The organism is Massilia sp. R2A-15 (assembly GCF_030704305.1).
Taxonomy (GTDB): domain Bacteria; phylum Pseudomonadota; class Gammaproteobacteria; order Burkholderiales; family Burkholderiaceae_D; genus JAFCUW01.
This window is the reverse complement of record NZ_CP131935.1, coordinates 3,917,209-4,375,192: the sequence shown is the minus strand read 5'-3', so window position 1 is coordinate 4,375,192 and position 457,984 is coordinate 3,917,209. Positions and strand designations below refer to the sequence as shown.

The 457,984-nt window shown below is 64.5% G+C and carries 393 protein-coding genes, 10 tRNA genes, 10 rRNA genes and 3 pseudogenes (2 of these 416 running past the window's edge); 238 read left to right on the top strand and 178 right to left on the bottom strand.

Annotated features, from left to right (window positions below):
- The 3 genes from Q4S45_RS20105 to Q4S45_RS20095 all read left to right on the top strand — a co-directional run.
- A protein-coding gene (locus Q4S45_RS20105) for a hypothetical protein (RefSeq protein ID WP_305507179.1) crosses the window boundary here: on the top strand, positions 1-962 show its 3' end. 1,120 nt of this gene lie to the left of the window's left edge; 962 of the gene's 2,082 nt are visible here — the last part of the coding sequence; its start codon lies off the left edge, out of view; the stop codon is at positions 960-962.
- Between the two features lie 89 nt (positions 963-1,051).
- Positions 1,052-2,929, top strand: coding sequence for a potassium transporter Kup (locus Q4S45_RS20100; protein ID WP_305507178.1), 1,878 nt, complete (start codon positions 1,052-1,054; stop codon positions 2,927-2,929).
- A gap of 95 nt (positions 2,930-3,024) precedes the next feature.
- Complete coding sequence (locus tag Q4S45_RS20095; protein ID WP_305507177.1) at positions 3,025-3,492, top strand: FKBP-type peptidyl-prolyl cis-trans isomerase; 468 nt, start codon at positions 3,025-3,027, stop codon at positions 3,490-3,492.
- Between the two features lie 4 nt (positions 3,493-3,496).
- Here Q4S45_RS20095 and Q4S45_RS20090 read toward each other — a convergent pair whose 3' ends face one another.
- The 4 genes from Q4S45_RS20090 to Q4S45_RS20075 all read right to left on the bottom strand — a co-directional run bounded on the left by Q4S45_RS20090 (position 3,497) and on the right by Q4S45_RS20075 (position 8,532).
- The gene (locus tag Q4S45_RS20090) at positions 3,497-4,048 is read right to left on the bottom strand and encodes a cytochrome b (protein ID WP_305507176.1); all 552 of its coding nucleotides are present in this window, start codon (positions 4,046-4,048) and stop codon (positions 3,497-3,499) included.
- Between the two features lie 69 nt (positions 4,049-4,117).
- Positions 4,118-6,538 (bottom strand): ABC transporter permease, encoded by a 2,421-nt coding sequence (locus tag Q4S45_RS20085; RefSeq protein WP_305507175.1) that lies wholly within the window; start codon positions 6,536-6,538, stop codon positions 4,118-4,120.
- A gap of 7 nt (positions 6,539-6,545) precedes the next feature.
- Positions 6,546-7,229, bottom strand: coding sequence for an ABC transporter ATP-binding protein (locus tag Q4S45_RS20080; protein ID WP_305507174.1), 684 nt, complete (start codon positions 7,227-7,229; stop codon positions 6,546-6,548).
- 16 nt (positions 7,230-7,245) lie between these two features.
- On the bottom strand, positions 7,246-8,532 hold the full coding sequence (locus tag Q4S45_RS20075) for an efflux RND transporter periplasmic adaptor subunit (protein ID WP_305507173.1): 1,287 nt from the start codon (positions 8,530-8,532) through the stop codon (positions 7,246-7,248).
- Positions 8,533-8,714: 182 nt separating this feature from the next.
- Here Q4S45_RS20075 and Q4S45_RS20070 point away from each other — a divergent pair, with 182 nt between their 5' ends.
- Together Q4S45_RS20070 and Q4S45_RS20065 are read left to right on the top strand one after the other, a co-directional pair.
- On the top strand, positions 8,715-10,046 hold the full coding sequence (locus Q4S45_RS20070) for a sigma-54 dependent transcriptional regulator (RefSeq protein WP_305507172.1): 1,332 nt from the start codon (positions 8,715-8,717) through the stop codon (positions 10,044-10,046).
- The gene (locus Q4S45_RS20065; protein ID WP_305507171.1) at positions 10,036-11,262 is read left to right on the top strand and encodes a PAS domain-containing sensor histidine kinase; all 1,227 of its coding nucleotides are present in this window, start codon (positions 10,036-10,038) and stop codon (positions 11,260-11,262) included. Before Q4S45_RS20070 ends, Q4S45_RS20065 begins: the two co-directional genes overlap by 11 nt.
- A 93-nt stretch (positions 11,263-11,355) precedes the next feature.
- Here the strand turns inward: Q4S45_RS20065 and Q4S45_RS20060 are convergent, their stop codons facing one another.
- The 9 genes from Q4S45_RS20060 to Q4S45_RS20020 all read right to left on the bottom strand — a co-directional run bounded on the left by Q4S45_RS20060 (position 11,356) and on the right by Q4S45_RS20020 (position 21,091).
- Positions 11,356-11,808: a GNAT family N-acetyltransferase gene (locus tag Q4S45_RS20060; RefSeq protein WP_305507170.1), complete on the bottom strand. Its 453-nt coding sequence runs from the start codon at positions 11,806-11,808 to the stop codon at positions 11,356-11,358.
- A 17-nt stretch (positions 11,809-11,825) separates the two neighbouring features.
- On the bottom strand, positions 11,826-12,869 hold the full coding sequence (locus Q4S45_RS20055; protein ID WP_305507169.1) for a histone deacetylase family protein: 1,044 nt from the start codon (positions 12,867-12,869) through the stop codon (positions 11,826-11,828).
- 2 nt (positions 12,870-12,871) lie between these two features.
- A complete protein-coding gene (gshA, locus tag Q4S45_RS20050) occupies positions 12,872-14,464 on the bottom strand; it encodes a glutamate--cysteine ligase (RefSeq protein ID WP_305507168.1) in 1,593 nt (530 codons plus the stop codon).
- 89 nt (positions 14,465-14,553) lie between these two features.
- Complete coding sequence (locus tag Q4S45_RS20045) at positions 14,554-16,308, bottom strand: DUF885 family protein (protein WP_305507167.1); 1,755 nt, start codon at positions 16,306-16,308, stop codon at positions 14,554-14,556.
- A 63-nt stretch (positions 16,309-16,371) separates the two neighbouring features.
- Positions 16,372-17,193 carry a peptide chain release factor N(5)-glutamine methyltransferase gene (gene prmC, locus Q4S45_RS20040; RefSeq protein ID WP_305507166.1) on the bottom strand — a complete coding sequence of 274 codons (822 nt, stop codon included), beginning with the start codon at positions 17,191-17,193 and terminating at the stop codon, positions 16,372-16,374.
- Positions 17,190-17,660, bottom strand: a complete 471-nt coding sequence (locus tag Q4S45_RS20035) for a disulfide bond formation protein B (RefSeq protein ID WP_305507165.1) — start codon at positions 17,658-17,660, stop codon at positions 17,190-17,192. The genes prmC and Q4S45_RS20035 overlap by 4 nt, the downstream gene beginning before the upstream one ends.
- 156 nt (positions 17,661-17,816) lie before the next feature.
- Positions 17,817-18,893, bottom strand: a complete 1,077-nt coding sequence (prfA, locus tag Q4S45_RS20030; RefSeq protein ID WP_305507164.1) for a peptide chain release factor 1 — start codon at positions 18,891-18,893, stop codon at positions 17,817-17,819.
- 68 nt (positions 18,894-18,961) lie between these two features.
- The gene (gene hemA / locus Q4S45_RS20025; RefSeq protein ID WP_305507163.1) at positions 18,962-20,236 is read right to left on the bottom strand and encodes a glutamyl-tRNA reductase; all 1,275 of its coding nucleotides are present in this window, start codon (positions 20,234-20,236) and stop codon (positions 18,962-18,964) included.
- Between the two features lie 165 nt (positions 20,237-20,401).
- Positions 20,402-21,091 (bottom strand): response regulator transcription factor, encoded by a 690-nt coding sequence (locus tag Q4S45_RS20020; RefSeq protein WP_305507162.1) that lies wholly within the window; start codon positions 21,089-21,091, stop codon positions 20,402-20,404.
- 240 nt (positions 21,092-21,331) lie between these two features.
- Here Q4S45_RS20020 and Q4S45_RS20015 point away from each other — a divergent pair, with 240 nt between their 5' ends.
- The gene (locus Q4S45_RS20015) at positions 21,332-21,838 is read left to right on the top strand and encodes a hypothetical protein (protein WP_305507161.1); all 507 of its coding nucleotides are present in this window, start codon (positions 21,332-21,334) and stop codon (positions 21,836-21,838) included.
- A gap of 45 nt (positions 21,839-21,883) precedes the next feature.
- Here the strand turns inward: Q4S45_RS20015 and Q4S45_RS20010 are convergent, their stop codons facing one another.
- The 5 genes from Q4S45_RS20010 to minC all read right to left on the bottom strand — a co-directional run bounded on the left by Q4S45_RS20010 (position 21,884) and on the right by minC (position 25,075).
- Positions 21,884-22,732, bottom strand: a complete 849-nt coding sequence (locus tag Q4S45_RS20010; protein WP_305512157.1) for an IS3 family transposase — start codon at positions 22,730-22,732, stop codon at positions 21,884-21,886.
- A 17-nt stretch (positions 22,733-22,749) separates the two neighbouring features.
- Positions 22,750-23,061, bottom strand: coding sequence for a transposase (locus Q4S45_RS20005; RefSeq protein ID WP_305505222.1), 312 nt, complete (start codon positions 23,059-23,061; stop codon positions 22,750-22,752).
- Positions 23,062-23,206: 145 nt separating this feature from the next.
- Positions 23,207-23,458 carry a cell division topological specificity factor MinE gene (gene minE / locus Q4S45_RS20000; RefSeq protein ID WP_305507160.1) on the bottom strand — a complete coding sequence of 84 codons (252 nt, stop codon included), beginning with the start codon at positions 23,456-23,458 and terminating at the stop codon, positions 23,207-23,209.
- Between the two features lies 1 nt (position 23,459).
- The gene (gene minD, locus Q4S45_RS19995) at positions 23,460-24,275 is read right to left on the bottom strand and encodes a septum site-determining protein MinD (protein WP_305507159.1); all 816 of its coding nucleotides are present in this window, start codon (positions 24,273-24,275) and stop codon (positions 23,460-23,462) included.
- A 26-nt stretch (positions 24,276-24,301) separates the two neighbouring features.
- Positions 24,302-25,075 carry a septum site-determining protein MinC gene (minC, locus tag Q4S45_RS19990; RefSeq protein WP_305507158.1) on the bottom strand — a complete coding sequence of 258 codons (774 nt, stop codon included), beginning with the start codon at positions 25,073-25,075 and terminating at the stop codon, positions 24,302-24,304.
- A gap of 478 nt (positions 25,076-25,553) precedes the next feature.
- Here minC and Q4S45_RS19985 point away from each other — a divergent pair, with 478 nt between their 5' ends.
- The 9 genes from Q4S45_RS19985 (at position 25,554) to Q4S45_RS19945 (ending at position 32,358) form a co-directional block, all read left to right on the top strand.
- Positions 25,554-26,732: an acetyl-CoA C-acetyltransferase gene (locus tag Q4S45_RS19985; protein ID WP_305507157.1), complete on the top strand. Its 1,179-nt coding sequence runs from the start codon at positions 25,554-25,556 to the stop codon at positions 26,730-26,732.
- A 42-nt stretch (positions 26,733-26,774) separates the two neighbouring features.
- The gene (phbB, locus tag Q4S45_RS19980; RefSeq protein ID WP_305507156.1) at positions 26,775-27,515 is read left to right on the top strand and encodes an acetoacetyl-CoA reductase; all 741 of its coding nucleotides are present in this window, start codon (positions 26,775-26,777) and stop codon (positions 27,513-27,515) included.
- 71 nt (positions 27,516-27,586) lie between these two features.
- Positions 27,587-28,318 (top strand): AAA family ATPase, encoded by a 732-nt coding sequence (locus Q4S45_RS19975; protein WP_305507155.1) that lies wholly within the window; start codon positions 27,587-27,589, stop codon positions 28,316-28,318.
- Complete coding sequence (locus tag Q4S45_RS19970) at positions 28,315-29,637, top strand: amino acid deaminase (protein WP_305507154.1); 1,323 nt, start codon at positions 28,315-28,317, stop codon at positions 29,635-29,637. The genes Q4S45_RS19975 and Q4S45_RS19970 overlap by 4 nt, the downstream gene beginning before the upstream one ends.
- Positions 29,638-29,686: 49 nt before the next feature.
- Positions 29,687-29,893 carry a DNA-binding protein gene (locus Q4S45_RS19965; RefSeq protein ID WP_305507153.1) on the top strand — a complete coding sequence of 69 codons (207 nt, stop codon included), beginning with the start codon at positions 29,687-29,689 and terminating at the stop codon, positions 29,891-29,893.
- A 7-nt stretch (positions 29,894-29,900) separates the two neighbouring features.
- The gene (locus Q4S45_RS19960) at positions 29,901-30,350 is read left to right on the top strand and encodes a type II toxin-antitoxin system VapC family toxin (RefSeq protein WP_305507152.1); all 450 of its coding nucleotides are present in this window, start codon (positions 29,901-29,903) and stop codon (positions 30,348-30,350) included.
- 53 nt (positions 30,351-30,403) lie between these two features.
- Positions 30,404-31,360, top strand: a complete 957-nt coding sequence (gene pip, locus Q4S45_RS19955) for a prolyl aminopeptidase (protein WP_305507151.1) — start codon at positions 30,404-30,406, stop codon at positions 31,358-31,360.
- Positions 31,361-31,417: 57 nt separating this feature from the next.
- A complete protein-coding gene (locus Q4S45_RS19950; protein ID WP_305507150.1) occupies positions 31,418-31,864 on the top strand; it encodes a DUF2721 domain-containing protein in 447 nt (148 codons plus the stop codon).
- Positions 31,865-31,899: 35 nt separating this feature from the next.
- A complete protein-coding gene (locus Q4S45_RS19945; protein WP_305507149.1) occupies positions 31,900-32,358 on the top strand; it encodes a hypothetical protein in 459 nt (152 codons plus the stop codon).
- On the opposite strand, the gene Q4S45_RS19940 is transcribed toward Q4S45_RS19945, so the two are convergent.
- A complete protein-coding gene (locus tag Q4S45_RS19940) occupies positions 32,355-32,909 on the bottom strand; it encodes an SRPBCC family protein (RefSeq protein ID WP_305507148.1) in 555 nt (184 codons plus the stop codon). The genes Q4S45_RS19945 and Q4S45_RS19940 overlap by 4 nt on opposite strands.
- A 103-nt stretch (positions 32,910-33,012) precedes the next feature.
- Here Q4S45_RS19940 and Q4S45_RS19935 point away from each other — a divergent pair, with 103 nt between their 5' ends.
- Entirely contained in the window at positions 33,013-35,043 is a 2,031-nt protein-coding gene (locus Q4S45_RS19935) for an NADPH-dependent 2,4-dienoyl-CoA reductase (protein ID WP_305507147.1), read from the top strand.
- 98 nt (positions 35,044-35,141) lie between these two features.
- Here Q4S45_RS19935 and Q4S45_RS19930 read toward each other — a convergent pair whose 3' ends face one another.
- The 3 genes from Q4S45_RS19930 to Q4S45_RS19920 form a co-directional block, all read right to left on the bottom strand.
- Positions 35,142-36,263 carry a beta-ketoacyl-ACP synthase III gene (locus Q4S45_RS19930; protein ID WP_305507146.1) on the bottom strand — a complete coding sequence of 374 codons (1,122 nt, stop codon included), beginning with the start codon at positions 36,261-36,263 and terminating at the stop codon, positions 35,142-35,144.
- A gap of 21 nt (positions 36,264-36,284) precedes the next feature.
- Entirely contained in the window at positions 36,285-37,706 is a 1,422-nt protein-coding gene (locus Q4S45_RS19925; protein ID WP_305507145.1) for a S41 family peptidase, read from the bottom strand.
- Positions 37,707-37,812: 106 nt separating this feature from the next.
- The gene (locus tag Q4S45_RS19920; RefSeq protein ID WP_305507144.1) at positions 37,813-39,036 is read right to left on the bottom strand and encodes a glycosyltransferase family 4 protein; all 1,224 of its coding nucleotides are present in this window, start codon (positions 39,034-39,036) and stop codon (positions 37,813-37,815) included.
- A gap of 452 nt (positions 39,037-39,488) precedes the next feature.
- On the opposite strand from Q4S45_RS19920, the gene Q4S45_RS19915 reads away from it, so the two are divergent.
- From Q4S45_RS19915 to Q4S45_RS19885, 7 genes are all read left to right on the top strand, one after another.
- Positions 39,489-40,541, top strand: coding sequence for a bifunctional UDP-4-keto-pentose/UDP-xylose synthase (locus Q4S45_RS19915; protein ID WP_305507143.1), 1,053 nt, complete (start codon positions 39,489-39,491; stop codon positions 40,539-40,541).
- Positions 40,542-40,815: 274 nt separating this feature from the next.
- The gene (locus Q4S45_RS19910; protein WP_305507142.1) at positions 40,816-42,057 is read left to right on the top strand and encodes a nucleotide sugar dehydrogenase; all 1,242 of its coding nucleotides are present in this window, start codon (positions 40,816-40,818) and stop codon (positions 42,055-42,057) included.
- An 86-nt stretch (positions 42,058-42,143) separates the two neighbouring features.
- Positions 42,144-43,190: an SDR family oxidoreductase gene (locus tag Q4S45_RS19905; RefSeq protein WP_305507141.1), complete on the top strand. Its 1,047-nt coding sequence runs from the start codon at positions 42,144-42,146 to the stop codon at positions 43,188-43,190.
- A 313-nt stretch (positions 43,191-43,503) separates the two neighbouring features.
- A complete protein-coding gene (locus tag Q4S45_RS19900) occupies positions 43,504-44,046 on the top strand; it encodes a hypothetical protein (protein ID WP_305507140.1) in 543 nt (180 codons plus the stop codon).
- A 120-nt stretch (positions 44,047-44,166) separates the two neighbouring features.
- Positions 44,167-46,383, top strand: a complete 2,217-nt coding sequence (locus tag Q4S45_RS19895; protein ID WP_305507139.1) for a TonB-dependent siderophore receptor — start codon at positions 44,167-44,169, stop codon at positions 46,381-46,383.
- Between the two features lie 81 nt (positions 46,384-46,464).
- Complete coding sequence (locus Q4S45_RS19890; protein WP_305507138.1) at positions 46,465-48,507, top strand: M13 family metallopeptidase; 2,043 nt, start codon at positions 46,465-46,467, stop codon at positions 48,505-48,507.
- 125 nt (positions 48,508-48,632) lie between these two features.
- Positions 48,633-50,669 carry a M13 family metallopeptidase gene (locus Q4S45_RS19885; protein ID WP_305507137.1) on the top strand — a complete coding sequence of 679 codons (2,037 nt, stop codon included), beginning with the start codon at positions 48,633-48,635 and terminating at the stop codon, positions 50,667-50,669.
- Between the two features lie 84 nt (positions 50,670-50,753).
- Here the strand turns inward: Q4S45_RS19885 and Q4S45_RS19880 are convergent, their stop codons facing one another.
- From Q4S45_RS19880 to Q4S45_RS19860, 5 genes are all read right to left on the bottom strand, one after another.
- A complete protein-coding gene (locus Q4S45_RS19880; protein WP_305507136.1) occupies positions 50,754-52,031 on the bottom strand; it encodes a glycosyltransferase in 1,278 nt (425 codons plus the stop codon).
- A complete protein-coding gene (locus Q4S45_RS19875) occupies positions 52,028-53,344 on the bottom strand; it encodes a nucleotide sugar dehydrogenase (RefSeq protein WP_305507135.1) in 1,317 nt (438 codons plus the stop codon). The genes Q4S45_RS19880 and Q4S45_RS19875 overlap by 4 nt, the downstream gene beginning before the upstream one ends.
- A 253-nt stretch (positions 53,345-53,597) precedes the next feature.
- Positions 53,598-54,161, bottom strand: coding sequence for a PEP-CTERM sorting domain-containing protein (locus Q4S45_RS19870; RefSeq protein WP_305507134.1), 564 nt, complete (start codon positions 54,159-54,161; stop codon positions 53,598-53,600).
- A 230-nt stretch (positions 54,162-54,391) separates the two neighbouring features.
- Positions 54,392-56,569 carry a hypothetical protein gene (locus Q4S45_RS19865; RefSeq protein ID WP_305507133.1) on the bottom strand — a complete coding sequence of 726 codons (2,178 nt, stop codon included), beginning with the start codon at positions 56,567-56,569 and terminating at the stop codon, positions 54,392-54,394.
- Between the two features lie 385 nt (positions 56,570-56,954).
- Positions 56,955-57,794: a cytochrome c5 family protein gene (locus tag Q4S45_RS19860; protein ID WP_305507132.1), complete on the bottom strand. Its 840-nt coding sequence runs from the start codon at positions 57,792-57,794 to the stop codon at positions 56,955-56,957.
- A gap of 189 nt (positions 57,795-57,983) precedes the next feature.
- Between Q4S45_RS19860 and Q4S45_RS19855 the strand changes: the two genes are divergently transcribed.
- The 3 genes from Q4S45_RS19855 to Q4S45_RS19845 all read left to right on the top strand — a co-directional run bounded on the left by Q4S45_RS19855 (position 57,984) and on the right by Q4S45_RS19845 (position 60,617).
- Positions 57,984-58,059 (top strand) — tRNA-Arg (locus Q4S45_RS19855).
- Positions 58,060-58,201: 142 nt separating this feature from the next.
- The gene (locus Q4S45_RS19850) at positions 58,202-59,524 is read left to right on the top strand and encodes a putative O-glycosylation ligase, exosortase A system-associated (protein WP_305507131.1); all 1,323 of its coding nucleotides are present in this window, start codon (positions 58,202-58,204) and stop codon (positions 59,522-59,524) included.
- The gene (locus Q4S45_RS19845) at positions 59,508-60,617 is read left to right on the top strand and encodes an acyltransferase (protein WP_305507130.1); all 1,110 of its coding nucleotides are present in this window, start codon (positions 59,508-59,510) and stop codon (positions 60,615-60,617) included. Before Q4S45_RS19850 ends, Q4S45_RS19845 begins: the two co-directional genes overlap by 17 nt.
- Positions 60,618-61,099: 482 nt before the next feature.
- Here the strand turns inward: Q4S45_RS19845 and Q4S45_RS19840 are convergent, their stop codons facing one another.
- Entirely contained in the window at positions 61,100-61,426 is a 327-nt protein-coding gene (locus Q4S45_RS19840; protein ID WP_305507129.1) for a hypothetical protein, read from the bottom strand.
- 112 nt (positions 61,427-61,538) lie between these two features.
- On the opposite strand from Q4S45_RS19840, the gene Q4S45_RS19835 reads away from it, so the two are divergent.
- From Q4S45_RS19835 to Q4S45_RS19815, 5 genes are all read left to right on the top strand, one after another.
- A complete protein-coding gene (locus Q4S45_RS19835) occupies positions 61,539-62,939 on the top strand; it encodes a TIGR03013 family XrtA/PEP-CTERM system glycosyltransferase (RefSeq protein WP_305507128.1) in 1,401 nt (466 codons plus the stop codon).
- A 72-nt stretch (positions 62,940-63,011) separates the two neighbouring features.
- Positions 63,012-65,087 carry an XrtA/PEP-CTERM system histidine kinase PrsK gene (gene prsK / locus Q4S45_RS19830; RefSeq protein WP_305507127.1) on the top strand — a complete coding sequence of 692 codons (2,076 nt, stop codon included), beginning with the start codon at positions 63,012-63,014 and terminating at the stop codon, positions 65,085-65,087.
- Positions 65,088-65,103: 16 nt separating this feature from the next.
- Complete coding sequence (gene prsR / locus Q4S45_RS19825; protein ID WP_305507126.1) at positions 65,104-66,462, top strand: PEP-CTERM-box response regulator transcription factor; 1,359 nt, start codon at positions 65,104-65,106, stop codon at positions 66,460-66,462.
- Between the two features lie 41 nt (positions 66,463-66,503).
- A complete protein-coding gene (locus Q4S45_RS19820; RefSeq protein ID WP_305507125.1) occupies positions 66,504-67,223 on the top strand; it encodes a YdcF family protein in 720 nt (239 codons plus the stop codon).
- Positions 67,224-67,239: 16 nt separating this feature from the next.
- Positions 67,240-68,670, top strand: a complete 1,431-nt coding sequence (locus Q4S45_RS19815) for a right-handed parallel beta-helix repeat-containing protein (protein WP_305507124.1) — start codon at positions 67,240-67,242, stop codon at positions 68,668-68,670.
- Here Q4S45_RS19815 and Q4S45_RS19810 read toward each other — a convergent pair.
- From Q4S45_RS19810 to Q4S45_RS19790, 5 genes are read right to left on the bottom strand one after another with little or no spacing between them, the layout of a single operon-like run.
- A complete protein-coding gene (locus Q4S45_RS19810) occupies positions 68,645-69,478 on the bottom strand; it encodes a hydrolase 1, exosortase A system-associated (RefSeq protein WP_305507123.1) in 834 nt (277 codons plus the stop codon). The two genes, Q4S45_RS19815 and Q4S45_RS19810, sit on opposite strands and share 26 nt — an antisense overlap.
- Entirely contained in the window at positions 69,468-70,295 is an 828-nt protein-coding gene (locus Q4S45_RS19805) for a hydrolase 2, exosortase A system-associated (protein WP_305507122.1), read from the bottom strand. The genes Q4S45_RS19810 and Q4S45_RS19805 overlap by 11 nt, the downstream gene beginning before the upstream one ends.
- A complete protein-coding gene (locus Q4S45_RS19800; protein WP_305507121.1) occupies positions 70,292-70,540 on the bottom strand; it encodes an acyl carrier protein in 249 nt (82 codons plus the stop codon). The genes Q4S45_RS19805 and Q4S45_RS19800 overlap by 4 nt, the downstream gene beginning before the upstream one ends.
- Positions 70,537-71,592: a GNAT family N-acetyltransferase gene (locus Q4S45_RS19795; protein ID WP_305507120.1), complete on the bottom strand. Its 1,056-nt coding sequence runs from the start codon at positions 71,590-71,592 to the stop codon at positions 70,537-70,539. Before Q4S45_RS19795 ends, Q4S45_RS19800 begins: the two co-directional genes overlap by 4 nt.
- Positions 71,589-72,788, bottom strand: a complete 1,200-nt coding sequence (locus tag Q4S45_RS19790; RefSeq protein WP_305507119.1) for a DegT/DnrJ/EryC1/StrS family aminotransferase — start codon at positions 72,786-72,788, stop codon at positions 71,589-71,591. The genes Q4S45_RS19795 and Q4S45_RS19790 overlap by 4 nt, the downstream gene beginning before the upstream one ends.
- Before the next feature lie 121 nt (positions 72,789-72,909).
- On the opposite strand from Q4S45_RS19790, the gene Q4S45_RS19785 reads away from it, so the two are divergent.
- On the top strand, positions 72,910-74,499 hold the full coding sequence (locus Q4S45_RS19785) for an acyl-CoA ligase (AMP-forming), exosortase A system-associated (RefSeq protein WP_305507118.1): 1,590 nt from the start codon (positions 72,910-72,912) through the stop codon (positions 74,497-74,499).
- A complete protein-coding gene (locus Q4S45_RS19780; protein ID WP_305507117.1) occupies positions 74,496-75,731 on the top strand; it encodes a pyridoxal-dependent decarboxylase, exosortase A system-associated in 1,236 nt (411 codons plus the stop codon). Before Q4S45_RS19785 ends, Q4S45_RS19780 begins: the two co-directional genes overlap by 4 nt.
- On the opposite strand, the gene Q4S45_RS19775 is transcribed toward Q4S45_RS19780, so the two are convergent.
- The 6 genes from Q4S45_RS19775 to Q4S45_RS19750 form a co-directional block, all read right to left on the bottom strand.
- Entirely contained in the window at positions 75,728-77,194 is a 1,467-nt protein-coding gene (locus tag Q4S45_RS19775) for a lipopolysaccharide biosynthesis protein (RefSeq protein ID WP_305507116.1), read from the bottom strand. The genes Q4S45_RS19780 and Q4S45_RS19775 overlap by 4 nt on opposite strands.
- Positions 77,178-77,801, bottom strand: coding sequence for a glycosyltransferase family 4 protein (locus Q4S45_RS19770; RefSeq protein ID WP_305507115.1), 624 nt, complete (start codon positions 77,799-77,801; stop codon positions 77,178-77,180). The genes Q4S45_RS19775 and Q4S45_RS19770 overlap by 17 nt, the downstream gene beginning before the upstream one ends.
- Before the next feature lie 395 nt (positions 77,802-78,196).
- Positions 78,197-79,219 carry a polysaccharide deacetylase family protein gene (locus Q4S45_RS19765; protein WP_305507114.1) on the bottom strand — a complete coding sequence of 341 codons (1,023 nt, stop codon included), beginning with the start codon at positions 79,217-79,219 and terminating at the stop codon, positions 78,197-78,199.
- A 2-nt stretch (positions 79,220-79,221) separates the two neighbouring features.
- Complete coding sequence (locus Q4S45_RS19760) at positions 79,222-81,024, bottom strand: hypothetical protein (protein ID WP_305507113.1); 1,803 nt, start codon at positions 81,022-81,024, stop codon at positions 79,222-79,224.
- The gene (locus Q4S45_RS19755; RefSeq protein WP_305507112.1) at positions 80,958-82,067 is read right to left on the bottom strand and encodes a glycosyltransferase family A protein; all 1,110 of its coding nucleotides are present in this window, start codon (positions 82,065-82,067) and stop codon (positions 80,958-80,960) included. The genes Q4S45_RS19760 and Q4S45_RS19755 overlap by 67 nt, the downstream gene beginning before the upstream one ends.
- 91 nt (positions 82,068-82,158) lie before the next feature.
- A complete protein-coding gene (locus Q4S45_RS19750; protein WP_305507111.1) occupies positions 82,159-82,293 on the bottom strand; it encodes a hypothetical protein in 135 nt (44 codons plus the stop codon).
- 199 nt (positions 82,294-82,492) lie between these two features.
- On the opposite strand from Q4S45_RS19750, the gene Q4S45_RS19745 reads away from it, so the two are divergent.
- Entirely contained in the window at positions 82,493-83,578 is a 1,086-nt protein-coding gene (locus Q4S45_RS19745) for an acyltransferase (protein ID WP_305507110.1), read from the top strand.
- Between the two features lie 387 nt (positions 83,579-83,965).
- On the opposite strand, the gene Q4S45_RS19740 is transcribed toward Q4S45_RS19745, so the two are convergent.
- The 12 genes from Q4S45_RS19740 to Q4S45_RS19685 all read right to left on the bottom strand — a co-directional run bounded on the left by Q4S45_RS19740 (position 83,966) and on the right by Q4S45_RS19685 (position 100,355).
- Positions 83,966-84,940: a glycosyltransferase family 2 protein gene (locus tag Q4S45_RS19740; RefSeq protein ID WP_305507109.1), complete on the bottom strand. Its 975-nt coding sequence runs from the start codon at positions 84,938-84,940 to the stop codon at positions 83,966-83,968.
- 309 nt (positions 84,941-85,249) lie between these two features.
- The gene (locus Q4S45_RS19735; RefSeq protein ID WP_305507108.1) at positions 85,250-87,145 is read right to left on the bottom strand and encodes an XrtA/PEP-CTERM system amidotransferase; all 1,896 of its coding nucleotides are present in this window, start codon (positions 87,143-87,145) and stop codon (positions 85,250-85,252) included.
- 34 nt (positions 87,146-87,179) lie between these two features.
- Positions 87,180-88,352 (bottom strand): TIGR03088 family PEP-CTERM/XrtA system glycosyltransferase, encoded by a 1,173-nt coding sequence (locus Q4S45_RS19730; protein ID WP_305507107.1) that lies wholly within the window; start codon positions 88,350-88,352, stop codon positions 87,180-87,182.
- A gap of 4 nt (positions 88,353-88,356) precedes the next feature.
- Positions 88,357-89,901: an exosortase A gene (xrtA, locus tag Q4S45_RS19725; RefSeq protein WP_305507106.1), complete on the bottom strand. Its 1,545-nt coding sequence runs from the start codon at positions 89,899-89,901 to the stop codon at positions 88,357-88,359.
- On the bottom strand, positions 89,898-91,091 hold the full coding sequence (locus Q4S45_RS19720; protein WP_305507105.1) for a TIGR03087 family PEP-CTERM/XrtA system glycosyltransferase: 1,194 nt from the start codon (positions 91,089-91,091) through the stop codon (positions 89,898-89,900). The genes xrtA and Q4S45_RS19720 overlap by 4 nt, the downstream gene beginning before the upstream one ends.
- Before the next feature lie 5 nt (positions 91,092-91,096).
- Complete coding sequence (locus Q4S45_RS19715) at positions 91,097-92,170, bottom strand: FemAB family XrtA/PEP-CTERM system-associated protein (RefSeq protein WP_374046059.1); 1,074 nt, start codon at positions 92,168-92,170, stop codon at positions 91,097-91,099.
- Between the two features lie 5 nt (positions 92,171-92,175).
- The gene (locus Q4S45_RS19710; protein ID WP_305507103.1) at positions 92,176-93,051 is read right to left on the bottom strand and encodes an XrtA system polysaccharide deacetylase; all 876 of its coding nucleotides are present in this window, start codon (positions 93,049-93,051) and stop codon (positions 92,176-92,178) included.
- Positions 93,048-94,067 carry an XrtA/PEP-CTERM system-associated ATPase gene (locus Q4S45_RS19705; protein ID WP_305507102.1) on the bottom strand — a complete coding sequence of 340 codons (1,020 nt, stop codon included), beginning with the start codon at positions 94,065-94,067 and terminating at the stop codon, positions 93,048-93,050. The genes Q4S45_RS19710 and Q4S45_RS19705 overlap by 4 nt, the downstream gene beginning before the upstream one ends.
- 16 nt (positions 94,068-94,083) lie before the next feature.
- Positions 94,084-95,661: a TIGR03016 family PEP-CTERM system-associated outer membrane protein gene (locus Q4S45_RS19700; RefSeq protein ID WP_305507101.1), complete on the bottom strand. Its 1,578-nt coding sequence runs from the start codon at positions 95,659-95,661 to the stop codon at positions 94,084-94,086.
- Positions 95,654-96,619, bottom strand: coding sequence for an XrtA-associated tyrosine autokinase (locus Q4S45_RS19695; RefSeq protein ID WP_305507100.1), 966 nt, complete (start codon positions 96,617-96,619; stop codon positions 95,654-95,656). The genes Q4S45_RS19700 and Q4S45_RS19695 overlap by 8 nt, the downstream gene beginning before the upstream one ends.
- Positions 96,620-96,641: 22 nt before the next feature.
- Entirely contained in the window at positions 96,642-98,177 is a 1,536-nt protein-coding gene (locus Q4S45_RS19690; protein WP_305507099.1) for an XrtA system polysaccharide chain length determinant, read from the bottom strand.
- Between the two features lie 291 nt (positions 98,178-98,468).
- Positions 98,469-100,355 carry a hypothetical protein gene (locus tag Q4S45_RS19685; protein ID WP_305507098.1) on the bottom strand — a complete coding sequence of 629 codons (1,887 nt, stop codon included), beginning with the start codon at positions 100,353-100,355 and terminating at the stop codon, positions 98,469-98,471.
- 124 nt (positions 100,356-100,479) lie between these two features.
- Between Q4S45_RS19685 and Q4S45_RS19680 the strand changes: the two genes are divergently transcribed.
- The 9 genes from Q4S45_RS19680 (at position 100,480) to Q4S45_RS19640 (ending at position 107,342) form a co-directional block, all read left to right on the top strand.
- Positions 100,480-101,259 (top strand): serine protease, encoded by a 780-nt coding sequence (locus tag Q4S45_RS19680; protein WP_305507097.1) that lies wholly within the window; start codon positions 100,480-100,482, stop codon positions 101,257-101,259.
- Positions 101,260-101,430: 171 nt separating this feature from the next.
- Positions 101,431-102,051 carry an XrtA/PEP-CTERM system exopolysaccharide export protein gene (locus Q4S45_RS19675; protein WP_374046119.1) on the top strand — a complete coding sequence of 207 codons (621 nt, stop codon included), beginning with the start codon at positions 101,431-101,433 and terminating at the stop codon, positions 102,049-102,051.
- A gap of 246 nt (positions 102,052-102,297) precedes the next feature.
- Positions 102,298-102,894, top strand: coding sequence for a hypothetical protein (locus Q4S45_RS19670; RefSeq protein WP_305507095.1), 597 nt, complete (start codon positions 102,298-102,300; stop codon positions 102,892-102,894).
- Between the two features lie 43 nt (positions 102,895-102,937).
- A complete protein-coding gene (locus tag Q4S45_RS19665; protein WP_305507094.1) occupies positions 102,938-103,213 on the top strand; it encodes an HPr-rel-A system PqqD family peptide chaperone in 276 nt (91 codons plus the stop codon).
- On the top strand, positions 103,210-104,130 hold the full coding sequence (locus tag Q4S45_RS19660; RefSeq protein ID WP_305507093.1) for an HprK-related kinase A: 921 nt from the start codon (positions 103,210-103,212) through the stop codon (positions 104,128-104,130). The genes Q4S45_RS19665 and Q4S45_RS19660 overlap by 4 nt, the downstream gene beginning before the upstream one ends.
- Complete coding sequence (locus Q4S45_RS19655; RefSeq protein WP_305507092.1) at positions 104,127-105,209, top strand: nucleotidyltransferase family protein; 1,083 nt, start codon at positions 104,127-104,129, stop codon at positions 105,207-105,209. The genes Q4S45_RS19660 and Q4S45_RS19655 overlap by 4 nt, the downstream gene beginning before the upstream one ends.
- Positions 105,210-105,219: 10 nt before the next feature.
- Positions 105,220-105,435, top strand: a complete 216-nt coding sequence (locus tag Q4S45_RS19650; RefSeq protein ID WP_305507091.1) for a hypothetical protein — start codon at positions 105,220-105,222, stop codon at positions 105,433-105,435.
- Entirely contained in the window at positions 105,425-106,243 is an 819-nt protein-coding gene (locus tag Q4S45_RS19645; protein WP_305507090.1) for a PEP-CTERM sorting domain-containing protein, read from the top strand. The genes Q4S45_RS19650 and Q4S45_RS19645 overlap by 11 nt, the downstream gene beginning before the upstream one ends.
- 265 nt (positions 106,244-106,508) lie before the next feature.
- Complete coding sequence (locus Q4S45_RS19640) at positions 106,509-107,342, top strand: PEP-CTERM sorting domain-containing protein (protein ID WP_305507089.1); 834 nt, start codon at positions 106,509-106,511, stop codon at positions 107,340-107,342.
- 51 nt (positions 107,343-107,393) lie between these two features.
- Here Q4S45_RS19640 and Q4S45_RS19635 read toward each other — a convergent pair whose 3' ends face one another.
- The 5 genes from Q4S45_RS19635 to Q4S45_RS19615 all read right to left on the bottom strand — a co-directional run bounded on the left by Q4S45_RS19635 (position 107,394) and on the right by Q4S45_RS19615 (position 113,528).
- Complete coding sequence (locus tag Q4S45_RS19635; RefSeq protein WP_305507088.1) at positions 107,394-108,461, bottom strand: nitroreductase family protein; 1,068 nt, start codon at positions 108,459-108,461, stop codon at positions 107,394-107,396.
- Positions 108,458-109,375 carry a ThiF family adenylyltransferase gene (locus Q4S45_RS19630; protein ID WP_374046058.1) on the bottom strand — a complete coding sequence of 306 codons (918 nt, stop codon included), beginning with the start codon at positions 109,373-109,375 and terminating at the stop codon, positions 108,458-108,460. Before Q4S45_RS19630 ends, Q4S45_RS19635 begins: the two co-directional genes overlap by 4 nt.
- Before the next feature lie 43 nt (positions 109,376-109,418).
- Positions 109,419-110,105 carry an N-acetyltransferase gene (locus tag Q4S45_RS19625; RefSeq protein WP_305507087.1) on the bottom strand — a complete coding sequence of 229 codons (687 nt, stop codon included), beginning with the start codon at positions 110,103-110,105 and terminating at the stop codon, positions 109,419-109,421.
- A 208-nt stretch (positions 110,106-110,313) separates the two neighbouring features.
- Complete coding sequence (gene prsT, locus Q4S45_RS19620) at positions 110,314-113,088, bottom strand: XrtA/PEP-CTERM system TPR-repeat protein PrsT (RefSeq protein ID WP_305507086.1); 2,775 nt, start codon at positions 113,086-113,088, stop codon at positions 110,314-110,316.
- Positions 113,089-113,222: 134 nt separating this feature from the next.
- On the bottom strand, positions 113,223-113,528 hold the full coding sequence (locus Q4S45_RS19615; RefSeq protein ID WP_305507085.1) for a hypothetical protein: 306 nt from the start codon (positions 113,526-113,528) through the stop codon (positions 113,223-113,225).
- Positions 113,529-113,647: 119 nt separating this feature from the next.
- On the opposite strand from Q4S45_RS19615, the gene Q4S45_RS19610 reads away from it, so the two are divergent.
- On the top strand, positions 113,648-114,685 hold the full coding sequence (locus Q4S45_RS19610; RefSeq protein WP_305507084.1) for a glycosyltransferase family 2 protein: 1,038 nt from the start codon (positions 113,648-113,650) through the stop codon (positions 114,683-114,685).
- On the top strand, positions 114,682-116,568 hold the full coding sequence (locus tag Q4S45_RS19605) for a GtrA family protein (RefSeq protein WP_305507083.1): 1,887 nt from the start codon (positions 114,682-114,684) through the stop codon (positions 116,566-116,568). Before Q4S45_RS19610 ends, Q4S45_RS19605 begins: the two co-directional genes overlap by 4 nt.
- A 107-nt stretch (positions 116,569-116,675) precedes the next feature.
- Here Q4S45_RS19605 and Q4S45_RS19600 read toward each other — a convergent pair whose 3' ends face one another.
- From Q4S45_RS19600 to Q4S45_RS19575, 6 genes are all read right to left on the bottom strand, one after another.
- A complete protein-coding gene (locus tag Q4S45_RS19600; protein WP_305507082.1) occupies positions 116,676-117,179 on the bottom strand; it encodes a hypothetical protein in 504 nt (167 codons plus the stop codon).
- A gap of 159 nt (positions 117,180-117,338) precedes the next feature.
- Positions 117,339-119,213: a DUF885 domain-containing protein gene (locus Q4S45_RS19595; RefSeq protein WP_305507081.1), complete on the bottom strand. Its 1,875-nt coding sequence runs from the start codon at positions 119,211-119,213 to the stop codon at positions 117,339-117,341.
- Positions 119,214-119,259: 46 nt separating this feature from the next.
- Entirely contained in the window at positions 119,260-119,715 is a 456-nt protein-coding gene (locus tag Q4S45_RS19590; RefSeq protein ID WP_305507080.1) for a hypothetical protein, read from the bottom strand.
- A complete protein-coding gene (locus Q4S45_RS19585) occupies positions 119,715-120,203 on the bottom strand; it encodes a hypothetical protein (RefSeq protein ID WP_305507079.1) in 489 nt (162 codons plus the stop codon). Before Q4S45_RS19585 ends, Q4S45_RS19590 begins: the two co-directional genes overlap by 1 nt.
- Positions 120,200-124,324: a DEAD/DEAH box helicase gene (locus Q4S45_RS19580; RefSeq protein WP_305507078.1), complete on the bottom strand. Its 4,125-nt coding sequence runs from the start codon at positions 124,322-124,324 to the stop codon at positions 120,200-120,202. Before Q4S45_RS19580 ends, Q4S45_RS19585 begins: the two co-directional genes overlap by 4 nt.
- Positions 124,321-126,264 carry a S9 family peptidase gene (locus tag Q4S45_RS19575; RefSeq protein WP_305507077.1) on the bottom strand — a complete coding sequence of 648 codons (1,944 nt, stop codon included), beginning with the start codon at positions 126,262-126,264 and terminating at the stop codon, positions 124,321-124,323. The genes Q4S45_RS19580 and Q4S45_RS19575 overlap by 4 nt, the downstream gene beginning before the upstream one ends.
- A gap of 129 nt (positions 126,265-126,393) precedes the next feature.
- Here Q4S45_RS19575 and hemE point away from each other — a divergent pair, with 129 nt between their 5' ends.
- The 4 genes from hemE to Q4S45_RS19555 all read left to right on the top strand — a co-directional run bounded on the left by hemE (position 126,394) and on the right by Q4S45_RS19555 (position 132,655).
- Positions 126,394-127,476, top strand: a complete 1,083-nt coding sequence (hemE, locus tag Q4S45_RS19570; RefSeq protein WP_305507076.1) for a uroporphyrinogen decarboxylase — start codon at positions 126,394-126,396, stop codon at positions 127,474-127,476.
- Between the two features lie 730 nt (positions 127,477-128,206).
- Positions 128,207-130,228 (top strand): primosomal protein N', encoded by a 2,022-nt coding sequence (locus Q4S45_RS19565; RefSeq protein ID WP_305507075.1) that lies wholly within the window; start codon positions 128,207-128,209, stop codon positions 130,226-130,228.
- A 49-nt stretch (positions 130,229-130,277) separates the two neighbouring features.
- Complete coding sequence (locus tag Q4S45_RS19560) at positions 130,278-131,087, top strand: hypothetical protein (RefSeq protein ID WP_305507074.1); 810 nt, start codon at positions 130,278-130,280, stop codon at positions 131,085-131,087.
- A 128-nt stretch (positions 131,088-131,215) separates the two neighbouring features.
- Entirely contained in the window at positions 131,216-132,655 is a 1,440-nt protein-coding gene (locus tag Q4S45_RS19555; protein ID WP_305507073.1) for a dihydrolipoyl dehydrogenase, read from the top strand.
- Here Q4S45_RS19555 and Q4S45_RS19550 read toward each other — a convergent pair.
- The gene (locus Q4S45_RS19550; RefSeq protein WP_305507072.1) at positions 132,652-133,137 is read right to left on the bottom strand and encodes an SRPBCC family protein; all 486 of its coding nucleotides are present in this window, start codon (positions 133,135-133,137) and stop codon (positions 132,652-132,654) included. The genes Q4S45_RS19555 and Q4S45_RS19550 overlap by 4 nt on opposite strands.
- A 113-nt stretch (positions 133,138-133,250) precedes the next feature.
- Between Q4S45_RS19550 and Q4S45_RS19545 the strand changes: the two genes are divergently transcribed.
- A complete protein-coding gene (locus Q4S45_RS19545) occupies positions 133,251-135,311 on the top strand; it encodes a UvrD-helicase domain-containing protein (RefSeq protein WP_305507071.1) in 2,061 nt (686 codons plus the stop codon).
- A 120-nt stretch (positions 135,312-135,431) separates the two neighbouring features.
- Here the strand turns inward: Q4S45_RS19545 and Q4S45_RS19540 are convergent, their stop codons facing one another.
- A complete protein-coding gene (locus tag Q4S45_RS19540) occupies positions 135,432-135,689 on the bottom strand; it encodes a hypothetical protein (RefSeq protein WP_305507070.1) in 258 nt (85 codons plus the stop codon).
- 89 nt (positions 135,690-135,778) lie between these two features.
- Here Q4S45_RS19540 and Q4S45_RS19535 point away from each other — a divergent pair, with 89 nt between their 5' ends.
- Positions 135,779-135,982: a SlyX family protein gene (locus Q4S45_RS19535; protein WP_305507069.1), complete on the top strand. Its 204-nt coding sequence runs from the start codon at positions 135,779-135,781 to the stop codon at positions 135,980-135,982.
- Positions 135,982-136,890 carry a polysaccharide deacetylase family protein gene (locus tag Q4S45_RS19530; RefSeq protein WP_305507068.1) on the top strand — a complete coding sequence of 303 codons (909 nt, stop codon included), beginning with the start codon at positions 135,982-135,984 and terminating at the stop codon, positions 136,888-136,890. Before Q4S45_RS19535 ends, Q4S45_RS19530 begins: the two co-directional genes overlap by 1 nt.
- A gap of 43 nt (positions 136,891-136,933) precedes the next feature.
- On the opposite strand, the gene Q4S45_RS19525 is transcribed toward Q4S45_RS19530, so the two are convergent.
- Positions 136,934-137,431 carry a hypothetical protein gene (locus Q4S45_RS19525; RefSeq protein ID WP_305507067.1) on the bottom strand — a complete coding sequence of 166 codons (498 nt, stop codon included), beginning with the start codon at positions 137,429-137,431 and terminating at the stop codon, positions 136,934-136,936.
- A gap of 108 nt (positions 137,432-137,539) precedes the next feature.
- On the opposite strand from Q4S45_RS19525, the gene Q4S45_RS19520 reads away from it, so the two are divergent.
- The 8 genes and pseudogenes from Q4S45_RS19520 (at position 137,540) to Q4S45_RS19485 (ending at position 141,109) form a co-directional block, all read left to right on the top strand.
- Complete coding sequence (locus Q4S45_RS19520; protein WP_305507066.1) at positions 137,540-137,749, top strand: hypothetical protein; 210 nt, start codon at positions 137,540-137,542, stop codon at positions 137,747-137,749.
- A 253-nt stretch (positions 137,750-138,002) separates the two neighbouring features.
- A complete protein-coding gene (locus Q4S45_RS19515) occupies positions 138,003-138,521 on the top strand; it encodes a hypothetical protein (protein ID WP_305507065.1) in 519 nt (172 codons plus the stop codon).
- Between the two features lie 125 nt (positions 138,522-138,646).
- Positions 138,647-139,141, top strand: coding sequence for a GNAT family N-acetyltransferase (locus Q4S45_RS19510; protein ID WP_305507064.1), 495 nt, complete (start codon positions 138,647-138,649; stop codon positions 139,139-139,141).
- Between the two features lie 85 nt (positions 139,142-139,226).
- Positions 139,227-139,472, top strand: a complete 246-nt coding sequence (locus Q4S45_RS19505) for a TMEM175 family protein (RefSeq protein WP_374046057.1) — start codon at positions 139,227-139,229, stop codon at positions 139,470-139,472.
- Positions 139,469-139,936 carry a hypothetical protein gene (locus Q4S45_RS19500; protein WP_305507063.1) on the top strand — a complete coding sequence of 156 codons (468 nt, stop codon included), beginning with the start codon at positions 139,469-139,471 and terminating at the stop codon, positions 139,934-139,936. The genes Q4S45_RS19505 and Q4S45_RS19500 overlap by 4 nt, the downstream gene beginning before the upstream one ends.
- Before the next feature lie 35 nt (positions 139,937-139,971).
- A pseudogene (locus Q4S45_RS19495) lies at positions 139,972-140,145 on the top strand (TMEM175 family protein); the annotation flags it as partial.
- Between the two features lie 77 nt (positions 140,146-140,222).
- Positions 140,223-140,525, top strand: a complete 303-nt coding sequence (locus Q4S45_RS19490; RefSeq protein ID WP_305507062.1) for a hypothetical protein — start codon at positions 140,223-140,225, stop codon at positions 140,523-140,525.
- A gap of 11 nt (positions 140,526-140,536) precedes the next feature.
- Positions 140,537-141,109 carry a TMEM175 family protein gene (locus Q4S45_RS19485; RefSeq protein ID WP_305507061.1) on the top strand — a complete coding sequence of 191 codons (573 nt, stop codon included), beginning with the start codon at positions 140,537-140,539 and terminating at the stop codon, positions 141,107-141,109.
- Positions 141,110-141,217: 108 nt separating this feature from the next.
- Here the strand turns inward: Q4S45_RS19485 and Q4S45_RS19480 are convergent, their stop codons facing one another.
- Entirely contained in the window at positions 141,218-141,406 is a 189-nt protein-coding gene (locus Q4S45_RS19480; protein WP_305507060.1) for a hypothetical protein, read from the bottom strand.
- Between the two features lie 300 nt (positions 141,407-141,706).
- Here Q4S45_RS19480 and Q4S45_RS19475 point away from each other — a divergent pair, with 300 nt between their 5' ends.
- The 3 genes from Q4S45_RS19475 to Q4S45_RS19465 all read left to right on the top strand — a co-directional run bounded on the left by Q4S45_RS19475 (position 141,707) and on the right by Q4S45_RS19465 (position 146,467).
- Positions 141,707-143,836 carry a M3 family metallopeptidase gene (locus Q4S45_RS19475; protein ID WP_305507059.1) on the top strand — a complete coding sequence of 710 codons (2,130 nt, stop codon included), beginning with the start codon at positions 141,707-141,709 and terminating at the stop codon, positions 143,834-143,836.
- A 130-nt stretch (positions 143,837-143,966) separates the two neighbouring features.
- On the top strand, positions 143,967-146,093 hold the full coding sequence (locus Q4S45_RS19470; protein ID WP_305507058.1) for a M3 family metallopeptidase: 2,127 nt from the start codon (positions 143,967-143,969) through the stop codon (positions 146,091-146,093).
- 161 nt (positions 146,094-146,254) lie between these two features.
- Positions 146,255-146,467, top strand: a complete 213-nt coding sequence (locus Q4S45_RS19465) for a VF530 family protein (protein WP_305507057.1) — start codon at positions 146,255-146,257, stop codon at positions 146,465-146,467.
- A 182-nt stretch (positions 146,468-146,649) separates the two neighbouring features.
- On the opposite strand, the gene Q4S45_RS19460 is transcribed toward Q4S45_RS19465, so the two are convergent.
- On the bottom strand, positions 146,650-146,913 hold the full coding sequence (locus Q4S45_RS19460) for a hypothetical protein (RefSeq protein ID WP_305507056.1): 264 nt from the start codon (positions 146,911-146,913) through the stop codon (positions 146,650-146,652).
- Between the two features lie 761 nt (positions 146,914-147,674).
- On the opposite strand from Q4S45_RS19460, the gene Q4S45_RS19455 reads away from it, so the two are divergent.
- The 3 genes from Q4S45_RS19455 (at position 147,675) to Q4S45_RS19445 (ending at position 151,887) form a co-directional block, all read left to right on the top strand.
- A complete protein-coding gene (locus Q4S45_RS19455) occupies positions 147,675-147,974 on the top strand; it encodes a DUF4404 family protein (RefSeq protein ID WP_305507055.1) in 300 nt (99 codons plus the stop codon).
- 243 nt (positions 147,975-148,217) lie between these two features.
- Positions 148,218-150,428 (top strand): YgiQ family radical SAM protein, encoded by a 2,211-nt coding sequence (locus tag Q4S45_RS19450; protein WP_305507054.1) that lies wholly within the window; start codon positions 148,218-148,220, stop codon positions 150,426-150,428.
- A 292-nt stretch (positions 150,429-150,720) separates the two neighbouring features.
- Complete coding sequence (locus tag Q4S45_RS19445) at positions 150,721-151,887, top strand: diguanylate cyclase (RefSeq protein ID WP_305507053.1); 1,167 nt, start codon at positions 150,721-150,723, stop codon at positions 151,885-151,887.
- 451 nt (positions 151,888-152,338) lie between these two features.
- Here the strand turns inward: Q4S45_RS19445 and Q4S45_RS19440 are convergent.
- Both Q4S45_RS19440 and Q4S45_RS19435 read right to left on the bottom strand, forming a co-directional pair.
- Positions 152,339-152,415, bottom strand: a tRNA-Asp gene (locus tag Q4S45_RS19440).
- A 43-nt stretch (positions 152,416-152,458) separates the two neighbouring features.
- A tRNA-Val gene (locus Q4S45_RS19435) sits at positions 152,459-152,534 on the bottom strand.
- A 328-nt stretch (positions 152,535-152,862) separates the two neighbouring features.
- On the opposite strand from Q4S45_RS19435, the gene Q4S45_RS19430 reads away from it, so the two are divergent.
- From Q4S45_RS19430 to Q4S45_RS19415, 4 genes are all read left to right on the top strand, one after another.
- Positions 152,863-155,085, top strand: a complete 2,223-nt coding sequence (locus Q4S45_RS19430) for a TonB-dependent receptor (RefSeq protein WP_305507052.1) — start codon at positions 152,863-152,865, stop codon at positions 155,083-155,085.
- A gap of 133 nt (positions 155,086-155,218) precedes the next feature.
- Positions 155,219-155,806 (top strand): transposase, encoded by a 588-nt coding sequence (locus Q4S45_RS19425; RefSeq protein WP_305507051.1) that lies wholly within the window; start codon positions 155,219-155,221, stop codon positions 155,804-155,806.
- A 160-nt stretch (positions 155,807-155,966) separates the two neighbouring features.
- Positions 155,967-156,980, top strand: coding sequence for a DNA polymerase IV (gene dinB / locus Q4S45_RS19420; RefSeq protein WP_308633183.1), 1,014 nt, complete (start codon positions 155,967-155,969; stop codon positions 156,978-156,980).
- A gap of 118 nt (positions 156,981-157,098) precedes the next feature.
- Positions 157,099-157,995 carry a recombination-associated protein RdgC gene (locus Q4S45_RS19415; protein ID WP_305507049.1) on the top strand — a complete coding sequence of 299 codons (897 nt, stop codon included), beginning with the start codon at positions 157,099-157,101 and terminating at the stop codon, positions 157,993-157,995.
- A gap of 111 nt (positions 157,996-158,106) precedes the next feature.
- Here the strand turns inward: Q4S45_RS19415 and Q4S45_RS19410 are convergent, their stop codons facing one another.
- Positions 158,107-158,592 (bottom strand): asparaginase domain-containing protein, encoded by a 486-nt coding sequence (locus tag Q4S45_RS19410; protein WP_305512155.1) that lies wholly within the window; start codon positions 158,590-158,592, stop codon positions 158,107-158,109.
- 123 nt (positions 158,593-158,715) lie between these two features.
- Here Q4S45_RS19410 and Q4S45_RS19405 point away from each other — a divergent pair, with 123 nt between their 5' ends.
- Positions 158,716-159,468, top strand: coding sequence for an L-asparaginase (locus Q4S45_RS19405; RefSeq protein WP_305507048.1), 753 nt, complete (start codon positions 158,716-158,718; stop codon positions 159,466-159,468).
- A gap of 100 nt (positions 159,469-159,568) precedes the next feature.
- Here Q4S45_RS19405 and Q4S45_RS19400 read toward each other — a convergent pair whose 3' ends face one another.
- Positions 159,569-160,561: a D-2-hydroxyacid dehydrogenase family protein gene (locus tag Q4S45_RS19400; RefSeq protein ID WP_305507047.1), complete on the bottom strand. Its 993-nt coding sequence runs from the start codon at positions 160,559-160,561 to the stop codon at positions 159,569-159,571.
- Positions 160,562-160,858: 297 nt separating this feature from the next.
- Here Q4S45_RS19400 and Q4S45_RS19395 point away from each other — a divergent pair, with 297 nt between their 5' ends.
- The gene (locus tag Q4S45_RS19395; RefSeq protein ID WP_305507046.1) at positions 160,859-162,712 is read left to right on the top strand and encodes a phosphoenolpyruvate carboxykinase (GTP); all 1,854 of its coding nucleotides are present in this window, start codon (positions 160,859-160,861) and stop codon (positions 162,710-162,712) included.
- Between the two features lie 84 nt (positions 162,713-162,796).
- On the opposite strand, the gene uvrA is transcribed toward Q4S45_RS19395, so the two are convergent.
- The gene (gene uvrA, locus Q4S45_RS19390) at positions 162,797-165,643 is read right to left on the bottom strand and encodes an excinuclease ABC subunit UvrA (protein ID WP_305507045.1); all 2,847 of its coding nucleotides are present in this window, start codon (positions 165,641-165,643) and stop codon (positions 162,797-162,799) included.
- The gene (locus tag Q4S45_RS19385) at positions 165,601-165,981 is read right to left on the bottom strand and encodes a hypothetical protein (protein ID WP_305507044.1); all 381 of its coding nucleotides are present in this window, start codon (positions 165,979-165,981) and stop codon (positions 165,601-165,603) included. Before Q4S45_RS19385 ends, uvrA begins: the two co-directional genes overlap by 43 nt.
- 85 nt (positions 165,982-166,066) lie before the next feature.
- Here Q4S45_RS19385 and ssb point away from each other — a divergent pair, with 85 nt between their 5' ends.
- The gene (gene ssb, locus Q4S45_RS19380; protein WP_305507043.1) at positions 166,067-166,567 is read left to right on the top strand and encodes a single-stranded DNA-binding protein; all 501 of its coding nucleotides are present in this window, start codon (positions 166,067-166,069) and stop codon (positions 166,565-166,567) included.
- Between the two features lie 155 nt (positions 166,568-166,722).
- Here ssb and Q4S45_RS19375 read toward each other — a convergent pair whose 3' ends face one another.
- Positions 166,723-167,973 (bottom strand): Fic family protein, encoded by a 1,251-nt coding sequence (locus Q4S45_RS19375; protein WP_305507042.1) that lies wholly within the window; start codon positions 167,971-167,973, stop codon positions 166,723-166,725.
- 239 nt (positions 167,974-168,212) lie between these two features.
- Here Q4S45_RS19375 and Q4S45_RS19370 point away from each other — a divergent pair, with 239 nt between their 5' ends.
- Positions 168,213-169,796 carry a hypothetical protein gene (locus Q4S45_RS19370; RefSeq protein ID WP_305507041.1) on the top strand — a complete coding sequence of 528 codons (1,584 nt, stop codon included), beginning with the start codon at positions 168,213-168,215 and terminating at the stop codon, positions 169,794-169,796.
- Positions 169,797-169,867: 71 nt separating this feature from the next.
- Positions 169,868-170,608 carry a hypothetical protein gene (locus tag Q4S45_RS19365; RefSeq protein WP_305507040.1) on the top strand — a complete coding sequence of 247 codons (741 nt, stop codon included), beginning with the start codon at positions 169,868-169,870 and terminating at the stop codon, positions 170,606-170,608.
- A 181-nt stretch (positions 170,609-170,789) separates the two neighbouring features.
- On the opposite strand, the gene Q4S45_RS19360 is transcribed toward Q4S45_RS19365, so the two are convergent.
- On the bottom strand, positions 170,790-170,981 hold the full coding sequence (locus Q4S45_RS19360) for a hypothetical protein (RefSeq protein WP_305507039.1): 192 nt from the start codon (positions 170,979-170,981) through the stop codon (positions 170,790-170,792).
- 139 nt (positions 170,982-171,120) lie between these two features.
- On the opposite strand from Q4S45_RS19360, the gene Q4S45_RS19355 reads away from it, so the two are divergent.
- The 4 genes from Q4S45_RS19355 to Q4S45_RS19340 all read left to right on the top strand — a co-directional run bounded on the left by Q4S45_RS19355 (position 171,121) and on the right by Q4S45_RS19340 (position 174,914).
- Positions 171,121-171,576 (top strand): hypothetical protein, encoded by a 456-nt coding sequence (locus Q4S45_RS19355; RefSeq protein ID WP_305507038.1) that lies wholly within the window; start codon positions 171,121-171,123, stop codon positions 171,574-171,576.
- A complete protein-coding gene (locus Q4S45_RS19350; protein ID WP_305507037.1) occupies positions 171,576-172,472 on the top strand; it encodes a DUF2145 domain-containing protein in 897 nt (298 codons plus the stop codon). Before Q4S45_RS19355 ends, Q4S45_RS19350 begins: the two co-directional genes overlap by 1 nt.
- A 5-nt stretch (positions 172,473-172,477) precedes the next feature.
- Positions 172,478-173,521, top strand: a complete 1,044-nt coding sequence (locus tag Q4S45_RS19345; RefSeq protein WP_305507036.1) for a DMT family transporter — start codon at positions 172,478-172,480, stop codon at positions 173,519-173,521.
- A gap of 88 nt (positions 173,522-173,609) precedes the next feature.
- Positions 173,610-174,914 carry a hypothetical protein gene (locus Q4S45_RS19340; RefSeq protein WP_305507035.1) on the top strand — a complete coding sequence of 435 codons (1,305 nt, stop codon included), beginning with the start codon at positions 173,610-173,612 and terminating at the stop codon, positions 174,912-174,914.
- Here the strand turns inward: Q4S45_RS19340 and Q4S45_RS19335 are convergent.
- Complete coding sequence (locus Q4S45_RS19335; protein ID WP_374046056.1) at positions 174,865-176,079, bottom strand: diguanylate cyclase domain-containing protein; 1,215 nt, start codon at positions 176,077-176,079, stop codon at positions 174,865-174,867. The genes Q4S45_RS19340 and Q4S45_RS19335 overlap by 50 nt on opposite strands.
- Positions 176,080-176,328: 249 nt before the next feature.
- Here Q4S45_RS19335 and nudC point away from each other — a divergent pair, with 249 nt between their 5' ends.
- Positions 176,329-177,144 carry an NAD(+) diphosphatase gene (nudC, locus tag Q4S45_RS19330; RefSeq protein WP_305507033.1) on the top strand — a complete coding sequence of 272 codons (816 nt, stop codon included), beginning with the start codon at positions 176,329-176,331 and terminating at the stop codon, positions 177,142-177,144.
- 215 nt (positions 177,145-177,359) lie between these two features.
- Here nudC and Q4S45_RS19325 read toward each other — a convergent pair whose 3' ends face one another.
- Positions 177,360-178,232 carry a hypothetical protein gene (locus Q4S45_RS19325; RefSeq protein WP_305507032.1) on the bottom strand — a complete coding sequence of 291 codons (873 nt, stop codon included), beginning with the start codon at positions 178,230-178,232 and terminating at the stop codon, positions 177,360-177,362.
- A gap of 143 nt (positions 178,233-178,375) precedes the next feature.
- Between Q4S45_RS19325 and folE the strand changes: the two genes are divergently transcribed.
- The 3 genes and pseudogenes from folE to Q4S45_RS19310 form a co-directional block, all read left to right on the top strand.
- Positions 178,376-178,939 carry a GTP cyclohydrolase I FolE gene (gene folE / locus Q4S45_RS19320; protein WP_305507031.1) on the top strand — a complete coding sequence of 188 codons (564 nt, stop codon included), beginning with the start codon at positions 178,376-178,378 and terminating at the stop codon, positions 178,937-178,939.
- Entirely contained in the window at positions 178,939-180,303 is a 1,365-nt protein-coding gene (locus Q4S45_RS19315) for a thioredoxin family protein (RefSeq protein WP_305507030.1), read from the top strand. Before folE ends, Q4S45_RS19315 begins: the two co-directional genes overlap by 1 nt.
- Positions 180,304-180,370: 67 nt before the next feature.
- Positions 180,371-180,646 (top strand): annotated as a pseudogene (locus Q4S45_RS19310) (transposase); the annotation flags it as partial.
- Positions 180,647-181,439: 793 nt separating this feature from the next.
- Here Q4S45_RS19310 and Q4S45_RS19305 read toward each other — a convergent pair.
- The 4 genes from Q4S45_RS19305 to Q4S45_RS19290 form a co-directional block, all read right to left on the bottom strand.
- Positions 181,440-181,868, bottom strand: a complete 429-nt coding sequence (locus tag Q4S45_RS19305; protein ID WP_305507029.1) for an EamA family transporter — start codon at positions 181,866-181,868, stop codon at positions 181,440-181,442.
- Entirely contained in the window at positions 181,865-182,266 is a 402-nt protein-coding gene (locus tag Q4S45_RS19300; RefSeq protein ID WP_305507028.1) for a hypothetical protein, read from the bottom strand. The genes Q4S45_RS19305 and Q4S45_RS19300 overlap by 4 nt, the downstream gene beginning before the upstream one ends.
- 100 nt (positions 182,267-182,366) lie before the next feature.
- Complete coding sequence (locus tag Q4S45_RS19295; RefSeq protein WP_305507027.1) at positions 182,367-183,671, bottom strand: sodium:proton antiporter; 1,305 nt, start codon at positions 183,669-183,671, stop codon at positions 182,367-182,369.
- Positions 183,672-183,858: 187 nt separating this feature from the next.
- Complete coding sequence (locus Q4S45_RS19290) at positions 183,859-184,779, bottom strand: fatty acid desaturase (RefSeq protein WP_305507026.1); 921 nt, start codon at positions 184,777-184,779, stop codon at positions 183,859-183,861.
- A 367-nt stretch (positions 184,780-185,146) separates the two neighbouring features.
- On the opposite strand from Q4S45_RS19290, the gene Q4S45_RS19285 reads away from it, so the two are divergent.
- From Q4S45_RS19285 to Q4S45_RS19270, 4 genes are all read left to right on the top strand, one after another.
- The gene (locus Q4S45_RS19285) at positions 185,147-186,775 is read left to right on the top strand and encodes an ATP-binding domain-containing protein (protein ID WP_305507025.1); all 1,629 of its coding nucleotides are present in this window, start codon (positions 185,147-185,149) and stop codon (positions 186,773-186,775) included.
- Between the two features lie 355 nt (positions 186,776-187,130).
- Complete coding sequence (locus Q4S45_RS19280; RefSeq protein ID WP_305507024.1) at positions 187,131-188,339, top strand: PHB depolymerase family esterase; 1,209 nt, start codon at positions 187,131-187,133, stop codon at positions 188,337-188,339.
- A 255-nt stretch (positions 188,340-188,594) separates the two neighbouring features.
- On the top strand, positions 188,595-189,209 hold the full coding sequence (locus Q4S45_RS19275) for a tetratricopeptide repeat protein (RefSeq protein WP_305507023.1): 615 nt from the start codon (positions 188,595-188,597) through the stop codon (positions 189,207-189,209).
- 95 nt (positions 189,210-189,304) lie between these two features.
- A complete protein-coding gene (locus Q4S45_RS19270) occupies positions 189,305-192,514 on the top strand; it encodes a DUF3427 domain-containing protein (protein ID WP_305507022.1) in 3,210 nt (1,069 codons plus the stop codon).
- 79 nt (positions 192,515-192,593) lie between these two features.
- Here Q4S45_RS19270 and Q4S45_RS19265 read toward each other — a convergent pair whose 3' ends face one another.
- From Q4S45_RS19265 to Q4S45_RS19240, 6 genes are all read right to left on the bottom strand, one after another.
- Positions 192,594-193,964, bottom strand: coding sequence for an HlyD family efflux transporter periplasmic adaptor subunit (locus Q4S45_RS19265; protein ID WP_305507021.1), 1,371 nt, complete (start codon positions 193,962-193,964; stop codon positions 192,594-192,596).
- Positions 193,945-195,528, bottom strand: coding sequence for an FHA domain-containing protein (locus tag Q4S45_RS19260; RefSeq protein WP_305507020.1), 1,584 nt, complete (start codon positions 195,526-195,528; stop codon positions 193,945-193,947). The genes Q4S45_RS19265 and Q4S45_RS19260 overlap by 20 nt, the downstream gene beginning before the upstream one ends.
- Positions 195,512-196,915, bottom strand: coding sequence for an efflux transporter outer membrane subunit (locus Q4S45_RS19255; protein WP_305507019.1), 1,404 nt, complete (start codon positions 196,913-196,915; stop codon positions 195,512-195,514). Before Q4S45_RS19255 ends, Q4S45_RS19260 begins: the two co-directional genes overlap by 17 nt.
- Complete coding sequence (locus tag Q4S45_RS19250; protein WP_305507018.1) at positions 196,903-198,846, bottom strand: HD domain-containing phosphohydrolase; 1,944 nt, start codon at positions 198,844-198,846, stop codon at positions 196,903-196,905. The genes Q4S45_RS19255 and Q4S45_RS19250 overlap by 13 nt, the downstream gene beginning before the upstream one ends.
- A gap of 1 nt (position 198,847) precedes the next feature.
- On the bottom strand, positions 198,848-199,273 hold the full coding sequence (locus Q4S45_RS19245; protein ID WP_305507017.1) for a DUF4399 domain-containing protein: 426 nt from the start codon (positions 199,271-199,273) through the stop codon (positions 198,848-198,850).
- Positions 199,274-199,531: 258 nt separating this feature from the next.
- Positions 199,532-199,921 carry a DUF4399 domain-containing protein gene (locus Q4S45_RS19240; protein ID WP_374046118.1) on the bottom strand — a complete coding sequence of 130 codons (390 nt, stop codon included), beginning with the start codon at positions 199,919-199,921 and terminating at the stop codon, positions 199,532-199,534.
- 187 nt (positions 199,922-200,108) lie between these two features.
- Between Q4S45_RS19240 and Q4S45_RS19235 the strand changes: the two genes are divergently transcribed.
- Entirely contained in the window at positions 200,109-201,245 is a 1,137-nt protein-coding gene (locus Q4S45_RS19235) for a formylglycine-generating enzyme family protein (protein ID WP_308633155.1), read from the top strand.
- A 241-nt stretch (positions 201,246-201,486) separates the two neighbouring features.
- Here Q4S45_RS19235 and Q4S45_RS19230 read toward each other — a convergent pair whose 3' ends face one another.
- Positions 201,487-203,532: a serine/threonine protein kinase gene (locus tag Q4S45_RS19230; RefSeq protein WP_305507015.1), complete on the bottom strand. Its 2,046-nt coding sequence runs from the start codon at positions 203,530-203,532 to the stop codon at positions 201,487-201,489.
- A 367-nt stretch (positions 203,533-203,899) separates the two neighbouring features.
- Between Q4S45_RS19230 and Q4S45_RS19225 the strand changes: the two genes are divergently transcribed.
- From Q4S45_RS19225 to Q4S45_RS19180, 10 genes are all read left to right on the top strand, one after another.
- Positions 203,900-204,178, top strand: coding sequence for a hypothetical protein (locus Q4S45_RS19225; RefSeq protein WP_305507014.1), 279 nt, complete (start codon positions 203,900-203,902; stop codon positions 204,176-204,178).
- A gap of 41 nt (positions 204,179-204,219) precedes the next feature.
- Positions 204,220-204,498, top strand: a complete 279-nt coding sequence (locus Q4S45_RS19220; RefSeq protein WP_305507013.1) for a hypothetical protein — start codon at positions 204,220-204,222, stop codon at positions 204,496-204,498.
- Between the two features lie 64 nt (positions 204,499-204,562).
- Positions 204,563-204,820 (top strand): hypothetical protein, encoded by a 258-nt coding sequence (locus Q4S45_RS19215; protein WP_305507012.1) that lies wholly within the window; start codon positions 204,563-204,565, stop codon positions 204,818-204,820.
- Positions 204,821-205,205: 385 nt separating this feature from the next.
- The gene (locus tag Q4S45_RS19210; protein WP_305507011.1) at positions 205,206-205,490 is read left to right on the top strand and encodes a hypothetical protein; all 285 of its coding nucleotides are present in this window, start codon (positions 205,206-205,208) and stop codon (positions 205,488-205,490) included.
- Positions 205,491-205,553: 63 nt separating this feature from the next.
- Positions 205,554-205,811: a hypothetical protein gene (locus Q4S45_RS19205; protein WP_305507010.1), complete on the top strand. Its 258-nt coding sequence runs from the start codon at positions 205,554-205,556 to the stop codon at positions 205,809-205,811.
- A 135-nt stretch (positions 205,812-205,946) separates the two neighbouring features.
- A complete protein-coding gene (locus Q4S45_RS19200; protein WP_305507009.1) occupies positions 205,947-206,138 on the top strand; it encodes a hypothetical protein in 192 nt (63 codons plus the stop codon).
- A 302-nt stretch (positions 206,139-206,440) separates the two neighbouring features.
- A complete protein-coding gene (locus Q4S45_RS19195) occupies positions 206,441-206,716 on the top strand; it encodes a hypothetical protein (RefSeq protein WP_305507008.1) in 276 nt (91 codons plus the stop codon).
- A gap of 15 nt (positions 206,717-206,731) precedes the next feature.
- On the top strand, positions 206,732-206,998 hold the full coding sequence (locus tag Q4S45_RS19190) for a hypothetical protein (protein ID WP_305507007.1): 267 nt from the start codon (positions 206,732-206,734) through the stop codon (positions 206,996-206,998).
- Between the two features lie 54 nt (positions 206,999-207,052).
- Entirely contained in the window at positions 207,053-207,331 is a 279-nt protein-coding gene (locus Q4S45_RS19185) for a hypothetical protein (protein WP_305507006.1), read from the top strand.
- Entirely contained in the window at positions 207,328-208,086 is a 759-nt protein-coding gene (locus tag Q4S45_RS19180; RefSeq protein WP_305507005.1) for a PP2C family serine/threonine-protein phosphatase, read from the top strand. The genes Q4S45_RS19185 and Q4S45_RS19180 overlap by 4 nt, the downstream gene beginning before the upstream one ends.
- 526 nt (positions 208,087-208,612) lie before the next feature.
- On the opposite strand, the gene Q4S45_RS19175 is transcribed toward Q4S45_RS19180, so the two are convergent.
- From Q4S45_RS19175 to dnaA, 8 genes are all read right to left on the bottom strand, one after another.
- Complete coding sequence (locus tag Q4S45_RS19175) at positions 208,613-209,866, bottom strand: sigma-54-dependent Fis family transcriptional regulator (protein ID WP_305507004.1); 1,254 nt, start codon at positions 209,864-209,866, stop codon at positions 208,613-208,615.
- Positions 209,863-212,922 carry a peptidase domain-containing ABC transporter gene (locus Q4S45_RS19170; protein WP_305507003.1) on the bottom strand — a complete coding sequence of 1,020 codons (3,060 nt, stop codon included), beginning with the start codon at positions 212,920-212,922 and terminating at the stop codon, positions 209,863-209,865. Before Q4S45_RS19170 ends, Q4S45_RS19175 begins: the two co-directional genes overlap by 4 nt.
- 183 nt (positions 212,923-213,105) lie before the next feature.
- Positions 213,106-213,867 (bottom strand): peptidylprolyl isomerase, encoded by a 762-nt coding sequence (locus Q4S45_RS19165; RefSeq protein ID WP_305507002.1) that lies wholly within the window; start codon positions 213,865-213,867, stop codon positions 213,106-213,108.
- A 180-nt stretch (positions 213,868-214,047) separates the two neighbouring features.
- Positions 214,048-214,752: a hypothetical protein gene (locus tag Q4S45_RS19160; RefSeq protein ID WP_305507001.1), complete on the bottom strand. Its 705-nt coding sequence runs from the start codon at positions 214,750-214,752 to the stop codon at positions 214,048-214,050.
- A gap of 143 nt (positions 214,753-214,895) precedes the next feature.
- Entirely contained in the window at positions 214,896-216,089 is a 1,194-nt protein-coding gene (locus Q4S45_RS19155) for a TonB C-terminal domain-containing protein (RefSeq protein WP_305507000.1), read from the bottom strand.
- A 685-nt stretch (positions 216,090-216,774) separates the two neighbouring features.
- Positions 216,775-219,270, bottom strand: a complete 2,496-nt coding sequence (gyrB, locus tag Q4S45_RS19150; protein WP_305506999.1) for a DNA topoisomerase (ATP-hydrolyzing) subunit B — start codon at positions 219,268-219,270, stop codon at positions 216,775-216,777.
- A 127-nt stretch (positions 219,271-219,397) separates the two neighbouring features.
- A complete protein-coding gene (gene dnaN / locus Q4S45_RS19145) occupies positions 219,398-220,504 on the bottom strand; it encodes a DNA polymerase III subunit beta (RefSeq protein ID WP_305506998.1) in 1,107 nt (368 codons plus the stop codon).
- 209 nt (positions 220,505-220,713) lie between these two features.
- A complete protein-coding gene (gene dnaA / locus Q4S45_RS19140) occupies positions 220,714-222,102 on the bottom strand; it encodes a chromosomal replication initiator protein DnaA (RefSeq protein ID WP_305506997.1) in 1,389 nt (462 codons plus the stop codon).
- 397 nt (positions 222,103-222,499) lie between these two features.
- On the opposite strand from dnaA, the gene rpmH reads away from it, so the two are divergent.
- The 6 genes and pseudogenes from rpmH (at position 222,500) to Q4S45_RS19110 (ending at position 227,465) form a co-directional block, all read left to right on the top strand.
- The gene (gene rpmH, locus Q4S45_RS19135) at positions 222,500-222,634 is read left to right on the top strand and encodes a 50S ribosomal protein L34 (protein WP_010401996.1); all 135 of its coding nucleotides are present in this window, start codon (positions 222,500-222,502) and stop codon (positions 222,632-222,634) included.
- A 7-nt stretch (positions 222,635-222,641) separates the two neighbouring features.
- Positions 222,642-222,908, top strand: a pseudogene (gene rnpA, locus Q4S45_RS19130) (ribonuclease P protein component); the annotation flags it as partial.
- 116 nt (positions 222,909-223,024) lie between these two features.
- Positions 223,025-223,285: a membrane protein insertion efficiency factor YidD gene (yidD, locus tag Q4S45_RS19125; protein WP_305506995.1), complete on the top strand. Its 261-nt coding sequence runs from the start codon at positions 223,025-223,027 to the stop codon at positions 223,283-223,285.
- Between the two features lie 24 nt (positions 223,286-223,309).
- Entirely contained in the window at positions 223,310-225,016 is a 1,707-nt protein-coding gene (yidC, locus tag Q4S45_RS19120; RefSeq protein WP_305506994.1) for a membrane protein insertase YidC, read from the top strand.
- 152 nt (positions 225,017-225,168) lie between these two features.
- Positions 225,169-226,548: a tRNA uridine-5-carboxymethylaminomethyl(34) synthesis GTPase MnmE gene (mnmE, locus tag Q4S45_RS19115; protein ID WP_305506993.1), complete on the top strand. Its 1,380-nt coding sequence runs from the start codon at positions 225,169-225,171 to the stop codon at positions 226,546-226,548.
- A gap of 89 nt (positions 226,549-226,637) precedes the next feature.
- Positions 226,638-227,465 (top strand): alpha/beta hydrolase, encoded by an 828-nt coding sequence (locus Q4S45_RS19110; RefSeq protein WP_305506992.1) that lies wholly within the window; start codon positions 226,638-226,640, stop codon positions 227,463-227,465.
- An 8-nt stretch (positions 227,466-227,473) separates the two neighbouring features.
- Here the strand turns inward: Q4S45_RS19110 and Q4S45_RS19105 are convergent, their stop codons facing one another.
- On the bottom strand, positions 227,474-228,235 hold the full coding sequence (locus Q4S45_RS19105; RefSeq protein WP_305506991.1) for an alpha/beta hydrolase: 762 nt from the start codon (positions 228,233-228,235) through the stop codon (positions 227,474-227,476).
- Between the two features lie 162 nt (positions 228,236-228,397).
- On the opposite strand from Q4S45_RS19105, the gene Q4S45_RS19100 reads away from it, so the two are divergent.
- Both Q4S45_RS19100 and Q4S45_RS19095 read left to right on the top strand, forming a co-directional pair.
- The gene (locus Q4S45_RS19100; RefSeq protein WP_305506990.1) at positions 228,398-228,964 is read left to right on the top strand and encodes a DUF1439 domain-containing protein; all 567 of its coding nucleotides are present in this window, start codon (positions 228,398-228,400) and stop codon (positions 228,962-228,964) included.
- A 263-nt stretch (positions 228,965-229,227) separates the two neighbouring features.
- Complete coding sequence (locus Q4S45_RS19095; protein ID WP_305506989.1) at positions 229,228-229,449, top strand: hypothetical protein; 222 nt, start codon at positions 229,228-229,230, stop codon at positions 229,447-229,449.
- Here Q4S45_RS19095 and Q4S45_RS19090 read toward each other — a convergent pair.
- Together Q4S45_RS19090 and Q4S45_RS19085 are read right to left on the bottom strand one after the other, a co-directional pair.
- A complete protein-coding gene (locus Q4S45_RS19090) occupies positions 229,440-230,078 on the bottom strand; it encodes an Hpt domain-containing protein (protein ID WP_305506988.1) in 639 nt (212 codons plus the stop codon). The genes Q4S45_RS19095 and Q4S45_RS19090 overlap by 10 nt on opposite strands.
- Before the next feature lie 37 nt (positions 230,079-230,115).
- Complete coding sequence (locus Q4S45_RS19085; RefSeq protein WP_305506987.1) at positions 230,116-231,105, bottom strand: CAP domain-containing protein; 990 nt, start codon at positions 231,103-231,105, stop codon at positions 230,116-230,118.
- 142 nt (positions 231,106-231,247) lie between these two features.
- Here Q4S45_RS19085 and pssA point away from each other — a divergent pair, with 142 nt between their 5' ends.
- Positions 231,248-232,027: a CDP-diacylglycerol--serine O-phosphatidyltransferase gene (gene pssA, locus Q4S45_RS19080; protein WP_305506986.1), complete on the top strand. Its 780-nt coding sequence runs from the start codon at positions 231,248-231,250 to the stop codon at positions 232,025-232,027.
- 113 nt (positions 232,028-232,140) lie between these two features.
- Here pssA and Q4S45_RS19075 read toward each other — a convergent pair whose 3' ends face one another.
- The 11 genes from Q4S45_RS19075 to Q4S45_RS19025 all read right to left on the bottom strand — a co-directional run bounded on the left by Q4S45_RS19075 (position 232,141) and on the right by Q4S45_RS19025 (position 242,027).
- Complete coding sequence (locus tag Q4S45_RS19075) at positions 232,141-232,452, bottom strand: metal-sensing transcriptional repressor (protein WP_305506985.1); 312 nt, start codon at positions 232,450-232,452, stop codon at positions 232,141-232,143.
- A gap of 2 nt (positions 232,453-232,454) precedes the next feature.
- On the bottom strand, positions 232,455-233,381 hold the full coding sequence (locus tag Q4S45_RS19070; RefSeq protein WP_305506984.1) for an aldo/keto reductase family oxidoreductase: 927 nt from the start codon (positions 233,379-233,381) through the stop codon (positions 232,455-232,457).
- 140 nt (positions 233,382-233,521) lie between these two features.
- Entirely contained in the window at positions 233,522-234,670 is a 1,149-nt protein-coding gene (locus Q4S45_RS19065; protein ID WP_305506983.1) for a D-alanyl-D-alanine carboxypeptidase family protein, read from the bottom strand.
- Positions 234,671-234,761: 91 nt separating this feature from the next.
- Positions 234,762-235,391, bottom strand: coding sequence for an alpha/beta hydrolase (locus tag Q4S45_RS19060; protein ID WP_305506982.1), 630 nt, complete (start codon positions 235,389-235,391; stop codon positions 234,762-234,764).
- A 16-nt stretch (positions 235,392-235,407) separates the two neighbouring features.
- Positions 235,408-235,725 carry a ferredoxin gene (locus tag Q4S45_RS19055; RefSeq protein WP_305506981.1) on the bottom strand — a complete coding sequence of 106 codons (318 nt, stop codon included), beginning with the start codon at positions 235,723-235,725 and terminating at the stop codon, positions 235,408-235,410.
- 47 nt (positions 235,726-235,772) lie between these two features.
- Positions 235,773-236,903, bottom strand: a complete 1,131-nt coding sequence (locus tag Q4S45_RS19050; RefSeq protein ID WP_305506980.1) for a VanZ family protein — start codon at positions 236,901-236,903, stop codon at positions 235,773-235,775.
- Entirely contained in the window at positions 236,903-237,529 is a 627-nt protein-coding gene (locus Q4S45_RS19045) for an ABC-type transport auxiliary lipoprotein family protein (RefSeq protein ID WP_305506979.1), read from the bottom strand. The genes Q4S45_RS19050 and Q4S45_RS19045 overlap by 1 nt, the downstream gene beginning before the upstream one ends.
- 8 nt (positions 237,530-237,537) lie before the next feature.
- Positions 237,538-238,497, bottom strand: a complete 960-nt coding sequence (locus Q4S45_RS19040; RefSeq protein WP_305506978.1) for an MlaD family protein — start codon at positions 238,495-238,497, stop codon at positions 237,538-237,540.
- Between the two features lie 3 nt (positions 238,498-238,500).
- Complete coding sequence (locus Q4S45_RS19035) at positions 238,501-239,370, bottom strand: ABC transporter ATP-binding protein (protein ID WP_305506977.1); 870 nt, start codon at positions 239,368-239,370, stop codon at positions 238,501-238,503.
- Positions 239,370-240,503: an ABC transporter permease gene (locus Q4S45_RS19030; RefSeq protein WP_305506976.1), complete on the bottom strand. Its 1,134-nt coding sequence runs from the start codon at positions 240,501-240,503 to the stop codon at positions 239,370-239,372. Before Q4S45_RS19030 ends, Q4S45_RS19035 begins: the two co-directional genes overlap by 1 nt.
- A 54-nt stretch (positions 240,504-240,557) precedes the next feature.
- Positions 240,558-242,027, bottom strand: a complete 1,470-nt coding sequence (locus Q4S45_RS19025; protein ID WP_305506975.1) for a B12-binding domain-containing radical SAM protein — start codon at positions 242,025-242,027, stop codon at positions 240,558-240,560.
- 460 nt (positions 242,028-242,487) lie between these two features.
- Here Q4S45_RS19025 and Q4S45_RS19020 point away from each other — a divergent pair.
- From Q4S45_RS19020 to rrf (Q4S45_RS18915), 22 genes are all read left to right on the top strand, one after another.
- Positions 242,488-244,016, top strand: a 16S ribosomal RNA gene (locus tag Q4S45_RS19020).
- Between the two features lie 81 nt (positions 244,017-244,097).
- Positions 244,098-244,174, top strand: a tRNA-Ile gene (locus Q4S45_RS19015).
- Between the two features lie 19 nt (positions 244,175-244,193).
- Positions 244,194-244,269 (top strand) — tRNA-Ala (locus Q4S45_RS19010).
- A 239-nt stretch (positions 244,270-244,508) separates the two neighbouring features.
- Positions 244,509-247,381: ribosomal RNA gene (locus tag Q4S45_RS19005) — 23S ribosomal RNA — on the top strand.
- 142 nt (positions 247,382-247,523) lie between these two features.
- Positions 247,524-247,636 (top strand): 5S ribosomal RNA (gene rrf, locus Q4S45_RS19000).
- The 16S, 23S and 5S rRNA genes sit together here with 2 tRNA genes alongside, the layout of an rRNA operon.
- A gap of 66 nt (positions 247,637-247,702) precedes the next feature.
- Positions 247,703-249,124: a DUF3375 domain-containing protein gene (locus Q4S45_RS18995; protein ID WP_305506974.1), complete on the top strand. Its 1,422-nt coding sequence runs from the start codon at positions 247,703-247,705 to the stop codon at positions 249,122-249,124.
- The gene (locus Q4S45_RS18990) at positions 249,121-249,726 is read left to right on the top strand and encodes a DUF4194 domain-containing protein (RefSeq protein ID WP_305506973.1); all 606 of its coding nucleotides are present in this window, start codon (positions 249,121-249,123) and stop codon (positions 249,724-249,726) included. The genes Q4S45_RS18995 and Q4S45_RS18990 overlap by 4 nt, the downstream gene beginning before the upstream one ends.
- Positions 249,723-253,100 (top strand): ATP-binding protein, encoded by a 3,378-nt coding sequence (locus Q4S45_RS18985; protein WP_305506972.1) that lies wholly within the window; start codon positions 249,723-249,725, stop codon positions 253,098-253,100. The genes Q4S45_RS18990 and Q4S45_RS18985 overlap by 4 nt, the downstream gene beginning before the upstream one ends.
- A 394-nt stretch (positions 253,101-253,494) precedes the next feature.
- Positions 253,495-255,023 (top strand): 16S ribosomal RNA (locus tag Q4S45_RS18980).
- A gap of 89 nt (positions 255,024-255,112) precedes the next feature.
- Positions 255,113-255,189: transfer RNA gene (locus Q4S45_RS18975), tRNA-Ile, on the top strand.
- A gap of 22 nt (positions 255,190-255,211) precedes the next feature.
- Positions 255,212-255,287, top strand: a tRNA-Ala gene (locus Q4S45_RS18970).
- Between the two features lie 229 nt (positions 255,288-255,516).
- Positions 255,517-258,389 (top strand): 23S ribosomal RNA (locus Q4S45_RS18965).
- 140 nt (positions 258,390-258,529) lie between these two features.
- A 5S ribosomal RNA gene (rrf, locus tag Q4S45_RS18960) occupies positions 258,530-258,642 on the top strand.
- 202 nt (positions 258,643-258,844) lie between these two features.
- Entirely contained in the window at positions 258,845-261,229 is a 2,385-nt protein-coding gene (locus Q4S45_RS18955) for a penicillin acylase family protein (protein ID WP_305506971.1), read from the top strand.
- 265 nt (positions 261,230-261,494) lie between these two features.
- Positions 261,495-263,888, top strand: a complete 2,394-nt coding sequence (locus tag Q4S45_RS18950; protein ID WP_305506970.1) for a M43 family zinc metalloprotease — start codon at positions 261,495-261,497, stop codon at positions 263,886-263,888.
- Positions 263,885-264,193, top strand: a complete 309-nt coding sequence (locus tag Q4S45_RS18945) for a hypothetical protein (protein ID WP_305506969.1) — start codon at positions 263,885-263,887, stop codon at positions 264,191-264,193. Before Q4S45_RS18950 ends, Q4S45_RS18945 begins: the two co-directional genes overlap by 4 nt.
- A 447-nt stretch (positions 264,194-264,640) precedes the next feature.
- Positions 264,641-266,169, top strand: a 16S ribosomal RNA gene (locus Q4S45_RS18940).
- Positions 266,170-266,258: 89 nt separating this feature from the next.
- Positions 266,259-266,335 (top strand) — tRNA-Ile (locus tag Q4S45_RS18935).
- A gap of 21 nt (positions 266,336-266,356) precedes the next feature.
- Positions 266,357-266,432, top strand: a tRNA-Ala gene (locus Q4S45_RS18930).
- A gap of 243 nt (positions 266,433-266,675) precedes the next feature.
- Positions 266,676-269,548, top strand: a 23S ribosomal RNA gene (locus tag Q4S45_RS18925).
- A gap of 140 nt (positions 269,549-269,688) precedes the next feature.
- Positions 269,689-269,801: ribosomal RNA gene (rrf, locus tag Q4S45_RS18920) — 5S ribosomal RNA — on the top strand.
- 164 nt (positions 269,802-269,965) lie between these two features.
- Positions 269,966-270,078 (top strand): 5S ribosomal RNA (gene rrf, locus Q4S45_RS18915).
- A 120-nt stretch (positions 270,079-270,198) separates the two neighbouring features.
- Here the strand turns inward: rrf (Q4S45_RS18915) and Q4S45_RS18910 are convergent.
- Together Q4S45_RS18910 and Q4S45_RS18905 are read right to left on the bottom strand one after the other, a co-directional pair.
- Positions 270,199-271,632, bottom strand: coding sequence for a DHA2 family efflux MFS transporter permease subunit (locus Q4S45_RS18910; protein WP_305506968.1), 1,434 nt, complete (start codon positions 271,630-271,632; stop codon positions 270,199-270,201).
- Between the two features lie 49 nt (positions 271,633-271,681).
- Positions 271,682-272,233: an acyloxyacyl hydrolase gene (locus Q4S45_RS18905; protein WP_305506967.1), complete on the bottom strand. Its 552-nt coding sequence runs from the start codon at positions 272,231-272,233 to the stop codon at positions 271,682-271,684.
- Positions 272,234-272,357: 124 nt separating this feature from the next.
- Between Q4S45_RS18905 and Q4S45_RS18900 the strand changes: the two genes are divergently transcribed.
- The gene (locus tag Q4S45_RS18900; protein WP_305506966.1) at positions 272,358-273,257 is read left to right on the top strand and encodes an NAD(P)-dependent oxidoreductase; all 900 of its coding nucleotides are present in this window, start codon (positions 272,358-272,360) and stop codon (positions 273,255-273,257) included.
- A 157-nt stretch (positions 273,258-273,414) separates the two neighbouring features.
- Here the strand turns inward: Q4S45_RS18900 and Q4S45_RS18895 are convergent, their stop codons facing one another.
- Positions 273,415-274,608 carry a M20 aminoacylase family protein gene (locus Q4S45_RS18895; protein WP_305506965.1) on the bottom strand — a complete coding sequence of 398 codons (1,194 nt, stop codon included), beginning with the start codon at positions 274,606-274,608 and terminating at the stop codon, positions 273,415-273,417.
- 139 nt (positions 274,609-274,747) lie between these two features.
- Between Q4S45_RS18895 and Q4S45_RS18890 the strand changes: the two genes are divergently transcribed.
- The 4 genes from Q4S45_RS18890 (at position 274,748) to Q4S45_RS18875 (ending at position 281,569) form a co-directional block, all read left to right on the top strand.
- Positions 274,748-276,820, top strand: a complete 2,073-nt coding sequence (locus tag Q4S45_RS18890) for a molybdopterin-dependent oxidoreductase (protein ID WP_305506964.1) — start codon at positions 274,748-274,750, stop codon at positions 276,818-276,820.
- Positions 276,817-277,857, top strand: a complete 1,041-nt coding sequence (locus Q4S45_RS18885; RefSeq protein ID WP_305506963.1) for an aminopeptidase — start codon at positions 276,817-276,819, stop codon at positions 277,855-277,857. The genes Q4S45_RS18890 and Q4S45_RS18885 overlap by 4 nt, the downstream gene beginning before the upstream one ends.
- Positions 277,858-278,019: 162 nt before the next feature.
- A complete protein-coding gene (locus Q4S45_RS18880) occupies positions 278,020-279,702 on the top strand; it encodes a long-chain-fatty-acid--CoA ligase (RefSeq protein ID WP_305506962.1) in 1,683 nt (560 codons plus the stop codon).
- Positions 279,703-279,889: 187 nt separating this feature from the next.
- Positions 279,890-281,569 (top strand): long-chain-fatty-acid--CoA ligase, encoded by a 1,680-nt coding sequence (locus Q4S45_RS18875; RefSeq protein ID WP_305506961.1) that lies wholly within the window; start codon positions 279,890-279,892, stop codon positions 281,567-281,569.
- Positions 281,570-281,610: 41 nt separating this feature from the next.
- Here Q4S45_RS18875 and Q4S45_RS18870 read toward each other — a convergent pair whose 3' ends face one another.
- Entirely contained in the window at positions 281,611-283,182 is a 1,572-nt protein-coding gene (locus Q4S45_RS18870) for an alkaline phosphatase (RefSeq protein ID WP_305506960.1), read from the bottom strand.
- Complete coding sequence (locus Q4S45_RS18865) at positions 283,182-283,628, bottom strand: acyl-CoA thioesterase (RefSeq protein WP_305506959.1); 447 nt, start codon at positions 283,626-283,628, stop codon at positions 283,182-283,184. The genes Q4S45_RS18870 and Q4S45_RS18865 overlap by 1 nt, the downstream gene beginning before the upstream one ends.
- Positions 283,629-283,690: 62 nt before the next feature.
- On the opposite strand from Q4S45_RS18865, the gene Q4S45_RS18860 reads away from it, so the two are divergent.
- Entirely contained in the window at positions 283,691-285,541 is a 1,851-nt protein-coding gene (locus Q4S45_RS18860) for an ABC transporter ATP-binding protein/permease (protein WP_305506958.1), read from the top strand.
- An 82-nt stretch (positions 285,542-285,623) separates the two neighbouring features.
- On the opposite strand, the gene Q4S45_RS18855 is transcribed toward Q4S45_RS18860, so the two are convergent.
- The 3 genes from Q4S45_RS18855 to Q4S45_RS18845 all read right to left on the bottom strand — a co-directional run bounded on the left by Q4S45_RS18855 (position 285,624) and on the right by Q4S45_RS18845 (position 289,434).
- On the bottom strand, positions 285,624-286,679 hold the full coding sequence (locus Q4S45_RS18855) for a type II asparaginase (protein WP_374046117.1): 1,056 nt from the start codon (positions 286,677-286,679) through the stop codon (positions 285,624-285,626).
- A gap of 46 nt (positions 286,680-286,725) precedes the next feature.
- Entirely contained in the window at positions 286,726-287,997 is a 1,272-nt protein-coding gene (locus Q4S45_RS18850) for an amidohydrolase family protein (protein ID WP_305506956.1), read from the bottom strand.
- Between the two features lie 168 nt (positions 287,998-288,165).
- A complete protein-coding gene (locus Q4S45_RS18845) occupies positions 288,166-289,434 on the bottom strand; it encodes a dicarboxylate/amino acid:cation symporter (RefSeq protein WP_305506955.1) in 1,269 nt (422 codons plus the stop codon).
- Between the two features lie 198 nt (positions 289,435-289,632).
- On the opposite strand from Q4S45_RS18845, the gene Q4S45_RS18840 reads away from it, so the two are divergent.
- Positions 289,633-290,358 carry an amino acid ABC transporter ATP-binding protein gene (locus Q4S45_RS18840; RefSeq protein ID WP_305506954.1) on the top strand — a complete coding sequence of 242 codons (726 nt, stop codon included), beginning with the start codon at positions 289,633-289,635 and terminating at the stop codon, positions 290,356-290,358.
- 42 nt (positions 290,359-290,400) lie between these two features.
- Here Q4S45_RS18840 and Q4S45_RS18835 read toward each other — a convergent pair whose 3' ends face one another.
- Positions 290,401-290,700, bottom strand: a complete 300-nt coding sequence (locus Q4S45_RS18835) for a type II toxin-antitoxin system RelE/ParE family toxin (RefSeq protein ID WP_305506952.1) — start codon at positions 290,698-290,700, stop codon at positions 290,401-290,403.
- Complete coding sequence (locus Q4S45_RS18830) at positions 290,697-290,969, bottom strand: YlcI/YnfO family protein (protein ID WP_305506950.1); 273 nt, start codon at positions 290,967-290,969, stop codon at positions 290,697-290,699. The genes Q4S45_RS18835 and Q4S45_RS18830 overlap by 4 nt, the downstream gene beginning before the upstream one ends.
- A gap of 121 nt (positions 290,970-291,090) precedes the next feature.
- Here Q4S45_RS18830 and Q4S45_RS18825 point away from each other — a divergent pair, with 121 nt between their 5' ends.
- The 13 genes from Q4S45_RS18825 to Q4S45_RS18765 all read left to right on the top strand — a co-directional run bounded on the left by Q4S45_RS18825 (position 291,091) and on the right by Q4S45_RS18765 (position 301,890).
- The gene (locus tag Q4S45_RS18825) at positions 291,091-292,014 is read left to right on the top strand and encodes an amino acid ABC transporter substrate-binding protein (protein WP_305506948.1); all 924 of its coding nucleotides are present in this window, start codon (positions 291,091-291,093) and stop codon (positions 292,012-292,014) included.
- Between the two features lies 1 nt (position 292,015).
- Entirely contained in the window at positions 292,016-292,738 is a 723-nt protein-coding gene (locus tag Q4S45_RS18820) for an amino acid ABC transporter permease (protein WP_305506946.1), read from the top strand.
- 3 nt (positions 292,739-292,741) lie between these two features.
- The gene (locus Q4S45_RS18815) at positions 292,742-293,431 is read left to right on the top strand and encodes an amino acid ABC transporter permease (RefSeq protein ID WP_305506944.1); all 690 of its coding nucleotides are present in this window, start codon (positions 292,742-292,744) and stop codon (positions 293,429-293,431) included.
- Between the two features lie 179 nt (positions 293,432-293,610).
- On the top strand, positions 293,611-294,675 hold the full coding sequence (gene pyrC, locus Q4S45_RS18810) for a dihydroorotase (protein WP_305506942.1): 1,065 nt from the start codon (positions 293,611-293,613) through the stop codon (positions 294,673-294,675).
- 5 nt (positions 294,676-294,680) lie between these two features.
- Positions 294,681-295,466: a DUF3025 domain-containing protein gene (locus tag Q4S45_RS18805; RefSeq protein ID WP_305506940.1), complete on the top strand. Its 786-nt coding sequence runs from the start codon at positions 294,681-294,683 to the stop codon at positions 295,464-295,466.
- 15 nt (positions 295,467-295,481) lie between these two features.
- Entirely contained in the window at positions 295,482-296,480 is a 999-nt protein-coding gene (locus tag Q4S45_RS18800) for a Gfo/Idh/MocA family protein (protein WP_305506938.1), read from the top strand.
- Between the two features lie 151 nt (positions 296,481-296,631).
- Positions 296,632-297,318, top strand: a complete 687-nt coding sequence (locus tag Q4S45_RS18795) for a hypothetical protein (protein ID WP_305506936.1) — start codon at positions 296,632-296,634, stop codon at positions 297,316-297,318.
- A gap of 53 nt (positions 297,319-297,371) precedes the next feature.
- The gene (locus Q4S45_RS18790) at positions 297,372-298,214 is read left to right on the top strand and encodes a hypothetical protein (RefSeq protein ID WP_305506934.1); all 843 of its coding nucleotides are present in this window, start codon (positions 297,372-297,374) and stop codon (positions 298,212-298,214) included.
- A gap of 150 nt (positions 298,215-298,364) precedes the next feature.
- On the top strand, positions 298,365-299,621 hold the full coding sequence (locus Q4S45_RS18785) for a hypothetical protein (RefSeq protein ID WP_305506932.1): 1,257 nt from the start codon (positions 298,365-298,367) through the stop codon (positions 299,619-299,621).
- A 10-nt stretch (positions 299,622-299,631) separates the two neighbouring features.
- Positions 299,632-300,165 carry an FMN-binding protein gene (locus tag Q4S45_RS18780; protein ID WP_305506930.1) on the top strand — a complete coding sequence of 178 codons (534 nt, stop codon included), beginning with the start codon at positions 299,632-299,634 and terminating at the stop codon, positions 300,163-300,165.
- Complete coding sequence (locus Q4S45_RS18775) at positions 300,162-301,019, top strand: FAD:protein FMN transferase (RefSeq protein ID WP_305506928.1); 858 nt, start codon at positions 300,162-300,164, stop codon at positions 301,017-301,019. The genes Q4S45_RS18780 and Q4S45_RS18775 overlap by 4 nt, the downstream gene beginning before the upstream one ends.
- Entirely contained in the window at positions 301,009-301,485 is a 477-nt protein-coding gene (locus Q4S45_RS18770; protein ID WP_305506926.1) for a DUF4405 domain-containing protein, read from the top strand. The genes Q4S45_RS18775 and Q4S45_RS18770 overlap by 11 nt, the downstream gene beginning before the upstream one ends.
- 210 nt (positions 301,486-301,695) lie before the next feature.
- Positions 301,696-301,890, top strand: coding sequence for a hypothetical protein (locus Q4S45_RS18765; RefSeq protein ID WP_305506924.1), 195 nt, complete (start codon positions 301,696-301,698; stop codon positions 301,888-301,890).
- Between the two features lie 4 nt (positions 301,891-301,894).
- Here Q4S45_RS18765 and Q4S45_RS18760 read toward each other — a convergent pair whose 3' ends face one another.
- Both Q4S45_RS18760 and recG read right to left on the bottom strand, forming a co-directional pair.
- Entirely contained in the window at positions 301,895-302,644 is a 750-nt protein-coding gene (locus tag Q4S45_RS18760) for a hypothetical protein (protein ID WP_305506922.1), read from the bottom strand.
- A 157-nt stretch (positions 302,645-302,801) separates the two neighbouring features.
- The gene (recG, locus tag Q4S45_RS18755; protein WP_305506920.1) at positions 302,802-304,853 is read right to left on the bottom strand and encodes an ATP-dependent DNA helicase RecG; all 2,052 of its coding nucleotides are present in this window, start codon (positions 304,851-304,853) and stop codon (positions 302,802-302,804) included.
- Positions 304,854-304,955: 102 nt separating this feature from the next.
- Between recG and queA the strand changes: the two genes are divergently transcribed.
- The 5 genes from queA to secF all read left to right on the top strand — a co-directional run bounded on the left by queA (position 304,956) and on the right by secF (position 310,600).
- Positions 304,956-305,978 (top strand): tRNA preQ1(34) S-adenosylmethionine ribosyltransferase-isomerase QueA, encoded by a 1,023-nt coding sequence (gene queA, locus Q4S45_RS18750; RefSeq protein ID WP_305506918.1) that lies wholly within the window; start codon positions 304,956-304,958, stop codon positions 305,976-305,978.
- A 7-nt stretch (positions 305,979-305,985) separates the two neighbouring features.
- Positions 305,986-307,125: a tRNA guanosine(34) transglycosylase Tgt gene (gene tgt, locus Q4S45_RS18745; protein WP_305506916.1), complete on the top strand. Its 1,140-nt coding sequence runs from the start codon at positions 305,986-305,988 to the stop codon at positions 307,123-307,125.
- Positions 307,126-307,289: 164 nt separating this feature from the next.
- Entirely contained in the window at positions 307,290-307,625 is a 336-nt protein-coding gene (gene yajC, locus Q4S45_RS18740) for a preprotein translocase subunit YajC (protein WP_305506914.1), read from the top strand.
- A gap of 58 nt (positions 307,626-307,683) precedes the next feature.
- Complete coding sequence (gene secD / locus Q4S45_RS18735; RefSeq protein ID WP_305506912.1) at positions 307,684-309,558, top strand: protein translocase subunit SecD; 1,875 nt, start codon at positions 307,684-307,686, stop codon at positions 309,556-309,558.
- Between the two features lie 19 nt (positions 309,559-309,577).
- Entirely contained in the window at positions 309,578-310,600 is a 1,023-nt protein-coding gene (gene secF / locus Q4S45_RS18730; protein ID WP_305506910.1) for a protein translocase subunit SecF, read from the top strand.
- A gap of 291 nt (positions 310,601-310,891) precedes the next feature.
- Here secF and Q4S45_RS18725 read toward each other — a convergent pair whose 3' ends face one another.
- The 3 genes from Q4S45_RS18725 to Q4S45_RS18715 form a co-directional block, all read right to left on the bottom strand.
- On the bottom strand, positions 310,892-311,725 hold the full coding sequence (locus Q4S45_RS18725; RefSeq protein ID WP_305506908.1) for an HDOD domain-containing protein: 834 nt from the start codon (positions 311,723-311,725) through the stop codon (positions 310,892-310,894).
- Between the two features lie 85 nt (positions 311,726-311,810).
- Positions 311,811-312,092, bottom strand: a complete 282-nt coding sequence (locus tag Q4S45_RS18720) for a hypothetical protein (protein WP_305506906.1) — start codon at positions 312,090-312,092, stop codon at positions 311,811-311,813.
- Positions 312,089-312,511: a MarR family winged helix-turn-helix transcriptional regulator gene (locus tag Q4S45_RS18715; RefSeq protein WP_305506904.1), complete on the bottom strand. Its 423-nt coding sequence runs from the start codon at positions 312,509-312,511 to the stop codon at positions 312,089-312,091. Before Q4S45_RS18715 ends, Q4S45_RS18720 begins: the two co-directional genes overlap by 4 nt.
- A 155-nt stretch (positions 312,512-312,666) precedes the next feature.
- Here Q4S45_RS18715 and Q4S45_RS18710 point away from each other — a divergent pair, with 155 nt between their 5' ends.
- The 13 genes from Q4S45_RS18710 (at position 312,667) to Q4S45_RS18650 (ending at position 330,704) form a co-directional block, all read left to right on the top strand.
- The gene (locus tag Q4S45_RS18710) at positions 312,667-313,584 is read left to right on the top strand and encodes a DMT family transporter (protein WP_305506902.1); all 918 of its coding nucleotides are present in this window, start codon (positions 312,667-312,669) and stop codon (positions 313,582-313,584) included.
- A 9-nt stretch (positions 313,585-313,593) separates the two neighbouring features.
- Positions 313,594-314,535, top strand: a complete 942-nt coding sequence (locus tag Q4S45_RS18705; RefSeq protein WP_305506900.1) for a GlxA family transcriptional regulator — start codon at positions 313,594-313,596, stop codon at positions 314,533-314,535.
- Positions 314,536-314,659: 124 nt separating this feature from the next.
- A complete protein-coding gene (locus Q4S45_RS18700; protein ID WP_305506898.1) occupies positions 314,660-315,331 on the top strand; it encodes a transposase in 672 nt (223 codons plus the stop codon).
- Positions 315,332-315,532: 201 nt separating this feature from the next.
- Positions 315,533-316,777 (top strand): acetylornithine/succinylornithine family transaminase, encoded by a 1,245-nt coding sequence (astC, locus tag Q4S45_RS18695; RefSeq protein ID WP_305506896.1) that lies wholly within the window; start codon positions 315,533-315,535, stop codon positions 316,775-316,777.
- A gap of 32 nt (positions 316,778-316,809) precedes the next feature.
- Entirely contained in the window at positions 316,810-317,841 is a 1,032-nt protein-coding gene (locus Q4S45_RS18690; protein ID WP_305506894.1) for an arginine N-succinyltransferase, read from the top strand.
- A gap of 10 nt (positions 317,842-317,851) precedes the next feature.
- Complete coding sequence (astA, locus tag Q4S45_RS18685; protein ID WP_305506892.1) at positions 317,852-318,895, top strand: arginine N-succinyltransferase; 1,044 nt, start codon at positions 317,852-317,854, stop codon at positions 318,893-318,895.
- Positions 318,879-320,348 (top strand): succinylglutamate-semialdehyde dehydrogenase, encoded by a 1,470-nt coding sequence (gene astD, locus Q4S45_RS18680; RefSeq protein ID WP_305506890.1) that lies wholly within the window; start codon positions 318,879-318,881, stop codon positions 320,346-320,348. The genes astA and astD overlap by 17 nt, the downstream gene beginning before the upstream one ends.
- Positions 320,349-320,360: 12 nt before the next feature.
- Positions 320,361-321,704, top strand: coding sequence for an N-succinylarginine dihydrolase (gene astB / locus Q4S45_RS18675; RefSeq protein WP_305506888.1), 1,344 nt, complete (start codon positions 320,361-320,363; stop codon positions 321,702-321,704).
- Positions 321,705-321,872: 168 nt separating this feature from the next.
- A complete protein-coding gene (locus Q4S45_RS18670; RefSeq protein ID WP_305506886.1) occupies positions 321,873-326,573 on the top strand; it encodes an NAD-glutamate dehydrogenase domain-containing protein in 4,701 nt (1,566 codons plus the stop codon).
- Complete coding sequence (locus Q4S45_RS18665) at positions 326,573-327,550, top strand: succinylglutamate desuccinylase (RefSeq protein WP_305506884.1); 978 nt, start codon at positions 326,573-326,575, stop codon at positions 327,548-327,550. Before Q4S45_RS18670 ends, Q4S45_RS18665 begins: the two co-directional genes overlap by 1 nt.
- 47 nt (positions 327,551-327,597) lie before the next feature.
- Positions 327,598-328,710 (top strand): NADH:flavin oxidoreductase/NADH oxidase, encoded by a 1,113-nt coding sequence (locus Q4S45_RS18660; protein ID WP_305506883.1) that lies wholly within the window; start codon positions 327,598-327,600, stop codon positions 328,708-328,710.
- Between the two features lie 213 nt (positions 328,711-328,923).
- Positions 328,924-329,781 carry a head GIN domain-containing protein gene (locus Q4S45_RS18655; protein WP_305506881.1) on the top strand — a complete coding sequence of 286 codons (858 nt, stop codon included), beginning with the start codon at positions 328,924-328,926 and terminating at the stop codon, positions 329,779-329,781.
- Between the two features lie 161 nt (positions 329,782-329,942).
- The gene (locus Q4S45_RS18650; RefSeq protein ID WP_305506879.1) at positions 329,943-330,704 is read left to right on the top strand and encodes a PEP-CTERM sorting domain-containing protein; all 762 of its coding nucleotides are present in this window, start codon (positions 329,943-329,945) and stop codon (positions 330,702-330,704) included.
- 9 nt (positions 330,705-330,713) lie between these two features.
- On the opposite strand, the gene Q4S45_RS18645 is transcribed toward Q4S45_RS18650, so the two are convergent.
- A complete protein-coding gene (locus Q4S45_RS18645) occupies positions 330,714-331,904 on the bottom strand; it encodes a globin domain-containing protein (RefSeq protein WP_305506877.1) in 1,191 nt (396 codons plus the stop codon).
- A 229-nt stretch (positions 331,905-332,133) separates the two neighbouring features.
- Between Q4S45_RS18645 and Q4S45_RS18640 the strand changes: the two genes are divergently transcribed.
- On the top strand, positions 332,134-333,609 hold the full coding sequence (locus tag Q4S45_RS18640) for an amino acid permease (RefSeq protein WP_305506875.1): 1,476 nt from the start codon (positions 332,134-332,136) through the stop codon (positions 333,607-333,609).
- A gap of 254 nt (positions 333,610-333,863) precedes the next feature.
- Here the strand turns inward: Q4S45_RS18640 and Q4S45_RS18635 are convergent, their stop codons facing one another.
- The 3 genes from Q4S45_RS18635 to Q4S45_RS18625 form a co-directional block, all read right to left on the bottom strand.
- Entirely contained in the window at positions 333,864-336,023 is a 2,160-nt protein-coding gene (locus Q4S45_RS18635) for a S46 family peptidase (protein WP_305506873.1), read from the bottom strand.
- A 185-nt stretch (positions 336,024-336,208) separates the two neighbouring features.
- Complete coding sequence (locus Q4S45_RS18630; RefSeq protein WP_305506871.1) at positions 336,209-337,486, bottom strand: phosphatidylserine/phosphatidylglycerophosphate/cardiolipin synthase family protein; 1,278 nt, start codon at positions 337,484-337,486, stop codon at positions 336,209-336,211.
- Between the two features lie 63 nt (positions 337,487-337,549).
- A complete protein-coding gene (locus Q4S45_RS18625) occupies positions 337,550-337,819 on the bottom strand; it encodes a GlsB/YeaQ/YmgE family stress response membrane protein (RefSeq protein ID WP_305506869.1) in 270 nt (89 codons plus the stop codon).
- Positions 337,820-338,093: 274 nt separating this feature from the next.
- Here Q4S45_RS18625 and Q4S45_RS18620 point away from each other — a divergent pair, with 274 nt between their 5' ends.
- Positions 338,094-339,593, top strand: coding sequence for a hypothetical protein (locus Q4S45_RS18620; RefSeq protein ID WP_305506867.1), 1,500 nt, complete (start codon positions 338,094-338,096; stop codon positions 339,591-339,593).
- A gap of 130 nt (positions 339,594-339,723) precedes the next feature.
- Here Q4S45_RS18620 and Q4S45_RS18615 read toward each other — a convergent pair whose 3' ends face one another.
- From Q4S45_RS18615 to purB, 4 genes are all read right to left on the bottom strand, one after another.
- Complete coding sequence (locus tag Q4S45_RS18615; RefSeq protein ID WP_305506860.1) at positions 339,724-340,293, bottom strand: YceI family protein; 570 nt, start codon at positions 340,291-340,293, stop codon at positions 339,724-339,726.
- 26 nt (positions 340,294-340,319) lie between these two features.
- Entirely contained in the window at positions 340,320-340,871 is a 552-nt protein-coding gene (locus Q4S45_RS18610) for a YceI family protein (protein WP_305506858.1), read from the bottom strand.
- A 17-nt stretch (positions 340,872-340,888) separates the two neighbouring features.
- Entirely contained in the window at positions 340,889-341,413 is a 525-nt protein-coding gene (locus tag Q4S45_RS18605) for a cytochrome b (protein ID WP_305506856.1), read from the bottom strand.
- A 151-nt stretch (positions 341,414-341,564) separates the two neighbouring features.
- Positions 341,565-342,944: an adenylosuccinate lyase gene (gene purB / locus Q4S45_RS18600; protein WP_305506854.1), complete on the bottom strand. Its 1,380-nt coding sequence runs from the start codon at positions 342,942-342,944 to the stop codon at positions 341,565-341,567.
- A 147-nt stretch (positions 342,945-343,091) separates the two neighbouring features.
- On the opposite strand from purB, the gene Q4S45_RS18595 reads away from it, so the two are divergent.
- Both Q4S45_RS18595 and Q4S45_RS18590 read left to right on the top strand, forming a co-directional pair.
- On the top strand, positions 343,092-343,700 hold the full coding sequence (locus tag Q4S45_RS18595; protein ID WP_305506852.1) for a glutathione S-transferase N-terminal domain-containing protein: 609 nt from the start codon (positions 343,092-343,094) through the stop codon (positions 343,698-343,700).
- The gene (locus Q4S45_RS18590; protein ID WP_305506850.1) at positions 343,697-344,641 is read left to right on the top strand and encodes a PfkB family carbohydrate kinase; all 945 of its coding nucleotides are present in this window, start codon (positions 343,697-343,699) and stop codon (positions 344,639-344,641) included. Before Q4S45_RS18595 ends, Q4S45_RS18590 begins: the two co-directional genes overlap by 4 nt.
- A 153-nt stretch (positions 344,642-344,794) precedes the next feature.
- On the opposite strand, the gene Q4S45_RS18585 is transcribed toward Q4S45_RS18590, so the two are convergent.
- The 5 genes from Q4S45_RS18585 to Q4S45_RS18565 form a co-directional block, all read right to left on the bottom strand.
- Positions 344,795-345,820: a DUF3616 domain-containing protein gene (locus tag Q4S45_RS18585; protein ID WP_305506848.1), complete on the bottom strand. Its 1,026-nt coding sequence runs from the start codon at positions 345,818-345,820 to the stop codon at positions 344,795-344,797.
- A 115-nt stretch (positions 345,821-345,935) separates the two neighbouring features.
- On the bottom strand, positions 345,936-346,865 hold the full coding sequence (locus Q4S45_RS18580) for a DUF3616 domain-containing protein (RefSeq protein WP_305506846.1): 930 nt from the start codon (positions 346,863-346,865) through the stop codon (positions 345,936-345,938).
- A gap of 4 nt (positions 346,866-346,869) precedes the next feature.
- Positions 346,870-347,340: a bacterioferritin gene (gene bfr, locus Q4S45_RS18575; protein WP_305506844.1), complete on the bottom strand. Its 471-nt coding sequence runs from the start codon at positions 347,338-347,340 to the stop codon at positions 346,870-346,872.
- A gap of 74 nt (positions 347,341-347,414) precedes the next feature.
- Positions 347,415-348,128, bottom strand: coding sequence for an energy transducer TonB (locus tag Q4S45_RS18570; RefSeq protein ID WP_305506842.1), 714 nt, complete (start codon positions 348,126-348,128; stop codon positions 347,415-347,417).
- A 5-nt stretch (positions 348,129-348,133) separates the two neighbouring features.
- Entirely contained in the window at positions 348,134-348,355 is a 222-nt protein-coding gene (locus Q4S45_RS18565) for a bacterioferritin-associated ferredoxin (protein ID WP_305506841.1), read from the bottom strand.
- 279 nt (positions 348,356-348,634) lie between these two features.
- On the opposite strand from Q4S45_RS18565, the gene Q4S45_RS18560 reads away from it, so the two are divergent.
- From Q4S45_RS18560 to Q4S45_RS18550, 3 genes are read left to right on the top strand one after another with little or no spacing between them, the layout of a single operon-like run.
- The gene (locus Q4S45_RS18560) at positions 348,635-348,889 is read left to right on the top strand and encodes a ferrous iron transport protein A (protein ID WP_305506840.1); all 255 of its coding nucleotides are present in this window, start codon (positions 348,635-348,637) and stop codon (positions 348,887-348,889) included.
- Between the two features lie 2 nt (positions 348,890-348,891).
- The gene (locus tag Q4S45_RS18555; RefSeq protein WP_305506838.1) at positions 348,892-350,781 is read left to right on the top strand and encodes a ferrous iron transporter B; all 1,890 of its coding nucleotides are present in this window, start codon (positions 348,892-348,894) and stop codon (positions 350,779-350,781) included.
- Position 350,782: 1 nt separating this feature from the next.
- Positions 350,783-351,019, top strand: a complete 237-nt coding sequence (locus tag Q4S45_RS18550; RefSeq protein WP_305506836.1) for a DUF6587 family protein — start codon at positions 350,783-350,785, stop codon at positions 351,017-351,019.
- An 88-nt stretch (positions 351,020-351,107) separates the two neighbouring features.
- On the opposite strand, the gene Q4S45_RS18545 is transcribed toward Q4S45_RS18550, so the two are convergent.
- Genes Q4S45_RS18545 through Q4S45_RS18535 form a run of 3 tightly spaced genes read right to left on the bottom strand, consistent with a single transcriptional unit; the run spans position 351,108 to position 355,638 of the window.
- Positions 351,108-352,007 (bottom strand): DUF72 domain-containing protein, encoded by a 900-nt coding sequence (locus Q4S45_RS18545; protein ID WP_305506834.1) that lies wholly within the window; start codon positions 352,005-352,007, stop codon positions 351,108-351,110.
- A 15-nt stretch (positions 352,008-352,022) separates the two neighbouring features.
- Positions 352,023-353,933 carry a CocE/NonD family hydrolase gene (locus tag Q4S45_RS18540; RefSeq protein WP_305506832.1) on the bottom strand — a complete coding sequence of 637 codons (1,911 nt, stop codon included), beginning with the start codon at positions 353,931-353,933 and terminating at the stop codon, positions 352,023-352,025.
- A 25-nt stretch (positions 353,934-353,958) separates the two neighbouring features.
- The gene (locus tag Q4S45_RS18535; RefSeq protein ID WP_305506830.1) at positions 353,959-355,638 is read right to left on the bottom strand and encodes an FMN-binding glutamate synthase family protein; all 1,680 of its coding nucleotides are present in this window, start codon (positions 355,636-355,638) and stop codon (positions 353,959-353,961) included.
- Positions 355,639-355,763: 125 nt separating this feature from the next.
- On the opposite strand from Q4S45_RS18535, the gene Q4S45_RS18530 reads away from it, so the two are divergent.
- Genes Q4S45_RS18530 through Q4S45_RS18520 form a run of 3 tightly spaced genes read left to right on the top strand, consistent with a single transcriptional unit; the run spans position 355,764 to position 357,612 of the window.
- Positions 355,764-356,435, top strand: a complete 672-nt coding sequence (locus Q4S45_RS18530) for a glutathione S-transferase family protein (RefSeq protein WP_305512153.1) — start codon at positions 355,764-355,766, stop codon at positions 356,433-356,435.
- A 9-nt stretch (positions 356,436-356,444) separates the two neighbouring features.
- Positions 356,445-357,221: a 5'-3' exonuclease H3TH domain-containing protein gene (locus Q4S45_RS18525; RefSeq protein ID WP_305506828.1), complete on the top strand. Its 777-nt coding sequence runs from the start codon at positions 356,445-356,447 to the stop codon at positions 357,219-357,221.
- Positions 357,222-357,231: 10 nt separating this feature from the next.
- Positions 357,232-357,612, top strand: a complete 381-nt coding sequence (locus tag Q4S45_RS18520; protein WP_305506826.1) for a response regulator — start codon at positions 357,232-357,234, stop codon at positions 357,610-357,612.
- A 50-nt stretch (positions 357,613-357,662) separates the two neighbouring features.
- On the opposite strand, the gene Q4S45_RS18515 is transcribed toward Q4S45_RS18520, so the two are convergent.
- Positions 357,663-358,493, bottom strand: coding sequence for a DMT family transporter (locus tag Q4S45_RS18515; protein WP_305506825.1), 831 nt, complete (start codon positions 358,491-358,493; stop codon positions 357,663-357,665).
- Between the two features lie 115 nt (positions 358,494-358,608).
- Here Q4S45_RS18515 and Q4S45_RS18510 point away from each other — a divergent pair, with 115 nt between their 5' ends.
- On the top strand, positions 358,609-359,007 hold the full coding sequence (locus Q4S45_RS18510) for a GFA family protein (protein WP_305506823.1): 399 nt from the start codon (positions 358,609-358,611) through the stop codon (positions 359,005-359,007).
- A gap of 39 nt (positions 359,008-359,046) precedes the next feature.
- On the opposite strand, the gene mnmA is transcribed toward Q4S45_RS18510, so the two are convergent.
- Entirely contained in the window at positions 359,047-360,150 is a 1,104-nt protein-coding gene (mnmA, locus tag Q4S45_RS18505) for a tRNA 2-thiouridine(34) synthase MnmA (protein WP_305506821.1), read from the bottom strand.
- Positions 360,147-360,650 (bottom strand): NUDIX hydrolase, encoded by a 504-nt coding sequence (locus Q4S45_RS18500; RefSeq protein ID WP_305506819.1) that lies wholly within the window; start codon positions 360,648-360,650, stop codon positions 360,147-360,149. Before Q4S45_RS18500 ends, mnmA begins: the two co-directional genes overlap by 4 nt.
- A 233-nt stretch (positions 360,651-360,883) precedes the next feature.
- On the opposite strand from Q4S45_RS18500, the gene Q4S45_RS18495 reads away from it, so the two are divergent.
- Genes Q4S45_RS18495 through Q4S45_RS18485 form a run of 3 tightly spaced genes read left to right on the top strand, consistent with a single transcriptional unit; the run spans position 360,884 to position 363,805 of the window.
- The gene (locus tag Q4S45_RS18495) at positions 360,884-361,996 is read left to right on the top strand and encodes a Re/Si-specific NAD(P)(+) transhydrogenase subunit alpha (protein WP_305506817.1); all 1,113 of its coding nucleotides are present in this window, start codon (positions 360,884-360,886) and stop codon (positions 361,994-361,996) included.
- A gap of 25 nt (positions 361,997-362,021) precedes the next feature.
- Entirely contained in the window at positions 362,022-362,351 is a 330-nt protein-coding gene (locus Q4S45_RS18490) for a proton-translocating transhydrogenase family protein (protein ID WP_305506815.1), read from the top strand.
- Positions 362,351-363,805, top strand: coding sequence for an NAD(P)(+) transhydrogenase (Re/Si-specific) subunit beta (locus tag Q4S45_RS18485; protein WP_305512152.1), 1,455 nt, complete (start codon positions 362,351-362,353; stop codon positions 363,803-363,805). The genes Q4S45_RS18490 and Q4S45_RS18485 overlap by 1 nt, the downstream gene beginning before the upstream one ends.
- A gap of 100 nt (positions 363,806-363,905) precedes the next feature.
- On the opposite strand, the gene Q4S45_RS18480 is transcribed toward Q4S45_RS18485, so the two are convergent.
- Entirely contained in the window at positions 363,906-364,835 is a 930-nt protein-coding gene (locus Q4S45_RS18480; protein WP_305506813.1) for a sensor domain-containing diguanylate cyclase, read from the bottom strand.
- A 67-nt stretch (positions 364,836-364,902) separates the two neighbouring features.
- On the opposite strand from Q4S45_RS18480, the gene Q4S45_RS18475 reads away from it, so the two are divergent.
- Complete coding sequence (locus Q4S45_RS18475) at positions 364,903-365,922, top strand: M20/M25/M40 family metallo-hydrolase (protein WP_305506811.1); 1,020 nt, start codon at positions 364,903-364,905, stop codon at positions 365,920-365,922.
- A gap of 51 nt (positions 365,923-365,973) precedes the next feature.
- Here Q4S45_RS18475 and Q4S45_RS18470 read toward each other — a convergent pair whose 3' ends face one another.
- The 4 genes from Q4S45_RS18470 to Q4S45_RS18455 are packed head-to-tail and all read right to left on the bottom strand — an operon-like array spanning position 365,974 to position 370,223.
- Positions 365,974-367,110: a UbiH/UbiF/VisC/COQ6 family ubiquinone biosynthesis hydroxylase gene (locus tag Q4S45_RS18470; protein WP_305506809.1), complete on the bottom strand. Its 1,137-nt coding sequence runs from the start codon at positions 367,108-367,110 to the stop codon at positions 365,974-365,976.
- Positions 367,107-368,438, bottom strand: coding sequence for a Xaa-Pro aminopeptidase (gene pepP / locus Q4S45_RS18465; RefSeq protein WP_305506807.1), 1,332 nt, complete (start codon positions 368,436-368,438; stop codon positions 367,107-367,109). The genes Q4S45_RS18470 and pepP overlap by 4 nt, the downstream gene beginning before the upstream one ends.
- Positions 368,435-369,154, bottom strand: a complete 720-nt coding sequence (gene murU, locus Q4S45_RS18460) for an N-acetylmuramate alpha-1-phosphate uridylyltransferase MurU (protein WP_305506806.1) — start codon at positions 369,152-369,154, stop codon at positions 368,435-368,437. Before murU ends, pepP begins: the two co-directional genes overlap by 4 nt.
- A gap of 10 nt (positions 369,155-369,164) precedes the next feature.
- Complete coding sequence (locus tag Q4S45_RS18455; RefSeq protein WP_305506805.1) at positions 369,165-370,223, bottom strand: aminoglycoside phosphotransferase family protein; 1,059 nt, start codon at positions 370,221-370,223, stop codon at positions 369,165-369,167.
- A gap of 96 nt (positions 370,224-370,319) precedes the next feature.
- Between Q4S45_RS18455 and Q4S45_RS18450 the strand changes: the two genes are divergently transcribed.
- The 4 genes from Q4S45_RS18450 to rsmA are packed head-to-tail and all read left to right on the top strand — an operon-like array spanning position 370,320 to position 375,835.
- Positions 370,320-372,554: an LPS-assembly protein LptD gene (locus Q4S45_RS18450; protein WP_305506804.1), complete on the top strand. Its 2,235-nt coding sequence runs from the start codon at positions 370,320-370,322 to the stop codon at positions 372,552-372,554.
- Positions 372,555-372,609: 55 nt separating this feature from the next.
- On the top strand, positions 372,610-373,992 hold the full coding sequence (locus Q4S45_RS18445; protein ID WP_305506802.1) for a peptidylprolyl isomerase: 1,383 nt from the start codon (positions 372,610-372,612) through the stop codon (positions 373,990-373,992).
- Positions 373,993-373,996: 4 nt separating this feature from the next.
- Positions 373,997-375,037, top strand: coding sequence for a 4-hydroxythreonine-4-phosphate dehydrogenase PdxA (gene pdxA / locus Q4S45_RS18440; protein ID WP_305506800.1), 1,041 nt, complete (start codon positions 373,997-373,999; stop codon positions 375,035-375,037).
- Positions 375,038-375,055: 18 nt separating this feature from the next.
- Positions 375,056-375,835: a 16S rRNA (adenine(1518)-N(6)/adenine(1519)-N(6))-dimethyltransferase RsmA gene (gene rsmA / locus Q4S45_RS18435; protein ID WP_305506798.1), complete on the top strand. Its 780-nt coding sequence runs from the start codon at positions 375,056-375,058 to the stop codon at positions 375,833-375,835.
- Here rsmA and Q4S45_RS18430 read toward each other — a convergent pair.
- Entirely contained in the window at positions 375,819-376,067 is a 249-nt protein-coding gene (locus tag Q4S45_RS18430) for a hypothetical protein (protein ID WP_305506796.1), read from the bottom strand. The two genes, rsmA and Q4S45_RS18430, sit on opposite strands and share 17 nt — an antisense overlap.
- Positions 376,068-376,382: 315 nt before the next feature.
- Here Q4S45_RS18430 and Q4S45_RS18425 point away from each other — a divergent pair, with 315 nt between their 5' ends.
- Positions 376,383-376,634: a type II toxin-antitoxin system Phd/YefM family antitoxin gene (locus Q4S45_RS18425; RefSeq protein WP_305506794.1), complete on the top strand. Its 252-nt coding sequence runs from the start codon at positions 376,383-376,385 to the stop codon at positions 376,632-376,634.
- 8 nt (positions 376,635-376,642) lie between these two features.
- Positions 376,643-376,954: a type II toxin-antitoxin system RelE/ParE family toxin gene (locus Q4S45_RS18420; RefSeq protein ID WP_305506792.1), complete on the top strand. Its 312-nt coding sequence runs from the start codon at positions 376,643-376,645 to the stop codon at positions 376,952-376,954.
- Positions 376,955-377,115: 161 nt separating this feature from the next.
- On the opposite strand, the gene Q4S45_RS18415 is transcribed toward Q4S45_RS18420, so the two are convergent.
- Complete coding sequence (locus Q4S45_RS18415; protein WP_305506790.1) at positions 377,116-377,766, bottom strand: hypothetical protein; 651 nt, start codon at positions 377,764-377,766, stop codon at positions 377,116-377,118.
- A gap of 23 nt (positions 377,767-377,789) precedes the next feature.
- Positions 377,790-378,374, bottom strand: coding sequence for a hypothetical protein (locus Q4S45_RS18410; RefSeq protein ID WP_305506788.1), 585 nt, complete (start codon positions 378,372-378,374; stop codon positions 377,790-377,792).
- A 195-nt stretch (positions 378,375-378,569) separates the two neighbouring features.
- On the opposite strand from Q4S45_RS18410, the gene Q4S45_RS18405 reads away from it, so the two are divergent.
- On the top strand, positions 378,570-379,286 hold the full coding sequence (locus tag Q4S45_RS18405) for an HAD family hydrolase (protein WP_305506786.1): 717 nt from the start codon (positions 378,570-378,572) through the stop codon (positions 379,284-379,286).
- A gap of 79 nt (positions 379,287-379,365) precedes the next feature.
- Positions 379,366-380,382: a heat-inducible transcriptional repressor HrcA gene (gene hrcA, locus Q4S45_RS18400; protein ID WP_305506784.1), complete on the top strand. Its 1,017-nt coding sequence runs from the start codon at positions 379,366-379,368 to the stop codon at positions 380,380-380,382.
- Positions 380,383-380,477: 95 nt separating this feature from the next.
- Here the strand turns inward: hrcA and fur are convergent, their stop codons facing one another.
- Entirely contained in the window at positions 380,478-380,906 is a 429-nt protein-coding gene (gene fur / locus Q4S45_RS18395) for a ferric iron uptake transcriptional regulator (protein ID WP_305506782.1), read from the bottom strand.
- Between the two features lie 99 nt (positions 380,907-381,005).
- Here fur and Q4S45_RS18390 point away from each other — a divergent pair, with 99 nt between their 5' ends.
- The 3 genes from Q4S45_RS18390 to Q4S45_RS18380 are packed head-to-tail and all read left to right on the top strand — an operon-like array spanning position 381,006 to position 382,736.
- Entirely contained in the window at positions 381,006-381,581 is a 576-nt protein-coding gene (locus tag Q4S45_RS18390; protein ID WP_374046055.1) for an outer membrane protein assembly factor BamE, read from the top strand.
- A gap of 3 nt (positions 381,582-381,584) precedes the next feature.
- The gene (dapB, locus tag Q4S45_RS18385) at positions 381,585-382,394 is read left to right on the top strand and encodes a 4-hydroxy-tetrahydrodipicolinate reductase (RefSeq protein ID WP_305506778.1); all 810 of its coding nucleotides are present in this window, start codon (positions 381,585-381,587) and stop codon (positions 382,392-382,394) included.
- Between the two features lie 15 nt (positions 382,395-382,409).
- Positions 382,410-382,736, top strand: coding sequence for a barstar family protein (locus Q4S45_RS18380; RefSeq protein WP_305506776.1), 327 nt, complete (start codon positions 382,410-382,412; stop codon positions 382,734-382,736).
- Positions 382,737-382,744: 8 nt separating this feature from the next.
- Here the strand turns inward: Q4S45_RS18380 and Q4S45_RS18375 are convergent, their stop codons facing one another.
- Positions 382,745-383,152: a hypothetical protein gene (locus Q4S45_RS18375; protein ID WP_305506774.1), complete on the bottom strand. Its 408-nt coding sequence runs from the start codon at positions 383,150-383,152 to the stop codon at positions 382,745-382,747.
- 139 nt (positions 383,153-383,291) lie between these two features.
- On the opposite strand from Q4S45_RS18375, the gene leuS reads away from it, so the two are divergent.
- From leuS to Q4S45_RS18275, 20 genes are all read left to right on the top strand, one after another.
- Positions 383,292-385,925 (top strand): leucine--tRNA ligase, encoded by a 2,634-nt coding sequence (gene leuS / locus Q4S45_RS18370; RefSeq protein ID WP_305506772.1) that lies wholly within the window; start codon positions 383,292-383,294, stop codon positions 385,923-385,925.
- A 3-nt stretch (positions 385,926-385,928) separates the two neighbouring features.
- Entirely contained in the window at positions 385,929-386,444 is a 516-nt protein-coding gene (gene lptE / locus Q4S45_RS18365; RefSeq protein WP_305506770.1) for an LPS assembly lipoprotein LptE, read from the top strand.
- 3 nt (positions 386,445-386,447) lie between these two features.
- Positions 386,448-387,461 (top strand): DNA polymerase III subunit delta, encoded by a 1,014-nt coding sequence (gene holA / locus Q4S45_RS18360; protein ID WP_305506768.1) that lies wholly within the window; start codon positions 386,448-386,450, stop codon positions 387,459-387,461.
- Between the two features lie 34 nt (positions 387,462-387,495).
- Positions 387,496-388,761, top strand: coding sequence for a glutamate-5-semialdehyde dehydrogenase (locus tag Q4S45_RS18355; RefSeq protein WP_305506766.1), 1,266 nt, complete (start codon positions 387,496-387,498; stop codon positions 388,759-388,761).
- A gap of 16 nt (positions 388,762-388,777) precedes the next feature.
- Positions 388,778-389,188: a CopD family protein gene (locus tag Q4S45_RS18350; protein WP_305506765.1), complete on the top strand. Its 411-nt coding sequence runs from the start codon at positions 388,778-388,780 to the stop codon at positions 389,186-389,188.
- 10 nt (positions 389,189-389,198) lie between these two features.
- On the top strand, positions 389,199-389,804 hold the full coding sequence (locus Q4S45_RS18345) for a 2-hydroxychromene-2-carboxylate isomerase (RefSeq protein ID WP_305506764.1): 606 nt from the start codon (positions 389,199-389,201) through the stop codon (positions 389,802-389,804).
- Between the two features lie 133 nt (positions 389,805-389,937).
- Positions 389,938-391,107, top strand: a complete 1,170-nt coding sequence (locus Q4S45_RS18340; protein ID WP_305512151.1) for a class I SAM-dependent RNA methyltransferase — start codon at positions 389,938-389,940, stop codon at positions 391,105-391,107.
- A gap of 3 nt (positions 391,108-391,110) precedes the next feature.
- A complete protein-coding gene (locus tag Q4S45_RS18335; RefSeq protein WP_305506762.1) occupies positions 391,111-392,394 on the top strand; it encodes a multidrug effflux MFS transporter in 1,284 nt (427 codons plus the stop codon).
- A 270-nt stretch (positions 392,395-392,664) separates the two neighbouring features.
- On the top strand, positions 392,665-394,752 hold the full coding sequence (locus Q4S45_RS18330) for an HDOD domain-containing protein (protein WP_305506760.1): 2,088 nt from the start codon (positions 392,665-392,667) through the stop codon (positions 394,750-394,752).
- Positions 394,753-394,759: 7 nt separating this feature from the next.
- Positions 394,760-397,009: an EAL domain-containing protein gene (locus Q4S45_RS18325; RefSeq protein ID WP_374046116.1), complete on the top strand. Its 2,250-nt coding sequence runs from the start codon at positions 394,760-394,762 to the stop codon at positions 397,007-397,009.
- Positions 397,010-397,023: 14 nt separating this feature from the next.
- Positions 397,024-398,604: an SEL1-like repeat protein gene (locus Q4S45_RS18320; RefSeq protein ID WP_305506756.1), complete on the top strand. Its 1,581-nt coding sequence runs from the start codon at positions 397,024-397,026 to the stop codon at positions 398,602-398,604.
- Positions 398,605-398,791: 187 nt separating this feature from the next.
- Complete coding sequence (locus tag Q4S45_RS18315; protein WP_305506754.1) at positions 398,792-400,024, top strand: putative DNA modification/repair radical SAM protein; 1,233 nt, start codon at positions 398,792-398,794, stop codon at positions 400,022-400,024.
- Positions 400,000-401,490, top strand: a complete 1,491-nt coding sequence (locus tag Q4S45_RS18310; RefSeq protein ID WP_305506752.1) for a UdgX family uracil-DNA binding protein — start codon at positions 400,000-400,002, stop codon at positions 401,488-401,490. Before Q4S45_RS18315 ends, Q4S45_RS18310 begins: the two co-directional genes overlap by 25 nt.
- A gap of 229 nt (positions 401,491-401,719) precedes the next feature.
- Complete coding sequence (locus Q4S45_RS18305) at positions 401,720-402,145, top strand: hypothetical protein (RefSeq protein ID WP_305506750.1); 426 nt, start codon at positions 401,720-401,722, stop codon at positions 402,143-402,145.
- A gap of 332 nt (positions 402,146-402,477) precedes the next feature.
- Positions 402,478-402,551, top strand: a tRNA-Gly gene (locus Q4S45_RS18300).
- A 151-nt stretch (positions 402,552-402,702) separates the two neighbouring features.
- Entirely contained in the window at positions 402,703-403,044 is a 342-nt protein-coding gene (locus Q4S45_RS18295; protein ID WP_305512150.1) for a helix-turn-helix transcriptional regulator, read from the top strand.
- Positions 403,041-403,514 carry an ArsI/CadI family heavy metal resistance metalloenzyme gene (locus Q4S45_RS18290; protein WP_305506749.1) on the top strand — a complete coding sequence of 158 codons (474 nt, stop codon included), beginning with the start codon at positions 403,041-403,043 and terminating at the stop codon, positions 403,512-403,514. Before Q4S45_RS18295 ends, Q4S45_RS18290 begins: the two co-directional genes overlap by 4 nt.
- Positions 403,505-403,960, top strand: coding sequence for an arsenic resistance N-acetyltransferase ArsN2 (arsN2, locus tag Q4S45_RS18285; protein WP_305506748.1), 456 nt, complete (start codon positions 403,505-403,507; stop codon positions 403,958-403,960). The genes Q4S45_RS18290 and arsN2 overlap by 10 nt, the downstream gene beginning before the upstream one ends.
- A complete protein-coding gene (locus Q4S45_RS18280) occupies positions 403,957-404,457 on the top strand; it encodes an arsenate reductase ArsC (RefSeq protein ID WP_305506746.1) in 501 nt (166 codons plus the stop codon). The genes arsN2 and Q4S45_RS18280 overlap by 4 nt, the downstream gene beginning before the upstream one ends.
- Positions 404,454-405,176: an MIP/aquaporin family protein gene (locus Q4S45_RS18275; RefSeq protein WP_305506744.1), complete on the top strand. Its 723-nt coding sequence runs from the start codon at positions 404,454-404,456 to the stop codon at positions 405,174-405,176. The genes Q4S45_RS18280 and Q4S45_RS18275 overlap by 4 nt, the downstream gene beginning before the upstream one ends.
- A 12-nt stretch (positions 405,177-405,188) precedes the next feature.
- Here the strand turns inward: Q4S45_RS18275 and Q4S45_RS18270 are convergent, their stop codons facing one another.
- Positions 405,189-407,156 carry a PhoX family phosphatase gene (locus Q4S45_RS18270; RefSeq protein WP_305506742.1) on the bottom strand — a complete coding sequence of 656 codons (1,968 nt, stop codon included), beginning with the start codon at positions 407,154-407,156 and terminating at the stop codon, positions 405,189-405,191.
- Between the two features lie 282 nt (positions 407,157-407,438).
- Here Q4S45_RS18270 and trmB point away from each other — a divergent pair, with 282 nt between their 5' ends.
- The 3 genes from trmB to Q4S45_RS18255 all read left to right on the top strand — a co-directional run bounded on the left by trmB (position 407,439) and on the right by Q4S45_RS18255 (position 410,196).
- Positions 407,439-408,119, top strand: a complete 681-nt coding sequence (trmB, locus tag Q4S45_RS18265; protein WP_305512149.1) for a tRNA (guanosine(46)-N7)-methyltransferase TrmB — start codon at positions 407,439-407,441, stop codon at positions 408,117-408,119.
- Between the two features lie 119 nt (positions 408,120-408,238).
- A complete protein-coding gene (locus Q4S45_RS18260) occupies positions 408,239-409,453 on the top strand; it encodes a sensor histidine kinase (RefSeq protein WP_305506740.1) in 1,215 nt (404 codons plus the stop codon).
- Positions 409,450-410,196 carry a LytTR family DNA-binding domain-containing protein gene (locus Q4S45_RS18255; protein ID WP_305506738.1) on the top strand — a complete coding sequence of 249 codons (747 nt, stop codon included), beginning with the start codon at positions 409,450-409,452 and terminating at the stop codon, positions 410,194-410,196. Before Q4S45_RS18260 ends, Q4S45_RS18255 begins: the two co-directional genes overlap by 4 nt.
- 7 nt (positions 410,197-410,203) lie before the next feature.
- Here the strand turns inward: Q4S45_RS18255 and recQ are convergent, their stop codons facing one another.
- From recQ to Q4S45_RS18240, 3 genes are all read right to left on the bottom strand, one after another.
- Positions 410,204-412,024: a DNA helicase RecQ gene (recQ, locus tag Q4S45_RS18250; protein ID WP_305506736.1), complete on the bottom strand. Its 1,821-nt coding sequence runs from the start codon at positions 412,022-412,024 to the stop codon at positions 410,204-410,206.
- Positions 412,025-412,028: 4 nt separating this feature from the next.
- Positions 412,029-412,862, bottom strand: coding sequence for an undecaprenyl-diphosphate phosphatase (locus Q4S45_RS18245; RefSeq protein ID WP_305506734.1), 834 nt, complete (start codon positions 412,860-412,862; stop codon positions 412,029-412,031).
- A gap of 120 nt (positions 412,863-412,982) precedes the next feature.
- Entirely contained in the window at positions 412,983-413,255 is a 273-nt protein-coding gene (locus Q4S45_RS18240) for a YkgJ family cysteine cluster protein (protein WP_305506732.1), read from the bottom strand.
- Between the two features lie 95 nt (positions 413,256-413,350).
- Here Q4S45_RS18240 and Q4S45_RS18235 point away from each other — a divergent pair, with 95 nt between their 5' ends.
- The 4 genes from Q4S45_RS18235 (at position 413,351) to Q4S45_RS18220 (ending at position 416,549) form a co-directional block, all read left to right on the top strand.
- Entirely contained in the window at positions 413,351-413,989 is a 639-nt protein-coding gene (locus Q4S45_RS18235) for a TetR/AcrR family transcriptional regulator (protein WP_305506730.1), read from the top strand.
- Between the two features lie 165 nt (positions 413,990-414,154).
- Complete coding sequence (locus tag Q4S45_RS18230) at positions 414,155-414,808, top strand: protein-L-isoaspartate O-methyltransferase (protein WP_305506728.1); 654 nt, start codon at positions 414,155-414,157, stop codon at positions 414,806-414,808.
- A gap of 12 nt (positions 414,809-414,820) precedes the next feature.
- Positions 414,821-415,144 (top strand): rhodanese-like domain-containing protein, encoded by a 324-nt coding sequence (locus Q4S45_RS18225; protein WP_305506726.1) that lies wholly within the window; start codon positions 414,821-414,823, stop codon positions 415,142-415,144.
- 43 nt (positions 415,145-415,187) lie between these two features.
- A complete protein-coding gene (locus tag Q4S45_RS18220) occupies positions 415,188-416,549 on the top strand; it encodes a TolC family outer membrane protein (protein WP_305506725.1) in 1,362 nt (453 codons plus the stop codon).
- A gap of 83 nt (positions 416,550-416,632) precedes the next feature.
- Here the strand turns inward: Q4S45_RS18220 and gloA are convergent, their stop codons facing one another.
- Genes gloA through Q4S45_RS18200 form a run of 4 tightly spaced genes read right to left on the bottom strand, consistent with a single transcriptional unit; the run spans position 416,633 to position 419,294 of the window.
- Positions 416,633-417,049 (bottom strand): lactoylglutathione lyase, encoded by a 417-nt coding sequence (gene gloA, locus Q4S45_RS18215; protein WP_305506723.1) that lies wholly within the window; start codon positions 417,047-417,049, stop codon positions 416,633-416,635.
- A gap of 56 nt (positions 417,050-417,105) precedes the next feature.
- Positions 417,106-417,537 carry an OsmC family protein gene (locus tag Q4S45_RS18210; RefSeq protein WP_305506721.1) on the bottom strand — a complete coding sequence of 144 codons (432 nt, stop codon included), beginning with the start codon at positions 417,535-417,537 and terminating at the stop codon, positions 417,106-417,108.
- 18 nt (positions 417,538-417,555) lie between these two features.
- A complete protein-coding gene (locus Q4S45_RS18205; RefSeq protein ID WP_374046054.1) occupies positions 417,556-418,866 on the bottom strand; it encodes a sorbosone dehydrogenase family protein in 1,311 nt (436 codons plus the stop codon).
- Positions 418,863-419,294, bottom strand: a complete 432-nt coding sequence (locus Q4S45_RS18200; RefSeq protein WP_305506719.1) for a hypothetical protein — start codon at positions 419,292-419,294, stop codon at positions 418,863-418,865. The genes Q4S45_RS18205 and Q4S45_RS18200 overlap by 4 nt, the downstream gene beginning before the upstream one ends.
- Here Q4S45_RS18200 and Q4S45_RS18195 point away from each other — a divergent pair.
- From Q4S45_RS18195 to Q4S45_RS18150, 10 genes are all read left to right on the top strand, one after another.
- On the top strand, positions 419,293-420,141 hold the full coding sequence (locus Q4S45_RS18195) for a DUF3667 domain-containing protein (protein WP_305506717.1): 849 nt from the start codon (positions 419,293-419,295) through the stop codon (positions 420,139-420,141). The genes Q4S45_RS18200 and Q4S45_RS18195 overlap by 2 nt on opposite strands.
- 101 nt (positions 420,142-420,242) lie before the next feature.
- Positions 420,243-421,145: an NAD kinase gene (locus tag Q4S45_RS18190; protein WP_305506715.1), complete on the top strand. Its 903-nt coding sequence runs from the start codon at positions 420,243-420,245 to the stop codon at positions 421,143-421,145.
- A gap of 34 nt (positions 421,146-421,179) precedes the next feature.
- Positions 421,180-422,847 (top strand): DNA repair protein RecN, encoded by a 1,668-nt coding sequence (gene recN, locus Q4S45_RS18185; protein ID WP_305506713.1) that lies wholly within the window; start codon positions 421,180-421,182, stop codon positions 422,845-422,847.
- A 119-nt stretch (positions 422,848-422,966) separates the two neighbouring features.
- On the top strand, positions 422,967-424,073 hold the full coding sequence (gene hemH, locus Q4S45_RS18180) for a ferrochelatase (RefSeq protein ID WP_305506711.1): 1,107 nt from the start codon (positions 422,967-422,969) through the stop codon (positions 424,071-424,073).
- 397 nt (positions 424,074-424,470) lie between these two features.
- On the top strand, positions 424,471-425,004 hold the full coding sequence (grpE, locus tag Q4S45_RS18175; protein ID WP_305506709.1) for a nucleotide exchange factor GrpE: 534 nt from the start codon (positions 424,471-424,473) through the stop codon (positions 425,002-425,004).
- 94 nt (positions 425,005-425,098) lie between these two features.
- Positions 425,099-427,045 carry a molecular chaperone DnaK gene (gene dnaK, locus Q4S45_RS18170; RefSeq protein WP_305506707.1) on the top strand — a complete coding sequence of 649 codons (1,947 nt, stop codon included), beginning with the start codon at positions 425,099-425,101 and terminating at the stop codon, positions 427,043-427,045.
- A 102-nt stretch (positions 427,046-427,147) separates the two neighbouring features.
- Positions 427,148-428,272: a molecular chaperone DnaJ gene (gene dnaJ, locus Q4S45_RS18165; protein ID WP_305506705.1), complete on the top strand. Its 1,125-nt coding sequence runs from the start codon at positions 427,148-427,150 to the stop codon at positions 428,270-428,272.
- Between the two features lie 73 nt (positions 428,273-428,345).
- Complete coding sequence (gene can, locus Q4S45_RS18160) at positions 428,346-429,005, top strand: carbonate dehydratase (protein WP_305506703.1); 660 nt, start codon at positions 428,346-428,348, stop codon at positions 429,003-429,005.
- Complete coding sequence (locus Q4S45_RS18155) at positions 429,002-429,379, top strand: nucleotide pyrophosphohydrolase (RefSeq protein ID WP_305506701.1); 378 nt, start codon at positions 429,002-429,004, stop codon at positions 429,377-429,379. Before can ends, Q4S45_RS18155 begins: the two co-directional genes overlap by 4 nt.
- A gap of 176 nt (positions 429,380-429,555) precedes the next feature.
- Entirely contained in the window at positions 429,556-429,975 is a 420-nt protein-coding gene (locus tag Q4S45_RS18150) for a hypothetical protein (RefSeq protein ID WP_305506700.1), read from the top strand.
- A 96-nt stretch (positions 429,976-430,071) separates the two neighbouring features.
- Here Q4S45_RS18150 and gabD read toward each other — a convergent pair whose 3' ends face one another.
- Complete coding sequence (gene gabD / locus Q4S45_RS18145) at positions 430,072-431,526, bottom strand: NADP-dependent succinate-semialdehyde dehydrogenase (protein WP_305506698.1); 1,455 nt, start codon at positions 431,524-431,526, stop codon at positions 430,072-430,074.
- Between the two features lie 208 nt (positions 431,527-431,734).
- Here gabD and Q4S45_RS18140 point away from each other — a divergent pair, with 208 nt between their 5' ends.
- The 3 genes from Q4S45_RS18140 (at position 431,735) to Q4S45_RS18130 (ending at position 435,372) form a co-directional block, all read left to right on the top strand.
- On the top strand, positions 431,735-432,496 hold the full coding sequence (locus tag Q4S45_RS18140) for a gamma-glutamyl-gamma-aminobutyrate hydrolase family protein (protein ID WP_305506696.1): 762 nt from the start codon (positions 431,735-431,737) through the stop codon (positions 432,494-432,496).
- Between the two features lie 103 nt (positions 432,497-432,599).
- Positions 432,600-433,970, top strand: coding sequence for a glutamine synthetase family protein (locus Q4S45_RS18135; protein WP_305506694.1), 1,371 nt, complete (start codon positions 432,600-432,602; stop codon positions 433,968-433,970).
- A gap of 13 nt (positions 433,971-433,983) precedes the next feature.
- Positions 433,984-435,372: an aspartate aminotransferase family protein gene (locus tag Q4S45_RS18130; protein ID WP_305506692.1), complete on the top strand. Its 1,389-nt coding sequence runs from the start codon at positions 433,984-433,986 to the stop codon at positions 435,370-435,372.
- Between the two features lie 135 nt (positions 435,373-435,507).
- Here the strand turns inward: Q4S45_RS18130 and Q4S45_RS18125 are convergent, their stop codons facing one another.
- On the bottom strand, positions 435,508-436,962 hold the full coding sequence (locus tag Q4S45_RS18125; RefSeq protein WP_305506690.1) for a sodium:solute symporter family protein: 1,455 nt from the start codon (positions 436,960-436,962) through the stop codon (positions 435,508-435,510).
- A 115-nt stretch (positions 436,963-437,077) separates the two neighbouring features.
- Here Q4S45_RS18125 and Q4S45_RS18120 point away from each other — a divergent pair, with 115 nt between their 5' ends.
- Positions 437,078-438,568: an aldehyde dehydrogenase gene (locus Q4S45_RS18120; protein ID WP_305506688.1), complete on the top strand. Its 1,491-nt coding sequence runs from the start codon at positions 437,078-437,080 to the stop codon at positions 438,566-438,568.
- A 118-nt stretch (positions 438,569-438,686) separates the two neighbouring features.
- On the opposite strand, the gene thpR is transcribed toward Q4S45_RS18120, so the two are convergent.
- From thpR to Q4S45_RS18085, 7 genes are all read right to left on the bottom strand, one after another.
- Entirely contained in the window at positions 438,687-439,199 is a 513-nt protein-coding gene (gene thpR, locus Q4S45_RS18115; RefSeq protein ID WP_305506686.1) for an RNA 2',3'-cyclic phosphodiesterase, read from the bottom strand.
- A gap of 4 nt (positions 439,200-439,203) precedes the next feature.
- Positions 439,204-440,064 carry a 3-methyl-2-oxobutanoate hydroxymethyltransferase gene (panB, locus tag Q4S45_RS18110; protein WP_374046053.1) on the bottom strand — a complete coding sequence of 287 codons (861 nt, stop codon included), beginning with the start codon at positions 440,062-440,064 and terminating at the stop codon, positions 439,204-439,206.
- A gap of 99 nt (positions 440,065-440,163) precedes the next feature.
- Positions 440,164-440,637, bottom strand: a complete 474-nt coding sequence (gene folK / locus Q4S45_RS18105; RefSeq protein WP_305506684.1) for a 2-amino-4-hydroxy-6-hydroxymethyldihydropteridine diphosphokinase — start codon at positions 440,635-440,637, stop codon at positions 440,164-440,166.
- Positions 440,634-442,010, bottom strand: a complete 1,377-nt coding sequence (pcnB, locus tag Q4S45_RS18100; RefSeq protein WP_305506682.1) for a polynucleotide adenylyltransferase PcnB — start codon at positions 442,008-442,010, stop codon at positions 440,634-440,636. The genes folK and pcnB overlap by 4 nt, the downstream gene beginning before the upstream one ends.
- Entirely contained in the window at positions 442,003-442,677 is a 675-nt protein-coding gene (locus Q4S45_RS18095) for an HAD family phosphatase (RefSeq protein WP_305506665.1), read from the bottom strand. Before Q4S45_RS18095 ends, pcnB begins: the two co-directional genes overlap by 8 nt.
- Positions 442,674-443,357 (bottom strand): DnaA regulatory inactivator Hda, encoded by a 684-nt coding sequence (gene hda / locus Q4S45_RS18090; RefSeq protein ID WP_305506662.1) that lies wholly within the window; start codon positions 443,355-443,357, stop codon positions 442,674-442,676. The genes Q4S45_RS18095 and hda overlap by 4 nt, the downstream gene beginning before the upstream one ends.
- A 36-nt stretch (positions 443,358-443,393) precedes the next feature.
- Entirely contained in the window at positions 443,394-444,476 is a 1,083-nt protein-coding gene (locus tag Q4S45_RS18085; RefSeq protein ID WP_305506660.1) for an AI-2E family transporter, read from the bottom strand.
- A 128-nt stretch (positions 444,477-444,604) separates the two neighbouring features.
- On the opposite strand from Q4S45_RS18085, the gene purM reads away from it, so the two are divergent.
- Positions 444,605-445,648, top strand: coding sequence for a phosphoribosylformylglycinamidine cyclo-ligase (gene purM, locus Q4S45_RS18080; protein WP_305506658.1), 1,044 nt, complete (start codon positions 444,605-444,607; stop codon positions 445,646-445,648).
- Positions 445,649-445,976: 328 nt separating this feature from the next.
- Positions 445,977-446,393 carry a hypothetical protein gene (locus tag Q4S45_RS18075; protein WP_305506656.1) on the top strand — a complete coding sequence of 139 codons (417 nt, stop codon included), beginning with the start codon at positions 445,977-445,979 and terminating at the stop codon, positions 446,391-446,393.
- 55 nt (positions 446,394-446,448) lie between these two features.
- Here the strand turns inward: Q4S45_RS18075 and Q4S45_RS18070 are convergent, their stop codons facing one another.
- From Q4S45_RS18070 to Q4S45_RS18040, 7 genes are all read right to left on the bottom strand, one after another.
- Entirely contained in the window at positions 446,449-447,663 is a 1,215-nt protein-coding gene (locus Q4S45_RS18070; protein ID WP_305506654.1) for a 6-phosphofructokinase, read from the bottom strand.
- Positions 447,664-447,733: 70 nt separating this feature from the next.
- Positions 447,734-449,737: a S9 family peptidase gene (locus Q4S45_RS18065; RefSeq protein ID WP_305506652.1), complete on the bottom strand. Its 2,004-nt coding sequence runs from the start codon at positions 449,735-449,737 to the stop codon at positions 447,734-447,736.
- Between the two features lie 51 nt (positions 449,738-449,788).
- Positions 449,789-451,795 carry a S9 family peptidase gene (locus Q4S45_RS18060; RefSeq protein ID WP_305506650.1) on the bottom strand — a complete coding sequence of 669 codons (2,007 nt, stop codon included), beginning with the start codon at positions 451,793-451,795 and terminating at the stop codon, positions 449,789-449,791.
- 242 nt (positions 451,796-452,037) lie between these two features.
- Complete coding sequence (locus Q4S45_RS18055; RefSeq protein ID WP_305512146.1) at positions 452,038-454,068, bottom strand: sodium:solute symporter family protein; 2,031 nt, start codon at positions 454,066-454,068, stop codon at positions 452,038-452,040.
- Positions 454,069-454,082: 14 nt separating this feature from the next.
- Positions 454,083-454,427, bottom strand: a complete 345-nt coding sequence (locus tag Q4S45_RS18050) for a DUF4212 domain-containing protein (RefSeq protein WP_305506648.1) — start codon at positions 454,425-454,427, stop codon at positions 454,083-454,085.
- Positions 454,411-455,931, bottom strand: a complete 1,521-nt coding sequence (locus tag Q4S45_RS18045; RefSeq protein WP_305506646.1) for a sensor histidine kinase — start codon at positions 455,929-455,931, stop codon at positions 454,411-454,413. Before Q4S45_RS18045 ends, Q4S45_RS18050 begins: the two co-directional genes overlap by 17 nt.
- Positions 455,928-456,620, bottom strand: a complete 693-nt coding sequence (locus Q4S45_RS18040; protein ID WP_305506644.1) for a response regulator transcription factor — start codon at positions 456,618-456,620, stop codon at positions 455,928-455,930. Before Q4S45_RS18040 ends, Q4S45_RS18045 begins: the two co-directional genes overlap by 4 nt.
- Before the next feature lie 200 nt (positions 456,621-456,820).
- Here Q4S45_RS18040 and recA point away from each other — a divergent pair, with 200 nt between their 5' ends.
- Complete coding sequence (gene recA / locus Q4S45_RS18035) at positions 456,821-457,903, top strand: recombinase RecA (RefSeq protein WP_305506643.1); 1,083 nt, start codon at positions 456,821-456,823, stop codon at positions 457,901-457,903.
- 4 nt (positions 457,904-457,907) lie between these two features.
- Positions 457,908-457,984 carry the 5' end (the start) of a recombination regulator RecX gene (gene recX / locus Q4S45_RS18030; RefSeq protein WP_305506641.1) on the top strand. It continues 379 nt past the right edge of the window, so 77 of the gene's 456 nt are visible here — the first part of the coding sequence; its start codon is at positions 457,908-457,910; its stop codon lies off the right edge, out of view.

Here is a 457,984-nt window from a genome sequence, read left to right as displayed (position 1 = left end):
CGCTGGTGCGCCTGTCCGGCGCGCCGGCGCTGAACGGCGACCAGATGACCGTCACCGCGCTGACCGCGATGGACGCCGGCGACGCGATGGCGGGCGGCCGCTTCCGCAATCCGCTGCCCTTGTCGAACGGCGTGCTGGTGGCCAGCCACACCAGCGCCGAACGCGCGCCGGAGGAGGGCGCCGGGCTGCCCGACCTGCGCCTGCGCGTGCTGGCGCGCGGGTCCGACGGCAAGTACCGCGCCGGCGCGCCGCTCACGGCCGGCATCCGCGCCGATGGCACGGGGCCGCAGTCCTACCGCGGCGTGCTGTGGGAACTGGACGCGGTCGAAGTGCGCCCGCGCCTGTCGCCCCCGCGCCGCGCCGCCGCCTTCGAGGCGCCCGAGCGCGCGGTGCTGGCCGAAGAACGGGTCAGCGAGGCGGCCTTGCGCGACTGGCTGGTCCGGCGCGACCTGGCGCTTGTCGTTACGCGCGACCAGACCAGCCGAGATAGGGCAGACTTACAGCAACCGTTCAATTTGCGCGTACCCGGCGGCGTGAAAACGGTGTCGAAGGCTATGCCAGGCGGCAAGGTCTACGACATCGCGCATTTCCAGCTGTTCCAGGGCGACCAGTTGCGCGCCTATCCGGGCCGGGCCGGGCGCCGCGTGATCGCCCAGCCGCTGCACGACGGCGCCAACCCGCCCAATCCGCAGGGACCGGCGGGCAGCGTGCGCATCGCCGCGGATGGCTCGACGGCCGCGTTCGTGCCGGCGCGCCGCGCGCTGACCTGGCAGACCACCGACCGCGCCGGCACGCCGGTGGTACGGGAGCGCAACTGGATCACGTTCCAGGCCGGCGAAATGCGCACTTGCGCGTCTTGTCATGGAACCAATACCGCCAACCAGGCGGGCTTGGGAGCGCCGTCCAACAAGCCGCAGGCGCTGCGCGAATTACTGAAGTACTGGAAGACATTACCAAAATAAAAAGGTGTCGCTTTGAAACAAAAAGTCCTTGCAAATCGCACCACGAGCGCCTATTGTGCAACGCAACAAAACAAAAAAATGGTGCAATCTTGACCTCGGAACACAAAAAAGCCGGCCTGGCCACAATGACCTTGGCCGCCGTCGGAATCGTCTATGGCGATATCGGTACCAGCCCGCTCTACACCCTCAAAACCATCTTCGACCCGGAACATGGGCTCGCACTCAACACCTTCAACCTGCTCGGCGTCGTCTCCCTGATCTTCTGGGGCCTGACGATGATCGTCTCGCTCAAATACGTCACCCTGATGCTGCGCGCCGATAACCGTGGCGAGGGCGGCATCATGGCGCTGATGGCGCTCACGCTCAATTCGGTCACCAGGAATTCGCGCTGGTACGTGCCGCTGTTGATGCTCGGCGTGTTCGGCGCCACCATGTTCTACGGCGACAGCGTGATCACGCCGGCCATCTCGGTGCTCGGCGCGATCGAGGGCCTGGAAACGGCGGCGCCCGGATTGAAGCAATACGTGGTGCCGCTGACGATCATCGTGCTGGTGGCGCTGTACTGGGCGCAGAAGCACGGCACCGCCGGCATCGGCCGCTGGTTCGGACCGATCATGGTGGTCTGGTTCGCCGCGCTGGCGACGATGGGGGTGATCAACATCATCAAGGCGCCGGTGATCCTGTCGGCGCTCAATCCGCTGCACGCGTTCGCGTTCCTGCTGCAGAACCGCTACATCGCCTTCGTCGCGCTGGGCGCAGTGGTGCTGGCGTTCACCGGCGCTGAGGCGCTGTACGCCGACATGGGCCACTTCGGCAAGAAGCCGATCCGCGCCGCATGGTTCATGATCGTGTTCCCCGCGCTGGCGCTGAACTACCTGGGACAGGGCGGCCTGCTGATCACCCATCCCGAGGCGCTCGACAATCCCTTCTTCCAGCAGCTCGGCAGCTGGAGCGTCTACCCGCTGGTGGTGCTCTCGACGATGGCCGCGGTGATCGCCTCGCAGGCCACCATCTCCGGAACCTTCTCGATGACCAAGCAGGCGATCGCGCTCGGCCTGTTGCCGCGCATGCGCGTGATGCACACGTCCGAGAGCGAGATCGGCCAGATCTACATCCCTGCCGTGAACTGGCTCCAGCTGATCGTGGTGCTGATCGCGGTGGTCGGCTTCGGCTCGTCCGACAAGCTGGCCGGCGCCTACGGCATCGCCGTCACCGCCACCATGCTCGCCACCACCATCCTGACCTTCTTCCTGACACGCTACCGCTGGCACATGCCGCTGATAGTGTGCTTCGGCGCCACCGGCTTTTTCATCATCATGGACATATCGCTGTTCTCGGCCAGTACGCTAAAGCTGTTCCACGGCGGCTGGTTCCCGCTGCTGCTCGGCGCCATCCTGTTTACCGTCATGGTGACCTGGAAGCGCGGCCGCGAGCTGGTGTTCGAGAACCTGCAGAAGCACGCGATCCCGCTCGACGACTTCCTGCAGTCGCTGTTCGTGGCGCCGCCGGCGCGCGTGTACGGCACCGCCATTTTCCTGCGCGGCGAAAGCGACGGCGTGCCGCACGCTCTGCTGCACAACCTGTCGCACAACAAGGTGCTGCACGAGCGCGTCGTGTTCCTGACGGTGCACATGCGCGAGGTGCCTTACGTGCCGGCCAGCGAGCAGGTGACGGTGCAGGACCTCGGCCACAACTGCTTCCAGCTCAACGTGCAGTACGGCTTCAAGGACGAACCGGACATCCCGAACATCATGCACTTGTGCGCACTGAAAAACCTGCCGTTCGAGATGATGGAGACTTCATTCTTCATCGCGCGCCAGACCGTGATCTCTGCCCCGGGCGGCGGCATGGCGCCGTGGCGCGAGCATCTGTATGTGGCCATGTCGCGCAACGCGCGCGGCGCCGCCGACTACTACCAGATCCCGACCAACCGGGTCATCGAACTGGGCACCCAGGTCGAAATCTGATACAAATTAATACAAATGCAGGACAGCTTGGCGGAGGATGAGGCGCGGCATCCTCTGCTACACTCTCGGCACTCTTTCGACTGCCAAGGATCCCCATGAAATTCAAGCTTCCCCTGATCGCCGCGTTCGTGGCCATGCTTTCGCTGACCGCCTGCGGCGGCGGCTCAAGCGGCTCCTCCAGCTCACCCAGCTCCCCGGTCGCCGAAAGTCCGGCCACGCTGACCTACAGCGAGACCGTGGCCGGCACGGGCGCCACGGTCGCTACGACCAGCTACGCCACGATCAAGTACACCGGATGGCTGTATAGCGCCAGCGCGGCCGACCACAAGGGCACGCAGTTCGACACTGGCACGATCAACCCGAACGGCATGAGCTCGAATCCGCTGTACAAGGTCACCGACTTTGTCCCTGGCTTCACGCAAGGCATTACCGGTGCGAAGGCCGGCGCCAAGCGCACCATCTACGTTCCGGGCAGTCTCGGTTACGGCGCGGCCGGTATCCCCGGCAAGATCCCGGCGAACGCCGGCCTGGTGTTCGACGTGGAAATCGTCGCCGTGTTCTAAATCCTCAACCGCGCAGGCCGCGGCCCGTCATGCGGGCCAGCAGCCTGTCGCGATCGATGAACTGGTGCTTGATCACGCCGAGCAGGTGCAGGCCAAGCAGCCAGATGATCGCCCATGCGACGAAGCCATGGATGTCTTCCATGCGCTTGTGCCACAGCTCCGACTTCGCCAGCGGGCTGGCGAACTGCACCACGTCGAAGATGCCGAACGCCCGCCCGCCGAACCACTGGATCAGCGGCCCGGTGACGACCATCGTGACGATCCCGGCCAGCAGCAGCGCATGCACGATGTTCGACAGGCGCTGGAGCGCCGGCGCCTGCGGCGGCGGCAAGGGCGAGGTCGCGCGCACGCGCCAGAACACCCGGAACAGCAGGAACGGGATGGCGATGGTGCCGATGGCGATGTGCAGCGAGCGCCAGTAGGTTTTCTCGAGGCCGCGCGGCAGGTCCGAAAAATACAGGCCGATCCCCAGCAGCAGGATGACGAACAGCGCGCCGATCCAGTGATTGAGCCGTGAAACGGCGCCGTAGGCGGCGGGGGTATCGCGGGTCGTCATTGTTTCACTCCAGTGGCATCGATAGCAGCGATTATGCGCAATTGCGCATAATCGCACAATCGAAACCCCTTAGTCGCGCAGCACGTGCGCCGGCGCCATGCGCAGCGCGCCCAGCGTATGGCGCAGCGTCGACAGCATCGCCACCAGCGCCGCCACCATCAGCGCCGCGAGCAGCGGCCACACGCCCATCGGCGCGCGTTCGACGAAGCCGGCCAGGTAGCGCGCGTTGACCAGCGCCGCCAGCGGCAGCGCGATCGCCGCGCCGATCGCCAGCAGGCGCGCGAACTCGCGGCCGACCAGCGTGACGATGGCCGCATGTCCCGCGCCATACAGCTTGCGCAGCACGATCTGGCGCGCCATGCGCTGCACGCTGTAGGTCGCCAGCACGTAAATACCGAATGCCGCGATCGCGATCGCCACCACGCTGGCCAGGCCGAGCAGCTTGGCCAGGCGCAGGTCGTCGGCGTAGTTCTTGGCCAGATAGGTTTGTGCGCGCTCGATCCCGAATACCTGGTCCGGCGCCTGCCGGTTCAACATCGTCTCGATGGCGCCTTGCAGCGCGCCCAGGTCGCCGTCCCCGCGTATCAGTTGCACGACACCGCGTGGCCGGATGCGCCACACCACCGGCCTGACGGCTTCGTGCAGCGACTGGATGCGCAGCGGCGGCGCGATGCCGATCACTTGCGCCGGCTGCGAGTTGTTGGCGATGTTCGAAGTGATGATCTGCCCGACCGCCATCGCCGGATCGGAAAAGCCGAGCGATCGCGCCGCCGCCGCGTCGATCACCACCTTGTCGGTCGTGGTGTCGGTTTCGCGCGTGCTGTCGAACAGGCGGCCTGCCATCGCCTTCACGCCGACCACCTCGAAGAAGTTGGCGCTGATATCGCGCGTCAGCAGGCTCGCCTTGGCGCCCGGCTGCGTGGTGTAAGGGACGTAATTGCCGATGATTGGCTCGCCGATGGCGTTTTGCGCGATGGCCACGCCCTTCACGCCCGCCAGGTGCGAAAGCTGCGCGCGCAGGGCCTGCGCCGGTTCGCCGCGCATCGACTGCGGCAGCTCCAGCACCAGCATGCCGGCCGCGTCGAAGCCGGGATTGGCGTTGCTGGCGAAGCGCGCCTGCCAGGCGATCGCCAGCGTCACGGCGGTCAGGCAGATGGCGGTGGTGAACTGCGCCACCGTCAGCGCGCGGCGCAGCCACAGGCCGCCGCTGGTTTCGGCGCTGCCGCGGCCTGCCAGGGTGCGCTGCGGACGCACGCCCAGCGCCACCCACGCAGGGTAGATACCCGCCAGCAGGCCGGTCACGACGCCGAGCGCCAGCGCGGCGAGCAGGTTGGCCGCGCTGAACATGTCCTTGAGCTGGCGGTCGACCAGCTCCGAAAACACGGGCAGCAGCAGCCAGGCCAGCAGCAGGCCGAAACCGGTGGCGATCAGCGCGACCAGCATCGATTCGGCGATGAACTGGCCGGCCAGCCGCCTGGCCGGCGCGCCAAGCACCTTGCGCACGGCGATCTCGCGCTGGCGCCGCACGGTGCGCACGGTCGCCAGGTTGACGTAATTGGTGGCCGCGAGCAGCAGGATCACCAGTGCAATGGCGCCCAGGCCGCCGATCACGCGCAGGTCGCCGTGGTCGCTGCTGCCCGGCACGTTGGCGGTGTCGTCATCGAAATACATCGAGGGCAGGGCGCCCAGGCGGATGTCGATGGCCTTCTTTCCCGCCAGTTTCGCCATCGCCTCGGGGCCGGCTTCGGCCACCAGCGGCGAATGATCGCCCGCGTACTGCAAGGCCTGTTCGACCGCGGCGGCGGAGGCGCCCGGCTTGAGCTTCACATAGACCTTGCCGCCGATCCCGCCCCAGGCGTGCAGTATGTTCTTGCGATAGCCGTCCGGCCAGGCCGTGGTGCCCTGGCCGGCCAGCGCCTCGTAGAAGATGGTGCTGTTTGGCGCCGGATCGGGCAGGATCGCGCCTACCCGGAACGCGTCGCCCTCGATGGAGACGGTTTGTCCCAGCACGTTGGCCCGTCCGAACAGGCGTTGCGCCGTGCTGCTGGTCAGCGCCACGCTGCCGGCGTCCTTCAGCACGGAGCGCAGGTCGCCTTCCAGCGGGCGCACGCCGAACATTTCGCCGAAGCCCTCGTTGACCGCGGCCAGCCGGATCGGCTGCACCTGCGCGCCCGCTTTCATCGGCACGCCGAGCGGGAACAGCATGGTGGCGTCGGCCACCATCGGGTTGCGCTTCGCTTCCTCCAGGTAGGGCAGGGGGGCCAGCTCGAACCACTTGGTGTCGCCGATGATGTTGAAGCGGGTCTTGACCAGGTAGATCTGCTGCGCATCGGGCACCTGCGCGTCGTAGCTGAAAGAATGGCGCACGAAGCCGAGCAGCAGGAAGCAGGCGGCAAAACCGACCGACAGGCCAAGCACCACCACGGCGGAGTAAGCCGGCTCCTGGATCAGCAGGCGCCAGCCGATACGAAAATCGCGAAATTTCATCATGTTCTCCTCAAGCCGCTGCCTGCAGCGCGTCGACCACGATGCGCCCGTCGAGCAGGTGCAGCGTGCGCGAAGCCTGGGCCGCGTGCGCCGGCGAGTGGGTCACCATCACAACCGTGGTGCCTTCGGCGTTGATGTCGCGCAGCAGGCGCATCACCTCGTCGCCATGCGCGGTATCCAGGTTGCCGGTCGGTTCGTCGGCCAGCAGCATCGCGGGTCCCGCCACCAGCGCGCGCGCGATCGCCACGCGCTGCTGCTGGCCGCCCGACAGCTGCGACGGCCGGTGCGTGGCGCGGTGCGCGATGCCGAGCCGCTCGAGCATGGCGCCGACCCGCTTGCGCCGCTCGGCGGCCGGCGTGCCGGTGTATTCGAGCGCCAGTTCGACGTTCTCGAACACCGACAGCTCCTCGATCAGGTTGAAGCTCTGGAAGATGAAGCCGACACGCCCGCGCCGCAAGGTGTTCAGCTTCGCCTCGCTCCAGCCGGCCACGTTCTGGCCCTCGAACCAGTATTCGCCGCTGTTGGGCACATCGAGAAGGCCCAGCAGGCCCAGGAGAGTCGACTTTCCGCAGCCCGACGGGCCGGTGATGGCGACGTATTCGCCGCAGTCGATGTCGAGGTCGATGCGGTCGAGCGCGGTGGTCTGCACTTCGCCGGCCAGGTGGATCTTGCTGACGCCTACAAGTTTCAACATGCTGTTCTTCCTTTTCTTATTTGGTCAATTGCAGGCGCTCGGTTTTTTCGAACGCCGCGTAACTCGATACGATCACCTGCTCGCCGGGGGCCAGGCCCGCCAGCACTTCCACCTGCGTATTGCTGCGGCGCCCGCTGCGGATCGCCCGCCGCGTCACCGTTTCGCCGTCGCGCCCGACCACGAACACCCAAGCTCCGCCGGTCTCGTTCAGGTAGGCGCCGTTCGGCAGCAGCGTCGCCTTGCCCGGTTCGCCCAGTGTCACCTGCACATCGAGGCTCTGTCCAGGGCTCAGCACCGGCGGCTGCTCCTTGGTAAACACCAGCTCGATCGTGAAGCGGCCTTCCTTGATCTGCGGGTAGATCGTGCTGACGTCGGCCGCGTAGGTGCGCTCGCCCAGCCGGGCCGTCGCATGGCGCCCGACCGCGACGCGGTTCAGGTAAAACTCGTCGACCTGCGCCGACAGCTTGAAGCGGTTCGGATCGTCGATGCGGCCGATGTGCTGGTCGGTCTTGACGGTCTCGCCCACCTGCAGGCGAAAGCCGGTCAGCATGCCGTCCACCGGCGCGCGCACGGCCAGCGCGTCGACCGTGGCGTTCACCAGCTGCAGGCCCGATTGCAGGCCCTTGATCGCGGTCGACATCTGCGTCAGCGCGTCGCCGCGCACGCGATTTTCCGTGTCGGTGCTGTCGCGCTCCTGCTGGTACGCGCGCTGCTGCTGCGCCAGCTTGTCGGCCGACTCCTCCAGCGCCACGCCGGAGATGAAGCCCTGCGCCGCCAGCTTCACGTTGCGCGCGTGCTGCTTCTGCGCCTGTTCCAGCGCGAACGCCAGATCGGACAGGCGGCGCTGGTGGTCGGTGCGGCCGGCTTCCTGCGCCACCCGCAGGTTCGACAGGTTGGAGATCTGCTGCGCGTGTTCGGCCTGGCGTGCCAGCAGTTCCAGGTTGCGCTGCGGGTTCGACAGGCGGAACAGCAGCTGGCCCTTCTTGACCATCGCGCCGTCCTTCGCGAAGACTTCCTCGACGCGGCCCGACTCGACCGAGTCGAGGATCACGGAGTTCAGCGGCTCCGCGCTGGCGCGCACCACGATATCGTCGAGGAACATGCCCTGTTCGGCCCGCGCGATGCGCACGTCCTGGGCGGCGACCTGCAGGCCGCGCGGCATATAGTGCCATCCGATGAAGCCGCAGGCGGCCAGCGCCGCGGCGCCGGCGGCGATGCGTGCAATCAGGGGGCCGCGCCGCCTGGGCACGCGCACGTCCATCGCGGCGCCGGTTGCGGCTACATGTTCGGGAAGTCGATCCATCGCTGTCGTCCGTTAAAAGTGGGTTCACCCGTCACCATTGCAAGCGCCGTGCCAGCCCGTTTTGCGGGGTTTGCGGCTGCTTTTCGGACGGGTTTGTCCGGATCCGGACAGTCGCGGGTGTTCGGAAATGAACACTTCAAATTGGCGGTCGCCGCGCAAGAAACCTGCTGCTAGAATGCCGCATGACCGATCCCGCCGCCAGCATCCTGATCCTCGACGACGACCCCGATGTCGCCTGCGCCGCGCAGCTGCTGCTGCGGCGCCGCTACGGCAAGGTCGCCACCCTGAACGACCCGGCCGGCCTGGCCGCGCTGCTGGCCGGCGGCGTGCCCGACGTGGTGCTGCTGGACCTGAACTTCACGCCCGGCCGCATCGACGGCGCGCAAGGCCTCGCGGTGCTCGACCAGCTGCGCGCGCAAGCGCGTCCGCCCGCGGTGATCGCGCTGACCGCGTATGCCGACGTGCCGCTGGCGGTCGAGGCGCTCAAGCGCGGGGCCGGCGATTTCATCACCAAGCCGTGGGACAACGAGCGCCTGGTGGCCGCCGTCGACAACGCCCTGGCGCGCCACAAGCCGGCGCTTGGCGCCTCGTCGCTGATGGGCGAGTCTGACGCGATGCGCGAGCTGAAGGCGATGATCGCCCGCGTTGCGCCCACCGAGGCCAACGTGATGGTGCTGGGCGAGAACGGCGTCGGCAAGGAGCTGGTCGCGCGCGCGATCCACCAGGCGTCGCCGCGCGCCGCCGCCACCTTCCTCGCGGTGGACATGGGCGCGCTGCCGGAATCGACCTTCGAAAGCGAGTTGTTCGGCCATCGGCGCGGCGCCTTCACCGACGCCAAGGGCGACCGGCCGGGGCGCTTCCAGGCCGCGCGCGGCGGCTCGCTGTTCCTCGACGAGATCGGCAATATGCCGCTGGCGGGCCAGGCCAAGCTGCTGACCGCGCTGGAGCGGCGCGAGGTGACGCCGCTGGGCGCCGACCGCGCCGAAGCGATCGACGTGCGCATCGTCAGCGCCACCAACCTCGATGAAGCGCGCCTGTTCGATCCCGCCGTGTTCCGCCCCGACCTGCTGTTCCGCTTGAATACCATCGTGCTGCGCGTGCCGCCGCTGCGCGAACGCGCCGGCGACATCCCGGCTTTGCTGTCGCATTACGTCGCGCTGTACGAAAGCCAGTACCAGCGGCCGGCGCGCCAGATCGATGCCGGCGCGCTGGACCAGCTGTGCAGCTTCGACTGGCCAGGCAACGTGCGCGCGCTGCGCCATGCATGCGAACGCGCCGTCATCCTTGGCGGCGCGGACCAATACCGGTATGCCGACTTCGGGTTGGGCGCTGCTGCGGCGCCCGTCGCAGCGGCCGCGCTGGCCGCGCCGGCGCCGATGCGCCTTGGCGCGGTGGAGCGCGACACCATCGCCGCGGCGCTGGAGCAGGCCAAGGGCAATATCAGCCACGCCGCCAAGATGCTCGGCGTGAGCCGCGCCGCCCTGTACCGCAAGCTGGGCAAGCATGGCATCTGAACGCTCGCCCAAGGTTTCCATTGTGCTGGGCCTGTGCGGCGCGCTCGCGCTGGCGTGGGGCGCCGGCGCCGTACGCCAGGATCCTCGGCTGGCGGTGCTGTGCATGCTGGGGGCGCTGCCCGGCCTTGCCTTGCTGTGGCGCGGCCTGAACCGGCTGATTCCGCGCAGCGCCTTGCGCGCCGCCGCGCCTCCCGACCCGCTGCCGACCGACCGCCAGCACCTGCTCGACAACGCGCTGGCGGTCGAAGCGCGCCTCGAGCATGCGCCGATCGCGCTGTTCCGCGTCGATCCCGCGGGCGCCGTGGCGCCGCTCAATGCGAATGCGCGCCGGCTCGTCGCGCCGGGACGCGCCAGCGATCCGGCGGACCTGTACCGCCAGCTGGCGGCGCAAGGAGTCGACCAGCGCGGCATGATCGGTTTCGACACCGAGCGCGGGGCCGAGCGCGCGCTGGTATCGGTGTCCGCATTGACCCTGCAAGGCAGCGCCCACCGGCTGGCTGCGCTGATGCCGGTGGAAAGCGAGCTGGAAGCCGAAGCGCTGAACGCGTGGCGCCAGCTGGTGCACGTGCTGACCCACGAGATCATGAATTCGCTCACGCCCGTGGCCTCGCTGTCGCGCACGGCGCACGCGCTGCTCGACGAGTTTCGCGCCGGCCTGCCGGCGGACGTCAGCGCCGACCTGGTCACCGCGCTGGACGCGATCAGCCGGCGCGCCGACAGCCTGGTCGATTTCGTCGGCAGCTACCGCAGCCTGTCGAACGTGCCGGCGGCGCGGCCGGAACTGGTGCGCCTCGGCGAACTGTTCGAACGGCTGTCGGCGCTGGTGGACCCGGCCTGGCGCGCACGCGGCGGGCGCACCGCGTTCACCGTGGAGCCGGGCTCGCTGGAGCTGATGGTCGATCCGGGGCAGCTGGAACAGGCCTTGATCAACCTGCTGAAGAACGCGTTTGAGGCGACCGCCGAAACGCCGAATGCGGAGGCGCTGGTGACGGCGCGGCTGGGACGCGGCGGCAGGCTGCGGATCGAGGTGGCGGACAATGGGGCCGGCGTGCCCGATGCACTGGCGGCGCATATTTTCACGCCGTTTTTCACGACCAGGAAGCAGGGCGGCGGCATCGGCCTGGCGATGGTGCGCCAGCTCATTCATGGCAATGGCGGCACCGTGCGCCACGTCAAATCGGTCAGCGCGGGGGCGCGCTTCATCGTCAGCTTTTGAAACCGGGGGGCTGGTCCTGCGGACCTGACCCCATTTTGGTCCGACACCCGAATTCAAGATGGGGTCAGGTCCGCAGGACCAGACCCCGACGTGCTAGCGCAGCATGTCGACGTGCATGATGCCGTCTTCCTCGTACGGCGCGCTGATGGTGACGAAGCCGAAGCTGGCGTAGAACTTCTCGAGGTACATCTGCGCGCCGATCTTGATGCGATGTCCCGGATACAGGCGCTCGGCATGCGCGATCCCCAGAGCGACCAGCTCGCGTCCCACGCCCGAACCGCGCCCGGCCTTCGACGTCATTACGCGCCCCAGCGACATTTCGGTGTACTTCGCGCCCGGCGCAAGGCAGCGCAGGTAGGCCACCAGTTGCCGCTTGCCGTCGATGACCTGCCAGCCGAGCAAATGGTGCGCGTCCTGGTCGAGGCCGTCGAAGTCGTTCCACAGGCACTGCTGCTCGAGCACGAACACATGCTGGCGCTGAGCCATCACTTCGTACACATCGTAATTGGAGAGTTCGGCGAAGGTACGCCACTGCCATTCGGTCATGATCGGTCCTGGATTGCTTATGCCGCCGTCTCGAAGCCTTCGAGCACGTTGACCACGTTGATGCCGATTTCGGCCACCGCATAGCCGCCTTCGAGCACGAACACGGTGGGCAGGCCGAGATGCGCGATGCGCTCGCCGATGCGCAGGAAGTCGGCGCTGGTGAGGGAGAAGTGCGACAGCGGGTCGCCGGCGAAGGTGTCCACCCCGAGCGACACCACCAGCGCTTCGGCGCCGCTTGAAGTCAGCTTGATGCAGGCCGTCTCCAGCGCGGCGAACCAATGCGCGGAGCTCGATCCGGCCGGCAGCGGCAGGTTCATGTTGAAGCCGGCGCCAGCGCCATCTCCGGTTTCGTCGGCGTGGCCAAGGTAGAACGGATATTCGGCGCGCGGGTCGGCGTGGATCGAGGTGAACACCACGTCGTTGCGGCTGTAGAAGATGCTCTGGGTGCCGTTGCCGTGGTGGTAGTCGATGTCGAGGATGCCGACGCGCGCCGCGCCGTCGTCGAGCAGGTGCTGGGCCGCCAGCGCGGCGTTGTTCAGGAAGCAGTAGCCGCCGAAGAAATCGGCGCCGGCGTGGTGGCCGGGTGGCCGGGTCAGCGCGAAGGTGCCGCGCTCGCCGAGGCGCAGCGCATGGGCCGCGTTGACCGCGCAGTCGGCGCCGGTCTTGGCCGCGATCCAGGTGCCGGCGGTCAGCGGGGTTCCGCTGTCCATCGAGTACAGGCCCATGCGCGCGGCGAAGTTGTCCGGTTCGATGTCGAAGCGCATGCCGCGGATCGGCCACACCGACGGGAACGCGTCGCGGCCGGCATTGGCCGGATCGAGCGCGGTCCACTCGCTCCACGCCGTGCGCAGGAAGTGCAGGTAGCGCGGGGTGTGGATGCGTTCGAGCGACACCAGCGGCACGCCGTGCGGCGTGACGATCTTGCCCAGCCCGCGCCGCGCGAATTCGGCCACCACCATGTCGGCCCGCTCGGGCTTCTCGAAGCACGGCACCAGCTCGCCGCGGAACATCTCGTGCTGCCCGCGGTGCTGGGCGTGGTGCTCGTTATAGAAGGCCAGCATGGCTACTCACAGCACAGGGTGCTGCTGTTGTAGGCGGCGACGAAGTCGTCGAAGTTCGGGCCAGGCGCCGCTTCGATCGCGGCCTGCTCGGCCAGCGAGGAGGCGGTCAGCTCGTCGAACAGCATTTTCTCGGCCGGCATCAGCGCGCCGTCGCGGAAGTAGGCCGCGTGCAGCTCGCTCTGTTTCAGGCCGAACGCCGCCGACGAGCCAATCGCGCGCACTTCTTCGAGCACGCGCGCCGACGGCGTCAGCGCCACGTTGTCGATCTTGGCCTGCTGCGCCGCCAGCGAGGCCGCGTGCACGCCGCCTTCGTTGTGCTGGTCGTCGAGCAGCGCGGCGACCGGGCGGATACGCTCGATCAGTTCATTGGCCCAATCCTTCAACGCCACTTCCTCGCCGCCGCGCGTGAGCGTCAGGCCCGGGCGGCGGCCTTCCTTGACGGTGCGAGCGAAATTGCGGGCGTGGATGGCGCTCTCGCCGACGTTGATCAGCGGGCTTTCGTCGAGCGCGCAGAACAGCAGGAAGGCGTCGAGGAAGCGCCCGGTCTCGAGCGAGATGCCGACCGGCTCGAACGGATCGACGTCGAGGCAGCGCACTTCGATGTACTGCACGCCGCGCCGGCACAGCGCCTGCACCGGCCGCTCGCCGGTGCGGATCACGCGCTTGGGCCGGATCGTCGAATAGTATTCGTTCTCGATCTGCAGCACGTTGGTGGACAGCTGGATCCACTCGCCGTCCTTCTTGGTGCCCAGCTCCTGGTACGGCGGGTACGGGCGGCTGACCGCGTCCATCAGCGTCGTGACGTAGCTCTCCAGGCTGTTCTCGTGCGGCGTCAGGCCGGACTGCGCGTCGTTCTGGTAACCGAGGTCGCTCATGCGCAGGCTGGTCGCATACGGGAGGTACAGGGTGTCGTCGGACAGCGTCTCGAGCTTGTGCTGGCGCCCGCGCAGGAAGCCGGTGGACAGCGCCGGCGAGGCGCCGAACAAATACATCAGCAGCCAGCTGTAGCGGCGGAAGTTGCGGATCAGGGCGATGTAGCTCTCGGACTGGAAGTCGCGCAGCGCGGTGCGCCGTTCCTGCGGGATGCCGTCGCTGGCCAGCAGCACGCCCCATAGCTTCTCGGGCAGCGAATAGTTGTAGTGGATGCCGGCGATGCACTGCATGGCCTTCCCGTAGCGCAGCGCCAGGCCGCGCCGGTACACGTGCTTCAGCATGCCGATGTTCGAGCTGCCGTAGTTGGCGATCTCGATGTCGGCTTCGCCGGGCAGCTCGCACGGCATCGACTCGCTCCACAGCATCTCGTCGCCCAGTTTTGTGTAGGCGTAGCGGTGGATGGTGTCGAGCTGTTGCAGGGTCAGGCCGATGTCATGTTCGGCCGGGGTGATGAACTCGAGCAGGGCTTCGGCGTAGTCGGTGGTGATCTGCGGATGGGTCAGCGCCGAGCCGAGCGCGCGCGGATGCGGGGTGCGGGCGAGGTGGCCGTTGCGGTCGACGCGCAGCGTTTCGCGTTCGATGCCGCGCAGCCCCTGGCCCAGCAGGGCGCGGTGCGCATCGTCGTCCAGCAGTGCCAGGCGGCGGGTCAATTGGTTCGACACGTTGTGATCCTTTCTTGTACTGCTCGATGAATTGGTGCAGAGAGTAACCGAAAACCGCATTTTTCGCCGGAGCCGCCCCGAAAAAACCGCTAGCCGGGCGGCGCCGGCCTGGGCGCGGGCGCCGCCGCCTTGATCCAACGCTCGACCTGCTGTTCGAGCATCGCCAGCGGCATCGGCCCGTTGTCGAGCACCGCGCCGTGAAAGCGCCGGATGTCGAAGCGCTCGCCCAGCGCCGCCTGCGACCTTTCGCGCAGCGCCTTGATGCGCAACTGGCCGATCTTGTAAGCCGGCGCCTGGCCGGGCTGCGCGATGTAGCGGTCGACTTCGACCTCGTTGTCGGATGCGGCATTGGCGGTGTTCGCGGCCAGGTAGTCGAGCGCCTGCTGGCGGCTCCAGCCCATCGCATGGATGCCGGTGTCGGCCACCATGCGCGCCGCGCGCAGCAGTTCCGAGTTCAGGCGCCCGAAGGCCGAGAACGAATCGGCGAAGAAGCCCAGCTCCGGCCCCAGGCTTTCGGCATACAGCGCCCAGCCCTCGCCGAAGGCGCGGTTCCAGCCGAAGCGGCGGAAATCGGGCAGGTCGGCCAGTTCGTGGGCGCGCGCCACTTGCAGGTGGTGGCCCGGCACGCCTTCGTGCAGGGCCAGCGTTTCGGTTTCCCACAGCGCGCGGGTGGCCAGCAGCGAGGTGTTCACCACCAGCGCGGCGGGACGGCCGTTGGCGGCGGCCTCGTAATACGCCGCGCCCTGGTTCTCGCCCTGCACCTGGCGCACCGCCAGCGGCTCGGCCGGCACGCTGGAGAACAGGCGCGGCAAGCCGTCGGTCGCGCGCGCGACCAGCCGCCGGTAGCGATTGAGCAGCTTGTCCCCGCTGGCGTAGAACAGGCGCGGGTCGCTGTTGGCGAACGCGAAAAATTCCGTGACCGTGCCGCGAAAGCCGGTGCGGGCGATCGCGCCGCGCATCTCGGCGCGGATGCGCGCCACTTCCTTCAGCCCGAGCGCGTGGACGGCGGCCGGCGCCAGGTCGGTGCTGTCTGCAAGCAGGAACTGGTACCAGTCGGCGCCGCCCGGCAGGCTGGAAGCGGCGATGGTGTCGCGCGCGGCCGGCAGGTATTCGTTGCGCACGAATTCTTCGAGCTTTTGCAGCGCCGGCGCCGCTTTGGTGCGCAGCGCGGCCGGGCCGGCGCTCGCCAGTTCGTCCCGCACCTCCTTCGGAATCGTCGCGGGGATTTCGCGGAAGGGCAGGCCAAGCGCGCCGTTGGGCATGGTCTCGCGCAGCTGCCTGAGCATGGCCGGCAGCGCCAGCATGATGGGCTTGGGCGACGTCCAGCCGCTGCGCATCGCTTCGCGCATCTGCTCGATGATGCCGTCCACGTGGGCCGGCAGGGCGTCGATGCGCGACAGGTAGTTGCGGTAGTCGGCCTCGGTGGCGAACGGCATCTGCGCCACCAGCCGCGCAAAGCTGATGTGGATGCCGTCCTGCGCGGTGAGCGGCTGCGCGTTGTACGGATAGAAGCTGGCGGCCTTCAGGCGCCGTTCCTTCTGGTCGACGAACAGGTCGTACGACAGCTGGTTCTGGCCGGTGAGGCGGTCGCGTTCGATCAGGCGCGCCTGGTCGAGGACCTTTCGCTCGTGCGCGGTGGCGCTGCGGCTGGCGGCGAGCGAGGTGTCGGACAGCGCGCCGTTGTAGCGGGCGTCGCCCACGGCGGTGGCGAATTCGGGCTGGTTTTGCAGGCGCCACTGCCAGTCGGCGGCGAACAGGGCGCGCGCCTGCTGGTCCGCCGTGTCGGCGGCAAAGGCGGCGCCGGGCGCGAACATGAAAACACAGATGGCGAACAGTCTACGCATGCGCGGCTCCGGGGGCGGAGAACCATTTTATCAAAGGAGCGCAGCGCGCAGCGCCGCCCTGGATCACCCCAGGGTGCCGCCCGAAACGCGCTCGATGCCGGCCAGGTCGCGCCAGCTTTGCACCTGGTCGTAGCCGTGCGCGGTCAGCAGCGCGCGCACTTGATCGGCCTGGTCGTAGCCATGCTCGAGCAGCAGCCAGCCGCCCGGCGCCAGGTGCGGGCCGGCTCCGGCGATGATGGTGCGCAGCGCCGACAGGCCGTCGGCATGGTCGGTCAGCGCCGACACCGGCTCGAAGCGCAAATCGCCCTCGGACAGGTGGGTGTCGCCGCTGGCGATGTAGGGCGGATTGGAGACGATCATGCCGAACATGACGCCGGCCAGCGCGCCGTACCAGTCGCTGTGCAGGAAGGCGACGTTCGCGGCGTTGGCCGCGGCGTTGGCGCGCGCGACGTCGAGCGCGCCGGTGCTGGCGTCGAGCGCGGTCACCCGCGCGTCGGGGCGGGTGTGCGCGATGGCCACCGCGATGGCGCCGCTGCCGGTGCCCATGTCGAGCACGGAGGCGCCGGGCGCCAGCCGTTCGAGCGCCAGTTCCACCAGCAGTTCGGTGTCGGGACGGGGAATCAGCACCGCGTCGGTGACGTGGAAATCGAGGCCGTAGAATTCGCGCTTCCCGACGATGTAGGCGATCGGTTCGCCGGCCAGGCGGCGCGCCACCAGCGCGTCGAGCGTGGCCGCTTCATCGGAGGTCAGCGCGCGGTGCGACTGGGTGATCAGGCCGACGCGCGTGAGGCCGAGCGCGTGGCACAGCAGGATGCGGTTCTCGAGCGGGTCGAGCGGCAGCGCCGCCTGCACCGCGCCGACCGTGGCGCCGGCCTGGATGCTCATCGCTGGCGGCGCACCAGCAGGTACACCAGCGCGCCCGTCAACAGCACGAACCAGAGCGCCGACCACTGCGGAATCGACAGGCCAAACAAGGTGTCGACCGCGTTTTCGCACAGGCCGTCGGCGCGGAACAGCCATGGCAGCGCGGTGGCGGTCGGGATCTTGTTGAGGACCGTTTCCACCGGGTCGATGCCGCACGAGAATCCGGGGTGGGCCAGGACGTACAGGTGCTTGCCGACGACGCCCAGGCCGCCGAGCGCGCCGAGCAGGCCGAGGCCTGCGCCCAGGCGCGGCTTGTCGCCGATGGCGCCGACGAAGCAGCACAGCGCGATGGCGAGGAACAGGTAGCGCTGGATCACGCACAGGGGACAGGGCAGCATGTCCTTCACGTGCTGCAGGTACAGGGCGGCGCCGATCAGGGCGAGGCAGGTGGTGGCGATGGCGAGCAGCAGGCTACGGGATTTGATCATGATCTTTTGTTGGGCGATTGAGAGCAGCAGCGATTTTCGCACACTCTCGGCGCGTCGTTCCTGCGCAGGCAGGAACCCATGCTGAATGTGCAAGGAATGGCAAACTAAGTTCAGGCTCAGTATGGGTTCCCGCCTTCGCGGGAACGACAACCTTTATTAGTCGCCGAGGGCGGCGAGCAGTTCGGCCTGGTGTTCCGCGGCCAGCGCGTTGGTCAGCTCCGTCAGGTCGCCGTCCATGATGAAATCGAGCTTGTACAAGGTCAGGTTGATGCGGTGGTCGGTCATGCGCCCCTGCGGGAAGTTGTAGGTGCGGATACGCTCGCTGCGGTCGCCCGAACCGATCAGGCTCTTGCGCGTGGCCGCTTCCTTCGACTGCTGCTCGCGCAGTTGCACGTCCTTGATGCGCGCGGCCAGCACCTTGAGCGCCTGCGCCTTGTTCTTGTGCTGCGAACGGTCGTCCTGGCACTCGACCACGATCCCGGTCGGCAGGTGGGTCAGGCGCACCGCCGAATCGGTCTTGTTGATGTGCTGCCCGCCGGCGCCGGACGCGCGGAAGGTGTCGATGCGCAGGTCGGCCGGGTTGATATTGACGTCTTCGACTTCATCGGCCTCCGGCATCACCGCCACCGTGCAGGCCGAGGTGTGGATGCGGCCCTGGGTCTCGGTGGCCGGCACGCGCTGCACGCGGTGGCCGCCCGACTCGAACTTGAGCTTGGAGTAGACGCCGTTGCCGACCAGGCGCACGATCACTTCGCGGTAACCGCCCAGGTCGGACGGCGACTCCGACACCATCTCGACCTGCCAGCGATTGCGCTCGGCGAAGCGGGTGTACATGCGCAGCAGGTCGCCGGCGAACAGGGCCGACTCGTCGCCGCCGGTGCCGGCGCGGATCTCGAGGAAGATGTTGCGCTCGTCGTTGGCGTCCTTCGGCAGCAGCATCTTCTGCAATTCGAGTTCGAGGTCGGCAAGACGCGTTTTGGCGGACTCGATCTCCTCCTGCGCGAACTCCTTCATGTCCGGGTCGGACAGCATCTGCTGCGCCTCGGCCATGTCGGCGTTGGCCTGGCCGAACTGGCCGTACAGCGCCACCAGCGGGCCGATCTCGGCGTGCTCGCGGCTCATCTTGCGGTAGCTGTCCATGTTGGACGTTGCGCCTTCGTGCGCCAGCAGTTCGTCAAGTTCGGCAAGGCGGTTGGCCAGTTGGTCCAGCTTGGCCAGCATGGATGGTTTCATAGGGTGCTCTGATCAGGTGAAGGGAGTGGACGCGCGAGGGCGCCCGGGTGCGGCGAAGCGTGGCGGCGCTAACGGCGGCCGCGGAACAGCTGGGGAAGCAGCGAGGCGAGGCGGGCGCGCTCGTCGCCCTGGGCGCGGTGCAGCGCCTGCTGCGGGCCGTGCAGGAACTTGGCGGTCAGGCCGCGCGACAGCGCATCGAGCACTTCGTCGATGTCGTCGCCGCGCGCCAGCATCTTGCGCGCGCGTTCGAGTTCGAATAGGCGCATCGCTTCGCTCGACTCGTGCAGGTCCTGGATGACCGGCACCACGGCGCGGTCGCCGACCCAGTGCATGAACGACTGCACGCGCGTCTCGATGATCGCCTCGGCCTGCGCGACGGCGGCCTGGCGGTTTTCCATCCCGGTCTGCACTACCGTGCCCAGGTCGTCCACGGTGTACAGGAACACGTCGTCGAGGCGCCCGACTTCGGTCTCGATATCGCGCGGCACGGCCAGGTCGACCATGAACATCGGCTTGTGGCGGCGCGTCTTGATCGCGCGCTCGACCAGGCCCAGGCCGATCAGCGGCAGGGTCGATGCGGTGCACGAGATGACGATGTCGAACTGCGCCAGCTGCTCGGGCAGCGCGGACAGGGTGATCGCGCGGCCGTCGAAGCGGCGCGCCAGCGTCTCGCCGCGTTCCATGGTGCGGTTGGCGATGGTGATCGATTTCGGCTTCTGCGCGGCGAAGTGGGTGGCGCACAGTTCGATCATTTCGCCGGCGCCGATGAACAGCACGTTCTGGTCGGCGACCTTGTCGAAGATGCGCTGCGACAGGCGCACCGCGGCGGCGGCCATCGATACGCTGTGGGCGCCGATCGCGGTGGTGGTGCGCACTTCCTTGGCGACCGAGAAGCTGCGCTGGAACATCTGGTGCAGATAGGTGCCAAGGCCGCCGGCTTCGTCGGCAAGGCGCACCGCGTCCTTCATCTGGCCGAGGATCTGCGGCTCGCCCAGCACCATCGAATCGAGCCCGGAGGCGACGCGGAAGGCGTGGCGCACGGCGGCGTCCTGCGGCAGCATGTACAGGTGCGGGCGCAGTTCGGCGACGTTGAGCTTGTGATAATCGGCCAGGAAGTGGGCGCTGGCGTCGAGCGGATTGGGGGCGCGGCTGGCCGCGTACATCTCGGTGCGGTTGCAGGTAGAGAGGATGGCCGCTTCGTCGCCGCCCTGCTGGTCGATGCGGGCAAACCAGCCGCGCGCCGCGCGCACCGCCTGGCCGAGCTGGTCAGGCGCCAGCGCCAGTTGCTCGCGCAGCGAGACCGGTGCAGTGGTGTGGTTGAGGCCGACGGCAAGCAGTTGCATGTGGGGGCGGATGGGAACGTAAGCCCACATTATAGCGCGAGGAAGTGCCGTCGTTCCTGCGCAGGCAGGAACCCATACAGAACGTGATTAGTCGATCGGCAACGCCGTGCAACGTCAGCATGGGTTCCTGGGCTCGGCGCCCCCCCTCCGCAAGAACGACAAGCGTCAAGCGCCCATCTTTTCGAGGCGGTAGCCGTAGCTGTAGACCGGCACCAGCCGGAAGCCGTTCTCCGGCCGCAGCTGCAGCTTGTTCCGCACCCGCGACACATGGGTGTCCATGGTGCGCGACGGCACCGCGGTCTCGCGGATCCACACCGCTTCGTGAATATAGGCGCGCGACAGCGGCCGGCCGATGTTGCGGAAGAACAGCAGCGCCAGGTAGAACTCCTTGTGGGTGACGTCGATCACCGAGCCATCCTTGAGCAGGCGTCCGGGCCGCGTCTCGAACACGTATTGCCCGAATTGCAGCTGCTCGGCGCCGTTCTGCGACGGATAGGCCCGGCGCAGCAGCGCCTGCACCCGCGCCAGCAGTTCGCCGCGCCGCAAGGGCTTGATCATGTAGTCGTCGGCGCCCGCGCCCACGCCGGCCACGATGTCGTCCTCGCCCGAGTTGTTGGTCAAGAACATCGTCGGCGCGTGCGCCGCCAGCTTTTCCTTGGCGCGCTTGAGCACGTCGGCCCCGGTCAGGTCGTTGACGTGCCAGTCGAGGATCAGCATGTCGGCGCTGTCCTTCTTCAGCGCGCCGAGCATCTCCTTGCCGTTGTCGAAGGACTGGCACGTGTGGCCCGCGCCGGTCAGCACCTGGCAAATCAGGTCGGCCTGGCTGCGGTCATTATCAAGGACGGCTATTCGCATGATGGCTCTGGGAAACGGTTGTTGTTTGTAGGATCTATCCTACGATTACAGATGAAAAGTTACTGTAAATATAACAGACATTTACAAAAAATTGCTACAAAAATGACAATTTTTGCCGTGTTCCGTATCCCGTTCAGCAGTGCAATCTGACCGGACAATTACAAGGTACACTGGAAAAACTAGGTTTTCAATCATCATTTTAGTCAGTAGGAAATTTCACAAGAGAGGGGGCCGTTTGCCATGGCAGAAACGCTTTCCACCGACTGGACCCTGATTCCGGGCACCGACAAGGACATCGCCAGCGTGCGCGAGCGCTGCCGCCGCATGGTGCGCCGGCGCGCCACCGTCGCCGCCGGCTTCTCGGCCGTGCCGCTGCCGGGACTCGACGTGGTGTCGGACCTGTCGCTGTTCGCGAAACTGGTCGAAGAAGTCAACGAGGCATTTGGCCTGACGCCCGAGCAGGTCAGCCGGCTGCAGCCGAAGTTCCGGATGATCGCCTACGAGGCGGCAGTGGGGATGGGCGGGATGATGGTGGGTCGCCTGGTCACGCGCGAGCTGCTGCTCAAGCTGTTCAAGAAAGTCGGCGTGAAGGTGGCAACCAAGACGGCCGCCAAGCTGGTGCCGATTGCCGGGTCGGCGGTGTCGGCGGCGATCGGGTTCACGGTGTTCCGCCAGCTCGGCTATCAGCACGTGGAAGCGTGCGCGAAGGTGGCCGACAAGCTCAAGCCGGCGCGACCCGTAAACTGAAAATGGGGTCAGGTCTGAGATGCACCGGTTTGGTGGACAGGTTAATTAGCAACACATGTGCTGCGCCTGGACCTGCGCCGGCGTTTTGTAGCCGAGCGATTGATGAAGTCGGATTGTATTGTAGTACACCTCAATATGATCTTTGACGGCGGCAACCGCGGCAGCGTGATCTTCATACACGAAGTGATGCGTCAACTCGTTCTTCAGGTTCGAGAAGAAGCTCTCCGCAACCGCGTTATCGTGACAGTTCCCTTTGCGGCTCATGCTCGCAATTGCGCCCTTCGACTCGAGGTAGTCGCGAAACTTCTTCGAGCCGTAAGGCGATCCCTGATCCGTGTGGCAAACGAGCCTTGGCGGCGGGCGATATCGCTCCATGGCCGCTTCGATCGTCTGCACGGCCAGGGCGGCGGTCTGGCTCGTTCCCATCGCCCAGCCAATGACAGCGTGCGTGGACAAATCCAGGAATATCGACAGATGGCTTATCCCCGTCCGCGTGGTGATTTGCGTCATGTCGCCCACCCACACGCGGTTTGGAACGGCGACCTTGAATTTCCGGTTCACCAGATTCGGGGCTGGCGGTTCTTTTTGTTGCGGTGCTGGTTTGCTTTGCAGTCGTTGGGTTCGAAGCGTCTGAATGCCGGCGCAACGTCGTAGACGTGCCACTCGATTTCGCCCGCATGGATTTTTTTCCGCGCGTAGCACCCGCCACATCTTGATGACGCCTGCAGCGCGCCGGTGTTCCGCGTCGATCTCGTGAAGCCTCGCAATCAAGGCGATGTCCGCGCTATCGCGCGGGCTCATAGGGCGACAGCGCGAGGCATGGTAGCCGCTTCGGCTTACGCCAAGTAAGCGGCACATCAGCCCGACCGGATACATCTCGGCATGCTCGCGAATGAAGGCGTACCTCAGCGCTATCGGCGCATGAAGTACGCCTCGGCTTTTTTTAGAATTTCGAGCTCCAGTGCCAGGCGAAGGTTCTCCTTGCGAAGCCGAGTCAGCTCGTCTTCCTCGCCAGCTGGCGGGCGCCCAGGCGGTCGAAACGCCAAGTCCGGGCCGACCAAGTCGACCCGCTTCGCCCATTTATAAAGCTGATTTCGACGCACGCCGAGCTCTCGCGCCAGCGCCGCGGCGTTATCGCATTGCTTCAGACGTTCAACCGCTTGGAGCTTGAACTCCGGGCTAAAGACCTGGTTTTCAGATGATTTTACGAGTTTGGTATCCATGGAACGTATTGTCCCCTATTTGGATGTCCACCAAACTCGGTACATCTCAGGTCCGCGGGACCAGACCCCGATGATCACGCGCCGCCGGCCGAAGTCCGGGGTCTGGTCCTGCGGATCGACGGGGACGCCGAGTCCCCATTTTCCATCACGCGTCGGGCAGCACCACGTTCACTTCGAGCACCTCCAGGTTGCCCTGGCGGTCCAGCGACAGCTTGATGTTGTCGGCATTGACCTTGGTGTACTTCGAGATCACTTCGATCAGCTCGCGGTGCAGGGCCGGCAGGAAGTCCGGGCCGCCGCGCACCGTGCGCTCGCGCGCGATGATGATCTGCAGGCGCTCCTTGGCTTGGCTGGCGGTTTTCGTCTTGGGTGGGAACAGGAAGGAAAGCAGGGCCATATCACTTTGTCCCAAAAATGCGCTGCAGGAGTCCTGGCTTTTCGTAGCTGGTAAACCGCAGCGGCAGGTCGGCGCCGAGGAAGCGCGACACCACGTCCTCGTAGGCCTCGGCCACGTCGGTGCCCTTGAAATGGATCGCCGGATTGCCCTGGTTCGAAGCGTGCAGCACCGACTCAGATTCCGGAATGATGCCGATCAGCGGAATGCGCAGGATCTCCTGCACGTCCTGGTAGGACAGCATTTCGTCGTTCTCGACCCGCTTCGGCGAGTAGCGCGTGATCAGCAGGTGTTCCTTGACCGGCTCGGCGCCGGTCTGCGCGCGGCGCGACTTGGCCTGGATGATGCCAAGGATGCGGTCCGAATCGCGCACCGACGACACTTCCGGGTTGGTCACGATGATCGCTTCGTCGGCGAACGTCAGCGCCATCAGCGCGCCGTGCTCGATGCCGGCCGGCGAATCGCAGATGATGTACTCGAAGCCCATGTTGATCAGGTCGTGCAGTACGCGCTCGACGCCTTCTTCCGACAGCGCGTCCTTGTCGCGCGTCTGCGAAGCGGGCAGGATGAACAGGTTGTCGCAGTGCTTGTCCTTGATCAGCGCCTGGTTCAGGGTCGCTTCGCCGTTGACGACGTTGATCAGGTCATACACCACGCGCCGCTCGCAACCCATGATCAGGTCGAGGTTGCGCAGGCCGACGTCGAAGTCGAGCACCGCGGTCTTGTGGCCGCGCATTGCCAGGCCGGTGGAGAAGCTGGCCGAGGAGGTCGTCTTGCCGACGCCGCCCTTGCCGGATGTCACAACAATAATTCGTGCCACAAATAGGTCCTTTATAGTGGGTGAGTTCAGGCGCGGGCTGCCGGGCTGAGCGACAGTATATCGATTCGGTCCCCGACCAGGCGGATTTGCGCCGGCTGGCGCGCCAGTTCCGGCGGGAAGCCGTCGTCGAAGGTGCGGTACACGCCGGCGATCGATACCAGCTCGGGCTGCATCGACAGCGCGAAGATGCGCGACTCGGCGTTGCCCGAGGCGCCGGCCAGCGCGCGCCCGTGCAATGGTGCGTAAACATGGATGCTGCCGTCGGCGATCACTTCGGCGCCGTTGTTGACGGCCGCCGTGATGATCAAGTCGCAGCCGCGCGCGTAAATGCGCTGGCCGGCGCGCACCGGGGTGTCGATGATCATGGCGCCGGGCGCGGCTACGGGGACGGGCTGCGGGGCCGGCGCGGCAACGGGCGCAGGCGCCGGTGCCGGCTTGGCAGGAGCGGCGAGCGCTTCGCCGGCCAGCGGCTTGGCGCCGCTGCTGCCGTCGTCGAGCGACAGGCCGCGCGCGCGGATCGCGTCGGCCATGTCGGGCGTGGCGCCGCGCACGGCCACCGCGTTCAGGCGGTATTTCTTGAGCAGCTCGACCAGCGCGCGCCAGTCGATCGACGGGCTGTCCGCTGCGATCGCGCCGACGTCGATGACGGCGAATTCATCTTCAAAAAAGTCCGACACGCCGCCGGTCATCTGTTTCAGCGCGGCGTCAATCGCCAGCGGATCGGCCGAATGGAGGATCGTCGAGATGGCGACGACCGTGGAGATCTTGATTTCGATGGGCAGGGCCGGGCTTTTTTGCATACACGCTTCGTTCGGGTTGGGCGGGGCGCCCAATTGATCAGGCCCGTGCATTCTACTGTGAAAATTGCCGGATGGGGAGCTTTGCAAGGACGTTCCGAAAGGCAACAAACCCTAGGCGCGATTGCCTCGCCGCAATGCAGCGTGGGTATTTAACCGTTTGTGGACCGGAATTTCGGCACTAAGGGTAAACACCGATTGTTTTTGATGAATAAGCTGATAAGATTGACTTTGCTTAAAGCCGACCGTTAACGCAACCTGGCACAAACATTTGCCCACCTCGGCAAACATTAGTTTTCGTACATTGAAACTAAAAATGCACCATCTTGGTGCATTTTATAGCCGACGCTGTCGCTGCTGGACGATCCCAGCGCCACGGCACGCCGGCCAGCCTCACCCTGGAAAACGGTGGCGCCATGGCCCCACCATAGGCGCCGTCTGACAACCCGCTGGCTCCTCGCCAGCACCCTCGGAGATTCACATGGAAGATGTCGTAATCGTCGCCGCCGGCCGCACCGCCGTCGGCAAATTCGGCGGCAGCCTGGCCAAGATCCCGGCCGTCGAGCTTGGCGCGCATGTCATCAAGAGCCTGCTCGCCAAGACCGGGATCGATCCCGCCAGCGTCAGCGAAGTGATCATGGGCCAGGTGCTCACCGCCGGCGCCGGCCAGAACCCGGCGCGCCAGGCCTCGATCAAGGGCGGCGTGCCCAACACCGTGCCGGCGTTTACCGTCGGCCAGGTCTGCGGCAGCGGCCTGAAGGCCACCCACTCGGCGGCGCAGGCGATCCGCTGCGGCGACGCCAGCATTGTCATCGCCGGCGGCCAGGAAAACATGAGCGCCTCGCCGCACGTGCTGCCCAACTCGCGCGACGGCTTCCGCATGGGCGACACCAAGCTGGTCGACACCATGATCGTCGACGGCCTGTGGGACGTCTACAACCAGTACCACATGGGCGTGACCGCCGAGAACGTCGCCAAGAAATACGACGTCTCGCGCGCCGAGCAGGACGCGTTCGCCGCCGCTTCGCAGCAGAAGGCCGAGGCGGCGCAAAAGGCCGGCAAGTTCAAGGACGAGATCATCCCGCTGGAAATCCCGTCCAAGAAGGGCGTCACCGTGTTCGACACCGACGAGTATCCGAAGCACGGCACCACCGTCGAGGGCATGGCCGGCCTGCGCCCGGCGTTCAACAAGGAAGGCAGCGTCACCGCCGGCAACGCCTCCGGCCTGAACGACGGCGCCGCCGCGGTCATCATGATGTCGGCGTCGAAGGCCAAGGAACTGGGCCTGAAACCGCTGGCGCGCATCAAGGCCTACGCGTCGGCGGGACTCGACCCGGCGATCATGGGCATGGGCCCGGTCTCGGCCACCCAGCTGTGCCTCAAAAAAGCCGGCTGGACCCACGACGAGGTCGACCTGATGGAAATTAACGAGGCGTTCGCCGCCCAGGCCATCGCCGTCAACAAGGAGATGGGCTGGGACACCAGCAAGATCAACGTCAACGGCGGCGCGATTGCGCTGGGCCACCCGATCGGCGCTTCCGGCGCGCGCATCCTGGTGACCCTGCTGCACGAGATGATCCGGCGCGACGCCAAGAAGGGACTGGCCAGCCTGTGCATCGGCGGCGGCATGGGCGTGGCGCTGGCAGTGGAACGGGACTGATCCCGCATTAATTCGAACGATTCCAAAACTAGGAGAAACGATATGTCGAGAGTTGCATTGGTAACCGGCGGTATGGGTGGTTTGGGTGAAGCGGTGTGCATCAAGCTGGCCGCGCTGGGATACACGGTCGTGACGACCTATTCGCCGGGTAATCCGAAAGTCGAAGGCTGGCTGGCCTCGACCAAGGAGATGGGCTACAACTTCAAGGCCTACGAGTGCGACGTGGCCGATTACGATTCGGCCGAGCGGGCGGTCGCCAAGATCACCGCCGAAGTCGGGCCGATCGACGTGCTGGTCAACAACGCCGGCATCACGCGCGACATGACGTTCAAGAAGATGGACAAGCCGAACTGGGACGCCGTGATGCGCACCAACCTCGACTCCGTGTTCAACATGACCAAGCCGGTGTGCGACGGCATGGTCGAGCGCGGCTGGGGCCGGATCATCAACATCTCGTCGGTCAACGGCCAGAAGGGCGCGTTCGGCCAGACCAACTACTCGGCGGCCAAGGCCGGCGTGCACGGCTTCACCAAGGCGCTGGCGCTGGAAGTGGCGCGCAAGGGCGTGACGGTCAACACCATCTCGCCAGGCTACATCGGCACCAAGATGGTCATGGCGATCGACAAGGAAGTGCTGGACACGAAGATCATCCCGCAGATTCCGATGGCGCGCCTGGGCAAGCCGGAAGAAGTGGCGGGCCTGGTGGCCTACCTGTCGTCGGACGAAGCGGCATTCGTCACCGGCGCCAACATCGCCATCAACGGCGGGCAGCACATGTCGTAATTGGTTGAACTGCTGCACAGCTGGGGTCTGGTCCTGCGGACCTGACCCCATTTTTGTTTGGACTCGATCAAATGGCCCTCACCGCCAAACCCTACCTGCGCGAAGTGTCGATCCGCCCCGGCGCCGACATCGATCCCGATCGCTACCCGTTCGGCATCCCCGCCGTGCGCGAAATGGGCACGTTGGCGCTGCACCCGGACGTGACGTTTTTCGTCGGCGAAAACGGCGCCGGTAAATCGACCATGCTGGAGGCGATCGCGGTGGCGATGGGCCTGCCGGCCGAAGGCGGCTCGCGCAACGTCAATCGCCAGCAACAGGAAGTGTCGCCGCTGCAGGATGCGCTGCGCCTGGTCAAGGGCTACAAGGCGCCACGCTGGTCCTACTTCCTGCGCGCCGAAAGCGCCTTCGATGTCATCAGCTACATGGACTCGCTGCCGGGCCATCGGAAACCATCGCTGCACCTGCGCTCGCACGGCGAAGCGTTCATGGAGCTGCTGCTCGACCTCGAGGACAACGGCTTCTACCTGCTCGACGAGCCGGAGGCCGCGCTGTCGCCCAACCGCCAGCTGGCCGCGCTCTCCGCGATCGACCAATTGGTGAAACGCGGCTCGCAATTCATCATCGCCACCCATTCGCCCATCCTGCTGGCCTATCCGAACGCTAAAATACTGGTGTTCGACCAGTCCGGCCTCACCGAGACGGCCTACGAGGACACCGAGCACTACGCGGTCACCCGCGACTTCCTCAACCACTACGAGCGCCGGCTGCAGCAACTGCTGGAGGACGACCAGGACAACGAATGAATACACTGCCGCACGACGGACTGGCGCTGGGCGCACTGGAAGAACAACTGCTGCAGCCTGGCGTGAAGGGCCTGCCGATCACCGCGCCGCTGCGCCAGGGCGCGATCGGCGTGCAGGGCTGGAACGTGCTCCATGCCGACACCAGCTTCCCGGTCGCGGTGCTGAAATCCTCGGCGCTGCGCCACAACCTGGACTGGATGCGGCGCTTCTGCGCGCAGTACGGCGCCACCCTCGCGCCGCACGGCAAGACCACCATGAGCCCGCAGCTGTTCGGCGCCCAGCTGGCCAACGGCGCCTGGGGCATCACCCTGGCCAGCGCCACCCAGGTCCAGATGGCGCACCGCTTCGGCGTGCGCCGCGTGCTGCTGGCCAACCAGCTGGTCGCGAAGGCCGACATCCACAGCGTGCTGACCCTGATGCACGAGGATCCCGATTTCGAATTTTTTGCGCTGGTCGATTCGCTCGAAGGCGTGGAACGGCTGGCCGCAGCGGTAGCCGCGCATCCGCTCGCGCGGCCTTTGCCGCTGCTGGTCGAGCTGGGCTTGCCGGGCAAGCGCGCCGGCTGCCGCAGCGAGGCCGACGCGCTGGCGCTGGCGCGCGCGGTGGCGCAGGCGAGCGGCCTGCAGCTGGCCGGCTTCGAAGGCTACGAAGGCCTGCTGGTGTCGAACGACCGCGCCGGCGACGTGAAGCAGGTCGACGATTTCCTCGCGCGCCTCGCGGCGCTGGTGCGCGCCGCCGACGAGGAGCAGCTGTTCATGGGCTGCGCGCAGATCCTGCTGTCGGCGGGCGGCTCCGGCTACTTCGACCTGGTCGCGCGCGGTTTTGCCGGCGTCGGCGCGCTGTCGCGTCCCGTGCTGCCGGTGCTGCGCAGCGGCTGCTACCTGACCAGCGACCACGGCTCCTACCTGCGCCAGATCGGCGACCTCGATGCGCGCGAAGGCGGCCACCCGGCCCTCGGTGGCGAGGCGCTCAAACCGGCGCTGGAAGTGTGGAGCATGGTGCAGTCGCGCCCCGAACCGCGGCTGGCCATCCTCACGATGGGCAAGCGCGACGCCTCCTACGACATCGACCTGCCGGTCCCGCTGTTCAGCCATCGTCCCGGCCCCGGCGCGCCGGCTGCGCTGCCGGCCGGCTGCAGCATCGTCAAGATGAACGACCAGCACGCCTATCTCACGCTGCCGGACGGGGTCGACCTGCAGGTGGGCGACCTGGTCGGCTGCGGCATATCCCATCCGTGCACTACTTTCGACAAGTGGCCGCTGCTGCTGGCGGTGGACGACGATTACACCGTGCGCTACGCGATCAATACCTTCTTCTGAATTGCGGCCTATAATGGGCTATCACTGATAGCATCCAACGGGGGAGGACATGCCTCAACTACTCGTTCGCGATTTGAACCAGGATCTAGTCGATGCGCTCAAGCGCCGCGCCGCGTCTCACGGGCGCAGTGCCGAGGCGGAGCACCGGGAGATTCTTCGGCTCACGCTGATAGACCAACCCGCAAAGCGTCCGTTGAAGGAGCTTCTCGCAGCCATGCCTTATTTCGACGACGACGAATTGTTCGACGTCCGATAGGATCTGCATGACCTATCTCCTCGACACCAATGTGATTTCGGAGTTCCGCAAGGGCGACCGCTGCAACCGGGGTGTGCGGGCTTTTTTTGAAAACACCGCCGATGCTGAACTGTTCCTGCCTGTTCAGGTAATTGGTGAGATACGCGCCGGGATTGCCAGGGCCGCACGAAAGAATGACCTTCGCAAAGTCGAAATGTATGAGCAGTGGCTTGAAGCGCTGTTGGAACACTATGGCCATCGAGTCATCGAATTTGATGCGGATTCCGCGCAGGTCTGGGGTGCCTTGCTTTCCGATGCCAAAAAAGATCCGCACACCGTCGATAAACAAATTGCGGCTATTGCGCTGATCCGGGACATGACGCTTGTCACTCGCGACGGCGGCGGCGGATTCAGGTCGATTGCCGATGCGTCCTTGAAGATTTTGAATCCGTTCACGGACGTCGCGCACGGTCCCTGATAGGCGGCGGGCGGGTGCGATACAATCGATTGTCCCCATCGAAGAGAATCACCATGCACGAAGCTCCGCCGTCGCTGTTCCCGACCATCCTGCCGCACCGCCACGGCATGCTCGATGTCGATCCGCTGCACACCATCTACTGGGAAGAGGTCGGCAATCCGAACGGCGCGCCGGTGCTGTTCCTGCACGGCGGCCCGGGCGCCGGCCTGTCGCCGCAGCACCGCCGCTTCTTCGATCCCGAGCACTACCGCATCATCCTGTTCGACCAGCGCGGCGCCGGCAAGTCGACGCCGCTGGGCGAGTGGCGCAACAACACCACCCAGCTGCTGATCGAGGACATCGAAACGCTACGCGTCAAGTTCGGCATCGAGCAGTGGCTCGTGTTCGGCGGCTCGTGGGGCTCGACGCTGGCGCTGGCGTACGGCCAGGCGCACCCCGAGCGCTGCCTCGGCTTCATCCTGCGCGGGATTTTTCTGTGCACCGCCACCGAAATCGACTGGTTCCTGCACGGCGTTCAGTGGTTCTATCCCGAACTTTACGATGAATTCGTCGCGCCGATTCCCGAAGCCGAACGGGGCGACCTGCTGAAAGCCTACACAACGCGCATGCTGTGCGACGACCCGGACGTGTACTGGCCGGCGGCGCGCGCCTGGAGCCGCTTCGAAGGGCGCCGCGTGTTCCTGCTGCCGCAGCCGGAAGAGGCGGTGTCGGACACGCTCGACCTGGGCGTCGGCCGGCTCGAATCGCACTACATGGCCAACCTCGGCTTCCTCGAAGAGGGCCAGCTGATGCGCGACCTTCATCGCATCGCCCACCTGCCGGCCGTGATCGTGCAGGGCCGCTACGACGTGATCTGCCCGCCGGTGTCGGCCTACCGCCTGCACCAGGCCTGGCCCGGATCGCAGCTGCGCATGATCCCGGACGCCGGCCACGGCGCGCTGGAAAAGGGCATTTCGGCGGCGCTGGTGGCGGCCACCGAGCAGTTCAAGCGCCTCGGCCGCTTCGAATAAGCGGCGGGGCTGCTACACTGGCGGCTGACCGAACAATAACAACGACCCGATACGATCATGAATATCCAGATCAGCGACATCGGCCACGTGATCCAGCTGGCCATCGCGCCAGTGTTCCTGCTGACCGGCGTGGCCACCAAGCTGACGGTGCTCACCAACCGGCTGGCGCGCATCATCGACCGCTCGCGCGTGCTCGAGGACCGGCTTGAAATCGGACCGCACGACGATTACCAGTCCGAGCTCGACATCCTGTACGGCCGCGCGCACCTGATCAACACCGCGATCACGCTGTCGACCGGCTGCGGCCTCCTGATCTGCCTCGTCATCGCGATGCTGTTCTTGGGCGACACCACCAGCCTGCCGCTCGACAAATACATCGCCGGCTGCTTCGTGCTGGCGATGGTCGCGCTGATCGGCAGCTTCGTCTTCCTGCTGCGCGAGATTTTCATCGCCTCCAAACACATGCGGCTCGCACATGACGTGCGCCGCGCGCTGGCCAAGTAAGCCGCCAGCCGATACTTTTTACCGGATCACCTGCCATGCACGACTATCAACGCCCCCCAACCCTGCACCGCTACGCGCCGCGCGCCGAACTCGAACTGTCACTGCGCGAAGGCCAGTTCCGCCTGATCCCGGCGGGCCAGTTCCTGACGCTGTCGTTTTCGACCGTGTGGGACAAATCGCTGTTCGACCTGCTCGCGCCAAACGACGGCAGCTGCCTGGTAATCCACAACACCGAAGAATTCGGCGAGCGCCTGCACCGCGCGGTGCAACGCACCTTGCCCAGCTGGGCCGGCATCGACGGCGAAGTCGAATATGGCGCGCGCGCCGCGCTCGGCGCCGCGTTCACCAAGACCCTCGCCGAGGCCCACGAGCACGAGTGGCAGTTCGCCTGGCGCCCGATGACGCCGCAGTCGCGACTTAACCCGATCACCATCAAGATCGGCAGCATCGAATCGTTCGCCGAGCTGCGCGGGCGCGAAAGCTACGCCGCCTAGTCGGCGCGGTCCAGGCGCGCCAGCACGGCGCGCAGCATCCGGTCGACGTCGGAGCGGATGAACTTCGCCCCCAGCATGCCCGGCACGTAAAACTTGGGCGCCATCGTGCCGCGATAGACGACGCGCGTGCCGCCGGTCGCCGGAACCGGGGCGAGCTGCCAGCTGCAGCGATAGACCTTCATGTCGCCATCGAGCAGGCTGACGTCGATCTTCGTCATCGGCTGCTCGCGCACCTGCACCACCAGGTGGATATCGCGCCGGAAGAACAGCACGTGCGCCGAACCGTATTGTTCGACCACGGCCTGGTCGCCGCTGCGCGAAATCACGCGCGCGCTGCGCAGGTCGGGCACGAATTCAGCCATGCGGTTGTAGTCGGTGAGGACGCGCCAGACCGCCGCCGGCGGCGCCGCCACCTCGCCCCGCGCTTCGATCTGGTACACCTGGCCTTCCGCGGTATTGACACGTTCGACGGAGAGGTCGACCGCGGATTCCTGCGCCATGGCCGGCAGGCAGACGGTGAGCAGCAGCGGGAAAATTAGTCGGGCAATCATCTTTGCAGCCTACCATGGCAAATGCTGCGGCGACTTCAATCGTGCGCGTGCATGGATCGCATTTTAGAACCCGCCATCTACCGAAGTGCGGTTTAATGCCGTCATGACCATTCCCTTCCCACACCTGCTCGCGCCGCTCGATCTCGGCTTCACCACCTTGCGCAACCGCGTCATTATGGGCTCGATGCACACCGGCCTCGAAGACCGCTTTTACCACTACGGCAAACTGGCCGAGTTCTATCGCGAACGCGCGCGCGGCGGCGTCGGGCTGATCGTCACCGGCGGCATCTCGCCGAACCGCCAGGGATGGCTGCTGCCGTTCGGCGGCACGCTGAACTTCGCCGGCGACGTGCTCAATCACCGGCGCGTGACGCGCGCGGTGCACCAGGAGGGCGGCAAGATCCTGATGCAGATCCTGCACGCTGGCCGCTACGGCTACCAGCCGCTGGTGGTGTCGGCATCGAGCGTGAAGTCGCCGATCTCGCCGTTCAAACCGCGCGCGCTGACCGAACGCGGCATCGAGAAGACCATCGCCGCGTACGCGCGCTGCGCCCGGCTGGCGAAAGCGGCCGGCTACGACGGCGTCGAGGTGATGGGCAGCGAAGGCTACCTGCTCAACCAGTTCCTGTGCGCGCGCACCAATCAGCGTACCGACCGCTGGGGCGGCAGCATCGAAAACCGCATGCGCCTGCCGCTCGAAATCGTCAGGCGCATCCGCGCGCGCGTCGGTCCCGACTTCATCATCATGTACCGCCACTCGCTGCTCGACCTGGTCGAAGGCGGCAATACCTGGGACGAGGTGGTGGTAGTCGCCAAGGGGCTGGAACAGGCCGGCGTCACCATCCTCAACACCGGCTACGGCTGGCACGAGGCGCGCGTGCCGACCATCGTCACCTCGGTGCCGCGCGCCGCATTCGCCGGCGTGGCGGGGCGGCTGCGGCGCGAGCTGTCGATTCCGGTGGTGGCGTCGAACCGCATCAACATGCCGGGCGAAGCGGACGCCATCATCGCGCGCGGCGACGCCGACCTGGTATCGATGGCGCGGCCCTTCCTGGCCGATCCGGAGTTCGTCGCCAAGGCCGCGGCCGGGCGGGAGGACGAAATCAACACCTGCATCGGCTGCAACCAGGCCTGCCTCGATCACACCTTCGCCAATAAGCGCGCCAGCTGCCTGGTCAATCCGCGCGCCTGCCACGAGACGGAGCTGGTGTATGCAAGAACGCGCGCGCCGAAAAAGGTGGCGGTGGTCGGCGCCGGGCCGGCGGGCCTGTCGGCGGCGACCGTGGCGGCCGAATGCGGGCATGACGTCACGCTGTTCGACAGCAGCGACACCATTGGCGGTCAATTCAAGATCGCGATGCGGATTCCGGGCAAGGAGGAATTCAGCGAGACGATCCGCTACTTCCGCCGCAAGCTGGAAACCACCGGCGTCAAGGTGCGGCTCGGGCAGCGCGTCACGCGCGAACAGCTGCTGGCGGACGGCTACGACCATGTGATCGTCGCCACCGGCATCCGCGTGCGCAGGCCGGCCATCGAGGGCATCGATCATCCCAAGGTGCTGTCGTACGTCGATGTGGTGCAAAACAAGGCGCCGGTCGGCAAGCGGGTGGCGATCATCGGCGCCGGCGGGATCGGCTTCGACGTCGGCGAATACCTGGTGCACGATCCGAAGCATCCGCTGCCGATGCCCGTGAAGGAGTGGGCGGGCGAGTGGGGCGTCGACCTGGCTGCGGCCAGCGGCGGGGCGCTGGTGAAGCCGGAAGCGCCGGCGCCGTTCCGGCAGATCTGGCTCATGCAGCGCAAGACCTCGAAGCCGGGAGCGGGGCTGGGCAAGACCAGCGGCTGGGTGCATCGGGCCACGCTGGCGCGAAACGGCGTGGTAATGATGGCGGGCGTGCAGTACGACCGGATCGACGACCAGGGGCTGCACATCACGGTGGGCGGCGAGCGCAAGCTGATCGAGGTGGACAACGTCGTCATCTGTGCCGGGCAGGAAAGCCTGGCGGAGCTGATGCCGGCGGAAGGGGAAAGCGGCGGGCCACGTTTCCACAAGATCGGCGGCGCGGCGCTGGCGGCGGAACTCGATGCGAAGCGGGCGATTAAAGAGGGAGCGGAACTGGCGGCGAGCTTGTGAAGCTGCGGGTCTGACCTAGGTCAGACCCCAAAATCACCTGATTAGTTCCCGCTTTCGCAGCGAAGATGGGGTCAGGTCCGCAGGACCAGACCCCTTTCTCAAATCTTGCGGACCACCACGCAGCCGATCGAGTAGCCGGCGCCGAACGAGCAAATCACGCCGAGCGCGCCCGCCGGCATGTCGTCCTGGTATTTGTGGAAGGCGATGATCGAGCCGGCCGACGATGTATTGGCATAGGTGTCGAGGATCACCGGCGCTTCGCCCGGCTCGGCATCGCGCCCGAGCAGCGTGCGCGCGATCAGCAGGTTCATGTTCAGGTTCGCCTGGTGCAGCCAGTAACGCGAGACCTGCGCGATCTCGAGGCCGGCCGCGTGCACTGTGTCCTTGATCATTTCGGCGGCCATCGGGCACACCTCCTTGAACACCTTGCGCCCCTGCTGGCGGAACAGCTTGTCCGGCTTGCCCACGCCCGATTCGTCGAAGCGGTTCATGAAGCCGAAGTTGTTGCGGATGTTGTTGGAGAACGAGGTCTTGAGCTTCGATTCGACGATCTCCCACTGGTGGCTGCTGATCGCCTGATCGGCCGCTTCGACCACGATCGCGGTGCAGGCGTCGCCGAAGATGAAGTGGCTGTCTCGGTCGCGGTAGTTCAGGTGGCCGCTGGTGATTTCGGGATTGAGCACCAGCACCGCGCGCGCCTGGCCGCTTTGCACCGCCGCCAGCGCGGTCTGGATGCCGAAGGTGGCCGAGGAGCAGGCGACGTTCATGTCGAAGCCATAGCCGTCGATGCCCAGCGCATCCTGCACTTCGACCGCCATCGCGGGGTAGGCGCGCTGCATGTTGCTGCAGGCGACCAGCACCATGTCGATGTCGGCCGGCGTGCGCTGCGCGCGATCGAGCGCCTGGCGCGCCGCCGCGACGCACATCTCGGCCTGCAGCGACAGTTCGTCGTCGCCGCGCTCGGCGATGCGCGCGGTCATGCGCGCCGGATCCAGGATGCCTTCCTTTTCCATCACGTAGCGCGACTTGATGCCGGACGCCTTTTCGATGAAGCCCGCGCTCGACGCTTCGATTGCCGTCATTTCGCCGGCGGCGATTGCGGCCGCGTTGTCGGCGTTGAACCGCTCCGCGTAGGCGTTGAAGGCGACGACGAGTTCTTCGTTCGAGATCGAGTGGGGAGGCGTGAACAGTCCGGTGCCGCTGATGACGACTTTTTTCATGAAGGTGCTTTCAAAATGGATCTAACGAGTTTTCGCGGGCGCGTGCGCCGCCACCTGCTTCGACATCTGCAGCGGCAGTCCCTTCAGGTGGTTCAATGCCTGGCGCAGCTGGAAGTCGTCGGCGCCGCCGTATTCGAGCGGCTTGCGCTTGCGTTCGGCCGCGATCAGCTGCAGCTCTTCTTCGGCGTCGTCGCGCGCCGCGCTGCGCTCTTCCTTGTCGCGGTCGTTGGACAAGTGGCGCTGCAGGTCGGCCTCGCGCGTGCGCAGGCCGTTCAGGCCGTCGCCGTCGGCGTTTTCGTCAACCAGCAAGTCGGGCACGATGCCCCTGGCCTGGATCGAGCGCCCGGACGGGGTGTAGTAGCGCGCCGTGGTCAGCTTGACCGCGGTGTCGTTCGACAGCGGGCGGATGGTTTGCACCGAGCCTTTACCGAAGGTCTGGCTGCCCATGATGATGGCGCGCTTGTAGTCCTGCAGCGCGCCGGCGACGATCTCGGAAGCCGAGGCCGAGCCGGTGTTCACCAGCACCACAAGCGGCACGCTTTTTACCGCGGACGGCAGGCGCGCCAGCGCGTCGCTGTCGGCGCGCAGGGAATAGAATTCGGGGCGGCCGTAAAAGCTCTGCTTCGAGTCGGGCAGCTGGCCGTTGGTCGAGACGATTTCGGCGTCCTTCGGCAGGAAGGCGGCCGACACCCCGATCGCGCCCTGCAGCAGCCCGCCCGGATCGTTGCGCAGGTCGAGCACCAGGCCTTTCAGGTTGGGCTCCTGCTTGTACAGGGCGAGCAGGCGCGCGGCCAGGTCGTCCACCGTCGGCTCCTGGAACTGCGACACGCGCAGCCAGCCGTAGCCCGGCTCGACGATTTTGGCCTTGACGCTTTTCTGGACGATTTCCTCGCGCGCGATCGCGAACGCCAGCGGCGCCGCCACGCCCTTGCGCGCGATGGTCAGGGTGACCTTGCTGCGCGGGGCGCCGCGCATTTTCTTGATGGCTTCGTCGATCGCCAGGCCCTGCACGCTGAGCGCGTCGATCCGGGTGATCAGGTCGCCCGCCTTGATGCCGGCGCGCCAGGCCGGCGAATCCTCGATCGGCGCGACGATCTCGATGAAGCCGTCGGCGCTGGGGGCGATTTCGATGCCGAGGCCGACGAACTTGCCCTCGGTGCCTTCGCGCAGTTCGCGCCAGGCGTTCTTGTCGAGGTAGGCGGAGTGGGGGTCGAGCGAGGCGACCATGCCGGAGATGGCTTCGGTCAGCAGCTTCTTGTCCTCGACCGGTTCGACGTAGTCGGACTTGATCAGGCCATACACGTCGGCCAGCTGGCGCAGTTCTTCGATCGGCATTCCCGGATCGACCGGCTTTTGCGCCAGCGCCGAGAACTGCATCGAGACGGCCACGCCGGCGATGAGCCCGAGGCCGACGAGTCCGGAGTTCTTCAGTGTTGAGCCCATGCTGTTCCTCTTGCCGCGCCGAAGCGGCGCCGGTCCAGTATAAACGCGTTCGCGGCGCCAGCCCATCAGCGAGCGCAAAAATTACGCCGCGGCGGGGCCGGCGCTGTTATTTCGGCACCGCCGATTCGAGCCCCGGGGTGTTTGCCGCGGTCTTGCCGGAACGGCCATTCAGGACACGGGTGAACAGGTCGAGCTGGCCCTGGGTGGTGTCGTCCCAGCTGAAGTTTTCGGCGTAGCGGCGGGTTGCAGCGTGCTCGGGGTAGCTGGCGCGCAGGGCGTTGACCGCGTCGGCCACGCCGCGCGCCGAACGTTCGCGCATCAGGACGCCGGCTTCGGGCGCGGCCACCACTTCCGGCGTGCCCCAGACATTGCTGGCCACGACCGGGGTGCCGCAGGCCATCGATTCGAGCAGCACGTTGGCCCAGCCCTCGCGCGAGGACGCCAGCAACAGCGAATCGGCCGCGCCGTAATAGCGCGCCAGGTCCGTTTGCGGCACGGGGCCCAGAAAGCGCACGCGGGCGGCGACGCCGAGCTGCTGCGCGAGCGCTCGCAGGCGGGCCAGCTCGGGGCCGGCGCCGGCAATCATCAAGGTGGCGTCGGGCAAGAGGGGAAGCGCGGAGATCGCCAGGTCGTGGCCCTTCACCGGAAGCAGATTGCCCACCGACAGCAGTACAAAACCTTCGACGCCAAGGGCCGCGCGCAGTTCGTCGCGGTCGCCCGGGTGGAAGCGTTGCAGGTCGACGCCGTTGCGCAGGACGGTGACCTTGCGGGCGTCGACGCCGAGTTGCACCAGTTCGGTCTTGAGGGCGTTGCAGACGGTGATGATGGCGCCGGCATCGGCGGCCGCGCGCTGGATCAGCTTGCGCGGAATGGCGTGCCGGGGAATCAGGCTGATGTCCGAACCGCGCGCGGTGATCACCACCGGCTTATTGAAGTAGCGCCCGAGCGCTGCGGCAGCCACGCCATCCGGGTAGAAATAGTGCGCATCGATCAGGTCGAAATCGTAGCCTTCGTCGATCAGGCGGCCGATCGCGGGCTTGACCCCTTGCGCCATCAGCCAGGGCGCCATTTCCATGCCGACTTTGGGAATCGAGACGAAGCGCGGGTGCAGCACGTCGATGCCCTGGCGCACTTCGCGGGCGGGCACGCGGGCGAAACGGGCGTAATTGCCGAAGCGGGGATGACTTGAGGGAAACCAGGGTACCGGCGCGACGACCTTCGATTCGGCCTTGCCGCTGGCGAGCAGGTAGCGCAGGCGGGTCTCGACGAAGAGGCCATGGTTGGGCTGCTCGGTATTCGGAAACAGTGTGCTAAATGTCAGTAACCTCATGGATTCCTCGGGGTCCGGCGGTTCCGGGCCGCTGGTGTGGATTAACCGCCAGCGTCAACGCCCGCGCGGGTAAAAGCTGCTGCACAAGTACGATATTAACAACAAATATTTTGATCTGGAAATTTATCTGTCACGGAAAGCAAGGGTTTCGACATCGGCATGTTGCGAATTTGTATTTTTTGCCGAACCGGGACGGTCATCGCTGTGCCGAGCGTAGTTTATTCTCAGAAAACTCGCACTGGCAACACGGACGCGCGATTCGCTCAAAAAGCGATCCTGGTCACGGGCGCGACCGCCCGGTGCGGGTGCTCCAGTTTGTACCGACGCTCGAGCGCCAATTGCGCCAATGGGTGGGTTTCCAGCGGGCGTCCAGCTTAGAAACCGGGCTCGGGCGTTTCCTGGAATGGTATAATCACCGGTCAACCATTCGGCCCATGTAGCGCCCTTCAACAATGAAAAAAGTCCTTATCCTCGGTGTCAACGGCTTCATCGGCCACCACCTGTCCAAGCGCATCCTCGAAACCACCGACTGGCATGTGTACGGCATGGACATGCATTCCGAGCGCATCAAGGACTTGCTGGCCAATGAGTCGTACAAGACGCGCCTGCATTTCTTCGAAGGCGACATCAACATCAACAAGGAGTGGGTCGAGTACCACGTCAAGAAGTGCGACGTGATCCTGCCGCTGGTGGCGATCGCCACGCCGTCGACCTACGTCACCGATCCGCTGCGCGTGTTCGAGCTGGACTTCGAGGCCAACCTGCCGATCGTGCGTTCGGCGCACAAGTACAAGAAGCACCTGGTGTTCCCGTCGACCTCCGAGGTGTACGGCATGAGCCCGGACGCCGAGTTCGACCCGGAGGCGTCGCCGCTGGTGTACGGCCCGATCAACAAGCCGCGCTGGATCTATGCCTGCTCGAAGCAGCTGATGGACCGCGTGATCTGGGGCTACGGCATGGAAGGGCTGAATTTCACGCTGTTCCGCCCGTTCAACTGGATCGGCGCCGGCCTCGATTCGATCCACACGCCGAAGGAAGGCTCGTCGCGCGTGCTGACCCAGTTCCTCGGCCACATCGTGCGCGGCGAGAACATCCAGCTGGTCGACGGCGGCGCGCAGAAGCGCTCGTTTACCTACGTCGATGACGGCATCGACGCGCTGGTGCGCATCATCGCCAACGAAGGCGGCGTGGCGACCGGCAAGATCTACAACATCGGCAACCCGGACAACAATTACTCGATCCGCGAACTGGCCGGCATGATGCTGGAACTGGCCGCCGAGTATCCGGAATACCGCGATTCGGCGAAGCAGGTCAAGCTGGTCGAGACCAGCTCGGGCGCCTACTATGGCAAGGGCTACCAGGACGTGCAGAACCGCGTGCCGAAGATCGACAACACCAGGTCCGAACTCGGCTGGGCGCCGACCTTCACGATGCGCGACGCGCTGGTGGGGATTTTCGATTCGTACAAGGACAAGCTGGGCGACGCCAAGCAGCTGAACGACTGAGGTCGTCATGATTCAGAAAAAAACCGGGCCACGCCCGGTTTTTTTTCGCGCTTCGACCGTGTTCGGGGCGCCACATCGCCTCGCGGCCCGACCCGCGCACGCCTGACCCATCAATATCTTTTAAACCGGAAATACGCTATAGTTCGTGGCAATTTCGTCAGCATCCGTTCCGTGTCGAAACACGGAACGGATGCTGCAATCCGCTTCATATCGCTTGGAATACCGCATGAACTCAAATGGAATCGTCGCTGTAGTAGGGCTTGGATATGTCGGCATGCCACTGGCAGTCGAATTCGGCAAGAAGCGCAGCACCATCGGCTTCGATCTTTCGCAAGCAAAGATTGACAGTTACAAGAACTACATCGACCCGACCGGCGAACTGTCGACCGAGGAACTGCGGGCGGCGCGCCATCTGTCGGTCAGCACCGACCCGGCAACCCTGGCCAGCGCCGACTACATCGTCGTGGCGGTGCCGACCCCGGTCGATATCGCGCATAATCCGGACTTCACTCCCCTGGCCGGCGCCAGCAAGACCGTCGGTCAGCACATGAAAAAGGGCGCGATCGTCATCTTCGAATCGACCGTGTATCCCGGCGCAACGGAGGAAGTCTGCATTCCCATCCTGGAACAGCACTCCGGCCTGAAATGGAAGCAGGATTTCCATGTCGGCTTTTCGCCCGAGCGGATCAACCCGGGCGACAAGGAACACACCCTGACCTCGATTCTCAAGGTCGTGTCCGGCGACGACGCGGACACGCTCGAATCGATCGCCCGCCTGTACGAATCGATCATCAACGCAGGCGTGCACCGCGCCTCCAGCATCAAGGTCGCGGAAGCGGCCAAGGTCATCGAAAACACCCAGCGCGACCTGAACATCGCGCTGATGAATGAGCTGGCGATCATTTTCGACAAGATCGGCATCGACACGCTGGAAGTGCTGAAAGCGGCCGGCACGAAGTGGAATTTCCTGCCATTTCGCCCTGGCCTGGTCGGCGGCCATTGCATCGGCGTCGATCCCTATTATCTGACCCACAAGGCGGAAATGATCGGCTACCACCCGCAGGTGATCCTGGCCGGACGGCGCATCAATGACGGCATGGCCAAGTTCGTTGCCGAAAAAACCGTTAAAGCGATGATCGAAGCGGGCTTTAACATCAAGGGGGCCATCGTTAACGTGATTGGCCTGACCTTCAAGGAAAACTGCCCGGACCTGCGCAACTCCAAAGTGGCCGATATCGTCAGCGAGCTGAAGAGCTACGGCGTCGAGGTCAATGTGTACGATCCGATCGCCTCCAGCGACGAAGCGAAGCACGAATACGATATTGACCTGGTGCGCTGGGAAAGCCTGCCGCGTGCCGATGCAATCATCGCCGCCGTGTCGCACAAGGAACTGCTGGCGCGCCCGCTGGCCGACCTGCAAGCCAAGCTCAAACCGGGCGGCTGCTTTATCGACGTCAAATCGCAATTCGACCGCGAAGCGCTTACCGAGGCCGGCTTCACCGTCTGGCGCCTCTGACCGGCAAGCGCGCATCGGGCCGCGGCTTCCATGCCACGGCGCCGTTGCCAATGTAGCGAACGACGCAATTCTGGGAGTGCAAGGCTGTGACCAAATTTAACGACATTGAACAACAACTACGCCAGCAGAGCCACCACTGGCTGGTGACCGGTGCGGCTGGCTTCATTGGATCGAACCTGGTCGAGGCACTGCTCAAGCTGGGCCAGCGAGTGACGGGCCTCGACAATTTCGCGACCGGCCACCGGCACAATCTCGATCAGGTGCAATCGCTGGTCGGGCCGGAAGCGTGGTCGCGCTTCACCTTCATCGAGGGCGATATCCGCGTCGCCGCCGATTGCGCGCGCGCCTGCGAAGGCGTGGACTACGTGCTGCACCAGGCTGCGCTGGGATCGGTGTCGCGCTCGATCAACGATCCGGTCGCCACCAACGAAACGAACGTCACCGGCTTCCTCAACATGCTCGTCGCGATGCGCGATGCCAAGGTCAAGCGGTTTGTCTACGCGGCCTCCAGCTCGACCTATGGCGATCACCCGAGCCTGCCCAAAGTAGAACCGGTGATCGGCAATCCCCTGTCGCCCTACGCCGTCACGAAGTATGTCAATGAGCTGTACGCCAACGTATTCGGCCGCACCTACGGCACCGAGTCTGTGGGTCTGCGCTATTTCAACGTGTTCGGCCCGCGGCAGGATCCGCACGGCGCCTACGCCGCGGTGATTCCGCAATGGATTGCCTCGCTGATCGGCAACAAGACGCTGTTCATCAACGGCGATGGAGAGACCAGCCGCGACTTCTGTTTCATCGACAACGTGGTGCAAGCGAACCTGCTGGCCGCCCTGACGCAAGGACCTGGCATTGCCAACGAGGTGTACAACGTCGCGCTCAACGACCGCACCAGCCTCAATCAGCTGCACCGGATGATGTGCGAGCTGCTGCAGGATCGTTTCCCCCACTTGCGCGATCACAAGCCGGAGTATGTGGCGTTCCGCGCGGGCGACGTGCGCCATTCGCAGGCCGATATCTCGAAGGCAGCGGAAAAGCTGGGTTACGCGCCGACCCACAGGATCGGCGAAGGACTCAAGCAGGCGATGGACTGGTATGTCGACAACCTGACGAGCGGCGGCGCGCGCGCCTGACCCGCAAGAAGTCTTAACAGGGGTTCTCGCGTCCGCGAGTTCCCCCTTTCTCGCCGCACGGCTTCCCCATCTCATATCCCCGCCGGTCTCAATCGGCGCATCCGCCGGGCCTTCGCTGTCCGGACGCCAACCCCCCAGCCACGATGTCACGGAATGTAAGCCCGTGTTTCGATTCGCATCTCAGCAGTAAGCAATTGTAATTTTCGGCAGCATTGTCGAAATGCCAGCCTATAGTGAAATCGTTTTCTCTCCCCACCCTTGAAGTGGTTTAGCCCATGGCCCCCCGTGGGCTTTTTTTCGCCCGGAGCCCGTCATGACCCTATTCCCGATCCGCCGCACCTTTGCCGCCGCGGTGCTCGCCTCCGCCTGCGCGGCCGCGCTCGCCACCCCGGTGATGGAGATGCGCGCCGAAGACTTGGTGCCAATGGCGTCCGAATTTCGCCAGGAACTCAAGCTCAACGCCAACCAGCAAACCCTGTGGCTGCAGGTGGAAGGACGCAGCAAGGCGATCCTGCGCGAGCGCGAGGCCAGGCGCGAACGCCTGCAGGCGGCGCTGAAGGCCGGCCTGGGTGTGCCCAAGGCGGAGCTGCGCGAGCTGAACGCCGCGCTCGAAGCGGAGGCGGCCGCCAGCGCCCAGGAGGACAGGCAGTTGCGCGAACTGTGGCTGGGCGTGAACGACGCGCTCGACGACGGCCAGCGCCAGCAGGTGGCGGCGATGGCGGCCGAGCAGTTGATGCGGGTGCCCGACAGCGAGCAGCGCCACGCGGCCCCGCGCGCGGGCGAGGAGGGCAGGGGCAAGGGCCGCGGCATGGGCGGCGGCAAGCGCGGCGCCGGCATGGGCCTGCCCGGCGCGTAATAACAACGCTTGTGTATCGTAAAGTAAAAAACGGCGGCCGCCCGGTCGCCGCCGCCGTTCCGCCGCTAGAATCCCCGATCCCGAATGACCCCGCCCGCACGCCCGGGCCCGTCCCGCTCCATGAATAGACTGATTCCCATCGCCTGCATCGCCCTGATCGGCAGCGCGTCCTCCACGTTCGCACAGCAGGCCGAGCCGGGGGCGCCGGAAAAATCCGCGGACCCCAAGGCCGCCGCGCCCGCCGCCAAGGTGCAGAGCGTGGTGGTGCAGGGCACGCGCGCCGACGACATCGAAACGCGGCGCCTGTCGACCGCCTCGAAGATGGTGTTCGGCCGCGAGGAACTGGACCGCAACGGCGACACCAGCGTGGGCGAGATCCTCAAGCGGCTGCCCGGCGTGACCGTGGGCGGGCGCCCGGGGCGCGGCGGCGGCGGGGTGCGCATGCGCGGCCTGGGCAACGGCTATACCCAGATGCTGGTCAACGGCGAAAAGCCGCCGGGCGGCTTCTCGCTCGAATCGCTCTCGCCCGACCAGGTCGAGCGCATCGAAATCATCCGCGGCCCGGTCGCCGAGCACAGCACCCAGGCGATCGCCGGCACCATCAACATCGTGCTGCGCGAGGGCTACCAGCAGAAGGACATCCAGCTGCGCCTGACCGACAGCATCGAGCAGGGCCGCCACAGCCCGAACTTGTCGGTGACGGTGCCGGGCAAGGCCGGCAAGCTGACCTGGCTGATGAGCGCCTCGGTTTTCGAGAACCGGCGCCATGACGAAAGCAGCACCCACAACATCGACCAGGCGCTGGCCGGGCCCGTGGAGCTCGAGCAGCAAGTGCACGACCAGAGCGACGGGATCTCGCGCGGCATCCACCTGTCGCCGCGCCTGTCGTACAAGTTCGACAGTGGCGACACGCTGACCTTCCAGCCCTTCCTGGTCCACAACGACAATAGCAGCCAGTCCCAGAGCGACATGACGCAGTCCGTCGGCAAGCCGGAGCGGCAGGCCTATGCGCGCCAGCTGGGCGATACGTCGTCCACGTCCACTTTTCTGCGCGGCTTCGGCAACTGGGTGCACAAGATGGGCGGCGGCGCCAAGCTGGACGTGAAGTTCGGTTTCGGCGGCGGCAAGAGCGACAGCGACACCTTGCGCAGCACCTTCGACGCTGCGGGCGTGCCGAAAAAAGCCTACACCGACAGCGACAGCACGCGCGACCATGGCCTGAACACGGGCGGCAAGTACACCACGCCGATCGGCAAGGGCCACCTGCTGGCGGCCGGCTGGGACATCGAAGCGAACCACCGCGACCAGACCCACGTCGCGCTCGACAACGGCGACCCGCTATTCGACGACTCCGGCGCCAGCCTGACGGCCGACACGCGCCGCATGGCCGCCTTCGTGCAGGACGAGTGGGACATCACGCCGCAGTGGTCGGCCTACCTCGGCCTGCGCTGGGAAGGCATCCGCACCACCTCCACCAGCAGCGGCGCCGACGTGTCGAACACCAGCCGCGTGTGGAGCCCGGTGCTGCACACGGTGTACCGGATTCCCGGCCACGCGAAGGACCAGGTGCGCGCCGCGCTGACCCAGAGCTACCGCGCGCCGGCCCTGAACGACCTGATCGCAACGCCGACATTCTCCAGCGACAACCGCGAGACCCGCCCCGACCGCATCGGCAACCCGAACCTGAAGCCCGAGCTGGCCAAGGGCCTCGACCTCGCCTACGAACATTACCTGGGCAAGAGCGGCATCGTCTCGGCCAGCGCCTTCGTGCGCGACATCGACAACCTGATGCGGCGCGAAACCACCAAGCAGATGACCAGCCGCGGCCTGAAGTACGTGTCGAGCCCGATCAACATCGACCATGCGCGCACCAGCGGCATCGAACTGGAAGCGAAGTTCCCGCTGACCGAGGTGATGGCCGGTGCGCCGAACATCGACCTGCGCTCGAACTACAGCCGGTTCTGGTCGAATGTGGACGGCATTCCCGGCCCGAACAACCGGCTCGACCAGCAGGCAAAGCAGACCGCCAACTTCGGCCTCGACTGGCGCCTGAAGTCGCTGCCGCTGACCGTCGGCGGCGGCCTGAACTGGACGCCGCCTATCCTGGTGCAAACCAGCAAAACCGAACTGGTCAGCAGCGGCGTCAAGCGCCAGCTCGACCTGTACGGCCTGTGGAAATTCAATCCGCGCTACCAGCTGCGGGTGGCCGCCAACAACCTGTTCGCCGACGACTACGACAGCGGGCGCACGCTCACCAGCGAGGACGTGGCGCATTCGGCCTTCGTCACCGCGCACACTTATGCAACATTTAGCATAAAACTTGAAATGAAGCTGTAACCACGGGGCCGGCGCCTATGATACATTTGCCCACCGGCTACCCGCCGTCCCCTTTTTTCCCTGCCCCATGAGGACACCGTCTTGAAGCCATTATTGCTGAGCACCCTTACCTTGAGCCTGGTCGCCGCCTTTGCTGGCGCCGCGGAAACCGCCACTCCTTCTGCGCCGATTTCCGGCATTGCCAAGGAATACATGCAGCCGTCCGTGCGGGCGCAGGACGATTTCTTCACCTACCTCAACGGCGAATGGCTGCGCACCACCGAGATCCCGTCGGACAAGTCGAGCTGGGGCACTTTTGCCAAGATGCGCGACGACCTGACCCCGCAGCTGCGCGGCATCATCGAGGCGGCGCAGAAGGACGGCCACAAGAAGGCCGGCACCGACGTGCAGAAGATCGGCGACCTGTACGCCAGCTACATGGACGAGCAGCATCTCGACAAGCTGGGCTACAAGCCGCTGACGGGCGAGCTGCAGCGCATCCACGCGCTGCGCGACAAGAAGGCGATCCCGGCGCTGATGGCGCACCTGGCGCAGATCGGCGTGGCCACCCCGTACGCGTTCTTCGTCTCGCAGGACGCGCGCGAATCGACCCGCTACGCCGTCAACCTGAGCCAGAGCGGCCTGGGCCTGCCGGATCGCGACTACTACCTGAAGAAGGACGACGCCAAGCTGGCCGACGCGCGCGCCCAGTACGAGCTGCACGTGGCGAAGATCCTCGGCATGGGCGGCGAGAAGGACCCGGCCGGCGCCGCCAAGGCGATCGTCGCGCTGGAAACCGCACTGGCGCAGGCGCAATGGACCAAGGTCGAGAACCGCGACCCGGTCAAGCGCTACAACAAGATGAACTTCGACCAGCTGGGCGCGCTGACCCCGGGCTACGACTGGAAGCAGGCGCTGGCCGCGGCCGGCGTGGCGGGCAAGGTGGACTACGTGATCGTCAACCAGCCGAGCTACCTGACGGGCTTTAACCAGGTGTTGGAGCAGACCGACCTGGCGACGTGGAAATCGTACTTCGCCTGGCAGCTGCTGCGCGCCTACTCGCCGTACCTGTCGAAGGACTTCTACGACGCGAACTTCGCCTTCTATGGCAAGGTCATTTCGGGCACCAAGGAAAACCAGCCGCGCTGGAAGAACGGCGTGGCCACCGTCGAAGGCGTGATGGGCGAAGCGGTCGGCCGCCAGTACGTGGCGCAGTACTTCCCGCCGGAGCGCAAGGCGCGCATGGAGCAGCTGGTCAAGAACATGCTCGAGGCCTATAAGCAGAGCATCGACACGCTCGACTGGATGAGCCCTGCGACGAAGAAGGAAGCGCAGGCCAAGCTGGCCAAGTTCTCGCCGAAGATCGGCTACCCGAACAAGTGGCGCGACTACTCGGCGCTGACCATCAAGCAGGGCGACCTGGCCGGCAACATGATGCGCGCGCGGACCTTTGCGTACAACCGCGGCATCAACAAGCTGGGCAAGCCGATCGACCGCGAAGAGTGGGGCATGACGCCGCAGACGGTGAACGCCTACTACAACTCGACGATGAACGAGATCGTGTTCCCGGCCTCGATCCTGCAGCCGCCGTTCTTCGACATGCGCGCCGACGACGCGGTCAACTACGGCGCGATCGGCGCCGTGATCGGCCACGAGATCAGCCACGGCTTCGACGACAAGGGCAGCCAGTCCGACGGCGACGGCAACCTGCGCGACTGGTGGACCAAGGAAGACCGCGCCGCGTTCCAGGCCAAGGCCGACGCGCTGACGCGCCAGTACAACGGCTACAGCCCGCTGCCGGGCTACAACGTCAACGGCGCGCTGACCCTGGGCGAGAACATCGGCGACAACTCCGGCGTCGCGGTGGCGTACAAGGCCTACAAGATTTCGCTGGGCGGCAAGCCGGCGCCGGTGATCGACGGCTTCACCGGCGACCAGCGCTTCTTCATGGGCTTCGGCCAGGTCTGGCGCAGCAAGGTGCGCGACGAGCAGCAGATCTCCCTGATCAAGACCGACCCGCATTCGCCGGGCCAGTTCCGCGCCAACGGCACCATGATGAACCAGCCGGCGTTCTACGAAGCGTTCGACGTCAAGCCGGGCGACAAGATGTACCTGGCGCCGAAAGACCGCGTCATCATCTGGTAAACACGCAAATGGGGTCAGGTCCGCAGGACCAGACCCCGCTGTTTTCAGCCGCAGCGTCACGAAGCTGGGGTCTGGTCCTGCGGACCTGACCCCGTTTTTGATACCAAACCAAGAAAAACCTGGAGATGAATTTGAAACGTACCTTACTGAGCGCCGTGATCCTCGGCGCCTTCGCCATCAGCGCGCAAGCCGCCAAGCCGGCTAAGCCGACCTCCGGCATCGCCATCGAGTACATCGAGCCGTCCGTGCGCGTGCAGGACGACTTCTTCACCCACCTGAACGGCAAGTGGCTCAAGAACACCGAGATCCCGGCCGACAAGTCGAGCTGGGGCACCTTCGTCATGCTCGACGACGCGATCCGCCCGCAGCTGCGCGCGATCATCGAAGACGCGGCCAAGAGCCATGCGGCCGCCGGCTCGGACGCCCAGCGCATCGGCGACTTCTACGCCAGCTACATGGACGAGCAGAAGGTCGAGGCCCTCGGCCTGGCGCCCTTGAGCGCCGAACTGGCGCGCATCGCCGCCATGAAGGACAAGTCGGAACTGCCGGCGATGCTGGCGCACCTGGGCCAGCTGGGCGTCGGCGTGCCGTACGACTTCGGCATCCACCAGGACGCCAAGGATTCGACCAAGTACGTGGCCGACATCGGCCAGGGCGGCCTGGGCATGCCCGACCGTGACTACTACCTGAAGGCCGACGACGCCCGCATGGCCGACGCGCGGGCCAAGTACCGCGTGTACGCCGAGCAGATGCTGGCGCTGGCCGGCGACAAGAACGCCGCCGCCAACGCCGCGGCGATCGTCGGCTTCGAGACCGAACTGGCCAAGGTGCAGTGGACCAAGGTCGAGAACCGCGACCCGGTCAAGACCTACAACAAGGTCGAACTGGCGAAGATGGCCGAAGTGGCGCCGGGCTTCGACTGGAACGCCTACCTGGCCGCCGCCGGCATCAGCCAGAAGGTCGGCTACGTCGTGGTCAGCCAGCCGAGCTACCTGAAAGGCTTCGCCGAAGTGTCGAACCAGACCTCGCTCGACACCTGGAAGGCCTACCTGCAGCTGCACCTGGTCACCGCCTACGCCAACTTCCTGTCCAAGCCGTTCGCCGATACGCGCTTCGCGTTCTACGGCACCACGCTGTCGGGCGCAAAGGAAATGCAGCCGCGCTGGAAGCGGGCGGTGGGCACGGTCGAGCAGGCGATGGGCGAGAGCCTGGGCAAGCTGTACGTCGAGAAGCACTTCCCGGCCGAGCGCAAGGCGCGCATGGAGGTGCTGGTGAAGAACCTGCTGGCGGCCTACAAGCAGAGCATCGACAAGCTGGACTGGATGACTCCGGCGACCAAGAAGGAAGCGCAGGCCAAGCTGGCCAAGATCACCACCAAGATCGGCTATCCGGACAAGTGGAAGGATTACTCGGCGCTGGTGGTCTCGCGCGACGACCTGGTGGGCAACGTGATGCGTTCGCGCGCGGTGGAATCGAACCGCGAATTGAACAAGCTGGGCAAGCCGATCGACCGTGCCGAGTGGGGCATGACGCCGCAGACCATCAACGCCTACTACAACCCGGAGATGAACGAGATCGTGTTCCCGGCGTCGATCCTGCAGCCGCCGTTCTTCGACGCCAACGCGGACGACGCGGTCAACTACGGCGCCATTGGCGGCGCGATCGGCCACGAGATCAGCCACGGCTTCGACGACCAGGGCTCGCAGTACGACGGCGACGGCAACCTGCGCGACTGGTGGACCGCGGCCGACCACGCCAACTTCAAGGCCAAGACGCAGATGCTAGTCAAGCAGTACGCCGGCTACAGCCCGCTGGCTGGCTATAACGTCAACGGCGAGCTGACGCTGGGCGAGAACATCGGCGACAACTCCGGCGTGGCGATCGCCTACAAGGCCTACAAGATCTCCTTGCACGGCAAGAAGGCGCCCGTGATCGACGGCCTGACCGGCGACCAGCGCTTCTTCATGGGCTTCGGCCAGGTCTGGCGCAGCAAGATGCGCGACGAGCAGATGATCGTACGCGTGAAGACCGACCCGCACTCGCCGGGCCAGTTCCGCGCCAACGGCACGATGATGAACCAGCCGGCGTTCTACGACGCGTTCAAGGTCAAGCCGGGCGACAAGATGTACCTGGCGCCGAAGGACCGCGTGATCATCTGGTAAATCCGCCAGCGTAAAATGACAAGGGCCACGAATTTCGTGGCCCTTTTTTCGTTCAGCGCGGCGTTGGCCGCTGCGCCAACGTAGTTACGGCAGCGCCAGCGCAGGCGGCAATGGCGCGGCGGAGGCGTCTGCCGCCGCAACGTCCTTCTTCAGCGCGTGCAGGCAAATCTGCTCGAACACGCGCGCCGCTTTCTCGTGCCCGAAGCGCTGTTCGACCAGCGTGCGCGCCTGGTGGGCCAGCTCGTTCCTGAGCGTTTCATTGCCCAGCAGGTCGAGCAGGGCGGCCGCCATCGAGGCCGCATCATCGCGTTCGAGGTAATGGGTGCCGGCTTCCGCGCCCAGGCCTTCGATGCCGATGGCGGTGGAGACGACCGGGCAGCCCATGGCCATCGCCTCGAAGGCCTTGATGCGGGTGCCGCCGCCCACCAGCAAGGGGATGACGAAAGCGTGGGCCGCGTGCACGTAGGGACGCACATCGTCGACGAAGCCGGTGAACTCGACATTGTCGAGTCCCTGAGCCAGCGCGCGCAGCGACGCCGGAGGATTGCGCCCGACGATGACGAAGCGCGCGTCGGGCCGGCCGGCCAGCACCAGCGGCCAGACCTGGCCCAGGAAGAACTGGATGCCGTCGATGTTGGCGGCCCAGTCCATTGAGCCGGTAAACACCACCGTTGGCGGCGCCTTGGCCGCGTCGGCCGGTGGCGGCTGGAAGCCGAAGAATTCGAGGTCCACCCCGGTCGGGATCGCGAACGATTCGGCCACGCCGTAGGACTCCTTGAAAAAGCGGGCGTCACGGTCGGAGACGGCGACCACCGCATCGAAGTCGCGCAATGCCGCGCGCTCGAAGCGGCGCATTTTTTCGTGCTGCGACGACCACATCCAGCGCCGCAGCGGATCGCGGGCCTGGCTGGCGTGGCGGGCGAAAATCTCGGCTTCGACATTGTGGGTAAAACAGACGCTGCGGCAAGCCAGTGCGGCCGGGCGCAGGACTGCCGAATGCACGAAGTCGAACACCATCAGGTCGATATCGGGCCGCTTCGCCAGCGCCTGCACGGCGGCCATGCCTTCGGCCGTGCGGTCGGCGACGACATTGATCGGCAGCGCCCCTCCCAGGTCGAGCGCGCGCCGCCAGTTGGGGCGTGGCTGCGGCGGGGTCCATGCGACGAATTCGTCGCAGACGCCTTCGATTTCCTTCGACCAGCGCTGCATCTGCTCTGAAGTGGCGGGACTGAGCAGCGTGACTTCGAACGCGCCGTCCTTCAGGCCGCGCAGGATGTTGGTGGTCCTGATCTTGCCGCCCGCATCATTGGGAAACAGGAAGACCGGCGAGACGAAGACCAGGCGCGGCTTGGCTGCGCTCACCAGCAGATTCCTTCATACTCGGCGGCCGGCGCGGCGCGCAGGTCGGCGTAGCCGGACAAGTCGATGATGCGGCGGCCTTTAGCGTGCGCGATGATGGCCTGGCGCGCCTCGGCGTCGGCGTGGCCGATGACGATCACTTCGGCGTCCTTCAGCACCGCTTCCGGCGAGTCGGACAGCAGGCGGTCGAGGTGCGGAATCTCGCGCTCGATGAATTCCTTGTTCTTGCCGAGCAGGCGGCTGATCTTGACGAAGCGGTCGAAGATCGCCAGCTCGAAGCCCTTGCCCAGCATGCGTTCGGCCAACGCCACCAGCGGCGAGTCGCGCATGTCGTCGGTACCCGGCTTGAACGCCAGGCCGAACAGCGCGACCTTGCGGCGGCCGTCGCGCGCGATCATGTCGTAGGCGCGCTTGATGTGCGCCTCGTTACTGTCGAGCAGCGCCGACAGGGTCGGGATCGGCACGTTGAGGTCGCGCGCCATGGTCAGGAAACCCTTCACTTCCTTGGGCAGGCAGGAGCCGCCGAAGGCGAAACCGGGACGCAGGTAGGCCGGCGAAATATTGAGCTGGGTATCCTGGCAGAAGATCTTCATCACTTCGCGGCCGTCGAGGTCGCAGGCCTTGAGCACCGAGCCGGCCTCGTTGGCGAACACGATTTTCAGCGCGTGGAACACATTGCACAGGTACTTGACCGATTCGGCCACCTGGGTGGTGGTGCGCACGAACGCGCCCGGAATGCCCGCGTACATCGCTTCCATCGCGGCGTAGCCGGCTTCGCCCAGGCTGCCGACGACGGTCTGCGGCGGATTGTGGAAGTCCTTGACGGAGCTGCCTTCGCGCAGGAACTCCGGGTTGAACACGAGCGACAGGCCGTCGCCGATCTGGCGGCCCGAGCTTTCGAGCAGGATCGGCAGGATGCGGTCTTCGGTGGTGCCCGGCGGCACGGTGCTGCGCAGCACGATCACGTGCGGGCCATCCTTCTTGCGCAGGACGGCGCCGATCGAGCGGATGACCGCGTCGACCGCGCTCAGGTTCGGCGAATAGTCGGCATTCGATGGCGTTGCGACCGAAATGAGCGAAACGTCGGAGTTGAGCACGGCGTCTTCGACGTCGTGGGTGGCGCGCAGGCGGCCGGCGGCGACGGCTGCGGTGATCAGTTCGTTGATGCCTTCCTCGACCACCGGCGACTGGCCGTCGTTAATCATCTGCACCTTGAGGGGATTGGTATCGACACCAATGACCTGATGGCCGAGCTCAGGCAGGCAACCACAGGAAACCGCCCCTACGTATCCGAGTCCGAAAACTGAAATTCTCACTTCAACCCCTTGCGTTAATTTTGATGTTGCAACCAGTAAAATACGGCGACGAGCCCGATCATAGCATTTCGTCCAGTATGGACGTCGTACGGGAGATGGTCAACGGAAAATTGTCACCGGTACAAGTAACCAGTCCGTGCGACAACACTACGGGGATCGGGCGGGGCGAAGAGGGGGAGAGGGCCGCGCGACGGCCCGCGCGACCGGGGCACGCGGCTTTGGAGGGTAATCGTGCTTCCAATAATACAGCAGGTCAGGCGTGGCGCCGCCGGCGGCTGAAGCAGCCAAGCCCGATCAGGCCCGCACCGATCAGCAGCCCGGTGGCGGGCTCAGGCACGCTTTGTTCCTGCAAGCCGAAAACCAGGGTGCCGGAATTCCATATCCCGTCCGGCACGCCGCTCGGCAAATCCTTGAACTGATCAAAGAACTCCAGGCGCAGGATGCCGTCGCTGCCCACGCTGAACGCGCCGCCGCTGGCCACCAGGTCCAGCACGCCCGCGTAAGAGGCGGTGCCCGAGAAGTCGTCGTCGCCGCCCGCGACAAAAAATCCGCCCGCCGACTCGGATGAATCGGTCAGCGCCAATGAGATTTCCGACAAGAAACTAGGCGGCCGGGCGGTTAGCCTGACGTCGTAGGTGATGCTGGTGATGGCGGTGTTGGCGCCGACGTTGAACGTGAGCACTGAATTGCCCGGCGCGCCGAATACGTCGTTGCTGGGCACCCCGGTCACGTCGACAGTCAGCGTCGCGGCAAACACCGATGTGCAGCAAAAAAACGACAGACCAAGAAGCATTGCTTTCCAGGTGCGAATCGACATGGGAGTCTCCAATTTGGCGGAATATCTTATCTAAGCGATAATCGTGCCGGGCCATGGGGAATGGGCCAAGCCTTTGATCCAAATGAGAAAAACGGGGGCGGAGGGGGGCGCAACCCGGCAACTGTAAAGTATACCGACAGGCGTGATCTGGTTGCCATCAACGCAAAAGCCCCGGGCGCGTTGCTGCGACCGGGGCGTCTGGGTGCGGCCGGCGGCGTGCCGCCGATTGCTTAGCGGGGCACGACGGCGAACTGCGGACCCTGGCTGTAGTCGGGCTTGACGCTGCGGCTCATGAACAACTTCCACGCCGCGGCGCCTTCCACCGGCGATGCTTTTGCACTATATGCCAAGGCAGACTGCATGGTCGAAGGAATGCCGTCGACGGCGCTCGAGTAGCCCGTCATCTCTCCCACTTTCAGTCCCAGCGATGCAGCCATTTCAGGTCCTGCGCAAGCGAGCGCATTGAACGCTGCAGTATGGCTGGCCCGGTAGGCGCTGCCGATATCGGCAAACAGCGGAGCGGTCTTGGTGCTGCGCACGACCATGCTGTAGATCGCCGCATCGATCCAGCACGCGCCGGTTCCCGTCATCCTCGAAATGGGAAACTTCGATTTCCACGCCACCAGCGCGTTTGCCTTGTCGTACCCGAGCTCCGCCGCACGGCCCGCGGCGGCCGTAAAGTAATCGTCCTGCCATGGCGCCAAGCCCGTCTCGTCCGTATAGACGAGTGCCTGTTCCATGATCACGCCAAGCGAATTCGCCGATGGATTGGTCGAATACTTGTTGTTATACCAGTCGAGGTTGTTCGACAGGATCGTCTCGAACGTCTGTTTAAGGGGATGGCCATCCGGCGTGATGTATGCCGCCTCGCTCAGGGTGCGCAGACTCCATGCCTGTCCGCGCACCTGGTCGGTATGGAGCAGTCCCTTGATGCTCTCGCGGTAGTCCGGGACCGAAGCGAACACGTTGGCCATTGCCCAGAATTGAAGCTCTTCCAGGTAGTAGTAATCGCCGGTCACCAGATAAGGCAGGTAGGCCAGGGCGGGCTGGTGCGATCCGTCGAAGGTGTTCGGCGTAGCGCAGTTGTTGCATGCGGGGAAGGCTTCGGTCTTGCCCGTGGCTGGGTTCCGGGTATCCTCGACGTGCGGGTCGATGATGGTCATGTACGGGTAATCGAACAGGCTGATCGGGCGATCGGTATTTTTGTCGCGGTAGTGCGACGAATAGCTTCCAGCCAGGTCGGCCGTGCCCAGCGTGACCTCCTTGGCGCGCTTGTCCATCGTCAGCAGGTAGGTCGCGGCCCAGCCCGGCATCAGGCCGATATCCCTGCGGCCACCGGTGGTCGGCATATAGGGAATGGACATCCCGGTGCCCATCGGCTCGGTGGCGCTGCCGGAGAACTCGGACCGGAGCGCGGCGAGCGTCGATTCCGAGAACGTGATGGACTGGTCGTAATTAGGAACCGCGCGCGAGGCAATCAGATACGCCTGGTTATGCTTTATATGAACTTCCGGCGCGCTTCCCCACCACGCCAGTTTGCGCCAGCGGGCGTGGTGCAGGTGGGTCAGCCCGAGTTTCTGGTAGGCGGTCTGGCCACCGACCGTAATCGCGGCATCATAGGTGAAATTGCTTGGATTCGGTTCGTACGCCCAGTCGTTTTCGACCGTCACGTCAACCCGCGCCTTGTTCAAGCCGGTATACGAGCGGATCGCAAAGCGTGCACTCAGGTGCGGATGCTCGACGCCGGCCGCCGTCTTGAGCGGGGCCGAGACGTGCCATTCGTTGACGAGCGGGCCGGCCAGCCAGGTGGTGTATTTGCCGCTCTTCAGAAGCGCGTCGGCGGACACGGAATAGGCTTGACCGTTGACCGTCAGGTTGACCGCGGCGGTAAAGCCGGCGCCAAGTAGGGCCGCCGGGGTGCTCGACTGCGCGGCGCGGGTGGTGCTGGTCTTGTTGAGGGAGATGACGGTGCTCTGGCCGGGCGCCAGTTGCGGCATCACCGCGGAAAGCACTGCGTGGCGCAGCGAGCCGTCCGCGTGATTGGCCTTGGCGTCGACCTGCAGGGCGATCGTGCTGCCGTCCGGCAGCACGCCGACCATTTCAACGTTCGGCTGCACGTCGCCCTTGGCGAACACCTGGCCGAAGGTAACCGGCACCTGCGATTGCGCTGCCTTGGTCGTGCTTTCAAGCGTCGCGCTGGTGACCGGCACCGAGGTCTTCTTGGCGACCGGGGCCAGAGTCGGAGAGCCGATCGAGGTGAACGTCGCCCCCATGACGGTTGTGGCGGCGGGCGCGGCTGCATCGAGCGCCGACGAGGCCCCGGCGCCGCCACCGCCGCATGCGACCAGTGAAGTCGTGCAGATCAAGGCGATCAGGCGGGGAAAGGTTTTCTGAAGTAGGGTATCCATGACAATTCCATGACATGTAGCAGCGGGAAGTCGCGCTTTCAGACGAAAGATTACCCCAAGAAAACTTCCAGTGGGTTGAAATAGTTCAATAAGCCCACAAAAATTTCCTCAAAACAACAAAAAGATAACCGAAGTTCAAGGGAGTTGGCTAAAAATAATATTTATTTACCTACAAAGTTCGTGCAAAACGTCAATATATTGCGTTTAATGCAACGTCGAGGCGAGGCAGGGAAACATCCCGCGATGGTTGCCGTTGGGAATGTTATAAACGCCACCAATGTTGTATTTTTCTAATTTTTTTGCCGTCGCGGCTCAAAGACTGAAAAAACAATGGGCAAAAAAAACCGCTCGATGATTCGAGCGGCTGGCGTCGGAAAAGTTGCGCTTATTTTGCAGCTGCAGTCATGAAATCGACAGCCGCCTTGATCTCGTCGTCCGAGGCCGACGATCCACCCTTCGGCGGCATCATCCCGTTCTTGCCTTGAAAGCCCTTGATCGCATGATCGTACAGCGCCGCATTGCCTTGCTTGATGCGCGGCGTCCACGCCGCCTTGTCGCCGAACTTCGGGGCGCCGGCGATTCCCGCGCCGTGGCAGGCGACGCAGGTTGCGCCATACAGCTTTTCACCGGTAGCTGCAGTCGGCTGGGCAGCCGCGGCTGGCGCCGCTGCCGCCGTTTGCGCCGCTTCCGAGGCTGCCGCCGATGCGGCAGCCGCTGCAGGCGCCGCTGGCTCCTTGAATTTCGCGCCGCCCTGGTTGGCGAGGTACACGACTGCCCGGGCTACCTCAACGTCGTCGAGGTCGGGATTGCCCCCTTTGGCCGGCATCGCGCGAATACCCTCGAGCGCGTGTTTGAGCAGCGTGTCGTAACCTTGGGCAATGCGCGGGCTCCATGCGCCGGCGTCGCCCAGCTTCGGTGCGCCCGCGGCGCCGCTGCCGTGGCATGCCGAGCAGGTCGTGGTGTAAACGGCTTCAGCGCTCTGCAGCACTTTCGGTCCGCTTGCGTCCTTCAGGGTGTAGCCTTCGTCGGCAACCGGGCGCACGCGCGCCGCGACCGCTTCGGCGCTCTGGCTCTCGGTCCCGGCGCCCGTCAGCTTGGGGGCGGTGACGAAGGAGACCAGCAGGATGATGCCGATCACGGTGACCAGGAAAAACCCGGCCACGGCGGCGATCAGTTGTTTAGGGGTACGGATTGCAGATTGGTGTTCCATGTGTGCGTCGCTCATGATTTCCTTAAATCTATTTTTAACCCCGCCGGCGAAGGCTGTGATTGACGAACTGCCAACGCCCACCGAACCCGCGATTATAGACGCAACATATCCGATTTGGAACGAAAATTGCACGGCGGCCGTTACTTTGCATAGACGGGCCCGTGGAAAAACTGTATCCTTCGCATCTCTTCAGCGATTCCCCCAGCGGCTGTAGCTCAGTGGATAGAGTATTGGCCTCCGAAGCCAAGGGTCGTGGGTTCGATCCCCGCCAGCCGCACCATAGCTCATCGGCGTCCCTGTGCCGGACGCGATTTTCCAATCGTACATATGTGTTGCTCTCCGGTTTTCGGGGTAGAATGCTGAGCTAGTTTCCTGCGTGCCCGTGCGCAATCTTTCAATTTTCCTAAAGATCCGACTACTCCATGCGCAGTGCCTTTCTGGCGGCAATTCTGTTCTATGTATTGCTCGTTGGGGTGTCCTACCCTTTCGTGGCAATGCTGGCCTACGTCTGGATCGATATCGTCAAGCCGCAGGCGCTGGCCTATTCCATCATTAACGGATTGCCGCTGGCGATGATCGCCGCGATTGTCGTGCTGATCTCGTTTCTGACCAGCGCTGAGAAAAAAAAGATTCCTGTCGACAATACGATCTTCCTGCTCACCTTCTTCGCCGCGTGGATCACTTTCACCTCCGCCATTGCCGATCCTGGCGTCGGCGCCTGGGTCAAATGGGACTGGGCGTTCAAGGTAGTGATTTTCGCGAGCTTCATTCCCTTCGTGATCCGGTCGCGGATTCATATCGAAGCGTTCTTGCTGACCATGGTGTTCTCGATCGCCACCATCTCCTTCTCGGGAGGCGTGAAAGCGGCCCTCGGCGGCGGCGGCTATGGCGTATTGGCGATCATGGGCGACAGCAATTCCGGGCTGGCCGAGAGCAGTACCCTGGCCGCGGTGTGCGTCATGCAACTGCCGATCATGCATTATCTTTACAACCATTCGGTCATTTTTCCGAACAGCCGCATGTTCAAGCTCGTAATCGCGATGACGGCCCTCGTCGACCTGTTCACTATCGTAGGCAGCGGTGCGCGCACCGGGCTTGTCGCGGGCGGTTGCCTGGTGGCGCTATACGCATTGCGCTCACGCCATAAGGTGCGCGTGGCGATCGCGCTGGCGGTCGCGCTGGCGATCGGTTCCCAGCTCGACCTGAGCGGCACCGCCTGGGGCAATCGCATGTCCTCAATCGGAACCTACGAGCAGGACTCTTCGGCGATGGGGCGAATCGAAGTGTGGAAATGGACGATGGGCTTTGCCCTTCAACATCCCCAGGGGGGCGGGTTCGACGCCTTCAAGCTCAACCGGATCGCGTCCGTCGGCGAGGGCGGCGTGCAGTACTACGATCCGAACGAATATCGCGGCAAGGCGTTTCACAACGTATTTTTCGAAGTAATGGGTGAACAAGGGCTGATTGGTTTTGCCGTGTATCTGTCGATTCTGGGCATGACCTTCTGGAAGCTGAGCCAGGTTCGCCGCCGCGTCGTCGCGGACCCGGAAAAAAAGTGGATGTTCGACATGGCGTCCAGGCTTTCCGACGCGCTGACGGTGTTGCTGGTCGGCGGGATGTTCATCGGAATTGCGTATCAGTGTTACATCTTCTATCTGGTTTCGCTTGCGATCTGCCTGAACCAAATGACGCGCGCAGCCCCCGCTCCAACCTGGGTCGCCTTTTCCCATGCAAAAGAGCGCTAAAAAACTCGTGCATCTGGTCAGTGTTCGCGGCCTGGCCGCGTGGCTGGTCGTGTTCTTTCACTCGATCGCTTTGTGGCGCAGCGCGGTTCCGGACACGCCCACATGGTTGCTGGCATTCGTCGACCATGGCTACCTGGCGGTGGATTTCTTTTTCATCCTCAGCGGCTTCATCATTTTTATTAACTATTATGAAAAATTTGGCGCAAATTTTAATCATAATCTGCTGACGTTTTACTGGAACCGCATCACCCGGATCTATCCGGTCCATCTCCTGATGCTGGGCGCATATCTGGTCCTTGCCGTCGCCTTCATCTATTCCTCCGCCTCGCGCAGCATGCCTCCTGGATACACCGCCAGCGCGTTCTGGCAGAGCGTGTTGCTGGTTCACGCCTGGACCGGCAGCCCGCTGACGTGGAACGTGCCGTCCTGGTCGATCAGTGCCGAATGGTTTGTGTACCTGCTGTTTCCGTTCATTGCCGTGTTCCTGCGCGCCCGCATTCGCGGTGTTGGCGCGCATCTGCTTGGCGCGTTGGCGATGCCGGCGACCCTGGCCGCAGTCTACTTCCTCGTCGGCGCCCGTTCGCTGGGCGCGTCGGAAGCGGGCATGCCCCTGGTGCGGGCGCTGTGTGAATTCCTTCTTGGCGCACTGGCCGGGTCACTTTACGTCTATCATCCGGCCTTGCTGCTCGCCGGCCGCAAGTTCGTGGCGGTGATGATTGCCATCGCGGCGACGATCGTGCTGTGCTTCGACTTGCCGAACTATGCGACCGTGCCCGCGCTGTTTTTCCTGGTGGTCGTGTATCTTATCGTCGACACCGGCTGGGTGATGAAAGCCCTGTCCGCCCGCGTGCTGGTGTACCTGGGAGAGATCTCCTATTCCACCTACCTGGTGCACTACTTCGTGTACGACGTATTCAAGGCTGGCTGGGTGCATGCTTCGCAGCCGGTCAGCGTGCTTGCCCTGATGACCTCGTTCCTGATGGTGCTCTTGCTGTCGATGCTGATGTACAAATATGTGGAGATCCCGGCGCAAGATTATCTGCGCGGGGGAATCTGGAAGAGGCGCTGGGGTCCCCTGCGCTTTCGACCTTGAACCGCCATCCCGAGGCCATCCAACATGATCGATAACTTCAGTTTGTTATTTTTTACCTCGTGCATCGCCCTCACGATTTTTCGCGCGATCCGGCTTGACCGGGCCAGCCGTTCGCCGAAGCCGCAGAAATAGCAGGGCTCGCCGATCCCATTCCCAGAAGCCATTTCCGTTCGAGGGCTCCCGCCGGCAGAGCGGGCAAAGCGTTCCCACAACGTCATCCCGCGCGCAACTTGTTGATTCGTCCATTTCTGACGCGAAACGTCAGTTCACTGTAAAATTTTCCGACGCGAATATTGCTTGTCAGGACGTGTTTTGGGTCCGCGTCACGCGCGGACCGTGCCAAGGGCCTGATATTGGCGGCGCTGCCAGCACGGTGCCAGGGCAGCTTCCACCGGAGTGGCGCGCCGCTCCGCCAGAGGGGAAAGCAATTTCCACGATCAAGATTGTGTCACCTGGCTTAATTTCCCGGTGGAATGGTTGTATTACAAATGAATAATTTTTAATGCTTTTCGCCACACTGTAAGATTTCCCGACACTAATTCCAGAATTACGATGTTAGAATTGCCAGCATCGAACTGTTCTTCAATCAAGGTTCGCGCGGAAAAATCGTTGTAGCGCAGACAATTTCTCTGCGCGCCGATGCGCGCAGCCGTGGAGCGAAGGCAGGGCGGAACGGCAGGGGTGTGGCAGGTTAGCGACTTGTGCGCGTGCATCACGAAATTGTGCTTTGTTGTAACGTTACGATAACGATATGTCGCGCGGATTGCCGGGGACCACCCCACCGCGTGCGTGCTAATAAATTCAAGCATTTGCAACTTATGTCCTATTTCAAATATATGGTTGATTCGCACTTCGAACCGGCACCCGGCGGCACCCGCCTGGGTTCGCGCAAGCGCCTGCGGACCAGCTCAGGAGACTGATGTGTTCAAGATATCCAATCATTACGTCTCGAAGATCGTCTTCGTCCTGCTGTTCGTCGAGGTGCTGGTGCTGGTCGGCGCCGTCTATGCCGGCGCGGCCGTGCGCCTGCTCGATCCCGGGGTGACCACCGGCGCGCGTTTCGACCATTTCTTCACGTCCGCCATCGCGTTTGCCCTGGCAATGATCTTCAGCATGAGCGCGATGGGAATGTACCAGCTCAACTTCAACGAGGGCCTGCGCAATCCCTTCTTCCTGAAGCTGATGCCGTCGTTCGTGATGGGCTTCGTGATTCTGACCCTGGTCTTCTATGTCGCCCCGGAACTGTATTTCGGCCGCGGCATCCTGCTGCTGGTGTTCGTCATCGCCGGCCTCGGCATCTTTTTGGCGCGCATGATTTTCTTCAAGACGTCGGAACTGCGCTTTTTGCAGACCCGTGTCATTTTCCTGGGCGGCGGTCCGCTGGCCAAGGAATGCGGCGACCTGGCGGAGCAAAGTCACAAGTATCACAAGTACGACATCGCCGGCTACCTGCCGATCCCCACGGAAGAATTGTGCGTGCCGCCGTCCAGCCTGCTCAAGGTGCGCGACGGCGACTCGCTGGTGTCGCTGGCGAATCAATATAATGTGGAAGAGATCGTGGTGTCGGTGCAGAACCGGCGCGGCGGCTTCCCGATCAAGGAACTGCTCGAGTGCAAACTGCAGGGCATCACGGTGACCGACGCCGCCACCTTCTTCGAGCGCGAAACCAACCAGATCCGGGTCGACTCCCTGCAGCCGAGCTGGCTGGTGTTCGGCGGCGGCTTCGACCAGAGTTACTTCCGCGCCTTCATGAAGCGCGGCTTCGACCTGGTGTGCAGCTCGCTCATCCTGGTGCTGACCTTCCCGATCATCCTCGTCACGGCCGCCCTGATTTGGCTGGAAGACCGCGCGCCGATCTTTTATTCGCAGGAGCGGGTCGGCCAGGACGGCAAGACCTTCAAGGTGCACAAGTTCCGCAGCATGCGCAACGACGCCGAAAAAGCTGGCAAGCCCCAGTGGGCGGCGCAGAACGATCCGCGCGTCACCCGCATCGGCGGCTTTATCCGCAAGGTGCGCATCGACGAGCTGCCGCAGATTCTCAATGTGTTCAAGGGCGAGATGTCGTTCGTCGGGCCGCGCCCGGAGCGGCCGTTCTTCGTCGACCAGCTGGTCGAAGTGGTGCCTTACTATAACGTGCGGCACAGCATCAAGCCAGGCATCACCGGCTGGGCCCAGGTGCGCTACGGCTACGGTTCCTCGGCCGAGGATGCGCTGCAAAAGCTGCAATACGATCTGTACTACGTCAAGAACAACAGCCTGTTCCTCGACGTGCTGATCCTGATCGACACGCTCAAAGTCGTGCTGTTCCGCAGCGGCCGCTAGGGTGCCGTTCCGTCCGCCGATCACGAGCACCGGGAATCGTATGCGCCTTGCCGATCCGACCGCGGGAGTCCCATGCGCCTCATAACGTGCCTGAGCTACGGCAGCGCCGCGCTGGCCTTCCTGGCGCTGACCATCCTGTTGCTGACCAGCTGGCGCGGCCGCGCCCACGGCCGCATGCTGGTGCTGGCCTGCCTGGCCAGCGCCGTCTCGAGCGCGCTGATCGGCGCCGAGGCGCTGAGCGGACATGCGTGGGCGCCGTGGACCGGCGCCGCCGAAATCGCCCGTTGCGGCGCCTGGACCGCCTGCCTCTTGATCCTGATCGGCCATCTGCGCGACGAACACAGCCGCCTGCCTTTCCAGCTGCGCCCGGCGATCGCGCTGGTCGCCGTGTTTTTCCTCGCCTACCTGGGCGCCACGGTCTGGGGGGTATTCGCCACCGACTTGCCGGGCGAGGCGGAAAGCCTGCCCAACATCATCGCGCGCGACGGCCTGGCCGTGATGGGCATGCTGCTGGTCGAGCAGCTGTATCGCAACAAGCCCGAGCAGGAACGCTGGGCCATCAAGTTTGCCTGCCTCGGCATCGGCGGCATGTTCGTGTACGACTTCTACATGTACAGCGACGCCATGTTGTTTCACTCCATCAATCCGGCGATCTGGGCCGCGCGCGGTGTGGTGCAGGCGCTGACGGTGCCGCTGATCGCGGTGTCGGTGGCGCGCAGCTCGACCTGGTCGTCGGAACCGGCAGTGTCGCGCCGCGTCATGTTCCATTCGGCGGCGCTGTTCGGCTCGGCCGTCTATCTGCTGCTGATGGGCTCGGCCGGCTACTACATGCGCTATTTCGGCGGCGACTGGGGTTCGGTGGTGCAGGTGGTGTTCCTGTTCGGCGCGCTGGTGCTGCTGATCGGCATCCTGTTTTCCGGCACCTTCCGCGCCTGGCTGAAGGTCATCATCAGCAAGCACTTCTATCACTACAACTACGACTATCGCGAGGAATGGCTGCGCTTTACCGGCACGCTGGCCCAGCATGGGCCGAAACTGGGCGAGCGCACCATCGAGGCGGTCGCGGCGCTGGTGGAAAGCCCGGCCGGCCTGCTGTGGACCCGGCGCGACAGCGGCCGCTTCGAGGCCGCGGCCAACTGGCACTTGGCGCCCTCGGTGGCCAGCCTGCCGGCCGAGGCCCCCCTGTGCAGCTATCTCGACAGCAAACAGTGGGTGATCGAGCTGCAGGAATACCGCGACGATCCGTCCAAGTACGACCACATCGACCTGCCGGACTGGCTGCTGGCCTACCCGCGCGGCTGGCTGGTGGTGCCTTTGATCATGCAGGAGCGCCTGTACGGCTTCATGCTGCTGCTGCAGCCGCGCAGCGCGATCGCCCTGAACTGGGAAGTGATCGACCTGCTCAAGATCGCCGGGCGCCAGGCGGCCAACTACCTGGCCCAGTACGACGCGGCCAATGCGCTGATGGTGGCGCGCCAGTTCGAATCGTTCAACCGCATGTCCACCTTCGTGGTGCACGACCTGAAGAACCTGGTGTCGCAGCTGTCGCTGCTGATGTCCAATGCCGAGCGCCACAAGCACAATCCTGAGTTTCAGCAGGATATGATCGAGACCGTGAATTTCTCGGTGCAGAAGATGAAGCTGCTGCTGCAAAAGCTCAGCCGCGGCGTGGCGCCCGAACGCCATGCCGCGCTGCCGATCGAGCGCGTGCTGCGCCAGGCGGTGGCGCTGAAGGCGGCGTTCGAGCCGCGCCCGCAGCTGACCGTGACCGACCCCGGCCTCGAAGTGCTGGCCGACGGCGAGCGGCTCGAGCGCGTGGTCGGCCACCTGATCCAGAACGCGATCGAGGCCACCGCCCGCGACGGCCGCGTCGACATCGAGCTGGCGCGCGCCGGCGAGTCGGTGCGCATCCGCATCAGCGACACCGGCGAAGGCATGAGCGCGGACTTCATCCGCGAGCGCCTGTTCAAGCCGTTCGAGACCACCAAGTCGGCCGGCATGGGGATCGGGATGTTCGAAAGCCGCGAATACATCGAGGAACTGGGCGGCAAGCTCGAGGTGAGCAGCACCCCCGGCGCCGGCTCGACTTTTCATATCATGCTACCGCTGCTGAACCACGCGGCGGCCACCCTACATCAAGCCGCCTGAAGCGACGAGGATTGCCGTGACCCAGACCAAACAGAAGCTGCTCATCATCGAAGACGACCCGGGACTGCAAAAGCAGCTGCGCTGGAGCCTCGATGCCTACGACGTCGTGGTGGCGGGCGACCGCGAAACCGCGCTGGCGCAGATCCGCCGCCACGAGCCGGCGGTCGTCACGCTCGACCTGGGCCTGCCGCCCGACGCCGAGGGCTCGACCGAAGGCCTGGCGACGCTGCAGCAGATCCTGGCGCTGGCGCCGGACACGCGGGTGATCATGCTGACCGGGAATCAGGAACGCGGCAATGCGGTCAAGGCGATCGCGCTGGGCGCCTACGACTTCCACCAGAAGCCGTGCGATCCGGAGGTGCTGGGGCTGGTGATCGAGCGCGCCTTCTTCCTCAATGCGCTGCAGCAGGAAAACCGCCGCATGCAGCAGGCGCAGTCCGACTCGCCGATGTCGGGCGTGATCTCGCGCGACGGCGGCATGCTCAAGGTATGCCGCAACATCGAGAAGGTGGCGCCGACGTCGGCGTCGGTGATGATCCTGGGCGAGAGCGGCACCGGCAAGGAAGTGCTGGCGCGCGCGCTGCATGCGCTCAGCCCGCGCGCCTCGCAGCGCTTCATGGCGATCAACTGCGCGGCGATTCCGGAAAATCTGCTCGAGAGCGAACTGTTCGGCTACGAGAAGGGCGCCTTCACCGGCGCGGCCAAGCAGACCAAGGGCAAGGTCGAACTGGCCCACGGCGGCACCTTCTTCCTCGACGAGGTGGGCGACCTGCCGATGGCGCTGCAGTCCAAGCTGCTGCGCTTCCTGCAGGAGCGCGTGATCGAGCGCGTCGGCGGCCACGAGGAGATCCCGGTCGACGTGCGCATCGTCTGCGCGACCCACCAGAAGCTCAAGGACCTGACGGCGAGCGGGCGCTTCCGGGAGGACCTGTACTACCGCTTGTCCGAAATCGTCGTCACGATCCCGCCGCTGCGCGACCGGATCGGCGACGCGGCGCTGCTGGCGCACCATTTCAAGAACAAGTTCAGCGCCCAGGAGTCGCGCGCGGCGCTGCATTTTTCCAGCGAGGCGCTGGCGGCGATCGAGGCGCACCGCTGGCCCGGCAACGTGCGCGAGATGGAGAACTGCATCAAGCGCGCCGTCATCATGACCGACGGCCAGACCATCGGCGCCGACGACCTCGGCCTGTCGGTGGCGGAGGAGGACGAGCCGCTGAACCTGCGCCAGGTGCGCGACGAGGCCGAGTACAAGGCCATCATCAAGGCGCTGGCGCGGGTGGACGGCAATATCGTCAAGGCCTCCGAGCTGCTGGGGATCAGCCGCCCGACCATGTACGACCTGATGAACCGCCACGCGATCAAGGCGGGCGCCTGAGTCTGGGCGCTCTGCTGGGGGCGGCGGTCAAGGCCATCCTGTTGCCGCCGGCCTGCATCCTGATCTTGTACGCGGCCGGCGTGCTGGCGGCGCGGCGCCGGCCCGCATTGGGCAAATGGCTGCGCCACGGCGCCGTCGTGCTGCTCTACCTGCTCAGCACGGGAACCGGCGCCTGGCTGCTGGCGTATCCGCTCGAAACGATGGAGCCGCCGCTCGATGCCAGGGCGATGAAAACGGCGCAGGCGATTGTCGTGCTGACGGCGAGCCGAATCAAGCACAGTCCCGAATACGGCGAGCGCAGCGTGCCCGACTTCATCGCGCTCGAGCGCATGGCCTACGGCGCCCATCTGGCCAGGAGCAGCGGCCTGCCGCTCCTCGTCAGCGGTGGGCTGATCAGCGACGACCCGGACGACGAACCGCTCGCGCTGGGGATGAAGCGCATGTTCGACAGCTCGTTCGGCGTGCCGGTGCGCTGGGTCGAAGCGGCGTCGACCAACACGGCGGAAAATGCGCGCCTGTCGGCCGCCATGCTCAAGCGCGACGGCGTGACCCGCATCGTCCTGGTGACCGACGCGATGCACATGCGGCGCGCGCGCATCGCGTTCGAGCGCGCGGGCCTGGCCGTCACGTCCGGTCCGACCTTCTACACCACCGCGCGCGGCTTCGATCCCCTCGAGCTGACACCCAAAGCGAACAACCTGCGGCGCTCGTCGTATGCCATGTACGAGTGGCTGGGCCTGGCGCGCTACCAATTTCACTGAGGAGGAGCGCTTGGGCATGAAGCGAACCATTCCCCTGCTGGCCGCCGGCGCGCTGATCCTGCTGTGCGCCGGCGCCGGCGCCGGCCTCGCCATGCTGGACTCGGCCGGCATCATGCCGCGCGCCCTGGGGCCCTACCTGGAACGGCGCAGCCACGGCCACAACCCGCTGATCGAAAACGGCGGGCGCCGCGCCGGCCAGTGGCTGGTCGCGCTGGACCGCGGCGCTCCGGCGCTGCCGCAGGCGCCGGCGCTGGCGATCGGCGCCCAGCCGGCCGGCGCCGTGGGCGCTGGCGCGGCCATCCTGGTGGCGACCAGCGACGAGGTGCGTGCGGCGATCGCGCGCGCGGAACCGGGCGACACCATCACGCTGTTGCCCGGCACTTACCGCTTCACCAGCCACCTGCGCGCGGACCGCCCGGGCACGGCGGCGCGTCCCATTACGGTGCGCGCCGCGCTGCCCGGCAGCGTATCGATCGAGATGGCGACGGGGGAGGGCTTCAAGGTCAGTGCGCCGTTCTGGCGCTTCGAAAACCTGGCGCTGCGCGGCGTCTGCGCGGCCGATTCGGACTGCGAGCACGCGTTCCACGTGGTCGGCGCGGCCCACCATTTCGTCGCGTCCAACAACACGATTGCCGACTTCAATGCGCACTTCAAGATCAATGCCGAGGGCCGCCAATTCCCCGACGATGGACTGATCGAGGGGAACACCCTGACCAACAGCCGGCCGCGCCGCACGTCGAACCCCGTCACGCCGGTCGACCTGGTCACGGCCAGCGGCTGGACCGTGCGGCGCAACGTCATCAGCGATTTCATCAAGGGCGATGGCGACCGCGTCAGCTACGGCGGGTTCTTCAAGGGCGCCGGGAGCGGCAATACCTTCGAGCAGAACGTGGTGCTGTGCGAACATCGTTTGCGCGCTTATCCGGGCCAGCGGGTCGGCCTGTCGCTGGGCGGTGGCGGCACCGGAAAGGCGTATTGCCGCGACCGGCGCTGCGTCACCGAGCAGGAGCGGGGCGTGATCCGCGCCAACCTGATTGCCGCGTGCTCCGACGCCGGCATCTACCTCAACAGCGCGGCCGGCAGCATCGTCGCGCACAATACGCTGGTCGATACCGGTGGGGTCGAGGTGCGCTTCCCGGAAACCAGTGCCGCGCTCGAGGGCAACCTGATCGACGGCCCGATCCGCAGCCGCGACGGCGGGGTCGTGCGTGCAAACGATAACCGCACGATGCCGGTCGCCTACGCCTACCTTGGCTACCACCCGATCCGCGACCTGTTCCGCGCGCCGGAGCAGTTCGATTTCGCGTGGCGGGACGGCGTCCCGCGCCGTGCCGCCGCTGCTGCAGCAACGCCCGACTTGTGCGGCCGCGAGCGGCCGATGCCGCCGGCCTACGGCGCCTTCGAGGATTTTTCCGCCTGCCTTACCACGCCCGGAGCCAGGCGCTAGTCCATTCGGCGACCTGGTCCTGCCACACGCGGCGCGAGCAGGTGTGGTCGGCGCCCGCCAGCTGCTGGCGGGTCACGCGCGGAGCGCCTAGCAGGTCCTGCCACTCGGGCGAGCCGGCGGCCAGGCCGGCAAATTCGCGCGCGGTCAGGTCGGCGCCGCTGAGCATCAGCAGCACCTTGCCGTCGAAGCGCGCCAAGCCCTCGCGCATGCGCTCGGACAGGGAGCTGGCCGCGGGCGCCGGGCTGCCGGCGGCTGCGGCCAGCATGCGCCATGCCGAGCGCGCCGAACCGGCGACATCGAAGCGCCCGCGCGCAAGCTTGGCCCAGAACTCGGGCGCCAGCAAGCGCCGGCCGTAGTAGTGCTTCAGGGTCGCCCTGGCCAGTCCCTCTTCGGTGCGCGCCCACGGATTGAGCAGCGCGATGCCGGCCACGCGGTGGTCGGCGCCGGCGTAGAACAGGATCGCCGAGGCGGCGTCGCACAAGCCCCACAGCACCACTTCGCGCAGGCCCGGCTGGACCGCGAAGAAATGGTCGATCGCCGCCGCCAGGTCGTCGCCGACGGCGGTAAAGTCGCGCGGCGCGCCTTCGCTGTCGCCCATGCCGCGGTAATCGAAGCGCATAGCCGGCGTGCCCGCGGCGGCCAGGCTGCGCGCCAGCAGGGTGAACTGGCGGTGGCTGCCGGCCCGGTATTGCGGACCGCCGACGACGATCAGCACGCCGCGGGCGGCCGGGCAGGGCGGTGCGCTCAGCACGCCGTACAGATGGTCCTCGCCGCAGCGAAACGCCAGTGCCTTCTCTTCAAGCTGCATCGCCATCCTCCGCGCAAGCCGCCACGGTGGCGGCGACCAGGCCGGCCGATTCGGCGATTTCCTGGGTGTTCCAGAAGGACGGCCCCGGCACCAGCTGCAGCTGCAGCGCGGTGCCCTGCAGGCGCCAGTGCGCGCTTTGCGTCGCCGCCGCCGGCGGCACCAGGCGCTGGGCGTCGGCCACCACTTCGAACCAGTGCACCGGCACGCCCGCGCGCACCGGCGCGGCGCCGTCCAGACCGTCGAGATCGGCCGCCAGCGCCGGCGTCAGCGTATAGCCCGCCACTTCCAGCGTCTCGCCGGCCTGCAGCGCCCCGCGCAAGGCCGCGACGCCGCCGCGGCCGGTGTCGCCGTCGAGCATGGCGGCGGCCAGGCGCAGGCGCAGGAACTGGGTGAGAAAGGTCGCGCCGTTGAGCACGGGCTGCCACAGCAGCAGGCGCCGCGGCGCTTCGGAGGCGCCGCGCGCGTAGTCGAGCGCCAGCAGCGCGCCCAGGCGCAGGCCCCACAGGCCGGGCGCCATGCCGGTGCGCTCGCGCAGCCAGGCCAAGCCGGCGGCGAGGTCTTCTTTCCAGGCGTCCCAGCGCGCGTCGGCGAATTCGCCGCTGCTGTCGCCGCAGCCGTGCAGGTCGATCTGCAGCACCGCGATGCCGCTGGCGGCCAGCGCGCGCGCGGCCAGCGCGGCCATGCGGCGCGACTTGTGCATCTCCTCGGCGAACGGGTGCACGTACAGCAGCGCGCCGCGGCAGGCGCCGGCGGCCGGGTGAAACACGCAGTAGCGCGCGCCGGCGGCGGCCGGCAGGAAGAACGCCTCGGCCGTCATCGGGCCAGCTTGTGCTCGACGAAAGCGGCCAGGCTGCCCAGCGTGTCGAAGGTGCTGGCGCTGATGTCGTCGTCGTCGATGGCGATGCCGAAATGCTCTTCCAGCGCGCCGATCAGGTTCACCACCGCCATCGAATCGAGTTCAGGCAGGTTGCCCAGCAAGACCGTATCGGCGGTCAGCGTGTCGCGCGCGGGGCCCAGGCTGAGCACGTCGGCCAGGATGTTCTTTACTTCGTCAAATGTCATGCTTGCTCCGTCAGGGGAATCGGGGCTGGCGCGCGGGCGGCGCGGCGCCGCCACAGCGCATGCAGGCGCCGCAGCGCCGGCCAGCGGTAATAATTGACATGGTACAGAGTGCGCACCTCGTCGGTCCAGCGCAGGTGCCACTCCATCACCCTGCCGTAGAACTCGATGCGCGCCAGGCGGCCCGCATCGAACAGGGCCTGGCAGGCCTCTTCGCGCATCAGCAGCGCCGGCGACAGGCCGCCGGCGACGCTTTCATCGTAGCTGGTCTTGAGCACGACGACGCAGCCGGCGTCCTCGACGCACAGATCCATCGCCGCCAGCCGCTCGCCGATCCAGTAGCGGTACACGCTGGCGGCGCCCCGCCGGCACAGCGCTTCGAGCATGCTGCGGTAATAGCGCCCCTGCGCATTGTCGGGATGCACCGCGGTGCCGCCGCCGGCCTTCCAGCCGGCGCTCTCGAGGCGGCCGTAGTCGGCCACCGCGGCGGCCATCTCAGCCGGGTCGCGGCTGACCTGCAGGCGCGTAGCGACGCCTTCCTTGATCAGCCGCGCGCGCTGCTTCTTCAGGTTGGCGCGCAGGTTCTTGCCGCGCGTTGCCCAATACTGCGCGAAGCCGCCGACCAACGTGACGCGCGCGGTGTCGATGTAGTCGAGCGTGTCCATCTGCGCCGTCGGGCGCGGGCGCGCCAGCAGCGCCGGGTCGCACTGGGTCAGGCTGAATACCAGCGCGCAGCCGGGCAGGGCGCGCAGCAGCGCATCGAGCAGCGGCGCCGGTTCCAGACCGGGCAGCTGCAGCCAGATCCCCAGCGGCGCCTGGGCCGGCTGGAAGGTGGCCCAGGACGCCGGCCCGCGCGGCGCGACGATCGCCATCGCCTGCAGCACGCCGTCCTGTTCGCAGCAGGCCAGCAGCTCGGCGCCGCTACCGAATTCGGCAAGCAGCGGGGCGACGAAGTCGGCGTCGAGCAGCACCGGGGCGCCGGCGGCGCGGTGCAGTTCGCACCAGCGCCCTGCCCAGTCGCCGAAGCGGTTCGCCGGCGTCAGCGTCCAGTTCATGGCTGCAGCGCCTGCGCGATGCGCGCGATCATCGAAGCCAGTTCGTGCGGCAGCAGGTCCTGGTGGCAGGGGAAGGCCAGCACGCCATGGGCCAGCGCCGCGCTGTTCGGGCAGACGGCGGCGTCCACCCCGGGCCACTGGTGCTGGCCGAAGCGCACCACCGGCACGGCCGCGTCCTTCAGGCGCGCCGCCAGCCGGTCAGGTTCATCGACCAGCATCGGGAACAGCCACGGGCAGGCGCCGTCGGGCAGGGCGGGATACAGCGGCCGGCAGCCGGGCAGGCCGCCCAGCGCTCGTTGCAGCGCCTGGTAGTTGCGGCGCCGCTGCGCGACGATGCGCGGACGCGACACCAGCCGCAGCATCGTGCGCGAGAACCAGGAGGAGCGCTTGTCCAGCCAGGCCGGCTCGAATTCGGCGCTGCTGTCGGACGAGGACGGCGCCAGCGCCGCGGTGGCCGCGCCGGCGCCGGCGCGGCGCGCCTTGAGCGTGCGCCACGCCAGGTCCTTTAGCTTCATCGGCAGCCACAGCATGGCTTTCACCGGCGCCAGGCGCCCGTGCGCGAAACTGTTCTCGAGCGAGGCCAGCGCGATTTTCGCCTCGAAGCCGAGGCCGGCCGAACGCAGCGGCGGCGCCTTGAGCGCGTGGCGCGCCGACACCAGGCAGCCGCCTTCGAAGATCGGGAAGAACTTCATGCTGCTGCCGATGGCGTAGTCGCCGAAGGAGCCGACCGGCCGGCCCGCATGTTCACCGAAGAAGCAGTGGGCGCAGTCTTCCAGCAGCAGCAGGCCGTGCGCGTCGCAGAAGGCGCGGATGCGCGCGATGTCCTGCGGCACGCCGAAGTAGTGCGTCACCATGATTGCCTTGACGCGCGCGTCGAGCTTCGCGGCGACGTCGTCGAGGTCCACCGCGGCGTCCATGCCCAGCTTGTAGAACAGCGGTGTGGCGCCGCGCCACAGCACCGGCGGGATCATCGACAGGCTGTGCCAGGCCGGCACCAGCACCACGTCGCCGGGGCCGATGCCCATTTCGCGCAGCGCCAGCGCGATGGCGATGCGCCCGCTGGTGACCAGCCGCGCCGGGCCGGCGTCGAGGATCGACGGTACCCGCGCGCCGCGGCCGCGCGCCACGCTGGCCCACGACAGCACGGGCGTCATCGGCAGGCGGGGCGTTGGCAGGGGCGCAGGGCGGTTGGGCATGCCGCAGTATAAACGGCGCAGCCGCAAGAGTCATGTTTGCTACGCAATATTTTGTCCTTGGCCGCTGCGCCGAACTGCTAAGATTGCACCTTACATTTTTGACGGACCAAGCAGGGTGGCAATGAGCGAGCTGGTGCACCATTTCATTTTCGACGCGGCGCGCCGCACGCCGCAAGCGCCGGCGCTGGTGTGCGGCGCGCGCCGCTTCGATTACGCGGCGCTGGCGCAGGCCGTGCAGGACGCGGCCGGCGCCATGCTGGCGACCGGGCTGGGGCGCGCCGAGCGGGTCGCGGTGTATCTCGACAAGCGCGCCGAAACGGTGGCGGCGATCTTCGGCGCGGCGGCGGCCGGCGGCGTGTTCGTGCCGGTCAATCCGCTGCTCAAGCCGGGCCAGGTGGCCCACATCCTGGCCGACTGCCAGGTGCGCGTGCTGGTCACCTCGGGCGCCCGCCTGCGCACGCTGGCGCCGGTGCTGGCGGGCTGCGGCGCGCTGCACACCATCATCGTCACCGACGCCGCCGATCCGGCCGACGCGCCGGCCCACTGCCGCCTGCTCGACTGGCGCGCCGCGATGGCCGCCGGCGCCGGCGCGAGCGCGGCGCACCGCGTCATCGACGCCGACATGGCGGCCATCCTGTACACCTCGGGCAGCACCGGCCTGCCGAAGGGCGTGGTGCTGTCGCATCGCAACCTGGTGGCCGGCGCCGACAGCGTGGCCAGCTACCTCGGCCTGCAGGCCAGCGACCGCATCCTGTCGGTGCTGCCGCTCAGTTTCGACTATGGCCTGAGCCAGCTGACCACGGCGTTTCGCGCCGGCGCCGCCGTGGTGCTGATGAATTACCTGTTCCCGCGCGATATCGCCAAGGCCGTGGCCGACGAGGCGATCACCGGGCTGGCGGCGGTGCCGCCGCTGTGGATGGAGCTGGCGCGGCTGGACTGGCCGCGCGACTGCAGCTTGCGCTTCCTGACCAATTCGGGCGGCGCCATGCCGGTGCCGACCGTGCGCGCGCTGCAGGCGGCGCTGCCGGGCGCCAGCCTGTTCCTGATGTACGGCCTGACCGAAGCCTTCCGCTCGACCTACCTGCCGCCGGCCGAGCTGGCGCGCAGGCCGGAGTCGATGGGCCGCGCGATCCCCAACGCCGAGGTGATGGTGGTGCGGCCCGACGGCACGCCGTGCGATTGCGACGAGCCGGGCGAACTGGTGCACCGCGGCGCGCTGGTCGCGCTGGGCTACTGGAACGATCCGGCGCAGACCGCCGCGCGCTTCCGCCCGGCGCCGGGGCAGGACCCGGGGCTGGTGCGTCCCGAGATCGCCGTCTGGTCGGGCGACACCGTGCGCCGCGACGCCGACGGCTTCCTGTATTTCGTCGGGCGCGGCGACGACATGATCAAGGTGTCGGGCTACCGCATCAGCCCGACCGAGATCGAGGAGGCCGCGCACGCCACCGCGCTGGTGGCCGAGGCGATCGCGTTCGGCGTGCCGCACCCGGTGCTGGGCCAGGCGGTGGTGCTGCTGGCGGTCGCGCGCGAGCCGGCGCTGTCGGCCGCCGAACTGCAGAAGCAATGCCAGCGCCTGCTGCCGGCCTACATGGCGCCGGCCCACGTGGCGCTGCGCGAGCAGCCGTTCCCCCGCAACCCGAACGGCAAGATCGACCGCGGCGCCCTGCGGCAGCCCTTTTCCACGCTGTTTGAAGGACTCACCCCACCATGAACCGCAGCAAACCCGTCCACGCGGCGCCCACCCAGTTTCCCGTCATCGACAACTGCCTGCAGGTGGGCGGCATCGCCCTGCCGCTGCTGGCCGAGCGCGTCGGCGCCACGCCGTTCTACGCCTACGACCGGGCGCTGCTGACGGCCCGCTTGGCGCAGCTGCGCGCCGCGCTGCCGGCGGCGGTGGCGCTGCACTACTCGGTCAAGGCCAATCCGATGCCGGCGCTGGTGCAGCACATGGCGCGGCTGGTCGACGGCCTCGATGTCGCGTCGGGCGGCGAACTGGCGGTCGCGCTCGATACCGGCATCGCGCCGCAGCGCGTCAGCCTGGCAGGACCGGGCAAGTCGGTGCAGGAAATGCGTCAGGCGGTGGCCGCCGGCGCCTGCATCAACCTGGAATCGGAACGCGAAATCCGCCTGGCGGCGCAACTGGCCGGCGAGCTGGGGGGGGCGGCGCGCGTGTGCCTGCGCATCAACCCCGATTTCGAGCTGAAGGGCTCCGGCATGCGCATGGGCGGCGGCGCCAAGCAGTTCGGCGTCGATGCCGAACAGGCGCCGGCGATGCTGGCGCTGATCGGCGCGCTGGGCCTGGACTTCGTCGGCCTGCACATCTTCAGCGGCTCGCAGAGCCTGAACGCCGACGCCATTATGGAAGCGCAGAACCGCACCGTGGAGCTGGCGCTGCGGCTGGCCGCGCACGCGCCGCGCGCGCTGCGCCAGCTGAACCTGGGCGGCGGCTTCGGCATTCCGTATTTTCCCGGCGAGAGCGCGCTCGACCTGGCGCCGATCGGCGCTCACCTGGCGCGCCTGTGTGAGCAGGCGCGCGAAGCGCTGCCGGAAGCGCAGCTGGCGATCGAACTGGGCCGCTACCTGGTGGGCGAGGCCGGCGTGTACGTGACGCGGGTGATCGACCGCAAGCTCTCGCGCGGCCAGCTGTTCCTGGTGACCGACGGCGGCCTGCACCATCACCTGGCGGCGTCCGGCAATTTCGGCCAGGTGATCCGCAAGAACTATCCGGTCGCCGTCGGCAACCGCATGGCGGGCGTGGACAGCGCGCCGGCGTCGGTGGTCGGGCCGCTGTGCACGCCGCTCGACCTGCTGGCCGACCAGATGGCGCTGGGCCATGCCGAGGTGGGCGACCTGATCGTGGTGTTCCAGTCAGGCGCGTATGGCTTGAGCGCCAGTCCGGCCGGTTTCCTCAGCCATCCAGCCGCGCGCGAGGTGCTGGTCTAGCGGACGCCGACGTCGTCGCTATCCTTGCGCTGGAAGACCATGCGCAGAATGGCGTGGATTTGCTCGCCGAAAGGATGATTGCAGGCAAAGATTGCCAGCAGCCATCCGACGGTAGCGCCGAACATGCCCAACAGCAGCGGCGGCCACGGGTGTCCGTCATGCTCCGGGAAGTACATTCTGACGAGCAGTGGCGCCAGTGAGCCGGCCGCGGCAACCAACAAACTCTTGCGGCTGGCGCGCAGCACGTGGAAGATTCCGATGCCGATCGCGCGGTGCAGATAATACGACACCACCAGCAAGGCGAAACATTCCGAAACGACTAGTGCATAGGCCACGGTAATCAGATCGTGGCGGGCGGCAATCAGGACCGCCACCAGGCGAAACGGCTGCACCACCAACTGGGACACGGTGGAATGGCGCACCGCACCGTTGGCGACCATGACTTGCGTGGCGAACATGCCGACCGACGAGATCGCACCAGCCAGGCAGAGCACCTGAACCACTGGCACCGACGCATCCCACTGGGCGCCGTACAAGGCATGAACTACCGGGTAGGCCAGCAACGCCAGGACGGCGAAAAATGGCCACGACAACACCGTCATCTGCTCCACTGCCTGCTGATACGGTTCAGCAAGGTCTCTGCCTTCGCGCCGCATTTGCGAGAAGTAGGGCAGCACGAGCGGCAGTAGCGCGCCGCTGATCAGGCGTGTGAACAGCATCACCAGCCCGGTCGCGCGGCTGAAGTAGCCGACCGCGGACATGGACATCAGTTTGCCCAAAATGAGGTCGGGCATGTTAGTGCCCGCAATGTTCGCTGCATTTCCCAAACTGCTGATTCCGCCAAACGAAAGAATCGTACGCGCGTTATTGAAACGCGGCATCCACGGCAGGTTCTTCGGGCGCAATAGATTCGCCACGATACCATATGACAAGATACCGGCAAAGTTTGCCCAGGCGAGGCTGATCGCGCCATATCCCTGAAAGGCCAGCGTCAACGCAACTGCGACGTGACACAGCGCGCTGACGGTACGAATGTAGAGAATGGCCTTGAAGTTGACGTCGCGCTGAAAAATGCCGATCAAAAGAGAGCCGAACGGTGAGACGGCGAAGCCGAGGGCCATGACCAACAGGATGTTGCGAATGGCCGGATTGCCAAAGAAATTAGCGAATTGAGAGCTGCACGCAGCAAGCACCGTCGCTACCGCAAGCGCAAGCACGATCGCCACTCCCATCGCCGAGGCAATCTTTTCGCGAGTCAGATCGCGTTCCTGAATAATGTACTGCACGACGCCAAAGTCGCGGAACATGTGCATTACCGTCATGAGGAAGGCGGCGACGGAATAGGTGCCTGTTTCATTCGGCGATAGGATGCGCGCGAGAATTAGCACACCGAAGAAATGGATGATCAATTCGACATACTGGGCAACGAACGACAGGCCAATTGATTTACGAAGGTGGCTCATAGGGCAGCGTAGGGCAATTCTTTGTGCAAAGGTGAGCACCCGGTGACAATGATGCCGGGGGACAGAAAAATACAGGACCGCACGCATGCGGCATTAAGCCCCGAAACAGGGCGACCACCGGCTCGGCATTCGCTTGCCAGGTCAGCTGTTGCTCGCCAATGGTGGCGCGCGCATTGGCCGCGACCGTGGTGCGTATTACAGGATCCGCGCTCAGACGCGCAATCGCCCCGGCCAGCCCGCTTGGCGCGGCAGGATCGAACAGCAGCGCGTTGTAGTCCGGCTGCAGGATCTCGATGATATTCGGCTGCGCCGAGCCGACGATCGCCTTGCCCAAGGCAAGGTACTCGAACAGCGTCTCCGCCGGCTGCAGGGCGATATCGAAGGCGGCGAAGTAACGCGCCACCTCGTCGCGCCCGATGATGCCGGTAAAGCGCACCCGGTCGGCGATCCCGAGTTCGCGCGCCTGCTGTTCCATCGCGGCGCGCACCGGCCCGTCGCCCACCATCAGCAGCTGGCGGCGCGCGTCCGGGGGATCCTCGGCGATCATCGTGATGACGTCGCCGTGGCCATGCCATTCCCGCACGAAACCGGTAAAGCCCAGCACCATGCTGTCGCCCAGGCCGAGCGCCTGCTTGGCCGCGGTCTCGCTGGGCGCGGTGGTGATACAGAATTTTCACGAACAATTTTCCGTTTGGAACGTTAGAAGTCTGCGACAGCGCAGTTGTGTAACCGCAGGTGACCTGCGAGTTGAATAAGTTGTTGCACGGACATGCGGAGGCTGATCTTACCAGAGCAGTATCGTTATTCAATGGCGCACGATCGCAATCATCGCCTTTTGCTAATAAACAACGATCGTTGTCGGCAGCACGCATCGTTGTCACAAAAGAAATGTAGATAGGTAACTCTCAGATATCCCGCCTTTTTTTCGCCAGTGGCAGCCGGCATCATTTTTTCAGTCGGCGCGCAAAGCGGGCATTTCGCCGCATTGCGGAGTTACTTATATCAGCAGGGGGCTGCGCGTTGCGCATGCAGTTTCTGGTACACCTCAGAAAGACTCATAAAAACTCCGCCAATTTCGGCTTCAAAAAAAGTGCAGTAGTCGTTGATCGTTTGAATAAACGCCCGCAGATCCCCTTGCGAGCGGACGTAGGGGGTATGTCCGACTGCCAACGATGGGCTATGGTAGGTCATCGTCAAAATCTTGGTGCCCCCGCGAACGAGCGCACGGCTCAAGCGCTTCATTTCGTCCAGATTTGCACCCTCGGGGCTCAGGCGGATGCGTTCGACCGCACGTGTACGTGCGAGGATTCCGCCGAGCCGCGCGGCCTTGGCCAAACGGTGCTGCGCCAATTGGTAAACTGGCGGACCGGCTTGCGCAAGCCAGCCGCAGTAGCCACCGGTCACTGGCAACTCAAGCAAATCACGACCGCCGGCCTTGAACCAGTAAGGATCATGTCCGAATGCGGAAAAATCCGGCCCATCATCAGCGCGAAACGAGGTATACGGAACGACGCTGGCATCGATCTGATAGCCGAGCATCGCCAGCATGTCCGCAGTGTGTGCGCCCAAGCCGTAGCGCCCCGCCTTAAATGCAATGGGCGCGCGCCCAAATGCATCACTGATAGCAACCGTGAGACGCTGCAGTTTTTCCTGCTCAAGTGCGCGCGGCAAGTTTCCGGCGAACGAATTGAACGCCGTTACCTGCTCGTCGTGGGGAGGCGTGACCCAAGGATGCAGATGGGCACCAATCTCGCATCGCTTTTGGTCGGTCAAAGCGCGTAACACAGCCACCGATGCTGCTGTCGTCGCCACCGGCCAGTCGACCATATAGGTAGGCACGATTCCCAAGCGGTCATACACGCGATCATGCAATGTCGGTTGATCGCTAATCGAAGTGGTTCCAGTACTGCTGCGATTAAACGGTTTCTGCCAGTCGAATTCTTCTTCAGTATCAACGACTACGAGCAGGATCGGCCTGTCACCTGCGGAAAGTTGGGCGCGCGTATGTGAGGCAAATCGCAACATCTTCAGGGCGCCCGCTCGACGGGCTGGGCGATGCGCGCCAATTCCAAAAGGCATGTGTCGATGGTTTGAAAGACGGCATCGAATACGGCAACGGAACTACCTTCTGGATCGGCGATCACAGTCGCCGCACCCTGGCGCGGATCGAGTTCAGACAACAGGCAAATTTGCGTGGCCAAATCGGGGTAGCGCGCGGTTATGTAGCGCAGGTTAGTCTCATCAAAGGCAATGACCAGATCAGCTTGGTCGAGCGAGGCCCTAGTCGCATGGCGCGACTGGTGCCGCACCATGTCGACGCCATGTTTGGCGGCGATCTTCACGGCCTCCGGCGATGACGGTCTTCGGTTGCGCGGCAGCATTCCGGCGGAGGTGAATGTGAATCGTCCGGCATTGTCCGCAAATAACTGTCGCGCCCTAATTTCCGCGTAACTGCTACGATTGATGTTGCCTTGACAAACAAACAGTATGGTGATCGATGCCTGCGGCGATGCCGCCAATGCGCGCAGCCTTTGCGCCAGCGTACCGGTGGGTGCGCGCTTGCCGGTGACGCGCATGCGAAGCGACTTGGCGCGGCCAGCGAATAGGTCGCACACTTCCTTCACACCCGGGCGATAATCGTCGAGCACACATGAGTCGTGCCGTTCGCGGCCGGTGAGCAGGCGGCGAAATCCCCAAAGCCAGCTGCCCCAGTGAGCCAATGCCTGTGTCGGTCGGCCGCGAAACAGTTCTGCTTGCAGCCGCGCTTGCCAAAAGTCGAGCATCAGATTGCGGCCGTAACGGTCGATAGGATAATTGAGGGCGGGGGACTCTTTATGCTCGGAAAGCAGTTGGAATAAACGGTATGGAAAGTCGATGCCGATTGACACTGGCAACGGCAACGAGCCCCATGGGCGAGCATTCACCTCGATCAGTATCCAGCTGCGACTGTTGACGTTGACCTTGAATTCGAACATTGCCAAACCGGTGTAGCGAATTGCCGTTGTCATCCGGGCGACGGCCGCGAGTCGGTCGGCATCGAGCGGCGCGCTCTTACGATAGTAGCTGCTTCCATCCAACTCGTGTGCGCGGTGATGTTCGAATGCCTGGAGGATGACGCCATCGGAGCACAACACCGAAACGCCGACGCCGCAACCTTCGAACATTTGCTCCAGCAAAATCGGCTCCGCCGAGTTCGTATGTTTACGCAGGCAGGCGGTTAGCGCTGGCTCGTCGCGTACAATGCTGGTGCTCGAGCGAATGTACAGGTCTGGCAACTGATACGACTTCGGCTGCTTGACCACCACGGGCAGACCAATATCCGCGATAACGCTTGGCGCTAACTCGTCGGCGTTCAGCAGTCGACCCGCCGCAACTGGCACCCCTAAAGACTGGGCGAGTTCGCGTGTCTTGATCTTATCAAAGAACATTTCGAGCGCGGTCGGGCTCGGAATAGCTAGACGCGCTAATTCGCCTAACTCCTCCCGATGCAGGCAAAGCGGCAACAGTGCCCGCTCGTCGCACGGAATGACCAGTTCATATTGCTCGTCTCGCAGCAATTGGCTGACAGTGGCAAGCCATTCTGCCCCGCCATCGAGATAATACGGTACGAAATGGACTTTGCGAATGTAGCGCGACAGCAGCGCCGCCGAGCCAAAATCGAACGGGGCGGCATGTACCTCGATGCCTTTTCGACCGAGCGAGCGCACGGTCGACAAGAAGCTGCGGCTGTCGTCGCCAATGACCAGTACTTTTTGCGTTGACTTCATTGGGCCCGTTTCCGCATGACACTTCGGCACGCCAGCAAGATAGTGTATGCCGACCATTTCCATGAAGTGCGCGCCGCCAGCGCCCGGCGCGCGTACTGGAAACCGAGATCCAGTCGTTTGTGTTGGACAAAATGCATGGACAGATGGCGGAAAATATCCCCTTCGTAATTAATGGACAATTTCTGAATTGCTCGATTGCGCACGCTGATGCCGATGTGCTGCGAGACTAGTGCTGACAGCATCCAGCGCTCTACTTGTGAGAAGCTGCTAGACAGATTATTTTTCTTAGTTCGGTCCGGCACATTATGCTGGCCAATAATCTGGGGATTGAAAAATATCGCCGCCGCACCGTCGGCTGCGCGCCAGAAGAAATCGCGGTCTTCTTCGTACGATGTACGTGTCCAGAAACCGCCTTGGCTGTCGACCAGCGCCTTGTTGACGGCGAGGATATTAAGCTGTGCAAATCCGCCGCATTCGGCTAGTTCGTCGCAGCTGACCTGATAGCCATGCGGATGGCTGCGCTGGCGGCCGTGCACGGCGCGTTCCAGATCTGGCAGCCAGCAGTGCTTGATAATAGTACCGTCCAAACTTACCGCAGTCTGGTTGGCGATATACATGCTTCGGTCCGGCAACGTCGAAAACACCTCGGCCATCATTGCTAGGTGAGTGTCATCGGTCCAGTAGTCATCGTCGTCACAAAACGCCAGCACAGGCGCACGGGCCGCGGCAATGCCGGCATTGCGGGCCTCCGACGGCCCGACGCCTGTGCTGCTGGCGTCGCCCAAAAAAAGCAGGACGAAGCGATCGTCGAGGTGCTGCCAGATGGCGGAGTAAGCGGCCTTGCTTTCAGCGCTAGAACAGTCGTCGATCACCAGAACTTCGAACTCCGCGAAGGACTGCGAGCGCATGCTCGCCAAGGCCCTGCCAAGCAATTCTGGACGATTGCGCGTCGGGATGATGACCGAGATGACGGGGATGACTTTGGCATCACGTCCGCAGGGGAGAATTGTGGAGCCTGATTCTACGGGGATGCCTTGGGCCGACAATTCAACGCCTCGGAAATGGTTAGTGGCGAAGTGCTCGCCGGAAAGCGTTAATCCTATCATACCAGTTGGTCGTTTCCTACAAAAAGGTTAAGCGGAGCACAGGCAATGGCGATGCGGGGGGGCGGCTGTGTGGGGGACCTCAGTGGTTGAATTAGTCGAACGCAAACACGCCAGGCGGACGGCCCGATCGGGTGAGATAAGCGGCGCTGATGTGGGCTCGGACCTGCGCTGCTTTCTTCTTGCGCGACACGCTCAATTTGGCGAACGGCTCAAAATTGCGTGTCAAGACATCCGGTAGGCCGCGATCGCCTGGGAGGTGCCGAAACCGAACCATACTCCACGTATCATTAGTTGACAAATGTAAAAATCTCTCAATTTGACACAGTGCCCGATTAACTTTACAGATAGCGGACATAGATGTTACCGTTTGGCATAGGTGCCGGCCGACGGACCGTTCAATTTGCGAGGACAAGATGAGTAATGGTATGACCCCCAATGTTCGCTATCTCGATGGCTGGCGTGGTTTAGCGATTTTATGCGTGTTTATTGGTCATTTTACTTATCGCCCGGCACTGGATTGGGCCGGGGAATTCGGCGTGCAACTGTTTTTTGCTCTTTCTGGCTTTCTAATGGCCAACCTTTTATTTATAAAAAAAGTGGAAATGCGAGATTTTTTTGCGCGTCGACTATCACGAGTGGTGCCGACCTTCATACTGTTTGTGATCATAATGTACGTGTATGCAACGAAGTTTCAAACGACCAGATATGTCCCACCAAGTATGGAGCTGTTTGCGACATTTTCGTTCTTGCGCACATACTTACCGACGGAGCTAAGCATTTGGTCGACTTTTTGGCCAATCGGACATATTTGGTCACTCAATGTGGAGGAACATAGCTACATTTTCTTGGCAATCGGTTCGATGCTTACTCGTCGGGCTAGGGGCGCGTCTTTGGCATGCATCTTCCTGAGCGGGAGCGTGTTGCTTTCGATTTGGTTCTGTATCTGTTACGCCGCCCACCCCCCGTCTGGCGCTGCGCCATGGTTTATCCGATCAGAATGCGCCGCCCTTGCGCTGATCGCCGCCGCGGCTATTCGAACGGTGAGAAACGCCGTCGAGCACCCTATATTAGAGTCAGTTTCCCGCCTTTTGCCGGTACTTTGGGTAGTGATCGCGATGGCTTGCATTTCGACCTATAAGCACCGCGGCGGTCAGCATATTATCGCACCCCTGTGCCTTGCGCTTGCGATCAACTATTTAGATAAAATACCGGGAATGATGAAGACCGCTCTATCGAATCCAGTTCTCGGATGGTTCGGTAAGTGCTCGTTCTCACTCTATCTCTGGCAACAACCCTTCTTTGTTGCGGTTGTTAGCGATGAACTGCCCAAATTGATCGGATGCACTTTAGCGATCGCATCAGGGGCAATATCGTTTTATGCGTTCGAGAATCCAGTTAGGGAAAAATTGAACCGTAAATGGACGACCCGCAAAAAAGCACATCCGTCGCAAGACGCAGTGCCACCAGCTGGACCTGTTGCGGAACGTCATACTGCCGTCCCGGGAGCATAGCGGCCTTCCCCCCGACGCAGTGCTCGTTCACCGCTACGCGCTGTTCGATCTACGGAATAATACAAGCTTGCATTCTGAAGCAGGCCCCTAGCAACTGATGGGAGTTGCGGGTGGTGTAACGCCCGCTGATGTGCTTTTAGGAAGCGATGACACGCCGATTGGCGCTCCTGGCCAGATTTACCCCAAATTGGGCTAAGCTCATGCGCACATTGCGCGCGCGGCGACCGGGTTTCGGGACGAGTTGACGCCGGCGTGCAAGATACGCCGCGTTCTCGGCATTCGCGCGGAAACGCTCTGCAAAACGTCGAAAATTCGACTAACGTCCGATTGTAGAATCGTTTGCAGAGCGGGGGATTGGCGCGCTTTAATTTTCCAATGCCTCAGTCGCTAAATTTGAGTCAAGCGCCAAAATGTTCCCCGAAAAAGCGACGGGAGGTTCAATATACGTTTTTTGATCTGAAAACGCCAATTACTAGGTAACTTTCGGAATGTTTTTAACATCGTAGAAGCTAGTTCGAAATCGCCCCTCGCAAAACCTGCATCGAACACCTGTAGCCGACGTTCGTCGATCGCGGTGCAGATATTTGAGCGATATTTTGAAACAGCATCATTGTGCTCAAGAGCGTATTCCAAAATTTGTATTTCGCCCGAAACCTGACGGACTTGATCTACTGAGGCATTTCCTTCATGGCGTCTCACGCGTACTAACGGCCGCTTGCAAAACGCAATATTAGCGCGACTGACTGCCCGCATGGTGAACTCGAAATCCTCAGCGCCGATTCCATTAAACATAACGTTGTACTCGCCAATTACGTCAAACTTTGAGCACCGAAGGGTCATGCCGCTCACAAAAAGTATCTGAAACTGAACAATTCGAAGAATGAGGTCCGGAATGGCCGCCAAGATTTCTTCTCCCCCTTCAAAATCACTATATAACCCCGGCGGCGCATAAGCGAGCCGATCGCCAAATGTTTTGTTTTTATCAAATGAATTAAAATTACAATACAGAACATCGCAGGAAGGGTTGGCTGACAGCCATTGCGAAAATAGTTGTAAAAAATCGGGTTCCAGCAAATCGTCGGAGTCACACAGGGTAACATAATCGCTCCGGGCTGATCTAATGCCTAAATTCCTGGCTGCTTGAACTCCATTGTTCTCGGTCTGTATTATCGTGATTCGACCCTCATATTGTCTCAGAACCGCAGACGTATTATCTGTAGAGCCGTCATCAACCACAATAATTTCCGAAAACGACTTACTTTGTGATAACGCACTTTCGAGCGTTTCACAAATTAAGTGAGCTCGATTGTAAGTCGGAATTACCAGCGCGAAAGTACATTCAAAATGCCGGGCCATAGCCATATAGGGTCTCTCCATAATTTAAAAGGCACGTCGGTTTTAAAAACCAGTCCGACTGCTGTCGAATAAAATCGATTTCACGTTGCTTTTCAGCAATGAATTTGCGGGTGTCAGCACTACGCACATCACACATTTGCTCCGCGAGCATCAGATATTTCGCTCATTTTTCAGGCGGCATCGTCGCGTAAGCAATTTTAGTAAAAGAGCCTCGTATCCGGTCGCCACGCCCGCAACAAAAAGAGCGTGTCAGCCGCCTGCTTCCAACTAGACGAAACTCATGAGTAAGTTCTGCCCGAACGCGATCATTTGCTACTACGCGTTGGCGCTGACCCGCAAGAACGATTCGAACATCAGCACCGACCACAGCGCCGCGCTGTAATCCCTGGCGCCCGACTCGTGCGATTCGACCATGTGGCGCAGGTAGCGCTCGTTGAAGATGCCGGTGTCGCGCAGCAGCGGCGAGAGCACCGCCGCGCGCACGGATTCGCGCAGCGGGCCGCGCAGCCACTGCGCCACCGGGATCGAAAAGCCGCGCTTGCTGCGGTACAGGATATCTTCCGACAGGTGCGGCTCAAGCGCCTTCTTGAAGATGTACTTGCCTTCGCCGTCGTGCAGCTTGAGCTCGGGCGGCAGGCCGGCGATCCACTCGACCAGCTTGTGGTCGAGCAGCGGCACGCGCACCTCGAGCGAGTGCGCCATGCTGGCGCGGTCGACCTTGGTGAGGATGTCGCCCGGCAGGTACGTCTTGAAGTCGAGGTACTGGATCATCGACAGCGGATCGTCGGTCGGCGCCTGGGCGGCGTGCCCGCGCATCACGTCGATCGCGCTGTAGCCCTGCAGGTCGGCGCGGAACTTGTCGCTGAACAGTTCGGCGCGCACCCGGTCCGGCATGATCGCCACGCCGTGGAAGTAGCCGTCCACCAGGTCGCGCGCCAGCGCCTCGAAGGTGGTCTTGGCGCGGAACATGCGCGGCGCCCAGTCGGCCTTCGGGTACAGCCTGCCCAGCGTGCCGAACACCGGCTTGCGCAGGCCCAGCGGCAGGCGCGCGCGCACTCCCTGCTCGGCCATCGCATAGCGGTAGCGCCGGTAGCCGGCGAAGTTCTCGTCGCCGCCGTCGCCCGACAGCGCCACCGTCACCTGCTGGCGCGCCAGCTGGCACACGCGGTAGGTCGGGATCGCCGAGCTGTCGGCGTACGGCTCGTCGTACAGGCGCGCCAGGGTGTCGACCAGGCCGTAGTCGTCCTTGCTGACCACCTGGGCGTGGTGCTCCGTGTGGTAGCGCCGCGCCACCTGTTCGGCCCACTGCGATTCGTCGAACTCGGGGTCGTCGAAGCCGATCGAGCAGGTGGTCACCGGCGCCTGGTCCTGCTGCGCCATCATCGCCACCACCGCGCTCGAATCGACGCCGCCCGACAGGAAGGCGCCGAGCGGCACTTCCGACACCATCTGGCTCTGCACCGACTCGCGCAGGCGGTCGATCAGCTCTGCTTCGATGTCGGCTTCGGCGCGCGGCGCGCCGGGCTGGAACGGCACGTCCCACCAGCGCTGCTGGACCACCTCGCGGTCGCCCGCCTTGAGCGTGATGCGGTGGCCCGGATTGAGCTTGAAGGCGTTGTGGAAGATCGTCTTCGGCTCGGGCACGTAGCCGTAGGCGAAGTAGTCTTCCACCGCCTGTGGGTTGAGCGCGCGCGACAGTTCCGGGAACGTCATGATCGACTTGAGTTCGGAGCCGAACACGAAATAGCCGTTCGGCAGCAGCGAGTAGAACATCGGCTTGACGCCGACATGGTCGCGCGCCAGGAACAGGGTCTGGCGCTTGCGGTCCCAGACGGCGAAGGCGAACATGCCGCGCAGGCGGTGCACGCAGTCCTCGCCCCAGGCCGCGTAGGCGTTGAGCACCACTTCGGTGTCGGACTTGGTGCGGAACTCGAAGCCGAGCGCGATCAGCTCGGTCATCAGCGCGCGGTAGTTGTAGATTTCGCCGTTGTAGACGATGACCATGTCGCGCGCCGCATTGTGCAGCGGCTGCTGGCCGGTCGCCAGGTCGATCACCGACAGGCGCCGGTGGCCCATGCCCAGCGCGGTTTCCAGGTGCAGCTCGCCCTCGTCTGGGCCGCGGTGATGCTGGCTTTCGTTCATGCGGGTGAGCACCTGGCGGTCGATTTGCCGATTGCCCTGGGTGTCAAAAATTCCGACTATTCCGCACATGGTGTTTCGCTTTCTTGAACTGGTTGAATTGGTGCTATCCGAGCTTGGCGGCGCACAGCTCGTCGTACAGGCCGGTGTAGGCGGCCAGCATCGCCGTCATGCTGTAGCGCTGTTCGATGCGCGCGCGCGCCGCGGCGCCATGCCCAAGCGCCAGCGCGGGCGAGCCGGCATAGCGCGCCAGCGCCGCGGCCAGCGCTTCGGTGTCGGCCGGCGCCACCAGCGCGCCGTGCTCGCCGTCGACGATCACTTCGGGGATGCCGCCCACGTTCGACGCCACCACCGGCAGGCCGCTGGCCATCGCTTCGAGCAGCGACACCGGCGTACCCTCGGCCAGCGAGGGCAGGGCGAACAGCGAGAAGCTATGCATCAGGTCCGCGATGTCCGAGCGCGCGCCCGGCAGCCAGACGACGTCGTCCAGGCCGGCGGCCGCCACCTGCGCCCTGAGCGCGGGCAGCAGCGGGCCGTCGCCGACGATCGACAGGCGCAGGCGCTCGCGCTGGTCCGGCAGCAGCTCGCGCAGGCGCGCGAACGCCGCCACCAGGCCGGCGTGGTTCTTGATGTCCTGCACCCGCGCCACCGTGCCGATGACGAAATGATCGGGACCCCACGGCGAGGGCGCGGCGCCGCCCGCGCCGGGGCGGAAGCGCTCGGTGTCGACGCCGTTCGTGATCAGGGAGATTTTCCGCTCGGGGATCGCCACCACCTGGCGCAGCCAGCCGCGCAGGTCGTCCGACACCGGCACGTAGCGGTCGATGAACGGCGCCAAGCGGCGGCGCAGGAAGTTGTGCTTCGGGTTGATGCCGTGCGGGTCGCCGGCGTCGCGCCCGTGCTCGGCGTGGATGCGGATCGGCACGCCGGCCATCGCCGCGGTGAACGCATACTCCATCGCCGCCAGGTTATAGGTGTGCAGCAGTTGCGGGCGCATGCGGCGCAGCAGGGCCCACAGCCTGGCGTGGGTGGCCAGGCCCAGGCCGGGCGGCTTGTGCAGCGCGACGATCTCCACGCCGGGCTGGGTGATCTTGCTGACGAAATCGGTGTAGCGCGTCAGGCACACGATCGCGTGGCGGTATTTGTGCGCCGGCATACGGTTGACGCATTCGACCAGCAGCGTCTCGAGGCCGCCGAAATCGAGCGCGTAGGTCAGGTGGACCACCAGCGGGCGTTCGGGCGCGGCGGCTGCGGCGCCGTTCAGGGTTACGGTCTGCATGGCCTCAGTTGCCGTGCGCGGCCGCCAGCGCCGCCGTGATGGCGCCGCCGTTTTGCGCCAGGAAGGCGCGCAGCGACGCGCGCGCCTGCTCCGGCTTGTCGCTGAACGGGGCCGCCAGGAATACCTGGGCGCCGTCGTCGCCGCGCAGCAGCAGCCTGGCCTCGGCCTGGCGCAGCTTGCCGACGTAGTTGTTGGTGACGGTGCGCCCGTCGATCCACATCCAGTGCCACACCAGCAGCGAGCCGGCCGGCCCGTGCACCACCGACTCGCGCAGCGCCAGCGGCTGCGCGCCGGCGGACTCGCTGCGCAGGGTCGAGGAGACCTCGTTCCAGACGTCCTCGTAGCCGGTCACGCGGTTCAGTGAACTGATCAGCGCCTTGTTTTTGGTCTGGTTACGGTAGTACAGCACCTTCAGCGCCACCGGCGCCCCGGCCTGCGGCTGGTAGGCGCGCGAGAAGCTGGTGTCGGGCGTCATGTAGAACGGCGTCCAGTCGGAAAACGCCGGCGCCGGCGCCCAGCCGATGGCGACCTGGTCGAGCTGCACCGGCTTCGGATTGTAGGAGGCGCGGTCGTTGTAGAGCGCGAAGGCCGGCCACAGCGCGATGGTCGCCACCACCGCCACGGTGATGGCGGCGGCGCCGCCGCGCGCGGGCGCAGGGGCGGTCGCGCCGGCCTGCGCGGCCTGCGCCGGGGCGGTGTCCTGGTCCTCGCGCCAGTAATTGCCGATCCAGAACATCAGGAACATCACCAGGCCGAAGAACAGCCAGCCGTACACCAGGTGGTCGACGCCGGTGGCCAGCTGCATGCTGCTCAGGTGGCCGATCATCACGATCATGTAGGCGCGCAGTCCGTTGGCGATCACCGGCACCACCACCGCGGTGGCGACGAACAGCAGGCGCCGCGCGGTCGAGCGGTAGGTCAGGTAGGCGTACAGGCAGCCGATGGTGATCGAGGAGATCAGGTAGCGCACGCCGCTGCAGGCTTCCACCACCGACCAGCTGCCCGATGGCAGGTCGAAACGGGTGCCGTTGCGCAGCACCGGGATGCCGGAGAGCTGCACCGCGCGCACCGTGAAGTCGGCGGTAAACGAGATCAGCGGGGCGATGAAGATTTCGCCGAACGGCACCGCGAACAGCACGAACAGCAGCGGGAAGGCCAGCGAGCCGGCCAGCCGGCGCCCCAGCACGGCCAGCGCGATCAGCGGCAGCATTGCGACCATCGCGTACTGCTGCACCACCTGCACTTCGCCCATGCGCGCCAGCAGCCAGGCGGCGCCCGCCGCGGCCAGCAGCCACAGCGCCGGCCAGTACGGGGTGGGCGGGTAAGCGGCGAAATTGTCGCGCCGGCGCCAGATCAGCCACAGGCAGATCGGCAGGATCGCATAGCCGTGGGCGAAGGTCTCGGAGCTGTTCCAGATATCGACGATCGAGCGCGCGGTGCTGAAATACAGCGCGAACGGCGCCAGCAGCGCCAGGGCGATCAGCCAGAATCGCGTGCGGCCGGCGGTATCGGCCTGGGCCGGCAGGACGGCGGAAGGGGGCGGGTTCATGCGCATTCGAGTCTCGCTTCGATGCGGGCCAGGTTGCTTGGCCAGCTGTATAGTTGTTCGACTTTGGCGCGCGCGGACCGTCCCAGCGCGCCATCGGATTTTTCCAGCAGCGCCGCCACCGCCGCGGCAAACGCGGCGGCGTCGGGCGCCAGCACCAGGTCCTGCCCGGGAATGGCCTCGATGCCTTCGAGCGCCTGCGGCGACACCACCACCGGCGTGGCCATCGCCATCGCCTCGAGCACCTTGTTCTGGATGCCGCGCGCGATGCGCAGCGGCGCCACCGCCACCGCGCCGTGCGCGATGTAGGGACGCACGTCAGGCACGGTGCCGGTCACCACCACGCCGGGCAGCTGGGCCAGCGCCTGCACCGCGGAAGACGGCCGCGCGCCGACGATGTAAAAGCGCGCGTCGGCAAAGCGCGCCCGCAGCTGCGGGAACACTTCGGCGGCGAACCACTGCACCGCGTCGACGTTGGGCCAGTAGTCCATCGCGCCGGTAAACACGATGGCGCGCTCGCCGGCCGCATACGGGCTGGCATAGTCGCGCGCCGGCGAAAAGTAGTCGGTATCGACGCCGTTGTTGAAAAAGCCGATCTTCGGCGCCGACTCGGGGGCGAGATCCCGGAACAGCTCGGCCTCGGGCTGGGAGACGAACAGCGAGGCGTCGCATTCGCGCGCCACCTTGCGCTCGTAGGCGAGCAGCTGGCGCGCCTCATGCCGGTACAGCATGTTCATCGGCCACGATTTCTGCTCGGCGTACTGGCGCCACTTGTCCGAATCGACGTCGCAGAAGTCCACCACCCGGCGCGCCTGCGGCCAGCAATCGGCATACTGCGCCATCTGCGACGAGAACACCACGATGCGCTTGACGCCGTGCTCGCGCATGGTGCGCTCGGTCCAAGCGCGCATGCCGGCGTCGCGGTAGTAGTCGAGCGAGAGCGAGCGGTTGGCCAAGAGCGCGCCGAGGCTGCGCACGCGCGCCAGCGTCGGGTTGAGCGGCGCGAAATGCGCGCTCGCGCACAGCGCCTGCACCGTCGGCACATGCTGCCAGTCGTCGGCGTCGTCCACGAAGGTGCCCAGGTGGACGCGGTAATGCTGCGCCAGGTGCTTGAGCAGGTGGTAGGAGCGGATCTTGTCGCCCTTGTTGGGCGGGTAGGGCATCCGGTGAATCAGCAGCAGCAGGTCTTCCACGTCGTTCAGCCCAGGTTCCGTACGATGTGCGGGCCGAGCAGGTTGGCCAGGGGCAGCGGCAGCTTCTTCCACATCTTGATGAACAGCTGGTACTTCGGGTTCAGCGGATTGTTGTCCGGGAGTTCGCTCGCCGCGTACAGCTTGTACTCGTAGGGCAGGTGCTGGGCGGTGAAGCCCCAGTTCTTCTTGAAGTCGTAGGCGCCGGTACCGAGCTTGCTGCGGCCGAAGTCGAACAGGCGGGCGCCGCGCGCGGCCGCGGCCTGCATCAGGTTCCAGTACATGAAGTCGTTGCCGGCGACGTCGCGCGCGATCGGCATGCCGCCGCCGTAGTAGGGCACCACCTCGTCGCGCCAGTAGAAGCTGAGCACGGCGGCCACCAGCGCGCCGTTTTGCGTGATGACGCGCACTTCGCACTCGTCGCCGAATGTCTCCTTGAGCAGAGCGAAGTACTTCTTCGGGAACACCGGCGTGCCGAGCCGGTGCACGCTGCTGGCGTAGGCCTCGAACATGCGGTCGACGTTGTCGTCCACTTCGCCCACCAGTCCCAGCTTGATCCCCTTGCGCACCATCGCGCGCTGCTTGCGCGGGATGGCGTTCATGTTCTCTTCGTCGTCGCCCGAGATGGCCTTGCGGAAGGTGACGTACAGCTCCTTGGTGTGCCACGCGGGGTCGCCCGGGTGCGCCGCTACCAGGTTGCGGTATTCGAGGTGGCCGACGCCAAGTTCGCGCGCCAGCTTGTCGGCCGCGCCGTCCAGCAAGGTGCGCGCTTCGTCGGACAAGGCGGCCACGCCGCCGTACACGCAGAACTGCATCGCGCCGAGCGCATGGCCGAACAGCCGGCTCTTGATCTCGCACAGCGGCAGCACGCCGACGATCTGGCCGTCCTGCTCGGCATAGTAGAACCAGGTCTTGAGCTTGAACGACTGCTCGATCACGCTCTGCCAGCCGGACAGGTGGAAGAAGGTGGCGTCGGGGCAGGCGCGCACGAAAGCGTCCCAGCGCGCGCGGTCGTGCGGCGCCATCAGCTTGACGGACAGGGACGCGGCGGCGGCTGCCGGCGCGGTTTCAGTTGCTACCATCGAATTCATTGCGTACCCAGGAAAATGCGGTCCATCCGGTCCCAGGCGAAATCGCGGGCCAGCGCGCGGATGCGCTCTTCCATGCGTTCGAGGTTGACGTAGTGGCGAAAGCGGCTCTTGGCGTCCACGCCTTCGGGGCGCGGCTGGCCGGGATCGATTTCCCACGGATGGAAGTAAAAAATGGCGGGCTGGCCGTCGGCCTGGTTCACCCGGTTCATCATCCAGCGCGACAGCGCGTACGGCAGCAGGCGGAAGTAGCCGCCGCCGCCGGCCGGCAGGTTGCGCTCCATCAGGCGCACCGTCGTCACCGGCACTTCGAGCAGCCCGTCCGGGCCGTTCGGGTAGAACGCGAAGCGCGGCGCGTCGGGCATGCCGTAGTGGTCGTGCTTGATCGGATAGATCGAGGAGCTGTAGTCGTAGCCGGCTTCCTTGAGCGCGTCGAGCGCCCACAGGTTGCCGGTGCCGATCGAAAAACTCGGGGCGCGGTAGCCGCGCACGCGCACGCCGCCGATGTCTTCGAGCAGCGACTTGCTGCGCGCGATGTCGCTGGAGAATTCGGCGCGGTCCTGGTCGGAGGCGCGCAGGTGGCCGTAGCCGTGGCTGGCCAGTTCGTGGCCGCCGGCGACGATGCGGCGCACCACCTGCGGGTAGCGCTCGGCGATCCAGCCCAGCGTGAAGAAGGTGCCGTGCACGCCGTTGTCGGCCATCAGGGCGAGGATGCGGTCGATGTTGCGCTCGACCCGGCATTCGCGCTCGGGCCAGCTGGCGCGGTCGATGTGCGGCGCGAACGCCGACACCTGGAAGTAATCCTCGACGTCGCAGGTCATGGCGTTGCGGATGGCGGCGCCGGCCGGGCGCGCGGGCAGTTCGTGCATCATCATGGTTCGCGCGTCTCGTGGTGGTGGCCGTTGTTGCCGGGCGGCGGCGCGGTGGCGACGATTTTCTTCAGGATCGACAGCACCGAGACGATCGACTTCTCGAGGCGCACCATGCGCTCGTCCATCTGGCCGCCGCTGCCGGCAGGCTCGGCCTGCATCGGCTCGGCCGCTTCGCGCGCGGCAGCCTGCTCGGCGCCAGGGGGCAGCTGGAATTCCTCATCGATGTCGCGGATCACGGTCTGGACGTCCGCTTCGGTGAAGGCGTGCATCTCTTCCAGGTAGCCCATCAGGAGCAGGCGGTCGCACAGGGTGTTGACCTTGCGCGGGATGCCGCCGGTGTAGTCGAAGATGGCGCCGTACGCGCCCTGCGAGAACGACGGGTCGCCGCTCCAGCCGACGGTGGCCAGGCGGTGCTCGATGTAGGCCTGGGTCTCGGCCGCATCCATCGGCCCCAGGTGGTAGCTGGCGATCACGCGCTGGCGCAACTGCAGCATGCTGGCGCTGTGCAAGGTGGTGCGGAACTCCGGCTGGCCCAAGAGGAAGGTCTGCAGCAGCGACTTCTCGTCGGTCTGGAAGTTCGACAGCATGCGCAGCTCCTCGACCGTGCGCGCGGTCAAGTTCTGCGCCTCGTCGACGATCAGCAGCGCGCGCTTGCCTTGCTGGTCGGCGCTGCGCAGGAACTGCTCGAGCCGGGTCAGCAGGTCGGGCTTGCTGACGTTCTCGTACTGCAGGCCGAAGGCCGACACCACCATGCGCAGGGTGTCGTCCGAATCGAGGTTGGTGTTGACGATGTGGGCGGCGATGATCTGCTCGGACGGCAGGTTGTTGAGCAGGTTGCGCACCAGCGTGGTCTTGCCGGCGCCGACTTCGCCGGTAATGACGATGAAGCCCTCGCCCTGCGACAGGCCGTAGTCGAGGTAGGCCATGGCGCGCTTGTGTCCCTTGCTGCCATAGAAGAAGTGCGGGTCTGGCCGCAGGCGGAACGGTTTGGCGCTCAGGCCGTAATAGGTTTCATACATCGCTGGTTCGACTCCGCTAAGGCATGAATGAAAGGGAGGCGCTGATCGCGTTCTCGCGGTAGGCCGGCGCGCCGACGCCGGCCAGGTTGCCCTGGTGGCGCCGCAGTTCGACCGTCGCCTTGAGCTTGCGCTGCAGCTGGGTGCTGCCGGCCAGGATGGCTTGGGTCACGTTGTTGCTGAAGCCGTGGTTCAGCGATTCGGTGCGGGTGCGGATCAGCGTCATCGTCACGCCGCTGCGCGAGGTGACCCGGTAGTTCAGCGAGGCGCTGGCGCCGTATTGATTGGTGTTGTCGGTCAGGCCGGCCAGGCGCTGGCCCAGCAGAATATCATCGACCGTGGACGGCGACAGCGAGGTGCGGCGCACGCCGTTGACCGACACCAGCCCGGTGGTGCGCGCGCTATTGAACGCGGAAGACAGCAGCAGCTGCTTCTGCAGCACGAAGCGGTTGCTCAGGTAGTTGTAGGTGCCGTCGGGCTGGGTCGGCGACAGGCCGTTGGCGCGCATGTAGGCCTCGACCGCCTGGCGCCGCGCGTCCGGATCGGGAATGTCGGCGATGAACAGGCGGTCCAGCACCGAGGCGGTGTCGATGAATTTCGGGATCAGCAGTTGCTGGCGGGTGTTGGTGATCGCGTCGCTGTAGGTGGCGATCCACACCGTGCGGCGGCTGCGGTGGCTGGCGTTGAGCGAGTAGCTGTTGCCGTAGTAGCGGCGACCGGCGCTGGCGTCGATGCTGGTGCGCGCCGACGGCGTCCAGGTGAAGCCGGCCGAATAGCTGCGGCCGGCGTTGGGCGTGCCTTCGGCGTTGAAGCTGTAGCTGTCGTAGCCGCCCGACAGGTTGACCTTGAAGCGCTCGCTGCTGCGCAGCGACACGGTGGCGGCGAGATTTTCCTCGCGCGTCTTGGTCTGGCTTCCCTGGCTGAACTGGACGTCCTGGCGCGACGCGCGCAGGTTCCAGCCGAGGCGGCGCTGCGTGTCGCTGTTGCTGCCGGCCGTCAGCGCGACTGCGTCGCCATGGCTGTCGCCGAAGCCGTTGGTCGGCGAGCTCACCGCGTCGTGCGTGTAGCGCAGTTCGCCGGACGCGGCGTGGCCCAGGCGCTGCTTCAGGTAAGGGCTGATGCTCCAGGTGCGGATGCGCGCGCGGTTGGCGCTCGAATAGGCGTTGGTGTTGGCCGGCGGCGCGAACGGCGAGATGGTCTGTTGGCCGATCATGGCGTTGCCGTCGACGTACAGCAGGTCGTTTACCAGGTTCGCCTTGCCTTGGCCCTGGAACTGGAACGACGACTGGTTGGTGTCGTCGATGCGGTCGCCGGAAAACGCGAACAGGTGCTCGGTCAGCGTGGCGACGCCCTTCAGGCGCGGGCCGTCGGCGGCGACGCGCAGCGACGGCGACACTTCGGTGATGAACTGAGGGCGCGCCAGGTCGCCCGCCTGCAGGCCGGGATTGTCGGAATACGTTTCGCGCAGCTCGAGCGAGGGCGCGAGCTTGATGTCGGCGCGCGCCGACGGCGGCATCAGGAGGGCCAGCATCGCCAGCGGCGCCGCCAGGGGCAGCGATGCCGCGCCCATGAGCGGCGCCGTGACCCGTCTAGCCATAGTGATAGTCATACGTTTCTTCGATACCCGGGAATTCGCGCGTCTTGTTGTAGATGATGTTGACGTTGCTGCAGCCTTCGAGCTGGCGCAGCGACTCCTTGACCGCGTGCTGGGTCGTCGTTTCGGCTTCGACCACCAGCGCGATCTGGCCCATGTGGGTGGCCAGCACGTGCGCTTCGCTGGTCAGCAGCAGCGGCGGCGAATCGAAGATCACGATGCGGTCGGGATAGCGGGTGGCGATCTCGGTGACGAAATTGCTCATCGCCTGGCTGGCCAGCAGCTCGGTGGCGCGCGCCGTGGCGGTGCCGGCCGGCAGGATGCTGAGCGTGTCCACGTTGGTCCTGAGCATGACATCGGACAGGTCGATCTTGTCGTCGAGCAGGATGTCCATCAGGCCGCGCTGGGCCGGCAGGCCGAGCGTGCGCAGGATCGACGGACGCGCCACGTCGGCGTCCACCAGCAGCACCGTGTGGTCGAGCTCCATCGCGATACTCATGGCCAGGTTGATCGCGCAATAGGTCTTGCCTTCGCCCGGCAGCGAGCTGGTGATCATGATCAGGTTGCCCGGCGGCGCATTGTCGCTGCGCTCGGCGAACGCGCGCTTGAGCAGGGGGCGCTTGATGATGCGGAAGTCCTCGACCAGCAAGGTGCGTCCGCCGGCGGCGGTGACCATGCCCATGTCGCGCATCCGGTTCAGGTCGAGATCGACCTTGCGGGTGCTGTGCTTGCGCGGCTTGGCCGGCGCCGCTTCGGCCACGATGGCCTCTTGCGTCACGGCCACTGGGGCGGCCACCGGCGCGGCCACTGGCGCGGCCACGACCGCCGTTGCGGCCACTGGCGCCGTCGCCGGCGCGGCAGCCGCGGGCGTGACGGCGTCGGCCACGATCACCGGCGCGGTTTCGGGGCGGGCTTCCTTGCTTTGATCTATCCGACTGGCGGCTTTTTCGATAATGCTCACTTTTGCTCCCGTGATCGTCGCGTTACAGCGCAGGTCTAATCAGAATTGCCGCCATCACTACCCCGTACGCGCCGAACAGCGCGAAGACCGAGGCGCCCATCGCGTACAGCCGGCGCTTGCGTTTGATTTTTTGCTCGGTGGTCCAGTTCATGCCGATGGTGCCCAGGATCGGCACCCCGCTCACTTCGCGCAGCGCGGCCTGGCTGAGGAAGGTCGGACGCACCTGGCTCATCAGCAATGCGACGCCGAGGCCGGCGACCAGCGCGCCGACGAACACCAGCGAGAACAGGCGCGGACGATTCGGGCCGGTCGGCGCCAGCGGCACGGTCGGCGGGTCGATCACGCGGAAGGTCAGCATGTCGGTGGCCGAGCTGAGGTCGCCCGACAGCTTGGCCGCCTCGCGCCGCTCGACCAGCTTCTGGTAGTTGTCGTGATTGACCTGGTAGTCGCGGTTCAGCTGGGCCAGCTGGGCTTCGACTTCCGGCGCCGCGGCGCTCTGGGCGCGGATGCGCGCGTAGCGCTGGTTGTATTCGTCGACGCGGGCGCGCAGCGAGGCGACGCGCGCTTCGGCCGCTGACAGGGCCACGTTCATCTGCTGCAGCATCGGGCTGTAGCCGGCGCCAGGGTCGGCGCCGCGCTTGTGATTTTTCGCCTCTTCCTTGCGGCGCGCCTGCAGCTGGGCCAGCAGGCGCCGGCCGGCGACGACATCGGGATGCTGCTCGGTGTATTGCAGGCGCAGGGTGTCGAGCTGCTTTTCCAGGGCCTGGATGCGGGCGTCGAGATCCGGGTTGACGTCGGCCACGAGCTCGGCGCTGGAGGCGCTGCTGTCGGCGCCGGCGCCCATCTGGCGGCGCAGCGCGTTGCGCGCCTGCTCGGCTTCGGCCAGTTCCAGTTTCGACTGGCTGAGCTGATCGGCGATGTCGGTGATCTTGGCGCTGAAGTCGCTGCCGGCTTTCGGCAGCACGCCCATGTTGCGGATCTTGAAGTCCTTCATCGCCGACTCGGCCGCGGCGAGCTTCTCTTCGTAGCTCTTGATCTGGTCGTCGATGAACTGGACGGCCTTCTCGGAATCCTGCTTCTTGCCGCCGAAGCTGCCTTCGACGAAGATCGTCAGCAGCGACTGCACCACGTCCTTGCCCAGCTTGGGGTTGGGATTGTTATAGGTGATGGTGTAGATGTCGTCGCGCTCGGTGCCGACGATCTTGATCTTCTCCATCAGGTCATCGACCATCTTCTCGTGGTCCTTGGCGGTGCTGGTCTTGACGTCCAGGTCGACCATGCGCATGACGCGTTCGACGTTGGGCCGGCTGATCAGCGTTCTGCGCATGAACACCACTTGCTGGTCCAGGTTCGGCAGCGTCGTCATGCTCGAGAGCAAAGGCTTGAGGATCGACTGGGTGTCGACGTAGACGCGGGCCGACGCCTGGTAATCGTTGGGCAGCTTGTACACCACCGCCCAGCCGATCACGGCGACGACCCAGGAAATGACGACTGCATACCACCGGTATTTGCCAATCGCCTTGAGGAAACTCAAAATTACGGCTGTCAGTTCTGCCATCTCGTCAATCTCGCCATAATGGAACAGGGTTGGGAACCGCGACTGCGCGCAGGAAATTCAACATATCTTCGCTTGTACTGAAAGCAATTGCAATTGCGTAATGGAAAAAGGATGCCGAAGATGCACGAAAAGAGACGCGGGCACGCATCCGGCCGGGCATTATTGCTCATTGCTATCGAAAAGCCCCGCACGAAAGGCAGTGGCGGTGACCGCGAAGGGCTCGCACATTGTATTGTTGCTCCAAAAAAAACGCCACACTTAATGCAATTGAAACAAAACCGATTCGCGGCGCTAAGGGGAAATTCCTGAAGGCATGGTTTTTTGTGCACGAAAAAGCGCTTGGACAATGAGCAAAAACACCAGAAGGCTGATGCGGGGAAAGTCGAACAGGCTGTCGAGCAGCGACAGCGTGAAAAACGCGGCCAGCGCGGCGCCCAGGGCCGCGGCCCAGGGATCGCCGGCGCGCAGGCGGCGCCACAGCGCCAGCGCCGCGCACGCCGCCAGGCCGGCGAAGGCGGCCAGGCCGGCCAGCCCCTGCTCGAACGCCAGCTGCACCCAGGTGTTTTCGAGGTGCCACGGCACGTGGTTGTCGCTGCTGAAGAACCAGCGGTCCATGCCGGACTGAAAATCGCCATTGCGCAGCAGCTCGCGGCCCTGGCTGTCGCGCAGCGACACGTCGTCGATATCGATGCGGCTGCCTTCGGCGTCGGAAAACAGCGCCAGCTTGGCCGGCGCGGCGATGCCGTGCCATGGCGCCGGGCGCGCGGGACGGACGAAGCGGGCCGTCAGCTCGCGCCAGTCGCCGCCGGTGTCGCCCACCGCGAAACGCAGCCGGTTGCAGCGGCGCGAATACAGCATCCATTTTTCGCACACGGGCACGCTGATCGCGGCGTCGGCGTCACCGCTGCGCACGCGCAGGCGCAACTGGTAGCCCTGCCCGGGCGCGACGGCGGCCAGCTGCTCGAGGTAGAGCGGGGCGCCGGCGGCCAGCGCGACGTAGCGGTTGCCCGCTTCCTCGCGCAGCGCCAGGTAGGTCGGCGCCACGCCCTCGCCGCTGTGCTGGAAATACGCGCGCGGATAGCGGCCCAGGCCCATCCCGCCCAGCCAGGCGGCCGGGGTGGGGGCGATCATGCGCAACGCGTCGGCCCAGTGGCCGGCGCGCACCGCCAGGTCGTGCAGGTTGCTGGCAGTGCGGCGCTGCATCGCCTCGCCGCTGGCGACGGTCCAGCCGAGAGCGGCCAGCAGGCCCGCCAGCGCGGCGGCGCGCAGCAAGCGGCGCGGCGCGGGGCGGTGCGGGCCCAGCCGCGGCGCGGCCGCCAGCACCAGCAGCGCCGCCAGCGCCGCCAGGTAGCCGGCGCGCGCATAGGTCACCAGCAGGGCGTAGCTGCCGGCCCCCAGCACTGCCACGCCCGCCAGCCGCTGCGGCCAGCGCCGGCTGTCGAGGGTCCACCAGGCGGCAAAGGGCAGGGACAGCGCGAAATACGCTTCGATGCAGGCGCCGCCCGTATGCATCGCGGAAAACAGGCCGGCCACGCGGTAGCCGCTGTCGAAATTGAACAGGCCGGTGAAGACCGCGCGCTCCCAAACCACGGCGAGCGCGGCGGCGGCCACCCCCAGCGTCATGCCGAGCGCGAAGCGGCGTTGCGTTTTGACGACATCTTGCGCGAGAGCATTACGCAGCGCCGGCCACAGCAGCAGCGCCCAGCCCAGCCCCTTGGCCAGGCGCAGGCCGTTCCAGCCGCTGTAATAATGGTTGAAGTCGTTCAGCCCGGGCCAGTGCAGCGGCCATGCCCCCAGCGCCACGCCGGCCAGCGTGGACAGGCAGAACAGCGTGAGCCAGCGCCGGCCGGCGCGCCCCATGCCGGCGGCCGGGGGCGCCGGCGCGCGCCAGGCCAGCGCCAGCACGGTCACGGCGAGCAGCGCGTCGAATTCGTCGAGGTAGAAGCGGCCGGTCCACGGCGCCAGGTCGAGCACGGGTAGGGCGGCCGGCACCAGCAGCAGCCAGGCCCCCGGCCAGCGCAGCAGCAGGGCGGCCGCCGCCAGCAGCGCCGCCCCCAGCCACAGCGGGCCCAGCGGATAGCCGGGCACGACGGCGGCCAGCACGGCAGCGCAGGGCAGCGCGGCCAGCGCGCCAGGCGCAGCGTGCGGGCGGGCCAGCGAAGTCCATGTTGCAATCAAGAACGGTGACCCCGGAAAAATCTGTTATGTTTGCGGGCACGGCAATCTTGCCAAGGCGTGACCGGACGCATCGATGATAGCGCGAATTGCCGGCCGGCCCGCCAAACCTTTCTGCGACTTATCCATGCGATTTTCCTCCCTTTCCCTGATTCGCGCCCTGGCCCTGGCGGCCGCCTGCTGCTGCGCGACAGCGCCCCGGGCCGCCGACCTGCCGCGCACCATCGCCACGGTGAAGACATCGGTGGTCGGGGTGGGCAGCTACCTGAAGGCGCGCAGCCCGGCCACCGCCTTCAACGGCACCGGTTTCGTGGTCGGCGACGGCCTGTCGGTGATCACCAACGCCCACGTGGTGCCGGAGCTGCTCGACGCGGCCAACCACGAGACGCTGGGGGTGGTGATCGCGCGCGGCGCCGAGATCGAGTTCCGTCCCGCCACCGTTGCCGGCCTCGATCGCGCCCATGACCTGGCGCACCTGCGCATCGGCGGGGCGCCGCTGCCGGCGCTCCGGCTGGGCGATTCCGACGCCGTTGCGGAAGGCCAGGAACTGGCGTTCACCGGTTTTCCGCTGGGGATGGTGCTGGGCCTGCACCCGGCGACCCACCGCGCGCTGCTGTCGGCCATCACGCCGATCGTGCTGCCCTCGCTGTCCTCGCGCACGCTCGACGCGCGCATGATCGCGCAACTGCAGAAGGCGCCGTTCGCGATCTTCCAGCTCGACGGCACGGTTTATCCGGGCAACAGCGGCAGCCCGGTGTACGATCCGGCCAGCGGCGCCGTGCTGGGCGTGATCAACATGACCTTCGTGAAGGGGCTCAAGGAAAACGCGATCACCCACCCGAGCGGCATCTCGTACGCGATTCCGGCCAATTACGTGCGTGACCTGTTGCAACGAAAATCGCCGTAAGAAAATATTTGTGGCGTGCCGCGGCCGTGCGCGCAGCAGTGATGGTATAAAATACATGCCGGCAAAAAATATTTTTATTACAATTCTTTGGCGCCGAAGCAGGTGCATTCAGGCAAACAATTCGGACGGGCGCCCGCGCGCCGGCCTTCAAGGGGATACGACGTGAACAAACTGCAACTGAAATCGATCAAATGGCTGGCCCTGGCGGCTGTGGCGCTGTCGGCGCTGGCGCTGGGCGGCTGCGCCACTCCCGCGGCCCCGATGGCGCCCCAGGCCGCGGCCGGCACGCCCGACTACCTGATCGGCCCGGGCGACACCGTCAGCATCAACGTCTGGCGCAACCCGGAAGTGTCGATGGCGGTGCCGGTGCGCCCGGACGGCAAGATCACCACCCCGCTGGTGGAAGACCTGCAGGCCAGCGGCAAGACCTCGACCGAACTGGCGCGCGACATCGAAAAGTCGCTGGCCAAGTTCATCCAACAGCCGGTGGTGACGGTGATCGTCACCGGCTTCGTCGGCACCTACGGCGAGCAGATCCGCGTGATCGGCCAGGCCGCCAAGCCGCAGTCGCTGGCGTATCGCCGCGACATGTCGCTGATGGACGTGCTGATCGCCGTCGGCGGCGTCACGGAATTTGCCTCGGGCAACAAAGCGAGTATCATCCGCAACGTGGACGGCAAGATGGTCAAGCTGCCGGTGCGCCTGAACGACCTGATCAAGGACGGCGACATCTCGGCCAACATCCCTGTGCGTCCGGGCGACGTGCTGGTGATTCCGGAAAGCTTCTTCTGATCGCCGGCGGGCGCGCCGCCCGCTGTCGAAATTTCTTACAAAACCGGGGCGGGATTCGACACCGCCCCGGCAGGCGCTTATAATGATTCCGTAAGTCCTTGAAATTTAAACACATATTGTTCCAGTGTAATTATGGAACAATTATTGCTTCTCTAGTTGCTAGAGAATATCTCTCACGAACCTGGCGGGCGCGCAGCGCACCAAGCGACCAGGAAAGGGATGTGGCACCTAATTGAGGAACGATCCGTGGCTAATGTAGAACACCCCGATGGAGAGGCGGGCTCGCCTCCTGTGCAAGATTCCCCTGCCGGTTTGAGCGGCAAGGGCGCCGCGCGGCGCCGTTTCGCCAAGGCGGGCGCCGGGGCAGCCGGCGTGATCGCGACCTTGGGCAGCCGATCGGCGATGGCGAAACAATGCCTGACCCCCTCGGCGTATTGTTCCGGCAATGTCAGCCATGCCAACTACGTCACGTCTGGCGGCCTGTCGCCGGGCTACTGGAAGAATCACCCGCGACTCTGGCTATCGCTGACTGGAATCAATTATTCGTCCAATTTCAGCGCCTTCTTCCCCCTGAGTGGAAATACGTCTCAGCTCGCGGCCTGCAGCTGCATGGACGTGCTGACTCCGCAAAAAGTGCCCGCGGGCGCGGATCCGAACAACGTCGCCATGCACATCATGGCGACCCTGCTCAATGTGCGCTCGAAAAAAATCACCTTTCTCACCGAACCCCAGGTGAAAAAAATATGGACCGACTATTCGTTTGACCGTTCCTGGTCGCCGGTGCCCGGCAAAGTGTGGAATGGCAGCGAGATTGTTGCGTACCTGTCCAGTACGATGGACTGAACGTGCTTCCCTTGTCCACCAGCATGCCGAGGGATTGGTTGATTTGATCTGGCGCCTCGCCCCCGGGCAAACCCTGCGCTGCCGCGAATGGCAGGGCGAGCATGTGGTGTACAACGACGTGTCCGGCGACACCCACCAGCTCACCGACAGTGCGATGCATGTGCTGTCGGCATTACGCACGGGCCCGCTCGATGAAGGCGCCCTTGCCGCAGGGCTGCGTGCCGAGTTCGACGCCGAAGGCGGCGAAGTGGCGGACGCCGATATCGCCGCGCTGCTGGCGGCGCTTCGGGCGATCGCACTCATCGAAGCTGTGCCATGACGCTGCTTTCCTCATTGTCGCGCGATGAAGTCGGGCGGCGCCTGCACCATGGCGGCCTGCGTCTGCAGACCGGCGAATTCACCTTCCGTATTCAGAGCGGCATCCCCAGCGTCGCCGAAGGCATCAGCCTGCTGTACGCCGACTATCCGCTGGCGCCGCAGGACCAATTCGCCGACTTCCATGTGAGCCTGCAGAGCGCCGGGGGCGTGCGCCGCTGGTGGCGCCGGCAGGTCTTGTTCGACAACGACGGCCACGCCCCGTTCAAGCCCTTGCCTCTGGCGCAAGCCTTCCCCATGCTTGAATGGGGCCTGAACTTCTGTGTCTCCAACCGCGTCAATGGCTACCTGATCTTCCACGCGGCGGTGGTGGAGAAGGGCGGCCGCACGGCCATCCTGCCGGCGCCGTCAGGGTCAGGCAAGAGTACGCTGTGCGCCGCACTGGTGAGTCGGGGCGGCTGGCGCCTGCTGTCCGATGAGCTGGCGCTGGTGCGGCTCGACACGGGCGAGCTGACGCCGCTGCCGCGTCCGGTGAGCCTGAAAAACGCCTCCATCGGCATCATGCGCGGCTATGCGCCGGACGCGGTGTTCAGCCGGGAGGTGCACGACACCGTCAAGGGCAGCGTCGCGCATATGAAGGCGCCCGCGGCCAGCGTGGCGCGCGCACGCGAACCGGCGCGCCCTGGCTGGATCGTGTTCCCGCAGTACCAGGTCGGGACGGTCGCGACACTGACGCCGGTCGCGCCTGCGGAGGCCTTTATGCGGCTTGCCGGCAACGCCTTCAATTACGACTTGCTCGGCGCAGCGGGGTTTGACACGCTGGGGCGCCTGACGGACGCCGCGCCCGCCCATGAATTCACCTACAGTTCGCTGGACGAGGCGCTCGCTCTGTTTTCCCGGCTGGCGGCGGGCGAGCTGTGAAGCCGCTGCCGCTGATCGTCCAGGCCTTCCGCGATCCGCCGCGGATTGCCGCCTTCAGCCTGGCCGAATGGGACCTGCTGCTGCGCCAGGCCGCAGTGGCCAACCTCGGCGCCGCGCTGTTTTACCTTGCCGAACAGGAAGGTGTGCTGGCCGCGGTGCCAGCCCAGGCACGCGCGCACCTGGACTGGTCGCGCGTGCGGGGCGAGCGCCACCGCCAGGCGGTGCGTTTCGAAGTGCGCGAGATCCGCCGCGCGCTCGCCGGGCTCGGCCTGCCGCTGATCCTGATGAAGGGCGCCGCCTACGCCGCCGCCGCCAGGGCGCCGGCGCCGGGCCGGCTGTTTTCCGACATTGACATCATGGTGCCGAAGGAGCGCCTGGGCGACGTCGAAGCGGCGCTGATGCTGCACGGCTGGGCGAGCGGGCATACCGACGCCTACGACCAGCGCTATTACCGCGAATGGATGCATGAGCTGCCGCCCATGCAGCACATCAAACGCCAGAGCCTGATCGACGTGCACCATGCGATCCTGCCCGAAACGGCGGCCGACCGGCCCGATCCGCACAAGCTGCGCGCGGCCACGGTGGCGGTGGGCGACGACGAGGGCCTGCGCGTGTTCGCCCCGGCCGACATGGTGCTCCATAGCGCGGTGCACCTGTTCTACGATGGCGAGTTCGGCAAGGGATTGCGCGACCTGATCGACATCCACCGCCTGCTGCTCGAGTTTGGCCGCGAGCCCGGATTCTGGGCCGCGCTGCCGCGCCGCGCCGCCGAGCTGGAGCTGGCGCGCCCGCTGTTCTACGCGCTGCGCTACAGCGCCAGGCTGCTGGGCACGCCGGTGCCGGACGAGGTGATGGCAGGGCAGGCCGGACGCCCGCCCGCGCCGCTGCTGGCGCTGATGGACGCGCTGTTCCTGCGCGCCCTGCTGCCCATGCACGCCAGCTGCACCGGCCGCCTGAGCGGGACAGCGCGCTTCCTGCTCTATCTGCGCGGCAACTGGCTGCGCATGCCGCCGCTGTTGCTCGCGCGCCATCTGTTTCACAAGGCATTCATTTCCCCCAGAACACAGCAAGACGCCTGAGGATTTCCCTATGGACGCCGCTATGTGCGCCACCTCACTGTCGGCTTTCTTTACATCGGCGTCGGCCATTTTTACAAAAATTTTTGAATTGTTGCGTAAGTCTTTGATTGCGCTTCATAAAATTTCCCTGGCACGCCTATTGCTTAATACCTTGCAAGGCTTGCTTACTCCGAGCAAGCAGAAATCTTATACAGCAACATTAATTGGGACTGATTATGAAAATTAAACAAATCGCACGCTTGGCTGTCGCTGCCACCCTGCTGGCTGGCGCCAGCGTCTCGGCTTCGGCCGCTACCGTCCTGGACGGCTGGACCCTGGTCACGCCAGCGGGCACCACCACCGGCATCGGCCGTCTCGGCGTGTCCGGCGGCGGCGCCACGGTCTACCAGGAAGTGAACGCAGCAAACCAGGCATTTGTCGGCGCGCGCTTCACCGAGACCGGTCAGATCTACAACATGGTCTACTCGCCTGAAAACGTGGTCGGCGCCGGCGACACCAGCGGCTCCGAATTCATGCCTGAGCGCCTGACCCTGACCTTCACCGGCGTGATGGGCCACGTGACCGCGCTGAACAGCAACGGCGGCTTCCACTACGTGTTCGATGCGGGCGACTTCAAGATCTCCAGCCGCGCCGGTCTCGACTACGCAGCCGGCTCGATCGTCGGCCTGGGCGGCAACGTCTCGTCGACCGCAGTGATCGGCGGCCTGAACGGCGATTCGACCGTGCTGGCAACCATCGCTTCCTTCCTGAACGCCAACTTCGACATGCGCGACAGCATGAACGTTTCGCTCAAGCCTGAACTGCAAACCGGCAACGTGCTGTTCGAAGCGGTCACCAACAACAACCTGACTTCGATGGGCGGCGCCGCCGCATGCGGCTTCGACGCCAGCAAGAAGTGCGTGACCCTGAACGTCGTGTCGGACGGCAGCGCCTACCTGGTGCGCCAGGTACCGGAGCCAGGCACCCTGGCACTGGGCGGCCTGGCCCTGCTGGGCCTGGGCATGGTTCGCCGTCGCCGCAGCAGCGCCAAGTAATTTTTTGGCGGGACGAAAAAAGGGCGCTGCGGCGCCCTTTTTTCATGGTCCTCGCGCACTGGCTCGCGAAGGGCAGGGTCGGACGGGGCGCAGGGCCTGTCGATTTTTTTTACATTTTTTTCGGATTTGCGTCCGGGCGTTTTCCAAGTCCTTGATTTTTCGGTGATTATTATTTAGGCACAGGAATTGCTTAATCTGCAAGCAGGCACAAGCAGTTTCGCAGTATGCGGCCACAGATAGATTCTCACCTCATTGGAGAAACACCATGAACCTGAAAAAAATTGCAAGTATGTTGTCCGCTGCGGCCGTATTAGCAACGGCGGGCGTATCGGCCTCCGCAGCGACGGTGGTGCTCGACGGCTGGTCGCTGCAGACCCCGGCGGGCACGGTCTCGAATATCGGCCGCATGAACCTCACCGGCGGTGACGCGATCGTCGTCCAGGAGTTCGATCCGACCGGCAACGCATTCGTCAATGCGAAGTTCAGCGAGTCGGGGCAGATCTTTAATATCCTGTTCCAGAGCGAAAACGTGGTCGGCGCCGGCGACAACGGCACGCCGGTGACTTCCGGTGAAATGCTGCGCATTTCCTTCAGCGCCGTCCAGGGCCACGTCACCGCGCTCAATTCGGGCGGCGGCTTCCACTATGTGTTCGATACCGGTTCCTACCAGATTGCGCCGGAAGCGAACCTGTCGAACGTGTACGCGTCCGGTACCATCGTGGGCCTGGGCGGCAACGCCGCCTCGACCAACATCATCGGCGGCATCAACGGCGACTCGACCCTGCTCGGCACCCTGACCAACATCCTGCCGACCGTGCATTTCCGCGACCACGCGGGCAATGACCTGGCCGCGTTGCTGGGCACCGGCGGCGTGCTGTACGAAGCGGTGACGAACAACAACCTCACCTCGCCGCTGACCCCGGTGACCTGCCCGTTCGTGCCGAATCGCGCCACCAGCAACTGCCAGTCGTTCCACGTCAGCTCCGACGGCAGCGGCTACCTGGTGCGCGAAGTGCCTGAGCCAGCGACGCTGGCGCTGGCCGGCTTCGCCCTGCTGGGCGTGGGCGCCGCGCGCCGCCGCCGTGGCCCGGCCAAGTAATTTCCGGCCAATAAAAAAGGGCGCCGCGGCGCCCTTTTTTTTCGTCCCTGCCTAGCGCTGCATCAGCTGTTCGAGCGGCAGGCGCTCCGAGCGGGCGCGCGGCGCCGGGCCGGCGCCCAGGCGTCCCATGTAGACCGGGGTGGCGGCGTCGCCGCCGATCAGCGCCGCGGTGCGCCGCTGCAGGCCGCGCGCGCGCGCGTGCAGCGGTTCGAGCCGGGTGAACGGCCGGCCCTCGCTGACGTAGCGCGAAAAGATCAGCGGCGTCATTTCCGGCTGCATGAACAGGCCGCGCTGGGTCAGGGTCAGCCAGAAGCGCTGCACCGCGCGCCCGGCGGCGACGTAATCGTCGATGCCGGCCGGCGCTTGCTCGGCCTTGATGACGAAGTGGGCGGCGCAGGCCAGCCCCGGCACGAAATCCATCTGCAGGCGCGGCGCCCAGGTGCCCATCAGCCTGTTCATCGTCGACAGGCGCGACCAGCTCTCCATTGCCCACTTCATCAGGCGCAAGGTGGCCGCGTCCACGCCCAGCGCCTGGTCAGGCACGCGGTCCGGGCTGCGGTCCACGCCCCAGTGGATGATGCGGCGATGCACCTCGTAGGCCTCGGGCATGGTCAGGCGCAGCTTGGCGTTGTCGAACATCAGCCTGGCCGCGCGCAGCTTGGGGCCGAAGCCTTCCAGCCATTGCACCCGGTAGCCGGGGCCGGCGGCCGCTTCCAGCGCCGCCTTGTCGGCCGCCGTCAGGGGCCGGGTCTTCATCGGGCGCCGTTGCACGGTGCGCGTGGTGATGGCGTCGATCAGCGGGCTGGTTGACACCGCCGGGTCGGCCACGAAATGCACGTCGAACAGCGGGCGCTGCTCGGCGCTGTCGCCGCGCCGCGCCGCCTCGGCGCGCAGGCCGTGGGCGCTGGCGGCGATCGCGATGGTTTCCAGCAGCGCGCCGAAGGCGATCTGGCTGGGGTGGCCGTCGAGGTCGTAGACGCAGTCGTCGCGGGTGTCGAAGCCGTGCACCACGAGGTGGTCCGGGCCGGCGATCTCGAAGCGCCAGGTTTGCATGTTGTCGCCGCTGGGCGCCCAGCGCGCCAGCTCGAGGATCTGCTCGATGACGGTCGGCGCGCTCATGTGGCCGATGCCATCTTGGCGAACTGGCGCGTGGCAATCTTGATCATCAGCTTGTGCAGCGGATTGTTGTTGCCGCCAGGACGCCAGGTGCGCGCCAGCTTGTTGCGGTAGGCGTCGAACTGCAGGCCGCGCGGCGCCGCCAGCACGTCGCCGCGGCCCAGCAGGATTTTCAGCGCCTCGGTCCCTGCGATGCCGGCGCACAGCTGGCAGGCCATGATGGTGGACGGGCCGCGTTTCTGGTGGAAATTGACCGCCGACGGCACCATCAGGTAGGGCCGGTGCAGGCCGGCCGGCGCCAGCCCGACGACGAAGCGGATCGCCTTGTCGATCTCGGCGCGCTGGCCCCACTGGAAATATTCCTCGAACGTCATCTTGCCCGGCATGAAATTGAGCAGCGCGGCGCCCATGCCGAGCGGCGCCACCGTGGTCGCCGGGATGCCCAGCTCGGCGCACAGCGCGAAGGTGCGCTGGCGGATGTCGAAGGCGAAGAAATCGAGCCCGTCGATGTACAGGTCGACGCCGTCGAGAAAGGCCGGCAGGTTGTCCTTGTCGATGCCCGATGGAAACAGCTTGATGTCGATTTCCGGGTTGATGTCGCGCGCCATCTGCGCCATCACCTCGACCTTCGGCTCGCCCACGGTGTGCATGTTGGCGCCGACCTGGCGGTTGAAGTTGGCGATGTCGAATTTGTCGAAGTCGGCGATGTGGAAGGCGCCCACGCCCAGCCGCGCCAGGGTCAGCAGGTGCACTCCGCCGACGCCGCCGCCGCCGGCGATCGCCACGCGCTTGCCGCGCAGCAACGCCTGTTCATCTTCGGTGACCCAGCCGATGTTGCGGGCGAACGCCTGGTGGTAGTTGAAGGGGGCGCGCAGGGCGGCGCCGTCAGGCGAGGGGGCGAGGGCGGGATTTGTCATCGCGAAATATTAGCACGGCCCGCGACACTGTCGAGTCCGCTATTTACGCGGCGTGTTGTTCGTCCACCGCCAGCAGGCGATTGATGATGCCGGACTCCTCGCGCGGCGAGAAGAAGTAGGGGTAGAACGAGCGCTCGGTGGTGCCCGAGGTGAAGGTGCCGCCGTGCTGGCGGATCTGGTCGGTGACGTATTCCAGGTTCACCCGCAGCAGGTAGGCCGGGGCGTTGACGCGCGGATTGATGCGCACGTCCGCTTCGCGCTGGAAGCCCAGCATGTGCTCGTAGAAGCGGCGGTGGCGCGGGTTGACCTCGATCATGATGTCGCTGCACTGATGGATGTCGCGCGCGTAGATCACGGCCAGGTGGAACAGGTTGGCCAGCGAGGTCTTCGAGCGCACATTGGTGTCGAAGGCGAACTTGGTGAACTCGCACAGCTTGGCGCCGCGCGCGCGGTGGGCGTCGAGCTCGGGCTTGAAAATCTGGTCGGCCGCCAGCCCGATCGGCGAATCGATGCCGATCGTCAGCGTGCCGACCGTTTCGCCCTGGTCGGTGGCGGTCAGCGTGATCCGGTTCGGATCGTCGTGCAGCTGATGCGTACCGGCGTAACCGCGCCACGCATACATCTTGCTGATCAACATGCTGGCCGAATTGCGGCCTTCGGCGGTGTCGGTCAGCCGGATGCCGTACTTCCCTTGATTCACGATCACGTCCTCGTATTGGCTCGACAACATAGTATCGCGTTTGTCGGATACTTGCGCGCCCGATACAGGCTCATCCTTACCGTTGCTTACAGTTGTTACTGCTTCCGGGCATTCTTCGATTTTGGCGCTCACGGTGGCTCCTGCAAAAGTCTGGTTGGGGCAAGGTCTGCGATCCCGGCCGGATGGTGAATACGCTGTTGTGTTATTGCCACCATACCATGCCGAAATGCAAAATGCCTCAAAGAATTTTCAGCAATGCCTTAGCATCGTCCAATTGCGGGAATGCCTTGTTGTCCGCGAGCAATTTATCGAGTTCCTGGCGCGCCGCCTTCTTGTCGCCGGACTGGTTCAGCGCAAACGCCAGGTGGTAGCGCAGTTCCGGCGCTTTCGGCGCGATCGTCACCGCCTTTTGCAGCAGCGGCAGGGCGCGCTGCACGTTGCCTTGCTGCGACAGCATCCAGCCCACCGTGTCGATCACCGCGGCGCTGTCGGGCGCCAGTTGCATGGCCCGCTCGGCCATCGGCAGTGCGCGCGGATCCTTTTGCGCCTGGTAGGCCAGCGCCAGGTTGTTGAGCGCGGCCGGATTGTCCGGGTGGGTCTTGAGTACGGTTTCAAACTGCTCGGCCGCTTCCTTGAATTGCTTCTTCGCCAGCGCGTTTTCGCCCATGTACATGACGATCACCGGGTCGGTTCCGTGTTCCTTCTGCCACTGCATCAGCCTGGCGTCGGCTTCCTTGTCCTTGCCCATCGACTTCATCGTCGCGGCCAGGCGCACCAAGAGCTGCGGCGACTGGGCCAGCGTGAACGCCTTCTCGTAGGCCTTGAGCGCGGCTTCCGGCTTTTTCTGGGCGGCCAGGATAGCGCCTTCGACCACCAGCGGCTCGGCCGACTTCGGCGCGGCTTGCTGGAGCTGGCGCGCCAGCGCCAGCGCCTCGTCGGTCGGCCCCTTGGCCATCGCCATCTCGAGCTGGGCGTAGCGCGCCGGCATGAAGGTCGGATCGAGCGCCAGCGCCTTCTTCAGGTCGTCGGCCGCCGCGCCCGGGTTTTTCAGCTTGGCGTGCGCCGTCGCCAGGCGCATCTGGGCCTGGGCCGACTTCGGCGTCACGCTGACCAGCTTGCTGTAGGTCTCGAGCGCGCCGGCCGCATCGTCGGTGGCCAGCTGGGCCTGGCCGAGCAGGTCGAGCAGGTCGGCGTCGGCCGGATGCGCGGTCTGCACCTTGCGGATCAGGATGACGGCCTTGGGAGCCTGCTTGCTGCGCAGGTAGTGCGCCGCCAGCATCCGCGCCGGAGCGACCGCGTCGGGATTTTCCGCCTGGGCCTTTTCCAGCCAGGTGGTCGCTTCTTCCGGGTGCTTCTGGCTCAGCGCCAGCTGCGCCAGCGTCGCCATCGCCTCGGCGTTCTTCTTGTTCTTGTCGAGGAAGGCCAGCAGGCGCTGCTTGGCCGCGTCCGGCTTCTTGTCGTCCACGTCCATGATCGCCAGGTTGCGCACCGGCACCAGCAGGTCCGGCTGCAGGCTGGCCGCCTTCTCGAAGCTGGCGCGCGCCGCGGCGCGGTCGCCCTTGGCCATGTGCACGCCGCCTTCGAGGTTGCGCGCCGCGGCGCTTTGCGGCTGCGCCGCGATCAGCTTCTGCACCGCCGCCAGCGCCTTGTCGTAATGCTTGAGCGCCAGTTCGGTGGTCACCAGCGTGGTCGCCGCGCTTTCCGATTTAGGATCGAGCGCGATCGCCTTTTCCAGCTCGGCCAGGCCGCTTTGCTGGTCGCCCTGGCCCAGTTTCGACAGGCCCAGCGAGGTGTGCAAGGACGCCGTCTGCGGCGCCAGCGCGCTCGCCTTCTCGAAATATTCGGTGGACTTGTTGAAGTCGCGCGCGCGCATCGACGATTCGCCGGCCAGCGCCAGTACTTGGGCGTCCTGGCTGCCTTCCTTGAGCAGCGGCGACAGGGTCGCGGTCGCTTCCAGCGGCTGGCGGTTTCTCAGCTGGATCTGCGCCAGCAGCTTGCGCGCATACTCGTTGTCGGGGAACTGGCCCAGGTACTGGCGGGTGTGCTGCTCGGCCTGCTCGAACGCGCCCATGGCCGTTTCCACCGAGCCGGCCAGCAGGAGCGACGGCATATGGTTCGGCGCCACGCGCAGCACTTTCTGCAGCGATTCCTGGGCGGCCGGGTATTTGCCTTGGGTGAAGTCCAGCAGGCCCTGGGCGTACAGCACCACGGGCGCCGTCGGCGCGATCTTCAGCGCCGCGTCGATGTCGGCCCGGGCCGCCTCGAACTTCTTGGCGGCCGTTTCCAGCACGGCGCGCTCGACGCGCGCGTTGACGTGGTCGGGCTTGAGCGCGATGGCCTGGCTGAACGCGGCCAGCGCCAGTTCCTGCTTGCCCTGGGCGCGCAGCAGGCTGCCCTTGAAGAACTGTACCGACGCATCTTTCGGATTGGCGCTGGCGGCCTGGTCGACCAGGCGCAGGGCGCCGTCGAGGTCCTTGTCCTGGGCCGCCAGGCGCGCCTGGCCGAGCAGCGCTTCGGCGTGGCCCGGCTGGGCGGCGAGCGCCTGCTCGAACGATTCCTTCGCCTTGTCCGTCTGCCGCAGCGCCAGGAAGGCGTCGCCGCGCCCGGCCAGCAGTTCGGCGCCCGGCTTGGCCGCCGCGCTTTCGTCGAGCGCTTTCTGCGGCTGGCCTTGCGCGAGCAGGGCCTTGACCAGCTCCGGCGCGGTGCGCGCGCTGTCCATGCCCAGGCTGGCCGCCTTGCGCACTTCCTTCTCGGCCGAGACCGGGTCCTGGGCCAGGTTGTACAGGTGGGCCAGCTGCAAGCGCACCTCGGCGTCTTCCGGGCTCTTGACCGCGGCGTTCTTCAGCTGGATCAAGGCCGCCTTGGTATCGCCTTTTTCCTGGTACTGCCGGGCGTCGGCCATCAGCGAAGCGCTGGTGTCGGATTTTCCGCAGCCGGACAGGCCGGCGGCGAGCATCAGGGCGGTGAGCACAACGGATGCGCGGATGGCTGGGGAGGTGGCGCGACGCGACATAGGTCAATTCCTTGGTTGGATGCCGCGGTGCGTAAGACACGCGGCAAGGTTCGGCATTACCGTGATAGTTATCAATAATACCTCAAGGAATGGGTTATTTCCCTCCGATTCGATTGCTGTTGTAAAAAATACGTTCAGTCCGGCTTGCGCAGGCGGCTCAGCAGGGCTTCGAGGTTGTCGCCGACCGGCAGGCCGTGGCGGCGCAGCAGCTGCAGGTGCAGCACCAGGTTCTCCAGCACCAGCTTGGCCGACACCGCCAGCAGGGTCAGCAGGCGGTCCTCGGTGCTGAACTGTTCCATCGCCCCGGCCATCTCGCACAGGTGCAGGGCGACCAGTTCGCGCAGTTCGTGCTCGGCGAAGGGCAAGTCGGCGAAATCGATCGGGTCTTCCTGTTCGACCTCGTGCATCAGCGCTGCCAGTTGCTCGGGCAAGATCGTCATGGTCGCTCTCCGCGGGTGGGGACGCCTCCCATTTTAGTGGGATGGCGCCATTTGAAGTTGCCGTTTCCACTCTGCTACGATATTGCTTTAAGTAATTTTCCAGCAGGAATTCGCGAATCATGAGCAATTCGAGCGGTATCAATGCCCCCGGGCGCATCAAGCTTCACATCGTCGTCCCTTGCTATAACGAGGAGGAAGTCCTGCCCGAGGCATGCCGCCAGTTCGACGCGCTGCTCGGGCGCCTGATCGACAAGGGCAAGATCGCCGCCGACAGCGGCATCATTTTTGTTGACGACGGCAGCGCCGACGCGACCTGGGCCCTGATCGAGCAGGCCGCGCGCCAGCGTCCGCGGGTGGCCGGCCTGAAGCTCTCGCGCAACCGCGGCCACCAGAATGCCGTGCTGGCCGGGATGATGACGGCCGACGGCGACGCCGTGGTCACCATCGACGCCGACCTGCAGGACGACATCGAGGCGATCGAGCGCATGGTCGACCGCCACCTGGAAGGCGCCGACATCGTGTACGGCGTGCGCAACGAGCGCGCCACCGACACCTTCTTCAAGCGCAACAGCGCGGTCCTGTTCTACCGCACGCTGGCCTTCTTCGGCGTCGAGCTGGTGCACAACCACGCCGACTTCCGCCTGATGAGCCGGCGCGCGATCGAGGCGCTGCGCGACTACCGCGAAGTGAACCTGTACCTGCGCGGCATCGTGCCGCTGATCGGCTATCGCAGCGCGGTGGTGGAATACGAGCGCCGCGAGCGCTTCGCGGGCGAGTCGAAATACCCGCTGAGCAAGATGATCAAGCTGGCGATGCAGGCGATCACCTCGTTTTCGACCGTGCCGCTGCAGATCATCACGGTGACCGGCTTCGTGGTGTTCGCCGGCGCGATGGCGGTGTCGGCCTGGGTGCTGTGGATCAGCTTGTTTACCGACCGCGCGGTGCCGGGCTGGGCCTCGACCGTGCTGCCGATGACCGTGCTGGGCGGAATCCAGATCCTGTGCCTGGGCGTGATCGGCGCCTACCTCGGCAAGATCTACGGCGAGGTCAAGGCGCGCCCGCGCTACGTGATCGAGCAGATCACCCAGCCGGCGCCGGAAGGCACGCCGGCGGTGGCGGGCCAAGCGCCGCGCGAAACCGAGACGGTCGCGCCGTGACGGCCGCCGCGGCGCGCTTGTCTCCGCTGTTGCGCCACGCGGTCGTCAAATTCGCCGGCGTCGGCGTGCTCAACACCTTGCTGACGCTGGCGATCATCTTCTGCCTGACCGCCTGGTTCGGCGTGGGCGACGCGCGCGCCAACCTGGCCGGCTACCTGGCCGGGCTGGCGTTCAGCTTCACCCTGAACCGGCGCTGGACCTTTCAGAGCAGCGCCGCCGCCTTGCCGGCGCTGGCGCGCTTCCTGCTGGTGTTCGGCGTGTCCTACCTGCTCAACATCGCCATCGTGCTGGGACTGATCCGCCTCGGGCTGAACAACTACCTGGCGCACATGGCCGGCATGCCGTTTTATTCGATCGCGTTCTACCTGGGATGCCGCCACGTGGCGTTCCCCGCCACCGCCCCGGCCGCGCGCGCCGCGGCGGTCCCGCACAGCGGCCGCTGGTACGCCGCCGCCTTGCTGGCGCTGGGCGCCGTGCTGCTGTACCGGCTGGGCGCCGCGCCGGTGGCGATCTGGGACGAATCGCGCCTGGCCAACAACGCCATCGAAATGGCGCAGCACGGCCTGTCGCTGGTGACCACCTACGATGGCGTGCCGGATCACTGGAACACCAAGCCGCCGCTGCTGATCTGGCTGATGGCGCTGTCGATCCGCCTGCTCGGCGCCAACGAATGGGCGCTGCGCCTGCCGTCGGTGCTGGCCGCCTTCGGCACGGCCAGCATGCTGTATTGGTTTTGCGCCTGGCGGCTGCGCCGGCCGTTCGCCGGCTTCGCCGCGGTGCTCGTGCTGCTGGCCACGCCGGGCTACGTGATCGCGCACGGCGCGCGCGCCGGCGACTACGACGCCTTGCTGACCTTGTGGACCACCGGCTACCTGCTGGCCGGCTACCTGTTCGTGCACGCCGCCCGCGCGCGGGAGAACCTGTGGCTGGGACTGTGCGCGGCCTGCATCGTGCTGGCCTTCCTGACCAAGACCATCCAGGGCCTGATCTTCCTGCCGGTGCTGGCCGCCTACGCCTTGCTGCACGGGCGCGTGCCGGCGCTGCTGCGCATGCGCGCGTTCTACTCCAGCGTGGCGCTGATCGCGGCCGTCTGCATCGGCTACTACGTGCTGCGCGAGCAGGCCGACCCTGGTTACTTCGCGGCCGCCCGCGCCAACGACCTGGGTGGACGCTACGGGACGGTGATCGAACACCACGACGGGCCGTTCTACTGGTACTTGGGCAAGCTGCCGCTGTTTCCGTGGATGCTGCCGGCGATCGCCTGCGGCTGGGCGCTGGCGCGGCGCGGCGCCGGGGAGGAGCGCGCAACCGGCCGCTTCATCGGGCTGGCCGCGCTGTTCTACTTGGTGGTGATTTCGTCGGCGTCGACCAAGCTGGCGTGGTACGCCGCGCCCCTGGCGCCGCTGATGGCGCTGCTGGTGGGGATGGCGTTCGCGCGCACGCGCGCCACGCCGCGCGCGCTGGCCGCCGGCGGCGCGATCGCCCTCGCGTGCGTGGTGGCGCTGAACATCGGACTGGTGGAACGCGCGGTCGCCAAAACGGACGGCGCAATCGACGGCTACAGCCTGATGCTGCGCGACGGCGCCGTGGCGCCCGCGGACCTGCGCCGCCTCGTCATCGTCCATCCGGGTTACCCGAACGGGCACGGCGATCCGTTCTACGTGGCGCCGACCCTGTTCTACGTGACGGCGCTGCGCGCGGCCGGCAACGACGTCGTCATCCAGCCGGCGTCGGCCCGGATCGGCGCCGGCGCCGGCACGCTGCTCGCGTGCGGCGCGCCATTGCTGGAAAAGGTGAAGGGCGAGGTTGCGCTGGAAGCGGTCGCCCGGCGCGGCGAGTGCGGGCTGTACCGCATCACCGCGCGCCGGCGCGCGAACTCATAGGGCGAGTTCGTCTGCGCCAAGTCCCTGATCAAAAGCAGAACTTCCCGGTCGAAATTCGACCGGAAAATTTGCGATTGACCGGTCTATCTCGCGTCCTTTAACAGGGTTTACTGCGGAGTATAGAAGTGCACGATAGTCTGGGCGGCGAACGCCCCGTCGACCTTGATGGGCGAACCCGCCGGCAAATAGATCGTATTGCCGGCCGCATTGATGGTCAGTGAAGTCGCAGTGGCCCCGGGCCGGAAAACGATGGTATTGAGTGTGCCGTTGATTGCGACCGAATCCATTTTCTGGCCGTCGGCGATCCATCCTGCATTCGAAGTGCCTGTCAATTGAAGGGCACTGGTGCCAACGGATTTCACAAGAAATTCCTGGTGATTGCTGTTCAGGTTGATGTTAGCACCAGTGAAGGTGGGGGCTGTCGCACTGACCGGCGGGGCTTGCACCGTCGCAGGGGGCACCGCCGTGCTTTCGGCGGACAGCGCCGATGTAGCCACCGGCGTCAGCGGCGCAACGAGAGACTTCGGGAGAGCCTGCTCCTTCGCGGAGCCACCACCGCCGCACGCCGCCAGCGACGCCGCAACAAGAATCGACACTGTGATTTTCAACATGGCACTCTTTCTGTTGGCTTTGGGAAACCAAATCATAGAGCGGGCATGTCGAACAGCTTTGTGGCGAATCAACGCAGGAAGGCTTTTCGTGCTGCATATAGGTGGCGTTTGATCGTTTCGTGAAAAGGCCTGACCGGGCAATTTTCCCGGCTTCGCGCCTTACTGCATCAACTCCCTGATCACTTTCACGGGCGCGCTGCCGTAGCTGAGGAATTGCTCGTGGAAGTCCTTCAGCACGAAGCGCGGGCCGAGCGCCTGCTTGCGCTGCTCGCGCAGTTCCATGATGTCGGCGTAGCCGCTGAAGTAGCTGGTCAGCTGCACCGACGTCAGCTGGACCCGGCGCCACTTCTCGCTCGCCTCGGCCGGCGTCTGGAACGCCTGGCGCACCAGCAGGTCGATCGCCTGCGCCTGCGTCATGCCGTTCACGTGCACGCTGTAATCGAGGATCGTGTTGGTCACGCTGCGCAGGTTCCACTTGCAGTACATCAGCCACATCTCCGGCGCGTTGTCGCCATAGCCCGATTCGAGCATCATGCGCTCGGCGTACACCGCCCAGCCCTCGACCATCGCGCCGTTACCGAACAGCGACTTGACCAGCGACGGCGACTTGTTGGCGTACACCAGCTGCGCGTAGTGGCCCGGAATCGCTTCGTGGATATTGAGGATCTGCAGGATCCAGTGGTTGTATTCGCGCAGGCTGCTCTCGGCCTCCTGCGGCGACATCGAGTCCATCGGCGTCACGTTGTACCAAGTGCGGTCCTGCGGGCGGTACGGGCCGGGCGCGTCGATGCTGGCGCCGGCCACGCCGCGCTTGTACATCGGCGTCTCGCGCACTTCCAGCGGACGCTTCGGATCGAGCGTGAGCAGGTTGTGGCTCACCACCCAGTTCTGCAGCAGCGGGATCTGGCGCCGGATCTCGGGGAAGAAGTTCTCGCGCGCGACGTGGTTGGCCGACAGCTTGTCGATCACCATGCCGATCTTGCGGAAGCGGTCGTCCGGTTTGGCGGCGCCGCCCATCACCTTCGGCCACAGTTCGTCGGCCAGGCCGTTCATCCGCACCAGCAGTTCTTCCTTCGCGGCCAGCGCCTTCTGGTAGGTCTGCGCGGCGCTGCTGGCGGACTGGATGTCGTAGCCGAACTTCGCTTCGTACAGCTCCTTGCCGATCCTGAAGGAGCGCGCGCTGTGGCTGTCCTGCTGCTTCTTGTCGAGCGCCGTCAGGAAGTCGACGTAGCCGAGCAGCGCGGTGCCGGCGTTGGCGATGCGCTGCGCGAAGATCGCCTTCTCCTGCGGCGTCAATATCGATTCCTGGGCCGCCTTGCCCAGGTCGGCCAGCACCACCATCGTGCCCGGCGCCTGCGAGATCGCCAGCTGCGTGTGTTCGTGGGTCGGATTGACGATGCTCGCCTGCGCCGCCTGGTAGTAGGCCGGCACGTTGGCGATCCGGCGCAGCAGGGTGCGCAGGCGCTGCGGCTTGGCCGCGTATTCGGTCGACAGGATCAGGTCGATCGGCTCGGCGATGTTGTAGACGGCCGGATTCCATTCGTATTCGCGCAGGGTGGTCAGGTACCAGCGGTCCGACTTCACCTTGTTCACCAGCAGCGCCAGGTCGGTGCGCTGCTTGGGCGAGAGCTGGCTCACGTTCATCTTGCCGAAGCGGGCCAGCCACTCGTCGGCGAACGCCAGCTGGTGCGAGCGCGTCGCCGCGTTCGGGATGGTCAGGTTGGCCGCGCCGTCGTACTTGCCGGCGGCGATCGCGCCTTCCGGATCGAGCTTCCACTGCGCGTTGAGGAACTGCTGCGCCGTGCTGTCCATCCAGCGGTCCGACTTGCGTTCGGCCGGCGCCGGCGCTGGCGCCGCTACCGCGGCATCGGGGTCTGGTTCCGCGGACCTGGCCACGGTTTTCTTCGCGGCCGGCGCCTTGGCCACCTTGCCCGCATGCGCCTTGGCCGCGGCCTTCTTCGGCCTGGCCGCGCTCGCGGGCGCCAGTGCGAAGGCTGTCAAAAGAACTGCCAGCGTCAATTTCGTTTTTAACATCGTGTGGCCTCGTAAATGGGGTGCAAACGCGGGCGACAGGTTAGCATCAATCGCGCTGTTTGCGCACGTCCGGAACACTTGGGTGCAGGGCGGCCAGCGCATCGTCAATACGGATGCCCCGCGCCGCTTCCGCGACGTCAGGGGGCAGCCAGTCCTCGAACGCAGTTTCGATATTGCGATGGCGCCCCCCCGCCGTATGCACCTGCGTGACCTGGCACAGCCGCGACGCGGGCAGCCGCGGAGCCGCCGCCGCAAGGGCCGGCCACAGGCGCCGGTGCACCAGCGTGAGCTTGTCGTCCACCAGCCGGCACACCAGCACGTCCGGGTCGTCCGTGACTTCCTCCAGCACCAGGAAAATCTGCTTGCCTTTCGGGTGGCCCCACCAGCTGCCCTTGATCTTCTCGCCGGCGATCGCCTCGGTCAGCTTCGGCGCCGGCCCGCTGGCCGACACCAGCACCACGCCGTGCTCGCGCACGAACTCCATGGCCTGTGCGTGATCCATCAGCTGATCCTGTTGGTGCGCAGCAGCTCCTGCTGGTACGCGTTCAGGGTCGCCACGGCCGTCTTGCCGCGCGCGATATTGGTCAGCACGATCTCGTTCGCCTTGGTGAAACGGTGGCCGATGCGCACCGTGTACGAACCGGTCACCCAGCTCCAGAACCCCGGCTCGAAAGTCGCCTCGTCCATGTCGCGCCACTTCACGCCGGACACGCCCTTTTTCCACGGCAGGATGCCCGAATAGGCCCAGACGCCCACCTCGTCGTAATACAGCTGCACGCTGCGCAGCAGCAGCAGGCGGTAGCCGATGACGACCGCCGAGCCGAGGAACACGACGCCGGCGGCGATCTCGTTCCACATGAACGCCAGCGGCAGCAAACCGAAAAACAGCAGCGCGGCCAGCAGCAGCGTGCCGAAGTAAGCGACCCACGATTTGACGCCGACGACAATCGCCGCCGGCGGCACCTGGCTTGCAGTGTCCTGGTCCATCATTTTGCCAATCCCTCCTCGAGCATTTTCATCATGTCCGCCGGCGACATGCGCGCCGACAGGTCGGATCCTTCCAGCAGGCTGTCGGCCAGGTCGCGCTTGTGCTTGTGCAGTTCGACGATGCCCTCCTCGATCGTGTGGCGCGCCACCAGGCGGTAGATCGTCACGGGCCGCTGCTGGCCCATGCGGTGCGCGCGGTCCGACGCCTGGTCCTCGACCGCGGGATTCCACCACGGGTCCATGTGGATCACGTAGTCGGCCGCGGTCAAATTGATGCCCACGCCGCCGGCCTTCAGGCTGATGAGGAACACGTCGCCTTCGCCGCCCTGGAAGGCGTCGACCCGCTTCTTGCGCTCGGCCATCGGGGTCGCGCCATCGAGGTACTGGTAGCCGATGCCGCGCGCGTCCAGGTGCTGGCGGATCAGCGTCAGGTGGTCGACGAACTGGCTGAACACCAGCACCTTGTGGCGGTTTTCCAGCAGCTCTTCGAGCAGGCGCGCAAACACCATCAGCTTGCTGCTGGCCAGTCCCAGTTCGGGCGCCACCAGCGCCGGATTGCAGCAGGCGCGGCGCAGGCGCATCATCTCGGCCAGGATCTGGATCGACTTCTGGCTTTGCGGCGCTTCCAGCGACGCCAGCTTTTCGAGCGCGTCGCGGCGCAGCGACTCGTACAGCGCGGTCTCTTCCTGGGTCAGGTCCACCGGCAGCACGATCTCGGTGCGCGGCGGCAGTTCGTTCAGCACCTGGGCCTTGGTGCGGCGCAGGATGAAGGGCTGGATCAGGCGCCGCAAGCGCGTGCGGGCGCCTTGCTCGGCGCGTTTGTCCTGGGCCTTTTCGATCGGGCCGGCGAAGCGCAGGCTGAACTGGTCGGCGGTGCCGAGCAGTCCCGGATTGATGAAGCGGAACAGGTTCCACAACTCGCCCAGGTGGTTCTCCAGCGGCGTGCCGGTCGCCACCATGCGGAAGTCGCCCTGCAGCGCCATCACGGCCTGCGAGCGCTTGGTGGCGGTGTTCTTGATCGCCTGCGCTTCGTCGAGCACGATGGTGTGCCATTTGACCTTGGCGAACGCCGCCGCCTCCAGCTGCAGCAGGCCGTAGCTGGCGATCACCAGGTCGAACGGCTCGGCGCCGTCGAGCATCGCGGCGCGGTCGCCGGCGCCGAACAGCTTCACCTTCAGGGTCGGCGCGAATTTCTCCGCTTCCGCCATCCAGTTCATGCACACCGAAGTTGGCGCGATCACCAGCGCCGGCCCTTGCGGCGCGCGCGACAGCAGCAGCGCCAGCGCCTGCACCGTTTTGCCCAGGCCCATGTCGTCGGCCAGGCAGGCGCCCACGCCCCAGTGCGCAAGGCGGGCCAGCCACTCGAAGCCTTCCAGCTGGTAGTCGCGCAGTTCGGCCTGCAGGGTGCTTGGCAGCTGCGGCGTGAAATTGCTGGTCGCGGCCATCCGCTTGAGGTGGTCCTTCCACATCTTGTCGGCCTTGACCCCGCCCGCGTCCAGCGCCAGTTCCTCCAGCGCGAAGCTGGCCAGCGGATGCACGCGCACGCTGTCGCCGGCGATGTCGCCGTAGGAGGCCAGGTCCATCAGGCGCCGGTGCAGTTCGGAGGAAAGCGCCAGGAACTGGTTGTCGCCCAGTTCGACGAAGCGGCCTTTGCTCGACTTGAGCATGTCGAGCAGCGCGCGCAGGTCGATGATGCGGTCCTCGTCGATCTGGACTTCGCCGCTGGCGGCGAACCAGTCCTTGTCGCGCTTGATGTTCACGCGCACCGACTTCGAATCGACCTTCCTGCCGACCCTGAACGACTCGCCCTCGGGCCAGGCCACCAGCACCTTGGCCGGATCGAGCTCCTGCAGTTCCGCCAGCAGTTCGAGGCAGGGCACGGGTTGGCCGAGCAGCCATTCGCCGTGCTCGGACTCGGCCTGCTCCAGCGCGTGGCAGGCGCTGACCAGGTCGCGCTCGGCCTCGCGCTCGGCGTTCAGGTTGCGGCGCGCTTCCACCCGCGCGCCGTTGACGTCGGCGATCACGCTCTCGGCGCCACTGCCGGGCGGGTAATAGGCGCCGGCGCCGGGCAGGGGACGCACCAGCACCTGCATCTTCAGTCCCTGCTGGTAGGGCAGCAGGTGCACGTGCAGGCGCGGATCGGCGTCCACCCGTTCGATGTCGGCCGCGCTGCTGCCGATGTCCGACTGCACCGTGACGATCGACGAGATCGCGCTGATCGCCTTGAGCACCTGCTTTTCGGCGTGCAGCGGCACCACCAGCCCTTCGCCGATGATCGCCCCGACGCGCCGGTGCTCGGGCGTGATGCGCACCACGCGCAGCCGGGTCGGGGTTTCCTTCGCCACGCACAGGTCGTCGGCGCCCACGGTGGATGGCCGCATGGTGATCAGCACTTCGCCGGCGCGCGCCTTGACCAGCAGTTCCGGTTCGCCCGGCAGCAGTTCGACGCGGGTGCCGGGCGCATCGATCCAGAACAGCAGCGGATGGCCGATCAGCGCGGAGACCGCCTTGTCGGTATCGAGCTCGTAGCGCGAGCCGCTGCTGCTGTAGTACTTGAAGGCCTGCACCGAAGCGATCGCGTTGAGGTCCTGGCCGGTGAGGAAATCGAGTTCGTCGGCGTCTTCGGACAGGCGCTTGAGCGAAATGGCCCGGCCCTTCGACCACCCGCCCTGCGCATCGCGCTTCTGCTCGCGCGGTTCGATGCTGGTGACGCCCCAGTTCGGGTCGTAGCCGATCAGCCATACCAGGCGCGATTCCTTCACCACCTCGGCGTTCGTGGCTGGCTGCAGGTTGATCAGCGCATTGAGCTGGCGCTGCCAGGCTTCCTCGCGCTCGAACCACAGGGTCAGGTCGGTCAGCCGGTGGCGCTGGCGCAGCGCGATCGCCTGCTGCTCGCGGCCCACCGCGCCCATGCTGCCGAGGATCTGGCCGAGGGGCGCGGCCAGCAGGTCGAATCCGGCGGCGACGGCCACTTCGAATTCCTGTTCGATCGCTTCGCGCTTGTTGGCCAGCTGCGGCGCGCCCAGCCAGTAGTGCATCAGCGCGCGGAACACGAACGGCTGCATCGCCTGTTCCCAGTTCCGCGACGGCAGCACGTCCGCATCGACCACGCCGGCGCGGATCTGGCGCAGCATGGAAAGCTGCTGGTACACCGCGGTATCGTGGTTCTGCACCGCGCGCGTGGCGATGTCGAGGTAGGCTTCCGCCAGCTTGTCGTGTTTCGCATCGCCGCTGCGGATCAGGGCCAGCACGTACAGATGGCCGCCGATGCCGCCAAAAACAGCCTTGCGCTTGCCGGTCTCCTTGCGCAACGCCTTCAGGGCCTGCTCGAACATCGGCAATGCTTCATCGGGCTGGTCGCGCAGCAGCAGGATCACGGCGCGGAAGAACTGCGCCTGCGACAGGTCGAGGTCCTGCAGCATGTTCGCGGCGTCGTCCAGGCGTCCGCACAGGATCAGGTGTTCGGCCAGCGCGGTGCGCAGGAACATCGACGCGCCGGGATTGGCGGCGTGGCGCTCGGCATACTCGCGCAGCAGCGGGGCGCCGATCGGGTCGCGCTGCGCTTCCACCATCAGCACGGCCAGCACGTCATCCTGCATCGCCGGGGCGATCAGTTCGAACATCGCCGGCTCGAACGGGCGGCCGAAGATGTCCACCAGCGGATGCAGGTAGCCCGCTTCGTGGCAGGACAGGCAGGCTTCCAGCAGCGCCGCCACCGTGCGCGTGTCCTCGCCGCCGATCAGCGCCATGCGCAGCAGCGCCACGCCCTGGCGGTAGCTGCGCAGCACCACCGCGCCTTCCCAGTTGCGGCGCAGCGGCGTGACTTTTTCGTACACGCGGCACAGCGGCCCGAACATGTCTCCGGCAAACGCAACCCGGATCGCCGGCCACACCGCCTCGGGAGCGATCGCGAAACCGCGGCCGATCGATTCGGTGACGACGCCCAGCGCGCGGAACAGCTTCATGTCGGCGTCCAGCGTGTCGGCGGGGACGACGATGCCCATCTCCGCCAGGTGCAGCACGATGCGGCCCTTGCCCATCGGTTCGCCCGCCAGCGCGAGCAGGGCGGCGATCAGTTTCTGGGTGTCGGTGAACGCATCGAACTGCTGGTGCAAACTGGTCATGCGGCGTCCGGCAGGTTTTCGATCGCCACCGGCGCGGGCGCGCCAGGCGGCGCGATGCCGAAGATGCGCTGGTAGAAGTACAGCTCCGCTTCGAGCGTGCGCACGATGCTCTCGGCCTTGCGGAAGCCGTGGCCTTCGCCTTCGAGCGTGATGTACGCAACCGGCACGCCGGCATTGCGCAGCGCCTCGACCATCACCTCCGACTGCTGCGGCGGCACCACCTTGTCGTCCAGGCCCTGGAAGAAGATCATCGGGCGCTTGATCTGCCCGGCGTGGTGGATCGGGGAGCGCAGCATGTACAGCATTTCCGCTTCCGGCTGCGGCGCGATCAGGTATTCGTTGTAGTGCGACTCGAACTTGTGCGAGTCGTCGTCCAGGCCCTTCAGGTCGGACACGCCGTAATAGCTGGCGCCGGCCTTGAAGACGTCGTGGAAGGTCAGGGCGCACAGGGTGGTCAGGCCGCCGGCGCTGCCGCCGCGGATCACCAGCCGGTCCGGATCGACCATGCCGCGCGCGGCCAGGTGGCGCGCGCCGGCCACGCAGTCGTCCACGTCGATCACGCCCCACTGTCCCTTGAGGGCGTCGCGGTAGGCGCGTCCGAAGCCGCTGCTGCCGCCGTAGTTCACGTCCAGCACCGCAAAGCCGCGGCTGGTCCAGAACTGGGTCGCGAGTTTGAGCGTATTGCTCGCCATGCCGGTCGGGCCGCCGTGGCTGATCACCATCAGCGGCGGCTTGCTGCCCGGCGCCGGTTCGTAGTGCGCATTGCGCGGCGGGTAATAGAAGGCGTGCGCGAGGCGCTTGCCGCTGGTCGGGTAGCTGATGCTCTCCGGGACCGACAGTTCGCTCTCATCGGGCAGGTCGGCGATTGAACGGGCCAGCACCTTGCGCGCGCCGGTCGACAGGTCGATGCGCGCCAGTTCGAGCGGGATGGTCGGCGCGCCGCCGAGCAGGGCAACGATGTCGCCCGCTACGCGCAGCTCGCGGATCTCCTCGTACGGATTGGCGATCGGCTGCAGCTTGCCGGTCGCGGTGGACAATTGCGCCAGGCGGCTGACGCCGTTCTCGATATAGGTGCAGACGATTTCCTTATCCGAGCGGAAGCCGTACATCGAGCCGCCGAAGGTCCAGTGCGGCGAACCGAATTCGGCGGCGCGGTCGCACAGGGGCTGCAACGCGGCGCCGTCGAAGCGGTACAGGTTCCACCAGCCGCTGCGGTCCGAGACGAAATGCAGCACGCCGGACGGCGACCACTCGGGCTGGCAGATCGCCTCGTCGGCGCCGCCCGCCACCAGGCGCGCGTTGGCCAGCGCGCCGCCGGCATCGACGTCGGCCAGCCACAGTTCGGTGCCCTGCCACGGCATGTTCGGATGCATCCAGGACAGCCACGCCAGCTGGCTGCCATCGGGCGACAGGCGCGGCGCGGCATAGAAGTCGCTGCCTTCGGCCAGGATGGTTTCGACGCCGTCGAGCCCCACCGCGCACAGCATGTTCACCGGATGATGGCCGCCGCCGGCGTGGTCCTCGCATACGGCGATGAGGCGCTGGCGCCGGCGGTCCAGCACGAAGTCGGCGTAGCGGCGCGTGCCTTCAGCGGAGAGCGCGACAGGTTCCGCGCCGTCGCGCGCGACATACAGCCGGTTGTCGGCGAAATTCGAAAAATACGCGTCGCCGTCCACGGCCAGCATCGCGCCGCCGCCGTATTCATGGACGCGCGAACGCACGTTCAATGGCGCCGGCGTCAGTTCCTCGACCCGCCCGCCGCGCTGGCGCAGCAAGGTGTTGCGGCCGCCCTCGCTGGCGCGCCCGGCCAGCCAGAGCACCTCGGCGCCGTCGATCGCCACCTGGGACAAGGGCGACGCGCCGGCGGCCACGATGGCCGCGCTGATCGGGGAAGGCCAGGCGCCGCAGATGGCGGCTTGTTTGCTGTTCGATGCTGTCATGGGATGGATTCGGGTGGAAGGCGGTATGGCATGATAGATAATCCCACGCCAAACATCCAGCCGGGCAGGCGGGCAGGCGGCCGGACAGTGCGATAATAGCGCCTTTCTTCCCGCTCCCGATTGTCTCCGATGCCACAATTTGCCCCGCTTCAGAACGATACTTTCCTGCGCGCGCTGCTGCGCCAACCCACCGAGTACACGCCGGTCTGGCTGATGCGCCAGGCGGGCCGCTACCTGCCGGAATACCGCGCCACGCGCGAGCGCGCCGGGTCGTTCCTCGGGCTGGCGAAGAATCCGGACTACGCCACCGAAGTGACCCTGCAGCCGATCGATCGCTATCCGCTGGACGCGTCGATCCTGTTCTCCGACATCCTGACGGTGCCCGATGCGATGGGCCTGGGCCTGTACTTCGTCGATGGCGAGGGCCCCAAGTTCGAGCGCCCGCTGCGCACCGAGGCCGACGTCATGGCGCTGCGAGCGCCGGACATGGAGTCGCTCGACTACGTGTTCAAGGCGGTCACCCAGATCCGCACCGCCCTGAACGGCCGCGTGCCGCTGATCGGCTTCTCGGGCAGCCCGTGGACGCTGGCCTGCTACATGGTCGAAGGCGGCGGTTCGCGCGAGTTCCACACTATTAAGAAGATGGCGTACAACCGGCCGGACCTGATGCACCGCATCCTGACCACCAACGCCGCGGCGGTGGCGCAGTACCTGAACGCGCAGATCGACGCCGGCGCGCAGGCCGTGATGATCTTCGACTCGTGGGGCGGGGCGCTGGCCGACGGCGCCTACCAGGAGTTCTCGCTGGCGTACATGCAGCAGGTGATCGGCCAGCTCAAGCGCGACAAGGACGGCGTGCGCATTCCGGCGGTGGTCTTCACCAAGGGCGGCGGCCTGTGGCTCGACCAGATCGCCGACATCGGCGCCGACGCGGTGGGCCTGGACTGGACCGTCAACCTGGGCCGCGCCCGCGCGCTGGTCGGCGACAAGGTGGCGCTGCAGGGCAACCTCGATCCGGCCATCCTGTTCGCCAGCCCGGAACAGATCCGCGCCGAAGTCGAGCGCTCGCTGACCTCGTACGGCAAGCCGAGCGCCGGTTCGGGGCACGTGTTCAACCTGGGCCACGGCATTTCCCAGTTCACGCCGCCGGAATCGGTGAGCGCGATGGTCGAGGCGGTGCACAGCTTCAGCCGCGCGCAACGGGCGAGCTGATGTAGTTTGGGTACGCGGGACGGCGCCCCGCGCCAATTCGGCGCGCGCCGCGGTGAAAAAAACCGAATACAAAATCACACTTATTCACAAGTTTCAAATAAGCAAGTGTGCGAAATGCGTGTTCGGCGCGATTTTTCATCGCTTCGGCAAGTCACTGATTCTTAACGAATTAAAAAATCTTGCGATGCAGCATGAAAGCCAAGCGAGTGTCGCGGCCCAGAGGCAAAAGCCGATTTTGCGGTGATTGTCCACAAAGTTATTCACAGCTTGTGTGGATAAAAACGGAAAACCCTTGGTTTACCGAGACTTAGCGAATTTCTGCAAGTAACACCTGAGCTGTGTGCTGCACTGCATGATATTTTCATATCGAATTTCTAACGCCGGATATCCGTGTTGCATAGATATCTAGAACGCTCCGGCTTGGTGCACCGCAACGGCAATTTGTGGTTTTTTGCACAAGATGGCGACTACAAAAATTCCAGGGAATCGCTCAGTTATGCACAACATGGCGGTTACAGAGTGAAATTTTGGCCTCCTAGGAGGCGTTTTGCAAGTCATTGATTTTAAAGGTAATTTTTTGGTTGATTTTTGGTCGTTCGGCGACTCTCTTGATTAACAACAAACTATTCGACGCTGCCCCGATGCCATTGTCCACAAAGTTGTCCACATCCCTGTTCGACATATTTGGCGCCCCTGGGCGGCGCCTGGCGCAGGCCTGAACAGGGTCCCGATGACGTACTGCATCCTGACAATTGCGCTCGATACGCCGCTCAACAGCTGCTTCGATTACCGCTGGCCGTGCGCGCCCGGCGCCGAGCCCTTGCCGGGCCAGCTGGCGCAGGTCAGTTTCGGCCGCCGCGACGTAGTCGGACTAATTGTCGCGGTCGGCCAGACTACCGATGTCCCGGCCGGCAAGCTCAAGGATGCACTGGCGGTGCGCAGCCAGCTCTCGCCCCTGTCGCCGGAATGGCTGGCGCTGGCCGGCTTCGCCGCCGACTACTACCAGCGCCCGCTGGGCGAGGTAGCGCTGCCAGGCCTGCCGAAGAACCTGCGCGTGCAGACCACGGTGGCGCTGGACCGCGCGATCAAGAAGCTGGCCAAGTTCGACGGGGCGACCGACGCCACGCCGCTCGATATGCCGCCGCTTAATCCCGCGCAGCAGGAAGCGGCCGATGCGATCGGCGGCGCCGCGGGCTTCACCCCGATGCTCCTGTACGGCGTGACCGGCAGCGGCAAGACCGAGGTGTACCTGCAGGCGTGCGCGCAGGTGCTGGCGCGCGACGCCCAGGCGCAGATCCTGATCCTGGTCCCCGAGATCAACCTGACGCCGCAACTGGAAGGGAACATCCGCGCGCGCTTCCCCGGCCTGATGCTGGCCACGCTGCACAGCAGCCTGTCGGAAGGCGAGCGCATGCTGCACTGGCTGGCCGCGCACCAGGGCCAGGCCCGCATCATTCTCGGCACGCGCCTTGCGGTGCTGGCGTCGCTGCCGAACCTGAAGCTGATCGTCATCGACGAGGAGCACGATCCCTCGTACAAGCAGCAGGAAGGCCTGCGCTATTCGGCGCGCGACCTGGCGGTGTGGCGCGCGCGCCAGCTGGCCATTCCGATCGTGCTGGGCTCGGCCACGCCGTCGCTGGAGAGCTGGCACCACGCAGGATCGGGGCGCTACCGCAAGCTCGAACTGCGCGAGCGCGCGGTGAAGGACGCGGTGCTGCCGCGCGTGAAGCTGCTCGACATGGAAAAGGACCGGCCGAAGGACGGCCTGACCTCGCACCTGGTCGCGGCGCTGCGCCAGCGCATGGAACGGGGCGAACAATCGCTGCTGTTTTTGAACCGGCGCGGCTACTCGCCGGTGATCACCTGCGAGTCCTGCGGCTGGATCAGCGAGTGCACCCGCTGCACCTCGTTCATGGTGCTGCACAAGCCCGAGCACCGGCTGCGCTGCCACCACTGCAGCCTGGAGCTGCGCATTCCGCGCCACTGCCCGACCTGCGGCAACGTGGACCTGCAGCCGCTCGGGCGCGGCACCCAGCGCGTCGAGGAAGGCCTGCAGCAGCTGTTCCCCGAGGCGCGCATCCTGCGCATCGACGCCGACTCGACGCGCAGGAAGGGCAGCGCGCAGGAGGCGTTCGACAGCGTGCACCGCGGCGAGGTCGATATCCTGATCGGCACCCAGATGGTCGCCAAGGGCCACGACTTCAAGAAGCTGACGCTGGTGGGCATTCTTAATCCCGATACGGCGCTGTTCTCGCAGGACTACCGCGCCAGCGAGCGCCTGTTCGCGCAGCTGATGCAGGTGGCCGGCCGCGCCGGGCGCGCCGCGCGCAGCGAAGGCGGCAGCGTAAGCGAAGTGCTGGTGCAGACGCGCTACGCCACGCATCCGCTGTACGCGGCGGTGATGAACCACGATTACGACCGCTTCGCCAACGGCCTGCTGGCCGAGCGCAGGCAGGCGATGCTGCCGCCGTTCATGTACCAGGCCTTGCTGCGCGCCGAGGCGCGCGAGCTGGCCACGGCGATCGAGTTCCTCGAGCAGGCGCGCGATTGCCTGGCGGTGGACGGCATCACCATCAACGATCCGATCCCGATGACCATGACGCGCGTGCACAACGTGGACCGCGCGCAGCTGCTGGTGGAATCGAGCTCGCGGCCGGCGCTGCAGGCCTTCCTCAAGGAGTGGCTGGAGCTGCTGCGCGGGATGAAGAGCCGGGTCAAGTGGGGGCTGGAAGTCGACCCTCTCGACATCTAGGCCGCGGCGGGGTACGCTCCCGTTACCTTAATTTTTGCCAATAACAATAATGACAAAGCTGGTTGCAGGGGCGGCGCTCGCCGTCACGCTGGTATCGCTCGCCGGCCCGGCCGCTGCCGACCGTCCGTCGCCCGCTGAGAAAGCGGTCCATGCAATCGCCGGCGCGATGAAAACCGGCGACTGCGCCAGCGCCGCCGAACTGCTCAACGATGGCATCGCCAGGAAATACCCCGAGGTCTACCTGGTGGCCGGCAGCATGTTCGAAAACGGCGTGTGCCTGAAGCGCGACTGGAGCCGCGCGAAGCGCTTGTACATAATGGCTTACGATGGCGGACAGAGGGCGGCCGGCTACCGCCTGGCTGCGGGTTTTGCCGCCCCCGAAAACGGACCTGACTCAAGTTCCGCCCTGTGGTGGGCAAACCGGGAAAAGCACTTCGGATTCAAGAATTGCGCTGTCAGCGCTGAAGTCAATAACGACCCGGAGCGGTTTCGTGCCGAGTTGCGCACCTGGACGCAAGCGCGCCTCGAGGCGTGCAATTATCTGGTCGGAGTGATGACCACCATGGGCGGCGAATTCCGTTACCCGCTCAAGGCGACGCGTTACAGGCGGGAAGGCGCCTTCGTGTTGCGATTTGAGCCGGCCGTGCCGAGGTTCGCCATCAGGACCGCCGAGGCCAGCGAATTCGAGCCGCTGGGCGTTTTGGATGGGAGTGAACCAGTCGCACTGAAGAATGACAGAGGGGGATTCGCGAACGAGTTGCGCCAGACCGCCGAAAGGGCGTTGAAACGCTATCCGCAGCCACCGGACATTCCCGCGGATTGGTACGGCGACTTCCAATTCAATTTTTATATCCCCTGAGCGCGACTGCGGCGCTGCGCCCGGCCCGAGCGGCTTGTCATCGACTGGCGGCAACCCCGGGTTTGGCGCCGACGCGGGCATTTGGCCGGGCGGCGTATGATTGGCAAGCTTCCACTACTGCCATTCTCATGAAAACACTCGAAGTCGACGTCGCCATCATCGGCGCGGGCACCGCCGGCCTGTCGGCCTACCGTGCCGCGGCGGGGCAGGGCCGGCGCACGGTGCTGATCGAAGGCGGCCCGTACGGCACGACCTGTGCGCGCGTCGGCTGCATGCCGAGCAAGCTGCTGATCGCCGCCAGCGAGGCGGCCCACATGCTGCACGCGGCGCCCGGCTTCGGCGTGCATCCTGGCGACATCCGCATCGACGGCAAGGCGGTGATGGAGCGCGTGCGGCGCGAGCGCGACCGCTTCGTCGGCTTCGTGCTGGAAGGCGTCGACGAGATCCCCGCCGATGACAAGTTGCGGGGCCACGCGCGCTTCACCGGACCGCAGACCTTACAGGTGGGCGATCACACCATCGTCCACGCGCAACGCATCGTGATCGCCACCGGCTCGACGCCGACGGTGCTGCCGCAGCTGGCCAAGGCCGGCCCGCGCGTGATTACCAGCGACGACATCTTCGAACTGGTCGACCTGCCGTCATCGCTGGCGGTGATCGGCACCGGCGTGATCGGCCTGGAGCTGGGCCAGGCGCTGCACCGGCTTGGCGTGCGTGTGAGCTTGTTTGCGCGCGGCGGCAGCGTCGCGCAGGTTACCGATCCGCTGGTGCTGCACGCCGCCACCAAAGCCCTGTGCGAAGAACTCGACCTGCGCTTCCAGCACCAGGTCATCGACGGCAAACCGGATGGCGACACGGTGCTGCTGACCACCCGTGACGCCGCCGGCGCCGAACGCAGCGAACGCTTCGACTATGTGCTCGTCGCGGCCGGGCGCACGCCGAACGTCGGCGACATCGGCATCGAGCACACCGGCGTCGCGCTGGATCAATCGGGCATCCCGCTGTTCGACCGCTGCACGATGCAGTGCGGGACCAGCCACATTTTCATCGCAGGCGACGCCGACGACGAGCGCCCGGTGCTGCCGGAAGCGGCCGACCAGGGCCGCATCGCCGGCGACAACGCGGGGCGCTTCCCGGACGTGCGCCCCGGCCTGCGCCGCACCGCGCTGACCATCGCTTTCACCGAGCCGCAGATCGCGACCCTGGGCGCCACCTACCGCGAACTGTGCGCGGACGGCATGCCGAAGTTTGCCATCGGCTCGGTGTCGTTCGAGAACCAGGGCCGCAGCCGCGTGATGCTGCAGAACCGCGGCCTGCTGCGCGTGTACGGGGAATATGGAAGCGGGCGCTTTCTCGGCGCCGAGATGATCGGCCCGCGCGCCGAGCACCTCGGACACCTGCTGGCGTGGGCTTGCCAGGCGCGCATGACGGTGGACCAGATGCTGGCGATGCCGTTCTACCATCCGGTGATCGAGGAGGGCGTGCGCACCGCCCTGCGCGCGCTGCACGCGGAGCTGGCCAAGGGCGCCACCGACATCGGCGACGCCTGCGACGGGCCGGGCGTCTAGTTCAGGTAGCTGGCGTCGAGCCGGCCCGCGGCCGCCAGTTCGCGCAGGATGCGGATGACGTCGATGTCGGCCTCCTGGTAGGCCGACTTCTTGAATTCGTCGTACATGGCGTTGGCCGCATCGGTGGCGGCGTCGTGGCCGTCGTCGTAGCGGAAGCGCACGAACAGGCTGTGCTCGGACGGCGCCTCGATCGTCACCGTCAGGCTCGACGCGCTGATCTCGCCCTGCGCGTGCACTTCGTAGCGCACTTCCTGCATTGGCGTGAGCACCACGCGGTCGTCGATCGACAGTTCGCCGAAGCGGCGGTTGCGGCGGAAGCCCTCGCCGGTGCGCTCGCTGATGGTGCAGTCGTCCAGGTGCGGCACGAACAGCTTGGGCGAGTCGGCGTGCAGCACCAGTCCGCGCCACAGCTGCTCGCGTGTGAGCTTGTCGATCAGCGGGTTGAGCGGGTCGTTGATTTCGATGAGGTGTTCAAATTTCATGATGCTTTTTCTCTAATGACCGCGTAAAGCCAGATGGTAACGCATGATGGGCGGACGAGCCGCATCCGAGCGCGGTACAATGGCCGGCTGTAATTCTTCAAAGTCCCTTCCCGATGTCCAACGCCCCCAAGTTCGGCCTGAACGTTCCCCAGAGCGAGGCCGTCATCTACCTCGACGGCCCCTGCCTGGTGCTGGCCGGCGCCGGCTCGGGCAAGACGCGCGTGATCACCCAGAAGATCGCGCACCTGATCGAGGACCGCGGCTACGATCCGCGCACCATCGCCGCGCTGACCTTCACCAACAAGGCGGCGCTCGAGATGCAGGAGCGGATTGCCAAATTGCTCAAGCAGCCGCGCCAGGCCAAGCAGCTGACCGTGTCCACCTTCCACTCGCTGGGCGTGAAGATCCTGCGCCAGGAAGCGGCCGGCGTGGGGCTGAAGGACCGCTTCTCGATCATGGACAGCGACGACTGCTTCGGCCTGGTGCAGGATCTGGCGATCACCACCGACAAGCAGCTGATCCGCAGCATCCAGAATTCGATCTCGCTGTGGAAGAACGGCCTGGTCGATCCGGAAGACGCGATCCGCGACGCCGCCGACGAGGACGAGGCGCAGGCCGCGCGCGTCTATCGCAGCTACGTGGCGACGCTGTCGGCCTACCAGGCGGTCGATTTCGATGACCTGATCCGCCTGCCGGTGGAGCTGTTCCGCAACAACGACCCGATCCGCGACAAGTGGCAGCGGCGCCTGCGCTACCTGCTGATGGACGAGTACCAGGACACCAACACCTGCCAGTACGAGCTGGTCAAGCTGCTGGTGACCGGCATCGGCAAGAAGCCGATGTTCACGGCGGTGGGCGACGACGACCAGGCGATCTACGCGTGGCGCGGCGCCTCGGTGGAGAACCTGAAGACGCTGGGCGTGGATTTCCCCGACCTGAAGGTGATCAAGCTCGAACAGAACTACCGCTCGACCACGCGCATCCTGCAGGCGGCCAACGCGGTCATCGGCAACAATCCCAAGCTGTTCGACAAGAAGCTGTGGTCGGAGCACGGGCTGGGCGAGCCGATCAAGGTGCTCGGCATGCAGAACGACGACCAGGAAGCCGAGCAGGTGGCTATCATGATTTCGGCCGACCGCTTCCAGCGCAAGAACAAGTGGTCGGACTACGCGATCCTTTACCGCGGCAACCACCAGGCGCGCGTGATCGAGCAGTCGCTGCGCAAGGAGCGCATTCCGTACACGATCTCGGGCGGCCAGAGCTTTTTCGACAAGGCCGAAATCAAGGACATCATCAGCTACCTGCGCCTGATCGCCAACGACGGCGACGACCCGGCCTTCATACGCGCCGTGACCACGCCCAAGCGCGGGGTCGGCATGGCGACGCTGGAAGTGCTGGGCGCGTTTTCGAAGCAGTGGAACTGCTCGCTGTTCGAGGCGGCGTTCAAGGGCGGCATCGAGGCCAAGCTGGCGGATCGCCAGCTGATCCCGCTGCGCGAGTTCTGCAACTTCATCAACAACCTCGAGTCGCGCGCCAGCCGGCCGGGGCCGTCGGGCAGCGGCGAGAATGCCGCCGCGGTGCTCGACGACATGATGAAGGAAATCAATTACGAGTCCTACCTGTACGACACCTTCGAGGACCGCGCGGCGCAGAGCAAGTGGCAGAACGTGCTGGAGTTCACCAACTGGCTCAAGGAGCGCGGCTGCGGCGGCAAGGACAAGTCGGGCGAGGAAAAGAACCTGCTCGAGCTGACGCAAATGGTCGCGCTGATGAGCATGCTGGAAGGCCAGGACGAGGAGCCGGATGCGGTGCGCATGTCGACCCTGCACGCGTCGAAGGGGCTGGAATTCCCGCACGTGTTCCTGGTCGGCTGCGAGGAGGGGATTTTGCCTCACAAGGGCGACCCGGATGCATCGGTCGAGACGATCGGCGCGCGCGTGCAGGAAGAGCGGCGCCTGATGTACGTGGGCATCACGCGGGCGCAGCGCACCTTGCAGATTACCTGGTGCAAGCAGCGCAAGCGCGCCGGCGAGCAGGTGCATTGCGACCCGTCGCGCTTCATCAAGGAGATGGCGCTTGACGTGGGCGATGCGGCGCCGATGGAGTCCGAAATCATTTCGCCGAAGGACAGGCTGGCCAGCCTGAAGGCGCTGCTGGCGACGCCGAAGCCGTAATTATGCGAAATTTCGCATAATTTCCGAAGTCAGGGGTCTGGTCCTGCGGACCTGACCCCATTTTCAAGCACCCCAAGATGGGGTCAGGTCCGCGGGACCAGACCCCCGCACCTCGTTAAGTCAACAGCGAATCCCGAACGCGTCATGCCGCCCGCGCCGCTGCTCAGGCGAATTAAGCACCCGTTGCGCGACCTGCGGGTCGATCGCGTTACTTTCCATGTACTCCGCAGCCGCAGGCGTACCCAGCATCGCCTGCAGGATAATGCCAACTTCGACTTTTTGCGCAGTCAGCAGGTCCGGCCGTCCAGCCAGACGCGACGACACCGGGGGAGGCGCCACCGGCTCGATCGTTGGGTCTGTAATTGTTTCCATGCGCACATGTTGCTCCGGAATTGTCCGGTGTTCCGTGCGTTAGCGCTCATATGCGCACATCGCGCATAATGGCGGTTTTGCATCGGGATCCCGCCGTGAGTAACGAAGACCGTTTTGTCGATATCGAAATCAAGCTGGCGCACCAGGAAGACCTGGTCGAGTCCCTGAACGACGTGGTGTACCAGCAGAGCCGCCGCATCGACCAGCTCGAAGCGATGGTCGCGCAGCTGCTCGAACACGTGCGCAACGCCGCGCAGTCGGGGCCCGGCGCCGCCAACGAACCGCCGCCGCATTACTGATGCTGAAACGCCTCCTTCTGGCGGCCGCGCTGGCGCTGGCCACCTCGGCGCAGGCGCAATCGGTCGCGTTCACCTTCGACGACGGCCCCAAGCTTGGCGCCACGCCGCTGCTGACGCCCCCGCAGCGCAACCAGGCGCTGCTCGACACGCTCGATCGCAATCACGTTCAGGCCGCACTGTTCGTCACCGCCAGCAACGGCGCCGACCGGCCCGAAGGCTACGCGCTGGCGCAGGCGTGGGGCCAGGCCGGTCACGCGATCGGCAACCACACGGTCACCCATCCCGACCTCAACAGCGCCAAGCTCAGCCTCGCGCAGTATGAGCAGGAGGTGCTCGATTGCGACGCCATCATCCGCAACTTGCCCGGTTACCAGAAATGGTTCCGCTTCACTTTCCTGCGCGAAGGCAACACGCCGGAGAAGCGCGACGGCATGCGCGCCTTCCTCAAGCAGCAGGGCTACCGCAACGCCTACGTCAGCCTCGACACCAGCGACTGGCGCTTCGACGACAAGCTGCGCGAGATCCTCGAGAAGAATCCGCGGGCCGACCTGGCGCCGCTCAAGGCGCTGTACCTGTCGCACATCCGCCAGCGCGCGCTGGCCTACCGCGCGCTCTCGCAGCAATTGCAGGGACGCGACATCGCGCAGGTGATCCTGCTGCATCACAACTTGATCAACGCGCTGTGGCTGAACGACGTGATCGCGCAGTTCAAGACGATGGGCTGGAGCATCACCACGCCGGCGGCCGCGTTTGCCGACCCGGTCTACCAGCTGATGCCGGACCGCGCGGCGGCGGGCCAGAGCTTGCTGCTGTCGATGGCGCGCACTTTGGGCCTGGGAAAATTCAACGGCTGGGAGCGCCTGGTCGACGACGGCGACTACGAGATGGAACTGCTGAAGGGGATGTGAGCAAAATCGGGGACTGGTCGTGCGGACCTGTCCCCAAGTGGCATTACTTGTCCTCGAACGTAATCTGTCCCGACAGTTGCAGCTGGCCCTGGCCGGTGGTCATATCCGAGCCGCCGGCCAGCGTCCCGCCGCCGGTCGCCTTGGCATAGCGGCCATTGCCGCCGGTGACCTGGAACGTGGCGCCGCTGAACACATAATTGGCGCCCACGCCGGTCGGCACGAACTGGCCGCTGTAGCTGGCGAAGATCTGGTCGCCGGTGACGGTGACGATGACGAAACGCCCCTGGCTGAAATTAAACAGCGGCCCCGACGGCGTGATGCAATCGGACGCGATGAAGGCGACCCGGCCGGTGAGGGCGCCGTCGCCGTGGCCCATGATGGTGCCGCCGAAATTGGTCGGGCAGCGTGCCGATGGCCCGACGACTTCCTGGAATACGCCCGCGATCGCGAGGGGCTGGGTGGTTGGCGTTTTCGCCAGGGCGCCGGCCGACGCCAGCAGCAGGAGGGAGCTCGTCGCGACGCGCAGGGAAGTTTTCAGCATGATTGCTCCATTTGATTAAAGATGAGCCAATGATATATTTTGCTTAAGACAACGCGCGCACGCCTGAACATCCGGCGAACCTGACCCATCTGCGTTTGGAGGGAGACGATGAAGTTCAATATCTACGGCCGATTCCAGCTCGAGGTCCGGCGCGCGAACGATTCCTGGGAGGCGTATCGCCTGGAAGGCGGCAAGAGGCGCAGCGTGGACGATTTCGTCATTCCATCCACATTCGACGAAGCCGAAATCGCCACCTACCTCGATGACCTGTACCACGAACTTTCCGGGCCTGGCCAACGGATTGAGGTAATTCTCTGAGGCGTAGCGAACAGGCGAAATTTCGCAGATCGCGGTGAAGCTGGCACCCGCGATTGCGGTACGATCATGGTTGAGTGTTGTTCCGACTGTTGAGGGGTCGAACAGGCGCAGCGAGTGAGCCGCGCACGAATCGTAGGTTGAGTCGAGCGCAGGCGCACGAGCTGGCTTGCCTGCAGCGATGGAGTACCTCGCACGTCGCTTCGGATGACTACCATTTCTTGAAGCGCACGCCGACTCTGATCAGGAGCTATTCATGCAACTGCTATCGCCATCCCAATGTTCCGACTGGCTCGCGCTCAGGAGGATACAAGAGTCGCCCTACGGTAGCCGGCCGGCAATGGACACGTGGGATGCGCAGTTCCGTATTGGACGGAATCCGCATGCAGCGCACGCCGCGATGGTGGCTGCTGTGTGTGGTCAACCGCTTCGCAAAGATGTCTTGATTCAAATTACCGACTGGTCGTCGTTCGAGACTGAGCCATTGCCCGATTCGCTCAATCTACTTCAGGATGCATATGATGGCGCGGGATTGAAGACCTTTTGGAGCGGCGGAGTTGTATTCACTCCCAACGACGAATTGACCCTTGAAGAATGCTGCCAATTCATACAAGCGGAAGGCATGAGTGCATATCTTTACGCCCCTTCGCCGCAGGTGACATTGTATTTTTGGGAGGGAGATATTCTTGACGTTTGGACGTCGAGTGAAATTTCATTTGGATCGATTAATAGTTCGTTGCTGCTTGCTGGAGCGCGACTAATCCATGCGGTCTAGCTGTGCGGTGACTGTGTAATAAGAAACATAGAGAAGCCCGTGGGCAAAGGCAGACTTGAAGGAAAGCGCCTGTGTAAGAGTTACCCCCTTTGCCTTGAGTAGAGCTGGTGAATTATGATGTCAGAATGAATACGTCCACAGATTATTCCTGCATGAGCATGGCCACTCATGCCGCTGGCGTACTGATTCGACGCGCTGATCCAGGCGATCGACACCGGCTCACGGAACTGATGCATTCGTCGAGTGCGTACCGCGGGAAATATGCCGCCATCCTGGCGGGCTATGAAATATCGCGCGAACAAGTAGAAAACGACCTGATGTATGTCGCCGAGTATCGTCACCAGTTGGTCGGTTTCTTTTCGCTGACTAATCCGCGAAACAACCCGGAGCTTGACTTGATGTTCGTGAGCGACGACGCACAAGGCAAGGGAGTCGGACGACTCCTTTTTGACCATCTTCGCACAGTCGCTCGCGAGAATTGCGTGACACGCATCGACATCGTTGCACATCCTCCTGCAGAAGAGTTTTACCTGCGCATGGGAGCCTTTCGGAGCGGTACAAAGGAAGCCGGAGGCAGAGTATCGTGGGAAAGGCCGGTGCTTTCTCTTGAAATCAAGTAAGCATCGATATGAATAGGCAAACCGAAGCAGGAAGTCGCCATTCAGCCGTTTCTGATAGCTTGCCAGTTCTTTGGTACTGCCAAGTATGTTTTTCCATAGCGAAAATAGCGCCAGCTGTGCGGCAGCAGCGTTCAGTGATGGCGTCATCGCGATCGTTACCACGATTATGGTGATCGAATTGAAGGTGCCGCACGGCGCCTCGCTCAACGACCTGCTGGCGGTGCTGCCCGTGCTCGGCAACTACGTCCTCCAGCATCATCTACGTGGGTATTTATTGGAACAAGCTCCAGCATGCAAGTTACCCCTTATCCCAAATATGGATCCAACATGACGAAGATACGAGATAAAACAATTTTTAGTGGCTTACTCTGTTTAGTCGTGCCGCTTTTTTGCTTTGCTGAGCCATCTGCTGATCCACTGGTTGGAGTTTGGAAGCACAGCGCTTTTGTCCAGCTGTCCGATGGCAAGGTGGTTCGCAAATATGATTCTGCTGATGGGGCAACGCTCGAATATCGCGCCAATGGGACATGGCGTTTGAAAAATCCACCGCATCAGTCCTCCGGCACCTATCGTTGGACGAATGGACTCTTAGAATCAACGATCACAGGTTCAGATTTACCGCACCAGATTGGTTTCACCTCCATGAAGAAAGCCACCATACATGATCAAACACTCGTGCTCGTCATGGACTACGATGAAGAGGGTATGAAAGCGATGCCGGCGCGTCCAGACGGAACACGGCCGAAGTCGATGACGGCGACGTCGACGTTCCGAAAAATCACAGCCGTCAAATAGTTTCGAAAACGGTCGCAATCACTCAGAGGGTCCCGATGGCCAAAGGCAGGCTTGAAGCATTCAGCGACGGCGTCATCGCCATCATCATCACGATCATGGTGCTCGAACTGAAGGTTCCGCACGGCGCCTCATTCAACGATCTGGTACCGCTGCTGCCCGTGCTCGGCAGCTACGTCCTCAGCTTCATCTATGTGGGAATTTATTGGAACAAGCTCCAGTATGGAAGTTACCCCACTACTCACGCCGACCTCCCGCCAAACCGAGCAAACTTACCTAGGCTGAAACTATGGCAGAATTGATCTGGACAGCGCCGATGCACTACTACTCCCGTAGCGATGAAGCTGCGTTTTTCGGATGGCTTCAGTCCATCCCTGGAGTGACGGGCATACGTGGCCAAGGGCACGAGCTCGTAATTCGGCTCAAGTCGAAGAAGCTGTCACAAACTGCGTTGCGTGAACTGCTTGCGCTTTATCGTCGTTACGGTGGCGACATGTCGGAACTGGAGCAGTTTGCGAACGATACCAACCGTTCTTGGTTCCAAAATCCTGATGCGTACTGGTATAACGCGGTCTTTGCCAGCCAACGTTAAGTGGACATCACATGGGTAAGAACAGACTGGAAGCGTTCAGCGACGGCGTCATCGCCATCATCATCACCATCATGGTGCTGGAACTCAAAGTCCCGCACGGCGCCGACTTCAAAGTTCTACTGCCGCTGTGGCCCGTCTTCATGAGCTACGTGCTCAGCTTCATCTACGTCGGCATCTATTGGAACAACCACCACCACATGCTCCACGTGGTGCAGCAGATTAGCGGCGGCGTGCTGTGGGCAAACTTGCACCTGCTGTTCTGGCTGTCGCTGACGCCGTTCGTCACCGCCTGGATGGGCGAGAACCATTTCCAGACCGCGCCGGTCGCCGCTTACGGTTTCGTGCTGCTGATGTGCGCCATCGCCTACACCATCCTCGCCCGCGCTCTGACCGCGCACCATCGCGAGAACAAGGCGCTGGCCGACGCCATCGGCAGGGACACCAAGGGCTGGATCTCGATCGCGCTTTACGTGACGGGCATCGCGCTGTCGCTGTGGTATCCGTGGATCGGGTTTGCGCTGTACATTTGCGTCGCGATCATCTGGCTGGTACCCGATACGCGCATCGAGAAACGCGTCGCGTGATCAGTCGTTCCTGCGAAGGCAGGAACCCATGCCGAGCCAGATGGCCGCTTGCGCTTACCGCGCCAGGCGAAGTCAGCATAGGTACCAGCCTTCGCTGGAACGGCAACCTTAGATCGACGGCACATGCAAGCGGCCGTCGTCGCCGAGGACCAGGCCCTGCCACGTCGCCGGCTTGCCGGTGACTTCCCACGCCAGAATCTGCTGCGGCGTGCGCCCCATGCCACCGCGCACGGCGGCCAGCTCTTCCCGGCCCAGAAGTTCAGCATTCGGCAGGTCTTTGATCGTCACGGTTTTCATTTCAATTCTCCTTAAAGAAAAACGGTTTGGGATTGTGGACATCAAGCTTGCGAGCTCGATGTATTCATATGCAGGGACCGTGCCAGCACGATCCTCAAGGGAGGCCAGCGCGCAGATGGTGGCGCGCGCCCAACAGTGAGTCGAAAGTGTCGGTTCGAATCCAACCAAACGCGGCGAAATCCCTGTCGCGTATTGACACATGCATACATCGACGGACGGAAACTGCCCTGCTATGATCGTGCGCTCATGTGCTGCCGCTTATCCAGCCGCAGCTTTCCCCAAGCGCCCGTGAAAGATGCCATGACCCGTCCACACCTGCTGATAATCGCCGCAAGCCTCGCCCTGATCCAACCTGCCATCGCCGCCCCAGCCGCCCCTGCGCTGGACGCGTCGAACCCGTTTGCAAAAATCAGTTCGCTGCCGTTCCACTATCCCGCCTTCGACAAGATCAAGGACGAGCACTTCCTGCCCGCCTTCACGGCCGGCATGCGCGAGCAGCTGCGCGAAATCGACGGCATCGCCAACAATCCGAAAGCGCCGACCTTCGACAACACCATCGTCGCGATGGAGCGCTCGGGCCAGCTGCTCACGCGCGTGAGCACCACCTTCTCGAACCTGCAGTCCGCCAACACCAACGACAAGCTCGATGCGATCGACACAGAGATGTCGCCCAAGCTGGCCGCGCACGCCGACGCCATCTACCTGAACGACAAGCTGTACCAGCGCGTCAAGACGCTGTACGCCAAGCGCGCCAAGCTGGGCCTGGACGCCGAATCGCTGTTCCTGCTCGAGCGCTACAACAAGGACTTCGAGCTGGCCGGAGCCAAGCTGTCGGCCGCCGACAAGGAAAAGCTGAAGGCCCAGAACGCCGAAATCGCCAGCCTGCAGACGCAGTTCTCGCAGAACGTGCTGAAGGAAGTTGCAGCCTCCGGCCTGGTGGTCGACACCCGCGCCGAACTGGCCGGCATGTCCGACGCCGCGATCGACGCGGCCGCCGCCGAAGCGAAGAAGCGCGGCCTGGGCGGCAAGTTCGTCATCGTGCTGGGTAACACCACCGGCCAAGCGCCGGAGACCGTGCTGACCAACCGCGCCGTGCGCGAGCGCCTGATGGCAGCGTCGCTGGCGCGCGGTAGCCGCGGCGGCGAATTCGACAACCGCAACGTGGTGCTGCGCCTGGCCAAGCTGCGCGCCGAACGCGCCACGCTGCTCGGCTATCCTAACTTCGCCGCCTACTCGCTGACCGACCAGACCGCGAAGACCACCACCGCCGTCAACAAGCTGCTGGCCGAACTGGCCAAGCCGGCAGTGGCCAACGCGCGCAAGGAAGCGGCCGAAATCCAGAAGGTGATCGACGCCGGCAACGGCGGCTTCAAGGCCGACGCAGCCGACTGGGACTTCTACACCGACAAGGTGCGCGCGGCGAAGTACAGCTTCGACGAGAACCAGCTCAAGCCTTACTTCGAATTGAACAGCGTGCTGACCAACGGCGTGTTCTTCGCCGCCGGAAAGCTGTATGGCATCTCGTTCAAGGAGCGCAAGGACCTGCCGGTGTACGACCCGGACGTGCGCGTGTTCGACGTGTTCGACACCAACGGCAAGCAGCTCGCCATCTTCATCGCCGACATGTACGCGCGCGGGAACAAGAAGGGCGGCGCCTGGGAGAACGATTACGTGGCGCAGTCCACCCTGATGGGCACCCACCCGGTCGTGGCCAACCACCTGAACATTCCGAAGCCGCCGGCCGGTGAGCCGACCCTGCTGACGTACGATGAAGTGAAGACCGCGTTCCACGAATTCGGCCACGCGCTGCACAGCATGTTCTCCAACGTGAAGTACCCGCGCTTCGCCGGCACCGCCGTGGCGCGCGACTTCGTCGAGTATCCGTCGCAGGTCAACGAGATGTGGGCCGTGTGGCCTGAAGTGCTGGCCAACTACGCCAAGCACTACAAGACCGGCGCGCCGATTCCGAAAGAACTGCTGGACAAGGTGTTGGCCGCGAAGAAGTTCAACCAGGGCTTCATCACCACCGAATACCTGGCCGCGTCGCTGCTCGACCAGCGCTGGCACCAGCTGACGCCGGCGCAGATTCCGACTGACGTGCTGGCGTTCGAAGCGAGCGCGCTGAAAGAGGGCGGCGTCGACTTCCCGCTGGTGCCGCCGCGCTACCGCACGACCTACTTCTCGCACACGTGGTCGGGCGGCTATTCGGCCGGCTACTACGGCTACCTGTGGGCTGAAAAGCTCGACGCCGACACGGTCGAATGGTTCAAGGAGAATGGCGGCCTGCAGCGCAAGAACGGCGACATCTTCCGCAAGGCGCTGCTGTCGCGCGGCGGCACGATGGATGCGATGGACATGTTCCACAACTTCCGCGGCCGCGATCCGATCATCCAGCCGCTGCTCGAGCGCCGCGGCCTGACCGCGCAATAAGCTCGAAAATGGGGTCAGGTCCGCCGGAGCTACGGCGACGCCTAGTCCCCGCCTTTATCGCCGCAGCATGCAGTATCGGGGTCTGGTCCTGCGGACCTGACCCCATTCTTGAATTCATCGACAGCATAAAATGACCCGCCCACACATTCTCCTGATCGCCTCCGCAATGGCTATCTCCTCGATCGCCCACGCCGCCGCCCCGAGCGCCCTCGATCCGGCCAACCCGTTCGCCAAAGAGAGCGCGCTGCCGTTCCACTACCCGGCCTTCGACAAGATCCACGACGCCGACTACGCGCCGGCCTTCGCCGAAGGCATGCGCCAGCAGATGGCCGAAATCGACGCCATCGCCAACAACCCGAAGCCGGCCACGTTCGAGAACACCATCGTCGCGATGGAGCGCTCCGGCCAGTTGCTGAACCGCGTCAGCAGCGTGTTCGGCAACCTGTCCGGCGCCAACACCAACGACACCATGAAAGCGCTGGACCGCGACCTGGCGCCGAAGCTCGCAGCGCACAGCGACGCGATCCGCCTGAACGCCAAGCTGTACGCGCGCATCAAGTCGCTGTACGACAAGCGCGCGTCCCTGCACCTCGACGCCGAATCGGCCTGGCTGCTCGAGCGCTACAACACCGACTTCGTGCGCGCCGGCGCGCGCCTGTCGCCGGCCGACCAGGCCAAGCTCAAAGCCATGAACGCCGAACTGGCCAGCCTGCAGACCAGCTTCGGCCAGAACGTCCTCAACGAAGCCAACGCCTCGGCGCTGGTGGTCGACACCCGCGCCGAACTGGCCGGCATGAGCGACAAGGCGATCGACGCCGCGGCAGCCGAAGCGAAGAAGCGCGGCCTTGATGGCAAGTTCGTGATCCCGGTCGTCAACACCACCGGCCAGGCCTCGCTGTCGGTGCTGACCAATCGCGCCACGCGCCAGCGCCTGCTGGACGCATCGCTGAACCGCGGCAGCCACGGCGGCGAGTTCGACAACCGCGACATCGTCGTCAAGATGGCGACCCTGCGCGCCGAACGCGCCAAGCTGCTCGGCTACCCAAGCCACGCCGCCTACATCCTGGAAGACCAGACCGCGCACGACACCGGCGCCGTCAACAAGCTGCTGGCCGAACTGGCCAAGCCTGCGGTGGCCAACGCGCGCAAGGAAGCGGCGGAGATCCAGAAGGTGATCGATGCCGACAAGGGCGGCTTCCCGGTATCGGCCGCCGACTGGGACTTCTACTCGGACAAGGTGCGCGCCGCGCGCTTCAACTTCGACCAGGAGCAGCTGCGTCCCTACTTCGAGCTCAATAACGTGCTGACCAACGGCCTGTTCTTCGCGGCCGGAAAGCTGTACGGCCTGTCGTTCAAGGAGCGCAAGGATCTGCCGGTGTACAACCCGGACGTGCGCGTGTTCGACGTGTTCGACGCCAACGGCAAGCAGCTGGCGATCTTCATCGGCGACTACTACGCACGCGGCAACAAGCGCGGCGGCGCCTGGATGAACGCCTACGTGTCGCAGTCGAAGCTGATGGGCACCCATCCGGTCATCGCCAACCACCTGAACATCCCGAAGCCGGCGGCCGGCGAACCGACCCTGCTGACCTACGACGAACTGCGCACGCTGTTCCACGAGTTCGGCCACGCGCTGCACGGCATGTTCTCGGACGTGAAGTACCCGCGCTTCTCCGGCACCCGCGTGCCGCGCGACTTTGTCGAGTTCCCGTCGCAGGTCAACGAGATGTGGTCGGTGTGGCCTGAAGTGCTGAAGAACTACGCGAAGCACTACCAGACTGGCGCGCCGATGCCGCAGGAACTGCTCGACAAGGTGATCGCGTCGAAGAAGTTCAACGAAGGCTATCGCACCACCGAGTACCTGGCCGCGTCGATCCTCGACCAGCGCTGGCACCAGCTGGGGGCAGGGCAGGTGCCGACCGACGTGCTGGCGTTCGAAGCGGCGTCGCTGAAGGACGCCGGCATCGACTTCGCGCCTGTGCCGACGCGCTACCGCACCACCTACTTCTCGCACGTGTTCTCGGGCGGGTATTCGTCGGGCTACTACGGCTACCTGTGGGCCGAGCGCCTGGACGCGGATACGGTCGAATGGTTCAAGGAGCACGGCGGCCTGACGCGCAAGAACGGCGACTACTTCCGCAAGATGCTGCTGTCGCGCGGCGGCACGATGGACGCGATGAAGATGTTCAAAAACTTCCGCGGCCGCGATCCGGTCATCGAACCGCTGCTCGAGCGGCGTGGCCTGACGGCGCAGTAAGCGACGGTTCGCGCAAATGGGACCCCCGCTTTCGCGAGGGCGACGCTAGTTGGTCGTCCTCGCGAAAGCGGGGACCCCATTGTCCTTCGCCCTGGCGCGTCGCCCGGCGGCGTCATTACGATATATACTTTTCACAACAACCCCAAGGAATCACGGCTGCAATGAGCGTTCAGGATTTACACGGCATCACCCTAGAAGCAATCCTGACCCGGCTGGTGGATCACTACGGCTGGCAGCAGCTCGGCAAGCGCATCGAAATCAACTGTTTTATCAGCGACCCGAGCATCAAATCGAGCCTGAAATTCCTGCGCAAGACCCCCTGGGCGCGCACGAAGGTTGAGGAGTTGTACCTGGAGACGCAGTTCACCGACTAAAGCGAGAGCGACCATCCTGAAAATCCTGCACGCCGCTTCGCGCGGTGGCACGCTGGGCGCGATGAAGATGATTCAGGACGTCCCTGGCCGCGATCCCGTCATCAAGCGGCGCGGCTGAGAGCCGAATAAACAAGACAGAGCGTCGCCCGCCGCTCGCCGCAGGCAGGCTCTTTAATTTTTGCCTAGTGCCTGTGACGACCGGTAGTTCGCCCTATTTTCTTAATGCCGTGCAGCAGGACCATGAAGGGGCAGACGAGGGATGTGATCAATAGCGTTGGAGCGAACGAGAGAATGAAGTCGCGGCAAAGAAGCTTTGGCATCGCGACAAAGGTTATGGCGATCAAAACAAGCGCGAGGCTGACGAGCGATATTAACCAATAGCTCAAGACAAGGATCAGAAATGAGTGGGATTTCTCATTTTCGTCGGCGTTCTTGGTTTTCGGCATTTTGGCATCCTGTATTGAATCGAAGGAAAATTTCACCTCATAACTCCACGGCAGCCGGCCATACCATGAGCACTATTTTGCGCTCTACGCGGGGCTCTTCGCAGGGCAGATTTAATCGGCCCCCCGTGCTCGAATTGGCGCCTAAGAAACATATGCACGCCTGCTTTGCCGGGAGCTAAACTTTCCCACTAGTGCGCGGATTTGGGGCTCGGGGAGTAAATTCCACATCCAGAACTGTTCGTGTATGCGAAGTATAGGCCTACACCTGCACCGATCACTCCCCCGAGCAGCGCGCCGGGACCGGCCAAGGCAGTGTCTATAATCCCGGCGATAGCGCCCCGGCAATCGCACCTAACGCGCCGCCCGCGCCGAAGCCAGCATGGGCGTCAGTTTTGCAGTCGGACACATTACGTACGCCACCACCCGAAACACTTTCGATTTCATCCGGCAAAAGTTCTCTCATAATTCCTCCGCATTTGAGTCATTGTCGAGCAAGGTCCAAATTTGTTGCGCTTTTTAAAAAATACAGTTTTCTTCAGCCTGAAATAGAAGCTTAATTTGCAACAGGTAATGCCATACTGATAATCCGCAATAGCCGGGGTGCTAGAGTTAAGCTGGGCAAGCTGCACCGCTGGCGCGTCGCTATTTGACCGACTATCCGAGTCCGCATCTCCTGCTCCCAGCCGTACATGGCCGCGCGAATCGATTTGGGTGTATAAAAGCCGTATAGACTTGCAGAAGTTGACCTACCGGAGAAGACTATGCTGAATGAGAACGCATCGAACCTGAAGCAGCATCTGAAGACCCTGCGCGCCGACCTGGCCAGCACGGGCGAGGTGGACGCGGAACTGAAAGACCTGCTGCGCCAGCTCGACGGCGACATCAAGACCCTGCTCGAACGCCGGATGGCCGAGGACGCGGGCACGGTCGAACCTGAGAGCACCACTTACGGCCTGGCCGAACGCTCGCAAGAGATCACCGCCAAGTTCGCGGCAAAGCATCCGCGCCTGGAGCCAGCGCTGCGCGAGCTGGGGAATATGCTGTCCAACATGGGCATCTAGACTCCGGCTTGTCGTTCCTGCGGAGGCAGGAACCTATACTCAATACGCTCAGCATGGGTTCCTGCCTTCGCAGGAACGACGACCAAGTGGCTTCCAAGCTATTGATACTTAAGCACTTTTTGCCAGCATCAGGAGTGGTGCAGGTGTTTTCCGGTACAATACCGCCCAATGAACTCCCCAACAAACCTGTTTGCGACCGTCCCCAAGCGGTCTAGCCGCGCTGCCGCTGCGCCTTTCCTGCCGATGTCCCGCGCCGAAATGGACGCGCTCGGCTGGGATTCCTGCGACGTGATCCTCGTCACCGGCGACGCCTATATCGACCACCCGAGCTTCGGCATGGCGCTGGTCGGCCGCCTGCTCGAGGCCCAGGGCTTCCGCGTCGGCATCATCAGCCAGCCGGACTGGCACTCGGCCGACGCCTTCCGCGCGCTGGGCAAGCCGAACCTGTACTTCGGCGTCACCGCCGGCAATATGGACTCGATGGTCAACCGCTACACGGCCGACCGCAAGATCCGCTCCGACGACGCCTACACGCCCAACGGCGAGCCGAACAAGCGCCCGGACCGCACCGTCACCGTGTACGCCCAGCGCGCGCGCGAAGCGTTCGCGGACGTCCCGGTCATCATCGGCTCGATCGAAGCCTCGCTGCGCCGCATCGCCCACTACGATTACTGGTCCGACAAGGTGCGCCGCTCGGTGCTGCCCGATTCGAAGGCCGACCTGCTCCTGTTCGGTAACGCCGAGCGTGCGCTGGTGGACCTGACGCATCGCCTGGCCGCCGGCGAAAATATCAAGGACATCCGCGACCTGCGCGGCACCGCCTTCATGGTGCCGTCGGGCTGGCTGCCGGCCGACGACTGGTCGGTCGCCAACTCGACCCGGGTCGACGTGCCCGGCAAGGTCGACGCGCATCCCGACCCGTATGCGATGGCCCAGGAAGACAAGAGCGCGTGCGCCACCGACAATGCCGCCGCGGCGCCCGAAGTGGTCAAGCCGATCCGCATCATGACGCGCGAAGAGCGGCTGGCGCTGGCGAAGGAAAAGCACGACAAGACCGTAGTGCGTCTGCCCGCCTACGATGTGGTCAAGGACGATCCGGTGATGTACGCGCACGCCTCGCGCGTGTTCCACCTCGAATCGAACCCCGGCAACGCACGCGCGATGGTGCAGGCGCACGGCGAGCGCGACGTCTGGCTCAACCCGCCGCCGCTGCCGCTGGCGATGGACGAGATGGACGGCGTCTACGACATGAGCTACGCGCGCGCTCCGCACCCGAGCTACGGCAAGGCCAAGATCCCCGCGTGGGACATGATCCGCTTCTCGGTCAACATCATGCGCGGTTGCTTCGGCGGCTGCACCTTCTGCTCGATCACCGAGCACGAAGGGCGCATCATCCAGAGCCGCAGCGAGCCGTCGATCCTGCGCGAGATCGAGCATATCCGCGACAAGACCAAGGGCTTCACCGGCACCATCTCGGACATGGGCGGCCCGACCGCGAACATGTACCGGCTGGCGTGCAAGGACAAGAAGATCGAAGTATCGTGCCGGCGCCTGTCGTGCGTGTACCCGACCATCTGCGTCAACCTGGGCACCGACCACAGCAAGCTCATTTCGCTGTACCGCAAGGCGCGCGCGATCCCGGGCATCAAGAAGGTGTTGATCAGCTCCGGCCTGCGCTACGACCTGGCGGTGCGCTCGCCCGAGTACGTGAAGGAACTGGTCACGCACCACGTCGGCGGCCTGCTGAAGATCGCGCCGGAGCACACCGAAGAAGGCACGCTGTCGAAGATGATGAAGCCGGGGATCGGCGCCTACGACGAGTTCAAGGCCATGTTCGACAAGTACTCGCTCGAAGCGGGCAAGAAGCAGTACCTGATCCCGTACTTCATCGCGGCGCACCCCGGCACGACCGACGAGGACATGCTGAACCTGGCGCTGTGGCTGAAGAAGAACAACTTCAAGCTCGACCAGGTGCAGACCTTCATGCCGACGCCGATGGCGATGGCGACGACCATGTACCACTCGCGCAAGAACCCGCTGAAAAAAGTCACGGCCGATTCGGAAGTGGTCGAGACGGCGAAGAGCGGCAAGGTGCGGCGTTCGCACAAGGCCTTCCTGCGCTACCAGGACCCGGCCAACTGGCCGATCCTGCGCGAGACGCTGGTGAAGATGGGGCGCGGCGATTTGATCGGCAATGGCGACCGCCACCTGGTGCCGGCATGGCAGGCGTCGGAAGACGGCGGGCTGGCGGCAGGGGAGCGCAAGCGTCAGACCTCGGGCGCCGGCACGCTGGACAAATTTGCCGCGGCGCCGAAGCGGGCCACCGCGCGCGCGACTGCGCCGGCGCCGTTCATCGCGCCGGAGTCGAAGGTGCGGCCGTCGATCCTGGCGACCATCAAGACCAAGCCGAAGGCCGCTGCGCCGGTGGCCAAGGCGCGCGCCGGGCGCAAGTAAGGCAATGGGGTCAGGTCCGCAGGACCAGACCCCGCACTTCGTGACGCGCCCCATGCGGCATCGGGGTCTGGTCCCGCGGACCTGACCCCATCTTCCAACCATTGCAAGTGTCGCATCGCGCACACACATGCATACGTCCCGCTACCTTTCCTCATTTCCGTGTAGTATAGTTCTTGGCGGAAACAGTCATTGTAATTTGGATATCTGTTCCGCATAGCAGGCATCCCGCCCGCATGACGACGACCGCCGCCTCGCCCCCAACAATTGCGCAGGCCGGCACAAGGAACAGGCAGTGATCGATATCAGGACCTTCATGCTGGTGCTCGCCATCGGCAATATCGGGTTCGCCATGCTGATGGCGGGCTACGCGCGCACGGCGGCGGCCAGCCCCGCGCTGCGCGTGTGGGCCTGGGCCAAGCTGGTGCAGGGCTGCGCCCACCTGCTCGGATGGCTGCGCCCGGACCTGCCCTGGATCGGCGTAGCCGTCGCCGCCAACACCTTCCTTATCGCCGGCGCCGCCTCCGAAGCGGCCGCGTACTGCACCTTCTTCGGCTACGCGCGCTGGCGCCGCGTGCTGTATCCATGCACCGCGCTGGCGCTGCTGGCCATGCACGGCGCGCGCTTCGCCCACGCCTCGCCCAATACGCTGGTGATCCTGATGTCGATGATCATCGCGCTGTACACCGCCGCGATGGCGGCGATCCTGCTGCGGCCCGGCGCCGGCCACTCGATGCTGCAGCGCCTGATCGGATTGAACGGACTGGCCTTCTTCGCCGCGATGAGCCTGCGCGCATACAGCGGCATCGCGCACGGTCACATGGCCGTGTTCGCGCCTGGCGCCGTACAAAGCATCACTTACCTGGCCGGCTACCTGCTCATGATCGTCAACGGCTTCGGCTTCCTGTTGCTGTGCAAGGAGGAGGACGATCAGCAGATGGCGCGGCTGGCCACCATCGACAGCCTGACCGGCCTGGTTAACCGGCGCGCCTTCTTCGAGCGCACCGAGAGCGCGCGCCTGCTCGCGACTAGGCTGCGCAGCCCGATCGCGCTGATGATGATCGACATCGACCACTTCAAGCGCCTCAACGACCGCTTTGGCCACGCCACCGGCGACGAGGCGCTGTGCCTGTTCGCGGCCACCGCGCAGCAGACCTTGCGCGACCACGACATCATGGGACGGCTGGGCGGCGAGGAGTTCGCGCTGGTGTTGCCGGGGACGGAACTGGAAGGCGCGGTGCTGGCCGCCGAACGGCTGCGCGGCGCGGTGTCGGCCGCGCACATGTCGGTCAGCGGCGGCACGTACGGCATGACGGTCAGTATCGGCGTGGTGGTGATCGATCCGAACGAGCATATCAACTCGGCGCTGGCGCGCGCGGACCACGCGCTGTATGCGGCCAAGAGCGCGGGACGCGACCGGGTCGAAGTGGGGCAGTCGCGCTTGAGGGTGGTGGCCGGTTGAAGATGGGGTCAGATCCGCAGGACCAGACCCCGGCTCGCGGCCGGCGCTGTATCGGGGTCTGGTCCTGCGGACCTGACCCCATTTTGATCTGAACTGGAAAAAGAAAAAGCCCCGACAAGCGGGGCTTTTTCATTGATGCTGGCGGAGCGGACGGGACTCGCCTACCTTCGGCAGGCCGCCGAATCGCTTGCAAGCGATTCGCTTCGAGTCCCAATCCGTGCTTCCCGCAGGGGAAGCACTCTGACCCGTATATGTAATGAAAAAGCCCCGACAAGCGGGGCTTTTTCATTGATGCTGGCGGAGCGGACGGGACTCGCCTACCTTCGGCAGGCCGCCGAATCGCTTGCAAGCGATTCGCTTCGAGTCCCAATCCGTGCTTCCCGCAGGGGAAGCACTCTGACCCGTATATGTAATGAAAAAGCCCCGACAAGCGGGGCTTTTTCATTGATGCTGGCGGAGCGGACGGGACTCGAACCCGCGACCCCCGACGTGACAGGCCGGTATTCTAACCAACTGAACTACCACTCCGTATTACTCTGATCGGTACTGCTGATCATGATGCAGTCATGACTGGTGGGCGCTGAGAGGCTCGAACTCCCGACCTAAGCCTTGTAAGGGCTCCGCTCTACCAACTGAGCTAAGCGCCCGCACACTTCATTTTCGACTGCATCCGACGTTTGTCACCACGTCTGAAGAGGCCCGAATTATATACAAGGACTTCCGCACCGCGCAAGTCCTTTTTTTAAAACGCTCGCAAGCAGGCGATGTCGATGAATCCGCAACCCCCCTTTTCATATTCACTGTGTTGTACCAAATATACGATGGCGCATATGTTCCTTGCCACGTTGGCGTGCTATGGCCGAGAATGCCGGCTTCTTATATGTGGCCACCTAGACATTCTTCAGGATGCAGGCCAGCGGAGACAGCAGTGCAAATCCATCGCAAGTTTCATAGACGTTTTTCCAGGAAAAAGATATGACCAAGTTGTCCAAGATGCACAAGCGCGTGTTGCGCGCAAACGGCGCCGTGTTGGCCCTGACGGCCATGCTGCCGCTCGCTTCGGCCATCGCGCAAACCACTGCTGCTCCAGAGCTCCAAAGCGTCACCGTAACGGCGCAGCGCCGCACCGAGAACATCAAGGACGTGCCGGTCTCGGTCACCGCGATCAAGGGCGAAAAGCTCGACGTGATCGTCTCCGGCGGCGAAGACATCCGCGTACTGGCCGGCAAGGTGCCGAGCCTGAACGTGGAATCGTCGAACGGCCGCACCTTCCCGCGCTTCTACATCCGCGGCTACGGCAACACCGACTTCAACACCTTCGCATCGCAGCCGGTGTCGCTGGTGTACGACGACGTCGTGCAGGAAAACCCGATCCTCAAAGGCTTCCCGATTTTCGACCTGGCCGGCGTTGAAGTGCTGCGCGGCCCGCAGGGCACCCTGTTCGGCCGCAACACCCCGGCCGGCGTGGTCAAGTTCGAATCCGAAAAGCCAAGCCTGAAAAAAGTCGAAGGCTACTACAGCGGCACCTACGCCTCGCACAATTCGGTCAACGTCGACGGCGCCATCAACGTGCCGCTGTCGAACGAGTGGGCGCTGCGCTTCTCGACGCTGCGCCAGCACCGTGACAACTACGTCGACAACTACGCCGATCCGGCGTTCACCGTCAAGCGCGGCGAACTGGAAGGCTACAACGAGCACGCCGAGCGCCTGCAGCTGCTGTACTCGCCGAACACCACGTTCAACGCCCTGTTCAATGTGCACCAGCGCATGACGACCGGCAGCGCGCGCCTGTTCCGCGCCAACCTGATCAAGAAGGGCACCAACGACTTCGTCGACGGCTTCGATCCGGACAAGATCGTCACCAATGGCCAGAACTTCCAGAACCTCAAGACCAACGGCGCCAACGCGCGCCTGTCGTGGGACCTGGGCGCGATCAAGCTGTTCTCGGTCACCGGCTACGAGCACGTCGACCACTACTTCAGCCGCGGCGACATCGACGGCGGCACGCCGGCCGGCCCGGGCTTCATCCCGTTCCAGGTCGAAACCGGTGGCGGCATCACCGGCCTGAAGCAGTACAGCCAGGAATTCCGCGCCGAGTCGAAAGCGGCCGGCCCGCTGAACTGGCAGGCCGGCGTGTACTACTTCAATGAAGACGCGAACGGCTACAGCAACAACTTCAACAGCACCACCGGCGCACAGACCTCGCACCTGGCCAGCCACCAGAAGAACACCGCGTGGGCGGCCTTCGGCTCGCTGAACTACGCGGTCAGCGACGCATTGACCGTGCGCGGCGGCCTGCGCTACACCAACGACCAGAAGGATTTCGGCACGGTGGAAGCGGTCAATGTGGTGCAGATCGGCCCAAGTTCGGTCAACGAGAGCAAGCACAAGGTCAATTGGGACCTGAGCGGCACCTACAAGCTCGACAAGGACGTCAACCTGTACGCCCGCGTGGCGACAGGCTTCCGCGCGCCGAGTATCGCCGCCGCATCGGCTGCGGTGCCGATCACCGTGGCCGACGCCGAGACCATCACCTCGGTCGAAGCCGGCGTCAAGGCCGACCTGCTCAATCGCCGCGCGCGCGTTGCGTTCAGCCTGTACGACTTCGACGTCAAGAACCAGCAGCTGACGGTCGTCGGTGGCAATTCGAACGTGAACCGCCTGATCAACGCGGCCAAGACCAAGGGCCGCGGCGCCGAACTCGATTTCGAAGGCTTCGTCACCAGCGACTTCAAGGTCAGCGCCGGCGGCAGCTACAACTTCACCGAGATCCGCGATCCTAGCCTGTCGATCGCCAACTGCGGCGCGAAGTGCACGCCGCTCGACCCTGTGAACAGCGCCGGCCGTGCGATCATCGACGGCAACCCGCTGCCGCAGGCGCCGCGCTGGACCGTCAATGCATCGGCGCGCTACCAGTGGAACCTGGCCGACGGCCAGCTGTATGCGCTGACCGACTGGTCGTACCGCAGCAAGATCAACTTCTTCCTGTACGAGTCGGTCGAGTTCACTGGCAAGGCGCTGACCGAAGGCGGCCTGCGCGTGGGCTACATCTTCGGCAACGGCAAGTATGAAGTGGCCGCGTTCGGCCGCAACATCCTCGACACCCGCCGCATCACCGGCGGCATCGACTTCAACAACCTGACCGGCTTCATCAACGAGCCGCGCACGGTGGGCGTCCAGTTCAAGGGCAACTTCTAATTTGCGTTGGGGGTCAGGTCCGTCGGACCTGCGCCTCCTGCAGCATCGGGGTCAGGTTCTGCGAACCTGACCCCATTTTTTTGAACTCATCAGCAAATCGCGCGTCCAACATTGCTCTCCGACGGAGCATGCCATGCCAAGACCGACCCGCGTCGATTTTCCCGGCGCAATCCACCACATCACATCACGCGGCGATCGCCGGGAAACCATTTACCGCGACGACATCGACCGGCAGAACTGGCTGCGCGTACTTTCCGGTGTTTGCTCTAAATACGCGTGGTCGGTGCATGCGTTCTGCCAAATGGGTAATCACTATCATCTGGTCGTCGAGATGGCCGAAGCCAACTTGGCGCGCGGCATGCGTCAGTTGAACGGGCTTTACACCCAACGCTTCAACTATCGCCATGCAGGCTCGGGCCACGTTTTTCAGGCGCGCTACCATTCCGAGCTGGTTCACCGGCAGGCGCATCTGATTGAACTGATGCGCTATGTCGTGCTCAATCCCGTGCGTGCAGGCATCGTGGGAGCGCCCGGCGATTGGCCGTGGAGCAGTTTTGCGATGACCAGTGGAGTTTTACCCGCGCCGCGCTGGTTGCAGATAGATTGGGTGCTGAGTCAGTTCTCCGGTGAGCGAGACGAAGCGATCCATGCCTATCGACGCTTCGTGATGGAAGGTGCGGCATCGGGATTGGGCGCCCGACACGATTTGGCGGCCGACTGAAAATGGGGTCAGGTCCGCAGGACCAGACCCCCGCGCCAACTTGCAATAAAGCTCGTTTCGGTGAATACTGTATGCATTTACAGTAGTTCGTCCCCGCGTGAACGCTCCGGCCCGAAAAATCATCCACTGCGACTGCGATTGCTTCTACGCTTCGGTCGAGATGCGCGACGATCCGTCCCTGCGCGACGTGCCGCTCGCCGTCGGTGGCCGCCCCGACCAGCGCGGCGTCGTCGCCACCTGTAACTACGAGGCGCGCCGCTACGGCATTCATTCGGCCATGGCCACCGCCCAAGCCCTCAAGCTGTGCCCCGACCTGGTGGTCATCCCGCCGAACATGGAGAAATACCGCGCCGCCTCGCGCCAGATCCTGGCCATCTACGGCGACTACACCGACCTGGTCGAACCGCTCTCGCTCGACGAAGCCTACCTCGACGTCTCCAATTCGCCGCACTGCAAGGGCAGCGCCACCCTGATCGCGCAGGAGATCCGTCAGCGCATTTTTGACACCGTCGGCATCACCGCCTCCGCCGGCGTGGCGCCCAACAAGTTCGTCGCGAAGATCGCCAGCGACTGGAACAAGCCCGACGGCCTGTGCCTGGTGCGCCCCGACGAGGTGGACGGTTTCGTGGCCGCGCTGCCGGTCAAGAAGCTGTTCGGCGTCGGCAAGGTCACCGCGGCGAAATTGAACGGTCTTGGCGTGCAGACTTGCGACGACCTGCGCGGCTGGACCATGCTGGAACTGCAGCACCATTTCGGCAGCTTCGGCGCGCGCCTGCACGACCTGTGCCGCGGCATCGACAACCGCGTCGTGTCGAACGAGCGCGAACGCAAGTCGGTCAGCGTCGAGGAGACCTACACGCCCGATGTGCCCGACCTCGCCGCCTGCCTGGCGCTGCTGCCCGAGCTGCACGAGAGCCTGCTGGGACGCATCAAGCGGGCCGGCGCCGAGCGCCACGTGCACAAGCTGTTCGCCAAGATCAAGTTCGCCGATTTCACGCAGACCACGGTCGAATGCGTCGGCATCACGCCCGATCCCGCCCAGTACGCGCGCCTGATGGAAACCGGCTTCCTGCGCCGGAACATGCCTGTGCGCCTGCTCGGCCTGGGCGTGCGGCTGGGTGAGGAGGAGACGCTGGCGCAGCTGTCCCTGTTCGCCGATGGCGCAGAACTCTGAGGCGCGCGCAAGACCCAGTTCAAGTAAACATTTTCTACCCAACAGCGACGATTCCCGGCTCATGCGAGCGTGTAGAATGTCGTTCCTTCTGTAATGCTGACACAATCGGATAACAATTATGTGGTTTAAGAATCTCCAGATTTACCGCCTGCCCGCACCATGGAATTTCACGCCTGAGCAACTCGAAGCGGCCCTCGCGCCGAACAGCTTCGTGCCCGCCACCAGCAACGAACTGCTGCGCCAGGGCTGGGACAAGCCGCGTCCGAACGGCGGCCTGGTCCACGTCGTCAACAAGCAGATGCTGATCCAGCTGGGCACCGAAAAGAAGCTGCTCCCAGGCTCGGTCATCAACCAGGTAGCCAAGGCCAAGGCGGCCGAACTGGAAGAAGCACAAGGTTTCGCGCCAGGCAAGAAGGCGATGAAGGAATTGAAAGAGCGCGTGGCCGACGAACTGCTGCCGCGCGCGTTCAGCATCCGCAGCAACGTGTACACCTGGATCGATCCGGTGAACGGCTGGCTGGTGGTCGATGCGGCCAGCCCGGCCAAGGCCGACGATGTGATCAAGCTGCTGTTGAAAGCAGTCGACAAGCTGCCACTCGAGAGCCTGCGCGTGCAGCGCTCGCCGGTTGCGGTGATGACGGCGTGGCTGGAGACGGACGAGGCGCCGGTCGGCTTCACGGTCGATCAGGATACCGAGCTGCGCGCCACCGGCGAGAGCAAGGCTGCGGTGCGCTACGTGAAGCACGCGCTGGAAGCGGACGACATCCGCCGCCACATCGCAGCCGGCAAGCAGTGCACGCGCCTGGCGATGACGTGGAACGACAAGATCTCGTTCGTGCTGACCGAGTCGCTGGCGATCAAGGGCATCAAGCCGCTCGACGTGATCAAGGAAAACGACGCGTCGACCCGCAACGACGACGAGCGCTTCGACAACGACATGATGATGATGACGGGCGAACTGGCGCAGATGATGGCCGACGTCGTCGAAGCGCTGGGCGGCGAAGCGACGGCGTAAGCCGAAGTGAAGGGGTCTGGTCCTGCGGACCTGACCCCATTTTGGAACGTCCACGCGAAGATGGGGACTCGGCGTCCCCGTCGCTCCGCGGGACCAGACCCCGCCTCCGTTTTACAGCGGCTGGAACACTCCGGCCGCTTTGTTCTTCGTCACGTTATCCCACGCGAACACCTGGCCGTTCATCGCCACGTACACTCCAGGCGCCAAGGTCTGCGCCACGCCAGTAGCAAATCCCAAATTAAACAACGCATCCGAATTCGCGATCTCGTACGGAATCATCGCGCCGGTCAGCACGATCGCCTTGTCCAGCTTTGCCGCGCCCAGCACGCCGGCGGTCTCGCGCATGGTGTCGGTGCCGTGGATGATGACGATCGCTTTTTCCGCCGCCGCCTGGCACGAGGCCAGCACGCGCTGGCGGTCCACGTCCTGCATGTCGAGCGAATCGAGCAGCGGCAGCACTTCGAGTTCGACCGGAATGGTCATGCGCGTGCGCGCCAGCACGGCCGGCAGGTGGCTGGCGGCGAAATCGAGCTTGCCCGTCAGCTCGTCGTAGTGTTTGTCGAAGGTGCCGCCGGTGGCGATGATCCGCAAGTTCATGGTGATGTATGGTGTGTGTGAAAAGTGCCTCATGATAGCGCCTGGCACACGCGCTGTCGAAAACCTTGTATCCGGTTGTGACTGCGCTAGAATCTTCGTCAGCGCCTCGCTACACTCGATCCAATGAAAACGCTCGCTCCAGGAACCGTCATCTTTCACCGCCACCGCGGCTACGGCGTGATCACGCATGTCAACTTGCTCACTGGCTGGATCAGCGCGCGCTTCGGCAGCGAGCAGCGCACGCTGGACCTGAACCTGTCCACCGACGACGTGCAGCACGCGGACGGCGAAGCGATTTTGTTCCGCCGCGCGCCGCCCGACCGCATGCCGCACGCGCGCCTGATGGCGATGGTGCGCGCACTGCATGAGGCCGGTTACGAGAAGCTGTATCTGTATTCGTGGCCGAAGCCGTCCGGCCTGCACTGGCGCTGGCATTTGTTCACCGGCCAGCGCAACTGGATGCAGCGGCCCTGGCGCGAGGGCTGGTATGGCTCGGGCGCCGACTACAACGTCAATCCGGTGATGGGGTGGGGCGATTCGCCGGGCGCGTCGACCGACGAACTGATTACCGCGCTGGCCAAGTTCGACCCGCAGGGACTGGCGCAGGCGCTGGGGCGCGACGAGGATCACACCGAGTGGTTCAAGGGAGTGTGCGACGCGCTGCTGCCGGGCTACATGTACAGCCTGGACATGGAGCGCGCGACGGCCGGTGGATTGAAGGAAGTGCCGCCGGTGCCGGTGATTGCGGTGCGCGCGACCTTGCCGGCGTATTCGGGTCCGCAACTGAGCTGGCCGCCGGGATGGGCCGGCTTGTGGACGCGCGCTCACGTGATGCCGGCGCCGCCGATCAGCATTACCGGCGAGCAGGTGCGCTGACACTTGATTGTCGTACCAGCGAAGGCTGGTACCCATGCTGAATCAGCGGAAGAGGTAAAGTGCGCTCAGCATGGGTACCTGCCTCCGCAGGTACGACACGCTAGGTTTTTGCCAACACTTCAGGATTCAAAATCCCGCTCGGCTTGCCCTCCGCGAAGTTGACGACGTTGCGGAACGCCGCCTCGAAATACAGCTCGTAGCTGTCCTTCTCGACATAGCCCAGGTGCGGCGTCGCCAGCACGGTCGGCATGCGCAGCAGCGGCGAATCCGGCGCCAGCGGCTCGCTGGTGAACACGTCGAGCGCCGCCATCCCAGGCCGGCCCTGCGGTAGCGCCGCCTCCAGCGCGCCTTCCTCGACCAGCTCAGCCCGGCTGGTATTGACGAACAGCGACGAGCGCTTCATCCGCGCCAAATCCTGCGCCGTGACGATCCCGCGCGTCGCATCGACCAGCCGCAAATGCACAGTCAGCACATCGGCCCGCTCGAAAAATTCTTCCTGCGAGCCGGCCGCCTGGTAGCCGTCCGCCAGCGCGGCCGTGCGGCTCGCTTCGCGCCCCCACACCAGCACGCTCATGCCGAATGCCTTGCCGTAGCCGGCCACCATCTTGCCGATCTTGCCGTAGCCCCAGATCGCCAGCGTCTTGCCCTTCAACACGCTGCCCAGCCCGTTCAGCGCCGGATTGATCGACGCCGTCTGCCACAGCCCGTCCTTCAGGTTGTTCGCGTAGGGCACGATCTTGCGGCTGGCGGCCATGATCAGCGCCCAGGTCAGCTCGGCCGGCGCCACCGGCGAGCCAACACCCTCGGCGATCGCCACGCCGCGCTCGGTCGCCGCCGCCACGTCGATGTGGCCGGCCACCTTGCCCGTCTGCGAGATCAGCTTGAGGTTGGGCAGCTTGGCAAGCAGCGCGCGCGACAGGGCGGTGCGCTCGCGGATCAGCACCAGCGCGTCGTACGGCGCCAGCCGGATCGCCAGCTGCCCCAGCCCCCGGGTCGAATTGTTGAACACCTTCACCTCATGCCCGTCCAGCAGCTTGAAGCAGTCCAGGCTGCGCACGGCATCCTGATAGTCGTCTAGGACAGCTATTTTCATTGGCATTATTAGAAAGATAATAAAACTTCGTAGGTAAATAACAGGAATTTCGCGGGCCTGAGTAGCCCACTACTTTAGTCAACTACTATTACTACATTTTTGCGTTTCTGGCGTTTTAATCATGGTTTTGCGGGTGTACAATCGGCCCGATATTTTGAGGATTTGACTAGACCACTTTGCATTTAGTTGCGCAGTCAAGTTCTTTTGCAGCCGCGCCCCGGCGCCGCTGTTCGACCGCCGCGCTGCCTTCCCGCCAGCGGTCCCGACCACAATTCTTAATCGTATTGGAGGTACTGCATGAACCAGCCCGTCATGAAAGGCGTTTCCGCCTTGAACGTCCCAGCTTACATCAAACACCAAAAACTGATCAATTGGGTCGCCGAGATCGCCGCCCTTGCCAAGCCGGACCGCATCTACTGGTGCGACGGCTCGCAGGAGGAATACGACCGCCTGTGCGCCGAGATGGTCGCCGCCGGCACCATGAAAAAACTCAATCCGGAAAAGCGCCCGAACTCCTTCCTGGCGCTGTCCGACCCGACCGACGTGGCGCGTGTCGAGGACCGCACCTTCATCTGCAGCGAAACCCGCGAGCAGGCCGGGCCGACCAACAACTGGATGGCGCCCGCCGAAATGCGCGAGACGCTGCACGGCCTGTTCGACGGCTGCATGGCCGGCCGCACGATGTACGTGGTGCCGTTCTCGATGGGGCCACTGGGCTCGCCGATCGCCCACATCGGCGTCGAGCTGTCCGACTCGCCTTACGTCGCCGTGAACATGCGCATCATGACGCGCATGGGCCGCGCCGTGTACGACGTGCTTGGCGCGGACGGCGAGTTCGTGCCGGCCGTGCACACCGTCGGAGCGCCGCTGCGCGAAGGCCAGAAGGACGTCGCGTGGCCGTGCAACGACACCAAGTACATCGTCCACTTCCCCGAGACGCGCGAGATCTGGTCGTACGGCTCGGGCTACGGCGGCAACGCGCTGCTCGGCAAGAAGTGCTTCGCGCTGCGCATCGCCTCGAACATGGGCCAGCAGGAAGCCAAGGCCGGCGGCGACGGCTGGCTGGCCGAGCACATGCTGATCCTGGGCGTCGAATCGCCGGAAGGGAAGAAGCACTACGTCGCGGCGGCGTTCCCGTCAGCGTGCGGCAAGACCAACTTCGCGATGATGATCCCGCCGGCCGGCTTCAATGGCTGGAAGGTCACCACCGTCGGCGACGACATCGCCTGGATCAAGCCGGGCGCCGACGGCCGCCTGGTCGCGATCAATCCGGAAGCGGGCTACTTCGGCGTCGCGCCGGGCACCAACGAAAAGACCAACGCCAACTGCATGGCCTCGATGCGCGAGAACTCGATCTTCACCAACGTCGCGCTGACCGACGACGGCGACGTGTGGTGGGAAGGCTTGACCAAGGAAGCTCCGGCGCACCTGATCGACTGGCAGGGCAAGGACTGGACGCCGGCCTCCGGCACCAAGGCCGCGCACCCGAACTCGCGCTTCACGGTGGCGGCGACGCAGAACCCGGTGCTCGACCCGTCGTGGGACGATCCGGCCGGCGTGCCGATTTCCGCCTTCATCTTCGGCGGACGGCGTTCGACCACCGTGCCGCTGGTAACCGAGGCGCGCAACTGGACCGAGGGCGTGTACATGGCCGCGACGATGGGTTCGGAGACCACGGCTGCCGCCGCGGCGAAGATCGGCGTGGTGCGGCGCGATCCGTTCGCGATGCTGCCGTTCATCGGCTACAACATGAGCGACTACTTCCAGCACTGGCTCGACCTGGGCGCGAAGCAGCCTGGCAAGATGCCGAAGATCTTCTGCGTGAACTGGTTCCGCACCGATGACGAAGGCAATTTCGTCTGGCCGGGATTCGGCGACAACATGCGCGTGCTGAAGTGGATGCTGGACCGGATCGAAGGCAAGGCCGGCGGCGCCGAGCACCTGTTCGGCATCACGCCGCGCTACGAGGACATGAACTGGGACGGGCTGGAGTTCAGCCGCGAGCAGTTCGACAAGATCACCTCGATCGACGCGAACGCGTGGAAGGACGAAGTGAAGCTGCACGACGAACTGTTCGAGAAGCTGGCGTATCACCTGCCGAAAGAGCTGGACGACACGCGCAAGGCGCTCGAGTCGCGCATGGCGGCGTAAGAACGAAAATGGGGTCAGGTCCGCAGGACCAGACCCCAAAGTCTGCGGCATCGGGGTCTGGTCCTGCGGACCTGACCCCATTTTTTATTTCAGCAGCGGCACCAGGTACTTCCCGGTCACGCTGTTCGGATCCTTCGCCACATTCTCCGGCGTGCCAGCCGACACGATCTGACCGCCGCCCGCGCCGCCTTCCGGCCCCAGGTCGACAATCCAGTCCGCCGTCTTGATCACGTCCAGATTGTGCTCGATGACGACCAGCGTATTGCCCTGGTCGCGCAGGCGATGCATCACCTTCAGCAGCAAGTCGATATCCTGGAAGTGCAAACCGGTGGTCGGCTCGTCGAGGATGTACAGCGTGCGTCCCGTGTCGCGCTTCGACAGCTCTAACGACAGCTTGACCCGCTGCGCCTCGCCGCCCGACAGCGTGGTCGCGCTCTGTCCCAGCTTGATGTAGCCGAGGCCCACGTCGAGCAGCGTCTGCAGCTTGCGTGCGATGACCGGCACCGGCTTGAAGAACTCGTGCGCGTCCTCCACCGTCATGTCCAGCACTTCGGTGATGTTCTTGCCCTTGTACTGCACCTCGAGCGTCTCGCGGTTGTAGCGCTTGCCGTGGCAGACGTCGCACGGCACGTACACGTCCGGCAGGAAGTGCATCTCGACCTTGATCACGCCGTCGCCCTGACAGGCTTCGCAGCGGCCGCCCTTGACGTTGAACGAGAAGCGCCCGGCGCTGTAGCCGCGCTCCTTCGCCGTCGGCACCGTCGAAAACAGGTCGCGAATCGGCGTGAACACGCCGGTGTAGGTGGCCGGGTTCGAGCGCGGCGTGCGCCCGATCGGCGCCTGATCGACCGAGATCACCTTGTCGAAGTGTTCCAGCCCGCTGATCGAATCGTGCGGCGCCGGCTCGGTCTGCGAACCGTACAGGTGGCGCGACAGCGCGGGGTACAGCGTGTCGTTCACCAGCGAGGACTTGCCGGAGCCGGACACGCCGGTCACGCAGGTCATCAGGCCGACCGGCAGGTGCAGCGACACCCTCTTCAGGTTGTTGCCGGTAGCGCCGGTGATCACCAGCTGCTTGTCCGGATTAGCCACGTGGCGCTTCTTCGGCACGGCGATCTTCAGCGTGCCGTTCAGGTACTTCGCGGTCAGCGACTTCTTGTTCTTCAGGATCTGCGCCAGCGTGCCTTCGGCGCACACCTCGCCGCCATGCACGCCCGCGCCCGGGCCCATGTCGACGATGTAGTCGGCGGTGCGGATCGCATCTTCGTCGTGCTCGACCACCAGCACCGTATTGCCGATGTCGCGCAGGTGCTTGAGCGTTTCGATCAGGCGATCGTTGTCGCGCTGGTGCAGGCCGATCGACGGCTCGTCGAGCACGTACATCACGCCGGTCAGGCCCGAGCCGATCTGCGACGCCAGGCGGATGCGCTGCGCTTCGCCGCCTGACAGGGTGTCGGCGCTGCGGTCGAGCGAGAGGTAGTCGAGGCCGACGTTATTCAAGAACTTCAGGCGCGAGATGATTTCCTTGATCACGCGGTCGGCGATGTCCTTCTTCGCGCCCTTGAGCGACAGCTTCTCGAAGTAGTCGAGGCAGGAGCGCAGTGGCTTGTTGGCGATCTCGTAGATCGCGCGCTGCTGCTTGCCGGCGCCGAGCTTGACGTAGCGCGCTTCCACGCGCAGGCGCGCGCCTTCGCACGACGGGCACTTCTTCTCGTTGATGAATTTCGCCAGTTCCTCTTTCACCGCCATCGAATCGGTCTCGCGGTAGCGCCGCTGCAGGTTGGTGACCACGCCTTCGAAGGTGTGCTCGCGAATTACGGTGCGGCCGCGCTCATTGACGTAGGTGAACGGGATCGTGGTCTTGCCGGAACCGGTCAGCACGGCCTTCTGCGCTTCGGCCGGCAGCTGCTCGAACGGCTTGTCGATGTCGAAGTCGTAGAACGCGGCCAGGTTCGACAGCATCTGGAAGTAGAACTGGTTGCGGCGGTCCCACCCCTTGATGGCGCCCGAAGCGAGCGACAGGTTGGGGAAGGCGACGATGCGCTTCGGGTCGAAGAACTCGATGTGGCCGAGGCCATCGCACTCCGGGCAGGCGCCCATCGGATTGTTGAACGAGAACAGGCGCGGCTCCAACTCCTGCAGCGAGTAGCCGCAGACGTTGCAGGCGAACTTGTTCGAGTACACATGCTCGGCGCCGCTATCCATCTCGAGCGCCACGGCGCGGCCGTCGGCCAGGCGCAGCGCGGTCTCGAACGATTCGGCCAGGCGCTGCTTGATGTCGGCGTTGACCTTCACGCGATCGATCACCACGTCGATGGTGTGCTTCTCGGTCTTCTTCAAGGTCGGCATGTCGTCGATCTCGTAGATCTTCGCGTCATGAGTGCCGCTCTGGATGCGGAAGCGCACGAAGCCCTGCGCCTGCATCGACGCGAACAGGTCGGCGTGCTCGCCCTTGCGGTTGGCCACCACGGGCGCGAGGATCATCAGCTTGGTGCCTTCTTCCATAGCCAGCACGGCGTCGACCATCTGCGACACGGTCTGCGCGGCCAGCGGATGCTCCGCGTGGTCGGGGCAGTAGGGCGTGCCGACGCGCGCGTACAGCAGGCGCAGGTAATCGTGAATTTCGGTGACGGTGCCGACGGTCGAACGCGGATTGTGCGACGTGGCTTTCTGCTCGATCGAGATGGCCGGCGACAGGCCTTCGATCAGGTCGACGTCGGGTTTCTCCATCAGCTGCAGGAACTGGCGCGCATAGGCCGACAGCGACTCGACATAGCGGCGCTGGCCTTCGGCATACAGCGTGTCGAACGCCAGCGACGACTTGCCGGAGCCGGACAGGCCGGTGATGACCGTCAGCTTGTTGCGCGGCAGGTCGAGGTTGATGTTCTTCAGGTTATGCGTGCGGGCGCCGCGGATGCGGATCTGTTCCATGTATTGTGCTTTCCAATGGGTGAAGCGAGGCTGGCGCGCGCGAGAAAACCGATGTCGGCGGGGCCAAAAAGGGACAACCTGTAACTATAGCCGTGTTTCAATTCCAGCGCGTCCGGCGGAGACGATTGCCGGACGCAGGCAGCGGCCGCCACCAGTGCGACTACTGTATATAATAACAGTATTATTGCCGGCTGCAAACGGTGGGCAAGGAGCCCATCTGGAGCGAAACGCAGGGTTTCCAATGGCAAAAACGCCAGAAGTTCAAAATAAAGTTCGGGCTGGCGAGCGACATCAGAGAATGTTAAAAATTCATTTCTGAGCGGGGGAAGTTCGGCCATAATATCGGCTGTTCGCGAGGACACCGATACCCTGGCGCTTAGTCAAGTGCAGAGCCAGGGCCCACAAAAATCAGAGGAGCATTACATGGCATCTGTTAACAAGGTCATCATCGTCGGCAACCTGGGCCGCGATCCGGAAATCCGCTACATGCCGAGCGGCGACGCGATCGCCAACATCGCCGTGGCCACTTCGTACAAGTCGAAGGACCGCAACACTGGCGAGCAGAAAGAGCTGACCGAGTGGCACCGCATTTCGTTCTTCGGCCGCCTGGCCGAGATCGTTGGTCAATACCTGAAGAAGGGTTCGTCGGTCTACGTCGAAGGCCGCCTGCAGACCCGCAAGTACACCGACAAGGACGGCGTCGAGAAGTACGCAACCGACATCATCGCCGAGAACATGCAGATGCTGGGCGGCCGCCAGGGTATGGGTGGCGACAGCGGCATGGATGACGGCGGCTACGAGAGCAGCGCTCCGAGCCGTCCGCAGCCACAGCAGCAGCGCCAGGCGCCGCCTCCTCCGCCAGCGCGTCCGCAGCCGAAGCCGGCGCCGAATTTCTCGGACATGGATGACGACATCCCGTTCTAAAACAGAATGTTCTTAGCCGGTGACTCAGCAACCTTTCGCTCCTGAGTCGTTCGAGGACAATAAAAGCCGTTAGTTAAGCTTGCTTAATTAGCGGCTTTTGCTATTTAAAAATAATGGGCTATTTTTTATTAGTGAAATTTTCGCGAGAGGCCGCACTAGGGATCCGTTGCAGGGATGGGCTCTTGGGGTGGCTCGATACGTTGCGAAGCGCGTCGTTGACGTGATCCTGCTCCGTCATCGAGGATGTCCATGAATTCTTGGTAACAGTACACGCGCGAACGCTGCTTTCCTGTAATTTCTCGGACAATGCCAAGCATTTCGAGGGCTTGCAGCGCGCTGTTGACCGTTGGAGTAGTAAGGCCAGTTGTCGTTGTCAGTTGGTTTGCGGTGACGAACGGCTGCCTTTGGAGCACTTCGTGGACACGAAGCGCTGTACTCGCCCTGTCAGTCGACGCCGATATTCGCTGACGATCTTCACGGAAGAGTTGTACGATTCGAGAGGCACTGTCGAAGGCATTATTAGCGGTTTCTGTGACGCCATCCAGGAAAAACTCGAGCCAGGCTTCCCACGCCCCGTTTTGCCTGACTTCCTGCAGCAATCGATAATAGGCTTCTCGATTCGATTTAAAATAAAGGCTCAGGTATAGGAGCGGCTGCTGCAGGACGCGTCGTTCCACCAGAAAGAGCGCGATCAACAAGCGGCCTATCCGGCCGTTGCCGTCGAGGAAGGGGTGAATACTTTCGAACTGGACATGCAGAAGCCCCGCTCTAATCAAAGGGGGCAAAGGAACAGTTTCGTCGTACAGGAATTTTTCGAAGGAATCCAGGCACCCCGCCAGTTCGTTGACAGGCGGGGGAACATAGGTAGCATTGCCAGGGCGTGTGCCGCCGATCCAGTTTTGGGAGCGTCGAAATTCGCCCGGGTCTTTCTGTTCACCGCGACCGCTCTGTAGCAGTCGGCCATGCATTTCGCGAATAAGCCGCAAACACAGGGGCAGCCCTTCCGATGTATCGTCGCGCATGAGGCGTAGCCCGTACATCATCGCATCGACGTAATTTGAAACTTCCGTAATGTCATCGATGGGCTGGCCGAGCAGCGCCACATTTTCGAACAGGAGCAGGTCGTCCAGAGTCGACTGAGTGCCCTCGATCTGCGAAGACAGCACTGCCTCCTTGCGAACGTACATGTAAAGGAAAAGACTGGTTTCAGGCAGCATCATTGCTATGCCGTCAAGACGTCCAATTGCCCGGTCCGCGTCGCTCAACTTGCTGATCAGGGAGCCGGAAATATCGACAGCGGGTTCTGGCGGCAAGGGCGCGGGCACAAACGCATTTACCGCTTCATCAAAGGCGACCGTTGAAACGAATCGACCGGCTCTCGCGTTTGCCGCGACGGGGCTGTTCATAAGTTCCTTTACTTCGTTAGTTAAGCTCCCTTAAATAGTAGACTCTCTAATTAAAAAAAACGAGGCCTTTTTTAATTAGTGACGCTCCCGCCGATTAAAATTACTTGATTGGCGTCATGAAAATCTTGAGAAAGTGGCAGGATGGGCTTAACCGTCGCCCCTCCACAATTCCCTTTCCTCGACAAGTTAACTGAAACCAATTATGCTTAATTATTAAAATTAACTTTTTGTGAAGCCCTATGTCCTCACTCTGCGGCCGTCTTGCGGCAATCGCCTTGTCGCTCTTGCTGACAGCGTGCGGAGGGGGAGGAGCCGGTTCGACCGCTGCCGCTCCGGCGGGGCCAGTCGCCGCGCCACCGGTCACCACGCCACCGCCGGTCGCGCAGCCTCCGAAATATGCGCTATGGTCGGCACCTGCGGGCGCGACACCGGCCACTGGCAACTACGTCTACCTGCAAAGCGATAGCGGCGACTACGTCGGCGCGGGCCGCAGCTATTTCTATTCAGAGGCCAACGCGATCCTCAGGCTGTCCAGCAACGGCCTCGCGGTGAACATGAACGTGCAGGGCAATGAGCAATGGAGCGGCGCATTCCTGCTGCCGCGCGCGGCCGGAACGCTTCAAGCCGGCTACTATCTGGACCTGGTGCGCACGGCCATTGCCGACCCAGTGGTGGGCGGCGTCGAGTGGTGGGGGGAAGGGCGCAACTGCAATATTATCAAGGGCTGGCTGGCGCTGGATCAAGTGACGCTGAACGCGGGCGTCATCGAAGCGATCGACCTGCGCTTCGAACAGCGCTGCGATGGTGGAAGCACCGCTTTGCACGGACAGATCCACTGGACCAAGGCCGAAGCGAACACTGGCGCAACAGGGCCGAAAGCCATTCCCGCATCCCTGTGGCAGCCAGCCGCCGGCCTCGTGCCGTCGTCGGGCAGTTACGTCTACCTGGAAAGCCTTCCTGGGGACGACGTAGGCGCAGGGCAGGCCTATCTCTACACGCGATCGGACGCCGCGCTGGCGATGACCACCGCGACCGCAAGAGTACGCATGCGCATCACCGGCGATCAATACTGGTCGGGCGACTTCCAGGGCATGAACAGCCAGGAGCAGTTAGCCGTGGGCTACTACAGCGGGCTTTCGCGCTACCCGTTCAACAGTCCTGTCACCGGGAGCCTCGAATGGTCGGGCGAAGGCCGTGGCTGCAACCAATTGAAGGGCTGGTTCGCCGTCGACAAGATCACCTACACCGGCACGGTCATCACCGCGCTCGACTTGCGGTTTGCTCAGTATTGCGACGGTAGTTCCCGTCCTCTGTACGGCAAGGTGCACTGGGAGGAGAACGATGTGTCGACCGTGGCGGGCCTGCAGAACCCGCCGCCGGCGGGATTGTGGAAGCCGGACGCGTCGTTTGTCGCGCCGGCCGGCAACTACGTGTATTTGGCGAGCGAGCCGGGCGACTATATCGGACGGGGCGGCACCGAATTGCTCACTTCCAGCAACGCCACCATCACCGCCTCCGGAGGTGGGGTTATGTTCACCATCAAGGCGGGCGCTTGGGCCGGCGACTTCGTCGGAATGAATTCGCTCACGCAACTGACGCCCGGTTATTATGGCAACTCGGGACGTTATCCGTTCCGTAATTTCGTCAAAGGCGGGATGAGCTGGGCCGGCGACGGGCGCGAATGCAATACCCTGGCGGGGTGGTTTGTCGTCGACCAGGTCAGCTATGTGCGGGAAGCATTGTCGTCCATCGATCTGCGCTTCGAACAGCGTTGCGAAGGTTCGTTTGCCGCCCAGCATGGCCAGATCCATTGGGCGAAGTGATGCGCAGAAAATAGCGGTCCATCAACAACGTCGCCAGGATGCGGCGAATCTTTAAACTTTCGGGCGGAACAATGAATAGCAAAAACATTCTCAAGTGGGCCGTCCTGGTCGCGGCCGCCATGCTCGCGGCCTGCGGGGGCGGCGGCGGCGTCACCCTTGGCGCTTTTCCAGCAATCAACGCGACCGAAGGCGATGCGCCGATCACGCTGACGGCGCCGACGTCCAAAAGCCCGGCCGCGTTCGTCTTCACCAGCAGCAATCCGCAAGTGGCGACGGTCAACGGCAACGTGCTGACCATTCTGCTGGCCGGCACCAGCACTATCATGGCGCAGCAGCCGCAACTGGGCAGCTACAACCCGACCAGCACCAGTGCCCTGTTGACGGTGAAGGCGCGCGTCTGCACGGCGCCGGCGGTCAATCAGAACGGCGCCTGCGTGACGCCCCCGACCTGCACTGCGCCGGCGACGGTGCAGAACGGCGTGTGCACGGCGCCGGCGACGACGGCGACGGTCGCCACCAACAATGGCCTCACCTTCATGCCCGCCACCCGGGCCGATACCTGGGCGAATGCGAACGCGTTCTGCAACGGGACCACGATCAATGGCGCCACCGGATGGAGGTTGCCGCTGCCGGTGGAGCTGGCCGATTTGTATGCATCCGGAGCAATGAACGGCAAGAACTGGGTGCTCGGAAAGACCTGGTCGTCCAATGCGGGCGCCGCCGCCTCATCTCACCAGGCGGTCAATCTGGCGACCGGCATGACGGGCGACGAATCGGATGGAACCGGCGCATATGTGACCTGCGTGCGGTAGGTTTGATTTCTGCAGCGCCGACGAAGATGGGGTCAGGTCCGCAGGACCAGACCCCGATGTGCATGCGGCGCGGACCGAAGATGGGGTCAGGTCCGCCGGAGCGACGGGGACACCGAGTCCCCGGGTTTGAAGGCGCCGCATAGCTTGCCGGCGCCATCAAGTTGGCTCGATGCTGTTCCGCTTAACGGTGCTTCTGATCCTGCTTCGCGCCGCCGCCGGCGCCATGGTCGCTGCCGGCTTTCTGGCGGCTCATGTGATCGTGGCTGGACTTATCGCTGTCCATCGACGGCTTCTTCGACGCCTTGGCATCTGCTTCGGTCGAAGGGCTGCCCGACTGGCGGTTCTGGGTGTCGGTCGATTTCGATTGGGTCATGGTGTCTCCTTTGGTTGTTCAACAGGTAGGCCATTGTGCTGCGCGCCCAGGTTCGCATCTGTGCGCCAAACCACGGTGGTATATCATTCAGCTGAACCGCGCGGCCTGGCCGCCGCATTTTTCCCCATCAGGAGTTTTCATGATCTCAACCGCAGCCCTCCGCGGCGCCTTCATCGCAGCTGTTTTCGGCGTCGCCGTCACCGCGCACGCCGACAGCTTTACTTCCTCCGCATCGAGCGCTGGTTCGGCCTCCATCGGCAGCATCTCGGATTCGTTCGGCGCGTCGAGCAACAGCTCGAGCGGCGACAACAAGCGCGCCGACGGCCGCTACCGCCTCACCGACATTGGCGACGCGCCGGGCCGCGCCGGCGTTGCGCGCCTGACCATGCAGGGCGACGACCCGCAGCAGCGCATCGTGCTCGACCTGCCGAAGGCCGTCGTGCAGCAGCAGGGTTTCGTGCGCGGCGACTACGTGCAGGCCAAGAACCGCGACTACGGCATGGAATTCGCGCGCGACGACACGCGCACCGCGTTCTACCTGGTGCTGGCCGACGAGTGGTACAACGAGCTGGCGGCGCGCAAGGTCACCATCTGATGTTCCGGCGCGCGCTGATGCTGGCGCTGGCCCTCGCGGCGGGCGCGGCCCAGGCGTCGTCCGGTTCGTCGCGCTTCTGCGACCGCACCCAGCCTCTCACGGCCAGCCAGCAGGACAAGCTGCTGCGCTTCGCAGCCGTCGTGCGCGAGGAGCTGGCGCTGACTGAGGGCAGCGCGGCGCTGATCAGCCGTTCTGGCCTCGACCTGTCGCGCTTCCACATCCGTTATTCGCACGCCGCCGTGGCATGGCGCGGCGACAGCGGCGGCTGGACGGCGCGCCAGCTGTACTACGCCTGCGACGAAAAACGGCCGCGCGTGTTCGACCAGGGCCTCGCGGGATTCGCGATGGGCACCGACGATCCCGCCCTGGGCTACGTGTCGATCGTGCGGATGCCGGCCGATGCCGCGGACGCGCTCAAACGCGCTTCGCTCGACACGCCGCGCGCGTTGCACCTGGTGGCCGCGCGCTACAGCGCCAACGCCTATCCCTTCAGTCTCCTGTACCAGAACTGCAACCAGTGGGTCGCGGAGATGATCGCCGCGGGATGGGGCGGCCTGGCCGACGGCGACGACCTGCGCGAACGCGCCCAGCGATGGCTGCGCGAATCGCGCTACGCGCCGGAGCCGGTCGCGGTGGGCTCACGCCTGCTGATGTTCGCGGCCTCGTTCATCCCCTTCCTTCACCTCGACGATCATCCGGATGCCGACCGCGACGCGATGCTGCTGCAAGTGAGCCTGCCGGCGGCGCTGGAAGGCTTTGTGCGCGAGCGCATTGCCGGCAGCGAGCGCGTCGAGGTATGCCACGACGAACGCCAGGTGGTCGTGCACCGCGGCTGGACGCCGGTCGCCGAGGGCTGCCGGCCCGCCGAGGGCGACCGCGTGGTTTCGCTGGAGTAGCGGCGATGCACAAGGGAGTCGTGTACGCTTTACTGGCCGCGGCGCTGTTCGGCGCCAGCACGCCGTTCGCCAAGACCCTGGTTGGCCAGGTCGCGCCGGTCGGGCTGGCCGGCATGCTGTATCTGGGCAGCGGACTGGGGCTGCTGGCCTGTATCGCGGTACGCGCGCTGTCCACGGACGCCAAACCGACCGGGTTGACCAGGTCCGACTTGCCGTGGCTGGCCGGGGCGATCGCCGCCGGGGGCATCGCCGGGCCGGTGCTGCTGATGATCGGACTGTCGCTCACGGCGGCGTCCACCGCCTCGCTGCTGTTGAACATGGAGGGCGTGCTGACGTCGATGCTCGCGTGGTTCGTCTTCAGGGAGAATTTCGACCGCCGCATTTTCATCGGCATGCTGCTGATCGTGGCGGCGGGCGCGCTGCTGTCGTGGGAACAGGCGCCGGCCTTCGGCGTGCCCTGGGGCGCGCTGGCCATCATCGGCGCCTGCCTGTGCTGGGGCGTCGACAACAACCTGACGCGCAAGGTGTCGGCCAGCGACGCGCTGCAGATCGCCTGCGCAAAGGGACTCGTGGCTGGCTCGGTCAATCTGGGGATCGCCTTTGCAATGGGATTCCGGCTGCCCGCACCCGGTACGGCGGCGCTGGCGGGCCTGGTCGGATTTGGCGGCTATGGCCTCAGCCTGGTGATGTTCGTGCTGGCGCTGCGCCACCTCGGCACCGCGCGCACCGGGGCGTATTTTTCCGCGGCGCCGTTTGTGGGCGCGGCGATCTCGCTGCTGATGCTGCGCGAGACTCCCGGCGCGCTGTTCTGGATAGCCGCCGCGCTGATGGGAGCCGGGATCTGGCTGCACCTGACCGAGCGCCACGAGCATGAGCACCTGCACGAGCCGCTGTATCATGCACATGCGCATAGCCACGACGAGCATCATCAGCACGAGCACGATTTCGAATGGGATGGCGTGGAGCCGCACTCGCATCCGCATGAGCACGAGCCGCTGCGGCACTCGCATCCGCATTACCCCGATATCCACCATCGACATGAACACTGAACGACGCCGGTTTGCTACCTGCGCGGACCCCGCCTTTGTCGCCGCCGCATCCGATGCCATTTGACTTAACTGACCACTAAAAAACAATATGAAAATTATTCCGATTGCGCTGGCGCTGGCCTGCGCCGCGCCGGCCCTGGCCCAAGACCACGATCACGCCGCGATGATGGCAATGAAGCCGCAAGCGATGGCGATGGAGCCGCACGCGATGGCGATGACCGGCGCCTTCGGCCCGTACAAGATGACGCGCGAAGCCTCGGGCACCAGCTGGCAGCCCGAAGCGACGCCGATGGACGGCATCCACAACATGGACGGCGACTGGATGACCATGTGGCACGGGAACGTCACCGCGGTCTACGACCACCAGGGCGGCCCGCGCGGCGGCAAGCGGAGCTTCGCCGAGAGCATGCTGATGTTCATGGCGCAGCGGCCGGTCGGCGACGGCACGCTGGGCCTGCACGCGATGGCCTCGCTCGACCCCGCTATGGGCAAGGCCGGCTATCCGCTGCTGTTCCAGACCGGCGAAACGGCCGACGGTCAGCACGCGCTGGTCGACCGCCAGCATCCGCACGATCTGCTGATGGAGCTGTCGGCCAGCTACAGCCGCAAGCTCGGCGCCGACAGCTCGGCGTTCGTCTATGCCGGCCTGCCCGGCGAGCCGGCGCTCGGCCCGACCGCCTACATGCACCGCGCGTCCGGCATGGACAATCCCGAGGCGCCGCTGACTCACCACTGGCTCGATTCGACCCACGTCGCGTTCGGAGTCGTCACGGCCGGCTACGTGTGGCGCGATCTGAAGCTCGAAGCGTCGGTGTTCAATGGCCGCGAACCGGACCAGTATCGCTGGAACATGGAAGTGCGCAAGCTCGACTCGGCGTCGGCGCGGCTGTCGTGGAATCCGACGCCGGAGTGGGCGCTGCAGGTCAGCCACGGGCGCCTCGACAGCCCCGAGGCGCTGGAGCCGGAGATGTCGGTGCGGCGCACCACCGCGTCGGCCAGCTACCAGCACGCGATCGGAGGCCGGCCGATGCAGACCACGCTGGCGTGGGGCCGCAACAAGCGCGATCCGGGCGAGGCGACCGACGGCTACCTGCTCGAGTCGGCGCTGCATGCGGATCGGGCGACGTCGCTGTTCGCGCGCTTCGAGCGCGTCGCCAACGACGAGCTGTTCCCGCATGACTCGCCGCTGCATGGCCAGGCGTTCGGTGTGCGCAAGCTCTCCGTGGGCCTGGCGCGCGACCTGTTCAGCGCCGGCCAGGTGACCTTCAGCGCCGGCGCGCTGGCCAGCAAGTACTGGAAGCCAGCGGCGCTCGACGCCTTCTACGGCACCAGCCCGTCCTCGTTCATGGTGTTTTTCCGAGCGAAGCTGGCGCCTCCCGCATCGCGGCCGTGAAGAACCGGTAGCAGTTGCGCCCGGCGCTCTTGGCGGCGTACATCGCGGCGTCGGAATTGACCACCAGTTCTTCGGACGTGGCGCCGTCGCCGGGGTACACGCTGATACCGATGCTGGCCGAAATCCCGGCCTCGCCGGCGGCCAGCGCGAACGGCTCGCGCAGGTCGCCGAGTATCGTGGCGGCGATCGTGTCGATATGCTGGGACTCGGTGACGTCGGTGAGGATCACGGTAAATTCGTCGCCGCCCAGGCGCGCGACGGTGTCGGTAACGCGCGTGCGCCGCTTGATGCGCTGCGCGACCTGCTGCAGCAGTTCGTCGCCGGCGGCGTGGCCCAGGCGGTCATTGACCTCCTTGAACCCATCGAGGTCGATGAACAGCAACGCCAGTGGCAGGCGGGTGCGCGCCGCATGCTGGACTTCGTGCTCGAGCCGCTCGCGGAACAGGCCGCGGTTCGGCAGGTCGGTGAGCAGGTCGTGGCTGGCGCGGCGCCGGATGCGATCTTCCTCGACCTTGCGCGCGGTGATGTCGCGCGCATTGCCGGCGATCGCTTCGCAGCGGCCGCCGGGGGGGCAGACGGGCACCAGCTGGTATTCGTAGGTGCGTACGTCGCCCAGTGCGACCGTCGCCTGCATTTCGCCGCGAAAGGTGACGCCGCTGCGCATCGCCTCGCGCGCCTGGGCGGCGATGTCGGGGATGAATTCCTGGGCCAGCTGGAAAAAGTCGGCGTCCGAAAGCTCGGCCTGCGTCAGGCGCACCGCGGCGGCGAAGGCCGGGTTGGCGTAAATGAGCGCGCCACTGGGTTCGGCGATGTAGTTCAGGTCGGGCGACGTGTCCAGCAAGGACTGGAACAGGCGCGCGCGCCGGTCCTTCATGACGGTAAACCGAGACAGCGATTCGGCCACCACCTGGTCGATCGCTTCGTTGAAGCGGATGACGTCGGCCGATTCGGCGTGCGTCGCGCCCCACAGACGCAACACGCTGGCGCGCAGCGCGCGGAATTCGGCCATCGATTCGGTGACGCTGAAGCCTTCGCTGAAACGCGACAGGCCGTGCAGTTCGGCCTGGGTCACTTCCGGCGCGAGGGGCGCCTTGCCTTTGGATTTGTCTTCCCGTTCGGCCGCCGTCGGGGCCGACTCCAGGTCGGCGGCGATCTCGAGCAACATGCCGCGCGCGTGGTCGCGTAACGCGCCTTGCTCCAATGCAAGCGCCGGGGGCATTCCCCGCGCGAACCTGTCCCATTCGTCCAGGATCTGTTCGAGATGGGTTCGTATGAAGGGGGCCAGCCGCATGGTGGGGATCCGCGAAATTGGTTAGACAGCACAGCGGTGTCCGGCGTTCCGTCCGCGCGGTCAAACAGGCGCGCGCCGAAAAAGCGGTATGATGGGCCGCAATCCTTTTCCATTCCCACGCCCATGCTCCAGACTCCCGCTTCCTTCACTCCGCTGATGGCGCCGCAAGAGCACGCCGAGCCGCTGACCTTCCTGTTTCACCAGGGCCGCCTGCTGGTGCGCGAGGACGACCTGTCGCTGCCCGATGCGGCCGCCGTGGCGCAGCTCGAACTGGGGCCGCACCAGCTGCATCCGGTCGGCATGCTGGGCGAACGCTACGTGCAGGCTGGCTGGGTGGACCGCGACGCGCTGCCGGCCGAGGGCTTCGGCTGGCGCGGGCTGCGCTCGATGTTCGGCGCGCTGCAGGAGGACGTGCTGGGCCTGGCCGGGCGCGCCGCGCAGATCGCCGAGTGGGCGCGCACCCACCGCTTCTGCGGCGCCTGCGGTAATCCGATGCAGCTGGCCGCGGGCGAGCGCTGCTTCCAGTGCAGCCGCTGCGGCCACCTGGCCTATCCGCGCATCTCGCCGGCGATGATGGTGTTGATCCGCAAGGGCGACAAGGTGCTGCTGGCGATGCACACGGCCTCGCCCACCAAGCGTTTCAGCCCCCTCGCCGGCTTCCTCGAAGCGGGGGAGTCGGTGGAGGAGGCGGTGCACCGCGAAGTGTTCGAGGAAGTCGGCCTGCGCGTGCACAACCTGAAGTACTTCGCCAGCCAGTCGTGGCCGTTCCCGCATTCGCTGATGATCGCGTTCACCGCCGATTACCTCGACGGCGAGATCAGGGTCGACCAGTCCGAGATCAGCGAGGCGCGCTGGTTCGGGCCGGGCGACGAGTGGCCGGAGCGGATCGCGCATGTGTCGATTTCGAGCATGCTGATTGACGCGCACCGGCCTGAATGAAAAATGGGGACAGGTCCGCGGGACCAGTCCCCGATGCTATTGGCGCGGCAGGCCGGGGTCTGGTCCTGCGGACCTGACCCCATGTTGAGATTCTCGACGAAACCGGATTACGCCGGTGTTTTTTGGCGCCGAAAAACCGTGGCGAAATCAAGATGGGGACAGGTCCGCAGGACCAGTCCCCGATGCTGTCGGCGCCGCAGACCAAAGGCCGGGGGCTAGGCGCCCCCGTCGCTCCGGCGGACCTGAGCCCTTCCCTCGTGCGGCGCCTCTTCCGGCTTGGCGCCCGTGCCGCGCAGCTGCATCACGCGCTGCAGCGTGGCGAACCAGAACGGCGCGCCGAACAGCGCGGTCGACGCGGTGATCACCCAGCCGGCCACCTGCATCGCGAAGGCGCCGTCGAGCAGCGGCGGGAAGGTGCTCCAGCCGATCGGCAGCGCGAACAGCTGCTCCATCGCGTGCGCATCGACCGTGGCCGGCGCCGCGCCCAGTTCGGCCACCAGCGCCGGATGCTGCCACAGGGTGCGGAACAGGTGGATGCTGTCGATGTTGAACATGATCGCCATCAGCAGCGTCAGTAGCACGCTGACCATCAGCGAGCGTCGCTTGTATTCGCCCGACACGCGCTCCATCGCGCTGTCGAACCAGCCGGCCACGCCTTCCTGGAACTGCTTCATGTCGCCGCCCGCGCGCTGGTAGATGCCGAGCAGCGCGCGCCGCACCTGCGGGTCGGGCAGCGCTTCGATGTCGCGCCCGAGCTGGGTGTAGTTGCCGGGGATGGTCTGGATCGCATCGACCAGCGCGATGGCGAAATGCACCGGCTCGATGTAGGAGGGCTTGGCCTTGAGCGCGCCCTGGTCGCCGCTGGCGCCGTCGTCGTGCGGGTTGACCAGCGCGTGGCCGTACAGCTGGCGCGCCAGGCCGGTGAACTCGGGATCGTTGAGCATGGTCTTGATGCCGTCGAGCAGGCTGTGGGCGCGCAGGTGCAGCGCCGACGCCAGGCCTTCCTGCACCGTGCTGACGGTCAGCGCGACGGTGGCGTAGCAAAAGCTCATTCCGACCGCAACTTCGAGGACTGTGCTTCCAAGCATGATGTTCTCCTGGTGCGATATTGACAACTCCACGCTACGCCTGGCGCGCTACGGCTGGGTTCGGTTAGCGCAAGCCGGAGTTAAAACCGCGCCGCAGCATTTTCTATATACTGTCGGCAATCGTAATTTTTGAGGTTCCATTCATGTCCCACGACCATTTTTCCGAAAAAGATTGGCGCCGCCTGCTGGCCAGCCTGGGTGAAGACCCGGACCGTCCAGGCCTGGTCGAGACGCCGGCGCGCGTGTCGAAGGCATGGAAGCACTGGACCTCGGGCTACGACCAGGATCCCGAGACCTTGCTCAAGGCTTTCGAGGACGGCGCCGAGCAGTACAACGAGCTGATCGTCGTGCGCAACATCCCGGTCTACAGCCACTGCGAACACCACCTGGCGCCGTTCTTCGGCAAGGCTACCGTCGGCTACCTGCCGAACGGGAAAATCGTCGGGCTGTCCAAGCTGACCCGCCTGGTCGACTGCTTCGCCAAGCGCCTGCAGGTGCAGGAACGGATGACGATCCAGATCGCCAACGCGCTGATGGAAGTGCTCGAGCCGAAGGCGGTGGGCGTGGTCGTCAAGTGCCGCCACCTGTGCATGGAAAGCCGCGGCATCCGCACGCCGGGCGAAGAAACCATCACCTCGGCGATGCTGGGCGAGCTGCAGCCGAACCTGGCGCTGCGCACCGAATTTTTGGCGCTGGCGCGCGACTGATGGCCGGCGCCGGCATCGACTGGCAGCGCGATCCGGAGGCGGCGTTCGCCGAAGCGCGTGCGCGCGGCCTGCCGCTGCTGCTGTACTGGGGCGCCGCGTGGTGCCCGCCGTGCAACCGGATCAAGTCGCTGGTGTTCGGTCGGCCCGATTTCCTGGCATTGTCCGATTCCTTCGTCGCGCTGGCGATCGACGGCGACAGTGCCGGCGCCCAGCGGCTGGGCGAGGAGCGCAAGCTGCGCAGCTATCCCACGCTGGTGGTGTATCGTCCCGACGGCGCCGAAGTCACGCGGCTGCCGTGCGAGCTCGATGGCAAGCGCTTCGTCCACATCCTCGCGCTGGCGCTCAACGCCCGCTACACCGCGGCCGAGTCGCTCAGCGTGGCGCTGTCGCGCGAGCGCGCGCTGTCCGATGACGATTGGAACCTGCTCAGTTTCTATTCGTGGGACACCGACGAGCGCCAGCTGCTCAAGAACCTCGACTTCGCCGCGATCGTCGCCAGCCTGACGCGCGCCTGCACCCTGCCACACGCGGCGCTGCGGCTCGAGTGGCTGGGCCTGCACGCGGCGGCGATGGCCGGCGAGACAGGCGTGGACCAGGCCGCGGCGATCGCGCGGCTGGAGACCACGCTGAACGATCCGGCGGTGGTGTGCCAGCAGCTCGACATCGTGATCGGCTACGCGCTCGACCTGGTGCGCTTCCTGACGGAGCCGGGCAGCGGCGCGCGGCTGGCGCTGATCGACACCTGGTCGCGCGCGCTGGAAGTGCTGGAATATGACGACACCCTGAACCTGTGCGACCGCCTCGGCGCGCTGCGCACGCGCGTGCGGCTGGCCCGGCTCGGCGCGGGCAACGCGAACCTGGCGGCGCTGGCGCGCGATCGCGTGGCCGCCGCGGTGGCCGCTGCCGACGCGCCGGCGCTGCGCCACGCCGTCATCAATGGCGGCGCGGGCATCCTGATGGACGCGGGCCTGGCGCTAGAGGCCGCGCAGCTGCTGCAGAACGAGCTGGCGCGATCGCATTCGCCGTTCTTCTTCATGCATACGCTGGCGGCGATCGCCAAGCGCCGCGGCGACCCGGCGGGCGCGCTCGACTGGTACGAACGCGCGTGGCAAGGCGCCACCGGCAGTGCGACGCGGATCCAGTGGGGCGCGAGCTGGCTGCTGGCGCTGCTGGACTTGGCGCCGGGCGACGAGGCGCGCATCGAACGCTGCGCGCAGGAATTGTCCGATCAGTTCGAAGCGACGCCGGACGCCGGCTGCCAGCGCAACCGGACGCAGGCGGCGCGGATTGCCAAGGCCTTGTCGGGACGCGACGAGCTTGGCGAGCAACTGCAACGGTTGCGGGGCCTGGTCCTGCGGACCTGAACCTTGTTCTGCATTTTTCGGGAACCTGTTCCGATTCTCGCCATCCAATCCTATTTGGGGGGCGACGATGCCAAGGCCAGAATACCCCAGCGATGTAGCTCGCGATAAATTCGAACGGATCCGCCCGATGCTGGAAGCGGCGCGGCGCAAGACGCGCCCGCGCAAGCACGATCTTTACGACGTGTTTTGCGCGGTGCTGTACTTCGTCGATAGTGGCGTGGCGTGGCGCAGCCTGCCGCCCGAGTTTCCGCCGTGGCGCACCGTGCACGAATATTTCACCCAGTGGACGCTGGCGCGCGGCGACGAGCGCAGCCTGCTCGAGCGCGCGCTGGAAGAGATCGGCCGGTCCGAGACGCTGGACAAGATGCGCAAGCGGATTGGGGAGTTCCACTCCGCCGCCGCGTGAGCCAACGAATGTCGTTCCTGCGGAGGCAGGAACCCATGCTGAGTTCGCAAATTGATGGCGTGCGCCACGTGGTCTCGGCGTCAGCATGGGTACCAGCCTCCGCTGGTACGACAGGCGTGATCCAAGGGTTGTCGTTCCTGCGAAGGCAGGAACCCATGGTGAGGTCGCAATCTGACGGCGTTGCTTTTGGCCGCGTGGTTTCGGCGTCAGCATGGGTACCAGCCTTCGCTGGTACGACAGGCGGATGTCAACCTGTAGCTGCCGTCGCGTGATCCAAGGGGCGTCGTTCCTGCGAAGGCAGGAACCCATGCTGAGTCCGCAAATTGATGGCGTGCGCCGCGTGGTCTTGGCGTCAGTATGGGTACCAGCGAGGGGGCGCCGAGCCCTGGTACGACACGCGGGCGTCAACCCGTTGCCCGCCGCCGCGTGATCCAAGGGTTGTCGTTCCTGCGGAGGCAGGAACCCATGCTGAGTCCGCAAATTGATGACGTGCGCCGCGTGGTCTCGGCGTCAGTATGGGTACCAGCCTCCGCTGGTACGACGGGCGGGCGTCAACCTGTAGCTACCGTCGCGTGATCCAAGGGTTGTCGTTCCTGCGAAGGCAGGAACCCATGCTGAGTTCGCAAATTGATGACGTGCGCCGCGTGGTCTCGGCGTCAGCATGGGTACCAGCCTTCGCTGGTACGACAGGCGGGCGTCAACTTGTAGCCCGCCGCCGCGTGAACCGCCGCTAAAGAATCAGCACCAGCGAGCCGATCACCACCAGCGCGCCGCCGATGGCGCCCTTGAGCGTGAACGGCTCGCCCAGGATCAGCCAGCCGCTGACGATCACCAGCGCCACGCTCAGCTTGTCCACCGGCGCCACCACCGACACCGGCCCCAGCTGCAGCGCGCGAAAGTAGCACAGCCACGACAGCCCGGTGGTGACGCCCGACGCAAGCAGGCAGGTCCAGCCGACCCAGCTGCCGCCCGACGGCTTCTGCCATTCCGAGCGCGCCGAGATGATCAGCGCCGTCACCATCAGGATCACGACCGTGCGGATCAGCGTGGCCATGTTGCTGTTCATGTGCGCCACCCCGACCTTGGCCAGGATGGCCGTCATCGCCGCGAACACGGCGGACAAGACGGCGAAGCTTTGCCATGACAGGGTCAGGTTCATGGCGCTTTTTCGAACACCAGTTTCTTGTCCGCGTTGAGCTTGAAGGCGCCCAGGCGCTCGCCCAGTTCCGCGGCGGTCGGCTCGGTCAGGCGCGTGCAGGACGCGGTCTCGACGCGCATCACCTGCTTGCCGATGCGCAGAGAGTAGACGTTCTCGCCCGCGCTGTAGAGCTCGACGTCGAGCTCGGCGAGCGGCACCGTGGTCATCGGGAACAGGCGCTGGCAGTCGGGCAGGTGAGTCGTCACCATGCGCACGATGACGTCGTTGTTCCAGAAATATTCCTGCTCCGCCCGCAGGGTGATCGCGTGGTTCGGGCCATCGACGAGGTAACTGGTGGATTGATTCAGGCAGCCGGCCAGCAGCAGGGGAGCGAGGAGGAGCGGAAGGCTGCGCTTCATGGGTGTCCTGTGGATGCGGGGTTGGTGAAAATTGCTCTGCGGAGTATATCAGCGGCGGCGAACGAAGCCGGGGACTGGTCCCGCGGACCTGTCCCCATCTTCATTTTTTGCGCCAGTAGCGGTCCATCAGGGGCTTGACGCTGATGCCGTGCACGACGATCGACAGCGCCACCACGATGGCGGTGATGTCGATCACGTCACGCGCCAGGCCCGGCGGCATGCCGTGATTGATCGCGAACATCAGGTAGTACAGCGAGCCGATGCCTCGCACGCCGAACCAGCCGACGATCAGCTTCACCCGCATCGTGGCGCCGCTGCCCGCCAGACCGAGCAGCACGCTCACCGGCCGCGCCACCAGGAACAGGAACAGCGCCGTGCCCCAGGTGCGCCAGTTCCACGCCTGCAAGGTCAGCATGCCGCCCAGCAGCAGCACCAGCGTCAGCTCCGACAGCCGCTCGAGGTGCTCCTTGAAGATCAGCGACTCGCCGCTCACCGTCAGCGGCGTCGTCTCGGGATCGGGCACCTCGTCGTTGGCCGGGTCGGCCTTGGGATCGTCCGGCACCAGCAGGCCTTGGCGGTTCTTGTGCGCGCCGGCCAGCACCAGTTCGGTATGGCGCAGCGCCAGGCCGGCGAAAAACACGGCCAGGAATCCCCACGCGTGCAGCAGCACGGATACGCCGTAGACCACCCCGATCAGGCCCAGGCCGACCAGGTCGTCGAGCACCTCGTGCTTCGGCTCCTGATTGCGCAGCGCCCAGCCCAGCCGGCCAAGCGCGGCGCCGCTGGCCATACCGATCGCCACCGCGCCCAGCGTGGCCCAGACCACGTCCACCAGCGCCCAGCGCCAGGCGTACTGGCCCAGCTCGTTCGCGCCCAGCAGGCCCAGGCCCAGCATTACGAAAGGGAACGCCGAGCCGTCGTTCATGCCCGCCTCGGACGTCAGGGTGAAGCGCAGCGTGTCGTAGTCGCCGGCGTGGCGCACCTGTACGTCGGTAGCCAGCACCGGATCGGTGGGCGCCAGGATCGCACCCAGCAGCACGCCCGCGCCGATCGGCAGGCCCAGCACGAAATACGCGAAGGCGGCGACCAGGCCGACCGTGATCGACATCGACACCCAGGCCAGCCGGATCGACGGCGCCCAGCGCTTGAAGGTGATCGGCACGGGCATTTTGACGCCGGCGGAAAACAGCGAAATGAGGACGGCGATCTCGGTGGCCGTTTCCAGGATGTGGGACCTGGCGACCGGGTCGAAATGGAAGATGCCGAGGGCGAACGGGCCGAGCACGACGCCGACGGCGAGATAAGCGATGGAGGACGTGATCGGCAGGCGCGCGATGGTGGTGGCGGCGAGGCCGCGCGCCAGCATCAGCAGGCCGATCAGCAGGAACCAGTAGGTAGTCGTCATAATGACGATTCTACAATTGATGCGCCGCATCAAACGCGCGCTTGAACGGCGGCGGATGCAAGAAGGGGTCAGGTTCGTCGAACCTGACCCCAGGGGTTGGGCCGAGGCGTTTGCATGTACCTCATATTTGCGAATTGCAGCGACAAAAATGGGGTCAGGTCGCGCAGGACCTGACCCCCCACCCCGGTTACTTCGCCGAGGTGATGTACTTCAGGTAGGAACCCTGGCCGTAGAAAATCGCGCTCTCGTCCACCAGTCCTTCGCGCTTGTAGATCTCGTGCACCTTCGGCAGGTTGCCGAACGATACGCCCGGATGCATGTGGTGGTACACGTGCAGGCCGAAGTTCAGGTCGGGGAACACGATGCGCTGCCACCAGTTCAGCTGCAGCAGCGGCGTGGTCGCGTGAATCGAGCCGTTTTCGATGTTGTACTCGTGCTCGGCCACGGCAACCCAGCGCAGCATCAGCTGGGTCACAGTCAGGATCGGCAGCACCCAGTACAGCAGGAACACTTTCCAGCCGCCGGCCAGCGTCAGCGCCGTCGCCAGCGCCACGAAGAAGCCGATGCGCAGCCACTTCGGCGTCGGGTTGCGGCGGGTGAATTCGTCGGTCGCATGCGCCTTCTTGCCGCGGATGACGCGGATGATGTTGATGCCGGAGAGGTCGCGCAGCGCGATGCCCAGCAGCTGGCGCTTGGTCATCGGATAGGTCCACTCCGGGCCGGACTTGCGGATGAAGTCCGGATCGGCGTCGGTGAAGCAGTACTTGTGGTGCGACAGGTGCACCTTGGCATAATCTTCGACGGTGGTGACGAACAGCGGATACACGGCGAACACGTTGATCAGCCAGTCGGCGTACTTGTTGCGCATGCCCAGGCGGTGCACCTGCTCGTGCAGCAGCAGCGCCAGCGCCATCTGGCGGGTGCCGACCAGGAAGGCGCAGACCAGGCTGATGGCTAGGTTATCGAAATGCACGCCGACGGCGATGAGGCCGGCAACGGTGGCCCAAGTGAGTGCTAACTCCGCCGCAAAGCGAACAGGGCGGGCGCCGGAGAGCGCCATGATCTCGGCGCGGGCGGCGCCGGACAGTGCCTTGGCATCGGCCAACACAGCCGGACGAAGCACTCCGGGGGTGGGGGCTTCGGTTGCGTCAGCCGGGTACGTCAATACAGTGGTATTCATGATGTCATTTCTCGCCGCAAAGTGCATTCGATCGGATGATGTAATGGTATGCGGCGTGCGTACCGATCAAATCGTTAAGTAGAGCGGGTTTTCTGTGACTTCTTGAACATTTGATATCTCCGCCGTCGCACCTGCGCAGGCAGGTGCCCATGCTGAGCGTGCTTTTGCCTTTTCGCTAGCTCAGCATGGGTTCCTGCCTCCGCAGGAACGACATCGGGTGCAGCCCCGGGGTGCCGTAGCAGGCATACAATGATGTTTTTCTAGCTACGGCGCGACGACACGCGCCCTGATCACCATGGCGCATATCCACCCGGCCGGCTGGCGCGAGTTGTCCGTGACCGGCGCCGCCGCCCGCGAAATCGAAACGCTCGCCTGGCTCGACGCCGCGCTGGCCGACGCGCCCTACAGCATCTACCACGGCGTCCACTGGACCAACGTCGAGCAGGGCTTCTCGGCCTACGGCGAGATCGACTTCATCGTCCTCGCACCGAGCGGCCGTATCCTCCTGATCGAACAGAAGGCCGGCTTCCTGACCGAGACGCCGGACGGCCTGGTCAAGAACTACCACGGCAAGCCGCGCAACATCCGCGCCGACATCCTGCGCACCATCGACGGACTGACGCGCCGCTTCGGCGACGACCTGTCGATCGACTACCTGCTGTACTGCCCCGACTACATCGTGCGCGATCCGCACCTGGCCGGCATCGACCCGCGCCACATCATCGACGCCACCAGCAAGGACCGGCTGCCGCTTGTGATCCGCGAGACCCTGCCGGTGACCGAGCCGGGCGAACAGTTCGAGCAGGTCGCGCGCTTCCTCGGCGACACCCTTAGCCTGCGGCCCGACCCCAGCGCCATGATCGGCTGCGCCACGCGGATGGTGACGCGCCTGTCCGGCGGACTTGCGATGTGGGCGCGCCGGCTCGACTTTGCGCCATACCGGCTGCGCGTGGTCGGCACCGCCGGCAGCGGCAAGACCCAGCTGGCGCTGGCCGAATACGGCGCCGCGATCGACGCCGGCCTGCGACCGCTGTACGTCTGCTTCAACCGCCCGCTGGCCGACCACATCGACCGGCTGGTGCCGGACGGCGGGCGCGTGGCCACCTTCCACATGTTGGGCGACGCCTTCATGCGCGCCCGCGGCATCACGCCCGACTACGGCTCGCCCGAGGTGTGGCGCGAAATGGAAAGCGCGCTGGCGACGGCGGACCTGCCGGAGACGTGGAAGTACGACGTGCTGATCGTCGACGAAGGCCAGGATTTTTCGGCGGCGTGGCGCGACATTTTGCTGCGCATGCTGAAGGAGGGTGGGCGCGCAACGTGGCTGGAGGATCCGACGCAAAACCTGTACGGGCGCGAGATGGTGGCGCTGCCGGGATGGGTGACGCTGCATTCGAACGCCAACTACCGAAGCCCGCGACAGATCGTCGACATGCTCGCATCGATCGGCGACGCGCGCGAACCGGTGGAAGCGGCCAGTCCGTTCGACGGCGCCGACATCGAAGCGCTGGTGTATGCGGACGGCGATGCCGACGCCATGATCGCGCAGACCAAGCACGCCATTACGCTGTGCCTGGCGGCCGGCTTCGCGCGGCAGGATATCGCGATCGCCTCGTTCCGCGGGCGCGAGAAGTCCGCGATCCTGCGGCTCGACACGCTGGGCGACGCGCATACGCTGAAGTCCTTTACCGGCACGTATGATGAAGAGGGCAATCCCGTGTTCCGCGATGGCGGGCTGCTGGCAGAGTCGGTGTACCGCTTCAAGGGCCAGTCGGCGCCGGCGGTGATTTTCACGGAGATCGACTTCGCCGAGATCGACGAGCTGGTGTTTCGCAAGCTATTCGTCGGCATGACGCGGGCGCGGCTGAAGCTGGTGCTGGTGATGAGCGAGCGCGCCGCCGAGCAGCTGCTTACGCGAATTTAGCCCGCGGCGCCTGCAAGATGGGTCAGGTTCGCAGAACCAGACCCCGCCGTCGGACACGCCTCCGACTTGCCGGCGCAACGATTTCGGCCCGCGCCGCCTGAAAGAAGGGGTCAGGTCCGCCGGACCTGACCCCGAAGTTGAACGCGCCGCCGAACCGCCACCGCAACGATGTCGGCCCGCGCCGCCCGCAAACCGGGGTCTGGTCCTGAGGACCTGACCCCATCTTGCCCCGTCCCCGCGCCATTTCTATCCGCTTGACAATCCTCAGCCGACGCCTATTCTGGCATTGGCTTCCTTACCTCAGCCGCCAGCCGCGTCACCCTGCATCGAACTCACAACAACGATAGGAGACTGCATGGACCTTCGCCTCACCTCCCTCACCGCCGCCCTGCTTGCCAGCCTGCTCAGCGCAAGCGCTTTGGGCGCCGTGGTCGTCCTCCCCAAGTACAACGTCAGCACCAACGACGTTTCCGTCTCCGGCCTGTCGTCCGGCGGGTACATGGCCGCCCAGATGCACTTCGCATATTCGAAGACGATCAAAAAAGGCGCCGGCATCGTCGCCGGCGGCCCGGTCTACTGCTCGCAAGGCAACGTCTCCATCGCCACCGGCCCGTGCATGGCCGATACCGGATCGCGCAACCTCTCCTACCTCGAATCGGTGATCGACACCTGGTCCGGCAACGGCTACATCGACCCCACCAGCAACCTGGCCGGCGCCAGGGTCTACCTGTTTTCCGGCACACTCGACTCCACCGTCAGGCAGCCGGTGATGAACGACCTGAATTCGATGTACGCCCACTACATCAACGCGGCCAACATCTTCTACAAGAACACACTGGCCGCCGAGCATTCGATGCCGACCGACTTCTTCGGCAACGCCTGCAGCGTCAACGGCTCGCCCTACGTCAACAACTGCAACTTCGACACCGCCGGCGAAATCCTCAAGTGGATCTACGGCCCGCTGAACGCCAAGAACGTCAGCACGCTCTCCGGCACCTTCATCAATTTCGACCAGGCCGCCTTCTGGGGCAATTTCAATCCCAACACGCACGGCATGGCCAGCAGCGGCTACGCCTACGTGCCCGCCAGTTGCGCCGAGGGGCAGGCCTGCAAGCTGCACGTGGCCTTCCACGGTTGCAAGCAGAACGTCGCCACGGTGGGCGTCAACTATTACCAGAACACCGGCTACAACCGCTGGGCGGACACCAACAACATGATCGTGCTGTATCCGCAGGCGACTTCGACGGCGGCGAACCCGAACGGCTGCTGGGACTGGTGGGGCTACGATGACGTCAACTTCCCGGCCAAGAGCGGCGGGCAAATGGTGGCGATCAAGACGATGATCGACCGCATCGTCAGCGGCAACGTGGCCGCCCCATATACGTGCGGCCACTGGTACGACAGCAACTACTGGCACGTGTACTACGGCCGCGCGTATATCGGCGGCGACGGCCAGGTGTACGCCACCAACTCCAACCAGTACCTCGGCTATTACTCGACCGCGGCCTACACCGACGTGCGGCGCACCTCGGCCGGCTACTACGCCTACGGCAGTTGCCCCTGATCGCGCCCGGGGTCTGGTCCTGCGGACCTGACCCCTAATTTGACGCCACCCGGTGCGTCTTGTAAGGCACGCCATATCCGGGCTCTGGTCCTGCAGCCCCCATCTTCCCTGCCACCCAGCCCGTTGTTGCAAATTTCATTTGCAATTCGAGGTAAGTTGGCAAACTTTCATTGCAAGGATGAAAAATATCGTAGAAGCTTGCAGTTGTGTACGCGCGCCCTTAGCGCGATTCGAATTCCGACAGGAGCCTTACCGATGGCAGCAGCAAAAGAACAAAGCGCAGTCGATCAGCAACTGAGCGAGGCGATCGCGGCCGTCGAGGCTGGCGACGGCGCCAAGGCGATGCAGCTGCTCCAGGCGCTGGCAGAGCAGGGCAACGACATTGCCGAGTACAACCTGGGCGTGCTGCACGAGGGCGCCGCCGGCATTCCGGTCAACCTCGAAGAAGCGGTGCGCTGGTACAAGCAGGCTGCGGAAAAAGGCAACACGTTGGCGCAGTACAACCTGAGCGTGATGTACGACCTCGGCCGCGGTGTGGAGCAGGACTACGCGCAGGCGCTGGCGTGGCTGGAGCGCGCCGCATCAGCGGGGCATGCCTCGGCGCAGACCAATCTTGGCGTCATGTACGACAACGGGCAGGGCGTCGAGCAGGATGTGGTGAAAGCGGCGGAATGGTTCCAGCGCGCAGCCGCGCAGGGCAATGCGGTAGCCGAATGCAACCTGGCGTCGATGTACTTCTACGGTGTGGGCGTCGAGCAGAACTTCGATCAAGCGCTGACCTTGTACGTCCTGGCCGCAGAGAAGGGCAACCAGGTCGCGATCGACAAGGTGAATGAAATCATCGCGGCGATTGATGCCGATAAGGCCTGATCGTCTGGCACCCACGCCTTCGGGGAAAACAGCTGAAGAAATTTTCCTATCAGAACTACGACGGGTTACACTGAAATTTTGTCGTTCTGATATCTATGACGAATTTGCTACCTGACGGTCTCTACGACGAACTTCTTACCGAAGACTTAGCTCTAACCCTGGCACAGCAGATTTCGTTAGGCCAGAGGACGCTTGGATCGATTGACGCTGCCGATGGCGCGCGGCGCTTGGCAGACGCTCTCGCAGATCAACTTGCAAGCGTCCTTCAAGAGATTTCACCGCGACAGACTGACGAGGCGGCTGAGCTGGAGGGGCGACCGACTCGCCTTCAACTGCAGCTGGAGTTCGTCAACGCGATGCTAGTCGATCTCAGAAGTCGTCTCGCGAGTCAATTTCCGACATCAGACTTCGGAGCGAATGTTCGCCTGCTTGCGAGTCCTCCACAACAGCTCACCGCGATTCACCGCCAGCGCACGGCGCCAACTGTACCTGATACCGGCATAACTTCGCCTTGGCTTTTCACCGCGGCCAAAGCGTCGCCGGCACTGCTGTCTGAACTGCGTCATGAGTTAGCAAGTAGCGACCGCGTAGACATACTCATGAGTTTCATCACCGTTTCCGGCATTCGCAAGATTCGCGATATTTTGCATAGCATTACGGCGGTGGATGGCGCCGGAAAATCACGCGCACGAATGCGCATTCTTACGACCACTTATATCGGTGCGACCGAGGCGCAAGCCGTCGACGAGTTAGCGCGGCTGCCAAATTGCGAGGTGCGAATCTCGCTTGACGGACGGCGCACACGGTTACACGCGAAGGCTTGGATTTTTGAGCGTAACAGCGGCTTTGGCACAGCCTACGTCGGTAGCGCGAATCTAACGCAAGCCGCACTCGCTGGCGGATTGGAATGGACCGTCAAGTTCGCCGAGCGCGGCCAGGGTCCAATGTTCTCGCAAGCGCAAGCCCATTTCGAGACGCTGTGGCACGACAAAGAGTTTGTGCTTTACGACCCGAACAACCCCGAGCACCGCACGGCGCTCGATGCAGCGATCGCTCAAGAAAAAGGTGGCAGCAAGTCGGAGCAGGCGGCAAATGTGTTCAGTTTCTTCGACCTTCAGCCGAAGAACTATCAGCTAGAAATGCTCGAGCAGTTGCAAGCTGAACGCGAGCATGGGCGTATGCGAAATCTTGTCGTTGCGGCGACAGGTACCGGCAAAACTATCGTGGCGGCGTTTGACTATCAGCGAATCTGCAACAAATACGGCGGTCGCCCTCGCTTGCTGTTCGTGGCCCACCGAATCGAAATACTCCAACAAGCGATAAAGACTTATCGCGAGGTATTGCGCGACGGAGGTTTCGGTCAGCTCCTTAGCGGCGACCACGCGCTGGGTAGTCCCGACCATCTTTTCGCCACCATCGAGAGCGTCCACCGTAAGGAGTTACTCCATCGTTATGGAGCAGACTACTGGCACGCGGTGGTCTTTGATGAATGCCACCGGATGGCTGCTAACAGCTTTGACGCCATTGCAACGCGCATCAAGCCAACGATCCTGATCGGACTGACCGCGACGCCGGAGCGAAGTGATGGCAGGCCGATTTCCGTGTATTTCGATCCCCGTCCCGACGGAAGTCCCGCAGTTGAGCTTCGCCTCTGGCACGCACTCGACTTGCAACTGCTTGCGCCGTTTGAATACTTCGCATGCGATGACCCGACGAATCTGCGCGATATCCCATGGAGACAGCCGGGTGAGGCAGCAATGCTCGACAATGTCCTCACCGGAAATGAAATTCGTGCGCGCCTCATCATCAACGAGTGGGCTCGTCTCTGCGCTGATCCTCGAAAGGGTAGGGCCATTGCGTTTTGCGTGAGTGTTAGACACGCAGAATTCATGACAAAGAAATTCAACGCCGCGGGCATACCAGCGCTGTGTGTTACTGGTCAATCGTCAACATCCGAACGGGAGTACGCGCCCGTCGCGCTCGCGGCCGGAAAGGTCTGCGTGCTAGTTACGGTCGACTTGTTCAATGAGGGCGTCGATATCCCCACTGTCGATACGCTGCTTCTGTTGCGGCCAACCCAGAGTCCGGTTTTGTTCCAACAGCAAATTGGGCGTGGCTTGCGCCTGTCTCCTGGCAAGGAAAGCTGCTTGATTCTCGACTTCGTTGGCCAGTATTCGAGCGAGTTTCGCTTTGACCATCTGCTTGGGCAGATGACGGGCTTGAATCGTCGCCAGCTGATCGACGGCGTGGAGAACGGCTTCAATCAACTGCCGCCTGGTTGTCATATTCAGTTGCAGAGGCAAAGCCGCGAGCAAATTCTCCACAATCTTCGCACACTCATCAATCAAAATTGGGCGCGTCTCACACGTGAGCTTCAGGCATACGTGAGCTTGAGAGGGCACCAAAATGTCAGCCTCGCTGAGTTCCTACACGATCAAGCGCTGAGTATTGGCGACATCTACCGTGGCAAGGGAAATAGCGGATGGGCTGCTTTGCGTCGCGCCGCCGGATTGGCGGTCCAAGATGTCGGAGCAGAAGAGGAATATTTTGGTCGGCGATTCGCGGCGTTGTTGCACAGCAGCGATCCATCTCAAATTGCCTTGATGTCGCGGATTGTGGAGGAGGCGCCTGATGAGCTGGCGCTGGATGGCGAACAAGCCTTGCGCTTGCAAATGTTAGCGTATCAGGTGGACGGGACCGCAAGTCGGGTTGGAAGCGGAGCGGCCTTCGCGCAGCGCTTGCTAGCCAATCCGAACAGCGCGCATGAGTTAGCAGAGTTGGCGAAAGTTTTAAATGCGAATGCATTACCCCATTCGGCGCCCATTCCGGGCCTTGAGTTCGCACCGCTCTGTCTTCACGGGCATTATCGCCTCAATGAAATCCTCACGGCGGTGGGATTTCTCACCGCCTCCGCCCGGCCGCTCTTCAATACCGGCGTGTTGCGACTCAAGGACCGTAAGCTCGAGCTGATGTTTGTAACGCTGGACAAGCGTAGCGGCTTCCACGAATCGGTGGCGTATCACGATTATGCGATCAGCCACGATTTGTTCCATTGGCAGTCCCAAAATAGTGCGGCGCCGACTACGCCGATCGGGCGCCAGTATCTCGAGAGTGTGGGTGAGAAAGCTAACGGTTGGTCGTACCAGCTGTTTGTTCGCCCTGATTCGGAGAGCCCATACCTAGCTTGCGGACCAACGATTTTTCAGAACACCCACGGCGAGCGGCCCATGAATATCACTTGGAAACTCTATATCCCGCTGCCCGCGGCGGCATTTAGCCAATTCAGCGTATTGAGGATGGGTTAGCAAAGAGACGACAAGGTGCGGCCGGCTGCGGGGACAAAGCCGGGGTCAGGTCCGGCGGACCTGAGCCCGGATCGGTGACTCAACCGCCGATTTGCCTGAACGGGTCCAAGGCCAGATCAATCATCCTCCGTTCGCGTACCACGATCTCTGCCACCGCCGCCATCCCATATCGCAGCGGGTATGAAGTATTGCCAACGCGATAGTGATCCGCTTCTAGCGCGATTCGACCCTCGTACACGGGCTGTTTGGTCACCGCCGACACCTTGGTCGCCGGCGAGATGAATTGCAGCGTGCCCTTGATCAGCCCGTAACGCTGGTACGGAAACGCGTTGAACTTGATCTGCACCGGCAGTCCCTCGCGCAGGAAGCCGCGGTCGTTCTCGGCGATCTCGATCTTCAGGATCGGCTTCGCATCCTTCGGCGCGATGCCGCCCAGCGGCGAGTTGGCCTGGATCTTGTCGCCGGGCTGCGTCGACGTCACGTCCGTGATCACGCCGTCCACCGGCGCGACGATCAGCAGGAAGTTGTCCTTGTCGATGTTTTCGAACTTGATGCGCGCCGCAGCATCCGCCACCAGCCGCGCCGTCTGCACTTGCAGCTTGAGCTTGTCCTCGGCGTTGGCCACCTCGCGGTCCGCCGATTCGGATTGCAGTCGCAGCTTGGTCAGTTCCTGCCCGCTGGTCTCGAGCTGCGACTTGGCTTGGGTGAACTCGAGGCTTTGCCGCGCGTTCAGTTCGCTGAAGCGGGCCTGCGCGACGCGCATGGCGTTCTCCGCGGCCAGCAGGGCGTTTTTCTTTTGTTCGACCTGCAACTGCGACACGCCGCCGCCGCCGGCCATGGCGAACAGGCGCGTGTATTTGTCGGCCTCGTCCTTGGCGGCATCGCGCGCGCGCCTGGCGTCGTCCATGTTGGTGCGCGCTTCCTGGACTTGCGCTTGCTGGCCCGCGGTGACCTTGCTGGTGCCTTCGGCCAGGCGCCGTTCGTGCTGCTTTTCTTCGACGGCGGTCGCTTCCTTGAGCGCGGCGGCGCGGCGCTCCATCAGCGCTTTCTTTTCGGGGAATTCTTTCCATTCGCGTTCGGCGTCTTCCAGCTTGAGCCGCGCTTCGAGGGCGTTCTTGGCCGCTTCGATCGCGCCGCGCGCGTAGATCCGCGCCACCACGTCGCCCTTGAGCACGGGCTGACCTTCGGCGATGTAGATGCTGGACAGCTCGCCGTCGATCGGCGCATACAGCCGCCGCACCTCGGATGCGGGCACCAGCGTGCCGGGCGCCGTGACCATCACGTCGGCGTGGCCGAAGAAGGACCAGGCCAGCCCGGCCAGCACCAGCCCGACCATGGTGTAGACCACCGCGCGCGTGAAGCGCCACGGTTCGGCGGTCAGAATCGAGATGCCTTCGGCGCTGTGGTCCTCCAGCGCTTCGGTCAGGGGCTTAAGGGGATTGCTGCTCATGGGCCGGTCCTCCGCCCGACAGGGCAAGTTTGCGCACGTGGCTTAGCGCAACCGCGTAGGTGTCGCGAAACTCGGGCACGTACGAGCTGATTGTGGAGAAGGCGCGCTGGTGCAGTTCGGTCTCGTCTTCCCATTGCTTGAGGATCTGTTTGATCCTGGCGGCGTCGGCTGGGCTGCTGGATGCGGCCTCGGCGCCGCCGCGTGCGGCGACGAATTTTTCGATGTCGCCGATCCAGGCAAGTTCGTCCACCAGCGGCATCAGCTCGGGATTCTGCCGCGCGTTTTGCCGCATCGTTGCGACCACGGATGTGGCGGCGGTGAACTGGCGCGCCTTGAGCAGCGCGGACCAGCGCGGGACGTTAGCCTTGAGCTGAGCCTGGGTGGCGAGGTTGCGCAACGTGAGGTTGTCCGGATCGCGCGCCAGGCCGTCGGTGGCGACGGCTGCCGCCTTGGCGTAGTTGCCGCTGGCGAGCAGATCCTGCGCGTCGCGCTCCGGCGCGCCGGCCAGGTACAGCGCCAGCGTGACCACGACCAGGGCGGCCAGCGCCATCAGGCCTAGACGAATGGCGGGCTTCTTGCTCACGTCCTCGCCGCCGATGGCCGCCCTCAGTTCGGCGATGAAGGCGGCGGTCCTGCCTTGCGGCCGGGCACGGGCGGCTTCGGCGGCGGGCACTTCGGCCGCTTCGGCGCGCGGCTCCTCGTGCGGCGGGTCGACGCAGAAGATGTCGAGGAAGGAGTCGGCCGCCGCCACGAAGGTGGTCTTGTCGGTGTCGATGGCGGGCGCGGCGGCCGCGGCCCCGAAGCGGGTGACGGTGGGATCGACGGTCGGGTCGTCCCATTGCGCGCTGAGCCGGTAGACGAAGTGGTGGCCGCCGAAGCCGACGGTGCTGCCCTCCGTTAGCGCGACAGCGTGCTCTTCGAGCCGCGTGCCGTCCACGAAGGTGCCGTTGGTGCTGCCGAGGTCTTCGATGAAGGGCCGGCCGTGCTTGAGAAAGATGTGGGCGTGGCGGCGCGACAGGTAGTTCACTTGCGCCGGCGCGCTGGCCTGGTAGCGCGCGAAGGTGTCGTCGGCCTTGCTGATCAGGAAGGGGAATTCGGTGACGACGATCGGCTGCAGGCCAGAGTCCGGCGATTCGGGCGTGAGCGTCAGGCTGGCCAGGGTGGCCGTGGGCGGCGGCGCCGGCCCGCCTTCCACCAGCTTGAGCCGGTACGACAGGGCGCGGCCGAAACCGATTTCGTCGCCGTTGCCCAGCCGGGTGATGGTCTGCTTCAGCGCGGCGCCGTTGACCGTGGTGCCGTTCTTGCTGTCGAGGTCGGCCAGGTAGACGGCGCCGCCTTCGCAGAAGATGCGGGCGTGGCGGCGCGACAGGTCGGCCACGACGTCGGCCGGGTAGGAGGCGAACGGCGCTTCGGTGCGGCCGACCGCGAACAGGCTGCCGTCGATGCGGATGTCGGCCAGTCCCGGCGGGTTGAGCGGCTGCAGCACGATCATGCGCTGCTGGCCCGCCGGTGCGCGCGCTTCGGCCACGGCGTGCCCGCCGTCCGGTTCATTCGCGGGACGCATGCCGCACATCCACCGGCGCCCAGCCGCCGCCCAGCGCCTTGTACAAAGTCACCGTGTCGGACAGGATCTGCTGGTGGTTGGCCAGCAGCGCCAGTTCGGCCGACAGCAGCGAGCGCTCGGTTTCGAATACTTCCAGCTGAGACACCAGCCCTTCCTTGAGTTGGGCGTCGATCTGCACGGCCACGGTGCGCAGCTGGTCGGTCTGCTGCTGCAGCTGCTCGCGCTGCTTGCGGTGCGCGTCGAGGTTGACCAGCGCGTTCTCCACTTCTTCGAAGGCGGCCATGACGGTGGCGCGGTATTGCTGCTCGGCGACCTGGGTGCGCGCTTCGCTGGTCTTGATTTTCGCCTTGACGCTGGGGTCGAAGATCGGGAAGTTGATGCTGGGGAGCAGGCCGAAGGTGAAGGACTTGAGCAGGCTGCTCAGCGCGAAGCTGGCGGTGCCGCCGCGCCCGGTCAGGCCGATCGAGGGCAGTTGCGCCAGCTTGGCCTGGCCGACCAGCTCGTAGGCGACCAGCACGCGAAATTCCGCGGCGACGACGTCGGGCCGACGCTTGAGCAGCTGGGACGGCAGGCCTTCGGGCACGGTCGGCAGTTGCACGCGCTGCTGCAGGTTGCCCTTGGGTACCGTGAAGTCGCCGGCCGGCACGGCGACCAGGGTGGAGAGCGCGTTGCCGGCGATGGCGCGCAGGCGGCGCAGTTCGATCAGGGCGTTGGTCAGGCCGTTGACCTCCGCGCCCTGCTGCAGCACGCGCGTCTGCGGCACCAGGCCGTTTTGCTGCATCGCCTGGTAGGTGGCGAGGATCTGCTGGCTCTTGGCGAGCGATTTTTGCTGCTGGTCGATCTGTTCGTCGAATTGCAGGATCTGGAAGTAGGTGGTGGCGACGTCGGCCGCGAGCTTGAGGTAGCCGGCGCGCCACTCGGCTTCGGTCGCCTTGTATTCGGCGGTCTGGGCTTTCACGCCTTTTTCGACCTTGCCCCAGATGTCGATGTCCCAGTTGACCTGGGTGCCGAGATTGAATTGCTTGCGGAAGTTCTGGCCGGTGCTTTTTTCGAAGCTGGCGCCGGCGCCGGCGTCGAGCGTGGGAAGGGCGCCGGCGCGCGCTTCGCCGATCTCGGCGCCCGCCACGCCGATGCGCGCGGCCAGCACCTTGAGGTCGAAGTTGCCGTTGACGGCCTTGTCGACCAGGCCGTCCAGGTAGGGGTCCTTGAACTGCTTCCACCAGTCGATCTGGATGGTGTCGCCGGGGGAGGCGGGGCGGCCGGAAGTTTGCGACCAGCCGGCTTTTTCCGGCACCGACGGCTGCTGGTAGGGCTTCTGGCTGACGTCGGCGCAGCCCCACAGCAGCATGGCGGCGAGCAGGGCGAAGAGATGGTTCAGGCGGCGCATGATGTGGCCCATCCGCGTGATTCGACGAACACCTTGAATAGGCGCGGGTCGAGGTGGCCGGCGGCGCATTCGGCGTCCATCAGCGCAAGCGCCGCTTCGGCCGGCACCGCCTGCTTGTAGGGGCGGTCGCGCGCGGTGAGGGCGTCGTAGATGTCGCTGATGGTGAGGATGCGGGTCTGGATGCTGATCTGCCCGCCCTTCAGGCCCATCGGGTAGCCGGAGCCGTCGAGCTTTTCGTGGTGGCCGTGGGCGATCGCGGGCACGCCGGCCAGTTCGCGCGTCCACGGGATCAAAATGAGGAAGGAGTAGGAATCGACCACGTGGGCTTCGATCTGGCGCCGTTCGTCGGGCGTCAGGCAGCCGCGCGCGATGTTGAGCGCGGCCAGTTCGTCGTCGTCGAGCAGGTGGAACACGTCGCCTTCCGGATGGCGGCAGGCGTAGCGGCGGATCGGGTCGAGCTCGAAGCGCTTGCCGCCCTCGGAGATGGCGGGCTCGTTGGCCTGCCGGATCGATTCGAGGAAGGCGTCGAGGCGGGCGCTTTCGATGCGCAGCTCGGCGTCGATGTTTTCCTTGCGGCGGCGGAATTCGGCGTCATCGAGGCGTTCACGCAGGTGCGTTTCGGCCAGCTCGCGGTAGGCCTGGCGCTCGATGCAGGAGCGGGCGTAGCGGAAGCGCTGCTCCAGCAGGCGCATGTCGGCGTGGTGCAGTTTCTTTTCCTTGCGCAGGACGTGCTCGCGCACGCCGACCTTGCCAAAGTCGTGCAGCAGCGCGGCGTAGTGGATTTCGCGCAGCTGTTCCCTGGTGAAGGCGATGCGGCGCAGGTCGGGGTCGTCGGCGCGGCCGATGGCCTCGGCCAGCCGGTCGGAATATTCGGCGACGCGGAAGGAGTGGCCGGCCGTGACGGGGTCGCGTTCTTCGATCGCCTGCACCGAGGCGCTGACGAAGCCGTCCAGCAGGCCCTTGATGTCGGCGTAGAGCTGGAAGTTTTTCAGGGCGACGGCGGTCTCGGCGCACACGCCGCTCAGGATTTCAAGGTCGGCCTCGGTGAACGCGAAGGGGTCGGAGGAGGTGTCAACCTGGATCAGGCCGATCACTTCGTCGCCGATGATCAGGGGCACGCACATGACGCTGAGGATGGCTTGCGCGACGATCGATTCCTGCGCCGAGAAGTGGCGGTTGGACAGCGTGTCGGTGGAGAGGATGGCGTGCTTCCTGTGCAGCACTTCGTCGACGATGGTGTGCGAGATGCGCACGGTGGCCGGGTCCTGGATGGCGCCGTCGCGGCGGCGCGCGGCCACCGGCACCGGGGCGTCGCGCTCGTTGACCCTGAGCAGGATGAAGGCGCGCTCGGCCAGCGGGAACAGGTCGAAAATAAAATTCATGATGCGCTCGGTGAGCGTGGCGCGGTCGGTCACGGCGCCGAGCGCGATGCTGACCTGGGCCATTGCGTGCAGGCGCTTGACGGATTTTTCGAGGTCGCTGGGCGCGGCGGCCGGCCGCATGGTCGGCTGGGCGTACTGGGTGGCGTCCACGGCCTTGGTGATGATGGTGGGCATGCTTTCGCGCGGCGGGATGACCAGCGAGTGGAACACCATTTGCGCCGAGGACAGCGACAGTTCGTCGCCGTCGTGCAGCGGGTGCCAGGCGCCGGGCGCGAGGCGCTGGCCGAGCACGAAGGTGCCGTTGCGCGAGTGCAGGTCTTCGATGAAGTAGTTGGCGCCGCGGCGGCGGATGCGGGCGTGGCGGCGGCTGATGGTGTGCTCGGGCACGCAGATGAACTTGTCGGAGGCGAGCGCGTCCTGCGGGTCGCGCCCGATCACCGCTTCGTCGTGCAGCGGCAGCACCGCGGGCTTGGCGCTGCCGGCGCCAGTCAGCTCGAGGTAGGCGGAGACGGCGCCGCCCGGTGCGGGGAAGGAAGGCGATGTTTCCATGTCATCTGACGGTGATGGTGATTTTCTTCGACTTGACGGGCGGATTGTGGGGGATGTGGTTTTCGTCGCCCATCAGCAGTTGCAGGGTGTGCTTGCCCGGCGCGAGTTCGATGGTGGTTTCCGTTTCGCCCGCGCCGAAGTGCAGGTGGTTGCGGTCGTTGGGGATGGGCTGGTCCAGCGGCGGCAGGTCGGTGTCGATCAGCAGGTGGTGGTGGCCGGTGTTCTTGAACGCGACGCCTTTTGGCGCCACGCCCATGTAGCGCAGGCCGAACCAGACGCGGAAGGGCTTGCCCGCGGCGATCACCTGGCCGTCGTTGGGCCAGCCGATGTAGCAGTAGGCGTTGGCCGGCGCCGGGGAGTTGGCGGCGATGGGCGCGGCGCTCCACAGACAGGCAAGCACAGCTGCGGCGGCGAGGGATTTGCGCATGGCATGGCTCCATCCAAAATGGGGACTCGGCATCCCCGTCGCTCCGCGGGACCAGACCCCGGGATACGATTGGCGATCAGGCCCCCGGGGACCCGTCCCGAATACCGTCAGTTAAGGTGTCGTACCTGCGAAGGCAGGTACCCATGCTGAGCGAGCTTTACTTCGTCGGCGCGCTCAGCATGGGTACCCGCCTGCGCGGGTACGACGGTCTACAGGCTAACAACCCATCTTCGTTAGACCACGGATCGCGCTGTCAATTCACTTCACGATGACGGTTATTTTTTTCGATTGCACCGGGGGATCGTGCGGCACGTGATTGGCGTCGCCGAGCAGCAGCTGCAGGGTGTGCTTGCCGGGCGGCAGTTCGACCCGCGCCTCGGTCTCGCCAGCGCCGAAGTGCAGGTGGTTGCGGTCGTTGGGGATCGGCTCGTCCATCGCCGGCAGCTCGGAGTCGATGATCAAATGGTGGTGCCCGGTCTTGGCGACGTCGCTGCCTTTTGGCGCCACGCCCATGTTGCGCAGGCCCATGCGCACCCAGAATTTGCCGTTCGGGATGACCGTGCCGTCGGACGGCCAGATAAAGTAGACCTGGGCGTTTTCGGGCGCCGCCGTGCGCGCCGACTGGGCGGCGGGCAGCTGCAAGAGCATCGCCAGCAGTGCGGCGGAAAGCAATGTGTTGCGCATGATCGGCACCTTTCCCCGCGACGCGGGCAAGAACAATTGCTGGACAAAATGTTCACGACATCGTGCGACTCCGCATGGCTAAATCTGGCACAGTCGAAGTAAATCCGCAAGGCCGATTCGTCTTGCGCGCAGCGATTACCGGGAGCGGCTCGTGGCACATCTTCTTCTCATCGCAAGCGTTTTGCTGGGCCTTGTCATGCCGTCCACCGGCGTCGCCCGCGACGTGGATCCGCCCATCCTACTGGCCGGCGTGGTGCCGAAGAACAGCGCCGAGCAGTTCGAGATCACGTTCTGGGAGTCGATCAAGGACAGCAACCATGTCGGCGACTACGAGGCATACCTGAAGCAGTATCCGAAGGGGCGTTTCGTTGCGCTGGCGAAGGCGCGCATCGACCGGCTGAAGGCGGCGACGCCAGCGCCTGCCACTGCGGCGCCCACGCCGGCGCCGAGCAAGCCGGCTGTTGCGGTGGTGAAGCCTCCGGCCTCCGCGGTCAAGCCGCCAGTCACCGCGGTGAAGCCGCCGCCCGTTGTTGCGGCGCCCGCACCTGCTTCCTCGCCGCCTGCGAAGGCGGGTTCGGAGATCACCGATTGTCCGACCTGCCCGGTGCTGGTGGCGGTGCCCGCGGGCTCATTTACGATGGGCAGCAACAGCAGCGATCCGAGCGAGAAGCCGGCGCACTCCGTCACCATCGCGGCGCCGTTCGCGATCGGCAAGTACGAGGTGACCGTGGCGCAGTGGAATGCGTGCGCGGCGGCCAATGCGTGTCCGCAGCTGGCGCAGGCGTCGAACAGCGTGGCGGCGGCGCCGCTGCGCGATGTCAGCTGGGATGACGCGCAGGTGTATGTCAAATGGCTGGCGACCACGACGGGCAAGGCGTATCGGCTGCCGACCGAGGCGGAGTGGGAGTATGCGGCGCGCGGCGGGACCAGCACGCGCTACTGGTGGGGCGAGCAGATGGCCGTCGGCAAGGCCAATTGCAAGGACTGCGGGCCGCCGTGGCAGGCCGATGCGCCGGCCAAGGCGGGCAGCTTCGCGCCCAATCCGTGGGGGCTGTATGACATGAACGGCAGCGTGTGGGAGTGGGTGGCGGACTGCTGGCACAACACGTTCAAGGATGCGCCGGCGGATGGGAGGGCTTGGGATTCGGCCAATTGCAGCGTGCGGGTGATTCGGGGAGGATCGTGGCGCGAAGGAGCCAGTTACATGCTGTCGACGTCGCGGTTCAAGTATGACGCGAGTGTGCGGCATACGCAGAATGGGTTCAGGGTGGCGCGTGGCATGAAGTAGTCTTGCCTCTGCGGTATCTGCGCGATACATCGCGGGCAGGAACCCATGCTGAGTCCGCGGCCCCCAGCTCGTCATTCCTGCGCAGGCAGGAACCCATGCTGAGGTTGCGCAGACGCAGTATGGGCTCCTGCCTGCGCAGGAGCGACGGAGAAAACGCGCGCGGCGCAAGTCGCAGCAGTACCTTCCGGGAGCCCGCAGCCAAACCAGGGTCTGACCCGCGGGGTCAGACCCTTTACCCCCGTCAGCGCTTGCGCGCCCGCGTGCTGATCTGGACGAAATCGACGGCGATGGCATTGCCGCCCGCGCTGGCGCTGGCCTGCTTCAGACGATCTTCCAGCGCGCGCAAATAATCGGCGGCCGATTCGGTTTCGGGACGTAGCGCATCGAACAGCGGCACCGGCGTGGTGACCAGCGCCACAATCTCGCTGCCGAACGGCTTGGCGATCATCCAGTTGCCGAGGCTGCCGATGGTGGCGGTGTAGCGCGGCGGCGCCCGGTTGTCGCGCGCGCGCAGATTCGGCAGCAGGTGCACGACGCTGCCGTCGGCCTCGAAGTAGTCCACCGTGGCGAACGAGTCGGCGCCGGCGGTGGTGATGTCGACCATCAGCGAATCGCCGTCGGTCAGCACGTTGCCGGCCGCGGCGCCTGGCGTGCTGAGGACGATCTTGGCGCCGCCGCCGGCGCGCCGGTGCGCGCTCCAGTACGGGCCGAGGGCGCTGATCACAGCGCAGTTGTTGTCGGCCACCGGCTGCACGTCCAGCTCGACCGCGGACACGCCAGTCACCGCGCCCAGCGTCTCGCTCAGGCGCGCGTTGCCGTAAGCCTTCGCCAGATAGCCCTGGACGCGCAGCGTGCGCCCGGTTGCCGTCGCCAGCAGCGCCGAGCAGGGGACGGCGGCGAGCGCGGCGGCGATGGCGGCCGGGTCGGGCATGGGCGCCGCAGCGGGCGGTGCGACCGGGGCCGGAACTGGCGCCTGTTGCGTGGCGACCGCGGGCGGCGGCGCGACGCTCTTGCCGGGCAGTCCGAAGCGCCAGACGGCGACGCCGGCGATCAGGAGCGCCGCGATGCCGCCGCCCACCATCGCCAGCATCTTGTTGCGCGGGCCGTGGTCCGGCTCGCTCAGCTGGCTCAGCAAGCGGTTCACCGTCGGGGTGCGGGTGGCGCGCTCGAGCGACAGGCCGTCCTTCAGCGCGCGCCATCTGGCACGGCTCAGGCCGGGAGGCTGCTGCGGCTTGATGCCGGCGGCGCGCGCCTGCAGCGCCGAAAGGCGGTTGAACGGGTGGCTGCCGGTCAGCAATTCGTAGGTTATGCAAGAAAGTGCATAAATGTCGTCGCGCGGATCGGGTTCGAGGTGTTCGAGCATTTCCGGGCTGGCGTAGGCCGGGGTCAGCGCGCCCAGGCTGCCGGGATCGAACACGGTGACGTCGACTTCTTCTTCCGCTTTCTGGAACACGCGGGCGATGCCGAAGTCGATGACCTTGACCACGCCGGAATCGGTGAGGATGACGTTGCCCGGCTTGAAGTCGCAGTGGACGAAGCCGCGTTCGTGCGCATACGCGAGGGCCTTGCCCATGCCTTCGACGATTTTCAGCGCGTCGGCGTAGGGCATGCCGGTGAAGCCGGGCGCGCGCAGCATTTGGCTGAGCGACTTGCCAGACAGGTATTCCATCGTCAGGTAGACGGTCTGGCCGTCGCGGTCGAAGTCGTAGACCGAGACGATGTTCGGGTGCGCCAGCGCCTGCGCCTTGCGCGCTTCGCGCTGCAGCGCGATCAGCGACTTCGGGTGGCCGCGGAACTGGACGTTGAGCACCTTGATGGCGATGTAGGGCTTTCGGTCGGCCGCTTCGAGCTTGCGCAGGTCAAGCGCCTTGTAGACCGTGCCCATGCCGCCGAAGCCGACGCATTCCTCCAGCACGAAGCGGCCGTTGAGGGTGTCGCCTACCGCCTTCATGCGTTCGGGCTCGGCTTCCTGATCGTCCAGTTCGTCGCGCGGCGGCGTGGTGACGGGCGGGGCGGCGGGGACGAAGGCGCCAGGCCTGGTCTGGACGAAGGTGTCGTCGGCGCCGGCGTTCTTGCGCGCCTTGAGCGAGCGTTCGATGTGCTGCTGTACTTCGGCGTACAGCTCGGGCGCCAGCGGCGAGCGGGCGTGCTGCTCGCTCAGCGCCTCGAGCATGCGCACGGCGTTGCCCGGGGCCGAGGCGAGCGCCCGGTCCAGCTGGATGAAAAAATCCGAGCGTTCCAGCGCGCCGCTTTGCAGTTGCTGGATTGCTTGAGCAAGGTTGTCCATCGGGTTCGGGTTAATTTCCGCCGCCGCCACAACATCCAAAATGGGGTCAGGTCCGCAGGACCAGACCCCTCCCTACGGTTTGAGCGTAGCACTAAATATACGATCATCAAGCCGGGCGCATCATGCGCGGCTGCATGTCGGCACGCCGCAAACACACCCCTTAAAACTGTTGGATACGGCCCACCACCGATGGTTCCCGCGTGCTGTTTCTTCTTGCAATGCCGGTCCGATACTTCGCTTTAAATTCAATGGCTTATGCGATGCTGCGCGCCCCGTGCGGGACCTGGCACGCATCTCGCTATATGTCCATCGAGCGCAAACGAAATGCCTCACTTTCCAAACCAACCGATCATCAAGGAGAAACACCATGAAAGCTCTGACCATCAAAGACCTGGCCCGTACCGAAGAACTCGACCGCGGCGCAATGTCCGTCGTGCGCGGCGGCCACATGCAGATGCCCACCTACAAAGTCGGCGACATCTCGTATGCGCCTTCGTACGATTCGTCGATCGTCGGCGTGCAGAACCTGTTCCAGGGGCAGCAAGCGTTCAACTCGACGGTCGACGGTTCGGCATTCGTCGACAATGTCTCGGCCACCAACACCAACGACCAGTTCGGCCAGAACAACATCGTGTCCAGCCACTAATCGCATCCATCACTCATTTACTTTCATTTAGGAGAATCACCATGAAAACCTTGTCCATCAAAGACCTGGCCCGCACCGAAGAACTCGATCGCAACGCAATGGCTGCCGTGCGCGGCGGCATGGGCTGGCCCATGTACGACGTCGGCAACGTGAACTACGCGCCGCACTACGACTCGTCGATCGTCGCGACGCAGAACATGACCCAGTTCCAGAGCGTGTTCAACGGCACTGCGGACGGTTCGGCCTTCGTGGACAACGTGGACGCGCACAACACCACGACCCAGTTCGGCCAGAACAACATCATCTCCGGCTCGAACTGATCCGCAGCGATGGAGGCCGCGACCGCTGGCCTCCATCGACCCTTCGACACGCAAGGAGAACCTTATGTCATCGATTCAGATTCAAGACCTGTCGCACCGCACGATGTTGGACAACGCCGCGATGTCATCCGTTCGCGGCGGCAGCAGCATCGTGCCGGACGTGAACGTCAATGTTTCGCTCAACCAGCAGTTCCTGCAGTTCCAGCAGGTTGGCGTGAACGTCCTCAACAACAATGCCGTCATCGGCGCCAACTTCGGCGGGGCGGACATGAACGCGGCCGCCGATACCTGGCAGGCCAGCCACGGAGGCGCGCCAGCCTGAGCGGCCCCGCCATTCCATTCCGAAGCGGTCCAGCCCAGCCATTTGCAGATGGCTGGGCTGGACCATTTTCGTCATCAATGTGGACGAGGCCCGACGGCTGCAAGTTCATCTGCCGCCGGCAAACCCGGGGACTCGGCGTCCCCGTCGCTCCGGCGGACCTGACCCCATCTTGGGCCGCGACGCATGAGTGTTGGGAGGCGCCGAACACGTCTCTCCGAACTGGTTGTGTGAACCCACCTGGTGCGTGCCATAGCGAACTCGCAAAACGCATAAGATTCAACGACTTAGGTCGCACGGCATTGGCTGGCACGCCTTTCGCTATATAGACATTGAGCGCAACGAAATGCCTCAACCAATCCAACCTTTATCTATCAGGAGAATCATCATGAAAGCACTGACCATCAAAGATCTGGCCCGCACCGAAGAACTCGATCGCACCGCAATGGCATCCGTACGCGGCGGCACGCTGGGCTGGCCGTCGTACGACGTCGGCAACGTGAACTACGCCCCTTCGTACGATTCGTCGATCGTCGCGACGCAGAACATGACCCAGTTCCAGAGCGTATTCAACAGCACTGTGGACGGTTCGGCCTTCGTGGACAACGTGGACGCGCACAACACCACGACCCAGTTCGGCCAGAACAACATCATCTCCGGCGGCTCGCACTGATCCGCAGCGATGGAGGCCGCGACCGCTGGCCTCCATCGACCATCAACACGCAAGGAGAACCTTATGTCATCGATTCAGATTCAAGACCTGTCGCACCGCTCGGTATTGGACAACGCCGCGATGTCATCCGTGCGCGGCGGCAGCGGCATCGTGCCGGACGTGAACGTGAATGTTTCGCTCAACCAGCAGTTCCTGCAGTTCCAGCAGGTTGGCGTCAACGTCCTTAACAACAATGCCGTCATCGGCGCCAACTTCGGCGGGGCGGACATGAACGCGGCCGCCGATACCTGGCAGGCCAGCCACGGAGGCGCACCCGCCTGATGTCTGGCGTGCGCGCTGCTTTCCAACGAAAGGAGGGCTACCATGTCAACTGACCGAAGTCCTCAGCCGGTCCAGCCCAGCCATTTGCAGATGGCTGGGCTGGGCCATTTTCATCACGGTTGCGAAGGAGGGATCATGGGAATTATCGTTATCAAGGATTTGGCGGAGAACGTCGAACTGGACCGGCGCGCGATGCTGGCGATTGCGGGCGGGTCGAGGATGCGCTCGGCGGGTGGCGCCGTGAGGCGCGAGCCGGCGCGCGGAGTGAGGATCGTCGACCTGGCGCGCAGGGCGCCGACGTTTCCGCAGGCAGAGCCGAAGAAGTAGTTTGTGTTTGTCACGAGAAGCCGCCTGGTTTGCGCCGGGCGGTTTTTTTTCGTCCGTTCAAAAATGGGGACGCGGTCTTCCCGTCGCCCCGGCGAACCTACCCCGAGATGTTGGGCGGCGCCGAACGAGACGCCGCGAACTGTTTGGTCAGAACCATCTTCCTGGTCAGTTAAGGAACTCGCAAAAACTAATGAATTCAATGACTTACGCCTTGGTCGGGGTGCTGGCACGGCTTTCGCTATATAGAGATCGAGCGCATCGAAATGCCTCAACCAACCAACCACTACTCTAGGAGAATCATCATGAAAGCACTGACCATCAAAGACCTGGCCCGCACCGAACAACTCGACCGCGCCGCAATGTCGGCAGTTCGCGGCGGTCACATGGCCGCACCGGTGTACTCGGTCGGCAACATCTCGTACACGCCAAGCTACGACTCGTCGATCCACGGCATCCAGAACCTGATGCAGGGACAGAGCGTGTTCAACGGCACCGCCGACGGCTCGGCCTTCGTCAGCGACGTCAGCGCGGTCAACACGACCGAGCAGTTCGGCCAGAACAACATCGTGCAGTACTAAGCGGGGAGAACGGACATGTCCTCCATTTCCCTCAACGACCTGTCGTGCAGCACAGACCTCGACGCGCGTGCGATGTCGGCGGTGCACGGCGGCCACATGGCCTGGGGTTCCGACGTCAACATGAACCTGAACGTGAACCAGACTCTCATCCAGGTGCAGGACGTCGACGTCAACGTGCTCAATAACAATGGCACGATCGGCGCCGGCTTCAGCGGGCCGCACGTTGACCTGGCGGTCGCGCAGACTGGATTCAACAACGCGGTCATTCCAAAGATGTTCTAAACTAGGGAGGCCTGCACAGGCCTCTCTTTTCCGACGTGTCGAGGAGACGCAATCATGGCTACCATTACGATCACAGACCTTTCCGTCAATCGCGAGCTGGACCGAAAGGCGCTGGCGCAGGTGCGGGGCGGGGCGGCGAACTGGATTTATGGCTGGATGGCGGTTCCGTCCACTCTGCGGTCGCAGCCGCAAGTGATCAACTTCTACCAGACCAATAACTACGCGGACCAGATGATCAATCAGTATCAGATGGTCAACGTGAACAACTCCGGGCCGAATTCGAACATCGCGGTCACGGTCGATGAAGGCAGCGTGAACAATCGGCTGCAATGACCGCCCAGGCACAATTGCGCTGGACGTCGGCGGCGCGCACGGACATCGGGCTGGTGCGCAGCCGCAATGAGGACGCGCTGCTGGAAATGGGCGAGCGCGGCGTGTGGGCGGTGGCAGACGGGATGGGCGGGCACGCGTATGGCGACGTCGCCAGCGGCATGGTGGTCGAGGCGCTGCAGGCGCTTGCCGATCCTGGCGATATCGACCGGTTCGCCGCCGCGGCCGGCGATCAGCTGCGCGCGGTGAACCGCCGGCTGCGCGATGAAGCGGTGCTGCGCAAGGTGGCGATGATGGGCAGCACTGTGGTGGTGCTGCTCGCCAGCGGGTCCGAAGCGGCGTACGTGTGGGCGGGCGATAGCCGCATTTATCTGTACCGCAATGGCCGGCTGCGGCAGTTGACGCGCGATCATAGCCAGGCGGAGGAGTACCGGGCGCATCCGCCGGGGCTCGATGCGCCGCCGGCGATGCCGAATCAGATTACGCGGGCGCTCGGGGCGGCCGATACGATCGATTACGAGGTCGGCACGCTGCAGGTGCGCGATGGCGATTTGTTCTTGTTGTGCAGCGACGGGCTGAGCAATCCGGTGGAGGATCAGGCGATCGCCGAGATGCTGGCGGCGGGCGACTGCCGCCGCGCGGTGGACGAGTTGGTGGCGCAGGCGCTGGCCAACGGCGGGCGCGATAACATCTCGGTGGTGGTGGTGCGCGCGGATGATGCGTCGAGCGACAAGACGATGATTAATCCGGCACTTTGAGACTGCTGTTTCGGGATGGCATGCGGCCGCGAAAAGCATGCAGGAGCGCCGCGTGTCGGGGTCTGGTCCTGCGGACCTGACCCCATGTTTATTGGAACTTACCGCACGCTCAGCATGGGTTCCTGCCTGCGCAGGAACGACTGATCATCGTTTGCTGAACTTGGGTCTGACCCCGCGGTGCTCGGCGCCCCCGTCATACCCCTGACGCGTGTTGGTTAGCGCTGGCCGCACGCTCAGCATGGGTTCCTGCCTTCGCAGGAACGACAGATCATAGTTTTCTGAACTTGGGTCTGACCCCGCGGTGCTCGGCGCCCCGTCATACCCCTGACGCGCCATTTGATTCGGCCCGTCGCGCTCAGCATGGGTTCCTGCCCGCGCAGGAACGACAGATCATAGTTTGCTGAACTTGGGTCTGAACCCGCGGTGCTCGGCGCCCCCGTCATACCCCTGACGCGTGTTGGTTAGCGCTGGCCGCACGCTCAGCATGGGTTCCTGCCTGCGAAGGAACGACGGTCTTTACGCCAACTCAGGCGTCTTTGCGGAAATCCTTCGAGTGCAGGCCGTGCTTTTTCAGCAGGATCTGCAAATGCGAGCGGTTCATGTCCCAGCGCCGCGCCAGCTCGGCCACCGTGCCGCCCACTTCCTGCAGACCACGTTCGAGATACGCGCGCTCGGCTTCGTCGCTGGCCACCCGCTTCGCGTCGCTCATCGACATCGCCGCCGCCGGCGCCGCCTTGCCGCGCGCAGCCGGCGCCGCGGGCCGGATGTCTTCCGGCAGATGCGCCAGGTCGGCCGTCTCGCCCGCCAGGCACGAGATCCGGTACAGCAGGTTGCGCAGCTCGCGGATGTTGCCGGGGTATGAATAGTTCAGCAGGAAATCGCGCAGCTTGGCCGTCATCTTCACCGGCCGGCGCTTGAGCTCTTCCGCCGATTCGTCCGCGTACCAGGAAATCAAGAGCGGTATCTCGTCGCGGCGTTCGCGCAGCGGCGGCAAGGTCAGCTGGATCACGCTGAGGCGATAGAACAAGTCTTCGCGGAACAGTCCTTCCTCGATCAGCTTGCGCAGGTTCTTGTTGGTCGCCGCCACGATGCGCGTATCGACCAGCGTGGTTTCGTCCGACCCCACGCGCTGGATCTCGTGCGACTGCAGCACCCGCAGCAGCTTGACCTGTCCGGGCAGCGGAAGTTCGCCGATTTCGTCGAGAAAAATCGTGCCGTGGTGCGCGCTTTCGAACTTGCCCTTGCGGTCGGTCGCCGCGCCCGTGAACGCGCCTTTCTTGTGGCCGAACAGTTCGGATTCGAGCAGGCTTTCGGGAATCGCGCCGCAGTTGACGGAGATGTAGGGCTTGTCGGCGCGCGAGCCGTTGGCGTGGATCACCTTGGCCATCAGCTCCTTGCCGGTGCCGCTCTCGCCGTCGATCAGCACCGGCAGCTCGGTCGGAGCCGCCTTCTCCGCGACTTCGAGCGCGTCGAGCAGCTTGGGGTTGTCGCCGAAGGTGCCTTCGAACACGAAACTGCGGCCCAACAGCGCTTGCCGGCGTTCGCCCGCCGCCAGGTCCGGCACAGGCTCGGCGCTGACCGCCTGCACGAAGCGTTCCTTGTGCGACAGTTGCATCACTTCGTCGCGCAGCACGTTGGCCTGGCGCAGCAGCTTTTCGATGTCGGGCCGCTCCATCGACGTGGACCAGCGCAAGGTCGAACGCAGGATCTCGATCTTTTCCAGCAGCGCCGCATACGACATCGCGGAGCCGCGCGGGATGCCTTGGTTGAACAGTTTCATGCCGCGCTCAATTGTTTCTGGACGAGTTCGTAATACATGCCGCGCCGCTCGATCAGTTCTTCGTGCTTGCCCTGCTCGACGATGGCGCCTTCGTACAGCACGACGATCTTGTCGGCCCGCATGATGGTGCTGAGCCGGTGCGCGATGATCACGGCGGTCCGCCCTTCGAGGATGTTCTGCATGTTGGCGATGATGTTGCTCTCGGACTGGGTGTCGAGCGCCGAGGTGGCTTCGTCGAACACCAGCAGGCGCGGATCGTGGTACAGCGCGCGGGCGATGCACAGGCGCTGCACCTGGCCGCCGGACAGGCCGACGCCGCGCTCGCCGACGATCTGCTCGTAGCCGAGCGGCATCTTGGCGATGAAGGCGTGGGCGTCGGCCATCTTGGCCACTTCCTCGATGCGGCGCCGGTCCGGGCTGTCGTCGCCGCTGGCGATGTTCTCGGCGATGGTGCCGGAGAACAGCAGGTTGCTCTGCATGACGTAGCCGACCTGGGCGCGGTAGTAGTCTTTGTCGATCACGCTCATGTCGTAGCCGTCCACGATGATCTTCCCTTCGGTGGGAGGGTAGAAGCCGACCAGCAATTTGGCCAGCGTGGTCTTGCCCGAGCCGCTGCGCCCGACGATGGCGACCAGCTCGCCTGGCTTGATGTCGATGGTGATGTTTTCCAGCACGTAGGGGGTGTCGCTTTCGCCGTAGCGGAAGTACATGCCCTCGAACTTGATCTCGCCCTGCAGATCGGGCAGCACCACGCGCGAGGCGAGGTCGGACGGCTTCTGCTCGGGCTCGATGTCGAGCACGTCGCCCAGGCGCTCCATCGCGACGGTGGCGTCGGCGAAGCGGCTCCACAGGCCCACCAGGCCCATCAGAGGCGCCAGCACGCTGCCCATCAGCGCGTTGAAGGCGATCAGCTGGCCGATCGACAGTTCGCGCGACAGCACCAGGTCGGCGCCGACCCACAGGATGGCGATGGTGGTGGCGGAATTGAGCAGCTGGCTGGCGAGACCGACCCGGATGTTGAACGTCTGCGCGCGGTACTGCACTTCGAGCGCCTTGACGTATTTTTTCTCCCACTTCAGGCGCACGGGCCGCTCGCTGCCCATGCCCTTGATGGTCTCGATGCCGCCGAGCGCTTCCATCAGGAACGAATGGGCGTCGGTCGAGGCGGTGAACACCTCGCGCGCGAAGTCCTTGGTGCGCGGCGTGGCCAGCACGGTCACCGCCATGATCGGGATGACGAAGGCGATCAGCAGCAGGGTCAGCTTGACGTTGTAGAGGAACAGGATAGTGAAGTAGATGAACACCATCATCACGTTCAGCACGGTGGTGACGGTGGACTCCGTGAGGAAGGCGCGGATGGTCGCGTTTTCCTGGAAGCGCGCGAGGATGTCGCCGGTCTTGCGCTTGGCGAAGAAGGAGTAGGGCAGCGACATGGTGTGCTTGAAAAACTGCGACATCATCGAGAAGTCGAGGTTGCGCACCATGTAGTTGGCCAGGTAGGAGCGCACGGTGGACATGACCTGGGTGAACACGGTGGAGATGACCAGGCCCAGGATGAGCAGGTGCAGCAGGCTGACGTTCTGGTGCACCACCACGCTGTCGAGGATGTTCTGGATGATCATCGGCGGCACGATGCCCAGCATCTGGATCACGAAGGTGGCCAGGAACAGGTGCCACAGGATGGTCTTGTAGGGCGCCAGGTAGCTGACGAAGCGCAGCCACGGCGAGCGCGCCGCGGTCAGCTGCACCATCTCCTGGCCGGGCGTGAAGACCAGGCAGGTGCCGCTCCAGCCTTTTTCGAATTCCTCCACCGTCATCTTCTTGAAGCCGACGGCCGGGTCGGCCACCCACACCTGGCGCGGCGACACGCCGTAGACCACGATGTAGTGGTAGCCTTCCCAGTGCACGATGAACGGCAGGTCGAAGCCGAGCAGGGCGTCGTAGGTGCACTGGACGCCGCGCGTGGTGAAGCCGAGCGTCTCGCCGGCGCGCGCGAGGCTGTCGAGGGTGGCGCCTTGGGTGGTGACGTTGGCCAGTTCGCGCAGTTTTCCCAGCGTCATGTTCAAGCCGTAGTGGCGGCACAGCATCGCCAGGCAGGCGGCGCCGCAGTCCATCTCCTCGGCCTGTTCGACCAGAGCGAAGCGCTTGATCAGCTTCTCGCCGGACTCGGCCTTCGAGTGCAGGTCGAGCACGACCGGTTTCTTGCGCCGCTCGGCAAGGCGCTTCTGGCGATGCAGCTCGCGCTCGACGCCGCGGATGCGGTCTTCCATTACCTCGCGCAGCTTGACGTTGCGCTCGAGGATGAAGTGGGCGGTTTTTTCGGGCACGACCAGCAGCGTGACGTCGGTGACGGCGATGACGGAGACCATCTGTTCCTGGCGCATCAGGCAGGCTTTCTCGCCGAAGATTTCGCCGGCGCCGAGCGTGGCCAGGTTGTATTCGTCGTCGGCATCGTGGTAGACCAGGCGCACTTGGCCCTGGCGCACCACGTACAGGCGGCGGTCGTCGCGCGAGTCCTGCTTGAGGATTTCCTTGCCGGGGCCGACGCGCTTGACGCCGACGCTGCGCACGAAGTCCGCCAGCTCCTCCTTGCTGACCTTGCCGCGCAGGTCGAACAGGCGCGCCACCAGGCCGCCGGCGGAACTGATGGCGACGTAGTTGGTGACGAAGTCGAGGGCGACTGGATTGTGCATCAGCACCGGCTCGATCGCGGCGCGCGGGATGAACAGCAGCTCGGACTTCAGCGACGCGCGCACGGAGACTTCGTGGCGATGGTCGCGCAGCATGGCGATCTCGGCGAACACCTCGCCGGTCTTGCGCACGCCCATGCTCACTTCCTTGCCGTGCTCGTCGCTGAACACGCGAACCGAGCCGGACTTGATCACGTATAGGCCGCCGCCCGGCTCGCCCGTTTGGCAGACGGTGTCGCCGAAAGCGTAGAAGCGCGACTCGGCGGCGTCGGCCAGGCGCTCGAGTTCGGCGCGCGTGAACGGCGACAGGATTTCAACGGTGGACAGGAAATCGGCGGCCGATTGCTGTTGCGGTAAGGGATCCATGACGTTCCTGCGTTATGCAGACTCGACGCTGGCCGAGCGGGCAGACCCCGGTTTTTCCGTTAGGGGGTCCGACCCCGGTTTGCGTTGGCGACTGCGAACCGGGATCAGACCCCCCAAAAGAAACACCAGGGTCTGACCCCTCATTCCACATTGTTCGACGCTGGCGCTGGACGGAAGTTCGCCCTATCGCGGCGGCAAGGCCTCGATGATGTGTTCCTGCGCGCGCGCGACCAGCCAGCCTTCGCGCAGCAGGCGGCGGATTTCGGTGGCGGTGTCCTCGTCGAGCGTGGCGGGATATTTCGCGTTGACCGTGAAGATTTCGTAGAAGGACTTGTCGGGCGAGGGAAAGGGGCCGAGCGGCTCGCCGACGGCGGCGTTGAACACGCGCGCCTCGATGTCCGGCTTGAGCGAGCCGCGCAGCACCTTGCCGATCACGCCGCCGCGCTCGCGAGCGTCGCCCATCGAATGTTCGCGCGCCATCTCGGCGAAACTGTCGGGGTCGTCGGTCAGCGCCGACATCATCTCCTTGGCCTTGCCGTCGGTGTCAAGCACGATGTGGCTGACCTCGACGCTGTCGAACTTCGGCGAGTTCAGCTTGAAATATTGTTCGACGGCCTTTTCGCTGCACACCTCGGCCATCATCTTTTCCTGGTACAGGCCGTCGGTGATGAAGGTTTCGAATTCGTCGAGGGACACGCCGAGGGTGTCGAGGTAGTGGTTCATGTCGGCGGCGCGGTGCAGACCCAGCGTGCGGCGGAACTGATCGGCGCGCTCCTGGACGTCGTCGGGCGCCAGCTGCAGGCCCTGTTTCTTGGCGGCGCGCACGGTCAGCTTGTCGCGCACCAGCTGCTCGATGAGTCCCTCGAACTGTCCGCTCAGCTTGAGCGTACGGATGAAATCGTCGGTGCCGATGACTTCGTCGTCAATGCGCACAATGGCTGACATGATGCCTCCCCCGTTTCGCTTCGAACCAAGTCTCAGCGTATACGGTCGCGTGCGAATTGCAATCACGCTGGGAAATGCGGGATTGTCGTACCAGCGGAGGCTGGTACCCATAGTGAGATTGCTTTACCTGCATAATCCGCTCAGCATGGGTACCAGCCTCCGCTGGTACGACGCGTCGGCTTATTCGCCCAGCAAGCGCAACGACTCGAGCCAGGCGGCGCGCCATTCGATCAACTGCGGCTGCGTGGCGAAGGCTTTCTTCAGGGACCGCATCGGCACACGGTACACGTCATTCAGGCCAAGGGCGAGCGTCACCGGATTCCACAGGTGCGTATTTTTCCCGCCGCGGGAATTCTTCCGGACTCGGGCGCAGTCGTCGCCGAAAATGCTGATGCCGCCGGCTAATGCTTTTTCCAGGTCGACCTTTGCCATGCCGCCGAAAACGATCAGCACTTGCTCCTTGCTAATCCCTTTCAAACTTTCCTTCGGCGCGGGCGGAGTCTCGGGCGCTGGCGGGTTGAGCAGGGCGCCGGCCAGTTGCTCGATATCGCGCTGGAAGAAACGTACCGCATCGAGCGGCATGCGCATGCCCGGTTCCTTCAGCTTGATGGCGATCCGGTCGGAGTCGCGCGTGAAGCGGATCAGCACATCGTCGCTGCCGGCGGCCAGGCGCTTGGTATCTTCGATGTAGACGACCGGCGCGGAGTAACCGGTGATGCCTTCGGCGAACAGGTCGGCATATTCGTCCGAGTAATCGACCCAGACGTAGGGCGTCAAACCATGTTCGAGCAGGCGCGCGAGGTTCCACTGCGTGCCGGTTTGTTCGCCAAGCCATTGGCAGGTTTCGGCGGTGGTGGCGCGCTGCGGGAGCTTCGCTGATGTCATGGTGAACTTTCTTGGGGGTGATGAGTGCTCGGGCAGATCGCGGGCGGTCGATTTTAGTATTGTCGCAGACTGGCGCGCCAGCGCGGGGTCTGGTCCTGCGGACCTGACCCCATTTTGGTCGGCGCCCGCGACGTCGCCAGGACTTACTGCAAGCGGATCGCCACATCGAATATCCATGTGCGGCGAATCTCGATCACGTCGTACTGGCGCGCCAGGACCGGCGGGAATGCGCCGTAGGGCGCCTGGCTGGCCACCACTTTTCGTATCGCGTCGTCGATTGCAGCAACGCCGCTGGAGACCACGAACGTCACCTTCTCGACGGAGCCATCGGCACGGATTGCCACCGTCACGATCGGTTGGGTGTGAGGCTGTTTTACCGCCTCGCGCACCATCTCGAACGTCGTCATGTTTGTCTGGATCTTCCGGCCCATGGCTTCTGCGTAGAGGACGAGATCGGCGTTTGGATCGGCGCGTCCGAGGAGCCATCCGCGGCGGAGGCTGCTCATGCCGGGCAGCAGCGAGCGTGACGGGGGATTTGACGCGGCGTCGCGCTGGGCCGCTTCTGCATTTAGTTGCCTGCCGATCGCACGCAGCCGCTCCTCACGCTGCGCCTCCTGCTCGGCTCGCTCGCGCTGCGCTTGTTCCTTGGCGGCGAATTCCTGCCGCGCTGCTTCCTGCTTTGCGGCATCTCGCCGTGCAGCCTCTTGCCTTAATGCGTCTTGTCGCGCGGCTTCCTGTTGGGCCTGCCGAGTTGCTTCCAGCTGCGTCTGTTTTGCGGCTTCCAGTTGCGCTCGGCGGGTCGCTTCCAGCTGGGCGTTCCGCGCTATCTCTAACTGTGCTTGTTTCGCCGCCTCTAGCTGTGCCTGTTTTGCAGCTTCCAATTGCGCCTGACGAGTCGCTTCCAGCTGCGCTCGCTTAGCGGATTCCAATTGCGCCTGCTTCGCTGCATCCATTTGCGCTTGCCTTGCCATCTCTTTCTGCAAAGCCTCTCGTCGCAGCCCTTCCTGCCGAGTAAGCTCCAGACGATCCTTCTCCAGTCGTGCCGCTTCGTCCCTGGCTTTCTGCTCGGCGATTGCGGCCTCCTGGCGCAGCTGCTCTTGCCGCGATGCTTCACGCAGAGCCTGCGCCTTCAGCTCTGCTTTTCGCAACAGTTCCGCACTCTGCCGCTCCAGCCTGGCCTGCTCCGCTGTCCGCGCTTCCTGGTCGGCATGCTTTTGAGCGGCATCGACGGCGTCGCGAGGACCGGCTATCTCACTGTTTGGGATAGTCGTGCTGCTCGGCGCGGAGGTTGCGGGCGCCCTGACCCGTGGCGCGTCTGGTGCGATCGGCAGGTCCACGACTGGCCGTTCTCGCGAGGCCGCGACTGGCTCCGGGGGAGCAGCAGGAGCGGCCGGCGGGATGGCAGCAGCGTCATTCGGCGTCGCTGCGGGAGGTGGCAGCGACATGGATGTTGGGGTGCTCGCGACCACAGGCGGTTGCACTGGCGTGGGCAGCGCGTGCATGGGTTCTGGAAGCATAGTGTCTGCAGGCGCCGGCGCTGAAACCGTCTCAATGGGGGGCACCGGCGCAAGAAGAATGCGCAAATCATTGGCGCTCAGGCGTCGCTCTTTCCAGGGGAAGTCGAAGCGAGGAAGGCCGAACGTCTGGCCGCCTAGCACTATGCTCAACAGCAGCGAGTGCGCTATCAACGAGAGCACCAGCGCCGTGCTCAATCGCCGAGGGTCGCGCGGACTGAGGAGAGCCGCACTCAAATTCCAAACCCTTCGCGCCGGCCAGAAGTCAGCTCTTTCAGAACTTCATCGTTATTTATCTGCGCGGAATGTATCGGATTGGAAGCCATTGAAACAATGCAGTAGATTGAAAATGGGCGGTCGAATCATCGAAGAGAACCGATGCTATCACACTGACAAGAGCCACTGATCGCCCAAAACGAAAAGGCCAATCGAACGATTGGCCTTTCGGTGCTAACTGCGGCGGCGAACAAGACGGGGTCAGGTCCGCGGGACCAGACCCCAGGCCAGCTTAGACGTCGATATTTCCGGCGCGCAGCGCGTTCGACTCAATAAAGTTACGACGCGGCTCAACCTCATCACCCATCAGCGTAGTGAAGATCTGGTCCGCGGCAATCGCGTCTTCGATCTGCACCTTCAGCAGGCGGCGCACGGTCGGATCCATCGTGGTTTCCCACAGCTGCTCCGGATTCATCTCGCCCAGCCCTTTGTAGCGCTGCTTCGACACGGTGCGCTCGGCTTCGTCGCGCAGCCACTGCATCGCGTGGTGGAAGTCGTCCACAGCCGATTCCTTCACGCGGTCGCCTTCGCCGCGGCGGATGAACGCACCTTCGCCGATCAGGCCCTTGAAGGTCGCTGCGCCCGCAGCCAGAACGGCGTAATCGGCGCCCTGGACGAAGTCCGCATCGATCGAGCTCACACGCACGTTCCCGTGGTGCATACGCTCGATGCGCAGCATGTGCTTTTCATTGAGGTCGTCCGAACGCACCGATACCTTCACGGCGCGGTCGTCGATCGCAGCTTCCATCGCCTTGGCCGACACCTCCGCGTTGTCCAGCGTGTCCAGTTGCAGCGTCACGCCGGTCATGATGGCGGTCAGCGCGGCGCGGTCGATCACGCGCGTCAGGCGCATCATGATCGCGTTCGACAGGTTGAAGGTGCGTACCAGTTCGGCCAGCGCTTCGCCGCTGATCGGATCGGCGCCGTCGCGCGGCGTCAGCGACGCGGTGTTCAGCGCCACCGTCATCATGTAGCTCGCTTCTTCGACGTCGTCCTTCAAATAGCGCTCGTCGCGGCCGGCCTTGACCTTGTACAGCGGCGGCTGCGCGATGTAGATGTGGCCGCGCTCGACCAGCTGCGGCATCTGGCGGTAGAACAGCGTCAGGAGCAGCGTGCGGATGTGGGCGCCGTCGACGTCCGCATCGGTCATGATGATGATGCGGTGATAGCGCAGCTTGTCGACGTTGAATTCGTCCGGACCAATCGAAGTACCGAGCGTGGCGATCAGCGTGGTGATCTGCTCCGACGACAGCATCTTTTCGAAGCGCGCCTTTTCAACGTTCAGCACTTTACCGCGCAGCGGCAGGATCGCCTGGAACTTGCGGTCGCGCCCTTGCTTGGCCGAGCCGCCTGCGGAGTCACCCTCGACGATGTACAGTTCGGACAGCGCGGGATCCTTTTCCTGGCAGTCGGCCAGCTTAGCGGACAGGCCCAGGCCGTCCATCACGCCTTTGCGGCGGGTCAGGTCGCGCGCCTTGCGGGCGGCCTCGCGCGCACGCGCGGCTTCGACGATCTTCCCGCAGATGATCTTGGCGTCGTTCGGCTTTTCGGCCAGATAGTCCGACAGCGTCTTGGCGACGATCTCTTCGACCGGGCCGCGCACTTCCGACGACACCAGCTTGTCCTTGGTCTGGGAGCTGAATTTCGGCTCCGGCACTTTCACCGACAGCACGCAGGTCAGGCCTTCGCGCATGTCGTCGCCGGACACTTCCACCTTGGCCTTCTTGGCGAATTCGTTCTCTTCGATGTACTTGTTGATCACGCGCGTCATCGCCGCGCGCAGGCCGGTCAGGTGGGTGCCACCGTCGCGCTGCGGGATGTTGTTGGTGAAGCACAGCACCTGCTCGTTGTAGGCGTCGTTCCACTGCATCGACACGTCCACCGAAATGGTGGTGTTCTGGTCGGACTGGCGCTCGCCGGTCGCCTGGAACACGGTCGGGTGCAGCACCGTCTTGGCCTTGTTGATGTATTCGACGAAGCCGCGGGTGCCGCCTTCGAACGCGAAGATTTCTTCCTTGCCGTTGCGCTGGTCGGTCAGCTTGATGTTGACGCCGTTATTCAGGAACGACAGTTCGCGAATACGCTTGGCCAGGATCTCGTAGTGGAATTCGACGTGGTTGAAGATCTCTTCGTCGGCCCAGAAGTGGACGTCGGTGCCGCGCTTGTCGGTCTCGCCGACCACCTTGATCGGGGATACGGCGACGCCGTCGCGCATTTCGATTTCGCGGTTCTGCGGAACGCCGCGCACGAATTCCATCTGGTGCACTTTGCCGTCGCGGCGGATGGTCAGCTTGAGCAGCTTGGACAGCGCGTTCACGCACGACACGCCCACGCCGTGCAGGCCGCCCGACACTTTGTACGAGTTCTGGTCGAACTTGCCGCCGGCGTGCAGCTCGGTCATGACGATTTCAGCGGCCGAGCGCTTCGGATCGTGTTTGTCGTCCATCTTCAGGCCGGTCGGCACGCCGCGGCCGTTGTCGGTGATCGAGATCGAGTTGTCCGAGTGGATCGTGACGTGGATCTCGGTGCAGTGGCCGGCCAGCGATTCGTCGATCGAGTTGTCCAGCACTTCGAACACCAGGTGGTGCAGGCCTGTGCCGTCCGAGGTGTCGCCAATGTACATGCCCGGGCGTTTGCGCACCGCTTCCAGACCTTCCAGGATTTGAATCTGGGCGGCGCCGTACTCTTGCTCTTTCGCGGGGACTGCTGGTGGTGTGTTCTCGGACATGGACTGCTTTCTCAAAAATCGACTACTGAATGTATCGCGGGGTCTGGTCCTGCGGACCTGACCCCATTTTCCGAATCAAGATGGGGTCAGGTCCGCAGGACCAGACCCCGATGCTGCCGGCTGTGCTTTAAATCCGCATCGGCATGACGACGTACTTGAAGTCGGCGTTGTCCGGAATCGAAATCAGCGCCGACGAATTGGAATCGCCCAGCGCGATGTTGATCTGGTCGCACTTCAAATTATTCAGCACGTCGAGCAGGTAGGTGACGTTGAAGCCGATGTCGACCGAGTCGCCGCCGTAGTCGATCTCGAGTTCTTCAACCGCTTCTTCCTGGTCGGCGTTGGTCGAGCTGATCTTCATGCTGCCCGGCGTGATGATGCAACGGACGCCCTTGAATTTATCGCTCGTCATGATCGCGGCGCGCTGCAGGGAACGCAGCAATTCGTCGCGGCCGATCGTGAAGTCGTTCTTGTAGCCCTTCGGGATCACGCGCGTGTAGTCGGGGAATTTGCCCTCGACCAGCTTGGACACCAGTTCGATGTCGGCGAAGGTCAGCTTGACCTGGCTCGCGGCGATATCCAGCTGGACCGTCTCGTCGCTCTCTTCCAGCAGGCGCTGAAGTTCGATGATGGTCTTGCGCGGGATGATCACTTCCTGGCGCGTGAATTCCTGCTCGGTCTCGACCTGGCAGAACGCCAGGCGGTGGCCGTCGGTCGCCACGGCGATGACGTTGCGGCCGTCGAGCACCAGCAGCAGGCCGTTCAGGTAGTAGCGGATGTCCTGCTGCGCCATCGAGAAGTGCACCATCTGGAACAGGTGCTTGAGCGTCTTCTGCGGCAGCGTGACGGTGGCGTTGTAGGTGTCCGCGACCGACACGGTCGGGAATTCCTCGGCCGCCAGCGTCTGCAGCGCGAAGCGCGATTTACCGGTCTGCACGGTCAGGCGCTTGTTCAGCAGCGTCATCGTGACGTCGCCCGATTCAGGCAGCGCGCGCAGGATGTCGAGCAGCTTGCGCGCGGCGACGGTGGTGCCGGCGACCTCGGCGCCCGAGCCGATCTGGGCGTGCGTGGTGATCTGCACTTCGGTGTCGGTCGACAGGAACGAGACGCTTTCGCCGTCCTTGCGGATGAGGATATTGGCCAGAATCGGCATAGTGTGCCGACGCTCGACAATACCGCTCACGATCTGCAGTGGCCGGAGAAGGGTATCTCGGGTGGTTTTGACCAATTGCATAGTTATCCTCGGTAGGTTGATCGTAAATACTGGTTGCTGCTTTTATTACTTTTTTGTTACTGCCCGGGGCCGTGCGGGCGCCCGTCTCTGCATTGCTATTTTGCCAGAAATTGCCGTGGCTAAATATAGGGGGTCTGGTCCTGCGGACCTGACCCCATTTGCGACTTCAAAGATGGGGTCAGGTCCGCAGGACCAGACCCCTAACTTCATCAGCCTTTCAGCGTCTGCTCCAGCACGTGCAGCTCGTGGTTGCACTCGGCGTTCTTGGTGCGGTCCAGCGCGATCTTGCGCACCGCGTGCAGCACGGTGGTGTGATCGCGTCCGCCAAACAGTTCGCCGATCTCCGGCAGGCTCTTTTGCGTCAGCTCCTTCGCCAGGTACATCGCGATCTGGCGCGGCCGCGCGATGTTGGCCGGCCGGCGCTTCGAGTACATGTCGGCGACCTTGATGTTGAAGAAGTCCGCGACCGTCTTCTGGATGTTCTCCACCGAGATCTGGCGGTTCTGCACCGACAGCAGGTCCTTCAGCGCTTCCTTCACCACGTCGATGGTGATGTCCTTGCCGTGGAAGCGCGAGTACGCCAGGATCTTGCGCAGCGCGCCTTCGAGCTCGCGCACGTTCGAGCGCAGGTGCTTGGCCACGAAGAACGCCACGTCGTCCGAAAAATTCACGCCTTCCGAATTGGCTTTTTTCAGCAGAATCGCCACCCGCATCTCCAGCTCCGGCGGCTCGATGGCCACCGTCAGGCCGGAGTCGAAGCGCGAGATCAGGCGGTCGTCCATGCCCGTGATCTCTTTCGGATACGTGTCGCTGGTGATGATGATCTGCTTCTTCGCCGCGATCAGCGCCTCGAACGCATAGAAGAACTCTTCCTGCGTGCGGCTCTTCCCGCCGAAGAACTGAATATCGTCGATCAGCAGCATGTCGAGCGAGTGGTAGTAGTGCTTGAAGTCGTCGAAGCCCTTGCGCTGGTACGCCGTCACCACGTCGCGCACATACTGCTCGGCGTGGATGTAGCGGATGCGCGCGCCCGGCTGGTCTGCCATCACCTGGTTGCCGATCGCGTGGATCAGGTGGGTCTTGCCGAGGCCCACGCCGCCGTAGAAGAACAGCGGGTTGTACGACACGCCCGGATTGTTCGCCACCTGGATCGCGGCGGCGCGCGCCAGCTGGTTGGCCTTACCGGTCACGAAGCTGTCGAACGTCAGGTCGGTGTTGATGCGGCTTTGCTCGCGGCGCGGCGAATTGGCGATGTTGTCCGGCGCCGGCGCAACCGGAGCGGCGTCGCGCGGATCTCCCTGCATGCCGTTCGATTGCGGCGCAGGTACGGCGCCAGCCACTTTCTTCGGCAGCGCGTTCTTCGGGTCGAGCACGAACTGGACTTCGATCGGCGCTTCCCAGTACTGGGCGGCGAGGGCAGTGATGCGGGTGGCGAATTGCGTCTTCACCCAATCGAGCTTGAAGCGATTGGGTGCGGCAATGCGCAAGCGGCCGTCCTCGTAGTCGAGGGCGACGAGCGGCTTGATCCACGCACTGAATTGTTGCGGTGTCAGCTCCAGTTCCAACTGCGCGGAACAGGTCTGCCAGAAATTTTCCATGAATCGTCTTGTGATAATTGAGGTGTGGAGGGCGGTTCCGCCCCGGACGTGCGCCACACGTAACGCGCTATTCTACCTGCGACCGGCAAAGTTATCCACAGGTGCTGCGCTTATTTTTGTTGTCTCGGAGGCCAGAATGGCAAGATCAAAATGGGGTCGGGTCCGCGGGACCAGACCCCGGACTCCGCCCGCGGCGCAGGAAGAAAAACCACGCCAGCCTTGACACGGCGGGTCGAAATGCTGTCTAATTCAGGGTTCCCCGCCCGTATTCCGGGCAACAAGAGTAGTTTGCTATGGCGTGTCGCTGGCTTAACCATCTGCGAAATGTCATTTGCGCCCAAACTGACGGGACGTCAGACCCGATTTTGCATTTTATTTTGCTTTAAGCGAGAACTCCATGAAACGTACTTACCAACCTTCCGTCGTTCGTCGCAAGCGCACGCACGGCTTCCGCGCTCGTATGGCTACCCGTGGCGGCCGCGATGTCCTGAACGCTCGCCGCGCCAAGGGCCGCAAACGCCTGGCTGTCTAAGCCTCGCATGACAAGCGAAGGTTCACACGACTTCGCGCGCGTTCGTCGCATCGTTAAAACGGATGAATTTTCATCCGTTTTTCGTTTGCGCCCGGCGCAAAAAACGGCGCATTTCGTGCTCTACACCCGCCCCACCGAACTGCCGCATGCGCGGCTGGGCGTCGTTGTGGCCAAGCGATTCGCGCCGCGCGCCGTCACGCGCAACACGATCAAACGCGTCACCCGCGAACTGTTTCGCGTGTCGGCGCTGCCGGCGCTCGACTGCATCGTGCGCCTGGCCCGTCCGGTCAACGCCAAGGACGGCCCGGCCACCAACGCGGCGCTGAAGGCAGCCATCCGCGTCGAAATCTCGCGCCTGTTCGCTTCGCAAATGAAGAAGGCGCCGGCGCCATGAGCCGCCTGCTTATCTGGGTCATGCGGATGTATCAGCTGATACTGTCACCGATGCTGGGCCAGAACTGCCGCTTTTACCCAAGCTGCTCGAGCTATGCGATCGAGGCGCTGCGCGTGCACGGCGCCGCCCGCGGCTCGCTGCTGTCGCTGCGCCGCGTCTGCAAATGCCATCCGTGGAACGAAGGCGGCGTTGACCTGGTGCCGCCGGCGCGCGGCGAACACGACTCCACAACCGCTTGCGGTTGCCACCACCCCTGAATCTAACTGCTGACTAATACCTCAATGGAAATCAATAAACGTACCATCATGTGGATCGTGTTCGCCGTCTCGCTGTTCGTTCTGTGGAACGACTGGATGGTGGCGAACGGCGGGCAGTCCTTCTTCGGTCCGCGCACGCCGGCCAAGGTCGCGCAGGCGCCTGCCGGCAGCACCGCCGCGCCGGCCGTGCCAACGGCAGCCGTTCCTGGTGCGCCAGCCGTGCCGGGCGCCCCGGCCGCAGTGGAGCCAGCCAAGCGCGAAGTCATCACCATCACCACCGACGTGCTGAAGGCCGACATCGACACCGCCGGCGGCGTCGTGCGCCGCCTCGAGCTGCTGAAGTTTAAGAAGGCCGGCCATCCGGGCTGGTTCGGTGGCTGCTTCGGCCTGTTCGAAGCGTGCAAGCCTCGTGCCGACAACACCCAGAACGAGGTGCTGTTCGACGAAGGCGCGAGCCACCAGTACTTGGCGCAGACCGGCCTGACCGGCGCCGCAGCCATCCCGAATCACAACACCATGTTTACCGCCAAGCCTGGCGCGCGCGTGATCGATGGCGCCAACGAAGTGCAGCTGGTTCTCGAGTCCGAGCAGGGCGGCGTCAAGCTGACCAAGACCTACACCTTCCACAAGGGTTCGTACGTGATCGACCTGCGCCACGACGTGACCAACGTCGGCGCGGCGCCGGTTGCGCCGTCGCTGTACCTGCGTCTTCTGCATGACGGTAACAAGCCGGAAGGCGACTCGTACTTCAACAGCAGCTACACCGGCCCGACCCTGTACACGCCGGAAGAGAAGTACCAGAAGCTGGACTTCGCCAAGATCGAGAAGAACGGCCACGCCGAACACGCGACCAAGTCGAACGACGGCTGGATCGCCATTTCGCAGCACTTCTTCGTGTCGGCCTTCGTGCCGCAGCCGAACACGCCGCGCACGATCGAGACCGCCAAGGTCGACACCAACCGCTACGCGATCAGCACGATCCAGCCGCTGGGCACCATCGCGCCGGGCGCCACGGTCAGCAATAACGCCAAGCTGTATTCGGGCCCGCAGGACGAGAAGCTGCTCGAAAGCGTCGCGCCTGGCCTCGACCTGGTCAAGGACTATGGCTTCCTGACGATCATCGCCAAGCCGATTTTCTGGGTGATCAACCAGCTGCACAACGTGCTGGGTAACTGGGGCTGGACCATCATCGCCTTCACGATCCTGATCAAGCTGGCGTTCTTCCCGCTGTCGGCCGCCGGTTACCGGAGCATGGCCAAGGTCAAGCTGGTGACGCCGAAGATGCAGGCGATCCGCGAGCGCTACAAGAACGATCCGGCCAAGATGAACCAGGCCACGATGGAGCTGTACAAGACCGAGAAGATCAACCCGCTGGGCGGCTGCCTGCCGATCCTGGTGCAGATGCCGGTGTTTATCGCGCTGTACTGGGTGCTGCAGGCGTCGGTCGAATTCCGCGGCGCGCCATGGTTCGGCTGGATCCAGGACTTGTCGCAGCATGATCCATGGATCATCCTGCCGGTGCTGTACGCGATCTCGATGTTCATCACCACCAAGCTCAATCCTGCGCCTGCCGATCCGATGCAGGCCAAGATGATGATGTGGATGCCGCTGATCTTCTCGCTGATGTTCTTCTTCTTCCCGTCCGGCCTGGTGCTGTACTGGGTGGTCAACAACATCCTGTCGATCGGCCAGCAGTGGGTCATCACGAAGAAATTCGCTCCGGCGAAGTAAGCGATACCCGGGGTCTGGTCCTGCGGACCTGACCCCATCTTCGACGAAGAAGCCCGCACATTCGCGGGCTTTTTTTACGCCGCGTTCCACTGCGGTGACTCGGCGTCCCCGTCGCTCCGCCGGACCTGATCCCAATCATCTACAATCTGACCATGAAACTCGACTCTTCTCCCATCGCAGCCATCGCCACCGCACCGGGCCGCGGCGGCATCGGCGTGGTACGCGCATCCGGCAAGGACCTTGCGCCGCTGATCGCCGCGCTGTTCCCGGGCGCCGCGCTCAAGCCGCGCCACGCCACCTACACCGACTTCAAGGCCGCCGACGGCAGCGTGATCGACCAGGGCATCGCGGTGGTGTTCGCCGGCCCGCACTCGTACACCGGCGAGGACGTGCTGGAACTGCAGGGCCACGGCGGCCCGGTGGTGCTGCAGATGCTGCTCGCGCGCGTGCTGGAAGCCGGCGCGGAATCCGGCCTGCGCCTGGCCGAGCCAGGCGAATTCACGCGCCGCGCCTACCTGAACGACAAGCTGGACCTGGCCCAGGCCGAGGCGGTGGCCGACCTGATCGACGCCTCCACAGAAGCAGCGGCCAAATCGGCGACGCAATCGCTGTCTGGCGCGTTCTCGAAGACCATCCACACGCTGGTGGAGCAGACCATCAACCTGCGCATGCTGGTCGAGGCGACGCTCGATTTCCCGGAAGAGGAAATCGACTTCCTCGAAAAATCCGACGCGCGCGGTCAGCTGGCCGTCATCATCGGGTCGCTCGACAAGGTGTTCAAGCAGGCGGCCCAAGGCGCGCTTCTGCGCGAAGGACTGAACGTGGTGCTGGTGGGGCAGCCGAACGTGGGCAAGTCCTCGCTACTCAATTCGCTGGCCGGCGCCGACGTGGCGATCGTCACGCCGATCGCAGGCACCACGCGCGACAAGGTGACCGAGACCATCCAGATCGAAGGCATCCCGCTGCACATCATCGACACGGCCGGCATCCGCACCATCGACGAAGCGGTCGATCAGGTTGAGCGCATCGGCATCGAGCGCACCTGGGGCGAAGTGGGCAAGGCCGACGTGATCCTGCACCTGCTGGACGCGGGCTACGGCCCGACCGGCGCCGACGAGCATATCGGCGCCGCATTCCCCGCCGGCGTACCGGTGCTGCGCATCTGGAACAAGATCGACCTGTCGGGGCACAAGCCGGCGGTCGATCCGGCGGCGGACGCGGTCAACGTGTACCTGTCGGCGCACGAACACATCGGCATCGACCTGCTGCGCGCCGAACTGTTGCGCATCGCCGGCTGGCAGCAGACCGGCGAATCGCTGTACCTGGCGCGCGAACGGCACCTGATCGCGCTGCGCGCGGCGCGCGATCACCTGGACCTGGCCGCCCTGCACGCAGCGCAGACCGATCAGTCGCTGGACCTGTTCGCCGAAGAACTGCGGCTGGCGCAGGCGCAGCTGTCGAGCATCACGGGCGCGTTCTCGTCGGACGATTTGCTCGGCGTGATCTTCGGGCGCTTCTGCATCGGCAAGTGAGGTCCACCGGATATGGCCCCGGGCTTTCGATTCCTGATATCCTGAGCCGAAAAAATAACGTCGAAAGGTCACGAATGCGTTTGATTGGAATGCTCGAATCGTCGTATGTCCGCCGTGTGGCCATTGCGCTGATCGGATTTGCCATGAGTTCCCTGGTCGCAGTGACGGGCCACGCGGCGCCTTCCCAGGCCGAGGCATTATCGATCGGATCGACCTGGACGATCGACTCCGCTGTCCTTGGCGAGAAGCGGCGCATCAACGTGTACATGCCCGCCGGCCCTGGCGCCGGCAAGCCGCTGCCGGTGATGTATATGCCGGACGGCGGCATGCTCGAAGACTTCCTGCACGTCGCCGGCCTGCTGCAGGTCGGCGCCGGGAACGGCACTACCCGCCCATTCCTGTTGGTCGGGATCGAGAATACCGAACGCCGGCGCGACTTGACCGGCCCCACCGACAATGCCAAGGATCGCAGCATCGCGCCGCGCGTGGGCGGCTCGCAGGCCTTTCGAAAGTTCCTCCGCACCGAGCTGATGCCGGAAATCGCGAAACGCTATGCGGTGACGTCGGAAAGGGCCATCGTGGGCGAATCCCTGGCCGGCCTGTTCGTCCTGGAGACTCTCGTGATGGAGCCCGATCTGTTCGACGTCTACATCGCGATCGACCCCAGTTTGTGGTGGAATAGCGGCGCACTCGCCAAGAGAGTGGTGGGCGCATCGACGGATCTGAAGGCAGGCAAGTCGCTGTACATCGCCACCAGCGCGGATGGGCAGGCCGTCATCGATGGCGCGGACGTGCGCGCGGGATTCTCAAGGTGGCCTGGTCTGAAGTTCAACTATCAGGACTGGCCCGGCGAGTCGCATGCGACCATTTATCATCCTGCCGCGCTGAAGGCGTTTCGCACCACGCTACAGCCCTGAACTTCCACCTAGAGCGCCGCTCGAATCGCGTCGAAATATTCAGGTTTGACGGAGATGTCGTTATGGCCGGCGCCGCGAATCACCAAGCGCGAAGCGACGTCCTTGGCGAAGGCAGCCGCCAGTGCTTCAGTGTGGCGGCCCGGGATAATCTCGTCGTGCTCGGCCTGCAGAATCAGCGTCGGAATCCGCACTGCGGGTGCATCGCCGATGGCGTCGAACTTGTCGGTCAACAGCCAGCGCACGGGGAAATAGCGGAATTGGTCCGCCGCGACGGCCGCGATGCTGTCGTACGGCGTCACCAATATCAGCTTGCTCGCCGGCCGCTCGGCCGCCAGCCGCACGGCGATGCCGGTTCCCAGGCTGCGGCCCATCAGCGCGATGTCGGGATGCTCGCGCCTTACCTTGTCGAACAGCGCCTGCGCATCGGCGTGCAGGGCCGCTTCGGTCGGCCTGCCGGTGCTGCCGCCGTAGCTTCGGTAGTGCATCAGGTAGAGCGCGTGGTCGGGAAATGCCGCCGCGAAGTCCGCCAGGCTGGCCGACACATCCTCCGCATTGCCGCCGAAGTAGATCAGCGCCTTCGGGCCCGCGCGCGGGCGCACGGTGATGTTCAGGTCCGCGCCGTCGACCCGCAGCACCATCGTGTCGCCCGGGCCGCCGAACGACTTCGGCTGCGGATAGTAGGTGAGCGAGCGCTGGAACGCGAACAGCGCGATGCAGGCGCCGGCGTACAGTACCAGTGCGATCGAGAAGAAGATGGCGACGATGCGCATACCAGGAGCTCCCGTGGTTGGATGCGCCGACTATACAAGAAATCCCGGCAGTTAAGCTTTCGACATTGTTGACATGCGCAAGCTGTATGCAAACGTTACGAAGCGACCTCGGCAAATCGGATGTGCTACGCTTTTGCTCATCATCGGAGAACAGAGCGGACAATGACGACAATCCTGTGGCTATCACGTTGGCGCCATGCCGCGCTGCTCCTCGCTTGCGGCCTGCTCGCCTCCTGCGCCAACCTCGCCGGACCGCGCGACATCGCGATCCCGCTGGCCAAGCTGCAGGCCGGCCTCGACCGGCGCTTCCCGCTGAATAACCGCGCGCTCGAACTGTTCGACATCCAGCTGAGCCGGCCACAGTTGTCGCTGCTGGACGGCACCGACCGCGTGGCGCTGAGCATGGATGCCCTGGTCGCCCCGCCGTTCCTGAAGCAGTCGTGGAGCGGCAGCCTGGCGCTGTCCGGGCGGCTGGTGGTCGATCCCGCGCGCGGCGCCGTGCTGCTGACGGAACCGCATGTCGACCGGTTCGCCGTCGATGGCGTTGACGAGGCGCGCCAGCGCCAGTTCGGCCGGGTCGCCAATGTGCTGATGAACAGGGTGGTCCGCGACGTGCCCGTGTACACCTTCCGCATGGAAGACTTGCGCTACGCCGGCGTGCAATTCATTCCGACCCGGATCAGCAGCCGGCCCGATGCCCTGCTGATCCGCGTCGAGCCGCTGCGCTGACTTTACCGAGCAGAATTCCATGGCACTTGTAAAGCGTTTCGCACGATATCTGCCGCTTGTTGGCGCCTTGCGACAAGGCAGGAATGGGCGCCGTTTTGGCGATTGCAGAGGCCGCGCATTCGGCGTAACTTGTATTTTTACGGAGTCGCTGCAGCTTCAGCACAGGTTCGTGGTCCTGCTTGAGAATTCTCATGCCCCGCGTTATTCCACTAAAGTAATCTTGCCGTACGAATCAGCGGTGTCGCAGCTCTAAGGGGGAAATCTTGGGAACCGTACAGGAGAGTTTGCAGAACAAGGATGCCGGCGCCGAGGCGCCGCCGTTGCCGACGCTGCGTCCGCGCCAGAGCCTGCCGCCGAAGGGTTCGTGCTGGTACTGCGAAAAACCGCTCGACAGCGTGCGCCGCTTCTGCGGCAAGGAATGCGCCGACGGCTTCGACGAGGAAGCCGAGTTCACCCGTTCCGGCGGCGCCGCCGCTCAGGCCTGACCCGGTTCGCCCGCCGCGCGCCGCAGCAGCTCCAGCGCGGCTTCGAAGTCGAACCGGTTCGCCGCGCGCGACACTTCGCCGAACGCCACCGCGCCCAGCGCCGCCGCCAGGCTCGCGCGCGACGCTTCCAGCACATCGAGCGCGGAACCATCGCCGCGATCGAGTAATCCCGCCAGTTGCGCGACCACGGCCCGATCGGCTTGCGCATTGGGCTGCGCCGGGGCATCCGCCGCAGTGGCGCCGGCCGGCGCGCTGTCGATTGCCCGCATCACATCTTCCAGTGCGCGTTCGACCGACGCCACCGCGTCCTCCTGTCCGGGCGCGCGGTTGCGCAGCGCCAGTTCGAGCAGGCTGGCCTGAAGATACAGGGAAGACGCGCCGATCAATCCGGCTGCGCCCTTGAGGGTGTGCGCGAGGCGTTCGGCCACTTCCAGGTTGCCGGCGCCGATCGCGGCGCGGATCGTCCCCGCGCTTTCCCGGTAATCGTCGCGAAAGCGCGCCAGGATCTGGTCATACAGCGCGCGGTCGCCCAGCAGGCGGCCCATGCCGTCCGCGACATCGAGCACGCCCGGCGCCGAGGCTGCGTGCGGGGAATCGGATGCGCTGGAAGGCCGGGGTGCCGTTGTCATGCACTCAACAATAGCAGCTTCGGCCGCCTCGCAGCGTTTATTTGGTGGTGAACGACCAGGACTTGGACACGGGGATGTTGTCGGCAGTGCCGACAAAGGTCACGTCGTAGGTCGTGCCAGCCTTAAGCCGCGCCAGCGGCACGATGGCGGCGGCCGAGTCCGGCGTGTGCTCGTCGCTGGCGTGCTGCAGCAGCTTGACCCCCAAGCTGGCGCCGCCGCGCTCCCGGATGGTGAAGCTCTGCACCGCCAATACTGCCGTGATGTCGGCGTGCACGCTGACCGGATAGCCAACCTCATTCGCGTTGGCCACCGGATCGGGCGACTCCTGGTCGCTGAAGAAGTTCGGCGGCACGCCGGTCTGGCCGTTGTAGGGCCAGTTCACCACGTTGCCGCGGCCGACGCCCGCGCCGAAGCCATTATTGGCCACGAAGTCCGCGGTGAAGTAGGTGTAGTTGCGCGAAGTGGTGCCGGAGCCGGTGCCGATTTCCTTGAACATCGGCTCGAACACGACGAAGCGGTGATAGATCGCGGTGATCAGCTCCTCCGCCATGTAAAAGCCCGAATTGCTGGAGCTGGCCGAAATCACTTCGCCGTATGCGAAGCTGCCCGAGGATGGCGGCAAGCCGGCCGCGGTCAGCCGCGCGCGCACGTCCGCGCCGGTGAAGCCGGCCAGGCCCGGGGTTTCGTCGTGGCTGATGGTGTCGTTCAGGCGCTGGTAGTCGGAGTGATTCTGCGCCGCGCGGTCGACGAACGTATTTTCCGCCAGCGTCGCGATGCCGATCTGACTGCGCCGGTAATTGAACCAGTTGCGCCCGTCGGCCATGACATTGCCGACCGAGGCCGGGGCGCCGACGTCGGTTGGCGGGGAGCCGGCCGGCGGGGTGACGGCGACCGGCGGAGTGGTGGTCGCCGGCGGCGATGTGACCATGTCCGGACTGCTGCTGCCGCCCCCGCTGCAGGCGGCCAGGGAACATGCCGCGGCGAGCGCGGCGAACATGGTATTCCAACGGTAAGATGCTGTTTTCATACGGTTTTCTCGTGTGAAGTGAACTTCAGCGCCAATTCTAGGCGAATTCGGGAATCGGTGAGGTTTGCTTGCATGAAGGACGCGCCTTCTTTCCATAACGGCACTGTAAAATGAATAATTATCGATTTCCCCGAGCGAGCATTTGAAACCTACCCGCCAACAGCGCATGGCGCGCGCCAAATTCGCCCTGCCCAGTTCCGTCACGCTGCTGTCGATCGCGTGCGGCTTCGGCAGCATCGTCATCTCGGTCGACAACGCCCATGTCGGCGACCCCCACGCCTTCCGGATGGCGGCGATCCTGCTGGTGCTGGCCGGGATCTTCGACGCCCTCGACGGCTTCGTCGCGCGCGCCACCAACACCCAGTCCGACTTCGGCATGCAGCTCGACTCGATCGCCGACGTCATGAACTTCGGCTGCGCGCCCGGCCTGCTGGTGTATTGCTGGGGCTTCGCGCAGCTGGGGCAGGGCCACCCGACCCTGCTGCGCGCCGGCGGACTTGCATGCTTCATTTTCGTCGCATGCGGCGCTTTGCGTTTGGCGCGCTTCAATGTCAGTGTCGGCCGCACCGATCCGCGCTACTTTGTCGGCATGCCGATCACCGCGGGCGCCGCCTGCGTCGCCTCGGTGGTGGTCGCCTGGCCGACTGCGCTGGAAACCTTGCTGCAGGGTTACCTGGTGATGGGATTGATGGTGGCGGTGGGCACGCTGATGGTATCGACGGTGCGCTTCCCCAGCTCCAAGCAGCCGAAAAACAAATACACCTTGCTGGCGCTGGCGGTCTGCCTTGGCTTGCTGGCCTGGCTGCAGACGCGGTTTTTCGTGCTGTTCTTTGTGCTGTACGTGAGCGCGACGCTGCTGCTCAATATCGCGTGGCGCGAAGGCTGGCGCGGCCTGCCGCCGCCGCAGGTGTACGAAGACTAACGCCCGTCGTTCCCGCCACTGGCGGAAGCGACTACCAGCGAAGGCTGGTACCCATGCTGATGTCACAGACCATTCAAGCTCAGCATAAGCACCAGCCTCCGCTGGTGCGACGGCTATGCGAATTTATCGAGCAGCGCCGCCAGCCTGCCGGCGCTGGCCTGCGCCTCGTCGAGGTCCTGCGCGTTCTCGCTCTGGTTGACGATGCTGCTGCTGATCAGCTGAACGAAGGCCCGGTCCAGCGCCTTGCGCGCCGCGGCCATCTGCTGCGCCACCGCCTCGCAGTCCTTCGGCTCGGCCGCCAGCCCGATCAGCTTCTGCACGCCGCGCAGCTGGCCCTCGACGCGCGCGAGCCGGTTTAACAGCTCTTTCTTCTGCATTGCGCTAAGCGCGCTGCCTTCGACGACCTTGATCGGCGTGGCGGCCATGCTCAGGCGACCTCGTGTCCCCGCGCCGCGCGCAGGATCGTGAACCAGTCCGGCCGGCTGAGGGTGAACGCCGTTGCGGCCACCGCCACGGCAATGGCTTCTATGCGTCCGCTGCCGGTCAGCGGAACCGGGCGGCTCGGCAGCTGCATGATCCACGCGAACACCACGCTGGCGAACGGCTGGTTGATGCGGTCGGCGATCTCCTTGATCACCAGCCGCAGGTTCTCCGCATGCGCGTCGCTGCCGGAAAACAGGCGCCCGCCCGCCAGCGGCGACCAGATCATCGGCTCCACGCCCAGGTCCTGCAGGCCGTCGAAGGTCTCGTCGAACATCGGCGCCACGTGCATCGGCGAGAACTCGACCTGGTTGGTGGCAAGGGGAATGCGGCGGTTCAGGCATTCGAACTGGTGGCGGCTGAAATTCGACACGCCGAAATGCAGCACCTTGCCGGCCGCCCTGAGCGACTGGAACGCTTCGGCGATCTCGTCGAAGTCCATCAGCGGGTCGGGGCGGTGGATCAGCAGCAGGTCGAGGCGGTCGGTGTGCAGCTGGCGCAGCGACTCCTCGGCCGACGCGACGATGTGCGCGGCCGAGGTGTCGTAATGCTGGATCGAGTGGCCGGCGCGGTGCGGCGACAGCAGCTTGATGCCGCATTTGGACACCAGCTCCATCTTGTCGCGCAGGCCGGGCCGCGCGCGCAGCGCTTCGCCGAACAGGCCCTCGACGCCGTAATTGCCGTAGATGTCGGCGTGATCGAAGCTGGTCACGCCCATTTCGAGGCACTGCTCGATGAAGCCGGCGCGCTGCTCCACCGTCATGCCCCATTCGCTCATGCGCCACATGCCGGCGACGATGCGCGACAGCTGCAAGCCTCCGGCGTAGGTTGAAGTGCGCGGGTATTGCAGGTCGGGTCGGAGGCTGTGCGGCATCGAGTTGGCTTTCGAAGGGGAAGGGTCTGGTCCTGCGGACCTGACCCCGGGTTTGATAGCAATTACATCAACATCTGGTAGACGGGCTATTCAGCGGCGCCGTCAACCCCGGGGTCAGGTCGAGACCTGACCCCAAACCATCACTTGAACATCAGGCGCATCGAGTCCCACGCGCGGCCGAAGATCGACGCCTGCGACACTTCTTCCAGCGCCACCACCGGCAGTTCGAGCAGCGGCTTGCCATCGACCGTCATCTTCAGCGTGCCGACCTTGCCGTGCAAGGCCAGCGGCGCGACCAGCGGATCCCTGCGCTCGAGGACCGGCTTCATCTTGGCGGCGACGCCCTTCGGCACCGTCACCAGCACGTCGTTCGGGAAGCCGATCTTGACGGTCGTCTTCGAACCCTTCCACACTTCCGGCGTGGCGATTGCCTGGCCCTTGGCGTACAGCTTGACCGTGTCGAAGTTCTGGAAGCCCCAGTTCAGCAGCTTCTGGCTTTCCTGGGTGCGCGACGAATCGGATGTGGTGCCCAGCACCACCGAGATCAGGCGGCGCTCGCCCGAGTTGCCGTTCGGCCGGTGCGCCGAGGCGATCATGCAGAAGCCGGCGCCTTCGGTGTGGCCGGTCTTCATGCCGTCGACGGTCGGGTCGAGCCACAGCAGGCGGTTGCGGTTCGGCTGGGTGATCTTGTTGTAGGTGAAGCTCTTGACCGAGTCGATCTTGTAGAACTCGGGGAAGTCGGCGATCACGCGCGCGGCCAGGGTCGACAGGTCCTGCGCGGTCGAGTAGTTCTCGGGGCTTGGCAGGCCGTGCGGGTTGGCGAAGTGGCTGTTCTTCATGCCCATGCGCTCGGCTTCGCGGTTCATCAGCGCGACGAAGGCGGCTTCGTCGCCGGCCACCGCTTCGGCCAGCGCAACGGCGGCGTCATTGCCCGACTGGACCATCAGGCCGTACAGCAGGTCGTTGATCTTGACCGGGACGGCCGGGTCGATGAACATCTTCGAGCTGCTGGCGTCGACTTTCCACGCCTTGACCGACACGTTGACCATCTGGTTGATGTCGATCTTCTTGTCTTTCAGCGCCTGGAAGGTGACGTAGGCGGTCATCACCTTGGTCAGCGAGGCCGGCTCGATGCGCGCGTTCGGGTCCTGGGCGGCGATTACCTGGCCGCTGGTGGCGTCGAGCAGGATCCAGGACTTGGCGGCGATGGTCGGCGCCGGCAGGGTTTGCGCGACGGCCGCGCTCATCAGCACGACACTGGCGGCCAGGGCCGCGAATAATTTTTTCATGGGAATCAAGGTCTTAGTAAAGGTGAAATGCGCAGGCAATGCCGCAAGACATTGCCGAAAAAGAAGAAACTAATTATAGCGCCCGCCCTGCTCAATCCGGGCGACGCCACATTTGTGTTACAAGATTCTTGATGTGGCCGAGCTTGCGGTGGAAGAAGTGGTCGGCGCCGGGGATCACGATCACCGGGATGTCCTGCGGCCGCGCCCACTCGAACACGTCGGCCAGCGGGATGGTGTCGTCGGATTCGCCGTGGATCAGGATGGTGTCGGCCGGCACCTCGGGCATCGCCCACTTGCCGGCGGCCGCGCCGACCAGCACCAGGCGCTCGGCCGGCTGGCCGGCGGCGATCAGGCGCTGCTGCAGCTGGGCCTGGACAAACGTGCCGAACGAGAAGCCCGAGAGCGCGACCGGCAGGCCGGGGAAGCGCGCGCGCATGTGCTCGAGCATCACCTGCATGTCGTCGGTCTCGCCGTGGCCGTGGTCGTGCACGCCTTCGGACGTGCCGACGCCGCGGAAGTTGAACAGCGCCGTCGCATAGCCCAGGCCGACAAAGGTGCGCGCCAGCGTCTGCGCGACCTTGTTGTCCATGGTGCCGCCATACAGCGGGTGCGGGTGGGCCACCAGCGCGATGCCGCGCGGCGCGTCTTCGCCCGGCAGCATCAGCACGCATTGCATGTTGCCGGCGCCGCCGGTCAGGGTGAATTTTTCGTGTCGGTTCATGTTCAGTAACGGTGGTTCAGATTTTGAGGCGTTCGACGACTTTGCCGCCGACCAAGTGGCTGTCGACGATTTCATCGATGTCGCTGTTGTCGACGTAGGTGTACCAGGTTCCTTCGGGATACACGACCAGCACCGGGCCTTCTTCGCAACGGTCGAGGCAGCCGGCATTGTTGATGCGGATCTTGCCGGGGCCGTTCAGTCCGAGCTTCTTGATGCGCGACTTGCAGTGCTTCTGCGCGGCCTGGGCGCCGCGTTCGCCGCAGGACTCGCGGCCGTCATCGCGCAGGTTCGTGCAAAAAAAGACATGCTTTTCGAAAAATGGTTTGTCGCTCATGGAATTCTTTCGCAATGGGGGAAATGCGCCTGCAATGATACCCGCTATCACTGGCGATTGAGGCGGTGCGAGGGCAGCAGCAGGTACCAGAGGGCAAAAAACGGCCATGCCAGCGATAAAAACTGGGCCGCGCCATTGAAGTTGAGGAATTTTCCCTGCACCCACCCTTGGAGGGTCTCGACGAAATACGGGTTGGCCGGAATGGTGTTCACTACCACCAAGCTCAGCAGGAGAGTGACGATAGCCAGCCGCCGCTGCGCCACCTGCGGCGCGAACGCCAGGCCGGCCAGCATGATCAGGCCGATCAGGAAACCGCCCTGGGCGCCGGGCGTGATCCATACCCAGGCGTTGTCGGGCGTGAACAGCAGCGAGGTCGCCAGCGTCTTGACCACCAGCGCCGCCACGATCATCAGCATCATCAGCAAGGTGCGCGGCGCGCCGCGGCGCAACAGGCACAGCATCGCCAGCACGGCGCCGGTCATGCCGCAGGCGGTGATGATGGTCTCCGACAGCCAGTACTGCTCCACGCTCATCGCCGCGCCCGGGTGCAGCATCGCCACCAGGTCTATGCTTGTGTCGAGCCAAGCGGACAGCCATTCGGACAGGATCGGCAGGATCTGGCCGAGGCCGAACAGGTAGCCCTGCGGGTAGATCTGCGCCAGCGGCCACAGGGCCAGCAGCACCAGGCCCTGGCTGGCGTGCGGCGCGAACCACGCGCGGCGCACCTGGTACAGGCGGCTTTCGTTGAGGTAGTTGCGCGCGCCGGCCGCGCCGATGAAGGCGCCGAGCAGGCAGCCCAGCGAGTTGGTGACGAAGTCGAGGTTGGACGGCACCCGGCTTGGCAGGTAGGTCTGCACCGCCTCCATCGTGCCCGACACCAGCACGCCGATCAGCGCGGTGGTCAGCACCGCCCACAGGCCGCGCAGGCGCGGATTGAGCGACGGCACGATCAGCATCCCGAGGGGGATGTAGCCGACCACGTTGACGGCCACGTCGAACACGGTCCAGTAGCGCGGCGGCGCCAGCGTCAGGAAGGCGAAGGGCGACAGCCCGGTGCTGCGCCACCCGGTGAACGGGAACCAGCTGGCGTAGACGATCAGCAGCAGATACGCGAGCAGGGCCGCCCGCGCCATCGGCGATCCCTTGCGCCGCTCCTGCTGGCCTGCCGCCTGGATCATTATTTGGGCAGCCTGGCGCTGGCCAGCCACGCGGCCATGTCGGCCGCCACCGCGTCGGTGGCCTGCGCCAGCGCGCGCGCGCCGCCGCCGGCATCGGCGCTGCTCGCGCTGACCCTGCGGCTGAAGGTGCGCTGGTCGACCAGCGTGTGGCCCTGGAACAGCGACGCGCGCAGCACCAGCTGGCCATAGCTCGCGGTGGTGCTGTCGAAGCTGTGGGTGAAGTCGTCGACGTCGATGCGCAGCAGCGGAATGCCGGCCGAGGCGTCGGTCGCGGACAGCACTTTCATGCCGGTCTGCGCCAGGCGCGACTTGAAGCGCTGGGTGAGCAGCTGCAGCGGCGTGGCGCTCCAGCGGCTGTTGGCGTACGGGCGCGCCTGCAGCGCGTCGGCGTAGTTCAGGCGATAGAACATGCGCTCGGTGTCGAACGCGGGGTTGCCGGTGACGTCGGTGACCACCACCGCCGGCACCGTCTGCGCGGCCCCACTGGCGGCGACCGGATTGGCGGCCGGGCCGAAGTCGTACAGGGCGTTGTTCGCCGGGCTCTTGCCGCCGGAGGCGCAGCCGGCCAGCAGCGCGGCGCCGGCCACCAAGGCGGCCATCATCAAGCGTGTCGTGGTCTGGTTCATGGTTATCCTTATTTGGTCGGTGCGACGAAGCCTGGCTCGCCAGGACCCGGAGTGGCCGCGCCATTGCCGAAGATGAGGCCTTGCGGACGGTCCGACAGCGCGTTGGCGGTGCGCTTGACGGCGCGCAGCGAGGTCTTCGCTTCGTCCGTCATCGACACCACGTGCGGCAGCGTCTCCAGTTCGAGGTCGCGGGTGACGCCCTCCAGCGAGCCGCCGACGCGGTCGATGGTCTCGGTCAGGCGCGTGATCGGGCCGTTCGGCGCCTGCAGCGTGGTGGCCAGGTGGTCGTAATTCTTGATCGCCTTGTTGGCGCTGGCCGACAGCTCGTTGAACGAAGCCATGCTCTGTTCGGCCTTCGCCGTCAGCTCCGGCATGCGTTTGATGGTCGGCTCGAGCTGCTTCGGAATCTCGGCGAAGGCATCGGCCGTCTTGCCGACCTTTTCAAAGGCGCCGACTATCTTCTGCTGGTTTTCTTCCGTCAGCATGCCGTCGATCTTGGTAGTGATCTTCTCGGTCTTGTCGAGGATCGCCAAGCCGCGCTTTTCCAGCTGGTCCAGCAGGCCCGGGCGCAGCGGGATCGCGGCGAGATGATTCTTGTCGCTCTTGAGCAGCGGCGAACCAGTCTTCTCGTCGTCGAGCTGGATGAAGGCGATGCCGGTGACGCCCTGGTAGCCCAGCATGGCGAACGTGGTCTTCGTGATCGGCGTCTCCGGGTCGACCGAGAGGCGGATCACGATCTGCCCGGCGACTGCGGGGTTGAAATTGATGTCGTCGACCCGGCCCACTTCCAGGCCGCGGTAGCGCACCGCCGCCTGCGGGTTCAGGCCGGGAATCGATTCGGTGGTGGCGATTACATACGGCACCCGCTCGGTGCGGTCGCGGTTGAACCAGATCCCGGCCAGCACCGCCGCGATCAAGAGCGCGACGGTGAAGAACCCGGTCATCAGGGCGTGCGATCTGTTTTCCATATATTAGTTCTCCGATTCTTTCGCTTGCTGCACTTCCTGGTCATGCTCGTCGAGCACCTCGAGGGCGCGCTGTCCGCGCGCGCCAAGGAAGAATTGTTTGATGAAGGGATGGTCCACCTTCAGCACTTCGCGCGACGGCCCCAGCGCGATCACGTGTTTTTCCGCCAGCACAGCGATCCGCGTGGACAGCGCGAACAGTGTGTCCAGGTCGTGCGTGACCATCACCACCGTCAGGCCCAGCTCGCGGTGCAGCGAGTGGATCAGCGCGACGAAGGCGTCCGACAGGTCGGGGTCCAGGCCCGCCGTCGGCTCGTCGAGGAACAGCAGCTGCGGCTCGAGCGCCAGCGCGCGCGCCAGAGAGGCGCGCTTGACCATCCCGCCCGACAGGTCCGACGGCATCTTGTTGGCGTGCTCGACCCCGAGCCCCACCATGTTCATCTTCAGCAGCACCGCGTCGTGGATCACGTCTTCGGGCAGCGCGCGCAGTTCGCGCATCGGCTGGGCGATGTTTTCGAACACCGTCAGCGCCGAATACAGCGCGCCCTGCTGGAACAGCATGCCCCAGTGGTTGCGCATGCGCCGCAGCTGGTCGGCGTCGGCCGCGCTGATGTCTTCGCCGAACACCTTCACCGTGCCGCGCGCCGGATGCTCCAGGCCCAGCATCTGGCGCAGCAGCACCGTTTTTCCGGTGCCCGAGCCGCCCACGATCGACAGGATCTCGCCGGCGTAGATCTCCAGGTTCAGGTCCTGGTGCACCACCGTCTTGCCGAACTTGGTCCACAGGCCGTCGATTTCGACCACCGGGGGGCCGACATCCTCGTCCGGCTTCAGGACCAGGCGCGGCGCTTCGCGCTGTGGCTTGGTCTCTTCCATCAGAAGAACCCCACGCCGCTGAAGATGATCGCGAATACCGCGTCGGCCAGGATCACCACCGTGATCGCCGTGACCACCGAGGTCGTCGTGCCGCGCCCGAGGCTCTCGGTGTTCGGCTTGATGCGCAGGCCGAAGTGGCACGACACCAGCGCGATCAGCATGCCGAACACGCAGCCCTTGAGCAGGCCGATGATGTAGTTAATGAAGGGGACCGCGTCCGGCAGCTTCTGGATGAAATAGCGCGCCGACAGGTTCAGCTCGATCTTCGCCGAGACCATGCCGCCCAACAGCGCCATGGTGTCGGTCCACACCACCAGCAGCGGCATCGAGATCGCCAGCGCGACCACCTTCGGCATGATCAAGCGGAAGCCGTGCGAGATCCCCATCACCAGCATCGCGTCGAGTTCTTCGGTCACGCGCATCACGCCCAGCTGCGCGGTGATCGACGAGCCGGAGCGGCCGGCCACCAGGATCGCCGCCAGCAGCGGCCCCAGTTCGCGAATCACGCTCATGCCCAGGATGTTCACCAGGTACATGTCGCCGCCGAAGGTGCGCAGCTGCTGCGCCGACAGGTAGGACAGCACGATCCCGATCAGGAAGCCGACCAGCGCGGTGATGCCCAGCGCCTGGAAGCCGGCATGGAACACGTTCGCCGAAATCTCCAGCCACGGGCCGGTGCGCGGATTGCGCGCGAAGCGCCACATGTCCTGCACCACCTGACCTATCAGCTTGATGAAGCCTTTCAAATGCTCGAAGAAGGTCAGGATCGCGAAGCCGAGCTTCATCACCCAGTTCAGGCGGTGCGCGCGCGCCGGCGGCACGGCGGCCTTGCTCGATTCTTCGATGCGCTTGAACAGCTCCTCCTGCTTCGGCGCCAGTTTCAGTTCGGCGGGCCGCTGCTTGTCCCAAGCGTTCCAGAACATCTGCGCGCCGATATGGTCGATCCGGTCGATGCCGGTCAAGTCCCATCCGAGCTGCCTGCCTTTGAACGAAGCCAGCGTCTTGCTGATCTCCTTGATCGCGCCGCGGTCGCCCAGCGCGTGCACCTGCCATATACCGGATGCCACGACAGCTTCGGTTCCGCTGCTGTCGGCATGGTGGTGGGTTAAGGTTGGCGCATTTTCAATTGGCATTGCGCCAGTGTAAAAGACTTTGACGGCATCCGCCACAGGTGTTCTGTAGCGCGCTCATGCGGCGAGATGGCGCACCTGGCGCTGCGGGGCGGCCGCCGGCTTGTGTTTTTCGGCCGGCGCGATGTCGCTGGCGACCAGCGCGGCCGCGGCCTCCTTGCTCATGCCGCGCACCTGCAGCCATTGCGCCACCAGCGCGGCGAGGCGATCGAGCGCGATGCGGTGGGTCGCATCGGTCTTCCCGTAGATCCAGTCGGAGAAGGCCATGAAGTTGGCGAACGGCGCGTCCCCCAGCATCGTATTGATCGTATTGACGAAGCGTCCCGAGTTGGCGACCAGATCCCAGTAGCGCGCGAAGCGCACCAGCCGCAGCATGGTGGCGAAGTCGATCGTGTTCGTCGCCAGGATCGTGTAAGGCGGGTAGGGATCGAATACCATGCCGAACGCCTCGGTGTGGCGGATGATCGGAGTGCCGCGCAGGCGCTTGAGGATGCCGAACTGGATCTCGTGCGGCTTGAGCGCCACCAGCTGGTCGAAGCCGCGCGCGAAACTGGCCACGTCCTCGCCGGGCAGGCCGGCGATCAGGTCCACGTGCAGGTGCGCGTTGGACTGCTCGCACAGCCAGCGGATGTTGTCGGCCGCCTTGGCGTTGTCCTGCTTGCGGCTCACCAGCGCCTGCACCTCCGGATTGAAGCTCTGGATGCCGATTTCGAACTGCAGCGCGCCTGGCGGGAACTTGGCGATGGTGTCCTTCAGCGCGTCCGGCAGGTGGTCGGGCACCAGTTCGAAGTGCGCGTAGACCGGATCGTCCGGTTTCGCCGCCAGCTTATCGAGGAAGAACTGCATGATCTTCAGGCTGGTCTTGATATTCAGGTTGAAGGTGCGGTCGACGAACTTGAACAGCCGCGCGCCGCGCGCGTGCAGTGCTTCCAGCTCGCCCAGGAAGGTGTCGAGCGCGAATGGCCAGGCGGTCTTGTCCAGCGCCGACAGGCAGAACTCGCACTTGAACGGACAGCCGCGCGAGGCCTCTACATATAGAGTGCGGTGCGCGATGTCGTGGTCGGTGTACAGCGAGTAGGGCATCTTGATCTCGGCCATTGGCGGCTGCACGCCCGCGTGGATCTTCATCAGTGGCTTGGGCCCGCCGAGGATTTCGCCGCACAGTCTGGGGAAAGTCACGTCGCCCCAGCCAGTGACCAGGTAGTCGGCCAGCTTCACGATCTCCTGTTCGCCGCTCTCATGCGACACCTCCGGGCCGCCCAGCACGATGACGACCTGGGGCGCCACGCGCTTGAGCATTGCCACCACGCGGGTGGTTTCCTCGACGTTCCATATATAGATACCGAAACCGATCACTTTCGGCTGGCGCGCGAGCAGGCGTTCGACGATCTCAGTGGTCTTCGCGCCGATGACGAACTCCTGGATGCTGGTCTGCGCCTGCAGCGCTCCCATGTTCGCTAATAGATAGCGCAGTCCCAGCGAAGCGTGGGCGTAGCGGGCGTTGAGCGTGGAAAGAATGATCGTCATGAGGCTGCGTGTGGCGGAAAAGCCGCCATTTTACGCCCACGGCCCCCATTTCTCGCGAAATGTCACAAACTCACTTGCCAAGCTCGACAGGCGTTTGCTATAGTTCGTCTCCCGCTGAAAAAGATGCACCGAATCAACGAGTTGCGAAAGATTCATCGGGGAGTGCCTTAACGGCGCGAAACAAAAAGAAGTTGACGGAATGAGCGAAACGCTTCATACTCTTTCTTCTTCGCGGCTGACAAACAAAACGCTTTGTCAACAAGCCGCAAGCAGTACCGAACAAGTTCTTTAACAATTAACAGTCGATAAGTGTGGGCGTTTGATGAAGGTGCCAGTGACTTCGGTCACTGAATACTTAAATTATCAAATGTTCACAAAAAAGAAATATAGGCGCTACGAAAGTAGTGGCCTGTCAGTATTTTGAGTGAGCGACTGTCGGAAACGACATTAAACAGAGATTGAACTGAAGAGTTTGATCCTGGCTCAGATTGAACGCTGGCGGCATGCCTTACACATGCAAGTCGAACGGCAGCGCGGGGCAACCTGGCGGCGAGTGGCGAACGGGTGAGTAATATATCGGAACGTACCCTGGAGTGGGGGATAACGTAGCGAAAGTTACGCTAATACCGCATACGATCTAAGGATGAAAGTGGGGGATCGCAAGACCTCATGCTCCTGGAGCGGCCGATATCTGATTAGCTAGTTGGTGGGGTAAAGGCCTACCAAGGCATCGATCAGTAGCTGGTCTGAGAGGACGACCAGCCACACTGGAACTGAGACACGGTCCAGACTCCTACGGGAGGCAGCAGTGGGGAATTTTGGACAATGGGCGCAAGCCTGATCCAGCAATGCCGCGTGAGTGAAGAAGGCCTTCGGGTTGTAAAGCTCTTTTGTCAGGGAAGAAACGGTGAGGGCTAATATCCCTTGCTAATGACGGTACCTGAAGAATAAGCACCGGCTAACTACGTGCCAGCAGCCGCGGTAATACGTAGGGTGCAAGCGTTAATCGGAATTACTGGGCGTAAAGCGTGCGCAGGCGGTTTTGTAAGTCTGTCGTGAAATCCCCGGGCTCAACCTGGGAATTGCGATGGAGACTGCAAGGCTAGAATCTGGCAGAGGGGGGTAGAATTCCACGTGTAGCAGTGAAATGCGTAGAGATGTGGAGGAACACCGATGGCGAAGGCAGCCCCCTGGGTCAAGATTGACGCTCATGCACGAAAGCGTGGGGAGCAAACAGGATTAGATACCCTGGTAGTCCACGCCCTAAACGATGTCTACTAGTTGTCGGGTTTTAATTAACTTGGTAACGCAGCTAACGCGTGAAGTAGACCGCCTGGGGAGTACGGTCGCAAGATTAAAACTCAAAGGAATTGACGGGGACCCGCACAAGCGGTGGATGATGTGGATTAATTCGATGCAACGCGAAAAACCTTACCTACCCTTGACATGTACGGAAGCCACGAGAGATCGAGGCGTGCTCGAAAGAGAGCCGTAACACAGGTGCTGCATGGCTGTCGTCAGCTCGTGTCGTGAGATGTTGGGTTAAGTCCCGCAACGAGCGCAACCCTTGTCATTAGTTGCTACGAAAGAGCACTCTAATGAGACTGCCGGTGACAAACCGGAGGAAGGTGGGGATGACGTCAAGTCCTCATGGCCCTTATGGGTAGGGCTTCACACGTCATACAATGGTACATACAGAGGGCCGCCAACCCGCGAGGGGGAGCTAATCCCAGAAAGTGTATCGTAGTCCGGATTGTAGTCTGCAACTCGACTACATGAAGTTGGAATCGCTAGTAATCGCGGATCAGCATGTCGCGGTGAATACGTTCCCGGGTCTTGTACACACCGCCCGTCACACCATGGGAGCGGGTTTTACCAGAAGTAGGTAGCTTAACCGCAAGGAGGGCGCTTACCACGGTAGGATTCGTGACTGGGGTGAAGTCGTAACAAGGTAGCCGTATCGGAAGGTGCGGCTGGATCACCTCCTTTCTAGAGTTGCACCAGGCAGAGATGCCGATTCATTGAGCGTCCACTCTTATCGACTGTTAATAAAGATAAAGAACAGCATTTGGGGCTGTAGCTCAGCTGGTTAGAGCACCGTGTTGATAACGCGGGGGTCGTTGGTTCGAGTCCAACCAGCCCTACCAGTCTACTGTATTACCCTTGGGGGGATTAGCTCAGCTGGGAGAGCACCTGCTTTGCAAGCAGGGGGTCGTCGGTTCGATCCCGTCATCCTCCACCACTCTACTCTTGAAATACCAAACGTAAGTCAGCCAGTTCCTGGTTGCGATTTAGGTTTGGCCTTTTAGAGGTCAATGCTGTTTCGTTCTTTAACAATCTGGAAGAAGTAAAGTTTTATGTCAATCCGTGAAAACGGTTTGGCAGGGTAATGATTGTATGTATCAAAACAAGCAACAACGCTGTACTTTCTTATCTCTGTAACGTCTTTCGGCTTAGTCGGCTGAGAGGTTAACGTTATAGGGACAAGCGAATAAGTGCACATGGTGGATGCCTTGGCGATTACAGGCGATGAAGGACGTAGTAGCTTGCGATAAGCTGCGGGGAGTGAGCAAACACACTTTGATCCGCAGATTTCCGAATGGGGAAACCCGGCCTTTTAGGTCATTGCATACTGAATACATAGGTATGCAAAGCGAACGCGGCGAACTGAAACATCTAAGTAGCTGCAGGAAAATAAATCAACCGAGATTCCCAAAGTAGTGGCGAGCGAAATGGGATGAGCCTGCATGATTTAGCATGACGCATAGTAGAACGGATTGGAAACTCCGGCCATAGAGGGTGATAGCCCCTTATACGAAATGCGATGTGTGGAACTAAGTATGCGACAAGTAGGGCGGGACACGAGAAATCCTGTCTGAATATGGGGGGACCATCCTCCAAGGCTAAATACTCGTAATCGACCGATAGTGAACCAGTACCGTGAGGGAAAGGCGAAAAGAACCCCGGGAGGGGAGTGAAATAGATCCTGAAACCGTGTGCATACAAACAGTAGGAGCGGACTTGTTCCGTGACTGCGTACCTTTTGTATAATGGGTCAGCGACTTACATTCAGTGGCAAGGTTAACCAGATAGGGAAGCCGTAGAGAAATCGAGTCCGAATAGGGCGACAGTCGCTGGGTGTAGACCCGAAACCAAGTGATCTACTCATGGCCAGGATGAAGGTGCGGTAACACGCCCTGGAGGTCCGAACCCACTAATGTTGAAAAATTAGGGGATGAGCTGTGGGTAGGGGTGAAAGGCTAAACAAACTTGGAAATAGCTGGTTCTCTCCGAAAACTATTTAGGTAGTGCCTCAAGTATCACCATCGGGGGTAGAGCACTGTTATGGCTAGGGGGTCATTGCGACTTACCAAACCATTGCAAACTCCGAATACCGATGAGTGCGAGCTTGGGAGACAGACGTCGGGTGCTAACGTCCGGCGTCAAGAGGGAAACAACCCAGACCGCCAGCTAAGGTCCCAAAGATTGGCTAAGTGGAAAACGAAGTGGGAAGGCTAAAACAGTCAGGATGTTGGCTTAGAAGCAGCCATCATTTAAAGAAAGCGTAATAGCTCACTGATCGAGTCGTCCTGCGCGGAAGATGTAACGGGGCTAAGCCAGTCACCGAAGCTGCGGATATCCGCAAGGATATGGTAGGAGAGCGTTCTGTAAGCCTGCGAAGGTGTCTTGTAAAGGATGCTGGAGGTATCAGAAGTGCGAATGCTGACATGAGTAGCGATAATGGGGGTGAAAAGCCCCCACGCCGTAAGCCCAAGGTTTCCTGTTCAACGTTCATCGGAGCAGGGTGAGTCGGCCCCTAAGGCGAGGCAGAGATGCGTAGCTGATGGGAAGCAGGTTAATATTCCTGCACCGTCGTATGATGCGATGGGGGGACGGATCGCGAAAGGTTGTCCGGGTGTTGGATGTCCCGGTTTTTGACTCATAGAAGGCGCTTAGGCAAATCCGGGCGCGGAATTCAAGGGGTCGAGACGAGAGACTTAGGTCTCGAAGCAATCGGAAGTGGTTCCAAGAAAAGCCTCTAAGCTTCAGTCATACGAGACCGTACCGCAAACCGACACAGGTGGGCGAGATGAGTATTCTAAGGCGCTTGAGAGAACTCGGGAGAAGGAACTCGGCAAATTGGTACCGTAACTTCGGGAAAAGGTACGCCCTGGTAGCTTGATTGGTTTACTCCATGAGGGTGAAAGGGTTGCAATAAACTGGTGGCTGCGACTGTTTAATAAAAACACAGCACTCTGCAAACACGAAAGTGGACGTATAGGGTGTGACGCCTGCCCGGTGCTGGAAGATTAAATGATGGGGTGCAAGCTCTTGATTGAAGTCCCAGTAAACGGCGGCCGTAACTATAACGGTCCTAAGGTAGCGAAATTCCTTGTCGGGTAAGTTCCGACCTGCACGAATGGCGTAACGATGGCCACACTGTCTCCTCCCGAGACTCAGCGAAGTTGAAATGTTTGTGATGATGCAATCTACCCGCGGCTAGACGGAAAGACCCCATGAACCTTTACTGTAGCTTTGCATTGGACTTTGAACCAATCTGTGTAGGATAGGTGGGAGGCTTTGAAGCGGGGACGCCAGTTCTCGTGGAGCCATCCTTGAAATACCACCCTGGTTTGTTTGAGGTTCTAACCTTGGCCCGTTATCCGGGTCGGGGACAGTGCATGGTAGGCAGTTTGACTGGGGCGGTCTCCTCCTAAAGTGTAACGGAGGAGTTCGAAGGTACGCTAGATACGGTCGGACATCGTGTTGATAGTGCAATGGCATAAGCGTGCTTAACTGCGAGACTGACAAGTCGAGCAGGTACGAAAGTAGGACATAGTGATCCGGTGGTTCTGTATGGAAGGGCCATCGCTCAACGGATAAAAGGTACTCTGGGGATAACAGGCTGATTCCTCCCAAGAGTTCATATCGACGGGGGAGTTTGGCACCTCGATGTCGGCTCATCACATCCTGGGGCTGTAGCCGGTCCCAAGGGTATGGCTGTTCGCCATTTAAAGTGGTACGTGAGCTGGGTTTAAAACGTCGTGAGACAGTTTGGTCCCTATCTGCCGTGGGCGTTGGAAATTTGAAGGGGGCTGCTCCTAGTACGAGAGGACCGGAGTGGACAGACCTCTGGTGTACCGGTTGTCACGCCAGTGGCATTGCCGGGTAGCTAAGTCTGGAAGAGATAACCGCTGAAAGCATCTAAGCGGGAAACTTGCCTTGAGATGAGATTTCCCAGAGCCTTGAGCTCTTTAAAGGGTCGTTCGAGACCAGGACGTTGATAGGTTGGGTGTGGAAGTGCAGTAATGCATTAAGCTAACCAATACTAATTGCCCGTACGGCTTGTCCCTATAACCTTAACAGGTGCAGAGATAAGAAGAACGGCGCTGTTGCATGTTCTGATTCATACTCATTACCCAGTAATACGAAACTTACTTCTTCCAGATTCTAGGAATTGCTGCCCAATCGGGAGCAAGGCCTGTACAAGTTATGCCTGATGACCATAGTAACTCGGTACCACCCCTTCCCATCCCGAACAGGACCGTGAAACGAGATTACGCCGATGATAGTGCTGCAACCAGTGTGAAAGTAGGTTATCGTCAGGCTAGTTATAAGAGAAAAACCCAAGCAGAAATGCTTGGGTTTTTTTTCGTCCATTGAAAACTGAGCCCATGGATTTTCAGACTCTCTCGAATCAGCGGCAAAACCATGCTGCCTGGCGCCTGCTTTCCGCCACCCATGCGCCGATGATCTGCAGCTTTCTGCACGCCGCTTTCATCGCAATGGGCGCGCGCGCGATCCCGCGGCCGCTGCTGGCATCGAAACTGGACGACCACCTGAGCCGCCTGCATGCCGCCGCGGGCGACACCCTGTACCCCAAATCCGCCACCGCCTATCTCGACGACTGGGCGTCGGACGAGCGCGGCTGGCTGCGAAAATTTTATCCGGCCGGCCAGGACGAGGCCCATTACGACTTGACGCCATCCTCCGAAATGGCGATCGCCTGGCTGGACGGACTCGCGCCGCGCGATCTCATCGGCACCGGCGCGCGACTCGATACTGTCTTCGGTCAGCTGCAGCAGATCGCCGACGGCTCGCAGCTGGATCCGCGTGCACGCGTCGCAGCGCTGAAGCGCCGCAAGGCGGAGATCGACGCCGAAATCACGCGGGTGCAATCCGGACGAATCGACCTGATGGATCCGTCCGAGGCGCGCGAGCGTTTCCTGCTGGCAGACGCCATCGCGCGCGGCCTGGTGACGGATTTTCGTGCGCTCGAACAGAATTTCCGCACACTCGATCGCCGGTTGCGCGAACAGATCGCGGCCATCGATGCCGGCGGCGGCGTGCTCCCCGACTGCGACCTGCTCGGGGAGACCGACGAAGCCAGGAGTTTCCGCGCTTTCCGCGACCAGCTGATGTCGCCTTCGCGCCAGGATGCCCTCGCCGAGTTGATGCGCAAGCTGGCGGCGCTGGACTGTCTGCGCGAATTCGGGCCGGCGGGCAGGATGCAGCGCAGTCGCGACGCCCTGATGGAGGCGGGCGATGAGGCCCAGCGCACCCTGAAGCGCCTGTCTGACCAGTTGCGGCGCAATGTCGGCGACCAGGCCCGCCTTGAGAGCCGCCGCATCATGCACCTGATGCGCGACATCGAACACCATGCGCTCGCCCTGCGCGGCAAAGTCGGAGATGGTGCGTTCATGGAGATCGACGAGACCGGCCCGTCGGTCGGCCTGCCGATGGAGCGGCCGCTGTTCAGCCCTCCGTTCAAACCGAAGGTCACGCAGCATGCGATCGGGGGGCGGGATGCGGATGTCGGCATCGATGCATTATTCAGGCAGGACCTGGTCGACACGACACGCCTGTTGTCGAATGTGCGGCGCGCGCTGCAAACCCGCCGGCAGGTCACTCTGGCGACGCTGGCGGCGGAATATCCCATCCGGCACGGCCTGGCCGAACTGTCCGCCTACGTTCATCTGGCCACGCACGAACTGCAGGCCGCCATCGACGACGATCGCACCGAAGTAGTTGCGTGGACCGACGAATCCGGATGCCGGCGCGAGGCCACGCTTCCCTTGATCATTTACACCGCATGAATACCGAATCGACGATGAATGAACAGAATCGCTTGGGCCAACTGCTCGTTGGCCTGTTCCAGGGCGTGCAATACCGCGAACAGGACCCCGCCTTGTGGCAGCCCTTGATCGAGCTGCAGGGCCGCGTGCGCGATTATTGCGCGACGCTCGGCCTTGAACTGATCCTCGACGACGCCGAAGGTTATGCGTACTTACGGCATCGGACCGCGGCGCCCGGCGAAGCGGTCCTTCCGCGGCTGATCCAGCGCCGCCAGCTCACTTACCCGGTCAGCCTGATTCTCGTCCTGCTGCGCAAGAGGCTCGCCGAGTTCGATGCCGTCGGCGGCGAGACGCGCCTGGTGGTCAGCCGCGATGACATCATCGGACAAGTGCGCGCGTTCCTGCCGGAGACCAGTAATGAAGCACGCCTGCTCGACCGCATCGATACGCACCTGAACAAAGTGATCGAACTGGGATTCCTGCACCGCCTGCGCGGGCACGACGACCAGTTCGAGGTGCGCCGCATCCTGAAGGCGTTCGTCGACGCGCAGTGGATCAGCGAATTCGAGCGGCGCCTTGCGCAATATGGCGAGCACGCGGCTGCGGTCGGAGAGATCGCATGAGCGACCGCAGCGAACTGGACATGGAGAAGCCGGCACTCGACATTGCGCCGAGCGCGGTTGCGCGTGCGGGCTTTCGGCTGCACGACTTCGAGGTCTTCAACTGGGGCACATTCGACCAACGCGTATGGAGCCTGCGCCCTGGCGGCGAGACCATCCTGCTGACTGGCGATATCGGCTCCGGAAAATCGACGCTGGTCGACGGACTCACTACTTTGCTGGTGCCGCCGCAAAAAATCTCGTACAACAAGGCGGCCGGCGCGGACACCCGGGAACGCAGCTTGCGCAGCTATGTGATGGGACATTACAAAGCGGAGCGCGGCGACAATGGCATGGGCGCGCGCTCGGTCTCTCTGCGCGACGAAAACAGCTATTCGGTGATCCTGGGCGTATTCCATGACGAGGCCGTCGAACAGACGGTCACGCTGGCCCAGGTATTTTCGATGAAGGATCCGCGCGGCCAGCCCGAGCGATTTTTTGTCGTTGCCACCAGCCGCCTGTCGATCGCCGCACACTTTGGAGAATTCGGCGAAGACATCGGCCAGTTGCGCAAGCGCCTGCAGGCGCTGCCCGGCGTCACGCTGCATGACAGCTTCCCGCACTACGCCGCCGAATTTCGCCGTCATTTCGGTATCGCCAGCGAGCAGGCCATGGAGCTGTTCCACCAGACAGTCTCGATGAAATCCGTCGGCAACCTGAGCGACTTCGTACGCGGCCACATGCTCGAAGCGTTTCCGGTCGAGGCGCGCATTGCCGCCCTGATCGCCCACTTCGACGAGGCAAACCGCGCGCACGAAGCGCTGGTGAAGGCGAGGCAGCAGGCTGACCAGCTGGCGCCCCTGAGTGCGGACTGCGACCGCTATCAGGCGCTGCACGGCAAGCTCACCCAGTTGCGCGGATGCCGCAACGCGCTGCGCTCGTGGTTCGCAGAGCTCAAGACCGGACTGCTCGGCAAACGCATCGACGGTTTGCAGAACGAACTCGCCATGCTGGCCAACGAACTGGCGCGGCTGGATGAAGAGCGGTGCAGTCAGGCTCGCCGGCATGACGAGATTGTTCACGCCATCGCGTCGAACGGCGGCAACCGCATCGAGCAGATCAAGGGCGACATCGCGCGCCTGCAGTTGACCAGCGAAGCGCGCTTGCGGCGCTTCGGCCAGTACGATCAACTGGCCGGCGCGTTGGGCCTGCCGGCGGCGGCCGACGCAGCCTTGTTCGCGGCCAATCGCCGCGCCATCGAAGAGGGGCAGGCCGCCTGCACTGCCCAGCGCGACGACTACCAGGACCGGCTGACGGAAGCCGGCGTGAGCGTGCGCGAATTGGGGCGCCAGTACAGCGAGATCACCGCGGAACTCGATTCCCTGCGCCGCCGCCGGTCAAATATCCCGCGTCGCATGCTCGAATTGCGCGAGACTCTGTGCAGTGCGCTGCGCATCGCTCCCGACAGCATTCCGTTCGCCGGCGAATTGATCCAGGTGCGTGACGACGAAAGCGGCTGGGATGCCGCCGCCGAACGCGTGCTGCGCGATTTCGCCCTCTCGCTGCTGGTGCCGGAGATGCATTACAGCCAGGTCGCGGCCTGGATCGACGACGCCAACCTTGGCGACCGCCTGGTGTACCACCGGGTTCGCGCCGACGCGGCGGCGGAGCCGCGCAGCCTGCCGGCAAACGCGCTGGCACGCAAGCTGGCCATCAGGCCGGACTCGCCGTTTTACGCATGGATCGAGGCGGAACTGCACACTCGCTTCGACCACGCTTGCTGCAACCGGCTTGACGAATTCCGTCGCGAGAAACGCGTGGTTACCCGCAATGGCCAGGCCAAACATGACGGCGAACGTCACGAAAAAGACGACCGCCACCTGTTCGACGACCGCTCGACCTTCGTGCTCGGGTGGTCCAACCATGCTCGGATCTCGGCCCTGGTCAAGCAGGAACGCGACCTGACCACGCGGGTGCAGGCGCACGGCCTTCACATCCAGCAGCTGAAAGGCGAGGTCCGCGACCAGAATGCTTTGCTGGGCGACTGGCAGCGGCTGGCGACGTTCGACCAGTTCAGCGAATTGGACTGGAAGCCGGTGCTCGCGGCAATCGATGCGCTCGAGCGCGAGCAGCAGGAACTGTCTTCGTCTTCCGACCTGATCGCCACGTTGCAGCAGCAGTTCGCCGATTTGGCGGCGCAGCAGGCGCAGAACCAGGAAGCCTGGAACGCGGTGGTCGGCGCGCTGGCACGTGCGCGCGAAAGACTGGAACAGGCTAACCTGGCCCTGCCCGGCGCTGTCGTCCACGAGGGGCAGGGTTTCTTCCCGCTGATCGAATCGCTGCGCATTCAGGCGCTGGGATCGGCGGCGCCGGACGTCGAATCGTGTGACCGGGCGGAGCTCGATTTCGGCGCGTTCCTGCAGACGCACATCGATGGCGAGGAACAGCAACTCGCCCGCATGCGCGACGCGATCGTCGGCGCCATGCAGGACTACCGGCGCGCCTGGCCGATCGAGGCGCGCGAAGTCGACGCGAGCATCGAGTCCGCGGCGGAGTTCAGCCACATGCTGCGCAATCTGCTGACCGAGGACATCCCGAGATCCGCGGCGCGTTTCAAGGAGGTTCTCAGCGAGAGCACGGTGCGGGAAATCGCCGCGTTCCAGGCGCAGCTCCATCGCGAGCGCGAGACGATCCGCGAACGGATTGCCACCATCAATGGCTCGCTGCGCCAGATCGACTACAACCCGAATCGCTATATCGCGCTGGAGGCGGAGGACAACACCGACGCGGACCTGCGCGACTTCCAGCAAGAGCTGCGCCGCTGCACCGAAGGAGTCGTGGGCGAGCCGGGAGCCGAGGCGCCATTGGAGGAACGGTTCCTGCAAGTGAAACGCGTCATCGAACGCTTCCGCGGCCGCGAGGGAAGCGCGGAGCTGGACCGCCGATGGACCCGCAAGGTCACCGACTCGCGCAACTGGTTTGTGTTCTCCGCATCGGAGCGCTGGCGCGAGGACGGCCGCGAGCACGAACACTACACCGATGCGAGCGGCAAATCCGGCGGACAAAAGGAAAAGCTCGCCTATACCGTGCTCGCGGCGAGCCTGGCGTACCAGTTCGGGCTGGAGCGCGAGGAGCAGCAAGGTCGATCGTTCCGCTTCGTCGTGATCGACGAAGCGTTTGGTCGTGGCTCCGACGACTCGGCGCGATACGGTCTCGAACTGTTCAAGCGCTTGAATCTCCAGCTGCTGGTGGTGACGCCTATGCAGAAAATTCGCATCATCGAACCGTACGTGGCGGGACTTGGCTTCGTGCACAGCGAAGAGGGACGCCGCTCCAAGCTGCGCTACCTGGAGATGGACACCTTTCGCGCCGAGCGAAGCGCGCGGACAGGCACCTGAAAATTATTTTCAGGAATCCATTGCCAGGACCGCGCGGGCTTTGCTATAGTTCGCCTCCCCGAGAAATTGGTTAACAAAAACAAGCACTTGGGGACGTCGGAAACGACGAAGTTGAAAAACAGGTGTTGACGTTGTAAGCAAAACGCTTCATAATCTCGCCTCTCTGCTGATGAACACAACGCTTCATCGACATGCAGAGCAAGCAGTACCGAACAAGTTCTTTAACAATTAACAGTCGATAAGTGTGGGCGTTTGATGAAGGTGCCAGTGGCTTCGGTCGCTGAATACTTAAATTATCAAATGTTCACAAAAAAGAAATATAGGCGCTTCGCAAGAAGTGGCCTGTCAGTATTTTGAGTGAGCGATCTGTCGGAAACGACATTAAACAGAGATTGAACTGAAGAGTTTGATCCTGGCTCAGATTGAACGCTGGCGGCATGCCTTACACATGCAAGTCGAACGGCAGCGCGGGGCAACCTGGCGGCGAGTGGCGAACGGGTGAGTAATATATCGGAACGTACCCTGGAGTGGGGGATAACGTAGCGAAAGTTACGCTAATACCGCATACGATCTAAGGATGAAAGTGGGGGATCGCAAGACCTCATGCTCCTGGAGCGGCCGATATCTGATTAGCTAGTTGGTGGGGTAAAGGCCTACCAAGGCATCGATCAGTAGCTGGTCTGAGAGGACGACCAGCCACACTGGAACTGAGACACGGTCCAGACTCCTACGGGAGGCAGCAGTGGGGAATTTTGGACAATGGGCGCAAGCCTGATCCAGCAATGCCGCGTGAGTGAAGAAGGCCTTCGGGTTGTAAAGCTCTTTTGTCAGGGAAGAAACGGTGAGGGCTAATATCCCTTGCTAATGACGGTACCTGAAGAATAAGCACCGGCTAACTACGTGCCAGCAGCCGCGGTAATACGTAGGGTGCAAGCGTTAATCGGAATTACTGGGCGTAAAGCGTGCGCAGGCGGTTTTGTAAGTCTGTCGTGAAATCCCCGGGCTCAACCTGGGAATTGCGATGGAGACTGCAAGGCTAGAATCTGGCAGAGGGGGGTAGAATTCCACGTGTAGCAGTGAAATGCGTAGAGATGTGGAGGAACACCGATGGCGAAGGCAGCCCCCTGGGTCAAGATTGACGCTCATGCACGAAAGCGTGGGGAGCAAACAGGATTAGATACCCTGGTAGTCCACGCCCTAAACGATGTCTACTAGTTGTCGGGTTTTAATTAACTTGGTAACGCAGCTAACGCGTGAAGTAGACCGCCTGGGGAGTACGGTCGCAAGATTAAAACTCAAAGGAATTGACGGGGACCCGCACAAGCGGTGGATGATGTGGATTAATTCGATGCAACGCGAAAAACCTTACCTACCCTTGACATGTACGGAAGCCACGAGAGATCGAGGTGTGCTCGAAAGAGAGCCGTAACACAGGTGCTGCATGGCTGTCGTCAGCTCGTGTCGTGAGATGTTGGGTTAAGTCCCGCAACGAGCGCAACCCTTGTCATTAGTTGCTACGAAAGAGCACTCTAATGAGACTGCCGGTGACAAACCGGAGGAAGGTGGGGATGACGTCAAGTCCTCATGGCCCTTATGGGTAGGGCTTCACACGTCATACAATGGTACATACAGAGGGCCGCCAACCCGCGAGGGGGAGCTAATCCCAGAAAGTGTATCGTAGTCCGGATTGTAGTCTGCAACTCGACTACATGAAGTTGGAATCGCTAGTAATCGCGGATCAGCATGTCGCGGTGAATACGTTCCCGGGTCTTGTACACACCGCCCGTCACACCATGGGAGCGGGTTTTACCAGAAGTAGGTAGCTTAACCGCAAGGAGGGCGCTTACCACGGTAGGATTCGTGACTGGGGTGAAGTCGTAACAAGGTAGCCGTATCGGAAGGTGCGGCTGGATCACCTCCTTTCTAGAGTTGCACAGGCAGAGATGCCACTCATTAAGCGTCCACTCTTATCGACTGTTGAATTTAGAAGAAACAGTAGCAGTGTCCAAGTCGGGGCTGTAGCTCAGCTGGTTAGAGCACCGTGTTGATAACGCGGGGGTCGTTGGTTCGAGTCCAACCAGCCCTACCAACGCGGTCGGTTGTAAATCCTTGGGGGATTAGCTCAGCTGGGAGAGCACCTGCTTTGCAAGCAGGGGGTCGTCGGTTCGATCCCGTCATCCTCCACCACTCTACAAATCTTGAAAGTGCAAACGTAAGCAAAGATGCTTAGGTTTGATCTTTTAGAGCTCAATGCTGTTTCGTTCTTTAACAATCTGGAAGAAGTAAAGTTTTATGTCAATCCGTGAAAACGGTTTGGCAGGGTAATGATTGTATGTATCAAAACAAGCAACAACGCTGTACTTTCTTATCTCTGTAGCGTCTTTCGGCTTAGTCGGCTGAGAGGTTAACGTTATAGGGACAAGCGAATAAGTGCACATGGTGGATGCCTTGGCGATTACAGGCGATGAAGGACGTAGTAGCTTGCGATAAGCTGCGGGGAGTGAGCAAACACACTTTGATCCGCAGATTTCCGAATGGGGAAACCCGGCCTTTTAGGTCATTGCATGCTGAATACATAGGCATGCAAAGCGAACGCGGCGAACTGAAACATCTAAGTAGCTGCAGGAAAATAAATCAACCGAGATTCCCAAAGTAGTGGCGAGCGAAATGGGATGAGCCTGCATGATTTAGCACGACGCATAGTAGAACGGATTGGAAACTCCGGCCATAGAGGGTGATAGCCCCTTATACGAAATGCGATGTGTGGAACTAAGTATGCGACAAGTAGGGCGGGACACGAGAAATCCTGTCTGAATATGGGGGGACCATCCTCCAAGGCTAAATACTCGTAATCGACCGATAGTGAACCAGTACCGTGAGGGAAAGGCGAAAAGAACCCCGGGAGGGGAGTGAAATAGATCCTGAAACCGTGTGCATACAAACAGTAGGAGCGGACTTGTTCCGTGACTGCGTACCTTTTGTATAATGGGTCAGCGACTTACATTCAGTGGCAAGGTTAACCAGATAGGGAAGCCGTAGAGAAATCGAGTCCGAATAGGGCGACAGTCGCTGGGTGTAGACCCGAAACCAAGTGATCTACTCATGGCCAGGATGAAGGTGCGGTAACACGCCCTGGAGGTCCGAACCCACTAATGTTGAAAAATTAGGGGATGAGCTGTGGGTAGGGGTGAAAGGCTAAACAAACTTGGAAATAGCTGGTTCTCTCCGAAAACTATTTAGGTAGTGCCTCAAGTATCACCATCGGGGGTAGAGCACTGTTATGGCTAGGGGGTCATTGCGACTTACCAAACCATTGCAAACTCCGAATACCGATGAGTGCGAGCTTGGGAGACAGACGTCGGGTGCTAACGTCCGGCGTCAAGAGGGAAACAACCCAGACCGCCAGCTAAGGTCCCAAAGATTGGCTAAGTGGAAAACGAAGTGGGAAGGCTAAAACAGTCAGGATGTTGGCTTAGAAGCAGCCATCATTTAAAGAAAGCGTAATAGCTCACTGATCGAGTCGTCCTGCGCGGAAGATGTAACGGGGCTAAGCCAGTCACCGAAGCTGCGGATATCCGCAAGGATATGGTAGGAGAGCGTTCTGTAAGCCTGCGAAGGTGTCTTGTAAAGGATGCTGGAGGTATCAGAAGTGCGAATGCTGACATGAGTAGCGATAATGGGGGTGAAAAGCCCCCACGCCGTAAGCCCAAGGTTTCCTGTTCAACGTTCATCGGAGCAGGGTGAGTCGGCCCCTAAGGCGAGGCAGAGATGCGTAGCTGATGGGAAGCAGGTTAATATTCCTGCACCGTCGTATGATGCGATGGGGGGACGGATCGCGAAAGGTTGTCCGGGTGTTGGATGTCCCGGTTTTTGACTCATAGAAGGCGCTTAGGCAAATCCGGGCGCGGAATTCAAGGGGTTGAGACGAGAAACTTCGGTTTCGAAGCAATCGGAAGTGGTTCCAAGAAAAGCCTCTAAGCTTCAGTCATACGAGACCGTACCGCAAACCGACACAGGTGGGCGAGATGAGTATTCTAAGGCGCTTGAGAGAACTCGGGAGAAGGAACTCGGCAAATTGGTACCGTAACTTCGGGAAAAGGTACGCCCTGGTAGCTTGATTGGTTTACTCCATGAGGGTGAAAGGGTTGCAATAAACTGGTGGCTGCGACTGTTTAATAAAAACACAGCACTCTGCAAACACGAAAGTGGACGTATAGGGTGTGACGCCTGCCCGGTGCTGGAAGATTAAATGATGGGGTGCAAGCTCTTGATTGAAGTCCCAGTAAACGGCGGCCGTAACTATAACGGTCCTAAGGTAGCGAAATTCCTTGTCGGGTAAGTTCCGACCTGCACGAATGGCGTAACGATGGCCACACTGTCTCCTCCCGAGACTCAGCGAAGTTGAAATGTTTGTGATGATGCAATCTACCCGCGGCTAGACGGAAAGACCCCATGAACCTTTACTGTAGCTTTGCATTGGACTTTGAACCAATCTGTGTAGGATAGGTGGGAGGCTTTGAAGCGGGGACGCCAGTTCTCGTGGAGCCATCCTTGAAATACCACCCTGGTTTGTTTGAGGTTCTAACCTTGGCCCGTTATCCGGGTCGGGGACAGTGCATGGTAGGCAGTTTGACTGGGGCGGTCTCCTCCTAAAGTGTAACGGAGGAGTTCGAAGGTACGCTAGATACGGTCGGACATCGTGTTGATAGTGCAATGGCATAAGCGTGCTTAACTGCGAGACTGACAAGTCGAGCAGGTACGAAAGTAGGACATAGTGATCCGGTGGTTCTGTATGGAAGGGCCATCGCTCAACGGATAAAAGGTACTCTGGGGATAACAGGCTGATTCCTCCCAAGAGTTCATATCGACGGGGGAGTTTGGCACCTCGATGTCGGCTCATCACATCCTGGGGCTGTAGCCGGTCCCAAGGGTATGGCTGTTCGCCATTTAAAGTGGTACGTGAGCTGGGTTTAAAACGTCGTGAGACAGTTTGGTCCCTATCTGCCGTGGGCGTTGGAAATTTGAAGGGGGCTGCTCCTAGTACGAGAGGACCGGAGTGGACAGACCTCTGGTGTACCGGTTGTCACGCCAGTGGCATTGCCGGGTAGCTAAGTCTGGAAGAGATAACCGCTGAAAGCATCTAAGCGGGAAACTTGCCTTGAGATGAGATTTCCCAGAGCCTTGAGCTCTTTAAAGGGTCGTTCGAGACCAGGACGTTGATAGGTTGGGTGTGGAAGTGCAGTAATGCATTAAGCTAACCAATACTAATTGCCCGTACGGCTTGTCCCTATAACCTTAGCAGGTACAGAGATGAGAAAGACCGTTGGCGCTTGTTCTGATTCATACTCATTACCCAGTAATACGAAACTTACTTCTTCCAGATTCAAGGAATTGCTGCCCAGTCGGGAGCAAGACCTGTACAAGTTATGCCTGATGACCATAGTAACTCGGTACCACCCCTTCCCATCCCGAACAGGACCGTGAAACGAGATTACGCCGATGATAGTGCTGCAACCAGTGTGAAAGTAGGTTATCGTCAGGCTAGTTACAAGAGAAAAACCCAAGCAGAAATGCTTGGGTTTTTTTTCGTCTGGCGATTTTGGGGGCTGACGGGGACGCCAAGTCCCCGCGGGTCAGACCCTGGTGTGACGGTCGTCTGCAACCTTGCGCACAGTCAATAACGCGTTGCCCTCCGAAAGCGATGATGAGCGCCGGTCCGCCGCTCTTCCGCTCAGGAGGTTCCCATGCAAGCACGCTTCCGACTTGTCTTTTCTTGGGTAATCATCGCCGGCGTTCTTGCCGCATGCGGCCGAAGCGCCGGCACGCCGCCGGCGCCGGCGCCCCTTCCCGTCTTCAAGGCTGAACTGGCGCGCACCACCCACGGCGTGGCCCATGTCCGCGCCGATGATTTCCGCGGACTCGGCTACGGCCTGGCCTACGCCTACGCCCAGGATAACGTTTGCATGTTCGCCGACAGCCTGCTGACCGCCCGCGGCGAACGCTCGCGTTTTTTCGGCGGCGATGCGCGCGCCACCCGCCCCGTCAATGGCGAGTATGGCGCGGCCAGCGACTTCATGGACCTGAACAACGCCGACAGCGACTTCTTCTTCAAGGGCTATCTCGACATCGACCAGCTGCGCGCCGGTTACGCCGCCGGCTCGAAGGACGCGCGCGATCTGCTCGAGGGCTACGCCGCCGGCTACAACCGCTACCTGAAAGACTACGCCGGCCGCTATCCGGCCGCGTGCAACCAGGCTGCGTGGGTCAGGCCGATGACGGCCGACGACATGATGCTGGTGATCGCCGAAAAAGCGCTGCATGCGTCCGGCGAAGTGTTCGCCAAAGAAATCGTCGCGGGCGCGCGCGACCCGGGCGTGGCCGCGCCTGCGACCGCGTTCAACGCGCCGCGCAAGATCGACCGCAGCTTCATGCGGACCCGCCTGGCGCAACTGACGGCGGCCAAGCTTGGCAGCAACGGGCTGGCGATCGGCAAGGACCTCTCGCTCAGCGGGCGCGGCATCCTGCTCGGCAATCCGCATTATCCGTGGACCAGCACCGACCGCTTCTACCAGGCGCACATGACCATTCCCGGCCGCTACGATGCGATGGGGGTGACCCTGGGCGGCCTGCCGATCATCGTCATCGGCTTCAACAAGGATGTCGCCTGGACCCATACCGTGACGACCGCCGTTCACTTCACTACCTTCAGGCTCGCGCTCGACCCGGGCGACGCCAGCGGCACCACCTACTTGTCCGATGGTGCGCGCATAAAAATGACGGCGAAACCTGTCACGATCGAGGTCCGCATGCCGGACGGGAGCATGGCCAGCCGCCAAAAGACGTTTTACTTCAGCAAGCAGGGCGCGGTGCTGGTGAAGCCCGAGGCCGGCCTCAACTGGACACAGGGCGCTGTGCACGCGCTGGCCGATCCGAACCGCAACAATACCCGCTTGATGGAGCAGTGGATCGCGCTCGGTTCGTCGGCCAGCGTGCAGGACATGAAGGCGGCGCTCGACCGCATCGTCGGCCTTCCGTGGATCAACACGGTTGCCGCCGACCGCGCCGGCAACACCTTGTATGCCGACGCCAGCGTGGTGCCGCATGTCGGCGGCGACAAGTTCGCCTCCGATTGCCTGATGGTGCCGCCGCTGCTGATGTTCGACGGCTCGCGCAGCAGCTGCGGCTGGGGCCAGGACGCCGGGGCGCCGGCCGGCATCTACGCGCCCGCCGACGGCCCGTGGATGATCCGCACCGATTACGTCGGCAACTCGAACGACAGCTACTGGCTGACCAACCCGCGCGCGCTGTTCAAGGGCCCGGCGCCGTTCGGCTTCTCGCCGCTGTACGGTGCGATCGGCATCGAGCAGAAGCTGCGCACGCGCATCGGCTTCCGCCAGCTCGAGGAAATGATCGCGCAGCGCCGGCGCCTGCAGCCGGCCGACCTGCAGGAACTGATGTTCGCCAACCGGGTCTATGCGGCCGAGCTGATCCTGCCGGACCTGCTGCCGCTGTGCGCCGGCGACGCCTCCCTGGCGCCGGCCTGCAACGTGCTTGCCGGCTGGGACCGCCGCGCCAACCTCGACAGCCGCGGCGCCGTGCTGTTTCGCGAATTCTGGAATCTTGCCGCGACGATTCCCGGCAAGTGGGCGGCGCCGCTCGATCCGGCCGATCCGGTCAACACGCCATCCGGCTTGGCGCCGGGCGCCGCCCCGGCGATGCTCGGCGCGCTGAAGGCCGCGGTGAAAAAACTGCAGGCGCTGGCGATCCCGCTCGACGGGCGCCTCGGCGACTTCCAGGACGACACCCGCGCCGGCGTGCGCGTGCCGGTCCACGGCGCCATCGGCGACATCGACGGCTCTTACAACTCGATCCATATGGCCACGCCGCTCGACGCCGGCGGCTATCACGACATCGCCTGGGGCAGCAGTTATATCCAGGCCGTCACCTTCGACGACGCCGGCCCGGTGGCGCAGGCGATGCTCGTGTACGGCCAGTCGGTCGATCCGAAGTCGCCGTACTACAACGACCAGGTGCCCCTGTTTTCGGGCAAGCAATGGCCCTCGCTTCCTTTTGGTCAAGAGAAGATCAAGGCTGACCCGAACTACCACCTTCTCACGCTGTCGGAGTAAATGCTGGTGTCACACCGCCGCGGCGGAAAGACAAACAAACCCAGCATAGTTGCTGGGTTCTTTTTGAGCGCGAGTTTGCGAGTATTGATCTCTCACGGCATATGCGGCGCCCATCCTCGGGGCCGCCAAACTCCCCCGCGCTCGCCCGGGAACTTTCGCCGCTTGCAGAGTCCACGAGTTTTCCGAACCGGTCCGGATTCGGAAAGGAGTGCGTTCGCCCCAGTCGCGCGCGCACAACAATGATGCTGTCCAACAGGGAGCAACGATGAGAACCAAAAAATCACAAGGTGCGGCAGGCATGGGTAACGGTGAAGGTGTCGAACACGACGATTCCGCCGCCAGCATGAACGGTACGCAAGGCAATGGCGGAGCCGGCCACGCTTCGCTGCAGATGCCCAGCGAAGCGCTGATGGGGGAGTCCGACCCGAACGACCGCGGCATGCCTGGCGTCAGTTTGCGCGACCGGGAACCCGGTATGCCGAAGGGGAGCATGGAAGCGGCTGAAGCCGCGCGGGGCCAGAGCATGCCCGGCGGCGGCATGGGCAATGGCGGCGGAGGCGATATCGGCGGTAGCGGGCGCGGCAATGGCGGCGGCGGCGCGCCCAACGTGCGCTCATGTGGGACGATGGCGGTGCACCGCCGGCTGCTGTCGACCGATCCGCACTACGCGCGGATGCGCGACCAGATCGAAGATCACGCTCGCCGCTATGAAACCGGCGCCGCGTCGGCCCAGCGCCCCGGCGTCACCCGCATTCCCGTGGTGGTGCACGTGGTGTGGAATACGGCGGCGCAGAATATCTCCGATGCACAGATCAGCAGTCAGATCGACGTGCTCAATCGCGACTTCCGCCGCGCCAATCCGGATTTTTCGATCACCCCCGCACCCTTCCTCCCGCTGGCCACGGATGCGCGCATTGAATTCTACCTCGCCACCACCACGCCGACCGGCGGACCGTCCACCGGCATCGAGCGGCGCCAGACCACGGTCACCGGATTCAGCGACAACGACGCGGTCAAGTCGGCGGCAACCGGCGGCATGGACGCGTGGCCTTCGGCGAACTACCTCAATATCTGGGTGTGCCCGCTGGACGGCGGCCTGCTCGGCTACGCCCAGTTTCCGGGCGGCCCGGCGAATACCGACGGCGTGGTGATCCTGCAGTCGGCCTTCGGCACCAACGGCACCGCGGCCGCGCCGTTCAACCTGGGGCGCACCGCCACCCACGAAATCGGCCACTGGCTGAACCTGAACCACATCTGGGGCGACGACGGCACCGGCTGCTCCGGCACCGACAACGTGGCCGACACGCCGAACCAGGGCGGCCCGAATTACCACGTCCCGACCTTCCCGACCCTCAGCTGCAGCAACGGCCCGAACGGCGACATGTTCATGAACTACATGGACTACGTCGACGATCGCGCGATGGTGATGTTCACCGCCGGCCAGGTCGCGCGGATGCAGGCCTGCCTGGACGGCGTGCGCAGCGCCATCGGCGCCGAAGCGACCGCCGCCGGCGCGATCCGTCCGAGCTCGTCGCCGGTGGTGGCGTGGGGACCCAACCGCATCGACACATTCGTGCTCGGCACCGACCGCGCGATGTATCACAAGTGGTGGGGCGGCAGCTCGTGGGGTCCGTCGCTGACCGGCTACGAAAACCAGGGCGGCGTGTGCACCAGTTCGCCGCAGGCCGTGTCGTGGGGCCCGAACCGGCTCGACGTGTTCGTCACCGGCACCGACAGCGCGCTGTATCACAAGTGGTGGGGACCCGGCTGGGGCCCGTCGCTGACCGGCTACGAATACATGGGCGGCCTGTGCGTCGGCGATCCGCGCGCCATCTCGTGGGGACCCGACCGCCTCGACGTCTTCGTCCTCGGCACCAACCGCGCGCTGTTTCACAAGTGGTGGGACGGCCACGCCTGGGGCCCGTCGGTCACCGGCTACGAGAACATGGGCGGCGTCTGCGTCGGCCAGCCGGAAGTCGCATCGTGGGGCCCGAACCGGCTCGACGTCTTCGTCATCGGCACCGACCGCGCGCTGTATCACAAGTGGTGGGACGGCCATGCCTGGGGGCCATCGGTCACCGGCTACGAGCGGCTGGGCGGGGTCTGCACCTCGGCGCCGAAAGTGGTTGCATGGGGACCCGACCGGCTCGACGTTTTCGTCACCGGCACCGACGGCGCGCTGTACCACAAATGGTGGGACGGACACGCCTGGGGCCCGTCGCTGACCGGCTTCGAACGGCTGGGCGGCATTTGCATCGGCCAGCCGGAAGTGGTGGCGTGGGGACCGAACCGTCTCGACGTGTTCGTCATCGGCACCGACAGCGCGCTGTACCACAAGTGGTGGGACGGCCACGCATGGGGCCCGTCGGTCACCGGGTACGAGGCGATGGGCGGCGTCTGCACTTCGCAGCCGCGCGCGGTCTCCTGGGGACCGAACCGTCTCGACGTGTTCGTCACCGGCACCGACAGCGCCTTGTACCACAAGGCATGGAACGGCGCGGCATGGTCGCCCTCGGTCACCGGCTACGACTTCATGGGCGGCACCATCTCCGCGCTGCGCGAGGCGCCGAAGCCGGAGCCGGCGGCCGTCATTGAAGCGACGATCCCGCCTGCTTATATCCAGGGCGAGGCAGGCAAGACGCTGCTGGCGAACCAATGATGGGCGGCGGCGAGCAGGGCCTCAGCGGCTCGTGGACCCATTCGTTCGAGGAGGACGTGGGGGCCGATATGGTCTATCGTCCCAGCGGTACGTTCGCCTTTCCGGTGGGCCGGCGTCCGCGCGACACGCTCGACTTCAGCATGCCTGGCCAGGTCACGACTGGTGCGCCGGGGCCGGACGACAGGCTGCAGCGCAGCACCACGAGCCTGACGCCCTTGGGCATGAACCGCTTCCGTATCGGCGATGGCCGCGAAATTGAAGTGGTCGAAGTGCGCAGCGACATCCTGAAAGTGCGTAGCGCCTGATGAAGCTGGGGTCAGGTCCCGCGGACCTGCCCCCATTTTCTTCAACTCGTCCTTGCCACTCCGGCGGCGCTTTGCTATAGTTCGCCTCCCGCTGAAACGGTAGCAAAAACGAGCAGCTGGGACGTCGCAAAACGCGACGCTGCGGTAAAAAAGAAGTTGACGAAATAAGTGAAACGCTTCATACTCTTTCTTCTTCGCGGCTGACAAACAAAACGCTTTGTCAACAAGCTGCAGCAGTATCGAACAAGTTCTTTAACAATTAACAGTCGATAAGTGTGGGCGTTTGATGAAGGTGCCAGTGACTTCGGTCACTGAATACTTAAATTATCAAATGTTCACAAAAAAGAAATATAGGCGCTTCGCAAGAAGTGGCCTGTCAGTATTTTGAGTGAGCGAATTCGGACCAATGGGACGAATTCGGACGGAAACGTCCGACAAACAGAGATTGAACTGAAGAGTTTGATCCTGGCTCAGATTGAACGCTGGCGGCATGCCTTACACATGCAAGTCGAACGGCAGCGCGGGGCAACCTGGCGGCGAGTGGCGAACGGGTGAGTAATATATCGGAACGTACCCTGGAGTGGGGGATAACGTAGCGAAAGTTACGCTAATACCGCATACGATCTAAGGATGAAAGTGGGGGATCGCAAGACCTCATGCTCCTGGAGCGGCCGATATCTGATTAGCTAGTTGGTGGGGTAAAGGCCTACCAAGGCATCGATCAGTAGCTGGTCTGAGAGGACGACCAGCCACACTGGAACTGAGACACGGTCCAGACTCCTACGGGAGGCAGCAGTGGGGAATTTTGGACAATGGGCGCAAGCCTGATCCAGCAATGCCGCGTGAGTGAAGAAGGCCTTCGGGTTGTAAAGCTCTTTTGTCAGGGAAGAAACGGTGAGGGCTAATATCCCTTGCTAATGACGGTACCTGAAGAATAAGCACCGGCTAACTACGTGCCAGCAGCCGCGGTAATACGTAGGGTGCAAGCGTTAATCGGAATTACTGGGCGTAAAGCGTGCGCAGGCGGTTTTGTAAGTCTGTCGTGAAATCCCCGGGCTCAACCTGGGAATTGCGATGGAGACTGCAAGGCTAGAATCTGGCAGAGGGGGGTAGAATTCCACGTGTAGCAGTGAAATGCGTAGAGATGTGGAGGAACACCGATGGCGAAGGCAGCCCCCTGGGTCAAGATTGACGCTCATGCACGAAAGCGTGGGGAGCAAACAGGATTAGATACCCTGGTAGTCCACGCCCTAAACGATGTCTACTAGTTGTCGGGTTTTAATTAACTTGGTAACGCAGCTAACGCGTGAAGTAGACCGCCTGGGGAGTACGGTCGCAAGATTAAAACTCAAAGGAATTGACGGGGACCCGCACAAGCGGTGGATGATGTGGATTAATTCGATGCAACGCGAAAAACCTTACCTACCCTTGACATGTACGGAAGCCACGAGAGATCGAGGTGTGCTCGAAAGAGAGCCGTAACACAGGTGCTGCATGGCTGTCGTCAGCTCGTGTCGTGAGATGTTGGGTTAAGTCCCGCAACGAGCGCAACCCTTGTCATTAGTTGCTACGAAAGAGCACTCTAATGAGACTGCCGGTGACAAACCGGAGGAAGGTGGGGATGACGTCAAGTCCTCATGGCCCTTATGGGTAGGGCTTCACACGTCATACAATGGTACATACAGAGGGCCGCCAACCCGCGAGGGGGAGCTAATCCCAGAAAGTGTATCGTAGTCCGGATTGTAGTCTGCAACTCGACTACATGAAGTTGGAATCGCTAGTAATCGCGGATCAGCATGTCGCGGTGAATACGTTCCCGGGTCTTGTACACACCGCCCGTCACACCATGGGAGCGGGTTTTACCAGAAGTAGGTAGCTTAACCGCAAGGAGGGCGCTTACCACGGTAGGATTCGTGACTGGGGTGAAGTCGTAACAAGGTAGCCGTATCGGAAGGTGCGGCTGGATCACCTCCTTTCTAGAGTTGCACAGGCAGAGATGCCACTCATTGAGCGTCCACTCTTATCGACTGTTGAATTTAGAAGAAACAGTAGCAGTGTCCAAGTCGGGGCTGTAGCTCAGCTGGTTAGAGCACCGTGTTGATAACGCGGGGGTCGTTGGTTCGAGTCCAACCAGCCCTACCAACGCGGTCGTAGTAAATCCTTGGGGGATTAGCTCAGCTGGGAGAGCACCTGCTTTGCAAGCAGGGGGTCGTCGGTTCGATCCCGTCATCCTCCACCACTCTACATACTCTTGAAATACCAAACGTAAGTCAGCCAGTTCCTGGTTGCGATTTAGGTTTGGCCTTTTAGAGGTCAATGCTGTTTCGTTCTTTAACAATCTGGAAGAAGTAAAGTTTTATGTCAATCCGTGAAAACGGTTTGGCAGGGTAATGATTGTATGTATCAAAACAAGCAACAACGCTGTACTTTCTTATCTCTGTAGCGTCTTTCGGCTTAGTCGGCTGAGAGGTTAACGTTATAGGGACAAGCGAATAAGTGCACATGGTGGATGCCTTGGCGATTACAGGCGATGAAGGACGTAGTAGCTTGCGATAAGCTGCGGGGAGTGAGCAAACACACTTTGATCCGCAGATTTCCGAATGGGGAAACCCGGCCTTTTAGGTCATTGCATACTGAATACATAGGTATGCAAAGCGAACGCGGCGAACTGAAACATCTAAGTAGCTGCAGGAAAATAAATCAACCGAGATTCCCAAAGTAGTGGCGAGCGAAATGGGATGAGCCTGCATGATTTAGCACGACGCATAGTAGAACGGATTGGAAACTCCGGCCATAGAGGGTGATAGCCCCTTATACGAAATGCGATGTGTGGAACTAAGTATGCGACAAGTAGGGCGGGACACGAGAAATCCTGTCTGAATATGGGGGGACCATCCTCCAAGGCTAAATACTCGTAATCGACCGATAGTGAACCAGTACCGTGAGGGAAAGGCGAAAAGAACCCCGGGAGGGGAGTGAAATAGATCCTGAAACCGTGTGCATACAAACAGTAGGAGCGGACTTGTTCCGTGACTGCGTACCTTTTGTATAATGGGTCAGCGACTTACATTCAGTGGCAAGGTTAACCAGATAGGGAAGCCGTAGAGAAATCGAGTCCGAATAGGGCGACAGTCGCTGGGTGTAGACCCGAAACCAAGTGATCTACTCATGGCCAGGATGAAGGTGCGGTAACACGCCCTGGAGGTCCGAACCCACTAATGTTGAAAAATTAGGGGATGAGCTGTGGGTAGGGGTGAAAGGCTAAACAAACTTGGAAATAGCTGGTTCTCTCCGAAAACTATTTAGGTAGTGCCTCAAGTATCACCATCGGGGGTAGAGCACTGTTATGGCTAGGGGGTCATTGCGACTTACCAAACCATTGCAAACTCCGAATACCGATGAGTGCGAGCTTGGGAGACAGACGTCGGGTGCTAACGTCCGGCGTCAAGAGGGAAACAACCCAGACCGCCAGCTAAGGTCCCAAAGATTGGCTAAGTGGAAAACGAAGTGGGAAGGCTAAAACAGTCAGGATGTTGGCTTAGAAGCAGCCATCATTTAAAGAAAGCGTAATAGCTCACTGATCGAGTCGTCCTGCGCGGAAGATGTAACGGGGCTAAGCCAGTCACCGAAGCTGCGGATATCCGCAAGGATATGGTAGGAGAGCGTTCTGTAAGCCTGCGAAGGTGTCTTGTAAAGGATGCTGGAGGTATCAGAAGTGCGAATGCTGACATGAGTAGCGATAATGGGGGTGAAAAGCCCCCACGCCGTAAGCCCAAGGTTTCCTGTTCAACGTTCATCGGAGCAGGGTGAGTCGGCCCCTAAGGCGAGGCAGAGATGCGTAGCTGATGGGAAGCAGGTTAATATTCCTGCACCGTCGTATGATGCGATGGGGGGACGGATCGCGAAAGGTTGTCCGGGTGTTGGATGTCCCGGTTTTTGACTCATAGAAGGCGCTTAGGCAAATCCGGGCGCGGAATTCAAGGGGTCGAGACGAGAAACTTCGGTTTCGAAGCAATCGGAAGTGGTTCCAAGAAAAGCCTCTAAGCTTCAGTCATACGAGACCGTACCGCAAACCGACACAGGTGGGCGAGATGAGTATTCTAAGGCGCTTGAGAGAACTCGGGAGAAGGAACTCGGCAAATTGGTACCGTAACTTCGGGAAAAGGTACGCCCTGGTAGCTTGATTGGTTTACTCCATGAGGGTGAAAGGGTTGCAATAAACTGGTGGCTGCGACTGTTTAATAAAAACACAGCACTCTGCAAACACGAAAGTGGACGTATAGGGTGTGACGCCTGCCCGGTGCTGGAAGATTAAATGATGGGGTGCAAGCTCTTGATTGAAGTCCCAGTAAACGGCGGCCGTAACTATAACGGTCCTAAGGTAGCGAAATTCCTTGTCGGGTAAGTTCCGACCTGCACGAATGGCGTAACGATGGCCACACTGTCTCCTCCCGAGACTCAGCGAAGTTGAAATGTTTGTGATGATGCAATCTACCCGCGGCTAGACGGAAAGACCCCATGAACCTTTACTGTAGCTTTGCATTGGACTTTGAACCAATCTGTGTAGGATAGGTGGGAGGCTTTGAAGCGGGGACGCCAGTTCTCGTGGAGCCATCCTTGAAATACCACCCTGGTTTGTTTGAGGTTCTAACCTTGGCCCGTTATCCGGGTCGGGGACAGTGCATGGTAGGCAGTTTGACTGGGGCGGTCTCCTCCTAAAGTGTAACGGAGGAGTTCGAAGGTACGCTAGATACGGTCGGACATCGTGTTGATAGTGCAATGGCATAAGCGTGCTTAACTGCGAGACTGACAAGTCGAGCAGGTACGAAAGTAGGACATAGTGATCCGGTGGTTCTGTATGGAAGGGCCATCGCTCAACGGATAAAAGGTACTCTGGGGATAACAGGCTGATTCCTCCCAAGAGTTCATATCGACGGGGGAGTTTGGCACCTCGATGTCGGCTCATCACATCCTGGGGCTGTAGCCGGTCCCAAGGGTATGGCTGTTCGCCATTTAAAGTGGTACGTGAGCTGGGTTTAAAACGTCGTGAGACAGTTTGGTCCCTATCTGCCGTGGGCGTTGGAAATTTGAAGGGGGCTGCTCCTAGTACGAGAGGACCGGAGTGGACAGACCTCTGGTGTACCGGTTGTCACGCCAGTGGCATTGCCGGGTAGCTAAGTCTGGAAGAGATAACCGCTGAAAGCATCTAAGCGGGAAACTTGCCTTGAGATGAGATTTCCCAGAGCCTTGAGCTCTTTAAAGGGTCGTTCGAGACCAGGACGTTGATAGGTTGGGTGTGGAAGTGCAGTAATGCATTAAGCTAACCAATACTAATTGCCCGTACGGCTTGTCCCTATAACCTTAGCAGGTACAGAGATGAGAAAGACCGTTGTGGCTTGTTCTGATTCATACTCATTACCCAGTAATACGAAACTTACTTCTTCCAGATTCTAGGAATTGCTGCCCCATCGGGAGCAAGACCTGTACAAGTTATGCCTGATGACCATAGTAACTCGGTACCACCCCTTCCCATCCCGAACAGGACCGTGAAACGAGATTACGCCGATGATAGTGCTGCAACCAGTGTGAAAGTAGGTTATCGTCAGGCTAGTTACAAGAGAAAAACCCAAGCAGAAATGCTTGGGTTTTTTTTCGTCTGGCGGTTTTGCGGTGCAAAGAGTCTGGACCGCGGGATCAGGCCCTGGTGTATAATACGCCTCGAGATTCAAGGTCTTGCTGCCCAATTGGGAGCAAGCACCTGTGCAAGTTATGCCTGATGACCATAGTAACTCGGTACCACCCCTTCCCATCCCGAACAGGACCGTGAAACGAGATTACGCCGATGATAGTGCTGCAACCAGTGTGAAAGTAGGTTATCGTCAGGCTAGTTATACAGAAAAACCTCAGCAGAAGTGCTGAGGTTTTTTTTTGCCTGTTGGTTTCGTGGTGCTAAAGGGTCTGACGGGGACGCCGAGTCCCCGCGGGTCAGACCCTGGTGTGAAGGCTTAAGTCGTCGCCGGCGTTGCTTCGGGCGCGATCTTCACGCCCTTGCTGATGCTTTCGCCATCGCCGCGGCGCAACGTCCAGAATGCCAGCGACGACAGGATCGTCACCACCGACAAGGCCACGAACGCGCTGTGCAAGGCGCTGGTCACCATGCCGCGATTGGTTTGCGGTACGTCGCCGAGGAACCAGGCAGCCACCAGGGACCCGGCCGCCAGGCCGAAACTCATCGACAGCTGCTGGAACGAACTGGAGATCGTACTCGCCATGCTCGAATCGGCCTGCGCGACGTCGGCATACGCCAGCGTGTTCATGCTGGAAAACTGCAGCGAATTGAAGAACCCCTGCATCAGGCCGAGCATGACGATGAAAGCCAGCGGCGTGGTCGACTTCACCATCGCAAACAGTCCGATCGTGATGCCGATGCAGACCGTGTTGACGATCAGCACCTGGCGGTAGCCAAATCGCGACAGCAGGCGCGCCGAGATCAGCTTCATGCCCATCGCGGCCAGCGCGGTGGGCATCATCAGGAGACCGGACTTCCAAGCCGGCAGGCCCAATCCCACCTGGTACAACAGCGGCAGCAGGAAGGGCAGGCCCCCGACGCCCAGGCGCGTGGCGAATCCGCCCAGCACCGCCGTGCGAAACGTCCTTACTCTGAATAGCGCCAGGCGCAGCAGAGGGTATTCGATCCCGCTCGCATGCCAGCCATACGCGACCAGCAATGCGATCGACAGCCCCAGCATCACCACCGCAGTCGTCGGGTCGAGCGTGTGTTCGCCAAATATCTCGAGCAGCCACGACAACAACGCGGTGCCGCAACTGAACAGGATCATGCCGATCACGTCGAGCGGCCGGCGCTCCGTTCCGCGATAGTCGGGCATGTATTTCACCACCAGGAACAGCGCCACTAGGCCGACAGGCACGTTGACGAAGAAGATCGCGCGCCAGGAGACCCAGTGCACGATCAGGCCGCCAACGGTGGGCCCGAGCAGCGGCCCGATCAGCGCGGGGATGATCACGAAATTCATCGCGCCCAGCAATTCGGACTTTGGAAAGGTGCGGATGATCGCCAGGCGCCCGACCGGCATCATCATGGCGCCGCCGATGCCTTGCAGCAGCCGCGCAGCCGTCATCATCGGCGCGTTCAGCGACAGCCCGCACAGCACCGACGCCAGCGTGAAGATCGCGATCGCCGTGCCGAACACGCGGCGCGTGCCGTACCGGTCTGCCATCCATCCGCTGACCGGAATGCCGACGGCGAGGCTGAGGATATAACTGGTGACGACGGATTTGAGGCTGAGCGGCGTGACGTGCAGGCTCGCTGCGATGCTCGGGATGGCGGTATTGACGATGGTCGCGTCCAGCTGTTCCATGAACAGCGCGGTGGCGACGACCCACGGGAGGTACTGCTTGATGGTGGCGGTACTGGTCATCGGTCGATTGTCACATAATTCGACCGATGACGAAGTCAACAGAACGCGCTTAGAAGTGGCGCGCGACCTTCACAACCAGCCAGTTGACGCCGCTGTTCGGATGCTTGAAGCCGCCGTTGGAGTAGTGCTGCAGCTTGGCGCCGAGTTCCCATTGGTTGGCGAACACGTAGCCCGCGCCGATGTGATCGGCGAACTGGAACGCGGTCGACAGGCGGTTGTCGTCATTGTTGTACAGGTGGGAAAACAGGCTCACGCCAATCCCGGCCTCGCCATAAAAGCCGCGCTTGTCGCTGCGCTCGAAGCGAAATACCGGCGTGAGGCCGGCCACCGCGATGTTCTGATGGTCGCCCGGCACATTGCGGTAGGCGTTGCCGCGCCACAGCGCCAGGTTGGCGTCCCAATAGCCGGACAGGTGCGTGCCGTTCGATTCGAACCAGCTGCGCTCCCAATTCTTCTGCGCGCTGGCGCGGATCATTTGCACCTTGCTGCCGGTGCCGAATTCCACTGCGACCGAGTCGGCCCCCATGTCCGCGGCGAAAACAGGTTGTAACGCCAGGAGCGCGCCCAGCGCGAGAACCGGCTTGATCTTCTTGAGGAACATAAACGCTTTCATAAAAATGAGTGCAATTCAGTTAACACCATCCTTATTGTACCGGTTTCGCGCTGCGCTGCTGCTGACCGGCACGTTACAATTGAATGCACCTTCGACAACCACGGAGCCGGACATGACATCCCCAACACTCGCCTTCCTCGGCATCGGACTGATGGGCAAACCGATGGCCGCGCGCCTTGCGCAGGCCGGCCATGCGCTGCGCGTGTGGAACCGCACTGCGGCCAAAGCCGAGGAACTTCGCGCAACCGGCGCCGATCCGCGTGTAAATATGGCGGAGGCGGTGACGGGCGCCGACATCATCATCTCGATGCTCGAATCAGGCTCTATCGTCAGCGGCGTGCTCGATGCGGCGCTGCCCGCCATAAAAGCCGGCGCGCTGTGGATCGACATGAGTTCGACGCAAAAAGGCGAGGCGGTCGCCTTCCATGAGCGGCTGCACGCGAAAGGCATCAACTTCATCGACGCGCCGGTGTCGGGCGGCGTGCTCGGCGCCGAGACCGGCACCTTGGCGATCATGGCCGGCGGCAGCGTCCAGGATTTCGCGCTGGCCGAACCTGTGCTGCGCGCGATGGGACGCCCGACCCTGGTCGGCCCGGCGGGGAGTGGCCAGGTCGCCAAGCTGTGCAACCAGCTGATCGTCGGCGGCACGCTTGACATTGTTGCCGAGGCGCTGCTGCTGGCGCAGGCCGCCGGCGCCGACCCGGCCGCGGTGCGCGCTGCCTTGCGCGGCGGATTCGCCGAAAGCCGCATCCTCGAGGTGCACGGCCAGCGCATGCTCGATCGCAACTTCATGCCGGGCGGGCAGGTGAAGAGCCAGTTGAAGGACATGCAGAACGTGCTGGTGGCCGCCGCCGATGCCGGCGTGGTATTGCCGGTCGCCGCCCTGGTGACGGAACACTACCGCTCGATCGCTGGAGAATTCCCCGCTGCCGACCAGAGCGCCGCCCTGCTCGCGCTCGAGAAGGCCAACCCGGGCCAGCGCCTCGGCGATGCGCCGGATCAGCTGCCGTAATTGCAGTTTCGGCGACGCGCGCAATGTCGGGGACCAGGCGTCCCCGTCGCTCCGGCGGACCTGACCCGATTTTCGAATCGTCGATTCCGGCCTTGCGTCCGCAATCCAAAATGGGGTCAGGTCCGCGGGACCAGACCCCGATTCTGCGAGCGCCGGGCTAAGCCGGCGGCAGACTCTTCTCCACCAGCTTCACCCAGTAGCTGGCGCCGACCGGCAGCAGCGAATCGTTGAAGTCGTAGCTGGCGTTATGCAGCTGGCATGGCCCCAGGCCGTGTCCGCCCTCGCGGTGCGCGCCTTCACCGTTGCCGATGAACACATAGCAGCCTGGCTTGGCCTGCAGCATGAAAGCGAAATCCTCCGCGCCCATGGTCGGTTCGACATTTACATCGACCCGGCCGGCGCCGGCCACCGCTTTCATTGCCTCGATCGCAATCGCGGTCTGCTCCGGATGATTCACCAGCGGCGGATAGTTGCGCTTGAAGCCGAACTCGACGGTAGCGCGCGATGCCGCAGCCGTGTGCCTGGCGATCTCTTCCATGCGCGTTTCGATCAGGTCCAGCACCTCGGTGGTGAAGGTGCGCACGGTGCCGATCATCACCGCCTCGTCGGGAATCACATTGGTCGCGCTGCCCGAATGGATCTGGGTGATCGACAGCACGGCGGTGTCGAGCGGATTCTTCTCGCGCGAAATGATGGTCTGCCAGGCCTGCGCGATTTGCACCGCCACCATCACCGGGTCGACGCCCTTGTGCGGCTGCGCGGCATGCGCGCCCTTGCCCTTGACCACCACGCGGAACTCGTTGGAGGACGCCATCATCGGTCCGGCGACGACGCCGAAGGTGCCCGCTTCCATGCCCGGCCAGTTGTGCATGCCGTACACCGCTTCCATCGGGAACTGCTCGAACAGGCCGTCGTCGATCATCTTGCGCGCGCCGGCGCCGCCTTCCTCGGCCGGCTGGAAGATCAGGTAGACGGTGCCGTCGAAATTGCGGTGCGTGGCCAGGTGGTGCGCGGCGCCGAGCAGCATCGCGACGTGGCCATCGTGGCCGCAGGCGTGCATCTTGCCGGCATGGCGCGACGCGTGCGCGAAGCTGTTGACTTCATGCATGGGCAGCGCGTCCATGTCGGCGCGCAGGCCGATCGCGCGCTGCGAGCTGCCGTTCTTGATGATGCCGACCACGCCCGTCACGCCCAGCCCGCGCACGACCGGGATGCCCCACTCGGTCAGGCGCGCGGCTACCACGTCGGAAGTGCGCTGTTCTTCGTAGCAAAGTTCAGGATGCGCGTGCAGGTCGCGCCGGATCTGCTGCAGTTCCGTCTGGAACGCAATGATGGGTTCGACAAGGTTCATCGGAGTCTCCAGGGATGCCTGATTGTTAATGCCATTGTAGCCCTACTCGTCATTGGATGACCAGCCTGTGACGAGGGGCACTCTTCTTGTGCGGAAATCGTATAAAGTAAGGGCTTCGATCCACGTTTCCAGCCCTCCGATGACCATCCGACAAGTGCGCGCGACCTGCCCGCATGACTGCCCCGACACCTGCGCCCTGCTCATCACCGTGGAGGACGGCGTCGCCACCGAAGTGAAGGGCGATCCCGACCACCCGACCACCGCCGGCGTGCTGTGCACCAAGGTGTCGCGCTACGCCGAACGCACCTATCACCCCGAGCGCCTGCTGCACCCGATGCGCCGCGTGGGCAAGAAAGGCGAGGGCAGGTTCGAGCGCATCAGCTGGGACGAGGCGCTCGATGAAATCGCGGCGCGCCTGAAAGAGATCGCGGCCCGCGCGCCGCAGGCCATCCTCCCCTACAGCTACTGCGGCACGATGGGGTTGGTGCAGGGCGAGTCGATGTCGGCGCGCTTCTTCAACCAGCTCGGCGCCTCCGCGCTGGACCGCACGATCTGCGCGATGGCCGGCGCCACCGGCTACAAGTACACCATCGGCGCCTCGATCGGCACCGACCTCGAACAGTTCCAGGATGCGAAGCTGATCATCATCTGGGGCGGCAATCCGATCGCCTCCAACCTGCACTTCTGGACCCGCGCGCAGGAAGCCAAGCGGCGCGGCGCCAAGCTGATCGCGATCGACCCGTACCGCTCGCTGACGGCAGAGAAGTGCCACCAGCACATCGGCCTGCTGCCCGGCACCGACGCCGCGCTGGCGCTCGGCATGATGCACGTGCTGATCGCCGAGAACCTGCTCGACGACGACTACATCGCACAACACACGCTCGGCTTCGAGCAGCTCAAGGCGCGCGCGGCGGAATGGACGCCGGAGCGCGCCGCCGAGACCTGCGGCATCACCGCCGAAGAAGTGGTCGGCCTGGCGCGCGAGTACGGCCAGATGGCCAGGCGCGGCGAGCCGGTCGCGATCCGCGTCAACTACGGCGTGCAGCGCGTGGCCGGCGGCGGCATGTCGGTGCGCACGATCGCCTGCCTGCCGGCGCTGGTGGGCGCCTGGCGCCACGCGGCTGGCGGCATCCAGCTGTCGTCGTCGGGCTCCTTCCCGGCCAACCGCGTCGCGCTGCAACTGCCCGAACTGCGCAAGACGCCGGTCCGCACCATCAACATGACCACCATCGGCGACGACCTGCTGCGCGAAGCGTCGCCCTCGTTCGGCCCCAAGGTCGAAGCGGTCATCGTCTACAACGCCAACCCGCTGGCGATCGCGCCCGATTCGGACAAGGTGATGCGCGGCTTCCTGCGCGAGGACCTGTTCACCGTGGTGCTCGAACACTTCCAGACCGACAGCGCCGACTACGCCGACATCCTTCTGCCGGCCACCACGCAGCTGGAACATGTCGACGCGCACCTCGCCTACGGCCACCTGTACATGATGGCCAATAACGCGGCGATCGCGCCGATGGGCGAGGCCAAGCCGAACACCGAGATCTTCCGCCTGCTGGCCGCGCGCATGGGCTTCGACGATCCCTGCTTCAGCGAGGACGACCACCAGCTCGCGGCCAAGGCCTTCGATTCGCGCGACGCGCGCGCGGTGCACTTCGACTGGGATTCGCTCAAGCAGCGCGGCTGGCAAAAGCTCAACATGCCCGACGCGCCGTTCGCCAACGGCGGCTTCCCGACCCCGTCGGGCAAGTGCGAGTTCTATTCCAGCGCGATGCTGGCCGACGGTCACGATCCGCTGCCGGCCTACACGCCGCCGTACGAATCGGCCGCGTCCAATCCGGAGCTGGCGCGCAAATACCCGCTGGCGATGATCTCGCCGCCAGCGCGCAACTTCCTCAACTCGACGTTCGTCAACGTCAAGAGCCTGCGCGGCGGCGAGGGCGAACCTCACCTCGACATCCACCCGGACGACAGCGCGGCGCGCGGCATCCAGGATGGCGACATGGTCCGCATCTTCAACGACCGCGGCTCCTTCGTCGCGAAGGCGCGCGTGACGGCGAAGGCCCGCCCCGGCCTGGTGGTCGGCCTGTCGGTGTGGTGGAAAAAGCTCGGCAGCGACGGCAAGAACGCCAACGAAGTGACCAGCCAGCGCCTGACCGACATGGGGCGCGCGCCCACGTTCTACGACACGCTGGTCGAGGTGGAGAAAGCATGAAGCGGCTGGCCTTCGGAATAATCGCCGCCGGCCTGCTCGCTGGCTGCTCGACCGTCGGCTACTATTCACAGGCCGCGAAGGGCCAGATCTCGCTGCTGTCCGAATCGCGCTCGATCGACGACTGGATGCAGGATCCGGGCACCTCGCCAAAGCTGCGCGTGCGCCTGGAGACGGCGCGCCAGATCCGCCGCTTCGCGGTGCAGCAGCTTGGCCTGCCCGACAACATGAGCTACAAGAACTACACCGCGCTCAAGCGCCCGTTCGTCGTGTGGAACGTGGTCGCCACGCCGGAACTGTCGCTCAAGCCGCTGCAATGGTGCTTCCCGGTGGCCGGCTGCGTGAACTATCGCGGCTACTACGGCAAGGAGGATGCACAGGCCTACGCCGACGAACTGCGCGCCGCGGGCAACGACGTGCAGGTGGGCGGCGTCACCGCGTATTCCACGCTCGGCTGGTTCAACGATCCGCTGATTTCCACCTTCATCAATTATCCCGACGCCGAACTGGCGCGCCTGATTTTCCACGAGCTGGCGCACCAGGTGGTGTACGTGCCCGGCGACTCGCAGTTCAACGAATCGTTTGCCAGCGCGGTCGAGGAGGCCGGCGTCGAGCGCTGGCTGCAGCAGTTCGGCAATCCGAAGATGCGCGAGAACTTCGTCCGCTACACCGAGCGCAAGCAGGAATTCCTGGCGCTGCTGCTCAAGTGCCGTCGCGCGCTCGAGCGCAACTACAAATCCTCAGAGAGCGACGCCGTCAAGCGCGCCGAAAAAGCGCGGCTGTTCCGCCAGCTGCAGGACGATTACGCGGCGCTCAAGTCGAGTTGGGGCGGCTACGCCGGCTACGACCGCTTCTTCGCCGAGCCGCTGTCGAACGCGCACCTGGCCGCCATCGCCACCTACAACGACTTCGTGCCGGCGTTTCGCGCGCTGCTCGAGCGCGAGCACAGCTTCACCGGCTTCTACACGGCCGTGCGCCGCATCGCCGACCTCGAGCGCGAGGAGCGGCATCGCCGCCTCAAGCAGCTGTCCGCGACCTGATCCATGCTGCATTGCAGCACCCGTGCCCGTTAGAATGCTTGCTCGAATAACAGCAAAACCGCTTGCTATCGGCCGCGCCGCCCGATAGCATCGTATCGAGCACTTGCGAGGCGCCGCTCGAACGGCGTCCATCACGATAATTACAGAGACGAGGGACGTGAGATGGATAAATTTTGGCTGAAGTCCTACCCGGAAGGCGTTCCGGCGGAGATCGATCCCGACCAATACCGCTCGCTGGTCCAGCTGCTTGACGAATCGTTCACCAAGTTCGCGGACCGTAACGCCTACGTCTGCATGGACAAGTTCCTCACTTACAAAGAACTCGACGCCTGTTCGCGCCGCGCCGCCGCCTGGCTGCAAAGCCGCGGCATGAAAAAGGGCGCGCGCGTCGCCGTCATGATGCCCAACGTGCTGCAGTATCCGATCGCGATCGCCGCGATCCTGCGCGCCGGCTACACCGTGGTCAACGTCAATCCGCTGTACACCCCGCGCGAACTGGAACACCAGCTGACCGACTCCGGCAGCGAGGCGATCATCGTGCTGGAGAACTTCGCCACCACGCTGCAGCAGGTGCTGCCGCGAACAGGGGTCAAGCACATCGTCGTCGCCAGCATGGGCGAGATGCTCGGCGCCGTGAAGGGCATGCTGGTCAACTTCGTGGTGCGCAACGTGAAGAAGATGGTGCCCGAATTCTCGCTGCCGAATGCGGTGACGTTCAAGGACATGCTGTCGCAAGGCGCGCGCATGAGCTTCGCGCCGGTCGAGACGACGCCGCAGGACGTGGCCTTCCTCCAGTACACCGGCGGCACCACCGGCCTGTCGAAAGGCGCCACGCTCACCCATCGCAACGTGATCGCCAACGTGCTGCAGTCCGAGGCCTGGTCGATGCCAGCCCTGAACAAGGCGCCCGTGGTCGAGCAGATCACCATCGTCTGCGCGCTGCCGCTGTATCACATCTTCGCGCTGACTGCCTGCGCCATGTGGGGCATGCGCGTCGGGGCGATGAACCTCCTGATCCCGAACCCGCGCGACATCGGCGGCTTCATCAAGGAGCTGCGCAAGTACCAGGTCAACATGCTGCCGGCGGTGAATACGCTGTACAACGCGCTGATCAACCATCCCGATTTCGGCGCCGTCGATTTCTCCGCCCTGAAGATCTGCAACGGCGGCGGCATGGCGGTGCAGCAGGCCGTCAACGACAAGTGGCGCGCGATTACCGGAGTGAGCATCATCGAAGGCTACGGCCTGTCGGAGACTTCGCCGGTGGCCACCTGCAACCGCGCCGACACGGAAGGCTTTACGGGCACGATCGGCCTGCCGGTGCCATCGACCGACATCGCCATCCTCGACGACGACGGCGTGCCGGTGGCGCTGGGCGAACGCGGCGAGATCGCCATTCGCGGCCCGCAGGTCATGGCCGGCTACTGGAACCATCCGGCCGAAACGGCCAGGGTCATGACGCCCGACGGCTTCTTCAAATCGGGCGACGTCGGCATCATGGACGCGGATGGCTACGTGAAGATCGTCGACCGCAAGAAGGACATGATCCTGGTGTCGGGCTTTAACGTCTACCCGAACGAGCTCGAAGGCGTGATCGCGGCACACCCGGGCGTGCTCGAATGCGCGGTGATCGGCGTGCCGGACGCGAATTCGGGCGAAGCGGTCAAGGTCTTCGTGGTGCGCAAGGATCCGAGCCTGACGGCCGAACAGCTGATGGACTACTGCAAGCGCGAACTCACCGGCTACAAGAAGCCGAAGTACATCGAGTTCCGCACCGAGCTGCCGAAGACGAACGTCGGGAAGATCCTGCGGCGCATGCTGCGCGACGAGAAGCAGGCGGCTTAGCGGCAGACGCGCGGGAACGTTCGCTGGCTCAAAGACCGTCGTACCTGCGCAGGCAGGTATCCATGCTGAGTGTGCCGGAGGTTATGCGGCCTCAGTATCGGTACCAGCCTTCGCAGGTACGATATTTTTTTTGGCCCGCGATCATGCGCGTCGCCGTGCTTTTTTATTATCGAATATGAGGTATGGGATGGACAAGTTTTGGATCGAGTCGTATCAGCCCGGCGTGCCGGCGGAGATCGACTGTTCGCAGTATCGCTCGCTCACGCACATGCTGGAGGAGGCCTTCCGCAAGTACGCCGATCGCAAGGCCTTCGCGTGCATGGACAAGTCGATCACCTACGCCCAGCTTGACCGCATGTCGAGCCAGATGGGCGCCTGGCTGCAGTCGAAGGGACTGAAGCAGGGCGCGCGCGTGGCGATCATGATGCCCAACGTGCTCCAGTATCCGGTGGCGATGGCCGCGGCGCTGCGCGCGGGCTACGTGATCGTCAACGTCAATCCGCTGTACACGCCGCGCGAGCTGCAGCACCAGCTGATCGATTCCGGCGCCGAGGCGATCATCGTGCTCGAGAACTTCGCCACCACGGTGGAGCAGGTCATCGCGAAGACGCCGGTCAAGCACGTCATCGTCGCCAGCATGGGCGACATGCTCGGCGCGCTCAAGGGCACGATCGTCAACCTGGTGGTGCGCAAGGTGAAGAAACTGGTGCCGGCGTATTCGCTGTCGGGAGCGATCAGGTTCAACCGCATGATGGCCGAAGGCGCGCGCATGACGCTCGCGCCGGTGACGATCACGCACGACGACATCGCCTTCCTGCAGTACACCGGCGGCACCACCGGCGTTTCGAAGGGCGCCGTGCTGCTGCACCGGAATGTGATCGCCAACGTGCTGCAGAACGAGGCCTGGCTCAAGCCCACGCTGTCCACGCTGCCGGCCGGCGACCAGCTGCAGTTCGTGTGCGCGCTGCCGCTGTATCACATCTACGCGCTGACGGTGTGCGCGCTGATGGCGGTGCGCCTGGGCGGCATGAACGTGCTGATCCCGAATCCGCGCGACATGGCGGGCTTCGTCAAGGAGCTGGCCAAGTACCGCATCAACATCTTCCCGGCCGTGAACACGCTGTACAACGGCCTGCTGAACAACCCGGACTTCGCGAAGCTCGACTTCTCCAGCTATCGCGTCTGCAACGGCGGCGGCATGGCGGTGCAGCAGGCGGTGGCCGACAAGTGGCTCAAGGTTACCGGCACGCCTATTATCGAAGGCTACGGCTTGTCCGAAACCTCGCCGGTGGCCACCGCCAATCGCTGCGACATCCACGAGTTCTCCGGCACTATCGGCTTGCCGCTGCCGTCGACCGAAGTGCAGATCCTCGACGACGATGGCAAGCCTGTGCCGCTGGGCGAGCGCGGCGAGATCGCGATCCGCGGCCCGCAGGTGATGGCGGGCTACTGGAACCGGCCGGACGAAACGATGAAGGCGATGACGCCGGACGGCTTCTTCAAGACCGGCGACATCGGCGTGATGGATGCGAAGGGCAGCACCCGCATCGTCGACCGCAAGAAGGACATGATCCTGGTGTCCGGTTTCAACGTCTATCCGAACGAGATCGAGGCGGTGGTGTCGGGGATTCCGGGTGTGCGCGAGTGCGCATGCGTCGGCGTGCCGGACACGGCGACCGGCGAGGCGGTCAAGCTGTTCATTGTGCGCAGCGATCCGTCGTTGACGAAGGAACAGGTGCTCGGGTTCTGCAAGGAGCAGCTGACCGCGTACAAGAAGCCGAAGTACGTCGAATTCCGCGACGACCTGCCGAAGACCAACGTCGGCAAGATCCTGCGCCGCGAACTGCGCGACACCGCTCCCGCATGATGGGGGTTGGGGTCAGGTCCTGCGCGACCTGACCCCATTTTTCACGCCGCCGTCAGTCCCGCCCGTCCCGCCTGCACAACGAAACTGGCCAGCGTCTGCGTCGTGGTCGCCGCATCGCGCACATCATCAAGCGCCACGAAATGCGTGGTGGTCTTCTCCGGCGTCACCGCCATCAGCATGAACCCCCGCTTGTCGCTGCGCCCGTACTTGATGTGCGGGTTCATGTCGACGTATTCGAGCGTGCGCTGCTGCGGCCGACCGCCCGATGTCACCGACGTCCCGCAGAACTCCGTCGCCAGCACCGGATTCGCGCTGGACACCGGCTTGTAGAAATCGCTGCGCAGCTCCGTCGCATAGAAAGTGTGCACGTCGCCCGAGATCACCAGCGGATTGGCCGCGCCGCTTTTGGCCAGCGCGCCGAACAGCCGCTCGCGCGCCACCGGATAGCCATCCCAGCCATCGGTCCAGAAGCGGCCGTCGTCCGGCGTGACGATTTTGGTCTGCGTCGATTGCGCCATCAGCGTCTGCTGCGCGATGATGTTCCAGCGCGCCGGCGAGGAGTCCAGCCCGGCCGCCAGCCACGCTTCCTGTTCGCCGCCCAGCATAGAGCGGTTCGGGTCGCGCAGCTCCGCGCAGTCGCGCCGCTTCACCGATCCTGAGCGGCCCGCCGGCACGTCCCTGCAGGCGTGATAGGCGCGGTACTGGCGGTCGTCGAGCACGTGGAAGCGCGCCAGCCGGCCCCAGTCGAAGCGCTGGAATATGCGAAATTTTGCATAATCCGTCTGCCCCGGCGACGCCAGGCGGATCGGCATGTGCTCGTAGAACGCCTGGTAGGCCGCCGCGCGGCGCGCCATGAAATCGGCCGACAGGTGCAGGTCGTGGTCGTTGGCGTAGTCGTTTTCGACTTCGTGATCGTCCCACGTGACGATCCAGGGCGCCGCATGGTGCGCGGCCTGCAGGTCCGGATCGCTCTTGTACTGCGCGTAGCGGGCACGGTAATCGGCCAGCGTGAACGACTCGTTGGTGCGCCTCGCCTTCTCCGGATGCTTCAGGTGATACGGACCCCACTCGTAGATGTAGTCGCCCAGGAAGGCCACCAGGTCGGGCGCGGCCGACGCGATCTGCCGGTGCGCCCCGTAGCTGCCGAATTCCCAGTGCTGGCACGACGCGACCGCCAGCTTGAGCATCGAAGGCATCGCGTCAGGCGCCGGCGCGGTGCGCGTGCGCCCGACCGGGCTGACCGCGTCGCCCAGCATGAAGCGGTACCAGTACCAGCGGGCCGGCGCCAGCCCGGTCACGTCGACGTGAACGCTGTGCGCCAGTTCCGGCACGGCCGCAGCGGTGCCCTTCGCGGCGATGCGCCGGAAGCCCTCGTCCTCTGCCACTTCCCATCGCACGGACAGCGCCACCGGCGCGGTTGCCGCGGCATTGAGCGGGTCGGCCAGGATGCGTGTCCACAGTATCACCGAGTCGGGCAGCGGCGAGCCGGATGCGACGCCAAGGCTGAACGGATAAGCGGATCCCTCGGCGCGCGCGCACGCGACGCCGCCCACTGCCGCAAAAGCGGCCAGCTGCGCCGCATTGAGCAGGAAAATGCGACGCGCGCGATCCATCAGGCGTCGGGATTGGAGATCAGCGATTCGAGCGGCGGCAGCTGGCGCGGCTTGCGGTCGGTGCCGGTGGCGACATAGGTCAGCGTCGCCTCGGTGACCTTGACGGTGTCGGCCTGCAGGCGGTTGCGCTCCGCGTACACCTCGACATACACGGTGATCGAGGTATTGCCGACCTTGACGATGTCGGCGTAGAACGACAGCAAGTCGCCGACGAACACCGGATGCTTGAACAGGAAGGAGTTCACCGCGATGGTCGCGACGCGGCCGTTGGCGCGGCGCGTGGCCGGCAGCGAGCCGGCGATATCGACCTGCGCCATGATCCAGCCGCCGAACACGTCGCCGTACACATTGGCGTCGGACGGCGCGGGCATCACGCGCAGCTGCGGCATTTTCCCTGCGGGGAGGCCGGCGCTCGGCGTATTGACTGGGTTTTCTGGCGTGGTCATCGTGAATTCTCGTGAAAGGCTACAATCGTCCCAAATTGAACCATAAATCCCAGAGCTCTGCCATGCGACGTCATTCAGCAAGTCCCAACCCGCCTCCGCCCGACCAGAAAACGCCTGGCCGCAGCGACTGGTCCACGATCGGCACGCTGCTGCCTTACCTGTGGGTCTACAAGTGGCGCGTGCTGGCCGCGCTGGGCTGCCTGATCGGCGCCAAGGTCGCCAACGTCGGCATCCCGGTCGTCATGAAGCACCTGATCGACGCGCTCACCATCAGCCCATCGAGCCCGCAGGCGCTGATGGTGCTGCCGATCGGCGCGCTGATCGCCTACGGCGCGCTGCGGCTTTCCACAACCGTATTTACCGAACTGCGCGAGTTCCTGTTCGCGCGCGTCACCCAGCGCGCGGTGCGCACCATCGCGCTGAAAGTGTTCCGCCACCTGCACGCGCTGTCGCTGCGCTTCCACCTGAACCGCCAGACCGGCGGCATGACGCGCGATATCGAGCGCGGCACGCGCGGCGTCAGCTCGCTGATTTCGTACACGCTATTTAACATCCTGCCGACGCTGGTCGAGATCACGCTGGTGCTGGGCTACCTGATCACCAAGTACGACAAGTGGTTCAGCGTGATCACCGCGGTGGCGCTGGTCACCTACATTACCTTCACCGTGATGGTGACGAACTGGCGCACGCACTTCCGGCGCACCATGAACGAGCTCGATTCAAAGGCGAACACCAAGGCCATCGACTCGCTGATCAACTACGAAACGGTCAAGTACTTCGGCAACGAGGACTACGAGGCGAAGCGCTACGACCACGGCTTGCAGAGTTTCGAGAACGCGGCGGTCAAGTCGCAGACCTCGCTGTCGGTGCTCAACACCGGGCAATCGCTGATCATCGCCACGGCCGTCACGCTGATCCTGTGGCGCGCGACGGTCGGCGTCATCGACGGCAGCATGAGCCTGGGCGACCTGGTGCTGGTCAATTCCTTCATGATCCAACTGTACATTCCGCTCAACTTCCTCGGCGTGATCTACCGCGAGATCAAGCAAAGCCTGGCCGACATGGAGCGCCTGTTCGCGCTGCTCGACCAGAACCGCGAGGTGGCGGACAGCGCGAATGCGCAAGCGCTGATCACGCAAGGCGCGAAGGTCGCATTCAGCCATGTCGAATTCAGCTACGAAGCCAAGCGCCAGATCCTGTTCGACGTGGACTTCACAATCCCCGCCGGCACCACGACCGCGGTGGTGGGCCACAGCGGCTCCGGCAAGTCGACGATGTCGCGGCTGCTGTTCCGCTTTTACGACGTCAACGGCGGGGCGATTACGATCGACGGCCAGGACGTGCGCGACGTGACGCAGGAATCGCTGCGCGCCGCCATCGGCATCGTGCCGCAGGATACGGTGCTGTTCAACGACACCATCGAATACAACATCGCCTACGGCAAGCCGGGCGCGAGCAAGGACGACATCATTGCGGCGGCGCGCGCGGCGTCCATCCACGACTTCATCGAAAGCCTGCCCGACGGCTATGGCACGATGGTCGGCGAACGGGGACTGAAGCTGTCCGGCGGCGAGAAGCAGCGCGTTGCGATCGCGCGCACGCTGCTCAAGGATCCGGCGATCCTGATCTTCGACGAAGCCACGTCGGCGCTCGACTCGAAGGCCGAGCAGGCGATCCAGGCGCAGCTGAAGGAGATTGCGAAGAACCGCACCACGCTGGTCATTGCGCACCGCCTGTCGACGGTGGCCGACGCGCAGCAGATCCTGGTGCTCGATCACGGCCGCATTGTCGAACGGGGAACGCATTACGCGCTGCTGGCCGCGAAAGGGCTGTACGCGCAGATGTGGGAGCGGCAGCAGGCGAGGCAGGATGAATCGCTGGCGTCGCCGCCGGTGGAGCTGGAGCAGGATTAGCCGTCGCTCCTGCGAAGGCAGGAGCCCATGCTGAATAAGCTCAGTATAGGTTCCTGCCTCCGCAGGAACGACGGGCGTTAAGTCAGTAGGTGTAGAACATCCGCTGAATCTCTCTGGTGCTGTTGGTCTTCGTCAGCGCCAGCATCAGCAGGATGCGCGCCTTCTGCGCATTGAGCGTATCGGCCACCACGAAATCCAGCTCGTCGTCATTCGCTTCGCCATTGCGCGCCAGGATGCCCTGGCCGACCCGGCTCGCGCGCACGATGATCACGCCTTTCTGGCGCGCCGATTTCAGCGCCGGCACCACCTTCGACGCCAGGCTGCCATCGCCCACGCCAGCGTGGATAATGCCCTTGTCGCCAGCCGCCACGAACGCATCGACAGCCACCGGTCCGACGTTCGCATGGCCGTACACGATATCTACCGCCGGCAGCGCGCTCAAGGCGCTCACGTCGAACTCGGTATCGACCGTGTGCTTGCGGGTCGAGGCGCGATAGAAGAACGGCTTGCTGCCCTGGATGTAGCCGAGCATGCCCAGCTCCGGCGTGCGGAACGAATCGAGCGTCGAGGTATTGGTCTTGGTGACTTCGCGCGCGGCCTGGATCTGGTCGTTCATCGCCACCAGCACGCCTTTGCCCACTGCGTCAGGGCTCGCTGCGAGCAGCACCGAGTTGTACAGGTTGATCGGGCCGTCGGCAGACAGCGCGGTCGATGGCCGCATCGCGCCCACCAGCACCACCGGCTTGCGGCTCTTGACCACCAGGTCGAGGAAGTACGCCGTCTCCTCCAGCGTGTCGGTGCCGTGCGTGATGACGATGCCGTCCACGTTCGGCTGCGCCAGCAGCGCGTTGACACGCTTGGCCAGGATCAGCCAGTGCTCGTTGCTCATGTTCTCGCTGGCGATCTGGAACACCTGCTCGCCGGTGACGTTGGCGACCTTCGCCAGTTCCGGCACGGCCTTGATCAGGCTTTGCACGCCGACGGTGGCTGCGGTGTAGCCGACCGTGGTGGTGCTGGTGGCGCCGGTGCCGGCAATGGTGCCGCCGGTGGCCAGGATAACGACGTTGGCCAGGCGCGGCGCCGGCGCCTCGGCGCGGACGCTCGAGACGAAGAACAGGGAAACGAACAGCGCCATCATCGAACGGCGGGTTGCTTGGTGCAGCATGGAACCTCCAGGTTAAAAATTAAGGCTGTTTGAAGACCGCGCCGGCCTTCATCACAAATTTCACGCGCTGCAGCGTCGTGATATCGCGCAGCGGATCGCCGCTGACGGCGACGATGTCGGCGGCGTAGCCCGGTTCGACCGATCCGAGCTTGTCCGACTGGTCGAGCAGGGTGGCGGCGCTCAGCGTGGCGGAGCGGATCGCTTCGAGCGGCGGCATGCCGGCTTCCACCATGTAGGCGAACTCTTTGGCGTTGTCGCCGTGCGGGTAGACCGCGGCGTCGGTGCCGAAGGCGATCTTCACGCCGGCGCGGTAGGCGCGGCCGAAGGTGGCCTGGATCTGCGGGCCGATCGCGGCGGCCTTGGGCTGCACCAGCGCCGAATAGTAGCCGTCGATCTTCGCCTTGTCGGCCACATAGCGGCCGGCGGAAATGGTCGGCACGTACCAGGCGCCGTGTTTCTTGAACAGCGCGATCGCCTCGTCGTCCATCAGCGTGCCGTGCTCAATCGAATCGACGCCGGCGCGCAGTGCACGCTTCATGCCCTCGGCGCCATGCGCATGCGCGGCCACGCGAAATCCGTAGTCTTTGGCGGTGCTGACGATCGCGCGCAACTCGTCCTCGGTGAACTGGGCGTTCTGGCCGTTGCGCGCCTGGCTAAGCACGCCGCCGGTGGCGGTGACCTTGATCAGGTCCGCGCCGTCCTTGTAATGGGCCCGCACGGCCTGGCGGCCCTGTTCGGGACTGTTCACCACCGAGGAGGCGTCGACCGCATGGCCGAACTGTTCCGACAGGTTGTTCGACGGGTCGCCGTGGCCGCCCGTGGTCGAGATGATGGAACCGGCGGTGAACATGCGCGGTCCGATCACTGAGCCTTTATCGATCGCCCGCTTGAGGGCGATGTTCAGGCCGTCGTTGGCGCCCAGGTCGCGCACCGTGGTGAAGCCGGCCTTGAGGGTGCGCTCCGCATACGGCACCGACTGGTAGGCCGCGTCGGCGGGATTCGAACTCAGTGCGTCGCGCAGCGAAGCGATTTGCGGCTGGGTTTCGCCGGTCAGGTGCACGTGCATGTCGATCAGGCCGGGCAGGCAGGAATAGGCCGACAGGTCGATATGCCCTGGCGCGGCGGCCATCGGCCCGATCGCGGTGACCACGCCATTGTCGACCGTGATGCTGACGCGTTCGCGCCAGACGCCGGCCTTGACGTCGAGCAGGCGGCCGCAATCGACCACCTGCGGCGCTGCGTGGGCGGCGCCGGCAATCATCAACATGCCGGCCAAAGAGATTTTTCGCATCAGTACGCTCCTGAGAGTGATGAAAATGGGGTCAGGTCCGCAGGACCAGACCCCGGCTTCGTGACGCGGCGCAGGGAGCTGGTCCCGCGAGCCTGACCGGATCCTGGCCGCGCTACAAAAAAGGGCCTTCCATCGCTGGAAAGCCCCTCGTGATCGAGCGCCGGCGCCTTACGGCAGTTCGGCCGCGGCCCAGTCCTGCCTGACCGGCACGGCCAGTTCGTTCTCCCATTTGGCGACGACCGCGGTGGCGATGCCGTTGCCGATGACGTTGGTGGCCGAACGCGCCATGTCGAGGAAGTGGTCGATGCCGAGCAGGAGCAGCAGGCCGGCTTCAGGGATATTGAATTGCGTGAGCGTGGCGGCGATCACCACCAGCGAAGCGCGCGGCACGCCGGCCATGCCCTTGGACGTCAGCATCAGCACCAGCATCATGGTGATCTGGGTGCCCAGCGACATCTCAATGCCGTAGGCCTGGGCGATGAAGACGGCTGCGAAGGTGCAGTACATCATCGAGCCGTCGAGGTTGAACGAATAACCGATCGGCAGCACGAAGGCGGCGATGCGGTTGCGCACGCCGAAACGCTCGAGGCCTTCCAGGGTTTTCGGGAATGCCGCTTCCGACGACGCGGTGGAGAAGGCCAGCAGGGTCGGCTCGCGCAGTTCGGCCAGCAGCTTGATCACGCGCGGACCCAGGAACAAGAAGCCGAGGACGGTCAGCACGATCCACAGCAGGATGATCCCGAGGTAGAACTCGCCCATGAACACGCCGTAGGTCTTGAGGACCTCCAGGCCTTTTGCGGCGACGATGCCGGAAACCGCCGCGAACACCGCGTACGGTGCGAAATTCATCACGTAGCCGGTCACCTTCAGCATGATGTGGGCGACGCCGTCGATCGCGTCGACCAGCGGCTTGCTGCGCTCGCCCACCGCGGCGGCGGCGGTGCCGAAGAATATCGAGAAGATCACGATCTGCAGGATCTCGTTCTTGGCCATGCCGTCGATGATCGACGAAGGAACCAGGTGGGTGATGAATTCCTTCAGCGTCAGGCTGCTGGTGGCGATGCCCGAGGCGGTGCCGATGGCCGGCATCATGTTGGCGGCGTGGATCGCGTCGCCCGGACGGAACAGGTTCACCAGCACCAGGCCAAGCGACAGCGAAATCACTGATGCGATCACGAACCAGCCCAGCGCCTTGACCCCGATGCGGCCGACTTCCTTGGTGTCGCCCATCTTCGCGATGCCGACCACCAGCGTCGAAAACACCAGCGGCGCGATGATCATCTTGATCAGTCGCAGGAACAGCGTCGTCACCAGAGACATGATGTCGGAGTACGAAGCGGCGTTCGGCTTCATGTAGGCGTTGACGAAGTAGCCGGCCACGATCCCCAGCACGAGGGCGATCAGGATGTAGGTGGTCAGGCGGTTGCGATTATTCATATGCGGCGCTTCCTGTGAAAGTGTCGATGCGTGCGTCGATGGGACTCGTGATTAAATGCTGTAGCCTTGCGTTCTCGGGCCGCTCACGCTATTTTGTTGGCGCGCCAGACTTGATACTGATGAGAATTACAAGTTCCGCAGTATCCTAAGCATTCCCGGTGCTGTCAAGCTTGCTTGCCCCTACCAACAACGGACAACATGATCGAACTGAATAATGTGAGCAAGTGGTATGGCGCCTTCCAGGTGCTGGACGGATGCAGCACCCGCGTCGGGAAGGGCGACGTGGTGGTGATCTGCGGCCCGTCCGGCTCGGGCAAGTCAACCCTGATCAAGACCGTCAACGGGCTCGAACCGTTCCAGCAGGGGAGCATCGTGGTCGATGGGGTGTCGGTGGGCGACCCCAAGACCAACCTGTCGGCGCTGCGCGCGCGCATCGGCATGGTGTTCCAGAATTTCGAGCTGTTCCCGCACCTGACCGTGCGCCAGAACCTCACGCTCGGGCAGGTCAAGGTCTTGAAGCGCAGCCAGGAGGAGGCGACCGCCAAGGGGCTGAAGTACCTCGACCGCGTCGGCCTGCTGGCGCAGCAGGACAAATTTCCCAGCCAGCTGTCGGGCGGCCAGCAGCAGCGCGTGGCGATTGCGCGCGCGCTGGCGATGGATCCGGTCGCGATGCTGTTCGACGAGCCCACCTCTGCGCTCGATCCCGAAATGATCAACGAAGTACTCGACGTCATGGTCGGCCTGGCGCAGGAAGGCATGACGATGATGGTGGTGACGCACGAGATGGGATTTGCGCGCAAGGTGGCCGACCACATCGTCTTCATGGACCACGGCAGGATCGTCGAGGACAGCCCGAAGGAGGAGTTCTTCGCGGCGCCGCGCTCCGAGCGGGCCAGGGAATTTCTCGCGCGGATCATTCACTAGCGAGCAAGACGGACCTGACCTCGGTATTACACCGCCGCAGACCTAGAAATAGTCGTCCTCTCGCTGGTGTCGCGCCGCCAGGATCGTGACCGTTGAAGCGTCTTCGATTTCGAACAGCAGGACGTAGCCACTGCTTCCGAAGGGAATAATCAATTCGCGCAGAAGCGGAGTGTCAGGCGACGCCTTTCGGCAGGTGAAGGGAAATTCCTTCAGCAGTTCGACACCCTTCGCGATCTTGTCCCGCGCGCGGCGTGCTCCCTTTACATCGACCTCGAGCATATACGCATACAGCCGGCGCAGGTCGTCGCGCGCCGCTTTCGTGTATCGGACGCGGAAGGTCACTTGCGCACTTTCGCTTCCGCTTCCTCCAACGAGGCATCGAGTTCGGAAAGCACGTCGTCAGCGGTGAAATATTCGCCCGAGCGCCGCGCCTCGTCGCGCGAAGCAAGCCCGCGTGCGACAAATTCGCGTTGCGCCTGCCGACGGGCGATCTGGACGCGCAACGACTGTTCGACGAAGCTGGACAGGGTTTCGCCCCCTTCAAGCACGCTTTCTGCCTCCGCGCGGAGCTCGGGGGTGACGCGCAAGGATGGAATGGATGAGGTTTTCATTGACTTGCTCCAATGCGATGCGTTTGCGATGCATTATCGCATGACGAATGTCGCGCACAGTTCAGGACAATTTGCGCGAATCGGGTCCCGCGTGCAGAATGGTCCTTCAACGGAGGCCATCATGAAACCACTCAGGTTGCCAGTGATACTCGCGTGCGCCGCATTTGCCGGCCTCGCCTTCCAGGCCAGCGCCCAGGAGTTGACGGGCACGCTTGCCAAGATCAAGCGCACCAACACCATCACGCTCGGCGTGCGCGACGGGTCGGTGCCGTTTTCCTACCTGGACGACAAACAGCATTACATCGGCTATTCGGTCGACCTGTGCATGCGCGTGGTCGATGGGCTGAAAAAGCAGCTCGCGTTGCCCAACCTGAAGGTGGCGATGAACCCGGTTACCTCGGCCAACCGCATCCCGCTGATGGCCAACGGCACCATCGACCTCGAATGCGGCTCGACCACCAATAACCTCGAACGCCAGCAGCAGGCCGCCTTCGCGCCCACGATGTTCATCATATCGGCCCGGCTGATGTCGAAAAAATCGTCCGGCATCATCTCGCTGGCCGACATGAAAGGCAAGACGCTGGTCGTCACCGCCGGCACGACCACCCAGAAGCTCATGACGATGCTCAATCAGGAGCGCGGGCTGGGCATGAATATCGTCGTCGCCAAGGACCACCCCGAATCGTTCCTGATGCTCGAAACCGGGCGCGCGGCGGCCGAGGCCAATGACGACATCTTGCTGGCCGCGCAGATCGCCGGCTCGAAGAATCCGGGCGACTACCAGACTTCGCCGGAGGCACTGTCGGTCGAACCCTACGGGATCATGATGCGGCGGGGCGACCCGGCCTTCAAGCAGGCGGTGGACACTGCGCTCAAGCGGGTGTACCGGTCGGAAGAATTCGAAAAGATCTACGCCAGGTGGTTCCTGCAGCCGATTCCGCCGCGCGGCATCAATCTGCACTTCCCGATGCCGGCCGCGCTGAGGGCGGTGATCGCCAATCCGACCGATTCGGGCGACCCGGCCGCATACCGCACCATCAAATAGCGTGAACTATCACTGGAACTGGGGGATTTTCTTCCAGCTCTCGCCCGATGGCGTGCACACCTACCTCGGCACCTTGCTGGCGGGCCTGGGATGGACGGTGGCGACCGCGCTGTCGGCGTGGCTGATGGCGCTGGCGCTGGGCATCGCCGTCGGCACCGTGCGCAGCCTTCCCGGCGCCTGGCCGCAGCGGCTGGCGTCAGGCTACGTCGAACTGTTCCGCAACATCCCCTTGCTGGTGCAGATGTTCCTGTGGTTTTTCGTGCTGCCCGAGCTGCTGCCGGTGGCGGCGGGCGATGCCCTCAAGGCGCTGCCGAATGCGTCATTTCTCACCGCGACAATCTGCCTGGGTTTCTTCACGTCGGCGCGGGTAGCGGTGCAGGTGGCGGCCGGCATCGACGCTGTCGCCGCCTGCCACAAGCTGGCGGCGCGCGCGCTCGGCATGCGCCTGTCGCAGGTCTATCGCTTCGTCCTGCTGCCGCTGGGCCTGCGCATCGTGCTGCCGCCGCTGACCAGCGAGTTCCTCAACGTCATCAAGAACAGTTCGGTCGCCCTCACCATCGGCCTGATGGAGCTGACCGCCAGCGCGCGCGCCGTGCAGGAGTTCTCGTTCCAAGTGTTCGAAGCGTTCACCGCCGCCACCGTGATCTACCTGCTGGTCAACCTGGCCACGGTGACGCTGATGCGCGTCATCGAGCGCCGCACCGCGCTGGTCGGCGGAGCATGAGCCATGTTCGCCGCGTTCGATTTCGACGTCATCGCGCGCTCGTGGGGCTACCTGTTTCGTGTCGGGATGGTGTTCACGCTGCAGCTGACCGTGTTCGCGATGGCCGGCGGGATCGTGCTCGGCACCTTGCTGGCGCTGATGCGCCAGTCGGGCCTGAAGATCGTCGCGTTCTTCGCCGGCGCCTACGTCAACCTGGTGCGCTCGGTGCCGCTGGTGCTGGTGATCTTCTGGTTCTACTTCCTGGTGCCCTACCTGGCCGCGTGGGTAATCGGCGCCGCGGAGCCGGTCGAAGTCGGCGCTTTCTGGTCGGCGCTGATCACGTTCACCCTGTTCGAAGCCGCGTACTACTGCGAGATCATGCGCGGCGGGATCCTCGCGGTGCCGCGCGGGCAGGCTGCCGCGGCGCTGGCGCTGGGCATGGGACATTGGCAGGCGATGCGGCTGATCGTGCTGCCGCAGGCGTTCTGCCACATGATCCCGGTGCTGCTGACGCAGACCATCGTGCTGTTCCAGGACGTGTCGCTGGTGTACGTGCTGTCGATTCCTGATTTCGTCGGCGCCGCCAGCAAGGTCGCCCAGCGCGACGGCCGGCTGGTCGAAATGTACTCGTTCGTCGCGCTGGTGTACTTTGTGATGTGCTTCGCGCTGTCGCGCATGGTGTTGCGCCTGCAGCGGCGCATTGCGATTGCGTGATTTGCAACTGATACTGCAACGCCCAGCATGGGGCCAGGTCCGCGGGACCAGGCCCCGGGCTTCGTGTCGCGGCGCCGGCTAAATTGGGGTCTGGTCCTGCGCACCTGACCCCATCCTGAGTCACAGCACTTAATAGCGACAGCGCGTAAAATAACGCCACTTGCTCTTCGAAAGCCGCCATGTCCAACATCGAATCCCCCCAGACCATTACCATCACGCGTCCCGACGACTGGCACCTGCACCTGCGCGACGGCGCGGCGATGGCCAGCGTGCTGCCGCACAGCGCGCGCCAGTTCGCCCGCGCGATCGTGATGCCGAACCTGAAGCCGCCCGTCACCACCACCGCGATGGCAAGCGCCTACCGCGACCGTATCCTGGCCGCGCTCCCGGCGGACATGCAACGGGCGGCGAACCGCTTCGAGCCGCTGATGACGCTCTACCTGACCGACAACACCGAGCCGGACGAGATCCGCCGCGCGATGGACACGGGCTTCATCCACGCCGTGAAGCTGTACCCAGCCGGCGCCACCACAAATTCCGACGCCGGCGTCACCGACCTGGCGAAGTGCTACAAGACGCTCGAAGTGATGCAGGAACTCGGCATGCCCTTCCTGGTGCACGGCGAAGTGACGGACCAGGACATCGACCTGTTCGACCGCGAGGCCGTCTTCATCGAACGCGTGATGCGACCGCTGCGCCGTGACATGCCGGAGCTGAAGATCGTGTTCGAGCACATCACCACCAAGGACGCCGCGCAGTACGTGGCCGAAGCCGACGGCCCGATCGCCGCCACCATCACCGCGCACCACCTGCTGTACAACCGCAACGAGATCTTCAAGGGCGGCATCCGCCCGCACTATTACTGCCTGCCCGTGCTCAAGCGCGAAGAGCACCGCCTCGCGCTGATGACGGCTGCCACCAGCGGCGACGAGCGCTTCTTCCTCGGCACCGACTCGGCGCCGCACGCGATCGGCGCCAAGGAGACTGCCTGCGGCTGCGCCGGCTGCTACACCGCGCTGCACGCGATGGAGATGTATGCCGAAGCCTTCGACCGCGCCGGCGCGCTCGACAAGCTCGAAGCCTTCGCCAGCTTCTACGGCCCGGACTTCTACGACCTGCCGCGCAACGAAGGCACCGTCACGCTCAAGCGCGAATCGTGGACTCTGCCGGCCACCGTGGCGCTGGGCGAATCCGCGCTGGTGCCGCTCAACGGCGGTGAGCAAATCAACTGGAAGATGCTGTAACGCCGATGCTGCCCGAAATCGACTGGGGCCGGCCGTGGTACGACGCGGTGCGGCCAGCGTTCGAGCGGCTGGACTTTGCCGGCGGCGACCTGATCGCGGCCTTCAACGCCGGCGCGGGCGGACTGCATAACGCTGCCGGCCAGCCCCTGCGATTCGTGCCGCAGGCCGAGCTGCCGGAAGGGCGCGCGTATGAGGAATTCATCGGCGCCACCGGCTGCGTGCCCACGCGCGAGAACCTGCACGACTTCTTCAACGCGCTGGTGTGGCTGACCTTCCCGCGCATCAAGCGCCAGCTCAACGCCTTGCAGGCGGCGCAGATCGCGCTGGCCGGCGTGGGCAAGTCGCGCGGCGCCGCACGCGACGCCGCCACCATCTACGACGAGAACTCGGCGCTGCTGGTGGTGCGCGATTCCGATGAAGGCCGCGCGCTGGTCGACGCCTTGCGCGGCCATCGCTGGCAGGAAGCGTTCTGCCAGCGCCGCGCGCAGTTCGGCCGCGACGCGCAGGTATGGCTGTTCGGCCACGCGCTGATGGAAAAGCTGGTCGCGCCGCGCAAGGCGATCACCGCGCACACCCGCGTGATCTTCGCCGGCGACGACTATTTTGCGCTGGCTCCCGAAGCGCGGCGCGCGTGGATCGACAAGCACGAATCGCTGGCGCTGGCCGGCGAGCCGCTCGATACTTCTTGCTTCACGCCGCTGCAGGTGCTGGGAGTGCCCGGCTGGTGGCCGGGGCAGGATGACGATTTTTATGCCGACACCAGCGTGTTTCGCCCGAAGCGCGCTGCCTGAACGAGGAGTAAGGCGATGGACGAAGTGCGCTGGGGGATTCTCGGGACGGGCAAGATATCGCGCGCGTTTGCCGAGGCGCTGAAGGACACGCCGGGCGCCGTGCTGGCGGCGGTGGCGTCGCGCGGCATCGACGGCGCGCAGGACTTCGCGCGCGAATTCGGCGCCGCGGCCGCCTACGGTACCTACCAGGAGCTGGCCGACGCCGCCGATGTCGACATCGTCTACATCGGCACGCCGCACCCGATGCACGCCGAGAACGCGTTGATGGCGCTGCGCGCTGGGAAGGGCGTGCTGTGCGAGAAAGCGTTCACGATGAACCGGCGCGAGGCCGGGGAAGTGGTGGCGCTGGCGCGCGAGAAGCGGCTGTTCCTGATGGAGGCGATGTGGACGCGCTTCATGCCGGCGCTGGCCGAAGTGCGCCGCATCATCGCCTCCGGCGAAATCGGCCGTGTGCACCAGGTCAGCGCCGATTTCGGCTTTACGGCGACGCAGGGGCCGGAGCACCGCATCTTCAATCCCGTGCTGGGCGGCGGTGCGCTTCTCGACCTTGGCATCTACCCACTGTCGATCGCGGCGGCATTGCTGGGTCCCGTCGCATCGGTGCGCGCGCTGTCGGAAATGGGCCCCACTGGCGTCGACATCCAGACCGCCTTCACGCTGCGGCACGAGAACGGCGCGCTGTCGGCATGCAGCTGTTCGCTGCGCGCGCGCACGCCCTGCGAGCTGACCGTGTCCGGGGAGCTGGGCCATGTGCGGATGAACACCATGTTCCACCGCGCGAACTCGATCAGCGTGGCGCTGGCCGACGGCAGCGCGCGCACGGTGGACACGCCGTTCATCGGCAATGGCTACGCGCACGAAGCGATCGAGGCGCAGCGCTGCTTCAGGGCCGGCCTGATCGAAAGTCCCGGTATGACGCACGAGGAAACGATGGCGCTGATGGGCGTGATGGACGACATCCGCGAACAAATCGGCCTGCGCTACCCGGCCGACGGCGGCGCCGCGAGCGGCTAAGTTGCCAAAAAAATATATTGCACAAAGTGAATGATGTTGGGTTTACAATTGTCGCGGCAGGGGCTCCGTCCGTTCGGGAGCCGCTTGCGCGAGACCAGGGCGCACCCATGCGCGCCTGGAACGGTTGAAACGTCTCCATCAAGGGCACTTCGTGAATACACGTCTTTCCGCACTCCTGATTTCCGCCACCTTCCTTCTGACTGCGTGCGCTTCGGCGCCGCAACTGCCGCTGCCGGTCGCTCCGCAGGCGTTTGCCGCCCCGGCGAACAACTACGGCGTGGTCCTCGCCAAGATGCCGGTCGTCGATACCCAGTTTCCGGGCGCGAGCTGCCTGCTGTGCCTTGCGGCGGCCTCCGTCGCCAATTCGGACCTGACGAAATACACCAAGACGCTCCCCGCGGACGACCTGGCGGGCCTGAACAAGCAGGTGGCCGAAGTACTCAAGAAGCGCGGCGCCAAGGTCACGATGATCGACCAACTGGACCTGAGCGCTCTGCCGGACAGCGGCAAGGGCGTGAATTTCGCCTACAAGGATTTCAGCAGCCTGAAAGCCAAGTACAACATCGACAAGCTGGTCGTCGTCAACTTCAGGACGGTAGGTATCGAGCGTACCTATGCCGCCTATATCCCGAATGGCGATCCGAAGGCGACCATTGTCGGCGAAAGCTATATCGTCAACCTGAACGACAATTCGCTCGAGTGGTTCCAGCGGATTACTGCCATGAAGGCATCGGACGGCAAGTGGGATGAGCCGCCGAAGTTCCCGGGCCTGACCAACGCTTACTACCAGGTAATCGAACTGGCCAAGGACAGTGTCCTGACGCCGCTGGCGCAGTGAGATTGACCATGGCCAGGCCAGTTGAATTGCGAGGCGGCGCTTCGCGGTGCGCCTTGCTCGGCGCCGCGCTGCTGCTGTTCCTGGCCACTGCGAATGCGCTCGCGGCGGAACCGGCGCGCCGATTATGCCTGCGCGGCCCGGTCGCCGAGCCGGTCGTGTTTCACGGCGCGCTCAATTACGACAAGGCCGGAAGCGGCGCCGGGGCGATGATGTATCCGGCGCCCGGCCTGGTCGGGATGCTGGCGGCGGTCGCGACGCATGCGGCCATCAGCGGCGGGATGCGCGAGAGCGAAAAGCAGAAGATGCGCGACGAAGCAGACAAGGTCCTGTTGCCTTACCGGCCAGCGCTGGCGAACTACGGGCACCAGGAACTGATGCTTGCCTCCCTCGCCGAAATGAAAACCGCCGGCGACAAGCATCTGCTGCCTGCCGCGGCTCCCTGCGCGGAAGGCGAAGTGGTCGCCGACGGCGTCCCTTCCTTCTTCATGACCCAGGACCAGCGCGCGCTGATCCTGGAAAACGCCATTTCGATACAGGGCGCGGGCGCCAGGCCGTACCAGAAGATCATCCGGGTGATCTCGCCGGCACAGGACGAGGGCGCGGGCGTGGCGGCCTGGTTCAATGACAGGGAAAACCTGCTCAGGAAAGTCAGCGCGCGGATGGTTGCGCAGTCGCTCGATATCGCGCTGGCCGACGCACAAGCCGCCGGCGAACCTTCGGATCCGTTCAAGACCGTGCGCTACAACGAAGGCGGGGCGGAGCGGATGGAGCGCGCACAGGTGATCAGTGACCAATGCGGCCAGCTGGTGCTGCGCACCTTGCGCGGCAACCTGATCGCGGTCCCGAGCAAGGCGCCGCAGGCGCCGGCAGCAGGCTGTCCCGCAGCCGCGCTCTGAGTGACACGCCTGTGGCAAGGCCGGCAGAATCCGAGCAGCATCAACATTACATTTGTGTAATGTTGATGCGTCCATACGGCTTGTAAATTATAATCATTCTCATTTAGAGATTTCCTTAGGGAAATAAAATTCTTTTTGAGAGCCCCTGTCATGCGTAAAAACTTCGTCGCGACCGCGGTCGTCGCCGCCTTCCTCACTTCACCGCTGGTCGCCCAGGCCACCGAGGCCGAGCTCCTGGCCCGCATCGAAAAACTGTCGGCCGAACTGGAGGCGGTCAAGGCCGAACTGAAGGCGGGGGCGCAAAAGACCGCGGCTGTCGAACAGCGGCAGCAGCAAATCGAGGCGCCGGCCGCCGCGGCGGCGAGCGCCCCGGCCACGGTGATCGGCGGCTACGGCGAGATCAACTACAATCGCCCGACCCGCAACCCGGCGGGCGCGCAGACCGATGTGCGCCGCGCCGTCATCGGCATCGAGCACCGGTTCGACGAGCGCACCAAGCTCGTGTCCGAATTCGAATGGGAGCACGCGATCGCATCGGCCGGCGACCAGGGCGAAGCCGCGATCGAACAGCTGTACGTGGAGCGCCAGTTCGGCAACGGCATGCGCGGCAAGGCGGGCCTGTTCCTGATCCCTGCCGGCCTGCTCAACACCAGCCACGAGCCGACCGCGTTCTACGGCGTCGAGCGCAACTTCGTCGAAACCGCGATCATTCCGAGCACCTGGCGCGAAGCGGGCGTGGGCCTGTCGGGCGATTTCGGCGAGGGCTTCACCTGGGACACCGGGCTGACCACCGGATTCGACCTGTCGAAGTGGGACGCCGCATCGGAAGAAGGCCGCGAATCGCCGCTCGGCAGCATTCACCAGGAAGGCCAGTTGGCCAAGTCGCGCCATCTGTCGGTGCACGGTGCGCTGAACTGGCGCGGCGTGCCGGGCCTGCTGCTGGGAGGCTCGGTCTTCACCGGCAAGGCAGGGCACGACACAGCGGGTTTCGCCGCGCCCGACGCGCGCATCTCCGTGTGGGACCTGCATGGCCGCTACACGCCTGGCCTGTGGGACCTGTCCGCGGTCTATGCGCGCGGCCGCATCGCCAACATCGCCGCCCTGAACGCCTCGTTCGGCGACGAGCCGGCGCCGGTGCCAAGCAGTTTCGCGGGCTGGTACTTGCAGGCCGCTTACCAGTCCTTCAAGTCGGGCGACATCGCATTGAACCCATTCGTTCGTTACGAGCAGTTCAACACCGCCAGCAGCTTCACCAATCAGGCCACGCCGGACGCCGATCACAAGGTCGGCACTGTGGGCGCCAATTTGCGCATCGGCGAAGGTGTTGTGCTCAAGGCGGATTATCAGAAGTTCCGCGGCGACAGTGCGCGCGACCGCCTGAACCTCGGCGTCGGCTTCTCCTACTAAGGAAAACGCGATGAACGTGCTTCGATACCTGCCGGTGCTTGCCGCCGCCTCCGCCGCGCCGGCCTTCGCCGTGCAGTATCTGAGTGTCGAACAGGCGCAAAAGCTGATGTTCCCGGACGCCACCGCATTTCGTGAGCAGAATCTCGCGCTGTCGTCGAGCCAGATGCGCGAGGTCGAGAAGCTTTCCGGCCTGCCGGCGCGGTCGGTAGCGTGGCGGGTGTTTGGCGCGTACCGGGGCGACACGGCGATCGGCTTCGTGGTGCTCGATGACGTGATCGGCAAGTTCGAGCTGATTTCGTATGCGGTCGGCCTCAATACCGATGCCTCCATCCGCCAGGTCGAGATCCTGGCGTATCGCGAAAGCCACGGCGGAGAGATTCGCAATCCCGCCTGGCGCCGGCAGTTCGTCGGCAAGCGCGCGCCCGCGGGCCTGTCGATCGGCGAGGGCATCGCCAACATCAGCGGCGCGACCTTGTCGTGCACGCACCTGACCGACGGCGTGCGCCGCATCGCCGCGATCGGACAGCTGCTGGTAAAAAAATGAGACGGCGCGCGCAGCCCTGGCTGGGAACACTGGTCGAGGTGACGCTGGCGCAAGGACTGGCCGATGCCGATGCGGATGCGGCCATCGCGACCGCGTTCGAGCGCGTCGCGCTCGTGCACCGTTTGATGAGTTTTCATGAGACCGGCAGCGACGTGTCGCGGTTCAACCGCGCGCAAGCCGGTGAAGTCCTGGCGGTGCACCCCCTGACCTGGCAGGTGCTCAAGCTGGCCAGCGAGATCGCCGAAGCGTCGGAGCGCGCGTTCAACGTCGCCTGCGCGCCGAACCTGGTCGCGTGGCGCTTGCTGCCCGCACCGGCGGTCGGGGGGCCGACATTCGTTCCGGGCGTCGCGGTGTATTCCTGCGAAGAGGATGGGCAGGTGCGCAAGCTCGCGCCGGCGTGGATCGACCTTGGCGGAATCGCAAAAGGTTTCGCTGTCGATTGCGCCGTCGAGGCGTTGCAGGCCGCGGGCGCGCTGGCCGGCTGCGTCAATGCGGGCGGCGACCTGCGTGCTTTCGGTCCGCTTGCGTTTCCCGTGCTGGTGCGCGCGCCGCACGACCCGCGCCGGTTTTCCGAATCCCTGCAATTGCGCGACCGCGCGATGGCGACGTCCGCCGGCTATTTCTCGCGCGGCAGCGTGGCAGGACGTACAGTCAGCGCGCTGGTCGACGGCCGCGACGGCGCCGCGATTGTCGATACCGTCAGCGCGACCGTCAGCGCCACCCGTTGCGCCGTGGCCGACGCGCTCACCAAGGTCGTGCTGGCGACACGAGATCCAGGCCACCCCGCGCTTGCCGCGTTCGGCGCCGACGTCATGCTGCGCTGCCATTCACCCCAATCACACAATGACGCATAAACACACTGCCAACCACGCGCGACACCACATCAACCTTCGCCTCGAGCGCTGGCACCGCCGATGCGTGTACGCCAGCGGCGCGGCATTGCTGATCAGCGGAGCGGCCTGGCTCATCGCTCGGTTTTTCCTGCGCGCGCAGGGCCAGTTCGGCGAGTCGGTCAGCCCGATCGAGCCGTGGGCCATGAAGCTGCACGGCGCCGCCGCGATGGTCATGCTGTTCTTCCTCGGCAGCCTGATGAACGGCCATATCCGGCGCGCGCTCAAGAGCCGTCGCAACCTGGTGTCGGGATGGTCGATGATCACGACGTTCCTGCTGCTGGTTGTCAGCGGATTCGGCTTGTATTACCTGGCTGGCGAAAGCGATCGCAGCGTGTGGTCGGCGCTGCACTGGATCATTGGCCTCGGCGGCGCGCTGCTGCTTGTCGTACACATACGGCTCGGCCGCGCGGAGCGCTTACGCGCTTAGTCCCATGCGTTGCGCCGCGTCGAACACTGCCTGCAAAAACTGTTGGTCGCGGGCCGCCATTTCACACCTTCAAATTGCTGAGATGCCGCGAAAAAATCACGTTAATTCAGATACTTAGTCTGGTTTCGCCGGACTGGCACGGGTCATGCTGTATGGGGGATGTGGGCGTCGAAGCCCGCGCCTCCGAAACCCGACCTGAAAGGAATTATCGTGAACATCCACAAAAACATGGAAGTGATTTTCGTGACCGCGCTGGCTACCGTTAGCCTGGGAAGCTGGCTGCTCGACAGCCTGCCGGCCGCGCAGGCAGGAGCGAAGCCGGTGCCGGTGGCCCGCAACATCGCCACGCCAACCAGCATGGCGGTCGTGATCATCAAGGCGCCACGAGTGCGCAACGCCGATTGAACGCTCAGCCGAAGTTCGCGCGTGCCGCATCCAGGCGCCTGAACAGGTCCTGGTGCTGGCCGCGGGTGTGCCTGGTCATGTGCTTGCGCGCGTGGTCGAGTTCCTTGAGCTCGCGCTCGGCCAACGGACGCTGGCCCTGTTCGATCGCCCACAGCGCCAGTCCGGCGCGCGCTTCGACGCTGCCGAAGCGCTGCACCAGCATCTCGTACTCGACGCCGGCTTCGTCCTTGCGGCCGGCGGCCGTGTAAGCGCTGGCCAGCAGGAGGCCAATTTCCTGCGGACGGAAGTTGGGCTGGGTCGCGCGCAGCGACACCAAGAGGCCGATCGCGGGCCGCGGCTGACCGTTCGCCAGCTTCGCGCGCGCCGCGCCCAGGTTGATCTCGGCGTCGTTGGCGAAGGGGCCGCGCAGGCAGGCGTCGTACTGCTCGACCGCCTGTGCCACCTGGCCGGCGGCCAGCAGCGCTTGCGCCAGTTGCATCTGGTTGTGCGCCGTCGGCGTCAGGTCGAAGGCCTGCTGGGCCTCGCGGAGTTCGCGCCCCGGGTTCAGGGTTTTCTGGATGGCCGCGCCGGCCTGGCGCGCGCCACGTTCGATGCGCGAATGGGGCAGGAACACCACCGCGAAATAGACGATGCTGCCCAACAACGGAAACATGAAAAGGATGAACAGCCAATACAGCTCGCGCCCCGTGCGCACTGCATGGATCGCGAAAAACACGGCGACGAGGATGTGAAGTCCGATTCCGAAAATGGGCATGCGATTACCTGTGTAACGACGGCACTTGAATGGGCGACAAGCATACCTGCAATAACCGGTCGAAAACTATTGAATAATCACACTGTCGTTGTCAGCCCTTGTCGTTAAAATCGCGACAGGAATGAATGTATTTACGCCGCGATTCTGCGGGCGGGAGCTAGACCTTCAGGAATTCCTCTTTGCCGCCGAGCCAGCGCGCCAGGTGCGCTTCGACCACCTCGTCGTCCGATTCGTGCAGCAGGTTGTGCGCGACGTCGCGCGCCTGCTCGACCAGCCACTGGTCGGTCTCCAGGTCGGCGAAGCGCAGCATGGCCTGTCCCGACTGGCGTGCGCCGAGGAATTCGCCGGGGCCGCGGATCTCCAGGTCGCGCCGCGCGATCTCAAAGCCGTCGGTGGTTTCGCGCATCGTCATCAGGCGCTGTTTCGCCACACCGCCCAGCGGGCTTTGGTACAGCAGCAGGCAGACACTGGCCGCCGAGCCGCGCCCGACCCGGCCGCGCAGTTGGTGCAGCTGCGACAGGCCGAACCGCTCGGCGTGCTCGATCACCATCAGCGACGCATTCGGCACGTCCACGCCCACCTCGATCACGGTGGTCGCCACCAGCACCTGCACCTCGTTGGCCGCGAACGCATCCATCACTTCCTGCTTCTCGGCGGGCTTGAGGCGGCCGTGCACCAGTCCCACCTGCAGGTCGGGCAGCGCCTCGGCCAGCATCGCGTGGGTGTCGGTCGCGGTCTGCAGCTGCAGCGCTTCCGATTCCTCGATCAGCGGGCAGACCCAGTACACCTGGCGGCCTTCGAGCGCGGCGGCGTGCACGCGTTCGATGACTTCGTCGCGCCGGTTCTGGTCGATCGCGCGCGTAACGATGGGACTGCGGCCCGGCGGCAGCTCGTCGATGATCGACACCTCCAGGTCGGCGTAGTAGGTCATCGCCAGCGTGCGCGGGATCGGCGTGGCCGACATCATCAGCTGGTGCGGCGTCTTGCCGTTGCTGCCCTTGTTGCGCAAGGTGAGGCGCTGGCCGACGCCGAAGCGGTGCTGCTCGTCGACGATGACCAGTCCCAGCTTCGCAAAGTTGACGGTGTCCTGGATCAGCGCGTGGGTGCCGATCACCAGCTGCGCCTCGCCCGATTCGACCAGCGCGGTGGCGGCGGCCTTGTCCTTCTTTTTCAGGCTGCCGGTCAGCCACGCCACCTTCACGCCGAGCGGCTCCATCCACGCCGCGATCTTGCGGAAGTGCTGGTCGGCCAGGATCTCGGTGGGCGCCATCAGCGCGGCCTGGTAGCCGCTGTCGATCGCCTGCGCGGCGGCCAGCGCGGCGACCACGGTCTTGCCGCTGCCGACGTCGCCCTGCAGCAGGCGCTGCATCGGATACGGCTGGCGCAGGTCGGCGCGAATTTCCTTGAGCACGCGGGCCTGCGCGCCGGTCAGCTGGAATGGCAGGATCGCGGTGAACGTTTCGGTCAGCGTGCCCATCGTCTTGATCACCGGCGCCCCCTTGGCGCGGCGCGCACGCTGCGCGCGCTTGAGCGAGAGCTGCTGGGCCAGCAGTTCGTCGAACTTCATGCGCACCCAAGCCGGATGCGAGCGGTCCATCAGCGCGTTCTCGTCGATCTCCTGCGGCGGCGTGTGCAGCAGCCGCACGGACGGCTCGAAGTTCGACAGGTTCATCGCCGCCAGCAGCTTGGGCGGCAGCGTGTCCTGCCAGTCGATGCGCTTCATCGCGTCGCCGATCGCGCGCCGCAGGATCGCCTGCGACAAGCCTTCGCCGGAGGGGTAGACTGGCGTAAGCACGGTGGGCAGCGGAGCGCCTTCGTTGATGACTTTATAAGCGGGGTGCACCATCTCCGCGCCGAAGAATCCATGCTTGAGTTCCGCTCGGGCGCGCACGCGGGTGCCTTCGGCCAGCTGCTTGACCTGGCTGCCGTAGAAGTTCATGAAGCGCAGCAGCAGGTCGCCGGTTTCGTCGGCGATGGTCACGAGCAGCTGGCGGCGCGGCCGGAAGCTGATTTCGTTCTTGGTGACGACGCCCTCGACCTGCGATACGTGGCCGCCGCGCAGGCAGGCTTCGCGGATCGAGACGACCTGGGTTTCGTCTTCGTAGCGCATCGGCAGGTGCAGCACCAGGTCCATGTCGGTGCGCAGTCCCAGCTTCGCTAGCTTGCTTTCGTTGGTTTTTGGCGCAGGTTTCGGTTTGGATGCTGGCATTGTGGCGATTTCGCGGGGCAAGTGGCGTAAAATAGAGGGTTGCCTTGCGCTTGTAAGCCCTATTGTAAGGCCCCTGAACCCCATTTTTCCAGAATTAGCAGAATGTACTCGCTTTCCGATTTCGATTTCGACCTGCCGCCCGAGCGCATCGCGCAGACCCCGCTGCCCGACCGCAGCGCCTCGCGCCTGCTGCAACTCGACGGCGACACCATCGTCGACCGCCAGTTCAGCGATATCGTCGACCTGCTCGAAGCGGGCGACCTGCTGGTCATGAACAATACCCGCGTGCTCAAGGCGCGCTTCTTCGGCGTCAAGGAATCCGGCGGCCAGGTCGAAGTGCTGGTCGAGCGCGTGCTCGACAACCGCACCGTGCTGGCCCAGGTGCGCGCCTCGAAGTCGCCCAAGCCGGGCAACCGCATCCGCCTGGCCGACGCGTTCGACGTCGTCGCCGGCGAGCGCGCGGGCGAGTTCTTCACCCTGACGTTCGAAGGCGACGTGTTCGAGCTGATCGAAGCGCACGGCCGCCTGCCGCTGCCGCCCTACATCGACCACGCCGCCGACGAATTCGACGAGCAGCGCTACCAGACCGTGTACTCGAAGGAGCCGGGCGCCGTCGCCGCGCCGACCGCCGGCCTGCACTTCGACGACGCGCTGCTGGCGAAGCTGGCCGCGAAGGGCGTCAACTTCGCGTACGTCACGCTGCACGTGGGCGCTGGCACCTTCCAGCCGGTGCGGGTCGAAGACCTCACCAAGCACAACATGCACACCGAGTGGTACACCGTGCCGCAGGAGGCCGTCGACGCGGTGAAAGCCGCCAAGGCTGCCGGCAAGGCCGTCGTCGCCGTCGGCACCACCAGCCTGCGCGCGCTCGAATCGGCGTCGCAGTCGGGCGAACTGGTGGCCGGCAGCGCCGACACCGCGCTGTTCATCACGCCCGGCTACACCTTCAAGACGGTCACGCGCCTAATCACCAACTTCCACCTGCCGAAGTCGACCCTGCTGATGCTGGTGTCGGCCTTCGCCGGCTATGAGCCGATCCGCAAGGCCTACGCCCACGCGATCGCCAGCGAATACCGCTTCTTCAGCTATGGCGACGCCATGCTGCTCACGACCCAATCACGTTAAGACTCCAATGCTCGAATTTACTCTACTCAAGACCGACACCAGCGGCCTGTCGCACGCGCGGCGCGGCCGCCTCAAGCTCAATCACGGCACCATCGAGACGCCGATCTTCATGCCGGTCGGGACCTACGGTTCGGTCAAGGCGATGGATCCGGACGAACTGAAGGCGGTCGGCTCGCAGATCATCCTGGGGAACACCTTCCACCTGTGGCTGCGCCCGGGCACCGAAGTGCTCAACAAGTTCGGCGGCCTGCACGGCTTCATGGGCTGGAACGGCCCGATCCTGACCGACTCCGGCGGCTTCCAGGTGTTCTCGCTGGGCGCGATGCGCAAGATCACGGAGGAGGGCGTCAAGTTCGCCTCGCCGATCGACGGCAGCAAGCTGTTCCTGTCGCCTGAAATCTCGATGCAGATCCAGCGCGCGCTGAACTCGGACATCGTGATGCAGTTCGACGAATGCACGCCGTACGAAATCGACGGCCGTCCCGCCACCAGCGAGGAAGCGGCCAAGTCGATGCGCATGTCGCTGCGCTGGGCGCAGCGCTCGATGAACGAATTCAAGGGCGGCGAGAATCCGAATGCGCTGTTCGGCATCGTCCAAGGCGGCATGTACGAGCACCTGCGCGACGAGTCGCTCGCGGGACTCGAGGACATCAACTTCCCGGGTATCGCGATCGGCGGCCTGTCGGTGGGCGAGCCGAAGGACGACATGATGCGCATGCTGGCGCACGTCGGCCCGAAACTGCCGGCCAACAAGCCGCATTACCTGATGGGCGTGGGCACGCCGGAAGACCTGGTGGCCGGCGTGGCGAACGGCGTCGACATGTTCGACTGCGTGATGCCGACCCGGAATGCGCGCAACGGCTGGCTGTTTACGCGCTTTGGCGACGTCAAGATCAAGAACGCGCGCTACAAGGACGATCCGGCGCCGCTGGACGAGAGCTGCGACTGCTACTGCTGCAAGAACTTCTCGCGGGCCTACCTGCACCACTTGCACCGCTCGCAGGAGATCCTGGGTGCGCGGCTCAATACCATCCACAACCTGCACTACTACCTGAAGCTGATGCAGGAGATGCGCGATGCGATCGACGCGGACGGCTTCCATGCGTTCCGCCTCAAGTTCAATGCGGACCGGGCGCGCGGGATCTGACGGAAGGATGGGGTCAGGTCCGCCGGACCTGTCCCCGGGGTTGACACCGACGCTTGCAAAAACAATTACAAGACCCACATGGCGAAAATGACTAGCCGCCTTCGCCCGGTGCTAGAATACAGCGCTGCTTTTTTAACCAAGTAAAACTAATAACTGGAGTAACTGTGTTCATTTCTAATGCTTACGCACAAACCGCCGGCACCGCCGCGGACGCCGGAACGATGGCCACCCTGACGTCCATCGCGCCGTTTATCCTGATGTTCGCGGTCATCTACTTCGTGATGATCCGCCCGCAGCAGAAGCGTGCAAAAGAGCAGAAGTCGATGATGGACGCGCTGGCCAAGGGCGATGAAGTGATCACCGCCGGCGGCATCCTGGGCAAGGTCGCCAAGGTCAACGATACCTACATCACCGTCGAAGTGGCCGCCAATACCGAAATCGTGATCCAGAAGAGCGCGATCACCACGCTGCTGCCGAAGGGCACCCTGAAGTCGCTGTAAGCCTGCCGGGCGGCGTGCGCGCCGCTCCCGCCTGCTCACCATCACACGCTGGAACATTATGAATCGCTATCCCCTCTGGAAATATATCCTGATCGTCATCGCGCTGCTGTTCGGCGCGCTGTACACGGCGCCGAACTATTTCGGTGAATCGCCGGCGCTGCAAGTGACGACCGGCAAGACCACCATCAAGGTGAACGACGCCACCTCGGCCCAGGTCGCCGCGGCGTTGAAACAGGAGGGGATTGCGCCCGACCGCATCAGCCTCGACGGCCAGGGCGCCGGCACCTCGGTGCGCGTGCGCTTCCCGACCACCGACGCCCAGTTCAAGGCCAAGCTGGCGCTGGAACGCGACCTGAACCGCGACCCGACCGATCCGGACTACATCGTCACCGTCAACCTGGTGAAGAACACCCCGGCCTGGATGCAGGCGATCCGCGCGCTGCCGATGAACCTCGGCCTGGACTTGCGCGGCGGCGTGCACTTCCTGATGCAGGTCGACGCCAACGGCGTGCTCGACAACAAGATCAAGGGCCTGCAGGCCACGTCGCGCAGCGTGTTGCGCGACAAGAACGTGCGCCACGCCGGCATCGAGCGCGTGGGCAACACCATCGTCATCAAGTTCCGCGACGCGGAAACCCGTTCGCGCGCGCACGACGTGCTGGCCGGCCAGGTGGCCGACCTGGCGTTCGCCGACGCGGCCGACGGCGCCGACCTGAAACTGGTGGTCTCGCTCAAGCCGGAAGCGCTCAAGCGCATCGTCGAAGAAGGCGTCAAGCAGAACATCACCACGCTGTCGAAGCGGATCAACGAACTGGGGGTGTCCGAGCCGATCATCCAGCAGCAGGGCGCCGACCGCATCCTGATCCAGTTGCCGGGCGTGCAGGACGTGGCGCGCGCCAAGGACATCATCGGCCGCACGGCGACGCTGGAGATGCGCATGGTCGACGAGTCGATCACCCCGGGCACCGAAACCACCGCCGCCATTCCGCTGAACTCGGAACTGTTCACCGTCGGCACCGGCGCGCCGGTCGTGCTGTACAAGGACGTCAACCTGACCGGCGAATACATTTCCGGCGCCGCCGCGAGCTTCGACCAGAACCAGCAGCCGGCCGTCAGCATCGACCTGAACGGCGACGGCGGACGCAAGATGCGCGAAGCGACCCGCGAGCGCATCGGCAAGAAAATGGCGATCCTGCTCAAGGAAAAGGGCAAGTACATGGTGGCCTCGGTGGCGACCATCCAGAGCGAACTGGGCAGCACGTTCCAGATCTCCAACATGGGCACCGCCGAGCGCGCCAACGAACTGGCGCTGCTGCTGCGCTCCGGCGCACTGTCGGCGCCGATGGAATTCGTCGAAGAGCGCGTGATCGGGCCGCAACTGGGCGCCGAGAACATCGCCAAGGGCCTGTACTCGACCGTGTACGGCTTCGTCGCGATCGCGATCTTCATGATCATCTACTACCAGCTGTTCGGTTTCTTCAGCGTGCTGGCGCTGGCCTGCAACCTGTTCCTGCTGCTGGCCCTGCTGTCGATCATGCAGGCGACCCTGACCCTGCCGGGTATCGCCGCTATCGCGCTCGCGCTCGGCATGGCGATCGACGCCAACGTGCTGATCAACGAGCGCATCCGCGAGGAACTGCGTGGCGGTAACACGCCGCAGGCGGCGATCGCGGCCGGCTTCGACCGCGCCTGGGCCACCATTCTCGACTCCAACGTCACCACGCTGATCGTCGGCCTGGCGCTGCTGGTGTTCGGTTCCGGCGCCGTGCGCGGCTTTGCCGTGGTGCACTGCCTCGGCATCCTGACCTCGATGTTCTCGGCGGTGTTCGTGTCGCGCGGCGTGGTCAACCTCTGGTATGGCCGCAAGAAGAAGCTTGGCAAGATTGCCATCGGCACCGTGTGGACGCCCGGCGTGGCTTCCATCAAGAAGTAATTAAGAAAGAGGATTCAAGATGGAATTTTTCAAGATCAAGCGGGATATCCCGTTCATGCGCCACGCGTTGATTTTCAACATCGTGTCGGCGCTGACCTTCGTCGCCGCGGTATTTTTCCTGTTCCACAAAGGCCTGCATCTTTCGGTCGAGTTCACCGGCGGCACCAAGCTGGAACTGCGCTATCCGCACGCCGCGGACCAGGAAAAAATCCGCGCCAGCCTGGTCAAGCTCGGCTACGAGCAGCCTGAAGTGACCAGTTTCGGCACCGCGCAGGACATCATGCTGCGCCTGCCGGTGCTCAAGGGCCAGTCCGGCGCCGACAGCTCGACCGCGGTGTTCAACGCCTTGTGCGCTTCCGAGAGCGGCACGCCGAAGCAGATCGACAGCGTCGGTCCGGGCGGCCAGCCGGTATCGAAACAAGGCTGCGTGAGCGCGGCCGGCGCCGAAGTGCTGACCCTGCAATCGAAGGACTTCGTCGGTCCGTCGGTGGGTGACGAGCTGGCGCAGAACGGCGTGAACGCGCTGGTCATGGTGGTGATCGGCGTGATGATCTACCTGGCGGTGCGCTTCGAATGGAAATTCGCGGTGGCGGCGATTGTCGCCAACTTGCACGACGTGGTGATCATCCTCGGCTTCTTCGCCTTCTTCCAGTGGGAATTCTCGCTGACCGTGCTGGCCGCGGTGCTGGCGGTGCTGGGTTACTCGGTCAACGAATCGGTGGTCATTTTCGACCGGATCCGCGAAAACTTCCGCAAGCAGCGCAAGGCGCCGGTGACCGAAGTGATCGACAATGCGATCACCAGCACCATCTCGCGCACGATCATCACCCACGGCTGTACCCAGATGATGGTGCTGTCGATGCTGTTCCTGGGCGGGCAGACGCTGCACTACTTCGCCATCGCGCTGACCATCGGTATCTGCTTCGGCATCTACTCGTCGGTATTCGTGGCCGCGGCGATCGCCATGTGGCTGGGCGTCAAGCGTGAAGACCTGATCAAGCCGGTCAAGGAAAAAGACGAAACGGACGGCGCGGTGGTGTAAGCGACCGGAAAGTTCAAAGGGAAGGGCAGCCGAGGTTGCCCTTTTTTTATTGCCGCACGTCGGGCATTTCTAACTATTTTCGATTTGTGTGGGCCAACGCACAGAAGAAGAGCCATCGGAAAACTATAGTGGAACTGTCTCTTTCAGGACATCCCTAGTTTTGGACTTAGGCCCGCTCTTTCGAGAGTGGGCATTTTTTTTGTGGAATGCTGTCTTCAGGTCGGATCGGGCGGCGTCGCGCAACGTCGGGGTCAGGTCCGGCGGACCTGACCCCAGGTGTCGGTCGCAGGCTTAAAACAGCGCTGCGCTCAGGCTGCTGACTTCTTCCGCCGATTCTTCGAGGATCGCGGCCAGGGTGCCGTCGCCGGTGACGAAGTCGATGGTGGCCGCCGATTGCAGCGTCGTCGCGCCGGCGCGCACGTGCAGCGGCGACGGCAGCGGCGCCAAGTCGTTGGCCAGCATCAGCGTGTCGCCAAGCGTTTCGGGCGGCAGCGCGCGCATGCCGTTCCACATGGCTTCGATGGCATCCATCACGGCTGGCGGCACGCCAAGCTTTTTCAGCACGCCGCGGCCAATTTCCATTTCGCCAAATTCAATCCATTCTTCCGGATCGCCATCGAGCAGGCCGGGAAACTCGGCCGCGCGCGACAGCAGGTAGAAACCGCCGACCTCGTGCACAATGCCGGCAAACAGTGCTGTTTCCGGATCGACATGGGTGACGCGCCGCGCGATCACTTGCGACAAGGCGGCGACGTGGGCGGAGTGCTTCCACAACTGGTCGGCCTTGGCGCGCAGGTCCGGTTGGGTAATCTTGCTGTCGAGCTGGCGGACGATGACTGCCGCCGCCAGCGCATTGAGGGTGCGAAATCCGACGCGCTGCACGGCGGCGCGCACATTGGTGACGTCGCTGCCGGAGCGCTTGTAAGCGGCCGAGTTGGCGATCGCCACCGTGCGCGCGGCCAGCAGCGGCTCGGCCTGCACCAGGCGGGCAGCCTCGTCCGCGTGCAGGTCCGGGTCACTCAGGGCGCGCTGCAGCTTGAGGGTGGCGTCGACGTTGGTCGGGAAGGTGAGCTCGCCGCGTCCTGCTTGGGCGGCAATGCTTTTGAAGGCTTCGAGTCTGTCCATGGGAAAAATTATACTCCCAATAAACGGACCGCCTGGCGTTAAAGCGTTCTCAAAAGCATCTTTTTTGCCACAGCGCTGGCGTGGATCAAGGCGCCGAGAAGATCGCGTCGCAGCCTTCCTGCGGATCTTCGGTGTCCTGCAGTTCGTCCACCAGGCCCAGGTCTTCCAGCTCTTCCACGGCATTCGTGTAGTTGTTGGCCTTGGGCGCGCCGATCAGGCGGTAGATCTGGCCGGCTTCGTTGCGCACGCCGATCAGCAGTTTTTCCTGGCGCACATCGGCGACGGACGCGACGTCCAGCAACAGGTTGCCGATGATTTGTTTATCGATCTTGGCCGGCGTGACGCCGTCGAGCAGGGCAGTTTTCATTGTTCTTCCTTGAAGGGTGAGGTTGAAGGGGAGTGGCCCGCGTGGGAGATCAGCTGCTTGAGCCTGGACAGGGCCTGGTCGATGGCGTCGAACTCGGCGTCGCTGCAGCCGGCGAACAGCTGCTTGCCGTGCGCCACCACCGTCGGGAACACCTCGCTGAACAGGGCGGCGCCGCTGGGCGTGAGGCTGACGAAGAACGAGCGCTTGTCGTCGCCGCTGCGGGTGCGCGCGACCAGGCCCTTCTGTTCCAGGCGGTCGATGACGCCCGTCAGGGTGCCCTTGGTGATCAGCGTGCGTTCGCCCAGTTCCTTGTAGGTCATCCCGGCCGTGTTGCCCAGGGTGGCGATGATATCGAACTGGGCGTGCGTGAGCCCGCACTGGCGCACCGACTCGCCCGAAAAGCGCTCGAAGCCCTGCATGCACTCCGCCAGCAAGCGGACACTGCGTAAGTATCGTTCCCCCATAAGCGATGATTATAGCTGGCCGCGCCTTGTTGCCGGAATGGCGCGTTCGCGTTTTATGGCCGAGGCAGTTACCATACGCCTATTATTATCAAATCGACGCCGAGACATTCATGACCCATCAGTTCCGCGGCATCCTCGCCCTGCTGCTCGTCACCCTGGTGTGGGGAACCACTTTTCCTGCCATGAAAGGGCTGACGCTGTATTTTTCGGCGCAATGGATCATCTTCATCCGCTTCGCGATCGCCGCGGTGCTGCTTTCGCCGTTCCTGTGGAAGCCGGGGCGCGACGACCTGGTGTCGGGCGGCCTGCTGGGCGTGCTGCTGTTCTTCTGCTACGTGTTCCAGGTCGAGGGGCTGGCGCTGACCACCTCCAACCGCAACGCCTTCATCTGCGGCCTGTCGGTGCTGGTGGTGCCGCTGCTGGGCCTGGCGTCGGGCAAGCTGCCGGAAAAGCGCATCGTGCTGGCGCTGGTGCTCGCCGTGGCGGGTCTGGCGGCGCTGTGCTGGGACGGCGGCGCATGGGGGCGCGGCGACACGCTGGCGCTGGCCAGTGCGTTCGCCTTTGGCCTGTACATCAAGATGATGGCATTCCGCACCCGGCGCGCGTCGCGCCTGATGACGCTCACCGCGATGCAGATCCTCACGGTCGCCCTGTGCGCGGCGATCTGGCTTCTGGCGCGCGAAGTGCCGCGCACCACCATCGACGCCAGCCAGGACTTTGCCAATTACTGGGAATACATCGGCCAGGGCCTGGCGACCTACACGCTCAAGCTGGTGTACCTGGGCGTGGTGGCGACGGCGGCGATCATCTCGCTGCAAAGCTGGGGCCAGTCGCGCGCGTCGGCCAATGAAGCGGCGGTGATCTACTCGTTCGAGCCGGCGGCGGCGGCCTTCTTCGCCTACTTCTGGCTGGGCGAGACGATGACGGCGCGCGGCTGGGTCGGCGCGGCGCTGCTGATCGCCGGCATGATCGTCAGCCAATGGAATGCGGCCACGCCGCGTCCGGCGGCCGCGCTCGCGCCCGAATAACGACCGGCGATGCCGCTGTCCGATCTCGCCCGCCTGGCGCATGAAAAGCCGCTGCGCGTCCTGCTGGTCAACGCCGGCGAGCCGGACTCGCTGACCTGGTCCGGCCTGTACCAGCCGCTGCGGCTCGCCGCCAAGCTGCTGGGGCCGGAGCGCCTGCACGTGGACGTGCGCACGCCTGACAAGTTTGGCGCCGACGCGGTGCGGCACTGGCACATCGTGCTGCTGGTGGCGGACGAATCGGAAGCGGGACTCAAGCCCGCCAACAGCCGCACGGTGTATTCGCGGCTGCGTGCGGCGCCGTTCTGGGGCGGGGTCGGCGCCGGCGTGCTGTGGCTGGCCGAAGGCGGCGTGCTCAATGGCGTGCGCACGGCGCTGCCGTGGGCGCTGTACGCGGAAGTCGACACCAGCGCCGACCATGCCGTCTTCACGCCGCACCTGTACGAAATCGACGACAACCGGCTGACCTGCTGCGGCGGCGCGGCAAGTATCGACTTCGCGCTGGCGCTGGTCGAGATCATCTTCGGCGCCACGGTGCAGGCGCACATCAAGGAAGCGCTGTGCATCGACCGCGTGCGCGGCAAGGAAGAGCGGCAGCGGGTCGCGTTGCAGGCGCGCTTCGGCGTGCTGCAGCCCAAGCTGAGCGAGGCGGTGACGCTAATGGAAGCCAACATCGAAGAGCCGCTGTCGACGGACGACATAGCGGGGCTGGTGGGGCTGTCGCGGCGCCAGCTCGAGCGATTGTTCAAGCAATACCTGGGCAGCCTGCCGTCGCGCTACTACCTCGAGCTGCGGCTCCAGCGCGCGCGCCAGCTGCTGCTCGACACGAACTACTCGATTGTGCAAGTTGGCTTGATGTGCGGGTTTTCGTCGGGCTCGCATTTTTCGACCGCGTTTGGGGCCTTGTTCGGCAATACGCCGCGCGAAGAGCGCCAACGCAAGTTGAGTTCGTAAGCCGTTGGGTCTGACCCTGCGGGTCAGACCCTGGTGTAGCTGCCGTTCGATTGATGCCGGTCGAGTTACGGGGCGCCGTTGAAGTCTAGGGTAGCAATTTCATATCCTTATTGATGAGCACCCCATGCCCCGCCAACCCCGTCCGGTGATCCCGGAAATTCCTCTGCATATCACGCAACGCGGCAACAATCGGCAAATTTGCTTCTTCGACCGAAGCGATTTCATGGTCTATCTCGATTTGCTGCTTAAGGCTGCCAAGCAATCGTCTTGCCAACTGCACGCCTATGTACTCATGAGCAACCACATCCACTTGCTGGTAACGCCGAGCGATGAAGCTGGGCCGGGCGCAATGATGAAGTCGCTTGGCGAAAACTACGTGCGCTATGTCAACCGCCGCTACGAGCGCACTGGCGGGTTGTGGGAAGGCCGTTACCGATCCTGCCTGGTGCAAAGCGAAACCTACCTGATGGTCTGCCAGCGTTATATCGAGCTCAACCCGGTGCGTGCGGGCATGGTGGCCGCTCCGTTTCACTACCACTGGTCGAGCTACCGCTGCAACGCGCACGGTGAAGTGAACGAACTCGTGACGCCGCACGAGCTCTACCTCCGACTTGGCCGCGGCTCGGATGAAAGGATCCACGCGTACCGCGCGCTTTTCAACGAAGTGCTGGGGGAAAACACCATGAAGAAGTTGCGTCGCGCCACGAACGGGGGATTGGCGCTGGGCAATCAGTCGTTCACCGACCGGGTGCAGGAACTGCTCAAACGCCCACCAGGGTCAGACCAGTTGGTCTGACCCGACTGCCAAAACGCGATATTCCCCCTTGGGTCAGACCAAGTGGTCAGACCAACCGGTCTGACCCGGGTTTTATGGCAACGACGAAAAATGAAAATGCCTGTCGCACATTGAAAAGAACTCAACGGCGTCCTTTCCTATAATTGGCCATCCGCCCAGCTGTCCGAGCCCGGGCGACCCTAACATTGGATGAGGAATGCCATGAACGCAAAGCTTGAATCGGGTGTCACCACGCGGCCTGTCACGAGGCAGACTTTCGACGAAGTACTGGTCCCCACCTACGCCCCGGCGGCGATGGTGCCAGTGCGCGCCTCCGGCCTGGACCTGTGGGACCAGAACGGCAAGCATTACCTCGATTTCACCGCCGGCATCGCCGTCACCAGCCTCGGCCACGCCCACCCGGCCCTGGTCGACGCCCTCACCAAGCAGATCAACACGCTCTGGCACCTCGGCAACGGCTACACCAACGAGCCCGTCCTGCGCCTGGCCCTGGCCCTGACCGACGCCACCTTCGCCGACCGCGCCTTCTTCTGCAACTCCGGCGCCGAAGCCAACGAAGCGGCCCTGAAGCTGGCCCGCAAATACGCCCACGCCAAGTTCGGCGCCCACAAGTCGCGCATCGTGTCCTGCCTGTCGTCGTTCCACGGCCGCACCCTGTTCACCGTCTCGGTCGGCGGCCAGCCGAAGTACACCGAAGGCTTCGAGCCGCTGCCGCAGGAGATCAACCACATCCCATACAACGACATCGCCGCCGCGCGCGCCGCCATCACCGATGACGTCGCGGCCGTGATCGTCGAGCCGATCCAGGGCGAGGGCGGCGTGATCCCGGGCGACCCTGCTTTCCTGAAAGCGCTGCGCGAACGCTGCGACGAAACCGGCGCGCTGCTGGTGTTCGACGAAGTCCAGTCCGGCGTCGGCCGCACCGGCTCCCTGTACGCCTACATGGAAACCGGCGTCACCCCTGACATCCTGACCACCGCCAAGGCGCTCGGCAACGGCTACCCGATCGGCGCCATGCTGACCACCACCGCAATCGCCGAACACTTCAGCGTCGGATCGCACGGCACCACCTACGGCGGCAACCCGCTGGCCGCGACCGTCGCGCTGAACGTGGTCGAGACGATCAACCAGCCGGCCTTCCTGGCGCGCGTCAAGCAGGCCAGCGCAAAGCTGTTCGCCAACCTCGAAAAGCTCGCGGCCGACTACCCGCAGCTGTTCGGCAAGGTGCGCGGCCAGGGCCTGCTGATTGGCCTGCCGGTCGCCGACGCCTTCAAGGGCCGCGCCAAGGATTACACCAAGGCCGCCGAAGCCCTCGGCCTGATGCTGCTGATCGCCGGCCCCGACGTGATCCGCCTGGCGCCGGCCCTGATCGTCTCCGACGAGCAGATCGCCGAAGCCGACCGCATCATGCGCGCCGCCGCCGACGCCATCCTGGCCGCCGTCTGACCGCCCACATCGGACCTTCCAAGGGAGTCCCCATGCACGTTGTCCGTCCGGTAGAACTGTCCGACGTCGCCGCCCTCGAAACGCTGGCGGCGGTGACGATGCCGGGTGTCCACACGCTGCCGAAGACGCGCGAGAAAATCGCCGCTTCGGTGGAGCGTTCGATCGCCTCGTTCGCCGCCCACGTGGACATCCCCAGCGAAGAGTCCTACCTGTTCGTGCTGGAGAACCAGGCCACGCGCGAAATCGTCGGCACCGCCGCGATCCACGCCTCGGCCGGTTCGAACGGCACCTACTTCTCCTTCCGCAACGACGTGATCCAGCAGGTCTCGCGCGACCTGAACATCAGCCACAGCGTCCACGCGCTCACGCTCTGTTCCGAGCTGACCGCCTACTCGCAGCTTTCCGGCTTCTACGTGCGCGAGCGCGAAGCCGCCGGCATCGAAGCGGCGCTGCTGTCGCGCGCGCGCCTGCTGTTCGCCGTGCTCGCGCCGCACCGCTTCGGCGACCGCTTCTTCGTCCCGCTGGCCGGCGTCACCGACGACAAAGGCTCGTCGCCGTTCTGGGACGCGCTGGGCCGCAAATTCTTCAAGATGGATTTCCTCGACGCCGAACGCGTCATCGGCGGCGCCCGCAACCGCACCCTGATCGTCGAGCTGATGCCGCACTACCCGGTGTACGTGCCGCTGCTGCCGGGCGACGCGCAGGCGGTGATGGGCCAGATCCATCCCGACGGCCAGCTCGCCTTCGACCTGCTCACCGAGGAAGGCTTCGAGGCCGACGACTACGTCGACATCTTCGACGGCGGCCCGATCCTGCAGGCCCACAAGAATTCGCTGCGTTCCTTCACCGGCTCGGTGATCCGCCAAGTGGCGCTGGCCGAACCGGGCGCCGCCTGCGACGCGCTGGCGACCTACGCGATCGCCGCCAGCAGCGAGCAGAACTTCCGCGCCATCACCACGACCTGCCCATCGGTCGAAACGGGCGAGGTGGTGTATCTGGCGCAGGACGCGCTCGATGCGCTGATGGTGGCCCCCGGCGACAGCGTCATCTGCGTCAGAATCTGAGAGAGAACCCATGCTAGTCGTACGCGCAATCAAAACCTCGGACCTCGACGCCCTGCTCGACATGGCGACCCAGGTCGGCAGCGGCATGACCACCCTCAAGCCCGACCGCACCATGCTGGGCGACCGCGTGGACGTCGCCGTGGCCTCGTTCGCGCAGGCCATCGCGCCCGAAAAACGCGACTACATGTTCGTCATGGAGGACACCTCGAATGGCCGCATGGCCGGCGTCTGCGCCATCAAGGGCGCGGTCGGCCTGACCGAGCCGTTCTATAACTACCGCATCGGCACGCTGGTGCACTCGAGCCGCGAACTCGATATCTTCACGCGCATGGACACGCTGTACCTGTCGAACGACCTCACCGGGTCCACCGAACTGTGCTCGCTGTTCCTGCATCCCGACTACCGCTTCGGCCACAACGGCAAGTGGCTGTCGAAAAGCCGCTTCCTGTTCATCGCCCAGTTCCCGCACCTGTTCACCGAAAAGCTGATCGCGGAGATGCGCGGCTACCAGGCCGACGACGGCAGCTCGCCGTTCTACGAAGGCCTGGGCCGCCACTTCTTCAAGATGGATTTCGACCACGTCGACGAACTGACCGCGCTGGGCAAGAAGTCCTTCATCGCCGAACTGATGCCGCGCCAGCCGCTGTACGTGGACTACCTGCCGGCTTCGGCGCAGGAAGTGATCGGCAAGGTCCACCGCAACACCCAGCCCGCGCGCAAGATGCTCGAGCAGGAGGGCATGCACTTCGAAGGCTACGTCGATATCTTCGACGCCGGCCCGGTGCTTCAGGGCCGCGTGTCCGAACTGCGCGCCGTGCGCCAGAGCGAACTGGTGACCGTCGTCGAAGGCGCCGCGCCGCCGAACTCGGACCATACGCTGGTGTCCAACACTGTGATGCAGGACTTCCGCATGATCGTCGCCTGCGCGGCGCCGGCATCGGACTCCATCGCACTGACCTCCGCGCAGCTCGATCTGCTGCACTGCCGCCACGGCGAACAGGTGCGCACGCTGCCGCTCAATTCAAGGAAGAACCTCAATGGCACACCTCAGTAACTTCATCGGCGGCCAATGGCTGGCCGGCAGCGGCGCCGAGCTGGCGACCATCGATCCGTCCACCGGCCGCCAGACCTGGACCAGCAACGAGTCCACCCCAGGCGACGTCGCGCAAGCCGCGCAGGCCGCGCGCGCCGCCTTCGAAGCCTGGGCGATGACGCCGCTCGACGAGCGCATCGCCGTATGCACGCGCTTTCGCGACCTGCTCAAGCAGGACGCTGAGGAACTCGCCGGCATCATCGCCGAGGAGGTCGGCAAGCCGCTGTGGGAAGCGCGCACTGAAGTGACCACCATGGCCAACAAGGTCGACATCTCGGTGCAGGCCTACGGCGCGCGCACCGGCGAGACGGCCGCCAAGGTCCCCGACGGCAATGCCGTGCTGCGCCACCGGCCGCACGGCGTCTTCGGCGTGTTTGGCCCTTACAACTTTCCTGGCCACCTGCCGAACGGGCATATCGTCCCGGCCCTCATCGCCGGTAACACGGTGGTGTTCAAGCCAAGCGAGTACGCGCCGCGCACCGCGGTCAAGACCGTGCAGCTGTGGGAAAAGGCGGGCCTGCCGGCCGGCGTGATCAACCTGGTCAACGGCGGCCGCAACACCGGCATCGCGCTCGGCCAGCAGAACGCGATCGACGGCGTGCTGTTTACCGGCAGCTGCCAGACCGGCGTCGCACTGCACAAGCAGTTCGGCGGCCAGCCCGGCAAGATGCTCGCGCTTGAAATGGGCGGCAACAACCCGCTGGTGGTGTGGGACGCGCGGGATGTCGACGCTGCCGTGCACCACGCGGTCATGTCGGCCTTCATCTCCGCCGGCCAGCGCTGCACCTGCGCGCGCCGCCTGATCGTGCAGGACAACGCCGCCGGCGCCGCCTTCATCAAGCGCCTGGTCGACGTCGCGTCGAAGCTCACCGTCGGCCCGTCCAACGCCGAGCCGCAGCCGTTCATGGGCCCGGTCGTGTCGAACGCCGTCGCCTCGATGCTGGTGCAGGCGCAGGCCGACATGGTCGCAAAAGGCGGCGTCAACCTGCTGCAAATGCGCCAGCTCGACCCGAAGGCCGGCTTCGTCACCGCCGGCATTGCCGACGTCACCGATGCGAAGGGCATTCCCGACGAAGAATGGTTCGGCCCCCTGCTGCAAATCATCCGCGTGAAGGATTTCGATACCGCGATCAAGGTCGCCAACGCCACCGAATTCGGCCTGGCCGCCGCGCTGTTGTCGGACGACGAGGCGCTGTGGAAGCGCTTCTCGGTGCAGGCGCGCGCCGGCATCGTCAACTGGAATCGCCCGACCACCGGCGCGGCCAGCTCGGCGCCGTTCGGCGGCGTGGGCAAATCGGGCAACCACCGCCCGAGCGCCTACTACGCGGCCGACTATTGCGCCTACCCGGTCGCATCGATCGAAACCAGCGAACTCGCGCTGCCGGCCAAGCTGTCGCCCGGCCTCACCATTTGATACGGACGCTCGATGCCATCTGCACGCGAATATAACTTCGACGGCCTGGTCGGCCCATCGCACAACTACGCCGGGCTCTCGTTCGGCAACGTCGCTTCGTTCAGCAACGTCAAGAGCGCTTCCAATCCAAAGCAGGCCGCGCTGCAGGGCCTGGCCAAGATGCGCGCGCTGGCGGCGCGCGGCTTCGCCCAGGCAGTGCTGCCGCCGCACGCGCGTCCCGACTTCCGCATGCTGCGCCGCCTCGGCTTCGGCGGCACCGACGCCGACGTGCTGGCGCGCGCGTATCGCGAAGCGCCCGTCATCCTGGCCTGTGCGTATTCCGCGTCGCCGATGTGGACCGCCAACGCCGCCACCGTCAGCCCGTCCGCCGACAGCGGCGACGGCCGCGCGCACTTCACCGCGGCGAACCTGAACAACAAGCTGCACCGCGCGCACGAGCACGTGCAGTCGACCCGCACCCTGCGCGCGCTGTTCGGCGACGAGCGCCACTTCGCCGTGCACGACGCGCTGCCATCGACGCCGGCCTTCGGCGACGAGGGCGCGGCCAACCACACCCGGCTGGCCGCCAGCCACGGCGACAAGGGCGTGCAGTTGTTCGTCTACGGCCGCGTCGAATTCGATCCTTCCGCGCCGGCGCCGAAGCGCTACCCCGCGCGCCAGACCCTCGAAGCGTCGCAAGCGATCGCCCGCCTGCACGAGCTCGATGCCGGCCGCACCGTGTTCGCCTCGCAGAATCCCGACGTGATCGACCAGGGCGTGTTCCACAACGACGTCATCGCCGTCGGCAACGGCAATGTGCTGTTCTATCACGAGCAGGCCTTCGCCGACGAAACCCAGGTCCTGAACCAGCTGCGCGCTGCGATGGATGCGGCAGGCGCACAATTGGCGCCGCTGCGGGTCGATACGCGCGACGTGCCGGTGGCCGACGCGGTGACCAGCTATCTGTTCAACAGCCAGCTATTGAGCAAGCCCGATGGCGCGATGGCGCTGGTGATCCCGCACGAATGCCGCGAGAACGCCGCGGTGTCGCGCTACCTGGAACGGCTGGTGGGCGAGGGCGGCCCGGTTGACGAACTGATCGAATTCGACCTGCGCCAGAGCATGCGCAACGGCGGCGGGCCTGCGTGCCTGCGCCTGCGCGTGGCCTTGACGGAGGCCGAGTCCCGGGCGATGCACCAGGGCGTCATTATGACCGAGGCGCTGTACGCGCAACTGGCCGAATGGGTCGAAACGCATTACCGCGACCGCCTCGAACCGAAAGACCTGGCCGATCCGCAGCTGGCCATCGAATGCGCGCAAGCGCTCGAAGAACTGGAACGCATCCTCGGGTTGCCTGGATTGTACGACCTGTCGTAACGGCGCCTCGCGGGGTTTGATTACGTTGCCGTTAGCTGGTCTAATACCGGCAGCGTCGATTTTTGACTGAATTTTGGACCGGCCACCCCGGTCTGCCTTAGATCGCGACCGCAAGGCCACAAGCCGGCGCGGGCACGATGCAATAACACTCGTATTGGAGATGTAACGATGACACAAACGCCACAAGATCTGCGCTCGCAGACACTCGACATGGTCAACGCCAACCAGCCTTCGGCTGCCGGCGGCCAGGTTTCCGCGCTGATCAGCGCCTGGATCAAATCGCTGGACGAGGAGGACCTCGCGGGCACCGTGCCGGCCAGCCTCGCGCCGGTCTTGTGGGATGGCTTCACGCAGGCCGCGACGCGCGAAGCGCCCGGCTGCGAAATCGAACAGATGCGCTACTCCGATGGCCGCGGCGGCATGGCCACCGCACTGCTGATCCTCAACGACGACATGCCTTACCTGGTCGACTCGATCGTCATGGCGATGCGCAAGCAGCGCGTGGCCGTCTCGGGCGTGATGAACGCGGTGCTGCCGGTGCAGCGCGACGCGGCCGGCACCGTGGTGGCGGTCGGCGCAGCGGGCGCCCCGCTCGAATCCTACGTCCTGTGCCTGCTGTCGGAAGACCTCGGCGCCGACGAACTGGCTGCGCTCACCGCGCGCCTGCACATGGTGGCGCGCGACGCCGCCGTGGTGCGCCGCGACTCCGTTGCGATGGCCGACCGCCTGACCGCCGTTGCCGCGCAGGCCGCCGCGCACGGCGGCGCCGGCCTTGAAGTGGCCGCATTCCTCGAGTGGGCCAAGAACGAAGGCTTCGAGCCGTTCGGCTACGCCTACTACGTCGTCAAGCCGGGCGTGCGCGAACTCGAACGCGACATCCCGAGCCGCATCGGCGTGCTGCAGGACACCTCGCACCCTGTCTACGGCACCTGCCTGGCCAATATCCCGGGCGACCTGGTGACCCTGTCCGGCCGCGCCGACACCCTGTCGATCGTCAAGGCCGACGTCGAAGGCACGCTGCACCGCGACCAGCCGCTCGACTTCATCGGCGTGCGCAACACCGACGCGCAAGGGAACATCCTCGGCGAACACTGCTTCGTCGGCCTGTTCACCCGCGCCGCCACCTCGACCCCGCTGGCGCGCCTGCCGTTCGCGCGCGGCCGCGTCGCCAAGGTCCTCTCGCTGGCCGGCGTGCGCCAGGAAGGCTTCCGCGCCGAGAAATTCCTCGAGATCCTCGAATCGCTGCCGCGCACCGAAGCGCTGGAAGCCGAGCCGGAATGGCTGGCGCAGGTATGCAGCTCGGTCGTCTCGCTGTACAAGCAGCCGCGCGCCCGCGTGTTCGCCCGCCGCGACGTCTATGCGCGCCACCTGAACGTGCTGGTGTACCTGCCGCGCGAGCGCTACAGCGCCGCCGTCGCCGCAGCGCTGGCCTCCGCGCTGAAGGAAAGCTCGGGCGCCAGCGACGTGCGTGTGCAGACCCTGGTCGCCGACGGCCCGCTGGCCCGCGTCTACCTGATCGCCCACGCCGCGCGCAATCCGCTCGACCTCGAAGACGACATCCAGCGTCCGCTGCTGTCCGTGCTCGATGGCTGGCACGACACCTTCGCGTCGCTGACCGACAATCTGACCGATACCCCGTTCCGCACCAACCTGCGCAAACTCTGCGCCACGCTGCCGGTGAACTACGTCGCCGCCACCGCGCCTGCCGTCGCCTTCCGCGACCTGGGCGCGCTGCTGCGCAACGGCCAGCCTGGCCACGTGTCGGTGCGCGTCGAAGCCGACGATGCCGGCGCCGCCTCGGTGCGCCTGTACTCGACCGGCTCGGTGCCGTCGCTGTCGCGCATCCTGCCGGCGCTGCACAACGCCGGCGTCACGATCGACCGCGAGCAGACCTTTGGCATCAACATGGCCGACGGCTCGCGCCACTTCGTCACCAGCCTGGCGGTGGACGCCGACAGCGCGGCCAAGCTGGCCAAGCCGAACGTGATCGCCGTCGCCGAAGAACTGTTTGCCTCGCTGTTCAACGACGAAGCCGAAGACGGCCGCCTGAACGGCCTGGCCATCGAAGGCGGCCTGCGCATGCGCGAAGTGCAGCTGGTGCGCGCCTACATCAGCTACTGGCGCCAGACCGGCAGCAAGTTCTCGGTGCGCTACATGGCCGAAACGCTGCGCGGCCAGCCGATGATGGTCAAGGAGCTGGTCGACGCCTTCGTCCAGCGCTTCGATCCGAAACTGTCGCAAGCCGACCATGAAGCGGGCAGCGCCAAGCTGGCCGCGATGAAATCGAAGCTGGCGTCGGTGAACCACGCCGACACCGAAGAAATCCTCGCCGCGCTGATCGACCTGGTGCTCGCCACCGTGCGCACCAGCTACTTCCAGAACGACCAGAAGGGCGACAAGATCATCTTCAAGTTCGACACCAGCAACCTGGCGCTGGTGCCGGAACCGCGTCCGTACCGCGAGATCTTCGTGTTCTCGCGCCGCTTCGAAGGTGTGCACCTGCGCGGCGGCCCTGTGGCCCGCGGCGGCCTGCGCTGGTCGGACCGCATGGAAGACTACCGCACCGAAGTGCTCGGCCTGGTCAAGGCGCAGATGGTGAAGAACGCCGTCATCGTGCCGGCCGGCTCGAAGGGCGGCTTCGTCTGCAAGCAGATGCCGAAGGACGCCGTGCGCGAGACCATCGCCGCTGAAGGCGAAGCAGTCTACCGCCTGTTCATCTCCAGCCTGCTGGAAGTGACCGACAACCGCGTGCGCGGCGTCATCGTGCCGCCGCTTGATACGGTCCGCTACGACCAGGACGATCCGTACCTGGTGGTCGCCGCCGACAAGGGCACCGCGACCTTCTCCGACATCGCCAACAGCATCGCCGTGCAGCGCGGCTTCTGGCTGGGCGACGCCTTCGCGTCGGGCGGCTCGAACGGCTACGACCACAAGAAGATGGGCATCACCGCCAAGGGTGCGTTCGAAGCGGTCAAGCGCCACTTCTTCGAAATGGGCCACGACATGAACACCACCCCGATCACCATGGTCGGCGTGGGCGACATGTCTGGCGACGTGTTCGGCAACGGCGTGCTGCTGTCGCGCCAGCTGAAGGTGCTCGCCGCGTTCGACCACCGTCATATCTTCCTCGACCCGACCCCGGACGTCGCCGTGTCGTTCGCCGAGCGCGAGCGCATGTTCGCGCTGCCGCGTTCGTCGTGGGACGACTACAACAAGGAGCTGATCTCGGCCGGCGGCGGCGTGTTCCCGCGCAGCGCCCGCTCGATCGAACTGTCGCCGCAGGTGCGCCAGGCGCTCGACATCGCCGAAACCTCGTTGTCGCCTGAAGAGCTGATGCACCGCATCCTGCTGGCGCCGGTGGACCTGTTCTACAACGGCGGCATCGGCACCTACATCAAGGCGTCGACCGAAACCCACGCACAGGTCAAGGACCGCGCCAACGACAACATCCGCGTGGACGGCAACCAGCTGCGCTGCAAGGTCGTGGCCGAAGGCGGCAACCTGGGCGCGACCCAGAACGGCCGTATCGAATTCGCGCTGGCGGGCGGACGCATCTTCACCGATGCGATCGACAACTCGGCCGGCGTGGACTGTTCCGACCATGAAGTCAACATCAAGATCTGGCTGGACACCGAAGTCAATGCCGGCGAACTGCCAGAGGCGGACCGCAACCGCATCCTCAACGAGATGACCCTCGATGTCGAAGACCTGGTCCTGCGCGACAACGAACTGCAGACGCACCTGCTGGTGCGCGAAGTGCAGGCGCAGGCCGACCCCGCCGTGGTCGACGGCTACGCCTCGCTGATCACCAGCCTCGAAAAAGAAGGCGCCCTGTCGCGCGAGCTGGAGCAGCTGCCGACCGACGCCGAGCTGGCGCGCCGCAAGGCCAACGGCATCGGCCTGACCACGCCGGAACTGGCAGTGGTGATCGCCAACGTCAAGAACCGCTTCAAGCGCCTGCTGGCCGCGCTGCCGCTGACCGACCTGCCTTGGGCCGAGTCGGTGCTGCGTCCTTACTTCCCGGCGCAGCTGGTCGCCACGCGTAACCCGCTGGCGCACCCGCTGGCAAACACGATCCTGGCAACCGTGCTGGCCAACGAGTCGGTCAACCGCTGCGGCCCGCTGTTGATCCGCGACCTCGCCGTCGAACACGCGATCGACGAGACCGAAGTGGTCAAGGCTTGGGGCCAGGCATGGTCGGCGCTGAACCTGGCGCCAATCTTCGCCGCGCTCGACGCCGACGCGTTGAACGTGCCGCGCGTTGCCTCGGTCAAGGTCGATGCGCGCACCCGCGTGCTGTTCAAGTCGGTGCTCGAGGGCGTGCTGTCGGTCGCCGCGACCCAGCAGGCTGGCGGCATGGAAGAACTCTCGCGCCTGTTCGCCGAACCGGGCATGCTGCAGCAGCTGATGCCTGCCCACGCCGAAGCGGACAGCGTGCCGGGCCTCCCGGTCACGTTCGCGCAGGCGTGGAAAGCCGTCGATGCGATCGAATCGGTCGCGACCTTCCTGTTCGCCGCAGTGTCGGTGCAGCGTCCGGCCGGCATGACGCTGGCGCAGTTCCTGCAAGTTGGCATGGCGCTGCGCGGCCAGGCCGGCATCGATACGCTGGAACGCGGCCTGAAGCTGGCGTCGCACAGCAAGTCGCAGGATCAGCTGCGTAACTACGCGATGCAGGCGCTGCGCCGCACGCAGCAGCGCTTGCTGATGCAGGTACTGGCCAAGTCGAACGGCGGCGCCAAGCCGCTGGACGCGGTCGGCACGGTCACTGCCGGGATGGGTCTGTCCGGCTACGCAGCGCCGGCTGACCTCGAGCAGGCAATGCTCGACGTGTGGGCGCTGTCCGAGGCGGCCAACGCCGTCGCGGCCTGATGGCGACACTATCGGCAGCGGTCCGCCAGCTGGCATCGGCGGACTTCAGCGCGCTCGCGCAGCGCTTCACTGAGGCAGGTTTCAGTGTTGCGCTGCCGGCGCCCGGCATCGTCACCATCAAGGCGCCGGGCGGCACGCAGCGCGCGAGCGTTGCGGTGTCGGTTGGCGTGCACGGCGACGAAACCGGGCCGATCGAAATGCTGGCGCAGGTCCTCGACCGGCTCCAGCCTTCGGCGCTCGCGGTGGACCTGATGGTCTGCGTCGGTAACATCGACGCCATCGCGGCGGGCAAGCGCTTCATCGACGCGGACCTGAACCGCATGTTCCGCGCGCAGCGGGGATCGCTGGCCGGTACCGCGGAAGCCGCGCGTGCCGACGCGATGATCGCAGCCACGACCGCGTTCTTTGCCGATGCGGGACCGGTGCGCTGGCACCTCGACCTGCATACGGCCATCCGGCCTTCGGTCTATCCCACCTTCGCGGTGGTGCCGGACCTGGTGGCTGACGGACCGAAGGCAAAGCTGGTGGACTGGCTCGGCCAGGCCGCCATCGGCGCCATCATCATGAACCCGCAATCGGCGGGCACCTACAGTTACTGGTCGGCGGAGCATCACGGCGCCGCCGCCAGCACGGTTGAACTGGGCCGGGTTGGGACATTAGGCCAGAACGATCTGACCCGGTTTGCCGACGTGGAGACCGCGCTGGGCGACCTGCTGCGCGGCGCCGCCCCGGCAGCGGCCAAGGCGCGCGCGCATGTGTTCAAGGTCGCCCAGGAGATCATCAAGATTTCCGATGATTTCAAGATGGCGTTCGGCCGCGACACGCAGAACTTCACCGCGATCCCTGCCGGCGAAGTGATCGCCACCGACGGCGACACCGTGTACCGTGTCGGCGACCAGGAGGAGCTGGTGGTGTTCCCCAATCCCGACGTGCGCGCGGGCCTGCGCGCCGGGCTGATGGTGGTGCGCACCGCCTGATCGGCAGCGGTGTAGACTGGCGGCTCGTCCATCTCCTGGAGCCGCCCGTGAGTCAACTGTTCTCGCCCATTTCGCTCGGACCCCTTCAACTCGACAACCGCATCGCCATCGCGCCGATGTGCCAGTACTCGGCCGACGAAGGCCTGGCCACCGACTGGCACATGATCCACCTCGGCCACCTGGCGCTGTCCGGCGCAGCCATCCTGTTCCTCGAAGCGACCGCCGTGGTGCCGGAAGGGCGAATCTCGTCCCGGGACCTGGGCCTGTGGTCGGACGAGCACGCGGCTGCGCTGGCGCCGGTCGTCCAGAGCATCCGCCGCCATTCGCCGATCAAGCTGGCGATCCAGCTTGGCCACGCCGGCCGCAAGGCGTCGTCGGCGGTGCCGTGGGAGGGCGGGGCGAACATCGCGCCCGGCGACGGCGGCTGGCAGACGGTGGCGCCGTCGCCCGTTCCGCATGCGCAGGGCGAGAGTGTGCCGCACGAACTCGATGCGGCCGGAATGCAGCGCGTGATCGACGGCTTCGTTAGCGCGGCGAAGCGCAGCCACGCGCTCGGCTTCGACGCCATCGAGATCCATTCGGCGCACGGATATCTTCTGCACCAGTTCCTGTCGCCGCTGTCGAACAGGCGCCAGGACGATTACGGCGGCTCGCTGGCCAACCGCATGCGCTTTCCGCTCGAAGTGTTCCGCGCCGTGCGCGCTGCGGTGCCGCCGGAGATGACGGTGGGCGTGCGCATTTCGGCCTACGACTGGGTCGATGGCGGCTGGGACGTGGAGCAGAGCGTGGCCTACGCGCAGGCGCTGGAGCAGGCCGGCTGCCACTTCATGCACGTGTCGAGCGGCGGTGTGTCGCCGCATCAGAAGATCCCGGTCGGACCGGGCTACCAGATCGGATTCGCGGAGTGCATCAAGCGCGAGACCGGCATGCCGGTGATCGGCGTGGGCATGATCACCGAGCCGGTGCAGGCGGAGCAGATTTTGGTCAGCAAGCAGTGCGACATGGTGGCGCTGGCGCGCGCGATGCTGTTCAATCCGCGCTGGCCGTGGCACGCCGCCGCGGCGTTGGGCGCGCAGGTGCAGGCGCCGCCGCAGTACTGGCGCTCGCAGCCGCGCGAGTACAAGCAGCTGTTCGGCGAGACGAAGCTCGGCCAGCGCTGACGCGGGATTGTCGTACCAGCGCAGGCTGGTACCCATGCTGAGCGGGCAGAAAGGGGAAAGCACATTCACTATGGGTACCTGCCTTCGCAGGTACGACATTCTGGTTTTGCCGCCTATACCGCGATTCTTGCAGTTCGTCGCACGCCCGGTGCCGGCCGCCGGGGCGGCTGCTATCGTCTGGACACTACCAACAACAATACAAAGGTCCAAACCATGCGTTCATTGCTTACCGTCGGCTGCCTCATCGCCTTGTCCGGCTGCGCCGTCATCGTCACCGGCAACGACGATGTGCAAGTCAAATCCGTTTTCAGCAGCGACACCGTGACCGGCAACGGCGTGCTGGCGCATGACGTGCGCGCTGCGGGCAACGTCAGCGCCATCGATGTCAGCGGTCCGCTGGAAGTGAATGTGCGCGTCGGCGTGGCGCCGTCGCTGGAAGTCGATGCCGACAGCAACCTGCTGCCGATGATCCGCACCGAGGTGGTGGGCGGTGTGCTGCGCATGTGGGTGCAGGGCAGCGCGCGCAGCAACAACAGCATGCGCGTGACCTACACCGTGCCGTCGCTGAATTACGTGAACGCGAGCGGCTCGACCCGGCTGACCATCAGCGAACTGAATGGCGGGCCGCTGGACTTTTCCAAGAGCGGCAGCGGCGCCGTCAACCTGTCGGGCCGCGTCAGCCGCTTCGACCTGCGCCTGTCCGGGTCCGGTCACGTCAACGCGGCCGCCCTGAAAAGCGGCGACGCCAACATCAACCTGAGCGGCTCGTCGCGCACCACACTGGGCCAGGTGGAGGGCAATTCGCTCACCGCCCACGTCAGCGGTTCGGGCTCGCTGCAGGCCAGCGGCGCGGTCGCCTCGGTCAACGCGCACACCAGCGGCTCCGGCGGCATTAACCTGGCCGCCCTCGCCAGCGAACAGGCCGACCTGATCGCCAGCGGCTCGGGCGATATCACCGCCACGGTCAAGCGCAGCCTGCAGGCGCAGAGCAGCGGCTCCGGTCATATCACTGTCTATGGCAATCCGGCCCAGCGTTCGGTCACGGGCAAGAACGTGGCGGTGCTGAACTGAGTTGAGCGGCGCGGGGTCCTGGACGGCGGCCTCCTTTCGGTATCAAAGGGCCGCTGACCAACAGGAAAGTTTTTTATTGTAAAAGCAACTCTTTCTGATAAGATATTCCGCGGTTAAACGCCGACGGCCTGCCGGCGACAGGAATTTCAGGGAGAGTTGCAATGGGAATCAGGAACGCCGTGCTGGCGGCGATGGGCGGCATGCTGCTGTTGATTGGCGCGAGCGCGCATGCGGCATACATCGGGACCGATATCGGCTACTCCGGCCGCCAGGTCGCGGCCGACTTCCGCACCGTCAGCGGCACGGCCAGCGCCTTCGCCGGCGACGATGACTGGACGTCGTTCGTGCTGCCGTTCGCCTTCAATTTCTACGGCCGGGACTACGCCGCCGGCAGCGCCGCCTGGATCTCGGTGAATGGCCTGATGGGATTCGAGCCGGACAACGCCGGCGATTACTGCTGCAACGCGACCATGAGCTTCGGCGCACCGACCAGGACCATCCAGGCCGGCTGGTTCGACCTGTTCGGCACCGTGTACACGCAAACGAACGGTAGCGCGGGCAACCGGGAACTGGTGGTGACGTGGGACGGCAACGAGTATGACGATTCGGACGCGAACGGCGTGGGCGCGGCGAACCTGTTCCAGGCCATTCTGCACGAGGGCAGCAACGACATCGAGTTCCAGTACGCCACCCTGAACAACCTGCGGCACTACGCCAGCGTGGGCGGGATTCGCGGCGATGACGAGTCGATGGGCCTGAACTTCATCGATTTCTCGCAGAACGTCAGCCTGAACGACGTCGGCCTGATGCTCCACTTCGACCCGCTGGCCGTCGATGTGCCCGAACCTGGCTCCGCGCTGCTGCTGGCGCTCGGCATGGCCGGGCTGGCCGCGGCGCGCCGCACGAAGCGGCGCGCGGGCTGACGGAGCAGCTTACAGCAGGTGGTCCAGCAGGTCGGGACCGAACACTTCACGGTGCAGTCGCGCCGGCGGCACGCCGGCCTTGACCAGCGCCAGCCACTGCGCCTGCATGAACGGCAGCGGGCCGCACATGTAGACGTCGGTTTCGGCGCGCGGCCACGACGGCATGGCGTCGAGCGTCATCAGGCCTTGCAGCGCGTCGGTCGCGCCGTCGCGGTTTTCATAGAACGTCACCACCTGCAGGTTCGGCATGGCCGCCTTGGCCGCGGCGATGTCGCCGGCGTGCGCCTGGTGGGCGAGGTCGCGCGCGGCGTGGCCGAAGATCACATGGCGCTGCGGGTTGACCTGGGCGATGCGATTGAGCGCGCCGATCATCGGCGTGATGCCCACGCCTGCCGACAGCAGCACGACCGGCTCGTCCGACTCGGTGTCGATGGTGAACTCGCCGCACGGCGGCGACACCAGCAGCGTGCTGCCGGCGACGACGTTATCGTGGATCCAGTTCGATACTTCGCCCGCCGGCGTGGCCTGGCCGGCCGGCTCGCGCTTGACCGAGATGCGCAGGCTGTCGCCGGCCGCATCGGACAGGCTGTACTGGCGCAGCTGGCTGCGGCCGTCGCCGAAGTTGACGGTGACGCTGATGTACTGGCCGGCCTTGAACGCGGGCAGCGGGGCGCCGTCTTCGGCGACGAAGCGGATCGATTTGACCTGCGAGCCTTGCGGGGTCACTTCGGTCACGCGCATGGCGCGGGTCTGGCCCGGCTCGATTCCCACTTGCTCGTACATGTTCTTTTCCGCTTCGATGAACAGCTTGGCCAGCGAACCGTAGGCCTCGGCCCAGGCGGCGATCAGCTCGGGCGTGGCGGCATCGCCAAGAACATGGGCAATAGCGCCAAGCAGGTGCTGGCCGACGATCGGGTAGTGCTCCGCCCGGATGCCGACCGAGACGTGCTTGTGGACGATGCGGGTGACGACCGGGCCGAGCGCTTCCGGCGTGCCGATGTTGGCGGCATACGCGAACACGGCGGAAGCGAGCGACTGCTGCTGCGCGCCGCTGGCCTGGTTGCCCATGTTGAACAGGTTCGATAGCTCCGGGTGCGCGGCGAACATGCGCTTGTAGAATTCGGTGGTGATGGTCAGGCCATGCTCGCGCAGGACGGCGACACTGGCGTCGATGTAGGGACGGGATGCGGCGGAGATCATGAAATTCCTTTTGCTTATATCTGGTATCTAAAATGCATGTTATTGCCGGCAGCACGGGCGTAATTTGCCTGCTGCCGGCGCCATTCTACTATACATGCATCGATAATGCATCTTTAAATCCTGTGCTAAAAGATATGCGTAAGACAAAGCTATGGCCCTATAATCGTCAGGTTTTTGGCGTCCGGCATCCGCGGCGGCCAACATTATCCTGTAAAAACAAAGGACTACCGTGAACCTGACACTCGGCCAGAAGCTGATCCGCACCAAACCGACCGACCGCAAGGAGGCCGAGCACAGCCATGCGCCCGCCGCCGGCCGGCTGGGCCGCAGCATCGGCCTGTTTCCGCTGACGATGATCGGCGTGGGCGCGACCATCGGCACCGGGATTTTTTTCACGATGGTCGAAGCGGTGCCGAAGGCGGGGCCGTCGGTGGTGCTGTCGTTCCTGATGGCCGCGATCACCGCCGGCCTGACCGCGCTGTGCTACGCCGAGCTGTCGTTCCGGATTCCCGCGGCCGGCTCCTCGTACTCGTTCGCCTACGCCACGGTGGGCGAGTTCGCCGCTTTCATCATGGCGTTCTGCCTGCTGCTCGAATACGGGCTGGCGGCCAGCGCCACCGCGATCGGCTGGTCGGACTACCTGAACAACTTCCTGTCGAATGCGATCGGCTGGAAGATCCCCGAGGCGCTGCGCACGGCGATGGTGGCGTCCGGCCCGAATGGCGTCGAAATCCACAAGTGGCACATCAACCTGCCGCCGATCCTGCTGGTGGTGATGTGCGGGATCCTGCTGATTCGCGGCGCGCGCGAGTCGGCCACCGCCAACGCGGTCATGGTGATGATCAAGCTGGCGATCCTGATTTTCTTTGTCGCCATCGCCTTCTCCGGCTTCGACAGCGCCAACTTCCATCCCTTCTTCTACGAGGCCTCGGCCAAGACGCCGGGCGGCATCGCCGGCGTGACCGCGGCGGCGGCCACGGTGTTCTTCTCGTTCATCGGCCTCGATACGGTTGCCACGGCGGGCGAAGAAGTGCGCGACCCGACCCGCAATGTGCCGGTGGCGATTCTGTCGGCGCTGGCCATCGTCACGGTGTTCTACATGCTGGTGGCGGTGGCCGCGATCGGCGCCCAGCCGGCCCACCTGTTCGAAGGCCAGGAGGCGGGGCTGGCGGTGATCCTGCAAAACGTCACCGGCAAGGCGTGGCCGGCGCTGGTGCTGTCGGCCGGCGCGGTGATCTCGGTGTTCAGCGTGACGCTGGTGACGATCTACGGCCAGACCCGCATCCTGTACGCGATCAGCCGCGACGGCCTGATTCCGAAGACCTTCCAGAAAGTCCATCCGCGCACCCTGGCGCCGGTCGGGAACACCATCATCGTGTGCGTGGTGGTGGGCATCGTCGCCGGCCTGGTCGATGCGACCTTCTTGTGGGACATGGTCAGCATGGGCACGCTGACGGCGTTCATCGTGGTGTCGATCGCGGTGCCGGTATTGCGCAGCAAGGAAGGCGAGTCGGGCGTGAAGGGCTTCCGCGTGCCGTTCGGGCCGTACCTGGTGCCGGCGCTGAGCATTGCCGCCTGCCTGTACCTGATGTGGGGACTGTCGATGACGACCTACCGGGTGTTCGCGATCTGGATGACGGTGGCGGTGCTGACCTACTTCTTCTACGGGATGCGCAATTCGCGCTTGAACAAAGTCGCCGCATGATCGGGCGGGGACTCGGCGTCCCCGTCGCTCCTGCGGACCTGACCCCATCTTGAAAAAGCCACGCGGCGATTGCTAGCGTGGCTTTTTTTTAAGCCGCGGCCCAAGGTCTGGGGTCAGGTCCGCCGGACCTGACCCCGTGTTTGTCCGCGGCCGATGCCGATAGCCGCACCAAAAAAAAATCCACGCAGCCTCGCGGTGCGTGGATTCTTCAAATGGGGGCAGGTCCGCGGGACCAGACCCCCTGCTGCGGGCGCTTACTCGACGCCCATTTCCTTCAGCAGGTTGTCGGCGTGGTCCACGTGCTTCATGTTCCACAAGATGTAGCGCACGTCGACCTGGATGTCGCGCGTGTTGGCCTTGTTGAAGTCCCAGTCGGAGATGATCGAGTCGAGCGTGCCGTCGAACGCCAGGCCGATGAACTCGCCCTTGCTGTTCAATGCAGCCGAACCCGAATTGCCGCCGGTGATGTCCAGCGTAGCCAGGTAGTTGACCGGAACGGTCTTCAGCTTCGGATCGACAAACTTGCCGAAGTCCTTGGCGCGGATCGCCGCCAGCTGCGGTTCAGGCGCGTTGAACTCGCCTTCGCCGGTCGCCTTGGCAACCACACCCTTGACCGTGGTGAACGCGGTCCACGAACCGGTGCCGTCGGCGCCGTGGTCGCGGCCGGCGATCTTGCCGAAGGTGACGCGCAGCGTGCCGTTGGCGTCCGGATAAACCGCTTGGCCCTTGCTGTTCATGTAGGCGATCTTGGCCTTCATGTAGTTGGCGTACGCTTCCTGGATCTTGCCACCGAGTTCCTCGTCTTCCGCTTCACGCTTCAAGCCGCCTTCGTACATCGCGACCGCAGCCTTGATGAACGGGTCGTTGCTGGCCTTGAATTCGGCCGGCGACTTCTTCAGCCATGCGGTGCGCTGCGCGGTGTCGCCCAGCGTGGTGCCGGCGTACATGCGGTCGAGCAGGGCGGACAGGTCCGATGCGCTCATGCCGTCCTTGATGCCCATCGCGGCGTCGAAGTTGGCGTCGCGCGATGCGGCAGGCTGCGCGACATACTTGGTCAGGCTGTTCATGACCAGCGCCTTGTCAACCTTGGCGTCGTAGGTGCGATCGAGGCCGCCGATGCTCGACTGGAAGCGCTTGAGGTCGCGTTCCTGGTAGCCCGACTTGCGCTCGGTGTCCGGCTTGGCGCTTTCGTTGGCCAGGCGGTACATCGAACGCGCTGCCGACAGCAGGCGCGGCGACGACGACATCAGGTAGTAGTCGCGCTTCATCTGCGCATCGCGCTCGGCGATCAGTTGCTCGACCTTCTCGATGTCGGCGCCGTATTCCTTCTGGCGTGCCGGATTGGCGTTGACCCATGCCTTCAGGTCCGCGTGCTCCTTGGTTTTACGCGCCAGGAAATCGCTGCCTTCATAGCTGGTCAGCATGCCCTTGCGGTTCTTGTAGTAGTTGTTGACGTTGGCGACCTGGCCGGCGTACTTCAGCTTGGCCGCAGGATCGTTCTTGGTCTCGCGCTCGATGATCGCCAGCGTTTCGGCCGAGGTCTTGATGAAGGCCGGGTAGCTCCAGCCGAAGGTGGACGCCACTTCCGACGGCAGGCGGTGACGGTTGGTGCGGCCAGGGTAGCCCAGCGCCATGATGAAATCGCCTTCCTTGACGCCTTCCTTGGCGATCTTCAGGAAGTGCTTCGGCACGTAAGGCACGTTGTCCTTCGAGTAGTCGGCGGCCTTGCCGTCCTTGCTGACGTAGGCGCGGTAGAAGCCGTAGTCGCCGGTGTGGCGCGGCCACATCCAGTTGTCGGTGTCGCCGCCGAACTTGCCCACGCCGGCCGGCGGCGCGTGCACCAGGCGCACGTCGCGGATTTCCAGTTGCTTGAGCAGGTAGAACTCGAGGCCGCCGTAGTAGCTGGCCACGGTGCAGCGGTGTCCCGGATCCTTTTCGCATTCGGCGACGATGTTCTTCTCGTTCTTTTCGATGCCGTCGATGCGCGCCTTGCCCGAGAGCTTGGCGACTTCAGGGGTGATGACCTGGCTGCTGACGTTGGTCACTCCCTCGGTGACGAAGACGCGGCTGCCCGGCGCGGCCGGCAGTTCTTCGGCGAAGCTCTTGGCCAGGAAGCCGTTGGCCAGCAGGTCGCGCTGCGGCGTCGAGTTGACGGCCACGCTGTTGTAGACGCAGTGGTGGTTGGTCGCGATCAGGCCTTGCGGCGAGACGAACGACGCCGAGCAGCCGCCCAGGCTGACGATCGCGCCCATCGGGAATTCGGTCAGCTTGGTCAGGGTGGCGGGATCGAGCTTGAGGCCGGCGGCCTTGAGTTGCTTGGCTACTTGTGGCAGCTGCTGCGGCATCCACATGCCTTCGTCGGCGTACGCGGCGGAGGTGCTCAGGATGGCGAGCGTCAGGAGGGTTTTCTTCATGCGCGGTGGTCTCTCTAGAGTGATCGAACTGCTCCGGATCGTTGCCGGAGCGTTCAAGAGTATCCTTACCGCCTACCCAATAGTCAACCTGAATTTTCGAGGGTGTCGTACCTGCGAAGGCAGGTACCCATGTTGAGCATATTCAGCATGGGCACCTGCCTCCGCAGGTGCGACAGCATCCGTATTTACAGCTGCGCCCCAATCAGCGACGCCACCTTGCCCATCGCCTTTTCCTTCCACGGCCGGTTCTCCCACGCCGCGTAGGTGATCGGCTTGGCCTTGGCCCAGTCGGCGTCGAATACCTTCTGCTGCGACGCCGCGAACGCATGGTCGAACACGTTCAGGTTCGCTTCGTCGTTCAGGCTGAACGAGCGGTTGTCGAAGTTGGTCGAGCCGACCGACACCAGCAGGCCGTCCACCACCAGGCATTTGACGTGGAACATGGTCGGCTGGTACTCGGCCATCTTGATCCCTGCCTGCAGCAGCGGTCCCCACTGCTCGCGCGAGGCCGAGCGCACCACGTCCGAATCGATGATCGGGCCCGGCGTGATGATCTGGATCTTGACGCCGCGCTTGGCCGCGGCCAGCAGCGCCTTGATGGTCAGCTCGTCCGGCACGAAGTAGGCGTTCGACAGCTGGATCGAGTGGTGCGCCGCGGTGATCGCCATCAGGTACATCAGGTGCATGCTCTCGCTGCCGCCGGTCGGCGAGCTGGAGAACATCTGCGCCGGGTGCGTGCCTTTCGGTTCGAGCTGCGGGAAGTAGGCGTCGCCGTCGAGCACGCGGCCGGTGGACTTGGTCCAGTTGTCGGTGAAGACGGCCTGGATCTGGCCGACCACCGGGCCTTCGACGCGGAAGTGGGTGTCGCGCCAATGGTCGGCGTCCTGCGCCTTGCCGCGCCACTTGTCGGCGATGCCCACGCCGCCGGTAAAGCCCACCTTGCCGTCGACCACCAGCAGCTTGCGGTGGGTGCGGTTGTTCAGGCGGGTCAGCTTCCACCATACGGGCTTGTGATAGCGCTGCAGCTGCACGCCGGCCGCCTTCATCGCGTCGGCCGAGGCCTGGTCCATCTTGATGCTGCCGATGAAGTCGAGCAGCACGTGCACCTTGACGCCGGCCTTGGCGCGCTCGATCAGCGCGTCGGAAAATTCTTTGCCGATCGTCTCGGACCAGTAGATATAGGTTTCGAACGTGATGGTGCGCTCGGCGTGCTTGATCGCGTCGAGCATGGCCGGGAAGATCTCGTCGCCGTTGAGCAGCACCTCGACCTTATTGCCTTCGACGATGGGCGGTCCCAGCAGCACGCTCATCGAGCGGCGGAACTGCGGGTCTTCCAGGTCGTATTTCCTGGTCAGCTGATGCTCGATCTTCTTTTCGCTCGGCATGAGGTTGAGCGCCAGGAAGCCGGCAATCAGGGTAACGACGCAGGAGACGAGGGCAATGACCACGGGCTTGGTTCTCATTCGATTAGTGTCCGAAAAATAAAAAACCAACGCCGAAGCGTTGGTTATTTGGGGTGGTGCATATTAACGAGTCCGGCCGCGGCGGAACAGGTTCACGATGGCCAGCAGGATGACGGCGCCCAGGAACGACACCAGCAGGGAAGTGACGCTGAAGTCGTCCGAATTGATGGTCCCGGTACCAAACAGCGGGGACAGCAACCAGCCACCCAGGAAGGATCCGACGATACCGACGACGACGTTGAGGATCATGCCTTGCTCGGCGTCCGTTTTCATGACAAGGCTTGCAAGCCAACCCAAGATGCCGCCGACGACGATCCAGATGATGAATAACATGGTGATTCTCCTTAAGTTGAATTTAGCCCGAGACCATTGAATATCGCTGGCCTTGTTAAAAAGTCTAGTCTCCGGAAATCGCTTGGTCGGTGCGGCAACGAACGTAGCGGCGACGATTTGAAAATGTCAAAAAAACATGCCGCATGGAATGTCGCGTGCTGGGTGCGTCAACGAACAGAGCGGTTCGTCGCACGGCCTTAATGTTGCAGCACTGGCAATTAACTTCCAAGTGTTTTTTGCGGGACCCCACCGATAATTCGAAAGGAAATACGACATGAGCAACTACGATCCAACCGCTAAGAATTCCCGTATGGTCACCGGCCTTTTCCGCGATCGCGACAGCGCCGAGCGCGCCTATTCCTCGCTGGCCGACCGCGGCTACAACAAGGACGACGTCACGCTGATGATGTCGGACGACACCCGCAAGACCCATTTCGCCGACACCGACACTGAGCTGGGCAGCAAGGCTGCCGAAGGCGCGGGCATCGGCGCCGGCATCGGCGGCACCATCGGCGCCGTGCTGGCCGGCATCGCTGCCGTCGGCACCACGCTGGTCCTGCCAGGCATCGGCCTGGTCGTGGCCGGCCCAATCGCAGCGGCACTGGCTGGCGCCGGCGCCGGCGGCGTGGCGGGCGGCCTGGTTGGCGCGCTGATCGGCGCCGGCATTCCGGAAGAGCGCGTGGTGCACTATGAAGAGGGCATCAAGAACGGCGGCATCCTGATGGGCGTGACCCCACGTTCGGACGAAGACGCAGCGCACATCGAGCGCAGCTGGACCGAAAACGCCGGTGAGCACATCATCGGTACCGGCGTTGGCGCCGCTGGCGGCGCTGCCACCGGCGCGGCGATCGGCTCGGTCGCCGGTCCTGTCGGCACCCTGGCTGGCGCGGCAATCGGCGGCATCGCCGGCGGCATGGCTGGCAAGGGCGCGGCGGAAGTCGTCAATCCGAAGGCTGGCGACGACCTGGCCGAGCACCACTTCGCCAAAGGCGTCGGCGCTGGCAGCGGTGCCGCGATGGGTGCGGCCGCTGGCGCGGTCGGCGGCCCGATCGGCATGGCGGCCGGTGCGGCCATCGGTGGTATCGCCGGCGGCCTGGCTGGTCGCGGCGCGGCTGAAGTAGCCAATCCAAAAGCTGGCGATGACCTGGCCGACCACGGCCTGGCCAAAGGTGTCGGCGCTGGCGCAGGCGCTGCAACCGGCGCGGCCATCGGCGCGGTCGGCGGCCCTGTCGGCATGGCCGCTGGTGCTGCCATCGGCGGTATCGCGGGCGGCCTGGCTGGCCGCGGCGCGGGCGAAGTGGCCAATCCGAAGGCCGGCGACGATCTCGGTGACCATGGCCTGGCCAAGGGCGTAGGCGCGGGCGCCGGTGCGGCAACCGGCGCGGCGATCGGCGCGGTCGGCGGTCCTGTCGGCATGGCTGCTGGCGCGGCAATCGGCGCGCTGGCTGGCGGCGCTGCAGGTCACGCGGCTGCCACCGTGGTCAATCCGGCGGCGGAAGACACCTACTGGCGCGATTCGTACACCAAGGCGCCATACTACTCGTCGCAGTACTCCTACGACGACTACGGTCCGGCCTACGCGCTGGGCTACAACAGCCGCGGCCGTTACATCGGCCAGAGCTTCGACAGCGTCGAAAACGACCTGGCGCAGGACTGGAACTCGGTCAAGGGTGCATCGCGCCTGTCGTGGAACGAAGCCAAGTCGGCGACCCGCGCTGCGTGGGACAAGGTCGAGCGCGCCATTCCTGGCGACTCGGATCACGACGGCCGTTGAGTCAACACCTGGGTCTGACCCGCAGTTCGGGTCAGACCCTTGGCTTCCGCTCAATTGAAAAAGCCTCGCTTCGGCGAGGCTTTTTTGCGTGGGTCTGTCCCGCTGTAAGGGCCGGACCCTGCTGTTGACCTTAGTTGGCCTTGATCGCTTCGATCTGGATCGCCAGCTTCACTTCCGGCGAGAACGTCGGGGTGCCAAAGCCGATGCCGAAGTCGGCGCGGCTGAACTGGCCCGACGCATCGGCGCCGCACCATTCGCGCTTGAGGCGCGGGTGCTGGATGCACTTGAACTTGTTGATCGTCAGCGTCACCGGCTTGGTCACGCCATGCAGCGTCAGCTCGCCGTTGATCGCCGCCGGCACGTCGCCCTTGAAGACGATCGAATTGGACTTGTAGGTCGCGGTCGGGAATTTCTCGACGTCGAACATGTCGGCGGTCTTGGCGTGCTTGTTCAGGCCTTCGATGCCGAAATCGAGCGAGTTGGCGTCGATCGTGATGTCCACCGCGCCGGTCTTGGCCGCCCGGTCGAGCGCGACGGTGCCGCTGGTCTTGTTGAACTTGCCGCGGAAGACGGACATGCCGGCGTGGTCGGCCTCGAAGCTCGGGAAGGTGTGGCTCGGGTCGATGTTGTAGGTGTCGGCGGCGAAGGCCGACGCGGCGCTGGCCGCGAGCAGGGCAACGATCAGGTGCTTGATTTTCATGCGGTTTCCTTTGTGTGAAAAAGTGGTTACTGCGCCGCGATGACGCGGAATTTGATGACGACTTCGTCGGCCACCATGCTGGTGTCCTTCCACTCGCCTTCGCCGATGTTGAACGCCAGCCGCTTGATCGGCAGCGTTCCCTCGAATACCTGCTTGCCGCCTTCGGCCTTGACGCTCAGGGGGAAGCTCACGTCCTGGGTCTTGCCCTTGATCGCCAGTTTGCCGGCGACGGTCAGCTTGCCGGCGCCGGCCGGCTTGATCGACGAGGAGGTGAAGTTCGCTTTCGGGAACTGGGCCGAATTGAACCAGTCCTTCTTCGCCACTTCCTTGTTCATGTCGGCGTCGCCCAGGTCCAGGCTGGCCGTTTCGATATCCACGCTGGCCTTCGCGCTTTCCGGTTTGGCGGCGTCGTAGTCGATCTGCGCGCTGAACTTCTTGAATTTCGCTTCGACCGGCACGTTCATCTGCTTGAACACGGCGGCCACGGTGCTGTGGGCGACATCGGTCTTGAGCGGGATGGCGCCGGCGGCCAGTGCGACGCCGAGCAGGGCGGCGGCGATCAGGGATTTCTTGTTCATCTTGGTCTCCTAGAAAATCAGGGAAGCATACGTTTCATGACGCCGTCGCGGTCGATGAAGGCATGCTTGAGCGCGGCGGCGATGTGCAGGCCGACCGCGCCGGCCAGGCCCATGGTCAGCCAGTAGTGTACTTCCTTCAACAGCGGCTTCAATTCGGGGTTGGCGTCGATCAGCACAGGCAGCGGCAACACGCCGAAATATACCACCGGCACGCCGGCCGCCAGGGTGTAAAAGTAGCCCGACAGCGGCACGGCGAACATCAGCACGTAGAGCAGCAGGTGCAGGTGGTGCGCGGCCTGCTGTTCCCAGCGCTTCATGCTGTCCGGATAGGCGGGGGCGGTGTTGGCCAGGCGCCACAGCAGACGCAGGGTCGCCAGCAGCAGCACGGTGACGCCGGCCCATTTGTGCCAGGAAAAATATTTAAGCTTGGTCGGGGTGATGCCGGGGATGTCGGTCATTACCAGGCCGAGCGTGAAGGCGCCGATGATCAGCAGGGCGATCAGCCAGTGAAACAGGATGGCGGGACGGGTGTAGCGCTGCATCGGCAGGTCCAATTAGTACGTGTTAGGACTAATAGTACCGCAATTTGGAAGTGGATGTGTGCAGGCAAGAAAATGGGGTCAGGTCCGCAGGACCAGACCCCGATGCTGCCGAAGTCCGGGGTCTGGTCCCGCGGACCTGACCCCATGTTGATCAGATCTCTGCAGCCAGCTTGGCCGCGATGCCGATGTAATTGGCCGGCGTCATCTGCAGCAGCAAGTCTTTCGCTTCCTGCGGCACCGCCAGGGTCAGGATGAACTCGCGCAGCGCGTCTTTCGAAATGCCCTTGCCGCGCGTCAGTTCCTTGAGCTGCTCGTACGGGTTCTCCACGCCGTAGCGGCGCATCACCGTCTGCACCGGCTCGGCCAGCACTTCCCAGTTGGCGTCCAGGTCCTGCTCCAGGCGCGCCGCATTCACTTCCAGCTTGTTCAGCCCGCGCAGGCAGCTGTCGTAGGCCAGCAGCGCGTAGCCGAAACCGACGCCGATGTTGCGCAGCACGGTCGAATCGGTCAGGTCGCGCTGCATGCGCGATACCGGCAGCTTCTCGGACAGGTGCTTGAGCATGGCGTTGGCCAGGCCCAGGTTGCCTTCGGAGTTTTCGAAGTCGATCGGGTTGACCTTGTGCGGCATGGTCGAGGAGCCGATCTCGCCGGCCTTCAGGCGCTGCTTGAAGTAGCCCAGCGACACGTAGGTCCAGATGTCGCGGTTCAGGTCGAGCAGGATGGTGTTGGCGCGCGCGATGGCGTCGAACATCTCGGCCATGTAGTCGTGCGGCTCGATCTGGATGGTGTACGGGTTGAAGGTCAGGCCGAGGCGCTGCTCGATCACGTCCTTCGAGAACGCCGGCCAGTCGAACTGCGGATAGGCCGACAGGTGGGCGTTGTAGTTGCCGACGGCGCCGTTCATCTTGCCGAGGATTTCGACCGCGGCGATGCGCTTGACGGCGCGATCGAGACGGGCGACGACGTTGGCGAATTCCTTGCCAAGCGTGGTCGGGCTGGCGGTCTGGCCGTGGGTGCGCGAGAGCATCGGCAGCGCGGCGTTGGCGTGGGCGATCTCGCGCAGCTTGTCGATCACCGACTGCAGCGCGGGCACGATGACGCCGTCGCGCGCGGCCTTGAGCATCATGCCGTGCGAGGTGTTGTTGATGTCTTCCGAGGTGCAGGCGAAGTGAATGAACTCGGTGGCCGCGACCAGTTCCGGCACGTCCTTGACCTGTTCCTTCAGCCAGTACTCGACCGCCTTGACGTCATGGTTGGTGACCGCTTCGATCTCCTTGATGCGCGCCGCGTGGGCTTCCGTGAAGTCGGCCGCCATCTTGTCGAGCAGCGCGTTGGCCTCTTTCGAGAACGGCTTGATCTCGGCGAAGCCGGCCTGCGACAGCGCCTGCAGCCACGCGATTTCGACCTTCACGCGATGGTGCATGAAGCCGGCTTCGGACAGGATCGGACGCAGCTTGTCGGTCTTGGCGGCGTAGCGGCCGTCGAGCGGAGACAGGGCGGACAGGGTGGAGTACGGGGCGGTGGAGGTCATGGCGGAAGGGGCTGGGCAAAACAGCGATTTTACCACCGGGCGCCCGGCGCCGCCGATGTTGCGGCCATACCGAATTCGCGCCGCGGGCCCGCCATCGGGCGTCTTGCCGATGCTATACTGGCCTCCAATCATTTACAAAAAGTGCCCATGAAACTCATCGGATCGGTTACCAGTCCCTATGTCCGCAAGGTGCGTGTCGTCCTGGCGGAAAAGAAGCTCGATTACTCGTTCGAATTGGAAAACGTCTGGGCCTCCGAGACCACCATCCACCTGGCCAACCCGCTCGGCAAGGTGCCTTGCCTGGTGATGGAAGACGGCCGCCCGATGTACGACTCGCGCGTCATCGCCGAATACCTCGATACGCTCACGCCCGTGTGCAAGCTGCTGCCGCCGAACGGCCGCGATCGCGCCGACGTCAAGGTGTGGGAAGCGCTGGCCGACGGCGTGCTTGACGCCGCAGTGCTGGTGCGCCTCGAGAAGACGCTGCGCCCGGCCGAGCAGCAAAGCGCCGACTGGATCGCGCGCCAGATGGGCAAGGTCCACGCCGGCCTGTCGGTGATGTCGGCCGAGCTGGGCGAGTCGCCTTTCTGCAAGGGCAACCATTACACGCTGGCCGATGTCGCCGTCGGCTGCTGCCTGGGCTGGCTGCAGTTCCGCTTCCCCGAAATCGGCTGGCGCGGCGACTACCCGAACCTCGCGCGGCTGTTCGACAAGCTGTCCGAGCGCGCCTCGTTCAAAGAATCCGTGCCGCAGTGATCCCCGTCCTCAAGCAGGAGGGCGCGCGCACCATCGTGGTGTTCGGCGAAGCGCTGGTCGACGACTTCGTCACCGAGCAGCAGGTCGGCGGGGCGCCTTTCAACGTGGCGCGCAACCTGGCGGCCTTCATGGAGCCGCAGCTGATGATCACCCGCATCGGCGACGACCATAACGGCGCGGTGGTGCGCGGCGAGTTCGAGCGCTTCGCCATGTCCGAGGCCGGCCTGCAGCTCGACCGCATGGAAGAAACCGGCCGCGTGCTGGCCGAGCGCCGCCCCGACGGCCACCGCTTCGTGATCCTGCCGAAGCAGGCTTACGATTTCATCGACCCGGTCCATGCGCTGGAAGCGCTGGCCGGCGTGGCGCCGGCGGCCTTCTATTTCGGCACGCTGGCGCAGCGCGCGCCGCGCTCGCGCGACACCCTGCACCAGCTGCTGGACGGCGCCAGCGCGACGCGCTTTCTCGACCTGAACCTGCGCGAAGGCCAGATCGACCGCGGCTGCGTGACCGAATCGCTGAAGGCGGCCGACATCGTCAAGGTCAACGAGGAAGAGCTGCAGGCGCTGTTCGAGTGGTTCTTCCAGATCGCGCCGGCCACCACGCTCGCCACCAGCGAGGTGCATGCCGCGTGCCGCGCGCTGCTCGACATGTTCGAACTCGAAGCGCTGATCGTCACGCTGGGCCATCGCGGCTCGGTGTATTTCGGCGCCGACGACGCGCTGATCGTCAACCGCGACAACCCGGCGCCGCCGTTCGTTATCGACACGGTGGGCGCGGGCGATGCGTTCTCGGCGATCTTCCTGCTGGGGCGCGCGCGCGGCTGGCCGCTCGAGCTGACGCTGGCGCGCGCCAACGAATTCGCCGGCGCCATCTGCGCGGTGTCGGGCGCGGTACCGCGCGACATCGGCTTCTACGACAAGTGGGTGGCGCGCTGGCGCTAGGCCGTTTTGGCGCGGCTCGCAAGGATCGGGGTCTGGTCCTGCGGACCTGACCCCATGTTGAAAAATGTCGACGACCTCGAACTCACACGATGTTTTCGGTGACCGAAAAATCAAAATGGGGTCAGGTCCGCAGGACCAGACCCCGACTTCGCGCTACTTTGCCGGCGGCCACGCCATGCGCATGACCCGGAACGATTTATTCTTGGCCGCCAGGTCCTTGTCCTTGCACTTCATCGCGCCGACGGCTTCGTCGCCATCGTCGCTGAGCATCACCAGTTCCTTGCTGTCCGGGTCGAAGAACAGCGCCTCGGGGCGAAAGCTGCCCTGGTCGAGATCGTGCACCTTCTTTGGCGCCGCGCCGCCCGAGCCGCTCCAGCGATACAGTGCAAACGCCGGCTTGACGGAGCTGTCTTTCGCTTCGCCGCGCGGACCGGCGACGATCAGGTAGTCGCTGCCGACCCGCTCGAAGCTGCGGATGCCGCGCCCGCCCAGGTCCAGCCGGATCAGCGCGCCGAACTTCGGCTTGACCTTGCCCTTGCCCGCGATGAGCTCGGCCGGATTGGCCAGCGGCACCACCAGCGCCATCTTGCCCGGCTGCGGGCTGCGAAATCCGATGAGCAGTGCGCCGTCCGGCGTGGCGGCCAGGCCCTCGATGTTGAGGCCTTCCTTCGGCGGCGCGTCCTCGGGGCCGAACTTGCTGGCTTCGGCCAGCACGGCAAATCCGGGTGCCGCGACCAGGTCTGCCAGCAGGGATTCATAGGGCGGTTCGGGCGCCAGCTGGACGGTCGCCGCATTGCCCGCGCCGGCCAGCGTCGTGGCGAACAGGCGCTGGCGGTGCGGGTCCACCGAGCCGTCCTTGCCCTTGCGGGCGTGCGAGCTGATCCAGTAGATGCGGTCGCCGATGACCGCGGCGCCTTCAATGTCGCCCTCGTGATTCTTGTCCGTCCCCTTGCGGTTGTGCAGGTAGTCGATCAGGTCCAGCGATCCGACCGGCGCGCTGGCCGATTTCTGATAGATGCGCAGCACGTCGAGTTCATCGTCGGCGACGACAAAGCGGCCGTAGCCGAGCGCCACCGCGGCCGAGGCGTCGCACATGCCGGTGTAGCGTTCTTCGGCATGGGCGGCGATCGCGGTGCAGGCGATGGCGGCGGCAATCAGGGTGGAAGGCAAGCGGGTCATCGTGCGCTCCTCAAGGAAGGGAATAGGTCAGATCCGCAGGACCAGACCGCCGGCTCTGTCGGCGCCGCCAACCGGAAGGCGGGGTCTGGTCCCGCGGACCTGACCCCATCTTCGCTTACAGTTTAAGCGACATCGCCCGGAACGCTTTTTGCGCCGCCGGCAATTGCTTGCATTTGCGCCCGCCGATTTCTTCGTCGCCGTCGTCGCTGAGCAACACAATCTCATCTGCGATCGGATCGAGAAACAGCGCCTCCGGCCGAAAGCTTCCCGCGTCCAGGCTTTGCACCAGCTTCGGCGCCGGCCCGCCCAGCCCGGTCCACCGATACAGCGCGAAGCGCGGCGTCGCCGTGCTGGCCGACGCCTCGCCGCTGGGGCCGGCCACGATCAGGTAGTCGTCGCCCACCAGTTCGACGCTGCGAAAGCCGCGCGCGCCCAGGTCGAGCCGGATCAGGTCGCCGAACTCCGGCCTGGCGGCGCCTTCAATGACAGCGGCGGGGTTAAGCAGCGGAATGGCTAGCGCCATGCCCTTCGGCAGCGGATTGCGAAAGCCGATCAGCAGGCCGCCGGCGCGCGTGGCGGCGAGCCCTTCGATGTTCAGGCCGCCCTCGGCCTCGGGATTGCGTGCGCTCGCTTCGCGCAGTTCGGCGAAGCGCGGATCGGCCAGCATGTCGGCCAGCAGCGCTTCATACGGGGGAGTGGGGGCGGGCAGCAGCGTCGGCGCCGGCGTTGCGGCGATGATGTCGGTGGCGAAGAAGCGCCAGCGGTGCGGCGCCAGCGCGCCATCCTTGCCCTTGCGCGCGTGCGAACTGATCCAGTAGATGCGCGTGCCGATCAGGGCCGAGCCTTCGATGTCGGCTTCGTCGCGCTTGCCGTCGGCACGGCGGTTCTGCAGATAGTCGCCAAGATCGAGCGCGCTTACTGGCTCGGGCGCGCCGCGGCGGTAGATGCGCAATACGTCCAGCTCGTCGTCGGCCACGGCGAAGTGGCCTTGCCCGATCGCGACCGCCGCGGAGGCGTCGCACAAGCCGGCGTAGCGCTCGATCATGGGCTTACTCGCCCATCTGGCTCTGCAGGTAGTTCTGGATGCCGATCTTGGCGATCAGGTCGAGCTGGGTTTCCAGCCACTCGATGTGCTCTTCGGTGTCCTGCAGGATGCCCACGAACAGCTCGCGCGAGACGAAGTCGCCGGCCTTTTCGCACTCCGCCACGCCTTCCTTGACGGTGACCTGGGCGGCGCGCTCGAGCTGCAGGTCGCAGTTGAGCATTTCCTCGGTGTTCTCGCCGATCAGCAGCTTGTGCAGGGCCTGCAGGTTGGGCAGTCCGTCGAGCATCAGGATGCGGTCGATCAGCTTGTCGGCGTGCTTCATTTCGCCGATCGACTCGTCGTATTCCTTCTTGCCCAGCTTTTCCAGGCCCCAGTGGCGGTACATGCGCGCATGCAGGAAATACTGATTCACCGCAGTCAGCTCGTTGGTCAGCTGCGCGTTGAGCAGACGGATGATGTTCGGATCGCCCTTCATGGAGTGCTTTCGTGTGGTGAGATTAAGAACATCATAGCAAACCACGAACCCGGCACGGATGAATTGTGCGCCGCTTAGCCGCCCAGCTTGAAGTTGAGCGGGACCACCACGTACACGGCGACCGGGCGGCCGTCTTCGAGGTGCGGCTTGAACTGGGCGCGCAGGGCGGCTTGGCGTCCGGCTTCGTCGAGCCGGGCGAAGCCGGACGACGTCTGCACCTGCACCTGCTCGGGCAGGCCGGTTTCTCCGACCAGGATGCGCAGCACGACCCGGCCTTGTTCGCCCAGGCGGCGCGAGACCGCAGGGTAGTCGGGCTGGGGCGGCCTGATGTATTCGACGCCGGACGTGATCGTGCGCGGCGTGGCTGGCGGCGCGGGAGCGGCGGCGGAGGGAGCGGACGCTGCGCCCACGCCAGGGCCGGCCGGCGCAGCCACGGCGCCCGCGGCGGCAACAGGTGCGGCCGGGCTGGCCGGCGGCTGGGCAGGCGCGATATCGATGACGGTGGTGGGTACGGTGACCTCGGGCGGCTCGATCGCCTGCACTTCGGCCGGCGGCACCACCTCGGGCTCGGGCGGCGGGGGCGGCGTGGCGGCCAGCAGGCTGACGAACACTTCGGCCGGCGCCGCATCGTGGGCCACCCGATGCAGCAGGCCGCTGTAGATTCCATACAACACCAGCGCGTGGACGGCGGCGATCAGGAACAGGGGAGTGAACTGGCCGCGCAGGCGGCCGATCGCGGCGCCCGGGGCGCCGATGGGAGGGTAGGGCGAGAAGCTATGCGCGCCCACCGGTGTCAGGCAACCTGGCTAGGGCGAAACGACAGTTCGGTAACGGTGGTGGTCGTGCTGGTACGTTCGACGTGCTCGTTGAACACCTGTTCGGCGTAGTCGGCGCACTTGCCGCAGCAGGTAGCCACGCCCAGGTCGCTGCGCAGCTCGTCCATGGAGGACAGGCCAAGGTCCACCGCCTGGCGGATTTCACGGTCGGAGATGTTGTTGCAGACACAAACGATCATTCTTGCACCTTCTGAAGAGTGGACATTTCGGCAGTTGGCGATTTGTCCAGAATGAGAATCATTATCATTACGATTGAGAGTTTGTCCTAACTCGTCGGCCAACGCAAGCCTTTTTTTTGAGCAAACGCAGGCCCGGCGCGGAAATTACCGGCTGACGCTGCCTGTTTTTGTTGCAGCCGCGTGCAATTGATCAGCACAGTGGTAGAATCGTAAATAGAAATAATTCGCATTACCGTTTATGATGCTAGTATCTGCTTCATCCACCGACCAAAGCTCATCATGACCTTAGCTTCGACACTGACCACACTCGACACCCTCGCCGCGGGGCAGGGCGGCACCGTGATCCACCTCGCGCCGACGAACGGGGACGTGGACGTGTCGCGCCGCTTGATGGAACTCGGTTTCGTGCCGGGCGAGCGGATCCGCATGCTGCGCCGCGGCCTGCAGGGCGGTCCGCTGGCGATCAAGGTCGGCCAGTCGACCTTCGCGCTGCGCCGTTTCGAAGCGGCGCTGGTATCGGTCAAGCCGGAGTAAGCATGGGTGCTGTCGAACGGCGGGTCCAGGCCGACCCGCGCACGCCGCTGATCGCCCTGCTGGGCAATCCCAACTGCGGCAAGACTGCCTTGTTCAACCGCCTGACCGGCGCGCGCCAGAAAGTGGCCAACTACGCCGGCGTCACCATCGAACGCAAGGAAGGCAGCTTCGTCTCGCCTGCCGGTCGTCCCATCCGCCTGCTCGACCTGCCCGGCGCCTACAGCCTGTCGGCCCAGACGCCCGACGAAGCGATCACGCGCGATGTCGTGGCCGGCCTGCGCGCCGGCGAACAGGCGCCCGACGCCATCGTCTGCGTCGTCAACGCCACCAACCTGCGCCTGAACCTGCGCCTGGTCCTCGAGATCAAGCGGCTCGGCCTGCCGATGGTGCTGGCCCTGAACATGGTCGACGTCGCGCAAAAACGCGGCATCACCATCGACGCCGACAAGCTGTCCGAGGAACTCGGCATGCCGGTGGTGGAAACGGTCGCGGTGCAAAGCGGCGGCGAAAAGTCGCTGCTGCGCGCGCTCGACCTGCTGCCCCACGACGCGCCGCGCGCGGCCAATCCGCTGTCGGCGATCGACGCGGTGTCGGTGGAGGACACCCAGCGCGAAGTGCGCCGCATCCTCGACGCCTGCACCAGCCACGCCAACGATACCGGCAACCTGTCGGAGAAGATCGACCAGTTCGTGCTGCATCCCGTGCTCGGCCCGCTCCTGCTGGCGGCGCTGATGTTCCTGGTGTTCCAGGCGGTGTTCAGCTGGGCTACGCCGCCGATGGACATGATCAAGGCCGGCGTGGACAACGTCGGCCAGTGGATCGGCGGGCACATGGCCGACGGCATGCTGAAAAGCCTGCTGGTCGAGGGCATCCTGGGCGGCGTCGGCAGCGTGCTGGTGTTCCTGCCGCAGATCCTGATCCTGTTCTTCTTCATCCTCGCGCTGGAGGACTGCGGCTACCTGCCGCGCGCCGCCTTCCTGCTCGACCGCCTGATGGGCGGCGTGGGGCTGTCGGGACGCGCCTTCATCCCGCTGCTGTCCAGCTTTGCCTGCGCCATCCCCGGCATCATGGCCGCGCGCACGATCCAGAATCCGCGCGACCGCCTGGTGACGATCATGATCGCCCCCCTGATGACCTGCTCGGCGCGGCTGCCGGTGTACGCGCTGATCATCGCCGCCTTCATCCCGAACCGCGAGGTCGGCGGCATCGTCAGCCTTCAAGGTCTGGTGCTGTTCGTCCTTTATTTCGCCGGCATCGTCAGCGCGATGGCGGTGGCGTGGGTGTTCAAGCGCAGCATGGGCGGCAGCGGCCAGCAGCCGCTGATGCTCGAGCTGCCTAGCTACCACTGGCCTCACCTGCAGAACCTGGCGCTGGGCCTGTGGGAGCGCGCGAAAATATTTTTGTCCCGAGTAGGGACGATTATCCTGACCCTGATGGTGCTGGTGTGGTTCCTTTCCAGCTTCCCCGGCGCGCCGGAAGGCGCCACCCATCCGGCCATCTACTACAGCATCGCCGGCATGATCGGCCGCGGCATGTCGGTGATTTTCGAGCCGATCGGCTTCGGCTGGCAGATATGCATCGCTCTGGTGCCTGGCATGGCCGCGCGCGAAGTGGCGGTCGGCGCGCTCGGCACCGTGTACGCGCTGTCGCAAAGCGGCGAAGCGCTGGCCAGTTCGCTCACGCCGATCATCGCGCAATCGTGGACCATGGCCACCGCGCTGTCGCTGCTGGCGTGGTACGTGTTTGCGCCGCAGTGCCTGTCCACGCTGTCGGTGGTGCGGCGCGAGACCGGCGGCATCCGCTGGCCGCTCATCATGGCGGGGTACATGTTCTCGCTGGCGTACGTGGCGTCGTTCATTACCTACCGCGTCGCGCTGGCGCTGGGGAGCTGACATGGTCCAGAACCTGGTCGTCGCGCTGATCGTCGGGTTTGCCGCCCTGTACGTGGCGCGCAAGTACCTGCCGGCCAGCTGGCGCACGAAGCTGGTGTATCTGCTGACGAAGCGCGGCGCCAGCCAGTCGAAGGTGGCAAGCTGGCTCAATACCGAGTCGAGCTGCGGCAGCGGCTGCGACACGTGCAAGGCGTGCGAAGAGCCGAAAGAGCACGTCATCAAAATCGTCCGTAGATAAGCACCTTCAGCATGGGTTCCTGCCTTCGCAGGAACGACGGCGGTAGATTTATCGTTCCTGCGAAGGCAGGAACCCATACTGAGCGTGCTCAATCGAGCGGCGTCAGCTTCCCCTCCGGATCCAGCCCAAGTTTCTCGATCAGCCTGCGCGCATCGAACGGCGCGCGCACCTTCACGTCGTTGTCGAAGTAACAGAACACATCGCGGCTCGCGCGCTTTGGCGGCGCTTTTGACGACACCAGGTGCGCATCCTCCGGTTGCCCGCCCGTGGACCAAGCGCCGATCCTCTCCGCCCAACGGTCCAGTGCCTTCTCGGTGTAGCCGCTTGCATACAGCTCCTTGTCGCCATGCAGCCGCAGGTAGATGAAGTCCGCGGTCACATCCTCGATATACGGCCACTTGCCGGCGGTATCGGCCACCACCACCGCCACCTTGTACTTGCGCAGCAGCGCGATGAAGGCCTCGTCGATGAAGCTCTCGTGGCGGATCTCGATCGCGTGGCGCAGCTTGCGCTTCTTGCCGACCTCCAGCGCGGTCCGCCCGTTCATGCGCGCCTCGTGTTTTAGCGCCAGCTCCAGCCCCGCATCGGTATCGTGCGGCAGCAGGCTGAGGAAATGCTCCATCGTCTCGGGATCGAAATGGAAGTTGGGCGGGAACTGCCATAGGAAGGGGCCGAGCTTTTCGCCCAGCTTGAACACGCCGGACGCCAGCACGTTGGCCAGCGGCCCGTCGATGTTCTTGAGGCGCAGGATGTGCGTCAGGAAGCGGTTGCCCTTGACGCTGAAGACGAAGCCGGGCGGCGTTTCGTCATGCCAGGCGGCGTAGCTTTCCGGCCGCTGCAGGGAGTAGAACGAGCCATTGAGTTCGATCGAGGACACCGCGCGCGAGGCGAATTCGAGCTCGCGGTGCTGGGCCAGGCCATCGGGATAGAACGTGCCGCGCCACGGCGGGTAGCGCCAGCCCGACATCCCGATGTAGATCTTGCCCATCCATCCATTCTGCCCTTACAGGGCCGCCTTTCCAACCACCGGCAGTTCAATCGTGCTCTCCATGCCCGGCGCGTGATAGATGCGCTGGGTGGCCTTGCGGTAGTCGCCGGGCTTGGCGTAGAAGATGTTCGGCACGAAGGTCTGCGGGTTGCGGTCGTACAGCGGGAACCAGCTGGACTGGATCTGCACCATCACGCGGTGGCCGGGCAGGAATACGTGGTCGGCGTTCGGCAGCGCGAAGCGGTACTTCTCCACTTTGCCTGCCGGGATAGCTGCCGGCTTGTCGAAGCCCTGGCGGTAGCGGCCGCGGAAGATGTCCATCGAAATGCCCAGTTGGTAGCCTCCCATCTCCGGCTGCGTGGACACTTCGTCGGGATACACGTCGATCAGCTTGACCACCCAGTCGGCGTCGGTGCCGCTGGTCGAGGCGAACAGGTTGACCATCGGCTCGCCAGAGATTTGCAGCGGCGCCTTCAGCGGTTCGGTCACGTAGGTCAGCACGTCGGTGCGGTCGGAGAAGCCGCGCTGGTCGGCCACCAGCCATGGCTGCCACACCTTGCCTTCGGCCATGCGCACCGGGCGATGCACGAACGGCACCGGCTTGGCCGGGTCGGACACGTACTCGTCGAACTGCGCGCCGCCGGCGGGCTTGTCGAAGCCGAGGCGGGAGCCATCCTTCAGGTAGATCGGCGCGGCGGCCGGCGCCAGCGGCCACTGGTTCAGGCGCTGCCACTTGTTGGTGCCGGTCTGGTACGAGAACACCGGCGGCGTGTTCGCGGCCGGGGCGCCATCCTTCAGGTACTGGTTGAAGAAGGGCAGCATCACGTCGCGGCGGAATTCGGCCGCGGTGTCGCCGGTGAACTGCAGCGCGCCAAGGCTCGAGCCGTTGAAATTGACGCCGCTGTGACGCCACGGTCCCACCACCAGGTGGTTCATGTCGTTGCGCGTGTCCTTCGGCTCGGTCGCGGCGTAGGTCGCGTAGGCGCCGTAGATGTCTTCCTGGTCCCAGCGCCCCACCACGGTCATGGTCGGCACCTTCAACGGACGGGCGCCAAGGATGCGGTCGAGCGCCTGGCCCTGCCAGTAGCTGTCGTAGGCCGGGTGTTCGAAAATCTTCTTCGTGAAATTGAGCTGCTCGGCGCCGAACTGCTTCGCGTAGTCGGACACCGAGCCGGCGCGCAGCCACGCATCGTAGTCGTCGTACACGCCGGTCGACAGGCGCGCGCCTTCGCCGCGGGCGGCGGTCTGGCCGCCGATGTAATCGATGTTGGTGGTGCGGAAGGCGCCGTTATGGAACCAGTCGTCGCCGCGCCAGCCGTCCACCATCGGGCTCATTGGCACCGCGGCCTTGAGCGCTGGGTGCGGATCGGCCAGCGCCATCAGCACGGTGAAGCCTTCGTACGACGAGCCGACCATGCCGACCTTGCCGTTACTTTGCGGGACGTTCTTCACCAGCCAGTCGATCGTGTCGTAAGCGTCGGTCGCGTGGTCCACCGGGGTGTCGTTGAGCGGCCCGCGGATTGGGCGCGTCATCACGTAGTCGCCTTCCGAGCCATACTTGCCGCGCACGTCCTGGAACACGCGGATGTAGCCGTTGGCGATGAAGCCGTCGTCGCCCTCGGGCAGGATCGACGCCATGTGCGGGCTGATGTTGCGCTCGGCGCGCTTGGCCGCGTTGTAGGGAGTCCGGGTCAGCATCATCGGCGCATGGGCCGCGCCTTTCGGGATCACGATCACCGTGTGGAGCTTGACGCCGTCGCGCATCGGGATCATCACGACCTGCTTGACGTAGTCGGCGCCGGGGATCTGGGCGACGAACTTGGCGCTCGGGATGTCCGGCGCCATCGCCGGGGTCTGGGCGAGGGCGGGCAGCGCGGCGAGGATCAGGGACAGCGCGGACAGGTGAAGCGTGACTCGATGGGACATTCAATCTCCATGGGAAACAGTTGACTCATTGCATACTATCGGACGCCGTCGCGGCGTGCAATCGGTGTGGCTTGACTGGTGCTTCGGGCAGCGGCTGGAAAGAGCCGGCCTGCGCGACCGGCCAGTACAGGCCGAATACCGGCGGCAGCCGATGCAGCTGCGCCGGGTCGAGCAGTTCGCCGGGCGTCAGGTAGGGCAGCAGCGCGGAGGCAAGCTTGACCTGGTTGGGCGAGACGCGCCTCACGATGTGGTGCGGTTTCAGCTGCGATGGGTGGGTCAGGCCGGCCGCGGCAATCAACTCGGACAGCGCCTTCATCGTATTCTGGTGGAAGTGCGCGACACGCTGTGACTTGTCGGGCACGTCGAGCGCCTTCTGGCGCTGTGCATCCTGGGTGGCGACGCCGGTCGGGCAGCGGTCGGTGTGGCAGTTCTGCGACTGCACGCAGCCAAGCGCGAACATGAAGCCGCGCGCCGAGTTGCACCAGTCGGCGCCCAGCGCGATGGTGCGCGCGACGTCGAACGCGGTGACGATCTTGCCGGACGCGCCGATCTTGATGCGCTCGCGCAGGCCGGCGCCGACCAGGGTGTTATGCACCAGCAGCAGCGCTTCCTGCAAGGGCGTGCCGACGTGGTCGGAGAACTCCACCGGCGCCGCGCCGGTGCCGCCTTCGCCACCGTCGACGACGATGAAGTCGGGCGTGATGCCGGTTTCGAGCATCGCCTTGACGATGGCGAAAAACTCCCACGGGTGACCGATCGCCAGCTTGAAGCCGGTCGGCTTGCCGCTCGACAGAGTGCGCAGCCGCTCGACGAAATTGAGCAGGCCGACGGGCGTCGAAAACGCCGAGTGGCGGGCCGGCGACAGGCAGTCGCGCCCCGGCGGCACGCCGCGCGCGGCGGCGATCTCGATCGTCACCTTGGCGCCGGGCAGGATGCCGCCCTGGCCCGGCTTGGCGCCCTGCGACAGCTTCACCTCGATCATCTTCACTTGCGCGCTGGCCGCATTGGCGACGAAGCGCTCCTCCGAAAAACTGCCGTCATCGTTGCGGCAGCCGAAGTAGCCCGAGCCGATTTCCCACACCAGGTCGCCGCCGTGTTCGCGGTGGTACCGGCTGATGCTGCCCTCGCCGGTGTCGTGCATGAAGCCGCCCGCTTTGGCGCCGGCGTTCAGCGCCAGGATCGCGTTGGCCGACAGCGCCCCGAAGCTCATCGCCGAGATATTGAAGACGCTTGCCAGGTAGGGCTGGGCGCGCGGGCAGTCCGGATGGTTGCCGATCTCGATGCGAAAGTCGTGGCCGGCGTTGTCGGCGGGGCGGATCGAATGGTTGATCCACTCGTAGCCGGCCTGGTACAGGTCGAGCTGGGTGCCGAACGGACGCTTGTCGGTTTCCACCTTGGCGCGCTGGTAGACGATGCTGCGCTGGTTGCGCGAGAAAGGCTTGGCGTCGGTGTCATCCTCCAGGAAGTACTGGCGGATCTCGGGCCGGATCGATTCGAAGAAATAGCGGAAGTGCGCCATGATCGGATAGTTGCGGCGCAGCGCGTGGCGCGTCTGCAACAGGTCGGCCATGCCAACGAGCACCAGCGCGCCGCTCGGCACCGCGAGCCACCAGCCGTCCTCGCCCTTGAGGCCCATCCACAACGACAGCAGGAACACGAAGGCAGCGATCAGCAAAGCCATGTATCGGCCGGATGGAATCGACATTGCGCACACTCCTGAAATCAAGGCGGGTCGAGTGTACTCTGTTTCCACGCGGAAGCTACAGGCCGGGCGAAAACCCGTCAACAATGCTAAGCTGACGGCCATTTCCACGCGCGCGAAAGCACATGATGATCGTCGTCCACCACCTCAATAATTCGCGTTCCCAGCGCATCCTCTGGCTGCTCGAAGAACTGGGGCTGGACTACGAGATCAGGAAGTACCAGCGCGATCCGAAGACCATGCTGGCGCCGCCCGAACTGCGCGCGATCCACCCGCTCGGCAAGTCGCCGGTGATCACCGACGGCGATGTCACCGTGGCCGAATCGGGCGCGATCATCGAATACCTGCTTGAACGTTACGGCAACGGACGCTTCGTGCCCGCGGCCGGCACGCCGGACAAGCGCCGCTACACCTACTTCCTGCATTACGCGGAAGGCTCGGCGATGACGCCGCTGCTGCTCAAGCTCGTGTTCGACCGCGTCGAAACGAGCCCGATGCCGTTCTTCGCCAAACCGATCGCGCGCGGCATCGCGCAGAAGGTCAAGAGCTCGTATGTGATGCCGCAGATCGTCCAGCACCTCGACTACCTCGAAGGGGAGCTGGGCAAGTCGGCCTGGTTCGCCGGCGAGCAGTTCACCGCCGCCGACATCCAGCTCAGTTTCGTGCTGGAGGCAGCGGCCGCGCGCGGCGGCCTGGGCGCGCAGTATCCGAACCTGACGGCATGGCTCGCGCGCATCCACGCGCGGCCCGCCTACCAGCGCGCCCTGGAGCGGGGCGGCAAATACGATTATGCAAAATAACGCATAAATATGGGCAAGCTGCTAGCCATCGACGGACTCAATATCGTGCGGCGCGTGTACGAAGCGAGCCAGGAGCCCGACTCGCATGAAAAGGCGTCGATCGCGCTGCGCCACGCGCTGTCGTCGTTCCGCCGCCTGCTCGAAGCGCACGAGCCGACCCACGTGCTGGCGGCGTTCGACTTCGGCGGCACGACCTGGCGCCACGAGCTGTATCCGCGCTACCGCGAGCAGCGCGCGCCGATGCCGTCGTACCTGCGCGAGGCGCTGCCGGGCTTTCACGACAAGCTGCGCGACGCCGGCCTGCACGTGCTGATGCTGCCGGGCGTCGAGGCCGACGACGTGATCGGCACCGGCGTGCTGCGCTGGCTGTCCGAGGGCCGCGGCGAAGCCATCATCGCCACCACCGACAAGGACCTGCACGGCCTGATCGCCCACGGCGCGCTGGTGTGGGACCACTTCAAGGGCGAGTGGCACGACGACGCCTGGGTGCGCAACAAGTTCGGCGTGGCGCCGGAACTGCTGGTCGACCTGCTGGCGCTGATGGGCGACGTCACCGACGGCGTGCCGGGCGTATCAAAGGTCGGCATGAAGACGGCGGCCAAGCTGCTCAATGCCTACGGCGACCTCGATGCCGTGATTGCCGGCGCCGGCATCCTGAAGACTCCGATCGGCGAGAGGCTGCGTGCCGAGCGTGCGATACTCGACGTGTCGCGCCAGCTGGTGCGGCTCAAGACCGACGTGCAGCTGGGCGTGACGTGGAAGATGCTGGCGTACGAAACTTTCTAGGAAGGATGCGATGCTGAAGGCGGTAATCATCGACACGAACGCGATCTCGCGCGGCCTGTTGAATACGGTGCTGACCGAAGGCGGCTACGGCGTGGCCGGACAGGCGCACACGGCCAGCCTGGGGTTCGCGCTGGTGCAGAAATTCCGTCCGCACTTCGTCTGCATCGCGCGCGACCAGGTCGAGGATGGAGAGAACATCGTCGAACAGATTCGCGCCACCCTGCCGAAGACCATCATCTTCATGGTCGCCGGCGCGATCGATGCGCCGACCTTGCAAGCGTCGATGGCGCGCGGCGTGAACGGCTTCATCGTCAAGCCGTTCAAGGCCGATGCGGTGCTCAAGACCATCCGCAATACCGTGCTGGCGCTGGTGCGCAAGCAGCAGGGTTAGTGCGTCGGCGACAAAACCGGGGTCAGGTCCGGCGGACCTGACCCCATTTTTCATCGCGGCCGCGTGAGGATGACGACAGCCATGCCGCCGACGATCGCCGCGAAGGCGCCGGCCAGCTGCCAGGTGAGCGGTTCAGCCAGCAGCAGCACGCCGCCCAGCGCGGCGATGGCCGGCACGCTCAATTGCACGGTCGCCGCGGTTGCCGGCCGCAGTCCCTGCAGGGCGGCATACCAGATGGCGTAGCCGAGACCGGAGGTGACGGCGCCGGACGCCAGCGCGAGCATCACGCCCGCGCTGTCAACATGGGCGGACGATAGGAAGGGCAGGTACAGCAGCGCCGCGAGGACAGCGGCGCGCACGAAATTGCCGGCGGTGGCGCGGGTGGGATCGCCTGCTCCTTTGGCGCGCAGCGAATAGACTCCCCATGCGGCGCCGGCGGCGATCATCAGCGCCGCGCGCGCGGGCGACGGCGCCTCCAGGCCGGGCAGCAGCAAGTCGACCAGGCCCGCCATTGCGCACAGCATGCCGAGCATCTGCCATGGGCCGAGGCGGTCGCCGCGCCAGAGGCCAAAAGCGATCATGGTCGCCTGCACGGAGCCGAACAGCAGCAGGGCGCCGGTGGCGGTGGTCAGGCCGACGTAGGCAAACGAGAAGAATGCAGCGTAGGCGAACAGCGCCGCCGCCGAGATCCAGTTGCCGGCGGCGGTTGGACGCGCGCCGCGCAGCATGACGATCAGGGCCAGGACCACGGCGCCGGAGACCAGGCGGATTGCGATGAAGCTGGCCGGGTCGATGTGCGCCTGTTTCAGCGCGATGCGGCACAGGACAGAATTGCCGGCGAAGGCCAGCAGGGCGAGGAAGGTGAGGAGGGCGGTGCGCATGCCGCGAATGATACAGCGCAAAATGGGGTCAGGTCCGCGGGACCAGACCCCGATGCTGCCGACGCCGGGGTCTGGTCCCGCGGACCTGACCCCATCTTCATGCTACAGTCGCCGCATGAAAACTTACCTCGGAAGCTGCCATTGCGGCGCCGTGCGCTTCGAAGCCGACATCGACCTGAGCGCCGGAACGATCCGCTGCAACTGCTCGATCTGCAGCAAGATGCGATTCTGGCCGGCGATCGTCAATCCGGAAGCGTTCCGCCTGCTCGCGGGGGAGGAGCACATGACCTGGTACCGGTTCGGCACGGGCGCGAACGGACATCCGTTCTGCCGGCACTGCGGCGTGCATCCGTTCGGTACCGGAACTTCGCCGCGGTGGGGCGCGTTCTACGCCGTTAATGTAAGTTGTCTTGATGATGCCGTGGCTGAGGAACTGGCGAATGTGCCGATCACCTGGCTTGATGGGCGCAGCGACAACTGGAACGTGCCGCCGGCGGAGGTGTGGCATCTCTGAAAATGGGGTCAGGTCCGCGGGACCAGACCCCCTACGTGCTTACGCCGGCGTCGCGCCGTTGATGATGCCGCCGCCCAGGCACACGTCGCCGTCGTACAGCACGGCCGATTGCCCCGGCGTCACCGCCCATTGCGGATCGGTGAAGTTGAGCCGGAAGCGGTCGCCATCGATCGGCACCACGCCGCATTCGACGTCGGCCTGGCGGTAGCGCGTCTTGGCCGCCATGATGCGCGCCTCGGGTGCCACGCCGGCCACCCAGCTCGCCTGCGCCGCGTCGAGCGACGACGACAGCAGCCACGGATGGTCGTGTCCCTGCACGATGTACAGCGTGTTGGTCTCGATATCCTTGCGCGCGACGAACCATGGCTCGCTGGTGCCGTCGGCGTTGCGATGCGATTTCAGCCCGCCGATGCCGATGCCCTTGCGCTGGCCCAGCGTGTAGAACGACAGGCCGACGTGCTCGCCCACCGTCTTGCCGTCGTCGGTCTTCATCGGCCCCGGCTTGTACGACAGGTAGCGGTTCAGGAAGTCGCGGAACGGCCGCTCGCCGATGAAGCAGATGCCGGTCGAATCCTTCTTGGCCGCATTCGGCAGCGCCAGCTTCTCGGCCAGCTTGCGCACTTCGGTTTTCGGGATCTCGCCCAGCGGGAACAGGGTCTTGGACAACTGCGCCTGGTTCAGCCGGTGAAGGAAGTAGCTTTGGTCCTTGGTCGCGTCCACCGCTTTTAACAGCTCGAACTTGCCCGCATTCTCGCGCACCCGCGCATAGTGGCCGGTGGCGATGAGGTCGGCGCCCAGGTGCATCGCATGGTCAAGGAAGGCCTTGAACTTGATTTCGGCGTTGCACAGCACATCCGGATTGGGCGTGCGGCCGGCCTGGTACTCGCGCAGGAATTCGGCGAACACGCGGTCCTTGTACTCGGAGGCGAAGTTGACCGCCTCGATGTCCACCCCGACCACGTCGGCCACGCTGGCCGCGTCGATCCAATCCTGGCGCGACGAGCAGAACTCGGAGTCGTCGTCGTCTTCCCAGTTTTTCATGAACAGGCCGACCACGTCGTAGCCCTGTTCCTTCAGCATCCACGCCGCGACGGAGGAGTCGACACCGCCCGACATCCCGATCACGACTTTTTTCTTGCTCATGTTACGTCCGTCTTCATAGTAAGCCCGCCCTCGAACACCGAGAGGTGGGTGTGCAGCAAATCCAGTTCGGCGCGCTTGCCCGCCAGGTAGTCGTCCACGCAGCGCAGCACGATCGGGCTGCGGTGGCGCTCTTCGCAGGCGGCGATCTCGTCGCGCGTCATCCACATCGTGCGCAGGATGCCGTGGTCGAGCGGCTGGTCGTATTCCTTGCCGGCCGTGCCGCAGAAGGTGAAGCGTAAATACGTCACGTCCGTGCCGCGCCGCTTTGAGGTGTAGCGCGACATGTACATCCCCACCAGCGCGGTGGGCGTGAAATCGTGCGCGGTCTCCTCGAGCACCTCGCGCACCACCGCCTGCTCCAGCGATTCGTGCGGGTCGAGGTGGCCGGCCGGCTGGTTCAGCCGCACGCCTTCGCTCGTTTCCTCTTCGATCAGCAGGAAGCGGCCATCGCGCTCGATGACGGCGGCGACGGTGACGGACGGTTTCCAAGTATTGGGCATGGGCGCCTTTCGAAATGAGCCGACATTCTACCTTGGCCCCGTCCGCCTTGCGCGGCGCCCCCCGCCACGCACGCCGAAACACGACAATTTTTCATTGACCTGAGACAGGAATTTAACACTTTGTGAACCCGTGGATTCGAAGACGACACATTCGGCGGAATAACCGGGGTAAGGATGACGTTGCTGCAATTTACGTGGTAGATTCTAGACAGTTTATCAATCAGGAGGCATTCATGAGAATAGGCATACCGGCCGAAACACGGCCGGGGGAAACCCGCGTCGCTGCAACGCCAGAGACGGTGAAGAAGCTGGCCGCGAAGCACCAGGTCATTGTGCAGTCCGGGGCCGGCGTGATGGCCGCGGCGATCGACGAGGCCTACGTGGCGGCCGGCGCGACCATCGGCACGGCTGCCGACGCGTTCGGCGCCGACGTGGTGCTGAAGGTACGCGCCCCGGACGCCGGCGAGCGCGCGCTGATGAAGCCCGACGCGGTGCTGATCGGGATGCTCAATCCTTTCGATGCCGAGAACATCGCGGCGATGGCCGCGGCGAAGCTGCGCGCGTTCGCGCTCGAAGCCGTGCCGCGCATCACCCGCGCGCAGTCGATGGACGTGCTGTCCTCGCAGGCCAACATCGCCGGCTACAAGGCCGTGATGGTGGCGGCCAACACCTACCAGCGCTTCATGCCGATGCTGATGACCGCCGCCGGCACCGTCAATGCCGCGCGCGTGCTGATCATGGGCGTCGGCGTGGCCGGCCTGCAGGCGATCGCCACCGCCAAGCGCCTCGGCGCCGTGATCGAGGCGTCCGATGTGCGCCCGCCGGTGAAGGAGCAGGTCGAGTCGCTGGGCGCGAAGTTCATCGACGTGCCGTTCCTGACCGACGAGGAGAAGGAAATCGCCAAGGGCGAGGGCGGCTACGCCCGCGCCATGCCCCCCGACTGGATGGCGCGCCAGGCCGCGCTGGTGCACGAACGCGCCAAGCTGGCCGACATCGTCATCACCACGGCGCTGATCCCGGGCCGCCCGGCGCCGGTGCTGATCTCGGAAGAGACGGTCAAGGCGATGAAGCCCGGCTCGGTGATCGTCGACCTGGCCGTGTCGCAGGGCGGCAACTGCCCGCTGTCGGAGATGAACAAGACGGTCGTCAAGCACGGCGTGTATATCGTCGGCGAACCGGACCTGGCCACGCTGGTGGCGGCGGACGCCTCGGCGCTGTACGCGCGCAACGTGCTCGACTTCCTCAAGCTGATCATCGACAAGGACGAGCAGCTGGTGATCGACCGCGAGGACGAGATCCTGAAGGCGTCGCTGGTCTGCGCCGGCGGCGAAGTGCTGCGCAAATAATTCGAAATAAGGTTAGGGAGGCATCATGGAAATCAGTCATACCATCATCAATCTCATCATCTTCGTGCTGGCCATTTATGTCGGCTATCACGTGGTGTGGACCGTCACCCCCGCGCTGCATACGCCGCTGATGGCGGTGACGAACGCGATTTCGGCGATCATCATCGTCGGCGCGATGCTCGCCGCCGGCCTGACCGAAGGCATGGTCGGCCAGGTCGCAGGCACCGTCGCCGTCGCGCTGGCGGCGGTCAACGTGTTCGGCGGCTTCCTGGTCACCCAGCGCATGCTGGAGATGTTCAAGAAGAAGGAGCCGAAGGCCAAGCCGGCGGCAGCCATCGCGGGAGAACAGGCATGATGGAATACGTCAGCATGAATCTGGTCACGATGATGTACCTGATCGCCTCGGTGTGCTTCATCCAGGCGCTCAAGGGCTTGTCGTCACCGGGCACGGCGCGCACCGGCAATGCGTTCGGCATGACCGGCATGGCGATCGCCGCCATCACCACGGTCGCGCTGATCTTCAAGATGAAGGCGCAGATCGGCACCGGCGGCATGGGCTTCCCGCTGGTGATCGTCGGCCTCGTTGTGGGCGGCGCGATCGGCGCATTCGCGGCGAAAAAGGTCGAGATGACCAAGATGCCGGAACTGGTCGCGGCGATGCACTCGCTGATCGGCCTGGCCGCGGTGTGCATCGCGGTTGCCGCGGTGTCCGAGCCGTGGGCATTCAACATCGCCACGCGCGGCGCCGCGCTGCCGTTCGGTAACCGCCTCGAGCTGTTCATCGGTACGTTTGTGGGCGCCGTCACCTTCTCCGGATCGGTGATCGCATTCGGCAAGCTGGCCGGCAAGTACAAGTTCCGCCTGTTCCAGGGCGCGCCGGTCAGCTTCCCGGGCCAGCACATGATCAACCTCGGTGTGGCAATCGCCATCATCGCGCTCGGCCTGATGTTCTGCTTCGCCGATGGCGCGCAGCCGGCGTGGACGCCGTTCATGATCATGGCCGCGCTGTCGTTCGTGCTGGGCGTGCTGATCATCATCCCGATCGGCGGCGCCGACATGCCGGTGGTGGTGTCGATGCTGAACAGCTATTCGGGCTGGGCGGCGGCGGGCATCGGCTTCTCGCTGAATAACTCGATGCTGATCATCGCCGGCTCGCTGGTGGGTTCGTCGGGCGCGATCCTGTCGTACATCATGTGCAAGGCGATGAACCGCTCGTTCTTCAACGTGATCCTGGGCGGCTTCGGCGGCGCCCCGGCCGACGTTGCCGGCGGCGCGCAGGAACAGCGGCCGCACAAGGCCGGTTCGGCCGAAGACGCGGCCTTCATCATGGCCAATGCGGAAAGCGTGATCATCGTGCCGGGCTACGGCCTGGCGGTGGCGCGCGCCCAGCACGCGCTCAAGGAACTGGTCGAAAAGCTCAACCACAAGGGCGTGATCGTGAAGTACGCGATTCACCCGGTTGCCGGCCGCATGCCGGGCCACATGAACGTGCTGCTGGCCGAAGCTGAGGTGCCGTACGACCAGGTGTTCGAGATGGAGGACATCAACGGCGAATTCGGCCAGACCGACGTGGTGCTGGTGCTGGGCGCGAACGACGTGGTCAATCCGGCGGCCAAGGATCCGAAGTCGCCGATCGCCGGCATGCCGATCCTGGAGGCGTACAAGGCCAAGAGCATCATCGTCAACAAGCGCTCGATGGCCTCGGGCTACGCGGGCCTGGACAACGACCTGTTCTACCAGCCGAACACGATGATGGTGTTCGGCGACGCCAAGAAGGTGATCGAATCGATGGTCAAGGCGGTGGAGTAATGGAGGGGCGGGGTCTGGTCCTGCGGACCTGACCCCATCTTGTTCGATACGCTGCAGCATACCAAAATGGAGTCAGGTCCGCAGGACCAGACCCCCCGCTTCAAGCCGGGGGCTGCGCCGTTTCGATACGGTTGCGGCCCCTTTCTTTTGCCTGGTACAGCGCCGCGTCCGCGCTGGCCTCCGCCTCTTCCGGCGCGCCGCCCGGCGCCAGCGGCGCCAGCCCGATGCTGATCGTGACCTTGATGCATTCGCCCTCCGGCGTCGTCACGCTGCACGCCTCGACCGCTTCGCGCATGCGCTCGGCGACCTTGCGCGCCAGCTCGACCGAAGTGTCGGGGAACAGCATGCCGAATTCCTCGCCGCCGGTGCGGGCCACGAAGTCGGTGCCGCGCGCGGCCTGCTCGAGCGCCTTGCCCACTTCGATCAGCACCAGGTCCCCGACCGGGTGGCCCCAGGTGTCGTTGACGTGCTTGAACAGGTCGATGTCGGACACGCCCACCGCGATCGGCGCCTTGTTGCGCCGGCTTCGCGCCACCACCCGCGCCATTTCGGCGTCGTAGGCGCGCCGGTTCGGCAGCGTCGTCAGCTGGTCGGTCAGTGCTTGCTGCTCGAGTTGCGCCATCAGCGCCGCGGTGTGCGCTTCCTCGCGCCGGCGCGGGCGCATGTCGGCCAGGAAGGCGCCGAAGAAGCGCTCGCTCTCGTGGACGCCGAGGTCGATCGCCTTCAGTTCGATCGGGATCATCTCGCCGCTTTTGTGGCGGATAGAGAATTCGCGCACATGACCCAGCACGGTGGAGACGCCGCCGCGCGCGATGTAGCTGGCGACGTAGCCGCGGTGCTTGCCGGCCACATCGTCGGGCAGCAGAACGTCAAGCGGCTGGCCCAGCAGGTCATTGGCCGCATGGCCGCACAGCGCGTCCATCGCCGCGTTCTGGTAGCGGATGGTGCTATCCTGGTCGATCACGACGACCGCGTCGATCGATTCGTCGAGCACGCAGGCATACAGCTGGGCTGGAAGTGGCTGGGCCATGATGGTTTATTGTCGCACCGCTACGTCTTATTTGCTATCCTGCGCACTTCTGAATCGCGGACACACCATGAGAAAATCGCGCATGCTCCTCGCCGCCACGTTGCTGATGGCCGCAGGTGCTTATATTGTAGTCGCCGGCCAGTCCGAGTTGAAGAGGATCGCCGTGCCGCTGCCGGCCGCTGCGCCCGGCGCGCCGGGCGCGGCGCGGGTCGACAGCGCCCAGCTGCTCGGCGACGTGCGCACGCTGGCGTCGGCCGAATTTGGCGGGCGCCGCACCGGCACCGAGGGCAGCCGCAAGGCCCAGGCCTTCCTGCAGGCGCGCTTCGAGGCGCTGGGACTGCGCCCGTTCGGCGGCGCCTTCGCCGAACCGTTCGCGTTCACCCACAAGAGCATCAAGGGCCTGCTCACGCCCGGCAAGGCCTACAAGACCGAGTATCCGAAGTCGGTCAACTACATCGGCTTCATACCGGGCAGCGCCACGGACGCGCGCTACATCGTCGTCTCGGCGCACTACGACCACCTGGGCGAGAAGGCCGGCAAGCTGTATCCCGGCGCCGACGACAACGCGTCGGGCGTGGCGGCGATGCTGGCGATCGCAAAGTGGTTCAAGGCGCATCCGCCGCGGCATTCGATCGTGTTCGCCGCCTTCGATGGCGAGGAGCTGGGGCTGCAGGGCGCGCGCGCCTTCCTGGCCGCGCTGCCGTTCCCGAAGGCGCGGCTGGCGCTGAACCTCAACCTGGACATGGTCAGCCACAACGACAGCAACGAGATCTATGCGGCCGGCACCAGCTACACGCCGGCCCTGACGCCGCTGGTGGCGCAGGCCGCCGCTCGCAATACCGTCAAGGTAAAGCTCGGGCACGACCGTTCGCAGCTGGTGGCCGGCAGCGTCGAGGACTGGACCGGCAGCTCGGACCACGGGCCGTTCCACGACGCCGGGGTGCCGTTCCTGTATTTCGGGGTCGAGGATCACGACGATTATCACGCGCCGAGCGACACCTTCGAGCGCATCAACCAGAAGTTCTTCGTCGATGTGGCGAACCTGCTGGTGGACGTGGCGGAGACGGCGGACCGCAACCTCAGGTAGGCGCGGTCTGGTGCTGCGGAGCGACGGGGACGCCGAGTCCCCATGTTGAACTTAGCGGCGCCCGAACATCATCAGCTCGGCCAGCAGCATGCGCGCCGGCGCCACCGCGTCGAGCACGCCCAGCGACAGGCCAAGCAACGCCTGCGCCGGCCCGGTGTCGGCGAACACCCGCGCCATCGCGTCGGTCAGCGTGACCGTGGTCGCGCGGTCTGTCTCGCGCGCCGCGCCGAACCCGGCCAGCGCCGCGGGACTGGTTTCTCTTGCCAGCAAACGCGCCAGCACGGCCGCGTCGCGCAGGCCCAGGTTGAGTCCCTGTCCCGCCACCGGATGCAAGGTCTGCGCGGCATTGCCGATGGCGACCGTGCGACTGGTGGCGCGCGGCTCGGCATTGAGCCCGAGCGGGAAGGCGGCCCGGCTCGAGGCGCGCGTAAAGCGGCCCAGCCGGCTACCGAAGGCCTCGCCCAGGCGAGCAAGGAAGGCGTCGTCGTCGAGGCCCAGCACAGCCTGCGCGCGGTCCGGGCGCATGCACCACACCAGCGCGTACTGCAGGCCGTCGGCGCCGTCCTGCGGCAGCAACGCCAGCGGGCCTTCGTCGGTGAAGCGCTCGTAGGCGCGGTGCGCGATCGGCGTGCTGGCCGAAACCCGCGCGATCACCGCGCTCTGCTCATAGTCGCGCTGGCGCGCGCGCCGTTCCTGCTGGCCGAACACGCCTCCCTCGGCCTGCACCGCCAGCGAAGCGGCCAGGTCGCGCCCGTCGTCCAGGTGCAGCACGACGCGGTCATCGTCCTCGTCGATCGAACTGGCGCGCGCCGGGCGGATCGCCTCGATGCCGAAGCGCTCGCACGCCGCGGCCAGCGCCGCCACCAGCTCACCGTAACGCGTGACGTAGCCGAGCGCGGGCAGCTTGTGCTCGTCGCGGTCCATCATGCTGCGGCCGAAATGGCCGCGGCGCGAGACGTGGATCTGGTGGATCGGCGTGGACGGCAGCGGCCAGGCGCCAATTTCTTCCAGCAGCATGCGGCTGCCGTACGACAGCGCGATCGAGCGCGGATCGGTGATGGCGGCGGCCAGCGGTTTGGCGTCGATCAGCGCGATGCGCGCCGGCGCCACGCCGCGCTTGGCCAGCAGCGCGGCGAGCGCCATGCCGACCGGCCCGGCGCCGCAGATGGCGACATCGAACTGGTTCATCGCTGGCGCATCGCTTCTTCGATGTCGGCGACCGTGCGCGGCGCGCCCTCCGACAGGATTTCGTAGCCGCCCGGCGTGACCAGCACGTCGTCCTCGATGCGGATGCCGATGTGCCAGAACTGCTCGGGCACGCCGGCGGCGGGGCGCACGTAGATGCCCGGTTCGACCGTCAGCACCATGCCCGGCTGCAGGGCGCGCGACGGTTTGCCTTCCGCATGCACGTCGCGGTAGGCGCCGGCGTCGTGCACGTCGAGCCCCAGCCAGTGGCCGGTGCCGTGCATGTAGAACTGCTGGTGGGCGCGTTCGGCGATGGCGTTTTCGGCCGTTCCGTACACCGCCTTGTCGAGCAGGCCGGTGTCGAGCATGCCCTGCGCCAGCACCCTGGTCGCGCTGTCGTGGATGTCGCTGTAGGGCCGTCCGGGAACGACCGCCGCCAGCGCGGCCGACTGCGCCGCCAGCACCAGTTCGTACAGCAGCTTTTGCGGCGCGGAGAAGCGGCCATTGACCGGGTAAGTGCGCGTGATGTCGGCCGCGTAGCTGTCGAATTCGCAGCCGGCGTCGATCAGGATCAGGTCGCCGTCGCGGCTTTGCGCGTTGTTGGCGTTGTAGTGCAGCACGCAGGCGTTGGCGCCGGCCGCGACGATCGGCGTGTAGGCCGGATACTGCGCGCCGCTGCGGCGAAATTCGTGCAGCAGCTCCGCTTCGATCTCGTACTCGAACATGCCGGGACGCGACGCGCGCATCGCACGCAGGTGGGCGCGCGCCGAAATTTCGCCGGCGCGGCGCATGACCGCCTGCTCGCTGGCGTCCTTGAACAGGCGCATTTCGTCGAGCATGGCCAGCAGGTCGTGCGCGACGGCCGGCGCGGTGACGCCGGTGCGCGCCTGGCGCCGCACATTCTGCAGCCAGGTTTTCATCTGCAGGTCGAGCGCGGCGCTGTGGCCAAGCGCGTAGTACGCCGCCGGCGCATTGGCCAGCAGGCGCGTCATCTCGCCGTCCAGGTCTTCGATCGGGAAGGCGGCGTCGAAACCGAACGCCGCGCGCGCGCCGTCCGGGCCGTGGCGGAAGCCGTCCCAGATTTCGCGCTCGACGTTTTTCTGGCGGCAGAACAGGATCGCCTGCGCCGGCTTGTCCACGCTTGCGGCCACCAGCACCACCACGCTGTCCGGCTCCGTGAAGCCGGTCAGGTAGTAGAAGTAGCTGTCGTGGCGGTACGGATAATCGCTGTCGCCGTTGCGCGGCGCTTCCGGCGCGGTCGCGAGGATCGCCACCGCGCCCGGCAGCATGCGCTCCTGCAGGCGCGCGCGGCGCGCGGCGAACGGGCTCACGATGCGGCCCTTTGCGCCGGCGGCGCGTTCAGTTCCTCCAGCTGCTCGATGGTGCCCACGTTGACCCATTGGCCATCGTAGATTTCGCCGCCGACCTGCTTGAGGTCGATGAACTTGCGCATCAGCGGGCCGAAGCGGGCGTGCTCGCCCGGGGCGATCCCGGCGAACATCTCGGGCCGGTACACGCCGATGCCGGCAAAGTTCCATTTCGGCGAACCTTCGTTCGACAGCGAATACATGTTGATGGCGAAGTCGCCGTCCGGGTTATGCCAGGGGTTCGGGGTCAGGTACAGCCAGGCCACGTCGCGCTTGTCGGGCGGGTAGGGAATGCCCCACATGTCCTTGTCGTGCAGGACATCTTTCACCTGGGTGAAGTCGAAGTAGGGACAGTAGATATCGCCCGACACCGCCACGAAGGGCTCGTCGCCCAGCAGGTGCAGCGCGTTGGCGATGCCGCCCGCGGTCTCGAGCGCGGTTTCCTCGCGCGAGTAGACGATCTTCGCGCCGTACTTGCTGCCGTCGCCCAGCTCTTCCTCGATCATGTGGCCGAGATGGGCGTGGTTGATGACGATCTCGGTGATCCCGGCGCGCACCAGGTTGAGCACCTGCCAGGTGATCAGGGGCCGCCCGCGCACCTTCAGCAGCGGCTTCGGGCAGGCGTCGGTCAGCGGACGCATGCGCTCGCCGCGCCCGGCGGCAAAAATCATGGCTTTCATGGGAGTCCGATCAGAAGGTGTAGCCAACCTGCGGCGCCTTTTCCTCGAGCTCGTCGAGCAGGCGCACCAGCGGTTTCAGGGCGGTGTAGCGGTTGGCGGTCTTGCGCACGTAATCCATCACGGTCGGCAGGTCGCCCATGTAGATCGCCTTGCCGTCGCGGTAGTTCAGGCGGCAGAAGATGCCGAGGATTTTCAGGTGGCGCTGCAGGGCCATGAATTCGAAGTCGCGGTAGAACGCGTCGATGTCCGGATTGACCGGCAGGCCGACCTGCTTGGCGCGCTGCCAGTAGCGCACCACCCAGTCCAGCACGATCTCTTCGTCCCACTGGATGTAGGCGTCGCGCAGCAGCGAGCCGAGGTCGTAGGTGACCGGCCCGTACACGGCGTCCTGGAAATCGAGCACGCCCGGGTTGTTCTGGTCCATGAACATCAGGTTGCGCGAGTGGTAGTCGCGGTGCATGAACACCTGCTGCTGCGCCAGCACGTTGGAGGCGATCGCCTCGAACACGGCGTCGAGCTGGGCCTGCTGCGCGGCCGACAGCGTCACGCCCAGGTGTTTGCCGACGAACCATTCGGGGAACAGGTTCATTTCGCGCATCACGAAGGCGCGGTCGAAGTCCGGCAGCACGCCAGGCTGGCTGGTGAGCTGGAACTTGATCAGCGCGTCAACCGCGTCGGAGTACATGAAGGCGGCGTTGTCGGAATCGAGGCGCGCCAGGTAAGTGGTGGTGCCCAGGTCCGACAGCAGCAGGAAGCCGTTCGGCACGTCGCGCGCGACGATCGCCGGCACGTTGACGCCGGCCTCCAGCAGCAGGCCGGCCACGTGGATGAAGGCCGGGACGTTCTCGCGCTCGGGCGGAGCGTCCATCGCGATCAGGGTCGCGCCCAGCTTGTCCTGCAGCTCGGGCAGCACGTCGAGCCGGAAGTAGCGCCGGAAGCTGGCGTCGGACGAAGCCGGGCGGCGGCTGTCGACCCGGACCAGTCCGAGCGTGTCGAGCCAGCTGTTCAGTTGAACCAGGCGGGCGTCGGGCGAGGTCGTTGCGGTGGTAGGTGATGACAATAAAGACATGAAGCGACCTGTAGAATCCGGAGGAATGTGGCAATTCCCATATAATAAGGGATTAGCCCCAAAAAATCGCCCTTCAATGGTGTTTGCACCCATCACATGAGCTGGTTATCAGCCCCACAACCCTCGCAACGCTGGGTGCTCGTCCTCAGTGCGCTCGTCACCGTCACGGCGGGGCCGCTGCATGCGCAAACGGTCGCCAAGCGTCCGCACGTGGACGACCCGAACGCGCCGACCGTGGTGCGGGCGGAGGAAATCACCGGCAGCCCTGACCGCGAAGTGAACCTGGTGCGCGACGCGGAGCTGGTCAAGGGCCAGACCCGCCTGACCGCCGATACCGCCTGCTACAAGGTGGTCGAGGACCAGGTCACGGCGCAGGGCCACGTGCAGATGTGGCGCTTCGGCGACCGCTACAAGGGCGACGCGCTGCAGCTGGCGCTCGATTCCGGCCGCGGCTGGGTGCTGCATCCGGAATACCGGCTGGAGTTGAACAACGCGCAGGGCAAAGCCAACCGCATCGACTTCATCAACGAGGACGAGGCGGTGGTGGCCGACGGCACCTACAGCACCTGCGAGGGGCCCAATCCCGACTGGTACCTGAAGGCCGACACGCTGAACCTCGACAGCGGGCGCGACGTCGGCACGGCCGGCAAGACCATCGTGTACTTCAAGGGCGTGCCGATCATCGGCACCCCGGCGATGTCGTTCTCGCTGTCCGGCTCGCGCCGCTCCGGCTGGCTGCCGCCGTCGATCGGCTTCGGCTCGAAGGGCTCGGGCGAAGTGATGGTGCCGTACTATTTCAACATCGCGCCGAACCGCGACCTGACCCTGTATCCGCGCCTGATCCTGCGCCGCGGCCTGCAGATGGGCGCGACCGCGCGCTACATCGGCGAGACCGACGCCGGCCCTTACAACGGCGAGACCCATGCCGAACTGCTGGTGCACGACCGCGTCACCAATACCGACCGCTGGCTGGTCAACTCGCAGCACTCGCAGGCGATCGCGCCGGGCCTGTCGTACGGCTGGTACATCCACGCGGCGTCGGACGACAAGTACCCGAGCGATTTTTCGAAATCGATCGCCAACAGCGCCGAGCGCCAGCTGCTGCGCGAACTGCGCACCGACTACCAGCGGCCCTACTGGAGCCTGACCGCGCGCGTGCAGAACTACCAGGTGCTGCAGGACCCGGCGGCGGCGACCAATCCTAGCCTGGCGGTGCCGCGCCCGTACGACCGCCTCCCGCAGATTAACTTCCACACGGGCCGCTACGACGTCGCCGGCTTCGACTGGGCGATCGACGCGGAGATGACGCGCTTCTCGCACCCGACCCAGGTGAACGGCAACCGCGCGGTGCTGGTGCCGCAGGTGTCGTATCCCTTCGTGCGACCCGGCTATTTCATCACGCCGAAGGTGATGTTCAACGCCGCCAAGTACGACCTCGATGGCGCCAGCTTCAACCCGGGCGCGGCCGGCACTTCGCTGACGCGCGCGCTGCCCACCTTCTCGCTCGACAGCGGCATGGTGTTCGAGCGCGACAGCAAGCTGTTCGGCCGCGCCGTCACGCAGACGCTCGAGCCGCGCCTGTTCTACGTGCGCACCCCGTACAAGGACCAGAGCCAGTTCCCCAATTTCGACAGCGCCGAAGCGGGCTTCAACTTCGCCCAGATCTTCACCGAGAACCGCTTCATCGGCTCGGACCGGGTCGCCGACGCCAACCAGGTCACCGCGGCGCTGGTGTCGCGCTACATCGAAAGCAGCGGCGCCGAGCGCCTGCGCCTGGCGCTGGGGCAGCGCTTCTACTTCAGCGACCAGCGCGTGCAGCTCGATCCGAACGCGAAGCTGAACCAGAGCCGCTCCGACGTGCTGCTGGCCGCCGCCGGCCGCATCGCCGACGATTGGAGCTTCGACAGCGCGATACAATACAATGCGAGCGCGCGCAGCGTGTTCAGTTCGAACTACGGCGTGCAGTGGCAGCCGGGCCAGAAGAAAGTGGTCAATGCCGAATACCGCTACGTGCGCGACAGCTTCAAGAACATCGACCTGTCGAGCCAGTGGCCCTTGTCGGCGCGCTGGTACGGCGTGGGCCGGGTCAGCTACGAGCTGCGCGACCGCAAGGTGCTCGAGAGCCTGGTGGGGCTCGAGTACAAGGCCGATTGCTGGGTGTTCCGGATGGGCGCGCAGCGTTTCGTGACGGCGGCCCAGACCACTTCGACGCCGATCTTTTTCCAGCTCGAGCTGAACGGCCTGTCGAAACTCGGACTTGGCAATCCGCTGGAGTCGTTTTACAAGAGCATCCCCGGCTATGCCCGGCTCAATCCTGAGACCGGCCGCTAGGCGCGCCGATGTCGGTTTTTTTTCATTCACCTGAATATGAGTGCCACTTTCGATTATGCGTAATATCCGTTTGCACCAACTGAACATCGCCGCAGTCCTGCTGTGCACTCTGGCCGCCGGCCACGCGGGCGCGCAAACCCCTGCGGCCAAGCCCGCCGCCGTCAAGCCATCGACCGGTTTCCTGCCGCCGGCGTCCAGTTCGGCCCATGTGATCGATTCGATCGCCGTGGTGGTCAACGACGACGTCATCACGAACAATGAGATCGCCGCGCGCCTGCGCAGCATCGAAGCGCGCATGAAGGCGTCGAATGCGCCCTTGCCCGAAGCGGCCGACCTGCGCCGCCAGGTGGTCGAGGCGATGATCGTCGAACGCGCGCAGCAGCAGCTGGCCAAGGAAATGGGCGTGAAGGTCAGCGACCAGGAACTCGACCGCGCGATCGGCCGCATCGCCGAAAGCCAGAAAATGAGCCTGCAGGACATGCGCAACCAGATGGAAAAGGAAGGCATGCCCTACGCCACCTTCCGCGAGGAGATCCGCAACGAGATCATGATGCAGCGCCTGCGCGAGCACGAGGTCGACAACAAGATCCAGATCTCCGACGCCGAGGTGGACACCTACCTGGCGGCCGAAAAAGCCGCCGCGGCCGAGCAGGTCGAGGTCAACGTGTCGCAGATCCTGGTGAGCATTCCGCAGAACGCGACGCCCGAGCAGATCGCCGCCCGCAAGGCGCGCGCCGACGAAGTGGCGCGCCAGCTGCGCACCGGCGCCGATTTCGCCAAGATCGCCGCCACCTATTCGGACGCGCCGGACGCGCTCAAGGGCGGCGAAGTGGGCTGGCGCGACGCCAACCGCCTGCCGCCGCTGTTCTCGGGCGAACTGCTCAAGCTGTCGCCGGGCCAGGTCACCCCCGTCATCCGCAGCAATACCGGTTTCCACCTGCTCAAGCTGGTGGGCAAGCGCAACGCCGCCGCGGCCCAGCAGGCCAGCGCCGTCCAGCAGCAGAGCCATGTGCGCCACATCCTGCTCAAGGTCACCCCGACCATGACGGCGGTGGAAGCGAAGCGCAAGCTGACCGAACTGAAAGAGCGCCTCGACAACAAGGCCGCCAAGTTCGAAGACCTGGCGCGCCTGTTCTCGAACGACGCCTCGGCCTCCAAGGGCGGCGACCTGGGCTGGATGGCGCCGGGCGACTCGGTGCCGGAATTCGAAGCGGTGGTGAACGCGCTCAAGCCGGGTGAAATCGGCGGCCCGGTCGAGACGCCGTTCGGCGTGCACCTGGTCGAAGTGCTCGAGCGCAAGAGCGACGACCAGTCGCAAGAGAAAGAGCGCAACATGGCGCGCAACGTGATCCGCGAGCGCAAGATGCAGGAGGCGACCGAAGACTGGGCGCGCCAGGTGCGCGACCGCGCTTACGTCGAGTTCCGCGAGGAAAAGTAAAGGCATGACCGGCACCCGTCCCGCGATCGCCATCACCACCGGCGAGCCTGCCGGGATCGGCCCGGAAATCTCCCTGCGCGCGGCGTGGGCGATGCGGCGCGAGGTCAACTGCGTGCTGATCGGCGACGCCGCCTTTCTCGCCATGATCGCCGCCGACATCGACCCGGCGATCCGCATCGCCGCCTTGTCCACGCAGGCGCTGCGCAACGGCCGCCTGCCGCACTTCGGCCCCGAGCGCCTGACCGTGATCGACGTGCCGCTGGCGGCCCACGTCACCCCGGGCGTGCTGGACGCCGCCAATGGCCGCTACGTGCTGGCCACGCTCGACCTGGCGGTCGAAGGCATACAAGCCGGCTGGTTCGCCGCGATGGTCACCGCGCCGCTGCAAAAGAGCACCATCAACGACGCCGGCGTGGCGTTTTCCGGCCATACCGAATACCTGGCCGAGAAGACCGGCACGCCGCTGGTGGTGATGATGCTGGCCGGCGCCACCGCGGCCGGCGGCGCGCCGCTGCGGGTGGCGCTGGCCACCACCCACCTGCCGCTGCGCGCGGTGCCCGACGCCATCACCCAGGAGAGTCTTGCGCGCGTGCTCGACATCATCGACGCCGACCTGAAGCGCAAGTTCGGCATCGCGGCGCCGCGCATCCTGGTGGCCGGCCTGAACCCGCACGCGGGGGAGAACGGCTATCTGGGACGCGAAGAAATCGACAGCATCATCCCGGCCCTGGAAGCGGCACGTGCGCGCGGCATCGATGCGCGCGGCCCTTATCCGGCCGACACGCTGTTCCAGCCAAAATACCTGCAGGACGCCGACTGCGTGCTGGCGATGTACCACGACCAGGGTCTGCCCGTCCTCAAGCACGCCACCTTCGGGCGCGGCGTCAATATCACGCTCGGGCTGCCGCTGATCCGCACCTCGGTCGACCACGGCACCGCGCTCGACCTGGCCGCGCTTGGCCTCGGCCACGCCGACTGCGCCAGCATGGAAGAGGCGATCCGCAGCGCGCTGCAGATGGCCGCCGCCCAGCGCCGCGCCCCTTAAATCAAGAAAAGAACACCCATGAAACACGTCGCCCGCAAACGCTTCGGCCAGAACTTCCTGACCGACAAATTCGTCCTCGATAACATCATCGACGCGATCGACCCGGAACCGGGCCAGGCGATGGTCGAAATCGGCCCGGGGCTGGCCGCGATGACGGCGCTGATCCTCAAGCGCCTGCCGCACATGCATGTCGTCGAACTGGACCGCGACCTGGTGGCCCGCCTCGAAAAATCCTTCCCGCGCGACAAGCTGACGATCCATTCGGGCGACGCCCTCAAGTTCGACTTCGGCAGCATTCCCGTGCCGGAAGGGCAGAAGCTGCGCGTGGTCGGCAACCTGCCGTACAACATCTCCAGCCCGCTGCTGTTCCACCTGGCCGAATTCGCCCACCTGATCGAAGACCAGCACTTCATGCTGCAAAAGGAAGTGGTCGAGCGCATGGTGGCCGAACCGGGCGGCAAGGCCTACGGCCGGCTTTCGGTGATGCTGCAGTGGCGCTACGACATGTCGCTGCTGTTCATCGTGCCGCCCACCGCCTTCGATCCGCCGCCGCAGGTGGAATCGGCGATCGTGCGCATGATGCCGGTGCGCGAGCAGCTCGCCTGCGACGGCGCCACGCTCGAGGCGGTGGTGCTGAAGGCGTTCTCGCAGCGCCGCAAGGTGATCCGCAACTGCCTGGCCGGCATGTTCACCGAGGCGCAGATCGTCGAAGCCGGCATCGACCCGACCGCGCGGCCGGAAGCGGTGGGGCTGGCGCAGTACGTCGCGCTGGCCAACCTGCTCAAACCGGCGGCTTAGGCGCCTTTTCCTCGAGCATCGCCAGCGCCGCCTTGCGCGCTTCCGCCTCGGCCTCGGCCTCGGTGTCGAACACGTGTTCGACGGCCACGCGCTGCGGCGGCACGATGCTGTTGCGATGCATCGGGTTGGGCGACGGGCCGTAGATCGTCACGTAGGCCGCCCAGCCTTCGACGTCGGTCATCCTGACCCCGGAATAATCGATTTCGTAGTCTCCCAGTTGTTCGGTCGGCACATTGCCCTCCTGGCGGTGGTCTTGCGCCCATGATGCCAGTTTTGCACGAATTACGATGCCCGGCTGCGCGCCGGCGCCGGCAGCCTGCGATCCGCCGAGGTCTGGCGCCTGCGGACCTGCCCCAATTTTTCTTTGCCGCCGCCGGCTGCGGATCAGGCAGCGCCATTGCGCCGCCGTCGAGCCCGCCGCCGCAGACGCGCAGCGCCGGTCAATCCCGTACTCGCAAGCATGGTCGGAAGTAATGTCTTGATGTGGCGCTTGACCGGATGCTCGGAACAAAATAGCGCTATAATTGGAGCTAATTTAGGAGCCGAAATGGAAACGATCTTTTCTGATATCACGGTGAGCATGTCCGAGTTCAAAAGGAATCCCTCGGCCGTGCTTCGGCAAGCGGGCAGCCGACCTGTCGCGGTGCTGAATCACAACAAGGCGGCGTTCTACATGATCGAGCCGGCCATGTTCGCGGCAATGCTGGCGGAATTGGCGGACCGGGACCTGCATAGCAAGGTGCTGTCTCGCATGGGTGAGCGGGCAAATGCGATCGAGGTTGACATTGACTCAATCTGAAAGCGCAGATGCCCGGCACTAAGTATCGGCTCAAATTCGTGCCATCGGCATGGGCCGAATGGCAGGCGCTCGACGGGTCGGTAAAAGAACCGCTGCGCAAGCTTCTCAGGAAACGTCTGGACAATCCTCACGTGCCGGGCTCGGCGCTTCATGGTCAGCTCGCGGGTTTTTACAAGATAAAGCTCAGGAAGCAAGGCTTTCGTCTGGTGTATGGCGTGGAGGACGATGTCCTTGTCGTGATGGTGATGGCGGTGGACAAGCGTGAGGACAGCGTGGTGTACCAAGCTGCACTGAGCCGACTGAAGTCCGGCGATGAGTAAGCTGGAACAAAAAAAAGCCCGCTGTTGAGCGGGCTTGAAATCCAATTCTTTTTTAAGGAGAGTTGGAGGAGACAGGTGCATTATGCTGCGCTACAGCATATATCTCCAATTTTTCTTTCGCATACCAGATATGCCTGGAAGCAATATCTTTCTCAACCCTTCTATTTGCAGGTCACGAGCAGGTCGCTGACCGGCTTGTCGCCCATCGTGCCGGTGCCGTTGGGGTTGCTGGTGCCTTCGCCGCTGCCGGCGCCGCCGCTCACGGTGCAAACTTGCTTGGTCGGCTGGGTCAGCACGGTCACGCCGTACGTCACACCATAGGCGACCCCGCCGGCAAAGGTGGCGGAGACGTCACCACCGGTGGCCAGCGGGGTGATCGTGAGTTGATCGTTGCCGTTGGTCAGTTGCAGGCCGTCCGAGGTCAGGCCGGTGATCTTGACGGTCAGCGTTTGCGTGGTGAGCGCGCAGCGGACACCCACATCGATCACCGCCAGGCGGCCGGCGGTATCTTTCGCGCCGCCGTGAACCTTGTTGGCGGCATCCACGAACGCGCCGACCACGCAGGATTGATGGGCCGGCTGGGCCGTGGCCGAGACTTCGTACACCTCGCCGTAGGAAAGCGTATTGGGGAAGCTGAACGTGGTCGCATTGCGCGGCACCGCCAGGCTCATCCCGTTGGTCGCCAGGACCAATCCGTCGTATTGCAGTCCTTCGATGGTGCCGCCGACCGTAAAGCTGGCTTTGCCGCCGCAGGCGGCCAGGGTCAGCGCCAGCGCGATCGCCAGCGCAGGGCGCGTAAATTTGAAAGTCATAGAGTTCTCCAGAATGGGGGCGATCAGGGGTGGCAGGTGACTTGCACGTTGTCCACCTTGGCGTCGCCCATCTTGCCGCTGCCGTTGGTGACCTCGCAGGTGCGGCCGGTCGGCTGCCTGAGCACGGTGACGCCATAGGAATCGCCGTTGAATACGGCGGTGCCGAAGGTGAAACTGGTGGCGTTGGCCGGCACGGCCAGGCTGTCCGCGCCGTTGACCAGCACCAGGCCCTCGGCGTCGAGATGGTCGACATGGCCGCCCAGGGTGTAGTAGTCGGTCTGGCAGTGCACGACCACCGAAGTGACGTTGAACGCGCCGGTGCGGCCCTTGTTCGTGGCCGGGTCCGGCACGCATTTGGCGCCCGTTGGCTGGGTCCTGACGGTGACCTCGTAGTCCTCGTCGTTGCTCAGCAGCTTGGAAAAGGTGAACGTAGTCTGGCCAGACGAAATGGTCAGCGGGTCGCCGCCCTTGTTTTGCAACACCAGGCCATCTTTGTGCAGGCCGATGATGCTGCCGCCGAGCAACAGGTTGCCGCTGCCGCCACCGCATGCGGCGAGGCTCAGCGCGCAGGCGAGCGCGACGCTCGAACGCAGGATCATACTTTTCATGGTTTCTCCAAATACGACAGGGTAAGGCGGGGAGGGCTCGCGCCGTACCGCGGGACAGACAAATTGGTCGTCATTTTAGTGCATTTGGCAAGTCGCGGCGCCATTACTGATGTATCACCGTGTAACGGACGCGCGCGATTTGATTTTCCGGCCCGGCCTCGCTATGCTCGACTCGCTCTTACCAACATCGCTTCCATGACCGACACCCGCCGCCCCGCCTGGCCAAAAGCCGTGCTGTTCGACCTCGACGACACCCTGTGGCCGATCGCGCCCGTCATCGCCCAGGCCGAACTGTCCCTGTACGCCTGGCTGCAGCGCCACGCCCCGCCGGTGGCCGCCGCGCACACCATCGACAGCCTGCGCGCGGCGCGCCTGGCCCTGCTCGAGCGCGAGCCGGGCTACCACCTCGACCTGGGCGCGCTGCGCCGCGCCGGCCTGCTGCTGGCCTTCGCCGAGGCGGGCGAGGACAGCGCCAAGGTCGACCTGGCGATGGAGCATTTCTTTGCCGCCCGCAATACCGTGACGCCCTACGCCGACGTGCTGCACGGGCTCGAGCGGCTGGGGCGCCGCGTGCTGGTCGGCTCGGTGTCGAACGGCAACGCCGACCTGCGCGCGATCGGCATCGCGCACCACTTCAAGGTGTCGGTCGCGGCGCATGAGTTCGGCAGCGCCAAGCCCGGGCCGGCGATTTTCCTGGCCGCCTGCGGCGAACTGGGCGTGGCGCCGCACGAGGCCGTGTACGTGGGCGACGACGTGCTGCTCGACGTGCGCGGCGCCCAGCAGGCCGGCCTGCGCGCGGTGTGGCTCAACCGCACCGGCAGCACCCGCCATCTCGAGCACGGGGTCGAGCCGGACGCGATCTGCGCCGATTTCGACGAGCTGATCGACTGGCTGGAGCGCCATCATGACTGATCCATTGCGGCGCCGCACTGCACAGCGGCGCGGCGAACGTGCATAATGAGGGTGTCAGCTGACCCAGAATGCCATCACCATGCAACTCGATACCCGCGCACAAACCCTCCTCAAGGCCCTGGTCGAGCGCTACATCGCCGACGGCCAGCCGGTAGGCTCGCGCGCGCTTTCGAAAATCTCCGGCCTCGACCTGTCGCCAGCGACCATCCGCAACATCATGGCCGATCTCGAGGAGATGGGCTACGTGGCCAGCCCGCACACCTCGGCCGGCCGCATCCCGACCCCGCGCGGCTACCGCATGTTTGTCGACACCCTGCTGACGGTGCAGCAGATCGACGAGCACGCGGTCGAGTCGCGCATGCGCCTGCAGGCGCCGCAGCCGCAGAAAATCATCTCGAACGCGGCGCAGATGCTGTCGTCACTGTCGCAGTTCGCCGGCGTCGTCATGAGCCCGCGGCGCGAGTCGGTGTTCCAGCAGATCGAATTTCTGCGCCTGTCGGAAAAGCGCATCCTGCTGGTGATCGTCGATCCGCGCGGCGACGTCCAGAACCGCCTGCTTCTGACCGACGTGGACTACACGCCGGCCCAGCTGATCCAGTCGGCCAACTACATCAACCAGAACTACGGCGGCCTGTCGTTCGACCAGGTGCGCGCGCGCGTCACGGGCGAACTGCGCCAGCTGCGCGACGACATGAGCCGGCTGATGCAGGCGGCGGTCGAGGCGGGCAGCGAGGCGATGGCCGACCAGTCCGACGACATGGTCATCTCCGGCGAGCGCAACCTGCTGTCGGTGTCGGACCTGTCGTCGAACATGACGTCGCTGCGCCAGATGTTCGACATGTTCGAGCAGAAGACCGGCCTGATGCAATTACTTGACGTGTCAAGTAAAGCGACGGGCGTGCAGATTTTCATCGGCGGCGAATCGAAGCTGGTGCCGATGGACGAGATGAGCGTGGTGACGGCGCCGTACGAGGTCAACGGCACCATCGTCGGCACCCTCGGGGTGATCGGCCCGACCCGCATGGCCTACGAGCGGGTGATCCCGATTGTCGACATCACGGCCAAGCTGCTGTCGAATGCCTTGAGCCACGGCTAGAAAGCTTGTCGTTCCTGCGTAGGCAGGAACCCATACGCCGCGTGAGTCGCTCATTCAGCATGGGCCCCTGCCTCCGCAGGGGCGACAGGCGTGAATTAGTGGCGGTGCGGACAGGCCGGCTTGACGCAATTGCCGTAAATGGCCAGCGCGTGCTCGGCGATGCTGAAACCGCGCTCGGCGGCGATCCTGTTCTGGCGCGACTCGATCTCTTCGTCGAAGAACTCTTCCACGCGGCCGCAATCCAGGCATACCAGGTGGTCGTGGTGCGAACCGGCGTTCAGCTCGAAGATCGCCTTGCCCGTCTCGAAGTGGTTACGGTTGAGCAGGCCGGCCTGTTCGAACTGGGTCAGCACGCGGTACACGGTGGCCAGGCCGACGTCGAGGTTCTCGGTCAGCAGCTGCTTGTACACGTCTTCCGCGGTCAGGTGGCGCACGTCGCTGTTCTGAAAAATTTCGAGGATTTTCAGGCGGGGCAGGGTCGCTTTCAGGCCGCTGGCCTTCAGGTCGGAGGGGTTGTTGCTCATGTTTGTTGCTCGGATATTGGCAGAGTGCTTTATGATATAGCGTTTTGGAGCTAGCGCTCAAACGTTTTGAGGTCACCTATGCGCGTCAAGAATGTTGTTTTGCACCGTTTTAACACCCGCGCCTCGCTCGCGGCGGCCGCCGCATGCGCGCTGCTGACCCTGGCCGGCTGCGCTTCGCGCCAAACTCAGCCTGCCGCGCCGGTCTCGATCGCGCCGGAAGCGGTCGCCGCCGACGCCAGCAAGTCCGCCGCCGTCGCCAATGCCGGTGCGCAGACGACCACCGCGACCAAGCTGCAAAAATTCTTCTGGGTGTTTTCGCCCTACCGTCCGGACATCCAGCAAGGCAACTTCGTGTCCCAGGAAATGCTGGCCCAGCTGAAGGTCGGCCAGACCCGTGAACAGGTCAAGTTCCTGCTCGGCACGCCGCTGCTGACCGACGTGTTCCACGGCGACCGCTGGGACTACCCGTTCTACCTGGCGCGCGGCAACGGCGAGCTGACCAAGGCGCGCGTGACCGTCTACTTCAAGGACGACAAGGTCGAGAAATTCGACGGCGGCAACCTGCCGACCGAGCGCGAGTACATCGCCCGCATCGCCGGCCCGGCGAAGGTCGCCGCCAAGGAAGCGCCGAAAAAGGAAGAGGCGGGATCGGCCAGCATCAGTATCAAGAAATAAGCCATGACTCCAATGAAAATTGCGGTAGCCGGCGCCAGCGGGCGCATGGGCAAGATGCTGATCGAGGCGATCGCCAAGGCGCCTGACGCCGTCCTGGCCGGCGCGCTCGACGTCGCCGGTTCGCCTGCGCTGGGCAATGACGCCGCCGCCTTCCTCGGCCAGCCGGCCGGGGTGGCGATCGAGTCCGACCTGGCGAGCGGCCTGACCGGCGCGCGCGTGCTGATCGACTTCACCCGTCCCGAAGGCACGCTGCAGCACTTGGCTTACTGCGCCGAGCATGGCATCGCGATGGTCATCGGCACCACCGGCTTCGACGACGCCGGCAAGGCCGCCATTCGCGCCGCCGCCGAAAAGACCGCGATCGTGTTCGCGCCCAACATGAGCGTGGGCGTCAACGTCACGCTCAAGCTGCTGGAGATGGCGGCCAAGAGCTTCGCCGAAGGCTACGACATCGAGATCATCGAAGCGCACCATCGCCACAAGGTCGATGCGCCGTCCGGCACCGCGCTGAAGATGGGCGAAGTGATCGCCGATGCGCTGGGCCGCGACCTGAAGCAGTGCGCCGTCTACGGCCGCGAAGGCGTCACCGGGGAGCGCGATCCGTCCACCATCGGCTTTGCCACCATCCGCGGCGGCGACATCGTGGGCGACCACACGGTGCTGTTTGCCGGCGACGGCGAGCGCATCGAGATCAGCCACAAATCGAGCAGCCGCGTCACCTACGCCCACGGCGCCCTGCGCGCGGCGCGCTTTTTGGCCGACAAGACGACCGGCCTGTACGACATGCAGGACGTGCTGGCGCTGGGGCGCTGATCAAGGAGCAGGGCTATGGCAATCGCAGAACTGAACGGCGCGGCAATCGACGGCGCGGAAAGCTTCCACGCCGCGTCGAAGGCCGCGTTCGGCTTTCCCGACACCTACGGCAACACGATGGACGCCTGGGTCGATTGCCTGAGCTACCTGCGCGACGAAGACGCCATGAGCAAGTTCCGCCTCAAGCCGAACGAGGTGCTGGAAATCGTCGTCAAGGACGCCGCCGTCATGCGCGAGAAGGCGCCCGACCTGCTCGACGAGATGACCTACTGCGTCGCCGGCATCAACGAGCGCTATGAAGACTACGGCGAGAAGCCGGCGCTGAAGCTGGTGCTGCGCTGACGCTGGCTTCAAGGGAAAAATTGCTTCACCAACACTGCGATAATTAGCGCAGTATGAATGCCAAACATCCAATAGAGCTGTTTCCTGAGGTGTCGGATTTCCTGTTCTAAGGAGTCGATCCGGGCCGATAGCTCCATCCGCACAGACTCAATGCGATTGCTTAGCTTTTGTTCTACCAAGTCGATATGGTTCGTCAATTCCTGCTTTACTGAGTCGATATGATTCGTCAACTCCTGCTTTACTGAATCGATACGGCAGTTCAATTTCTCCCCAAGCGCCGCCAGGTCCGCCCGCGATGCCGAGCAACTCACCAACGCCAGCGCCAGCATTTTGGCATGCACCTCCGCCTGCGCCTGCGGCACCCCGGCAGCCTCCAGCTGCTGCGCATAATCGATCGCGTTGAATTGTCCGTTCATGCGGATAAGACCATATCGCCCTCCAATGGTTCAGCGCTGAGGGACCGATTCCACCCCCGCCAGCCCGGGCGCCGCCCCGAAGCAATCTGTACCAGTATAATGTTCGGTTCAAACCAACTTTCCTGGCCCGCAGAACATCATGCAAGATAAATATAGTCCCGCCGACGTCGAACAAGCCGCCCAATCGCACTGGAAGGCGATCGATGCCTACAAGGCGGTCGAGAACGACCCGCGTTTCCCGAAGGGCAAGTACTACGCTTGCTCGATGCTGCCTTACCCATCGGGCAAGCTGCACATGGGACACGTGCGCAACTATACGATCAACGACGTGATGTACCGCTACCTGCGCATGAACGGCTACAACGTGCTCATGCCGATGGGCTGGGACGCGTTCGGCATGCCGGCCGAGAACGCCGCGATGGCCAACAACGTGCCGCCGGCGCAGTGGACCTACGCCAACATCGCCCACATGCGCGAGCAGATGGAGTCGATGGGACTGGCGATCGACTGGTCGCGCGAGATGACCGCGTGCAAGCCCGAATACTACAAGTGGAACCAGTGGATGTTCCTCAAGATGCTCGAAAAGGGCATCATCTACAAGAAAACCGGCACCGTGAACTGGGATCCGATCGACCAGACCGTGCTGGCCAACGAGCAGGTCGTCGACGGCCGCGGCTGGCGTTCCGGCGCGCTGATCGAAAAGCGCGAGATCCCGATGTACTACGCGCGCATCACCGACTACGCCGACGAACTGCTCGATTTCGTCGACAGCAAGCTGCCCGGCTGGCCGGAGCGCGTGCGCGTGATGCAGGCCAACTGGATCGGCAAATCGGTCGGCGTGCGCTTCGCCTTCCCGCACCACATCAAGGACAGCGACGGTGAGCTGATCAATGGCGGCAAACTGTACGTGTTCACCACCCGCGCCGACACCATCATGGGCGTGACCTTCTGCGCCGTGGCGCCGGAACACGCGCTGGCCGCGCACGCCGCAAAGAACAACCCGGAACTGGCCGCCTTCATCGCCGAGTGCAAGCTGGGCTCCGTGATCGAAGCCGACATGGCAACGATGGAGAAGAAGGGCATGCCGACCGGCCTGTTCGTCGACCATCCGCTGACCGGCGAGAAGGTCGAAGTCTGGGTCGGCAACTACGTCCTGATCACCTACGGCGACGGCGCCGTGATGGGCGTGCCGGCGCACGACGAGCGCGACTTCGCCTTCGCCGCCAAGTACCAGCTGCCGGTCAAGCAGGTGGTCGCCGTCGAAGGCGAGGAGTTCTCGCTGGACGGCTGGAAGGAATGGTACGGCGACAAGGAGCGCGGCACGCTGGTCAACTCGGGCAAATACGATGGCCTCGATTACAACGCCGCCGTCAACGCGATCGCCGGCGACCTGTCCGGCATGGGCCTGGGCGAGAAGAAGATCACCTTCCGCCTGCGCGACTGGGGCATCTCGCGCCAGCGCTACTGGGGCACGCCGATCCCGATGATCCACTGCGCCGACTGCGGCACCGTGCCGGTGCCCGAGAAGGACCTGCCGGTGGTGCTGCCCGAGGACTGCGTCCCGGACGGCAGCGGCAATCCGCTCAACAAGCACGAAGCCTTCCTTAAGTGCGACTGCCCGCAGTGCGGCAAGCCGGCGCGCCGCGAGACCGACACGATGGACACCTTCGTCGATTCGTCGTGGTACTACATGCGCTATACCTCGCCAGGCTCGAACGACGCCATGGTCGACGCCCGCAACGACTACTGGATGCCAATGGACCAGTACATCGGCGGCATCGAGCACGCCGTCATGCACCTGCTGTACGCGCGCTTCTGGACCAAGATCATGCGCGACCTGGGCCTGGTCAAGTTCGACGAGCCCTTCGTCAACCTGCTCACCCAGGGCATGGTGCTGAACGAGACCTACTACCGCGAAGACGAAGCGGGCAAGAAGACCTGGTTCAACCCGGCCGACATCGACCTGTCGCTCGACGACAAGGGCCGTCCGCAAGGCGCGCTGCTCAAGTCCGACGGCCAGAAGGTTGAAATCGGCGGCACCGAGAAGATGTCGAAGTCGAAGAACAACGGCATCGATCCGGCCGCGCAGATCAGCCAGTACGGCGCCGACACCGCGCGCCTGTTCACCATGTTCGCCTCGCCGCCTGAGCAGACGCTCGAGTGGTCCGACAGCGGCGTCGAAGGCGCCAGCCGCTTCCTGCGCCGCGTGTGGGCCTACGCGTACGCGCAGTCGTCGCGCATCGCCTCCGAACTGGCCAACCCGTCGAAGGACGCGCTGAACGACGCGCAGAAAACGCTGCGCCGCGAGATCCACAAGATCCTGCAGCAGGCCGACTATGACCTCAAGCGGATCCAGTACAACACCGTGGTGTCGGCCTGCATGAAGATGCTCAACCTGATGGAGTCGGCCAAGCTGGAAGCCGGCGCCGCGTCCGACGCGGTGATCGCTGAAGGCCTGTCGATCTTCCTGCGCGTGCTCAACCCGGTCGCGCCGCACATCACCCACGTGCTGTGGCAGGAGCTGGGCTACGCCGGCGACATCCTCGACGCGCAATGGCCGCAGGTCGATCCGGCCGCGCTGGAGCAGTCCGAGATCGAAATGATGATCCAGGTGAACGGCAAGCTGCGCGGCTCCATCATGGTCGCCAAGGGCGCCGACAAGGCCGCGATCGAAGCGGCCGCGCTGGCCTGCGAGGCGGCGCAGAAGTACATCGAGTCGACGCCGAAGAAGGTGATCGTCGTGCCGGGCAAGCTGGTCAACATCGTGGTCTGATCGATGAACACCCGCCGATCTTCCCTGCTGCGCGCCGGCGCCACCCTGATGCTGGCGCTGGCTTTGACCGCCTGCGGCTTCCAGCTGCGCGGCGCGAACGGCCAGTATCACATGCCGTTTCAGAGCATCTACCTGGGCTTTTCCGACACCTCGCCGCTCGGCATCGAGCTGCGCCGCAACCTGCGTGGCGCCGACGCGGTGGTGGTGGTGACCGATGCGGCCAAGGCGGAAGCGAAGCTCGACGTCGTGACCGAGACGCGCGCCAAGACCATCCTGTCGCTCAACAGCCAGGGCCGGGTGCGCGAGTACCTGCTCACCTACACGCTGGTGTTCCGCGTGCGCGACGCCAAGGATGCCGAGCTGCTGCCCAATACCGAGATCTCGCTGAAGCGCAGCATTGCGTTCAACGAGAACCAGACGCTGGCCAAGGAATCGGAAGAAGCGCTGCTGTACCGCGACATGCAGTCCGATCTGGTGCAGCAGATCCTGCGCCGGCTCGCGGCGATCAAGCGGGTATAAACGATGCAACTGCGCATTGACGCTCTCGAAGGCCACCTCGCCAAGTCGATCGCGCCGCTGTATGTGGTCAGCAGCGACGAGCACTTGCTGGCGCTGGAGGCGGCCGACCGGATTCGCCAGGCCGCGCGCAAGAACGGCTATTCCGAGCGCGACGTGCTCACCGTCGAACGCAATTTCAAGTGGGGCGAACTGCTGGCGGCGAACCAGGAGATGTCGCTGTTCGGCGACAAGAAGATGATCGAGCTGCGCATCCCGACTGGAAAGCCCGGCAAGGACGGCGGCGCCGCGCTGCAGGCCTACGCCAAGGACCTCAGCCCCGACAACCTGACCCTGATCACCCTGCCCAAACTGGACTGGCAGACCGCCAAGGCGGCCTGGGTCGCCAGCCTGCAGCAGGCCGCGGTGTATATCGAAATCCCGGTCGTCGAACGTCCCGCGCTGCCGGGCTGGATCGGCACGCGCCTGGCCGCGCAGGGCCAGTCGGCTGACCGCCAGAGCCTCGACTTCATCGCCGAGCGCGTCGAAGGCAACCTGCTGGCCGCGCACCAGGAAATCCAGAAACTCGGCCTGCTGCACGAGGCGGGCAAGCTGACCTTCGAGCAGGTGCACGACGCGGTGCTGAACGTGGCGCGCTACGACGTCTTCAAGCTGTCCGAGGCGATGCTGGCGGGCGACCCGGCGCGCCTGGTGCGCATGCTCGAAGGCCTGAAAGGCGAGGGCGAGGCGCTGCCGCTGGTGCTGTGGGCGGTCGCCGAAGAAATCCGTACGCTGCTAAAATTGAAAGCGGCGATGGCGCAGGGCCGTCCGCTCGGCGCGCTGCTGAAGGAATACCGCATCTGGGGCCCGCGCGAACGCATGATGGAGCCGGCGCTGCGGCGCGTGTCGCTGACGGTGCTGGAGCAGGCGCTGCAGGACGCCGCGCAGGTGGACAAGATGATCAAGGGCTTGCGTTCGAAGGCATTTGCCGGCGACGCATGGGACGCAATGCTGCAGCTGGCCTTGAAAGTAGCGCGCTAGAAGGCCCGCTCGAATCAACCAGAAGAGCACACAGATGAACATCCCGCAGTACATGGAACAGGTTGGCCGCCAGGCGCGCGCCGCATCGCGCGCGATGGCCCGCGCCGACAGCGCCACCCGCAACCGCGCGCTGCTGCTGATCGCCGACGCGATTGTGCGCGACAGCGCCAAGCTGCGCGCCGCCAACGGCCGCGACCTCGACGCCGCCCGCGCGGCCGGCCTGGCGCCGGCGATGGTCGACCGCCTGGAGCTGTCCGACAAGGCGATCGCCACGATGGTCGAAGGCCTGCGCCAGATGGTCGCGCTGCCCGACCCGATCGGCGAAATCTCCAACATGAAGTTCCGCCCGAGCGGCATCCAGGTCGGCCAGATGCGCGTGCCGCTGGGCGTCATCGGCATCATCTACGAAGCGCGCCCGAACGTGACGGTCGATGCGGCCGGCCTGTGCATCAAGAGCGGCAACGCCACCATCCTGCGCGGCGGCTCCGAGGCGATCGAATGCAACCGCGCGCTGGCCGCCATCGTCGCCGAAGGCCTGGCCGGCGCCGGCCTGCCGCAGCACGGCGTGCAGGTGGTCGACACCACCGACCGCGCCGCCGTCGGCGCCTTGATCACCATGCCGCAGCACGTCGACGTCATCGTGCCGCGCGGCGGCAAGGGCCTGATCGAGCGCCTGATGAAGGAAGCCACCGTCCCGATGATCAAGCACCTGGACGGCATTTGCCACGTCTACATCGACGCGAAGGCCGATTTGGCCAAGGCGCTGCCGATCGCCTTCAACGCCAAGTGCCACCGCTACGGCACCTGCAACACGATGGAGACGCTGCTGGTCGACCGCGCCACCGCCGCCACCGTGCTGCCGCAGCTGGCCGCGCTGTACGCCGAAAAGGAAATCGAGCTGCGCGCCGATCCGGAATCGATGGCCATCCTGGCCGGCTACCCGCACCTGGTCGCCGCCACCGAGGAAGACTGGCGCACCGAATATGTCGCACCGATCCTCGCCATCAAGGTGGTTGGCGGCATCGACGAGGCCATCGAACATATCAACGAATATTCGTCGCACCACACCGACGCCATCGTCACCGAAGACTACAGCGACGCGCTGCGCTTCCTGCGCGAAGTCGATTCCGCTTCCGTGATGGTCAACGCATCGACGCGTTTTGCCGACGGTTTCGAATACGGCCTCGGCGCCGAAATCGGCATCTCCAACGACAAGCTGCACGCCCGCGGCCCGGTCGGACTGGAAGGCCTGACCTCGTTGAAGTACGTCGTGTTCGGACACGGCGAAGTGCGCAGTTGACCCCACCTGGAACCCTATGCTCTGGATCAAAGCCTTTCACATCGTCTTCGTCGCCTCCTGGTTCGCCGGCCTGTTCTACCTGCCGCGCATCTTCGTCAACCTCGCCATGGAAACTGAAACGGTCGCCACCGCGCGCCTGCTGCTGATGGCGCGCAAGCTGTACCGCTTCACTTCCATGCTGATGGTCCCGGCCCTGGTGCTGGGCGTGTGGATGTGGCTCGGCTACGGCTTCAAGGGCGGCTGGCTGCATGCCAAGCTCGCGCTCGTGATCTTCGCAATCGGCTACCATCATGCATGTGGGTCGCTGCTGAAAAAATTCGAAAACGGCGAAAACCGCCGCTCGCACGCCTGGTACCGCTGGTTCAACGAAGTGCCTGTGCTGCTGCTGCTGGCCATCACGATCCTCGTTGTCGTCAAACCTTTCTGACGGAGCTGCGATGAGCAAGACCATCCAGTACTTCCTGGCCCCCCAGTCGCCGTGGACCTACCTCGGGCACGAGCGCTTCGTCGCGATCGCGCGGGCCGCCGGCGCCCGCGTCGACGTCAAGCCCTTCGACGTGGGCCGCGTATTCGCCGCGTCGGGCGGCCTGCCGCTCGCCAAGCGCGCGCCGCAGCGCCAGGCCTACCGGCTGGTTGAACTGGCGCGCTGGTCGCAGCACCTGAACATCCCGCTCAATGCGCAGCCGGCGTTTTTCCCGGTGCCGGCCGATCCGTCCGCAAAGCTGATCATCGCCGCGCGCACGGCGCTTGGCGGCGACGCGGCGCTGGACCTGGCGAGCGCCGTGATGCGCGCGCAGTGGGCTGACGACAAGAACATCTCCGACGACGCCGTGCTGGCGCAAATCGCCAACAGCTGCGGCTTCGACGGCGCCATGCTGGTCAAGTCCGCGCAGACGGCCGGCGTGCAAGCGGAGTACGACAGCAACACCAACGACGCGCTGGCCGCCAACGTGTTCGGCGCGCCGTGGTACGTGGTCGATGGCGAAGGCTACTGGGGCCAGGACCGGCTCGATTTTGTGGAACGGGCTTTGCAGAAGCCTTGATGGAACATGGGGTCAGGTCCGCCGGACCTGACCCCGCCTTGGGATGGCGGCGGCGCCGTCCCTTCACATTCACTTTTTTAACGGATAAAGGGTACACCTTATGGCATCATTTTTCTGTCCTTGCCCGCGCGGCATGGAAGCGGCGCTGGCCGAAGAACTGGGCGAAATCGCCCTTCAAAGCACCACCATGAAGGTGCACAACCAGGTGCCGGGCGGCGTGCATTGCTCGGGCCACTTGCATGACTCCTACCGCATCAACCTGCACTCGCGCATCGCCTCGCGCGTGCTGATGCGCATGGGGCACTCCAGCTACGACAACGAAAACGACATCTACGACCTCACGCTGCAGCAGCCGTGGGAAGACTGGTTCGGCGTGGACCACACGATTCGTGTCGACGTCACCGCGATCAAGTCACCGTTGAAGAGCCTCGAATTCACCACGCTGAAGATCAAGGACGCCGTGTGCGACCGCTTCCGCGACCAGTTCAACAAGCGCCCCTCGGTCAACACGCAGGAGCCGGACATCCGCATCGTCGGCTTCCTCGACCAGCGCAACTTCACGATCTACCTCGACACCTCCGGCGAAGCGCTGTTCAAGCGCGGCTGGCGCGAAGAGACGGGCGACGCGCCGCTGCGCGAGAATCTCGCCGCCGGCATGCTGCGCGTGTCGGGCTGGAAGCCTGGCACGGTGCTGTTCGATCCGATGTGCGGCTCCGGCACCATCCTCGTCGAAGCGGCGCAGATGGTGCAGGGCATTCCGCCCGGCGCGCGCCGCAGCTTCGCCTTCGAAAAATTCAACAGCTTCGTGCCCGAGCCATGGCAGGCGCTGAAAAACGCCATCAAGCCGAACCCGCTGCCGTCCTCGCCGACCATTTTCGGCAGCGACATCTCCGGCGACATGGTGGCGATGACGCGCCATAACCTGAAGGTGGCCGGCATCATGTTCGACGTGCCGCTCAAGCAGATCGAGGCGCAGGAAGTCAAGCCGCCGACCGAGCAGCCGGGCATCCTCTTGACCAACCCGCCGTACGGCGAGCGGATCGGCGTGCGCGGCGACAGCACCGTGCCGGCCGACGAGATGTCGGTGGCGTTCTACTCCGCGCTCGGCACCACGCTCAAGCAGCGTTTCGCCGGCTGGACCGTGTTCCTGTTCACCGCCGACCTGTCGCTGCCGAAGCTGCTGCGCCTGAAGGAAGCGCGCAAGACGCCGTTCTTCAACGGCGCGCTGGAATGCCGCCTGTTCCGCTTCGACATGGTGGCCGGCTACAACCGCCGCGAGGAAGCCAAGCCGAAGCAGGCCTGACCGATGCTGCCGACTTCGACGCCGTCCAATCTGCCGAAGGACCCGGTGGTCCCGGTGCCGCTGCCCCCGGTCCACAAGCGGCCGGTGCTCGGCGCCGGCGCGCTCGCCGCGCTGCTGGCCGCGCTGTCGATGCTCGGCCCGTTCGCGATCGACGCCTACCTGCCGGCCTTCCCTGACATTCAGGCCGACCTGCACGCCAACGCGATCGAAATGCAGCAGACGCTGTCGGCCTACCTGCTGGCGTTTGCAGGGATGGTGCTGTGGCACGGCGCGCTGTCGGACGCCTTCGGGCGCCGCAACGTGATCCTGGTGGCGATGCTGGTGTTCGCGGTCGGCACCTTTGGCTGCGCCGCTTCGCATTCGGTGCACTACCTGTGGGTGTTCCGCATCATGCAGGGCGTGTCGGCGGGCGCCGGCGTGGTGGTGGGACGCGCGATAATCCGCGACCTGTATTCCGATGCGCCGGCCGCGCGCCTGCTGTCGATGGTGACGATGATCTTTTCCATCGCGCCCGCGGTCGCGCCGGTGCTGGGCGGCCTGATCGTCAAGTACCTCGACTGGCGCGTGATCTTCCTGTTCCTGCTGGTGTATTCGCTGCTGCTGTTCGCGGTCTGCTGGCGCTACCTGCCCGAAACGCTGCCGCCTGGCCAGCGCCAGCCCTTCAATCCCGGCTACGTGGCGAAGAACTACAGCGCCATCTTCCGCTCGCCGCTGTTCCACATGAAGTCCGGCGTGGTCGCCTTCAATTTCTGCGGCCTGTTCCTGTTCATCACCGCGGCGCCCGTGATGCTGCCTGTACACCTGCACCTCGGCCCCGACCAGTTCGCGTGGCTGTTCGTGCCCAGCGTGTCCGGCATCTTCCTCGGCGCGCTGGTGGCCAACCGGGTGGCGGGGCGCATGACCTTCGCGCGCCAGATCGGCATCGGCTTCTGCTTCCTGATCGCCGCCGCCGCGGCCAACGTCGGCTACCACTTGTTCTTCCCGCCGGCGATTCCGTGGTCGGTGCTGCCGATGTTCTTCTACACCTTCGGCATGTCGATCGTCGCGCCCGGCGCCACCCTGCTCACGCTCGACCTGTTCCCGCACATCCGCGGCACCGTCGCCTCATGCCAGTCGTTCGCCGTGACCCTGGCGGGCGCGCTGGTGGCCGGCGTGATCGCGCCCTTCCTGTCGCATTCGGTGCTGTGGCTGGCGCTGGGACAGCTGGGCTTTGGCCTTGCCGCGCTGGGGTTATGGTTGACGTCGCGCCAATACCGGCGCATGATCTCCGCCCAAGTTGCCAAGTAAATATCCGACAAGTGTGGCAAACAGGAAAATTTTTTTGGAATTTAAAATTCCCAAATGGAATTTTCGTGTATATATGTTAAGATCGTTGTATTAAATACCCGAATAGGGCCCGAAACATTGCCTTGTTCGATGTTTCGACAATAAAAACGTCGTGGCCGCTTTCTCGGAAGGCGCCACCTGGAAACCTAAGACATTGGCGGCTGTGCTGAGATAATGCATCAATCAGACCATGATATTCGCAATCGGCTATTGATTGCCCGTCTGCCGGCAATGCCGCAGATACTCATCAAGTTGATCGAGCACTTGCAGGCCGACGACCTGGGCATGGCCGAACTGGCGGCGCTGATCTCGAACGACGCCGGCATGACCAGCAAGATCCTCGCGGTCGCCAACAGCTCGGCCTATCATCGCGCCAGCCGCGCGGTCGGCCTCGAGCAGTCCCTGATCGCGCTCGGCACCGACATGATCAAGACGCTGGTGATCAGCGAGTCGGTTTTCCAGACCTTCAACAACTTCCCGCACTCCGGCAGCACCGACCTGCGCGGCTTCTGGAAAAACTCGCTGGGCGCCGCTTTCATCGCGCGCGACCTGGCCGGACGGATGGAGTACCCGCACGTCGAGGAGGCCTACCTGGCCGGCCTGCTGCACAACGTCGGCCGCCTCGCGCTGCTGGCCACCGCGCCGAAGGAATACGCCTTCAACTTCGGCGCGCGCGACGACGAAGACCTGTGCGCGGTCGAACAGCGCACCTTGCAGATCACCCATTCGGAAGCGGGGGCTTGGCTGATCGAACGCTGGCACCTCGACTCCTTCCTGGCCGACTCCGTGCTGTATCACCACGAGCCCTCCGCGCGCCTCGAATCGGCGCATCCCCTGATCCGCATCGTGCGCCTGGCGCACTTGATGGCCACCCACGGGCCGGACGATGAGGCGATCGCCGACGGCGCGCGCCTGTGCGGGCTGGAGCAGGATGACATCGACGCGATCGGCGCCGCCGCCGCGCGCCAGGTCGAAAAAGCCGCCGCGCAGCTGGGCATCGACCTCGAAGGCGCCGACGACATCGTCGCCCCGCCGGCCTTTGCGCCGGCCACGCCGATGGACCCGGTGCGCCAGCGCCTGTCCGAGGAAGTGCGCAACCTGGTGCTGGTGTCCGAAGTGGGCCAGTCCTTCGCCCGCCAGCAGGGCGAGAACGGCCTGCTCGAATCGATGACGCGCTCGGCGCGCATCCTGTTCGACTTCGACAACACCGTCGTCCTGCTGGAAAACCCGACCGGCCACGCGCTGGTCGGCATGCCCACCGGCGAGCGCCAGCGCATCGCCGAATTCTCGATTCCCCTCACGCGCGGCGGCGTGGTCGCCGAAGCGGCCCTCGAGCGCCGCACCGCCTTCGTCAAGCGCGACGCGCAGTCGCTGGGCCTGGCCGAAGAACAGCTGTTCCGCATGCTCGGCACCGACAGCCTGGTGTGCCTGCCGCTGGTCGCGGGCGGGCGCTGCCTGGGCGTGATGATCGGCGGGCTGGCCGCGTGGCAGGTGCCCAACTGCCAGAAGCGCGAGCGCTTCATGCAGGCCTTCGGCAGCCAGGCGGCGAGCGCGCTGGAAACCGCATTGTCCGAGCGCGGCCACGCGCGGCGCCAAATCGCCCACGTCGCCGAGGAATACCGCGAAGCGTCGCGCCGCGTGGTGCATGAAGTGAACAACCCGCTGTCGATCATCAAGAACTACCTCAGTGTCCTCGATGGAAAGCTTGCCAAGCGCGAGCCGGTGGTCGGCGAGATGTCGATCCTGAACGAAGAGATCGACCGCGTCGGCCAATTGATCAACGGCCTGGCCGACCTCAAGCCGACCGAGTCGCCGCGCGCCACCAATGTCGCCAGCGTGGTGGACGACGTGCTGCGCCTGTTCCGCGCCACCGAGTTCGTGCCGGCCGGCGTGCAGATCACCGCCAGCATGGCCGACGACGCCGCCGAGATCGAAGGCGACGCCGATGTGCTCAAGCAGATCCTGGTCAACCTGGTCAAGAACGCCGTCGAGGCGCTCGGCAGCCACGGACGCATCGAAATCGCCAACCGCGGACACGTCAACCGCGAGCGCGCGCTGTACGTCGAACTGGTCGTCTCCGACAACGGCCCCGGCCTGTCGCAGGACGTGCTGGCCAACTTGTTCTCGCCGGTGCGTAGCACCAAGGACGGCGCCCACCACGGCCTCGGCCTGTCGATCGTGCATGGACTGGTGAAGAAGATCGGCGGCCTGATCTCGTGCCGCAGCGGCCGCGCCGGCACTACTTTCGAAATTCTGCTGCCAGCACACGGCGCAACTACGGCCGCCGGCGCCAAGCCGCGGGCGATGGACTCAGTTTAAGGCGATGATGAACGCGACCGCTGCCAGCGTAGACCCGGCAATCGAACCAGCCCAGGACGCACCCGTCGTGCCGCCGCATTTCGAGCAGGACGCGATGCCGCGGCTGCTGCTGGTCGACGACGAGCCGCGCCTGCTGTCGTCCCTGTACGAACTGCTGCGCGACCGCGACTACCACCTGGTCACGGCGTCCTGCGGCAAGGAAGCGCTGGCGCACCTGTCGCGCGTGCGCTTCGACCTGGTGCTGCTCGACCTGCGCCTGCCCGACATGAGCGGCCATGACATCATGGACTTCATCAACGACCGCGGCATCGACGCCGACGTCATCGTGATGAGCGGCGAAGTGGGGATCGAGGCGGCGATCGGCGCCCTCAAGCGCGGCGCCTACGATTACCTGCGCAAGCCCTACAGCCGCGAGGAGCTGCTCAAGACCGTCGCCAACGCGCTGCAGCAGCGCGCCCTGGCGTCGGCCAACATGCGCATCGCTTCGCAGCTGGAGAACTCGGAAAAGCTGTACCGCTACCTGGTCGACAGCTCGCCCGACATCATCTACACCCTCAACCACGAGGGCAAGTTCACCTTCGTCAACGACCGCGCCTACCAGCTGCTCGGCTTCGCGCGCGAAGACCTGATCGGCAAACACTACTCGATCCTGGTGCACGAGGAAGACCTGGAGCGCGCGCGCTACGTGTTCAACGAGCGCCGCGTCGACGAGCGCGCCTCGCGCAACGTCGAACTGCGGCTGAAGTGCCACGCCGGCGGCAACCAGGACCGCACCTTCAACAACACCCTGATGACGATCTCGCTCAATTCGATCGGCATGCACGTCCCCGACCACGAGGTCAAGAAGCTCGAATTCTTCGGCACCTACGGCGTGGCGCGCGACATCACCGACCGCAAGCGCGCCGAGGAAGTGATCTCCTACCAGGCCTACCACGACATCCTGACCGACCTGCCGAACCGCATGCTGTTTAAGGACCGCCTGGGCTTGGCCGTGATCCAGGCCAAGCGCAAGATGACCGAGCTGGCCGTCATGTTCATCGACCTGGACCGCTTCAAGCTGGTCAACGACACGCTGGGCCACGTCAAGGGCGACGAGCTGCTGCAGCAGGTGTCGGTGCGCCTGAAGGACTGCCTGCGCCGCGGCGACACGCTGGCGCGCCAGGGCGGCGACGAATTCACCATCGTGCTGCCCGAGCTGCGCGACCGCGAGGACGCCAAGCGCATCGCCGACAAGTTCCTCGAATGCCTGCACAAGCCGTTCGACCTGGACGGCCACGAAGTGCACATCTCGGCCAGTATCGGCATCGCCATCTATCCGGGCGACGGCGAATCGATCGACGAGCTGCTGCGCCACGCCGACATCGCGATGTACCAGGTCAAGGCGCTCGGCAAGAACGGCCACAGCTTCTATCACAACTCGATGCTGGACGTGTCGCACCAGAAGATCGCGCTCGAGCAGAGCCTGCGCAAGGCGCTCGAGCAGAACGAGCTGGAGATGTACTACCAGCCGCAGATGGACGTGATCACCGGCCGCATCATCGGCGCCGAAGGCCTGATGCGCTGGAACCATCCGCAGCGCGGCCTGCTGACGGCCGGCGAGTTCCTGCCGTTCGCCGAAGAGAACGGCCTGATGCTGCCGATCTCGGACTGGATGATCGGCGCCCTGTGCCGCGATATGCTGCAGTGGAACGCGCAGGGCGGCGAATCGATCCGCCTGTCGCTGAACCTGTCGCCGCAATACCTCGACCGCGGCGACTTCTTCGAGAAGATGCGCGGCGCCCTGGTGCGCTACGGGATTTCGCCGGCCCAGATCGAAGTCGAGATCACCGAGAACATCTGCATCCGCAATCCGCAGTACGCGATCGAGCAGCTCAACAAACTGTGCCAGCTCGGCGTGTCGGTGGCGATCGACGACTTTGGCACCGGCTACTCGTCGCTGTCCTACCTGCACCGCTTCCCGATCCACACGATCAAGATCGACCAGTCCTTCGTCAAGGAGATCCACGACGAGCATGGCCACTATCCGGTGATCCTGGCGATCATCTCGATCGCGCGCGGCCTCGGCCTGCACCTGATCGCCGAAGGCGTCGAGACCGATATCCAGGCGCGCTACCTGAAGGCCAACGGCTGCCTGACCATGCAGGGCTACCTGTATCACCGCCCGATCGCCCTGTCGAATTTCATGGACCTGCTGCGCGTGCAGGACATCGGCGCGCCGCAGCATCAGGCGCCGCAGCTCGCCTCGATGCAGTCCTGAACCCGCGCGCGGCCATGTACAAGGATCCGGCATCCGCGCGCACGCCGTCCAGGCACACCGCCGAATTCTTGCGCGTCAAGGCGCTGGCCGAACGCGGCGTCGCCAACGCCCAGCACAGCCTGGGCTTCATGTACGTCAATGGCCAGGGCGTGCCGCAGAACTTCGAGCTGGCCGTCGCCTGGTACCGCATGGCGGCCACCTCCGGCCTCGAACAGGCCCAATACAACCTCGGCGTGATGTACCAGAAGGGCCAGGGCGTCGGCCAGGATTACCAGATGGCGGTCCAGTGGTACCAGCGCGCCGCCGAACAGGGTTACGCCGCGGCCCAGTACAACTTGGGCTGGCTGTACGCCAAGGGGCAGGGCGTGGCGCAGGATCCGCAGCAGGCGATGCACTGGTTCAGCAAGGCCGCCTCGCAGGGCGATGCCGGCGCGCAGAACAACCTGGGCATGATGTACGAGACCGGGAAAGGCGTGCCGCAGGACCTGCAGCAGGCGATCGCTTGGTACCGCAAGGCGGCCGAGCAGGGCTATGCGCGCGCCCAGTTCAACCTCGGCCTGCGCTACGACAACGGCCAGGGCGTGCAGCGCGACGCGCACCAGGCGGTGTCCTGGTACCGCAAGGCCGCCGAGCAAGGCTACGCGCCGGCCCAGTTCAATCTGGCGCTGCGCTACGAGCAGGGACAGGATGTGGCGCAGGACATCCAGAAGGCGATCGGCTGGTACCGCCGCGCGGCCGAACAGGGCCACGCGAGTTCGCAGTTCAACCTCGGCCTCATTTACGATAACGGACAGGGCGTCGAGCGCGACGCCGCGCTGGCGCTGGTCTGGTTCCGCGAGGCCGCCGAACAGGGCCACGCCGGCGCGCAGGACAACCTCGGCCTGCGCCACGAATTCGGCCAGGGCGTCGCCCAGGATTTCGCGCAGGCCGCGCGCTGGTACCGCAAGGCCGCCGAGCAAGGCTTCGCCAGCGCCCAGTACCACCTGGCGCAGCTGCACGACAGCGGCAGCGGCGTCGCAGCCGATCGCGCCGAAGCCTTCCAGTGGTATCGCAAGGCCGCGGAGCAGGGCCACCTGCGCGCCCAGTTCGACCTCGCCCTGTGCTTCGAGAACGGCACAGGCGTGGAGCAGGATGTCGAGGCCGCGCTGAAATGGTATCTGCGCGCGGCCGAACAGGAATATCCGGCGGCCCAGTACAAGGTCGGCACCATGTTCGACCTCGACGATGCCGAAAGCGACCAGGCCGGCGGCTGGTACATGAAGGCGGCCGAACGCGGGCACGCGCTGGCGCAGTTCGCGCTGGGCCTGCGCCATGACAACGGCCAGGGCGTGCCGCGCGATTACGCGGCGGCCCATTACTGGTACCTGTGCGCCGCCCGCCAGGGCCACGCGCGCGCCCAGTTCAATGTCGGCCTGATGTACCTGACCGGGCAGGGTGTGGCGGCGGACGCTCTCGAAGCGTCGCTGTGGCTGCAGCGCGCCGCGCAGGGCGGCATCGACGCCGCCGAACGCTACGCCCGGCAGGCCGCAGCGCGCATGGATGCTGCGCAGCGCGCGCAGTTCGAGCACGACCACGCGCAGCCGCGCGCCGCATGACATAGCCTCTTTCGATTCGTCGCGGGACGGGTTTGCCATGGACGCCAATATGAAATTCGCTGATCCAGCGGGTTTGTTCCCATGTGTTGTCTTTCAGTCGTCCTGGACATAAAGCCGTCCAATCGCGCGCCACCCCGTCGCCTTTGGTGTAGTATGCTGTATAAACATACAGTTATCACTGAAGCCGATGGACCTGACCGACAAGCTGGAAATCCTCGCTGACGCAGCGAAATACGACGCCTCCTGCGCCAGCAGCGGTGCGCCCAAGCGCTCGTCCGAGGGCAAGGACGGCATCGGCGCCACCAGCGGCATGGGCATCTGCCACAGCTACACGCCGGACGGCCGCTGCGTTTCCCTGCTCAAGATCCTGCTGACCAACTTCTGCATTTACGACTGCCAGTACTGCGTCAACCGCCGCACGTCGAACGTCCCGCGCGCGCGCTTTTCGGTGGACGAAGTGGTCAAGCTCACCGTCGACTTTTACCTGCGCAACTACATCGACGGACTGTTCCTCAGCTCCGGCATCATCCGTTCGGCCGACTACACGATGGAGCAGCTGGTCCATATCGCGCGCCAGCTGCGCGAAGTGCACAACTTCCGTGGCTACATCCACCTCAAGACCATTCCCGACGCCGATCCCGCCCTGATTGCCGCCGCCGGCAAGTACGCCGACCGCCTCAGCGTCAACATCGAGCTGCCGACCCAGGCCAGCGTCGAAAAGCTGGCGCCCGAAAAAAGCGTGCACACGATCAAGCTGGCGATGGGATCGATCCGGCGCCGGCTCGACGAAAAGGCCGAGGAGCCCAGGTCGCCGAAGTTCGCGCCGGCCGGGCAGAGCACCCAGATGATCGTCGGCGCCGACGCCAGCGACGACCAGACCATCCTGTCGACGGCCGAGACGCTGTACACCAGCTACAAGCTCAAGCGCGTCTACTACTCCGCCTTCAGCCCGATCCCGCAAAGTCCCGGCAGCGTGCCGCTGGCGCCGCCGCCGATGCTGCGCGAACACCGGCTGTACCAAGCCGACTTCCTGCTGCGCAGCTACGGCTTCGTCGCCAGCGAATTGCTGCCTGCCAGCGGCGGCAACCTGGCGCTCGACATCGACCCCAAGCTGGCATGGGCGCTGGCCAACCGCGAGCATTTTCCCCTGGACCTGAACCTGGCAGACGCGAGCATGATCGCGCGCGTGCCGGGCATTGGCCTGCGCAACGCCAAGCGCATCGTCGAGCTGCGGCGGCTGCGCCGGATCCGCTACGCCGACCTTGTCCGGCTACGCTGCAGCATGAAAAAAATCGCGCCCTTCATCGTCACCGCCGACTATTCGCCGGTGCGCGGAGCGGCATCCTCGGAGGTGTTGCGGCGTTCGCTGGCCGAAGCGCCGCAGCAGATGAACCTATGGCCGGAACTGCGGGCAGCATAAACGCGGCCGTCGCCGCCAGCGCCGGCCAACCCTTGCTGGTAGCCGGTTTCGCCGAATGGCGCGAGGCGGCGCGCGAACTGCTGGCGTTCGACATTGCGCCGCACGCGGTCAAATGGATCGGTCAGCGCGACGAGGCCGACCTGTTCGCCGGGGCTCCGGCCGATCCGCACGAGGCGGCGCATGCCATCGACCTGCGCCAGGCCAGGCCGGTGATGCACCTGCCGCGCAAGCTGATGGACATGCTGCAAAGCGCGGCGTGCTGCCGCGTGCCGGACCGCTGGGCATTCCTGTACCGCGTGGTCTGGCGCTGGCAGCATGGCGACCAGGTCGTGCTGTCGCCGGCCGACGAAGACGGCGCCCGGCTGCACGCGATGGTCAAGGCGGTGCACCGCGAAGAACATGACATGCATGCCTACATCCGCTTCCGCGAGCGTCCCGAAGCGGCGGGCGCGCCGCGTTTCGTCGCCTGGTTCGAGCCGGCCCACGACGTGCTGCCGCAAGTGGCCCAGCATTTCGTCAGCCGCATGGGCCGCATCAGCTGGATGATCGCCACGCCGGACGCGAGCGTGCTGTGGGACGGCGAAACCCTGCACAACACCGGCCCGCTGGTGAGCAGCGCGGCCGACCTCGACGATGCCGGCGAGGCGCTGTGGCTCACCTACTACCGCAGCATTTTCAATCCGGCGCGCCTGAATGCCGGGCTGATGCGCAGCCATATTCCCTCGCGCTTCTGGAAGCACCTGCCCGAAGGCAGCGTGGTGCCGCAGATGGTCAGCCAGGCGGCGGCCGGCGCGCGGCGCACTGGCCAGGCCGAAGCGGTCGGGCAGCGCCGCGGCACGACGATCCCGATTGCCGCCGACAAGGCGCAGCCGCAGCGCCAGGCGCCGTCGACGCTGGACGAATGCCGTCGCTGCGAGCTGTGGCAGCACGCCACGCAGGCGGTGGGCGGCGCCGGGCCGGCACACGCGCGCATCATGCTCGTCGGGGAGCAGCCAGGCGACCAGGAAGACCTTGCGGGCGAACCGTTCGTCGGTCCGGCCGGCCAGTTGCTGGACCAGGTGCTGCGCGACGCCGGCCTGGACCGCCGCACGATCTACCTGACCAACGCCGTCAAGCATTTCAAGTGGGAGCCGCGCGGCAAGCGGCGGCTGCACAAGACGCCGGCGCAGCGCGAGATCGAGGCGTGCAGTTACTGGCTCGACCAGGAGCTGGCGCAGGTGAAGCCGGACGTGATCGTCGCGCTCGGCAGCACGGCGCTCAAGTCGGTGCTGGGCACGGGCAACGTCACGCTGAAGGACACCATCGGCAAGCCGATCCGGCACGACGGGCGCTGGGTCATCACCGTGTATCACCCCTCGTTTGTATTGCGGGTGCCCGACGAGGCGTCGAAACAGCAGGCGATGGCGGTGATGGTTGACGGTCTCAGGCAGGCGCAGCAATTACTGCAAATGAAAAGCGAAAACTAAGCCCGCGGAGGATTGATCCGCCTGCATCGGGATTTCGGAATTTAACAATCTCGGCAGTGGACCGCGGTGCTCTCCAGTCGAGGTAGCGTATTTTTGCCTTATCAAAAAAACACGTGCGCCGGCGCGAATGCGGACTATATTTAACACAGTGGGATCGCGAAAAAATGGTCGCACCGACGGGTTGCAACATTGTATCGACCCGATTGTTGAGTGCATGACGCCGGAGGCTATGATGAAAAAGCTGCTGATTTCAACCTTTCTGGGAATGCTTGCGCTGGGGGCGGCGGCGCAGACGGAGCCAGATCCATCGGTTCGCATTACGGGATACCAGATTGTGCTTCCCGAACACAGGTATCAGATGTCCGCGCAGGATCTTGATGTGTACAAGGGCATGTACGATTTGTCGAATGGCCAGACGATGCGGCTGCGCGTGTATGGCAACCGCATGTATGCCGCGGTCAATGACGGCCAGCGCAAGATGCTCGTCGCCTCGTCGCCGAACACCTTCGTCGCCACCGACATGTCGCTGAAAATGACGCTCAACCGCAGCGATTTCGACGAGGTCACCGGCGAAATGCTGATGGTGGTGCCGCACCTGACGGCGCAGGGCGAGACCTCGGGTACGGAAGTTGTGCGGTTGCTGACCAGCCGTTGAGAGGACGGCAGGACGGCCGCCGCCGGGGGCGTTCGACCCTGGAGCTACGCGCGGTTTCTTCCTGCGCGATATGCGCTTGCGCTCCGAATATCGCGGGGTGCTTAACCCAATTTGGACGTAGTCCGCGCGCCGGCGAACGGCTTGCCGGCCAATGCCGGACGGCCGCGGTTCGACCCAGGCCCACGTTGAACCTGCGCGCGTTCGCGTGCGCCTCCCAGGTAGTCCCGATCCATTGAGGCGGCTTGGGCCGCAATACCGAACGGGTGCGGGCCGAGAACGTGCGTATCGGAATTTTGTCAAAGTCGCCAGAATCCGCGTAGAATGCGGGCTACGCGGGTGTAGCTCAATGGTAGAGCAGAAGCTTCCCAAGCTTACGACGAGGGTTCGATTCCCTTCACCCGCTCCATCTCCCGGCTAAAGTTTGTCGTGCAGCGCCGCCAGCATGTCCCCCTTTCGGTTTTTCCCTCCGCAGACAAGCGATTTGCGCACGACCCTTGACAATGATTCGATACTTCCATTATTATCGAAGTATCGTTAATTGCAAAGGCACCGACGCAATGGAAAACAAAGAAGCCATCGTGGCCCTGAACGCACTGGCCCAGGAATCGCGCCTCGCCGTGTTTCGCCTGCTGGTGCAAGCCGGAACGGAAGGCATGCCGGCCACTCGCATCGCCGAACACCTCGCCATTCCGCCGTCGTCGCTGTCATTCCATTTGAAGGAGTTGACGCACGCCGGCTTGGTGTCGCCCACCAAGGCCGGGCGCTCGCTGATCTACACGGCCAGTTTCGGCACGATGAACGACCTGATTGGCTTTTTGACTGAAAACTGCTGCGGCGGCAATCCGTGTTCGCCCGCTGGCAGCGCCACCTGTCCCACCAACCAAGGAGTCTGCTCATGAAACGCTTGCACGTTCACGTATCCGTCGCCGATCTTGCCGACAGCATCCGGTTTTACTCCGGCATGTTTGCCTCGCCGCCCACCGTGGTCAAGCCTGACTACGCGAAATGGGCGCTCGACGATCCGCGCGTCAATTTCGCCATTTCGCAACGCGGCGCGGCAGTTGGCGTGAATCACCTGGGCATCCAGGTCGAATCGGCCGAGGAACTCGGCGAGATGCATGGTCGCCTGCAAGCGCTGCAGGGCGAGGTCGAAACGGAAGAGGGCGCGGCGTGCTGCTACGCCAAGTCCGACAAGTACTGGGTCAACGATCCCGCGGGCATTGCCTGGGAAACCTTCCATACGCTCGATACGATCCCGGTGTTTGGCGCGGCCGCAACCGAGCCCGGCGCCGGCGAGGCTTGTTGCGTGCCGGCCGTCAAGGCGAAGGCGGCCGCCGCATGCTGTGCGCCAAAGAGCCAATGTTGCTGATGCGGTCCGCCACGGAACAGGACTTCGACGCCGCGATCGCATTGCTCGGCGCCTGCAAGCTGCCGCACGAAGACCTACACCCCGGCGGCATGGGCGAATTCATCGTCGCCATGGAAAGCCGGTCCCTGCTTGGCGTGATCGGCCTCGAGCGCTTTGGAAAGGTCGGCCTGCTGCGTTCGCTCGCCGTGAGCCCGGAACGCCGCAGTGCCGGGCTCGGCGGCGAACTGGTCGACGCCCTCGAGCGCAGGTCGCGCGATGCAGGCGTTGAAGCGCTGTACCTGCTGACGACGACCGCGGCCGACTTTTTCGCGCGGCGCGGATACGCCATCGTGCCGCGCGCACAAGCGCCCGCATCCATCCAGTCCACGCAGGAATTTTCCACCCTGTGCCCGTCGCAGGCGGTGTGCCTGCGCAAAATCCTCACTGAACAAGGCGGTGAACCATGAATGAAAAGATCTACAACGTGCTGTTCCTATGCACAGGCAATTCGGCGCGCAGCATCATGGCCGAAGCCCTGGTGACGACGCTTGGCGCCGGCCGCTTCAAGGGCTTCAGCGCCGGCAGCAAGCCGGGCGGCACGGTGAACCCGTTCGCCATCGAACAGGTGCAGCAGATGGGCTATCCGGTCGACCAGCTGCGCAGCAAGAGCTGGGACGAATTCGCCGCGCCCGGCGCGCCGCGGATGGACTTCATCATCACCGTGTGCGACAACGCGGCCGGCGAGACCTGTCCATTCTGGCCCGGCCATCCGGCGACCGCACACTGGGGCTTCGAGGACCCGGCCGCGGTGGAGGGTACGGAACAACAGAAGCGCGCGGCGTTCGAGACCATCTGCCGACAGATCCGCAGGAAGGTCGATGCCTTCGTCGGCTTGCCGCCACAGCTATTCGACACGCCGGCCATCAATGACGAAATTCGCAAAATCGGGGAGATGCCGGTATGACGGTGGCGAAGCGCCTCGTGGCGGAAGGCCTGGGCAGCGCCATGCTGCTGGCGGTGGTGGTCGGCTCCGGCATCATGGCCGAGCGCCTCGCGGGGGGCAATGTGGCTCTGGCCTTGCTGGCGAATGCGCTGGCCACCGGCGCCGGGCTGGTCGCGCTGATCCTGATGTTCGGCACCATCTCGGGCGCGCATTTCAACCCGGTGGTCACCTTGTCCGAAGCGTGGCAGGGCAACATGCCGGCGCGCGAAGTGGCGCCCTACATCGGCGTGCAACTGCTCGGCGCCTTTGCCGGCGTGGCTGCGGCGCACCTGATGTTTTCGCTGCCCGTGTTCTTCGCATCGGCGCACGTGCGCACCGGCGGCGCGCAATGGTGGAGCGAGTGCGTGGCCACCTTCGGCCTGGTCGGCGTCATCATGGGATGTTCGCGCAGCCGCCCCGCGGTGACGCCGTTCGCGGTTGCGGCCTACATCACCTCCGCCTATTGGTTCACCTCATCGACTTCGTTCGCCAATCCCGCCGTGACGCTCGCGCGGGCGGCGAGCGATACCTTCGCCGGCATCCGCGCGGCCGATGCGCCCGGTTTCATCGCGGCGCAGTTGGTGGGAGGCGCGGCGGCGACGCTGCTGTTTGGCTGGCTTTATCCGAGCGCTCCGGCAGGCGCCACTATCGCCGGCACCGTGGCGCCCGGCGACTTCGATCCGCAGCGCGCCCAGCGCTGAAGCGGGAGCGAACTACTTCGACAGCCGGATCTGGCTCAATTCCCCGGTCAGGTAGCCCACCGCGGCGCCTGACTTGTCCTTGTAGTTGGCCCGGATCAGCGGATCGAGCGTCGGCTTGACGACGGCGTGAATGGCGCCCCAGTCGCCCGCATGCTGGAAGTTGCTCATGATGTAGGTCCAGCCATTGATTTCATCGACCGCGTGCAGGCCGGTCGACTCGCCGCCGGCGGGAATCGACATTACCCGCGCCAGCACCCTGGTGTCGACGTTGTACGCCCACAGGAAGTTGTTGACGTGCTGGCTGCTGTCCTCGCCGATGAACAGCGTGCGCATCTTCTCCGAGAACTTCAGGTTGTCCGGATTGGCGACCTTGTCGGGATTGGCGGTATTGCCCAGCGCGTCGGCGGCGATGTCCTCGCCCGTCAGCAGCGCTTTCGTATCGGCCGGCATCCACTCGCTGTCGATTGCCGCGCCGGCGCTGTCCTTCGCGCCGCCCTTCAGGTTCAGCATCATCACCGCGCCCGCGTCGAGCGCCTTCGGGATCGACACGCCGTTGCCCGGCACGTTCAGCGCGTTCCCCGCCACCATCGAGCCCTGGCAGTTCTGCAGCGCCGAGTAGGCGATCTTGTCCTGAATGTTGACGGTCGTGCCTTCCATCTTGGTGAAGCCCATCGATGCGCCCACCAGCGCCGCGTAGCGATGGGTCTCGAGGAAGGCCGCCGCCTTCTCCATGCCCGGCGCCAGCTTTACCCATTCGATGCGCCCGCTCGCCGCGATCCTGGTGTAGCTCGCGTCGTGCGGGTCAGCGCTGCGCACGTCCATGATGTCGGTCGGCTTCAGCGACGCCGCCATGGCCCGGACCTCCGCGCTGGTGGCCGACCCGAGCTTGATCCAGGAGAGCGGCGCCGCGGCGGCCGTCGGATCGAGCGAGAAGCCGGCGCCGACCCTGGCGACATACAGGCTACCCGCCGACAGGTCCTTCTCCTTCTCGGCAACGAAGACGAAGTAGCCGCTGTTGGTGGCGTCGTCGCCCATGATCACAGTGCGGTTGTCCGGCATGACCTGCACCAGTTCGTGCGAGATGCGCCCCAGGCAGTAGTGCTTTTTGATGGACGCCGTGCCGTCAGCATTGACCGTCACTTCCGGCAGGTGTCCGTAGTTGTAGGGATTGGCCGCGGTTTCGCTGCCGTACAGGTTCTTGCTGAAGGCCTTGAACTGCGCGTCGGTGGCGGCGGTAAATGCGTTGGGTTCGTACTCCTCGCTGGACAGGTGGGTCCCCCACGGCGACAGGCTGGCGCCGCAGGTGATCCACAGGCCGTTCACGCTGGAGGTATCGACGTTGTGGTACTTCACCAGCGACAGCTTGCCGGTGGCCGGGTCCTGATCGAGGGTCAGCACGGCGATCGGCGACGGCAGACGCCCGTACATGCCGGTCACGCCATCCTGCGCCCCGGTGGTGTACTCGAACTGCACCACGGCGAACACGGTATTGCCCTTCACGCCGGCCGCTTTCGCGTTCGGGACGGTGAGCAGCGAGGTGCCGTCCGGCGAGTCGGAGAAAAACTGGCGCTCCCTGCCGGCGACGGTGGCGTCGATAATCGGCGCGCCGTGGATGTCGTAGTAGCCGCCGGCGACGATCCTGCCGCCTGCGCCGTCGGCGACCAGGTCTCCGGTGATGAAGAAGGGCTGGTAGGCCAGCTTGAAGTCGATCTTGCTGGCGTCGCTGAAGCGCGCGGTCATGACCGAGGTCGTGCTGGTGGTTGCCATCGCCGCGGGATTGGACAGCGAGGGCGCCGGCATGGAGCTGAAGGTCACACCGGCCAGCGTTGCGGCGCCGGGCGTCGCGGCGGTGGCGATGCCGGCCTGGGCGCCGCAGCCGGACAGCAGGCTCGCTGCGCTGAACGATGACAGTGGCAGCAGGGGGGCGGCGGCGAGCAGTTGCAGCAGGCGGCGGCGCGGCACAGTCGGGACAGGGGTCATTTTTGCGGCTCCAGGTTGGCGAACGAAACGGGTTGATTGCCTGGAGCATAGCGATGCATTGTGTCAGCACGATGACGCGGCGGGATCGGGATCCAGGCGCGCGTACCCGACCATGATGCCTTCAAGTCAAGCTGCCGTACCTGCCTGGGCGGGTACGACGGCCTGCAAGCCGGCAGTTCCGCTTTCCGGCAGAGGCGGTGCGATATAATGTCGGCCGTACCTTATTCTCTTCCTTCGCACCCCATGTCATCCGAAACTCCTCCAAGCGGCAGCGGCCGCCCGATGCTGTACGACCCCACCGAACACCGCATCCGCAGCTTCGTCACTCGTGCCGGCCGGCTGTCGATCGCCCAGGCGCGCGCGCTGGAAGAACTGGGGCCGAAGTTCCTGATCGAGTACGCCAAGGCGCCGCTCGATTTCGAGCAGGCGTTCGGCCGCAAGGCGCCGGTGATCCTGGAGATCGGTTTCGGCATGGGCGACACCACCGCGCACATCGCCAAGGGCATGCCGGAGAAGGACTTCATCGGCGTCGAAGTGCACACCCCGGGCGTCGGCAGCCTGCTCAAGCAGATCGGCGAGCAGGGCCTGACTAACCTGCGCCTGATCCAGCATGACGCGGTCGAAGTGCTGAACCAGATGATCCCCGACGCTTCGCTGGCCGGCGTCCACGTATTCTTCCCTGACCCCTGGCACAAGGCGCGCCACAACAAGCGCCGCCTGCTGCAAACGCCATTCGTCAGGCTGCTGGCCGAGAAGCTGGCGCCGGGCGGCTACCTGCACTGCGCGACCGACTGGGAAGACTACGCGGTGCAGATGCTCGAGGTGCTGGGCAGCGAGCCGCTGCTGAAGAACACCGCCGAAGGCTACGCGCCGCAACCGGCCTACCGTCCGCTGACCAAGTTCGAAAACCGCGGCATCAAGCTCGGTCACGGCGTGTGGGACCTGGTGTTCGAGAAGAAGTAATCCCGCGGCGGGACCGGATCGTATTTCGTTCCCGCCGATTCGTCGCTCGTCGCTTCGCGCTTCCCACGGCGCCCTCGTTTCCTTAGACTGCTCTGCATGACAGCCATTTGGAGAGCTCCATGTTTCGCGCAATCGTGAATTGGTATCGGGAGTGGGAACAGGAGCAGTTCAAGGTGCTTGCCGATCCCGCGTTCGCGGCGCAAACGGCGCCAGGTTATCGCAGGCATCTGGCCAATGCGCTGGCGCGCCTGTCCGACATCGAACGCGAGCAACTGCTTGAGTTCTCGCTCAAATATCGCGGCTGGCGCCTGATCGCCGCCATTGCCCGGCTGGCCGTGGGATTCACTCTGGCTGGCGCAGTGCTGCATGTTGTCGTGCCGCGCCTGAGCTGGATCGCCGCGATCGGCGTCGTCAACGTGATGGGATTCGCGATCGCTGCCGGCCTGGTGGCGGTGTGGTTCAACTATCGCCGAAACAACTGCCGAAGCCAGAACGGCACAGGGATGATGCTGTTCGTGATCGGCCTGGCGCTCGCGATGGTCGGTTTTCTGATCAAGTTCCAGCACCTGACGGTCAACGAGGCCTTGTTTGACACCTTCCCCGGCGGGATGCTGGTCGGCGCATTGGTCGCGGCCCTGCTGGTCGGCATTCCCCTCAGGCTGATCGTCGTCATGCGTAACCGCCAGCACGAAGCGCGCACCGTGCAATTGCGGCAGGACGCCGAGCGCGACCGCCTGGCGCGCGAATTGAGCGAGTCGCAACTGCGGCTGCTGCGCGCACAGATCGAGCCGCACTTCCTGTTCAACACCCTCGGCGCGGTGCAGCAGCTGGCCGAAAAAGATGCCCCGCGCGCCGCCGAACTGACGGCCAGTCTGATCACCTTCCTGCGCGCCAGCCTGAGCGAAATGCGCAGCGACCAGGCCACGCTGCGCAAGGAGTTTGCGCTGGTCGAAGCCTATCTCACAGTGATGAAGGCCAGGCTGGGCGAGCGCCTGCGCTTCACCCTCGACCTGCCCGAATCGCTGGCCGGGCTGGCCGTGCCGAGCATGATCGTGCTGACGCTGGCCGAAAACGCCATCAAGCACGGCATCGAGCCTTCGCTGCGCGGCGGCGAGGTCTCGGTCCGGGCGCAGCGGCGCGACGGCGTCGTGTCGATTCAGGTGGAGGACTCCGGCATCGGCCTGGGCATCCAGCCCGGCGCCGGGCTTGGCCTGGAAAACGCCCGCAACCGCCTGCTGCTGGCCCACGGTGCAGCGGCCAGCGTGACGCTGCACGAGGCGCCGCAGGGCGTGGTGGCCGAGATCATCATCCCGAGCGAGGCGGCCGGCAAATGACCAGGGTGCTGATCGCTGAAGATGAGCCGCTGATGCGCGAGCGCCTGCTGGCGATGCTGCCCACCGTGTGGCCCGACGCCCAAGTGGTGATGGTGGCGGAAAACGGCAATGACGCCTGGGACGGCTTTCTCGAACACGAGCCGGACGTCGCCTTCCTCGACATACGCATGCCCGGCCTGTCGGGCCTCGAAGTGGCCGAGCGCATCGGCAAGCTGGCGCATGTGGTCTTCGTCACCGCCTACGACCAGTATGCGGTCGACGCCTTCGACGCCGGCGCGGTGGACTACCTGCTCAAGCCCGTCGAGGCGGATCGCTTGCAGAAGGCGGTGGCGCGCCTCCGGGAGAAGCTCACTGCGCGGCCGGCAGACCTGGGCGACATCCTGCATCACCTGAAAGCAGCGCTGCCTGGGCCGGCGCGCGAGCCGATGAAGTGGATCAAGGCCAGCATCGGCCGGCAGATCCGGCTGATCGACGTGGACCAGGTGCTGTTCTTCCAGTCGGACACCAAGTACACGCGCGTGGTGCTGGCCGAGTTCGAAGCGCTGGTGCGCATTCCATTGAAGGATTTGCTGGGCGGGCTCGATCCGGCGCGCTTCTGGCAGATCCACCGCGGCACCATGGTCAACGTGAACGCCATCGAGGCGGTGGAAAAGGTCGATGCGGAGCGGCTGCAGGTGCTGCTGCGCGGGAGCGACGAGCGGTTGACCGTCAGCCGCACCTTCGCGCACCTGTTCAGGGACTGAGCCCCGGTTACAGCATCTGGCTGATCAGCGCGACGATCTCGTCGCCGTAGGACACCAGCTTTTTCTCGCCCACGCCGGTGACGCCGCGCAGGTCGTCGAGGGAGGTCGGCTTGACCTTGGCGATCTCGCGCAAGGTGGCGTCCTGGAACACGACGTAGGCCGGCACGCCGTGGGCGCGCGCGGTCTCGACACGCCACCAGCGCAGCTTCTCGAAGATCTCCTGTTCGGACTTCGACAGCTCCATCTCGATATGCCCTTTGGAAGCACTGGCAGGACGCTTCTGCTTGACCGGCTTCTGGTACTGGCGCAGCTGCACCTTCTGCCCGCCCTTCAGGACGGGCCGCGCCGCGTCGGTCAGTTTCAGCGAGCTGTAGACCTCGTGGTCCACCGTCACCAGGCCGAGCGCGATGGCCTGGCGCAGGATCGCGCGCCACTCCGCCTCGGTGCGCTCGGCGCCGATGCCGTACACCGACAGCGAATCGTGGTGCCATTGCGTGATGCGCTCCGACGACACGCCGCGCAGCACGTCGATCACGTGGCCGGCGGCGAAGCGCTGGTCGACCCGGTAGATCGTCGACAGCAGTTTTTGCACCGGCACGGTGCCGTCGAACGACACCGGCGGAATCAGGCAGGTGTCGCAGTTGCCGCACGGGCCGGAACGCTCGCCGAAATAGTCGAGCAGGCGGGTGCGCCGGCAGCTCAAGGTCTCGCACAGGCCGAGCATCGAGTCGAGCTTCATCGACAGCACGCGCTTGAACGTTTCGTCGGCGTCGGATTCGTCGATCATCCGGCGCTGCAGCACCACGTCCTGCAAGCCGTACGCCATCCAGGCCGAAGCGGGCAGGCCGTCGCGGCCCGCGCGTCCGGTCTCCTGGTAATAGCCCTCGATGCTTTTCGGGAGGTCGAGGTGGCAGACGAAGCGCACGTCCGGCTTGTCGATGCCCATGCCGAAGGCGATCGTCGCGCACATCACGATGGCGTCCTCGCGCAGGAAGCGGGCCTGGTTGGCGGCGCGTTTCGGATGCTCCATGCCGGCGTGGTAGGCCAGCGCGCGGATGCCGTTCTCGTTGAGGAATTCGGCGGTCTCCTCGACCTTCTTGCGCGACAGGCAGTACACGATGCCGGCGTCGCCGCCATGCTCGGTGGTGATGAAGTCGAGCAGCTGCTTGCGGCCGTTGGCCTTCTCGACGATCTGGTAGCGGATATTCGGCCGGTCGAACGACGACACGAACTGGCGCGCGTCCTCCAGTTGCAGGCGCAGCGCGATTTCGGCGCGGGTCTGGTGGTCGGCGGTCGCGGTCAGCGCGATGCGCGGCACGTCGGGGAAGCGCTCGTGCAGGATCGACAGCTTGATGTACTCGGGCCGGAAGTCGTGGCCCCATTGCGAGACGCAGTGCGCCTCGTCGATCGCGAATAGCGCGATCTTCGACGACTCGAACAGGTCGAGGCAGCGCTGCGTCATCAGGCGTTCGGGCGCAACGTAGACCAGGTCGATCTCGCCGGTGCGCACCAGGCGCTCGATGCGCATCGACTCTTCGAACGTCTGGGTCGAGTTCAGGAAGGCGGCGCGCACGCCCACTTCGGCCAGCGCATCGACCTGGTCCTGCATCAGCGCGATCAGCGGCGAGACGACCACGCCGACGCCGTCGCGCAGCAGCGCGGGGATCTGGTAGCACAGCGACTTGCCGCCGCCGGTCGGCATCAGCACCAGCGCGTCGCCGCCGCTGGCGACGTGTTCGACGATGTCGCCCTGCTGACCGCGGAAGGCTGGGTAGCCGAACACGGTCTGCAGTTGTTCGAGGGCGCGCGCGCCGATGTCGCTACTCATGCTGTCATTCCGCCCAGGAGACCAATCCGTAATACGAAGTGGCGACGATCACGATGCCGAACACGATGCGATACCAGGCGAAAATGGTGAAGTCGTGCGAGCTGATATAACGCAGCAGCCAGCGCACGCACAGGAAGGCGGACACGAAGGCGGCGATGCCGCCGATGCCGAACAGCGGCAGGTCGGCCATCGACAGCAGCGCGCGTTCCTTGTAGACCGAATACACGGTCGCCGCCAGCAGGGTCGGGATCGCGAGGAAGAACGAGAATTCGGTGGCCGCCTTGCGCGACAGGCCGAACAGCATGCCGCCGATGATGGTGGCGCCCGAGCGGCTGGTGCCCGGGATCAGCGCGAACGCTTGCGCGCAGCCGATCTTGAAGGCATCGAGAATCGTCATGTCGTCGACCGACTGGATGCGGGCCGTATCGTGGCGATCCTTGTTGCGGTTTTCGACCCACAGGATGATGAAGCCGCCGATGATGAAGGCCAGCGCCACCGGCACCGGCGCGAACAGGTGCGCCTTGATCATCTTGCTGAAGAACAGGCCGAGGACGGCGGCCGGCAGGAAGGCGACGATCAGGTTGATGGCGAATTTCTGCTGTTTCGGGTCGCTGGTCAGGCCGGCGAGGACGGCGCCGATGCGCTTGTGGTACTCCCAGATCACGGCGAGGATGGCGCCGGCCTGGATTGCGATTTCGAAGACCTTGATTTTTTCGCCGGTGAAGTTGAGCAGGCTGCCCGCCACGATCAGGTGGCCGGTCGAGGAGATCGGCAGGAATTCGGTGAAGCCTTCGACCAGGCCCATGATGATCGCTTTGATCGCGAGAATGATATCCATGTATTTATTAGTTTAGTTAAGGGAATTTGCGAGTCGGAAGAGGCGGCACCACGCGGGGTCGAAGAATACCACGAGCGCGCCTCATACCGTTGAGCTGCCCGCAAGCGCCGGCGTTGTTTTTCAGGATGTGAGGCGATCCAGTTCGGCCAGATAAAACATCGCCTGCTCGCGCGAGTCGCCGCACATCTCGCGCGACGGCTGCAGGCTGGCGCATACCGCGGGCCGGCCAGGCTGCCCAAAAATATTGCAGCCGTTCGCGTCGTCGAGCTGGACGCAGCGCACGCCGGCCGGCTTGCCCTTAGGCATGCCGGGAATCGGCGAGCTGATCGACGGGGCGGTGCAGCAGGCGCCGCAGCCGGGGCGGCAGTGGATGGAATCGGGGGAGGCGGTCATGGCGGGCAATCGGGACAGAGCGCAAGTATACCGCTTTCCCAGACCACGCCGGCATAACGATATAATGAACCGCAAGTAAGTTACCGGACCGACACATGCAATGCCCGTATGACACCAAGCCGCGCTGGGAACGGCGCAAAGAGGCGCGCCCGCAGGAATTGCTGGCCGCGGCGCTCGACCTGTTCGTCGAGCGCGGCTTCGCGTCGACCCGGCTGGAAGACGTTGCCCGGCGCGCCGGCGTGTCCAAGGGCACCCTGTACCTGTATTTCACCAACAAGGAAGAGCTGTTCAAGGCGGTGGTGCGCGACAGCATCGTGCCGGTCATCGGCGCGGCCGAGGACAGCATCGCCGGCTTCGAAGGCCATTCCGCCGACCTGCTGCGCAGCGTGATCGTCAACTGGTGGCAGCGCCTGGGCGCGACCAAGGCATCGGGCATTCCCAAGCTGATGATGGCCGAAGCGGCCAATTTCCCCGACATTGCCAGCTTCTACCAGGAAGAAGTCATCGCCCGCGGCACACGCATGATCGCCGGCCTGCTCGAGCGTGCCGTCGCGCGCGGCGAGTTCCGCCCGGTCAACGTCCAGATCACCACCCAGGTGCTGATCGCCCCGATGCTCATGCTGATGACCTGGAAGCACTCGGTCGGCCCCTGCGACCAGTGCAACCTCGACCCGCTGGCCTTTCTCGACGCCTTCCTCGACATGGCGCTGCACGGCCTGGTGCCCCCGAATTGAGTTGCCGGAAGCGCCACATCGGCCTTATCGGACGTTCAACCCCTCGAAACTGCAGACTGTCGCAATTTCAAGCGATCCGGCCTTGCATGTCGTTAAGATGTGTCTACTGAGGCCGTTCAACGATAAAATATCGGATTACCTATCTTTCCCACCGAGTCTCAACAAATGAATATTGAACAAGCCCGCTTTAACATGATTGAACAGCAGATCCGCCCGTGGAACGTGCTGGACCAGGACGTGCTCGACGCGCTGGTGGTGGTCAAGCGCGAACAGTTCGTGCCGGAAGCCTGCAAGAACCTGGCGTTCGTCGACACCGAGATCCCGCTGCCCGGCGGCGAGGCGATGTTCACGCCGAAGCTGGAAGCGCGCCTGCTGCAGGAAGTGCAACTGAAAAAACACGAGACCGTGCTGGAAATCGGCGCCGGTTCGGGCTACATGGCCGCGCTGCTGGCGCACAAGGGCCGCCAGGTCACCACCGTCGAGATCCTGCCGGAACTCAAAGCGATGGCCGAAGCGAACCTGGCCAGGGCCGGCGTGACCAACGCCACGGTCGAACTGGGCAATGGCGCGCAGGGCTGGGCCAACGGTGCGCCGTTCGACGTGATCGTCATTTCGGGCGCGCTGGAAGTGCTGCCGGAAGCCTTCCTCAAGCAGGTCAAGGTGGGCGGACGGATCGCGGCGATCATCGGCCAGGCGCCTGTGATGTCGTGCAACATCATCACCCGTGTGTCGGAAACGGCGTATGACACGGTCAAGGTGTTCGAAACCAACGTCAAATACCTGGCGGCGGCGACGACTCCTTCGCACTTCACGTTTTAAGCGGGCGGCGGAATGCAGCATGTGACCGCCCCCGAGCTGGCCGCGTGGCTCAATGACGCCGCGCGGCCGCGCCCGAAGCTGCTCGACGTGCGCGAGCAGTGGGAGTACGACACCTGCCATATCGACGGGTCGACGCTGATCGCGATGCACACGATCCCGGCGCGCATCGAGGAGCTCGATGAGGACGACGAAATCGTCTGCATCTGCCACCACGGCGCGCGCAGCATGCAGGTCGCTGCCTTTTTGGAGCGCCACGGGTTTGACAAGGTAACGAATTTGACGGGCGGGATTCACGCCTGGGCCATGCAGGTCGACGGCACGATGCCGAAGTACTGAGCACTTTTTATAAACTTGTTTGATGACTCCAACGGAGAAAGCAATGCAGAAACCCCTGATCGCCGCGCTGATCGCCAGCGCTTTTGTTTCGTTCAACGCCCACGCGGCCGACCTGATCCAGGTCTACCAGCAAGCGTTGGCGAACGATGCCGTGTACGCCAGCGCGCGTGCATCGCTGGCGGCAGGGCGCGAGCGGGTTCCGCAGGGACGCGCCGGCTTGCTGCCGACCGTTGGCGCGAGCGGCAGCTATTCGCGCGTCGACAATTCGAACGACCCGTTCAATGTCGGCTCGACCGTCACCTCGCCGGTCACCGGCCAGCCAACGGTGGTGCGTGGCTCGGCCGCCAATTACAACAGCAACCAGTACACGCTGTCGCTGTCGCAGCCGCTGTTCCGCTGGGACCGTTTCGAGGCGTACGAGCAGAGCAAGCTGGCGCAGGCCATCAGCGAGGCGCAGTTCGCCCAGGCGCAGCAGGACCTGATCACGCGCGTGTCGCAGGCTTACTTCGACGTGCTGGCGGCGCAGGACACGCTCGAATCGACCCGCGCGCAGAAGACCGCGACCACCGAGCAGCTGGCGTCGGCCAAGCGCAATTTTGAAGTCGGCACCCAGACCATCACCGATACGCACGAAGCGCAGGCCGCGTACGACCTGGTGGTGGCGCAGGAGTTTGCGGCCGTGAACGACCTGGAAAACAAGAAGAGCGCGCTGCAGGCGATCATCGGCACGGCGCCGTCGATGCTGGCGCCGCTCAAGACCGGTGTGGCGCTGGCCGCGCCTCAGCCGGCCGCGATCGAGCCGTGGGTGTCGTCTGCCGAAAACCAGAACTACAGCGTGATGGTGTCCCAGCTGTCGCTGGAAACGGCCAAGCGCGAGATCAAGCGCAACCGCGCCGGACACTATCCGACCCTCGACCTGGTTGCCAGTTCGCTGCACATCAAGAACAGCGGCCAGACCCCGCAGTCGGGACTGACCGTCAACAACGCCATCGGCGTGCAGTGGAGTGTGCCGATCTTCAGCGGCTTTGCGGTGACCAGCAAGGTACGCGAGGCGATCGCGCTGGAAGACAAGGCGCGCAACGACCTCGAAAACACGCGCCGCACCGCCGCCCAGGCGGCGCGCCAGTCCTACCTCGGCGTCAACAGCGGCCTGGCGCAGGTCAAGGCGCTGGAAGCGGCGGAGATCTCGAGCCAGTCGGCGCTCGATTCGAACAAGCTGGGTTACCAGGTCGGGGTGCGGATCAACATCGACGTGCTCAATGCGCAGCGCCAGCTGTATTCGACCCGCCGCGATTTATCGCGTGCGCGTTACGACACGATCATGAATGGCTTGCGCCTGAAGGCCGCATCCGGCTCGCTGCGTGAGGCGGACCTGGTGCCGGTGAATAATCTGCTGGAGCACTAAGCAAAAATGGGGTCAGGTCCGCAGGACCAGACCCCAGATGCCGAGACGACGGGGTCTGGTTCTGCGAACCTGACCCCATTTTTTTATCCCGCGTTCAAACCGGCCCCGCGCGCGCCGTCCTTGCGCTCGATGAGCTCCACCTTGTAGCCGTCCGGATCTGTGACGAACGCGATCACCGTACTGCCGCCCTTGACGGGCCCTGGCTCGCGCGTGACGTTGCCGCCATTCGCCTTCACCAGCTCGCACGCCTTGTAGATGTCGTCCGCCGAAATGGCGATGTGGCCGTACGCGGTGCCCATCTCGTACTTGTCCTGGCCGTAGTTGTAGGTCAGCTCCAGCTCCGCATGATCCGGATTGGTGCCGTAGCCGACGAACGCCAGCGTGTACTTGTACTCGGGGTTGTCGCTGGTGCGCAGCAGCTTCATGCCGAGCACCGTGGTGTAGAAATCGATGGAGCGCTGCAGGTCGCCGACCCGTAGCATGGTGTGCAGGATGCGCATCAGGATGTCCTTCTAAAGTGGAAGCGCCAATTTTAGGCGCTCCGCCGATTTCGCGCTTACGTGTGCAGCTTCGCGTCCAGCGTGATGTTTGCGTTCATCAGCTTCGACACTGGGCAGTTCTGCTTGGCGTCGTGCGCCGCGGTCTGGAACTGCTCGTCGGTCGCGCCCGGGACCTTGGCCGTGAGCGCCAGGTGCACCGCGTTGATCGCAAAGCCGCCGCCGACCTTTTCCAGCGACACCGTCGCCGTCGTGTTCATCTCGGTGGCCTTGAAGCCGGCCTTTTCCAGCACGCCGGACAGCGCCATCGTGAAGCAGCCGGCGTGCGCGGCCGCAATCAGTTCTTCCGGATTGGTGCCCTTGCCGCCTTCGAAGCGCGCATTGAAGCCATACGGCGCCTTATCGAGCACGCCGGTCTGGGTCGAAACGCTGCCGACGCCGTCCTTCAAGCCGCCGCTCCAGACGGCGCTGCCGGTTTTCTTGATGATCATCTCAATGCTCCTTTTCGGTTATTTGGCGGCCGGGGTGACGCGCCAGATGATGTTGCCCACATCGTCGGCCAGCAGGATGGCGCCGGCCTTGTCGACCGCGACGCCGACCGGACGCCCCCAGGTATGTCCTTCCGGGCTCATGAAGCCGGTCAGCACGTCCTGCGGCGGGCCGCTTGGCTTGCCGTCGGCGAACGGCACGTAAATCATTTTGTAGCCGGAGAAGGGCTTCCGGTTCCACGAGCCATGCTGGCCCACCAGCGCGCCATTTTTAAACGCCGGAATCAGCGCGCCGTCGTAGAACGCCAGTCCCAGCGAGGCGGTGTGCGCGCCGAGCGCGTAGTCCGGCGGGATCGCCTTGGCGACCATGTCGGGCTTTTGCGGCTTGACGCGGGTATCGACGTGCTGGCCGTAGTAGCTGTACGGCCAGCCGTAGAAGGCGCCGTCCTTCACCGACGTCATGTAGTCGGGCACCAGGTCGTTGCCCAACTCGTCGCGCTCGTTCACGCTGGTCCACAGCATGCCGCTTTGCGGATTCCACGCCATGCCGACCGGGTTGCGCAGGCCCGAGGCGAACACGCGGCCTTTGCCGGTGGCGCGGTCGAACTGCCAGATGGCGGCGCGGCCGTCTTCCTTGTCCATGCCGTTTTCGGCGATGTTGCTGTTCGAGCCGACCGACGCATACAGATACTTGCCGTCCTTGCTGGCGACGAGGTTCTTGGTCCAGTGGTGGTTCATCCCGGCCGGAAGGTCGGCCACCTTCACCGGCTTCGCGGTGATGGCGGTGTCGCCGGTCTTGTACGGCACCTTGACGATCGCGTCGGCGTTGGCGATGAACAGCTCATTGCCGACCAGCGCCATGCCGAACGGCGAGTTCAGGCCTTCCATGAAGACGGTCTTGGTGGCCGCCATGCCGTTCGCGCCGACGCCGCGCAGCAGCGTGATGCGGTTGGGTGACGAGACGCCTGCGCCAGCCTTCTTCATCTCCATCTTCATGACCGTGCCCTTGATGGTGGTCGGCTCTTTTTCCTGCGGCACCGGCTTGTTGGTCTCGGCCACCAGCACGTCGCCGTTCGGTAGCACGTAGATCCAGCGCGGATGCGCCAGGCCGCTGGCGTAGGCACTGACGCTCAGGCCCGCGGCCGCCACCGGCTTGCCGCCACTCGGCCAGCCTTCGGCCGGCGCCACGTTGACGGTCGGGAGCAGGTTCTTTTCAGGCGCCGGCAGGACCGGATTCGGGCCGAAGCCGACCGCGTAAGTTTGCGCCATGGCGGAGCCGCCGATGGCCGACAGCGCGAACGCCAGGCAGGTGAGCTGGATGGTCTTCTTCATTTTTTTTGATCTTTCGTTGGTGTGGGTTTTGCTTGATCGCGCATGCCATCGGCTGCGCCTTGCTGCGGTTTGGCTTCGCCGGAACCACCGGCCTTTTCGAGGCCTGGGGTGGCATGCAGGTCGGTGTCGACCATGCCTTGCTCGATATCGGCGGCGGCCTGCTTCATCACGCCGCGCGGCTGGCGGTCCTGGCCGTCGGGCGACTCGTCGCGTTCGTGCGGCATGCGCTTGACGCCATCGTTGGCGATTTTCGCGTCGGTGTTGACCTTGCGATCGGGTGCTTCGGTGGCCATGAGATGCTCCTTCTGCTTGAGACAATTGTCCGAATGATATCGGGCTGCGGCGAAGCCGGTCGCGCAATTGGATGTTGCTGAATCGAAAATGTTTAAGTTACCATCGGATATTGCCAAACCCGCAAAAGACGCCATGACCGAGCACGCCGCGCCATCCCATTGCCTCAACTGCGGCGCCGCCGTCGCCAACAATTTCTGCTCGGTGTGCGGCCAGGAGACGGTCCCGCACGTGCCGAGCGTGCGCGAATTCTTCCACGAGTTCATCGGCCACTACGTCGCGCTCGAAGGCAAGCTGTGGAACACGCTGGCGTTGATGATCTTCCGGCCGGGGCGCCTGACCGCAGACTACATCGCCGGCCGCCGCGCGCGCTACGTCGCGCCGCTGCGCCTGTACCTGACCTTGAGCGTGCTGTTTTTCGCGCTGCTGCACTACGGGCCGACAGAATTCAAGGTGGTCAAGCCCGCGGCCGAGGCGCCGAACCGGATCGGCCTGACCGACAAGAAGCCGGATGCGAACACCGTGCGTATCAACAGCAAACTAATCGGAGTCAATCCGGCCTGGGATGCGCGCATTCAGCAGATCACCGCGATGCCGACCGATGAGGCGTTCGCGCTGGTCCGGTCCAAGTTCTTCGCTTACGTCCCGTATGCGATGTTCCTGATCATGCCGCTGTTCGCCCTGTATCTGAAGCTGCTCTACCTCGGCTCCGGGAGGCGCTACGGCGAGCACATGCTGTTCGCGCTGCATACCAACGGCTTCGCCTTCCTGCTGCTCGGATTAATCTGGGTGGCGCCGTGGACCTGGCTCGGCACAGCGCTGTTTATCTGGTTGCTCGCCTACCTGCCGATGGCGATGCGGCGCGTGTACGGCGGCAGCCGCAAGGCCACCGCCGCGCGCTGGTTCGTGCTGATGGCCATGTACACCATCACAGTGGTCGCGGCGATCGTCGGCACGGTGTTCGTCACGACCATCGTGATCTGAACCGGGGTCTGGCCCTGCGGACCTGACCCCCGATATGGCAGAAGCGGGCAGAATCGGTTACTCTCCTGCGTGTTGCTGTCCCATCCACCGCCGAGACTTTTATGCCCGCTACGCCTGCACCGCAAAAGACCATCGCGCTCGTAGTCCGGCAAAACACTGTCGGCATCGAGCAGCCGGTGCGCGGCCTGGTCGACTATCTGCAAGGCGCCGGCTACCGCGTGGTGCTGGAAGCTGAAACCGCGGCGCACGTGGGCATGGCCGGCCTGGAAGCGATGAGCGCGAGCCAGATCGGCGAGAGCGCCAGCTACGCCATCGTGATGGGCGGCGACGGCACCATGCTCGGCATCGCACGCCAGCTCGCCCCCTACGACGTGCCGCTGATCGGCATCAACCAGGGCCGCCTGGGCTTCATGACCGACATTCCGATCGAGCGCATGATCCCGGTGCTCGACGACCTCCTGGCCGGCAAGTCTCAAGCCGAAAAGCGCACCCTGCTCGAAGCGCGCGTGATGCGCGGCGGCGCCATGATCGCCTGCGGCCTGGCCGTCAACGACGTGGTGGTGGCGCGCGGCGCCGGCGCCGGCATGGTCGAACTGAAGGTCACGGTCGACGGCAATTTCATGTACAACCAGCGCTCGGACGGCCTGATCATCGCCACGCCGACCGGATCGACCGCGTACGCGCTGTCGGCCGGCGGCCCGCTGCTGCATCCGTCCCTGTCGGGCATCGGCCTGGTGCCGATCGCGCCGCACGCGCTGTCGAACCGGCCGATCGTGGTGCCCGACACCAGCCAGATCGTGGTCGAAATCGTCAGCGGCCGCGACGTCAGCGTCAACTTCGACATGCAGACCTTCGCCAGCCTGGCGCACGGCGACCAGATCACCATCTCGCGCTCGCCCAACTGCATCACCTTCCTGCATCCGGAAGGCTGGAGCTACTACGACACCCTGCGCGAAAAACTGCACTGGAACGAATACCCCTCCGGCGAAGGCAAGCTGAAATAGCGCCTCGCCGTTCAACCTCATTACCGAAACCTGCATGCTGCGTACCCTTACCATCCGCGACTTCGTCATCGTTGACGCCATCGAACTCGAATTTGCCAGCGGCTTTTCCGTCTTCACCGGCGAGACCGGCGCCGGCAAGTCGATCCTGATCGACGCGCTGCAACTGGCGCTGGGCGGCCGCGGCGACGCCTCCGTCGTGCGCGAAGGCGCCGCCAAGGCCGACATTACCGCCGACTTCTCGGTGGACGGCGCCGCCGCCGCGTGGCTGGAGCAAAACGAGTTCGCCATCGAAGACGGCGGCGCGCTGCTGCGCCGCGTGATCGACAACGCCGGCCGCTCGAAGGCCTTCATCAACGGCATCGCCGCCACCGCGACCCAGCTGCGCGACCTGGGCGACCTGCTGGTCGACATCCACGGCCAGCACGCGCACCAGTCGCTGCTGAAATCCGATGCGCAGCGCGCGCTGCTGGACAACCAGTCGGCCTTGCAGGACGCTGGCGCGGTCACGCTGGCGCAGGAAGTCGCGGCCAGCCACAAGCAGTGGCGCGCGCTGGTGCGCCAGCGCGAGGAGTTCGAGCGCGACGCCAAGAACGTCTTGATCGAACGCGAGCGGCTCGAGTGGCAGGTCGGAGAACTCGACAAGCTGGCCGCCAAGCCGGGCGAGTGGACCGAGATCAGCAACGAGCATAGCCGCCTGTCGCACGCGGCCAGCCTGCTCGAAGGCGCGGAAGAAGCGCTTGCGGCGATCTCCGAGTCCGACGACCCGATCCTGTCGCGGCTGTCGTCGCTGAACGTCAAGCTGGGCAAGCTGGTTGACGTCGATGCGGAGCTGCAGGGCGTGCTCGATCTGATGGAGCCGGCGCGCATCCAGCTGCAGGAAGCGGTGTATTCGCTCAAGGCTTACCTCGACCGGGTCGAACTCGATCCCGAGCGGCTGCGCCAGGTCGATGCGCGCCTCGAAGCGCTGCACAGCGCGGCGCGCAAGTTCCGCGTGACGCCGGACGAACTGCCGCAGGAACATGCTGCCTTGGCCGAAAAGCTGCGCGAGATGTCCGATGCGAGCGATATCGACGGCTTGCGCAGGCAGGAAGAGGCGGTGCGCGCAACGTACATGGAAGCGGCAGGCCGCTTGTCGGCGATGCGCGCCAGTGCGGCAAAGCTGCTTGGCGCGCAGGTGACGGCGGCGATGCAGGAATTGAGCATGAGCGGCGGCAGCTTCGCGGTCGGGCTCAATCCGGCCGAGCCGAGTGCGGCGGGGCTGGAGCAGGTCGAGTTTCTGGTGGCCGGTCACGCCGGCGTGGCGCCGCGGCCGCTGGCCAAGGTGGCGTCGGGCGGCGAACTGGCGCGCATCGCGCTGGCCATTTCGGTGATCACCTCCAACGCGACCACCACGCCGACCTTGATCTTCGACGAGGTGGACAGCGGCATAGGTGGCGCCGTGGCCGAAGTGGTGGGGCGCCTGCTCAAGCGCCTGGGGCAGCAGCGCCAGGTGCTGTGCGTGACCCACCTGCCGCAGGTGGCCAGCCAGGCCAACCAGCACTTTCAGGTTGCGAAAGGCACCACCGACGCGGGTAAGACGGTCTCGCGTATCGATGTCCTCGACAGCAAAGCGCGGATCGAAGAAGTGGCGCGGATGCTGGGCGGGGTGGAGATCACCGCGACCACGCGCAAGCACGCGCGCGAGCTGCTGGCCGGGGTTTAAAAAGGGTCTGACCCCGCGGGGTCAGACCCAGGTTTGCCGTCCGCTCCGCCAGAAAAATATGATTTTTGCATGGCCGAATCTATAATGACGGCCTTGCCGCCAATTCCAGATCGCCGTCCATGCCCTTCCGCAAAGAACCTCCTTACAGCCACGGCACCGTGGGCCGCAGCGCGATCGTCCTCGTCAACCTGGGCACGCCCGACGCGCCGACCCGCTCCGCCGTCCGCCGCTACCTGAAGGAATTCCTTTGGGACCGGCGCGTGGTCGAAATCCCGCGCGCGCTGTGGTGGTTCGTCCTCAACCTGATCATCCTGCCGTTCCGCTCCGGGAAGTCGGCCGCGAAGTACGCGAGCATCTGGACCCGCGACGGCTCGCCGCTGAAGGTGCACACGCAGGCGCAGGCCATGCTGCTGCGCGGCGCGCTCGGCGAACGCGGCCACGACGCGCTGCGCGTGACGATGGCGATGCGCTACGGCTCGCCGTCGCTGCCCGAGGTGCTCGACAAGCTCAAGGCCGAGCATTGCGAGCGCATCGTCATCCTGCCGGCCTACCCGCAGTACTCCGGCACCACCACCGGCTCGATCTACGACGCGGTATTCGCCCATTTCAAGGATGTGCGCAACGTGCCCGAGCTGCGCATGGTCAAGCACTATCACGACCACGACAGCTACATCGAGGCGCTGCACGACAGTGTGCTGAAACACTGGGAGATCAACGGCCGCGGCCAGAAGCTGGTGATGAGCTTCCATGGCGTGCCGAAGCGCACGCTGCTGCTGGGCGACCCCTACCACTGCGAGTGCCACAAGACAGCGCGCCTGCTGGCGGCCAAGCTGCGCCTGAAGCCGGACGACTACGTGGTGACCTTCCAGTCGCGCTTCGGCAAGGCCGAGTGGCTGCAGCCGTACACGGCGCCGACCCTGCAGCAGCTGGCGCGCGACGGTCTCAAACGCGTCGACGTGATCTGCCCGGGCTTCACCAGCGACTGCCTGGAGACGCTCGAAGAGATCGCGATGGAAGTGAAGCACGACTTCCTGCAAGCCGGCGGCAAGGAGTTCCACTACATCGAGTGCCTGAACGAGGAGCCGTCGTGGATCGCCGGCCTGGCCGAAATCGCCGAGCAGCACCTGATCGGCTGGCCGACCATGATGACGGCGGCGCAGCGCGAGGCGGAGAAAAAAGAGGCTGAGGTAGGCAGGGAACGCGCTGTTGCGCTGGGCGGGCGGTAGCGTCAAAGACGGGGACTCGGCGTCCCCGTCGCCCCGCAGGACCAGACCCCATCTACCTGTTAAAATGTCGGCCTTACGACAATGCCAACTCGCAATAGCAGATCACGGCCATCGCAAGCAGCGAGTAGGCGACGACGCTGGCGGAAATGAGTTGCAGCTTCATAACGGGCTCCTGGCCAAGGCCGCGCGATCGATTCGCCGCGGAAACCTTGTCAAACGCATAGTAGAGCCGATGCCTGTCGAGGAAAGATTCCGTTCCGTAAAAGTTGTAACAAAAGTTACGGCCGCGACCGCGAATACCCCTTGAATATGTACGGCATACCCCCATCTGGTGCGCATCGTGATGAGATCGACATCTCACGCCAACCGCCAAGTCTTTGATTTTAGGAGTGTTTCGATGCAAGACCAAGAAAACCAAGAAGTATCCCAGCCGATCGAAGGCGAGGGCGAAACCACCCAGACCCCCGCACTGAACGAACTCGAGCAGCAACTGTCCGCCACCGAAGCCAAGCTGGCCGAGATGCACGACGCCTTCATGCGCGCCAAGGCCGAAGGCGAGAACATCCGCCGCCGCGCTCAGGAAGACGTCAGCAAGGCCCACAAGTTCGCCGTGGAAAGCTTCGCCGAGGCGATGCTGCCGGTGCGCGACAGCCTGGAAATGGCGCTGAAGGTGGAGACCCCGTCGATCGAGTCGCTGAAGGAAGGCGTGGAAATGACGCTCAAGCAGATGACCGCCGCGTTCGAAAAGAACCGCCTGGTCGAGGTGATGCCGGCCGTGGGCGACAAGCTCGACCCGATGAAGCACCAGGCCGTGGCCGTCGTGCCGGCCGAGCAGGAAGCCAACACGGTGGTCAATGTGTTGCAAAAAGGTTACATGATTGCCGACCGCCTGCTGCGTCCGGCCATCGTCACGGCGGCGCAAGCAAAATAAAAGCCAGCCGCCGCGTTGCAAGCTCTTGAAAGCACGCAGTTCTTCCGCATATTCGAATAATCAAAAACTTAGTAACACATAAAAGGGAAAAATCATGGGCAGAATTATCGGTATTGACCTGGGAACCACCAACTCCTGCGTCGCGATCATGGAAAATGGTCAGCCAAAGGTAATCGAGAACGCGGAAGGCGCGCGCACCACGCCGTCGATCATCGCCTATCAGGACGATGGCGAGATTCTCGTCGGCGCGCCGGCCAAGCGCCAGGCGGTGACCAACCCGAAGAACACGCTGTTCGCCGTCAAGCGCCTCATCGGCCGCAAGTACGAAGAGAAGGAAGTGCAGAAGGACATCGCGCTGATGCCTTACCAGATCGTCAAGGCTGACAACGGCGACGCTTGGATCGGCGTGCGCGACAAGAAGCTGGCGCCTCAGCAGGTGTCGGCTGAAGTGCTGCGCAAGATGAAGAAGACCGCCGAAGACTACCTGGGCGAAGAAGTCACCGAGGCGGTCATCACCGTGCCGGCCTACTTCAACGACTCGCAGCGCCAGGCGACCAAGGACGCCGGCCGTATCGCCGGCCTGGACGTCAAGCGCATCATCAACGAGCCGACCGCGGCCGCACTGGCCTTCGGCCTGGACCGCACCGACAAGGGCGACCGCAAGATCGCCGTGTATGACCTGGGCGGCGGCACGTTCGACATCTCGATCATCGAGATCGCCAACGTCGACGGCGAGAAGCAGTTCGAAGTGCTGTCGACCAATGGCGACACCTTCCTCGGCGGCGAAGACTTCGACCAGCGCATCATCGACTACATCATCGACGAGTTCAAGAAGATCAACGGCCTGGACCTGAAGAAGGATCCGATCGCCCTGCAGCGCATCAAGGCTTCGGCCGAGCGCGCGAAGATCGAGCTGTCGTCGGCGGCGCAAACCGAAATCAACGAGCCGTACATCGCCATGGCGAACGGCGCGCCGGTCCACCTGAACCTGAAGATGACCCGCGCCAAGCTGGAGTCGCTGGTCGAAGAGCTGATCTCGAAGACCATCGAGCCATGCCGCACCGCGATCAAGGACGCCGGCGTGAAGGTCTCCGACATCGACGACATCATCCTGGTCGGCGGCATGACCCGCATGCCGAAGGTGCAGGAGAAGGTCAAGGAATTCTTCGGCAAGGATCCACGCAAGGACGTGAACCCGGACGAAGCGGTTGCCGTTGGCGCCGCGATCCAGGGCTCGGTGCTGTCGGGCGAGCGCAAGGACCTGCTGCTGCTGGACGTGACGCCTCTGTCGCTGGGTATCGAAACCCTGGGCGGCGTGATGACCAAGATGATCCACAAGAACACCACGATTCCGACCAAGTTCTCGCAAGTGTTCTCGACGGCCGACGACAACCAGCCTGCGGTGACCATCAAGGTCTACCAGGGCGAGCGCGAAATCGCCGCCGGCAACAAGGGCCTGGGCGAATTCAACCTGGAAGGCATCCCGCCGGCAGCACGCGGCACGCCGCAGATTGAAGTGACCTTCGACATTGACGCCAACGGCATCCTGCACGTCGGTGCGAAAGACAAGGCCACCGGCAAAGAGAACAAGATCACCATCAAGGCGAACTCCGGCCTGACCGAAGATGAGATCCAGAAGATGGTGAAGGACGCCGAGCTGAATGCCGCGGAAGACCACAAGCTGCGCGAGCTGGCCGAGTCGCGCAACCAGGCCGACTCGCTGGTACACTCGACCAAGAAGTCGTTGACCGAATACGGCGACAAGCTGGAAGCGGGCGAGAAGGAAAAGATCGAAGCGGCGATCGCCGACCTGGAAGGTTCGCTGAAATCGGCTGACAAGGCCGAGATCGACGCCAAGGTCGCGGCGCTGTCGACTGCATCGCAAAAGCTGGGCGAGAAGATGTACGCCGACCAGCAGGCGCAGCAGCAGGCAGCCGGCGGCGGCGCCGAAGGCGGCCAGCAGCCAGGCGGTTCGGATGCCGGCGCCAAGCAGGACGACGTGGTCGACGCCGACTTCAAGGAAGTCAAAGACGCAAAGTAAGACGCAGCATGGGTTGTATTAAAATGCCGAGCCGCTCACCCGGCTCGGTTTTTTTGCATATTGAGATAGTGTAGTCAGACAGACAGCAAGGTGCCTAAAAAAATGGCGAAGCGTGATTTTTACGAGATCCTCGGGGTCGCAAAGGGTGCTTCGGAAGACGAGATCAAGAAGTCTTACCGCAAGCTCGCGATGAAATACCATCCGGACCGCAATCCGGACAGTAAGGAATCCGAGGAAAAGTTCAAGGAAGTCAAAGAAGCCTACGAGATGCTGACCAATCCGGAAAAACGCGAAGCGTATGACCGTTACGGTCACGCCGGCGTCGATCCGAATGCGGGCGGCGGCGGCTTCGGCGGCGGCGCCGGCGGTTTCGGCGACGCGTTCGGCGACATCTTCGGCGACATCTTCGGCGGCGGCCGTGGCCGCAGCGCCGGCCCGCAGGTGTACCGTGGCGCCGACCTGCGCTACAACCTCGAGATCACCCTCGAGCAGGCCGCGCACGGCTTCGACACCACCATCCGCGTGCCGAGCTGGGACAAGTGCGACACCTGCCACGGCAGCGGCGCCAAGCCGGGCACCTCGCCAACCACTTGCTCGACCTGCGCCGGCCACGGCCAGGTGCGCATGCAGCAAGGCTTCTTCAGCATCCAGCAGACCTGCCCGAAATGCCACGGCAGCGGCAAGGTCATCACCGACCCGTGCGCGCCATGCGGCGGCCAGGGGCGGATCAAGCGCAACAAGACGCTGGAAGTGAAGATCCCGGTCGGTATCGACAACGGCATGCGCATCCGCTCGTCGGGCAACGGCGAGCCGGGCACCAACGGCGGTCCGCCGGGCGACCTGTACGTCGAGATCCACATCAAGCCGCACGCGGTGTTCACGCGCGACGGCGACGACCTGCATTGCGAGATGCCGATCTCCTTCGTCAAGGCCACGCTGGGCGGCGAGATCGAAGTGCCTACGCTGTCCGGTAAAGTATCGTTCACGATCCCTGAAGGCACCCAGTCGGGCAAGACGTTCCGCCTGAAAGCGAAAGGCATCAAGGGCGTGCGCTCCGGCTACGCGGGCGATTTGTTCTGCCACGTGGCAGTCGAAACGCCGGTCAAGCTGACCGACAAGCAGAAGGATCTGCTCAAGGAATTCGAGCGCCTGACGGTCGAAGGCGGATCGAAGCACAGCCCGCAAAGCAAGGGATGGATGGACAAAGTGAAGGACTTCTTCGAATAAGATGTCCGCAAGCCGCCCGGCCGCGCGAGCCCCGGGCGGTTTTTTTCACCGAATTCAAGCAAACAGGAGTCATATGGCTAATACCCCCACCGGCCTCACCGCCGCCGACCTTTTCGAACGCAACCGCGAATGGGCTGCCTCGATGGTCGCGCAGGACGCCGGCTTCTTCAAGGACCTGGCTTCGCAGCAGGCGCCGGAATACCTGTGGATCGGATGCTCCGACAGCCGCGTCCCCGCCAACGAACTGGTCGGCATGGCGCCGGGCGAGCTGTTCGTCCACCGCAACATCGCCAACGTCGTTGTGCACTCCGACCTGAACTGCCTGAGCGTGCTGCAGTTCGCGGTCGACGTACTGAAGGTCAAGCACATCATCCTGTGCGGCCACTACGGCTGCTCCGGGGTTGGCGCGGCGCTGAACGACACCCGCGTCGGCCTGGCCGACAACTGGCTGGGACACGTGCGCGACGTGCGCGACAAGCACGGCAAATACCTGGGCAATGTCGCCGGCACTGCCGCCGTCAACCGCCTGGTGGAGCTGAACGTGGCCGAGCAGGTAATCAATGTGGCGCAGACCACGGTGGTGCGCGACGCCTGGGCGCGCGGCCAGCCGATCACGATTCACAGCTGGGTCTACGGAGTGCACGACGGCCGGCTGCGCGACCTCGGCATCACCGTCAGCAGCTACGAAGAGATCGCGCCGAAGCTCGACGTGGTCCTCCAGGGCTACAAGTGAGCCAGTCATCGAATGCCGACGGCGAGCTGGCGCGGCTGCGCGACATCGTGCGCCAGTTCGTCGACGAGCGCGACTGGGACCAGTTCCACACGCCGAAGAACCTGTCGTCGGCGCTGAGCGTCGAGGCGGCCGAGCTGCTGGAGCATTTCCAGTGGCTGCAGAAGGGCGATGCGGCGGAACTGGGCGAGGCCAAGCTGCAGGAAGTGCGGCACGAGATGGCCGATGTGCTCGTGTATTTGATCCGGCTGGCGGACAAGCTCGATGTCGACTTGCACGCGGCGGTGCTGGAGAAGATGGTGCTGAACCGCGCCAAGTATCCGGCGGACCTGGTGCGCGGAGATATGCGCAAGTACAACGAGTACAAGAGCCGCTGATCAAAAGCTGGGGTCAGGTCCGCCGGACCTGACCCCGAAGTTCGGACCGCGGCGCATGCAGCATCGGGGTCTGGTCCGGCGGACCTGACCCCATCTTGGATGGGCCAATAGTGAGATCCCTGCACCTCGCATTCGCGCTTGCCTTTGCGTCCGTTGTCGCTCACGCCGCGGACGGCATGTGCACTTCGTCCGAAACCGTCTATTTTTCGTGCCAGACCGCCGGCGCGAAGTCGGTCGGCCTGTGCGGCGCCGCTCTTGGCCACCTTCAATACCGCTTCGGCAAACCGGGCAAATTGGAATTCTCATTTCCACCGGATGGCAAGGACGGTGCTCGCAGCATGCGGCTGGCGCACTATTTCCGCTATCAGGTTGATCGAACTGAAGTCACTTTCAGTAATCAGGGAAACGATTACGCGCTGTACGACTATACCGAGGACGGCAAGCGTAGTGCAGGCGTGCGTGTTGCGACGGCGGCGGGGAAGGAAGTCGATATCGCCTGCGTCAAGCTGGTGCAGAGCCGGCTCGGCGAACTCGATGGCGTGCTCAAGTGCGATGCGGACAATGCGCTCAGCATGGGCGCCTGCCCGACGAAATAACAAGATGGGGTCAGGTCCGCAGGACCAGACCCCGACTTCCTAGCGCGGCGCATGCAGCAACGGGGTCTGGTCCCGCGGACCTGACCCCATCTGGCTTTAGATCCCGCCCATGCAGATGTACTTGATGACCAGGTAGTCGTCCATCCCGTACTTCGAGCCTTCGCGTCCCAGGCCCGATTGCTTCACGCCGCCGAATGGCGCGATCTCGTTCGAAATCAGCCCGGTGTTCACGCCCACCATGCCCGATTCCAGCGCCTCGGCCACGCGCCACACGCGCCCGATGTCGCGCGCATAGAAATACGCCGCCAGCCCGAACTCCGTATCGTTCGCCATCGCGATGACTTCTTCCTCGGTCTTGAAGCGGAACAGCGGCGCCAGCGGCCCGAAGGTCTCCTCGGTCGCCACTTTCATATCGGACGTGACGTTGGTCAGCACGGTCGGCTGGAAGAAGCTGTGTCCCAGCTCGTGGCGCTTGCCGCCGGCCACCAGCTTGGCGCCCTTCGACAGCGCGTCGGCGATGTGCTCCTCGACCTTGACGACCGCCTTCTCTTCGATCAGCGGCCCTTGCGTAACGCCAGGCTCGACACCGTTGCCGACTTTGAGCTTGCCCACCGCGGCCACCAGCTTCTCGGCGAACTGGTCGTAGATCCCGTCCTGCACGTACAGGCGGTTGGCGCACACGCAGGTCTGGCCGGCGTTGCGGTACTTCGACGCGATCGCGCCTTCGACGGCGGCATCGACATCGGCGTCGTCGAACACGATGAACGGCGCGTTGCCACCCAGTTCCAGCGACAGCTTCTTGATCGTCGGCGCCGACTGCGCGGCCAGCAGGCGGCCCACGGCGGTCGATCCGGTGAAGCTCATCTTGCGCACGATCGGATTGGTGGTCATCTCCAGGCCGATCGATTTCGAGTCGCCGCTGATCACGCTGAACACGCCCTTCGGCACGCCGGCGCGCTCGGCCAGCACGGCCATCGCGAATGCGGAGAACGGCGTCAGCTCGGCCGGCTTGACGACGATCGGGCAGCCCGCCGCCAGCGCCGGGCCGACTTTGCGGGTGATCATCGCGGCGGGGAAGTTCCACGGCGTGATCGCCGCGCACACGCCGATCGGCTCGCGCGTGACCACCATGCGGCGGTCGGCCCACGGCGACTGCAGCGTGTCGCCTTCGATGCGCTTGGCCTCTTCGCCGAACCACTCGAAGAACGACGCCGCGTAGGCCACTTCGCCTTTCGCCTCCGGCAGCGGCTTGCCCTGCTCGGCGGTCATGATCAGCGCCAGGTCGTCGGCGTTTTCCAGCATCAGGTCATTCCACTTGCGCAGGATCGCCGCGCGCTCCTTGGCGTTCTTCTTGCGCCACGCCGGCCACGCCGCGTTGGCCGCGTCGATCGCCCGCTTCGTCTCGGCCGCGCCCATGTGCGGCGCGGTGCCGAGCGTCTCGCCGGTGGCCGGATTGGTCACGGTGAAGGTCGAGGCGTCGTTGGCGTCGCACCATTCGCCGTCGATATAGCATTGCTGGCGCAGCAGGGAAGGGTCTTTCAGGTTGAGCATCGTAGCCTCTCGATCATGGTCTAGTCCGTTATGGTAGACCTTTTTGCCACGTCGCGCCGGGGGGCGGGGCTTGTCCAACCGTGTTGGCACGATTATGTCAATAATAGTAAACTTTTGACAAGAGTTTCCTGATATCCGCCTTGCGCGCCGGATCCATTTTCGTTTTATCATGGATCCGACTGCGTCAACATCTTTACGGAAGACCAGCATGCGCCGCCCCATCGTCCTCGTCCCAGCCTGCAGCTGCAAGATCGGATCGCACCAGTATCACGCGGTGCAGGACAAGTACATCGACGCCGTCGTCAAGGGCGCCCACTGCGCGCCCCTGATCGTGCCGGCGCTGGGCGACGCGCTCGAACTCGAGACCATGCTCGCCGCGTGCGACGGCGTGATGCTGACCGGTTCCGCCTCCAACGTCCACTCCAGCCACTACGGCGAGGAAGTGCTCGACCCCGCGCTGCCGCAGGACCCCGCGCGCGACGCCACCACCCTGCCGCTGATACGCGCCGCGGTCCGGCGCGGCATCCCGATCCTGGCGATCTGCCGCGGCTTCCAGGAGATGAACGTGGCGCTCGGCGGCAGCCTGCACCAGGCGGTGCAGGAGGTCGTGGGGAAGATGGACCACCGCGAAAATCCCGAACTGCCATTGGAAGAACAGTACGCGCCGGCCCATCCTGTTTCGCTGACGCCGCTGGGCACGATGGCGCAAATCCTCGGCCCGGACGACATCATGGTCAACTCGCTGCATGGGCAGGGCGTCAACCAGCTCGCCCCCGGCCTGGCGATCGAGGCGCGCGCCGCCGACGGCCTGGTTGAGGCGTTCTCGGTGGCCGGCGCGCCCGGCTTCGCGCTGGCGCTGCAATGGCATCCCGAGTGGCGCATCACCGAGAACGCGGTGTCGATGAAGCTGTTCGGCGCCTTCGGCAAGGCGTGCCGCGACTTCCAGGCCGCGCGCGGGAGGCCGGCATGAGCCTTTGTGAAAAATGGGCCGCCCTGCGCGAGCCTTAGCGTCGCCCTCGACTCATCCTGCCCGGCGCCCGCCGCCGGCCGATCCAGACAATTGAGAGAACACGATGGCTATCCGCGAAAATTTTACCTACACCGACATGGACTTGTGGCTCAACGAAAAGCGAGTCACCGAAATCGAATGCCTGATCCCCGACCTGACCGGGGTCGCGCGCGGGAAGATCATGCCGCGCGCGAAATTCACCCAGGAGCGCGGCATGCGCATCCCGGAAGCGGTGCTCGGCATGACCGTGACCGGCAACTACCCCGTGGGCGACGCGCCCTACGACCGCGCTATCTCCACCACCGATCGCGACATGATCCTCAAGGCCGATCCGACCACCATCACGATGGTGCCGTGGGCGGTGGACCCGACCGCGCAGGTGATCCACGACTGCTATTTCTCGGACGGCGCGCTGGTCGATTTCGCGCCGCGCACGGTGCTGCGCCGCGTGCTCAAGCTGTACGCCGACAAGGGCTGGAAGCCGGTGGTGGCGCCCGAGCTGGAGTTCTACCTGACCGCCAAGAACATCGACCCCGACCTGCCGCTGCGCGCGCCGGCCGGCCGCAGCGGACGCGCCGAAACCAGCCGCCAGGTGTACAGCATCGACGCCGTCAACGAGTTCGATCCGCTGTTCGAGGACATCTACGACTACTGCGAGATGATGAACCTCGACGTGGACACCCTGATCCACGAGATCGGCGCCGGCCAGATGGAAATCAACTTCCTGCACGGCGATCCGATGGGCCTGGCCGACAAGGTATTCTTCTTCAAGCGCACCTTGCGCGAGGCGGCGCTCAAACACGACATGTACGCCACCTTCATGGCCAAGCCGATGGCCGGCGAGCCGGGGTCGGCGATGCACGTGCATCAGAGCGTGATCGACACCAAGACCGGCATGAACATCTTCAGCAGCGAAGATGGCGCGGCGGCGCCTATCTTCAAGCACTACATCGGCGGACTGCAGCGCTACATGCCGTCGGCGATGGCGATCGTCGCGCCCTACGTCAACTCCTACCGCCGCATCGTGCGCCACACCGCCGCGCCGATCAACATCCAGTGGGGCATCGACAACCGCACCGTCGGCTTCCGCGTACCCGAATCGGGCGTGCAGGACCGCCGCGTGGAGAACCGCATCATCGGCGCCGATGCGAACCCGTATCTGGCGCTGGCGGTCACGCTGGCCTGCGGCTACCTCGGCATGACCGAGCAGCTCGAGCCGACGCCGATGATGGCCGGCAGCGCCTACGAGATGCCGTTCGAACTGCCGCAGGGACTGCCCGAAGCGCTGGCGCTGCTGCGCGGCGAGGACAAGCTGCGCGCTGTGCTGGGCGAGCGCTTCGTCGACGTCTACGCCGCCATCAAGGACCTGGAGCACCAGGAATTCATGACCGTCATCAGTCCGTGGGAGCGCGAGCACCTGCTGCTGCACGTGTAAGCCAGGAGCCACCATGGAAAAAATCGACACCCGCGCAATCCAGCAGCTCGATTCGGCGCACTACCTGCATCCCTTCACCGACCACCTGGCGCTGGCCGAGAAAGGCGCGCGCGTAATGGTGCGCGGCGACGGCATCTGGTTGTGGGACTCGGAGGGCAACCGCATCCTCGACGGCATGTCCGGCCTGTGGTGCGTGAACATTGGCTACGGGCGCACCAGCATGTGCGATGCGGTCTACAAGCAGATGCAGACGCTCCCGTTCTACAACAGCTTCTTCAACACCACCAACGTGCCGGCGGTGCAGCTGGCGGCCAAGCTCGTCGAGATATCGCCGCCGCAGTTCAACCACGTCTTCTTCACCGGGTCGGGCTCGGAGGCCAACGACACCATCGTGCGCATGGTGCGGCGCTACTGGGAACTGAAGGGGCAGCCGCAGCGGCACGTCATCGTCAGCCGCAAGAACGCCTACCACGGCAGCACCATCGCCGGCACTTCGCTCGGCGGCATGGCCGGCATGCATGCGCAGGGCGGGCCGCTGGTCCCGGGCATCGTGCACATCGACCAGCCAAGCTGGGTCGAGCACGGGCACGGCATGAGCCAGGACGAGTTCGGCCTGGTGGCCGCCGGCTGGCTGGAAGAGCGCATCAAGGAACTGGGGCCGGACAATGTGGCCGCCTTCATCGGCGAACCGGTGCAGGGCGCCGGCGGCGTGATCGTCCCGCCGCGGACCTACTGGCCGGAGGTCCAGCGCATCTGCGACAAGTACGGCATCCTCTTGATCGCCGACGAAGTGATCTGCGGCTTCGGCCGGCTGGGCAGATGGTTCGGCTCGGAACTGATGGGCATCAAGCCGGACCTGATCGCGTTCGCCAAGGGCGTCACGTCAGGCTACATCCCGCTGGGCGGCGTGCTGGTGGGCGACCGCGTGGCGGGCGTGCTGACCGGGGAGGGCGGCGACTTCAATCACGGCTTCACCTATTCGGGGCACCCGGTCGCGTGCGCGGCGGCGCTCGAGAACATACGCATCATGCAGGAAGAGGGGCTGGTGCAGAAGGTGTCCGAGGACACCGGGCCTTACCTGAAGCAGCAGTTCGCCACGCTGGGCGAGCATCCGCTGGTGGGCTACACCGACAGCCTGGGATTCGTCGCTGGCCTTAATCTGGTGCGCACGAAGGGCGCGACGGTGCATGACTGCGAAGTGTTCGATGGCGACGATGGTGTGGGGATGATCTGCCGTGCGCATATGTTCGACGCCGGCATCATCATGCGCGCGGTCGGCGACCGCATGATCATCGCGCCGCCGCTGGTGATGACGCGCGCCGAGATCGACGACATGATCGGCCGCATCCGGCTGGCGCTGGACAACACGCTGGCTGAATTGCGCACTCTGGGTCTGGCTTAGTGTCCCCATCGCGCCCGTCGTTCCCGCGAAGGCGGGAACCCATACGTCGCGTGCCTCACCGGCGAGCGTATTCATTCAGTCTCAGCATGGATTCCTGCCTGCGCAGGAATGACGGTTTGACGTGCGCTGGCGACGCTACGCGGCCTGCGTCTTGACCCGGTCGTGCCGGTTCGCCAGCGCCTGCGGCAGCAGCGAGCCGGCGATCATGCCCACGAAGGCGGCGATCAGGCCGGCCAGCTGGCCCGGGAACACCGCGCCGTAGTTCGACAGCTGCGGGAAGAACAGCAGCCAGGTTCCTACGCCGGCGGCCAGCGAAACGATCGCGCCCTGCGTGGTCGCGCCCTTCCAGTACAGCCCCATCACCAGCGGCACGAAGGCGCCCACCAGCGTGACCTGGTAGGCCGACGACACCAGCTCGTAAATCGACGTGCCCTTCATGGCGATCGCATACGTCAGCACCAGCGCGGCGAACACCACGATCGTGCAGCGCATCGCGAACAGCTGCTGGCGGTCCGTCATGCCGGGGCGCAGGTGCTTGAGGATGTTCTCCACAAAACTGGTCGATGGCGCCAGCAGCGTGGCCGACGAGGTGCTCTTGATCGCCGACAGCAGCGCGCCGAAGAACAGGATCTGCATCGCCAGCGGCATGCGCGTCAGCACGAAGGTAGGCAGCAGGCGCTGGTAGTCGGCCTTGGCGATGTCGAGGGCTTCCTGGCCCATCACCAGAACGGCGCAGGCAACGACGAACATGGGCACGAAGGCGAACAGGATGTAGCTGGCGCCGCCGATCACGGCGCCCGCACGCGCGGTCGGCGCGTCCTTGGCCGACATCACGCGCTGATACACGTCCTGCTGCGGGATACTGCCGAACATCATGGTCACGCCGGCGCCGATGAACATGGCGATTTCGGTGAAGGAGGGCGCGGGCGCGAAGCGCCACAAGTCGGCCTTCGACGCCATCGCCAGCACCGGTCCCGCGCCGCCGGCCAGCTTGGCCGAGAACACCGCGATGATTGCCAGGCCGATCACCAGCACGATCATCTGGATAAAGTCGGTGATCGCCACCGCGAGGAAGCCGCCGACGACCACGTAGATCAGCACCGCGAGCGTGCCGACGATCATGCCGACCGTTTCCGACATGGCGCCGTTGGTCAGCACCGAGAACACCAGCCCGAGGGCGGTGATCTGCGCCGCCACCCAGCCGAGGTAACTGAGGATGATCGCCACCGAGCAGAACACCTCGATGCCTTTGCCGAAGCGCGCGCGGTAGTAGTCGCCGATGGTCAGCAGGTTGAGGCGGTACAGCTTCGCCGCAAAAAATACGCCGACCAGGATCAGGCAGGTGCCGGCGCCGAACGGGTCTTCGACCAGCGCGTTCAGGCCGCCCTGGATGAACTTCGCGGGAATGCCCATCACGGTCTCGGCGCCGAACCAGGTCGCGAACGTCGTCGTGATCACCATGATCAGCGGCAGGCGGCGGCCCGCGATGGCGAAGTCGCTGGTGTTCTTGATGCGCGTGCCGGCCCAAACGCCCAGGCCCAGGGTGCCGAGCAAGTACAGCACGACAGCGGTAATCAGTGTGGTGTTCATGACAATTGGAATAGGTGTTCGACAGGAAATTTCGGCGATTATATCTGCATCCATCGGGCGTGAAACACTTTTGGTAGTATTCGGTGATCACTTCGACAAATACAAGGAGCAGGACATGGCTGAGGCTGCAAATTGGCATGAGCGGGCGGCGCAGCTTGAAATCGACGGCCGCGCCTTCATCGACGGCAAGCGCGTGGACGCCGCGTCCGGCCAGACTTTCGACAAGCATTCGCCGATTGACGGCCGCAAGCTTGCTGCGGTTGCGCGTGGCGACGCGGCCGACATCGACGCCGCGGTGGCCGCCGCGCGCGCCGCCTTCGAGGACCGGCGCTGGGCCGGCAAGTCGCCGGCTGCGCGCAAGCGCACGCTGATCAAGTTCGCCGACCTGGTGTTGAAGAATACGGCGCAGCTGGCGCTGCTCGAGACGCTCGACATGGGCAAGCCGATCAAGTACAGCCAGAGCGTCGATGTGCCCTCGTGCGCCAACTGCATCCGCTGGTACGGCGAGGCGATCGACAAGATCTACGACGAGATCGCGCCGACCAACGACTCCAGCCTGGCCTTGGTCACGCGCGAACCGGTCGGCGTCGTCGGCGCCATCGTGCCGTGGAACTACCCGCTGATCATGACCGCCTGGAAGATCGCGCCCGCGCTCGCGGCCGGCAACAGCGTGGTGCTCAAGCCGTCCGAGAAGTCGCCGCTGTCGGCGCTGCGCCTGGCCGAGATTGCGCTGGAAGCCGGCATTCCGGCCGGCGTGTTTTCCGTAGTGCCGGGCTACGGCAACGAGGCCGGTTCCGCGCTGGCGCTGCACATGGACGTCGACTGCATCGCCTTCACGGGATCGACGCGGGTCGGCAAGCAGATCATGCAGATGGCCGGCCAGTCGAACCTGAAGCGCGCGTGGACGGAACTGGGCGGCAAGTCGGCCAACATCGTCTGCGCCGACTGCCCGGACCTCGACAAGGCCGTGAGCGCGGCGATCGGCTCGATCTACTTCAACCAGGGCGAGAGCTGCAACGCGCCGTCGCGCCTGTTCGTCGAAGCGTCGATCAAGGACCAGTTCATGGAAAAGGCGATGGCGATGATGCCGCGCTTCCAGCCCGGCGATCCGCTCGATGAAGCGACCGTGATGGGCGCCATCGTCGATGCGACTCAAATGAAGACCGTGATGGGCTACATCGAGGCCGGCAAGGCGGCCGGCGCGAAGCTGCTGTCGGGCGGCGAGGCGGCGCGCGGCGATTCCGGCGGCTTCTTCATCACGCCGACCTTGTTCGACGGCGTCGATGGCAGCATGAGCATCGCGCGCGAAGAGATCTTCGGGCCGGTGCTGTCGGTGCTGACGTTCACCGACCTGAAGGACGCGATTGCGCAAGCCAATTCGACGGCGTATGGATTGCAGGCCGCGGTGTGGACCAGCGACATGACCAAGGCTATCCAGACCGCGCGTGCGCTGCGGGCGGGGACGGTGCATGTGAACCAGTACGACAACGACGACATCACGGTGCCGTTCGGCGGCTACAAGCAGTCGGGCAACGGGCGCGATAAATCCCTGCACGCGATCGACAAGTACACCGAGCTGAAGACGACCTGGATTCAGATCGGCTGATTATGCAAGATTTTGCATAATTGGACGCCCAAAATGGGGTCAGGTCCGCAGGACCAGACCCCCGGTCTGCGACGTCCGCGTTTCCGGGGTCTGGTCCAGCGGACCTGACCCCATTTTGCTATTTGTAGTGCTGCACGACTCCGTACTCGGAACCCGCACCCAGTTTCGATTCCATCAGCGCGTAGCCGTCGATCTGCCAGCGAATCGCAGGGCCGGCGGCAGGCGCCACCGCGTTCCCCGCGCGCCGTCCCATCGTCACATGCGGCTTGTAGGGACGCCCCTCCGGCGTCATTCCCACACCTTCCAGCGCTGCGCCAATCGACGCGTGCAAATCCAGCAAAGGCTGCGGCACCACATCCGGCGCCAGCACGGCGATCCCGCCATGCCACAACTCGGGATGTCCGAACTCCAGCTCGAATGGCTCGAACGGCACGCTCAGTCCCGCCACTAGTTCCGGCACGCGTTCGCGCGCCACGTTACCAAGGAAATGCAGCGTCACATGCAGCTGCTCTGTGCGCACCGGCGACGAAGACGATGGCCACGTCCAAGCGTCGCGCCAGTCGCGCAGCGCCGCGCGCACATCGGGCGCCGGCCACAGCGCGACGAACAGGCGGGCTTGATCGGCGCTCATGGTCTTAGAAGCAGTGTTCCGGCCCAGGGAAGCTGCGGTCGGTGACCGCGTTGACGTAGGCCGTCACCGCGCCTTCGATGGTGGTCTGGCCTTCCATGAAGTTCTTCACGAAGCGCGCTTTGCGGCCCGGGAACACGCCCAGCATGTCGTGCATCACCAGCACCTGGCCGGAGCAATCCGGGCCCGCGCCGATGCCGATGGTCGGCATCGACAGCATGTCGGTCACTTCCTTGCCCAGCGTCGCGGGAATTGCTTCGAGCACCAGGATCGACGCGCCGGCTTCCTGCAGCAGCTTGGCGTCGGCCTTGAGCTGGTCGGCGCTGGCCGTGGTCTTGCCCTGAACCTTGTAGCCGCCCATCACGTGCACCGATTGCGGCGTCAGTCCAAGGTGGGCGCACACCGGGATCGCCCGGTCGGTGAGGAACTTGACCGTGTCGGCCAGCCATGCGCCGCCTTCGAGCTTGACCATGTGCGCGCCGGCCTGGATCAGGGTGACGGCGTTCGCGTAAGCCGCTTCCTTCGTGCCGTAGGCGCCGAACGGCAGGTCGGCGACGATCATCGCGCTCTTGCTGCCGCGCGCCACCGCCGCGGTGTGGTACGCGACTTCCGCCACCGTCACCGGCAGCGTCGAGTTGTGGCCGTTGCAGACCATGCCGAGCGAATCGCCGATCAGCAGCATGTGCACGCCGCAACGGTCCATCAGCGAGGCGAAGCTGGCGTCATAGCAGGTCAGCATGGTGATCGGGGTGCCGGCCGCCTTCAAAGCGCCCAGCATCGGCGCCGTGACGGCTTTCGGGGGCACGACCTTCGCCGGCGCCGCCGGGACGTCGCCTGTCATGTCCTTACCCTGCAGGTATGAGCTCATTGGTATCCTCAAAGTGTGTGTGCAAAGGCGGGGTCAGGTCCGGCGGACCTGACCCCTGGTGTGCATAGTGTAATGCGATGTTCCGAAAACTGCTGGTGCTCAGTCGATCCGGCTGATTTGCTGATCGGCGACGCCCGCCATGAAGCTTTGCGCCGGACCGCGTCCCGGTATGTTGACCAGCGGCGCGATCTCCAGCAGCGGCGCCAGCACGAACGCGCGCTCATGCATGCGCGGATGCGGCACCTGCAAGCCGGCGGTTTCGATCCGCTCGTCGCCGTAGAGCAGGATATCCAGATCCAGCGTGCGCGGCGCATTGCGGTAGGGCCGTTCGCGGCCATGCGCCAGTTCGATGCCGTGCAGCGCGGCCAGCAGTTCGGGCGCCGGGAGTGGGGTGTCGATACAGGCGACTGCGTTGATGTAGTCGTCGCCCGAGGAATCGATCGGGGCGGTGCGCCAGCATGACGATCGCTTCAACAGCGTGGTGGCCGGCAGCGCGGCCAGCCGGATCAGCGCGTCCTCGACGTTGGCCAGGGCGTCGCCCAGGTTGGCGCCGATGCCGATGTACGCGATCATTCCTCGCCGCTGCCCGCCGCGACTGCGCCTTCGGCACGCTCGCCGCCGCTCTTGCGCGGGCCACGGCGCGGCGCGCGCTTGCGTTTCGCACCGGCTGGCGCGGCGCGCTCGCTGGTGAGCAGCTTTTCGCGCGTCTCGGCGTCGCCTTCATAGAACGCGGTCCACCACTCGCCCAGCTCCATGTCGATCTCGCCGGACTCGCAGCGCAGCAGCAGGAAGTCGTAGCCGGCGCGGAAGCGCAGGTGCTCGAGCAGCTTGTACGGCGCCTTGCCGTTGCGGCGCTCGAAGCGCGGCTGCATCGACCAGATGTCGCGCATGTCGGAGGCGATCTTGCGCTGCAAGGCCAGTTGTTCGGTCTGCGCGTCGAGTACGTCGTCGGCGGCCAGGTGCAGCGCCGGGATCGGCGATTCGCCGGCGGCGCGGTAGGCGGTCCACTTCTCGACCACCTGGTGCCACAGCAGCGAGGCAAACAGGAAGCCGGGCGAGACGCCCTTGCCGGCCTTGACGCGGTTGTCGGTCGACTCCAGCGCCAGCGTGACGAACTTCATGCCGATCGGCTGCTCCAGCACGACGTCGAGCAGCGGCAGCAGGCCGTGGTGCAGGCCTTCCTTGCGCAGCTGCTGCAGGCAGGCCAGCGCGTGGCCGCTCATGAGCAGCTTGAGCATCTCGTCGAACACGCGCGCGGCCGGCACGTTGTCGATCAGCGGCGCCATCACCGAGATCGGCGCGCGCGTGGTCGGCTCGATGGTGAAGCGCAGGCGCGCGGCGAAGCGCACCACGCGCAGCATGCGCACCGGGTCTTCGCGGTAGCGCGCTTCCGGCTGGCCGATGATGCGCAGGACCTTGTCGCGGATATCCTGGATGCCGCCGTGGTAGTCCAGCACCTGCTGGGTGGCCGGGTCGTAGTACATCGCGTTGATGGTGAAGTCGCGCCGCATCGCGTCCTCGTGCTGCGGCCCGAAGCTGTTGTCGCGCAGGACGCGGCCATGTTCATCCTTCGGCGCGTTCATGTCGCCGGCGCCGCGGAAGGTGGTCACCTCCAGCAGGTCCTGGCCGAACATCACGTGCACGATCTGGAAGCGCCGGCCGATGATGAAGGCGCGCCGGAACAGGCGCTTGACCTGCTCTGGCGTGGCGTCTGTGGCGATGTCGAAGTCCTTCGGTTTCACCCCCAGCAGCAAGTCGCGCACGGCGCCGCCGACCACAAAAGCCTTGAAGCCGGCGTCCTGCAGCGTGGAGGTCACCCGGATCGCGTTCGACGACACCAGTCTCGGATCGATTTTATGGTCGTCCGGCCCGAGGATGACGGGCTCGGTCAGGTCGCGCGCTGGCGTTTTGACGCCGAGGATCTTGCGGATGAATTTATTAATCATTGAATAGATAAAGTGAAGGCCAGCCCAGGGTCGTTGCGTGGGTTGCCAGCGCGACGTTCGGATTGGTCGCAACGGGGTGGGTGACGACGGACAGCAGGGGAATGTCGTTGTGCGAATCGCTGTAGAAATGGCTGCTCTCGAACGCCGACAGCGGCTTGCCAATTTTCTCCAGCCAGGCGTGGGTGTGCGTGACCTTGCCGGCGCCCGACGTCGGCACGCCGACCAGCTTGCCGGTCAGGTTGCCATGCTCGTCTTCCTCGGGCACGGCGGCGATCAGGTGCTCCACGCCCAGCGCGGCGGCGATCGGCGCGGTGACGAAAGCGTTGGTCGCGGTGACGATCGCCACCAGGTCTCCGGCGTCCAGGTGTTTCTGGATCAGCGCGCGCGCCTGCGGGGTGATGGCAGGCTCGATTACTTCGCGCATGAACTGGCGGTGCATTTCGTCCAGCTGGGCGCGCGGGAAGCGCGCCAGCGTGCCGAGCGCGAATTCGAGGTATTCGACCGGATCGAGCGTGCCGGCCTGGTACTGCGCGAAGAATTCGTCGTTGGCGCGCTTGAAGGCGTCGGCGTCCACGGCGCCGGTGCGCACAAGGAACTGGCCCCACTCGTAGTCGGAGTCGAGCGGCAGCAGCGTGTGGTCAAGGTCGAACAGGGCCAGCTTGTTCATGCTTCGTCGTCCTCTTCGCGGTTGGCCTGCTGCAGCAGGTCGCGCAGCAGCGGCAGCGTGACGGGACGCTGGGTTTCGAGGGAATACTGGTCGAGGGCGTCTAGCATCGTCGACAGGGAGCGCATGTCGCGCCGAAAATGGGACAGCAGGTAGGGTAACACGCTGGCCGACAGGGTCAGTCCGCGGGCGTCGGCCGCATGGGTCAGCGCGGCGATCTTCTCTTCGTCGGACAGGCCGTGGATCTGGTACACCAGGCCCCAGCCCATGCGCGTGCGCAGGTCCTCGCGCACCGGCAGCACAGCCGGCGGCACCGGGCCGGTGGAGACCATGTAGGCGCCGTTCTCGCGGATCTGGTTGAACAGGGCGAACGCTTCGATCTGCGCCTGCGGCGACAGCTTGGCGCAGTCGTCGAGCAGGTACAGGCTGATGTCGGGCGAATAGGCGAACGCCGACTCCGGCGCGCCGGCGCCGATGTAGCGCGAGGCCGGCGTGGCGGCCAGCGCGTGCAGCAGGTGGGTCTTGCCGGCCGCCGCTTCGCCCCACAGGTAGGCGAAGTGTTCACGCGAGCTGCGTCCCGCGAACTGGTGCATCAGGTGCGCCAGTTCGGCATTTTGTCCTACCTCGAAGGAATCGAGGCTTTGCGCCTGGTCTGCGCCTAAATCGAGCACCAGCTGTTTCATGGCGTTCGTCTCATACGTCGTAATTCTGTGTATACATCACGCATTATAGAAGCTGCTGCGCAAGTAGTGGTGGCGCAGGTGGCGAAACGCCACCATCAGCACCGCCGAGGCCGGCAAAGCGAGCAGTACGCCGACGAAACCGAACAACTGGCCGAAGGCGAGCAGGGCGAAGATCACCGCCAGCGGATTCAGGCCGATGCGCTCGCCGACCAGCCGCGGCGTGAGGAAAAAGCCTTCGATGACTTGGCCGGCGCCGTAGATCACGGCCACCGAGATCAGGCCGCTCCAGCCGGGGAACTGCAGCACCGCGGCGATCAGCGCCAGCATCAGGCCCAGGCCGAAACCCAAATATGGGATGAACACCAGCAGGCCGGTCAGGATGCCGACCGGCAGGGCGACGTCGAAGCCGGCGATCGACAGGCCGATCGAGTAGTAGGCCGCCAGCACCAGCATCACCAGGAGCTGGCCGCGCAGGTACTGGGCCAGCAGCACGTTCACTTCCTGCGCCATGCCCACGGTCTGCACCACCCAGCGGCGCGGCACGGCGCCGCTGATGGTGGCAAGCATCTTGTGCCAGTCGAGCAGCAGGTAGAACAGCACCACCGGGATCAGGATCAGGGTGGCGATCCAGCCCAGCACGCGGGTGCCGCCGATGCGCGCCGACGACAGCACGGTGGTCCAGATTTCGTCGCCGCCGCTGGCGAACTGCTGGCTGAGCAGGGCGCGGATGCCGCTGCCGTCGAGCGTGACCTTGATGCCCATGGCGTTCAGCTTCGGCGTGAGCACCTGGTCGAGCTTGACCAGGAAGGCCGGGATTTGCGCCATCAGCAGAGGCACCTCGGTCTGCAGCACCGGCACCACGATCAGCACCAGCGCGGAAACGCCGGACAGGAACAGCAGCATCACCAGCACGACGGCCAGCGCGCGCGGCAGCGGATAGCGGCCGATGCGCCGGCTGGACAGGTAATCGACGCCGCCGTTGAGCGCATACGCCAGGATCGCGGCGGCGATGAAGGGCGTGAGCACCGGCCCCAGCGCATACAGCAGCACGACGAACGCCAGCCACAGACCCAGCCAAAACGCGGTTTGCTTCTGTTCTGGCGTGAAGGGAAATGGCATGTATGGGCGTTGGGATTCGGTTAAATGGGCCGGGAAGGAGGCGTTTTGATAAAATAGCGGATTATTCAGTTGCTGCCGCAATTGTTTCCGCCGCCTTCTATTTTACCGCCTCCGCTGCCAAATACACCATGAACCAACCTTCAAATGTGTCACTTTCCTACCGCGATGCCGGGGTCGATATCGATGCGGGCGACGCCCTGGTCGAAGCGATCAAACCGCTTGCCAAGCGCACCATGCGCGAAGGCGTCCTGAAAGGCATCGGCGGATTCGGCGCCCTGTTCGAGATCAGCAAGAAGTACAAGGAGCCGGTGCTGGTGTCCGGCACCGACGGCGTGGGCACCAAGCTCAAGCTGGCGTTCGAGCTGAATCGCCACGACACGGTCGGCATCGACCTGGTGGCGATGAGCGTGAACGACATCCTGGTGCAGGGCGCCGAGCCGCTGTTCTTCCTCGACTACTTCGCCTGCGGCAAGCTCGACGTGGCGACCGCGACCGCGGTGGTCGGCGGCATCGCCAAGGGCTGCGAGCAGGCCGGCTGCGCGCTGATCGGCGGCGAGACCGCCGAGATGCCGAGCATGTATCCGGACGGCGAATACGACCTGGCCGGCTTCGCCGTCGGCGCGGTGGAAAAATCGAAGATCATCGACGGCACCACGATCGCCGCCGGCGACGTCGTGCTGGGCCTGGCCTCGTCGGGCGTGCACTCGAACGGTTACTCGCTGGTGCGCAAGATCATCGAAGTGGCCAAGCCGGACCTGGAAGCGGACTTCCACGGCCGCAAGCTGTCCGACGTGCTGATGGAGCCGACCCGCATCTACGTCAAGCCGCTGCTGGCGCTGATGGAGACGATGGACGTCAAGGGCATGGTGCACATCACCGGCGGCGGCTTGGTGGAGAATGTGCCGCGCGTGCTGCAGCCGCACTTGACGGCCGTGCTCGATTCGAAGGCATGGATCATGCCGCCGCTGTTCCAGTGGCTGCAGCAGCACGGCGGCGTGGCCGACGCCGAGATGCACCGCGTGTTCAACTGCGGCATCGGCATGATCGTGATCGTGTCGGCCGAGCAGGCGGACGCGGCGATGGCCCAGCTGCAGGCGGCCGGCGAGACCGTCTCGCGCATCGGCGTCATCCGCGCGCGCGCGGGCGACGAGCACCAGACCATCGTCAACTAAGCAGCGGCGCCGAACGCATCGGGGGTCGGTTCCTGCGGGACCTGCCCCTTTTTTTCGTCCATGCATATGCATACATTGTGAAGCATGCGATACATAATTGCGATCGCACTTCACGATTCCGTGACATTTCCACAAGTTCGCACAAGGCCGTTCCAGAGACTGATTCGTCATGTTGGCGCGTTGCTGCTTGCGGGTGCGCCTGCCCTCGCTAGACTCAAATTGTCGTCAGCGTTCTCACACTTCCGGCGACACACTTTTGAGCATCGCCGCGCGAACGAATCCGTTCACCAGGCATGCTTCCTATCGACCAGACGAGATTGGAATGATCATGCGAACCCTCACTCTACTTCCCCTCGCTTTTGCGCTGACCCAGGCTTCCGCTTTCGCCGCACCGCAAGAGCCGCAACAAACCACGCCGGCCATGTCCGAAATCCAGGTGCAGGCCGCCATGCCCGTGTACAAGACGCAGCCCATGGAAAGGGACGAGCTCAAGGGCGTCTACAAGCTGGACAACGGCGCGACGTTCAAGATCACCGGCCAGCAGAACCGGCTGTATGCGGAGCTGGGCCAGCGCGGCGTGACCGAACTGGTGGCTGTTGGCGGCGACCGGTATATCGCGCCGGCGCAGAACCTGACCGTGCAATACGTGCCGCAGGCCTTCGGCGACCAGGTGGTGCTGACCTATCCCGCCGAAATGAACGCATCTGCATCGCCGATGGTGACGGTCACGCTGGCCGTCAACTGATCATCGCGATTTTGGAGTGACGGGGTCGGGTCCCATGGACCTGACCCCATTTTATTTACTGGCGAAGGATTTTCGCCACGGGCGCGGCGCGCAGGCGGTGCGCATCGGGCATGCCCGATCCCAGCAGCGGCCGCAGGTAGCGCACGAACGCCTCGGTCACGTCGGTGCCGCTGGCGTTGATCAGTTCGTCCTCCATCACGCGCGTCTTGCCGGCCACCGATTCCAGCGCCACCAGCTCATACGTAGCGGCGTAGTCGCCGCAGCGCCGGATCGCCACCGAGCCGTCGCGCTCGCCCCACATCGCGTACTGCACCGCTTTCTCGCCCACTTCGCGCGCCTCGCGCTGGTCGACGTCGGACACGCAGCCGATGAACGAGCGCTGCAGGTAACCGAAGGTGTCGCCGCGCACCCGCTTGATGCCCAGCTTGGCCTTGATCTCGTCGCACAGCAGGTCGGCCAGCGCGCCGGTGCCCGACAGCTGCACGTTGCCGTGCGCGTCGCGCTCGACTTCCTTGGCCAGCAGGCTGGCGATCGCTTCGCCGGACGCATCGTGGATGCCTTCCGACACCGCGATCACGCAGCGCCCGTGCTGAGCGTAGGCGGCCTTGACGTCGGCCAGGAACTGCTCGAGCACGAAGGTGCGCTCGGGCAGGTAGATCAGGTGCGGGCCGTCGCCGGGGAACTTGCGGCCCAGCGCGGCGGCCGCGGTCAGGAAGCCGGCGTGGCGCCCCATCACGACGCCGACGTACACGCCCGGCAGCGAGGCGTTGTCGAGATTGGCGCCGGAGAAGGCCTGGGCGACGAAGCGCGCGGCCGACGGGAAGCCGGGCGTGTGGTCGTTGCCGACCAGGTCGTTGTCGATGGTCTTGGGAATGTGGATGCAGCGCAGCGGGTAGCCGGCCTTTTGCGCTTCCATGCTGACGATGCGCACCGTGTCGGACGAGTCGTTGCCGCCGATGTAGAAGAAGTGCTCGATCTCGTGCGCGCGCAGCACCTCGAAAATCTTCTGGCAATAGGCGATGTCCGGCTTGTCGCGGGTCGAGCCGAGCGCCGACGACGGCGTGGCCGCGACCAGTTCGAGATTGGCCGCGGTTTCCTGGGTCAGGTCGACGAACTCTTCGTCCACGATGCCGCGCACGCCGTGCAGCGCGCCGTACACCCGCGTCACCTGCGGGAAGCGGCGCGCTTCGAGCACCACGCCCACCAGCGACTGGTTGATCACGGCGGTCGGACCGCCTCCCTGGGCGACCAGAATTTTTCCAGATGGCATGCGCGACTCCCCGAAGTTGGCGAACAAGCCAGCTTACCTCAAAATCGCGCGGCCGCGGCCCTGGCCTTCCTTACGGCTTGCCGATATTCTTTTCCAGGAATTTCTCGACGCGGCTCCAGAAGTCGATGCGGTTCTTCGGCAGCGTCCAACCGTGGCCCTCTTCCTCGTACACCACCATCTCGACGTTCGGGTTGGTGGCCTTGACCGCGTCGTAGAACTTGCGGCCGTGGTAGATCGGCACGCGCAGGTCGGCGCCGCCGTAGGCCAGCAGCAGCGGCTGGGTGATGCGCGCAGCCTGCACCAGCGGCGAGGTCTTCTGCAGCTGTTCGGCATCCTTGACCAGGTCGCCCACCAGCGTCGGCATGCCGTACTTGCGGTAATCGTCCGAGACGTCCGTCTGGGCGCTCCAGTGGCCGGTCGCCAGCAGGCCGATGTCGGTCACGCCGACCCAGTCGATGCCGCACTTGTAGAGGTCCGGATCGTTGACCAGGCCCATCAGGGTGGCGTAGCCGCCGTAGCTGGCGCCGGCGATGCAGATGCGCTTCGGATCGGCGATGCCCTCGGCGATCGCCCACTTGGCGGCGTCGGCGATGTCGTCCTGCATCTTCAGGCCCCATTGCTTCCAGCCGGCTTGATAGTGCTTGCTGCCGAAGCCGGTGCTGCCGCGGTATTCCGGTTCGATCACCGCATAGCCGCGCGAGGCCAGGAACTGGACGCTTGGATGCCAGCCCCATTCGCCGCCGCGCACGTACGGTCCGCCGTGCACCAGCACCACCAGCGGCAGGTTCTTGCGCTTGTCCTTCGGCAGCGTCAGCCATGCGGGGATGACCAGGCCGTCGCGCGCCTTGTAGCGCACCGCGTCCTGGGTCGCCATGCGCGCCGGCTCGACGCCCTCATAGCTTGAGCCGACCTTGTCGAGCTTGCCCGTTTCGGTGTTGAACAGGTTCCAGAAATTTGGCTGCACATCCGAATACGATTGCACCAGCACCCACGGGGTTTCGGCGTGCGGCGCCACCGACACCAGGTTGACGGTGTGCGGCAGCAGGGCGTCGATGCGTTGCTGCACCGCCTTCATGCCGGCGTCGAACCAGACCGTCGAGCGTGCATCGCTCAGGATGCGCACGCCCAGCAGCTTGCTGTCGCTCATCACCAGCTGGCCCGAGAAGTCGTAATCGGCCAGCTCGACCAATGGTTCGGCGTCGCGCTTGCCGGTCGCCAGATCGAAGCGGTACAGGGCGCGCTTGTCGCGGCCTGCAGTCGCGGACACGTACAAGGTGCCGTCCGGCGCGAAACCGACCGGGTTCATCGCGCCGTGATCGCCCAGGAAGTCGTTGTAATCGAGCAGCTTGCGCCAGTTGTCCGTCGCCGCGTCGCGATAGTACATCGCGCCCTTGTCCTTGTCGTGCGTGCTGACGATGCGCGGTTCGCCCTTGGCGTCGAGCACCCAGTGGTTCGCGTGGGCGGGCCGCTGCACGGTTGTGGAGCGACCGGTTTTGGTGTCGAGACGCAGCAGGTCCACCGAACTGATCTCGCCCCGCTCGACCAGTTCAGGACTGGTGACGTAGATCGACGACGAACCGGCGCTGGGCCTGCCGCCAAGGAGGTGGGTGTTGAACGGCAGCAGCTTGGTGATCTTGTGCTCGCTGAACGACGACTTGCTGCGTTCGACCAGTTGGCGGAATTCGCTGCCGTCGCGGTTGACCGCGTACAGGCCGGCGCCCCGCTCGATTTCGCCCTGGGCCAGGTCCTTCTCCGTCACGTCGAACACCAGCCGATCGTCGTTGACCCACTGGAAGTGCCCGATGTCGGCGTCGCTGAAGCCGCCAACCAGCTTGACGCTCTTGTCGCCCAGATCGATCACCGCCAGCGCATCGCGGCTGTTCTTGCGGGCGACGCGGGCGGCGAGGAAACGTCCGTTGGGCGACAGCAGCGCGCCGGAAAACGTCGGGTTGTTGAAGAAGCGTTCGATCGGCACCGGCGCGGCTGAGGCGGTGTCGGCGGCAATGCCGGGAAGGGCGGCGAGGGCGCCGGCGAAGGCGAGAAGCAGGTGACTACTGAAGCGGCGAACGGGCATGGTGGTTTCGGTTGAAGTTGAAGTTGAAGATGCGAAGCGGCGGCAGCTGTTTTATGGCTTGCCGATATGTTTTTCCAGGAATTTCTCGACGCGGCCCCAGAAGTCGATGCGGTTCTTCGGCAGCGCCCAGCCGTGGCCCTCTTCCTCGTACACCACCATCTCGACGTTCGGGTTGGTGGCCTTGACCGCATCGTAGAACTTGCGGCCGTGGTAGATCGGCACGCGCATGTCGGCGCCGCCGTAGGCCAGCAGCAGCGGCTGGGTGATGCGCGCGGCCTGCACCAGCGGCGAGGTCTGCTTCAGCTGGTCGGCGTCCTTGACCAGGTCGCCGACCAGCGTCGGCATGCCGTACTTGCGGTAATCGTTCGTCATGTCCGACTGGGCGCTCCAGTGGCCGTTGGCCAGCAAGCCGATATCGGTGACGCCGACCCAGTCGATCCCGCACTTGTAGAGGCCTGGATCGTTGACCAGGCCCATCAGGGTGGCGTAGCCGCCGTAGCTGGCGCCGGCAATGCAGATGCGCTTCGGATCGGCGATGCCCTCGGCGATCGCCCATTTGGCGGCGTCGGCGATGTCGTCCTGCATCTTCAGGCCCCATTGCTTCCAGCCGGCGTGATAGTGCTTGCTGCCGAAGCCGGTGCTGCCGCGGTATTCGGGTTCGATCACCGCGTAGCCGCGCGAGGCCAGGAACTGGCCGTCCGAATGCCAGCCCCATTCGCCGCCGCGCAGATAAGGCCCGCCGTGCACCAGCACCACCAGCGGCAGGTTCTTGCGCTTGTCCTTCGGCAGCGTCAGCCATGCGGGAATGACCAGGCCGTCGCGCGCCTTGTAGCGCACCGCGTCCTGGGTCGCCATGCGCGCCGGGTCGATGCCGTCGTAGCTCGAGCCGACCTTGTCGAGCTTGCCCGTCTCCGTATTGAACAGATTCCAGAATTTTGGCTGCACATCCGAATACGATTGCACCAGTACCCACGGGGTTTCGGCGCGGGGCGCAACCGACACCAGGTTCACGGTGCGCGGCAGCAGGGCGTCGATGCGCTGCTGGACCGCCTTCATGCCGGCGTCGAACCAGACCGTCGAGCGCGCATCGCTCAGGATGTGCACGCCCAGCAGCTTGCTGTCGCTCATCACCAGTTGGCCCGAGAAGTCGTAATCGGCCAGCTCGACCAGCGGTTCGGCGTCGGGCTTGCCGGCAGCCAGGTCGAAGCGGTACAAGGCACGCTTGTCGCGGCCCGGTTGCGCGGATACGTACAAGGTGCCGTCGGGCGCGAAACCGACCGGGTTCATCGCGCCCTTGTTGCCGACGAACTCGTTGTAATCGAGCAGCTTGCGCCAGTTGTCCGTCGCCGGGTCGCGATAGTACATCGCGCCCTTGTCCTTGTCGTGCGTGCTGACGATACGCGGCTCGCCCTTGGCGTCGAGCATCCAGTGGGTCGCATGGGCGGGGCGCTGCACGGTGGTGGAGCGACCGGTTTTGGTGTCGAGGCGCAGCAGGTCCACGGAGCCGATTTCGCCGAGCTCGACCAGTTCAGGGCTGGTGACGTAGACCGCCGGGGAACCTGCACGCGACGCGCCGCCAAGGAGGTGGGTATTGAACGGCAGCAGCTTGGTGATCGTGTGCTCGCTGATCATCGACGTGCTGCGATCGACCAGCTGGCGGAACTCGCTGCCGTCGCGATTGGCCGCGTAGAGGCCGGCGCCGCGTTCGACGTCGCCCTGCGCCAGGTCGTTCTCCGTCACGTCGAACACCAGACGCTCGTCGTTGACCCACTGGAAGTGCCCGATGTCGGCGTCGGTGAAGCCGCCAACCAGCTTGACGCTCTTGTCGCCCAGGTCGATCACCGCCAGCGCATCGCGGTTGTTCTTGCGGGAGACGCGCACGGCGAGGAAACGCCCGTTCGGCGACAGCTGCGCGGCGGAAAACGTCGGGTTGTTGAAGAAGCGTTCGATCGGCACCGGCGCGGCCGCGGCTGTGTCGGCGGCCATGGCGGGAAGGGCGGCGAACGCGCCGGCGAATGCGAGGAGCAACTGACAAGCGAGGCGGCGGCGAATGGGCATGGCGGTTCCGGTTGAAGTTGAAGAAGCGGCGAAAGCTTGTGGCTTGCCGGTTTTTTTCAGGTATTGCTCGGCGCGGCTCCGGTAGTCGATGCGGTGCATCGTCAAGTACCAGCCGCGGCCCTCTTCCTCATACACCACCATGCCTGAGTACGGATTGATCGCCCTCACCAGCTCGTCACATATGCAGGTGTGATAAAAATACAATGCTTGTGAGAATAGCAGCGTAGATGCCCGGCGGCAAGCTATTCCGGCGCCCGCACATGGTCGACGAAGGCGCCGCTGGCCGCGTCCGGCGCGCGCGTGAGCAGGCTGACCGCCGCCAGCACCGCCATCCCTGCCGGTACCCCGAACACGCCGGCCGAAATCGGCGCGATGTGGAACCACTGCGCCGCCGCGCTGCCGCCCAGGATCGGGTTCGTGTGCAGCATGTAGTAGATGCACACGACGAAGCCGGCCACCATGCCGGCCAGGGCGCCGGCGTGGTTGGCGCGCTTCCAGAACACCCCCAGCACCAGCGCCGGGAACAGCGCCGAGCCGGCCAGCGAGAACGCCGCGCCAACCAGCGAGAGGATGTCGGCCGGCTTCTGCGACGCGGCGTAGGCGGCGGTGAACGCCACCGCCAGCAGCAGCAGCTTGGAGATCGTCACCCGCTTCTGGGTCGACGCCGCCGGGTCCACCGTCTTGTAATAGATGTCGTGCGACAGCGCGTTCGAGATGGCCAGCAGCAGCCCGTCCGCGGTCGACAGCGCGGCGGCCAGCCCGCCCGCCGCCACCAGCCCGGAAATGACGTAGGGCAGGCCGCCGATCTCCGGCGTGGCCAGCACCAGCACGTCGCCGTCGATGGCGATTTCGGCCAGCTGCACGATGCCGTCGCGGTTGATGTCGGCGATGCCGATCAGCGGATTGAGCTTGTCCACGCTGGCCCAGTACGAGATCCAGGTCGGCAGGTGGGCGAAGTCGCTGCCCACCAGGCGCGTGTAGATGTCGTACTTGACCAGCACCGCCAGCGCCGGGATGGTCAGGTACACCAGCAGGATGAAGAACAGCGTCCAGAACACCGAGGTGCGCGCCTGCTGCACAGACGGCGTGGTGTAGGAGCGCATCAGGATGTGCGGCAGCGCCGCCGTGCCGAGCATCAGGCAGAACACCAGCGCGACGAAGTTGTTGCGGCGGCTGTCGGACTGCTCGCGGTTTTCGCCGGGGAAGGGCGTCGCGTGCGGTTCGGGCGGCTGGGCGCGCGCCAGGTTGGCCGCCTGCAGCTCGGCCCAGGTGCGCGCGGCCTCCTCCACCGTCTTCGGATAGGCGGCCAGCTGGCGCTCGATGGCGCGAATTTCCATCAGCGAGCCGTGGCGCAGCCGGATCTCGTCGAGCCGCTGCTGCGCCTCGAACTTGCCCGCTTCCCACGACGCCGGCAGCGCCTTGATCCGGGCCGCGTAAGCATCGGCGCGCTGGCGGAACATCGCGCGCACCTGCTGTTCCTTCGGATCGTTCTCGATCTGGATCTCGCGCTGGGCCAGCTTCGACAGCACCGCGCCGTAAGCCACCTGCGGCAGCGGGTTGCCGGCGTGCTTGGCCGACAGCCACATGGTCGGAATCAGGAAGGCGACCAGGATGATGATGTACTGCGCCACCTGGGTCCAGGTGATCGCGCGCATCCCGCCGAGGAAGGAGCACACCAGGATGCTGGCCAGGCCGAGGAAAATCCCGACCGAAAAATCGACGCCAGTGAAGCGCGAGGCGATCAGGCCGACCGCGTAGATCTGCGCCACCACGTAGGTGAACGAGACGATGATGGTGGCGCCGACGGCCATCATGCGCACCGGCGTGCCGCGCCCTCCCGGTTCGCCGCCGTAGCGCGCGGCCAGGAAGTCGGGGATGGTGTACTGGGCGAACCTGCGCAGGTAGGGCGCGATCAGCAGCGCCACCAGCACGTAGCCGCCGGTCCAGCCCATGATGTAGGCCAGGCCGTCGAAGCCGTGCAGGTACAGGCCGCCGGCCAGGCTGATGAAACTGGCCGCCGAGATCCAGTCGGCGGCGGTGGCCATGCCGTTGAACAGGGCCGGCACGCGGCGCCCGGCGACATAGTATTCAGACACGTTCGAGGTGCGGCTGATCACGCCGATGCCTGCGTACAGCGCGATGGTGGCGAACATGAACAGGTAGCCGATCCACACGCGCGGCATGCCTTCCTGCTCCAGCAGCGCCAGCGCGATCAGGAAAGCGCCGAAGCAGCCAGTGAAATACAGGTAGTAGCGCGCCAGGCGCGAAAACATGCTGGACGCGGCGTTCAAGCGGCGTCTCCGGCCTGCGCTGGACCCAGGCGGTTGCGGTAGGCGCGGTCGTAGATGCGCATGGCCAGCGCGTACACCGCCAGGATCGCCAGGTAGATCAGGGCGGCGCCTTGCGCGGCGAGGTAGAACGGCAGCGGCCAGCCGAACACGGTCAGGCCCGCCAGTTCGCGCGCGAAGAACGCGCTGCAGAAGGTGGTGGCGAGCCACAGCGCCAGCAGGGCGCCGGTCAGGCGGCGCGTGCGCTGCCAGTGCGTGGCGCGCGCGCCTTGCAGCACCAGCTGGCGCTGGGCCGCGGCGCCGGCGTCGGCCAGGGGAATGATGGGATCAGGCGTCTTCGTCATGGGGCGGTTCGGGCGGCGGGAAGCTCACGCGGAACAGGCTTCCGGCCGCCTGCTTCAGGGGGCTGTGGGGATTGTTGAAAATCTCGACTTCGGCGCCGTGCTGCTGGGCGATCTCGCGCACGATCGCCAGACCGAGCCCGCTGCCAGGCGCGCCGCTGCCGAGGATGCGGTAGAAGCGCTCGAACACGCGCGCGCGCTCGGACGGCGCGATGCCCGGTCCGGTGTCTTCCACTTCGAGCATCGCCACGCCGGCCGCGCTGCGCACGCGCACGGTGACGCTGCCGCCGTCGGGCGTGTAGCGCAGCGCATTGTCGATCAGGTTCGACAGCAGCTCGCGCAGCATCAGCGCATTGGCCGCGACGACGACCGGCGCGTCCGGCGGCTCGAAACCGAGGTCGATGCCGTGCGCGAACGAGGCCTGCACCCAGTCCTGCACCGTCGCGCGCGCAACGGCCGCCAGGTCGACCTGCTCGAACGCCTCGCCGCGCGCCGGCTGGTTCTCCGCCCGCGCCAGCGCCAGCAGCTGGTTGACCAGCCGCGTGGCCGACTCCGAACTCTTGGCCAGCTGCTCGAGCGAGCGGTGGATCTCGTCCGGGTCGACCTGGCGCAGCGCCAGCTCCGACTGCATGCGCATGCCGGCCAGCGGGGTCTTCATCTGGTGCGCGGCGTCGGCAATGAAGCGCTTCTGCAGCTCGATGGTCTGCGACAGGCGCTCGAGCATCTCGTTGAGCGAGCCGACCAGCGGCGAGATCTCCTCGGGCACCTGGCGCGAATCGATCGGCGACAGGTCGTCCGGACGGCGCGCGCGGATGCGCTCCTGCAGCTGCGCCAGCGGCGACAGCCCGCGCGCGAGCGCCAGCCACACCAGGCCCAGCACGATCGGCAGGATGATGAACTGTGGCAGGATCACGCCCTTGATGATTTCGTTGGCCAGCTGCGCGCGCTTGTCGAGCGTCTCGGCCACCTGGATCAGCGCCTGCGGCGGCGGCTCGCCGCGCGCCGTCGCCGGGCGCAGGTTCACATAGGAATAGGCGATGCGCACCGGCGTGCCGTGCATGGCGTCGTTGCGGAACAGGACCGTCGCGCCGCGATTGCGCTCGTCCTCGGGCGGCGCCGGCAGGTCGCGGTCGCCGTCGACGAACTCCGCGTGCGGCCCGGCGATCTGGAAGTAGACGTTGTCGATGTCGTCGGCGCGCAGCACCTCGCGCGCGCCGCCGGCCAGGCGCGAGACCACCTTGCCGTCCACCTCGCGCACCTGCTGCGCCAGCACCGTCACGCTGTCCTCCAGCGCATGATCGAACGGCTGGTTTGCGATCGACTTGGCCACCAGGTAGGTGATGGCGATACTCATTGGCCACAGCAGCAGCAGCGGCGCCAGCATCCAGTCGAGGATCTCGCCGAACAGCGAATGCTGGATGTTCTCGTCCGCCTCGGCGCCGGCCGGCTGCGCCAGCTCGATGCCGGCGGCAGCGGGCAGGGCAGGGCTGCTCTCGCGCGCCTTCACTTCGATTCGGGACCCGGTTCGGCGGCGCTGCGTTCGAGGCAGTAGCCCAGGCCGCGCACGGTGGCGATGCGCACGCCGCCCACCTCGATCTTCTTGCGCAGCCGGTGCACGTACACTTCGATGGCGTTGTTCGACACTTCCTCGCCCCATTCGCACAGGTGGTCCACCAGCTGCTCTTTGGAGACCAGCCGGCCGGTGCGCGCCAGCAGGATCTCTAGCAGGCCCAGTTCGCGCGCCGACAGGTCGAGCATCTGGTCGTTGATGTAGGCGCTGCGCCCGACCTGGTCGTACGACAGCGGGCCGTGGCGGATCACCGTTGCGCCGCCGCCGGCGCCGCGCCGGGTCAGCGCGCGCACCCGCGCCTCGAGCTCGGACAGCGCGAACGGCTTGGCCATGTAATCGTCGGCGCCCAGGTCCAGGCCATTGACGCGCTGCTCGATCGAATCGGCCGCCGTCAGGATCAGCACCGGCAGCAGCGAGGCGCGGGCGCGCAGGCGGCGCAGCACTTCCAGGCCGCTCATCTTGGGCAGGCCCAGGTCGAGGATCAAGAGGTCGAATTCCTGGGTCGACAGCGCGGTGTCGGCGTCGGGGCCGTTCTTGACGCAGTCGATGGCGTACCCGGACTGGCGCAGCGAACGCGTCAATCCATCGGCAAGCACGCTATCATCCTCGGCAAGTAAAATACGCATGGCGGACCCCGTGATATCGAAGTGACCATTGTGTTGCATTTAGCGCCTCATGGCGAGTTTTTGCTGCCGTTTGCCCAATTTTGATATTTTTCACACGCCGCGAAAACACCGCTTGCAAAGACTACTGTATTTTTGTACAGTGTCGTCTGTGCCGGCCCGCTGGCCCTTGACCAGCCCTTATTCCAGACTGAAAGAACACCATGGACGACAAGAAAAACGTATTGAACGCCGCAGAAAAAGGCAAGGCGCTGGCAGCGGCGCTGGCGCAAATCGAAAAGCAGTTCGGCAAGGGCTCGGTCATGCGCATGGACGGCAACGCGCCGGTCGAAGAAGTGCAAACAGTCTCCACCGGTTCGCTCGGCCTGGACATCGCGCTGGGCGTGGGCGGCCTGCCACGCGGCCGCATCGTCGAAATCTACGGCCCTGAATCGTCGGGCAAGACCACGCTGACCCTGCAGACCATCGCGCAAATGCAAAAGCTGGGCGGCACCTGCGCCTTCATCGACGCCGAGCACGCGCTGGACGTGGGCTACGCGCAAAAGCTGGGCATCAACCTGTCCGAGCTGCTCATCTCCCAGCCCGACACCGGTGAGCAGGCGCTGGAAATCTGCGACGCGCTGGTGCGTTCGGGCAGCGTGGACCTGGTCGTCATCGACTCGGTGGCCGCGCTCACGCCGCGCGCCGAAATCGAAGGCGACATGGGCGACTCGCTGCCGGGCCTGCAGGCGCGCCTGATGTCGCAAGCGCTGCGCAAGCTGACCGGCTCGATCAACCGCACCAACACGCTGGTCATCTTCATCAACCAGATCCGCATGAAGATCGGCGTCATGTTCGGCAGCCCGGAAACCACCACCGGCGGCAACGCGCTCAAGTTCTACGCATCGGTGCGCCTGGACATCCGCCGCACCGGCTCGATCAAGTCGGGCGACGAAGTGATCGGCAACGAAACCAAGGTCAAGGTCGTCAAGAACAAGATCGCGCCGCCGTTCAAGGAAGCGCACTTCGACATCCTGTACGGCGCCGGCACCTCGCGCGAAGGCGAAATCCTCGACCTGGGCGCCGACAACAAGATCGTCGAAAAGTCCGGCTCGTGGTACAGCTACAACGGCGAGCGCATCGGCCAGGGCAAGGACAACGCCCGCCTGTTCCTGGTCGAGCGTCCGGCGCTGGCGCGCGAGATCGAAAACAAGGTGCGCGCGGCGCTGGGCGTGCGCGAGCTGCCGCCGGTTGCCGGCGAAGAGGCAGCGAAGCCGGCCGCCAAGCTGAAAGCCGTGGCCGAGTAATACCATGGCTGCGCCCCAGCTGAGCCTGAAGGGCCGGGCATTGCGCTTCCTGTCGATGCGCGAGCACAGCCGGCTCGAACT

What these genes read in the sequence shown, in the direction of transcription:
- Q4S45_RS20095 (WP_305507177.1), top strand. Translation starts at nt 3,025, where the DNA reads ATGAAATTCAAGCTTCCCCTGATCGCCGCGTTCGTGGCCATGCTTTCG.
- Q4S45_RS20090 (WP_305507176.1), bottom strand. Translation starts at nt 4,048, where the DNA reads ATGACGACCCGCGATACCCCCGCCGCCTACGGCGCCGTTTCACGGCTC.
- Q4S45_RS20085 (WP_305507175.1), bottom strand. Translation starts at nt 6,538, where the DNA reads ATGATGAAATTTCGCGATTTTCGTATCGGCTGGCGCCTGCTGATCCAG.
- Q4S45_RS20080 (WP_305507174.1), bottom strand. Translation starts at nt 7,229, where the DNA reads ATGTTGAAACTTGTAGGCGTCAGCAAGATCCACCTGGCCGGCGAAGTG.
- Q4S45_RS20075 (WP_305507173.1), bottom strand. Translation starts at nt 8,532, where the DNA reads ATGGATCGACTTCCCGAACATGTAGCCGCAACCGGCGCCGCGATGGAC.
- Q4S45_RS20070 (WP_305507172.1), top strand. Translation starts at nt 8,715, where the DNA reads ATGACCGATCCCGCCGCCAGCATCCTGATCCTCGACGACGACCCCGAT.
- Q4S45_RS20065 (WP_305507171.1), top strand. Translation starts at nt 10,036, where the DNA reads ATGGCATCTGAACGCTCGCCCAAGGTTTCCATTGTGCTGGGCCTGTGC.
- Q4S45_RS20060 (WP_305507170.1), bottom strand. Translation starts at nt 11,808, where the DNA reads ATGACCGAATGGCAGTGGCGTACCTTCGCCGAACTCTCCAATTACGAT.
- Q4S45_RS20055 (WP_305507169.1), bottom strand. Translation starts at nt 12,869, where the DNA reads ATGCTGGCCTTCTATAACGAGCACCACGCCCAGCACCGCGGGCAGCAC.
- Q4S45_RS20045 (WP_305507167.1), bottom strand. Translation starts at nt 16,308, where the DNA reads ATGCGTAGACTGTTCGCCATCTGTGTTTTCATGTTCGCGCCCGGCGCC.
- prmC (WP_305507166.1), bottom strand. Translation starts at nt 17,193, where the DNA reads ATGAGCATCCAGGCCGGCGCCACGGTCGGCGCGGTGCAGGCGGCGCTG.
- Q4S45_RS20035 (WP_305507165.1), bottom strand. Translation starts at nt 17,660, where the DNA reads ATGATCAAATCCCGTAGCCTGCTGCTCGCCATCGCCACCACCTGCCTC.
- prfA (WP_305507164.1), bottom strand. Translation starts at nt 18,893, where the DNA reads ATGAAACCATCCATGCTGGCCAAGCTGGACCAACTGGCCAACCGCCTT.
- hemA (WP_305507163.1), bottom strand. Translation starts at nt 20,236, where the DNA reads ATGCAACTGCTTGCCGTCGGCCTCAACCACACCACTGCACCGGTCTCG.
- Q4S45_RS20020 (WP_305507162.1), bottom strand. Translation starts at nt 21,091, where the DNA reads ATGCGAATAGCCGTCCTTGATAATGACCGCAGCCAGGCCGACCTGATT.
- Q4S45_RS20015 (WP_305507161.1), top strand. Translation starts at nt 21,332, where the DNA reads ATGGCAGAAACGCTTTCCACCGACTGGACCCTGATTCCGGGCACCGAC.
- Q4S45_RS20005 (WP_305505222.1), bottom strand. Translation starts at nt 23,061, where the DNA reads ATGGATACCAAACTCGTAAAATCATCTGAAAACCAGGTCTTTAGCCCG.
- minE (WP_305507160.1), bottom strand. Translation starts at nt 23,458, where the DNA reads ATGGCCCTGCTTTCCTTCCTGTTCCCACCCAAGACGAAAACCGCCAGC.
- minC (WP_305507158.1), bottom strand. Translation starts at nt 25,075, where the DNA reads ATGCAAAAAAGCCCGGCCCTGCCCATCGAAATCAAGATCTCCACGGTC.
- Q4S45_RS19985 (WP_305507157.1), top strand. Translation starts at nt 25,554, where the DNA reads ATGGAAGATGTCGTAATCGTCGCCGCCGGCCGCACCGCCGTCGGCAAA.
- phbB (WP_305507156.1), top strand. Translation starts at nt 26,775, where the DNA reads ATGTCGAGAGTTGCATTGGTAACCGGCGGTATGGGTGGTTTGGGTGAA.
- Q4S45_RS19975 (WP_305507155.1), top strand. Translation starts at nt 27,587, where the DNA reads ATGGCCCTCACCGCCAAACCCTACCTGCGCGAAGTGTCGATCCGCCCC.
- Q4S45_RS19970 (WP_305507154.1), top strand. Translation starts at nt 28,315, where the DNA reads ATGAATACACTGCCGCACGACGGACTGGCGCTGGGCGCACTGGAAGAA.
- Q4S45_RS19965 (WP_305507153.1), top strand. Translation starts at nt 29,687, where the DNA reads ATGCCTCAACTACTCGTTCGCGATTTGAACCAGGATCTAGTCGATGCG.
- Q4S45_RS19960 (WP_305507152.1), top strand. Translation starts at nt 29,901, where the DNA reads ATGACCTATCTCCTCGACACCAATGTGATTTCGGAGTTCCGCAAGGGC.
- pip (WP_305507151.1), top strand. Translation starts at nt 30,404, where the DNA reads ATGCACGAAGCTCCGCCGTCGCTGTTCCCGACCATCCTGCCGCACCGC.
- Q4S45_RS19950 (WP_305507150.1), top strand. Translation starts at nt 31,418, where the DNA reads ATGAATATCCAGATCAGCGACATCGGCCACGTGATCCAGCTGGCCATC.
- Q4S45_RS19945 (WP_305507149.1), top strand. Translation starts at nt 31,900, where the DNA reads ATGCACGACTATCAACGCCCCCCAACCCTGCACCGCTACGCGCCGCGC.
- Q4S45_RS19940 (WP_305507148.1), bottom strand. Translation starts at nt 32,909, where the DNA reads ATGATTGCCCGACTAATTTTCCCGCTGCTGCTCACCGTCTGCCTGCCG.
- Q4S45_RS19935 (WP_305507147.1), top strand. Translation starts at nt 33,013, where the DNA reads ATGACCATTCCCTTCCCACACCTGCTCGCGCCGCTCGATCTCGGCTTC.
- Q4S45_RS19930 (WP_305507146.1), bottom strand. Translation starts at nt 36,263, where the DNA reads ATGAAAAAAGTCGTCATCAGCGGCACCGGACTGTTCACGCCTCCCCAC.
- Q4S45_RS19925 (WP_305507145.1), bottom strand. Translation starts at nt 37,706, where the DNA reads ATGGGCTCAACACTGAAGAACTCCGGACTCGTCGGCCTCGGGCTCATC.
- Q4S45_RS19920 (WP_305507144.1), bottom strand. Translation starts at nt 39,036, where the DNA reads ATGAGGTTACTGACATTTAGCACACTGTTTCCGAATACCGAGCAGCCC.
- Q4S45_RS19915 (WP_305507143.1), top strand. Translation starts at nt 39,489, where the DNA reads ATGAAAAAAGTCCTTATCCTCGGTGTCAACGGCTTCATCGGCCACCAC.
- Q4S45_RS19910 (WP_305507142.1), top strand. Translation starts at nt 40,816, where the DNA reads ATGCCACTGGCAGTCGAATTCGGCAAGAAGCGCAGCACCATCGGCTTC.
- Q4S45_RS19900 (WP_305507140.1), top strand. Translation starts at nt 43,504, where the DNA reads ATGACCCTATTCCCGATCCGCCGCACCTTTGCCGCCGCGGTGCTCGCC.
- Q4S45_RS19895 (WP_305507139.1), top strand. Translation starts at nt 44,167, where the DNA reads ATGAATAGACTGATTCCCATCGCCTGCATCGCCCTGATCGGCAGCGCG.
- Q4S45_RS19885 (WP_305507137.1), top strand. Translation starts at nt 48,633, where the DNA reads ATGAATTTGAAACGTACCTTACTGAGCGCCGTGATCCTCGGCGCCTTC.
- Q4S45_RS19870 (WP_305507134.1), bottom strand. Translation starts at nt 54,161, where the DNA reads ATGTCGATTCGCACCTGGAAAGCAATGCTTCTTGGTCTGTCGTTTTTT.
- Q4S45_RS19865 (WP_305507133.1), bottom strand. Translation starts at nt 56,569, where the DNA reads ATGGATACCCTACTTCAGAAAACCTTTCCCCGCCTGATCGCCTTGATC.
- Q4S45_RS19860 (WP_305507132.1), bottom strand. Translation starts at nt 57,794, where the DNA reads ATGAGCGACGCACACATGGAACACCAATCTGCAATCCGTACCCCTAAA.
- Q4S45_RS19850 (WP_305507131.1), top strand. Translation starts at nt 58,202, where the DNA reads ATGCGCAGTGCCTTTCTGGCGGCAATTCTGTTCTATGTATTGCTCGTT.
- Q4S45_RS19845 (WP_305507130.1), top strand. Translation starts at nt 59,508, where the DNA reads ATGCAAAAGAGCGCTAAAAAACTCGTGCATCTGGTCAGTGTTCGCGGC.
- Q4S45_RS19840 (WP_305507129.1), bottom strand. Translation starts at nt 61,426, where the DNA reads ATGCTTGAATTTATTAGCACGCACGCGGTGGGGTGGTCCCCGGCAATC.
- prsK (WP_305507127.1), top strand. Translation starts at nt 63,012, where the DNA reads ATGCGCCTCATAACGTGCCTGAGCTACGGCAGCGCCGCGCTGGCCTTC.
- Q4S45_RS19815 (WP_305507124.1), top strand. Translation starts at nt 67,240, where the DNA reads ATGAAGCGAACCATTCCCCTGCTGGCCGCCGGCGCGCTGATCCTGCTG.
- Q4S45_RS19810 (WP_305507123.1), bottom strand. Translation starts at nt 69,478, where the DNA reads ATGCAGCTTGAAGAGAAGGCACTGGCGTTTCGCTGCGGCGAGGACCAT.
- Q4S45_RS19805 (WP_305507122.1), bottom strand. Translation starts at nt 70,295, where the DNA reads ATGACGGCCGAGGCGTTCTTCCTGCCGGCCGCCGCCGGCGCGCGCTAC.
- Q4S45_RS19800 (WP_305507121.1), bottom strand. Translation starts at nt 70,540, where the DNA reads ATGACATTTGACGAAGTAAAGAACATCCTGGCCGACGTGCTCAGCCTG.
- Q4S45_RS19795 (WP_305507120.1), bottom strand. Translation starts at nt 71,592, where the DNA reads ATGAACTGGACGCTGACGCCGGCGAACCGCTTCGGCGACTGGGCAGGG.
- Q4S45_RS19790 (WP_305507119.1), bottom strand. Translation starts at nt 72,788, where the DNA reads ATGCCCAACCGCCCTGCGCCCCTGCCAACGCCCCGCCTGCCGATGACG.
- Q4S45_RS19785 (WP_305507118.1), top strand. Translation starts at nt 72,910, where the DNA reads ATGAGCGAGCTGGTGCACCATTTCATTTTCGACGCGGCGCGCCGCACG.
- Q4S45_RS19780 (WP_305507117.1), top strand. Translation starts at nt 74,496, where the DNA reads ATGAACCGCAGCAAACCCGTCCACGCGGCGCCCACCCAGTTTCCCGTC.
- Q4S45_RS19775 (WP_305507116.1), bottom strand. Translation starts at nt 77,194, where the DNA reads ATGAGCCACCTTCGTAAATCAATTGGCCTGTCGTTCGTTGCCCAGTAT.
- Q4S45_RS19770 (WP_305507115.1), bottom strand. Translation starts at nt 77,801, where the DNA reads ATGGTGCTGGGCTTTACCGGTTTCGTGCGGGAATGGCATGGCCACGGC.
- Q4S45_RS19765 (WP_305507114.1), bottom strand. Translation starts at nt 79,219, where the DNA reads ATGTTGCGATTTGCCTCACATACGCGCGCCCAACTTTCCGCAGGTGAC.
- Q4S45_RS19760 (WP_305507113.1), bottom strand. Translation starts at nt 81,024, where the DNA reads ATGGAAATGGTCGGCATACACTATCTTGCTGGCGTGCCGAAGTGTCAT.
- Q4S45_RS19755 (WP_305507112.1), bottom strand. Translation starts at nt 82,067, where the DNA reads ATGATAGGATTAACGCTTTCCGGCGAGCACTTCGCCACTAACCATTTC.
- Q4S45_RS19745 (WP_305507110.1), top strand. Translation starts at nt 82,493, where the DNA reads ATGACCCCCAATGTTCGCTATCTCGATGGCTGGCGTGGTTTAGCGATT.
- Q4S45_RS19740 (WP_305507109.1), bottom strand. Translation starts at nt 84,940, where the DNA reads ATGGCTATGGCCCGGCATTTTGAATGTACTTTCGCGCTGGTAATTCCG.
- Q4S45_RS19735 (WP_305507108.1), bottom strand. Translation starts at nt 87,145, where the DNA reads ATGTGCGGAATAGTCGGAATTTTTGACACCCAGGGCAATCGGCAAATC.
- Q4S45_RS19730 (WP_305507107.1), bottom strand. Translation starts at nt 88,352, where the DNA reads ATGCAGACCGTAACCCTGAACGGCGCCGCAGCCGCCGCGCCCGAACGC.
- xrtA (WP_305507106.1), bottom strand. Translation starts at nt 89,901, where the DNA reads ATGAACCCGCCCCCTTCCGCCGTCCTGCCGGCCCAGGCCGATACCGCC.
- Q4S45_RS19715 (WP_374046059.1), bottom strand. Translation starts at nt 92,170, where the DNA reads ATGGTAGCAACTGAAACCGCGCCGGCAGCCGCCGCCGCGTCCCTGTCC.
- Q4S45_RS19710 (WP_305507103.1), bottom strand. Translation starts at nt 93,051, where the DNA reads ATGATGATGCACGAACTGCCCGCGCGCCCGGCCGGCGCCGCCATCCGC.
- Q4S45_RS19705 (WP_305507102.1), bottom strand. Translation starts at nt 94,067, where the DNA reads ATGTATGAAACCTATTACGGCCTGAGCGCCAAACCGTTCCGCCTGCGG.
- Q4S45_RS19700 (WP_305507101.1), bottom strand. Translation starts at nt 95,661, where the DNA reads ATGGCTAGACGGGTCACGGCGCCGCTCATGGGCGCGGCATCGCTGCCC.
- Q4S45_RS19690 (WP_305507099.1), bottom strand. Translation starts at nt 98,177, where the DNA reads ATGGCAGAACTGACAGCCGTAATTTTGAGTTTCCTCAAGGCGATTGGC.
- Q4S45_RS19680 (WP_305507097.1), top strand. Translation starts at nt 100,480, where the DNA reads ATGCGATTTTCCTCCCTTTCCCTGATTCGCGCCCTGGCCCTGGCGGCC.
- Q4S45_RS19660 (WP_305507093.1), top strand. Translation starts at nt 103,210, where the DNA reads ATGACGCTGCTTTCCTCATTGTCGCGCGATGAAGTCGGGCGGCGCCTG.
- Q4S45_RS19650 (WP_305507091.1), top strand. Translation starts at nt 105,220, where the DNA reads ATGGACGCCGCTATGTGCGCCACCTCACTGTCGGCTTTCTTTACATCG.
- Q4S45_RS19645 (WP_305507090.1), top strand. Translation starts at nt 105,425, where the DNA reads ATGAAAATTAAACAAATCGCACGCTTGGCTGTCGCTGCCACCCTGCTG.
- Q4S45_RS19640 (WP_305507089.1), top strand. Translation starts at nt 106,509, where the DNA reads ATGAACCTGAAAAAAATTGCAAGTATGTTGTCCGCTGCGGCCGTATTA.
- Q4S45_RS19635 (WP_305507088.1), bottom strand. Translation starts at nt 108,461, where the DNA reads ATGAGCGCGCCGACCGTCATCGAGCAGATCCTCGAGCTGGCGCGCTGG.
- Q4S45_RS19630 (WP_374046058.1), bottom strand. Translation starts at nt 109,375, where the DNA reads ATGACAAATCCCGCCCTCGCCCCCTCGCCTGACGGCGCCGCCCTGCGC.
- Q4S45_RS19625 (WP_305507087.1), bottom strand. Translation starts at nt 110,105, where the DNA reads ATGTTGTCGAGCCAATACGAGGACGTGATCGTGAATCAAGGGAAGTAC.
- prsT (WP_305507086.1), bottom strand. Translation starts at nt 113,088, where the DNA reads ATGTCGCGTCGCGCCACCTCCCCAGCCATCCGCGCATCCGTTGTGCTC.
- Q4S45_RS19615 (WP_305507085.1), bottom strand. Translation starts at nt 113,528, where the DNA reads ATGACGATCTTGCCCGAGCAACTGGCAGCGCTGATGCACGAGGTCGAA.
- Q4S45_RS19610 (WP_305507084.1), top strand. Translation starts at nt 113,648, where the DNA reads ATGAGCAATTCGAGCGGTATCAATGCCCCCGGGCGCATCAAGCTTCAC.
- Q4S45_RS19600 (WP_305507082.1), bottom strand. Translation starts at nt 117,179, where the DNA reads ATGTTGAAAATCACAGTGTCGATTCTTGTTGCGGCGTCGCTGGCGGCG.
- Q4S45_RS19595 (WP_305507081.1), bottom strand. Translation starts at nt 119,213, where the DNA reads ATGTTAAAAACGAAATTGACGCTGGCAGTTCTTTTGACAGCCTTCGCA.
- Q4S45_RS19590 (WP_305507080.1), bottom strand. Translation starts at nt 119,715, where the DNA reads ATGGATCACGCACAGGCCATGGAGTTCGTGCGCGAGCACGGCGTGGTG.
- Q4S45_RS19585 (WP_305507079.1), bottom strand. Translation starts at nt 120,203, where the DNA reads ATGATGGACCAGGACACTGCAAGCCAGGTGCCGCCGGCGGCGATTGTC.
- Q4S45_RS19580 (WP_305507078.1), bottom strand. Translation starts at nt 124,324, where the DNA reads ATGACCAGTTTGCACCAGCAGTTCGATGCGTTCACCGACACCCAGAAA.
- Q4S45_RS19575 (WP_305507077.1), bottom strand. Translation starts at nt 126,264, where the DNA reads ATGACAGCATCGAACAGCAAACAAGCCGCCATCTGCGGCGCCTGGCCT.
- hemE (WP_305507076.1), top strand. Translation starts at nt 126,394, where the DNA reads ATGCCACAATTTGCCCCGCTTCAGAACGATACTTTCCTGCGCGCGCTG.
- Q4S45_RS19565 (WP_305507075.1), top strand. Translation starts at nt 128,207, where the DNA reads ATGACGTACTGCATCCTGACAATTGCGCTCGATACGCCGCTCAACAGC.
- Q4S45_RS19560 (WP_305507074.1), top strand. Translation starts at nt 130,278, where the DNA reads ATGACAAAGCTGGTTGCAGGGGCGGCGCTCGCCGTCACGCTGGTATCG.
- Q4S45_RS19555 (WP_305507073.1), top strand. Translation starts at nt 131,216, where the DNA reads ATGAAAACACTCGAAGTCGACGTCGCCATCATCGGCGCGGGCACCGCC.
- Q4S45_RS19550 (WP_305507072.1), bottom strand. Translation starts at nt 133,137, where the DNA reads ATGAAATTTGAACACCTCATCGAAATCAACGACCCGCTCAACCCGCTG.
- Q4S45_RS19545 (WP_305507071.1), top strand. Translation starts at nt 133,251, where the DNA reads ATGTCCAACGCCCCCAAGTTCGGCCTGAACGTTCCCCAGAGCGAGGCC.
- Q4S45_RS19530 (WP_305507068.1), top strand. Translation starts at nt 135,982, where the DNA reads ATGCTGAAACGCCTCCTTCTGGCGGCCGCGCTGGCGCTGGCCACCTCG.
- Q4S45_RS19525 (WP_305507067.1), bottom strand. Translation starts at nt 137,431, where the DNA reads ATGCTGAAAACTTCCCTGCGCGTCGCGACGAGCTCCCTCCTGCTGCTG.
- Q4S45_RS19520 (WP_305507066.1), top strand. Translation starts at nt 137,540, where the DNA reads ATGAAGTTCAATATCTACGGCCGATTCCAGCTCGAGGTCCGGCGCGCG.
- Q4S45_RS19515 (WP_305507065.1), top strand. Translation starts at nt 138,003, where the DNA reads ATGCAACTGCTATCGCCATCCCAATGTTCCGACTGGCTCGCGCTCAGG.
- Q4S45_RS19510 (WP_305507064.1), top strand. Translation starts at nt 138,647, where the DNA reads ATGAATACGTCCACAGATTATTCCTGCATGAGCATGGCCACTCATGCC.
- Q4S45_RS19505 (WP_374046057.1), top strand. Translation starts at nt 139,227, where the DNA reads ATGTTTTTCCATAGCGAAAATAGCGCCAGCTGTGCGGCAGCAGCGTTC.
- Q4S45_RS19500 (WP_305507063.1), top strand. Translation starts at nt 139,469, where the DNA reads ATGACGAAGATACGAGATAAAACAATTTTTAGTGGCTTACTCTGTTTA.
- Q4S45_RS19490 (WP_305507062.1), top strand. Translation starts at nt 140,223, where the DNA reads ATGGCAGAATTGATCTGGACAGCGCCGATGCACTACTACTCCCGTAGC.
- Q4S45_RS19485 (WP_305507061.1), top strand. Translation starts at nt 140,537, where the DNA reads ATGGGTAAGAACAGACTGGAAGCGTTCAGCGACGGCGTCATCGCCATC.
- Q4S45_RS19480 (WP_305507060.1), bottom strand. Translation starts at nt 141,406, where the DNA reads ATGAAAACCGTGACGATCAAAGACCTGCCGAATGCTGAACTTCTGGGC.
- Q4S45_RS19475 (WP_305507059.1), top strand. Translation starts at nt 141,707, where the DNA reads ATGACCCGTCCACACCTGCTGATAATCGCCGCAAGCCTCGCCCTGATC.
- Q4S45_RS19470 (WP_305507058.1), top strand. Translation starts at nt 143,967, where the DNA reads ATGACCCGCCCACACATTCTCCTGATCGCCTCCGCAATGGCTATCTCC.
- Q4S45_RS19465 (WP_305507057.1), top strand. Translation starts at nt 146,255, where the DNA reads ATGAGCGTTCAGGATTTACACGGCATCACCCTAGAAGCAATCCTGACC.
- Q4S45_RS19460 (WP_305507056.1), bottom strand. Translation starts at nt 146,913, where the DNA reads ATGCCGAAAACCAAGAACGCCGACGAAAATGAGAAATCCCACTCATTT.
- Q4S45_RS19455 (WP_305507055.1), top strand. Translation starts at nt 147,675, where the DNA reads ATGCTGAATGAGAACGCATCGAACCTGAAGCAGCATCTGAAGACCCTG.
- Q4S45_RS19450 (WP_305507054.1), top strand. Translation starts at nt 148,218, where the DNA reads ATGTCCCGCGCCGAAATGGACGCGCTCGGCTGGGATTCCTGCGACGTG.
- Q4S45_RS19430 (WP_305507052.1), top strand. Translation starts at nt 152,863, where the DNA reads ATGACCAAGTTGTCCAAGATGCACAAGCGCGTGTTGCGCGCAAACGGC.
- Q4S45_RS19425 (WP_305507051.1), top strand. Translation starts at nt 155,219, where the DNA reads ATGCCAAGACCGACCCGCGTCGATTTTCCCGGCGCAATCCACCACATC.
- dinB (WP_308633183.1), top strand. Translation starts at nt 155,967, where the DNA reads ATGCGCGACGATCCGTCCCTGCGCGACGTGCCGCTCGCCGTCGGTGGC.
- Q4S45_RS19415 (WP_305507049.1), top strand. Translation starts at nt 157,099, where the DNA reads ATGTGGTTTAAGAATCTCCAGATTTACCGCCTGCCCGCACCATGGAAT.
- Q4S45_RS19410 (WP_305512155.1), bottom strand. Translation starts at nt 158,592, where the DNA reads ATGAACTTGCGGATCATCGCCACCGGCGGCACCTTCGACAAACACTAC.
- Q4S45_RS19405 (WP_305507048.1), top strand. Translation starts at nt 158,716, where the DNA reads ATGAAAACGCTCGCTCCAGGAACCGTCATCTTTCACCGCCACCGCGGC.
- Q4S45_RS19400 (WP_305507047.1), bottom strand. Translation starts at nt 160,561, where the DNA reads ATGAAAATAGCTGTCCTAGACGACTATCAGGATGCCGTGCGCAGCCTG.
- Q4S45_RS19395 (WP_305507046.1), top strand. Translation starts at nt 160,859, where the DNA reads ATGAACCAGCCCGTCATGAAAGGCGTTTCCGCCTTGAACGTCCCAGCT.
- uvrA (WP_305507045.1), bottom strand. Translation starts at nt 165,643, where the DNA reads ATGGAACAGATCCGCATCCGCGGCGCCCGCACGCATAACCTGAAGAAC.
- Q4S45_RS19385 (WP_305507044.1), bottom strand. Translation starts at nt 165,981, where the DNA reads ATGGCCGAACTTCCCCCGCTCAGAAATGAATTTTTAACATTCTCTGAT.
- ssb (WP_305507043.1), top strand. Translation starts at nt 166,067, where the DNA reads ATGGCATCTGTTAACAAGGTCATCATCGTCGGCAACCTGGGCCGCGAT.
- Q4S45_RS19375 (WP_305507042.1), bottom strand. Translation starts at nt 167,973, where the DNA reads ATGAACAGCCCCGTCGCGGCAAACGCGAGAGCCGGTCGATTCGTTTCA.
- Q4S45_RS19370 (WP_305507041.1), top strand. Translation starts at nt 168,213, where the DNA reads ATGTCCTCACTCTGCGGCCGTCTTGCGGCAATCGCCTTGTCGCTCTTG.
- Q4S45_RS19365 (WP_305507040.1), top strand. Translation starts at nt 169,868, where the DNA reads ATGAATAGCAAAAACATTCTCAAGTGGGCCGTCCTGGTCGCGGCCGCC.
- Q4S45_RS19360 (WP_305507039.1), bottom strand. Translation starts at nt 170,981, where the DNA reads ATGACCCAATCGAAATCGACCGACACCCAGAACCGCCAGTCGGGCAGC.
- Q4S45_RS19355 (WP_305507038.1), top strand. Translation starts at nt 171,121, where the DNA reads ATGATCTCAACCGCAGCCCTCCGCGGCGCCTTCATCGCAGCTGTTTTC.
- Q4S45_RS19350 (WP_305507037.1), top strand. Translation starts at nt 171,576, where the DNA reads ATGTTCCGGCGCGCGCTGATGCTGGCGCTGGCCCTCGCGGCGGGCGCG.
- Q4S45_RS19345 (WP_305507036.1), top strand. Translation starts at nt 172,478, where the DNA reads ATGCACAAGGGAGTCGTGTACGCTTTACTGGCCGCGGCGCTGTTCGGC.
- Q4S45_RS19340 (WP_305507035.1), top strand. Translation starts at nt 173,610, where the DNA reads ATGAAAATTATTCCGATTGCGCTGGCGCTGGCCTGCGCCGCGCCGGCC.
- Q4S45_RS19335 (WP_374046056.1), bottom strand. Translation starts at nt 176,079, where the DNA reads ATGTTGCTCGAGATCGCCGCCGACCTGGAGTCGGCCCCGACGGCGGCC.
- nudC (WP_305507033.1), top strand. Translation starts at nt 176,329, where the DNA reads ATGCTCCAGACTCCCGCTTCCTTCACTCCGCTGATGGCGCCGCAAGAG.
- Q4S45_RS19325 (WP_305507032.1), bottom strand. Translation starts at nt 178,232, where the DNA reads ATGCTTGGAAGCACAGTCCTCGAAGTTGCGGTCGGAATGAGCTTTTGC.
- folE (WP_305507031.1), top strand. Translation starts at nt 178,376, where the DNA reads ATGTCCCACGACCATTTTTCCGAAAAAGATTGGCGCCGCCTGCTGGCC.
- Q4S45_RS19315 (WP_305507030.1), top strand. Translation starts at nt 178,939, where the DNA reads ATGGCCGGCGCCGGCATCGACTGGCAGCGCGATCCGGAGGCGGCGTTC.
- Q4S45_RS19305 (WP_305507029.1), bottom strand. Translation starts at nt 181,868, where the DNA reads ATGAACCTGACCCTGTCATGGCAAAGCTTCGCCGTCTTGTCCGCCGTG.
- Q4S45_RS19300 (WP_305507028.1), bottom strand. Translation starts at nt 182,266, where the DNA reads ATGAAGCGCAGCCTTCCGCTCCTCCTCGCTCCCCTGCTGCTGGCCGGC.
- Q4S45_RS19295 (WP_305507027.1), bottom strand. Translation starts at nt 183,671, where the DNA reads ATGACGACTACCTACTGGTTCCTGCTGATCGGCCTGCTGATGCTGGCG.
- Q4S45_RS19285 (WP_305507025.1), top strand. Translation starts at nt 185,147, where the DNA reads ATGGCGCATATCCACCCGGCCGGCTGGCGCGAGTTGTCCGTGACCGGC.
- Q4S45_RS19280 (WP_305507024.1), top strand. Translation starts at nt 187,131, where the DNA reads ATGGACCTTCGCCTCACCTCCCTCACCGCCGCCCTGCTTGCCAGCCTG.
- Q4S45_RS19275 (WP_305507023.1), top strand. Translation starts at nt 188,595, where the DNA reads ATGGCAGCAGCAAAAGAACAAAGCGCAGTCGATCAGCAACTGAGCGAG.
- Q4S45_RS19270 (WP_305507022.1), top strand. Translation starts at nt 189,305, where the DNA reads ATGACGAATTTGCTACCTGACGGTCTCTACGACGAACTTCTTACCGAA.
- Q4S45_RS19265 (WP_305507021.1), bottom strand. Translation starts at nt 193,964, where the DNA reads ATGAGCAGCAATCCCCTTAAGCCCCTGACCGAAGCGCTGGAGGACCAC.
- Q4S45_RS19260 (WP_305507020.1), bottom strand. Translation starts at nt 195,528, where the DNA reads ATGCGTCCCGCGAATGAACCGGACGGCGGGCACGCCGTGGCCGAAGCG.
- Q4S45_RS19255 (WP_305507019.1), bottom strand. Translation starts at nt 196,915, where the DNA reads ATGCGCCGCCTGAACCATCTCTTCGCCCTGCTCGCCGCCATGCTGCTG.
- Q4S45_RS19250 (WP_305507018.1), bottom strand. Translation starts at nt 198,846, where the DNA reads ATGGAAACATCGCCTTCCTTCCCCGCACCGGGCGGCGCCGTCTCCGCC.
- Q4S45_RS19245 (WP_305507017.1), bottom strand. Translation starts at nt 199,273, where the DNA reads ATGCGCAAATCCCTCGCCGCCGCAGCTGTGCTTGCCTGTCTGTGGAGC.
- Q4S45_RS19240 (WP_374046118.1), bottom strand. Translation starts at nt 199,921, where the DNA reads ATGCTCTTGCAGCTGCCCGCCGCCCAGTCGGCGCGCACGGCGGCGCCC.
- Q4S45_RS19230 (WP_305507015.1), bottom strand. Translation starts at nt 203,532, where the DNA reads ATGGACAACCTTGCTCAAGCAATCCAGCAACTGCAAAGCGGCGCGCTG.
- Q4S45_RS19225 (WP_305507014.1), top strand. Translation starts at nt 203,900, where the DNA reads ATGAAAGCTCTGACCATCAAAGACCTGGCCCGTACCGAAGAACTCGAC.
- Q4S45_RS19220 (WP_305507013.1), top strand. Translation starts at nt 204,220, where the DNA reads ATGAAAACCTTGTCCATCAAAGACCTGGCCCGCACCGAAGAACTCGAT.
- Q4S45_RS19215 (WP_305507012.1), top strand. Translation starts at nt 204,563, where the DNA reads ATGTCATCGATTCAGATTCAAGACCTGTCGCACCGCACGATGTTGGAC.
- Q4S45_RS19210 (WP_305507011.1), top strand. Translation starts at nt 205,206, where the DNA reads ATGAAAGCACTGACCATCAAAGATCTGGCCCGCACCGAAGAACTCGAT.
- Q4S45_RS19205 (WP_305507010.1), top strand. Translation starts at nt 205,554, where the DNA reads ATGTCATCGATTCAGATTCAAGACCTGTCGCACCGCTCGGTATTGGAC.
- Q4S45_RS19200 (WP_305507009.1), top strand. Translation starts at nt 205,947, where the DNA reads ATGGGAATTATCGTTATCAAGGATTTGGCGGAGAACGTCGAACTGGAC.
- Q4S45_RS19195 (WP_305507008.1), top strand. Translation starts at nt 206,441, where the DNA reads ATGAAAGCACTGACCATCAAAGACCTGGCCCGCACCGAACAACTCGAC.
- Q4S45_RS19190 (WP_305507007.1), top strand. Translation starts at nt 206,732, where the DNA reads ATGTCCTCCATTTCCCTCAACGACCTGTCGTGCAGCACAGACCTCGAC.
- Q4S45_RS19185 (WP_305507006.1), top strand. Translation starts at nt 207,053, where the DNA reads ATGGCTACCATTACGATCACAGACCTTTCCGTCAATCGCGAGCTGGAC.
- Q4S45_RS19180 (WP_305507005.1), top strand. Translation starts at nt 207,328, where the DNA reads ATGACCGCCCAGGCACAATTGCGCTGGACGTCGGCGGCGCGCACGGAC.
- Q4S45_RS19175 (WP_305507004.1), bottom strand. Translation starts at nt 209,866, where the DNA reads ATGAAACTGTTCAACCAAGGCATCCCGCGCGGCTCCGCGATGTCGTAT.
- Q4S45_RS19170 (WP_305507003.1), bottom strand. Translation starts at nt 212,922, where the DNA reads ATGGATCCCTTACCGCAACAGCAATCGGCCGCCGATTTCCTGTCCACC.
- Q4S45_RS19165 (WP_305507002.1), bottom strand. Translation starts at nt 213,867, where the DNA reads ATGTCAGCCATTGTGCGCATTGACGACGAAGTCATCGGCACCGACGAT.
- Q4S45_RS19160 (WP_305507001.1), bottom strand. Translation starts at nt 214,752, where the DNA reads ATGACATCAGCGAAGCTCCCGCAGCGCGCCACCACCGCCGAAACCTGC.
- gyrB (WP_305506999.1), bottom strand. Translation starts at nt 219,270, where the DNA reads ATGTCCGAGAACACACCACCAGCAGTCCCCGCGAAAGAGCAAGAGTAC.
- dnaN (WP_305506998.1), bottom strand. Translation starts at nt 220,504, where the DNA reads ATGCAATTGGTCAAAACCACCCGAGATACCCTTCTCCGGCCACTGCAG.
- dnaA (WP_305506997.1), bottom strand. Translation starts at nt 222,102, where the DNA reads ATGGAAAATTTCTGGCAGACCTGTTCCGCGCAGTTGGAACTGGAGCTG.
- rpmH (WP_010401996.1), top strand. Translation starts at nt 222,500, where the DNA reads ATGAAACGTACTTACCAACCTTCCGTCGTTCGTCGCAAGCGCACGCAC.
- yidD (WP_305506995.1), top strand. Translation starts at nt 223,025, where the DNA reads ATGAGCCGCCTGCTTATCTGGGTCATGCGGATGTATCAGCTGATACTG.
- yidC (WP_305506994.1), top strand. Translation starts at nt 223,310, where the DNA reads ATGGAAATCAATAAACGTACCATCATGTGGATCGTGTTCGCCGTCTCG.
- mnmE (WP_305506993.1), top strand. Translation starts at nt 225,169, where the DNA reads ATGAAACTCGACTCTTCTCCCATCGCAGCCATCGCCACCGCACCGGGC.
- Q4S45_RS19110 (WP_305506992.1), top strand. Translation starts at nt 226,638, where the DNA reads ATGCTCGAATCGTCGTATGTCCGCCGTGTGGCCATTGCGCTGATCGGA.
- Q4S45_RS19105 (WP_305506991.1), bottom strand. Translation starts at nt 228,235, where the DNA reads ATGCGCATCGTCGCCATCTTCTTCTCGATCGCACTGGTACTGTACGCC.
- Q4S45_RS19100 (WP_305506990.1), top strand. Translation starts at nt 228,398, where the DNA reads ATGACGACAATCCTGTGGCTATCACGTTGGCGCCATGCCGCGCTGCTC.
- Q4S45_RS19090 (WP_305506988.1), bottom strand. Translation starts at nt 230,078, where the DNA reads ATGACAACGGCACCCCGGCCTTCCAGCGCATCCGATTCCCCGCACGCA.
- Q4S45_RS19085 (WP_305506987.1), bottom strand. Translation starts at nt 231,105, where the DNA reads ATGAAAACAGCATCTTACCGTTGGAATACCATGTTCGCCGCGCTCGCC.
- Q4S45_RS19075 (WP_305506985.1), bottom strand. Translation starts at nt 232,452, where the DNA reads ATGGCCGCCACGCCGATCAAGGTCGTCGAAGGCAGCGCGCTTAGCGCA.
- Q4S45_RS19070 (WP_305506984.1), bottom strand. Translation starts at nt 233,381, where the DNA reads ATGCCGCACAGCCTCCGACCCGACCTGCAATACCCGCGCACTTCAACC.
- Q4S45_RS19065 (WP_305506983.1), bottom strand. Translation starts at nt 234,670, where the DNA reads ATGAAAAAATTATTCGCGGCCCTGGCCGCCAGTGTCGTGCTGATGAGC.
- Q4S45_RS19060 (WP_305506982.1), bottom strand. Translation starts at nt 235,391, where the DNA reads ATGAACCGACACGAAAAATTCACCCTGACCGGCGGCGCCGGCAACATG.
- Q4S45_RS19055 (WP_305506981.1), bottom strand. Translation starts at nt 235,725, where the DNA reads ATGAGCGACAAACCATTTTTCGAAAAGCATGTCTTTTTTTGCACGAAC.
- Q4S45_RS19050 (WP_305506980.1), bottom strand. Translation starts at nt 236,903, where the DNA reads ATGATCCAGGCGGCAGGCCAGCAGGAGCGGCGCAAGGGATCGCCGATG.
- Q4S45_RS19045 (WP_305506979.1), bottom strand. Translation starts at nt 237,529, where the DNA reads ATGAACCAGACCACGACACGCTTGATGATGGCCGCCTTGGTGGCCGGC.
- Q4S45_RS19040 (WP_305506978.1), bottom strand. Translation starts at nt 238,497, where the DNA reads ATGGAAAACAGATCGCACGCCCTGATGACCGGGTTCTTCACCGTCGCG.
- Q4S45_RS19035 (WP_305506977.1), bottom strand. Translation starts at nt 239,370, where the DNA reads ATGGAAGAGACCAAGCCACAGCGCGAAGCGCCGCGCCTGGTCCTGAAG.
- Q4S45_RS19030 (WP_305506976.1), bottom strand. Translation starts at nt 240,503, where the DNA reads ATGCCAATTGAAAATGCGCCAACCTTAACCCACCACCATGCCGACAGC.
- Q4S45_RS19025 (WP_305506975.1), bottom strand. Translation starts at nt 242,027, where the DNA reads ATGACGATCATTCTTTCCACGCTCAACGCCCGCTACGCCCACGCTTCG.
- Q4S45_RS18995 (WP_305506974.1), top strand. Translation starts at nt 247,703, where the DNA reads ATGGATTTTCAGACTCTCTCGAATCAGCGGCAAAACCATGCTGCCTGG.
- Q4S45_RS18990 (WP_305506973.1), top strand. Translation starts at nt 249,121, where the DNA reads ATGAATACCGAATCGACGATGAATGAACAGAATCGCTTGGGCCAACTG.
- Q4S45_RS18985 (WP_305506972.1), top strand. Translation starts at nt 249,723, where the DNA reads ATGAGCGACCGCAGCGAACTGGACATGGAGAAGCCGGCACTCGACATT.
- Q4S45_RS18955 (WP_305506971.1), top strand. Translation starts at nt 258,845, where the DNA reads ATGCAAGCACGCTTCCGACTTGTCTTTTCTTGGGTAATCATCGCCGGC.
- Q4S45_RS18950 (WP_305506970.1), top strand. Translation starts at nt 261,495, where the DNA reads ATGAGAACCAAAAAATCACAAGGTGCGGCAGGCATGGGTAACGGTGAA.
- Q4S45_RS18945 (WP_305506969.1), top strand. Translation starts at nt 263,885, where the DNA reads ATGATGGGCGGCGGCGAGCAGGGCCTCAGCGGCTCGTGGACCCATTCG.
- Q4S45_RS18910 (WP_305506968.1), bottom strand. Translation starts at nt 271,632, where the DNA reads ATGACCAGTACCGCCACCATCAAGCAGTACCTCCCGTGGGTCGTCGCC.
- Q4S45_RS18905 (WP_305506967.1), bottom strand. Translation starts at nt 272,233, where the DNA reads ATGTTCCTCAAGAAGATCAAGCCGGTTCTCGCGCTGGGCGCGCTCCTG.
- Q4S45_RS18900 (WP_305506966.1), top strand. Translation starts at nt 272,358, where the DNA reads ATGACATCCCCAACACTCGCCTTCCTCGGCATCGGACTGATGGGCAAA.
- Q4S45_RS18895 (WP_305506965.1), bottom strand. Translation starts at nt 274,608, where the DNA reads ATGAACCTTGTCGAACCCATCATTGCGTTCCAGACGGAACTGCAGCAG.
- Q4S45_RS18890 (WP_305506964.1), top strand. Translation starts at nt 274,748, where the DNA reads ATGACCATCCGACAAGTGCGCGCGACCTGCCCGCATGACTGCCCCGAC.
- Q4S45_RS18885 (WP_305506963.1), top strand. Translation starts at nt 276,817, where the DNA reads ATGAAGCGGCTGGCCTTCGGAATAATCGCCGCCGGCCTGCTCGCTGGC.
- Q4S45_RS18880 (WP_305506962.1), top strand. Translation starts at nt 278,020, where the DNA reads ATGGATAAATTTTGGCTGAAGTCCTACCCGGAAGGCGTTCCGGCGGAG.
- Q4S45_RS18875 (WP_305506961.1), top strand. Translation starts at nt 279,890, where the DNA reads ATGGACAAGTTTTGGATCGAGTCGTATCAGCCCGGCGTGCCGGCGGAG.
- Q4S45_RS18870 (WP_305506960.1), bottom strand. Translation starts at nt 283,182, where the DNA reads ATGGATCGCGCGCGTCGCATTTTCCTGCTCAATGCGGCGCAGCTGGCC.
- Q4S45_RS18865 (WP_305506959.1), bottom strand. Translation starts at nt 283,628, where the DNA reads ATGACCACGCCAGAAAACCCAGTCAATACGCCGAGCGCCGGCCTCCCC.
- Q4S45_RS18860 (WP_305506958.1), top strand. Translation starts at nt 283,691, where the DNA reads ATGCGACGTCATTCAGCAAGTCCCAACCCGCCTCCGCCCGACCAGAAA.
- Q4S45_RS18855 (WP_374046117.1), bottom strand. Translation starts at nt 286,679, where the DNA reads ATGATGGCGCTGTTCGTTTCCCTGTTCTTCGTCTCGAGCGTCCGCGCC.
- Q4S45_RS18850 (WP_305506956.1), bottom strand. Translation starts at nt 287,997, where the DNA reads ATGCGAAAAATCTCTTTGGCCGGCATGTTGATGATTGCCGGCGCCGCC.
- Q4S45_RS18845 (WP_305506955.1), bottom strand. Translation starts at nt 289,434, where the DNA reads ATGAATAATCGCAACCGCCTGACCACCTACATCCTGATCGCCCTCGTG.
- Q4S45_RS18840 (WP_305506954.1), top strand. Translation starts at nt 289,633, where the DNA reads ATGATCGAACTGAATAATGTGAGCAAGTGGTATGGCGCCTTCCAGGTG.
- Q4S45_RS18830 (WP_305506950.1), bottom strand. Translation starts at nt 290,969, where the DNA reads ATGAAAACCTCATCCATTCCATCCTTGCGCGTCACCCCCGAGCTCCGC.
- Q4S45_RS18825 (WP_305506948.1), top strand. Translation starts at nt 291,091, where the DNA reads ATGAAACCACTCAGGTTGCCAGTGATACTCGCGTGCGCCGCATTTGCC.
- Q4S45_RS18815 (WP_305506944.1), top strand. Translation starts at nt 292,742, where the DNA reads ATGTTCGCCGCGTTCGATTTCGACGTCATCGCGCGCTCGTGGGGCTAC.
- pyrC (WP_305506942.1), top strand. Translation starts at nt 293,611, where the DNA reads ATGTCCAACATCGAATCCCCCCAGACCATTACCATCACGCGTCCCGAC.
- Q4S45_RS18805 (WP_305506940.1), top strand. Translation starts at nt 294,681, where the DNA reads ATGCTGCCCGAAATCGACTGGGGCCGGCCGTGGTACGACGCGGTGCGG.
- Q4S45_RS18800 (WP_305506938.1), top strand. Translation starts at nt 295,482, where the DNA reads ATGGACGAAGTGCGCTGGGGGATTCTCGGGACGGGCAAGATATCGCGC.
- Q4S45_RS18785 (WP_305506932.1), top strand. Translation starts at nt 298,365, where the DNA reads ATGCGTAAAAACTTCGTCGCGACCGCGGTCGTCGCCGCCTTCCTCACT.
- Q4S45_RS18780 (WP_305506930.1), top strand. Translation starts at nt 299,632, where the DNA reads ATGAACGTGCTTCGATACCTGCCGGTGCTTGCCGCCGCCTCCGCCGCG.
- Q4S45_RS18775 (WP_305506928.1), top strand. Translation starts at nt 300,162, where the DNA reads ATGAGACGGCGCGCGCAGCCCTGGCTGGGAACACTGGTCGAGGTGACG.
- Q4S45_RS18770 (WP_305506926.1), top strand. Translation starts at nt 301,009, where the DNA reads ATGACGCATAAACACACTGCCAACCACGCGCGACACCACATCAACCTT.
- Q4S45_RS18760 (WP_305506922.1), bottom strand. Translation starts at nt 302,644, where the DNA reads ATGCCCATTTTCGGAATCGGACTTCACATCCTCGTCGCCGTGTTTTTC.
- recG (WP_305506920.1), bottom strand. Translation starts at nt 304,853, where the DNA reads ATGCCAGCATCCAAACCGAAACCTGCGCCAAAAACCAACGAAAGCAAG.
- queA (WP_305506918.1), top strand. Translation starts at nt 304,956, where the DNA reads ATGTACTCGCTTTCCGATTTCGATTTCGACCTGCCGCCCGAGCGCATC.
- tgt (WP_305506916.1), top strand. Translation starts at nt 305,986, where the DNA reads ATGCTCGAATTTACTCTACTCAAGACCGACACCAGCGGCCTGTCGCAC.
- secD (WP_305506912.1), top strand. Translation starts at nt 307,684, where the DNA reads ATGAATCGCTATCCCCTCTGGAAATATATCCTGATCGTCATCGCGCTG.
- secF (WP_305506910.1), top strand. Translation starts at nt 309,578, where the DNA reads ATGGAATTTTTCAAGATCAAGCGGGATATCCCGTTCATGCGCCACGCG.
- Q4S45_RS18725 (WP_305506908.1), bottom strand. Translation starts at nt 311,725, where the DNA reads ATGGACAGACTCGAAGCCTTCAAAAGCATTGCCGCCCAAGCAGGACGC.
- Q4S45_RS18720 (WP_305506906.1), bottom strand. Translation starts at nt 312,092, where the DNA reads ATGAAAACTGCCCTGCTCGACGGCGTCACGCCGGCCAAGATCGATAAA.
- Q4S45_RS18715 (WP_305506904.1), bottom strand. Translation starts at nt 312,511, where the DNA reads ATGCAGGGCTTCGAGCGCTTTTCGGGCGAGTCGGTGCGCCAGTGCGGG.
- Q4S45_RS18710 (WP_305506902.1), top strand. Translation starts at nt 312,667, where the DNA reads ATGACCCATCAGTTCCGCGGCATCCTCGCCCTGCTGCTCGTCACCCTG.
- Q4S45_RS18705 (WP_305506900.1), top strand. Translation starts at nt 313,594, where the DNA reads ATGCCGCTGTCCGATCTCGCCCGCCTGGCGCATGAAAAGCCGCTGCGC.
- Q4S45_RS18700 (WP_305506898.1), top strand. Translation starts at nt 314,660, where the DNA reads ATGCCCCGCCAACCCCGTCCGGTGATCCCGGAAATTCCTCTGCATATC.
- astC (WP_305506896.1), top strand. Translation starts at nt 315,533, where the DNA reads ATGAACGCAAAGCTTGAATCGGGTGTCACCACGCGGCCTGTCACGAGG.
- Q4S45_RS18690 (WP_305506894.1), top strand. Translation starts at nt 316,810, where the DNA reads ATGCACGTTGTCCGTCCGGTAGAACTGTCCGACGTCGCCGCCCTCGAA.
- astA (WP_305506892.1), top strand. Translation starts at nt 317,852, where the DNA reads ATGCTAGTCGTACGCGCAATCAAAACCTCGGACCTCGACGCCCTGCTC.
- astD (WP_305506890.1), top strand. Translation starts at nt 318,879, where the DNA reads ATGGCACACCTCAGTAACTTCATCGGCGGCCAATGGCTGGCCGGCAGC.
- astB (WP_305506888.1), top strand. Translation starts at nt 320,361, where the DNA reads ATGCCATCTGCACGCGAATATAACTTCGACGGCCTGGTCGGCCCATCG.
- Q4S45_RS18670 (WP_305506886.1), top strand. Translation starts at nt 321,873, where the DNA reads ATGACACAAACGCCACAAGATCTGCGCTCGCAGACACTCGACATGGTC.
- Q4S45_RS18665 (WP_305506884.1), top strand. Translation starts at nt 326,573, where the DNA reads ATGGCGACACTATCGGCAGCGGTCCGCCAGCTGGCATCGGCGGACTTC.
- Q4S45_RS18655 (WP_305506881.1), top strand. Translation starts at nt 328,924, where the DNA reads ATGCGTTCATTGCTTACCGTCGGCTGCCTCATCGCCTTGTCCGGCTGC.
- Q4S45_RS18650 (WP_305506879.1), top strand. Translation starts at nt 329,943, where the DNA reads ATGGGAATCAGGAACGCCGTGCTGGCGGCGATGGGCGGCATGCTGCTG.
- Q4S45_RS18645 (WP_305506877.1), bottom strand. Translation starts at nt 331,904, where the DNA reads ATGATCTCCGCCGCATCCCGTCCCTACATCGACGCCAGTGTCGCCGTC.
- Q4S45_RS18635 (WP_305506873.1), bottom strand. Translation starts at nt 336,023, where the DNA reads ATGAAGAAAACCCTCCTGACGCTCGCCATCCTGAGCACCTCCGCCGCG.
- Q4S45_RS18630 (WP_305506871.1), bottom strand. Translation starts at nt 337,486, where the DNA reads ATGAGAACCAAGCCCGTGGTCATTGCCCTCGTCTCCTGCGTCGTTACC.
- Q4S45_RS18625 (WP_305506869.1), bottom strand. Translation starts at nt 337,819, where the DNA reads ATGTTATTCATCATCTGGATCGTCGTCGGCGGCATCTTGGGTTGGCTT.
- Q4S45_RS18620 (WP_305506867.1), top strand. Translation starts at nt 338,094, where the DNA reads ATGAGCAACTACGATCCAACCGCTAAGAATTCCCGTATGGTCACCGGC.
- Q4S45_RS18615 (WP_305506860.1), bottom strand. Translation starts at nt 340,293, where the DNA reads ATGAAAATCAAGCACCTGATCGTTGCCCTGCTCGCGGCCAGCGCCGCG.
- Q4S45_RS18610 (WP_305506858.1), bottom strand. Translation starts at nt 340,871, where the DNA reads ATGAACAAGAAATCCCTGATCGCCGCCGCCCTGCTCGGCGTCGCACTG.
- Q4S45_RS18605 (WP_305506856.1), bottom strand. Translation starts at nt 341,413, where the DNA reads ATGCAGCGCTACACCCGTCCCGCCATCCTGTTTCACTGGCTGATCGCC.
- purB (WP_305506854.1), bottom strand. Translation starts at nt 342,944, where the DNA reads ATGACCTCCACCGCCCCGTACTCCACCCTGTCCGCCCTGTCTCCGCTC.
- Q4S45_RS18595 (WP_305506852.1), top strand. Translation starts at nt 343,092, where the DNA reads ATGAAACTCATCGGATCGGTTACCAGTCCCTATGTCCGCAAGGTGCGT.
- Q4S45_RS18585 (WP_305506848.1), bottom strand. Translation starts at nt 345,820, where the DNA reads ATGACCCGCTTGCCTTCCACCCTGATTGCCGCCGCCATCGCCTGCACC.
- Q4S45_RS18580 (WP_305506846.1), bottom strand. Translation starts at nt 346,865, where the DNA reads ATGATCGAGCGCTACGCCGGCTTGTGCGACGCCTCCGCGGCGGTCGCG.
- bfr (WP_305506844.1), bottom strand. Translation starts at nt 347,340, where the DNA reads ATGAAGGGCGATCCGAACATCATCCGTCTGCTCAACGCGCAGCTGACC.
- Q4S45_RS18565 (WP_305506841.1), bottom strand. Translation starts at nt 348,355, where the DNA reads ATGATCGTTTGTGTCTGCAACAACATCTCCGACCGTGAAATCCGCCAG.
- Q4S45_RS18560 (WP_305506840.1), top strand. Translation starts at nt 348,635, where the DNA reads ATGACCTTAGCTTCGACACTGACCACACTCGACACCCTCGCCGCGGGG.
- Q4S45_RS18555 (WP_305506838.1), top strand. Translation starts at nt 348,892, where the DNA reads ATGGGTGCTGTCGAACGGCGGGTCCAGGCCGACCCGCGCACGCCGCTG.
- Q4S45_RS18550 (WP_305506836.1), top strand. Translation starts at nt 350,783, where the DNA reads ATGGTCCAGAACCTGGTCGTCGCGCTGATCGTCGGGTTTGCCGCCCTG.
- Q4S45_RS18545 (WP_305506834.1), bottom strand. Translation starts at nt 352,007, where the DNA reads ATGGGCAAGATCTACATCGGGATGTCGGGCTGGCGCTACCCGCCGTGG.
- Q4S45_RS18540 (WP_305506832.1), bottom strand. Translation starts at nt 353,933, where the DNA reads ATGTCCCATCGAGTCACGCTTCACCTGTCCGCGCTGTCCCTGATCCTC.
- Q4S45_RS18535 (WP_305506830.1), bottom strand. Translation starts at nt 355,638, where the DNA reads ATGTCGATTCCATCCGGCCGATACATGGCTTTGCTGATCGCTGCCTTC.
- Q4S45_RS18530 (WP_305512153.1), top strand. Translation starts at nt 355,764, where the DNA reads ATGATCGTCGTCCACCACCTCAATAATTCGCGTTCCCAGCGCATCCTC.
- Q4S45_RS18525 (WP_305506828.1), top strand. Translation starts at nt 356,445, where the DNA reads ATGGGCAAGCTGCTAGCCATCGACGGACTCAATATCGTGCGGCGCGTG.
- Q4S45_RS18520 (WP_305506826.1), top strand. Translation starts at nt 357,232, where the DNA reads ATGCTGAAGGCGGTAATCATCGACACGAACGCGATCTCGCGCGGCCTG.
- Q4S45_RS18515 (WP_305506825.1), bottom strand. Translation starts at nt 358,493, where the DNA reads ATGCGCACCGCCCTCCTCACCTTCCTCGCCCTGCTGGCCTTCGCCGGC.
- Q4S45_RS18510 (WP_305506823.1), top strand. Translation starts at nt 358,609, where the DNA reads ATGAAAACTTACCTCGGAAGCTGCCATTGCGGCGCCGTGCGCTTCGAA.
- mnmA (WP_305506821.1), bottom strand. Translation starts at nt 360,150, where the DNA reads ATGAGCAAGAAAAAAGTCGTGATCGGGATGTCGGGCGGTGTCGACTCC.
- Q4S45_RS18500 (WP_305506819.1), bottom strand. Translation starts at nt 360,650, where the DNA reads ATGCCCAATACTTGGAAACCGTCCGTCACCGTCGCCGCCGTCATCGAG.
- Q4S45_RS18495 (WP_305506817.1), top strand. Translation starts at nt 360,884, where the DNA reads ATGAGAATAGGCATACCGGCCGAAACACGGCCGGGGGAAACCCGCGTC.
- Q4S45_RS18490 (WP_305506815.1), top strand. Translation starts at nt 362,022, where the DNA reads ATGGAAATCAGTCATACCATCATCAATCTCATCATCTTCGTGCTGGCC.
- Q4S45_RS18485 (WP_305512152.1), top strand. Translation starts at nt 362,351, where the DNA reads ATGGAATACGTCAGCATGAATCTGGTCACGATGATGTACCTGATCGCC.
- Q4S45_RS18480 (WP_305506813.1), bottom strand. Translation starts at nt 364,835, where the DNA reads ATGGCCCAGCCACTTCCAGCCCAGCTGTATGCCTGCGTGCTCGACGAA.
- Q4S45_RS18475 (WP_305506811.1), top strand. Translation starts at nt 364,903, where the DNA reads ATGAGAAAATCGCGCATGCTCCTCGCCGCCACGTTGCTGATGGCCGCA.
- Q4S45_RS18470 (WP_305506809.1), bottom strand. Translation starts at nt 367,110, where the DNA reads ATGAACCAGTTCGATGTCGCCATCTGCGGCGCCGGGCCGGTCGGCATG.
- murU (WP_305506806.1), bottom strand. Translation starts at nt 369,154, where the DNA reads ATGAAAGCCATGATTTTTGCCGCCGGGCGCGGCGAGCGCATGCGTCCG.
- Q4S45_RS18455 (WP_305506805.1), bottom strand. Translation starts at nt 370,223, where the DNA reads ATGTCTTTATTGTCATCACCTACCACCGCAACGACCTCGCCCGACGCC.
- Q4S45_RS18450 (WP_305506804.1), top strand. Translation starts at nt 370,320, where the DNA reads ATGAGCTGGTTATCAGCCCCACAACCCTCGCAACGCTGGGTGCTCGTC.
- Q4S45_RS18445 (WP_305506802.1), top strand. Translation starts at nt 372,610, where the DNA reads ATGCGTAATATCCGTTTGCACCAACTGAACATCGCCGCAGTCCTGCTG.
- pdxA (WP_305506800.1), top strand. Translation starts at nt 373,997, where the DNA reads ATGACCGGCACCCGTCCCGCGATCGCCATCACCACCGGCGAGCCTGCC.
- rsmA (WP_305506798.1), top strand. Translation starts at nt 375,056, where the DNA reads ATGAAACACGTCGCCCGCAAACGCTTCGGCCAGAACTTCCTGACCGAC.
- Q4S45_RS18425 (WP_305506794.1), top strand. Translation starts at nt 376,383, where the DNA reads ATGGAAACGATCTTTTCTGATATCACGGTGAGCATGTCCGAGTTCAAA.
- Q4S45_RS18420 (WP_305506792.1), top strand. Translation starts at nt 376,643, where the DNA reads ATGCCCGGCACTAAGTATCGGCTCAAATTCGTGCCATCGGCATGGGCC.
- Q4S45_RS18415 (WP_305506790.1), bottom strand. Translation starts at nt 377,766, where the DNA reads ATGACTTTCAAATTTACGCGCCCTGCGCTGGCGATCGCGCTGGCGCTG.
- Q4S45_RS18410 (WP_305506788.1), bottom strand. Translation starts at nt 378,374, where the DNA reads ATGAAAAGTATGATCCTGCGTTCGAGCGTCGCGCTCGCCTGCGCGCTG.
- Q4S45_RS18405 (WP_305506786.1), top strand. Translation starts at nt 378,570, where the DNA reads ATGACCGACACCCGCCGCCCCGCCTGGCCAAAAGCCGTGCTGTTCGAC.
- hrcA (WP_305506784.1), top strand. Translation starts at nt 379,366, where the DNA reads ATGCAACTCGATACCCGCGCACAAACCCTCCTCAAGGCCCTGGTCGAG.
- fur (WP_305506782.1), bottom strand. Translation starts at nt 380,906, where the DNA reads ATGAGCAACAACCCCTCCGACCTGAAGGCCAGCGGCCTGAAAGCGACC.
- dapB (WP_305506778.1), top strand. Translation starts at nt 381,585, where the DNA reads ATGACTCCAATGAAAATTGCGGTAGCCGGCGCCAGCGGGCGCATGGGC.
- Q4S45_RS18380 (WP_305506776.1), top strand. Translation starts at nt 382,410, where the DNA reads ATGGCAATCGCAGAACTGAACGGCGCGGCAATCGACGGCGCGGAAAGC.
- Q4S45_RS18375 (WP_305506774.1), bottom strand. Translation starts at nt 383,152, where the DNA reads ATGAACGGACAATTCAACGCGATCGATTATGCGCAGCAGCTGGAGGCT.
- leuS (WP_305506772.1), top strand. Translation starts at nt 383,292, where the DNA reads ATGCAAGATAAATATAGTCCCGCCGACGTCGAACAAGCCGCCCAATCG.
- lptE (WP_305506770.1), top strand. Translation starts at nt 385,929, where the DNA reads ATGAACACCCGCCGATCTTCCCTGCTGCGCGCCGGCGCCACCCTGATG.
- holA (WP_305506768.1), top strand. Translation starts at nt 386,448, where the DNA reads ATGCAACTGCGCATTGACGCTCTCGAAGGCCACCTCGCCAAGTCGATC.
- Q4S45_RS18355 (WP_305506766.1), top strand. Translation starts at nt 387,496, where the DNA reads ATGAACATCCCGCAGTACATGGAACAGGTTGGCCGCCAGGCGCGCGCC.
- Q4S45_RS18350 (WP_305506765.1), top strand. Translation starts at nt 388,778, where the DNA reads ATGCTCTGGATCAAAGCCTTTCACATCGTCTTCGTCGCCTCCTGGTTC.
- Q4S45_RS18345 (WP_305506764.1), top strand. Translation starts at nt 389,199, where the DNA reads ATGAGCAAGACCATCCAGTACTTCCTGGCCCCCCAGTCGCCGTGGACC.
- Q4S45_RS18340 (WP_305512151.1), top strand. Translation starts at nt 389,938, where the DNA reads ATGGAAGCGGCGCTGGCCGAAGAACTGGGCGAAATCGCCCTTCAAAGC.
- Q4S45_RS18335 (WP_305506762.1), top strand. Translation starts at nt 391,111, where the DNA reads ATGCTGCCGACTTCGACGCCGTCCAATCTGCCGAAGGACCCGGTGGTC.
- Q4S45_RS18330 (WP_305506760.1), top strand. Translation starts at nt 392,665, where the DNA reads ATGCCGCAGATACTCATCAAGTTGATCGAGCACTTGCAGGCCGACGAC.
- Q4S45_RS18325 (WP_374046116.1), top strand. Translation starts at nt 394,760, where the DNA reads ATGAACGCGACCGCTGCCAGCGTAGACCCGGCAATCGAACCAGCCCAG.
- Q4S45_RS18320 (WP_305506756.1), top strand. Translation starts at nt 397,024, where the DNA reads ATGTACAAGGATCCGGCATCCGCGCGCACGCCGTCCAGGCACACCGCC.
- Q4S45_RS18315 (WP_305506754.1), top strand. Translation starts at nt 398,792, where the DNA reads ATGGACCTGACCGACAAGCTGGAAATCCTCGCTGACGCAGCGAAATAC.
- Q4S45_RS18310 (WP_305506752.1), top strand. Translation starts at nt 400,000, where the DNA reads ATGGCCGGAACTGCGGGCAGCATAAACGCGGCCGTCGCCGCCAGCGCC.
- Q4S45_RS18305 (WP_305506750.1), top strand. Translation starts at nt 401,720, where the DNA reads ATGATGAAAAAGCTGCTGATTTCAACCTTTCTGGGAATGCTTGCGCTG.
- Q4S45_RS18295 (WP_305512150.1), top strand. Translation starts at nt 402,703, where the DNA reads ATGGAAAACAAAGAAGCCATCGTGGCCCTGAACGCACTGGCCCAGGAA.
- Q4S45_RS18290 (WP_305506749.1), top strand. Translation starts at nt 403,041, where the DNA reads ATGAAACGCTTGCACGTTCACGTATCCGTCGCCGATCTTGCCGACAGC.
- arsN2 (WP_305506748.1), top strand. Translation starts at nt 403,505, where the DNA reads ATGTTGCTGATGCGGTCCGCCACGGAACAGGACTTCGACGCCGCGATC.
- Q4S45_RS18280 (WP_305506746.1), top strand. Translation starts at nt 403,957, where the DNA reads ATGAATGAAAAGATCTACAACGTGCTGTTCCTATGCACAGGCAATTCG.
- Q4S45_RS18275 (WP_305506744.1), top strand. Translation starts at nt 404,454, where the DNA reads ATGACGGTGGCGAAGCGCCTCGTGGCGGAAGGCCTGGGCAGCGCCATG.
- Q4S45_RS18270 (WP_305506742.1), bottom strand. Translation starts at nt 407,156, where the DNA reads ATGACCCCTGTCCCGACTGTGCCGCGCCGCCGCCTGCTGCAACTGCTC.
- trmB (WP_305512149.1), top strand. Translation starts at nt 407,439, where the DNA reads ATGCTGTACGACCCCACCGAACACCGCATCCGCAGCTTCGTCACTCGT.
- Q4S45_RS18260 (WP_305506740.1), top strand. Translation starts at nt 408,239, where the DNA reads ATGTTTCGCGCAATCGTGAATTGGTATCGGGAGTGGGAACAGGAGCAG.
- Q4S45_RS18255 (WP_305506738.1), top strand. Translation starts at nt 409,450, where the DNA reads ATGACCAGGGTGCTGATCGCTGAAGATGAGCCGCTGATGCGCGAGCGC.
- recQ (WP_305506736.1), bottom strand. Translation starts at nt 412,024, where the DNA reads ATGAGTAGCGACATCGGCGCGCGCGCCCTCGAACAACTGCAGACCGTG.
- Q4S45_RS18245 (WP_305506734.1), bottom strand. Translation starts at nt 412,862, where the DNA reads ATGGATATCATTCTCGCGATCAAAGCGATCATCATGGGCCTGGTCGAA.
- Q4S45_RS18240 (WP_305506732.1), bottom strand. Translation starts at nt 413,255, where the DNA reads ATGACCGCCTCCCCCGATTCCATCCACTGCCGCCCCGGCTGCGGCGCC.
- Q4S45_RS18235 (WP_305506730.1), top strand. Translation starts at nt 413,351, where the DNA reads ATGCAATGCCCGTATGACACCAAGCCGCGCTGGGAACGGCGCAAAGAG.
- Q4S45_RS18230 (WP_305506728.1), top strand. Translation starts at nt 414,155, where the DNA reads ATGAATATTGAACAAGCCCGCTTTAACATGATTGAACAGCAGATCCGC.
- Q4S45_RS18225 (WP_305506726.1), top strand. Translation starts at nt 414,821, where the DNA reads ATGCAGCATGTGACCGCCCCCGAGCTGGCCGCGTGGCTCAATGACGCC.
- Q4S45_RS18220 (WP_305506725.1), top strand. Translation starts at nt 415,188, where the DNA reads ATGCAGAAACCCCTGATCGCCGCGCTGATCGCCAGCGCTTTTGTTTCG.
- gloA (WP_305506723.1), bottom strand. Translation starts at nt 417,049, where the DNA reads ATGCGCATCCTGCACACCATGCTACGGGTCGGCGACCTGCAGCGCTCC.
- Q4S45_RS18210 (WP_305506721.1), bottom strand. Translation starts at nt 417,537, where the DNA reads ATGATCATCAAGAAAACCGGCAGCGCCGTCTGGAGCGGCGGCTTGAAG.
- Q4S45_RS18205 (WP_374046054.1), bottom strand. Translation starts at nt 418,866, where the DNA reads ATGAAGAAGACCATCCAGCTCACCTGCCTGGCGTTCGCGCTGTCGGCC.
- Q4S45_RS18195 (WP_305506717.1), top strand. Translation starts at nt 419,293, where the DNA reads ATGACCGAGCACGCCGCGCCATCCCATTGCCTCAACTGCGGCGCCGCC.
- Q4S45_RS18200 (WP_305506719.1), bottom strand. Translation starts at nt 419,294, where the DNA reads ATGGCGTCTTTTGCGGGTTTGGCAATATCCGATGGTAACTTAAACATT.
- Q4S45_RS18190 (WP_305506715.1), top strand. Translation starts at nt 420,243, where the DNA reads ATGCCCGCTACGCCTGCACCGCAAAAGACCATCGCGCTCGTAGTCCGG.
- recN (WP_305506713.1), top strand. Translation starts at nt 421,180, where the DNA reads ATGCTGCGTACCCTTACCATCCGCGACTTCGTCATCGTTGACGCCATC.
- hemH (WP_305506711.1), top strand. Translation starts at nt 422,967, where the DNA reads ATGCCCTTCCGCAAAGAACCTCCTTACAGCCACGGCACCGTGGGCCGC.
- grpE (WP_305506709.1), top strand. Translation starts at nt 424,471, where the DNA reads ATGCAAGACCAAGAAAACCAAGAAGTATCCCAGCCGATCGAAGGCGAG.
- dnaK (WP_305506707.1), top strand. Translation starts at nt 425,099, where the DNA reads ATGGGCAGAATTATCGGTATTGACCTGGGAACCACCAACTCCTGCGTC.
- dnaJ (WP_305506705.1), top strand. Translation starts at nt 427,148, where the DNA reads ATGGCGAAGCGTGATTTTTACGAGATCCTCGGGGTCGCAAAGGGTGCT.
- can (WP_305506703.1), top strand. Translation starts at nt 428,346, where the DNA reads ATGGCTAATACCCCCACCGGCCTCACCGCCGCCGACCTTTTCGAACGC.
- Q4S45_RS18150 (WP_305506700.1), top strand. Translation starts at nt 429,556, where the DNA reads ATGTGCACTTCGTCCGAAACCGTCTATTTTTCGTGCCAGACCGCCGGC.
- gabD (WP_305506698.1), bottom strand. Translation starts at nt 431,526, where the DNA reads ATGCTCAACCTGAAAGACCCTTCCCTGCTGCGCCAGCAATGCTATATC.
- Q4S45_RS18140 (WP_305506696.1), top strand. Translation starts at nt 431,735, where the DNA reads ATGCGCCGCCCCATCGTCCTCGTCCCAGCCTGCAGCTGCAAGATCGGA.
- Q4S45_RS18135 (WP_305506694.1), top strand. Translation starts at nt 432,600, where the DNA reads ATGGCTATCCGCGAAAATTTTACCTACACCGACATGGACTTGTGGCTC.
- Q4S45_RS18130 (WP_305506692.1), top strand. Translation starts at nt 433,984, where the DNA reads ATGGAAAAAATCGACACCCGCGCAATCCAGCAGCTCGATTCGGCGCAC.
- Q4S45_RS18125 (WP_305506690.1), bottom strand. Translation starts at nt 436,962, where the DNA reads ATGAACACCACACTGATTACCGCTGTCGTGCTGTACTTGCTCGGCACC.
- Q4S45_RS18120 (WP_305506688.1), top strand. Translation starts at nt 437,078, where the DNA reads ATGGCTGAGGCTGCAAATTGGCATGAGCGGGCGGCGCAGCTTGAAATC.
- thpR (WP_305506686.1), bottom strand. Translation starts at nt 439,199, where the DNA reads ATGAGCGCCGATCAAGCCCGCCTGTTCGTCGCGCTGTGGCCGGCGCCC.
- panB (WP_374046053.1), bottom strand. Translation starts at nt 440,064, where the DNA reads ATGAGCTCATACCTGCAGGGTAAGGACATGACAGGCGACGTCCCGGCG.
- folK (WP_305506684.1), bottom strand. Translation starts at nt 440,637, where the DNA reads ATGATCGCGTACATCGGCATCGGCGCCAACCTGGGCGACGCCCTGGCC.
- pcnB (WP_305506682.1), bottom strand. Translation starts at nt 442,010, where the DNA reads ATGATTAATAAATTCATCCGCAAGATCCTCGGCGTCAAAACGCCAGCG.
- Q4S45_RS18095 (WP_305506665.1), bottom strand. Translation starts at nt 442,677, where the DNA reads ATGAACAAGCTGGCCCTGTTCGACCTTGACCACACGCTGCTGCCGCTC.
- hda (WP_305506662.1), bottom strand. Translation starts at nt 443,357, where the DNA reads ATGAAACAGCTGGTGCTCGATTTAGGCGCAGACCAGGCGCAAAGCCTC.
- Q4S45_RS18085 (WP_305506660.1), bottom strand. Translation starts at nt 444,476, where the DNA reads ATGCCATTTCCCTTCACGCCAGAACAGAAGCAAACCGCGTTTTGGCTG.
- purM (WP_305506658.1), top strand. Translation starts at nt 444,605, where the DNA reads ATGAACCAACCTTCAAATGTGTCACTTTCCTACCGCGATGCCGGGGTC.
- Q4S45_RS18075 (WP_305506656.1), top strand. Translation starts at nt 445,977, where the DNA reads ATGCGAACCCTCACTCTACTTCCCCTCGCTTTTGCGCTGACCCAGGCT.
- Q4S45_RS18070 (WP_305506654.1), bottom strand. Translation starts at nt 447,663, where the DNA reads ATGCCATCTGGAAAAATTCTGGTCGCCCAGGGAGGCGGTCCGACCGCC.
- Q4S45_RS18065 (WP_305506652.1), bottom strand. Translation starts at nt 449,737, where the DNA reads ATGCCCGTTCGCCGCTTCAGTAGTCACCTGCTTCTCGCCTTCGCCGGC.
- Q4S45_RS18060 (WP_305506650.1), bottom strand. Translation starts at nt 451,795, where the DNA reads ATGCCCATTCGCCGCCGCCTCGCTTGTCAGTTGCTCCTCGCATTCGCC.
- Q4S45_RS18055 (WP_305512146.1), bottom strand. Translation starts at nt 454,068, where the DNA reads ATGTTTTCGCGCCTGGCGCGCTACTACCTGTATTTCACTGGCTGCTTC.
- Q4S45_RS18050 (WP_305506648.1), bottom strand. Translation starts at nt 454,427, where the DNA reads ATGACGAAGACGCCTGATCCCATCATTCCCCTGGCCGACGCCGGCGCC.
- Q4S45_RS18040 (WP_305506644.1), bottom strand. Translation starts at nt 456,620, where the DNA reads ATGCGTATTTTACTTGCCGAGGATGATAGCGTGCTTGCCGATGGATTG.
- recA (WP_305506643.1), top strand. Translation starts at nt 456,821, where the DNA reads ATGGACGACAAGAAAAACGTATTGAACGCCGCAGAAAAAGGCAAGGCG.